At 57.8% G+C, this 461,373-nt stretch carries 385 protein-coding genes, 1 tRNA gene, 6 pseudogenes and 1 riboswitch (2 of these 393 running past the window's edge); of the genes and pseudogenes, 226 read left to right on the plus strand and 166 right to left on the minus strand.

Going from position 1 to position 461,373, the window contains the following annotated elements; translation table 11 throughout:
* Window positions 1-1,023, minus strand: the 5' portion of a protein-coding gene (locus ACZ5Q2_RS03705) for an MFS transporter (protein WP_061331339.1). The gene continues 261 nt to the left of window position 1, outside the view; the window shows 1,023 of its 1,284 coding nt (coding positions 1-1,023); its start codon is at window positions 1,021-1,023; the stop codon falls past the left edge of the window.
* A 249-nt stretch (window positions 1,024-1,272) separates the two neighbouring features.
* On the opposite strand from ACZ5Q2_RS03705, the gene ACZ5Q2_RS03710 reads away from it, so the two are divergent.
* From ACZ5Q2_RS03710 to ACZ5Q2_RS03725, 4 genes are all read left to right on the plus strand, one after another.
* Window positions 1,273-2,175 carry a helix-turn-helix transcriptional regulator gene (locus tag ACZ5Q2_RS03710; RefSeq protein ID WP_342631563.1) on the plus strand — a complete coding sequence of 301 codons (903 nt, stop codon included), beginning with the start codon at window positions 1,273-1,275 and terminating at the stop codon, window positions 2,173-2,175.
* A 9-nt stretch (window positions 2,176-2,184) separates the two neighbouring features.
* Complete coding sequence (locus ACZ5Q2_RS03715) at window positions 2,185-3,951, plus strand: ExeM/NucH family extracellular endonuclease (RefSeq protein WP_230713234.1); 1,767 nt, start codon at window positions 2,185-2,187, stop codon at window positions 3,949-3,951.
* Between the two features lie 106 nt (window positions 3,952-4,057).
* Window positions 4,058-4,945 (plus strand): alpha/beta fold hydrolase, encoded by an 888-nt coding sequence (locus tag ACZ5Q2_RS03720; protein WP_106694182.1) that lies wholly within the window; start codon window positions 4,058-4,060, stop codon window positions 4,943-4,945.
* 144 nt (window positions 4,946-5,089) lie between these two features.
* Window positions 5,090-6,133 carry an AraC family transcriptional regulator gene (locus ACZ5Q2_RS03725; RefSeq protein ID WP_061331343.1) on the plus strand — a complete coding sequence of 348 codons (1,044 nt, stop codon included), beginning with the start codon at window positions 5,090-5,092 and terminating at the stop codon, window positions 6,131-6,133.
* 43 nt (window positions 6,134-6,176) lie between these two features.
* Here the strand turns inward: ACZ5Q2_RS03725 and queE are convergent, their stop codons facing one another.
* Window positions 6,177-6,833, minus strand: a complete 657-nt coding sequence (queE, locus tag ACZ5Q2_RS03730) for a 7-carboxy-7-deazaguanine synthase (protein WP_061331344.1) — start codon at window positions 6,831-6,833, stop codon at window positions 6,177-6,179.
* Window positions 6,833-7,498 carry a 7-cyano-7-deazaguanine synthase QueC gene (queC, locus tag ACZ5Q2_RS03735; RefSeq protein ID WP_061331345.1) on the minus strand — a complete coding sequence of 222 codons (666 nt, stop codon included), beginning with the start codon at window positions 7,496-7,498 and terminating at the stop codon, window positions 6,833-6,835. The genes queE and queC overlap by 1 nt, the downstream gene beginning before the upstream one ends.
* A 150-nt stretch (window positions 7,499-7,648) precedes the next feature.
* Between queC and ACZ5Q2_RS03740 the strand changes: the two genes are divergently transcribed.
* Window positions 7,649-8,161, plus strand: coding sequence for a 3'-5' exonuclease (locus tag ACZ5Q2_RS03740; RefSeq protein WP_061331346.1), 513 nt, complete (start codon window positions 7,649-7,651; stop codon window positions 8,159-8,161).
* On the opposite strand, the gene ACZ5Q2_RS03745 is transcribed toward ACZ5Q2_RS03740, so the two are convergent.
* Complete coding sequence (locus ACZ5Q2_RS03745) at window positions 8,130-8,366, minus strand: hypothetical protein (RefSeq protein WP_058092893.1); 237 nt, start codon at window positions 8,364-8,366, stop codon at window positions 8,130-8,132. The genes ACZ5Q2_RS03740 and ACZ5Q2_RS03745 overlap by 32 nt on opposite strands.
* 571 nt (window positions 8,367-8,937) lie before the next feature.
* Here ACZ5Q2_RS03745 and ACZ5Q2_RS03750 point away from each other — a divergent pair.
* Window positions 8,938-9,210, plus strand: coding sequence for a hypothetical protein (locus tag ACZ5Q2_RS03750; protein WP_061331347.1), 273 nt, complete (start codon window positions 8,938-8,940; stop codon window positions 9,208-9,210).
* A 25-nt stretch (window positions 9,211-9,235) separates the two neighbouring features.
* On the opposite strand, the gene ACZ5Q2_RS03755 is transcribed toward ACZ5Q2_RS03750, so the two are convergent.
* Genes ACZ5Q2_RS03755 through ACZ5Q2_RS03765 form a run of 3 tightly spaced genes read right to left on the minus strand, consistent with a single transcriptional unit; the run spans window position 9,236 to window position 13,758 of the window.
* Window positions 9,236-9,649, minus strand: a complete 414-nt coding sequence (locus ACZ5Q2_RS03755; protein ID WP_061331348.1) for a response regulator — start codon at window positions 9,647-9,649, stop codon at window positions 9,236-9,238.
* A 28-nt stretch (window positions 9,650-9,677) separates the two neighbouring features.
* Window positions 9,678-10,223 carry a hypothetical protein gene (locus ACZ5Q2_RS03760; protein ID WP_061331349.1) on the minus strand — a complete coding sequence of 182 codons (546 nt, stop codon included), beginning with the start codon at window positions 10,221-10,223 and terminating at the stop codon, window positions 9,678-9,680.
* Window positions 10,216-13,758, minus strand: a complete 3,543-nt coding sequence (locus ACZ5Q2_RS03765; protein ID WP_061331350.1) for a 7TM diverse intracellular signaling domain-containing protein — start codon at window positions 13,756-13,758, stop codon at window positions 10,216-10,218. The genes ACZ5Q2_RS03760 and ACZ5Q2_RS03765 overlap by 8 nt, the downstream gene beginning before the upstream one ends.
* A gap of 164 nt (window positions 13,759-13,922) precedes the next feature.
* On the opposite strand from ACZ5Q2_RS03765, the gene ACZ5Q2_RS03770 reads away from it, so the two are divergent.
* Window positions 13,923-14,936 (plus strand): hypothetical protein, encoded by a 1,014-nt coding sequence (locus ACZ5Q2_RS03770; protein ID WP_227510092.1) that lies wholly within the window; start codon window positions 13,923-13,925, stop codon window positions 14,934-14,936.
* Window positions 14,937-14,938: 2 nt separating this feature from the next.
* Here the strand turns inward: ACZ5Q2_RS03770 and ACZ5Q2_RS03775 are convergent, their stop codons facing one another.
* The 3 genes from ACZ5Q2_RS03775 to ACZ5Q2_RS03785 all read right to left on the minus strand — a co-directional run bounded on the left by ACZ5Q2_RS03775 (window position 14,939) and on the right by ACZ5Q2_RS03785 (window position 17,856).
* The gene (locus ACZ5Q2_RS03775) at window positions 14,939-15,166 is read right to left on the minus strand and encodes a hypothetical protein (protein ID WP_061331352.1); all 228 of its coding nucleotides are present in this window, start codon (window positions 15,164-15,166) and stop codon (window positions 14,939-14,941) included.
* A 108-nt stretch (window positions 15,167-15,274) separates the two neighbouring features.
* On the minus strand, window positions 15,275-16,561 hold the full coding sequence (locus ACZ5Q2_RS03780; RefSeq protein ID WP_061331353.1) for a serine hydrolase domain-containing protein: 1,287 nt from the start codon (window positions 16,559-16,561) through the stop codon (window positions 15,275-15,277).
* Between the two features lie 74 nt (window positions 16,562-16,635).
* The gene (locus tag ACZ5Q2_RS03785) at window positions 16,636-17,856 is read right to left on the minus strand and encodes a sensor domain-containing diguanylate cyclase (RefSeq protein WP_061331354.1); all 1,221 of its coding nucleotides are present in this window, start codon (window positions 17,854-17,856) and stop codon (window positions 16,636-16,638) included.
* 136 nt (window positions 17,857-17,992) lie between these two features.
* On the opposite strand from ACZ5Q2_RS03785, the gene ACZ5Q2_RS03790 reads away from it, so the two are divergent.
* From ACZ5Q2_RS03790 to ybaK, 4 genes are read left to right on the plus strand one after another with little or no spacing between them, the layout of a single operon-like run.
* A complete protein-coding gene (locus tag ACZ5Q2_RS03790) occupies window positions 17,993-18,376 on the plus strand; it encodes a c-type cytochrome (RefSeq protein ID WP_061331355.1) in 384 nt (127 codons plus the stop codon).
* Between the two features lie 11 nt (window positions 18,377-18,387).
* Window positions 18,388-19,806, plus strand: coding sequence for a D-arabinono-1,4-lactone oxidase (locus ACZ5Q2_RS03795; protein WP_061331356.1), 1,419 nt, complete (start codon window positions 18,388-18,390; stop codon window positions 19,804-19,806).
* 6 nt (window positions 19,807-19,812) lie between these two features.
* The gene (locus tag ACZ5Q2_RS03800; protein ID WP_061331357.1) at window positions 19,813-21,117 is read left to right on the plus strand and encodes a DSD1 family PLP-dependent enzyme; all 1,305 of its coding nucleotides are present in this window, start codon (window positions 19,813-19,815) and stop codon (window positions 21,115-21,117) included.
* A 57-nt stretch (window positions 21,118-21,174) separates the two neighbouring features.
* Window positions 21,175-21,645, plus strand: a complete 471-nt coding sequence (ybaK, locus tag ACZ5Q2_RS03805) for a Cys-tRNA(Pro) deacylase (protein WP_061331358.1) — start codon at window positions 21,175-21,177, stop codon at window positions 21,643-21,645.
* A 96-nt stretch (window positions 21,646-21,741) separates the two neighbouring features.
* On the opposite strand, the gene ACZ5Q2_RS03810 is transcribed toward ybaK, so the two are convergent.
* The 10 genes and pseudogenes from ACZ5Q2_RS03810 to ACZ5Q2_RS03855 all read right to left on the minus strand — a co-directional run bounded on the left by ACZ5Q2_RS03810 (window position 21,742) and on the right by ACZ5Q2_RS03855 (window position 34,516).
* A complete protein-coding gene (locus tag ACZ5Q2_RS03810; RefSeq protein WP_061331359.1) occupies window positions 21,742-23,985 on the minus strand; it encodes an NADP-dependent isocitrate dehydrogenase in 2,244 nt (747 codons plus the stop codon).
* Window positions 23,986-24,450: 465 nt separating this feature from the next.
* Window positions 24,451-24,708, minus strand: a pseudogene (locus tag ACZ5Q2_RS03815) (acetoacetate--CoA ligase); the annotation flags it as partial.
* Window positions 24,709-24,786: 78 nt separating this feature from the next.
* Entirely contained in the window at window positions 24,787-25,044 is a 258-nt protein-coding gene (locus ACZ5Q2_RS03820; RefSeq protein ID WP_106694168.1) for a bacteriocin immunity protein, read from the minus strand.
* Window positions 25,044-26,603 carry an S-type pyocin domain-containing protein gene (locus ACZ5Q2_RS03825; RefSeq protein ID WP_374787095.1) on the minus strand — a complete coding sequence of 520 codons (1,560 nt, stop codon included), beginning with the start codon at window positions 26,601-26,603 and terminating at the stop codon, window positions 25,044-25,046. Before ACZ5Q2_RS03825 ends, ACZ5Q2_RS03820 begins: the two co-directional genes overlap by 1 nt.
* Before the next feature lie 174 nt (window positions 26,604-26,777).
* Entirely contained in the window at window positions 26,778-28,766 is a 1,989-nt protein-coding gene (locus ACZ5Q2_RS03830) for an acetoacetate--CoA ligase (RefSeq protein ID WP_374787096.1), read from the minus strand.
* A gap of 16 nt (window positions 28,767-28,782) precedes the next feature.
* On the minus strand, window positions 28,783-29,562 hold the full coding sequence (locus ACZ5Q2_RS03835) for a 3-hydroxybutyrate dehydrogenase (RefSeq protein ID WP_061331361.1): 780 nt from the start codon (window positions 29,560-29,562) through the stop codon (window positions 28,783-28,785).
* Between the two features lie 57 nt (window positions 29,563-29,619).
* Window positions 29,620-30,990 carry a TRAP transporter large permease gene (locus ACZ5Q2_RS03840; protein WP_061331362.1) on the minus strand — a complete coding sequence of 457 codons (1,371 nt, stop codon included), beginning with the start codon at window positions 30,988-30,990 and terminating at the stop codon, window positions 29,620-29,622.
* A gap of 15 nt (window positions 30,991-31,005) precedes the next feature.
* Window positions 31,006-31,620, minus strand: coding sequence for a TRAP transporter small permease subunit (locus tag ACZ5Q2_RS03845; RefSeq protein ID WP_197463808.1), 615 nt, complete (start codon window positions 31,618-31,620; stop codon window positions 31,006-31,008).
* A 76-nt stretch (window positions 31,621-31,696) separates the two neighbouring features.
* Window positions 31,697-32,782, minus strand: coding sequence for a TRAP transporter substrate-binding protein (locus ACZ5Q2_RS03850; RefSeq protein WP_061331363.1), 1,086 nt, complete (start codon window positions 32,780-32,782; stop codon window positions 31,697-31,699).
* A 321-nt stretch (window positions 32,783-33,103) separates the two neighbouring features.
* On the minus strand, window positions 33,104-34,516 hold the full coding sequence (locus tag ACZ5Q2_RS03855) for a sigma-54 interaction domain-containing protein (protein ID WP_061331436.1): 1,413 nt from the start codon (window positions 34,514-34,516) through the stop codon (window positions 33,104-33,106).
* A 472-nt stretch (window positions 34,517-34,988) separates the two neighbouring features.
* Here ACZ5Q2_RS03855 and ACZ5Q2_RS03860 point away from each other — a divergent pair, with 472 nt between their 5' ends.
* Window positions 34,989-35,909, plus strand: a complete 921-nt coding sequence (locus ACZ5Q2_RS03860; RefSeq protein WP_227510093.1) for an alpha/beta hydrolase — start codon at window positions 34,989-34,991, stop codon at window positions 35,907-35,909.
* Here the strand turns inward: ACZ5Q2_RS03860 and ACZ5Q2_RS03865 are convergent.
* A complete protein-coding gene (locus tag ACZ5Q2_RS03865) occupies window positions 35,886-36,245 on the minus strand; it encodes a DUF6164 family protein (protein ID WP_432210437.1) in 360 nt (119 codons plus the stop codon). The two genes, ACZ5Q2_RS03860 and ACZ5Q2_RS03865, sit on opposite strands and share 24 nt — an antisense overlap.
* 83 nt (window positions 36,246-36,328) lie before the next feature.
* Here ACZ5Q2_RS03865 and ACZ5Q2_RS03870 point away from each other — a divergent pair, with 83 nt between their 5' ends.
* The 5 genes from ACZ5Q2_RS03870 (at window position 36,329) to ACZ5Q2_RS03890 (ending at window position 42,955) form a co-directional block, all read left to right on the plus strand.
* Complete coding sequence (locus ACZ5Q2_RS03870) at window positions 36,329-37,741, plus strand: DUF2868 domain-containing protein (protein ID WP_432210436.1); 1,413 nt, start codon at window positions 36,329-36,331, stop codon at window positions 37,739-37,741.
* The gene (locus ACZ5Q2_RS03875; RefSeq protein WP_061331366.1) at window positions 37,738-39,168 is read left to right on the plus strand and encodes a GTPase/DUF3482 domain-containing protein; all 1,431 of its coding nucleotides are present in this window, start codon (window positions 37,738-37,740) and stop codon (window positions 39,166-39,168) included. Before ACZ5Q2_RS03870 ends, ACZ5Q2_RS03875 begins: the two co-directional genes overlap by 4 nt.
* A gap of 50 nt (window positions 39,169-39,218) precedes the next feature.
* On the plus strand, window positions 39,219-39,614 hold the full coding sequence (locus ACZ5Q2_RS03880; RefSeq protein WP_008176749.1) for an ectoine synthase: 396 nt from the start codon (window positions 39,219-39,221) through the stop codon (window positions 39,612-39,614).
* 11 nt (window positions 39,615-39,625) lie between these two features.
* Window positions 39,626-40,816 carry an MFS transporter gene (locus tag ACZ5Q2_RS03885; protein ID WP_061331367.1) on the plus strand — a complete coding sequence of 397 codons (1,191 nt, stop codon included), beginning with the start codon at window positions 39,626-39,628 and terminating at the stop codon, window positions 40,814-40,816.
* Window positions 40,817-40,885: 69 nt separating this feature from the next.
* Window positions 40,886-42,955 (plus strand): site-specific recombinase, encoded by a 2,070-nt coding sequence (locus tag ACZ5Q2_RS03890; protein WP_432210435.1) that lies wholly within the window; start codon window positions 40,886-40,888, stop codon window positions 42,953-42,955.
* Window positions 42,956-43,127: 172 nt separating this feature from the next.
* Here the strand turns inward: ACZ5Q2_RS03890 and ACZ5Q2_RS03895 are convergent, their stop codons facing one another.
* Both ACZ5Q2_RS03895 and ACZ5Q2_RS03900 read right to left on the minus strand, forming a co-directional pair.
* A complete protein-coding gene (locus ACZ5Q2_RS03895) occupies window positions 43,128-44,303 on the minus strand; it encodes a type III PLP-dependent enzyme (RefSeq protein ID WP_061331369.1) in 1,176 nt (391 codons plus the stop codon).
* Between the two features lie 171 nt (window positions 44,304-44,474).
* A complete protein-coding gene (locus tag ACZ5Q2_RS03900) occupies window positions 44,475-45,293 on the minus strand; it encodes an ATP-grasp domain-containing protein (protein WP_061331370.1) in 819 nt (272 codons plus the stop codon).
* 147 nt (window positions 45,294-45,440) lie between these two features.
* On the opposite strand from ACZ5Q2_RS03900, the gene ACZ5Q2_RS03905 reads away from it, so the two are divergent.
* The gene (locus ACZ5Q2_RS03905) at window positions 45,441-45,812 is read left to right on the plus strand and encodes a DUF6746 family protein (RefSeq protein WP_061331371.1); all 372 of its coding nucleotides are present in this window, start codon (window positions 45,441-45,443) and stop codon (window positions 45,810-45,812) included.
* 11 nt (window positions 45,813-45,823) lie between these two features.
* Here the strand turns inward: ACZ5Q2_RS03905 and hrpB are convergent, their stop codons facing one another.
* From hrpB to ACZ5Q2_RS03940, 7 genes are all read right to left on the minus strand, one after another.
* Entirely contained in the window at window positions 45,824-48,298 is a 2,475-nt protein-coding gene (hrpB, locus tag ACZ5Q2_RS03910) for an ATP-dependent helicase HrpB (RefSeq protein WP_061331372.1), read from the minus strand.
* Between the two features lie 470 nt (window positions 48,299-48,768).
* Window positions 48,769-49,971, minus strand: coding sequence for a YbfB/YjiJ family MFS transporter (locus ACZ5Q2_RS03915; protein ID WP_061331373.1), 1,203 nt, complete (start codon window positions 49,969-49,971; stop codon window positions 48,769-48,771).
* Between the two features lie 126 nt (window positions 49,972-50,097).
* Window positions 50,098-50,760, minus strand: coding sequence for an SCO family protein (locus ACZ5Q2_RS03920; protein WP_058091859.1), 663 nt, complete (start codon window positions 50,758-50,760; stop codon window positions 50,098-50,100).
* A gap of 34 nt (window positions 50,761-50,794) precedes the next feature.
* Window positions 50,795-51,715, minus strand: coding sequence for a heme o synthase (gene cyoE / locus ACZ5Q2_RS03925; protein WP_058091858.1), 921 nt, complete (start codon window positions 51,713-51,715; stop codon window positions 50,795-50,797).
* Complete coding sequence (locus ACZ5Q2_RS03930; RefSeq protein WP_082780514.1) at window positions 51,712-52,770, minus strand: COX15/CtaA family protein; 1,059 nt, start codon at window positions 52,768-52,770, stop codon at window positions 51,712-51,714. Before ACZ5Q2_RS03930 ends, cyoE begins: the two co-directional genes overlap by 4 nt.
* Before the next feature lie 64 nt (window positions 52,771-52,834).
* Window positions 52,835-53,476 (minus strand): hypothetical protein, encoded by a 642-nt coding sequence (locus ACZ5Q2_RS03935; protein ID WP_061331375.1) that lies wholly within the window; start codon window positions 53,474-53,476, stop codon window positions 52,835-52,837.
* Window positions 53,457-54,194, minus strand: a complete 738-nt coding sequence (locus ACZ5Q2_RS03940; RefSeq protein WP_061331376.1) for an SURF1 family protein — start codon at window positions 54,192-54,194, stop codon at window positions 53,457-53,459. Before ACZ5Q2_RS03940 ends, ACZ5Q2_RS03935 begins: the two co-directional genes overlap by 20 nt.
* 96 nt (window positions 54,195-54,290) lie before the next feature.
* On the opposite strand from ACZ5Q2_RS03940, the gene ACZ5Q2_RS03945 reads away from it, so the two are divergent.
* Complete coding sequence (locus tag ACZ5Q2_RS03945) at window positions 54,291-54,500, plus strand: twin transmembrane helix small protein (protein ID WP_061331377.1); 210 nt, start codon at window positions 54,291-54,293, stop codon at window positions 54,498-54,500.
* Window positions 54,501-54,515: 15 nt separating this feature from the next.
* Here the strand turns inward: ACZ5Q2_RS03945 and ACZ5Q2_RS03950 are convergent, their stop codons facing one another.
* Genes ACZ5Q2_RS03950 through coxB form a run of 4 tightly spaced genes read right to left on the minus strand, consistent with a single transcriptional unit; the run spans window position 54,516 to window position 58,740 of the window.
* Entirely contained in the window at window positions 54,516-55,403 is an 888-nt protein-coding gene (locus ACZ5Q2_RS03950; RefSeq protein ID WP_058091853.1) for a cytochrome c oxidase subunit 3, read from the minus strand.
* A 16-nt stretch (window positions 55,404-55,419) separates the two neighbouring features.
* On the minus strand, window positions 55,420-56,022 hold the full coding sequence (locus ACZ5Q2_RS03955) for a cytochrome c oxidase assembly protein (protein WP_061331378.1): 603 nt from the start codon (window positions 56,020-56,022) through the stop codon (window positions 55,420-55,422).
* A 15-nt stretch (window positions 56,023-56,037) separates the two neighbouring features.
* Window positions 56,038-57,621: a cytochrome c oxidase subunit I gene (gene ctaD, locus ACZ5Q2_RS03960; RefSeq protein WP_058091851.1), complete on the minus strand. Its 1,584-nt coding sequence runs from the start codon at window positions 57,619-57,621 to the stop codon at window positions 56,038-56,040.
* A 57-nt stretch (window positions 57,622-57,678) separates the two neighbouring features.
* Window positions 57,679-58,740 carry a cytochrome c oxidase subunit II gene (gene coxB, locus ACZ5Q2_RS03965; RefSeq protein WP_227510101.1) on the minus strand — a complete coding sequence of 354 codons (1,062 nt, stop codon included), beginning with the start codon at window positions 58,738-58,740 and terminating at the stop codon, window positions 57,679-57,681.
* Window positions 58,741-59,020: 280 nt separating this feature from the next.
* On the opposite strand from coxB, the gene ACZ5Q2_RS03970 reads away from it, so the two are divergent.
* From ACZ5Q2_RS03970 to ACZ5Q2_RS03990, 5 genes are all read left to right on the plus strand, one after another.
* Window positions 59,021-60,337, plus strand: coding sequence for an MATE family efflux transporter (locus ACZ5Q2_RS03970; protein ID WP_156471720.1), 1,317 nt, complete (start codon window positions 59,021-59,023; stop codon window positions 60,335-60,337).
* Window positions 60,338-60,528: 191 nt separating this feature from the next.
* Window positions 60,529-61,170: a hypothetical protein gene (locus ACZ5Q2_RS03975; protein ID WP_061331381.1), complete on the plus strand. Its 642-nt coding sequence runs from the start codon at window positions 60,529-60,531 to the stop codon at window positions 61,168-61,170.
* A gap of 96 nt (window positions 61,171-61,266) precedes the next feature.
* A complete protein-coding gene (locus ACZ5Q2_RS03980; protein ID WP_061331382.1) occupies window positions 61,267-61,653 on the plus strand; it encodes a DoxX family protein in 387 nt (128 codons plus the stop codon).
* Between the two features lie 225 nt (window positions 61,654-61,878).
* The gene (locus tag ACZ5Q2_RS03985; RefSeq protein WP_061331383.1) at window positions 61,879-62,109 is read left to right on the plus strand and encodes a DUF1653 domain-containing protein; all 231 of its coding nucleotides are present in this window, start codon (window positions 61,879-61,881) and stop codon (window positions 62,107-62,109) included.
* Window positions 62,110-62,223: 114 nt separating this feature from the next.
* Window positions 62,224-63,546 (plus strand): Na+/H+ antiporter family protein, encoded by a 1,323-nt coding sequence (locus tag ACZ5Q2_RS03990; protein ID WP_061331384.1) that lies wholly within the window; start codon window positions 62,224-62,226, stop codon window positions 63,544-63,546.
* Between the two features lie 381 nt (window positions 63,547-63,927).
* On the opposite strand, the gene ACZ5Q2_RS03995 is transcribed toward ACZ5Q2_RS03990, so the two are convergent.
* Entirely contained in the window at window positions 63,928-64,179 is a 252-nt protein-coding gene (locus ACZ5Q2_RS03995) for a YheV family putative zinc ribbon protein (RefSeq protein ID WP_061331385.1), read from the minus strand.
* Between the two features lie 55 nt (window positions 64,180-64,234).
* The gene (gene prlC / locus ACZ5Q2_RS04000; RefSeq protein ID WP_061331386.1) at window positions 64,235-66,280 is read right to left on the minus strand and encodes an oligopeptidase A; all 2,046 of its coding nucleotides are present in this window, start codon (window positions 66,278-66,280) and stop codon (window positions 64,235-64,237) included.
* A 201-nt stretch (window positions 66,281-66,481) separates the two neighbouring features.
* Between prlC and ACZ5Q2_RS04005 the strand changes: the two genes are divergently transcribed.
* The 6 genes from ACZ5Q2_RS04005 to ACZ5Q2_RS04030 all read left to right on the plus strand — a co-directional run bounded on the left by ACZ5Q2_RS04005 (window position 66,482) and on the right by ACZ5Q2_RS04030 (window position 73,165).
* Complete coding sequence (locus ACZ5Q2_RS04005; protein WP_061331438.1) at window positions 66,482-67,021, plus strand: gamma carbonic anhydrase family protein; 540 nt, start codon at window positions 66,482-66,484, stop codon at window positions 67,019-67,021.
* 62 nt (window positions 67,022-67,083) lie between these two features.
* The gene (locus ACZ5Q2_RS04010) at window positions 67,084-67,329 is read left to right on the plus strand and encodes a hypothetical protein (RefSeq protein ID WP_061331387.1); all 246 of its coding nucleotides are present in this window, start codon (window positions 67,084-67,086) and stop codon (window positions 67,327-67,329) included.
* Entirely contained in the window at window positions 67,322-69,430 is a 2,109-nt protein-coding gene (gene mdoH / locus ACZ5Q2_RS04015; protein ID WP_061331388.1) for a glucans biosynthesis glucosyltransferase MdoH, read from the plus strand. Before ACZ5Q2_RS04010 ends, mdoH begins: the two co-directional genes overlap by 8 nt.
* The gene (locus tag ACZ5Q2_RS04020; RefSeq protein WP_061331389.1) at window positions 69,409-70,986 is read left to right on the plus strand and encodes an OpgD/OpgG family glucan biosynthesis protein; all 1,578 of its coding nucleotides are present in this window, start codon (window positions 69,409-69,411) and stop codon (window positions 70,984-70,986) included. Before mdoH ends, ACZ5Q2_RS04020 begins: the two co-directional genes overlap by 22 nt.
* A complete protein-coding gene (locus ACZ5Q2_RS04025; RefSeq protein ID WP_061331390.1) occupies window positions 70,986-72,554 on the plus strand; it encodes an alkaline phosphatase family protein in 1,569 nt (522 codons plus the stop codon). The genes ACZ5Q2_RS04020 and ACZ5Q2_RS04025 overlap by 1 nt, the downstream gene beginning before the upstream one ends.
* 155 nt (window positions 72,555-72,709) lie before the next feature.
* Window positions 72,710-73,165, plus strand: a complete 456-nt coding sequence (locus tag ACZ5Q2_RS04030) for an Hsp20/alpha crystallin family protein (RefSeq protein WP_061331391.1) — start codon at window positions 72,710-72,712, stop codon at window positions 73,163-73,165.
* A gap of 20 nt (window positions 73,166-73,185) precedes the next feature.
* Here ACZ5Q2_RS04030 and ACZ5Q2_RS04035 read toward each other — a convergent pair whose 3' ends face one another.
* From ACZ5Q2_RS04035 to ACZ5Q2_RS04070, 8 genes are all read right to left on the minus strand, one after another.
* A complete protein-coding gene (locus ACZ5Q2_RS04035) occupies window positions 73,186-73,503 on the minus strand; it encodes a PA4642 family protein (protein WP_058091841.1) in 318 nt (105 codons plus the stop codon).
* 109 nt (window positions 73,504-73,612) lie between these two features.
* Window positions 73,613-74,446 (minus strand): flagellar motor protein MotB, encoded by an 834-nt coding sequence (locus tag ACZ5Q2_RS04040; RefSeq protein ID WP_058091840.1) that lies wholly within the window; start codon window positions 74,444-74,446, stop codon window positions 73,613-73,615.
* A gap of 3 nt (window positions 74,447-74,449) precedes the next feature.
* Window positions 74,450-75,223 (minus strand): motility protein A, encoded by a 774-nt coding sequence (locus ACZ5Q2_RS04045; RefSeq protein ID WP_061331392.1) that lies wholly within the window; start codon window positions 75,221-75,223, stop codon window positions 74,450-74,452.
* Between the two features lie 35 nt (window positions 75,224-75,258).
* Window positions 75,259-76,086 (minus strand): shikimate dehydrogenase, encoded by an 828-nt coding sequence (aroE, locus tag ACZ5Q2_RS04050; RefSeq protein ID WP_061331393.1) that lies wholly within the window; start codon window positions 76,084-76,086, stop codon window positions 75,259-75,261.
* Entirely contained in the window at window positions 76,076-77,005 is a 930-nt protein-coding gene (gene hemF, locus ACZ5Q2_RS04055) for an oxygen-dependent coproporphyrinogen oxidase (protein WP_061331394.1), read from the minus strand. The genes aroE and hemF overlap by 11 nt, the downstream gene beginning before the upstream one ends.
* Window positions 77,006-77,013: 8 nt before the next feature.
* The gene (gene tsaC / locus ACZ5Q2_RS04060; protein ID WP_058091836.1) at window positions 77,014-77,586 is read right to left on the minus strand and encodes an L-threonylcarbamoyladenylate synthase type 1 TsaC; all 573 of its coding nucleotides are present in this window, start codon (window positions 77,584-77,586) and stop codon (window positions 77,014-77,016) included.
* A 45-nt stretch (window positions 77,587-77,631) separates the two neighbouring features.
* Window positions 77,632-78,777, minus strand: a complete 1,146-nt coding sequence (gene dprA / locus ACZ5Q2_RS04065) for a DNA-processing protein DprA (RefSeq protein WP_061331395.1) — start codon at window positions 78,775-78,777, stop codon at window positions 77,632-77,634.
* A gap of 85 nt (window positions 78,778-78,862) precedes the next feature.
* Window positions 78,863-79,879 (minus strand): LysM peptidoglycan-binding domain-containing protein, encoded by a 1,017-nt coding sequence (locus tag ACZ5Q2_RS04070; RefSeq protein WP_061331396.1) that lies wholly within the window; start codon window positions 79,877-79,879, stop codon window positions 78,863-78,865.
* A 296-nt stretch (window positions 79,880-80,175) separates the two neighbouring features.
* Here ACZ5Q2_RS04070 and def point away from each other — a divergent pair, with 296 nt between their 5' ends.
* The 13 genes and pseudogenes from def (at window position 80,176) to ACZ5Q2_RS04135 (ending at window position 92,352) form a co-directional block, all read left to right on the plus strand.
* Window positions 80,176-80,682, plus strand: coding sequence for a peptide deformylase (def, locus tag ACZ5Q2_RS04075; protein WP_082780516.1), 507 nt, complete (start codon window positions 80,176-80,178; stop codon window positions 80,680-80,682).
* 80 nt (window positions 80,683-80,762) lie between these two features.
* On the plus strand, window positions 80,763-81,698 hold the full coding sequence (gene fmt, locus ACZ5Q2_RS04080) for a methionyl-tRNA formyltransferase (protein ID WP_061331398.1): 936 nt from the start codon (window positions 80,763-80,765) through the stop codon (window positions 81,696-81,698).
* Window positions 81,699-81,700: 2 nt separating this feature from the next.
* Window positions 81,701-83,002, plus strand: coding sequence for a 16S rRNA (cytosine(967)-C(5))-methyltransferase RsmB (gene rsmB, locus ACZ5Q2_RS04085; RefSeq protein ID WP_061331399.1), 1,302 nt, complete (start codon window positions 81,701-81,703; stop codon window positions 83,000-83,002).
* On the plus strand, window positions 82,999-84,402 hold the full coding sequence (trkA, locus tag ACZ5Q2_RS04090; RefSeq protein WP_061331400.1) for a Trk system potassium transporter TrkA: 1,404 nt from the start codon (window positions 82,999-83,001) through the stop codon (window positions 84,400-84,402). Before rsmB ends, trkA begins: the two co-directional genes overlap by 4 nt.
* A 135-nt stretch (window positions 84,403-84,537) precedes the next feature.
* Window positions 84,538-85,560, plus strand: coding sequence for a glycine--tRNA ligase subunit alpha (gene glyQ, locus ACZ5Q2_RS04095; protein WP_058091829.1), 1,023 nt, complete (start codon window positions 84,538-84,540; stop codon window positions 85,558-85,560).
* A complete protein-coding gene (gene glyS / locus ACZ5Q2_RS04100; protein ID WP_061331401.1) occupies window positions 85,560-87,641 on the plus strand; it encodes a glycine--tRNA ligase subunit beta in 2,082 nt (693 codons plus the stop codon). The genes glyQ and glyS overlap by 1 nt, the downstream gene beginning before the upstream one ends.
* 87 nt (window positions 87,642-87,728) lie before the next feature.
* Window positions 87,729-87,805: transfer RNA gene (locus tag ACZ5Q2_RS04105), tRNA-Pro, on the plus strand.
* A 106-nt stretch (window positions 87,806-87,911) separates the two neighbouring features.
* Entirely contained in the window at window positions 87,912-88,196 is a 285-nt protein-coding gene (locus ACZ5Q2_RS04110; RefSeq protein ID WP_061331402.1) for an ArsR/SmtB family transcription factor, read from the plus strand.
* A gap of 69 nt (window positions 88,197-88,265) precedes the next feature.
* On the plus strand, window positions 88,266-89,348 hold the full coding sequence (locus ACZ5Q2_RS04115; protein WP_061331403.1) for a flavin-containing monooxygenase: 1,083 nt from the start codon (window positions 88,266-88,268) through the stop codon (window positions 89,346-89,348).
* Window positions 89,345-90,187: a hypothetical protein gene (locus ACZ5Q2_RS04120; RefSeq protein WP_061331404.1), complete on the plus strand. Its 843-nt coding sequence runs from the start codon at window positions 89,345-89,347 to the stop codon at window positions 90,185-90,187. Before ACZ5Q2_RS04115 ends, ACZ5Q2_RS04120 begins: the two co-directional genes overlap by 4 nt.
* 226 nt (window positions 90,188-90,413) lie before the next feature.
* Entirely contained in the window at window positions 90,414-91,520 is a 1,107-nt protein-coding gene (gene fic / locus ACZ5Q2_RS04125; protein WP_061331405.1) for a protein adenylyltransferase Fic, read from the plus strand.
* A 23-nt stretch (window positions 91,521-91,543) separates the two neighbouring features.
* Window positions 91,544-91,714: pseudogene (locus tag ACZ5Q2_RS04130) on the plus strand (N-6 DNA methylase); the annotation flags it as partial.
* A 266-nt stretch (window positions 91,715-91,980) separates the two neighbouring features.
* Window positions 91,981-92,352, plus strand: coding sequence for a VOC family protein (locus ACZ5Q2_RS04135; RefSeq protein WP_061331407.1), 372 nt, complete (start codon window positions 91,981-91,983; stop codon window positions 92,350-92,352).
* Window positions 92,353-92,389: 37 nt separating this feature from the next.
* Here ACZ5Q2_RS04135 and ACZ5Q2_RS04140 read toward each other — a convergent pair whose 3' ends face one another.
* Both ACZ5Q2_RS04140 and ACZ5Q2_RS04145 read right to left on the minus strand, forming a co-directional pair.
* Window positions 92,390-94,648, minus strand: a complete 2,259-nt coding sequence (locus ACZ5Q2_RS04140) for an ATP-dependent DNA helicase (protein ID WP_061331408.1) — start codon at window positions 94,646-94,648, stop codon at window positions 92,390-92,392.
* On the minus strand, window positions 94,645-96,363 hold the full coding sequence (locus ACZ5Q2_RS04145; protein WP_061331439.1) for a VRR-NUC domain-containing protein: 1,719 nt from the start codon (window positions 96,361-96,363) through the stop codon (window positions 94,645-94,647). The genes ACZ5Q2_RS04140 and ACZ5Q2_RS04145 overlap by 4 nt, the downstream gene beginning before the upstream one ends.
* A 102-nt stretch (window positions 96,364-96,465) precedes the next feature.
* Here ACZ5Q2_RS04145 and ACZ5Q2_RS04150 point away from each other — a divergent pair, with 102 nt between their 5' ends.
* The gene (locus tag ACZ5Q2_RS04150) at window positions 96,466-96,936 is read left to right on the plus strand and encodes a hypothetical protein (RefSeq protein ID WP_061331409.1); all 471 of its coding nucleotides are present in this window, start codon (window positions 96,466-96,468) and stop codon (window positions 96,934-96,936) included.
* A 21-nt stretch (window positions 96,937-96,957) separates the two neighbouring features.
* Complete coding sequence (locus tag ACZ5Q2_RS04155) at window positions 96,958-97,179, plus strand: hypothetical protein (RefSeq protein ID WP_061331410.1); 222 nt, start codon at window positions 96,958-96,960, stop codon at window positions 97,177-97,179.
* A 5-nt stretch (window positions 97,180-97,184) separates the two neighbouring features.
* On the opposite strand, the gene ACZ5Q2_RS04160 is transcribed toward ACZ5Q2_RS04155, so the two are convergent.
* Both ACZ5Q2_RS04160 and ACZ5Q2_RS04165 read right to left on the minus strand, forming a co-directional pair.
* Entirely contained in the window at window positions 97,185-97,628 is a 444-nt protein-coding gene (locus ACZ5Q2_RS04160; RefSeq protein WP_082780517.1) for a DUF4864 domain-containing protein, read from the minus strand.
* Between the two features lie 66 nt (window positions 97,629-97,694).
* Window positions 97,695-98,081 (minus strand): hypothetical protein, encoded by a 387-nt coding sequence (locus tag ACZ5Q2_RS04165; RefSeq protein WP_227510095.1) that lies wholly within the window; start codon window positions 98,079-98,081, stop codon window positions 97,695-97,697.
* Window positions 98,082-98,199: 118 nt separating this feature from the next.
* Between ACZ5Q2_RS04165 and ACZ5Q2_RS04170 the strand changes: the two genes are divergently transcribed.
* The 4 genes from ACZ5Q2_RS04170 to recD all read left to right on the plus strand — a co-directional run bounded on the left by ACZ5Q2_RS04170 (window position 98,200) and on the right by recD (window position 108,229).
* Complete coding sequence (locus ACZ5Q2_RS04170) at window positions 98,200-98,490, plus strand: DUF6482 family protein (protein WP_061331412.1); 291 nt, start codon at window positions 98,200-98,202, stop codon at window positions 98,488-98,490.
* 177 nt (window positions 98,491-98,667) lie between these two features.
* Complete coding sequence (gene recC, locus ACZ5Q2_RS04175; RefSeq protein WP_061331413.1) at window positions 98,668-102,261, plus strand: exodeoxyribonuclease V subunit gamma; 3,594 nt, start codon at window positions 98,668-98,670, stop codon at window positions 102,259-102,261.
* On the plus strand, window positions 102,258-105,983 hold the full coding sequence (recB, locus tag ACZ5Q2_RS04180) for an exodeoxyribonuclease V subunit beta (protein WP_061331414.1): 3,726 nt from the start codon (window positions 102,258-102,260) through the stop codon (window positions 105,981-105,983). The genes recC and recB overlap by 4 nt, the downstream gene beginning before the upstream one ends.
* A complete protein-coding gene (gene recD, locus ACZ5Q2_RS04185) occupies window positions 105,980-108,229 on the plus strand; it encodes an exodeoxyribonuclease V subunit alpha (protein WP_432210434.1) in 2,250 nt (749 codons plus the stop codon). The genes recB and recD overlap by 4 nt, the downstream gene beginning before the upstream one ends.
* Window positions 108,230-108,391: 162 nt before the next feature.
* Here the strand turns inward: recD and ACZ5Q2_RS04190 are convergent, their stop codons facing one another.
* Window positions 108,392-110,185, minus strand: a complete 1,794-nt coding sequence (locus tag ACZ5Q2_RS04190) for an ABCB family ABC transporter ATP-binding protein/permease (protein WP_061331416.1) — start codon at window positions 110,183-110,185, stop codon at window positions 108,392-108,394.
* A 252-nt stretch (window positions 110,186-110,437) separates the two neighbouring features.
* On the opposite strand from ACZ5Q2_RS04190, the gene ACZ5Q2_RS04195 reads away from it, so the two are divergent.
* The 4 genes from ACZ5Q2_RS04195 (at window position 110,438) to ACZ5Q2_RS04210 (ending at window position 116,557) form a co-directional block, all read left to right on the plus strand.
* Window positions 110,438-112,195 carry an ABC transporter transmembrane domain-containing protein gene (locus tag ACZ5Q2_RS04195; RefSeq protein WP_061331417.1) on the plus strand — a complete coding sequence of 586 codons (1,758 nt, stop codon included), beginning with the start codon at window positions 110,438-110,440 and terminating at the stop codon, window positions 112,193-112,195.
* Window positions 112,196-112,255: 60 nt separating this feature from the next.
* A complete protein-coding gene (locus tag ACZ5Q2_RS04200; protein WP_061331418.1) occupies window positions 112,256-113,533 on the plus strand; it encodes an aspartate aminotransferase family protein in 1,278 nt (425 codons plus the stop codon).
* Window positions 113,534-113,968: 435 nt separating this feature from the next.
* A complete protein-coding gene (locus ACZ5Q2_RS04205) occupies window positions 113,969-115,693 on the plus strand; it encodes a carbohydrate-binding module family 20 domain-containing protein (protein ID WP_230713286.1) in 1,725 nt (574 codons plus the stop codon).
* 102 nt (window positions 115,694-115,795) lie between these two features.
* Window positions 115,796-116,557 (plus strand): VC0807 family protein, encoded by a 762-nt coding sequence (locus ACZ5Q2_RS04210; RefSeq protein WP_152436930.1) that lies wholly within the window; start codon window positions 115,796-115,798, stop codon window positions 116,555-116,557.
* Window positions 116,558-116,646: 89 nt separating this feature from the next.
* Here the strand turns inward: ACZ5Q2_RS04210 and gyrB are convergent, their stop codons facing one another.
* Window positions 116,647-119,061: a DNA topoisomerase (ATP-hydrolyzing) subunit B gene (gene gyrB / locus ACZ5Q2_RS04215; protein WP_152436929.1), complete on the minus strand. Its 2,415-nt coding sequence runs from the start codon at window positions 119,059-119,061 to the stop codon at window positions 116,647-116,649.
* A 67-nt stretch (window positions 119,062-119,128) separates the two neighbouring features.
* Window positions 119,129-120,271 carry a DNA replication/repair protein RecF gene (gene recF / locus ACZ5Q2_RS04220; RefSeq protein ID WP_230713288.1) on the minus strand — a complete coding sequence of 381 codons (1,143 nt, stop codon included), beginning with the start codon at window positions 120,269-120,271 and terminating at the stop codon, window positions 119,129-119,131.
* Window positions 120,272-120,413: 142 nt separating this feature from the next.
* On the opposite strand from recF, the gene ACZ5Q2_RS04225 reads away from it, so the two are divergent.
* The gene (locus tag ACZ5Q2_RS04225) at window positions 120,414-121,619 is read left to right on the plus strand and encodes an ISL3 family transposase (RefSeq protein ID WP_011785425.1); all 1,206 of its coding nucleotides are present in this window, start codon (window positions 120,414-120,416) and stop codon (window positions 121,617-121,619) included.
* Window positions 121,620-121,687: 68 nt separating this feature from the next.
* Here ACZ5Q2_RS04225 and ACZ5Q2_RS04230 read toward each other — a convergent pair whose 3' ends face one another.
* The 3 genes from ACZ5Q2_RS04230 to dnaA are packed head-to-tail and all read right to left on the minus strand — an operon-like array spanning window position 121,688 to window position 125,601.
* Window positions 121,688-122,959: an ABC1 kinase family protein gene (locus tag ACZ5Q2_RS04230; RefSeq protein ID WP_230713290.1), complete on the minus strand. Its 1,272-nt coding sequence runs from the start codon at window positions 122,957-122,959 to the stop codon at window positions 121,688-121,690.
* An 18-nt stretch (window positions 122,960-122,977) separates the two neighbouring features.
* Window positions 122,978-124,081, minus strand: coding sequence for a DNA polymerase III subunit beta (dnaN, locus tag ACZ5Q2_RS04235; protein WP_230713292.1), 1,104 nt, complete (start codon window positions 124,079-124,081; stop codon window positions 122,978-122,980).
* Between the two features lie 53 nt (window positions 124,082-124,134).
* Window positions 124,135-125,601, minus strand: a complete 1,467-nt coding sequence (gene dnaA, locus ACZ5Q2_RS04240; RefSeq protein ID WP_432210433.1) for a chromosomal replication initiator protein DnaA — start codon at window positions 125,599-125,601, stop codon at window positions 124,135-124,137.
* A 642-nt stretch (window positions 125,602-126,243) separates the two neighbouring features.
* Between dnaA and rpmH the strand changes: the two genes are divergently transcribed.
* The 7 genes from rpmH (at window position 126,244) to ACZ5Q2_RS04275 (ending at window position 133,434) form a co-directional block, all read left to right on the plus strand.
* Window positions 126,244-126,378 carry a 50S ribosomal protein L34 gene (gene rpmH / locus ACZ5Q2_RS04245; RefSeq protein ID WP_008172542.1) on the plus strand — a complete coding sequence of 45 codons (135 nt, stop codon included), beginning with the start codon at window positions 126,244-126,246 and terminating at the stop codon, window positions 126,376-126,378.
* 15 nt (window positions 126,379-126,393) lie between these two features.
* Complete coding sequence (rnpA, locus tag ACZ5Q2_RS04250) at window positions 126,394-126,792, plus strand: ribonuclease P protein component (protein WP_072675874.1); 399 nt, start codon at window positions 126,394-126,396, stop codon at window positions 126,790-126,792.
* Window positions 126,792-127,046, plus strand: a complete 255-nt coding sequence (gene yidD / locus ACZ5Q2_RS04255; RefSeq protein ID WP_230713296.1) for a membrane protein insertion efficiency factor YidD — start codon at window positions 126,792-126,794, stop codon at window positions 127,044-127,046. The genes rnpA and yidD overlap by 1 nt, the downstream gene beginning before the upstream one ends.
* A gap of 5 nt (window positions 127,047-127,051) precedes the next feature.
* Complete coding sequence (gene yidC / locus ACZ5Q2_RS04260; RefSeq protein ID WP_230713298.1) at window positions 127,052-128,746, plus strand: membrane protein insertase YidC; 1,695 nt, start codon at window positions 127,052-127,054, stop codon at window positions 128,744-128,746.
* A 73-nt stretch (window positions 128,747-128,819) separates the two neighbouring features.
* A complete protein-coding gene (mnmE, locus tag ACZ5Q2_RS04265; RefSeq protein ID WP_230713300.1) occupies window positions 128,820-130,190 on the plus strand; it encodes a tRNA uridine-5-carboxymethylaminomethyl(34) synthesis GTPase MnmE in 1,371 nt (456 codons plus the stop codon).
* 119 nt (window positions 130,191-130,309) lie between these two features.
* The gene (locus tag ACZ5Q2_RS04270; protein WP_230713302.1) at window positions 130,310-132,502 is read left to right on the plus strand and encodes a TonB-dependent receptor domain-containing protein; all 2,193 of its coding nucleotides are present in this window, start codon (window positions 130,310-130,312) and stop codon (window positions 132,500-132,502) included.
* Window positions 132,503-132,684: 182 nt separating this feature from the next.
* Entirely contained in the window at window positions 132,685-133,434 is a 750-nt protein-coding gene (locus ACZ5Q2_RS04275) for a substrate-binding periplasmic protein (RefSeq protein ID WP_058090919.1), read from the plus strand.
* 67 nt (window positions 133,435-133,501) lie between these two features.
* Here ACZ5Q2_RS04275 and ACZ5Q2_RS04280 read toward each other — a convergent pair whose 3' ends face one another.
* Window positions 133,502-135,322 carry an acyl-CoA dehydrogenase C-terminal domain-containing protein gene (locus ACZ5Q2_RS04280; RefSeq protein ID WP_230713304.1) on the minus strand — a complete coding sequence of 607 codons (1,821 nt, stop codon included), beginning with the start codon at window positions 135,320-135,322 and terminating at the stop codon, window positions 133,502-133,504.
* A gap of 298 nt (window positions 135,323-135,620) precedes the next feature.
* On the opposite strand from ACZ5Q2_RS04280, the gene ACZ5Q2_RS04285 reads away from it, so the two are divergent.
* The 24 genes and pseudogenes from ACZ5Q2_RS04285 to ACZ5Q2_RS04400 all read left to right on the plus strand — a co-directional run bounded on the left by ACZ5Q2_RS04285 (window position 135,621) and on the right by ACZ5Q2_RS04400 (window position 165,003).
* Window positions 135,621-136,136, plus strand: coding sequence for a DUF3833 domain-containing protein (locus tag ACZ5Q2_RS04285; RefSeq protein ID WP_230713328.1), 516 nt, complete (start codon window positions 135,621-135,623; stop codon window positions 136,134-136,136).
* A gap of 29 nt (window positions 136,137-136,165) precedes the next feature.
* Window positions 136,166-137,260: an efflux RND transporter periplasmic adaptor subunit gene (locus tag ACZ5Q2_RS04290; RefSeq protein ID WP_230713306.1), complete on the plus strand. Its 1,095-nt coding sequence runs from the start codon at window positions 136,166-136,168 to the stop codon at window positions 137,258-137,260.
* 3 nt (window positions 137,261-137,263) lie between these two features.
* Window positions 137,264-140,411: pseudogene (locus tag ACZ5Q2_RS04295) on the plus strand (efflux RND transporter permease subunit).
* 97 nt (window positions 140,412-140,508) lie between these two features.
* Window positions 140,509-141,804 (plus strand): MFS transporter, encoded by a 1,296-nt coding sequence (locus ACZ5Q2_RS04300; RefSeq protein WP_061333185.1) that lies wholly within the window; start codon window positions 140,509-140,511, stop codon window positions 141,802-141,804.
* Between the two features lie 351 nt (window positions 141,805-142,155).
* Complete coding sequence (mnmG, locus tag ACZ5Q2_RS04305; protein ID WP_061333186.1) at window positions 142,156-144,042, plus strand: tRNA uridine-5-carboxymethylaminomethyl(34) synthesis enzyme MnmG; 1,887 nt, start codon at window positions 142,156-142,158, stop codon at window positions 144,040-144,042.
* Between the two features lies 1 nt (window position 144,043).
* Window positions 144,044-144,679: a 16S rRNA (guanine(527)-N(7))-methyltransferase RsmG gene (rsmG, locus tag ACZ5Q2_RS04310; RefSeq protein ID WP_061333187.1), complete on the plus strand. Its 636-nt coding sequence runs from the start codon at window positions 144,044-144,046 to the stop codon at window positions 144,677-144,679.
* A gap of 31 nt (window positions 144,680-144,710) precedes the next feature.
* Window positions 144,711-145,505, plus strand: a complete 795-nt coding sequence (locus tag ACZ5Q2_RS04315) for a ParA family protein (protein ID WP_061333188.1) — start codon at window positions 144,711-144,713, stop codon at window positions 145,503-145,505.
* A 60-nt stretch (window positions 145,506-145,565) separates the two neighbouring features.
* Window positions 145,566-146,441, plus strand: coding sequence for a ParB/RepB/Spo0J family partition protein (locus ACZ5Q2_RS04320; RefSeq protein ID WP_061333217.1), 876 nt, complete (start codon window positions 145,566-145,568; stop codon window positions 146,439-146,441).
* A gap of 203 nt (window positions 146,442-146,644) precedes the next feature.
* Window positions 146,645-147,052, plus strand: coding sequence for an ATP synthase subunit I (locus ACZ5Q2_RS04325; protein WP_082780615.1), 408 nt, complete (start codon window positions 146,645-146,647; stop codon window positions 147,050-147,052).
* A gap of 18 nt (window positions 147,053-147,070) precedes the next feature.
* Window positions 147,071-147,940 (plus strand): F0F1 ATP synthase subunit A, encoded by an 870-nt coding sequence (gene atpB, locus ACZ5Q2_RS04330; RefSeq protein ID WP_061333190.1) that lies wholly within the window; start codon window positions 147,071-147,073, stop codon window positions 147,938-147,940.
* An 85-nt stretch (window positions 147,941-148,025) separates the two neighbouring features.
* A complete protein-coding gene (gene atpE, locus ACZ5Q2_RS04335) occupies window positions 148,026-148,253 on the plus strand; it encodes a F0F1 ATP synthase subunit C (protein ID WP_058090906.1) in 228 nt (75 codons plus the stop codon).
* Between the two features lie 96 nt (window positions 148,254-148,349).
* Window positions 148,350-148,820 (plus strand): F0F1 ATP synthase subunit B, encoded by a 471-nt coding sequence (locus ACZ5Q2_RS04340; RefSeq protein WP_058090905.1) that lies wholly within the window; start codon window positions 148,350-148,352, stop codon window positions 148,818-148,820.
* Window positions 148,821-148,832: 12 nt separating this feature from the next.
* Window positions 148,833-149,369, plus strand: coding sequence for a F0F1 ATP synthase subunit delta (locus ACZ5Q2_RS04345; RefSeq protein WP_058090904.1), 537 nt, complete (start codon window positions 148,833-148,835; stop codon window positions 149,367-149,369).
* 28 nt (window positions 149,370-149,397) lie between these two features.
* Entirely contained in the window at window positions 149,398-150,942 is a 1,545-nt protein-coding gene (gene atpA, locus ACZ5Q2_RS04350) for a F0F1 ATP synthase subunit alpha (protein WP_058090903.1), read from the plus strand.
* Between the two features lie 70 nt (window positions 150,943-151,012).
* Window positions 151,013-151,873, plus strand: a complete 861-nt coding sequence (atpG, locus tag ACZ5Q2_RS04355) for a F0F1 ATP synthase subunit gamma (protein WP_061333191.1) — start codon at window positions 151,013-151,015, stop codon at window positions 151,871-151,873.
* Between the two features lie 54 nt (window positions 151,874-151,927).
* Window positions 151,928-153,322 carry a F0F1 ATP synthase subunit beta gene (gene atpD / locus ACZ5Q2_RS04360; RefSeq protein ID WP_058090901.1) on the plus strand — a complete coding sequence of 465 codons (1,395 nt, stop codon included), beginning with the start codon at window positions 151,928-151,930 and terminating at the stop codon, window positions 153,320-153,322.
* Window positions 153,323-153,360: 38 nt separating this feature from the next.
* Window positions 153,361-153,783 (plus strand): F0F1 ATP synthase subunit epsilon, encoded by a 423-nt coding sequence (locus tag ACZ5Q2_RS04365; RefSeq protein ID WP_061333192.1) that lies wholly within the window; start codon window positions 153,361-153,363, stop codon window positions 153,781-153,783.
* 150 nt (window positions 153,784-153,933) lie between these two features.
* Window positions 153,934-155,298, plus strand: coding sequence for a bifunctional UDP-N-acetylglucosamine diphosphorylase/glucosamine-1-phosphate N-acetyltransferase GlmU (gene glmU, locus ACZ5Q2_RS04370; RefSeq protein ID WP_058090899.1), 1,365 nt, complete (start codon window positions 153,934-153,936; stop codon window positions 155,296-155,298).
* A 30-nt stretch (window positions 155,299-155,328) separates the two neighbouring features.
* Window positions 155,329-157,161 (plus strand): glutamine--fructose-6-phosphate transaminase (isomerizing), encoded by a 1,833-nt coding sequence (gene glmS, locus ACZ5Q2_RS04375; RefSeq protein ID WP_061333193.1) that lies wholly within the window; start codon window positions 155,329-155,331, stop codon window positions 157,159-157,161.
* A gap of 141 nt (window positions 157,162-157,302) precedes the next feature.
* A complete protein-coding gene (locus ACZ5Q2_RS04380; protein WP_432210432.1) occupies window positions 157,303-158,124 on the plus strand; it encodes a TnsA endonuclease N-terminal domain-containing protein in 822 nt (273 codons plus the stop codon).
* Window positions 158,108-160,183, plus strand: a complete 2,076-nt coding sequence (locus ACZ5Q2_RS04385) for an integrase catalytic domain-containing protein (protein ID WP_432210431.1) — start codon at window positions 158,108-158,110, stop codon at window positions 160,181-160,183. The genes ACZ5Q2_RS04380 and ACZ5Q2_RS04385 overlap by 17 nt, the downstream gene beginning before the upstream one ends.
* Window positions 160,184-160,314: 131 nt before the next feature.
* Window positions 160,315-161,841 (plus strand): AAA family ATPase, encoded by a 1,527-nt coding sequence (locus ACZ5Q2_RS04390; protein ID WP_432210430.1) that lies wholly within the window; start codon window positions 160,315-160,317, stop codon window positions 161,839-161,841.
* Between the two features lie 5 nt (window positions 161,842-161,846).
* On the plus strand, window positions 161,847-163,412 hold the full coding sequence (locus tag ACZ5Q2_RS04395) for a TniQ family protein (RefSeq protein ID WP_432210429.1): 1,566 nt from the start codon (window positions 161,847-161,849) through the stop codon (window positions 163,410-163,412).
* Window positions 163,348-165,003 (plus strand): Tn7-like element transposition protein TnsE, encoded by a 1,656-nt coding sequence (locus tag ACZ5Q2_RS04400; RefSeq protein WP_432210428.1) that lies wholly within the window; start codon window positions 163,348-163,350, stop codon window positions 165,001-165,003. Before ACZ5Q2_RS04395 ends, ACZ5Q2_RS04400 begins: the two co-directional genes overlap by 65 nt.
* A 93-nt stretch (window positions 165,004-165,096) precedes the next feature.
* Here ACZ5Q2_RS04400 and ACZ5Q2_RS04405 read toward each other — a convergent pair whose 3' ends face one another.
* The 6 genes from ACZ5Q2_RS04405 to ACZ5Q2_RS04430 are packed head-to-tail and all read right to left on the minus strand — an operon-like array spanning window position 165,097 to window position 174,334.
* On the minus strand, window positions 165,097-165,432 hold the full coding sequence (locus ACZ5Q2_RS04405) for a hypothetical protein (RefSeq protein WP_432210427.1): 336 nt from the start codon (window positions 165,430-165,432) through the stop codon (window positions 165,097-165,099).
* Window positions 165,429-166,775, minus strand: coding sequence for a PDDEXK-like family protein (locus tag ACZ5Q2_RS04410; RefSeq protein WP_432210426.1), 1,347 nt, complete (start codon window positions 166,773-166,775; stop codon window positions 165,429-165,431). Before ACZ5Q2_RS04410 ends, ACZ5Q2_RS04405 begins: the two co-directional genes overlap by 4 nt.
* Before the next feature lie 10 nt (window positions 166,776-166,785).
* Window positions 166,786-169,824, minus strand: a complete 3,039-nt coding sequence (locus ACZ5Q2_RS04415) for a type I restriction endonuclease subunit R (protein ID WP_432210425.1) — start codon at window positions 169,822-169,824, stop codon at window positions 166,786-166,788.
* 40 nt (window positions 169,825-169,864) lie between these two features.
* On the minus strand, window positions 169,865-170,731 hold the full coding sequence (gene dinD, locus ACZ5Q2_RS04420) for a DNA damage-inducible protein D (RefSeq protein WP_432210424.1): 867 nt from the start codon (window positions 170,729-170,731) through the stop codon (window positions 169,865-169,867).
* Window positions 170,724-172,073 carry a restriction endonuclease subunit S gene (locus tag ACZ5Q2_RS04425; RefSeq protein ID WP_432210423.1) on the minus strand — a complete coding sequence of 450 codons (1,350 nt, stop codon included), beginning with the start codon at window positions 172,071-172,073 and terminating at the stop codon, window positions 170,724-170,726. The genes dinD and ACZ5Q2_RS04425 overlap by 8 nt, the downstream gene beginning before the upstream one ends.
* A gap of 2 nt (window positions 172,074-172,075) precedes the next feature.
* Window positions 172,076-174,334, minus strand: a complete 2,259-nt coding sequence (locus tag ACZ5Q2_RS04430; protein ID WP_432210422.1) for a type I restriction-modification system subunit M — start codon at window positions 174,332-174,334, stop codon at window positions 172,076-172,078.
* A 365-nt stretch (window positions 174,335-174,699) separates the two neighbouring features.
* Here ACZ5Q2_RS04430 and ACZ5Q2_RS04435 point away from each other — a divergent pair, with 365 nt between their 5' ends.
* The 4 genes from ACZ5Q2_RS04435 (at window position 174,700) to ACZ5Q2_RS04450 (ending at window position 178,997) form a co-directional block, all read left to right on the plus strand.
* Entirely contained in the window at window positions 174,700-175,887 is a 1,188-nt protein-coding gene (locus tag ACZ5Q2_RS04435) for a hypothetical protein (RefSeq protein WP_432210421.1), read from the plus strand.
* 49 nt (window positions 175,888-175,936) lie between these two features.
* Entirely contained in the window at window positions 175,937-176,152 is a 216-nt protein-coding gene (locus ACZ5Q2_RS04440; protein WP_432210420.1) for an antitoxin Xre/MbcA/ParS toxin-binding domain-containing protein, read from the plus strand.
* A 392-nt stretch (window positions 176,153-176,544) separates the two neighbouring features.
* Window positions 176,545-178,104, plus strand: a complete 1,560-nt coding sequence (locus tag ACZ5Q2_RS04445) for a hypothetical protein (protein WP_432210419.1) — start codon at window positions 176,545-176,547, stop codon at window positions 178,102-178,104.
* Window positions 178,105-178,358: 254 nt separating this feature from the next.
* On the plus strand, window positions 178,359-178,997 hold the full coding sequence (locus tag ACZ5Q2_RS04450; RefSeq protein WP_432210418.1) for a hypothetical protein: 639 nt from the start codon (window positions 178,359-178,361) through the stop codon (window positions 178,995-178,997).
* Window positions 178,998-179,145: 148 nt separating this feature from the next.
* On the opposite strand, the gene ACZ5Q2_RS04455 is transcribed toward ACZ5Q2_RS04450, so the two are convergent.
* Window positions 179,146-180,147 (minus strand): WYL domain-containing protein, encoded by a 1,002-nt coding sequence (locus ACZ5Q2_RS04455; protein ID WP_432210417.1) that lies wholly within the window; start codon window positions 180,145-180,147, stop codon window positions 179,146-179,148.
* 149 nt (window positions 180,148-180,296) lie between these two features.
* On the opposite strand from ACZ5Q2_RS04455, the gene ACZ5Q2_RS04460 reads away from it, so the two are divergent.
* Genes ACZ5Q2_RS04460 through ACZ5Q2_RS04475 form a run of 4 tightly spaced genes read left to right on the plus strand, consistent with a single transcriptional unit; the run spans window position 180,297 to window position 187,110 of the window.
* Window positions 180,297-181,700 (plus strand): Wadjet anti-phage system protein JetA family protein, encoded by a 1,404-nt coding sequence (locus ACZ5Q2_RS04460; protein ID WP_432210416.1) that lies wholly within the window; start codon window positions 180,297-180,299, stop codon window positions 181,698-181,700.
* Window positions 181,693-182,355, plus strand: a complete 663-nt coding sequence (locus ACZ5Q2_RS04465) for a DUF4194 domain-containing protein (RefSeq protein ID WP_432210415.1) — start codon at window positions 181,693-181,695, stop codon at window positions 182,353-182,355. The genes ACZ5Q2_RS04460 and ACZ5Q2_RS04465 overlap by 8 nt, the downstream gene beginning before the upstream one ends.
* Entirely contained in the window at window positions 182,339-185,857 is a 3,519-nt protein-coding gene (locus ACZ5Q2_RS04470; RefSeq protein ID WP_432210414.1) for an SbcC/MukB-like Walker B domain-containing protein, read from the plus strand. The genes ACZ5Q2_RS04465 and ACZ5Q2_RS04470 overlap by 17 nt, the downstream gene beginning before the upstream one ends.
* Window positions 185,854-187,110: a Wadjet anti-phage system protein JetD domain-containing protein gene (locus ACZ5Q2_RS04475; RefSeq protein WP_432210413.1), complete on the plus strand. Its 1,257-nt coding sequence runs from the start codon at window positions 185,854-185,856 to the stop codon at window positions 187,108-187,110. The genes ACZ5Q2_RS04470 and ACZ5Q2_RS04475 overlap by 4 nt, the downstream gene beginning before the upstream one ends.
* A gap of 378 nt (window positions 187,111-187,488) precedes the next feature.
* Here ACZ5Q2_RS04475 and ACZ5Q2_RS04480 read toward each other — a convergent pair whose 3' ends face one another.
* The 7 genes from ACZ5Q2_RS04480 to ACZ5Q2_RS04510 all read right to left on the minus strand — a co-directional run bounded on the left by ACZ5Q2_RS04480 (window position 187,489) and on the right by ACZ5Q2_RS04510 (window position 193,114).
* Window positions 187,489-188,112, minus strand: a complete 624-nt coding sequence (locus tag ACZ5Q2_RS04480; protein ID WP_432210412.1) for an SCO family protein — start codon at window positions 188,110-188,112, stop codon at window positions 187,489-187,491.
* Window positions 188,109-188,951, minus strand: a complete 843-nt coding sequence (locus ACZ5Q2_RS04485; RefSeq protein WP_023010648.1) for a cytochrome c oxidase assembly protein — start codon at window positions 188,949-188,951, stop codon at window positions 188,109-188,111. The genes ACZ5Q2_RS04480 and ACZ5Q2_RS04485 overlap by 4 nt, the downstream gene beginning before the upstream one ends.
* Window positions 188,952-188,973: 22 nt before the next feature.
* Window positions 188,974-189,612, minus strand: a complete 639-nt coding sequence (locus ACZ5Q2_RS04490) for a DsbA family protein (protein ID WP_058091791.1) — start codon at window positions 189,610-189,612, stop codon at window positions 188,974-188,976.
* 44 nt (window positions 189,613-189,656) lie between these two features.
* The gene (locus ACZ5Q2_RS04495) at window positions 189,657-190,649 is read right to left on the minus strand and encodes an arsenic resistance protein (protein ID WP_197492701.1); all 993 of its coding nucleotides are present in this window, start codon (window positions 190,647-190,649) and stop codon (window positions 189,657-189,659) included.
* A 42-nt stretch (window positions 190,650-190,691) separates the two neighbouring features.
* Window positions 190,692-191,600 carry a cation diffusion facilitator family transporter gene (locus ACZ5Q2_RS04500; protein ID WP_008169406.1) on the minus strand — a complete coding sequence of 303 codons (909 nt, stop codon included), beginning with the start codon at window positions 191,598-191,600 and terminating at the stop codon, window positions 190,692-190,694.
* Window positions 191,601-191,697: 97 nt separating this feature from the next.
* The gene (gene lspA / locus ACZ5Q2_RS04505; RefSeq protein ID WP_023011862.1) at window positions 191,698-192,213 is read right to left on the minus strand and encodes a signal peptidase II; all 516 of its coding nucleotides are present in this window, start codon (window positions 192,211-192,213) and stop codon (window positions 191,698-191,700) included.
* Window positions 192,214-192,217: 4 nt separating this feature from the next.
* On the minus strand, window positions 192,218-193,114 hold the full coding sequence (locus tag ACZ5Q2_RS04510; RefSeq protein WP_023011861.1) for a cation efflux transmembrane domain-containing protein: 897 nt from the start codon (window positions 193,112-193,114) through the stop codon (window positions 192,218-192,220).
* A 675-nt stretch (window positions 193,115-193,789) separates the two neighbouring features.
* Between ACZ5Q2_RS04510 and ACZ5Q2_RS04515 the strand changes: the two genes are divergently transcribed.
* Both ACZ5Q2_RS04515 and ACZ5Q2_RS04520 read left to right on the plus strand, forming a co-directional pair.
* Window positions 193,790-194,779 (plus strand): porin, encoded by a 990-nt coding sequence (locus ACZ5Q2_RS04515; protein ID WP_226595805.1) that lies wholly within the window; start codon window positions 193,790-193,792, stop codon window positions 194,777-194,779.
* 343 nt (window positions 194,780-195,122) lie between these two features.
* On the plus strand, window positions 195,123-196,433 hold the full coding sequence (locus ACZ5Q2_RS04520) for a hypothetical protein (protein WP_432210411.1): 1,311 nt from the start codon (window positions 195,123-195,125) through the stop codon (window positions 196,431-196,433).
* Window positions 196,434-196,627: 194 nt separating this feature from the next.
* On the opposite strand, the gene istB (ACZ5Q2_RS04525) is transcribed toward ACZ5Q2_RS04520, so the two are convergent.
* On the minus strand, window positions 196,628-197,383 hold the full coding sequence (istB, locus tag ACZ5Q2_RS04525) for an IS21-like element ISSpu5 family helper ATPase IstB (RefSeq protein WP_432209940.1): 756 nt from the start codon (window positions 197,381-197,383) through the stop codon (window positions 196,628-196,630).
* 12 nt (window positions 197,384-197,395) lie between these two features.
* Window positions 197,396-198,937: an IS21 family transposase gene (istA, locus tag ACZ5Q2_RS04530; RefSeq protein WP_230716000.1), complete on the minus strand. Its 1,542-nt coding sequence runs from the start codon at window positions 198,935-198,937 to the stop codon at window positions 197,396-197,398.
* 15 nt (window positions 198,938-198,952) lie between these two features.
* Between istA (ACZ5Q2_RS04530) and ACZ5Q2_RS04535 the strand changes: the two genes are divergently transcribed.
* The gene (locus ACZ5Q2_RS04535; RefSeq protein WP_432210410.1) at window positions 198,953-200,650 is read left to right on the plus strand and encodes a hypothetical protein; all 1,698 of its coding nucleotides are present in this window, start codon (window positions 198,953-198,955) and stop codon (window positions 200,648-200,650) included.
* Between the two features lie 30 nt (window positions 200,651-200,680).
* Here ACZ5Q2_RS04535 and ACZ5Q2_RS04540 read toward each other — a convergent pair whose 3' ends face one another.
* Together ACZ5Q2_RS04540 and ACZ5Q2_RS04545 are read right to left on the minus strand one after the other, a co-directional pair.
* A complete protein-coding gene (locus ACZ5Q2_RS04540) occupies window positions 200,681-201,994 on the minus strand; it encodes an ATP-binding protein (RefSeq protein ID WP_094625952.1) in 1,314 nt (437 codons plus the stop codon).
* A 186-nt stretch (window positions 201,995-202,180) separates the two neighbouring features.
* Entirely contained in the window at window positions 202,181-202,477 is a 297-nt protein-coding gene (locus tag ACZ5Q2_RS04545; protein ID WP_099616052.1) for a hypothetical protein, read from the minus strand.
* Between the two features lie 338 nt (window positions 202,478-202,815).
* Between ACZ5Q2_RS04545 and ACZ5Q2_RS04550 the strand changes: the two genes are divergently transcribed.
* Window positions 202,816-204,066 carry a DcaP family trimeric outer membrane transporter gene (locus ACZ5Q2_RS04550; protein WP_138435656.1) on the plus strand — a complete coding sequence of 417 codons (1,251 nt, stop codon included), beginning with the start codon at window positions 202,816-202,818 and terminating at the stop codon, window positions 204,064-204,066.
* 163 nt (window positions 204,067-204,229) lie between these two features.
* On the opposite strand, the pseudogene ACZ5Q2_RS04555 reads toward ACZ5Q2_RS04550, so the two are convergent.
* The 3 genes and pseudogenes from ACZ5Q2_RS04555 to ACZ5Q2_RS04565 form a co-directional block, all read right to left on the minus strand.
* Window positions 204,230-204,706 (minus strand): annotated as a pseudogene (locus tag ACZ5Q2_RS04555) (IS3 family transposase); the annotation flags it as partial.
* Between the two features lie 80 nt (window positions 204,707-204,786).
* A complete protein-coding gene (ltrA, locus tag ACZ5Q2_RS04560; protein ID WP_099616115.1) occupies window positions 204,787-206,310 on the minus strand; it encodes a group II intron reverse transcriptase/maturase in 1,524 nt (507 codons plus the stop codon).
* 660 nt (window positions 206,311-206,970) lie between these two features.
* Window positions 206,971-207,665: pseudogene (locus tag ACZ5Q2_RS04565) on the minus strand (IS3 family transposase); the annotation flags it as partial.
* Window positions 207,666-207,940: 275 nt separating this feature from the next.
* Between ACZ5Q2_RS04565 and ACZ5Q2_RS04570 the strand changes: the two are divergent.
* Genes ACZ5Q2_RS04570 through ACZ5Q2_RS04580 form a run of 3 tightly spaced genes read left to right on the plus strand, consistent with a single transcriptional unit; the run spans window position 207,941 to window position 213,645 of the window.
* Window positions 207,941-209,158: a TolC family protein gene (locus ACZ5Q2_RS04570; protein ID WP_058092801.1), complete on the plus strand. Its 1,218-nt coding sequence runs from the start codon at window positions 207,941-207,943 to the stop codon at window positions 209,156-209,158.
* 24 nt (window positions 209,159-209,182) lie between these two features.
* On the plus strand, window positions 209,183-210,433 hold the full coding sequence (locus ACZ5Q2_RS04575) for an efflux RND transporter periplasmic adaptor subunit (RefSeq protein ID WP_004581709.1): 1,251 nt from the start codon (window positions 209,183-209,185) through the stop codon (window positions 210,431-210,433).
* Between the two features lie 14 nt (window positions 210,434-210,447).
* On the plus strand, window positions 210,448-213,645 hold the full coding sequence (locus ACZ5Q2_RS04580) for an efflux RND transporter permease subunit (RefSeq protein ID WP_058341913.1): 3,198 nt from the start codon (window positions 210,448-210,450) through the stop codon (window positions 213,643-213,645).
* 87 nt (window positions 213,646-213,732) lie between these two features.
* Here the strand turns inward: ACZ5Q2_RS04580 and ACZ5Q2_RS04585 are convergent, their stop codons facing one another.
* Window positions 213,733-215,100: a sensor histidine kinase gene (locus ACZ5Q2_RS04585; protein ID WP_421910547.1), complete on the minus strand. Its 1,368-nt coding sequence runs from the start codon at window positions 215,098-215,100 to the stop codon at window positions 213,733-213,735.
* Window positions 215,101-215,410: 310 nt separating this feature from the next.
* Here ACZ5Q2_RS04585 and ACZ5Q2_RS04590 point away from each other — a divergent pair, with 310 nt between their 5' ends.
* Both ACZ5Q2_RS04590 and ACZ5Q2_RS04595 read left to right on the plus strand, forming a co-directional pair.
* The gene (locus tag ACZ5Q2_RS04590) at window positions 215,411-215,641 is read left to right on the plus strand and encodes a hypothetical protein (protein WP_004581712.1); all 231 of its coding nucleotides are present in this window, start codon (window positions 215,411-215,413) and stop codon (window positions 215,639-215,641) included.
* Between the two features lie 529 nt (window positions 215,642-216,170).
* Window positions 216,171-216,899, plus strand: a complete 729-nt coding sequence (locus tag ACZ5Q2_RS04595) for a TorF family putative porin (protein ID WP_004581713.1) — start codon at window positions 216,171-216,173, stop codon at window positions 216,897-216,899.
* A gap of 123 nt (window positions 216,900-217,022) precedes the next feature.
* Here the strand turns inward: ACZ5Q2_RS04595 and ACZ5Q2_RS04600 are convergent, their stop codons facing one another.
* Together ACZ5Q2_RS04600 and ACZ5Q2_RS04605 are read right to left on the minus strand one after the other, a co-directional pair.
* Window positions 217,023-217,709, minus strand: coding sequence for a response regulator transcription factor (locus ACZ5Q2_RS04600; protein WP_004581714.1), 687 nt, complete (start codon window positions 217,707-217,709; stop codon window positions 217,023-217,025).
* A 209-nt stretch (window positions 217,710-217,918) separates the two neighbouring features.
* Window positions 217,919-219,208, minus strand: a complete 1,290-nt coding sequence (locus ACZ5Q2_RS04605) for an ATP-binding protein (RefSeq protein ID WP_432210409.1) — start codon at window positions 219,206-219,208, stop codon at window positions 217,919-217,921.
* Window positions 219,209-219,399: 191 nt separating this feature from the next.
* Here ACZ5Q2_RS04605 and ACZ5Q2_RS04610 point away from each other — a divergent pair, with 191 nt between their 5' ends.
* The gene (locus tag ACZ5Q2_RS04610) at window positions 219,400-220,305 is read left to right on the plus strand and encodes a TolC family protein (protein ID WP_004581716.1); all 906 of its coding nucleotides are present in this window, start codon (window positions 219,400-219,402) and stop codon (window positions 220,303-220,305) included.
* 423 nt (window positions 220,306-220,728) lie between these two features.
* Here ACZ5Q2_RS04610 and ACZ5Q2_RS04615 read toward each other — a convergent pair whose 3' ends face one another.
* From ACZ5Q2_RS04615 to ACZ5Q2_RS04650, 8 genes are all read right to left on the minus strand, one after another.
* Window positions 220,729-221,940 carry an alginate export family protein gene (locus tag ACZ5Q2_RS04615; RefSeq protein ID WP_058090897.1) on the minus strand — a complete coding sequence of 404 codons (1,212 nt, stop codon included), beginning with the start codon at window positions 221,938-221,940 and terminating at the stop codon, window positions 220,729-220,731.
* Window positions 221,941-222,022: 82 nt separating this feature from the next.
* Complete coding sequence (locus ACZ5Q2_RS04620) at window positions 222,023-223,378, minus strand: FAD-dependent oxidoreductase (RefSeq protein WP_058090896.1); 1,356 nt, start codon at window positions 223,376-223,378, stop codon at window positions 222,023-222,025.
* Entirely contained in the window at window positions 223,375-224,514 is a 1,140-nt protein-coding gene (locus tag ACZ5Q2_RS04625; RefSeq protein WP_058090895.1) for an acyl-CoA dehydrogenase family protein, read from the minus strand. Before ACZ5Q2_RS04625 ends, ACZ5Q2_RS04620 begins: the two co-directional genes overlap by 4 nt.
* A 28-nt stretch (window positions 224,515-224,542) precedes the next feature.
* The gene (locus tag ACZ5Q2_RS04630) at window positions 224,543-225,097 is read right to left on the minus strand and encodes an OsmC family protein (RefSeq protein WP_058090894.1); all 555 of its coding nucleotides are present in this window, start codon (window positions 225,095-225,097) and stop codon (window positions 224,543-224,545) included.
* Window positions 225,098-225,294: 197 nt separating this feature from the next.
* On the minus strand, window positions 225,295-226,968 hold the full coding sequence (locus ACZ5Q2_RS04635) for a sigma-54 interaction domain-containing protein (RefSeq protein WP_152439529.1): 1,674 nt from the start codon (window positions 226,966-226,968) through the stop codon (window positions 225,295-225,297).
* 140 nt (window positions 226,969-227,108) lie between these two features.
* Window positions 227,109-227,939, minus strand: coding sequence for an ABC transporter permease (locus ACZ5Q2_RS04640; protein WP_058090893.1), 831 nt, complete (start codon window positions 227,937-227,939; stop codon window positions 227,109-227,111).
* On the minus strand, window positions 227,936-229,198 hold the full coding sequence (locus tag ACZ5Q2_RS04645) for an ABC transporter substrate-binding protein (RefSeq protein WP_058090892.1): 1,263 nt from the start codon (window positions 229,196-229,198) through the stop codon (window positions 227,936-227,938). The genes ACZ5Q2_RS04640 and ACZ5Q2_RS04645 overlap by 4 nt, the downstream gene beginning before the upstream one ends.
* Before the next feature lie 29 nt (window positions 229,199-229,227).
* Complete coding sequence (locus ACZ5Q2_RS04650) at window positions 229,228-230,040, minus strand: ABC transporter ATP-binding protein (protein WP_058090891.1); 813 nt, start codon at window positions 230,038-230,040, stop codon at window positions 229,228-229,230.
* 456 nt (window positions 230,041-230,496) lie between these two features.
* Here ACZ5Q2_RS04650 and nhaB point away from each other — a divergent pair, with 456 nt between their 5' ends.
* Window positions 230,497-232,002 (plus strand): sodium/proton antiporter NhaB, encoded by a 1,506-nt coding sequence (gene nhaB / locus ACZ5Q2_RS04655; protein ID WP_058090890.1) that lies wholly within the window; start codon window positions 230,497-230,499, stop codon window positions 232,000-232,002.
* Window positions 232,003-232,085: 83 nt separating this feature from the next.
* Entirely contained in the window at window positions 232,086-232,922 is an 837-nt protein-coding gene (locus ACZ5Q2_RS04660; RefSeq protein WP_058090889.1) for a substrate-binding periplasmic protein, read from the plus strand.
* Between the two features lie 17 nt (window positions 232,923-232,939).
* On the opposite strand, the gene ACZ5Q2_RS04665 is transcribed toward ACZ5Q2_RS04660, so the two are convergent.
* Both ACZ5Q2_RS04665 and ACZ5Q2_RS04670 read right to left on the minus strand, forming a co-directional pair.
* Window positions 232,940-233,845, minus strand: coding sequence for a response regulator (locus ACZ5Q2_RS04665; protein WP_061333198.1), 906 nt, complete (start codon window positions 233,843-233,845; stop codon window positions 232,940-232,942).
* Window positions 233,832-237,215 carry a hybrid sensor histidine kinase/response regulator gene (locus ACZ5Q2_RS04670; protein ID WP_061333199.1) on the minus strand — a complete coding sequence of 1,128 codons (3,384 nt, stop codon included), beginning with the start codon at window positions 237,213-237,215 and terminating at the stop codon, window positions 233,832-233,834. The genes ACZ5Q2_RS04665 and ACZ5Q2_RS04670 overlap by 14 nt, the downstream gene beginning before the upstream one ends.
* 310 nt (window positions 237,216-237,525) lie before the next feature.
* On the opposite strand from ACZ5Q2_RS04670, the gene urtA reads away from it, so the two are divergent.
* From urtA to ACZ5Q2_RS04715, 9 genes are all read left to right on the plus strand, one after another.
* On the plus strand, window positions 237,526-238,794 hold the full coding sequence (gene urtA, locus ACZ5Q2_RS04675) for an urea ABC transporter substrate-binding protein (protein WP_061333200.1): 1,269 nt from the start codon (window positions 237,526-237,528) through the stop codon (window positions 238,792-238,794).
* Between the two features lie 80 nt (window positions 238,795-238,874).
* Complete coding sequence (urtB, locus tag ACZ5Q2_RS04680) at window positions 238,875-239,801, plus strand: urea ABC transporter permease subunit UrtB (protein ID WP_061333201.1); 927 nt, start codon at window positions 238,875-238,877, stop codon at window positions 239,799-239,801.
* Window positions 239,802-239,810: 9 nt separating this feature from the next.
* Window positions 239,811-241,016: an urea ABC transporter permease subunit UrtC gene (urtC, locus tag ACZ5Q2_RS04685; RefSeq protein ID WP_061333202.1), complete on the plus strand. Its 1,206-nt coding sequence runs from the start codon at window positions 239,811-239,813 to the stop codon at window positions 241,014-241,016.
* Window positions 241,016-241,774, plus strand: coding sequence for an urea ABC transporter ATP-binding protein UrtD (urtD, locus tag ACZ5Q2_RS04690; RefSeq protein WP_061333203.1), 759 nt, complete (start codon window positions 241,016-241,018; stop codon window positions 241,772-241,774). The genes urtC and urtD overlap by 1 nt, the downstream gene beginning before the upstream one ends.
* A 2-nt stretch (window positions 241,775-241,776) precedes the next feature.
* A complete protein-coding gene (gene urtE, locus ACZ5Q2_RS04695) occupies window positions 241,777-242,466 on the plus strand; it encodes an urea ABC transporter ATP-binding subunit UrtE (protein ID WP_061333204.1) in 690 nt (229 codons plus the stop codon).
* Window positions 242,467-242,635: 169 nt separating this feature from the next.
* Entirely contained in the window at window positions 242,636-243,682 is a 1,047-nt protein-coding gene (locus ACZ5Q2_RS04700) for an aliphatic amidase (RefSeq protein ID WP_061333205.1), read from the plus strand.
* A 15-nt stretch (window positions 243,683-243,697) separates the two neighbouring features.
* The gene (locus ACZ5Q2_RS04705; protein ID WP_061333206.1) at window positions 243,698-244,741 is read left to right on the plus strand and encodes an AAA family ATPase; all 1,044 of its coding nucleotides are present in this window, start codon (window positions 243,698-243,700) and stop codon (window positions 244,739-244,741) included.
* Between the two features lie 101 nt (window positions 244,742-244,842).
* A complete protein-coding gene (gene fmdA / locus ACZ5Q2_RS04710; protein WP_061333207.1) occupies window positions 244,843-246,075 on the plus strand; it encodes a formamidase in 1,233 nt (410 codons plus the stop codon).
* A gap of 5 nt (window positions 246,076-246,080) precedes the next feature.
* Window positions 246,081-246,434 carry an FmdB family zinc ribbon protein gene (locus ACZ5Q2_RS04715; protein ID WP_061333208.1) on the plus strand — a complete coding sequence of 118 codons (354 nt, stop codon included), beginning with the start codon at window positions 246,081-246,083 and terminating at the stop codon, window positions 246,432-246,434.
* A gap of 60 nt (window positions 246,435-246,494) precedes the next feature.
* Here ACZ5Q2_RS04715 and ACZ5Q2_RS04720 read toward each other — a convergent pair whose 3' ends face one another.
* A complete protein-coding gene (locus tag ACZ5Q2_RS04720) occupies window positions 246,495-247,220 on the minus strand; it encodes a DUF3047 domain-containing protein (protein ID WP_061333209.1) in 726 nt (241 codons plus the stop codon).
* A 116-nt stretch (window positions 247,221-247,336) separates the two neighbouring features.
* Window positions 247,337-247,534: riboswitch (cobalamin riboswitch) on the plus strand.
* A 112-nt stretch (window positions 247,535-247,646) separates the two neighbouring features.
* On the opposite strand from ACZ5Q2_RS04720, the gene ACZ5Q2_RS04725 reads away from it, so the two are divergent.
* The 22 genes from ACZ5Q2_RS04725 to ACZ5Q2_RS04830 all read left to right on the plus strand — a co-directional run bounded on the left by ACZ5Q2_RS04725 (window position 247,647) and on the right by ACZ5Q2_RS04830 (window position 271,381).
* Window positions 247,647-250,403 (plus strand): ribonucleoside-diphosphate reductase subunit alpha, encoded by a 2,757-nt coding sequence (locus ACZ5Q2_RS04725; protein WP_061333210.1) that lies wholly within the window; start codon window positions 247,647-247,649, stop codon window positions 250,401-250,403.
* A 28-nt stretch (window positions 250,404-250,431) separates the two neighbouring features.
* The gene (locus ACZ5Q2_RS04730; protein WP_061333211.1) at window positions 250,432-251,490 is read left to right on the plus strand and encodes a ribonucleotide-diphosphate reductase subunit beta; all 1,059 of its coding nucleotides are present in this window, start codon (window positions 250,432-250,434) and stop codon (window positions 251,488-251,490) included.
* 129 nt (window positions 251,491-251,619) lie between these two features.
* Window positions 251,620-252,624 (plus strand): 2-hydroxyacid dehydrogenase, encoded by a 1,005-nt coding sequence (locus ACZ5Q2_RS04735; protein ID WP_061333212.1) that lies wholly within the window; start codon window positions 251,620-251,622, stop codon window positions 252,622-252,624.
* 44 nt (window positions 252,625-252,668) lie between these two features.
* Window positions 252,669-253,442, plus strand: coding sequence for a CLCA_X family protein (locus tag ACZ5Q2_RS04740; protein ID WP_061333213.1), 774 nt, complete (start codon window positions 252,669-252,671; stop codon window positions 253,440-253,442).
* Window positions 253,443-253,744: 302 nt separating this feature from the next.
* Window positions 253,745-254,101 (plus strand): hypothetical protein, encoded by a 357-nt coding sequence (locus ACZ5Q2_RS04745; RefSeq protein WP_061333214.1) that lies wholly within the window; start codon window positions 253,745-253,747, stop codon window positions 254,099-254,101.
* A gap of 134 nt (window positions 254,102-254,235) precedes the next feature.
* The gene (locus ACZ5Q2_RS04750; RefSeq protein WP_061333215.1) at window positions 254,236-254,883 is read left to right on the plus strand and encodes a DUF4145 domain-containing protein; all 648 of its coding nucleotides are present in this window, start codon (window positions 254,236-254,238) and stop codon (window positions 254,881-254,883) included.
* Between the two features lie 104 nt (window positions 254,884-254,987).
* Window positions 254,988-255,548 (plus strand): hypothetical protein, encoded by a 561-nt coding sequence (locus tag ACZ5Q2_RS04755; RefSeq protein ID WP_061333216.1) that lies wholly within the window; start codon window positions 254,988-254,990, stop codon window positions 255,546-255,548.
* A 128-nt stretch (window positions 255,549-255,676) separates the two neighbouring features.
* Window positions 255,677-255,991 carry a transcriptional regulator gene (locus tag ACZ5Q2_RS04760; protein WP_093479031.1) on the plus strand — a complete coding sequence of 105 codons (315 nt, stop codon included), beginning with the start codon at window positions 255,677-255,679 and terminating at the stop codon, window positions 255,989-255,991.
* Complete coding sequence (locus ACZ5Q2_RS04765; protein ID WP_230713320.1) at window positions 255,984-256,283, plus strand: helix-turn-helix domain-containing protein; 300 nt, start codon at window positions 255,984-255,986, stop codon at window positions 256,281-256,283. Before ACZ5Q2_RS04760 ends, ACZ5Q2_RS04765 begins: the two co-directional genes overlap by 8 nt.
* 77 nt (window positions 256,284-256,360) lie before the next feature.
* Window positions 256,361-257,541, plus strand: a protein-coding gene (locus tag ACZ5Q2_RS04770; protein WP_230713322.1) for an IS3 family transposase whose coding sequence is annotated in 2 segments (ribosomal slippage) — window positions 256,361-256,657 and window positions 256,660-257,541 — 1,179 coding nt in all. Because the reading frame shifts where the segments join, the coding sequence is not laid out codon by codon here.
* A gap of 497 nt (window positions 257,542-258,038) precedes the next feature.
* Entirely contained in the window at window positions 258,039-259,367 is a 1,329-nt protein-coding gene (gene ltrA, locus ACZ5Q2_RS04775) for a group II intron reverse transcriptase/maturase (RefSeq protein ID WP_230716002.1), read from the plus strand.
* Between the two features lie 134 nt (window positions 259,368-259,501).
* Window positions 259,502-259,696: an NUDIX domain-containing protein gene (locus ACZ5Q2_RS04780; protein WP_197463899.1), complete on the plus strand. Its 195-nt coding sequence runs from the start codon at window positions 259,502-259,504 to the stop codon at window positions 259,694-259,696.
* Window positions 259,697-259,761: 65 nt separating this feature from the next.
* The gene (locus ACZ5Q2_RS04785) at window positions 259,762-260,187 is read left to right on the plus strand and encodes an N-acetyltransferase (protein WP_061334005.1); all 426 of its coding nucleotides are present in this window, start codon (window positions 259,762-259,764) and stop codon (window positions 260,185-260,187) included.
* 83 nt (window positions 260,188-260,270) lie between these two features.
* Window positions 260,271-260,690: a GFA family protein gene (locus ACZ5Q2_RS04790; protein WP_082780661.1), complete on the plus strand. Its 420-nt coding sequence runs from the start codon at window positions 260,271-260,273 to the stop codon at window positions 260,688-260,690.
* Between the two features lie 95 nt (window positions 260,691-260,785).
* Window positions 260,786-261,262 carry an AAC(3)-I family aminoglycoside N-acetyltransferase gene (locus ACZ5Q2_RS04795; RefSeq protein ID WP_061334007.1) on the plus strand — a complete coding sequence of 159 codons (477 nt, stop codon included), beginning with the start codon at window positions 260,786-260,788 and terminating at the stop codon, window positions 261,260-261,262.
* Between the two features lie 158 nt (window positions 261,263-261,420).
* Window positions 261,421-261,798 (plus strand): GNAT family N-acetyltransferase, encoded by a 378-nt coding sequence (locus ACZ5Q2_RS04800; protein WP_061334009.1) that lies wholly within the window; start codon window positions 261,421-261,423, stop codon window positions 261,796-261,798.
* Between the two features lie 66 nt (window positions 261,799-261,864).
* Window positions 261,865-262,605, plus strand: coding sequence for a substrate-binding periplasmic protein (locus ACZ5Q2_RS04805; protein ID WP_061334011.1), 741 nt, complete (start codon window positions 261,865-261,867; stop codon window positions 262,603-262,605).
* Window positions 262,606-262,879: 274 nt separating this feature from the next.
* The gene (istA, locus tag ACZ5Q2_RS04810) at window positions 262,880-264,421 is read left to right on the plus strand and encodes an IS21 family transposase (RefSeq protein WP_230716000.1); all 1,542 of its coding nucleotides are present in this window, start codon (window positions 262,880-262,882) and stop codon (window positions 264,419-264,421) included.
* Between the two features lie 12 nt (window positions 264,422-264,433).
* A complete protein-coding gene (gene istB / locus ACZ5Q2_RS04815) occupies window positions 264,434-265,189 on the plus strand; it encodes an IS21-like element ISSpu5 family helper ATPase IstB (RefSeq protein ID WP_061332066.1) in 756 nt (251 codons plus the stop codon).
* Window positions 265,190-265,396: 207 nt separating this feature from the next.
* The gene (locus tag ACZ5Q2_RS04820) at window positions 265,397-267,166 is read left to right on the plus strand and encodes a DUF4394 domain-containing protein (RefSeq protein ID WP_061332064.1); all 1,770 of its coding nucleotides are present in this window, start codon (window positions 265,397-265,399) and stop codon (window positions 267,164-267,166) included.
* A gap of 345 nt (window positions 267,167-267,511) precedes the next feature.
* Window positions 267,512-268,735, plus strand: coding sequence for a GGDEF domain-containing protein (locus tag ACZ5Q2_RS04825; protein WP_061332062.1), 1,224 nt, complete (start codon window positions 267,512-267,514; stop codon window positions 268,733-268,735).
* Between the two features lie 69 nt (window positions 268,736-268,804).
* Window positions 268,805-271,381, plus strand: coding sequence for an EAL domain-containing protein (locus ACZ5Q2_RS04830; RefSeq protein WP_227510157.1), 2,577 nt, complete (start codon window positions 268,805-268,807; stop codon window positions 271,379-271,381).
* Here the strand turns inward: ACZ5Q2_RS04830 and corA are convergent.
* On the minus strand, window positions 271,359-272,429 hold the full coding sequence (corA, locus tag ACZ5Q2_RS04835) for a magnesium/cobalt transporter CorA (RefSeq protein ID WP_061332060.1): 1,071 nt from the start codon (window positions 272,427-272,429) through the stop codon (window positions 271,359-271,361). The two genes, ACZ5Q2_RS04830 and corA, sit on opposite strands and share 23 nt — an antisense overlap.
* A gap of 185 nt (window positions 272,430-272,614) precedes the next feature.
* Here corA and ACZ5Q2_RS04840 point away from each other — a divergent pair, with 185 nt between their 5' ends.
* Together ACZ5Q2_RS04840 and ACZ5Q2_RS04845 are read left to right on the plus strand one after the other, a co-directional pair.
* Window positions 272,615-273,121 carry a hypothetical protein gene (locus ACZ5Q2_RS04840; protein ID WP_061332058.1) on the plus strand — a complete coding sequence of 169 codons (507 nt, stop codon included), beginning with the start codon at window positions 272,615-272,617 and terminating at the stop codon, window positions 273,119-273,121.
* A 65-nt stretch (window positions 273,122-273,186) separates the two neighbouring features.
* A complete protein-coding gene (locus tag ACZ5Q2_RS04845) occupies window positions 273,187-274,143 on the plus strand; it encodes a hypothetical protein (protein ID WP_061332056.1) in 957 nt (318 codons plus the stop codon).
* Here ACZ5Q2_RS04845 and ACZ5Q2_RS04850 read toward each other — a convergent pair.
* Window positions 274,140-275,480: a S8 family serine peptidase gene (locus tag ACZ5Q2_RS04850; RefSeq protein WP_061332054.1), complete on the minus strand. Its 1,341-nt coding sequence runs from the start codon at window positions 275,478-275,480 to the stop codon at window positions 274,140-274,142. The genes ACZ5Q2_RS04845 and ACZ5Q2_RS04850 overlap by 4 nt on opposite strands.
* 137 nt (window positions 275,481-275,617) lie before the next feature.
* Here ACZ5Q2_RS04850 and ACZ5Q2_RS04855 point away from each other — a divergent pair, with 137 nt between their 5' ends.
* The 10 genes from ACZ5Q2_RS04855 to ACZ5Q2_RS04900 all read left to right on the plus strand — a co-directional run bounded on the left by ACZ5Q2_RS04855 (window position 275,618) and on the right by ACZ5Q2_RS04900 (window position 285,941).
* Complete coding sequence (locus tag ACZ5Q2_RS04855) at window positions 275,618-276,112, plus strand: RNA polymerase sigma factor (RefSeq protein WP_230715683.1); 495 nt, start codon at window positions 275,618-275,620, stop codon at window positions 276,110-276,112.
* On the plus strand, window positions 276,109-276,825 hold the full coding sequence (locus tag ACZ5Q2_RS04860) for an anti-sigma factor (RefSeq protein WP_230715685.1): 717 nt from the start codon (window positions 276,109-276,111) through the stop codon (window positions 276,823-276,825). The genes ACZ5Q2_RS04855 and ACZ5Q2_RS04860 overlap by 4 nt, the downstream gene beginning before the upstream one ends.
* A 45-nt stretch (window positions 276,826-276,870) precedes the next feature.
* A complete protein-coding gene (locus tag ACZ5Q2_RS04865; protein WP_106693243.1) occupies window positions 276,871-277,083 on the plus strand; it encodes an acetyltransferase in 213 nt (70 codons plus the stop codon).
* 99 nt (window positions 277,084-277,182) lie between these two features.
* A complete protein-coding gene (gene betI, locus ACZ5Q2_RS04870; RefSeq protein ID WP_061332048.1) occupies window positions 277,183-277,776 on the plus strand; it encodes a transcriptional regulator BetI in 594 nt (197 codons plus the stop codon).
* Between the two features lie 62 nt (window positions 277,777-277,838).
* Window positions 277,839-279,308, plus strand: a complete 1,470-nt coding sequence (betB, locus tag ACZ5Q2_RS04875) for a betaine-aldehyde dehydrogenase (RefSeq protein WP_230715687.1) — start codon at window positions 277,839-277,841, stop codon at window positions 279,306-279,308.
* Window positions 279,309-279,335: 27 nt separating this feature from the next.
* Entirely contained in the window at window positions 279,336-281,030 is a 1,695-nt protein-coding gene (gene betA / locus ACZ5Q2_RS04880) for a choline dehydrogenase (protein ID WP_230715691.1), read from the plus strand.
* A gap of 241 nt (window positions 281,031-281,271) precedes the next feature.
* Window positions 281,272-282,489 carry a BCCT family transporter gene (locus tag ACZ5Q2_RS04885; protein WP_230715692.1) on the plus strand — a complete coding sequence of 406 codons (1,218 nt, stop codon included), beginning with the start codon at window positions 281,272-281,274 and terminating at the stop codon, window positions 282,487-282,489.
* A gap of 128 nt (window positions 282,490-282,617) precedes the next feature.
* Entirely contained in the window at window positions 282,618-283,181 is a 564-nt protein-coding gene (gene ahpC / locus ACZ5Q2_RS04890; RefSeq protein WP_082780548.1) for an alkyl hydroperoxide reductase subunit C, read from the plus strand.
* A gap of 222 nt (window positions 283,182-283,403) precedes the next feature.
* Window positions 283,404-284,969, plus strand: coding sequence for an alkyl hydroperoxide reductase subunit F (gene ahpF / locus ACZ5Q2_RS04895; RefSeq protein WP_061332040.1), 1,566 nt, complete (start codon window positions 283,404-283,406; stop codon window positions 284,967-284,969).
* 162 nt (window positions 284,970-285,131) lie between these two features.
* Complete coding sequence (locus ACZ5Q2_RS04900) at window positions 285,132-285,941, plus strand: alpha/beta fold hydrolase (protein WP_061332038.1); 810 nt, start codon at window positions 285,132-285,134, stop codon at window positions 285,939-285,941.
* 3 nt (window positions 285,942-285,944) lie between these two features.
* On the opposite strand, the gene ACZ5Q2_RS04905 is transcribed toward ACZ5Q2_RS04900, so the two are convergent.
* Entirely contained in the window at window positions 285,945-286,613 is a 669-nt protein-coding gene (locus ACZ5Q2_RS04905) for a transglutaminase-like domain-containing protein (RefSeq protein ID WP_061332036.1), read from the minus strand.
* Window positions 286,614-286,811: 198 nt separating this feature from the next.
* Here ACZ5Q2_RS04905 and ACZ5Q2_RS04910 point away from each other — a divergent pair, with 198 nt between their 5' ends.
* Complete coding sequence (locus ACZ5Q2_RS04910; RefSeq protein ID WP_061332034.1) at window positions 286,812-287,969, plus strand: ABC transporter substrate-binding protein; 1,158 nt, start codon at window positions 286,812-286,814, stop codon at window positions 287,967-287,969.
* Window positions 287,970-287,972: 3 nt separating this feature from the next.
* Window positions 287,973-288,515: a YgjV family protein gene (locus ACZ5Q2_RS04915; RefSeq protein WP_061332032.1), complete on the plus strand. Its 543-nt coding sequence runs from the start codon at window positions 287,973-287,975 to the stop codon at window positions 288,513-288,515.
* Window positions 288,516-288,584: 69 nt separating this feature from the next.
* Here the strand turns inward: ACZ5Q2_RS04915 and ACZ5Q2_RS04920 are convergent, their stop codons facing one another.
* Both ACZ5Q2_RS04920 and ACZ5Q2_RS04925 read right to left on the minus strand, forming a co-directional pair.
* Window positions 288,585-291,344, minus strand: coding sequence for a peroxidase family protein (locus ACZ5Q2_RS04920; RefSeq protein WP_061332030.1), 2,760 nt, complete (start codon window positions 291,342-291,344; stop codon window positions 288,585-288,587).
* Between the two features lie 154 nt (window positions 291,345-291,498).
* Entirely contained in the window at window positions 291,499-294,150 is a 2,652-nt protein-coding gene (locus ACZ5Q2_RS04925; protein ID WP_061332028.1) for a winged helix-turn-helix domain-containing protein, read from the minus strand.
* Between the two features lie 228 nt (window positions 294,151-294,378).
* Between ACZ5Q2_RS04925 and ACZ5Q2_RS04930 the strand changes: the two genes are divergently transcribed.
* A complete protein-coding gene (locus tag ACZ5Q2_RS04930; protein WP_061332026.1) occupies window positions 294,379-295,905 on the plus strand; it encodes a flavin-containing monooxygenase in 1,527 nt (508 codons plus the stop codon).
* A gap of 113 nt (window positions 295,906-296,018) precedes the next feature.
* Window positions 296,019-297,323, plus strand: coding sequence for a hypothetical protein (locus tag ACZ5Q2_RS04935; protein WP_061332024.1), 1,305 nt, complete (start codon window positions 296,019-296,021; stop codon window positions 297,321-297,323).
* Window positions 297,324-297,345: 22 nt separating this feature from the next.
* On the opposite strand, the gene ACZ5Q2_RS04940 is transcribed toward ACZ5Q2_RS04935, so the two are convergent.
* Entirely contained in the window at window positions 297,346-298,197 is an 852-nt protein-coding gene (locus tag ACZ5Q2_RS04940) for a TlpA disulfide reductase family protein (RefSeq protein WP_061332022.1), read from the minus strand.
* Window positions 298,198-298,546: 349 nt separating this feature from the next.
* On the opposite strand from ACZ5Q2_RS04940, the gene ACZ5Q2_RS04945 reads away from it, so the two are divergent.
* A complete protein-coding gene (locus tag ACZ5Q2_RS04945; RefSeq protein WP_061332020.1) occupies window positions 298,547-299,878 on the plus strand; it encodes a DEAD/DEAH box helicase in 1,332 nt (443 codons plus the stop codon).
* A 108-nt stretch (window positions 299,879-299,986) separates the two neighbouring features.
* Here ACZ5Q2_RS04945 and ACZ5Q2_RS04950 read toward each other — a convergent pair whose 3' ends face one another.
* Both ACZ5Q2_RS04950 and ACZ5Q2_RS04955 read right to left on the minus strand, forming a co-directional pair.
* Window positions 299,987-300,715: an OmpW/AlkL family protein gene (locus tag ACZ5Q2_RS04950; RefSeq protein WP_061332018.1), complete on the minus strand. Its 729-nt coding sequence runs from the start codon at window positions 300,713-300,715 to the stop codon at window positions 299,987-299,989.
* A gap of 168 nt (window positions 300,716-300,883) precedes the next feature.
* Window positions 300,884-301,348, minus strand: a complete 465-nt coding sequence (locus ACZ5Q2_RS04955) for a winged helix-turn-helix transcriptional regulator (protein WP_061332016.1) — start codon at window positions 301,346-301,348, stop codon at window positions 300,884-300,886.
* 89 nt (window positions 301,349-301,437) lie between these two features.
* On the opposite strand from ACZ5Q2_RS04955, the gene ACZ5Q2_RS04960 reads away from it, so the two are divergent.
* Both ACZ5Q2_RS04960 and bamE read left to right on the plus strand, forming a co-directional pair.
* Window positions 301,438-302,550 carry an NADH:flavin oxidoreductase gene (locus ACZ5Q2_RS04960; protein WP_061332014.1) on the plus strand — a complete coding sequence of 371 codons (1,113 nt, stop codon included), beginning with the start codon at window positions 301,438-301,440 and terminating at the stop codon, window positions 302,548-302,550.
* A gap of 152 nt (window positions 302,551-302,702) precedes the next feature.
* The gene (bamE, locus tag ACZ5Q2_RS04965) at window positions 302,703-303,014 is read left to right on the plus strand and encodes an outer membrane protein assembly factor BamE domain-containing protein (RefSeq protein ID WP_052009733.1); all 312 of its coding nucleotides are present in this window, start codon (window positions 302,703-302,705) and stop codon (window positions 303,012-303,014) included.
* A 39-nt stretch (window positions 303,015-303,053) separates the two neighbouring features.
* Here the strand turns inward: bamE and ACZ5Q2_RS04970 are convergent, their stop codons facing one another.
* Entirely contained in the window at window positions 303,054-305,891 is a 2,838-nt protein-coding gene (locus ACZ5Q2_RS04970; RefSeq protein WP_082780547.1) for a M66 family metalloprotease, read from the minus strand.
* Window positions 305,892-306,032: 141 nt separating this feature from the next.
* The gene (locus ACZ5Q2_RS04975) at window positions 306,033-306,662 is read right to left on the minus strand and encodes a TetR family transcriptional regulator (protein ID WP_061332010.1); all 630 of its coding nucleotides are present in this window, start codon (window positions 306,660-306,662) and stop codon (window positions 306,033-306,035) included.
* Between the two features lie 547 nt (window positions 306,663-307,209).
* Between ACZ5Q2_RS04975 and ACZ5Q2_RS04980 the strand changes: the two genes are divergently transcribed.
* From ACZ5Q2_RS04980 to ACZ5Q2_RS05015, 8 genes are all read left to right on the plus strand, one after another.
* Window positions 307,210-308,793, plus strand: coding sequence for a flavin-containing monooxygenase (locus tag ACZ5Q2_RS04980; protein WP_432210408.1), 1,584 nt, complete (start codon window positions 307,210-307,212; stop codon window positions 308,791-308,793).
* 149 nt (window positions 308,794-308,942) lie between these two features.
* Entirely contained in the window at window positions 308,943-310,565 is a 1,623-nt protein-coding gene (locus ACZ5Q2_RS04985) for an S-type pyocin domain-containing protein (protein ID WP_432210407.1), read from the plus strand.
* Entirely contained in the window at window positions 310,562-310,969 is a 408-nt protein-coding gene (locus tag ACZ5Q2_RS04990; protein ID WP_061332007.1) for a hypothetical protein, read from the plus strand. Before ACZ5Q2_RS04985 ends, ACZ5Q2_RS04990 begins: the two co-directional genes overlap by 4 nt.
* 124 nt (window positions 310,970-311,093) lie before the next feature.
* Entirely contained in the window at window positions 311,094-312,236 is a 1,143-nt protein-coding gene (locus tag ACZ5Q2_RS04995; RefSeq protein WP_061332006.1) for a sterol desaturase family protein, read from the plus strand.
* Window positions 312,237-312,328: 92 nt separating this feature from the next.
* Entirely contained in the window at window positions 312,329-313,318 is a 990-nt protein-coding gene (gene rluF / locus ACZ5Q2_RS05000) for a 23S rRNA pseudouridine(2604) synthase RluF (RefSeq protein WP_432210406.1), read from the plus strand.
* A 110-nt stretch (window positions 313,319-313,428) separates the two neighbouring features.
* Window positions 313,429-314,061 (plus strand): MarC family protein, encoded by a 633-nt coding sequence (locus tag ACZ5Q2_RS05005; RefSeq protein WP_061332004.1) that lies wholly within the window; start codon window positions 313,429-313,431, stop codon window positions 314,059-314,061.
* Window positions 314,062-314,096: 35 nt separating this feature from the next.
* The gene (locus tag ACZ5Q2_RS05010; RefSeq protein ID WP_058090829.1) at window positions 314,097-314,681 is read left to right on the plus strand and encodes a gamma-glutamylcyclotransferase; all 585 of its coding nucleotides are present in this window, start codon (window positions 314,097-314,099) and stop codon (window positions 314,679-314,681) included.
* Window positions 314,682-314,816: 135 nt separating this feature from the next.
* Window positions 314,817-315,230 (plus strand): hypothetical protein, encoded by a 414-nt coding sequence (locus tag ACZ5Q2_RS05015; RefSeq protein WP_146136838.1) that lies wholly within the window; start codon window positions 314,817-314,819, stop codon window positions 315,228-315,230.
* Here ACZ5Q2_RS05015 and ACZ5Q2_RS05020 read toward each other — a convergent pair.
* A complete protein-coding gene (locus tag ACZ5Q2_RS05020; protein ID WP_061332086.1) occupies window positions 315,208-316,137 on the minus strand; it encodes a DMT family transporter in 930 nt (309 codons plus the stop codon). The genes ACZ5Q2_RS05015 and ACZ5Q2_RS05020 overlap by 23 nt on opposite strands.
* Before the next feature lie 243 nt (window positions 316,138-316,380).
* Between ACZ5Q2_RS05020 and ACZ5Q2_RS05025 the strand changes: the two genes are divergently transcribed.
* Window positions 316,381-317,328, plus strand: coding sequence for a LysR family transcriptional regulator (locus ACZ5Q2_RS05025; protein WP_061332001.1), 948 nt, complete (start codon window positions 316,381-316,383; stop codon window positions 317,326-317,328).
* A gap of 341 nt (window positions 317,329-317,669) precedes the next feature.
* Here ACZ5Q2_RS05025 and ACZ5Q2_RS05030 read toward each other — a convergent pair whose 3' ends face one another.
* The gene (locus ACZ5Q2_RS05030; RefSeq protein WP_061332000.1) at window positions 317,670-320,174 is read right to left on the minus strand and encodes an acyl-CoA dehydrogenase; all 2,505 of its coding nucleotides are present in this window, start codon (window positions 320,172-320,174) and stop codon (window positions 317,670-317,672) included.
* 206 nt (window positions 320,175-320,380) lie between these two features.
* Here ACZ5Q2_RS05030 and ACZ5Q2_RS05035 point away from each other — a divergent pair, with 206 nt between their 5' ends.
* Window positions 320,381-322,024: a methyl-accepting chemotaxis protein gene (locus ACZ5Q2_RS05035; RefSeq protein WP_432210405.1), complete on the plus strand. Its 1,644-nt coding sequence runs from the start codon at window positions 320,381-320,383 to the stop codon at window positions 322,022-322,024.
* A 37-nt stretch (window positions 322,025-322,061) separates the two neighbouring features.
* Here ACZ5Q2_RS05035 and ACZ5Q2_RS05040 read toward each other — a convergent pair whose 3' ends face one another.
* Window positions 322,062-322,949, minus strand: coding sequence for an AEC family transporter (locus ACZ5Q2_RS05040; protein WP_432210404.1), 888 nt, complete (start codon window positions 322,947-322,949; stop codon window positions 322,062-322,064).
* Window positions 322,950-323,146: 197 nt separating this feature from the next.
* On the opposite strand from ACZ5Q2_RS05040, the gene ACZ5Q2_RS05045 reads away from it, so the two are divergent.
* Window positions 323,147-324,328, plus strand: a complete 1,182-nt coding sequence (locus ACZ5Q2_RS05045; protein WP_432210725.1) for a MalY/PatB family protein — start codon at window positions 323,147-323,149, stop codon at window positions 324,326-324,328.
* On the opposite strand, the gene ACZ5Q2_RS05050 is transcribed toward ACZ5Q2_RS05045, so the two are convergent.
* From ACZ5Q2_RS05050 to ACZ5Q2_RS05060, 3 genes are all read right to left on the minus strand, one after another.
* Window positions 324,323-324,850 (minus strand): carbohydrate-binding protein, encoded by a 528-nt coding sequence (locus ACZ5Q2_RS05050; protein WP_432210403.1) that lies wholly within the window; start codon window positions 324,848-324,850, stop codon window positions 324,323-324,325. The genes ACZ5Q2_RS05045 and ACZ5Q2_RS05050 overlap by 6 nt on opposite strands.
* Window positions 324,847-325,791, minus strand: coding sequence for a DMT family transporter (locus ACZ5Q2_RS05055; RefSeq protein ID WP_432210724.1), 945 nt, complete (start codon window positions 325,789-325,791; stop codon window positions 324,847-324,849). The genes ACZ5Q2_RS05050 and ACZ5Q2_RS05055 overlap by 4 nt, the downstream gene beginning before the upstream one ends.
* A gap of 70 nt (window positions 325,792-325,861) precedes the next feature.
* Window positions 325,862-327,208 (minus strand): succinylglutamate desuccinylase/aspartoacylase family protein, encoded by a 1,347-nt coding sequence (locus ACZ5Q2_RS05060; protein ID WP_432210402.1) that lies wholly within the window; start codon window positions 327,206-327,208, stop codon window positions 325,862-325,864.
* Window positions 327,209-327,471: 263 nt separating this feature from the next.
* On the opposite strand from ACZ5Q2_RS05060, the gene ACZ5Q2_RS05065 reads away from it, so the two are divergent.
* Entirely contained in the window at window positions 327,472-327,630 is a 159-nt protein-coding gene (locus tag ACZ5Q2_RS05065) for a YqaE/Pmp3 family membrane protein (RefSeq protein WP_022989318.1), read from the plus strand.
* A gap of 8 nt (window positions 327,631-327,638) precedes the next feature.
* Here ACZ5Q2_RS05065 and ACZ5Q2_RS05070 read toward each other — a convergent pair whose 3' ends face one another.
* Window positions 327,639-329,276 carry an MBL fold metallo-hydrolase gene (locus ACZ5Q2_RS05070; RefSeq protein ID WP_432210401.1) on the minus strand — a complete coding sequence of 546 codons (1,638 nt, stop codon included), beginning with the start codon at window positions 329,274-329,276 and terminating at the stop codon, window positions 327,639-327,641.
* A 288-nt stretch (window positions 329,277-329,564) separates the two neighbouring features.
* On the opposite strand from ACZ5Q2_RS05070, the gene ACZ5Q2_RS05075 reads away from it, so the two are divergent.
* Window positions 329,565-329,993 (plus strand): thioesterase family protein, encoded by a 429-nt coding sequence (locus ACZ5Q2_RS05075; RefSeq protein ID WP_432210400.1) that lies wholly within the window; start codon window positions 329,565-329,567, stop codon window positions 329,991-329,993.
* On the opposite strand, the gene ACZ5Q2_RS05080 is transcribed toward ACZ5Q2_RS05075, so the two are convergent.
* The 10 genes from ACZ5Q2_RS05080 to ACZ5Q2_RS05125 all read right to left on the minus strand — a co-directional run bounded on the left by ACZ5Q2_RS05080 (window position 329,990) and on the right by ACZ5Q2_RS05125 (window position 340,727).
* On the minus strand, window positions 329,990-330,319 hold the full coding sequence (locus ACZ5Q2_RS05080) for a Na+/H+ antiporter subunit G (protein WP_432210723.1): 330 nt from the start codon (window positions 330,317-330,319) through the stop codon (window positions 329,990-329,992). The genes ACZ5Q2_RS05075 and ACZ5Q2_RS05080 overlap by 4 nt on opposite strands.
* A gap of 11 nt (window positions 330,320-330,330) precedes the next feature.
* Complete coding sequence (locus ACZ5Q2_RS05085; RefSeq protein ID WP_432210399.1) at window positions 330,331-330,600, minus strand: K+/H+ antiporter subunit F; 270 nt, start codon at window positions 330,598-330,600, stop codon at window positions 330,331-330,333.
* Window positions 330,593-331,087, minus strand: a complete 495-nt coding sequence (locus ACZ5Q2_RS05090) for a Na+/H+ antiporter subunit E (RefSeq protein ID WP_432210398.1) — start codon at window positions 331,085-331,087, stop codon at window positions 330,593-330,595. The genes ACZ5Q2_RS05085 and ACZ5Q2_RS05090 overlap by 8 nt, the downstream gene beginning before the upstream one ends.
* Entirely contained in the window at window positions 331,084-332,613 is a 1,530-nt protein-coding gene (locus ACZ5Q2_RS05095; RefSeq protein ID WP_432210397.1) for a monovalent cation/H+ antiporter subunit D, read from the minus strand. The genes ACZ5Q2_RS05090 and ACZ5Q2_RS05095 overlap by 4 nt, the downstream gene beginning before the upstream one ends.
* Window positions 332,610-332,948, minus strand: coding sequence for a Na+/H+ antiporter subunit C (locus ACZ5Q2_RS05100; RefSeq protein ID WP_058090812.1), 339 nt, complete (start codon window positions 332,946-332,948; stop codon window positions 332,610-332,612). The genes ACZ5Q2_RS05095 and ACZ5Q2_RS05100 overlap by 4 nt, the downstream gene beginning before the upstream one ends.
* The gene (locus ACZ5Q2_RS05105) at window positions 332,948-335,755 is read right to left on the minus strand and encodes a monovalent cation/H+ antiporter subunit A (protein WP_432210396.1); all 2,808 of its coding nucleotides are present in this window, start codon (window positions 335,753-335,755) and stop codon (window positions 332,948-332,950) included. Before ACZ5Q2_RS05105 ends, ACZ5Q2_RS05100 begins: the two co-directional genes overlap by 1 nt.
* A 123-nt stretch (window positions 335,756-335,878) precedes the next feature.
* Window positions 335,879-337,162 (minus strand): MATE family efflux transporter, encoded by a 1,284-nt coding sequence (locus tag ACZ5Q2_RS05110; protein WP_432210722.1) that lies wholly within the window; start codon window positions 337,160-337,162, stop codon window positions 335,879-335,881.
* A gap of 295 nt (window positions 337,163-337,457) precedes the next feature.
* Window positions 337,458-337,955 carry a thiol peroxidase gene (gene tpx / locus ACZ5Q2_RS05115; protein WP_061331988.1) on the minus strand — a complete coding sequence of 166 codons (498 nt, stop codon included), beginning with the start codon at window positions 337,953-337,955 and terminating at the stop codon, window positions 337,458-337,460.
* Window positions 337,956-338,283: 328 nt separating this feature from the next.
* Complete coding sequence (locus ACZ5Q2_RS05120) at window positions 338,284-339,504, minus strand: multidrug effflux MFS transporter (protein WP_061331987.1); 1,221 nt, start codon at window positions 339,502-339,504, stop codon at window positions 338,284-338,286.
* 311 nt (window positions 339,505-339,815) lie between these two features.
* A complete protein-coding gene (locus ACZ5Q2_RS05125; RefSeq protein ID WP_061332077.1) occupies window positions 339,816-340,727 on the minus strand; it encodes a LysR family transcriptional regulator in 912 nt (303 codons plus the stop codon).
* A 140-nt stretch (window positions 340,728-340,867) separates the two neighbouring features.
* Here ACZ5Q2_RS05125 and ACZ5Q2_RS05130 point away from each other — a divergent pair, with 140 nt between their 5' ends.
* On the plus strand, window positions 340,868-341,545 hold the full coding sequence (locus tag ACZ5Q2_RS05130) for a haloacid dehalogenase type II (protein WP_061331986.1): 678 nt from the start codon (window positions 340,868-340,870) through the stop codon (window positions 341,543-341,545).
* A 135-nt stretch (window positions 341,546-341,680) separates the two neighbouring features.
* On the opposite strand, the gene ACZ5Q2_RS05135 is transcribed toward ACZ5Q2_RS05130, so the two are convergent.
* Window positions 341,681-342,832: an alpha/beta fold hydrolase gene (locus tag ACZ5Q2_RS05135; RefSeq protein WP_061331985.1), complete on the minus strand. Its 1,152-nt coding sequence runs from the start codon at window positions 342,830-342,832 to the stop codon at window positions 341,681-341,683.
* A gap of 180 nt (window positions 342,833-343,012) precedes the next feature.
* On the opposite strand from ACZ5Q2_RS05135, the gene ACZ5Q2_RS05140 reads away from it, so the two are divergent.
* Window positions 343,013-343,912 (plus strand): acyltransferase, encoded by a 900-nt coding sequence (locus tag ACZ5Q2_RS05140; RefSeq protein WP_061331984.1) that lies wholly within the window; start codon window positions 343,013-343,015, stop codon window positions 343,910-343,912.
* A gap of 10 nt (window positions 343,913-343,922) precedes the next feature.
* Here the strand turns inward: ACZ5Q2_RS05140 and ACZ5Q2_RS05145 are convergent, their stop codons facing one another.
* The 11 genes from ACZ5Q2_RS05145 to folE all read right to left on the minus strand — a co-directional run bounded on the left by ACZ5Q2_RS05145 (window position 343,923) and on the right by folE (window position 356,191).
* Window positions 343,923-344,126 (minus strand): hypothetical protein, encoded by a 204-nt coding sequence (locus tag ACZ5Q2_RS05145; protein ID WP_061331983.1) that lies wholly within the window; start codon window positions 344,124-344,126, stop codon window positions 343,923-343,925.
* A gap of 61 nt (window positions 344,127-344,187) precedes the next feature.
* Entirely contained in the window at window positions 344,188-346,173 is a 1,986-nt protein-coding gene (locus ACZ5Q2_RS05150; RefSeq protein ID WP_432210395.1) for a ribonuclease R family protein, read from the minus strand.
* A gap of 72 nt (window positions 346,174-346,245) precedes the next feature.
* Window positions 346,246-347,964 (minus strand): sensor domain-containing diguanylate cyclase, encoded by a 1,719-nt coding sequence (locus ACZ5Q2_RS05155; protein WP_432210394.1) that lies wholly within the window; start codon window positions 347,962-347,964, stop codon window positions 346,246-346,248.
* Window positions 347,965-348,121: 157 nt separating this feature from the next.
* The gene (locus tag ACZ5Q2_RS05160) at window positions 348,122-348,571 is read right to left on the minus strand and encodes a DUF411 domain-containing protein (RefSeq protein WP_106696085.1); all 450 of its coding nucleotides are present in this window, start codon (window positions 348,569-348,571) and stop codon (window positions 348,122-348,124) included.
* Between the two features lie 132 nt (window positions 348,572-348,703).
* Window positions 348,704-351,292: a heavy metal translocating P-type ATPase gene (locus tag ACZ5Q2_RS05165; RefSeq protein WP_432210393.1), complete on the minus strand. Its 2,589-nt coding sequence runs from the start codon at window positions 351,290-351,292 to the stop codon at window positions 348,704-348,706.
* Window positions 351,285-351,728: a MerR family transcriptional regulator gene (locus tag ACZ5Q2_RS05170; protein ID WP_072678094.1), complete on the minus strand. Its 444-nt coding sequence runs from the start codon at window positions 351,726-351,728 to the stop codon at window positions 351,285-351,287. The genes ACZ5Q2_RS05165 and ACZ5Q2_RS05170 overlap by 8 nt, the downstream gene beginning before the upstream one ends.
* 243 nt (window positions 351,729-351,971) lie before the next feature.
* Window positions 351,972-352,292 carry a hypothetical protein gene (locus ACZ5Q2_RS05175; protein ID WP_058090794.1) on the minus strand — a complete coding sequence of 107 codons (321 nt, stop codon included), beginning with the start codon at window positions 352,290-352,292 and terminating at the stop codon, window positions 351,972-351,974.
* Between the two features lie 53 nt (window positions 352,293-352,345).
* Window positions 352,346-354,613, minus strand: a complete 2,268-nt coding sequence (locus tag ACZ5Q2_RS05180) for a bifunctional diguanylate cyclase/phosphodiesterase (RefSeq protein ID WP_432210392.1) — start codon at window positions 354,611-354,613, stop codon at window positions 352,346-352,348.
* Window positions 354,614-354,764: 151 nt separating this feature from the next.
* The gene (locus ACZ5Q2_RS05185) at window positions 354,765-355,202 is read right to left on the minus strand and encodes a CoA-binding protein (RefSeq protein WP_061331978.1); all 438 of its coding nucleotides are present in this window, start codon (window positions 355,200-355,202) and stop codon (window positions 354,765-354,767) included.
* Window positions 355,203-355,221: 19 nt separating this feature from the next.
* Window positions 355,222-355,596: a dihydroneopterin triphosphate 2'-epimerase gene (gene folX / locus ACZ5Q2_RS05190; protein ID WP_072675972.1), complete on the minus strand. Its 375-nt coding sequence runs from the start codon at window positions 355,594-355,596 to the stop codon at window positions 355,222-355,224.
* 25 nt (window positions 355,597-355,621) lie between these two features.
* Entirely contained in the window at window positions 355,622-356,191 is a 570-nt protein-coding gene (gene folE, locus ACZ5Q2_RS05195) for a GTP cyclohydrolase I FolE (RefSeq protein ID WP_058090792.1), read from the minus strand.
* 178 nt (window positions 356,192-356,369) lie between these two features.
* Here folE and ACZ5Q2_RS05200 point away from each other — a divergent pair, with 178 nt between their 5' ends.
* Complete coding sequence (locus ACZ5Q2_RS05200) at window positions 356,370-357,290, plus strand: alpha/beta fold hydrolase (RefSeq protein WP_106696081.1); 921 nt, start codon at window positions 356,370-356,372, stop codon at window positions 357,288-357,290.
* 6 nt (window positions 357,291-357,296) lie between these two features.
* On the opposite strand, the gene ACZ5Q2_RS05205 is transcribed toward ACZ5Q2_RS05200, so the two are convergent.
* Entirely contained in the window at window positions 357,297-358,376 is a 1,080-nt protein-coding gene (locus ACZ5Q2_RS05205) for a GGDEF domain-containing protein (RefSeq protein ID WP_432210391.1), read from the minus strand.
* Window positions 358,377-358,515: 139 nt separating this feature from the next.
* Here ACZ5Q2_RS05205 and ACZ5Q2_RS05210 point away from each other — a divergent pair, with 139 nt between their 5' ends.
* Window positions 358,516-359,598 carry a patatin-like phospholipase family protein gene (locus ACZ5Q2_RS05210; RefSeq protein WP_432210390.1) on the plus strand — a complete coding sequence of 361 codons (1,083 nt, stop codon included), beginning with the start codon at window positions 358,516-358,518 and terminating at the stop codon, window positions 359,596-359,598.
* Here ACZ5Q2_RS05210 and ACZ5Q2_RS05215 read toward each other — a convergent pair.
* The 12 genes from ACZ5Q2_RS05215 to pilG form a co-directional block, all read right to left on the minus strand.
* Window positions 359,586-360,602, minus strand: coding sequence for a PAS domain-containing protein (locus tag ACZ5Q2_RS05215; RefSeq protein ID WP_432210389.1), 1,017 nt, complete (start codon window positions 360,600-360,602; stop codon window positions 359,586-359,588). The genes ACZ5Q2_RS05210 and ACZ5Q2_RS05215 overlap by 13 nt on opposite strands.
* 82 nt (window positions 360,603-360,684) lie before the next feature.
* Window positions 360,685-361,497 carry an iron chelate uptake ABC transporter family permease subunit gene (locus tag ACZ5Q2_RS05220; RefSeq protein ID WP_286921391.1) on the minus strand — a complete coding sequence of 271 codons (813 nt, stop codon included), beginning with the start codon at window positions 361,495-361,497 and terminating at the stop codon, window positions 360,685-360,687.
* Entirely contained in the window at window positions 361,484-362,257 is a 774-nt protein-coding gene (gene znuC / locus ACZ5Q2_RS05225) for a zinc ABC transporter ATP-binding protein ZnuC (protein WP_432210388.1), read from the minus strand. Before znuC ends, ACZ5Q2_RS05220 begins: the two co-directional genes overlap by 14 nt.
* Entirely contained in the window at window positions 362,250-362,741 is a 492-nt protein-coding gene (locus ACZ5Q2_RS05230) for a Fur family transcriptional regulator (RefSeq protein ID WP_058090787.1), read from the minus strand. The genes znuC and ACZ5Q2_RS05230 overlap by 8 nt, the downstream gene beginning before the upstream one ends.
* A 74-nt stretch (window positions 362,742-362,815) precedes the next feature.
* A complete protein-coding gene (locus ACZ5Q2_RS05235; RefSeq protein ID WP_374812669.1) occupies window positions 362,816-363,277 on the minus strand; it encodes a chemotaxis protein CheW in 462 nt (153 codons plus the stop codon).
* A gap of 11 nt (window positions 363,278-363,288) precedes the next feature.
* Entirely contained in the window at window positions 363,289-364,341 is a 1,053-nt protein-coding gene (locus tag ACZ5Q2_RS05240) for a chemotaxis protein CheB (protein WP_432210387.1), read from the minus strand.
* Window positions 364,341-371,939, minus strand: coding sequence for an Hpt domain-containing protein (locus ACZ5Q2_RS05245; protein WP_061331968.1), 7,599 nt, complete (start codon window positions 371,937-371,939; stop codon window positions 364,341-364,343). Before ACZ5Q2_RS05245 ends, ACZ5Q2_RS05240 begins: the two co-directional genes overlap by 1 nt.
* An 11-nt stretch (window positions 371,940-371,950) precedes the next feature.
* A complete protein-coding gene (locus tag ACZ5Q2_RS05250) occupies window positions 371,951-372,850 on the minus strand; it encodes a CheR family methyltransferase (protein ID WP_061331967.1) in 900 nt (299 codons plus the stop codon).
* 27 nt (window positions 372,851-372,877) lie between these two features.
* Window positions 372,878-374,953 carry a methyl-accepting chemotaxis protein gene (locus tag ACZ5Q2_RS05255; RefSeq protein ID WP_058090782.1) on the minus strand — a complete coding sequence of 692 codons (2,076 nt, stop codon included), beginning with the start codon at window positions 374,951-374,953 and terminating at the stop codon, window positions 372,878-372,880.
* Window positions 374,954-375,047: 94 nt separating this feature from the next.
* Window positions 375,048-375,593, minus strand: a complete 546-nt coding sequence (locus ACZ5Q2_RS05260; protein ID WP_061331966.1) for a chemotaxis protein CheW — start codon at window positions 375,591-375,593, stop codon at window positions 375,048-375,050.
* Between the two features lie 20 nt (window positions 375,594-375,613).
* On the minus strand, window positions 375,614-375,976 hold the full coding sequence (pilH, locus tag ACZ5Q2_RS05265; protein ID WP_011787171.1) for a twitching motility response regulator PilH: 363 nt from the start codon (window positions 375,974-375,976) through the stop codon (window positions 375,614-375,616).
* Between the two features lie 32 nt (window positions 375,977-376,008).
* The gene (pilG, locus tag ACZ5Q2_RS05270; RefSeq protein WP_058090780.1) at window positions 376,009-376,401 is read right to left on the minus strand and encodes a twitching motility response regulator PilG; all 393 of its coding nucleotides are present in this window, start codon (window positions 376,399-376,401) and stop codon (window positions 376,009-376,011) included.
* Between the two features lie 291 nt (window positions 376,402-376,692).
* On the opposite strand from pilG, the gene gshB reads away from it, so the two are divergent.
* The 8 genes from gshB to ACZ5Q2_RS05310 all read left to right on the plus strand — a co-directional run bounded on the left by gshB (window position 376,693) and on the right by ACZ5Q2_RS05310 (window position 383,639).
* Complete coding sequence (gene gshB, locus ACZ5Q2_RS05275) at window positions 376,693-377,646, plus strand: glutathione synthase (protein ID WP_061331965.1); 954 nt, start codon at window positions 376,693-376,695, stop codon at window positions 377,644-377,646.
* A 46-nt stretch (window positions 377,647-377,692) separates the two neighbouring features.
* Window positions 377,693-378,559: an energy transducer TonB gene (locus tag ACZ5Q2_RS05280; protein ID WP_061331964.1), complete on the plus strand. Its 867-nt coding sequence runs from the start codon at window positions 377,693-377,695 to the stop codon at window positions 378,557-378,559.
* Window positions 378,556-379,122, plus strand: a complete 567-nt coding sequence (locus ACZ5Q2_RS05285; protein ID WP_061331963.1) for a YqgE/AlgH family protein — start codon at window positions 378,556-378,558, stop codon at window positions 379,120-379,122. Before ACZ5Q2_RS05280 ends, ACZ5Q2_RS05285 begins: the two co-directional genes overlap by 4 nt.
* Window positions 379,115-379,546 carry a Holliday junction resolvase RuvX gene (ruvX, locus tag ACZ5Q2_RS05290; protein ID WP_061331962.1) on the plus strand — a complete coding sequence of 144 codons (432 nt, stop codon included), beginning with the start codon at window positions 379,115-379,117 and terminating at the stop codon, window positions 379,544-379,546. Before ACZ5Q2_RS05285 ends, ruvX begins: the two co-directional genes overlap by 8 nt.
* 19 nt (window positions 379,547-379,565) lie before the next feature.
* Window positions 379,566-380,075 carry a bifunctional pyr operon transcriptional regulator/uracil phosphoribosyltransferase PyrR gene (gene pyrR, locus ACZ5Q2_RS05295; protein ID WP_061331961.1) on the plus strand — a complete coding sequence of 170 codons (510 nt, stop codon included), beginning with the start codon at window positions 379,566-379,568 and terminating at the stop codon, window positions 380,073-380,075.
* 26 nt (window positions 380,076-380,101) lie between these two features.
* Window positions 380,102-381,121, plus strand: coding sequence for an aspartate carbamoyltransferase catalytic subunit (locus tag ACZ5Q2_RS05300; protein WP_061331960.1), 1,020 nt, complete (start codon window positions 380,102-380,104; stop codon window positions 381,119-381,121).
* Entirely contained in the window at window positions 381,118-382,413 is a 1,296-nt protein-coding gene (locus tag ACZ5Q2_RS05305; RefSeq protein ID WP_061331959.1) for a dihydroorotase, read from the plus strand. Before ACZ5Q2_RS05300 ends, ACZ5Q2_RS05305 begins: the two co-directional genes overlap by 4 nt.
* A 206-nt stretch (window positions 382,414-382,619) precedes the next feature.
* The gene (locus ACZ5Q2_RS05310; protein WP_061331958.1) at window positions 382,620-383,639 is read left to right on the plus strand and encodes a putative solute-binding protein; all 1,020 of its coding nucleotides are present in this window, start codon (window positions 382,620-382,622) and stop codon (window positions 383,637-383,639) included.
* Between the two features lie 65 nt (window positions 383,640-383,704).
* Here the strand turns inward: ACZ5Q2_RS05310 and ACZ5Q2_RS05315 are convergent, their stop codons facing one another.
* The gene (locus tag ACZ5Q2_RS05315; RefSeq protein ID WP_058090771.1) at window positions 383,705-383,977 is read right to left on the minus strand and encodes an HU family DNA-binding protein; all 273 of its coding nucleotides are present in this window, start codon (window positions 383,975-383,977) and stop codon (window positions 383,705-383,707) included.
* A 273-nt stretch (window positions 383,978-384,250) separates the two neighbouring features.
* Here ACZ5Q2_RS05315 and ACZ5Q2_RS05320 point away from each other — a divergent pair, with 273 nt between their 5' ends.
* Window positions 384,251-385,294 (plus strand): hypothetical protein, encoded by a 1,044-nt coding sequence (locus ACZ5Q2_RS05320; RefSeq protein ID WP_061331957.1) that lies wholly within the window; start codon window positions 384,251-384,253, stop codon window positions 385,292-385,294.
* A 26-nt stretch (window positions 385,295-385,320) separates the two neighbouring features.
* The gene (locus ACZ5Q2_RS05325) at window positions 385,321-387,387 is read left to right on the plus strand and encodes a TRAP transporter large permease subunit (RefSeq protein ID WP_061331956.1); all 2,067 of its coding nucleotides are present in this window, start codon (window positions 385,321-385,323) and stop codon (window positions 387,385-387,387) included.
* An 83-nt stretch (window positions 387,388-387,470) separates the two neighbouring features.
* Here ACZ5Q2_RS05325 and ACZ5Q2_RS05330 read toward each other — a convergent pair whose 3' ends face one another.
* From ACZ5Q2_RS05330 to mutM, 6 genes are all read right to left on the minus strand, one after another.
* Window positions 387,471-389,006 carry a phosphoenolpyruvate carboxykinase gene (locus tag ACZ5Q2_RS05330; RefSeq protein ID WP_061331955.1) on the minus strand — a complete coding sequence of 512 codons (1,536 nt, stop codon included), beginning with the start codon at window positions 389,004-389,006 and terminating at the stop codon, window positions 387,471-387,473.
* Window positions 389,007-389,183: 177 nt separating this feature from the next.
* Entirely contained in the window at window positions 389,184-390,038 is an 855-nt protein-coding gene (gene hslO / locus ACZ5Q2_RS05335; RefSeq protein WP_061331954.1) for an Hsp33 family molecular chaperone HslO, read from the minus strand.
* A gap of 99 nt (window positions 390,039-390,137) precedes the next feature.
* The gene (gene hslR / locus ACZ5Q2_RS05340; protein WP_061331953.1) at window positions 390,138-390,545 is read right to left on the minus strand and encodes a ribosome-associated heat shock protein Hsp15; all 408 of its coding nucleotides are present in this window, start codon (window positions 390,543-390,545) and stop codon (window positions 390,138-390,140) included.
* A gap of 63 nt (window positions 390,546-390,608) precedes the next feature.
* Window positions 390,609-391,295: a GMP/IMP nucleotidase gene (yrfG, locus tag ACZ5Q2_RS05345; RefSeq protein WP_230715161.1), complete on the minus strand. Its 687-nt coding sequence runs from the start codon at window positions 391,293-391,295 to the stop codon at window positions 390,609-390,611.
* 91 nt (window positions 391,296-391,386) lie between these two features.
* Entirely contained in the window at window positions 391,387-391,719 is a 333-nt protein-coding gene (locus tag ACZ5Q2_RS05350) for a hypothetical protein (RefSeq protein ID WP_061331952.1), read from the minus strand.
* A gap of 105 nt (window positions 391,720-391,824) precedes the next feature.
* Complete coding sequence (gene mutM, locus ACZ5Q2_RS05355; protein WP_230715103.1) at window positions 391,825-392,637, minus strand: bifunctional DNA-formamidopyrimidine glycosylase/DNA-(apurinic or apyrimidinic site) lyase; 813 nt, start codon at window positions 392,635-392,637, stop codon at window positions 391,825-391,827.
* 185 nt (window positions 392,638-392,822) lie between these two features.
* On the opposite strand from mutM, the gene ACZ5Q2_RS05360 reads away from it, so the two are divergent.
* Window positions 392,823-394,001, plus strand: a complete 1,179-nt coding sequence (locus ACZ5Q2_RS05360; protein ID WP_230715104.1) for a DesA family fatty acid desaturase — start codon at window positions 392,823-392,825, stop codon at window positions 393,999-394,001.
* Between the two features lie 74 nt (window positions 394,002-394,075).
* On the opposite strand, the gene rsmD is transcribed toward ACZ5Q2_RS05360, so the two are convergent.
* Window positions 394,076-394,708, minus strand: coding sequence for a 16S rRNA (guanine(966)-N(2))-methyltransferase RsmD (gene rsmD / locus ACZ5Q2_RS05365; protein WP_230715105.1), 633 nt, complete (start codon window positions 394,706-394,708; stop codon window positions 394,076-394,078).
* Window positions 394,709-394,867: 159 nt separating this feature from the next.
* Here rsmD and ftsY point away from each other — a divergent pair, with 159 nt between their 5' ends.
* From ftsY to ACZ5Q2_RS05405, 8 genes are all read left to right on the plus strand, one after another.
* Window positions 394,868-396,091 (plus strand): signal recognition particle-docking protein FtsY, encoded by a 1,224-nt coding sequence (gene ftsY / locus ACZ5Q2_RS05370; protein WP_230715113.1) that lies wholly within the window; start codon window positions 394,868-394,870, stop codon window positions 396,089-396,091.
* Between the two features lie 28 nt (window positions 396,092-396,119).
* Entirely contained in the window at window positions 396,120-396,812 is a 693-nt protein-coding gene (gene ftsE / locus ACZ5Q2_RS05375) for a cell division ATP-binding protein FtsE (protein ID WP_058090759.1), read from the plus strand.
* On the plus strand, window positions 396,802-397,809 hold the full coding sequence (ftsX, locus tag ACZ5Q2_RS05380; RefSeq protein WP_432210386.1) for a permease-like cell division protein FtsX: 1,008 nt from the start codon (window positions 396,802-396,804) through the stop codon (window positions 397,807-397,809). The genes ftsE and ftsX overlap by 11 nt, the downstream gene beginning before the upstream one ends.
* 192 nt (window positions 397,810-398,001) lie before the next feature.
* Window positions 398,002-398,862, plus strand: coding sequence for an RNA polymerase sigma factor RpoH (gene rpoH, locus ACZ5Q2_RS05385; protein WP_058090758.1), 861 nt, complete (start codon window positions 398,002-398,004; stop codon window positions 398,860-398,862).
* A gap of 233 nt (window positions 398,863-399,095) precedes the next feature.
* On the plus strand, window positions 399,096-400,028 hold the full coding sequence (locus tag ACZ5Q2_RS05390) for an NAD(P)-dependent oxidoreductase (protein ID WP_432210385.1): 933 nt from the start codon (window positions 399,096-399,098) through the stop codon (window positions 400,026-400,028).
* A gap of 10 nt (window positions 400,029-400,038) precedes the next feature.
* The gene (gene hyi / locus ACZ5Q2_RS05395) at window positions 400,039-400,818 is read left to right on the plus strand and encodes a hydroxypyruvate isomerase (protein ID WP_061331945.1); all 780 of its coding nucleotides are present in this window, start codon (window positions 400,039-400,041) and stop codon (window positions 400,816-400,818) included.
* A gap of 103 nt (window positions 400,819-400,921) precedes the next feature.
* Window positions 400,922-401,602 (plus strand): winged helix-turn-helix domain-containing protein, encoded by a 681-nt coding sequence (locus ACZ5Q2_RS05400; RefSeq protein ID WP_011787144.1) that lies wholly within the window; start codon window positions 400,922-400,924, stop codon window positions 401,600-401,602.
* Window positions 401,589-403,070 carry a HAMP domain-containing sensor histidine kinase gene (locus tag ACZ5Q2_RS05405; RefSeq protein ID WP_061331944.1) on the plus strand — a complete coding sequence of 494 codons (1,482 nt, stop codon included), beginning with the start codon at window positions 401,589-401,591 and terminating at the stop codon, window positions 403,068-403,070. Before ACZ5Q2_RS05400 ends, ACZ5Q2_RS05405 begins: the two co-directional genes overlap by 14 nt.
* Before the next feature lie 3 nt (window positions 403,071-403,073).
* On the opposite strand, the gene ACZ5Q2_RS05410 is transcribed toward ACZ5Q2_RS05405, so the two are convergent.
* Window positions 403,074-403,346 carry a hypothetical protein gene (locus tag ACZ5Q2_RS05410; protein ID WP_061331943.1) on the minus strand — a complete coding sequence of 91 codons (273 nt, stop codon included), beginning with the start codon at window positions 403,344-403,346 and terminating at the stop codon, window positions 403,074-403,076.
* A gap of 287 nt (window positions 403,347-403,633) precedes the next feature.
* On the opposite strand from ACZ5Q2_RS05410, the gene greB reads away from it, so the two are divergent.
* Window positions 403,634-404,149, plus strand: a complete 516-nt coding sequence (greB, locus tag ACZ5Q2_RS05415; protein WP_061331942.1) for a transcription elongation factor GreB — start codon at window positions 403,634-403,636, stop codon at window positions 404,147-404,149.
* Window positions 404,150-404,330: 181 nt separating this feature from the next.
* A complete protein-coding gene (locus tag ACZ5Q2_RS05420; RefSeq protein WP_138436131.1) occupies window positions 404,331-404,711 on the plus strand; it encodes a hypothetical protein in 381 nt (126 codons plus the stop codon).
* 26 nt (window positions 404,712-404,737) lie between these two features.
* Here the strand turns inward: ACZ5Q2_RS05420 and ACZ5Q2_RS05425 are convergent, their stop codons facing one another.
* Complete coding sequence (locus ACZ5Q2_RS05425) at window positions 404,738-405,049, minus strand: site-specific integrase (protein WP_061331940.1); 312 nt, start codon at window positions 405,047-405,049, stop codon at window positions 404,738-404,740.
* Window positions 405,050-405,190: 141 nt separating this feature from the next.
* Window positions 405,191-405,451: an acyl-CoA-binding protein gene (locus ACZ5Q2_RS05430; RefSeq protein WP_061331939.1), complete on the minus strand. Its 261-nt coding sequence runs from the start codon at window positions 405,449-405,451 to the stop codon at window positions 405,191-405,193.
* Window positions 405,452-405,722: 271 nt separating this feature from the next.
* On the opposite strand from ACZ5Q2_RS05430, the gene tssB reads away from it, so the two are divergent.
* From tssB to ACZ5Q2_RS05535, 21 genes are all read left to right on the plus strand, one after another.
* Entirely contained in the window at window positions 405,723-406,220 is a 498-nt protein-coding gene (gene tssB, locus ACZ5Q2_RS05435) for a type VI secretion system contractile sheath small subunit (protein WP_058090748.1), read from the plus strand.
* Between the two features lie 61 nt (window positions 406,221-406,281).
* Entirely contained in the window at window positions 406,282-407,763 is a 1,482-nt protein-coding gene (gene tssC / locus ACZ5Q2_RS05440) for a type VI secretion system contractile sheath large subunit (protein WP_058090747.1), read from the plus strand.
* Between the two features lie 3 nt (window positions 407,764-407,766).
* Window positions 407,767-408,204 carry a type VI secretion system baseplate subunit TssE gene (gene tssE / locus ACZ5Q2_RS05445; protein WP_152439379.1) on the plus strand — a complete coding sequence of 146 codons (438 nt, stop codon included), beginning with the start codon at window positions 407,767-407,769 and terminating at the stop codon, window positions 408,202-408,204.
* 336 nt (window positions 408,205-408,540) lie between these two features.
* Window positions 408,541-410,313 (plus strand): type VI secretion system baseplate subunit TssF, encoded by a 1,773-nt coding sequence (gene tssF / locus ACZ5Q2_RS05450; RefSeq protein WP_432210384.1) that lies wholly within the window; start codon window positions 408,541-408,543, stop codon window positions 410,311-410,313.
* Window positions 410,277-411,293, plus strand: a complete 1,017-nt coding sequence (gene tssG, locus ACZ5Q2_RS05455; RefSeq protein ID WP_432210383.1) for a type VI secretion system baseplate subunit TssG — start codon at window positions 410,277-410,279, stop codon at window positions 411,291-411,293. Before tssF ends, tssG begins: the two co-directional genes overlap by 37 nt.
* 17 nt (window positions 411,294-411,310) lie before the next feature.
* Window positions 411,311-412,645 (plus strand): type VI secretion system-associated FHA domain protein TagH, encoded by a 1,335-nt coding sequence (tagH, locus tag ACZ5Q2_RS05460; RefSeq protein WP_432210382.1) that lies wholly within the window; start codon window positions 411,311-411,313, stop codon window positions 412,643-412,645.
* Window positions 412,642-413,175: a type VI secretion system lipoprotein TssJ gene (tssJ, locus tag ACZ5Q2_RS05465; protein WP_072676015.1), complete on the plus strand. Its 534-nt coding sequence runs from the start codon at window positions 412,642-412,644 to the stop codon at window positions 413,173-413,175. The genes tagH and tssJ overlap by 4 nt, the downstream gene beginning before the upstream one ends.
* Window positions 413,175-414,509, plus strand: coding sequence for a type VI secretion system baseplate subunit TssK (tssK, locus tag ACZ5Q2_RS05470; protein WP_432210381.1), 1,335 nt, complete (start codon window positions 413,175-413,177; stop codon window positions 414,507-414,509). Before tssJ ends, tssK begins: the two co-directional genes overlap by 1 nt.
* A 3-nt stretch (window positions 414,510-414,512) precedes the next feature.
* The gene (gene icmH, locus ACZ5Q2_RS05475; protein ID WP_061331932.1) at window positions 414,513-415,334 is read left to right on the plus strand and encodes a type IVB secretion system protein IcmH/DotU; all 822 of its coding nucleotides are present in this window, start codon (window positions 414,513-414,515) and stop codon (window positions 415,332-415,334) included.
* Window positions 415,300-417,987 carry a type VI secretion system ATPase TssH gene (gene tssH, locus ACZ5Q2_RS05480; RefSeq protein WP_082780544.1) on the plus strand — a complete coding sequence of 896 codons (2,688 nt, stop codon included), beginning with the start codon at window positions 415,300-415,302 and terminating at the stop codon, window positions 417,985-417,987. The genes icmH and tssH overlap by 35 nt, the downstream gene beginning before the upstream one ends.
* 249 nt (window positions 417,988-418,236) lie before the next feature.
* Window positions 418,237-419,802 (plus strand): sigma-54 interaction domain-containing protein, encoded by a 1,566-nt coding sequence (locus ACZ5Q2_RS05485; protein ID WP_230715170.1) that lies wholly within the window; start codon window positions 418,237-418,239, stop codon window positions 419,800-419,802.
* Window positions 419,799-420,440, plus strand: a complete 642-nt coding sequence (vasI, locus tag ACZ5Q2_RS05490; RefSeq protein WP_230715138.1) for a type VI secretion system-associated protein VasI — start codon at window positions 419,799-419,801, stop codon at window positions 420,438-420,440. Before ACZ5Q2_RS05485 ends, vasI begins: the two co-directional genes overlap by 4 nt.
* 10 nt (window positions 420,441-420,450) lie before the next feature.
* Entirely contained in the window at window positions 420,451-421,893 is a 1,443-nt protein-coding gene (tssA, locus tag ACZ5Q2_RS05495; RefSeq protein WP_230715144.1) for a type VI secretion system protein TssA, read from the plus strand.
* Window positions 421,894-421,917: 24 nt separating this feature from the next.
* Window positions 421,918-425,511 (plus strand): type VI secretion system membrane subunit TssM, encoded by a 3,594-nt coding sequence (tssM, locus tag ACZ5Q2_RS05500; RefSeq protein WP_230715153.1) that lies wholly within the window; start codon window positions 421,918-421,920, stop codon window positions 425,509-425,511.
* Window positions 425,512-425,613: 102 nt separating this feature from the next.
* Window positions 425,614-427,701 carry a type VI secretion system Vgr family protein gene (locus tag ACZ5Q2_RS05505; RefSeq protein ID WP_230715155.1) on the plus strand — a complete coding sequence of 696 codons (2,088 nt, stop codon included), beginning with the start codon at window positions 425,614-425,616 and terminating at the stop codon, window positions 427,699-427,701.
* On the plus strand, window positions 427,701-428,567 hold the full coding sequence (locus ACZ5Q2_RS05510) for a DUF4123 domain-containing protein (protein WP_061331926.1): 867 nt from the start codon (window positions 427,701-427,703) through the stop codon (window positions 428,565-428,567). The genes ACZ5Q2_RS05505 and ACZ5Q2_RS05510 overlap by 1 nt, the downstream gene beginning before the upstream one ends.
* Entirely contained in the window at window positions 428,560-431,424 is a 2,865-nt protein-coding gene (locus ACZ5Q2_RS05515; RefSeq protein WP_061331925.1) for a toxin VasX, read from the plus strand. Before ACZ5Q2_RS05510 ends, ACZ5Q2_RS05515 begins: the two co-directional genes overlap by 8 nt.
* Window positions 431,399-432,274 carry a hypothetical protein gene (locus ACZ5Q2_RS05520; protein WP_061331924.1) on the plus strand — a complete coding sequence of 292 codons (876 nt, stop codon included), beginning with the start codon at window positions 431,399-431,401 and terminating at the stop codon, window positions 432,272-432,274. Before ACZ5Q2_RS05515 ends, ACZ5Q2_RS05520 begins: the two co-directional genes overlap by 26 nt.
* Window positions 432,275-433,024: 750 nt before the next feature.
* Window positions 433,025-433,462 (plus strand): hypothetical protein, encoded by a 438-nt coding sequence (locus ACZ5Q2_RS05525; RefSeq protein WP_230715157.1) that lies wholly within the window; start codon window positions 433,025-433,027, stop codon window positions 433,460-433,462.
* A 96-nt stretch (window positions 433,463-433,558) separates the two neighbouring features.
* Window positions 433,559-433,996: a YtoQ family protein gene (locus ACZ5Q2_RS05530; RefSeq protein WP_058091620.1), complete on the plus strand. Its 438-nt coding sequence runs from the start codon at window positions 433,559-433,561 to the stop codon at window positions 433,994-433,996.
* A gap of 52 nt (window positions 433,997-434,048) precedes the next feature.
* Window positions 434,049-434,474 (plus strand): hypothetical protein, encoded by a 426-nt coding sequence (locus ACZ5Q2_RS05535; RefSeq protein WP_413774346.1) that lies wholly within the window; start codon window positions 434,049-434,051, stop codon window positions 434,472-434,474.
* Here ACZ5Q2_RS05535 and ACZ5Q2_RS05540 read toward each other — a convergent pair.
* Window positions 434,449-436,019 (minus strand): annotated as a pseudogene (locus ACZ5Q2_RS05540) (IS3 family transposase). The gene ACZ5Q2_RS05535 and the pseudogene ACZ5Q2_RS05540 overlap by 26 nt on opposite strands.
* Before the next feature lie 78 nt (window positions 436,020-436,097).
* Between ACZ5Q2_RS05540 and ACZ5Q2_RS05545 the strand changes: the two are divergent.
* Window positions 436,098-436,604: a DNA ligase gene (locus tag ACZ5Q2_RS05545; protein ID WP_432210380.1), complete on the plus strand. Its 507-nt coding sequence runs from the start codon at window positions 436,098-436,100 to the stop codon at window positions 436,602-436,604.
* Here ACZ5Q2_RS05545 and ACZ5Q2_RS05550 read toward each other — a convergent pair.
* Window positions 436,601-437,194, minus strand: a complete 594-nt coding sequence (locus ACZ5Q2_RS05550; protein WP_061330931.1) for an ATP-dependent zinc protease family protein — start codon at window positions 437,192-437,194, stop codon at window positions 436,601-436,603. The two genes, ACZ5Q2_RS05545 and ACZ5Q2_RS05550, sit on opposite strands and share 4 nt — an antisense overlap.
* 301 nt (window positions 437,195-437,495) lie before the next feature.
* On the opposite strand from ACZ5Q2_RS05550, the gene ACZ5Q2_RS05555 reads away from it, so the two are divergent.
* The 3 genes from ACZ5Q2_RS05555 to ACZ5Q2_RS05565 all read left to right on the plus strand — a co-directional run bounded on the left by ACZ5Q2_RS05555 (window position 437,496) and on the right by ACZ5Q2_RS05565 (window position 438,636).
* Complete coding sequence (locus ACZ5Q2_RS05555) at window positions 437,496-437,801, plus strand: hypothetical protein (protein ID WP_227510049.1); 306 nt, start codon at window positions 437,496-437,498, stop codon at window positions 437,799-437,801.
* Window positions 437,798-437,920 (plus strand): hypothetical protein, encoded by a 123-nt coding sequence (locus ACZ5Q2_RS05560; protein ID WP_264753565.1) that lies wholly within the window; start codon window positions 437,798-437,800, stop codon window positions 437,918-437,920. The genes ACZ5Q2_RS05555 and ACZ5Q2_RS05560 overlap by 4 nt, the downstream gene beginning before the upstream one ends.
* Window positions 437,921-438,057: 137 nt before the next feature.
* A complete protein-coding gene (locus ACZ5Q2_RS05565; RefSeq protein ID WP_061330929.1) occupies window positions 438,058-438,636 on the plus strand; it encodes an outer membrane beta-barrel protein in 579 nt (192 codons plus the stop codon).
* A 49-nt stretch (window positions 438,637-438,685) separates the two neighbouring features.
* Here ACZ5Q2_RS05565 and ACZ5Q2_RS05570 read toward each other — a convergent pair whose 3' ends face one another.
* Window positions 438,686-440,944 carry a transporter substrate-binding domain-containing diguanylate cyclase gene (locus ACZ5Q2_RS05570; RefSeq protein WP_227510048.1) on the minus strand — a complete coding sequence of 753 codons (2,259 nt, stop codon included), beginning with the start codon at window positions 440,942-440,944 and terminating at the stop codon, window positions 438,686-438,688.
* Window positions 440,941-441,366 (minus strand): transporter substrate-binding domain-containing protein, encoded by a 426-nt coding sequence (locus ACZ5Q2_RS05575; RefSeq protein ID WP_227510047.1) that lies wholly within the window; start codon window positions 441,364-441,366, stop codon window positions 440,941-440,943. Before ACZ5Q2_RS05575 ends, ACZ5Q2_RS05570 begins: the two co-directional genes overlap by 4 nt.
* Before the next feature lie 125 nt (window positions 441,367-441,491).
* On the opposite strand from ACZ5Q2_RS05575, the gene ACZ5Q2_RS05580 reads away from it, so the two are divergent.
* Window positions 441,492-442,271: an ATP-binding protein gene (locus ACZ5Q2_RS05580; RefSeq protein ID WP_061330928.1), complete on the plus strand. Its 780-nt coding sequence runs from the start codon at window positions 441,492-441,494 to the stop codon at window positions 442,269-442,271.
* A 6-nt stretch (window positions 442,272-442,277) separates the two neighbouring features.
* On the opposite strand, the gene ACZ5Q2_RS05585 is transcribed toward ACZ5Q2_RS05580, so the two are convergent.
* The 3 genes from ACZ5Q2_RS05585 to pdsR are packed head-to-tail and all read right to left on the minus strand — an operon-like array spanning window position 442,278 to window position 446,337.
* Window positions 442,278-443,585, minus strand: a complete 1,308-nt coding sequence (locus ACZ5Q2_RS05585) for a DUF3422 family protein (RefSeq protein WP_061330927.1) — start codon at window positions 443,583-443,585, stop codon at window positions 442,278-442,280.
* Between the two features lie 5 nt (window positions 443,586-443,590).
* Window positions 443,591-445,633, minus strand: a complete 2,043-nt coding sequence (locus ACZ5Q2_RS05590) for an ATP-binding protein (RefSeq protein WP_061330926.1) — start codon at window positions 445,631-445,633, stop codon at window positions 443,591-443,593.
* A gap of 2 nt (window positions 445,634-445,635) precedes the next feature.
* Window positions 445,636-446,337: a proteobacterial dedicated sortase system response regulator gene (pdsR, locus tag ACZ5Q2_RS05595; RefSeq protein WP_061330925.1), complete on the minus strand. Its 702-nt coding sequence runs from the start codon at window positions 446,335-446,337 to the stop codon at window positions 445,636-445,638.
* A 280-nt stretch (window positions 446,338-446,617) separates the two neighbouring features.
* Here pdsR and ACZ5Q2_RS05600 point away from each other — a divergent pair, with 280 nt between their 5' ends.
* The 5 genes from ACZ5Q2_RS05600 to ACZ5Q2_RS05620 all read left to right on the plus strand — a co-directional run bounded on the left by ACZ5Q2_RS05600 (window position 446,618) and on the right by ACZ5Q2_RS05620 (window position 450,722).
* A complete protein-coding gene (locus ACZ5Q2_RS05600; RefSeq protein ID WP_432210379.1) occupies window positions 446,618-448,657 on the plus strand; it encodes a marine proteobacterial sortase target protein in 2,040 nt (679 codons plus the stop codon).
* Entirely contained in the window at window positions 448,654-449,235 is a 582-nt protein-coding gene (locus ACZ5Q2_RS05605) for a class GN sortase (protein ID WP_432210378.1), read from the plus strand. Before ACZ5Q2_RS05600 ends, ACZ5Q2_RS05605 begins: the two co-directional genes overlap by 4 nt.
* 47 nt (window positions 449,236-449,282) lie before the next feature.
* Window positions 449,283-450,002, plus strand: coding sequence for a lysophospholipid acyltransferase family protein (locus ACZ5Q2_RS05610; protein WP_432210377.1), 720 nt, complete (start codon window positions 449,283-449,285; stop codon window positions 450,000-450,002).
* Between the two features lie 74 nt (window positions 450,003-450,076).
* A complete protein-coding gene (locus ACZ5Q2_RS05615) occupies window positions 450,077-450,319 on the plus strand; it encodes a GlsB/YeaQ/YmgE family stress response membrane protein (RefSeq protein ID WP_061330921.1) in 243 nt (80 codons plus the stop codon).
* Window position 450,320: 1 nt separating this feature from the next.
* Entirely contained in the window at window positions 450,321-450,722 is a 402-nt protein-coding gene (locus ACZ5Q2_RS05620; protein WP_374787215.1) for an MAPEG family protein, read from the plus strand.
* 147 nt (window positions 450,723-450,869) lie between these two features.
* Here ACZ5Q2_RS05620 and ACZ5Q2_RS05625 read toward each other — a convergent pair whose 3' ends face one another.
* From ACZ5Q2_RS05625 to ACZ5Q2_RS05635, 3 genes are all read right to left on the minus strand, one after another.
* Window positions 450,870-451,472, minus strand: a complete 603-nt coding sequence (locus ACZ5Q2_RS05625; RefSeq protein ID WP_374787216.1) for a DUF2931 family protein — start codon at window positions 451,470-451,472, stop codon at window positions 450,870-450,872.
* Complete coding sequence (locus tag ACZ5Q2_RS05630; RefSeq protein ID WP_374787217.1) at window positions 451,472-453,541, minus strand: T6SS phospholipase effector Tle1-like catalytic domain-containing protein; 2,070 nt, start codon at window positions 453,539-453,541, stop codon at window positions 451,472-451,474. Before ACZ5Q2_RS05630 ends, ACZ5Q2_RS05625 begins: the two co-directional genes overlap by 1 nt.
* Window positions 453,542-453,760: 219 nt before the next feature.
* A complete protein-coding gene (locus tag ACZ5Q2_RS05635) occupies window positions 453,761-454,201 on the minus strand; it encodes an OmpA family protein (RefSeq protein ID WP_058091607.1) in 441 nt (146 codons plus the stop codon).
* A gap of 295 nt (window positions 454,202-454,496) precedes the next feature.
* Here ACZ5Q2_RS05635 and ACZ5Q2_RS05640 point away from each other — a divergent pair, with 295 nt between their 5' ends.
* Window positions 454,497-455,948 carry a rhomboid family intramembrane serine protease gene (locus ACZ5Q2_RS05640; protein ID WP_230712761.1) on the plus strand — a complete coding sequence of 484 codons (1,452 nt, stop codon included), beginning with the start codon at window positions 454,497-454,499 and terminating at the stop codon, window positions 455,946-455,948.
* A 50-nt stretch (window positions 455,949-455,998) separates the two neighbouring features.
* Here the strand turns inward: ACZ5Q2_RS05640 and ACZ5Q2_RS05645 are convergent, their stop codons facing one another.
* Entirely contained in the window at window positions 455,999-457,453 is a 1,455-nt protein-coding gene (locus ACZ5Q2_RS05645; RefSeq protein WP_374787218.1) for a B-box zinc finger protein, read from the minus strand.
* 276 nt (window positions 457,454-457,729) lie between these two features.
* Between ACZ5Q2_RS05645 and ACZ5Q2_RS05650 the strand changes: the two genes are divergently transcribed.
* On the plus strand, window positions 457,730-459,253 hold the full coding sequence (locus ACZ5Q2_RS05650; protein WP_230712765.1) for a methyl-accepting chemotaxis protein: 1,524 nt from the start codon (window positions 457,730-457,732) through the stop codon (window positions 459,251-459,253).
* On the opposite strand, the gene ACZ5Q2_RS05655 is transcribed toward ACZ5Q2_RS05650, so the two are convergent.
* Window positions 459,254-460,240: a response regulator gene (locus tag ACZ5Q2_RS05655; RefSeq protein WP_230712767.1), complete on the minus strand. Its 987-nt coding sequence runs from the start codon at window positions 460,238-460,240 to the stop codon at window positions 459,254-459,256.
* Window positions 460,241-460,242: 2 nt separating this feature from the next.
* Window positions 460,243-461,373, minus strand: partial view of an MHYT domain-containing protein gene (locus tag ACZ5Q2_RS05660; RefSeq protein ID WP_374787219.1) — the final stretch only. It continues 1,761 nt past the right edge of the window; the window shows 1,131 of its 2,892 coding nt (coding positions 1,762-2,892); its start codon lies off the right edge, out of view — the gene reads right to left on this strand; it ends in the stop codon at window positions 460,243-460,245.

Here is a 461,373-nt window from a genome sequence, read left to right on the forward strand (position 1 = left end):
CGGCCCGATCACACTGCCAATACCGTAGCTCAGCAACAGCGTGGCACTGGCGGCGACAATCCGGTTGCTGTCCATGCGGTCGTTGGTGATGGCCACCGCGATTGGGTACAGAGTGGCCGACAGACCGGTAAAAAGTCCTACCAGCAGGGTGAGCAACGCCAGGCTTGCCGCCCCGAAAACGCCAACCCCAACGGCCGAAGCGGAAGCAATCAGTGCCACCCAGAACATCACCCGGCGTCGGTCAAATCGATCGCACACCCGGCCCAATGGCCAGGCCAACAACATGGCAGCAATGATGGCGCTGGCCATGAAGGTCGAAGTTCTGGCCACGTCCAGCCCCACTAACGTGGCGTATACCGGCCCCAGTGCATAGAAGCCGCCAATCATGACGCCGCTGATCAGCGCGCCAGCGACACCGGAAAATGATTCCCGCCCGAGTTTGAAGATCGACATCCTGTGCACCTGCTCAATCGCCGGCGCTTCCATTCGAGTGAGAGCCAGAGGAATCAGGGCGAGAGTCAGGAGGATGGCCGCCAGCGAAAACGGCAGGAAACTGCCCGGGTCACCCACGTTGACAATCAACTGGCCGCCGGCGGCCGACAAGTAGAAAACAATCTGGTAAACGGCAAACAGCGCACCCCGGTTGGCGTTAGTGGCACGGCTGGAGAACCAGCTTTCAATCACCACCAGCACACCGGCGATGGTGAAGCCAGACAGCACCCGAAGGACCGCCCAGAAAATCATCGACACCGCCATCGGATACATCAGCGACACCACGGCAGCCATAGCAGCAAATGCCGCAAAGGCGCGGATATGGCCTACCCTGCCAATAATCTTGTGGACATACAGGGTGCCAAGGACAAAACCGATGGAATAGCACACCAGCACCCAGCCAATGACATTGGGTGAGACTTCTTCGATACTCAGGCGAATACCCAGCAGCGTCATCAGAAACGCATTGCCGCTGACCAGCAACACAATGCTGAGGATCAGCGCCGAAAGGGAGGTGACCATTCGGGTCATGAGTGGCTCCGGGTATTGGGTTACATCAGGGTGACAGTAAAGAAAAGATAGCAACGTTATGGGTTGTCTGCTGGTGTGTATTTAACCAGCCATCGCCAGACGACTCCACTAAGCAGTTGCCGAGACCTCGAACCCAGTAGTGGCGCGGTATTTGACAATGTTTTACATTAATGGGCCGTAACAGAACCTGATAGCCGTAGCGGGTAACATAAACATCAAGCTACTTACTCGGACCGTGAGCGCCTGGTTATGAAGAAAACGGACTGGCCCATTCGCTGGGATTTACTGCTTCGCTATCGACTGATTGAAATCATCGCCTTGTGGGAAGGACGCCTGACCACCAACCACATCTGCCACAGTTTCGGCATTGGTCGCCAGCAGGCATCAAAGGATATCAACACCTACTTGCGGGAACTGGCTCCCGGCAACCTGGTTTACGACCGGCACCTGAAAGGTTATGTGCCCGCAGCCGGTTTCAAACCGGTGGTAACCCGGGGCCAGGTTAGCGAGTATCAAGACCTGCTTGCACGGCAACAGAGCCTGAGCGACACGTTTTCTGACCTGGAGCTTGGTCTGCCGGGCAATGCCGTCATCCCGGAACCGTCCCGGCGCATCGCCCCGGAAACCATGCGGGCCGTGGTTAACGCTACCCGTTATCACCGCCAACTCAAGGCCAGTTACGTGTCCCTGAGTCGACCGGAAGCCGCCGACAGCCTGCTGGAGCCGCATTCACTGGTATGCACGGGTAACAGCTGGCATGTGCGGGCCTGGTGCAATGCCAACCGGGAATTCCGGGATTTCGCCCTGAGCCGTTTTCAGGGCCAGCCGGAGGCACTCCGGCAGAAATCCAGGCACGCCGCACAGCAGGATGAAGACTGGCAACGCCTGGTCACCCTGGAGGTCGCACCTGATCAGCGCCTGACCGAGGCGCAACAACAGATCATTGCCAACGACTACGGTATGGAACAGGGCTGCCTCAGCATTGAAACCCGCGCAGCGTTGGCGCCCTATGTCCTGTCCCGGCTCGGAATTACCTTTGACAATAGCCACCCGGACCCACTGGTGCAGCAGCTGGAACTGGCCAATCCGGACCAGCTTGGCTTTGGCAGCAAGCGCGAACGGGCACTCAAAGCGGTGGCCGGTCTCTGCTAGACTGGCCCGGTGACGACACTTTCCAGACTTCTGCTCAACGCCGCCCTCGGCCTGGCTACCACGATCTGCGTCCCGACGCAGGCAGTGGCCGAGGCGTGCGGCGCGCCGGCCACTGCCATCCACGCCATTCAGGGCAGCGGCCCTGCTTCGCCCCTGGTCGGGCAAACCGTCACCGTCGAAGGCATCCTCACCCAGGACAGTCGCCACAAAGGTGGTTTTGGTGGTTTCTACCTGCAACAGGCTGATGCTGAAACGGACCAGAACCCGGCCACCTCCGAAGCCCTGTTCATCTACACACGCCAGGCAGCGGGCAAGCCCGGCCAGCGCCTGCGACTGACAGGGACCGTCAAGGAATATCATGGTCTGACGGAACTGGTGGATGTCGGCAAGTTAACAGTCTGCGGCGAGGGCAAGATGCCCAGGCCCATCGAGGTGTCACTGCCCTGGTCACAACCACCGGAAAGTCTTGAGAACATGCGGGTTCGCTTTGCCGCCCCGCTGACGGTTATTGACCACTACAACCTTGCCCTTTACGGCGAGCTTACTCTGGCCGCCGAGGATCAAGTCATCCCGACGGAATACCTGGCACCGGGGCCAGCAGCCGTCACGCAGGCCCGCAACAACCATCAACACCGTGTGTTTCTGGACGATGGCCTGGCCGTGCGCAATCCCGATCCCGTGCCTTGGCCACCGGGCGGGCTTGATGGGCGGAACACGGTACGCGCCGGCGATACCGTCTCGCAACTGCAGGGTGTTCTCGATTTCCGCTTTGGCCAGTGGCGTGTCCAGCCAGACAGGCAACCGGTCTTCAAAGCCAGCAACGAGCGCCCGCAACCACCCGGAAAGCCCGATGACGTCGACCTGCGGATCGTCACCCTGAACCTGGAGAACTACTTCAACGGTAACGGCCAGGGTGCAGGCTTTCCCACTGCCCGGGGGGCAGAGAGCGTGGCAGCCTTCCGGGAACAGAACCAGCGGCTGGTGGCGGCTCTCACCCTGCCGGACCCAGACATACTGGCCGTCACCGAACTTGAAAACGACGGCTATGGCCCAGACAGTGCCGTTGCCGAACTGGCCGCGCGACTTGGCGCCGAGTGGCGTTTTGTGGCGACACCCGGCGATGACGGCTCCGACGCCATTCGCAGCGCCCTGTTATACCGGACAGACCGGGCAACCCCTGTTGGCGAAGCCAGTCGGCAGCCGTCAGAGCCCATGGGCAGGCCTCCCCTGGCCCAGATGTTCCAGGCCCGGCATGGCGACCAGGTTGTTCGCATCGTAGTGACGCACCTGAAATCGAAGTCCTGTCGGAACGCCAGCGGCAAAGATTCCGATCAGAAAGACGGCCAGGGCTGTTTCAATTATCGGCGCAGCCAGGCTACCGAAACCATGCTCGACTGGCTTGGCTCACTTCCGGCACCGGACACACTCGCCGGCACCCTGATCACCGGCGACCTCAACAGCTACGCTCAGGAAGACCCGGTGCAGGTGCTTTATCGCCAGGGCTTTACCAGCCTGGTGCACCACTTCCATCCCTGCCAACAGGACCACTGCCCACACCACAGTTACCGATACCGGGGAGAAAAAGGCAGCCTCGACTATGCCCTGGCTTCAGCCAGCCTGCTGCCCCATGTCATCCACGCCCAGACCTGGAACATCAATGCCGATGAACCCCGGGCCCTGGGCTACGACCAGCCACCTCGGATACCGGTCAGCGGCCCCTGGCGCTCTTCGGATCACAACCCGGTGATCACGGATATCCGGCTGCCATCGCCTTGAACCCGGTTGCCGCACCGACGCCAGATCGGGGCGGGCAGGCAATAGCACCCAACCACAGGGGCGGTAAACTGGAATTCGGATTTACCATCAAGAGGTTGTCGTATCCATGAAAGTCCCGACCCCGAACCTATGGCCGGTCGCCCGCACCGGCCAACGCTGGCTGCTGCGCGCACAACGGCAGGAAGCCATTGTCGACGGCCATCGCATGGTGTTTCTGGAACGTGGCAAACCGGCACCCGGGCGACCAACCCTGGTGTTGATACATGGCTTTGCCGCCATGAAGGAAAACTGGGCCTTCTGGATGCAGAGACTCCCTGCAGACTGGCACCTGCTGGTTCCGGACGTACCCGGACTGGGTGAGAGCCAGTACCATGCTGACGCCTGCTACCGCTATGAAAGCCAGGCCCGACGGCTGAGTGACTGGCTATCCGGCTACGCGACAGACAACCTGCACATTGCCGGCAGCTCCATGGGAGGCGCCATTGCGTCGATTCTGGCCCATAAGCTGGAGCAACCTCCCCGGTCACTGACACTGCTTAACAGTGCCGGTATCCCGGAACATGCGGATGTGGATATTGACGCTCCCTTTGAGTCTGATCGCGATGCCATCCTGATTCCCCAGGACTGGGCCGGGGTCTACCGGATGTTCAACAGTGTGGGCACCGGCAAACCAACGTTACCCGGGCTGGCCATGGCCGGATTACTGGGCCCGGACCTTCTGAACCGCCGACAAGCACTGAGACACATTTTCAACGACATGCTCGCTGACGCCCTTGCCCCGGCCCGGTATCTCGGCCCGGGCACACCACCGCTGCAGGTGCAGTGGGGCGAGAAAGACGTTATCACCCCGACCCGTTGCGTAAACTGGTTCAGAACCGCCACACCAGACGCCGATGTGCATGTATTCCGGGGCGTCGGCCACCTGCCCATGCTGGAAAATCCTGGCCGTTCCGCCAAGGTTCTGGAAACCTTCATCCGGCGCCATAGCCATTGAAATGACTGAACGGAGAGGTGCCGAATTGGCCTCTCTGGCCCATTGACCCGTCAATCAAGTCATGGGGCTGGCCCGGGCAAACGGTCATAATCAGCAATACTGAACACCCTTACATAACAAGAACAGTCGCTGACGAGGAAACCCATGCGCGTCTCAGTTTCTACTGCACAGGATCTGGGCATGCCGGCCATCTACCTGCATACCCTGGCCGAATTGCTGCATACCATTGGAGTGGACGAAAGGGATCTCATTCTTCGGGTCGGTCTTGACCCCACCCGCCTGAACTCAACGGAAGTAAGAGTCAGCCAGGCCCAGGCCAGCGAGTTTGTCACCCGCGCCATTATTGAGAGTGGCGAGCCGGGCCTTGGCATCATGCTCGCCCGGGAGCTCAAGCTCCCCCTGCACGGCGCCCTGGGAACGGCGGTCATGAGCAGCCGAACCCTGGAAGAGGCGCTGGAGCTGATGACCCGCTACCTGACGCTGCGAGCGCCCCACCTGAAAGTTCAGAAACGGGTATCCGGGCAGAACGCCTGGTATAACGTGACCTGCGACATCGAGCTGGGGCCACTGCAGGGTTTTGTGCTGGATGCGGTTCTGTTTGGCTGCGTCACCATGGGCGCCCAACTGACCGGCACCCTGGTGCCCGGCACACGGGTGCTTCGGCGCGGGCCAGAGCCCAACCACTTCCACCGCTTTCGCAATCGTATCGGGGTGCCGGTGGAATACGGCGCGACCGAGAACGCGCTTATCGTGCCCGTCAGCCAGCTTTGCCTGCCAGTGCGATTCAGCGACGACCAGCTTGCTGCCAGTTCACGGGCGCAGTGCGAGGAAGCCCTGAAGCAGTTAAAGGAGGATGCCGGCTTTGCCTGCCGGGTTCGACGGGTCATCGAGACCAGTCATCCGTTTCCTCCAAAACTGGCGCGGGTAGCCGCTACCCTGTTTGTGTCCGAGCGCACCCTGAAACGCCGCCTCCAGGAAGAAGAGGCCAGCTTCCAGCAACTGGTGGATCAGGTTCGCCTTGAGCGGGCCAAGGAACTTCTGGAAAACACGGGCATGAACCTGAGCCAGATTGCCGATGCCCTTGGCTATGCCGATGCGGCCAACTTTACCCGGGCCTTCAAGCGTTGGACCGGTCTGAGCCCCAGCCATTTCCGCACCCGGGAAACGGCCCTGCGCCGAACGGCCTGAAGCATGACCGGAGAGTGCCTGCGGGGCTCACCCGGGCATTCGGTCAGTCAATGCCCAGGATCTTGTGCATTTGCAGGGTCAGGCGCCATTGCGGATGCGCCAGGCAATACTCGGTCGCTTTGCGGGTGTTGCTGCGTTTGACCGGGTCATCATTCTGATCCGGCACAGACGGCGAGGCCATCGGTGACAGGAAATAGTGCCTGGCCCGAATACCCAGAAACCGTTCCGGCTGGGCCAAGGGCTGGGGATACACCAGTTTCAGCTCATCACATTCGGTAATCACCACCTCGGCGTCGGCCTTTGGGCTGACACACAACCAGTCAATTCCCTCCGGTGCCGGCAGGGTACCGTTGGTTTCCACCCCTACTTCGAAACCCGAAGCGTGGAAGGCATCAATCAACGGCTTGTCCAGCTGCAACAGGGGTTCCCCACCGGTGCAAACCACGTAGGGTCGGCCCGGGGCGTCGGGCCAAAGCTTACGAATATGTTCGGCCAGCTCCACAGCAGTCTCGAAACGACCGCCATTCTGGCCGTCAGTACCGACAAAATCGGTATCGCAGAAGTTGCAGACAGCCCCCGCCCGATCCTTCTCCCGTCCGGTCCACAGATTGCATTTGCTAAACCGGCAGAATACCGCTGCCCGGCCCGCCTGGGCACCTTCACCCTGCAGGGTGTAAAACGCTTCCTTTACCCGGTACATCAGGCGCGACTCTCGTAAGCCAGGGGATCTTTCAGGCCATGAGCCGCAAACGCCTCCAGGCGTTCAACGCAGGAGCCGCAGCGACCACAGGCCAGTTCCCGGCCGTTGTAGCAGGTCCAGGTCTGGCTGTAGTCCAGGCCCAGCTTCAGCCCCTCACCCAGGATCTCACCCTTGTCGAGTGCCATGAAAGGCGCCTCAACCGCCACCGGCTGGTAATTCGCCACCCGACACACGGCATCCATTTTCTCGATAAATTCCGGCCGGCAATCCGGGTAGATGGCGTGATCACCGCCATGGGCGCCAAACCAGACCGCTTGTGCACCGGCCGTGACCGCATAGCCGGTGGCCAGCGACAGCAGGATCATGTTGCGGTTGGGCACCACCGTCGACTTCATGCTGTCTTCCTGATAGTGCCCCTCCGGCACCGCAATGTCTGAGGTCAGTGAGGACCCCGCCATCACCTCACTCATGGCGCGGATATCAATCACCTTGTGGGGAATCGCCTCCGCCTGACACACCGCAGCTGCCGCCTCCAACTCCCTTACATGACGCTGCCCATAGTTAAACGACAGGGCATGCACCTTATGGCCACGGGCCCGGGCAAGATGGAGCAGGGTAAAGGAGTCCATGCCCCCGGAATAGATAACGACAACGGTGTCAGTCATGGGGTATTCACCAGGAATAGAAGGGGATTTGTCATTGGGCTTTTACAAACCATGGCTATATTGTAACAGCGCCAGAGCCGCTTGGGTTCGCGTCACGGAAAGATCAGGGGTAAACTCGATGGAAAACGACAAACAGCCAGCAACGATTCAATGAACTCAGACAGCAGCCCGGCATTCATCGACTTTGAAGCATCCAGTCTCGATCTGATCGCAAGCTATCCGATCGAGGTTGGCGTGTGCATGCCCGATGGCAGCCTGCACAGCTGGCTGATTCAGCCGCACGTACTTTGGCAGGACTGGTCAGAGAGCGCGGAAACCATCCACGGTATATCCCGGGCACGGCTGGAGCAGGAGGGCACACAGGTATCGGAGGTGGCCCGTGCCCTGAACCGCCTCCTGCCAGAGCAGATCTTCTGCGACGCCTGGACCTTTGACAGCTTCTGGCTGCACCGGCTGTTCCGGGCCGCCGGCGAAACCCCGGAGTTCCAGCTGGAATCGGTGTCCATGCTGCTGAACCCGGCCCAGGTGCGGCAGTGGTCGGGCACCCGCCAACAAGTCATTGCCGACCTGGGACTACCGGTTCACCGGGCCGCCAACGACGCGCTGATCCTGCACAAAACCTGGGAGCGGGTTACTTGCCTGGGCGAAGCCGCAGTGCGATAACTTCCAGGCCGTCACGAACGGTGTGCAGCGTCCAGTAAGTGGCCAGGGCCATCAGGGCTGCACCCACCACGGTAAACGACAGATTTTCTCCAACTGCCTGCCCCTGGGCCATCATCAGATATACGGCCACAGCGACAATCAACGCAAGCTCAACCATGAAATCGGAACGGAATTTGTTACGGGCAGATCCGGGTTCGTCGGGCATTTTCTTCGGTTTCAACCTCTGGGTTTCGGATAATTCAATGCATTAAGTTAGTGTACGAATTATCGCAAAAACGCCCCCAAGAGGCTGTACGGACTAGTGGCTACGAACTAACCGAAACCACCCTGGCCTGCCAATATCCGGGCAAAAAAAACGCAGCCAATTCGGCTGCGTAGAAAGGAGAGATCCATTCGATACCTGATACGGAGGTACCGCGGATTGCACAACGTAAAAACACGTGACGCTGGGAATTATCCCGATCGACCTTCGCCACGTCTGTACGGGTTTGCCGAATCACCGGGGCTATTGCAAACCGGCCAATTGCCTATACACTGGTAAGTGAACCGAATCCAAAGAGCTGATATGACCAGGATGATTACCAAGACCACCGCTTACTCCGCCACCGGTTGCCGTCACGGGCAGTCTGTGCGCGCCATGGTGAAAGACATCTAACGGCTTTCGGTCAGTCCCGGGAGCCATTGCGGCGACCGGGGCAGCTTCTCTGCCAAACCCCGGTTGCCTCAGGCCCCGGGGTTTTTTGTTTTTGCAGCCGCAAAACGACAAGGAGAACATCATGAGAAGACATCCGACAACCCGTGCAGCCAATCAGCCGATCAGCAATCGTCAGGCTCCGATCAAGCGCCCGGAAAAGCTGCCGCTGCTGGATGCGATTTGCAAGAAACTGAATCAGCGTGTCAACCTGGATGACGAACAGCGGGTGCTGGGCCTGTATGAACGAGGCTGGATTTTCAAAGGGGTTCTGGGCAATCTGGATGGATCCGAAGCGCGTTACGTGCGTGCCCTGGCCACCCGTTATAACTCCTGGATTGCACGCCAGGTCGCCTGATTGCATTGACGATGCGCTGAACCGGTCAGTGGCGCCGGTTCAGCCCCTGCATCATCGCCATATCGCCGCCATGCACGATGGCGTAGTTATTCACCACATCGTGAATTTTTTCCTGGGAGTAGGGCTTGACCACATAACCATTGGCACCGGCACTGATTGCCCGCTGAATGCTTTCAATGGAGTCATCGGCGGTGACCAGCACGATATGCTGATCCTCCCGAATCTGCTTGAAGCGCGTCATTAACTCATGGCCATCTCCATCCGGCAAACCCAGATCCAGCAGAACAATATGGTACTCGCTGGCATCGAAAGCCGCCCGGGCCGAGGCCGCATCCGGGCATTCAGCCACCTGCGTCGCCCCCGCCTTGTAGAGCATTTCAACCAACCGCTCCCGCATCACGGGCTCATCTTCCACTACCAGTATTCTCAGATCCGTCATCCATTGTCTCCTGTATTATCCGCTCCGATCAGTAGCCATCGTTGCCGGTTCGTCTGGGCAAATCCAGGGGCGCGGGCCGGGGACGACCATCTTTCGACGGCGACGTGGCTTCAGACACCTCCGCCCCTGACGGCCCCTGGTTGGTACGCACCAGAATATTGGCGATGCTCACCGCCGTGGTGTAGAGCGAAATGGCCACAATCAACAAGACCGGCTGCACAAACGCCACAAATCCCGGGACCTGTGCGTTGGCTGTGATACTCAGTATCAGGATAATCGCCGGGCCGAGCACCACGAACAACGTCAAGGCAATAAAGAACACAATACGCTCTTTGTAACGCCCAAGCTCTCGATTGGTCACCAGGCCAAGCACAAATTTGCCAATGGCCAGACCCGCCAGTATCGCCGCCGCGATGCTCAGGTCCGGGCGCATCAGCGTCTGGTACAGGTTGCCATCCCACAACCGCTGCATGGCAATCACCAGAAACGGAAACAGCACGAACAGAACGTCGGCGTAGGTACCATACATCATGCTGAGGGAATACTGTTCCTGTTGTTGTCGGTTTTCACTCATTGGCCTGTTCCTGTGTTGTAGCCCATTCACCCGGCGCTCCATGCAGAGCCCGTTCAATCATCTCATCCAGTGTTCTCAGTGCTTTGCCGATTCGCGCCCAATCTGGTGGATCTTCCCGCAGCCGGCTTTCCAGACTGCTCGCCTGGCGCGTCATCAAGGGGTAACCCATGGCCCCGGCGGTGCCTTTGATCTGGTGGCTTTCCATCTGTAATGCGCTCGCATCCCTGGCCCGGAAAGCCACTCGCATACGCTCCCGCCGATCCCCGAGCCCACTGAGAAACCGGGGCACCAAATGCGCCATATCATCGGAGGTGACCGCTGAGGCTGGTGACGCCACCAGGTATCGTTCGAGAATGGCCTGCAAATGCGACTGGTCGATCGGTTTGTTCAGCACCCCATCACAGCCCGCCGCCAGCAGAGCATCGTTCTCGGTCTGATCCCCGGCCGTGAAAGCTATGATCGGCCTGCGGAAACCGGCCTGGCGCAGCAGGCGGGTGGCGGCTACACCGTCCATTTCCGGCATGTGCCGATCCATCAGGACCAGATGCACAGTGTCAGCCAGCGCAAGCCGGACCGCGAGATCACCACTGGCGACCGGAACCGGCTCAACACCAAAGCGCCGTAACATCCGCTCAACCAGCAAACGATTGTCGTCGTTGTCTTCGGCAACCAGCACCTTGCCCGAGTACTGGCGCGTATCGCCCTGATAGTCCTCGGGGCAAACCGTCAGGTACCGGGCCAGCACCTCGTAGAAGCGTTGTTTGTCGATGGGCTTGGCCAGATGCTCATTACAGCCTGCCAACCGGTACTCGGAAATGTCTTCCGTCATTACGTTGGCTGTCAGGGCGATGATTGGGGTATTTACCCCGGCTTCTCTCAAAGCCTGGGTGGCATCCCGGCCGTTCATCACCGGCATCTGGATGTCCATCAGAATCAGATCAAATCGCTCCCGGCTGGCCAATTCCAGCGCTTCGGCTCCGTTACTGACGTGCACCAGCTCGGCACCGGTTCTGTCCACCAGCATGGATACCAGGCGTCGATTCACGTCATTATCTTCAGCACACAGAATCCGGCCTTTGAGCCTGGGGGCCAACACCATGGCAATACCCCGCCGGCGCTGGTTCAACTCCGAGGCGTCACGCAGGAAATGAACGTCGGCAAGGCCCCCGGTACGAATGCAGACGTCAAATTCACTGCCCTCACCGTAGGTGCTGGATACCCGGATGCTCCCGCCAAGCAGCTCGGCCAACCGGCGGGAAATGCTGAGTCCCAAACCTGTCCCGCCGTATTGCCGGGAGATAGCCGTACTGCCCTGGGCGAAGGGATCAAACAGCCGCTCCAGTTGCTCCGGCTTCATGCCAATGCCGGTGTCCACAACCCGGGCACAGAGGATTTCAGCTTCTCGGTCACAGCGCAAAATCAGAGAAATAGTGCCTTTTTCGGTAAATTTAAGTGCATTTCCACACAGATTAATGATGATCTGCCGAAACCGGGTTGGGTCGGTCAGGATCTGCTCGGGCAGGGGAAAGTCACAGATAATGTTAAAGTCCAGGCCCTTTTCCCGGGCCCGGGGTTCGAAAAAGGCGCGAATCTCATCCAGCAAATCCGGCAGCATGACCGGAACCACATCGACATCCAGCTTGTTGGCATCGATCTTCGAGTGGTCGAGGATGTCGTTGACCAGCTCCAGCAGATGCCGGCCACTGCGCACGACGGTCTCGGCGCTGCTGCGTTTTTCCCGTTCATCAAGGTCTGGGTCCAGCAGGGTTTCGCCATACCCGATAATGGCCGCCAGCGGTGTCCGGATTTCATGGCTCATGTTGGCCAAAAACTGACTCTTGGCCTCGGCTGAGTGTCGGGCCAGCTCTTTCTCCAGGCGCTCCTGCTCACGCTCACGCTCGATTCGCTGGCGCTGGTGACTTTCAGTTGCATCAATGCAGGTACCCTCAAGGTGCAGCGGCTCGCCATCCAGATCGTAGGCCGTGTGCAACGAGATGGTGGCCCAGCGTTCAACACCACTACGGGTGAAATAGCGGGCTTCAATACCCTTGACCATGCCCCGGACCTCCAGCTGTTCCACCACCAGGCGCCGCAACCGGTCATCGGCTATACAGGTTTCCAGCACATCCGGGTTGTCCTGCAGTAACTCGCGGCTGCTGCTGTAGCCCAACAACTCGGCCATCGCCGGATTGGCGGTGACAAAGCGCCGGTCTGGCGACATCTGGAAGACCCCTTCAATGGCGTTATCAAACAGTGACTGGTAGCGCTGGAGATTGGCCAGTGCCCTTTGGTTCCAGGCCAGCGCTTCGCCCTGAACCTGCTTGATGCGATCGGCAAGGGCGAAGGAAAACAGAATGATCTGAGCCACTAACCCAAACTGGGGAGCATAGGTGGTGAAGGTGTTCAGGGGCAGATACCCCATGACCGTCAGGGCATAGATCCCAAAACCGATCAGCGCCATGGTCCAGGCAAAGAAGTAGGACCGGGCCGCCGGGTTGTAATAGCGCCATGACAGGTAACTGACCACAATCAGGATCAGGCTCAACAGAATGGACCCCACCACAATCCATTCCATCGCCACCGAGTAGGGCATGAAGAACGACAACACGAAGGTGGCCGTCACCGAATACAGGCACAGGCGGATCACATGGTCCAGGTCCGGGGAACGCTGTTGGGTCTCGAGCAGAGAACGGGCCATCAGCAACCCGAAGAACCAGGTCAGGATGATCTGAAAATGCAGGTAGGCCTTGTCCAGAATCGGTGGCCGGTTGTCCAGCAACTGAACCCCGTGCACCTGTTCGGTGCCGATAAACACCGCCGCGCAGACCAGGTACAGCACATAATAGATGTTGCTGCGTTCCCGGACTGACACAGCAACAAACAGGTTATAGGCGAGGATGGCCAGGATGGCCCCCAACAGCACGCCCCTGACCGCTTCATCGATGGAGACTTTCTCAATGTAACTGTCCGGGTGCCAGAGTGTTACCGGCAACCTGAAGGTATTGGTGGTGGTGGTTCGCAGATACACGGTGGTGGTGGCATCGGGCAACAACTGCAGACGGAAGGTCGGGTTGGGCACGGCCAGATCCCGGTCGTCCCAGTTGTCGAGGTAGCCCGCACGGCGCTGTTCAACCACCCGACCGTCACGCACCACATACAGCCAGACTTCATCCACCAGTGGCAACGCCAGTTCCAGGATCCAGTTGCTGGCAACCTGGCTGCCGCGGGTGGTCAGATCAAAACGGGTCCAGTAGGCCGAGTCGGTATAACCGAAATTGAGCACGCCTCCCCGGTGCAGGCTGAACTGCTCCTCCGGCATAGCCAGGATGTCGTCAATGGCCAGCTCATGGCCGGCGTCTTCCAGATACCAGATACAGCCATCGAGATTACGCACACTGCTGGTCGTACTATCCAGCACCACCGACCCGGCAGGACAGGCGTTTTTCGCCTGCACCAGCGATGGCAGGGAAACAACAACCAGCATCAACAGGGCGACGAGCACCCGGTTGAGCGTTTCGGAAAACCGTTGCTGCAAAATGTGATCTCCGCGCGGGTAGCTGCGTGCTTTATCGTTTATTGTCAGCACAAGTCACTTTAGCCTTTCACCCGTTTTTTCGCACCCCGGGGCCACCTGAAATGAGACATTCCTGCCTTTTTGTTGCCGTTTCCCTGTCCGTCCTCACCCTGTCGGGGTGCCGGATGGAAAGTACCGGTTCCTCCGCGTTCAACCCGGCAACCAATGTTGACCTGGTGTTCTCAACCTTTGACCTGACCAACACCGAGCAGGCGCCGGATACCCTCAGCTTCACCCGGTTCAGCGATTTCTACCAAAGCATACAACCCACTGGCGACGACGCCGACAACGAGGACCACCTGGCTACGGTGGAAGAAATCCGGCGGCATATCGATATCTTCATCGGTGCACAGCCAGACGACACCGGCCAGGACTATACCCGGGTGCGTAACCCGCTGGACCTGATGAACCAGGTGATCAGCGTGGGCGGTATTACCAACTTTGATGAAGGCCGGCGTTATATCCGGGATCGCATCGCGCTGTCCCAGGCCGGCAACTACAACACCCGCAGTGCCGGCGCCCGTATTCGCTTTACCGACCAGGCGGCGTCCTTCAGTCTCCAGCCCCTGAACGACTACGAATGGAACTACCAGACCCTCGATTGGCGATATCTGCCGGAGGGTCCCGAAGGCAGTGACCTTACCGAAAAGGTCTATCGGACCATTCAGTATGTGGCCCGAAGCGTCAACGATGATGTCAGGGAAGAGCAGCCGGAGCTGCTGAGTGTGCTGGCCGGTTCCCGCTTTGACGCCTTGCAGTTTGTTGCCAGTGGCTACAACCAGCCGGAGTATGCCACCGCCGATTACGTCAGCCGGAATCACGGGGGCATTGAACTACGCCAAACCTTTGTAACCGACGCCCAGCTCGACACGCTGTTTATCAAGAATACCGATCAGACGGTACTTAACCTGGACCGATATGAAGAAGACAACACCACCCCTGACTGCTTGCGGGTGGAGATCAACTACGCCATGGATACCGTGCATATCTACACCTCGGATGGCAAGCCTGCCCGTGTACCGGACGACGGGGCGGAAGACGACGATGCAACAAAGCAGAATCCCGATAACTGCGTCTACCAGAGCGAAGATCTCGCCATCGCCACCTGGAACGCAGCGTCGGCCTCAACCCGCAAATAGGCTCACAGGTCCCAGTTCTGCAGAAAGCCTTTCTTCCGGCTGATCATACGCTCGTAGGTGGAGATCATGATGGCCGCATGGGGGGCTTTGGTCAGGCGCAGTGTTTCGATACGGCACTCAAGGCGCTGGACCTCGTCGCAGACCTGCTGTTGCACATGGCTGCGTACGCTGTCGTGCTGGTCCAGCTTGACGCGCTGAAGTTCAGGCGGGGGAAGTTCCGGTTTGTCCATGGTGCCTCATCCTTTGAGTCTGGTGAATAATCCGTTTCAGAATGCCTGATTTTGCAGAACTGTCAGACAAAGTGCAATTAGAATGAAAAAGGTTTCACTTTTACTGACTCAGGCAGCCACCAGCCTTCGCTTGTTTTCCGGCAACACCGGGAACTGCCTGCACACAGTATAGACAAATCTGGCCAGTGCAGGTAAGTGATGACCCACGATCGGAAACCCGGTGTTGAGCAGGCTCACGGAAATATCCCGGGCCGGGTCGGCCCAACACAACTTGTTGATCAGACCGACATGGCCAAAGGCATAACGGCTCTGCTGCCCCCAGAGTCCTACCGGGTTGCCGCCCAGCATCATGCCAGCACTGAAGCGCATGGGGATCATCATGGTACGGTCTATCTGCAATGAACCGAACTGGTGGATGGCACGGCGGATGGTTAATTCACTGCAAATTCGCTGACCATTCCAGACCCCGCCATTGAGCATCATCTGGAAGAACCGGCCCATTTCCTCCGCGGTGCCACAGAGATTACCGGCGGGTATGACCGCCTCCTGGAAGCGCGGGTCGTTGGTGACTTTCTCCACCGTGCGAATGTCTCCGCCCAGGGCCCGGCTGACGATCCACGACAGCGGAAACATCGGGGTCGGGCCGGTGGCATAATTGGTAGCCAGTTCGTGCAGCTTCTCCGGGGCGATTCCGTAAGTGAACCACTTCATACCCATAGGTTTGCGCAGGTACCGGTCCAGATAATTCTCGATGGTATCGCCCGTGACCTTCTCCAAGACCCGCTGCAACACAAAGCCACCGGTAATGGCATGGTAAGCCACCTTCGCGCCATCCACCTCGACCGGTTTGGCAGCGCACAGCAGGCGCCAGATTTCATCACGCTCCCAGAGCACGTCTATGGGGGTCTCACGGGGAATCGCCGGAATACCGCCCCGGTGTGAGAGAATCTGGTGCACGGTGATGGTGCGCTTTCCGTTCTTGGCAAACTCCGGGCAGTAGTAGGAAACCGGGTCCATCAGATTCACCAGGCCCTGCTCTGCGAGCATGTGCATCAGCAGCGCCGTCACCGCCTTGGAGGCGGAGAAATAGCAGATCGGGGTTTCCGTGGTCATCGGCAGCCTGGGCAGAGCGGCGGGATCATGGGGGCCGTTGCCCCGGGTATGGCCCATGGCGCCATGCAGCACCTGCTCGCCCCGGTAACGGAGCGACAGCTGGATTCCCGGGTGCACACCGGTCCGGTACAAGCCCTCCACACTACGCCATACGGATTCCACTACGTCCTGCGGTAAACCAACCCGATCCGGGTGTTCGGTGTCACGATTGCGGAAAGTGACAGAGGTCAGGTCTTCCGGAATATCGCAGGTGTGCAGGGCACGGCGGGCGAGTGAATGCATAACGGACGCCTTTTATCGTTATTGAGAACTGGCCCCTCCCGGGACACTTGCTGAGGCCGACATTTCAGCCTTTATCAGATTTCATTATGAACCGGCTCGATCGGCTGCGCCATGGCCACACAGTTGCGACCCTGCATTTTGGCCTGATACATCGCCTTGTCCGCTGCGCTGCAAAGTGTTTCCACTGTGTGACCATGAACAGGATAAACCGCGACACCCACGCTGATGGTTAATGGCACCGAGTGGCCAGACTCCAGCGGTATCGGCGCGTTACCTACCCGCTGGCGCAAACGCTCGGCGGTATCCCGGGCACCCTCCACATCCATTTCCGGCAGCACAATAACGAATTCCTCGCCACCAAACCGGCCGACGGAATCGACACTTCTTACCCGGTCGGTCAGGATCTCGCTCACCGCACAGAGCACGGTATCACCAGCAGCGTGGCCCCAGCTGTCATTGATGTCCTTGAAGTGATCAAAATCAATCCATAGCAGCGCCATCGGACGTTCATAGCGGCGGGCGCGCTCCAACTCTTCCTCCAGGACTCTGGAGAACTCCCGCCGGTTGAGCAGGCCGGTCAAAGGATCTCGGGTGGCCATCTCCTCCAACTCGGTTTCCAGCTGTTTGCGGTCGGAGATATCCAGCACTATCCCCTCCAGGAAAACACTGCCGTCATCGTGCTCGACACCGCAGCCACGCTCCCAGACCCACACCTTACGGCCGTCTTTGCGGGTAATAGCGTACTCCAGGGAAAAAGACCGGCCTTTGCGCACCGCAATGGCGACCTCTTCGGACACCTGTTCGATTGCATCCGGATCCATCAGGCTGGCATAGCTGACGAGCTTGTTGTTGATCAGGTCGTCGGGCAGATAGCCGGTCAGCTGCTCACAGCCACCAGAAACGAACATCATGGTCCAGCTGTCGTCGTTCCGGCATCGATAGGCCATGCCCGGGAGGTTATCCATCAATACCCGCAGTTGCTGCTCCCTCTGGCGCAGCGCCCGCCGCTGGTCCAGCTGAAGCGACAGCAACAAACGATCCTTGCTGAGCAAGCGCAGCATAACGGTGAATAACACCAGCGCTGTGACCGCGACAAACAAAAACCCTTTCCAGGTTTGCATGGCTGACAGGGACCGGGGGTCCGCAAACCAGATCTCCACCATCCGGTCAGAAAACGTAATCCAGATGATACCTGCCACCAGGTACACCAGGGTGGCCGACAGGGCACGGCGCAAAGGGCTTTGACTGTTACTCCAGCCGGTTTCTTTCCCTTGCTCTGGTTGTTCAGGCTGCATAGTCTTCCTTTTGCCTTGGGGAGCTGTCCTATAGGAAAAGTAGACAGTTTCACACGTTCAGTCGAGGCAAGGTTGCATTTTCCCGGCATTTCCACAAAACTAAACGTGACACATAGTTTTGTTTTGGGCAAAAACAATGATTCAACACCCTCTGCACCATACTCACGCCAGGCTGCTGGTCATTACCAGCCTTGCCTTGATCATTGGCGGTTGTTCACCCTCCGGCCCTTCTGAACAGGCCATCCGGGACTATGCCGAAACAGCCCGTCCTCAAGACCCTGAACTTTCCGGTATCTATCAGCGCTCCTGCATGGCCTGTCACAGCCGGGGCACTTCGGATGCCCCCCTGACCGGTGACAGCGAAGCCTGGAACAGGCGCCTGGAGAAAGGCATGCGCCGCCTGGTGGACAACGTGGTGTCGGGCATGGGTGGTATGCCGCCCTACGGCTTGTGCATGGACTGCGACACCGCAGAATTTCAGGCGCTCATCGAATTCATGGCGCGGCCGGCAGAAACCTGAGGTAGATTCATATGGAACGACGGCATTTTCTGCAATTGCTGGTCAGTACCGCCATCGTCGGGCACACCCGGTCGCTGCAGGCAGCACAGCAAGCGCCGGCACAGGCACAAAGCAACGCCGGGGGCAGCAAGTCCCCTTTGCCTTGGCGTAACTGGTCTGGCTCCCAGCAGTCGGTCCCTGCCATGCGTGTTGCCCCCCGGAGCGTCACCGAGCTGCAGGAACTCCTTGCCGCCCCAAACCATCGACACCTGCCCGTTCGCCCCGTTGGCTCTGGCCATTCATTCTCCGCCCTGGTACCCACCGACGGCATTCTGGTATCCATGGCTCGCCTGAGCGGCGTTCTGGGGCATGATGACAGCCGGTGCCAGGCCAAGGTGGCCGCCGGCACCCTGCTCGGGCAACTGGGCCAACCCCTGGAAGCGATTGACCAGGCCCTGTTCAACATGCCCGATATAGACCAACAATCCCTGGCGGGCCTTCTGGCCACTGCAACCCATGGCACTGGCAGCAAGTTGATGTGCTTGTCTGGCTACGTAACGGCGATGACACTGGTCACCGCCAATGGCGAGCGTATCGAGTGTAGCCAGACCCAGCATCCGGACCTGTTCCAGGCAGCGAGGGTGGGGCTAGGCTGCCTGGGCATTGTGACTGACGTCACCCTGCAAAATACCCGCCCATATCGGCTCCGGAAAACCACCGAATGGCTGCCCATCGAGGACATTCTGGCAACGGCGGACACCCTGGCAGACCAGCATCGCAATTTTGAGTTCTATTACATTCCGTTCTCCGGCATGGGCTTCACCAGCACCCACGACATCACCGATGACCCCCTATCGGCAACCCCAGAACTGGATCAAAACGACGGCGCCCGGGATTTGCAGAAAGCCCGCGACTACCTGGCCTGGTCCCCCAAGCTGCGGCGCTTGATTCTCGGGGGTTATATGCGCACCCTGGCCCGGGAGCAGAAGGTGGCGCCTTCCTGGCAGAACTACACCAGTGACCGCAATGTGCGCTTCAATGAGATGGAGTACCACCTGCCCAGAGAAAACTGGCAAAAGGCCTTCCGGGAGGTGGTGGATATGGTTGAAAACCGTTTCCCGGAGGTGTTCTTTCCCTTCGAGGTGCGCTTTGTGCAAGCCGATGATGCCTGGCTCAGCCCATTCTATCGGCGGGATTCAGTATCCATCGCCGTCCACCGGTTTTTCGAGGATGACTACCAGCCGCTCTTTGCCGCAGTGGAGCCGATATTCCGCCGGTATGGTGGCAGGCCTCACTGGGGCAAGCTGAACACGCTTACCGCCGCTGAACTCCGGGCGCTGTACCCGAAATGGCAGGCATTCTGTGAAGTAAGGAAAAGTCTCGACCCGAACGGCCGTTTCCTGAACCCTTACCTGGCCGGCCTTTTCAGCGACAATACCTCCCACGGATAACCCACCATGGCTCACAGCGAAGCGTTCCGTCAGCAAAGGCGCAAACTCATTCTGGCCGGGATGGCGGCCGGCGGCCTGGGTACAGCCGCATGGCTCCGGCCCCCGGCTATTCGCGATGGCCACTCACACTACTTCCGCGCCCTGTCCCGGGCGCTGGATGCCAGCGGGCTGGCCACACCCACTCTGGTGATTGACCAGCAACGCCTGGACCACAACATTCAGGTGTTGCTACAACACCTTGGCCACGACTTCGACTACCGGATTGTGGTGAAATCCCTGCCTTCGGTGCCCTTACTGGAGCACGTGATGGCCAAGACCGGCACCCGGCGGCTGATGCTGTTTCACCAGCCTTTCCTCAACCAGATTGCCAGCTCCATCCCTGACGCCGACATTCTGCTGGGCAAACCGTTACCGGTCGCGGCGGCTGCCCGTTTCTATGGTCGGCACCAGGCTGACCAGAACGACTTCCAGCCCCGACAGCAACTGCAATGGCTGATCGACTCTCCACGCCGGTTGGCGCAATACGAGCAACTGGCCCGTCAACGGAGCGAGCCTATGCGGGTGAACCTGGAACTGGATATCGGCCTGCACCGGGGCGGGTTCAACTATGATCAGCTGCTATCCCGGGCGCTGTTGGACATAGAGCAATCCCGCTGGCTGAGCTTCAGCGGTTTTATGGGTTATGAACCCCATATCGTGAAAGCACCGGGGCCAACCGACTGGTTGTGGCAAAAGGCCATGGCCCGTTACAACCGGTATGTTTCACTGGCCCGGAACACCCTGGGGCGTGATCTGGCAGGGCTCACCTTCAACACCGGAGGCTCCACCACGTACCAGTTATATAAGGGCCGGGCCAACACCATTACCGCCAACGAACTGGCGGCCGGCTCCGGCCTGGTGATGCCCACGGATTTCGACCTGGCCACCCTGGCGGGCCACCAGCCTGCGGCTTTCATTGCCACTCCGGTGCTGAAACTGCAGGAAGCCAACCGGATTCCCGGCACACCGGGCATTGGCCGACTGCAGCGATTGTGGAACCCCAACCGGGCCAGGGCGGTCTTCATTTACGGGGGCAACTGGAAGGCTCGGCCGGTGTCACCGGCGGGGCTGACAACCAACCCGGTGTTCGGACGGTCCAGTAATCAGGAGATGCTTAACCTGGCCGCCGGGGTGCCACTGCAGGAAGACGACTGGGTATTCCTGAGGCCGCATCAGAGCGAGTCTGTGTTTTTGCAGTTCGGCGATCTCGCCGTTTTCGATGCCAGACTGGGGGAAATTTCCCGTTACTGGCCGGTGGTGCCAGAGGGATGACGTCGCCGGCAGTGCATGCTTTAATTCCGTCCACCATCGATCAATACGGGACCCTGCATGACCCCTGGAATTCTTGCGGCCAAGAGGGCCAAAGTGAACTACACCATACATGAGTACGACCACGATCCGGCGGCCGAGAGTTACGGTGGTGAAGCAGCGGCGAAAATGGGTGTGGCGCCGGAGCAAGTATTCAAGACGCTTGTGGTGAGCCTGGATGACAAGGAACTGGCGGTCGGCATTGTACCGGTCACCGCCATGCTGGGCCTCAAGCAGATCGCAAGGGCCGCCGGGGCAAAGAAAGCCACGATGGCGGACAAACAGCTGGTCCAGAAAACCACCGGTTATGTGCTGGGTGGTGTCAGCCCTCTGGGCCAGAAAAAACGGCTCCGAACGTTTATCGACAGCACCGCCCACCACTTCCCGACGGTGTTCGTCAGCGCCGGCAAACGTGGACTCGAGATAGAGCTGACGCCGGACGATCTGGCACGCCTGACCAATGGCCTGTTAGTGCCTCTGCAGCAGGATTGACCGCAGGAGCAAGCACAAAAAAACCGGGCGACCATGGGCAACCCGGTTTTTGTCAATCACGGCCGGAGCAGGCTCCGGCCGGCTGAACCGCTGGCCTTACTTCACGGAGTCCCGTGCATCGGCCAGGATCTTGTTGAAGGTCGCGCTTGGCTGCATCACCTCACACACCTTCTCCATGGGCGGGTGGTAGTAACCACCGATATCGGCCGGGTGGCCCTGCACCACGGTCATTTCCTCCAGGATCTTGTCCTTGTTCTCTTCCAGCTGTTTCGACAACTTGGCAAAGAACTCTTTCAGCTCCTTGTCATCATCCTGCTTTGACAGCTCTTCCGCCCAGTAACGAGCCAGGTGGAAGTGGGAACCCCGGTTATCCAGCTCACCGGTGACGCGAGACGGAGACTGGTTATTTTCCAGCAGGCGCTCGGTGGCTTTGTCCAGGGTCTGGCCCAGCAGACGGGCACGCTGGTTGTTCTGTTTCTCACCCAGCTCATCCAGAGACACCGCCGTGGCCAGGAATTCACCCAGGGAATCCCAACGCAGGTGGTTTTCCTGGATCAGCTGCTGTACGTGCTTGGGCGCAGAACCGCCAGCACCGGTCTCGTACAGGCCACCGCCGTTCAGCAACGGAACGATGGACAGCATCTTGGCACTGGTGCCCAGTTCCAGAATCGGGAACAGGTCGGTCAGGTAGTCCCGCAGCACGTTGCCGGTGACAGAAATGGTGTCCAGACCACGAATCAGGCGCTCCATGGTCCAGCGGATGGCGCGAACCGGAGACTTGATGTGGATTTCCAGACCGTCGGTGTCCAGCTCGGCCAGGTACTTTTCAACCTTCTTGATCAGCTGGGCATCGTGGGCGCGCTCATCGTCCAGCCAGAACACCGCAGGCGTGCCGCTGGAGCGGGCCCGGTTAACCGCCAGCTTGACCCAGTCACGGATCGGCAGGTCTTTGGTCTGGCAGGCGCGCCAGATGTCGCCTTCTTCAACCTTGTGCTCGGTCAGTACGGTGCCGTCTTCGGCCACCACACGCACAATGCCGTCTTCCTTCATTTCGAAGGTCTTATCGTGGGAGCCATACTCTTCGGCTTTCTGCGCCATCAGGCCCACATTCGGTACGGTACCCATGGTGGTGGGGTCAAACGCGCCGTGGGTTTTACAGAAGTTGATCACTTCCTGGTAGATGGTGGCGTAGGTGGACTCCGGCATAACCGCCTTGGTGTCCTTGAGCTTGCCGTCACGGGCCCACATCTTGCCGGAGTTGCGGATCATCGCCGGCATGGAGGCATCGACAATCACGTCGCTCGGTACGTGCAGGTTGGTGATGCCTTTAACGGAATCCACCATGGCAATTTCCGGGCGGTGCTCATAGCACGCGTGCAGGTCTTCCTGAATCTGCTCCTGCTTGGACTCCGGCAGCTGCTTGATCTTCTCAATGACGGAAGACAAGCCGTTGTTCGGGTTAACACCGATTTCCTTGAACAGGTCGCCGTATTTGTCGAACAGCTCCTTGTAGAAAACCTTCACCGCGTGACCGAACACGATCGGGTGGGAGATTTTCATCATGGTGGCTTTAACGTGCAGGGAGAACATCACGCCGGTTTTCTCGCAGTCGGCAATGGCGTCTTCGAAAAACTTCACCAGAGCCTTCTTGCTCATGAACATGCCGTCCAGCACTTCGCCTTCCTGCAGCGGCAGGTCGGGCTTCAGTACCGTCTGTTTGCCCTGCTTGTTCTCAAACACGATGTGGGCGTTGGTGGCCTTGTCCAGGGTGACCGATTGCTCACTGGAGTAGAAGTCACCACCGCGCATGTGCGCTACGTGTGTACGGGACGCCGGGCTCCACTCACCCATGCTGTGGGGGAACTTGCGGGCAAAGGCTTTTACCGCAGCCGGCGCACGGCGATCGGAGTTACCTTCACGCAGTACCGGGTTAACAGCACTGCCCAGTACTTTGGAGTAACGGGCGTGGATTTCTTTCTCTTCGTCGGTTTCCGGGTGCTCTTTATATTCCGGAACCTTGTAGCCCTGTTCGTTCAGCTCTTTGATGGCGGCACGGAGCTGGGGAATGGACGCGGAGATGTTCGGAAGCTTGATGATGTTGGCGTCCGGATCCTTGGTGTACTCACCCAATTCAGCCAGGGCATCCGGAACGCGCTGGTTTTCTTCGAGGTAGTCCGGGAAGCCTGCCAGAATACGCGCCGCAAGAGAGATGTCGCTGGTTTCAAAGTCGATACCAGCCGGCTTGGCGAAGGTTTCCAGGATGGGAAGCAGTGACCGGGTGGCGAGGGCGGGGGCCTCATCGGTCAGTGTGTAGACAATCTTGGCTTTGGATGTTGTCATTTTCGTCCTCAGGCAAATGGGTGGGTTCAGGACGGTCATGGCACGGTCAGGCGTCTTGTGAACGGCTGGTTATGCCGATGACTGATTCGGAACTTTTGATAGACCTACTAAGATAGCATTTTTTACCAAACTTTGGTTACGATCTTAGTATAAGAACGGACTAAAAATGCCTGATCTTCGGTTACAGGACGATGAAATGGCGGGAATTTACGAAACTTTCTAACATTTATCAGGTGTGGTGTCAGCGTGCCAGGGGGAGGGTTTTCCAAAACACGCTGTGAATACTTCCCTGTAAGCTCTGCTCCGCCATCCATGGCTCCGCAAGGTTTTGGAAAACCCTCCCCCTGTCACTCTCAAACGCTGTACGGGTAGTCCGATGACATCGTCTCAGGGTTCGCAGACACGGGCTGTTTTGTCAACAAAACAGCCCGTGTTGGTGCATCTCTCGCTCACATTTATCCTGATTCAGTCGGGTAATAACCCCACCTCCACCAACCGCTCACGTATCCGGTCCAAGGCTTCCGGATTGCCAAGGGCATCCCGGTTGTCCGCTTTACTTGAGCCATTGACCAGCCGGGCCACCGCGAGTTCCACTTTTTTGCCACTGCGGGTGTAGGGAATGTCGGGCACTTCGACGATGTGTTTGGGTACGTGCCGGGGGCTGGCGCCTTCGCGGATTCGGGTTTTCAGGGTTTTGATCAGGTCGTCGGTGACAGTCTGGCCGGCGACGTTGATGACGGGGGGGCCATACCTAGTTGGAATGTTACCCAGATTTATTGACAGGCTCTGATACTTTGATCCCTACTCACGAAAACAGACTCTTCCCTTTTCGTGGTACCACCTCTTGATCTCATTAACGATGCCTTGGGGAGAATCCTCGCGGTCAGTCTCTGGATAGAAAATCAGATCGCTTTTTGCAGGGTGCTCAACCAGCTCATTGAATTGGTCAACAAACTGACTTTCCTCATCTTCAGTAATATCCTCATTCCAAAACCAGTTTAGAGCAGCAATGAACTCTTCTTCGGTATAGTCACTCAATCGCTTTTTTTGCAGTTTCATTATGTCCTCCGGTGGACCTGAATATGCCTGAAGGGGGTTACCACTCTCAAATTTTCAACGTCGTATACGGCGCCCCCGTTTCCTATTTCTTCTACATGGTGAATTTCAAACCGGTTCCTTTTTCCGGCTTGATCATTAAGCCTTGTAAAAGGAGCTCTGCCGGCCCTGATGGTTTTTTGATTTCGAGAACTGAACTGCCCCATGAGTTCTGTATCCTTTGCCACCTCAAGCCAAAAGTCCTCACGGAACCGGTCAAAATTCGCAAATTCACGCCCCCTGAGCCGATCCGCAATCTGCGCAGGTATCGGCGCTCCAAGATCTCTTGAGGCATTCTCTAACCAGATTCCGGTAATTTCTTCTCCACTTCCAGTGACCACCCCTCGTTCATCGCGAGCAGTCTTCCGGAAAACCAAATACAACGGCTCAATCCCGCTGTCCGCCGGAAAGCTCACGATCAGCTCAACCTGATCCTCAAAGGGCTGCTGGTAGCCGGGTGGCGAATGTTCCTGGCCATCATCCTGGATGGGTGTCACCAGAATGCTGTAGGGATCAATACCGGAATCCGCCGGGTATTCGGTGCTCACTACCGGGCGGTGGCCGCTGTCATCCGGGTACCAGACGAGGGTGAAGTCGTCATCAACCACCACTTCAAAATTCTCGCCCTTGAGCTCTGCGTGAGCAACCGGAACCCGGTCTTTGTATCCCGTGCTGTCGTTGACGTGATAGCCGGCCACCCGGAGGTTTCCGGTGGCATCCACGTGCAGATGAAAACGCACCCGAATGGCCGCCTCAGCCATCTCAAGCAGTTCTTCCTCGGTGTACAGGGTGCTGTCGCCCAATTTGGATGGCCAGAGTGCCAACAGCACTGCACTGCCGGCGGTGCTGAGTACTCCGGCACCAATTCGCGCGGCCATGGCCCAGCCTTTTGCCAGTCTCGTTGCCGAACCAGAGATCAAGCCCAGCGGCCGCAAGCCGTTTGCCCCAGGGCTGGTGACCGTGGCGGGGGCAAGCATCGCAAGGGTGCCAAAGTTACTGGCCTTTTCCTGTCCCTCATTACTGTCGGTATCCCCGGAGGGCCGGGTGCAGGACTTGGCGAATACCTTGGGCCCCAGGGGCGGAAGCCCAAAGTTTTCCGAGATCACCACCGGCGGGGGTAGAGGCTCGGGGGGTGGCTCAATCACCGGGCGTTCCGGCGTGTAGTCGAGCTTGGGCGGTGGTGGCAGGCTATCGGAATGAGCGTAGGCGGTGCCTCTGGAAGGAAACGCTTGCCGGTCACCAAAGCGTTTTTCGAAGGCCGTGATGGCATTCTCTGCAATGGCTGCAGAGGTGCTTTCCGTGGGAACAATGCGCCCGGATACCAGCCTGAAAACGGGAGCCGCAGGGATCTCTTTGAGCAACACCAACTCGCCACTGGCAAGCTGGTCTCTTAATCGGGCAGAGGTGAAATTGGAGCTCGAAAGGTAGCTGGCCAGTTCCTTATCGGAGTACTGATCCCAGCCACCCTCGATCATCAACGCTTCGTGAAGCGCAAGCGAGTGCGGGTCTGCTATTTTGGTCACGTCCGTGTATCCACAAGGTGTTAATCGGCACAATCCATGCCTGTAGTGTTGGCAAATGTACCTGAATCACCGAGCGAGTCCAAGCCTACATCCGGAACACTCGTGGTACTAAGTCGTAAGCCGGCCCTCGCTAACCAGAAGCATTGCATTCATGGCCATCCCTGGCAGATCAAATCACCTTGCGAGCAAACCAGTCTCCACCAACCGCTCACGTATCCGGTCCAAGGCTTCCGGATTGCCAAGGGCATCCCGGTTGTCCGCTTTACTTGAGCCATTGACCAGCCGGGCCACCGCGAGTTCCACTTTTTTGCCACTGCGGGTGTAGGGAATGTCGGGCACTTCGACGATGTGTTTGGGTACGTGCCGGGGGCTGGCGCCTTCTCGGATTCGGGTTTTCAGGGTTTTGATCAGGTCGTCGGTGACGGTCTGGCCGTCGGCCGGGACTACGAACAGGACCACTTCCACGTCGCCGTCGATCTGGCGGCCGACTACGAGGCTGTCTTTGACCTCGCTGATGGTTTCTACCTGGCGGTAGATTTCCGCGGTGCCGATTCGGACGCCGCCGGGGTTAAGGGTGGCGTCCGAGCGGCCGTAGATGATGGCGCCGCCGTGTTCGGTGAATTCGATAAAGTCGCCGTGGGCCCAGACGCCGGGGAAGGTGTTGAAGTAGGCGTCGTTGTAGCGTTCGCCGTCCGGGTCCTGCCAGAAGCTGACGGGCATGGAGGGCAGGGGTTGGCGGCAAACGAGTTCGCCCCGGCCTTCGCTGACCGGCTGGCCGTCGTCGCCGTAGGCCACGGCGTCCACGCCCAGGAAGCGGCACTGGATTTCGCCTCTTCGTACCGGCAGCAGTGGGGTCGATCCCACAAAGCAGCCGCAGATGTCGGTGCCGCCGGCGATGGAGCCGAGCAGTACATTGGAGGCGCCATCGCTGTAAACCCAGTCGTAGTCTTCCGGCAGCAGTGGGGAGCCGGTGGAGAAGACCACGCGCAGGTGGCTCTGGTCCAGGGTTTTCGCCGGTTGCAGTTCGGCTTTGCGGCAGCCGGCGATGAAACGGGCGCTGGTGCCGTAGTGGGTGACCCGCTCTTTGGCCACGGTCTCCCACAGGAAATTCAGGCTCGGGTAACCCGGGGAACCGTCAACGGTAATCACGGCGGCGCCGGTCATCAGGGCGGAGGCCTGCCAGTTCCACATCATCCAGCCGCAGGTGGTGAAGTAGAGGAAGCGGTCGTCCGGGCCCACGTCGCCGTGCAGCATAAGCTCTTTGGCATGGTTAACCAGCAAGCCGGCGGTGCCGTGCACGATGCACTTGGGTTTGCCGGTGGTGCCGGAGGAATAGAGGATGTAAACCGGGTGATCAGGGTCGACTGGGGTAAAGGAAGGTGCCTGACCTTCTCCGGCTTTCAGGGCATCGTCCCAGGTGGTGACCATCTCGCCGGGGATCGGGGCTTCATCTGGCAGTTGCGCTACGCTGACCACCACTTTCAGGGACGGCAGGCCAGCGATCAATTCGGCAAAGTCGTCCTGGCGGGCAAACACCTTTCCGCCATAGCCGTAGCCATTCACCACGATCAACGCGGAGGGTTCGATCTGGCCGAAGCGGTCGTTGATGGCACCAATGCCGAAGTCCGGCGACGCGGAGCTCCAGATGGCGCCCAAGCTGGTGGCGGCGAGCATGCCCACAAGGGCTTCGTAGCCGTTGGTGACCACGCCAGCCACGCGTTCGCCCTTCTGGATGCCTCTGCTGCGCAGGAAGGCTTCCAGGGCGCCGGCGTCGGCTTTCAGTTCGGCGTAGGTCTTGCGCAGTACCGGGCGGGTTTCGCAGTAGGCCACCACGGCTTCTTTGTCAGCATGATCGCCGTCCGCCAGCCGCAGCAGGTTGGCGGCAAAATTCAGTTTCATGCCGGGGAACCATTCGGCGCCGGGCATCTCACGGCGGCCCAGCACCCGCTTGGCGGGGGTGTCGCAGACCAGGCCACAATAATCCCAGACTTTCTGCCAGAAGGTGTCCAGTTCGGTGATCGACCACTGGTGCAGGGCGTGGTAATCGGCAAACGGGCCAAAGCCCTGTTGCTCAAGCCAGGCCTGGAACTGGCCCATTCGGGAACCGGTGAGGGTTTCCTGGCTCGGGGTCCAGACAACCGGTGATTGTTCTGTGTTGCTCATCCGTCTCTCCAGAAAATTACTGCATGTGCCAGCCGTGGCTGACCACGATCGACTGGCCAGTGAGGGCGGCGGACGGGAAGGCCGCCAGGTGCACCGCCAGCTCTGATACGTCTTCGAGGGTGGTGAACTTGCCGTCCACCGTGTTCTTGAGCATCACCTTGCTGATCACTTCTTCCTCGGAAATGCCCAGCTCTTTGGCCTGCTCTGGGATCTGCTTGTCCACCAGCGGGGTGCGTACAAAGCCGGGGCAGATGATGTTGCTACGTACCCCATGCTCGGCACCCTCTTTCGCCACCGCCCGGCACAGGCCCAGCATGCCGTGCTTGGCGGCTACATAGGGCGCTTTCAGCGGCGAGGCTTCCACCGAGTGTACCGAGCCCATATACAGCATAGTACCCCCACCTTGGGTGTACATCTGGCGCAAGGCGGCGCGGGTCACCAGGAAGGCGCCGTCCAGGTGCACGTTCATCACCTTGCTCCAGTCGGCAAAGGCCAGTTTATGCACCGGGTCAATGTGTTGGATGCCGGCGTTGGCCAGGGCCACATCGAGCCGGCCCCATTGCTCAATGATGGCGGCAACCCCCTGGTCCACCGCCTGCTCATCGGTGACATCCATGGCCAGGGCCATGGCCGTGCCGCCCGCCTGCTCGATGGCAGCGACGGTGTCGGCGGCACTTTCCAGCGTCAGGTCCGCGACCGCTACCCGGGCGCCTTCGCGGGCGTAATGTTCGGCAATGGCCCGGCCAATGCCCCGGCCGGCGCCGGTGATGAGTGCAACTTGGTTGTGAAGACGCATCACACTGTCTCCTTGTTGATGATCGGTTTGTTATTGGTCTTGTACAGGGCGGTCATATCAACGACCTCCGTAGACTTCGTTGGGCAGCCAGGTGGCCAGGGGTTCGAACCAGAAAACCAACGCCAGTCCGAGCACCTGCAGGGCAATAAACGGCAGCACCCCCAGGTAGATATGGCGTGTGGTGATCCCCGGTGGGCAAACACCCTTGATGTAAAACAGGGAGAAACCAACCGGCGGGGTCAGGAACGAGGTCTGCAGACAGATGGCGAACATCACCGCAAACCACACCGGCTCCACGCCAAGGGAGAACACCACAGGGGCAACCAGGGGCAGAATGATCAGGGTGATTTCCACCCAGTCCAGGAAGAAGCCCAGCAGGAAGGTAATGAACAGCACGGTGATCAGAATGCCAGTGGTGCCGAACGGCAAACCGGTAATGGCATCGCGAATCACATCATCGCCGCCCAGGCCGCGAAGGACGGCAGCAAATACCGTGGCGCCGATAAAGATGCCGAAGATAAAGGCCGTGGTGCGGCTGGTCTGGTACAGGGATTCCCGCAGTACCTTGACGTTAAGACGCCGGCTCAGAAGCGCCATCAGCAGGGCCCCGAACGCCCCCACGGCCGAGGCTTCGGTGGTGGTGGCAATGCCAAAGAAAATGGAACCCAGCACCGCAATGATCAGCGCCATGGGCGGCACCACTGCCAGGAATACATCGAGAAGCGCCCTGAGATCCAGCGGCTCCCGGTTTTTCGGCGCCGGGGCCAGGTCCTTTTTGATGAAGGAGGCAATCAGGATGTACAGGATATACATGGCGCCGAGCATCAGGCCCGGAATCAGCGCTCCCATGAACAGCTTACCGACAGACGCATCGGACGTGCCCAAACGATCCGCCATCAACACCAGCATGATGCTGGGGGGCACCAGAATACCCAGGGTGCCCACGGAACACGCCGTACCCACCGCCAGGGATTTGTTGTACTGGGCCTGCATCATCGGCCCCAGGGACAACATGCCCAACAACACCACCGAAGCCCCGACAATACCGGTAGAAGCCGCCAGCAGCACACCGACAATTACCACGGTAATGGCATAGCCACCGCGCAGCGGGCCGAGTACCCGCACCAGGCTGTGCATCAGCTTCTCGGCAATGCCGGAGCGGTCGAGCATGATGCCCATAAAGATAAACAGCGGTAGCGCCACCATCAGTTCATTGGCCACCACTCCATACAATCGGGCATCCAGGACGCCGATGGTGCCGTTCCAGGTGAACCAGAGGTCGGCATCAAAATGTTCAATCAGAAAGTTCGCCAGTACGGCAAACACCAGGCCTATGCCCGCCAATGACCAGGCCACTGGAAAACCCAGCAGCAACAGCACCATGAAGGCGGCGAACATGGCAATAACCAGAAGTGTTTCCAAGCCCATGATTCTTGTGCCTCGTTACGGATGCGGGTGTTCGCCGTTGCCATAGCCCTCGGGCGTGGCAATCTCGCGGGGAAATCGGAACAGCAGCGTGCAGCAACGCAGGGCCCGGGAAGCCAGGGCAATACCCACCAGGGTCATGCCGATGGGCAGCACGCTCTTGAAGATGAAGCGATAGGGCAGGCCGCTGGGGGCCTGGGAACGCTCGTTGTACACATAAGAGCTGTAGGCGTAGGGAATCAGGGTTTCCACCATCAGGTAGACGATGGGCAGCGCCAGTAACAAGATGGCCGCCAGCTCTATTCTCGCCTGCCATTTCAGGGAAAACCGTTCCCGCAACACGTCCACCCGAACGTGATCGTCTTTCACCACCGCAAAGCCCAGGGTGAGCATCATGGCGGCACCGAAGAAGTGCCAGGACAATTCCTCAAGCCAGATCGATCCGGCATTGAGAATGAAACGGCTGAACACGTTGGCCAGCACCACCACCAGCACGGCAATCCATAGCCAGGAACTGAGCTTGCCAACGCCAGCCACAAACCGGTCCAGCCACCAGGACAACCGGTTGTAGGGCAGGCCAGACCCCGCCTGAGCAGGCACGGGCGCCTTGGGGGATTCGTGCTCGTGAGTCACAATCACCTCGACATAATCAGGGAAAATTCGGGGTGGATGCCGGCAACGCCGGCATCCACAGGTTCAGGACTCGGTATCAGTCGTACTGATAGAAGTCCCGGGGCAGGTAGCCCTTGGAGTGCCAGATGGAGTGGTGTTCCATAAACTCACGCTGGCTGGTCAGAACGCGACGGAACATTTCGTCTCCGGCTGCGATCTCGTCCAGTACTTCGTTGGTGACTTTCTGCAGCTCACGCAGTACCGGCTCCGGCAGAGTCTGGGCGTTTACGCCTTCCTTCTCGTAATCCCGCAGGGCGGTGGGCTGGGCCCATTCACTTTCGGCGAAGCCTTTCAGGGTTGCCGATTCGCAGCCCATTTCGATCACGGCGCGGGTTTCAGGCTTGAGCTTGTTCCAGACGTCCTTGTTCACCAGCAGGTGAGAAGTGGTCAGAGTCTGGTGCCAACCCGGCATGATGTAGTTCTTGATGATCTGGTCCAGGCCCAGCATCTTGTCGATGGCTGGCTGGGAGAACTCGGTGGCATCGATGGTCTTGCGCTCCAGGGCCTGATACAGCTCACCGCCCGGAATCATGGTGACTGATGCACCCAGCTTTTCCAGTACCTTGCCACCGATGCCGGCAAAGCGGATTCTCAGGCCATCAATGTCATCCAGACTTTCGATCGGCTTGGCGAACCAGCCGGCTCCCTCGGGGCCGATGATGGAACACAGCATGGGATGGATGTTGCGTTTGGCGTAGATTTCTTCAAGTAACTCGCGGCCCTCACCCTGGTAATACCAGGCCAGGTAGGCAGGGGGTTCCATGTTGAAGGGGGCGCCAGAGTACAACGGCAACGCGGGAATAGTACCCTGATCGTAACCCACCCAGGTGTAACCGGCGGGGTACTTGCCTGTGCTGACGGATTCCATGATTTCAAACGGGGGTACCAGCTCGCCCGGCTCATAGTAACGAAGCTGGATATTGCCGCCAGAAACCGCTTTCAGGTTCTCAGTCAGGTGTTTGACCGGGGTAGTCAGGCCTATCAGATGCGACGGGAATGCCAGGGGCACCTGCCAACGGACTCGTTCCGATGCCAGGGCATCGCTGCTGATCAGGCTGCCGGAAATCACAGCCGCAGCGGTAATACCATAGGTAAGACGCGAGAGCTTTTGCTTGATCGACATGAAATGGATCCTTCTTGTTGTTGTCATCCACCTTTCGGTCTTGGTGCCGAAAGGCTGGTCTGAGTTGAATCAGACAACGCACGAAACCGCGACTGACCGGTTCGGGTCCAACGAATGTGCGCCAGTGTTGTTTTCGAGCGTTGTTCTGACGTCCTGCATTCAGGCTATAGCAGACACCGTGCCATCCAAACAAAGTCTTTATTTATCAATTAATTATGATCTTCCCCCATATTCCAGAAACATCGGAGCGTCTGGCTGACCGGACACTTCAAGACCTTGGTCGGAGTGAAGTGTCCTAAAAACAGGACATATGTCTTGGATTCAGGACAGCTTCGCCAGTTTTTCATAGAAAACCGACCGGGAAATGCCCAGCAGACGGGCGGCCTTGGTACGGTTACCCCGGCAGGCCAGCAGCGCCTGCTCGATGGCCTGTGCCTCCGCCTCGGCCAGGGTCTGGGCGAGCGGCCGCACCGGCCTGGGCGCCATGGCCGGCACAGTGCGCTGGCTCGCCCTCGGCAATACCTTGAAGATGGCATCGGCATCCAGCAGGTCGCCATCCTCACTCATGGTCAACGCCCGCTCCAGCACGTTGCGCAATTCCCGGATATTGCCCGGCCAGTCATAGCTGCCAAGAGCCGCCACCCCGGCATCGGTAATTTCCCCCCGCAGCCCCTGGCCCTCGCAGATTTCACCCAGCAGCGCCTCGCACAGCACCCCGAGATCCGCCAAGCGGTCCCGTAGCGGCGGTATGTTGATTTCCAGCACGTTCAGGCGGTAATAGAGGTCTGACCGAAAACTGCCCTCAGCAATCATCGATTCCAGATTCCGGCTGGTTGCCGCGATGACCCGAACATCCACATTGGCCACCTTGTTTGAACCCAGGGGTTCGATTTCCCCCTCCTGGAGGGCCCGCAGCAGTTTCGCCTGCAACGGCAGCGGCATGTCGCCCACTTCGTCCAGGAACAGGGTGCCCCCGTTGGCCAGTTGAAACTTGCCATCACGGGTACGCCGGTCAGCTCCGGTATAGGCACCCGGCGCCACACCAAAAAACTCCGCTTCCAGCAGATTTTCCGGAATGGCCGCCACGTTCACCCCAACGAAGGGTTTGTCGGCCCGGGGCGATACCGCGTGGATCGCCTGGGCCAGAACCTCCTTGCCGGTACCGGTTTCTCCCAGCAGCAGCACTGGCATGTCCCGGCCAGCGGCCAGACGGGCACGCCGTTTGACTTCCAGGGCAGCGGGACTGCCACCAACAAAGTCTCCAAGGCTGTAACGGGTGCCCCGGGCCTTCTTCGCCAGCGCCTTGCGGGCGGCGGCGAGATCACGGTGCAGGCGACGGTATTTTGATACCAGTGGCGTCAGCGGTTGCAGGTCATCATAAAGGACGAAGGCAACCGCCCCCTCGATCTCACCCTGCTGGTCGTAATAGGGCAGCCGGGTAACCACCAACTGCTGCTGGTTGTGTTCCATGATGTCCAACAGCAGGGGTTTGCCGGTTTCGACCACCTCCGGCATTCGGGTTTGGGGTATCACCTGGCGCACCGGTTTGCCGATTGCCTGGGCTGGGTCGCCAAGGCCCAGCAGGTGGGAATAGCTGCTGTTAATCCAGGTAATCCGGGTATGCCGGTCCACGGCAATGGCACCGGCACTGGCTTCCTCAAACATGGGAAACAGCGCTTCTATCAGGTCTCTTGTCAGACCACTCTTGTTTTTATCGGTAAACAGCTCGGTCATGTACCGCGTACTCACGGGCCGGAATTGGTTCATGGGGCAACCCTGGGCGTCCGGATTTCCGGACGTAGTCACGGAAGTATAGAAAGCCCCCGGTCCGGGGGCAAATCGAAAGTCGGCAGCTCGGCCTCGATCAGGGCCAGATCACTATGGGTTTCATGATCGTTCCTTGTTTGTTGTTTTTGGAAACGCCTCACGGGAGGCAAACATGCCCTTGCGGATCCTGTGCCAACACCCCAACCGACTGTTTTTATTGATTTAATCTCAAAAAGCAAAGAGTCAACAGGTGAAAGCTTCCGGATTTCCGGACATGCACAGGCTCAAATCACCTTCGATCCCCGGCAATGCGGCCTTCTCAGACGTGTCCGGCTTTTCAGACAGCGTCCTGCGAACCGGACACATACCCCATCAACATCCATCTTCAGCGGCAGCTCGTATCATCGGAATAATTGGTAAGCCTTAAGGAGGCAGGGGGGTGATCGTTCGTAATGTCAGGTATATCAGCGCCATCATGGCTATGTCCGCCCTGTTCCTGACAGGTTGCGCCAGCCACCAGCCAACGCCATCACACTCCGTTACCCTGCCGGAAACCGGGTTCACCGTTCATTCCTCACTCCAATATTCACCGGATACCTGGCCAGAGCCGCTGTACGCCGATCTCTACGTGCCTGAGCGCACTGATCCTGCCCCGGTAGTTCTGATGGTTCATGGTGGTGGTTGGGAGCGTCGCTCCCGAAGCGATATGACCTGGGTGGCGGAGTCCCTGGCCAGCCAGGGATTCGCCGTGCTCAACGTGGATTACCGGTTCGCCCCGGATTTCACGTTTCCGGCGCAGCTGCACGACCTGCAGATCGCCCGCCACTGGCTGAACCGGAATGCCGGCCGCTATGGCCTGGACACCTCCCGGGTCACTGGCTTCGGCTTCTCCTCGGGCGCTCACCTGGTGGCCCTGCTGGCCACCGTGGCCAGCACCGACAGTGATCTGAACAGGCCCCATGGCGGCCCGGAAACAGCTCTAAAGGCTGCGGTGGCCGGCGGGCTTCCAGCGGACTTGCCCGCCTTTGGCTCTGGCCGGCTATTGCGTCAGCTTCTGGGGGCTGAATTGGAAGAACAACCCGATCGTTACCAACGGGCGTCTCCGGTTACCCATGTGAGTGCAGCAACGCCGCCGTTTTTCCTGTTTCACGGCACCATGGATATGTTGGTTCCGTTCAGTCAGGCCGAGCGTTTTGCCGAGGCCCTGGATGCCCAGGGGGTGTATCACGAGATCTACCGGATGCGCCTGCGGGGCCATGTCACCAGCTTTCTGACCGCCGGCAATGCGGTCGATCAGGCGGCCCGGTTCCTGGCTCGCCAGGGCGCCGGGCCACAATCAGCCCAGGCGAATGAACGGTAACAGGCTCAACCCGAGAATAACGGCAATGGCGATGAGTGCCGCCAGGAAGGTGACCGGCCGGCGTCGAAACTGATACCAGAGCCCGGTTTCACCACGCTGGCAACGGGCCAGGTAGTCTTCGCGCTGGGCCTGAAGGCGGCGTGCCTGGTAGTCATCCAACAGCGCCCGGGCGCGCTCGGCCTCGGCCTCATCATGCACCCAGAAGCCGCCCATGCTGATGCCCCAGCGGCTGGGTGGTGTTTCGTAGTAGCTTACCTCGTGCTCTTCGAACAGGGCGCGGATATCGTCGGCCTCGTCGTCGGGTACGTTACGCAGATTCATCAGGTGGTGGGGCATAGGGCGTTCCGGCTGGCTTAACGGGCGTTGTTGGCTATATCCTAGCAGGAAAGCATAACCGACCGAATGCAACAGGATTCTGCATGAGCCACCACCCCCTTCGTCTGCTGCTGGAGTTTGATGACCGCATCCAGCGCGACAGGGAGCAAGCCCCCGCCTTTCTGCACCGCCGGGACCGGCGTTTTGCACTGGACTGCGAACAGCAGGGCATTCGCCCCGACGCAGCGGCCTGGCTGGCACACATGCAGCGACTCAGCGGCCCCGGCAGTGCAAGCCTGGCGAACCACAAGCTCGAGTTGCAGTGGCAACGGATCCAGCGTGGTTTTATCGCAGCCGGCGCGCTGTTCGGGGTGATTACCATGGCCGGCCTGCTGTTCTACGATGGCGGCCAGCGCATCAATATCACCGTGTTCCTGGCCTTTGTGCTGCTGCAGCTGTTGCTGGCTGCCGCAACCACCGTCCAGGCGGTTGCCGGCTGGCAGCCCTGGGGTTGGTTGCAACGGCGGTTGCAGCCGCAGCTGCCGGGGCAAACCCTGGCACAATTGCAACCGCTGTTGATGGCCCGTGCCGCCCACGCCGGCGGCACCGCGTTCGCCACCACAGGGCTTCTGACCTTGCTGGTGCTGCTTGTTATTCAAGACCTGGCCTTCGGCTGGAGCACCACACTCGACACGGCCGCCGGCGGGTATCACACACTGGTGCAGGCGCTTGCCACCCCTTGGGGCTGGCTGTTGCCGGCAGCTGTGCCGTCCCAGGAACTGGTCGAGGCCACGCGGTTTTTCCGGGCGGCGCCGGACAGCCCCGGCACAGCTCCGGCGCAATGGGGCCAATGGTGGCCGTTTGTCGTCATGCTGTGGCTAACCTGGGTGCTCTTGCCCCGTCTGCTGCTGCTCGCGGCCAGCCACTGGCTGACCATTCACAAGGCCGGCCAGCTTCTGCAACAGCACCCCGGCATGCAGGCGCTGGCCTGGCGCATGGAAACCCCGACCCTGGACACCGGCAATCAGCATAACGATGCCGACGATCTCCCCGACACCACCACCCGGGCCCAGACCGTCGAACTATCAGACACGGACCATATTGTCTGTTGGGCCGGTGCCGGTGAGCCGGAGTTACCGCAACAACTGCTTGGTAACCAGACCCAGATCCTAAAGGCCGGGGGGCGCGCCTCCCTGGAAGAGGATGACCGGGTGCTGGCAACCCTGGCGCAGGCCCTGTCAGAGAGCCCGGAACCCAGCGTTATGGTGGTTACCCGCAGCTGGGAACCCCCCACCGGCGAGCTGCACGACTTCCTGGACCATGCCCGGGAGCAGTGGCCAGGGGATACCCGTGTACTGGTGCTACCGCTGGCCTCCGACGCCAACCGCGCACCAGCCGACCACTTGATCCAACCCTGGTTGCGATTTACCGAGCGCCTACCGGCGGGCTTTGCCCAGGTCACCGTGCTGCCGTCCGTGCCGGATAACCCCTACCAGACCGGAACCGAAAGCCCATGAGCCAGCAGCCGGTTTTCGCCGTGGTCGGCCATCCCAACAAAGGCAAGTCCAGCGTGGTGGCCACCCTGTCCCAGAACGACGCCATCGCCATTGCCCTTGAACCGGGCACCACCCGGGCCCGACAGGCCTACCCGCTCAGTGTTGATGGCCAGCAGCTGTACACCCTGGTCGACACCCCCGGCTTCCAGCGACCCCGGCGGGTACTGCAGTGGTTGGAAGCCCACAGCCTGTCGGCCTCCGACCATCCGGAAACCGTCCGGGCGTTCGTGCTCCAGCACCAGGGCGACGATCGCTACGTGGATGAATGCGAATTGCTGACACCCGTTATCGAAGGCGCCGGGATCATTTACGTGGTGGATGGTTCCGTGCCCTACAGTACCGAGCACGAGGCTGAAATGACCATCCTGCGTTGGACTGGCCGGCCAAGCCTGGCCCTGATCAACAGCATCGGTGATGACGACTACAGCGATACCTGGCAGGCCGCACTCGGCCAGTTCTTTCAGGTTGTCCGCAAGTTCGACGCCGTTCGCGCCCCATTCGAGCAGCATCTCAGCCTGCTCAAAGCCTTCGGACAGCTTGAACCGGACTGGGAGCAGACCCTCGCCCGGGCCACCGACCTGCTGGCCCAGCAACGACAACAGCGCCGCCACCAGGCCGCCGGCCTAATCGCGCGGGCCCTGGAAGACATGATGGCCTATCAGGAGAAGCGCACACTCACCCTGGATCAGGTGGCCAGCATCAGTGATGCTTCCCTGGCTGAAACCCTGCGGGACCGCTGGTATCGGCATCAGCGCCAGCGCGAACAGACCCTGCGGGTGAACATTGAACACCTGTACCAGCATCAACGTATCCAGCGCCAGGAGGCAGAGCTGGAATGGGCCAACCAGCACGACCTGTTCTCCGAAGACACCCGGAAACACTGGGCGGTCAGCAAGAAGTATCTGGCCGGGGCCGGCTTTGGTGCGGGTGCGGTCGGGGGTGCCGGCATTGACGCCGCGACCTTCGGCACCTCCCTTGGCACCGGAGCCCTGGTGGGTGGGCTGATCGGTGCCGCCGGCAGCTACTTTTACGGTGACCGGCTGCTGCTCCCGGCACTGAACATCGGCCCCCTGAAAGACGGTTTGAAAAGCGCCACGTTCGGCCCCGTACAGGACAGCCAGTTCGGCTATGTTGTATTGGGCAGGGCAGTAGATCACTGGTGGCACATCAGCCACCGGAACCACGCCGGACGGGACCTGCTGGAGCTGGAACCGGCCGATCAGCACTGGCTGGAGCGGCTCGATAAACACAGTCGCCGGGAGATCCAGAAAGCCTTCGACCGTTGTCGCAAGCGAAAATCTCTCGGCCACCAGCAACGACAGATTCTGGCAACCGCCATTGAGCATGCCATGATGGTTTACGACGATTGGCGGTTGAATCGGCCTTAACCGGCATGTTTATACTGTACGGCTATTCCATCACACAATGAGGAATGCGAATGAAAATTGTACGAGTGCAAGACATTATCGGTACCGAGCGCGAAGTCACCGGCCCAGGCTGGACCAGCCGCCGCATGCTGCTGAAAAAAGACGGCATGGGTTTCTCGTTCCACGAAACCATTATTCCCGCCGGTGCTGAGTTGAACCTCTGGTACAAGCATCACCTGGAAGCGGTTTACTGCGTTGCCGGTAACGGCAAAATTCTGGATAAGGCCACCGGCGAAACCCACGAGATCACCGACGGCACCCTGTATGCACTCGACAAGCACGACCAGCATACCCTGTACGGCGGCACCGAAGACATGCGCCTGATCTGTGCCTTCAACCCTCCGGTCACCGGCCGCGAAGTACACGACGAAGACGGCGCCTACCTGCCCGACACCAGCGAAGACTGAACCCGCTGGTCGTGACAACCCCTTCGGCAACAACTGCACCGCCATCGCCAGCCAGGCTGCTGCCGGTGGCGGTGCTGCTTTGGCTGGCCGGTGTTTACCTGAGAATTCCGGTACTGGTGGCACCGCCACTGGCGCCATTTATTTCAGATGAACTGGCGCTTACGCAGGCCCTGACTGGCGCCCTCACCACTTTACCCATCCTGATGCTGGCCATTGGCGCCATGCCTGGCTCCCTGGCCATTTCCCGCATCGGCCCCAGAAACACCCTGGCCATGGCCATGGTGATCATGGTGATCGGCTCTGCGGGCCGCGGCCTGGTGCCAGACACCTTCACCCTGATGCTCGCCAGCGCGGTCATGGGGCTCGGCGTCGCCATGATGCAACCGGCATTACCGGCTTTGCTGCCACGCTGGCTGGCGCCCCATCACCTGGCCATCGGCTCTGCCATCTACATGAACGGCATGTTGATGGGCGAATTCATTGGTGCCGGCATCACATTACCGGTGCTCATGCCATTGCTGGATAACAGCTGGCGCGCCACGCTACTGGTGTGGTCGTTACCGGCACTTCTGGTTGCCGCAGCCCTGTTTCTGCCCAAGCGGGACCTGGCACGGCCGGTGCGCCGCAGCGCCTGGCTGCCAGACTGGAAAAACCCGCTGACCCTGCGTATTGGCCTGCTGTTGGGCTTGTCCGGCTCCATGTTTTTTGGCCTTAACGCCTACATGGGGAACCTGCTGGCACAGCAGGGGCATTTTGAGAAGCTGGCAGACGCGCTTTTCTGGTATAACTTTGCGCAAGTGGTGGCCTCGCTGCTGATGCTCAAGATGGCCCGATTCTGGGTAGGTAAGCGCAGCATGATCATCTTGATGGCGGTGCTCAGTATTGTCGGCACCAGCGGCACCATTGTCCTTGAGGGGTGGCCAGCCATATTCAGCGCCACCCTGATGAGTTTTGTTGCCGGTATCCTGCTGATTCTGCTGGTTGCGCTGCCACCACTGCTGGTACGCTCGGAGGAAACCGGGAGGTTGTCGGCCGGCACGTTTCTGGTGGGTTATACCCTGGCGTTTTCAGTGCCCATGATCGGCGGTCTGATTGCCGACTGGAGCGGGGATATCCGCCACGCCATCATGGTGATGGTAGGGTACAGCCTGCTGGTGTTACCCATAGCCTTTACTCTGGATCTGCGCCGTCGACCGGCCTGAGTATCATCTGTCAGCAAACAAACATCGTATGGAAGCCGTTAAGCCCCATGCTCAAGCAAGGACTCTGTGTTGAAACTGGCCACCCTGATTAACCAGCTCGCGGATGAAGACACCAGCGCTCTGAAAACACTCAGCCTGGTGGTGGACTGGATTCGCCCGCAACGGGGCGAAACCGTCCACAACGCCGTTGACCGCATGAAGCAACTGGAAGGTGCCCTGACCGAGAACCTGGACGTACACCTGGCAGTGTCTGGCCGGCTGCAGGAATGGCTCGACCAGGCCCAGTTTTTCCAGTTGTTGTCTGGCCTGGGGCTCTATTCCCGCCGCGGCTTCCTGAAAGAAATCGGCGAGCGCCTGTACGAGCGGATCAACCCGGCCCCCAAAGACCGCAACAACGTCAAGAACGTGTTGTTTGTGGTGTTCCACCGCAAAGACGACGCCGAATGGATTCACTGCATACCCGATGAGGCTCTGATCCGCCTGTTGACCACCCTGTGGCACTTTTCACCCTCGGCTCTGGAACGCACCCGAAATCGCATTTACAGCCAGATGCTCAACGCCCTGGAGATGATGTCCATCTGGGTCGCCGCCGAGGAACTGGAGCCCAACATCCTGCGCTTGAACCCGAAGATCATCGACCGGGAATCCGCCTTCGTGGCCCTTCAGCGGGAAATTGCCGCGCTGGTGCAATCCTGGGGGCATGCCCTGCAGGAAAAGGAATCCGTTGAGCTGGACGATGCCCACGCCCGGGTACTGATTGAACAATGCCGTGAAGAGATTGACCGACTGCAACGCAAATCCGTCACCGCCGGCTCTACCATGGCGCTGACCCACCTGCTGGAGCGGCTGCACCAGACCCTGGACCGGATTGAACACCTGCTGGATATTCTGGACCCGGCAGACCCGGTGAAGCGACTTAACCGATCCGTGGAACTGTTCAAGACCCTGGTCCAGGCCAGCGCCGAACGCCACGGCGTCAGAGCCTTGTGGCGCGCCAACCTGAGGCTGATGTCCCGCAGCGTCACCGAGAACGCCAGCGACCACGGCGAACACTACATTGCCGGCAGCCGTAAAGAATACCTGGCCATGCTGGCCTCCGGCGCCGGAGGCGGGTTTATCATCGCCTTCATGGCACTGATCAAGATCCAGATACTGCAGCTGGACCTGACCCGGGGCTGGGAAACCCTCTGGGTCAGCCTGAATTACGGCATCGGCTTCATGATCATCCACATGCTGCACTGCACCGTGGCCACCAAACAGCCCGCCATGACCGCCGCCAGCATCGCCGAAAAAGTCGAGCAGGGCGAACAGGGCCGGGCCAACGCCCGCAAACTGGCAGAACTACTGGTCCGGGTTGGCCGCACCCAATTCGTCGCCATCATGGGCAACGTCGCCGTCGCCCTGTCTGTGGCTTTCGCGGTTGGCTCGTTATACAGCCATGTACAAGGCGTTCCGCTGATCAGTACCGAACGCTACGACTACATGCTCATCGGCATTCACCCCTGGCAAAGCCTGGCATTGATGTACGCCGCCATCGCCGGTGTCTGGCTGTTCTTCTCAGGCCTGGTGGCCGGCTACTTCGACAACCGCGCCGCCTACCTGAACCTGGCCGAACGCCTGGAACAACACCCCCTGCTGCGCCCCCTGATGCCCCCGGAAACCCGCGCCCGCTTCGGCGCCTACGTGGCTGAACACTACGGCGCCCTGATGAGCAACTTCGTGTTCGGCGTACTGCTCGGCGTCACCGGCTACATCGGCTACCTGCTGGCCCTGCCCATCGACATCCGCCACGTCGCCTTCTCCTCCGCCGACGTCGGCTACGCCATGTCCGTGTTCATCCCCGGCGCCAGCGACTTCGCCCTGTTCACCCTGTTCGCCCTGCTGATCGGCGGCGTCAACCTCATCGTCAGCTTCACCCTGGCCCTGAACGTTGCCCTGAGAGCCAGAAACACCCGGATATCCAGCTTCCCGAAACTGATCAAAGCCTGGTTCCAGGTGGTCGCTGAAAACCCCATGGCGCTGATTTACCCGCCAAGAGATCCGCTGCCCGAACCGGACGACCTCAAAGAGGCTCAACCCGACAGCCCGCAAACCAAAGCCGAAAACAAAGAACAGCGCCAAAAGGCCCTTCAGAAATAAAAAAGGGCCGCCAAAGCGACCCACAAAACAGTAGCAAAATAAGACTTCCCGAACCGAGCCGACAGGCCGTGGGGCGGGGAGGTCTTTTCCGCCGGAAAAAAGATGTCTGAGCGAAGCGAGTTGTTTTTTGCAGAGGAAAAGACCTCCCCGCTCCGCGGCCAGACTCCCAAACTCAGATGTAGTAGTCCTTCAACGGAGGAAAGCCATTAAACTCCACCGCACTGTAAGTGGTGGTATAAGCCCCGGTCGACAGCCAGTACATCCGGTCACCAATCGCCAGATTCAAAGGCAACGGGTACTTGTGGTGCTCATACATGATATCGGCACTGTCACAGGTCGGCCCCGCAATCACACAGTCCTCGCCCTCACCGGTCTTCTCAGTCCAGATCGGAAACTTGATCGACTCATCCAGCGTCTCGATCAGCCCCGAGAACTTACCCACATCGGTAAACACCCATCGGTGCAACGCGGTACGGGACTTCCGGGAAATCAGCACCACCTCACTCACTAACACACCGGCGTTGGAGATCAGCGACCGCCCCGGCTCAATAATGATTTCCGGCAGATCGTCGCCAAAATCCTCCCGCAGGAAACGGGCAATTTCCTCTGCATACACCGCCAGCTCATTGGTGCGGGTGATGTAGTTGGCCGGAAAACCACCGCCCATGTTGATCATCTTCAGCTCAATGCCGTCTTCTTCCTTCAGGCGCTCAAAAATCACCTTCACTTTGTTCAAGGCCGCATCCCAGGCGCCGATTTCCCGCTGCTGGGAACCCACGTGGAATGACACGCCGTAAGGCACCAGGCCCAGATCGCGAGCCAGGATCAGCAGGTCCATGGCCATATCCGTCTGGCAGCCAAACTTGCGGGACAACGGCCAGTCTGCGGTCAGGGTGCCTTCGGTCAGAATGCGCACATACACTTTTGAGCCCGGCGCCGCTTTCGCGATGTTGCGCAGGTCGGCTTCGGAGTCAGTGGCAAACAGGCGCACGCCCTTCTCGTAGAAGGTGCGAATGTCCTTCGCCTTCTTGATGGTGTTGCCATAACTGATGCGATCACCGGTCACACCCAGGCCCATCACCTTGTCCAGCTCATACACCGATGCGATATCGAAACAGGCACCCTTATCCCGCAGCATGGTCAGAATCTGCGGCGCCGGGTTGGCTTTAACCGCATAGTAAACCTTGGCGTACGGGAACCCTTCCACCAGCTCCTCGTACTGACGGTCAATGGTCTGGGTGTCGATGACCACAAACGGGGTTTCCTTGCCGTCGGCAAAGTCCTTGATCCGCTTGAAGGTCTCGGCGCTGTAATAATCGGCGATGTCAGCGTTGGGGTTCAGATTCATGGGTGGTGTGTCCCTCCACAGGGTAAACGGGCATAAAAAAAGGGTAGCACAGCCTCGCCGTGTTACCCGTGAATAGTCGCGATCATCAGGCTTTTTTCTGACCACCGCAAATGCGCATATATACCCATAAATCCGGCAACGGAAACCGGACCTCTGGCAGAGAATTCTGTATCACACCGCCACCGGCCAAAGCGGCGTCGGCTCTGTCGGCCCGTCCGGATCCTGGGGGCAGCTCTGCCGGTTCAGATAATCCAGAATGGCCTCTTTTAGATCGCTGCCCTGGCCGAGCCCCTGGTTGCCAAACAGCCGGTTGAATTCCAGAACGTAGGGGTAGCCGTCAACCAGCGCTAGATCAAAGCCAGCGTGGTCTACTCCCAACTCTCTCGCCAACCGCAGGGCCAATTCGGTGACCACCCCTGGCACCTCGCTGGTATCAATTTTCCCACCCCGGGCCACGTTGTTGTAGAAGCCCTGTTCCGCCTGGGTTCGCCAATAGGCCGTCAGCACCCGGTCACCCACCACCACAACCCGCACATCGCGGTCGATAGGCAAGTATTCCTGAGCATAAAGTACGTGGGTACGTTCGCAGTACCGGCGCCAGTCGTCGCGGTTTTCAATCAGCCACACTCCTTCGCCCATACTGGCCTTGGGCAGCTTCGCCACAAAGGGCAGGGCCATGGTGTCCCAGATCAGATCCCGCTCCTGGGGGCCGTTGGCTTCGATCAACGTCCAGGGGGTGTGTTCCGGCGCTACGGTCTGGAACGCACGGGTCATCTCCACCTTGTCATGACCAATGCGGTAGCTGGCCTCGCTTGGAAACACGCGGCACTTGAGCCCATGGACCAGGGCGTTCAGTTGCCAGTATTCCGGGAACAGCACCCAGTCGGCGTCTCGCAGCAGGTCCTTGTGTCGAAGGAACTGCTCCGGCTTGAGTACTGTGGTGTCAGGAAAGCCAAGGGTACGGAAGATATCAAAGGAAACCAGGTGCATGGTGTCAGCGGCACTCCAGATAGGTTGCGCGCATTTTATACAGAATCCGGTTCCGGACAAGCTACCTCAGGAAAAATAATTGACCGGCGTCATGGACACAACGAATATAAATGATAATACTTTGCATTATCATAAAAGGAGCTGCCCATGACCAAGAACCTGATGTTTGCCATCCTCACCTGCGCCGCCTTCGCATTCGGCGCCAACACCCACGCCAGTGACGTCGAGCACTTCAAGGGCAAGCCCTCTGACACCCTGGAACAAGCGGTTAGCAACTTCTCGGAATACAACAATAAGTTGGAAAAGGTATTGGCCGGAGACATGACCCCCGAGGCCATGAACGAAGTCCACGAACTGACCTATACCCTGGAAAACGCCCTGGGCAAGATCAATGAGGAACTGCGCCAACTGGCGGATGTGCTGGAAGAAGTTCACGTTGCCTCCGAGCACGCTGATGGCAACGCTGTTAAAAAGCACGGGCAGAAGTACCTTGAAGTCAGTCGGGAAGTGATCAGATAACGGATTGCATATCAGCGAGCAGGGCGTTTTTTCGTTCCCTGCTGGGCCTGGGCGGTGAGTGGGTCGTCCGGCCAGGGATGTTTGGGATAGCGGCCACGCATGTCCTTGCACACCTCGGGATAGGCGTTCTGCCAGAAACTGGCCAGGTCGGCAGTAACCGCTAAAGGCCGCTGGGCCGGTGACAAAAGGTGAATCACCACCGGCACCCGACCACCTGCCACTTTCGGCGTTTCGGTCCAGCCAAACAACGCCTGCAGCTTGGCCGCCAGCACAGGGCCATTTTCAGCGCAGTAGTCCAGGGTGACATTCTGGCCGGTGGGAATAGTCAGAGATCTGGGCGCGAGTTCGTCCAGTTGTTGCTGTTGCGTGTAATCCAGCAGGGCACTCAGGGCCTGAACGAGGTTGATGCCCGCCAGGTCAGACCAGCGCTTCATGCCCGCCATAAACGGCGCTAACCAGGTTTCCAGGGTATCCAGCAAGGACCGGTCGCTGACCTCCGGCCAGTCACCGGGAAACTGCGCAGTCAGCAATCGCACCCGGGCAACCCACTGGCGTGCTGCATCGCTCCAGGGCAAGCTGTCCAGACCTTTACGGCGCACCGCGTCCAGCAGGCCCTGCTGAACCAGTTCCGGGGCCACCTGATTCAGCGGTTTCTCCGCCAGCACCAGTGCCCCGAGCTTGCGGACCCGACGGGCTACGATGGTGCCGCGTTTGTCGTCCCACACGGCTTCCTCACGTTCTTCAATATGGTTAGACAAGTCCTGCTCCAGGTCTGCGAGGTCGACCGGTGCCGCCAGATAGATGGTTGCTTCCCGGGCCTTGCCATCCAGTTCCGCCGTCACCAGCCAGTCCTGCCGAGCCAGGGGATCGTCCTCCCGCAACACCGCACCCTTGCCGTTACTCAACTGATACCGGGGCATGGCCCCTGAGCGGCGGCGGGCAATACGGTCCGGATAGGCCTGGGCCAACACCCGCCCAACGTCGGTTTCCGAGGGTAAATCCTGTGCCAGCGGGCCACGGCACAGTCGTTTTGCCGCCTGCCGAACCGCCTGCAACCGTGCGGTGTCCAGGCCGCGATGACCGCGTTCGCCCCGCAGCACCCGAATCCGTTCATGCAGATCCGCACCGGAGCCTGGCCCGAGCAAATCCCGCTCCTCCAACAGCGCGGCCAGCTCGGCCGCCAGCTGGCCCAGCCCCAGGGTACGGCCTTTGATCACCATATGGGCCAGGCGAGGGTGGAGGCCCAGCTCCCGGGCCGCCTTTCCGTGGTCTGTGATGGCTCCCTCGGCATCCAGCAGATCCAGCCACTGCAACAACTCCACCGCCTGCTGCCAGTGCGCCTTCGGCGGGGCATCAATCCAACCCACCTGCTCCGGGGAACGGGCCCCCCACTGGGCCAATTCCAGCACCAGCGGCGCCAGGTCGGCTTCCTGAATTTCCGGCGGCGTGTAGTCCGCCAACCCGAACTGCTCCGACTCACTCCACAGCCGGTAACACACACCCGGCTCAACCCGACCGGCCCGGCCCTTGCGCTGCTCGGCAGACGCCTTTGATACCCGCCCGGTCACAAGGCGTGTCATACCGCTGTTGGGGTCAAACACCGCCCGGCGCTGCTGACCGGCATCAATCACCACCCGCACGCCTTCAATAGTCAGACTGGTCTCAGCAATCGCCGTGGCCAGCACAATCTTGCGGGTACCGTCCGGCGCCGGCGAAATCGCCCGGTCCTGTTCTTCGGACTTTAAATTACCGTACAATGGGGCCAGCAGTACGTTAGCCGGCAACTGCCCCGCCAGCTGCTGCGCCACTCGCCGAATCTCCCCGGCTCCGGGCAGGAACACCAGCAGGGAACCGGTCTGATCCCGCAGGGCCTCCTGAATCACGGCCACCACTTGGTCCACTATCCGAGCATTACGAGGCAAAGGGCGGTAAAACACCTCCACCGGAAACGCCCGCCCCTCGCTGGTGATCACCGGTACATCCCCCAGCACCCGGGCAATAGGCGCGGTATCCAGGGTGGCCGACATCACCAGCAATCGCAGGTCTTCCCGCAGGGCCTGCTGGCTTTCCCGCACCAGTGCCAATCCCAGATCGGCTTGCAACGACCGCTCATGAAACTCATCAAACAGCACGGCGGCATAGTCTTCCAGCATCGGATCGTTCTGAATCAGGCGCGTCAGAATGCCCTCGGTCACCACCTCAATCCTGGTGCTGCCTGACACTTTGGTATCCAGACGAGTCCGATACCCCACCGTCTGCCCCGGCGCCTCCCCAAGCTGCTTCGCCATATACCGAGCCGCCGACCTGGCCGCCAGCCGCCTGGGCTCCAACATCAGGATCTTCCGGTTGTCCCGCCAGGGGGCGTCCAACAGAGCCAGCGGGACCCTTGTCGTTTTACCGGCACCCGGCGGGGCCTGCAGTAAGGCTGTGGTGCCTTGGTTCAGGGTTTGTTTTAGCTCTGGGAGTATGTGTTCTATTGGGAGCATGGGGTGTGGTTGGGTTTAGCCTGGGAGTTTTGGGGGTGGCGCGGGGGTGTTTAGGTTTTTTTGGCCGAAAAAGAACTCGCTTCGCTCAGACACCTTTATTCGGTCAAAAAAACCTAAACACCCCCACACCCTGCATAACTTTAAGGGTATATCCAGAGGTTACCATGGTCTGTCTGAGGTTAAGCCTTTCACCCTCTGCATCTCACTTCAGGTTTCAACAAAACTCCGCTCTCCGGCGAACATCACTGGCGGTGAAACACCAACCCTTCAACCCGCACTCAGAGTATCCGTCAAACACACCCAGCAATTTTTTCTTCAGCGGAACCGCCGTGGTCAGCTAGAGCGGGGTGGTGGGGTATTTTTTTCCGCCGGAAATGAATGTCTGAGCGCAGCGAGTTTCATTTCCAAGGCAAAAATACCCCACCACCCCGATCAATCCCCCACAACCCACAGTCTGGGTCCACACCACATCAAGACCGCGAACGCCACAAGTCAGCCCGGGGCACAAAGAACGCAAACAAAAGCCCAAACGCCAGCGCCGCCACCCCAATACCGAAGGCAGACCCCAGGGTACCGCCCGCATCCAGCCATTGTTTGGTGAGCCACGGCCCAACCATCTGGGTGAAACCGTAAAGCGCCACCATCGCCGCCGACAACCGGGGCCCCTGATGAGGATGCAACGCCCGCCCGATACGCTGGGTCAGCAGCACCGTACCCAGGAACGTGCTGCCCACCAGCGCTGCACAAAGCACCAACCCCACGGGCCCCGGCCAGACTACTGCCGCCAGCACCCCTGCCAGCTGGATCAGAAAATTCAGCCTCAATGCCGGCAGATCCCCCATCAGGGCTCCCAACTTGTTCCAGAGCCAGGGTGCAGGAATGGTAAACAGGGCTACGATCACCCAGGTGCCGTTCAGTAGCCCGTGGCCCTGGGGCAAGGTCATCTTGGCCAGGAGCGGCAGGAAGGTCATGGGCAGGATGTACCCCAGTCCAGCCCCGGCATAGGACAGGAACAACGGAATACTCGCGCGATCCAGTAACGGGGTGTTGCTGACCACCTGCCCGGAATCGTCGTGCTGGCGCACAGGTACCTCCAGCCTGCGCAGCTGCATGGCGCCCCACCAGGCTATTGGTATCGACAACAGCGCCGCAGGCCACCAGCGCTCGGCGCCTTCAAGCAGGGTCGCAGAACCGGTGACCAGTCCGCTGGACACCAGCAGGCCGATGCCCACACCGATATAGACCAGGCCGCTGAGCGAGGCCCTGTTGCGCAACACCAGCCACTCCAGTATCAACGCGGGTGCCTGCACGAACACCACGCCGTTGGCCACGCCGTTCAGCCAGCGGCTTGCGGATATGACTGTGAGGTTGTCGGTCTGGGTTATGACCAGTGTGGTGACCACATGGATCGCCAGGAACAGCGGCAGCATGACACGGATCTGGTCAATCCGATGCCAGCGAATGGCCAGCATGGCGCCCATCAGGTACCCAAGATAGTTCCAGGTGGCGACGGCAGCGCCATCTGCTGCGCTGAATTGGCCGTCGGCCACCAGATAGGGCAACAGCGGGGTGTAAATAAACCGGCCGAGGCCATGCACCACCAGTAGCACCAGGGCGCCGGCGGTCAGGACGGTAAACAGCTGTCTTGGGTCAGCAGAGTGCGAGTTGGTCATAGCGCAGCCCGGAGGTCGTGTCGATCAATGAAACGGCCGAGCAGTGTAGGTCACTACCGATTAATTGTCAGTGTGACTTTGGCAGGATAAGGCCCAACCAGCAGGCCCGCAGGGCGGGCCACCAGTTCAGGAGCCGGGGTTGCGGGCCTTGGCCCACTGGGTGATGCGCTGGTAGGCCTGGGCCAGCTCCTGGGGCTTGTGGGGCGGCTGGATCAAAGCCTGAAGCTGGCCCTCGGGGTTAAGCAAGGCAAAGTGGCCACTGTGGTCCACCAGCAATTGCCCGTCCACCTCACGATGAACAAACACCGCACTGACACTCTTCGCCAGTTCACGCAGGGTCTCCAGGTCGCCGGTCAGGCCATGGAAGTTTTCACCGAAAAAGCCGGTGTAGGCTTTCAGCTGTTCCGGCGTGTCGTGTTCCGGGTCTGCCGTGACCAACAGGTAGTCCGGTTTGGGCACATCCGCAGACAACAGCTTATCGGTCTGGCGCAGGTTGGCCATGGCCGCCGGGCAGATATCCGGGCAGTTGGTGTAGCCCACAAACACGAACGTCCACTGGCCCTTCAGGTCATCGCGGGTGACGGTTTCACCCTGTTCGTTGGTAAGGGTGAACTCCGCCAGGGGTCTTGGCTGCTCGTACACATAAGTGTTGTACTGGCTCAGGTCGGGCGCCGCCACTGGCGATTCACCGGCTCCTTTCAGGAACACCTGCCGGCCAACTGTCAGGCCGAATACCAACATGACCACCAGGAACAAGACAAACAACGTGATGCGTAACGATCGCCCCATTGGGCCTCCACTTTATAAACCCGGAAACTGTCAATCAAAAATAGACAAAATGATCCACCAGCAGCACCACAAATAGCGCCATCAGGTAAGTGATGGAGTATTTGAAAGTGTTCAACGCCACCCGCCGGTCATCGCCCTTCAACAATCGGATGGCGTATTGCAGGAACCTCAAGCCTAGTGCCAGTGCACCGATCAGGTAAATACCACCTGACATCCCTGTGACAAAAGGTAGCAGGCTGACCGCCAGCAACATCAGGGTATACAGCAGAATGTGCAGCTCGGTGTACTTGTTGCCATGGGTCACTGGCAGCATGGGAATACCGGCCTTGGCGTATTCCTCTTTACGGTGAATGGCCAGGGCCCAGAAGTGCGGCGGTGTCCAGGCGAAGATGATCAGTACCAGCAGCAGGGCGTGCCCCTCCACCTGACCGGTAACGGCAGTCCAGCCCAGCAAGGGAGGCATAGCCCCCGCCAGGCCACCAATGGTGATGTTCTGTGGCGTGGCCCGCTTCAGGAACAGGGTGTAAACCCCAGCATAACCCACCAGTGAAGCCAGGGTGAGCCAGGCCGTCAGTTCATTCACCTGCCAGACCAGCACAATCATGCCCACGGCTGCCAGTACGGTGGCAAACAACAGGGCATCAATCGCAGCAATCCGTCCGGTGGCCACCGGGCGCTTGCGGGTGCGGGCCATCACAGTGTCGATCTTCTGGTCGACGACGTGGTTCACAACGGCGGCGGCCCCTGCCAGCAGGGCAATACCCAGGTTGCCATACAGCAGCACACCCCAGCCGGGCACGCCAGGCGCCGCCAGCAGCATGCCAATAACCGAGGTGAGGATCATCAGCGCAACCACCCGGGGCTTGGTCAGCTCCAGGTAATCCCGCCAGGAAATGGATTTGCTCAGGGAACTCGCATGCTCCTCGGCCGGCAGCGCTTTGACTTGCTCGCTCATGCCGTTACCTCCCGGTTTATGGTTGTTGTATGGGTTGCGGGGGATGTTTCAGGTTGTGGCAGCTGCCGGTGCTGCCAGATCAGGTGCACTATCGCCAGTAACAGGCCGGCGCCCATAGCATTATGGGCGACGGCGATAGCCAGCGGTATGTGCAACCAGACATTGGCCAACCCCAGGCCAATTTGCACCAAAAGCGCCGCCGCAACCAGCAGAATACTGCTGTCCAGCCCGCTGTCACTCCGATGGCGCCATAGCAGCGCCAGCAAAATCAGGAAATAACCCAACACAATGACGGCACCCAGTCGGTGGGTTACATGAATGGCTACTCGGCCATCCGCCGTCAACTGCCCCCCCAGATAGTTCGGGCCAACCTGCTGGGTAATGTCAAAGCCATGCTGGAAATCCATACCTTCCGGCCACCATTGCCCCTGGCAGGTAGGCAGGTCCGTGCAAGCCACGGCGGCATAGTTGGCTGCGGTCCAGGCACCCAGCGTAATTTGCATGATCACCAGCATAAGACCACCGTACAACCAGGGGCGCAGGCGGGCGAGGGCCGGCGATGCTGTGCTTGAAGGGGCAGAGCCCCGGGATCGTTTGCGCAAACGTAGCGTTAGCAATAGCAGCAGAGTAAGCGTGGTGAACCCACCCAGCAGATGCAGGGCGACCACCTGTGGCCAGAGTTTGAGGGTCACTGTCCAGGCGCCAAATGCACCCTGCAAGATGATAAAAGCGGCGATGAACAGGGGCAGCTTGACCGGCACGCCTGCCCGGCGGTTGCGTACCGCGGCGGCGGCCAGGCCAAACACCACCAGGCCCAGTATGCCTGCGGCGTAACGGTGGATCATTTCCGGCCAGCCCTTGGACACATCCACCGGCGTCTCGGGGAAACGGGCATTGGCGATGGCAATGCGGGTTTCACTCTGGGGCACCGTCAGGAAACCGTAACACCCCGGCCAGTCAGGGCAACCCAGCCCGGCATCCACCAGTCGGGTCCAGGCACCGAGCATAATCACCACCACCGCCAGCAGGCAGGCAGCGGTGGACCAGCGGGCCATTTTCTTAACCGTTTGAGCAGATTGCTCCCGGGAAAACTGTTGCGTCACGTTCCGTTCTCCCTGGTCAGCCAATCTGCGACAACTTCAGCAAATGCTTGAGGTCTTTGAGCATTTGCTTGCCAGTGTGCTCGGTGCCGTAATGCATCATCACGTTACCGAAAGGATCGATCAGCAAGATCCGGGGAGCTGTCTCGGGTGACACGCCAGTGGGCCAGGCCGCTGCCGCGCCGGGTGCCGGGCGCAGTCGCTCCATGGAGCTGTACTCTGCCTGCCAGCGTTGCTCGAGCCCGGCTGGCACAGAGCCCAGCGCTGCTGCCCGGCTGACCCGAGGTGCATTTTTGCCAAGGGCGATGTTTACCTGGCGGGCTAGATACAGAAGCTCCTCACAATCGGTGCCGCAAGTACCTGAGACCACAAGCATAAGCCAGTTAGGGTCGACCTGATCAGCGCCGAAGCGCTCTGCCAGCGGCACCCCGTTTGAGGTTTCCAGGTTCAGTGCCTGCACCGGCACCGGCGGCATCAGGAGTTCGCCTTCGTTGGTATGACCAACCGGATTCAACCAGCCGGTATAAAACATGATGGTGGCCAGAATCATCGGCCCAAAACCCACTGCAAACAGCAGCAGGGCGGTGCGCCTGCCACGACGAACCTGTTCCGGGCTGAGGGGGTCCTGCCCGGTCACGGAATCAGCCGTTGTCGTTGTCATTATCGGCTCCTGTCTTTCGGATTCTTTCATTTTTTTTATAACTCGCCACTAACGTCAATATAGTCAGTGCTGCAGCAAGCGCAAACCATTGCACAGCATATCCGTAGTGGGTCTGTGGGCCCATTACATCCGGTGCATGATCGGCGCGGTAAGCACCGGGCTGCTCGGAGTCTGAGAGCTTGAGGATCATCCCGGCCGGACTAGCCACCGTGTCTTCAACAGTGGCTGCAGGTAATGCCTGTACCCGTCTTGGCCAGCCACTGGCTGGGCCCGCATCCTCAGCCAGCACGGGGGGCACCGGATAATCATCCAGCCGTCCCTCCAGGGTAAACAGTCCGCCCGGGGTGTCGATTTCCGGCAGTTGATCCCGAGTGCGGGGGCCGCGAACCCAGCCACGATTGACTACCAGTAACGGCCCCTCTACCGGCGTAAACACGGTCAACACCTCGTATCCGGGCACACCATCACGGGTTCGGTTATCCAGCAGCCAGGTGTATTCGGTATACCAGCCGGTCAGAACAACCGGCTGCCCTTTCTCTAATCCGCCTGAGACCAGTTCTGGCCAGTCGGCCTGGCTGGCCTGTTGCTGCCAGGCCGCCAAAAGCAACTGCTTTTCCTCGGCCCGGTTGAGTTGCCAGACTCCCAGGCTCAGGAGCACGGGCAACAGCAGCCCGCTGAACATCAGCAATCGCCAGTCAAACTGCCATCGGCGATTCATCAACCGCACCTACCCATGCTTTGCTATAGTGATATCAGGTTCCCATCGTGCACCGGGGACTCTGTCCATAAAACCATTCAACAACAGGGACACCCCATGCTAAAACTTCTTATCGTCGTACTGCTGTTGGCGGTTATGGTCAGCCTGTTCAGTGGCCTGTTTTTCCTGATCCGCGACGGTGGCAAAACCAGCCGGGTGGTGAACTCCCTGGCGGTTCGGGTGGCGTTGAGCGTATTGCTCATTGCCGTGGTTCTGACCTCCCTGTGGACCGGAGATCTGGTGCTTAACCCGACCCCGGTCCCGTAATGACCAACGTTGTTGTCAAATGACATAGACGAATACAAACAGTCCCAGCCAGACCACATCCACAAAGTGCCAGTACCAGGCTGCCGCCTCAAAACCAAAATGGTTGTCGGCAGTGAAGTGCCCCTTGTTGATTCGTATCAGCATGATCACCAGCATCAAGGTGCCAAGGAATACGTGAGCACCGTGGAAGCCCGTCAGCATAAAGAAGGTACTGCCGTAGATACCGGATTGCAGGGTCAGGTCCAAATCCCGATAGGCGTGCAGGTATTCATAGGACTGCACGAACATGAACACAACCGCCAACGCAATGGTCGCCATCAACCAGAGTTTGATCTTTGCCCGGTCACCCGCCTTCATGGCGTGATGGGCAATGGTAACGGTAAAGGATGAGGTTACCAGCAGGATAGTGTTGATCAGAGGCAAGCCCCAGGGGCCGATGACTTCCGTGGGGCCCGGATAGGCTTGCGGGTCCGGATTGTTCACCAACGGCCAGCTGGCCTGGAACCCCTCCCAGAGCATGTTGGTGCTGCCCTTGTCGCCTTCACCACCCAGCCAAGGCACCACAAACACCCGAACATAGAACAACGCGCCAAAGAAGGCGGCAAAAAACATCACTTCCGAAAAGATAAACCAGCTCATACCCCAGCGGAACGAACGGTCCATCTGGGGGCTATACAGGCCGGCCCGGCTCTCACGGATGACCGCGCCAAACCAACCAAACAGCATGTACGCCATGATCAAGGCGCCTATCATGAACATGATCCAGGAGCCGGTGGTGCTTTCACCCTGTTTGCCATTGACCATGATTGAGGCCACCCCGTAGAGGGTCACCCCCAGCCCGACAGTGGCAACGATGGGCCATTTGCTCTGTTCGGGAACGTAATAGGTCTGGTTATCCGCCATAACTGTCTCCGATGGCTTAGCCGTTATTGTTAGTTGTTGTCTGCGCCCGGTCGGACTTTGAAACTTCCGCCTGCTTGCCCTGATCGTACAGGGTGTATGACAAGGTCAGTTTGGTGATGTGTTCCGGCAAGTCCCGGTCAACGATAAAGATCAGCGGCATTTCCACACTTTCCCCCGCTTCCAGCGGTTGCTGGTTAAAGCAGAAACACTCGGTCTTGTGGAAGAACAGAGTGCCTTCGGAGGGGGCCAGGCTAGGTACCGCCTGGCCAACCATGGGCTGATCGGTCGGGTTCTCGGCATAGTAATTGATGGTTACCGATTCCCCCGGATGCACTTGCACACTTCGAACCACCGGACGGAATTTCCAGGTCATACCTGGGCCGTTGCTGGCCAGGAACTGAACTGTCACGGTCCGGTTTTCATCCACCTGCTGGGTGGCACTGGCTTCATACCGGCCACCGGTTTTGCCGTTGATGCCGGTGATCTCACAGAACACCTCATACAACGGCACCAGCGCGAACCCGAAGGCGAACATGCCCACCACCCCTGACAGGCACCAGCCAATCACCCTCGCATTACTTTTACGCTCTGGCGTTTTCTCACCTGTTTGCTCAGACATGGTGCAGTCTCCCGGTCATTTCACTTCCGGTGGAGTGGAGAAGGTGTGGTAAGGCGCTGGTGACGGCACGGTCCACTCAAGACCTTCAGCACCATCCCAGGGCTTGGCGGGCGCTTTCTTGCCGCCCTTCACACACTTGACCACGATGAACAGGAACAGCAATTGGGTTGCCCCGAACATGAACGCCCCGATACTGGAGATCATGTTGAAGTCGGTGAACTGCAGGGCGTAATCCGGAATCCGGCGCGGCATACCCGCCAGCCCCAGGAAGTGCATGGGGAAGAACGCCAGGTTCATACCGATGAACGACAACCAGAAGTGCGTCTTGGCCAGTGTTTCGTCGTACATGTGGCCGGTCCACTTGGGCAGCCAGAAGTAGGCAGAGGCAAAGATGCCGAAGATGGCACCCGGCACCAGTACGTAGTGGAAGTGCGCCACCACAAAGTAAGTGTCGTGGTACTGGAAGTCCGCCGGCGCGATGGCCAGCATCAGTCCGGAGAACCCGCCAATGGTAAACAGGATGATAAAGGCCACCGAGAACAGCATCGGCGCCTCAAAGCTCAGGGAGCCCCGGAACATGGTGGTCACCCAGTTGAACACCTTCACCCCGGTGGGCACCGCAATCAGCATGGTGGCGTACATGAAGAACAACTGGCCCGCCAAGGGCATGCCCACAGTGAACATATGGTGCGCCCAGACCATGAACGACATGATAGCGATCGCACCCACCGCATACACCATGGAGGCATAACCGAACAGTGGCTTGCGGGAGAACGCAGACACAATGTGCGAGATGGCCCCGAACGCCGGCAGGATCATGATGTACACCTCGGGGTGCCCGAAGAACCAGAACACGTGCTGGAACAGCACCGGATCACCGCCACCGGAAGCATCAAAGAAGCTCGTCCCGAAGTGGATGTCCATCAGCATCATGGTGACCACACCAGCCAGTACCGGCATGACAGCAATCAGCAGGAAGGCAGTAATCAGCCAGGTCCATACGAACAGGGGCATTTTCATCAGGGTCATACCCGGCGCCCGCATGTTCAGAATGGTGGCAATCACGTTGATGGCCCCCATGATCGACGACACACCCATGATGTGCACCGCGAAAATAAAGAAGGTGGTACTCGGCGGCCCGTAGGTCGTCGACAACGGTGCATAGAAGGTCCAGCCAAAGTCCGGAGCACCGCCCTGCATGAACAGGGTAGAGACCAGAATCAGGAAGGCACAGGGCAGCAGCCAGAAGCTCCAGTTGTTCATCCGCGGCAGGGCCATGTCGGGCGCCCCCACCATCAGCGGCAACATCCAGTTGGCCAGGCCGACGAAGGCCGGCATAACCGCACCAAACACCATGATCAGGCCGTGCATGGTGGTCATCTGGTTAAAGAATTCCGGCTCGACAATCTGCAGGCCGGGCTGGAACAGCTCGGCCCGAATAACCATCGCCATGCTGCCACCCAGCAGGAACATGGCGAAACTGAAGATCAGGTACATCGACCCGATGTCTTTATGATTTGTAGTCAACAGCCAGCGGCTAATGCCTTTGGCCGGGCCATGATGATGGTCCTGGGTGTGGGTATCTGCAACCGCACTCATGAAAACCCCCGTTACCGCCGTTTGTTATGGCTGGTGATTGTTGTTATCTGGCGTTGATTACTGTTGGTTCTTGTAATCAAAAATCTCTTTGGGCGTGACCATTTCGCCGGTGTTGTTACCCCAGGCATTCCGCTCGTAGGTAATCACCGCGGCAAGGTCGACCTCGCTCAACTGGTTGCCGAAGGCCTGCATGGCGGTACCGGGCGAGCCTTTCACGACTATTTCGATGTGCGCGTCCATATCTTCCAGCGCCATCTGGCTGCCCTTCAGAGCCGGAAACGCCGGAGGCATACCGGTACCATCAGCCTGGTGGCAGCTGGCACAGGCGGTTGCATAAGCCCGTTCACCACGCTCCATCAACTCGTCGAGAGTCCAGTCTTTCTCGGTCAACTGGCGTTCCATTTCAGCCATTTCTCTCTGCTCCGCCACCCATTCGTTGTATTCCTCCTCAGGCACCGCTTTGACGACCACCGGCATAAAGCCATGGTCCTTGCCACAAAGCTCGGTACACTGGCCACGGTAGGTGCCGGGCACATCCACCCGGGTCCAGGTCTCGTTGATAAACCCGGGAATGGCATCTTTCTTCACACCAAATGCCGGCACCCACCAGGAGTGAATGACATCGTTGGCGGTGAGCAGGAAACGGACTTTCTTGCCGACAGGAATCACCAGCGGGTTATCGACCTCCAGCAGGTAATGTTCACCCTTGGCCTGACGATTGCGGATCTGGTCGCGCGGCGTCGACATGTTCGAGAAAAAACTGAAATCGTCGTCAATGTACTCGTATTGCCAACGCCACTGGTAACCGGTGATCTTGATGTCGACATCCGATTCGGTGGTGTCGTACATCTCGACCAGTGTCGCGGTGGCGGGAATCGCCATGGCCACCAGAATGGCCAGTGGGATAATGGTCCAGAGCACCTCCACCACGGTGTTCTCATGGAAGTTCGCGGGCTTGGCACCCCGGGACTTGCGGTGAGCAAAGATTGACCAGAACATGACCCCGAAAACGATGACGCCAATGGCGACACAGATCCAGAGAATGGTCATATGAAGGCTGAAAATCTGGTTACTGGTGCTGGTCACCCCGGGTGACATGTTCATGGTCCAGTCAGCCATGACAGTGACCGGCAACAACAGACCAGCGGCTAGGGCTACTGCCCGCTTGGCATGCACGCGCATACTGTGTCTCCACAGAGTGTTATTCTTGTCGGATTTTGCGTCATCCCCCTGCGACACACCCCGGCGCTCGCAACACCGGATGGCCTCAGAGTGAAAGCCTGATTATGGATACATCAGGATCGAGTATAGACACAGATCAAGAAAAGGCTAAAAAATCCTTAAATCCAAAACGGATAAACACGGAATTTTGAGAACCATAACTCATAAAAGGCCCATAATGACCAGTACAGACCATCGCCTGTGGGCACTGGCCTGGCCGCTGATGCTGACCAATCTGACCGTGCCGTTGCTCGGCCTGGTGGACACCGCCGTGCTGGGCCACCTGGATAGTCCGGAATACCTTGGTGCTGTGGCGGTCGGTGCCAACCTGTTCAGTATTCTGTATTGGACATTCGGCTTTATGCGCATGGGAACCACGGGGCTGGCGGCCCAGGCCTGGGGCAAACGTGACCCCTTCGCCCAGGTAGCGCTGCTGCTGCGCTCCATCGTGCTGGCGGTCGGCATCGGCCTGATGCTCATTGTATTTCATAAGCCCCTGATCAGCCTGGGCCTGACCCTGATGAACCCCAGCCCGGCGGTGGCCGAGCTGGCCGCCGAATACGCGGCAATCAGGATCTGGAGCGCGCCGGCGGTACTGTGCCAGTACACCCTGGTGGGCTGGCTTATTGGTACCCAGTTCCCCCGGGGGCCTATGGTGATGCTCATCATCGCCAACGGCATCAACATCGTGCTCGATGTGTTTTTTGTGACGGTTCTGGGCTGGAACAGTCGCGGCGTGGCCCTGGCCACGGTCATCGCCGAGTACGGTGCCGCCCTGATCGGTTTTGCCATCGTGTTACGCAGAATGCCCGAAGGCCAGCGGCTGACCCGGGCGCTGATCGGCCAGGTGTCCGATTACCTGGCGATTCTGCAGGTGAATCGCTACATCATGGTCAGGACCATCGCACTGCTGCTGGTGCTGGCGTTTTTCACTGCCCAAGGCGCCCGCCAAGGCGATGTGATCCTGGCCGCCAATGCTGTGCTGATTACCTTTTTGCTGGTGATCTCCAATGCCCTGGACGGGTTCGCCAATGCCGCCGAGGCACTGATTGGCGAAGCCGTTGGCAAGGGCAGCCGGCGGCGCTTTCGCCTGGCTTTCCGAAGCGCCCTGCGCTGGTCTTTATGGGGCTCGCTGATACTGACCATTGCCTTTGTCCTTGGAGGTCGATGGCTGATCAGCCTGCTCACCGGGCTGGAAGAGGTGCGCACCGCGGCCTGGCAGTACCTGCCCTGGCTGTGGCTATTGCCGCTGGCCGCGGTATGGGGTTTCCTGCTGGACGGTGTATTCATCGGCGCCACCCGCACCCGGGAAATGCAGAACACCATGCTGTTTTCGGCCCTTGGCGTGTTCCTGCCGGTCTGGTGGCTGAGCACTGGGTGGGGCAACCATGGGCTCTGGCTGTCGCTCATAGCCCTGATGCTGGCCAGAGCCGCCAGCATGGGCTGGCTCTGCTGGCGTTATACCCGCCAGGACACCTGGTTCAGCCAGAGCTGACCCTGAACCGCGTTCTGGCCGTGAAAGGTTAACTTCTGTCATAATCACAGCAGAGCCCAAAATCTTGGCTACACTGATCAGAAACGGCGGGGGCGTTTGTGATTCAGCATTGGCGCCTTTGCCCGTGTACTCCTCGACCCAGGGGGAACGCCTTGCGACCTCAACTTGTTCATACACTGGCATCTCCTGAAATGACACCAAAGGCTGTTCTCAACATCATTGACCAGGCAAGGCGAAAGGAAGCCCGCTCCGGCGCATTTCTCCGGCAGATGAAGGAGAAAGCCGCCCAACTGCCCACAGCGATCGTGGTGGACGGCTATCAGCCAGCCACGTCGTTGTTCCAGTTTGCCGTCGAATATATCGAAATGGCGCCAAGACTGATCGAGTGTGTTGATGCCTGCGCACGGGAGGCCGGCAAGTCCCAGCTGTTTCAGCCTTTCGTCGACGCCGCTATCCGCTACTTTACCCAGCCGTCCGTGCTGTTGGTGCAATACGACGGTCTGGATGGGCTTCTGATACGAGCCTACCTCTGTCATCGGTTGATGGAAGAGATGCACGACAGTAACCGCTCAATTCGAGCCAGCGAACTGGTGGATCTGGAGGCAACCCGTGCCAACCTGCTGGCCCACGAACTGATTGGCGAGCCATTCGCTAACGAACTCGATGATTCCATTACCGTCACCGTACTGCAGATCGCCGGCACACCGGATTATTACAATCTTGATCTTGACCCCTTCATCGATCAGGTCAACAACCGGGCCTGGGACTGGATGCGGCATTATTGGGAAAATCTGCTGGAACGCAATCACATCCGGTTTTCCCTCGGCTATTAACCGGGGCCCTGGGTTTTACTACAAACAAGTCACTGAATTATCAATCAGAAACACGGTATCCTTCGGCTTTCCACTCACTCATCTGGAGGCCTCCCTGTGCTTGAAAACGCCGATTTGGGAAAACTGATTGTCCGGCTCACCCTGGGCGGACTTTTGCTGTTTCATGGCATCGCGAAACTGTTGAACGGTGTCGGCTTCATCGAAGGACAGCTCGCCGCCCATGGCTTGCCCACCATTTTTGCCTACGGCGTTTACGTGGGTGAAGTCATTGCACCGCTGATGGTGATACTGGGCTACCAGACTCGCATCGGCGCACTGATTATTGTCTTCAATATGATTGTCGCCATCGCCCTGGTCCATGGGCATCAGCTGTTGAGCCTCAGCAGCAACGGAGGCTGGGCACTGGAGCTGCAGGGTTTCTTCCTGTTTATTGCCTTTGCAGTGATTTTCCTGGGGCCCGGCAAGTACAAGCTAAAAAACTGACGCTCAGGAATCGGCGGTGGGGGCCGGTTCAGCACCCGGGCGGCACTGATATATTGCCATTCATTGTTGTCTGTTATTCCCGGCGTTAGAGTCTTGAACTACACTGGAGAACGGCTTTACGGCTACAGATCCAAACCCCAGCGCCTCAGTTAAGTGTGGACGTAACTGGCGCGGGAGTCCGCCGAAATTAAGGGGTAATCCCCGGTTACCACCTGAGAGGAAGGCATGTTTGACAAAAAACACCCCATCACCCCCGGCCGATACCGCCATTACAAAGGCAAGGATTACGAGGTCATTGGCGTAGCCCGGCACAGCGAGACCGAGGAACCCCTGGTGGTGTACCGCTGCCTTTACGGGGACTACAGCCTCTGGGTGAGGCCGCTGGCAATGTTCCGGGAAACCGTGGAACTGGCCGGTGAACAGGTCCCCAGGTTCGCCCGCCTCGACACCGAGTGATCGTTACACAACCGCTTTGACTGCCGCAGTCATTTCCTGCACATTAGCGCACTTTTCGTGCTGCCGGTGCCCAAAAGGCGCCGGTAAATCTTCAATTCCTACCCGGAGTTTGCCATGAATGCCGTTGTTGCCGCGGTACTGATCATGCTCGTGCTGAGCTTGTGCCGCATCCACGTTGTCGTCGCCCTGATCATTGGTGCCATTTCCGGTGGCCTGGTGGCAGGAATGTCTCTGGAAACCACCATCAATGCCTTCAACACCGGCCTGGGTGGCGGTGCCACCGTGGCACTGTCATACGCTACCCTGGGTGCCTTCGCCGTGGCCATCGGCAAGTCCGGCCTGGCCCACGCCCTGGCCGACAAGGCCCTGGCCATCGTCGGGCGTCAGGAGGAGGGCGGCGCTGCTACCGGCATCCGGTTCATGATCATCGGCCTGCTGCTGGCCATTGCCATCTCGTCCCAGAATATCCTGCCAATCCACATCGCCTTCATTCCCCTGGTGGTTCCGCCACTGCTGTACGTGATGGCGAAACTGAACATGGACCGCCGGCTGGTGGCCTGTGTGCTCACCTTTGGCCTGATTACCCCGTACATGTTCCTGCCGGTGGGTTTCGGCGGCATTTACCTGAACGAAATCCTGCTGGCCAATGTTGGCGATAACGGCGTGGATGCCAGCGAGCTGAACGTCATGTCCGCCATGGCCCTGCCAGCCCTGGGTATGTTCATCGGCCTGCTGATTGCCGTGTTCTTCAGCTACCGGGGCGGCCGGGGCTACGACATGAAACTCATCGAACGCACCGAGCGGGTGGATGTGAAGTACAGCCCCAAAACCCTGGTGATGGCGCTGGTGGCCATTGCCGTGGCCTTCGTGGTGCAGCTCTGGCTGGGCTCCATGATCCTGGGCGCCCTGGCGGGCTTCGTGCTGTTCAACATTTCCGGCGTGGTGAAGTGGAAGGAAGCGGATGACCTGTTCACCGAGGGCATGAAGATGCTGGCGATGATCGGCTTCATCATGATTGCCGCCAACGGCTTTGCCGAGGTGATGCGGGAAACCGGCGAGATCGCCAGCCTGGTGGAGGGTTCGGTGGCCGCCATCGGTGATAACAAGGCGCTGGCGGCGTTGCTGATGTTGGTGGTGGGCCTGCTGATTACCATGGGTATTGGTTCGTCATTCTCCACCATTCCCATCATTGCGGCCTTGTATGTGCCGCTGGCCCTGCAACTGGGTTTCAGCCCCCTGGCCATCGTGGCCCTGGTGGGCACCGCCGGTGCCCTGGGTGATGCGGGTTCACCCGCGTCTGATTCCACCCTTGGGCCAACAGCGGGCCTGAATGTGGACGGCCAGCACAACCACATCTGGGATACCGTGGTGCCGACGTTCCTGCACTACAACCTGCCGCTGCTGGCCTTTGGGTGGTTGGCGGCTATGGTGCTTTGATCGATCTTTGGTGATCGTCGCCTTTTTGGTAGCCTGCGGTTTTTAGTGGGTGGTTTGGGGTTGGTGGGGGGTGTCAAAACGGAAAACGTGGTTTTCCTGATTGTTTTGACACCCCCCACCAACCCCAAACGTTGATCTTCACAGGAATCGCTAAAAAACAAGACGATGGGCCCGATTCATCATCGACTCCTGGGACGGCAAACACCCAAGCGGTTCTAAACAAGCCAAATAAAAGGGGTTCGGGAGAGGGTTCCAAAACAATCAGGAAAACCACGTTTTCCGTTTTGGAACCCTCTCCCGAACCCCGACCATTCGCCAATCAAGCAGGCTACCCGCCCATCCCCAAACCAGCAGGCCACAAGGCCAAACTCCAAAACAAGGTCAGTCCTCAGAGCCAGCCTTAAAAAACACCACCTGCTTCACCGTATGGTCATCGGTATTGGCCTTCTTGTTCACCCGGGTTTCAATCTCCGGAGCCTCCGGCTGCGGCTGGTCAGACAAGGCATCGGTATAGCCGCAGGCCACACACTCGCGAATCTGGTCACCGGCCTCGGTGGTGAACATCGTAATCTTGTCCATCTCCGCGCAGCGGGGACATACCGCGCCGGCGATGAAGCGTTTCGGACTTGCCATAACTCTACTCCAGTAACACACCCGGTTGCCGGTACGACAACCGGGGTGGATTGTATCAGGCAGCTTCGTCCGTGATGCCGGATTGTTTCAGCAGGGCATCCACCTGCGGTTCACGGCCCCGGAAGGCTTTGAACAGTTCCATGGGCTCCTGGGAGCCGCCTTTTTCGAGGATGTTGTGCAGGAAGGCCTGGCCGGTTTCCGGGTCGAAGATGCCTTTTTCCTCGAACAGGGAGAAGGCATCGGCCGCAAGCACCTCAGCCCACTTGTAGCTGTAATAACCCGCCGCGTAACCACCGGCGAAGATGTGGGAGAAGCCATTGGGGAACCGGTTGAACTCCGGCGCCTGGACCACGGCGATTTCTTCCCGCACCTTGCGGTGCATATCCAACGGATTGGTGGGGGCCACGTCGGTGAACTCCGCGTGCAGGCGGAAGTCGAACAGCGAGAATTCCAGCTGCCGCACCATGCCCATGCCGGACTGGAAGTTCTTGGCCGCCAGCAGTTTCTGCAGCAGGTCTTCCGGTAGTGGTTCGCCGGTTTCGTGGTGGCTGGCAATCAGCGCCAGCGATTCCGGGTTCCAGCACCAGTTTTCCAGGAACTGGCTGGGCAGCTCCACCGCATCCCAGGCCACGCCGTTAATGCCCGACACGTCCATCACCTCCACCTGGGTGAGCATGTGGTGCAGGCCGTGGCCGAATTCGTGGAACAGCGTGGTGACTTCGTCGTGGGTCAGCAGCGACGGCTTGCCGTCCACCGGCGGGGTAAAGTTACAGGTCAGGAACGCCACCGGCAGCTGCAGCTTGCCGCGCATATCGCGCCAGCGCACCCGGCAGTCGGCCATCCAGGCACCGCCGCGCTTGCCTTGGCGGGCGAACAGGTCCAGATAGAACCAGGCAATGGGCTGGCCGTTACGGCTGATGCAGTAAGCTTTGGCGTCTTCGTGCCAGGTTTCTACGTCTGCGTGCTCTTCAATTTGCACATCAAACAACTTCTCCGCCACCCGAAACAGGCCCGGCACCACTTTATCCACCGGGAACCAAGGGCGCAGGGTTTCCGGGGAGATGTCGTACTGCTTCTGGCGCAGCTTTTCGCTGTAGTAGCCGATATCCCAGGCCTGCAGGTCGTCTACACCGTATTCATCTTTCACAAACGCCTTCAACTCGGCAAACTCTTTCTCTGCCTGGGGCTTGGACTTGGCCGCCAGCTGGTTCAGGAACGCCAGCACCTCGTCGACACTCCGGGCCATCTTGGTGGCCAGGGAACGCTCGGCGTAGTTATCAAAACCCAGCAGCTGGGCCAGCGCATGACGCCGCTTGAGGATCTCTGCCATTACCGGTGTGTTGTCCCAGGTAGCCGCATCCGGGCCCTGGTCTGAGGCGCGGGTCACAAACGCCTCGTAAACCTCCCGGCGCAGTTCCCGGTTGTTGCAGTAGGTCATCACCGGGTAGAAACTGGGGAAATCCAGGGTGATCACGTAGCCATCCAGGTCCTTCTGCCGCGCCGCCTGCCTGGCGCCCTCAATGGCGGTTTCCGGCAGGCCGGACAGCTCGTCTACGTCGGTAATCTGCTTGAACCAGTGCTGAGTGGCATCCAGCACGTTATCACTGAACTTGTTGGACAACTCCGCCAGCTCCCGGGACAGGTCCGCGTAACGCTTCTTCTTGTCTTCCGGCAAGTCGACCCCGCCCAGGCGGAAATCCCGCAGCACGTTCTCGATGGATTTACGCTGAGGTTCACTCAGATCTTTGAAGTCGTCCCTTGTGGCCAGTTTCTTGTATGCCTCACACAGGGCACCGTTCTGGCTGACTTCGGTACTGTACTCGGTCAGCTTCTCCAGACAGTTCTTGTACACCTTGCGCAGGTCGTCGTTGTTCATCACGCCGTTCAGGTGTGAAATGACTGACCAGGCGTTGCTGAGCTTGTTCTCTAACGCTTGCATCGGCTGGGCCAGGGTGTCCCAGGTGGGATCTTCCTGCTGGGACAGCTCGGCAATTTTCATTCGATTCTCGCTGAGAATCTGGTCAATCGCCGTTTCCATGTGCTCGGTGCGAATGTGGCCGAACTTCGGCAGCAGATCGTCAGTCAGTAGCGGGTTATTCATAAGTCCCCTTCTCAGCTGTTCGTGAATAAGATAGCTTGCACCAAGCTACGGGGTGCCGGTGGGGGATGGCTTTCAGAAACTGTGCGGAGCCATGGATGGCGGAGCCCAAGCGCCACATGGATGTGCCGAAGGAGCGTGTTTCTGAAAGCCATCCCCCACCGGCGCCTTGCACCGTATTTGGACAGCATTGAGGTATATGTAATGGCAAATGTACGAACTCACAAGGGTATCACACCACAATTTGGTGAACGGACCTGGGTAGATGAGAGCGCCGTGGTCATCGGTGATGTGGTCATGGGCGAAGACTGCTCGGTCTGGCCCATGACCGTCATCCGCGGTGACATGCACAAAATCCGCATCGGCGACCGCTGCAGCATTCAGGATGGCTCCGTTCTGCATATCACCCATGCCAGCGACTTCAACCCTGGCGGCTGGCCGTTGATCATTGGTGATGACGTGACCGTTGGCCATAAAGCCCTTTTGCATGGCTGCACCATTGGCAGCCGGGTGCTGGTGGGTATGGGCTGCACCGTTATGGACGGCGCAGTGGTGGAGGACGACGTGATTATCGGGGCCGGCACCCTGGTGCCACCGGGCAAACGGTTGGAATCCGGCTACCTTTACGTGGGCTCGCCTTGTAAGCAGGCCCGGGCACTGTCAGACAAGGAACGCACGTTCTTCAAATACACCGCAGCCAACTACGTTAAGCTCAAGGACCAGTATCTTAATGACGCGTCATAAAGTGGTCTGAATACCGGGACGCTTCCGTATGTTTCCGAGCCGTTACAAGCCGGGAGACAACCGTGGATCTGACAGACACCACCCATCAACGTGCATTGCTTTATCTTCATGCCATGCGGCACGACGCCTGCCCCGTTGGTCTGTCCCGCCTGCAACACGTGGTTGACCGGTACTGTTACGGGGCAGGCAATGCAAATCTGAGCCATGTTCTGCCTGCCATTCAGCGTTCTCTTTCGACAGACACTGACAAGCACCAGGCTACCCCGCCGAAACTTACCCGCAGCCGGATCGGGTACCAGGGTGACTGAACCCCGTTGGCAGACTGTCGCCTACAAGCGGCGCGCTTTGCTCGCACTGCTGGTGCTGGGGCAGACAACTTTCGGCGTTTGGCTGCTTTCCCATAGCCTGTCCATGACCCAGCAGGGGTGGCCCGCGGTACTGTTGGTTGTTCTGTTTTCCATTCTGTTTACCTGGATAGGCCTCGGGTTCTGGACCGCGGTGTTCGGCTTTGCAATGCTCAGGCGCGGGGGCGATCCCCACAGCCTCAGCCGCCGGTTCTCAGGGTGTGCGGGCGCCGGGTCGTTCAAAGGCCGGCTGGCGTTGGTGATGCCAGTCTGTCACGAACCGGTGCAACGTTCCCTCGGTAATCTTCAGGCTGTGTATCAAGAGCTTGAAGACAAGGGCTGGCACAACCAACTTGATGTCTATGTGTTGTCCGACAGTCAGGACCCGGAAGTCTGGCTTGAGGAGCAGGCAACCTGCGCTGAATTGAGCGCCGGTATGGCTGCCGGCAACCGGCTTTTTTACCGCCGCCGGCGAGTGAACCTGAACTTTAAAAGCGGCAACATCGCCGATTTCCTCCGACGATGGGGTGCCCGATACCGTTACATGGTGGTGCTGGACGCCGACAGCCTGCTCACAGCCTCAGCGATTGAAAAACTCGTTCAGTTGATGGAACAGCGTCCCCGGGCCGGCATTATCCAGACCGCACCCAGGCTGGTACGGGCAGATACCCGCTTTGCCCGGCTGCAACAGTTCGCCAATCGGTGCTATGGCCGAATCCACAGTGCCGGCCTGGCAGCCATTCAACTGGGTGATGCCAATTACTGGGGCCACAATGCCATTATCCGGGTAGCACCGTTCATGGCCCACTGCGGTTTGCGAAAGTTACGGGGTTGGGGGCTTTTTCGTGGCCCGATATTGAGTCACGACTATCTCGAATCTGCGCTTATGGGCCGCGCCGGTTTCGAGGTGTGGCTGGAACCGGCCATCGCCGGCAGCTATGAGGAATCACCGCCCACCCTCGGAGACGACCTGATTCGCGACCGTCGCTGGTGCCGGGGCAACCTGCAGCACCTGGTCCCCTTGCTCACGATGACCAAGCTGCGTTTTGCCCACCGCCTGGCGCTACTCACCGGCATTCTGGCTTATCTGGCCTCACCCCTGTGGTTGGCGTTTCTTGCCTTGTCTGGCTACCTCGCCATGGCGGGAACACCGGTTAGCCAACCGTTGCCCGGGCTGATCGGGGTGTCGTCCACAGGCTGGAACCTGGCTGGTGCCTGCCTGATCGGGCTCACCGTAACAACGCTGCTGGGCCCGCGGATTCTGGCACTGGTAGACCAGTGCCTTGCCCGGCGCGAGAGGCTGTTTGGTGGCCGGTGGCGGATGGCAGCCAGCACGGTCATTGAAACCCTGATATCACTGATACTGGCACCCATCCGAATGATCGCCCATAGCGGCCATGTCGCCGGTGCAGTCGTGAATAGCAGCTTGCGTTGGCAGGGGCAGAATCGAACCGGTGCCGGTGGGCTGGAGGAAGCGCTTCAGCACTTTGCCCGGCCCGCACTGGTGTGCGCCGGCGTACTGATTTTGATCCAGTGGTTCAGCCCGAACCTGACGCTCTGGGCCCTGCCGGTCACGATTCCGGTGCTGATTGCGCCGTTACTCACGGTGTGGCTAGCGGGCAAGCGCACCGGCCAACAAATGGTCATTCCCGAACAGGCATCCCCTGTGCCAGTCATCGCTCGCGCTTCGATGGACCACCCGCAGAACAATCGCCTGCCATCACTGAGCTGGTTCGAACAGACAGTGCTATCTCCCCGTTACCACTGTTGGCGGCAACGCCAACCCGGCCCCTCCGGGGGGAGCAAGCAACGGGTGTTGAATGCCCTGGTCAACCAGTGTGCAGCACAAGGCCCCGACGCACTCACCAGCAGCCAGATCAGCCTGCTCTGCGACCACCCTAAAGCCATGCAATCTCTGCATCTCAAGGCTTGGCAGTCTGAGCCCGACTCACCTTGGGGTAGGGCACTTGCCCGACTGAGCCTGAACCTGAGCCCGATACAAACCGCTACTCACACCCACAGAAACCAACCGGAGCACTCCCCATGGATCGGCGTCGCCTCCTGAAATTCGGACTGGCACTGGCCGCTGGTGCCCCCCTTGCCCTGTCCGGCACCGGGCGAGTACTGGCCAGCGTTGCCGGCTCCGACGGGCAGGTTTTTAGTGCCCGTTGGCTCCGGGAACACGCCCGGATATTGGCGGCCCAACCTTATCGCGCCCCCCAGAGCCCCCTGCCGCCAAGCCTGCAATCCCTCAATTGGGACCAATATCAAGCCATACGCTACCGGCCAGAACAGGCACTTTGGCGGGAACGAGACAGCGCCTTTCAGCTCCAGTTCTTTCATTTGGGCCTCTACTTCCAGGAGCCCGTGCACTTCTACGAAGTGGTCAATGGCAGGGCCCACGCCTTGCCCTACCGGAACGAAAACTTCGACTATGGCGACAACGACGCGTTTGATGACCTGCCAGACAGCCTCGGCTATGCCGGATTCCGCGTGCATTTTCACCAGGACTTCAGCCGAGACATCGCCGCATTCCTGGGAGCTAGCTATTTCCGGGCAGTAGGCGAGTCCCGCCAATACGGCTTGTCTGCCCGGGGCCTGGCGATCAATACCGGGCTGCCGCAGCCAGAGGAGTTTCCTCGCTTCACCACCTTCTGGCTGGAGCGCCCCGGCGCAGGCGACCTGTCACTGACGGTCCATGCCCTGCTGGATTCGCCGAGTGTGACCGGCGCCTACCGGTTTGTGATTCATCCCGGTGCCAACCTGAACATGGACGTGGAGGCCACCCTGTACCCGCGCAGGGAGCTGACACGCTTCGGGCTTGCGCCGCTCACCAGCATGTACCAGACCGGTGAGAATGATCGGCGCATGGCCAATGACTGGCGCCCGGAAATCCACGATTCCGATGGCCTGGCCATCTGGACCGGCGACGGTGAGCGCATCTGGCGCCCGCTGACCAACCCGGAGCAGGTGACGGTCAGCCATTTTATCGATAACCAACCCCGGGGCTTTGGCCTGCTTCAACGGGATCGGGATTTCAGCAACTACCAGGATGACGGTGTGTTTTACGAATTGCGGCCCAGTCTTTGGGTAACCCCCCGAGGTAACTGGGGCGAGGGCGCCGTGATGCTGGTGGAGATCCCGACGCTCGATGAAACCTTTGACAACATCGTGGCCTTCTGGAATCCGAAGGAGTCCTGGCGGCCCGGAGAAGCCTATCCCATAGGGTACCGCCTCACCTGGGGCGAAACCATGCCGGATCAAAATCCGGAGCTTGGCGCGGTGGTCGCCACGCGCACCGGTATTGGAGGTGTTATTGGCCAGCCCCGAACCTACTTTTCCCGGCGCTTTGCGGTGGACTTTACCGGCGGGAGCCTTTCAATGATGGACCGTCATGCCGGGGTCGAGGCAGTCGTGAGTGCCAGCCGGGGCAAAGTAGAACTGGTATCGGCCAGGCCGCTGCACGCCATCAACGGCTTCCGCGCCATGTTTGATCTAATTCCGGATGATGACACCAGCCCGATAGACCTGCGCCTTTACCTGAGAATAGGCTCCCAGGCACTGACTGAAACCTGGCTGTACCAGTACGCGCCACCGCCGCCAGAGGCCCGATCGCTTTGATGCTGGCCGCCTTTGTATTGCTTAACGGGCTGTTGCTGCTACCCGCCCTGGCACTTCCGGGCCCGGCGCCCTGGCTGGCGCTGGAAGCCCTGATTATCTGGTGGCTGTTACACCAACTACCCAACCAACGTGACCGACTGGCGATGCTGTTTTCAGGCATTTACGCCCTGATGGTCTGGCTGATTGCGGCCGATGCGCTGGTCCGTCAGAGCCTGGGGCGGGGCCTGAATCTGTATCTGGAAGTGAGCTTGCTGGATGCCGCCTGGCATCTGCTCCGCACCAACCTGGGTATCCCGGGGGCCGTACTGGTTGTGGTCGCGCTGATCCTGACGGCGGCGCTCGTGGCCTGGGTGTTTCGCCGGCTCGGACTGCACCTCGCCCGAACGCTGCCGTTACGGGGGCGGGCCCTGGGGCTCAGCGCCACGGCATTGCTCACGCTGGCCATACTGACCCCTTGGGTAGGGAGCCCGGCCCTGGCCTTCGTCGCCAATCAGGGATCGTTGATCAAACACACGCATCAGGCCACCTCGGCTTTTCGTGCCGGCCTGGAACAACAACCAACCGCCAGCCGGCAACCGCGCGCACTGCCGGGCCTGGCCAATACCGATGTGGTATTGGCCTTCGTGGAATCCTACGGCATCTCCGGGCTTACCGATGAACGTTACCGGCCGGTATTGGGCCCCAGGCTGGCCACCTTGGCCGAACAGCTGGATAGTGCCGGCCTGACCGTCGCCACCGGCCGCCTGAAAGCACCCATCCAGGGCGGGCAATCCTGGCTCGGCCATCTCTCGGTGCTCAGTGGGCAGTGGATCAACACCCAGATTGCCTATGAAGCGCTGCTGAGCAGCAACTACGCCACGTTGATCGATGATTTCCGGGTGACCGGGCATCAGACCATGGCGGTGATGCCCGCCATCACCCGGGAATGGCCGGAAGGTCAGCTATTTGGCTACCACCGCATTTATGATCAAGACGCGCTCGGTTACCAGGGGCCAGCGTTCAACTGGGTCACCATGCCCGATCAGTATACCTGGCACCGGTTCGAACAGCTGCGACAGGCAACGCCGTCCCCGGTGTTCGCGGAGCTGGCACTGATCAGCAGCCACGCTCCCTGGGTGCCGATACTGCCAGTGCTGGACGATTGGGACAGCATTGGAGATGGCCAGATTTTCCAGCAATGGGAAGGCGCTGGCGAGGCGCCCGCCTCGCTCTGGCGGGATCCGGAGCGGGTTCGGGAACATTATATTCAGGCCATCGATTACGCCCTGGCCGTTGCCGGAGACTACGCGGCTCGCTATCTCACTGACGGGTCACTGCTGTTCATACTGGGTGATCACCAGCCGGCGCCACTGATCACTGGAGACGATGCCAGCAGAGATGTGATCATCCATGTGATCAGCCGCAACCCGACACTGGTAAAGCCTTTTCTGAACGGAGACCTGCCAGGATTCCGGCCAGGTACCCTGCCGGATGAGCACACCGATGGCGCCCCCATGAGCCGATTTCGGGCATTTCTGCTCGCGCAGTTTGGCGAACCCTCAAGGCCCTTGATGCAGGTCAAAAAGTAAACAGAGGGGTGCTTGAAAACAAACCGGGCGATCCTATATTCGTGAATAGCAGAAGTTCACGGAGTCCATCCGGCTGGCGCCACCGGTATGGAGCTGTTCCGCGAGCGAAGCTGATGAAAATCTCAGGTTCGACATCGTTAAAGGAGGAGTTCCCTATGAGCAATCTGACCCGCTGGAATCCGATCGGCGAATTCGAAGACATGATGAACCGCTACAACCGGGTGTTCGGGCTCGCACGCACCAATGGCGAACGGGAAGGTAAAGACCTGTTCAGTCGCAGCGACTGGGCCCCGGCTGTGGATATCAAGGAAACGGCCGAAGCCTTCACTGTGGAAGCCGAATTACCCGGCATGAACAAGGACGATGTGAAGGTGACAGTGCACGATGGCGTGCTCACCATTCAGGGCGAGCGCAAGCACGAGGAAGAGACCAGTGACAAGAAGCACCACCGCATCGAGCGGGTCTACGGTAGCTTCCTGCGCCGGTTCACGTTGCCGGACAATGTGGACGAGAACAGTGTGAAAGCCAACTTCAAGGACGGCCTGCTGACTTTGAGCATCCAAAAGGCCGAACCCAAAGAGCCCAAAGCCATCGAAGTAGAAGTGCAGTAAGGCGATGTTCGGGCCGGGGCTCAGTTCCCGGCCGTTGCCTTTTGTTTTGCGCCGGCTTTTTCCAGAGCCCGGGCGTAGTCGCTGCTGCGACGGTGCTGTGACACCCGGTCCAGGATGGTCTGGCCGTGCTCATCTTCGGCGTTTAGATCGCGTCCGGCTTCCACAAAGAACGCCAAAAACCGTTCGAAATCACCTGCCCGCATGGACTCATAGGCGCGAATCAGCACGAAATGATCCGGGTTCAGGTTCTTGTCCCAGGGTGACAGATCGAGAAAGCTTTTAACCCGCTCGTCACTCCACTCTTCTCCAATAACCTTCGGTTTATCTGGTCCGCTCATGCTGAAAACTCCCGTTATCTGCCAAGGTTTGAGCGGCACAGTATAAGGCTTTGAATCTGCATCACTTATATAAATGCACTATGAGAATCTGCACTCAGGCTATAAGCGTTCAGGGGATGATTTCCACAGGCAAGTCGCGGGTGGGCACGGCATCGTCACACTCGGGATTACGAACCGATATTTCAACCCGCCGGTTCACCGCCCGGTTCTCCGCGCTATCATTGGCCACCAACGGCCGGGTTTCGGCACGGCCGGCCGCCACAACCCGCTCAGCCGGTACCTGGCGGTTCAGCACCAGTTCGTGGACGACAGATACCGCCCGGGCAGCAGACAAATCCCAGTTTGAGCGATACACGCTGCTGGATATGGGCACATCGTCGGTGTGGCCAGACACCACCACATCCCCGGTACAGGCCGACAGCACGGTAACCACCCGTTCGATGATCGGAATCATACCCGGCATGATGGCGGCATCGCCAGAACGAAAGGTGGCTTCTTCGGAGAAACGGATAACCACCTGGTCTTCATCGTAATTGATGTGCAAGGTATCGGAGGCAACTTCGGTTTCCAGCTCCTGGATCAACCGGCTGGCCAAGTCCAGGACACCACCGGGAATCTGTCGGGTTTCCGAGCGCTCGGTTCGCTCGTCAATGAACTCCGGCTGATCCTGCAGGTTTTCAGAAGGCTCCGGCAGCGATACGGTATCGGCTTCAATCAGGGTCAGAGGTGTACCGCCGATGTCCTCGGCCACCACATTGCTGGAGCCAAACGCCAGGGACATGGAGTTCGCCATGGCCCGGTACTTCTCGATATCCATCTCGGCGAACGACAACAGCAGGATAAAAAACGTCAGCAACAGGGTTGCCAGATCCGCGAAGGTGACAATCCAGTCGGGCGTACGCTTTTTGAGTGCGTTTTTTTTCAGTGGCCGCGCCGGTTGCAAACCTCAGGCCTCCCGCTCCGGTTCCAGGTTGGTCCGGTGCTCTGGTGTTACGTAAGACGACAGCAGCTCCGTCATAACCCGGGGGTTCTCGCCACGCATGATGCTCTTGATGGAGGTGATAATGAGCATCTGGTTGCGGGAATCGTCTTCCGCCTTGAGTTGCAGTTTATCGGCCAGGGGCAAGGCAATGAGCTGGGCAATAAAGGCGCCGTAGAGTGTGGTCAGCAGGGCAATGGCCATGGCCGGGCCAATGGACGAAGGGTCATCCAGAGTGTTCAGCATCTGCACCAGCCCCACCAGCGTACCCAGCATACCGATGGCCGGCGCGGATTCACCAATACCCCGAAACACTCGCTCAGCCACTTCATAGCGCTCTGCGGTTTGCTGGGTTTCCTGAAGCAGGGCTTCCTCCACCAATTCCGGCGGGTGGCCATCTACACACAGGTTGATGGCTTTTTGCAGAAATTCATCGTCGGTTTCGTGGTTTTCCAGGCCCAGGATGCCCTCTTTGCGAACCACCCGAGCCAGTACACCCACTTCCCGGATCAGTTCCGCCGGACGGGGCAACCGGTCAGTAAAAGCCGAACGAAAAGCCAACCGGAAGGCGCTGACTACCGAGGGCATTCGGAACTTGATCAGTGTCACTGCGAAGGTGCCACCCAGAACAATCGCCAGTCCGGGCAGATTCAGGAAGGTGATGACCGTGGCGTTGGCCAGCATCGCCAGGACAACAATCAGGATTCCGGCAAGCAATCCGACAAGCGTGAGAATGTCCATGAACAACCCTTATGAAACGGCCGGAACCCGCGGCCTCAATCGGTTCGCAATTCTTCAATCACCGGCGCGGTTTCCGGACGCACACCCCGCCACACAAAAAACGATTCTGCGGCCTGTTCCACCAGCATTCCCAGGCCGTCATGCACCCGACGGGCACCGTTATCCAGGGCCCACTGATTGAAGGTGGTGGTCTGCAGAGAATACATCATGTCGTACACCACCGTAGCCGGCCCGATCACATTTGCAGACACCGGGGGCAAGTCTCCCTGCAGGCTGGCGCTGGTGCCATTGATGATCAGGTCAAACGGTTGATCCGGTGCCTCGAATCCACAGGCACTCAACACCGTTGTGCCGGCTTCTTTCGCAAACAGCCTGACCAGTGCCTCCGCCTTGGCCACCGTCCGGTTGGCGATGGTGAGCGCTGCCGGCTGTTCGGCCAGTATCGGGCCAATGACGCCCCGAACGGCACCGCCAGCGCCAAGTACCAGTACCTTCAAGCCTTTCAGCGCCACCCCGTGATTGTTCTGCAGATCACGGACTATACCGACGCCATCTGTATTATCGGCCACCAGCTCGTTTTCTTGATCCAGGTAAAGGGTATTGGCGGCACCGGCTTTCTCTGCCCGAGGCGTCCGGTGGTCCGCCAGGGTCCAGGCCTGCTCCTTGAAGGGCACCGTTACATTCAGGCCCTTACCGCCCCGTTCAAAAAAATGCCGCACGGTGCCGGAAAACTCATCAATCGGAGCCTGAATGGCGGTGTACTCCACCGGTTCGCCAGTCTGGCAGGCAAACAGGCTGTGAATCCTGGGCGACTTGCTATGGCTGATGGGGTTACCCACCACCGCGTAGAGTTCATTGGTCATTGGCGCCCTCCAGCCAGTTATGGCCCGTCAGGAAGTAGTCTGTCAGCCTGGCTTCTTCGCTGCCGGGCTCCGGCTGCCGGTCATAATCCCAGCGCACCAGCGGCGGCAGTGACATCAGAATGGACTCCGTGCGACCACCAGACTGCAGGCCAAACAGGGTGCCCCGGTCATATACGAGGTTGAACTCCACATACCGACCGCGGCGGTAGAGTTGGAATTCCCGTTCCCGCTCGCCCCAGGGCTGGGCCATCCGGCGCCGCACAATCGGCTCGTAGGCTTCTATGTAACTGTCGCCTACCGCCTGCATAAAGGCAAAGTCCCGGGCAAAATCACCGGTATTGAGATCGTCAAAGAACAATCCACCCACACCCCGGGGCTCCTGTCGGTGTTTCAGATAAAAATAGTCGTCACACCATTGCTTGAACCGGGGGTAAACGTCATCACCAAACGGGGCACAGGCGTTGCGGGCGGTCTGGTGCCAGTGCACGCAGTCTTCCTCGTTGCCGTAGTAGGGCGTCAGGTCATAGCCACCGCCAAACCAGTACACCGGCTCGGCATCTTTTGGCGTGGCGATGAAGAATCTCACATTGGCGTGCGAGGTCGGCACGTAGGGGTTTTCCGGATGGATCACCAGTGACACGCCCATGGCCTGCCAGGGTGCCCCGGCCAGCTGGGGCCGATGCGCGGTGGCGGAAGCCGGCATGGTGTCGCCCATCACATGGGAGAAATTCACACCCCCCTTCTCGATCACCTTGCCACCGCTGATCACCCGGCTGATACCGCCACCGCCTTCCGGTCGCTGCCAGCTGTCACGGATAAACGTTGCCCCGCCATCGACCGCCTCAAGCCGCTGACAGATGCGTTCCTGAAGCCCAATCAGATAGTCTTTGACGGCTTGGGTATCCGGCTGCTGTGACATGCACTCTCCTAGCGAAACTGTTTTCCAGTGACAATATCGATGATTCGGCTGGGCTTGCGGTTGCCACCCAGTGCTCCGGGCACAATGCGGTCCAGCTCATCACCGAAGTAACGGCGTACGTGCCAGATGCTGCGGGCCGGCGCCCGGCCAGCGGGGTTGCAGGACGTGGACACCAGCGGCATACCGGTGGCATTACACAGAGCCTGAACAACCGGATGGTCACTGACACGAACCGCAATGGTGCGGTGCTTGCCGCGCACCCAGTCCGGTACCTGCTCGAGCACATCCGGTACCAGGCAGGTGATTGGGCCCGGCCAGTGCTGCTCGGCTTCCCATTGCAGCACCCGGGGCAAAGGGTCCAGCAGAAAGCGCACCTGATCAATAGACGCAGCCACCAGAATCATGCCCTTGTGCATCGGGCGCTGCTTTAATTCGAGGATGCGCTCAACCGCCTCGCGGTTCCAGGGATCACATCCCAGCCCCCAGACGGCCTCGGTGGGATAGGCAATAACGCCGCCGGCCAGAACGGTGCGGCGGGCACAATGGAGCTGCCATGAATGCAGGGGAGACGTCGCTGACATAACGAAATTGTACTATCCGGTTGGTCGAACCCAAATAATGCACCGTCAGCCCGCCCGGAGATAACCACCGGGAGCGGAATTAGCCAGCCCTTCCAGCTCCAGCAGCAACAAAGACTGCATCAGCTGATCGGCTGGCAGGCCCGTGGCCTGGCTCAGTGCATCGGTAGATTGTGGATCATACCCCAAAGCCTCAAGCACCGCGATTTCCCGACTGTCCAACCCGGACAAATCCCGCTCTGCAGGGCCGGTTTGATCACATTCCGATGCGGGCTGCATCGACCACCAGGTGCCCAGTTCCTCCAGAACGTCATCAGCGGTCTCCACCAGCCTTGCGCCCTGTTTGATCAACTGGTGACAACCCCGAGCCACCGGGCTGTGCACCGAGCCGGGAATGGCGAACACCTCGCGCCCCTGTTCCAGCGCGGTTCTCGCGGTGATCAGCGAGCCACTGCGCAGGCTGGCCTCAACCACCAGCACGCCACGGCTCAGGCCACTGATAATCCGGTTCCGTTGCGGAAAGTGGGCGGCCCGTGCCTGTGTTCCGGGCGGGTATTCCGAGACAATAAGCCCCTGCTCAATGATGCGCCCCGCCAGCTTTCGGTGTTGTGCGGGATACAACCTGTCGAGACCGCAGCCCACCACGGCAATGGTCGGAAAACCGGCATCCAGGGCGCCGGCATGGGCGGCACCGTCAATCCCCAGGGCAAGGCCACTGGTGATCAGAAGCCCGCGCCGGCTCAGTTCGGCGGCAAACTGCCGGGCGTGCTCCAGGCCAGCCCGGGTGGCATTGCGACTGCCGACAACGCCAAGCTGGTCCTTGTGTAGTAAGTCGGGATCACCCCGACCGTACAGCAACAACGGGGCGTTATGAATATGCCTGAGTGCATCCGGATATCCGGCTTCACCATACCCCATCAGGAAAATTCCGGACGCCCGGCAGGCCGAGCGTATCCGGTCTGCCTCCACCAACACTGGGTGGCCGGCATCGTCAGCCTGCCAGGCCATCACCGCATCGATGGCATCGGTGGCCAACCCCAGGGCTTTCAGGGTGGCGGCGTTCATTTCGAGGATATCAGTCAGCTGGTCGGTGTTGGCGAGTACCCGCTCACGCAGGCGAAGGCCAAACCGGGGCAGTAGAGACAACAGGAGCCAGCGGTCGCTGGCCGAATCCAGACAGTTACGTACAGACATCTTTTTTCATCCTTGAAAACGACAATGGCCGGGCGCTCCGGCCCGGCCATTCTACCTCATTACAGACAAGCCCATGCAGGGGTGATCAGGGGTTCTTGACCCGATCACCCACCGCCAGCGGGCGAGTCGCCTGAAGAATCAGGCCATAGCTCATCTTTTCGTAAGACTGGAACACCATCAGCAGGCCAGCCCGCTCGGACGGCAGCTCAATGGTTTCACCGGTGACCGGGTCACGGACCAGGTTACCGCTCTTCATAACTGCCAGCACGTGGCCCGGCATCAAGCCCTCACGTTCGCCGCGGTTGATGGCCACCACGTTGTACTGACCGATCTGGTTAACACCACCATCCACGGAAATCATCCGGCCCTCAATCTCCTCGTCCGGAGAGCTGGGCACGAAGTTCGTGGTCAGGCGACGATCTTCGTTGACCAGCAGGCGGTCACCGATGCGCACTTCCTCGCTGGAACGGGTCAGGGTCATGGTCAGTACATCACCGTTTTCCGCGGTAATGTTACCCTTGGCGATGCTGCGCGCTTCCAGCCCCAGGAATTCACCGGTTTCAGGATCCACAAATTCCTTGCTGCGACGGAAAACGCCAACCCGGTCAGCCGGCTTCTGGCCACGGGCATAAACCCGGTCACCGGCACCGGTGATGATGCGACCATCTTCGCCTTCCAGCACGTAAGGTGCGCCGTTGATTTCAGCCGGAGAGACAATGCGGGTGTCGGTCAGGAAGCTGCTGATGGCATCCAGCGGGATGGCTGGAATCGGGGTATCGATCGCTTCGGAACGGATTTGCGGTGACAGCTTGACGACATCGCTGGTAGACACCTTGGTAATACGGGGCTTGCCATCGATGTACACCAGCGCCAGGCGATCACCCGGGTAAATCAGGTGGGGGTTGGCAACCTGCGGATTAACGTGCCAGATTTCCGGCCAGTACCAGGGGTTGTTCAGGAATCGCGCTGAAATGTCCCAGAGGGTGTCCCCTTTGACGACAGTGTAACGCTCAGGATGATCAGACCTGAGCTCGGGTTGTGCCTGGGCCCAGGAGGTAAACAGCAGCGCCGTCGCTGCCAGAGCGTACAACAATTTCCTCATTGTCTATATCCTTGATCGCGTGCCTTGAATCTTTGCGTTGGGTAACGTCGCAGCGGTATCCCCGCAGCTTATTACGTTGTTATTCCCGTTACTATAGAAGATGTTCGGGTATTTGTGATGTTATCTTTTGTTCTTCCAGTAAATTCTTCAGTATGGCTGAAAGATTTTAACTATTAACTGATCAGTTTGTACTCAATCGACAATTTATCGGATAATAGAGCCATTACGTTCTCCCCATCATAGATTCGTGGAGAAAATTTGCGCAGACCGCCGTCGCATTTCAGAGAAGCCAAAGCATTATGATTTTAGAGATTCTTGAGTACCCGGACCCGCGCCTTCGCACCATCGCCAAGCCGGTGGACGAGGTGACCGACGACATCCGCAAGCTGATCGACGACATGTTCGAGACCATGTACGATGCCCCCGGCATTGGCCTGGCGGCTACTCAGGTCAACGTGCACAAACAGATCATCGTGATGGACCTGTCGGAAGACAAGAGCGAGCCCCGGGTGTTCATCAACCCGAAAGTGGAAGTACTGGATGGCGAACTGGAAGCCATGCAGGAAGGCTGCCTGTCGGTACCCGGCTTTTATGAAGACGTAAAGCGCATCGAGCACTGCCGGATTACCGCCAAAGACCGTAACGGCGAAGAATTCGTGCTCGAGGCTACCGGCCTGCTGGCGGTGTGCATCCAGCATGAAATGGACCACCTGAACGGCAAGCTGTTCGTGGATTACCTCAGCTCGCTCAAGCGTAACCGCATTCGCAAGAAGCTGGAAAAGCTCCACAAGCAAAGCGCCTGAGGCGCCAACAGCACAGAACCGAATTCAGACCGGGTTACGACCCGGTTTTTTCGTATCAACGACACAGAGAAGCAACCACCGTGCGCATTGTTTTTGCCGGAACGCCGGATTTTGCCGCCACTGCCCTGAAAGCCCTTCTGGAAGCCGGCTATAACCTGGTGGGCGTGTACAGCCAGCCAGACCGCCCCGCCGGCCGGGGCCGCAAACTGATGCCCAGCCCGGTCAAACAGGTCGCCCTGGACGCCGGCATTCCTGTATTCCAACCGGTCAGCCTGAAACCGGAAGACGCCCAGCGGGAACTGGCTGCGTTAAAGCCAGATGTGATGATTGTGGCCGCTTACGGCCTGATCCTGCCCAAAGCCGTGCTGGATATCCCCACCCACGGCTGCCTGAACATCCATGCCTCCTTACTGCCACGGTGGCGCGGTGCCGCTCCAATTCAACGGTCTATTGCCGCCGGCGATGCCGAAACCGGCATTACCATCATGCAGATGGACGAAGGCCTGGATACAGGCGATATGCTGTTGAAAACCAGCACCCCGATCCACGCCGACGACACCGGCGGCAGCCTGCATGACCGCCTGGCGGACATGGGCGGCAAAGCGATTGTGGAAGCCCTGGTGCAACTGGCAAACAGCGAACTGGCCCCTGAGCCACAGAATGATGCCGACGCCAACTACGCCCACAAACTGTCCAAGGAAGAAGGCCACATCGACTGGTCCCGCAGCGCCATCGAGATCGAACGCTTGATTCGTGCCTTTAACCCCTGGCCCGGCACCTTTACCGATCTCGGCGAACAACGCATCCGCCTTCATCACGCCACCGCACTGGAGCATAGCAGTGACAAGGAGCCAGGCACCGTGATCAGTCGCGAGAGAGAAGGCGTTGACGTCGCCTGCGGCACCGGTACCCTGAAGATTACCTCGGTGCAGTTACCCGGCAGCAAAGCCCAGAGCATCAGCGACCTGATCAACGGCGGCAAGCAGGTGCTGCTGCCCGGCCAGGAGCTGAACTGACCATGGCCTACCAGCCCCTGCCATTCCGTGCCGTCGCTGCCAATGTGTTGCTGGCAGTGGAAAGCGGCCAGTCATTGACCCAATGCCTGCCGCCAGCCCTGAACCAGTTACCCCCGGAACAACGGCCGCAGCTACAAGCGATCTGCTACGGCACCTGCCGCTGGTTTCACCGGCTTGAGGGTGAGCTGAACCAGCGCCTGAAAAAGCCCCTGCGCAAACCGGACCGCGTTGTTCATCACCTGATGCTGGTGGCCCTGTTCCAACTGCGGTTCAGTGAACAGGCCACCTACGCCGTGCTGAACGAAACCGTGGAAGCCTGCCGGGCGCTGGACAAACCGCACCTCACCGGCCTGGTCAACGGCGTGTTGCGGGCTGCGGAAAGGGAAGGTGCGCCGGAGCCGAAAGACGACAGCAGCCGCTACAGCCATCCGGTGTGGATGGTGGAAAAGCTGCGCCACAACTGGCCGGAAGACTGGCAGGCCATTCTTGGCGCCAACAACACCCAGGCGCCCATGACCCTGCGGGTAAACGCGCTGCGTTTCAGCCGTGATGAGTACCTGAAGCTACTGTCTGAGGCAGGTATCGAGGCCAAACCTACCCGTTTCGCCCCCCACGGCATCCAACTGGATCGCCCGGTGCCGGTAGAACGTCTGCCCTGGTTTGAAGACGGCGGCGCCAGCGTTCAGGACGAAGCCGCGCAACTGTGCACCACTCTGCTGGACCTGCAACCAGGCCAACGTGTACTGGACGCCTGCGCAGCTCCCGGCGGCAAAACCTGCGCCATTCTGGAGGCCTGTGGCGAACTGGACGAAGTGATTGCCATCGACGAATCCGCCGAGCGCCTGCCCCGGGTGCAGGAGAACCTGGACCGGCTCGACCTGCACGCCACCCTGACACAGGCCGACGCCGCCGATATCGACAGCTGGTGGGATGGCAACCCGTTTGACCGCATCCTGCTGGACGTACCCTGCAGCGCCACCGGCGTGATCCGCCGGCACCCGGACATCAAGCTGCTGCGCCGCGAATCCGACATCGTACCGTTGGCCAGCATCCAGCTTGGCCTGCTGGACGCCATGTGGTCTATCCTGAAACCCGGCGGCAGGCTGGTGTACGCCACCTGCTCGGTGTTTCCTCAAGAGAACCACCGTATAATCCAGCGATTCCTGAAACAACAGACTCAGGCAAAGCTGATCAGCATCGACGCAGACTGGGGCAGGGATATGACCACCGGGCGCCAATTGCTGCCAGACCCGGACAGCCACGACGGCTTTTTCTATGCCGTGCTGGAGAAACCTGAACTATGAAAATCCTGATACTCGGTGCGGGCCAGGTAGGCGGCACCCTGGCGGAAAACCTCGCCAATGAAGCCAACGACATCACGGTGATTGACAGCGACAGCGCCCGCCTTCGTGAGCTTCAGGACCGGCTGGACATTCGCACCATGCACGGCCGCGCCTCCTACCCCACGGTACTGCGCCAGGCCGGCGCCGAAGACGCCGACATGGTGATCGCCGTAACCAACAGCGACGAAACCAATATGGTGGCCTGCCAGGTGTCCAAGCTGTTGTACAAGACACCCACCACCATCTGCCGAGTGCGGGCCAATGCCTATCTGGCCAAATCCGAGCTGTTCTACCGTCGTGACATGGACAAAGACCTGGACAGCCTCCGGGGCTTTCCCATCGACGTACTGATCAGCCCCGAACACCTGGTCACCAAACACATTACCCGGCTGATCGAGTACCCGGGCACCCTGCAGGTGCTCGAGTTCTCCAAGGGCCTGGTCAGGCTGGTGGCCATACGGGCGACCAAAGGCGGGCCACTGGTCGGCCATGAGCTGTCCTACCTGCGCACCCACATGCCCAAGATCGATACCCGGGTGGCCGCGATTTTCCGGAAAGACCGGGCCATCATGCCCCAGGGCGACACCGTCATCGAAGACGGCGACGAGGTGTTCTTTATTGCCGCCTCCGATCACATTCGCTCGGTCATGAGCGAGCTTCAACCCCTGTCCAAACCCTACAAACGCATTTTTATCTGCGGTGGCGGCAACATTGGTTACCGGCTGGCCAACACCCTGGAAAGCCGATACCAGGTGAAGATTCTTGAGCGTGACCATGACCGCTGCGTGATGTTGTCCGAACGTTTACGCAAAACCGTGGTGCTGGAAGGCAACGCCGCCGACAAGGACATCCTGCTGGAAGAGAACATCGAAAACACCGATGTGTTCTGCGCCGTCACCAACGACGACGAAGCCAACATCATGGCATCCCTGCTCGCCAAGCGGCTGGGTGCCCGCAAGGTGCTGACCCTGATCAACAACCCGGACTACGTCGACCTGATCCAGGGCGGTGATATCGATGTCGCCATCTCGCCCCAGCAGACCACCATCGGCAGCCTGCTCACCCACGTGCGCCGGGGCGATGTGGTGAACGTTCACTCGCTGCGCCGGGGCGCCGCGGAAGCCATTGAGGCCATCGCCCATGGTGATCACCGGTCATCCAAGGTGGTCGGCAAGCGCCTGGACGAAATCAATCTGCCACCAGGCACCACCATCGGCGCCATCGTTCGCCACAACGAGGTACTGATTGCCCACGACCATATCCGGGTGCAGCCCGATGACCACGTGATCCTGTTCCTGGTGGACAAAACCCGTATCCGGGACGTGGAAAAGCTGTTCCAGGTGGGCCTCACCTTCTTCTGATTGATCTCAAGCAAAACAACACCCTGGCTGGCACTTAGAAATGCAACGCCAGCCAGCGTATAATGCGCGTTTTCAAATTTCGGAGTGCCCCGCAAACCGGGGCGCCACACACAGACTGACCAGCAGGCAAACGTCGTGACAGACAAGGCAACCAACAACTCCGCGCCGGACATCAAGACCTTCCAGGGTCTGATCCTGGCACTGCAGAATTTCTGGGCGCAGCACGGCTGCGTGGTTCTCCAGCCCCTGGACATGGAAGTGGGCGCCGGTACTTTTCACCCGGCCACCTTCCTGCGTTCCATCGGCCCGGAAACCTGGAACTCCGCCTACGTCCAGCCCAGCCGCCGACCCACAGACGGACGCTACGGCGAGAACCCGAACCGCCTGCAGCACTACTATCAGTTCCAGGTGGTTCTGAAACCGTCACCGGACAACATCCAGGAGCTGTACCTGGATTCCCTGCGCGCCCTGGGCCTGGACCCGCTGGTACACGACATCCGCTTTGTCGAAGACAACTGGGAATCCCCCACGCTCGGCGCCTGGGGCCTGGGTTGGGAAATCTGGCTGAACGGCATGGAAGTGACCCAGTTCACCTACTTCCAGCAGGTGGGCGGCCTGGAATGCTACCCGGTCACCGGCGAGCTGACCTACGGGCTTGAGCGTATCGCCATGTACCTGCAAGGCGTGGACAGCGTGTACGACCTGGTGTGGACCAAAGGCCCGGACGGCGTGGTCACCTACGGCGACGTGTTCCATCAGAATGAGGTGGAGCAATCCACCTACAACTTCGAACACGCCGACACCGAATTCCTGTTCCACAGCTTCGACGTGTACGAGCGGGAAAGCGCCCGCCTGATCGAAGCCGGCCTGCCACTGCCTGCCTACGAACAGGTACTCAAGGCCTCTCACACCTTTAACCTGCTGGACGCCCGCCACGCCATTTCCGTGACCGAGCGCCAGCGTTTCATCCTGCGTGTACGTACCCTGGCTCGCTCCGTTGCCCAGGCCTACTTCGAGAGCCGTCGCAAACTTGGCTTCCCGCTGGCACCCGAGCATCTTCGCAAGGAAGTGCTGGCCGCCGCCGAGGCTGCTGACGCCAAAGCCAACAAGAAGGGCAAGAAAGCCAACAAGGCACCGCAGGAACAGGGGAACGCATAATGGCAACACAGGATTTTCTGGTCGAACTGGGCACCGAAGAGCTGCCTCCGAAAGCCCTCAAACCGCTGTCTGACGCCTTCACCCAGGGCATCGTCAAAGGCCTGGAAGAGGCGGGCGTGGCCTTCGGCAAGGTCGAAGCCTTCGCCGCCCCCCGTCGCCTGGCTGTGCGCATTCGCGACCTGGCCGATGCCCAGCCAGACAAGCCGGTAGAGAAGCGTGGCCCGGCGGTGAAAGCCGCCTTTGATGACGCCGGCAACCCCACCCGGGCCCTGACCGGCTTTGCCACCTCACTGGGCATCACCCCGGACCAGCTTGATACCCTGGAAACCGACAAGGGTGCCTGGCTGGTGTATCGCACCGTGGAGCAGGGCAAGCCAACCGTAGAGCTGATGCCCGAACTGGTGGATAAATCCCTGGCGGCGCTGCCGATTCCCAAGCGCATGCGCTGGGGCGCCCACAAAACCGAATTCGTGCGCCCGGTACACTGGCTGATCCTGCTGTTCGGCAACAAAGTGATCGACACCCCAGTCATGAACCTGAAGCCCGGCAACAAAACCCGTGGCCACCGCTTCCACTGCCCGAAAGAGCTGATAGTGCCGACCCCGGCCGACTACGAAGTGGTGCTGAAGCAGGAAGGCTACGTACTGGCCGACTTCGCCGAACGCCGCGAACAGATCCGCCAGGGCGTTGCCCAACTGGCAGAGAAAGAAGCCAGCGGCAAAGCCGTGATCGACGAAGACCTGCTGGACGAAGTTACCGCCCTGAACGAGTGGCCGGTGCCACTGATGGGCCGCTTCGAGGAGCGCTTCCTGGATGTGCCCGCCGAGGCGCTGATTTCCTCCATGAAGGAGCACCAGAAGTACTTCCATGTGGTGGACGCCAGCGACAACATGCTGCCGCTGTTCATCACCGTGGCCAATCTGGAAAGCAAAGACCCGGCCCAGGTGATTTCCGGTAATGAGAAGGTGATTCGCCCGCGCCTGTCCGACGCCGCGTTCTTCTACGAGACGGATCGCAAGACCAAGCTGGAAGACCGCATCGAGGCCCTCAAGCCCATCGTGTTCCAGGACAAACTCGGCAGTATTTACGACAAATCCGTGCGGGTGGCTGCGCTGGCGAAGAAGATCGCCGACGCCATCAACAGCGACCCGGCCCTGGCCGAGCGTGCGGCCATGCTGGCCAAGACCGACCTGGTCACCGAGATGGTGCTGGAGTTCACCGATCTGCAGGGCATCATGGGCCAGTACTACGCCACCAATGACGGCGAACACGCCGACGTGGCCAAGGCCTTGAACGAGCAGTACATGCCACGCTTTGCCGGCGACGACCTGCCCACCACCCTGACCGGCTGCGCCGTGGCCATCGCCGACCGCATTGATTCCCTGGTGGGCCTGTTCGGCATCAACCAACCGCCGTCCGGCACCCGGGATCCGTTCGCCCTGCGCCGGGCATCCCTGGGTGTGCTGCGTATCATCATCGAGCGCCAGCTGCCCCTGGACCTGCAAACCGTGTGTGAGTGGGCCGAGCAGAACTTCACCGTGCTGACCGAGAAGAATACCGCCAGCACCGTGGTGGACTACATGCTAGAGCGCTTCCGTGCCCACTACGACGAGCAGGGCATCGGCGCCGAAGTGTACCTGGCCGTACACGCCCGCCGCCCAACCCGCCCGCTGGACTTCGACCGCCGGGTGAAGGCCGTGGAAGCCTTCCGCCAGCTGCCGGAAGCCCTGGCCCTGGCCGGCGCCAACAAACGGGTGTCCAACATCCTCACCAAGCAGGGTGGCGACAGCATCGGCGAGACGGTGGATAACACACTGTTGCAGGATACCGCCGAGAAGACCCTGGCCGCGAAAGTAGAAGAGCAGGCGCAGAAAGTACTGCCGCTGTTCGAGCAGGGCGACTACGCCAGCGCGTTGACCTCCCTGGCCAGCCTGCGCGAGCCGGTCGACACCTTCTTTGACGACGTGATGGTGATGGCAGACGACGAAGCCGTGCGCGATAACCGCCTGGCACTGCTCAACCGCCTGCGCAACCTGTTCCTGCGAGTGGCCGATATCTCCCTGCTGCCAACGGCCAGCTGAAGAACCGCTCCGCAGTTATACGGATAAATTTCCCCAGGGACGGGGGTAGTAAAACGGCCGGCAATCCGTATAATACCGGCCGTTGATCGGCGTGTAGCGCAGCTTGGTAGCGCACTTCGTTCGGGACGAAGGGGTCGGAGGTTCGAATCCTCTCACGCCGACCATTTTCCCTCCTAAAAGCTCGTGCCCGTTATTTCTCTTTCGCCTGTAGCGGATCTTGACAACATCACTCACTCGGCATACATTTCGCGAAAAGGCGAAGTGAATGGTATGACCCTCTCAAACGATATACAGAAGTTCTTACAGGCACTGAGCAACCCGAACCGCCAGCGCATCATGCTGCTGTTCGCGGAGCAACCCGTACTCACGGTGGGCGACGTCGCATCTCGCACCGACCTGGGTATGTCGACGGTGTCTGAACACCTGAAGCAACTACGGGAAGCGGGCTTGCTCAACGCCGAAAAGGTCGGAAAGGAAGTGGAGTATCGGGTAAACGTTGCCCGGATTCAGGATCTGCTTAACCAACTGAACGGATTTCTTGGCCAGTGCTGTTAATAGGACATTGTTTTTGACATTACATTTCGTAATTTCCCGAATTAAAGGATTAATAACAGGAGAAGCAGCATGTATGACGTTATCGTGGTTGGCGCAGGACAAGCCGGGCTAGCCGCCGGTTATGCCCTTGATCGCACCAGTCTTGATTATCTTATTGTCGAGGCCAGCCAAAAGGCCTCGGGCTCCTGGCCCCATTATTACAACAGTCTGAAACTGTTCTCACCGGCCAGGTATTCCAGCTTGCCTGGCCTGCCTTTCCCGGGTAACCCGGCACGATACCCCAGTCGAGACGAGGTGGTAAGTTACCTGCAAAGCTACGCCCGCCATTTCGATTTTCCGATACGTTTCAATACCTCGGTCACCCGGGTTGAACGGCAGGGCAATGGCTTCAAACTGCACACTTCAACCGGTGATTGCCTGGCAACCCGGGCAGTGATCGTCGCCAGCGGCCCCTACAGCCAGCCCAATATCCCGGACTTCCCGGGGCTCGAGCACTACCACGGCAAGCTTCTGCATTCCTCGGCCTATCACTCGCCGTCCGATATCGCAGGGGAGCGGGTCGCCGTTATCGGGGCGGGAAACTCAGCCGTGCAAATTGCCCATGAACTGTCGGCGACCCACAAGGTGACCCTGATATCACGCAACCCGCCCAGGTTCCTGTCCCAGCGACCATTGGGTGTTGATATACATACATGGATGACCTATAGCGGCATCGATACGCTGCCAGTAGGGCGTTGGCTGAACCGGCAACCGGCAACGCCGGTGCTGGACAACGGCGAATACCGCGCGGCACTGACCAGCGGGCGGCTGGCCCAGCGGAGTCTGTTTGATGCGGTGACAAACCACGGATTGCGCTGGCAAGACGACATCGTCCCGTTCGATACCTTGTTGCTGGCCACCGGTTTTCATTCCGCACCCCGGTTTCTGGAAGGACTGGACGGCCTCGACCGAGCAACGGCCAGCAGGCACAAAGGTGGCGTGGCCACCCACATTTCCGGCCTCTATTTCGTGGGCCAGCCCTGGCAACGATCACATGCCTCCGCCACGCTTCGGGGAGTTGGTGCCGATGCCGCCTTTGTCGTAAAAAACATTCTATCGAGCCTTGAACAACCCATACGGGGCGCCAAGCAAGCCAAGGGATGCTGCGCATGAGCGCGTTGTCAGAGTACTGGGCAATGGTCAACACCGCCGTGATCATGCTCGCGCTGGGCATGCGAGCACCAGCGCCTGTTAATATTCCCGTTGCTGGCTTGTTGCGTGCCGTCGTGCTCTACAACATTGCACTACCGTCGGTGGCCCTGGCCGTATTCTATGCATACGGAATATTCGGCACGAATACCCTGGCAGCCCTGTCACTTTGCGTTGCTGCCGCGGGCGGCACGTCTGCAGGTGCGTTTGTCGGTGCTGTTCAAGGTATGCCCGGGCTCGCCGTTCGGCTGTTCATCCTATTACTGATCGCAAGCCTGATAATGATTGGCGCGTTCACCCAACTCGGTTTGGTTCCGCTCGGCAACGGGTCATTGGCATCACTCGGCTTCATTCTGTTCGCACTAACCCTGTTACCCCTGTTAACCGGTAAAGCCCTGCTTTTTCTGTTGCCAAACGTCACCGCAACCTGGCAACCCAAGATAGAAACGCTGGGCAGCCTTTTGGTAATACTGCTGGTGATTTCATTGGCGGCCCGCTACGGAGCAGGCATCCTCAGCGGCCCGGGTGAGCCTCTTCTGGCGGGCGTGATACTGACACTGATCCTGGTGCTGCCACCATTACTTGAGCCAGACTGGCGCTTTCGACGAACCATAACCCTGATCACCGTGGTTCGAAACCTGAGCCTGGCGCTGAGTTTGTTGGCACTCACGTCATCATCAACCGCTGGTCTGAACACCCTGTTGGCATTTGGCTTGTTCATGTACCTTGCTGCGGGGTTGCTGGTTTGGCGTTGGAAGACATCTCTGCTGACGTCCAAACCCTTTCCTCCTCCTGAGCCTTGACTCTGTCCAGTAGATCAGCGAGCACTTGATTCCCTTCGAATAGCGCCCGGCCTGAGCGGAGTGCCTGAAAAGAGCGTCTGCGGGAACGAGGTTTATCATATCGACACTGACCCAGGCTATGTCGATTTTAGTCAACTTTTTCGACATAGATACTTGCTATGTTTACCGCATAAACATAGACTGCCCAGAATGCGCACCTGTGTCGAAATTTTAAAGGAATTTGAACATGGCCTGGCGACCGGATCAGCCATACAACCAGTTACCGCCACTTCCACCTGCCAAAGAAGCAACAGAAACTCTGGATATTCTCAGAGCCTGCATCCCCGCCCGGGCCGCACTGGCTGAGCTTAAACAGGCAGGTGAACTGATTCCGAACCAATCACTGCTTGTAAACCTCCTGCCACTGCTGGAAGCCAAAGACAGTTCTGAAATCGAGAACATTGTCACCACCACCGACAAGCTGTTTCAGTATTCGCAGGAAGATCAGGGTGCCGACCCGGCTACCAAAGAAGCGCTCCGATATCGCTCCGCACTATACGATGGCTTCGTCCATCTTCAGCGTAAACCGCTATGCGCCAGTACAGCCATTGACGTGTGCAGCACTTTGAAGGGCGTAGATATGGATGTGCGTATGGTGCCCGGGACCATTATTGGTAATCAGGCGACCGGTGAAACCATCTACACCCCTCCTGTTGGCGAGACGGTTATTCGCAACCTGCTCACCAACTGGGAAAACTATCTGCATGAAGACGATGGCACCGACCCACTGATCAAGATGGCCATCAGCCATTACCAGTTTGAAGCCATTCACCCGTTCCACGATGGAAATGGCAGGACCGGCCGTATCGTCAACGTGCTTTACCTGATTGAACAGCAGCTACTCACACTGCCCATTCTGTACCTGAGCCGTTACATTGTTCAGCACAAGAATGATTACTACCGGTTACTGACACAAGTTACACGCACCGGAGACTGGCAGGAGTGGATCATCTTTATGCTTAACGGTGTAGAACATGTATCGTCCTGGACCTGCGCGAAAATCGCCGCCATGCGGAAGCTAATTACCGAAACAGAAGACCATGTCAGGCGGGCACTGCCCAAGATATACAGCCACGAGCTGGTCCAGACGATCTTTGAGCAGCCCTATTGCCGCATCAGCCACCTGGTAGAGAAGGACATTGCCAAACGGCAGACCGCTTCCAATTACCTGAAGCAGCTGGTTGAAATTGGCGTACTGCAGGAGAAAACGGCAGGCAACGAAAAGCTTTTTCTTAACCCGCGCCTGCTAAGCCTGATGACCAACGATAGCAACGAGCTACAGCCTTACCGCTGAATTCGGCAACACTGAGACCACCCATGACCAACAACGACATCGTCCAGGAACTCTGGAATCTCTGTGACGTTCTGCGGGACGACGGCATCAAATAATCGGACTACATCACCGAACTGGTGCTACTGCTGTCCATCAAAATGGTGCACGAGAACAAATGCTTCGGCACCCTCGTAAGACCTCCCTCACCCCCGGGCGAGTGTGATGATCTTTCTGCGCCAGGTAGCGGCCCTGGTCGAAGCCGGTGACCGGTTCGATGCCTTTGGGTAATCCGGTGCAACCGGTCAGTAACAGGAGTAGGGTGGTCAGCAGGGCAAAGGATTTCATCAGGCGCTGTCCTTAAGTCAGGGAGATGCAGCGACAACCATAACAAAGCGCCGGCGAAAACACTGCTGTGATTGCCTAAGCTCTGAAATGCGAAAAGCGACGTATACTGAACCTCAACCAACCAAGGAGAACAGGCATGATCGGATACGTAACCATCGGTGTCAGCGACATGGGCAAGGCCAAGCAGTTTTACGGCGATTTGCTGGGAGAGCTGGGTGGCAAGGTGTTGCTGGATATGGAGCGCATTACGTTCATTGGCGAGAGCATGGCCAAGCCCATGTTGGCGGTGTGCGTACCGTTCAACGGTGAGCCCAACCATCCGGGCAATGGCAACATGGTGGCGATCCCGGCGGGGTCCAAAGCAGCTGTCGATAAGTTTTATCACAAAGCCATTGAGCTGGGCGCAACCTGCGATGGCGAGCCTGGGCAACGAATTCCGGATATGTTCTACGGCGCCTATGTGCGGGACCCGGACGGTAACAAGCTGGCGTTCTTCGAGTTCGGCTAAACAATAAAAAGGCCTCACATCGGGGCCTTTTTATTGTTTACCCCGTATCGCTGGAAAACCACCAGCCGGGCAGTAAACGCTTTACCGGAGGCTGCAGAAATCGGTCATCAATCAGCCAGATCACGCCCTGGTCGTCCGGGGTGCGGATCACCCGGCCGGCGGCCTGGGCCACTTTCTGCAAGCCGGGGATCAGGTAGGTGTAGTTGTAACCTTCGCCAAAGCGTTGCTGCAGGCGGTCTTTGAGGATTTCGTGCCAGGCATCGAAGGGCGGCAGGCCCAGGGTAGCCACAAAGGCGCCGATCAGCTGGTCGCCAGGCAGGTCGATGCCTTCACTGAACACGCCGCCGAGCACCGCAAAGGCGACACTGCCTTCGGGGTTCTGAAATTCCGCGAGGAACTGCCTGCGTTGGTCCGGGCTCATGCCCGGCTGCTGGGAACGCTGGGGGGTATCCGGTGCCTGGTCCGCCAGCTCATCACTCACTTCTTTGGCGTATTTGAAGCTGCTGAAAAACGCCAGGTAATGGCCCGGCCGCTCCCGGTACTGTCTGGCGATCAGTTCGGCGATGGGTTGCAGGCTGGCCTGCCGATGCACCTGTCGGGTGCTGATGCCGGGGGTGAACTGCACCTGCAATTGCTCGGCGCTGAACGGGCTGGGCAGGGAGGTGAAGCGGGCGTCTTCCGGCAGGCCAAGTAGATCCCGGTAATAAACGCCGGGGCTGAGGGTAGCGGAGAACAGCAGTACCGAGTGCGGGGTCTTGAAGCGTTCGGTGAGGAAATCCGCCGGGATCAGGTTCTGGATGGTCAGGCTGGCCCGGCCACGACCGCTGCGCGCGAACTCGCAGAGCGAGTGATCCCCGAAGCTGTCCGCCAGTTTCATAAACGCCACACTTTCAAACATCACTTCCTGCAGGGCCAGGTCTGGCGGGTTGTCGGCCAGGTAGTCAGTGATCACGGAAACCATGGCCTGCAACGCGCCCAGCAATTGCGGCGGCAGGGTGGCCAGAAATACCGGCTGCGCCTGCTCACCGTGATCCCGAATCAGCGCCTGCCAGGCCCGGGCGGTGCGGTCCAGGGCTGCTTTTACCGGTTTCGGGGCGGTCTTCTTCAATTTCAGTAAGCGCTGTTGCTCCAGCTGCACTGAATACATGCCACGGGCCCGATCCACCAGGTTGTGGGCTTCGTCCACCAGCACGCTGGCTCGCCAGTTGTTCTGGCGGATCAGGCCATGCAGCAGGGCCGACTGGTCGAACAGCCGGTTCACATCGCCAATCACCAGATCGCTCCAACGGGCCATTTCCTGGGCCAGAAAGTAGGGGCATATGTCGTGACCTGCCGCGATTGTCGCCAAATTCTGCTGATCCAGCGGCTCCTTGCTCTGCACCGCCTCGGCCCGGGCATCAGGCAAGCGATCAAAAAAACCTTTGGCGAGGGGGCAAGACTCGCCGTGGCAGGCTTTGTCCGGGTGTTCGCAGGCGTCGTCTTTCGATACCAACTCCAGGGTGCGCAGCGGCCAGGGTTGTAGCTCATCCTGGGCGTGTCGCAACTTATCCACAGCCTCCAGCGCCAGTTGCCGGGCGGTGTTGCGGCAGGTGAGGTAGAACAGCCGGTCCTGCCGCGCCGCGGGCATCGCCATCAGGGCCGGGAACAGGGTGCCCAGGGTTTTGCCCAGGCCGGTAGGCGCCTCCAGCAGCAGGGTGCCGGCTTTCACCGAGTTCTTGTACACCGTCTCCGCCAGTTGCCGTTGCCGGGGGCGAAAATCCGGGAAAGGGAAAGTGAGATTGGCCAACAGGGCGTCGCGCTGTTCCCGGTGGTGTTCTTCCTGTTCAGCCCAGGCCTTGTAAAGGCCACACAGGGTTTCCAGTTCCTGCCAGAGCTCGTCGGCTTTGGCGGTTTCGGTGAGCACGGTTTCCTTGTCCCGGCCGGTGTCGTAATAAACCAGAGCCAGTTCCACGCTTTTACGGTTTTCCTGCCGGCACAACAAAGCGCCGTAGGCCCGCAACTGGGCCCGGTGCAGGGCGCGCTGGTGGGGGCGAATTCGGGACACATCACCCCGGTGGGTCTTGATTTCTTCCAGTCGGTTCTTATGGGGGTGGTAGCCATCGGCCCGGCCGGATAGCTCCATCCCCAGCACGTTGCCGGTAAGTGAATACTCGCTTTTATAGCCGTAACCGCGTTTTTCCTGGATCGCCTGATGGCCGGCAATGCCCTCCTCGGCACTTGGCGCCGGGGTGTAGCGGAAGTCCAGGTCGCCGTGGCGGGCCGCGAATTCACACAGGGTGCGGACGGCGACTTTCACAGGCTTGCCTCATCGCCCTGCCAGCGCACATAGCACACGCTGGCGGGAATGCCTTCACGGGCGAAGAACTCCAGCCAGCGAACCTGGTGGTCCTGCAGCCGATCGCCGGGGCCTTTTACCTCGATCATTTCATAGCGCTGTTCCGGTTGCTCAGCGTCCGGCACCAGCCGGATCAGGTCGGGGAAGCCGCTGCGGTGTTCCTTGATGTTGGTGAGCAGGCGGCGGAACAGGGCCTCCAGGTGGCGCGGGGGAATGCAGTGCAGGGCCAGCTCCAACAGCTCTTCATCGAGTACCGGCCAGAACACGAAGGGATTGGCGATGCCCTGCTTGGTCTGGAAGGTGTCGAGAATGTGCTGTTTATAGGCATGGGTTTTCAGCAGGCCGAAATGCTCTTCAAAAGCCTGCTGGCGCCGGGCCACAAAGTCTTCCCGGGTCAGGTCTGCCGGGCCGATATGGAACGGATGGAAGAAGGCGCCAGGCAAGGGCTTGAAGATCACCGGCCAGCACAGCAGCCCGAACAGCGCGTTGATCAGGGTGTTCTCCACATAGAACACCGGCGCGTCATCGGTGCCCAAATGACGCAGGGCCGCCAGCTCCACGGTGCCGGTGTCTGGCTTGGGCAAGGTCAGGGTGAATTCCCTGAGAGTGGGGTTATCCACAGGCTCGGGCTTGTCCGCCCCCACCTTGGGCGCCAGCCGTTTCAGCAGGCGGTTCAGGCCCTGGGCTTCGGCGTCGGTCAGCTCACTGGTCCGCCACTGACAGGCAATGGCCCAGGCTTCATCAAAACGCTTCATACGCTCCAGCAACCGCAGCTGTTTCAGTCGCGCTTCCCGGTGGCCACTGGCCGCCCATACCTGCAATGCCAGTTCCTGCTCGCCCTGGCGCTCCGCCTGCCGGCCCAGCTCCAGCAACAGCCGGTCCCGGCGGCTGGTGAGCCAGGGGTTATCCACAGGGCCGGGTACATCCGCCCAGACCTCTGTAGCTGGCTCACCCCGATCAAGCCGTTCCCGGCACTGATGCATTTGCAGGTAACCATCCACTTCCGAGCGATGCTGAAAGGCGCGAGATTCCGGGGTAAAGGGCACCGGCTCGAACTGCTGCACGCCCAGTTCCACCAGCACAAAGTCCGTCCAGCTCTGGCGCAGGTTGCCGAAAAACATCAGGCGGATGCGGTCGAACAGGGCCATGTCCTGGAGCTGGACCACTTCCGGGGCCTGTTCACCGACTGCCTCTGCCAGCCAGTGCTGCAGGGGCTTTGGTTCACTGAACGCTTCCGCCAGCAACTCCCGCATCTGAGCTTTTCCCAGCGTTTTCGGGTGGCCCTGTTGGTGCAGCCAACCGCCAAAGACCGGCCTTAGTTCAGCCAGGGTAAACAGCCGGAACAAATCATCCAGGCTCAGCTCCGGCGAGTTATCCAGCCAGCCCTCCTGCACCAATAACTTGAGCGCTTCGGCCTCCGGCACCGGCAGCTCCGGATAGAGCAGCTTGTCGGCCCGGAAAAGCTCACCGGTGCGCATCACCATGCGCGTAAGTAGCGCCCTTGGTCCGGTCGCCAGGTCGGCAAACGCCACCAGCCGGGTTCGCTCCCGTTCGGTCAGCAAATCTGCGTGATGATCGGCCACCCAGGACACGATGGTGTCCATGTTGCTCAAATAGTACAGGGGGTCTTCAAGGTTTGCTGTTTGCGGGCGCTGGCCCGTGAATTCTGTCGTCATAGGGCTGGAACTGTAATCCATGCACAAAAATTAATCATCACACGCCTTGCCAACCCCTCTAATGATAACTATTATCATTTGCATCAAGACAAGGAGGACGCCATGAAATTTCTCTGCCCGCGCCATCGCCAAATGTTTGCCCGCCTCTCCATCAACGAACAGAACGATCTATGGCTGTTCTGGATGGAATATGCCTTCACCTACTGCGAAACAGACGAGACCGAGAAGATGATCGCCGCCACTGGCAGTGCCTTTGACCTGGCCTGCCTGGCCAGGGCGGACCACCCGGAATGCATGCATGTGGAGCTCACACTTTCCGCCATTCTGGTGTGCCGTGCCCTTCGGGACCGTGGTGATCACAACGCCGCAGACTACGTGCTGTTCAGTGCCCTGGAAAGCCTGCAGTCTTCCGAGCCCTGCTATGGCAGTCCCAGCGGCGGCTGCAGCACCGATCAGTGTATTGAAGTGCTGCTGGATACCTCTCGGCAAGCCAGCTTTTTTGCAGAATACCTGAACTGGCCCGCCACGCCACTGGCACCTCGGGCACAACGTTCGGCAATGGTCGCTCACTAACGCAAAGGAGGGACTATGGGAATGCTATTCAATATCCCGGACGCTTCCCGGAAGAAGCAGGCGGAACAGATATCTTGGCTGGACTGGAAGCCTGGTGGTCAGGTTTGTATCAGTATCGATGCTGACTGCCTGGCCAGACTGTTGGCAAAAAACCAGCTGCATGTTCAGGACTTCTCCTGCACCGATGAGGCCTCAAAACAGATTGTCAGGGGCCTGCTGCTGGATTGTCTCCGGGTACGCTGAGATCGTCAGATACCCAGGTCCGCAGGCTGCAAGCGAACTCCGGCAATTTTCCAGGCTCCGTCCGCCATCTCCATGCGGTAATAGGCATCCCAGCGTTTGCCTTCGGGCCCTTGCAATCGAACCACCTGAATATCAAACCCATCATGGGGTACCCGCTGGGCAAACTCGATGGCGGTCGCACTGTGAACGGCGGGGTAGGCTTCGCGCACCATGGCCAGAAACCATTCAGAGGTCCCGAATCGCCGTTTGATCCCTTCCGAGGCATACTCCCAGGCCCGAACCTCATCGTCATTAGCGAAAGCTTCAATTTGGCTGAGGATGGCATCCCGGATATCGGCATCCGCGTCATCGTCCGCCAGCGGTCTGGAAGACCAGGCTAGGGCAAGCACCAACGCCATCGTAAGGGTCAGGATAACGCCAGTTTTGATGTTAATGATGTTAAGCCCCATGACAACCACCCGCAGTCTGTTCAACTTTTAACCAATACGCTACCACTGCGGCTGCGGATTGATCCATCACTGTTGCTGTTCAGGCCAAATCAATCGCATCAGCGAACGGCGCCTGGGATCAGGAAACGGGATGGTGTTGTCTGAACGCTGGATGGCAATCACTGCTCCCAACATCTGGAAAAGCCCAACCTGATTGTGGATACAACGGGGGATCGACTGCTCTTTGAGCGATCCTAGATAACGGTCGAGATTGTCCTGATCGGTACGCCAGTGATCGGTAAAACCGTGGTTGAACAGCGCTCTGGTAGCGATCGATGTCCACTCATGCCGGTAACTTGTCTCCAGCCGTTCCGGATACACGAACAAATCCTTGATCTCCTTGTCGATCGGCACCACCACCCGATCCGGTGGAAAAAGCAGCCGCATCGCCAGAAGGTCGTAGATATCAGTCAAGTGCTGCTCCACTACCGATCGAACCAACTCAACTCTGTTCATTTCTGCTCACTAATTGACCTACCAGACGCCTGCTGTCGTATTCCTTTTTACGACAACAAAGACAATGGAGACTGCCATGCAGATGACCGAGCTTGAACTCAGATCCCACAAGCACGACACAATTTCTTCGCTGGAGCTTGTCTCCATGGAGGGGCGTTATTACATGGCAAGGTTCTATCTGGACGGTCAGGGCTATGTACTGAGCGATCCGTACGAAAAAGCGGTTCTGTTCACCGGTGCCGCTGCGGCACGGGATTTTTTCCGGGATTTCCATGTGGAGAATGTGGAAATCATTCCGCCAACCGGCACCGACGAGATGATCGGCATGCCGGACTGCCATGGTGAAACCATGCGGGTGCCATTGTAAGCGGGCAAATTCGGCCAACCGAGCACCCTCACTGACCTCCCGACAACCTGCGACGCAGGTTGTCGCCCCCGCCGTCTATAATTCCTTGCGTTCTGCCGTGACAGACGGTCCGCATCTGCGGTCACATACGGTAACCTGTACCCTCAGGATTGACTCGGACACCAGACAAGGAATCCCATGGCGGCCTCACCCTCCATCGAACCCGGCTTTCATGCCATCCACGCCAACCACCTGGAAGACCTGCGCCGCGCCGTGGTCTATATCTGCCGGCAGAACCCCATGCCGCCGCTGCAGAGCGAGACCTTTCTTGTTCAGAGTAACGGCATTGCCCAGTGGCTGAAGCTGGCGCTTGCGGAGAAGCGCACCGACGATGGTGTGGAAGGCGGTCTTGGCATTGCCGCGGGTATGGAATTCCTGTTTCCGGCCCGCTTTATCTGGCAGGCCTACCGGGCGGTACTGCCCGACGGTGAGGTTCCGGAACAGTCCCCCTTCGACAAATCCCGGCTAGTCTGGCGGCTTTATCGCTTGCTGCCGACGCTGGTGGGGCAGGACGACGCCTTCACCCCCCTGGCGCGATTCCTGGACGGCAGCGATACCGACCTGCGCAACTTCCAGTTAGCCGAGAAAGTGGCGGACCTGTTCGACCAGTACCAGGTGTTCCGTGCCGACTGGCTGGCTGCGTGGGAGCAGGGCAAGGATGTGGTGATCACCGCCCGGGGCGAAGAAAAGGCCCTGGATGCGGAAACCCTCTGGCAGCCGATGCTCTGGCGGGCGCTGGTCGAAGACGTCGGCAGTGAAGCCCACACCAGCCGCTCGCAAATCCACACCCGCTTTATGGAGCAGGGCCAGCGCATCAGCCAACCCGCCAATCCGGGGCGCCTGCCCAAACGGATCGTGGTGTTTGGGGTGTCGTCACTGCCCCGGCAAGCGCTGGAAGCCCTGTACGTCCTGAGCCGGTTCAGCCAGGTGGTGCTGTGCGTACACAACCCCTGTCAGTTTTACTGGGCCGACATCATCAGCGACCGGGAGCTGCTGAAAGCCGAACGCAAACGGGGCGCCGCGCACCCGGTGTTGTCGCAGATTGACGATCCGGACCAGCTGCACCAGCACGCCAACCCGCTGCTGGCGGCCTGGGGCAAGCAGGGCCGGGACTACATTCGCCTGCTGGACGAGTTCGACAACCCGGACGACTACCGCGCCAGCTTCCAGACCCCGGGGCAGAAAATCGACATCTTCACCGACCATGGCGATGTGGATAACCCCTGCCTGCTGCACCAGTTGCAGAACGATATCCACAACCTGACACCGCTGCAGGAAATCCGCCAGCAGCAACGCACGGTGGATCTGTCCCGTGACCATTCCGTAGTGTTCCACGACGCCCACGGCCCCCAGCGGGAAGTGGAAATCCTGCACGATCAGCTGCTGGCCGCCTTCAATGCCGACCCCACGCTGCGGCCCCGGGATGTGATCGTGATGGTGCCGGATATCAATGTGTATGCGCCCCATATCCAGGCGGTGTTCGGCCGCTATTCACCCGGCCGCAAGCGCCACATTCCGTTCACCATTTCCGACCAGGGCCAGCGCCACCACGAACCGGTGCTGATTGCCCTGGAAACCCTGATGTCGCTGCCCCGCAGCCGCTTTGGCGTGAGTGAGATCATCAGCCTGCTGGAAGTGCCCGGCATTCGCGACCGCTTTGATATCAGTGAGGATGAAATTCCCCTGGCCCGGCGCTGGGTGGAAGGCGCCAACATCCGCTGGGGCCTGCACGGCCAGCACCGGGCAAGCCTGGACCTGCCGGCAGAGCTGGACCGCAACACCTGGCAGGCCGGCCTTCGGTCCATGCTGCTGGGCTACGGCATGGGCGATGACGAGCCCTGGGGTGGGGTGGAACCCTATGGCGAAATTGGCGGCCTACAAGCCAGCCTGGCGGGGCGTCTGGGCGAGTTCGTGCACCAGCTGGAAACCCTGTGGCATGCACTGCAAACCACCCGCACTCCGGAGCAATGGGAAGCCCTGTTCTCCGCCATGCTCGAGCAGTTTTTCCACAAGGTGGAAGGCCAGGACCTGCTGTTGCTGAACCGCTTCCGCCGCCAACTGGAGCAGTGGCTGGAAGATGCCCTCGCCGCAGGCCTTGGTGATCAGCCACTGCCCCTGAACATCGTCAAGGATGTGCTGCTGCAGGGCCTGGACGAAGGCGGTCTGAACCAGCGCTTCCTGGCCGGCAAGGTCAACTTCGCCACCCTGATGCCGATGCGGGCCATTCCGTTCCGCAAGGTGTGCCTGCTGGGTATGAACGACGGCGACTACCCCCGCTCCCGGCCACCGGTGGATTTCGACCTGATGGCCCAGGACTATCGCCCCGGCGACCGTTCCCGCCGGGAAGACGACCGATATCTGTTCCTGGAAGCCCTGCTGTCCGCCCGGGAACAGCTGTACATCAGCTGGGTAGGGCGCAGTATCAAAGACGACTCTGAACGGCCACCCTCGGTACTCATCGGCCAGTTGCAGGATCACCTGGACAGCCTGTGGGCCGTGGCAGGCAAAACGGACAGCTCGGTTACCCAAGCCCTGACCACCCAGCACCCGCTGCAACCCTTCAGCCGGGACTACTTCCCGAAAGCCAATGGCGTCGGCGAAGGCGAAGAGGCCCGGCCCAGGCCGCTGGCCGAGGTGCTGCAGGCCCGTGGATTGTTCACCTACGAACGGGAATGGCGCAGCGCCCACGCTGTGGATAACTCTGAGCAGAGCCGGGAAGCCCTGCCATACCAGGCTCCGGAAGAACCCATCAGCCTGAACGATCTGGCAAACTTTCTGAAAACGCCCATCGACACCTTCTATCAGCGCCGGCTGCAGGTGCGCTTTGAAGACGTGGAAGACGAAGACACCGACAACGAAAACTTCGACCTGAACGGTCTGGACCGCTGGCGCCTGGATAACGAGCTGATTCAGCACAGTGTGCTGAAAGCCGCCAGCGAGGAAGAGCTGCACGAACGGCTGGCAACCAGCCTGGACCGCATGGCCCGGCGGGGTGACCTGGGTATGGGCGTCACCGAACATCGCCTGCGCACGGAACTGGCCGGCCGGTTGCCGGACCTGTTCGAACGCTATCGGGGCGCCCTGGCGGAATGGCCGGAAGTGGTGGCCGAGCCTTTACCCTTCGAGTTTCGCTATTCAGGGGATCCTGGCTCGGTTGAGGTGGCGGATTTAATCGACAACCTGCGTTGTAATCCACAAGGGCAGTTGTGCCGGCTGGTGATTGCCAGTTCCGGCCTGCTCACCGGCTCCGGTTACTCGAAGAAAGTGCGCTACGCCAACCTGCTGAGGGACTGGCTGATTCACCTGGCCGGCCAACTCAGCGACCAGCCCTTTGAAACCCTGATCCTCGGTAAGGAAGAAGGCCGTAAATTCTACTTCCCGGTCATGGCCCCGGAGCAGGCAAGAAAACATTTCGAAGCCATTCTGGGCCGCTGGATGGAAGCCACCACCCGAGCCTTGCCGCTGCACTGCGAGGCCGGCTTCGCCTGGATCACCAGCTACTACGGTGGCAAGAAATTTGTCGGCGACCACGAACGGGCCATCAGTGAAGCGGAACAGGCCTATACCACTGCCCTGGACCGGGACACCGGTTACCTGCTGGGCGCCTTCGAAAGCCCCGAGGCGCTGATGGCCAGTGGTGAGTTTGAAGCCCTGCTGCACCAGCTTTATGTCCCCTTGTGGGAAGCCGAACAGGGCAAGTCGGCGGCGGATCAAATCGGGAGCATGGAATGACCGACCAGATGACCAATCGAAACCCGAACCTGGACCCGCTGGCCCTGCCCCTGAACGGCAGTGCGCTGATCGAAGCCAGCGCCGGCACCGGCAAAACCTTCACCATCGCCATCCTGTATGTGCGCCTGGTGCTGGGCCATGGCCAGGCAGCAGACAGCCCGCTGCAGAACCTGCTGCCGCCGAACCTGCTGGTGGTGACCTTTACCGACGCCGCCACCAAGGAGCTGCGAGACCGCATCCGCACCCGGCTGACCCAGGCCGCCGAGGTATTTTCCGAAGCCGCTGACCACCTCGAACCCACCCCGGAAACCGCACTTATCCACAAGCTGCGGGATGACAGCTACCCGGACCCGGCCAGTTGGCCCGACTGCCGCAAGAAGCTGCTGCTGGCCGCGGAATGGATGGACGAAGCCGCGGTATCCACCATTCACGGTTTCTGCAATCGTATGCTCAGCGAACACGCCTTCGACAGCGGCAGCCTGTTCAAGCTCACCCTGGAAACCGACCAGAGCGAACTGCTGGACGACGTGGCCCGGGACTACTGGCGTACCTTTGTCTACCCGCTGCCGCCGGCGCTGATGGACGAAGCCCTGAGCCACTGGAAAACCCCCCCCGACCTGCGCAAGGCGGTGCGTAACCTGATTGACGACCCGGCCGCCCTGGGCACACCGCCAGAGAGTGTCCACCAGGCCATCAACCAGGTGGTCAGCGAACGGCTGGCACGGGCCGATGAATTGAAGGCACACCCCTGGGCCCAATGGCAGCAGGAAGTCACCGACTTGCTGAACGACCTGAACAAAGGCAAGCGTCTGCACGGTGGCAGCAAGAACGCCATGCTCAAGGTGTGGGAGTTCCTGATCGCCTGGGCCGAATCCGACGAGCTGCTGCCGGAGAAGCTGGACAGCGCCGCCGGTTACAAAAACCAGACCCCCGAAGGCCTGGATAACATCCTGAAAGGGGACGAGCCCGGCCCCCATCACCCGGCCTTTGACGCCATCGAAGCCTTGCTGGAATTCGGCCAGAACCCGCCCAGCGCCAAGTCCGACATCCTGCGCCACGCCAGCCACTGGATTGCCGAGCGGCTGGAAGCGGAAAAGCAGCAGCGCTCGGAAATGGGCTTTGATGACCTGCTCACCCGCCTGGATGACGCCCTGCATGGCCCCCGGGGCGACCAGCTGGCGGCCACCATCCGCCGCCAGTTCCCGGTGGCGCTGATCGACGAATTCCAGGATACCGACCCGGTGCAGTACCGCATCTTCAACCGGGTCTACAACGTGGAAGCCAACAGCCCGGACACTTGCCTTCTGATGATCGGTGACCCGAAACAGGCCATCTACGGCTTCCGGGGCGCCGATATCCACACCTACCTGCAGGCCCGGCTGGGTGTGCAGGCCCGCACTTACACCCTGGGCACCAACTTCCGCTCCGCCAAGACCATGGTCAGCGCCGTCAACCGGGTGTTCGAGCACAGCGACCAGCACAGCCCGAAAGGGGCCTTCCTGTTCGGCAAGGGCGACAGCACCCCGCTGCCATTCCAGGGCGTAAAGGCCAACGGCACCAAGCGGCTGTGGGCCGTTAACGGAGAGGTTCAACCCAGCCTGGCGTTCTGGACCCACGAGTCCGATGAAACCGACAAGGAAGGCAACCCCAAAGGCCTGGCCAAGGGCACCGCCACCGCCGAGGTGGCCGAAACCTGCGCCAGTGAAATTGCCCGGCTGCTGACTCTGGGCCAGGCCGGACAGGCGGGCTTTGTGCTGGCGGATAACCCGACGGATCTCGAGCCGGTGAAGCCCAAAGACATCGCCGTGCTGGTGAACAACCGCAACGAAGCGGCCGCGGTGCGGGATTCCCTGGGCCGCCGGCGCATCAAAAGTGTGTACCTGTCGGACCGGGATTCGGTGCTGACCTCCCGGGAAGCCAAAGAAGTGCTGTGTTGGCTCCGGGCCTTCGCCGAACCCCGGCAACTGGCGTTCATCCGCACCGCCCTGGCCACACCCACCCTGGGTCAGAGCTGGCAGGCACTGGATCGGCTGCTCACCGACGAGCTGATACTGGAGCGGGAAATCGAGCGCTTCCAGTGCTACCAGCAACAGTGGCAGAGCCAGGGCGTGTTGCCTATGCTGCGCAGCTTTTTGATGGACTTCGAGGTGCCGGGCCGCCTGCTTCAGCGCCCGGACGGTGAGCGAAGACTGACTGACATCCTGCACATTGCCGAACTGCTGCAGCAAGACAGCCTGCAACTGGATGGCGAACATGCACTGGTGCACCACTTCACCCAGATCCTGCGGGCAGCGGATGAGGAAGACGAACACCGTACCCTGCGTCTGGAAAGTGACGCCGGGCTGGTGAAGGTGATCACCGTGCACAAATCCAAGGGCCTGGAATACCCGCTGGTGTTCCTGCCCTTTGGCACCGCCTTCCGGGCAGAAAGCCAGAAGCAGGCGTACGTTCGCTACCACGACGACACCGGCAAGCTGGTGACGGTGTTCGACCCAACGCCGGAAGACATCGAACAAGCCGACCAGGAACGCCTGGGCGAAGACATCCGCAAACTCTACGTGGCCCTGACCCGGGCCCGGTTTACCACCTGGGTGGGCGCAGCGGCTGTGGATAACTGGCACCAGAGTGGCCTGGGCTATGCGATTGCCGGAACACCGGAGCAGCCCATCAGCCAGGCCCTGGCCCCGCTGGCGCAAGGCCGCCCGGACATCCGGATTACCCCACTGCCGGAGGCCGAAAGCACGATATTCACCGAAACCGCCCCGGAAGCCCTGGGGCCAGCCCTGGTCTCCACCCGGGAAGCGAAGGAAGACTGGTGGATTGCCAGTTACTCCACCATCGAATACACCGGCATGGCAGGTACCGGCATTACGTTCACCGGCGAGGTGGAAGACGCCCAGACCCAGAACCTGCTGGAAGAAAGCGCCCAGGAGCATGTGGAAGAGGCACCCGCCGTGCCCGCCATACGCAACCACCACCATTTCCCCAAGGGCGCCGGCCCCGGCACCTTCCTGCACGAATTGCTGGAGTGGTGCACAGCCCAGGGCTTCCAGCGGGTTGTGGATAACCCCGAGCTTCTACACGAGCAGCTGGCCCGCCGTTGTGGCACCCGGGGCTGGGGCGACTGGGTGGAACCCCTGCAACAGTGGCTGCTGGCGCTGATCCGGAAACCGCTGAAGCTGGACCGGGAAGGGCAACAAAGCGCCAGCCTGGCGCAACTGGACAGCCTGCGCCCGGAACTGGAATTCTGGTTTGAAAGCCGCAACGTCAGCATCCGGCAACTGGATGCGCTGGTCACCCGTTATACCCTGAACGGTGCCGATCGGCCCAGGGCCGAGGTAAACCGCTTTAACGGCATGCTCAAGGGCTTTATCGACCTGGTGTTTGAACACAAGGGGCAGTATTACGTGCTGGACTACAAATCCAATGCTCTGGGCGAGGACGACGACGCCTACACCGACCAGGCCATGGGCCAGGCGATTCTGGATAAACGCTATGACCTGCAATACATCCTCTACCTGCTGGCCCTGCACCGGCTGCTGAAGGCCCGACTGCCCGGCTATGACTACGACCAGCACATCGGCGGCGCGGTGTACCTGTTCCTGCGCGGGGTGAATTCCGCCAGCGGCGGGGCGTTTACCGACAAGCCACCCAGAGCGCTGATTGAACAACTGGATGCCCTGTTCGATGGCGAGCCGGTGTCCGGGGAGGTGGCCGCATGAGCCGTACCCGCCATACTGAAAACCAGTTTGCCCTGGACCTGGGCGACGACACACCGGTGAACACAACGGCAACGGAACCGCGTGAGCCTGTGGATAACTCACACCTCCTGGCCAGCCTGAACGAAACCGAGGCCCTGTTAGGGCAATGGCAAAAGGCCGGCTGGATTCGCCCGCTGGATACCGGCTTTGCCCGGCTGATCCGGGAACTCAGCGTAGAGCAGGGCGAAAGCCCGCAGCCGCTGGTGCTGCTGTTGGCGGCGCTGACCTCCCATCAGGTGGGCCGGGGCCACGTGTGCATCGACCTGGCCACGCTACTGGACGATGCCGGCCATACTCTGGCGCTGCCGCCGGAAGAACCGACCCATACCGGTTTGTCCGAAGCCGAGGCGGCCCACCTGCAAGGGATTTATCCACAGGAGCTGCTGGCTCGTTTTCAACTGGCTGATTGCCTGGCAGCCCTTCAGGGTTCCCTCGCCGTGAGCGATGGCTCGGTACCGACCCCGCTGGTGCTGAACGGCACCCGGCTGTACCTGCGACGGTTCTGGCGTTATGAACAACGCATTGCCGACGGCATCCGGCAACGACTGGCCTTGCCATCGCCGCTGGCAGACCCGCAATCAGTGGCCGCGAAAACCTTATCCACAGCCCTCAACACGCTGTTCCAATCCACCGAACCGGTGGATTACCAGAAACTGGCCTGCGCCCTGGCTGCCCGGAACCGCTTTGCAGTGATCACCGGCGGCCCGGGTACCGGCAAGACCACCACGGTAGTGAATCTTCTGGCGGCCCTGCAGGCGGTGGCCGGGGAAAGCCCGGAACGGGCAGGGCGTAAGTTCCGTATTCGCCTGGCCGCACCCACCGGCAAGGCCGCCGCCCGCCTGAATGAATCCATTGGCGGCGCCGTCAGCAAGCTGCCGCTGGCAGACCTGCCCGGCACCGTGCAACTGGACGACATTCCCACCAAGGTCACCACACTGCACCGGTTGCTGGGTAGCCGGCCCGACACCCGCCAGTTCCGCCACAACCGGGACAACCCGCTGCTGGTGGATATCCTGGTGATCGACGAAGCCTCCATGGTGGATGTCGACCTGATGGCCTCGGTGTTCGACGCCCTGCCCGCCAGCGCCCAACTCATCCTGCTGGGCGACAAAGACCAGTTGGCCTCGGTGGATGCCGGCGCGGTGCTGGGCGAGCTGTGCCAGCGGGCCTTCGACGCCCACTACACCCCGGACACCGCCAGCTGGCTGGCCGCCATCACCGGTGCCCAGGTACCGGCCAGCCTTGTGGATAACTCGGGCCAGCCACTCGACCAGGCCGTGGCCATGCTGCGCAAGAGCTATCGTTTCGGGCAGGACAGCGGTATCCGGCAGTTAGCAGAAGCCGTTAATACCAGCGCTCTGACGAGCACCGTGCTCAAGCAAATTCGTGACGCCGAGTTTGAGGATGTCATCTGGCTGAACGGCCACACCCCGAAACCCGCCCCGGAACAGACGCTTGAGCTGATCTGCCGCCACGCCATCACCGGCACCCCGGAGAGCTTCCGCAATGCCGGGCAGGGGCGGGTGGTCAATGGCAAAACACTGCCTTCGCCGGTGGGCTATCGACATTACCTGGAAGTTATCCACAGCTCCAGTTTAACCGCCGAAAGTCCGCGGGAAGCCTGGGATGCCCACGCCTCAAACGTGCTGGAAGCCTTCAACGACTTCCAGGTACTGTGTGCGTTACGAAGAGGGCCCTGGGGCGTGGAGGGCTTAAACCAGCAAATCGCTCAAAAGCTGCTGGCTGAAAAACTGATCGACAAAACCGAAGGCTCGTACGCCGGCCGCCCGGTGCTGGTGACTGGTAACGACTACAACCTGGGCCTGATGAACGGAGATATCGGCATCACCTTCAGTGTGCCCTGGGACAGGACCGCCACTGGTGAGCCAAAAGACACCTTGCGGGTGGCCTTCCCGAGTGGTGACAGCACCGGCGGAATCCGCTGGATTTCCCCCAGCCGTCTACAGCAACTGGAAACCGTTTACGCCATGACGGTGCATAAGTCCCAGGGTTCGGAGTTCAACCACACCTGCCTGGTACTACCAGATCGCCTGAGCCCGGTGCTCACCAAGGAACTGGTGTATACCGGCATCACCCGGGCCAAGAACTGGTTTAGTCTGATTACCGGCGACGCTCAGGTGTTCAAAGACAGTGTGGGGCAACAGGTGGTGCGGGCGTCTGGTCTGGCGCTTCGGCTAACGGAGTAAGGGTCCCGGGGTTCAGCGGGGGAGGCCTTTCCAAAACACTGAACACCCAAGTCAGATGCGACAGTGAGGGGGAAGGCCCTTCCAAAACCTTGCGGAGCCATGGATGGCGGAGCAGAGCGTACACGGACGTATTCACAGCGTGTTTTGGAAGGGCCTTCCCCCTTACTGTTCGCCACTGCGATGTTGCTGCTCCCAAAGATGCGCATAGTGCCCACCTGCAGCCAACAGCTCATTATGACTTCCGCTTTCCACAATCCGGCCGCCATCCATCACCAAGATGGTATTAGCATCTCGAATAGTAGAGAGGCGATGGGCAATCACCAAGGTGGTTCTCTGCTGACTGACTTCTTTCAAGGCTCCAAGTATCGCCTGCTCGGATAACGAATCCAGCGACGACGTGGCTTCGTCCAGAATCAATAACGGCGGGTTCTTCAGAATCACCCGGGCAATCGCAACCCGCTGTTTTTCGCCACCGGACAACTTCAACCCCCGCTCGCCCACTTTAGTTTCGTAACCTTCCGGAAGGCTGTGGATAAAGTCTTCCAGGTGGGCCATGCGCGCGGCCCGGTGTACTTCTTCCTCGGTCGCTTCGGGGCGGCCGTAGGCCAGGTTTCGGTAAAGCGTGTCATTGAACAATACGGTGTCTTGGGGAACCACCCCGATAGCGGAGCGTAAGGAGTCCTGGGTGACCTCACGGATGTCCTGACCATCAATCCGTATGGAACCGTTATCCACCTCATAGAACCGGAACAGCAAGCGGGCGAGGGTAGACTTGCCTGCACCGCTGGCGCCGACCACTGCCACGGTATGGCCGGCGGGAATGGTGAAGTTCACATCCTGCAGAATGGGGCGGTCTGGCCGGTAGGCGAAATGGATGTGCTCGAACCGTACCTCGCCGTTATCCACAGTCAGGGGCTTGGCATCCGGGGCATCCTGGATGGCTGGTTGATCGCCCAGCAGTTTGAACAGGCGCTCCACGTTCACCAGGGCCTGGCGGATTTCCCGGTAAACGAAGCCCAATGCGTTCAGGGGGATGAACAGCTGGATCAGGTAGGCGTTGATCATGGTGAAATCGCCCAGGGTAATCTCGCCACTTGCCACTTCGCCCACCGCCATGGCCATGATGACAATTAATGCCACGCCGATGATCAGCGCCTGACCGGCGTTCAGGGTGGCCAGAGACAATCGGTTCTTCAGCCGGGCCTTTTCCCACTCGTCCAGGTCCTGGTCGTACAGCTTGGCTTCGTAGCGTTCGTTGTTGAAGTATTTGACGGTTTCATAGTTCAGGAGGCTGTCGATGGCCCGGGAGTTGGACTGGTTGTCCCTTGCGTTGGCTTCCCGCACGAACTTGGTTCGCCACTCGGTGATTTTGATGGAGAACACCACATACACCACCACCGCCACCAGAATGGCCAGCACGTAACCCACATTGAACACCACCAGCAAGATGGCCGCTACTAGCAGGATTTCCAGGATGGTGGGCACAATGTTGAACAGGGTAAAGCGCAGCAGGAAGCTGATGCCGTTGGTACCCCGTTCAATGTCACGGGCCAGGCCACCGGTTTTTCGGTCCAGGTGAAAACCCAGCTCGCGCTGATGCAGGTGTTCAAACACTCGCAAAGACACCCGCCGCATGGCCCTTTCCGCCACCCGGGCAAACACGGCATCCCGCAGTTCGCTGAACAGGGTGGCACCAAAGCGCAGGCTACCGTAGGCCACGACCAGCACAACCGGAATCCACAGCAGCATGTCGGCGCCGCGATTCTGGTCCAGATAATCGACGATGTATTTCAGGGCGACCGGCGTGGCGACGGTGGCCAGCTTGGCCAGTACCAACATCGCCACAGCCAGCGCGACCCGACCCCTGAATTCCAGAAGGTAAGGCCACAGACCAGAAATGATCGACCAGTCGGGCTTATGATCGGCAGGGTAGTCGTTGTCGGCGTAGGCGCGCACTCTGTCTTCCTTCGGTTTCGGAGAAGTCGAACGCACGGGTGGGTGGGCCTGCCAGGACACGCTGTAAATACATCCATGTACGCTCGGCAAAAGCCATCCCTGGCTTTTGACGGTCCTGGCAGGCCCACCCACCCGCGCGCTCTTACGTAGCTGTATGATAGGTCTTGTCAGGAGAACAAACCGTATTGAAGCTGGAGTCTACAGCAGCTAACACCTTGGAGGCACATTATTAACACTCGTCACCGTAAGGCCCTGAAACTCGTCATAGAGTTTATCAGCCCCTACCGCCGCGCCGTGGCCGGGGCACTGCTGGCACTGGTTATCACTGCCGGCATAACCCTGGGTCTGGGCCAGGGCCTGCGCATTCTGGTCGATCAGGGCCTCGCCACGCAATCACCGGAAAACCTGGCCAAGGCCATTGGTCTGTTTTTTGTTCTGGTGCTCGGCCTGGCCTTTGGTTCGTTTGCCCGATTCTACCTGGTGTCCTGGATTGGCGAACGGGTGGTGGCGGATATTCGCAAGAAGGTGTTCAACCACCTGATTGATCTGCACCCTGGCTTTTTCGAGCAGAACCGGGCGTTGGAAATCCAGTCCCGGTTTACCGCCGACACCACGGTGCTGCAATCAGTGATCGGCTCCACGGTGTCCATTGCCCTGCGCAATACGCTGATGCTTATCGGCGGGCTGATTTTGCTGTTTGTCACCAACGCCAAGCTGGCGGCCATCATTCTGCTGGGGTTCCCCCTGGTGATTGCGCCGATCCTGTTCTTCGGCCGCCGGGTTCGGCAGTTGTCGCGGCTGAGCCAGGATCGGGTGGCGGATGTAGGCAGTTACGTGGGGGAGAACCTTTCCCAGATCAAAACCGTTCAGGCCTTCAATCACCAGCCCCACGACCGGCGGTTTTTCTCGGAGGTGTCCGAGAAGGCGTTCGACATTGCCCGCGAGCGCATCCGGCAGCGGGCGTGGCTGACTACTCTGGCGATTTCCCTGGTGATGGGGGCGGTCGGCATTGTGATCTGGATTGGCGGGCTGGATGTGATTCACGGCCGGATAAGCCCCGGTGAACTGGCGGCATTCGTATTCTACAGCCTGCTGGTTGGCGTTGCGGCGGGGGCTATCAGTGAGGTGATTGGTGAACTGCAACGGGCAGCCGGGTCTGCGGCCCGTCTGTTTGAGCTGCTGCAGACCGAGCCGGCGTTTGTTCGGGAAGGGGAGAACCGGTCTTTTGCCGGCCCGGTCACCGGCGAGATCACCATCGAGCATCTGGGCTTCAGTTATCCTGGCCGACAGGCCCAGCCGGCGATCTCGGATCTGTCGCTGCATATTCGCCCCGGGGAAACCCTGGCCCTGGTTGGTCCTTCCGGTGCCGGCAAGTCCACCCTTTTTGACCTGTTGCTGCATTTCTACCAACCGGACTCCGGGCGAATTCTGATCGACGGGTTAGACACCGCCGAGCTGTCTTTGGAAGCGCTAAGACGCTGCTTTGCCCTGGTGCCCCAGAACCCGGCGTTGTTCCACGGCACCGTCGCGGACAACATTCGCTATGCCCGCCCCGGCGCTGAGCAATCCGAGGTGGAGCAGGCAGCGAGGATTGCCCATGCCGACGAGTTTATCCAGGCACTGCCACAGGGCTACGACACGCCGTTGGGCGATGCCGGGCTGGGGCTGTCAGGCGGGCAGAAGCAGCGCCTGGCCATCGCCCGTGCGCTGCTGGCGGACGCCCCGATTCTGTTGCTGGATGAAGCCACCAGTGCCCTGGATGCCCAGAGCGAGCATCTGATCCAGCAAGCCATGCCGGCGCTCACCGCTGGGCGTACCACACTGGTGATTGCCCACCGGCTGGCCACCGTCAGAGACGCTGACCGCATCGCCGTACTGGAACAGGGTCGGCTGCTGGCGGTCGGCAGCCACGATGAACTGATGCGCGATAACGAACTGTACCGGCGCCTGGCCAGCCTGCAGTTCCGAGACGAAGCCGCAGACACGGACAATGGTCGGTTTGTGTGTTGAGTGCGTACTCCCTACACTGTTAAGAGAATTTCTCAATCCTGAACCAGGGAGAACAGCAAAGTGAGCAATAAAGAATTGCAGGCACTCAAAGAGCGATACGTCGCTGCGGGCGCGGCAAGCCCCAATGATCAATTTGCAGATCACGCCCTGAACGCAGAAGTCTGGGACGCAGACGGCAAGCGCATGATCGACTTCGCTGGCGGTATCGGCGTGTTGAACATCGGCCATCGGCACCCGAAAGTGGTCGAGGCTGTTAAAGCCCAGCTCGACAAGCTGATGCACACCTGCCAGACGGTGATGCCCTATGAGGGCTACGTGAAACTGGCGCAAAAACTGAGTGAAGCCGTACCCGTCAAAGGCCACGGCAAAGTAATGCTGGCCAACTCCGGGGCCGAGGCGCTGGAAAACGCGGTCAAGATTGCCCGTGCAGCCACCGGCAAGAACAACGTGATCTGCTTCGATGGCGGCTACCACGGCCGTACCTTCTTCACCATGGCCATGAACGGTAAGGCTGCCCCTTACCAGACCTCATTCGGCCCCATGCCCGGCCTGGTGTACCGCGCGCCTTACCCGGTGCCTTACCACGGTATCACCGAGGAAGACGCCCTGCGTGGCCTGGCAATGACCATGAAAGCCGATTCCCCGGCCCACGAAACTGCCGCCATCGTACTGGAGCCGGTTCTGGGCGAGGGTGGTTTTTATCCCGCCCCGACCAGTTTCCTGAAAGCCCTGCGCAAAATCTGCGATGACAATGACATTCTGCTGATTGTCGACGAAGTGCAAAGTGGCTTTGGCCGCACCGGCAAACTGTTCGCCATCGAACACAGCGGCGTTGAGCCGGACATCATGACCATGGCCAAATCCATGGCTGATGGCATGCCGATCTCTGCCATTGTCGGCACCGACAAAGTGATGGACTCCTCTGGCCCGAATTCCCTCGGCGGCACCTATACCGGTAGCCCCACTGCCTGTGCAGCAGCTCTGGCGGTGTTTGATGTCATCGAAGAGGAAGATATCCTCGGCAAAAGTCAGCGCCTGGGCGACAAGCTGAGGGCCCGGTTCGACCAGTGGCAGGAGCAGTTCACTCACGTGGATAACGCCCGTAACATGGGGCCGATGGCCGCGTTTGAGCTGGTGGAAAGCAAGGAATCCCGCAAGCCAATGCCAGAGCTGGTAGCGGCGATAACCAAGAAAGCCAAGGAGAAGGGCCTGATACTGCTCAGCTGCGGTATGTACGGCAACACTCTGCGGTTCCTGATGCCAGTCACCATCGAAGATGAGGTACTGGAAGAGGGCCTGAACATTGTTGAGGAATGCCTGAAGGAGGTGGGTGCCTGATATTGGCGCTTTCTTTCAGTTCCAGAGAGCCGGGCTTGTGCCCGGCTTTTTTATGACAGTCTGAAGGTCACTCTTATTGATACCTGCACAATGACCGGGACCGGTGTGAGGTAGTGCTCTCCAAAACTGTGCGGAGCCATGGATGGCGGAGCCCAAGCGCCACATGGATGTGCCGCAAGGAGCGTGTTTTGGAGAGCACTACCTCACAGCGGGCCTTGCAGGATCTTCGAAAGGCGGAGATTTCCAGTCGCTCAGACAGTCGATGTGACCAAAAAATATACCCTTCCTGTGCCTACGCCCCTTTTATCTGCTCCAAGGATGTGTTGGCTAATCATTGATCATTGCATGTTGTGAGTATCAGCCCGTTTGAACAAAAAACCGACAACCGAGGCTGATCCCAAATGCACCACAACAATGACAACACAGGAGCATGCAATGATCTCACTCTCCCGATTGGCAACCGGTGCCGCGCTCGGACTGGCACTGACATTGCCAACGCAACAGGCCCAGGCCGGAGCCTTTGTGCATCTGTTTGAATGGAAATGGAGCGACGTCGCCCAGGAATGCGAAAACTTCCTGGGCCCCAAAGGGTTCAGTGCGGTTCAGGTATCACCGCCCCAGGAGCACATTCAGGGCAGTGCCTGGTGGACCCGGTATCAGCCGGTGAGTTACCAGCTTAACAGCCGCAGTGGCGACGCCAGCGCGTTTGCTGATATGGTCCAGCGCTGTAACGCGGCCGGCGTGGATGTTTACGCCGATGCGGTCATCAACCATATGGCCAATGGCAGTGGTACCGGCACTGCGGGTTCAGCGTACAGCTCAACCTCCCTCAGTTATCCGATTTACAGCAGCAATGATTTTCATACACCCTGCGGCATCAATCCGGAAGACTACGGCACCGATGCCTGGCGGGTTCGGAACTGCCAGCTGGTAGGGCTGCCCGATCTCAACACCGCAGACAATTACGTTCAGGACACCCTAGCCGGGTATCTGAACCAACTGACCGCACTTGGTGTGAAAGGTATCCGAATCGACGCTGCCAAGCATATGTCGCCGTCGGATATCAGTGGCATCCTGAACCGGGTGAACAATCCACTGTATGTCTTCCAGGAAGTGATAGACCTGGGCGGGGAGGCGGTGAGTGCCGGCGAGTACACCGGGCTTTCCGATGTTACCGAATTCCGCTACAGCGCGGCTATTGGCGACGTGTTCAAGAATCAGCGCCTGGCCAATCTCAACGGGTTTGGCGAAAGCTGGGGTTTCCTGGCCGGTGCTGATGCGGTGGTGTTTACAGACAACCACGACAATCAGCGGGGCCATGGTGCCGGTGGCAGCAATATCGTTACCTACAAGGATGGCGGCCTGTATAACCTCGCCAATGTGTTCATGTTGGCCTGGCCCTATGGATATCCGAAGGTGATGTCGAGTTACAGCTTCTCGGATGGCGACCAGGGACCACCCGCCCAGGCGGTTTACCAGAATGGTAGCGCACAATGTGGCGGCGCCTGGATTTGTGAACACCGTTGGGACTCGATTGCCAACATGGTGGCTTTCCGCAACGTGACGGATGGTTCCGGCGTCAGCCATTGGTGGGATAACGGTAATAACCAGATCGCCTTCAGCCGTGGCAACAAGGGCTTTGTGGCCATCAACCGGGAAGGGAGTACCCTGGCTCGAACCTTCACGACCGGCCTGCCCGACGGTCACTATCGTAACGTAGCCGGTGGCGGTAGCTGCGCAACCGTGCAGGGTGGGCAGGTGAGCCTGTCAGTGGCGCCCATGGAAGCGGCGGCCCTGCATGTTGGCGCTGACTGTGGTGGCGATGAAGGAGACAACGGCAACGGTTCAGACGGGGAGCAGGCCAGCGTCACCTTCCAGTGCAGCAACGGCACCACGGACTGGGGACAAAGTGTCTACGTTACCGGCAATCATGCCACCCTGGGCAACTGGTCACCTGCGAATGCGCTGAAACTGGATCCAGACAATTATCCAACCTGGTCCGGGAGCTTCGACATGCCTGCGAACACGCCGTTAGAGTGGAAGTGCATCAAACGCAGCGAGTCAGACCCGGATGCCCAACTGGTGTGGCAAAGCGGCGCCAATAACCAGGTGCAAACCGGCGCGGCGGGCTCATCCATCAGCTCGTCCGGTAGCTTCTGAGTCCGGTTACGTTCGGCCTTCAATTCGTCGTATACTGCCGGAAGCTCTTTCCGGCAGTGCCTTTTCAGGCGCCTGCCGTCGATTCATCGATAGGCGGTAACCATGACGTCCCAGACTAACCCTTCCGTTCCCGACCACAAACCCAGACCGTGGGTTGACCTTCTGGTCAGTATCATCATTCCCTCGGTCATACTGATGAAGTTCAGTGGTGACGAGCATCTTGGCAGTGTCAACGCACTGGTCATTGGCCTCGCGTTTCCTCTTGGCTGGGGATTGTTCGAGCTCATCCGTTACCGCAAAAAGAACTTCATTGCCCTGCTGGGCCTGATCAGCGTTGGCCTGACTGGCGGTATCGGGTTACTGGAGCTGGACGCCGGCTGGCTGGCCATCAAGGAGGCGGCAGTACCGGCAGTGATTGGTCTTGCGGTATTGATATCCACCCGGACCAAGTACCCACTGGTACGAACGCTGCTGTACAACCCGAACATTCTGGATGTGGATAAGATCCACGCCTCGCTGGAAGAGAAGGGCTGTGTTGACGAGTTCGAGGCGCGGCTGCTCAACGCCAGCTATTTCTTTGCCGGTACCTTCCTGTTCTCCTCGATCATGAACTATGTGCTGGCCAAGTGGATCGTGGTCAGCCCCTCGGGCACTCAGGCGTTCAACGAAGAGCTTGGACGGATGACCCTGGTGAGCTATCCGATGATCGCCATTCCCTCAATGATCATGATGATGCTGATCTTCTACTACCTGTGGCGCACCATCCGCCGCCTGACCGGGTATACTCTGGAAGAGGTGATGGCTCAGCACCTGGTGGAGAAGGAAAAAGAGAAGGAACAGAAACGCGCGGAATCCTCGAAGTAATCTCTCGGAATAAAAATTCCTGACTGATAACAAAAAACGGTGGCCCCGTCGGGTACCACCGTTTTTTTTATGCCAGTCTGTCAGTGTGGTTACACGTCCAGATTGGTCACTTCCAGGGCGTTGGTCTGAATGAAGATCCGGCGCGGCTCCACGTCATCACCCATCAGGGTGGTGAAGATCTGGTCGGCAGCGATGGCGTCTTCAATGGTGACCTTCATCATGCGGCGACTTTCCGGGTCCATGGTGGTTTCCCACAGCTGTTCCGGGTTCATCTCACCCAATCCCTTATAGCGCTGGATGTTCAGACCACGCTGGGCCTCTTTCATCAACCAGTCCAGAGCACCCTCAAACGACAACACCACCTGCTTGCGCTCGCCACGCTGCACGTAGGCACCCTCGTCAATCAACCCCTCCAGGGTCTCACCCAGGCGGGCAATGGCCTTGTAGGAGGATGATTCAAAGAAGTCATGGCTGAAGATGTGCTCATGGGGAATACCATGCACATAGATGGTAACCATCGGCAGATACAAGCCACGCTCTTCGTCCCGGGTAACCGAGAATACGTATTTGGTGCCGGTGCGGGTATCCAGTTCAAGACCATCACCCAGATGTGCAACCCACTTGGCAACCGCCGCCTCGTCTTTCAGCTGCTCCGGCTTGAGGGTGGTGTTGTACACCATCTGCTGCAATACCTTCGCGGGGTAGGCGCGGGACAGGCGTTCGATCATCGCCATCACCGCCTGGTAGTCCTTGACCATGGTTTCCAGGGCGGAATCCTTGATGGCGGGAGCCTCCGGATTCACGAACAGCTGAGCGCCGTCCAGGGCAGTCTGGGTGAGGTAGGCTTCTTTCGCCTTCTCGTCTTTCAGGTACTGCTCCTGCTTGCCGCGCTTGACCTTATACAGGGGCGGCATGGCAATGAACACGTGACCGCGCTCGATGATTTCCCGCATCTGGCGGAACAGGAACGTAAGCAGCAGGGTACGGATGTGCGAACCATCCACGTCCGCATCGGTCATGATGATGATCGAATGGTAGCGCAGCTTGTCCGGATTGAACTCTTCCCGGCCGATGCCGCAACCCAGTGCGGTAATCAGGGTACCCACTTCCGCAGACGACAGCATCTTGTCGAAACGGGCTTTCTCCACGTTCAGGATCTTACCTTTCAGGGGCAGGATGGCCTGGGTTTTACGATCGCGACCCTGCTTGGCACTGCCACCCGCAGAATCACCCTCCACTATGAACAGTTCGGACAGGGCGGGGTCTTTTTCCTGGCAGTCCGCCAGCTTGCCGGGCAGACCGGCGATGTCCAGGGCGCCTTTGCGGCGGGTCATGTCCCGAGCCTTGCGGGCGGCTTCCCGCGCCCGGGCTGCTTCAACCATCTTGTTGACGATCAGCTTGGCCTCGTTCGGCTGCTCCTGCAGGTACTCGGCAAAGCTCTGGTACAGTTCCTGCTCAACGGCGGTTTTCACCTCAGAGGAGACCAGTTTGTCCTTGGTCTGAGAGGAGAATTTCGGGTCGGGTACTTTCACACTGATGATGGCGGTGAGGCCTTCACGGGCATCGTCGCCGGTGGTGGCTACCTTGGCCTTTTTGCCCAGACCTTCATGATCGATGTAGTTATTCAGGGAACGGGTCAGGGCGGCGCGGAAGCCCGCCAGGTGCGTACCACCATCCCGCTGGGGGATGTTGTTGGTGAAGCAGTAAAGGTTCTCCTGGAAGGCGTCGTTCCACTGCATCGCCACTTCAACCGAGATGCCGTCTTCTCGATCACGGGTGAAATGGAACACCCGGTTAATTGGCGTCTTGTTGGTGTTCAGGTGTTCTACGAAGGCCCGCAAACCACCCTCATACTCGAACACTTCTTCCTTGCCACTGCGTTCATCGGTCAGGCGAATACGCACGCCGCTGTTCAGGAACGCCAGTTCCCGCAGGCGCTTGGCCAGGATATCGTAGTGAAACTCAATATGGGTAAAGGTTTCCGGTGAGGGAATAAAGTGCACCTTGGTGCCGGACGCTTCTGTTTCACCCACTTCTGCCAGGGGTGCGTTAGGTACGCCGTGGGTATAGGTCTGCTCGTAAACCTTGCCCTCACGCCGGATCGTCAGGGTCAGGGTAGAGGACAGGGCATTAACCACCGAAACACCCACACCGTGAAGACCACCGGAGACCTTGTAGGAGTTGTCATCAAACTTACCACCAGCGTGCAGAACCGTCATGATGACTTCGGCAGCGGAAACACCCTCTTCTTCGTGGAGATCCACCGGAATGCCGCGGCCATTATCTTTAACGCTGATAGACTCGTCAGGGTGAATAATGACCCCGATCTCGGAACAGTAGCCAGCCAGAGCCTCATCGATGGAGTTATCCACCAATTCAAAGACCATGTGGTGCAGGCCGGTGCCGTCATCGGTATCACCGATGTACATGCCCGGGCGCTTACGCACCGCATCCAGTCCTTTCAGGACCTTGATACTGGAGGAATTGTAGTTCGATTCACTCATTAATGAGACTCCTGAAGGTGATACTGGCGAGGTTCAGCGGAAAACGGTACACGCCGCCAATGCCAGTCTATTCTTCCGTCAATTTTCCATGTTCCACGTGGAACATTCTGTATTCCGGTGCATCACGGTCGCCCCAGAGCACGTCAGGTTCCGGATGCTCAATAGAGGTGATAAACACCTGACAACGCAAATCCTGAAGCTTATGCGCCAGCATGATCCGATGGCGCACATCCAGTTCGGCATTAATGTCGTCCAGCAGGAAAGTCACCTGCTTACCCAGATCACTCAACACCTTTCCCTGGGCAATTTTCATCAGAATAACCAGTGTCTTCTGCTGCCCCCGGGAAAAGGTTTCTGCAACCGGCCGACCACCTAACTTGAGACGGATGTCTGCCCGATTAGGGCCATACAACGTATGCCCCATACGGCGCTCCTGCTCCCGGTGGCTTGCCAGTATATCCACTAGCGAGCGGGACCGATCCCAGCCCGGATAGAACTCAAGTTTCAGACCTTCCGTCCAGCTGGCATCCAGCTCCTGCAGCACCGAATCGAACGCCGCTTTGAACTGCCTGAAAACCTGCTCTCTGACATCGCTCAGGGTTTCCGCCAGGGCACCGAACTGACTGTCCCAGACCCGGAGCAGAGATTCGTCCAGTCTACCATTTCTGAGCGTTTGATTCCGCTGTGATGTCACTCTCTGGCACTGTTGCCACATTACCGAAAAGGAAGGTTCCACGTGGAACACTAACCAGTCCAGAAACTGCCGCCGTTTTCCGGGACCACCAGCCACAATGTCGAATACCCCTGGGTCAATCACCGACACGGGCAAATGCATGGCCAGGGATGACAAACTGCGTACAGCTTCGCCATCAACCCTTAACGCTGTTTCCTTGGCAGATACATCCCGGGATATTCCCAGCCGATGGGCGATGCCGGTGCTGCCTTCCGCCGTACCACTTTGGTCCTCATTATTGCTGAGCCCACTGTCCAGAGCGCCAAACACCGTTAACTTGCTGTGACCATGGCTGACCACCGCCTGATGCCGACTCACCCGAAAAGACCGCCCCAATCCCAGATAAGCAATCGCTTCCAGGGCACTGGACTTACCACTGCCATTAGCGCCGTACAACAGATTAAAGGAAGGTGAAAAACCGACAGGGTCCGGCGCCAGGTTTCGGAAATTCTGGGTCTGGAGTTTCACAAGCGCCATAAAGGAGGAATTCTCATCACCGGGGTCGGAGCATAAAAAAAGGTTCATCGCGGGTTAGCGTGAAAAAGTAGGAGACGGCGGTCAAACCGGTTAGTTTTGAGTTCGCCAAAACAACAAACCTGACCGACTCACCGCCGTCCCTATGAATGCTAATCCTCTTGCCCTGTTCTGGGAAGGATTCACGATAGAATCGTATGCCCAGATTGACGCTCAATCTCTGCTCATCCGACTGCAACCTGCCGACGATTACTTGCCATGCTGCAGTGGTTGTAATCAGCACACGCTTGCCATCCATGACATCAGCACCCGACGAGTCCGAGAACGCGACCTGTTCCAATACCGCGTCTGGCTGGACGTGCCAGTTCGCCGAGTTCGTTGTACGACCTGTGGCCCCAAGCTTGAACAGATTCGCTGGTTACCAGGGCGACAGCGTCTGACGGCAGGCATGGTCAGTTGGATTGAATCCCTGGTACGACTGATGCCGATCCAACATGTGGCAACGCTGCTAGGGTTGCATTGGCATACGGTCAAGGCCATCGACCATCGGCGCCTCAAACGAGAAGTGACTGAGCCAGATAAACGCCGGATTCGTCGACTGATCATGGATGAGTTCGCCTTGTTCAAGGGACACCGCTACGCCACCGTGGCGATTGATGCGGATACTCAACAAGTCCTCTGGGTTGGAGAAGGCCGCAGTCGAGCAGCGGTACGCCCCTTCTTTGAATGGCTGGGGCCGGAAACCTGTGGCCAGATCGAAGCCGTGGCGATGGATATGAATACCGCCATGGACCTGGAAGTTCAGCACCACTGCCCACAAGCACGGGTGGTCTATGACCTGTTCCACGTTGTAGCAAAGTTCGGACGGGAAGTGATTGACCGTGTCCGGGTCGATCAGGCCAATCAGCTTCGACACGACAAGCCGGCTCGCAAAGTAGTGAAACGAAGTCGCTGGCTGTTGCTCAGAAACCGAGGCAACCTCAAGGACGAGCAGGCTCTGAAGCTCGAAGAACTGCTGCAAGCCAACCAGCCCCTGATGACTGTCTACGTCCTGAAAGACCAGCTCAAAGAGCTCTGGTACGCTCCCTCAGAGGCCGATGCCAGACAACGCTGGCAAGACTGGCTAAATCTGGCTATGAGTAGTGGGCTGGCCCCCGTGCAGCAGTTTGCCAGGCGCCTCAAGGGCTACGTCGACGGCATTATCGCCAGCGCGGTCTACCGGTTGAACACCAGTGTGTTGGAGGGAATGAACAACAAGATCAAGGTGATCAAGCGGGTGGCCTACGGCTACCGGGATAACGACTACTTCTTTCTGAAGATAAAAGCAGCATTTCCCGGTAAAGCGCGATGAACCTAAAAAAAGGCAATGCCGGAACACGACATTGCCTTAGTGTACAAGATGCGTGGCGGCGACGCTCGTTAATGGAGCATGGTCAACCGTTCATCCATAAACACATCCATCTCCGGTGCCAGGATATGCACATACCGATCGAAATAGAGGAACTGTTTCAGCAACAGCGCAAACTCCCGGGGAAAGTGCAGCCCATGGCTTTCTCCCACCTTCACCATATCCATGAGAATATTGTTAACGTCATCCTCCGCCTGACCCATTTCATAGGGAACGTCGTCCGGGACCATTCGGTCCATCTGACGATACAGGCGTTGCAGGTCGGCAGAGAGCTCATCCACCCTCACCGTGCGACGGGTGACGCCAATCCGGATCATGGCATCGGCCATACCGTCGAAGTTACCGACCATAATCGCGGATATGAAATCGCTGACCGCCTGCCAGGTGTCCGGCCTGATGCGCCCGACAATACCAAAATCGATAAACCCGACGCGCCCGTCCTTCAGCACCATCAGGTTGCCAGCGTGCACATCCGCGTGGAAAAACTCACACTGGGTCAGACTGGCGAACCAGGTGTTCATGGCGGTGATCAGGGTACGTTCGGGATCTTTGGAAAAACCGCGAATGCTGTCGAGATCCGTCAGCGGAACGCCATAGAAACGCTCCATCGTCAGGATTCTGCGAGTACTGCACTGCTCATATACCCGGGGCACGGTCGCGTCGTCGTTATGGGTATTCAGCAAGAATTCCCGGAACACCTTCAGATTATTGGCTTCCTTGATGAAGTCGCATTCTTCCATCATGGTCTGCTGAATTTCTTCAACAATGCCAGACAGGGATGTCCACGACAGCTTCGGCGCCAGGGTTTCCAGAATCCGCGCGGACAGGTACAGAAAGTTCAGGTCGGTCAGCAGAATATTTTCCACGCCAGGCTTCTGAACCTTGATAACCACGGCTTCGCCAGTCACCAGTTTCGCCGCATGAACCTGCGCAATTGATGCCGACGCCAGAGCCACCGGATCGATTTCCGAGTACACCTGATCAATCGGCCGCCCAAGTTCCTCACGGATAATGCGCTTGATCACGCCAAATGGAAGACTGGGGGTTTTATCAAGACAATACTGAAACTCTTCCACGTACTCTTTTGGAAAGAACGTGGGGGAGCTCGCTATAAACTGACCAAGCTTGATATAGGTGGCCCCAAGATTCTCAAACGTCTGGCGCAGCAGTTTCGGGGTAGGGGGGCGATCGCCCCGAACCCAATTCAGCCCGGTACGGCCAAGCACCGACAGTGTCTGACCAACCCTGAAAGCACCTTTGATTCCGTTCGTTACGGCACCCATTAAATTCCTCCGGAAAGGTTACAGCCGCATCGGCATGACCACATACAGGCAGCTGTTGTCGTTCTCTGCTTCGATCAATGCACTGCTGTTGGGGTTCGACAGGGTAATCTTCACCTGGGCCTCATCCAGCGCATTCATCACATCGATCAGGTAGCCTACATTAAAACCGATCTGCAGGGATTCGCCCTGATACTCCACCGGCAGTGCGTCTTCGGCCTGTTCCTGGTCCGGGTTGTTGGCGAACACTTGCAGCTCCCCCGGTGCCAGGTTCAGGCGTACGCCGCGAATGTTCTCGTGAGACAGAATACCGGCCCGCTGCAAGGTGTTCTTCAGCGTTGCCCTGTCAGCGAGCACCACCTTATCCCCACCCCTGGGGATAACCCGGTTGTAGTCCGGGAACTTGCCTTCGATCAGTTTGGAGGTAAAGGTATACGCGCCCACCGTCGCACGCAGGTGGTTGTCACCAATCACCAGGGTGACTGGCGATTCCACATCGTCGAGCAGGCGGGCGAGCTCCAACACGCCTTTTCTGGGCACAATCACCTGCCGGGGTTCCGGGCAACCGGTTTGCAGGTCGGAATGAGCCATGGCCAGGCGGTGGCCATCGGTCGCCACCACCCGCACATGGCTACTGTCTACTTCCAGCAACAGGCCATTAAGGTAATAACGAACATCCTGCTGGGCCATGGCAAACGCCGTGGCGTCCAGCATCCGGCCCAGTTCTTTCTGAGGCAGCTCCAGGCGGAAGCTTTCCGGCTCGTCTTCCACGTTGGGAAAGTGCTCAGCCGGCAGGGTCGACAAGGTAAAATGGGAGTTGCCCGCTCGCACGTGCAGACGGTCACCTTCCAGCGCCAGATCAATCGGGGCTTCGTCACCGAGTGCCCGACAGATATCAGACAGCTTCCTGGCCGGTACCGTGATCCTGCCCGGTTGGTCCACGTGGACCGGCGTAACCCGCCCGACCAGTTCAACTTCCATATTGGTACCGGTGAGTGTCAGTGTGTTGTCTTCAGCTTCCAGCAACACGTTGGACAAGACCGGCATGGTCTGTTTCTTTTCCACAACGCCAGCAATGCTTTGCAGAGGAGTAAGAAGGGATTCACGGCTTATGGTCAGTTTCATGGCACTCGGCTTCAGTTGTCGGAAGTGAATGTTGTTGGTTGATAGCCACCCGGTCAGGTGGTCAGCAATCGCATAAAGTTCTGGTAGTCCTCGCGGATTCCAGGGTCCGTTTCCTGGAGTTCCACAATCTTCTTACAAGCATGCAACACCGTGGTGTGGTCACGGCCACCAAAGGCGTCGCCGATTTCTGGCAGGCTGTGATTGGTCAACTCCTTGGCCAGGGACATGGCCACCTGGCGGGGCCGGGTCACCGTCCGGGTGCGGCGTTTGGACAATAGATCGGCCACCTTGATCTTGTAGTACTCCGCCACCGTGCGCTGGATGTTATCGATACTGACCTGCTTTTCATGCAGCGCCAGCAGATCCTTCAGGCTTTCCCGGATAAATGGAGGGGTAATCTCAGACCCGGTGAAGTGAGCATTCGCTATCACCAAACGAAGCGCGCCTTCTAACTCTCGAACGTTTGATCGAATCTTCTGAGCAATAAAGAATGCCGCCTCGCTGCTCAATTTCACATTGGCCTGCTCAGCTTTTTTCATCAGAATCGCCACCCGGGTTTCCAGCTCAGGCGGCTCCACCATTACCGTCAGACCCCAGCCAAACCTGGATTTCAATCGCTCTTCCATATCGACGATTTCTTTCGGAAACCGATCACAGGTCACGATGACCTGCTGGCCACCTTCAAGCAGCGCATTAAAGGTATGGAAAAATTCTTCCTGTGAGCGCTCTTTCCGGGCGAAGAACTGAATATCGTCAATCAGCAACGCATCCACAGATCGATAGTAACGTTTGAACTCGTTGATGGCGTTCAGCTGCAGAGCCTTGACCATATCCGCAACGAACCGTTCAGATCGAAGGTAAGCGACTTTCGCCTTGGGATTACGGCGGACGATTTCATTACCGATGGCATGCATCAGGTGGGTTTTACCAAGACCGACACCGCCGTACAGGAACAGCGGGTTATAGGCTCCGCCGGGGTTCTCAGCCACCTGCATTGAGGCCGCACGGGCCAGCTGGTTGGACTTACCCTCAACAAAGGTCTCGAAGGTGAAGGTCTCATTCAGAAAGCTCTGGTGCTTGATGTCACCTTCCACCTGTACCGGCCGGCGTTCGCCATTTATTTTCTGCGCACTGCGGCTGACACCCGCTGAGGTAGAACCGGCCACAGTTGCCGCGACACTCTTCTCTTCCTCGGTTACCCGCTGCCCGATTTCGTCGGCCAGACTAGCCGGCTTTGGCTCAACCACCGAGCGCACCACCGGTTCACTTTCACGGGGCGCCGACCCTACTTTCATCTGAACCCGCGGCGCCTGACCACCGTTGAGGTCCTTCAGGACTTCCTCTATACGGCGCAGATACTTTTCATTAACCCAGTCCATTACAAAACGGTTCGGCGCAAACAGCATCAGCTGCCCCTCTCGGAGATCCGACTGGAGGGGTCTCAACCAGGTATTGAACTGTTGCGCGGGAAACTCATCCCGGAGTACTTCAAGACATTGATGCCACATACTGTTAGGCACGACCGCCTGCTCCCGAAACCTGACTGTTCTCACATCGGAAAAGGCTTTTCCCGACGCTCAAGGTGACCCCGGATTCTACCCCGCCGTGGCCCACAGTAAAAGGCCAACAATCACTGTCATAAACAGCTTGTGGAAACATTTCTCTTCATCTTTCAGAACGTTCCAGACCTATCTACAGGCTTGTGTACAGAAATGCCCTGAAAAAAAGTTACCCACAGGTCCTTGTGCACAGACCGCCCCCAACCCTGTGTGAAAGCCTTGGACCAAACCATGAATAACTCGGGCCTTCCTCGAAACACCGGGTTATTCACAATTCCACACCCTCTCGTCCACAGGGCTCACGGCCACCTGTCACCGTACTTGTCATTAATTCAAGTATTTGTTGTTGAAGAAAAAAACAGACTTTCCCACAGATATCAAGGTGCCTAATAACAGTAATAAATAATCTTCGAAAGAATTTAAAAAAGACCTATAGATTTTATTAGTCAGGCCTTCGGCTTTTACCCATACCGAAAAATTCACTTCCCCGATGCACAGTCATTGAACTTGCTAGCAGATTTGACTAGAATGCCGCTCCTGTTTTGGCTGTCTATTTTCCAGCCAACGACCAATGTCCATTGACGAATTTGTGAGAACATCACCATGAAAAGAACATTCCAACCGAGCGTCCTGAAGCGCAAGCGTGTTCACGGCTTCCGTGCCCGTATGGCGACTGCTAACGGCCGTAAGGTAATCTCTCGTCGCCGTGCCAAGGGCCGCGCACGCCTGTCAGCGTAACCTGATGTTTGCCTCATGAAGGCTTTGACGTTTCCGAAGTCACACAGACTGTTGCGGCCTTCGGACTACAGCAAGGTCTTCGATGATGTGCAGCTGAAAGTTCCGCACAGGAATTTTCTGATCCTGGCAGCCCCAAACAATTTGGGCCACGCCAGGGTCGGACTCATATTCTCCAAAAAGAATCTCAAACTGGCAGTCCAAAGAAACCGGATAAAACGCCAGGTTCGAGAAACTTTCAGGCATCAGACGGATCTACCGGACCTCGACATTATCGTTCTTGGTCGGCAAGGACTCGCTCAACTGGATAACGCCTCAGTCATATCGTCGCTTAACGATCTTTGGCGCCGTCTCAGAAAGAAGTACCATCAGTCCTCAGTTGATCAGACAACTGTGAATTCAAAAGGTACGGGTTAATGCGACAGATTCTGTTACTGCCTATCCGGTTCTATCAGTACGCTATCAGTCCCATGATGGCGAGCCATTGCCGGCATTTCCCAACCTGCTCCCAATACGCGGTTGAAGCCATTCAGCACCACGGAGCAGCCAAAGGCACTTATCTGGCAACCCGTCGATTATTAAGGTGTCATCCCTGGGCCGAAGGCGGTTATGATCCCGTACCGGGCACAGAGACCCAACATTCTCCGACCAACACTCAAACCAGACACTAACGTTTATGGATATTCAACGCATCGTTTTGTTTGCCGGCCTGGCTATTGTCAGTTATCTGATGGTGCTTGCCTGGAATGAGGACTACAACCAGCCCCGTACTGAACAGGTCACCCAAGTAGAAACCTCGGGATCAGACGGATCGGTTGATGACATGGTTCTGCCGGAAAGTGCTTCCCGGACAGACGATGAATTCGTCACACCGGAAACCGGTGAACTCCGGTCCACATCTTCTGACGGCGAACAAAGTATCAACGACCAGTTCATCACGGTAGAGACCGATGTGCTGCAACTGACCATCGACCGTGTTGGTGGCAATGTCATTGCCAGTTCCCTGCTCCAGTACGATGAATCGCTCGACAGCGAACAACCTTTGACACTTCTGACCAACACCCAGAATCGTACCTACGTGTTGGAAAGTGGTTTGATTGGCCGCAATGGTCCCGATGGTCGCAGCGCTGGTGCTACCCCGGTGTATCAGGTGGAAACCAATCGTTTCGAACTGTCGGAAGGACAGGACGAACTGGTTATCGATCTGACGCTTACCAACGACGACGGCGTTGAGATCACCAAACGGTATACCCTGGCCCGTGACAGCTATGAGATTGGCGTCCGTTACCTCATCAACAATCAGTCCGATTCGGATTGGCAGGGCAATTTCACCGGCAAGATCGTTCGCGATGAAGCCCCGGATCCAACCTCCCAGAGCACCATGGGTATCAAAGCCTATCTGGGCCTGGTGATCAGCACACCTGATGATCCCTACGAAAAATACGACTTCAGTGACCTGGGCAAACAACGGGTCAACGAACCGGTTACCAATGGCTGGCTGGCGTTCCTACAGCATTACTTCATTACTGCCTGGGTTCCCGACCGTGACCAGACCGCCCAGTTCCAGACCACCCGCCGGGATCAGCTGCATGTAATGGGCTTTGTCTATCCGGCTACCGCGGTCGCCCCTGGGCAGACTGTTGAGGTAGGCGCCACAGCTTATGTGGGCCCCAAGATCATTGATCGCCTGGAAGCCCTGGCTCCCAATCTGGACCGCACCGTAGACTTTGGCTGGCTGTTCTTTATTTCCCTGCCGCTGTTCTACATTCTGGAATGGTTCTATGGCCTGGTGGGCAACTGGGGTGTGGCCATCATCCTGCTGACCGTTCTGGTAAAAGCGGTGTTCTTCCACCTGTCGGCTACCAGCTATCGCTCCATGGCAAAAATGAGAGCCGTTGCACCACAACTCACACGCCTAAAAGAACTCTATGGTGATGATCGCCAGCGTATGTCCCAGGAGATGATGGCCCTGTACAAGCGGGAGAAAATCAATCCGCTGGGTGGCTGTTTGCCTATTCTGGTACAGATGCCTGTGTTCATTGCGCTCTATTGGGTACTGTTCGAGAGTGTCCAGCTGCGACACGCACCGTTCATGCTGTGGATAAACGATCTGTCACAGATGGATCCGTACTTTATCCTGCCGATTCTGATGGGGATCAGCATGTTCATCCAGATGAGCCTGAACCCGACACCGCCAGACCCAATGCAGGCGAAGATCATGAAGCTGATGCCGCCGATCTTCACCGTGTTCTTCCTGTGGTTCCCATCTGGCCTGGTACTGTACTGGCTGGTGAACAACATTCTTTCGATCTCCCAGCAGTGGTACATTACCCGCAAGATCGAAGCGGAAACGGCAGGCAAGAAATACTGATTTATCAGTTGCACTGACCTGACAAAGGCTCCCTTGCGGAGCCTTTGTCATTTCCAATCAGGGAAAACACAGCATGCAGGCAACCACAGACACCATCGCAGCCATTGCCACGGCACCGGGCCAGGCGGGTGTGGGTATTGTTCGGGTTTCAGGGCCAAAAGCCCTTGAGATTGCCCGGAACATGCTCGGCTTTGAGCCCCGGCCCCGCTACGCCCATTACGGTCCATTTCAGGATAGCCGGGGCGAACTGATCGATGAGGGCATCGGGCTGTATTTTCCGAACCCTCATTCGTTCACCGGTGAAGACGTGTTTGAGCTGCAGGGGCACGGCGGTACCGTGATCCTGGATATGCTGTTGCGGGAAGTCTGTAGTCAGGGCGCCCGTCTGGCGCGGCCTGGTGAGTTTTCTGAGCGGGCGTTTCTGAATGACAAACTGGACCTGGCTCAGGCCGAGGCCATCGCCGACCTGATTGAAAGCAGCTCAGAGCAGGCAGCCCGTTGCGCCGTGCGCTCCATGCAAGGTGTGTTTTCCAGACGGATTGATGAACTGGTCGATGCGGTTACCCACTTGCGTATCTACGTTGAAGCGGCCATCGACTTTCCGGAGGAAGAAATCGATTTTCTCGCCGACGGCAAAGTGGCGGTTGATCTGCAAAGCCTGCTGCAACAGGTGGAACAGATTCTGTCGGAAGCCCAACAGGGCACCATTCTGCGGGACGGCATGAAGGTGGTGATTGCAGGGCGCCCCAACGCCGGAAAATCCAGCCTGCTCAACGCCCTGGCCGGCCGTGAAGCGGCCATTGTAACCGCCATTGAAGGCACCACCCGGGATGTCCTGCGGGAACATATCCACATTGATGGCATGCCGTTGCACATCATCGACACCGCCGGCCTCCGGGACAGCCCGGATGAAGTGGAGCAAATCGGCATCGCCCGGGCCTGGGATGAAATTCGCCAGGCTGACCGCATCCTGTTGATGGTGGATGCCACCACCACCGATAAAACCGAACCCCATGAAATCTGGCCGGATTTTATTGACCAGCTCCCGGCCAGTGCCCCGGTCACGGTTATCCGTAACAAAGTGGATTTGTCGGGTGAGCCGGTGGGCATCAGTGCCGAACCCCACCAGACCGCGCCGGTTATTCGCCTGGCGGCCAAAGGGTCGGAAGGCCTGGACACCCTCCGTACGCACCTCAAGGAATGCATTGGCTTTGCCAGTACCACCGAAGGCGGCTTTCTGGCCCGCCGACGCCACCTGGATGCCCTGGAACGCGCTCGGGATTCCCTGCTTCAGGGACAGACCCAACTGGAAGGCTATGGCGCCGGGGAACTCCTGGCTGAGGATCTTCGGGCGGCCCAGGACGCCTTGGGTGAAATCACCGGCCATCTCACGCCCGATGACCTGCTGGGCAAGATCTTCAGCAGCTTTTGCATCGGCAAGTAGCCCCGGTCAAGGGTTCCATTTTCCGGGACACATCGTCCCGGTTAAATCGTTGTAATTATCAAATGAGAAATAATATCATTCGCTCCTGATTTTCAGTCTTGATCTTCAAGGAGTGACTCATGGTATTCAGGCCCTCAATTCTGGCCGCGTCTGTTGCGGCTGTTAGCAGCACCTTTTCTCTACACAGTGTTGCCCAACCGACGCAACTGGATGAGCTGGTTGTTTCGGCATCGGGCTTTGAGCAGAAGGTGACCGATGCTCCGGCCAGCATCAGTGTGATCAGCCAGCAGAACCTGCAACAAAGCCAGTTCTCCAATCTGGCGGAAGCCCTGGAAACCGTGGAAGGCGTGGATGTACGCCAGAGCACCGGCAAGACCGGTGGGCTGAACATCAGTATTCGAGGCCTTCCGAGCGAGTACACCCTGATCCTGATTGATGGCCGCCGCCAGAATCCTCCGGGCAACGTCACTCCCAATGGCTTTGGTGATACCTCCACCAGCTTCATTCCGCCCTTGTCTGCCATTGAGCGTATTGAAGTGATCCGCGGACCCATGTCGACGCTGTACGGTTCTGACGCGATCGGGGGTGTGGTCAACATCATTACCAAGAAGGTGTCGGATGACTGGAGTGGCTCGGTCACGCTCGAACACACCTTCCAGCAACACCGGGAATACGGCGATAACGGTAAAGCCAGTTTCTACACCAGTGGACCGCTGATCGACAATCTGCTCGGGCTTGCGGTACGCGGCAGTGTGTTTGATCGGTCGGCGGCGGATCTGAGTTTCGACGACGGTAGCGAGGCGCCCAAGCGGGGTGTGGCACCGGTGGATGGTCGTAACCATAACCTTGGTGCACGGTTGACGCTGGTGCCGGTTCAGGGGCAGGAGTTTTATCTGGATGCCGAACAGGGGCGCCAGGTGTACAACAATGACCGTTGCCAACTGGGTACCCTGGATGGGCAGAACCGGGCCTGTAACGCCGACACCAACTCCGCCAATGGCTATCGGGACGAGCTACGGTTCAACCGTGACCAGATTGCCCTGGGCCATGCCAGCCAGCTGGGCTTTGGAACCTGGAGCAGTGATCTCACCTACAACGTAACCGAAACCAAAGGCCGGACCATTCCCGGTACCATCGGCACACCCTACGATGCGCCCTATCAGAATCTGATTGGTGGCCAGGATCGCAAGTTGGAATCGGAAGATACGGTGTTTGATACCCGGTTGGTTGCGCCCGTCACCGCCAACCACATCATGACGCTGGGGGCACAGTACCGTGATACCCGACTGGAAGACAGCGTTGCCAACACCACCTTCAAACAGGAATCCTGGGCGGTGATTGCCGAGGATGAATGGTATCTCAGAGACGATCTGGCCCTGACCCTCGGCGGGCGTTACGAAGATCATGACGCTTTCTCCGGCCATTTTACGCCCCGGGCTTATCTGGTGTGGAACACGTCACCCAGCTGGACCTTCAAGGGTGGTGTCAGTCAGGGCTATAAAACGCCGGATATCAACGATCTGCATAATGGCATCAACGGTGTCACCAGCCAGGGTGAGGTGCTGACCATCGGCACACCGGACCTGGAACCGGAAAAAAGCACCAACTACGAGGTAGGGGCCTACTTCGACAACCTGCAAGGTTTCAAAGCCAACGCCACGGTATTCTTCACCCAGTTCAAGGACAAGATCGACAGCGGCGCGCCGGTGACCATCAGTGGTGACCCGAGGATTCCGGACGGCACCTACGACCAGCTGGATAACATCGGCAAGGCTGAGACCCGGGGTATCGAGCTGGCGTCCAGCTGGCGCTTTGCTCCGGACTGGAGTATTCGCGGCAACTATACCTATACCGACACTGAGCAGAAGAGTGGTGACAACAAAGGGGCACCTTTGACCAACACGCCGGAGCATGTGGTGCATGCGCGCCTGAACTGGCAGGCGTCTCCGCAATTGGATCTATGGTTGTCCGGCGAATACCGGGGTGAGCGTACCCGCTACCTGAAGAACCGTGAGAATTTCACCGCAGAAGAAGCAGCGGTGTTTGACCAGGTGGGTGACCTGAGCGCCTATGCGCTCTTCCACCTGGGCGGCGCTTATCAGGCCAGCGAGCGGGTAAAACTCACCGCCACCGTTTACAACCTGTTCGACAAGGAGTTCCTGTCTGGCAGTGAGTACTCGTATGTGGATAACAATGGCAACCAGGTGGATGCCTGGGCTTCGGATTATGTGTATATCTTCCGTGGCATGGCCAGCGGCGGAACGGTAGAAGAAGGTCGCCGTTTGTGGCTCTCCGCAACCGTCGATTTCTGAGTTATCCACAGTTATCCACAACCCCAGGCCGCCGGCATTCGCCCGGCGGCCTGACGAATTCCCTTACGAAAACAAACAGTTTAGTTGTAAAACAACGTCAAAGCGTCGGGTAAACTCCGCCTACGTCTATTGGTGCCGCCAGTTTGGCGGTTTCATGCCATTCGAGTTAAAGGAGATAACCTGTGCGTAACCTGCTGTGCGTTACTGCGGTCGTTTTTGCCCTGTTTACGGCACCATTGCCGGCCGTGGCGTCTGAGCGTATCTATATCTATACCGAGAACTTCCCTCCCTACAACATGAGTGCCACGGGGCGTGCCTTCGAGCATAACGAAGATGGCATTGATGGTCTGTGCACAGAAATGGTCAAGGCCATTCTCGAGCACTCCGGGCTGGATTACGTGATCAAGCTGCGCAACTGGGATTTTGGCTATAACCGTGCGCTGAACAAGAAGAATCATGGCATCTACTGCACCACCTACACGGAAAACCGGGCTTCCCAGTTCAAATGGGTAGGGCCACTGACCACCAACCTGTGGACGATTTTTGCGCCCCCGGGTACCGATTTGAAAATTGACAGTCTGGAAGATACCCGCGGCATGCTGTACGCCGGCTACCGTGGTGATGTGATGACCGAGTACCTGCTGGAGCGCGATTTCCGGGTATCGGCCATGGACAGCGATGACCTCAACCCCAAGCGTCTGGAACTGGGCCAGGTTGACCTGTGGATAGCGGACCGGCTGGCAGGACCTTACTTCGCCTCCCAACAGGACGTTGAAGGCCTGGAACCGGTGTTTTCGTTCAATAACACCGAACTGTACCTGGCGATGAACCTCGAGACTTCAGAGGAAGTGATTCGCAAGCTACGCCAGGGACTGGAGACCATTCGCAACAACGGGATGTACGAGGCCATAGAGACCAAGTGGGGGCTGTGAGCGGCAGTTACTGCTGATACAAAGAAAAAGTCCCGGGCAAGGCCCGGGACATAAAGTTACCGGGTAATCACCCGGTAAAGGCCATATTGTCCGGCTCCACCTGCATCAGGTTGCGAGTCGGGCTGAGCATGCTGGTGGCGTGGGCCTGGGCCCGTGGCAGCAGACGCTCGTAGTAGAACTCGGCGGTTGCCAGCTTGGTCTGGTAGAAGGCGTCGGATTCGTCGCCGCCATTTTCCAGCTTGTCGGCGGCCACCGCAGACTGGCGCAACCACATGTAGGCCATGGTCACGTAACCGCTGTACATCAGGAAGTCGTGGGCGGCAGCACTGACCACATCGCGGTCTTTGCGGGCCGCCAGCATCACCCGGACGGTCAGCAGGTTCCACTGGGCCGTCAGTTTCAGCAGCTCGATGGCCATCGGGCGCAGCTGCTTGTTGGTCAGGTGCTTGCGGGCGAAGTTTGCAATCTTCAGGGTGAATTCCCTGACTGCGCCGCCCTGGGTCATCAGCAACACCTTCCGGCCCAGCAGGTCCAGTGCCTGGATGCCGGTTGTTCCCTCGTAAAGCGTGGCAATGCGGGTATCACGAACGATCTGTTCCATGCCGTGCTCGCGGATGTATCCGTGGCCACCGAACACCTGCACACCCAGATTGGCGGCTTCGTTGCCCAGCTCGGTCAGGAAACCTTTCAAGATCGGGGTTAGGAAACCCAGTTTGTCGTCGTATTTTTCGGCCTTTTCGGCGTCGCCCACGGTGTGTGCCTCAACCATGTGGTCGGCCAGCCTGGCAGAGTAATACAGCATGGCGCGGCCACCTTCGGCGATGGCTTTCTGTGTCAGCAGCATGCGCCTTACATCCGCGTGGTGAATCAGGCTGTCGGCCACCTGGTCTGGTTCTTTCTTGCCAGACAGCGCGCGCATGGAACGGCGCTCTTTGGCGTAGTCCAGCGCCCACTGGTACGACAGTTCAGCCGGGCCAACGCCCTGAATGGCGGTACCGATACGGGCCGTGTTCATAAAGGTGAACATGCACTCCAGGCCCTCATTTTCCGGGCCGATCAGGTAGCCGGTGGCACCGTCGAAATTCATCACGCAGGTGGCCGAGGCCTTGATACCCATTTTCTTTTCCAGGCTGCCGCAGTTCACGCCATTGCGTTCGCCCACGCTGCCATCAGCGGCCGGCAGGAACTTGGGTACGATGAACAGGCTGATGCCCCGGGTGCCTTTAGGCGCATCCGGCAGACGTGCCAGCACAATGTGAACAATGTTTTCGGTCAGGTCGTGATCACCGGAGGAAATGAAGATCTTGGTACCGGTCAGCTTGTAGCTGCCATCCGCCTGTGGTTCGGCCTTGGTCTTCACCTGGCCCAGGTCGGTGCCGCACTGGGGCTCGGTGAGGCACATGGTGCCGCCCCAGCGGCCCTCGGTCAGGGGAACCAGGTAGGTTTGCTTCTGGTCTTCGGAGCCGTGCAGGAAAATGGTGTTCATGGCACCCAGTGACAGCCCCGGGTACATGGAGAACGACCAGTTGGCGGTGCCCATCATTTCCTGTTTGAATAGGCCCATAGACGCCGGCAGGCCTTGGCCGCCGTATTCCTCGGGGGCTGACAAGCCCTGCCAGCCGCCCATCACGTATTGGTCATACGCTTCTTTGTAGCCTTTGGGCGTGGTGACCTCTCCGTTTTCCAGGCGGCAGCCTTCTTCGTCACCCGTCTGGTAGATTGGGCTCAGCACTTCCTCACAGAAGCGCCCGCACTCGGTCAGAATGGCGTCTACAATATCCGGTGTTGCGTTCTCTCCAGAGGCCAGGGTCTGGTAGTGGCCCGGGTAGTCGAACACGTCGTTAAGCAGAAATTTCATGTCACGCAATGGCGCTTTGTACACTGGCATAACCGATCCTCACAGTCTGTTATCGCAATCCGGTCGGGCCCGAGGCCCGTTATGACTGCTGTTTTACGGCATTCACTTGCGGCTGCCATTGACGGAAAGCGCTTGTCTGCATGTCAGAATGGACAATTGGCTCAAATGACGCATTTCATATCTGCCTGATCGGATATTGCTCCTGGCCCGTAAATCACAACTCGACGACGCCTTAGCCAAGGCCATCTAGCGGAGTGTAAAAGTCATGCAAAACAGGGAAATTCGACTTAAAGCCGGTGGTGTCTGGTCAGTTGCTCTTATACTGTTGATGGTATCTGTGCTGGCGGGCTGTGCTGGCCCCTCACTGGACGATTATCGCGATACACAACCGGAGCTGATTCCCCGGGAATTTTTCCAGGGCGAACTTTCTGCCCGTGGCGTGGTCAAGAATTTCTCCGGCAAGGTCATTCGTACTTTCGATGCCGATATCAGCGCCACCTGGGACGATGACGGCGTGGGTACCCTGGACGAGGTGTTCAGGTTTGATGACGGAGAGGTCCAGACCAGAGTCTGGACCCTGACACCAGCCGGCGACAGCTACCATGCCGAAGCCGGTGATGTGGTCAAACCCGGCACCATGCGCTGGCAGGGCAACGCCATCCATATGAATTATGTTCTAAAGGTGTCATACGGCGATGGCACCATAGACGTCCGGATGGACGACTGGATGTACCTGATCACACCAGACACCCTGATCAACCAGACCACCATGAGCAAATGGGGCGTCGATGTTGGTGAGGTGGTACTGGTTATCCAGAAACTGGGGTACGGGGACGACTCGTAACATTTATATCTGAAAGGTTAGCAAAATCCATGTGGAAACAATGGCTGATTGCTGTGGTTCTGGTTGCGGTGGTAGCTGCAGGGGCTGGTATTTATCTGAACCTGGAGTCAGGAGACAGTAGCCAGAGCGGTGGCGAGGCTCAGGCCAGTGCCGTGAATGTGGTAACACCGGACCGGCAACGGGTTCGTGACACCGTTGGCGCCGTGGCAAATCTGCGAGCTCTGAACTCGGTAGAATTGACCACCGAGGTGAGCGGCCGCGTGATGGAACTGAATCTGCAGCCAGGCGCCGCGGTAGCCCAAGGGGCTGTTCTGCTCCGGCTGGATGATCGCCAGGCCCGGGCTGACCTTGCGGTTATTGAGGCTCAGCTGGCCGATGCCCGGCGCCAGTACGAGCGGGCTCAGAGACTGCGAGCCAATAACAGCATCTCCCAGTCCCAGGTCGATGAACTCAGAACCGCCGTCGACGTTGCCACTGCTCAGCGAGAGGCGGCGAGGGTCCGGTTACAGAACCATAGGATCGAAGCGCCGTTCTCCGGAGTGGTCGGGCTTTCGGATATCAGCGTTGGGGCATTTCTTCAGGCAGGCACCACCATCACCACCCTGGATACCAATGACCAGATGGAACTGAACTTTGCCGTTCCAGAGCGATTCATCGGCCAGGTCAGGATTGGTCAACGAGTGCGGGCAACGTCTCCTGCGTTTCCCGGAGAAACCTTTGAGGGGGAGCTGGTAGAACTGGCTACCCGGATCAATGAGCTGAGCCGGACGCTGTCTGTTCGGGCATTGATCGACAACTCTGAGGGCCGCCTGCGACCCGGCCAATTCATGTCCGCGTCTCTGACGTTGCAGGAACGAGAAGGCCTGGTCATACCGGAACAGGCGGTCATGATCCGGGGTGATCAGAAATATGTATTTGTGGCAGAAGATGGTGTTGCCCGCCGGGTGTCGGTGCGCACGGGCTCGCGAATGCCTGGCCTGGTTGAGGTGGTGGAAGGCCTGGAGGTCGAGGACCAGGTGGTGGTCACCGGCCAGGATCGCCTGAGTACCGGTGACCGGCTCAGGCTGCTGGAGTCTGATCTGGCAATACCGGATAACCGGTTTATTTCCAGCCGGGAGTCCTGATCTATGGTCCTCTCCGATATTTCCATCAAGCGCCCGGTATTCGCTACGGTTCTCAGCCTGCTGATTGTGGTGTTCGGGGTGGCGGCACTGATGGAACTGCCCGTTCGGGAGTATCCTGACATTGACCCACCCATTGTGTCGGTGTCCACCGACTACACTGGTGCTGCGGCTGAAGTGGTCGATACCCAGATCACCCAGGTGATTGAAGGTGCGATCAGTGGCATTGAGGGTATTCGTTCCATCGAGTCATCCACTGAGCAAGGTGAATCCCGAACGTCCATCGAATTCAACACTTCTCGCGATATCGATGTTGCAGCGAACGATGTCCGCGATGCAGTTGCCCGTGTGGCCAACCAGTTACCCGATGAAGCAGATGCCCCCAGGGTTCGTAAGGCGGACTCCGATGCCCGGCCGATGATGTGGGTAACGCTGCTCAGTGATGTATGGGACAGCGCAGAACTCAGCGATTTCGCCGATCGGGTGCTGGTCGACCGGTTGTCGGTGCTCGATGGTGTAGCCGATGTTCGAATTGGTGGCGAGCGCCGATACGCCATTCGGGTGTGGCTCGACCGGGAGCGCCTGGCGGCCAGAAACATCACGGTGGCGGAGGTAGAGCGCGCACTCCGGGACAACAACGTTGAATTACCGGCGGGGCAGGTGGATTCGTCTACCCGCAACTTCACGGTAAGGGCGGAAGGTCGCTTGTCCAGTGTTGAAGAGTTCCGCAACCTGGTGGTGCGCCGTGACGGCAATGATTTGCTGCGGTTGGGCGAAGTCGCCAATATCCAGATGGGTGTGGAATCTGACATCAGTCGGTTGCGGGCCAACGGGAAAACCGCCATTGGCCTGGGCATTATCCGGCAATCCAAAGCCAATACCGTGGCGGTATCGGATGCGGTGCGTGCCGAACTTGAGCGGATTCGGGACACGCTTCCACCGGAAGTCTCACTTGCGGAAAGCTACGACGAATCCATCTTTATCCGTGCCTCCATCAAAGAGGTGTTGATCACCCTGGGCATCGCCGTGTCTCTGGTGATTCTGGTGATTTTCCTGTTCCTGAGATCCTGGCGGGCCACGTTGATACCGGCCGTGACCATACCGGTGGCGGTGATCGGGGCGTTTATCGGCCTGGGTTTCCTGGGGTTTTCCATCAACGTGCTTACGTTGCTGGCGATTATCCTTGCCATCGGCCTGGTGGTGGATGATGCCATCGTGATGCTGGAAAACATCCAGCGGCGCATTGATGAAGGAGAACCACCGCTGTTGGCAGCCTATCGCGGTGCCAAGCAGGTGGCTTTCGCGATCATTGCCACCACACTGACACTGATTGCTGTGTTCGTGCCCATTTCGTTTATGGGCGGCAACGTTGGCCGGCTGTTCGCCGAGTTTGGCTTCACCCTGGCGGCTGCCGTGATCTTTTCAAGCCTGGTTGCGCTGACGCTGGCCCCGATGCTGTGCTCGAAATGGCTCCAGCACAGCCCGGAATCCGAAGAAGGCCACCGCCTGTGGGCATTCAGCGAGAAAGTGCTCAATGGCCTGACCAATGGCTATAAAAAAACTGCTGACATTCTCCCTGAATCAGCCGGGTTTGTTGTTGGGCCTGGGTGTGGCTGGCCTGATCATCGCCACCGTCATTTTCCCGCGCCTGCCGCAGGAACTTGCGCCTACGGAAGACCGGGGGGTAATCATCATGCCCACCAGCGCCCCGAGGGGGTCGACCGTTGAATACACCGACCACTTTGTCCGCCAGGCGGAGACGCAATTACTGCCGTACCTGGACGAAGGCATTGCTGCCCGCTTCCTGTCGATTGTCGGTTTCCGGGAGGAAGAAGATAACGCCTTTATGATCATGGGCCTGACCCATTGGGATAACCGCGACATCAAACAGCAGCAGGTAACCAGTGACATCCGGCAGAAGCTGGCGGATATTTCCGGTGTACGGATTAACGTGATCAACCCGCCGGGCCTTGGCCAGCGAGGCTTCAATCAGCCTGTTGAATTTGTGGTGGCCGGGCCGGATTACGAATCGGTACAGGCCTGGAGTGAAGAGATCGTCGAACGGGCGAAAGAGAACCCGAACCTGATCAATGTGGATACCGATTTTGAGCTGACCCGGCCGGAGCTGCGGTTGAATATTGATCGGGACAGGGCGGCGGACCTGGACATTACCGTTCAGGATGTTGGTCTGACCCTGCAAACCATGCTGGCTTCCCGGAATGTGACCACCTATGTGGATCGGGGTCGCGAGTACGATGTCATCATTCAGGCTGACGACGCCAACAGGGCAACGCCGGGGGATCTTGAGCAGATCTTTCTGCGGCCGCGAGAGGGCGGCGAGCTGATTCCAATCAAGGCTCTGGTATCGGTGGAAGAAATCGGCGCCAATCCGGATCTGCGGCGTATTGATCGACTGCCGGCGGTGGTTATCAGTGCTTCCCTGGCGGATGGTTACGATCTGGGCTCGGCGCTGACCTACTTGAATAATCTGGCTGTGGATAACCTGCCGCCGGAGGCCCGGCTCAGCTACAAGGGCCTGTCCCGGGAGTTTCAGGATTCGTCCGCCGCTATCTATCTGACCTTCGGCCTGGCGTTTATCATCGTGTTCCTGGTGCTGGCGGCCCAGTTCGAGAGCTGGATTCACCCGTTGATCATCATGTTGTCCGTGCCGCTGGCCGTGACCGGGGCGCTCATTGCGTTGGCCTGGTCTGGGATCAGTCTGAACATTTACAGCCAGATCGGCATTATCATGTTGCTTGGGTTGATGGCCAAGAACGGCATATTGATTGTGGAGTTTGCCAACCAGTTGCGGGACAAGGGTTACGAGGTGCGAGACGCGATTCTTGAGGGTGCCACCCTGCGTTTCCGTCCTGTTTTGATGACCACTATTTCCACAGTGTTCGGCGCCGTACCACTGGTCATTGCTACCGGCGCCGGTGCGGAAAGCCGGGCGGCCATCGGTATGGTGATTCTCGGTGGGCTGGTGTTCGCCACGACGCTGACGCTGTTCATCATTCCGGTGTTGTACAACCTCCTGGCGCGATTCGCCAAGTCGTCCAACGCGGTGGAAAAGGAGCTGGAGCGCCTGGCGTCCGGGTCCGCCGGAGGGTCCGGATTGGCGGCAAACCCCGGCAAGCGGGCTGACGACTTCTGAACCAGGGGCGGCCGGGTGTTATCCGGCCGCCCCTCTGGTATAACAGGCTTTTTAGCCTTAGAAGCGTCGACAAACTTGTGCCAGGGAAGCAGCTCGTATGGGTCAACACAGTCAGTTCCGGTTATTGGGCCAACGGCGGTTTTTGCCGTTCTACCTGACCCAGTTCTCCGGCGCCTTTAACGACAACCTCTACAAAAACGCCCTGTTGCTTCTGATTACCTTTCAGGCCGGTGGTCTGATGGGGTTGTCTGTGAATGTGGTGGTCAACATCGCTGCGTTCCTGTTCATCCTGCCGTTCTTCCTGTTTTCCGGTATCGCCGGCCAGATGGCTGACCGCTATGAAAAGGCCGTGATCATCCGCAACGTTAAAGCCGCGGAAATTGGCATCATGCTGGTGGCCGCCACGGGCCTCTGGTTTGGCTGGTACGAGTTGCTGCTGGTGTTGTTGTTCCTGATGGGGGTGCAGTCCACCTTCTTCGGTCCGGTCAAGTATTCGATTCTGCCCCGAGTGCTGACCGATGACGAACTGGTTGGCGGCAATGGCCTGGTCAGCATGGGCACCTTTGTCGCGATCTTGCTGGGCACCATTGCTGCGGGCTTGATCATGGGGGCTGACCAGGCGGCGAAAGTCACCGCCGTTGGTGTGGTGGTAATGGCGGTGCTCGGATATCTTGCGGCCCGGCAAGTACCCAATACCCGGGATGAATCGCCAGGTGTTCGGGTCCGGTTCCGGCCGCTGCTGGAAACCTGGCGGCTGATGTCGGTGGCGGCGGAACGTCGCCAGGTACTGTGGGCGATTCTGGCCATCTCCTGGTTCTGGTTTCTGGGCGCCGCCTACCTGACCCAGTTCCCCAACTTCGCCAAAACCTGGCTGGCCGGGGATGAAACCGTGGTTACCCTGTTGCTGGCGATGTTTATCGTGGGTATTTCCATCGGCTCCATGCTGTGTGAGCGGCTGACCAAACACCGGATCACCCTGTCGCCGGTACCCTGGGGGGCGCTGGGCCTGACGCTGCTGGGCATCGACCTGTTCTTCGCGGTACCCGCAGACCCCAGCCCCTCTACCTGGCTGAGTCTGATCACCGAGCCTGTGTATATCCGGGTATTGCTGGATCTGGTGGGGATTGGCATCTGTGGCGGGCTGTTTATCGTGCCCCTGTACGCCTTTATCCAGCACGAAACCCCGGATCACAAGCGGGCGCGCATCATCGCTGCCCTGAACGTGATCAACTCCCTGTTCATGGTGTGCAGTGCCCTGGCAGGCATCGTGGTTCTGGGTGTGTTTGAGCTGGGAATCCCCGGGTTTTTCCTGATGTTGTCACTGACTAACGGGTTGGTGTGGGTGAGTGTGTTGGGGCTGAGGCGCCGGGCCGAAAAATCTGTGGATAATTAATTGGAAAACCTACGGATAAGCCCGGAATAAAACTTTTTATTGCTATAAAAAACAGATAGTTGCCATCATTTTTAAGCGTTGAAAAAGTGATCAGGTATGTGGATAACTTTCTTGAAAACTTTTCTGAGAAGCTGCTGACAACTGACTGAAAAGCAAAAAGTTTCGGTTTTTACCTAGCCTAAGCCCCGGGTTTATCCACCGGAATTCTGGGCTCCCGCCGCCGGGATGCTTTTCGCCGGGGCGATATCTGGTTAAAATTTGCACATTCAGACTGCAATTTCGCCGGCGAGGCGTTATACTCGCCGCCCTGTTTTCATACCCTTTTTTAAAGCCCGATTTCCGAGGTGTAGTGTGGAGTTTCCGACCCGTTTCGATGTCATTGTCATTGGTGGTGGCCATGCCGGTACTGAAGCCGCCCTGGCAGCCGCGCGCATGGGTTCGCAAACCCTGCTGCTGACCCACAACATTGAGACTCTGGGGCAGATGTCCTGTAACCCCGCCATCGGGGGGATCGGCAAGAGCCACCTGGTGAAGGAAATCGACGCCTTGGGCGGGGCCATGGCCCGGGCTACCGATAAAGCCGGTATCCAGTTTCGTGTGCTGAACAGCCGTAAGGGCCCGGCGGTGCGTGCCACCCGCGCCCAGGCTGACCGGATTCTGTACAAGGCGGCGATTCGCCATACCCTGGAAAACCAGCCCAACCTGACCCTGTTCCAGCAGGCCGCCGATGACCTGATTGTGGAAAACGACCAGGTGGTGGGCGTGGTTACCCAGACCGGTATTCGCTTCAACGCCAAAACCGTCGTGCTGACCACCGGTACCTTCCTCGGCGGCGTTATCCACATCGGTATGCAGCACCACGCCGGTGGCCGCGCCGGCGATGCGCCGGCCAATGCGCTGGCCAAACGCCTGCGGGAGTTGCCGTTCAACGTTGGCCGCCTGAAAACCGGTACCCCGCCGCGCATCGATGCCCGTACCGTGGATTTTTCAGTGATGCAGCAGCAGTGGGGCGACGACCCGACACCGGTGATGTCTTTCATCGGCAGCCGTGACGAGCACCCTGAGCAAATCTGTTGTTATGTCACCCGCACCACCGAAGAAACCCACGACATTATCCGCAGTGGTTTTGACCGCTCGCCCATGTTCGCCGGTAATATCGAGGGCGTGGGCCCGCGCTACTGCCCGTCCATTGAAGACAAGGTCAACCGCTTCGCCGACAAGGATTCGCACCAGATTTTTGTCGAGCCCGAGGGCCTGACCACCAACGAGTTGTACCCGAACGGCATTTCCACCAGCCTGCCGTTTGATATCCAGCTCAAGGCCGTGCGCTCCATTCCCGGTTTTGAAAACGCCCACATCCTGCGCCCGGGTTATGCCATCGAGTATGACTACCTGAACCCCCAGGATCTGCGCCATACCCTGGAAACCAAATTTATCCAGGGCCTGTACTTCGCTGGCCAGATCAACGGCACCACCGGCTATGAAGAAGCCGGCGCCCAGGGCTTGCTGGCGGGCATCAACGCCGCCTTGCGAGCTCAGGAGAAAGCCGAATGGTATCCGCGCCGGGACGAAGCCTACCTCGGCGTACTGGTGGACGACCTGATCACCATGGGGACCAGCGAGCCCTACCGCATGTTCACCAGCCGTGCCGAATACCGGCTGATCCTGCGGGAAGACAACGCCGACCTGCGCCTGACTGAAACCGGCCGCAAGCTGGGGCTGGTGGACGACGAACGCTGGCAGAAGTTCAGTGACAAGTGCGAAGGCATCACCAAAGAGCGCAGCCGCCTGGAAAGCACCCGCATTCACCCGAACACCGAGGCCGGTGAACGTGCCAATGGCTACCTGAAACAGCCGATGACCCGGGACCAGTCCCTGGCCGAGCTGCTGCGCCGCCCGGAAATCGCCTATCAGCACATTGCCGAGATCGGTGCCGATCAGGCAGACGATCCGAATGTGGCTGAGCAGGTAGAGATCGAGATCAAGTACGAAGGCTACATCTCCCGCCAGGCCGATGAAATCGAGCGCCTGCGCCGGAATGAGAACACCGCATTGCCGGTGGATCTGGACTATGAGGTGATTGGGGGCTTGTCGAACGAGATCAAGCAGAAGCTGCAAACCGTAAGACCGGAAACCGTCGCCCAGGCCTCACGCATCCAGGGTGTCACGCCGGCCGCGGTGAGCCAGATTCTGGTGCACCTGAAAAAGCGGGACCTGCTGAGAAAGCAGAGCGCCTGAGATGACTTATCCACAATGGCCAGGCCAGCTGAGCGACGGCCTGGCGGCGATGAATCTGTCCCTCAGCGAAAGCCAGCAGCAACAGTTGCTGGCTTTTCTCGCATTGCTGAATAAATGGAACAAGGCCTACAACCTGACCGCCGTGCGGGATGAGCGGGTGATGGTGTCACGGCAATTGCTTGACAGCCTGAGCATTCTGCCATGGGTGACCACCGACCACCTGCTGGATGTTGGCGCCGGGGGTGGCCTGCCCGGTATCCCTCTGGCCATTGTGTTCCCGGAAAAACGCTTTACCCTGCTTGACAGCAATGGCAAGAAAACCCGGTTCCTGAACCAGTGTGTGCTTGAACTGGGGCTAGGCAACGTTGAGGTAATTCATGGCCGGGCGGAAGACTGCCAGCCGGATCAGCCATTCACCCAGATCAGCAGCCGGGCCTTTACCGCCCTGGAGAACCTGGTGACCTGGTGTGGCCAGTTGCTTGCGAGTGAGGGTGAGTTCCTTGCCATGAAAGGCCAGTATCCGGATGATGAAGTAGCTGCCCTTCCGGCCGGCTGGCAGGTAGAATCCAGCCATTCCCTGAAGGTGCCCGGTGCAGATGGCGAGAGGCACTTGCTGATCGTCACCCGGGCTGAGTAAACCCGCTAACCCCAAGAGCAGGAGGCAAAGCATGGCGCGCGTGATTGCTGTGACCAATCAGAAAGGCGGTGTGGGCAAAACCACCACCTGCGTCAATCTTGCCGCGTCTCTTGCCGCCACCAAACGCCGGGTGCTGCTGGTGGATATGGACCCCCAGGGTAACGCCACCATGGGCAGCGGTGTCGACAAGAATAGCCTGCAGTTGTCCGGTTACGACGTGCTCACCAAACGTGCCAGCGCTGCCGAAGTGATTGTCAGGGCTGAGGCCTCCGGTTTTGACATACTGCCCGCCAACGGCGACCTGACCGCGGCGGAAGTGGAACTAATGAACGAAATCGGTCGGGAGCACCGGCTGCGCCTGACCCTTAACACCGTTCGCGAGAATTACGAATACATCCTCATCGATTGCCCGCCGTCCCTGAACCTGCTGACCGTCAATGCCCTGTCGGCGTCGGATTCAGTGCTCATCCCCATGCAATGCGAATACTACGCACTGGAAGGCCTGGCTGCGTTGATGAACACCGTGGAGCAGATAAAGGAAACGGTGAACCCGAATCTTGAGGTCGAAGGCATCCTGCGCACCATGTACGACCCGCGCAACAGCCTGACCCTGGATGTCTCCGGTCAGCTTAACGAGTATTTTGGTGACAAGGTCTACCGGGCGGTTATCCCACGCAACGTGCGCCTGGCTGAAGCACCGAGTTACGGTATGCCGGCGCTGGCCTACGACCGGGCCTCCAAAGGCGCCATTGCCTATCTGGCCCTGGCCGGAGAAATGGTGCGCCGGCACGGATCGAAAAAGACATCCGCCGCGGTTGCGGTGTAACATAGATCGCCGTCAGGCGACCATGCATCCACCATTTCAACAGGAAGAATGACAACCACCATGGCGGCGAAGAAACGAGGTTTGGGCGAACGCGGTTTGGGGGCACTGCTTCAGGGTTCCAAAGTAAACCTGAACCAGGAACCCGGTAATCACGATGGAGAACTGCGGGACATTCCCGTGGATCTGATCCAGCGCGGACGTTATCAGCCCCGCCGTGACATGGACCCGGCCGCCCTGCAGGAACTGGCCGACTCCATTCGCCAACAGGGCGTGATGCAGCCGGTGGTGGTTCGCCCCATCGCGGAAGGCCGTTATGAACTGATTGCCGGTGAACGCCGCTGGCGCGCTACCCAGATAGCCGAACTGGACCGTATTCCCGCCATTATCCGCGATGTGCCCGATGAGGCCGCCATTGCCATGGCGCTGATCGAGAACATCCAGCGGGAAAACCTCAATCCGATCGAAGAAGCCTTCGCCCTGCAACGCCTGCAGGAAGAATTCGGCCTGACCCAGGCCCAGGTGGCAGAAGCGGTGGGTAAATCCCGCACCACCATCACCAACCTGTTGCGCCTGATTGGCCTCACCGAAGATGTCCGGACCATGCTGGAACACGGTGACCTGGAAATGGGCCATGGCCGCGCCATGCTCACCCTGCCGCCAGAGCAGCAGATGCAGGTGGCCCGCCAGGTGGTGGCCAAGTCGCTGTCGGTACGCCAGACCGAAGCCCTGGTGCGTCGGATTCAGCAGGAGAAGCCCGCGGCCGAAGAAACCGAAAGCAAGGGCCTCGACCCCAATATTCGCGCCCTGCAGGACGACCTTTCAGACCGCCTTGGTGCCCGGGTTGCGATCAACCATGGCAAACGGGGAAAGGGCAAAGTGGTGATCGAATACAGTTCACTGGATGAGTTGGATGGTATTCTGGGCCATATCCGCTAAGTCAGCCGGATAATCGGGAAAAATCATCCTAAAGTCCCGCTTTTCGCATTAAACACCACATGTGGTTGCTCCGGAGGTTGCAGAACACAACTTGTGTTATCTGCTATCAAATCTTGAATCGATCTGGTTAAAACTTGGCCAATTTTTCGGCCGAGTTGTGTTGAACAGCTATCGGTTAACACATATAATTCCGCGCGCTTGGAATGACAGCTGGTGACATGACACGTTCGAAGAAAGCCATCATGCGTTTGCCGCTCCTGAAGTGGCTGGTTATCGAGATGGCGGCTCTGGTCACTATCAGTCTGTTGTGGTTGTTTGAAAGTCGTTTGGCCGGGTATTCCGCGTTTATCGGCGGTCTTATTTTTGTCATACCAAACGCGTATTTTGCTCACCGGATGTACCGGTACCAAGGCGCCCGACACGCGCGCCTGATGGTGGGCAACATGTTCAGGGCAGAAGGCATCAAGCTTGCCCTTACCGCAGTGGGTTTTGCGGCAGTTTTCATCTTGATGGAGCCAGTACATGTGCCGGCTCTGTTATTCACTTTTGCTGTAATGGTTGTTCTCAGTGGCGTGCTGCGCTTCCTGATTCAACCTCAAAGACAGCTATAGACTGGACGTGAGAGCAGTATGGCAGCTGATACCCCAGTAGAATATATACAACACCACCTTCAGAACCTCACTTACGGCAAGCTCCCCGCCGGTTATGAGAGGGTCGATCCCTACACCAATGATGTCACCGTGTTGCAGGAGGCCTCCTGGACGTTTGCGCGTACTTCGGCCGAAGCAACCGATATGGGCTTCATGGCGTTCCACGTGGACACCCTGGGCTGGTCCATCTTTATGGGCATCCTGTTCCTGACCATTTTCCGTATGGTTGCCAAGCGGGCCACCAGCGGCGTGCCCTCCGGGCTCCAGAACGTGGTCGAAATGACCGTCGAATTTGTTCAGACCATCGTTCGTGATGGCTTCCACGGCAGGAACCCGGTCATCGCGCCGCTGGCCCTGACCATGTTTGTCTGGATCTTCCTGATGAACAGCCTGAAGCTGATTCCGGTGGACTTTATCCCCCAGATTGCCCACGCGCTGGGTCTTGAATACTTTAAGATTGTACCGACCACCGATCCCAATGGTACCTTCGGTATCTCCATCGGTGTGTTCCTGCTGATCATCTTCTACAGCATCAAGGTAAAAGGTGCTGGCGGCTTCGCCAAGGAACTGTCCTTCACACCGTTCAACCACTGGGCGCTGGTACCCTTTAACCTGGTACTGGAAATCCTGGGCCTGCTGACCAAGCCGCTGAGTCTTGCGCTGCGTCTGTTTGGTAACATGTACGCCGGTGAGGTAGTGTTCATTCTTATCGCGATTCTGCCGTTCTGGGTGCAGTGGACGCTGAACGTGCCCTGGGCGATTTTCCACATCCTGGTGGTAACGCTGCAGGCCTTTATCTTCACAACGCTGGCGGTGGTTTATCTGAGTCAGGCACACGAAGATCATTAACGGACAGTACAGAAGAAGTTTCGTAAAACCTGGATTGTGAAATCCCAAATTAACCTTTAATAAACTGAAAGCTAAGGAGTTTTAAATGGAAATCGTATTCATCGCAGCTGCTATCATCCTGGGTTCTGGCGCTCTGGCCACCGGTATTGGCTTCGCTCTGCTGGGCGGCAAACTGCTCGAGTCTTCTGCTCGTCAGCCTGAAATGGCTCCGCAGCTGCAAACCAAGACCTTCATCATGGCTGGTCTGCTTGACGCTGTTCCGATGATCGGTGTTGGTATCGCGATGTACCTGATCTTCGTTGTAGCTGGTTAATTACACCCGAGAAGCCAGGGCGCTGCTCACTTGAGTTGAGGACGCGCCCGGTTTTCCGGAAACCAGGACGCAACGAATAGCAAGAGGTATATTGCCGTGAATATAAACCTTACGTTGATAGGGCAAGCGATTGCCTTCGCTATTTTCGTCTGGTTCTGCGTCAAATATGTGTGGCCGCCCATCACGGCTGCCATGGAAGCGCGCCAGAAGAAAATTGCCGACGGCCTTTCTGCCGCAGATCGGGCATCCCTCGATCTGGAACTCGCGCAGGAAAAAGCCTCCAAAGAATTGCAAAAAGCAAAACAGGAAGCTGCAGCCCTGATTGACCAGGCCAACAAGCGTGCCGCCCAGATTGTGGAAGCGTCTAAAGACGATGCCCGCAAAGAAGGCGAAAAGCTTATTGAGCAGGCCAGGGCCGAAATTCAACAGGAGCGTGTTCAGGCTCGCGACGCACTGCGCAAAGAAGTAGCGGTTCTTGCCGTTGCCGGTGCCGAGAAGATCCTGGAAACCTCTGTAGATGCCAAAGCTCACAGCGAGATGCTGGACAAGCTGGCCGCAGAACTCTAAACGAGGGTCATCATGGCACAACTGACTACGTTAGCCCGACCCTACGCGAAAGCCGTATTCGATGCCGCTAAAGAACAGAATGCCGTTGATCAGTGGGATCAGGCACTGGCTTTTGCAGGTCTGGTCGCGGCTGACCAAGAGGTAGCGAACATCCTGGCCAATCCCGGCCTGTCTGAGCAACGCAAGGCGGAACTCTTCGCCGATTGTTTCGAAGAGCCCCTGCCTGAAGCACTCAGAAATTTCCTGTTGATTCTTGCTGAAAACAAGCGTCTAGCGCTGTTGCCGGAAGTTGCTACGCTGTTCAGTCTGTATCGCGCGGATCTTGAGCGCACCGTCAAACTGGCGGTGAACACAGCGTTCGAACTGTCTGCCGACGAACAGCAGAAGTTGATCAAAGCACTGTCCGAAAAGCTGGAGCGCAAGGTTGAGCTTGAAACCGCGGTGGATCAGTCCCTGATCGGCGGCGTGGTAGTACGCACAGGCGACCTGGTTATCGACGCTTCAGTCCGTGGCAAGCTGGCCAGAATGGCCAAGGCTCTGGGCTCCTGATTTCAGCACAAGGTTTGAGGACAAAGGCATGCAGCAACTGAATCCATCCGAGATCAGTGACATCATCAAGAAGAGAATCGAGAAACTCGACATCTCTTCCGAAGCAAAGAACGAAGGTACGATCCTGTCGGTATCTGACGGCATCGTATTGATCCACGGTCTGGCCGACGTTATGTACGGCGAGATGATTGAATTTGCCAACGGCACCTACGGCATGGCTCTGAACCTGGAGCGTGATTCTGTTGGTGCGGTGGTACTGGGCGACTTCGAAGGTCTGGCCGAAGGTCAGAAAGTTCGTTGTACCGGCCGTATCCTGGAAGTGCCGGTTGGTAACGAACTGCTGGGCCGTGTGGTTGACTCTCTGGGTAACCCGATCGACGGTAAGGGCGAGCTGGGTAACAGCCTGACCTCTCCGGTTGAGAAGGTTGCACCTGGCGTTATCGCCCGTCAGTCCGTTGATGAGCCGGTACAGACTGGCTTGAAAGCCATCGACACCATGGTTCCCATCGGTCGTGGCCAGCGTGAGCTGATCATCGGTGACCGTCAGATCGGTAAGACCGCTGTAGCGATTGACGCGATCATCAACCAGAAGAACACCGGCATCAAGTGTATCTACGTTGCCGTCGGCCAGAAGCAGTCTTCCATTGCCGCGGTTGTGCGCAAGCTGGAAGAGCACGGCGCCATGGACCACACCATCGTGGTTGCCGCCGGTGCCGCTGATCCTGCCGCCATGCAGTTCCTGGCTCCGTACTCCGGTACGTCCATGGGTGAATTCTTCCGTGACCGCGGTGAAGACGCTCTGATCGTATACGACGACCTGTCCAAGCAGGCTGTTGCTTACCGTCAGATCTCCCTGCTGCTGCGTCGTCCGCCAGGACGTGAAGCATTCCCGGGTGACGTTTTCTATCTGCACTCCCGTCTGCTGGAGCGCGCTTCCCGCGTTAACGCTGACTACGTTGAGCAGTTCACCAACGGTGAAGTGAAAGGCAAGACCGGTTCTCTGACCGCGCTGCCGATCATCGAAACCCAGGCTGGTGACGTTTCTGCGTTCGTACCGACCAACGTGATCTCCATCACCGATGGTCAGATCTTCCTGGAAACCAACCTGTTCAACTCCGGTATCCGTCCGGCCATGAACGCCGGTATCTCCGTATCCCGGGTAGGTGGTGCAGCCCAGACCAAGATCATGAAGAAGCTCGGCGGTAACATCCGTCTGGCCCTGGCCCAGTATCGGGAACTGGCGGCATTCGCCCAGTTCGCTTCCGATCTTGACGAAGCAACCCGTCGTCAGCTGGAGCACGGTCAGCGCGTTACCGAGCTGATGAAGCAGAACCAGTACAGCCCGATGACCGTTGCGGAAATGGGTACCGTACTGTTCGCAGCAAACGAAGGCTTCCTGGACGATGTTGATGTAAACAAGGTTGTGAAGTTTGAAGCACAGCTGCTGGACTGGATGCGTTCCGAGCAGAAAGAGCTTCTCGACAAGATCGGCCCCGAGGGCAACTTCAACGACGACATCACCGCTGGCCTGAAAGCTGCTCTGGAGAAATTCAAGACCACTCAGAGCTGGTAAATCCACTGGGCCCGCCATTGTGCGGGCCTGCTGGTCCCTTTGAGTGTCTAACTTGAAAAGGCAGTGACTTATGGCCGTCGGAAAAGAAATACGTAACCAGATCGGAAGCATCAAGAGCACGCAGAAGATCACCTCCGCCATGGAAATGGTGGCGGCGAGTAAAATGCGTAAAGCTCAGGACCGTATGCAGGCAACTCGCCCATACGCCGAAAAGATGCTGCAGGTAATCGGACACATTGCCAAGTCCAACAAGGATTACCGTCATCCGTTCATGCAGGAGCGTGAGGTCAAGCGGGTAGGCTACATTGTAGTTTCCTCCGACCGTGGCCTTTGTGGTGGTTTGAACACCAACCTGTTCAAACTGCTCGTTCGCGAAATGCGTGAATGGAAACAAAAGGGTGTTGAGACCGACATCTGCGCCATTGGGCAAAAAGGCGCGTCTTTCTTCCGTAACTACGGTGGCAACGTTGTAGCGGCGGTTACCCATATGGGTGACAACCCGTCTGCAAGTGAGCTGATTGGTAGCGTCAAGGTGATGCTCGATGGTTTCGAGCAGGGCAAGATTGATCGCCTGTACCTTGTGAGCAACGAGTTTGTGAATACCATGACTCAGAGCCCGCATTCGCTGCAGCTGCTGCCATTGCCGGAAGGTGATGACGAGGATGTAGGTCACCAGTGGGATTATCTCTATGAGCCGGATTCACGTCCGATTCTTGACGGGCTACTGCCACGTTATATCGAATCCCAGGTGTATCAGGGTGTGGTAGAGAATCTGGCCTGTGAACAGGCTGCCCGGATGATTGCCATGAAGAGCGCGACAGACAACGCCGGTGGCATCATCGATGAGCTTCAGCTGGCCTATAACAAGGCCCGCCAGGCAGCCATCACCCAAGAGATTTCGGAGATTGTGAGCGGCGCGGCATCTGTTTGATAACGCTCACAAACCTACTGGTTTTATTGACTACTAGATAACGAGGAACCGAGCATGAGTAGCGGACACATCGTTCAGATCATTGGCGCGGTTATCGACGTGGAATTCCCACGTGACTCCGTGCCAAGCGTTTATGACGCACTGCTGCTTGAAGGTGGCGAAACAACTCTGGAAGTCCAGCAGCAGCTGGGTGACGGCATTGTTCGTACCATCGCAATGGGCAGCACCGAAGGCCTCAAGCGTGGCCTGAAAGCTGAGAATACCGGCAAGCCGATTTCAGTACCCGTGGGCACCCAGACTCTGGGCCGCATCATGGACGTATTGGGCCGTCCGATCGACGAGCAGGGCGACATCGGTGAAGAAGAGCGTTGGGCTATCCACCGCAAAGCACCGGGCTACGCCGACCAGGCAGCGTCTGCTGACCTGCTGGAAACCGGCATCAAGGTTATCGACCTGATCTGCCCGTTCGCCAAGGGTGGTAAGGTTGGCCTGTTCGGTGGTGCCGGTGTAGGCAAAACCGTAAACATGATGGAATTGATCAACAACATCGCGAAAGAGCACTCCGGTCTCTCCGTATTCGCCGGTGTTGGTGAGCGTACCCGTGAGGGTAACGACTTCTACTACGAAATGAAGGAGTCTAACGTTCTGGATAAGGTTGCCATGGTTTACGGCCAGATGAACGAGCCCCCAGGAAACCGTCTGCGTGTGGCCCTGACCGGTCTCACCATGGCCGAGAAGTTCCGTGACGAAGGCCGTGACGTTCTGTTGTTCGTTGACAACATCTACCGTTACACCCTGGCCGGTACCGAAGTATCTGCACTGCTGGGCCGTATGCCTTCAGCGGTAGGTTACCAGCCGACTCTGGCGGAAGAGATGGGTCAGCTGCAGGAGCGGATCACCTCTACCAAGAACGGTTCTATCACCTCTATCCAGGCGGTCTACGTACCGGCGGATGACTTGACTGACCCGTCTCCGGCCACCACCTTCTCGCACCTTGACGCGACCGTGGTACTGAGCCGTGACATCGCCTCCAAGGGTATCTACCCGGCGATCGATCCGCTCGACTCCACCTCCCGTCAGCTGGACCCGCTGGTGATCGGCGAGCAGCACTACAACGTTGCCCGTGGTGTTCAGAACGTTCTGCAGCGTTACAAGGAACTGAAAGACATCATCGCGATCCTGGGTATGGACGAGCTGTCTGAAGAAGACAAGCTGACCGTGGCCCGTGCCCGTAAGATCGAGCGCTTCCTGTCTCAGCCGTTCCACGTAGCGGAAGTATTTACCGGTTCCCCGGGTAAGTACGTGTCTCTGAAGGAAACCATCGCCAGCTTCGAAGGCATCCTGAACGGTGACTACGACGACATGCCGGAGCAGGCCTTCTACATGTGCGGTGGCATCGAAGAGGCAATCGAGAAGGCTAAGGCAATGAAAGCGAAAGAAGGCAAGTAAATTACCTTCTTCCCTTTCTGACCCAAGAGGCGTAAGAAATGGCTATGACCGTACATTGTGACGTCGTAAGTGCCGAAGAAAAAATCTACTCGGGCCTGGTGGAGATGCTGATCGCCACCGGAACCGAGGGTGAGCTAGGCATCCAGCTTGGCCATGCTCCGCTGCTGACCGAGCTCAAGCCCGGCTCAGTGCGGATCATCAAGCAGGGTGGCGCCGAGGAGATTCTGTACGTATCCGGTGGTTATCTGGAAGTACAGCCGAACCTGGTGACCCTGATGGCTGATACCGCAGTTCGTGCCAAGGATGTGGACGAAGCGGCAGCCCTGGAGGCCCAGAAGCAAGCCGAGAAGGCACTGGCGAACAAGACAGGCGAGTTCGAGTACTCCCGTGCTGCCGCCGAGCTGGCAGAAGCCGCCGCTCAGCTGCGCACCATCCAGAAACTGCGCAAGCACCTGCGCTAAGCAGGGTTTGTGTCAGGGCCCGGACTGGCCTGACCGTGAACCGCATCCGCAGGTGGATAACCAGCCACACCCGCAAGGGCAAGGCCGGTTATTCACCGGGACGCGGTTTTTTATTTTGAGATTCACCACCAGATTGGAGCGTACCGCCCCATGAGCCCATTACACGTTGTGATCCTGGCGGCCGGCCAGGGCTCCCGAATGAAATCGGCGCTACCCAAGGTATTACACCCGGTGGCCGGCAAGGCCATGCTGCATCACGTGATTGATACCGCAAAGCAGCTGGGGGCGGAGAAAATTCACACGGTAATCGGCCACGGTGCAGATCGGGTGCGGGCATCACTGCACGAACCCTCGGTGAACTGGGTGATGCAGACCGAGCAACTGGGTACCGGCCATGCCGTGGCCCAGGCCTTGCCGGATCTGCCGGACGACGCCCGGGTACTGGTGCTCTACGGCGATGTGCCGTTGACCCGCAAAGACACCCTCGACGCCATGGTCAGTGACCTGGACGATGGTAATCTGGCCCTGCTGACTGTGGATATGGACAACCCTCACGGCTATGGCCGGATCGTTCGTAACGCCGAGGGCCAGGTGCAGGCGATTGTGGAGCAGAAAGACGCCACCGCCGAGCAGCAAGATATCCAGGAGGTAAACACCGGTATCCTGGCCGTTTCTGCCCGGCACCTGAAAAGCTGGCTACCCACGCTATCCAACAGCAACGCCCAGGGTGAATACTACCTGACCGACATCATCGCTATGGCTGTTGACCATGGCTTGTCCGTCACGGTGTCTCAGCCCCTGAACCCGTTTGAAGTGCAGGGCGTGAATAACCGCCTGCAACTGGCGGAGCTGGAGCGTTGGTACCAGCGCCAGCAGGCAGAAAGGCTGATGACCGAGGGAGCTACCCTGGCAGACCCGGCCCGGGTGGATGTACGCGGTGAGCTGACCATTGGTAACGACCTGTGGATTGATGTGAACGCGGTGTTTGAGGGTAAAGTCAGCCTTGGCAGCAACGTGGTGATCGGTCCGAACTGTGTGATCAAGGATTCCACCATTGCTGATGGCGCTGAAATCAAAGCCAACAGCGTGCTTGAAGGTGCGATTGTAGGCGCCAATGCCCAGATTGGCCCGTTCGCCCGCCTGCGCCCGGGTACCGAACTGGCCGCCAATACCAAGGTGGGCAACTTTGTCGAAACCAAGAAAGCGGTAGTAGGTGAGGGCAGCAAGATCAATCACCTGAGCTACGTGGGCGATGCCTCACTGGGTCGTAATGTGAATGTGGGTGCAGGCACCATCACCTGCAATTATGATGGGGTGAACAAGTTCAAAACCGAGATCGGCGACGGTGTGTTTGTGGGTTCCAACACCTCGCTGGTGGCGCCGGTGACAGTGGCGGCCGAGGCCACCATTGGTGCAGGTTCGACCATTACCCGCAACGTCGCTGAAAGCGAACTGGCGGTAGCCCGCGGCAAACAACGGAATATCGCAGGCTGGGAACGGCCCAAGAAAGCGTAACAACCGAATTAACTGACAGGTGATAACAGCATGTGTGGGATTGTAGGAGCGGTTTCCGAACGGGACGTCCAGGGTATTCTGCTGGAGGGGCTCCGCCGCCTTGAATACCGGGGTTACGACTCCGCCGGCATGGCCGTGATCAACGGCAAGCCGGAAGTGCAGCGTGCCCGGGAAGTCGGCAAGGTTGCCGCCCTGGCCGATGCCATCAGTGCCAATCCCCTGGCCGGGCATCTCGGTATCGCCCATACCCGCTGGGCCACCCACGGCGAGCCATCCCAGGTGAACGCCCACCCGCACATGTCTGGCGATCGCCTGGCCATTGTCCACAATGGCATCATCGAGAACTATCAGGAACTGCGGGAAGAGCTGAAAGCCGAAGGCTTTGAGTTCACCTCCCAGACCGACACCGAAGTCGTTGCCCATCTGATCGGCAAGAACTACAAGGCGGGCGGAAGCCTCTATAACGCCGTCAAGACTGCCATTAGCCGCCTGCGCGGCGCCTTTGCCCTGGCCGTGGTCCATGCCGACGAGCCGGACCACATGGTGGTGTGCCGTGAAGGCAGCCCGCTGGTGGTGGGTGTGGGTATCGGCGAAAACTTCATCGCCTCTGACCAGCTGGCGCTGCTGCCGGTCACCGACCGGTTCATGTTCCTGGAAGAAGGCGACATCGCCGATATCCGCAAGGACAAGATCGAGATTCACGATCGCGAAGGCCAGGCGGTTGAGCGCGCCATCAACCGTTTCGAACACGGTGCCGATTCCGCCGACAAGGGCGAGTACCGCCATTACATGCTCAAGGAAATCTACGAGCAGCCGAAAGTGATCAAGGCCACCATGGAAGGCCGGATTACCGCTACCCGGGTGCTGGAGCAAGCCCTGGGTACCGATGCCGAAAACCTGCTGGAGAACGTGCGCCACGTCCAGATCATCGCCTGTGGAACCTCTTATCATGCCGGCATGGTGGCCCGTTACTGGATTGAAGACCTGGCCGGCGTACCCTGTTCCGTGGAAGTGGCCTCCGAGTTTCGCTACCGCAAGCACGTGATCCAGCCTGATACCCTGTTCCTGTGCATTTCCCAGTCCGGTGAAACCGCCGACACCCTGGCCGCCCTGCGCCAGGCCAAGAAAGCCGGGTTCCGCGCGGCGTTGGCCATCTGCAACGTACCGGGCAGTTCCCTGGTGCGGGAATCCGACCTGGTGATCATGACCCAGGCCGGCCCTGAAATCGGTGTAGCCTCCACCAAAGCGTTCACCACCCAGCTGACCGCCCTGCTGATCTTCACCCTGGCCCTGGCCCGCCACAACGGCCTGAATGCCGAGCGGGAAGCCGACATCGTGAAAGCCATTCACCTCCTGCCCGGCCAGGTCAACGATGTGCTGGCCCTGGATGGTGAAATCGAGGAGATGTCCAAAGCCTTCATGGACAAGAACCACAGCCTGTTCCTGGGCCGGGGTTCCCAGTACCCGGTGGCCATGGAAGGGGCTCTCAAACTCAAGGAAATTTCCTATATCCACGCCGAAGCCTACCCGGCCGGCGAGCTGAAACACGGCCCCCTGGCCCTGGTAGACAGCGAAATGCCCGTGGTGACCGTGGCCCCCAACAACGACCTGGTGGAAAAGCTGAAGTCCAACCTGGAAGAAGTACGGGCCCGCGGCGGCGAATTGTTTGTATTCGCCGACAAGGCCGCAGACGTGAAGCCGGAAGAGGGCCTGCACGTGATGCAGATTCCCTCGGTACACGAAATCACCGCGCCGATCGTCTACACCGTGCCCCTGCAGTTGCTGTCTTACCACGTGGCGGTGCTCAAGGGCACCGATGTGGACCAGCCGCGCAACCTGGCCAAGAGTGTGACGGTGGAATAATCGCCTGGCTTGGAAAACTGAAAGCTGTGGGATAATAATAAAGTTGGTAACATAATAAAAGAGTTGGTAAGTTTATAATAAAGTTGGTAACTAGCGGCCTATGTGGCAAAGTCAGGCTATTCTCCTCGGGAGTGATAGGGAATGGCCAACTACAAACTCGACAAGAAAACCCAGAAGTGGATCAAAGAAGAACGTGGTAAAGGCAGCGGCAAGGATTACCATCCATGGCTGACCGTCAGAGACCTATCTTCCAGGGGGCGCTCGCATCGAGTGATGGGCCACCTGACAGGACGAACTCATCATTTCTTCTCCGATACAGAGTTAGCCGCGTTCCTGCTACTTGAATGGAATCCGGATGTAACCGACATCCGTGAACAGTTTCCTCTCCGAATAGAAGACACCTTCTCAGTGGCTGAGCAAGCCAATATTCGCCACCCCGAAGCAGGCGGATACCATCAGATCATGTCCAGCGATTTTGTGGTTGACCTTTCCACGCCTGCCGGGCCAAAGAGATTCGCCGTTCAGGTGAAAACCTCGCCCGACCTCATGGATTCGCGCACAGTCGAAAAACTGGAAATTGAGCGCCGGTATTGGAAACGTAAAGGCATCCCCTGGTATCTGATAACCGAGAAGCAGATGCCTCCTACCGTAATGGCAAATCTGGATCTGCTTTACTCGGCCCGGGTCCAAAGTGAGAGCCTGGAGATCCTATTCCAGAGTTTGCCAATCTATGTCGAGGTGTTGGCAAACAATCCTAATGCCAGGCTATCCGATGTCGGCATGATGGTTGACCATTCCTATTCACTGGAGCCAGGCACATCGCTGGCAAGATTACGGGCGCTGGCAGCTTTAAGGGCATTGACGTTTGATATATCCATTCCCTGGATCAAGCTGGTATCACAAGACCTAAAGGTGGTTGAGGACATCGCGCTGCTGAGGGCAAGTTATGCTGCGAATCAATGACGTCTTCCAGCTGGAGCAGGAGCGGCATCGCATATTGGCACTGGCGGACCAACACGTGCTCTGGATAAATATTGACTCAGATAAAGCATGGCCGGAGTTGGTAAGAACCGCTGAGATCGAACAATGGATACTTGATGAATCACTGCGCCGGGTAGAAGATCCCTATCAGGAGCTTGCTGCACTGGTCGTCGAACAAGGCAGTAAAGCCCAGGTGATTCGGGATCAGCGATATGAATTAATAGCTCCTCTGCTTGCTGATGAAGAAATTTATTACCGCAGTGGCAGGGGCCGGTTAGTCCAGTCGCGTAGCGACGAAACTAGCACACCCAGGAAATCGCTTTATAAAAACCTTCGGCAGTACTGGCAGCGCGGAGCAATGCCCAATGCTCTGTTACCGGATTACCGAAAATCCGGGGGAAAAGGCCAGAAAAAAATCTCCAAGAAGAAACTGGGTCGACCCCGGAAAATCTCACCGGGTACCGGGATTACCGTTGATGCCTCCATCGAAAAGATGTTCCGTGTGGTACTTGATACCTACTATGTGAACGACAAGGGCCATTCCCTGCCATACGCTCATAGACGATTCATCGACATGTTCGAGGCCGCCAACCCGGATGTGCGGCCCGAAGATTATCCAACAATTACTCAATTAAGATATTTCTATCACCGGGAGTATGAGAGCGCCGACCGCATTCGCCTAAGGGCAAACAAAATCTCCTACCAAAAAGATATTCGGCCCTTAATAGGGACTGCCACAGCAGGAGTGGTGGGGCCAGGCTCAAGGTATGAAATTGATGCAACGATTGCCGATGTTTACCTGTTATCGGCCGACCGGCAACGAGTCATCGGTCGTCCTACTCTTTATGTGGTAGTTGATGTTTTTAGCCGCATGGTGGCCGGCTTTTACATCGGTTTGGAAAACCCATCCTATGTGACGGCCATGAGTGCTTTGGCCACATCGATGTTAGACAAGTCCGAACTCTGTGCCCGTTATGGCGCGAAGATTACTCCGGAGCAGTGGCCAACCGTTGGCGTACCAGATGCGATTCTCGCTGACCGTGGGGAATTACTGGGGCACCAGATTGAATCTCTGGAAAAAGCATTTGGCGTGCGCATTGAGACCACTCCGCCATACCGGGGAGATGCAAAAGGCATTGTCGAGCGCTATTTCCGAACCCTCCAAGCAGAATTCAAGCCGTTTACGCCCGGTGTGGTGACAGGCACAAAAGTCAGAAAGCAGGGCGGAAAGGACTACAGGCTGGATGCAACGCTAACTCTGGACGATTTCACCCAAATCATGGTCGCCTCGATTCTTCACCGAAATCAATATGCCGTGCTGTCGAAGTACGACCGTGATCCGGATATGCCAAACGATATGGCGTTAACCCCGCTCAATATCTGGAATTGGGGCATAGAAAATCGAACCGGTCGGTTGAAGAACGTATCGGAACAAGCCCTGCGGATTGCTTTGTTGCCGCGTCAAAACGTCTATCTTTCGGATCTGGGGGTCAGCTGTTTTGGTGCGTACTACACATCGAAGGAGTTGTTGGCCTCCGGCTGGCTCCACCGTAACGGAGACCGCAGAGTCACCGGCCTTCAGGCAGCCTATGATCCTGCAGTGGCTGATCATATTTATCTGTTCCCGAAAAAAGACAGTTCCGAATACTGGGTATGTTTTTTGACTGATCGTTCGCGCCAGTTTCGCGGCAAGTCCATGTGGGAGTTATGGGCCAGCCAGGAAGAACAGCGAAAAGCCACGAGCGCCGCAAAAGTGGCCGAGACAACCAGTAAACGAGACCTGGAAAATCTGGTCAGCAACACTATCAAAAACGCTGAGCGTTCCCGCCCCGCCATCAACAAACAGAAATCCAAAGCCGAAACGGTCAGGGGGATACGCGATAATCGCAAGCAAGAGCGGGATGCTCAAAGGGCCGAACAGACAAAAGCCCGGCAGCCGGACAATAGCAAACCGAAATCTGATGTAACCTACCTACATGGTAAACCCGACGATGGGGCCTTCCCGGATTTTCTGGACGAGCTGTTTGGAGACGACGAATGACTTTACCTTCAGGCATGGTGACTGCCGTTTACCAGGACACGGGAATACCTTCATATCATGGAAATCCACTGATTGAGGCTTTACCACCAATTCCAGACCGTAAACAGCTTATAGCCGGTCTCAGTGAGACTATGGAGCTCCGACCAACGGAAATATACCTGGACGGTCAGACACGGGTTCATATCATTTCCCAGCTACTGGACGGTTTTTTTCAGCCGCTGGCACGCCATATCGAGCTTGAGTCAAAAGTCTCGATCATGCTGCGCCAGGGATATGTGGGTCGCAACATTGCCACTGGCGATCTCTCAGCTCATTTACAGAACGGCTATGAGCGCATCAAGAGTGGAGACTTGAAGGCATTCCGGTTTGATCATGTTGAGTCGACTGCGAAAAGCCTGGCGTTTATCGGGTGCTCTGGTTCCGGGAAAACCAGCTCTCTGAACCGTATTCTGGCAACGTATCCCCAGATGATTCACCACCCGGAACACAATTTCACGCAGATTGTCTTCCTGAAAATCGACTGCCCCCACGATGGTGCTCTTAAGAGCCTATGCCATAACTTCTTCCGGGAAATCGATTCCATTCTTGGAACAGATTATGTCCGGCGTTACGGAGAAAAACGCCACGGCGTAGAAACAATGATTGCGTTGATGTCGCAACTGGCAAACACCTATGCGATTGGCTTACTGGTCATCGATGAAATACAGCACCTGAATGTTCGTGCCTCCGGCGGTGCGGAGAAAATGCTGAACTTCTTCGTAACGTTGGTAAACGAGATCTCCGTGCCGGTGGTAATGGTCGGAACACCAAAGGCTCGACCTGTTTTTGAAACAGACCTGAGGTCTGCTCGGCGCGGGGCCGGCTTTGGATCAATATTGTGGGAACCCTTGCGCCAACCTGCGGCTGAAGAAAACATAGATCGAACCGAATGGGGCGCGTTCACGAAAAAGCTTTGGAAGTACCAGTGGCTGACCAAAGCCAGTGACACTATGCCGGATGATTTAAGGGATCTTTGGTTTGATCTGTCTCAGGGCATCATGGATGTCGTCATCAAGTTGTTCGTGTTGTCCCAGATCCGGGCGGTTGTAACAGGCACGGAACGAATCACGCCCAATATCATGAAAAAGGTTTACCACGACGAACTGAAGCCGATTCACCCGATGATGGAAGCTCTGCGTTCCGGAGACCCGAGCAAAATAGCCCAATACTCAGACCTCACGATCCCTGATGTGGATAAGAAGATTCTGGAGCTCAGTACCCTCCTGGAATCAAGCAAAGACCAGATCCGGAAATCCGTTCAGTACAACGGCAACGATCAGGCAATTCGGCTGCACAACCTGCTGGTTGATGTGGGCCATGAATCAGACCTTTTGGAACCGTTAATTCAACGAGCGCTCGAGGATCACCCTGACCTACAGCTGAAAGACCTGATGCCGATCATTCTTAAATGGTACAAGTCTTCCGAGCAGGCGCTACCGGTGACGGAAAAGCAAAAATTCAAATCGATCAAAGTGAAGGAATGGCACACCCTTGACTCAGATGATTTGCGCTTCATGCACTCTCAGGCGGCGAACGAAGACGAGATGCTGGATGCCGCACGTCAATCGGGTCTGGTTTTTAACAGCGACCAGTGGCTGGGTTCTGGTAACCAGGCATAGCTGCCATGCTGAACTTCCCGGTTCCGTACCCTGAAGAACTGATATATAGCACAGTGGCCAGGGCAGGCATTCGGGAGGGGATTATTAGCCCTAAGGAATTGCTGGATGACGTGTATGGTAATCGCAACGTCATTGCAACGCTGGATTTGCCCAATCAACTATCGAGGATTTCTCGGTGGTTGCCCTCTGATTATAGTGTTGAAGTGATTACCTACTGCCACACTCTATTCCCCTTGTATGCCCCATTTATACCGGAAGAACGCCGCAAACGGTGCCTGGCATGGATGGCTGAAGAATCCCGGGGTGCAGTACACCTCGCGATGGGCGTTGCCGCATCGCTTGTGAAGGTGCCTAGCCGTGTTCGATATTGTCCCGGGTGCCTCAAAGAGCAACAACGTACCTATGGAGAGTATTTTTGGAAGCGGGAGTGGCAGATAGCCGGAGTGGACTGTTGTGAAAAGCACGGCGAACTCGTACATACGGCCATTACCCGCCCCTTAGTCGATCAGCACCGCTATCATGGCGCTTCGCCAGACACTTGTCCGCTATTCCCTCAAAAACCTGCTCGTAACGAATCAGAGATGGTTCTGACTCAGGTTAGGCAGCTATTGGAACAACGACCAGCCGCTTCACCGAGTTGTGAACAGTGGTCCTCTCACTACCACCGGTTGGCTCAAAAGTCTGGTTTTATTCGCGGCCGGACTCACATTGATCATGCTGCGATTGCCGAGTCTGTTTCAGACCACTGGCCTGCGAGGTTTTTGCGCCGATATGGTTTGGGGATAGATCGGAATTCGGATTATTGCTGGCTACGAGGGATTTTCCGGAAACACCGGAAATCCTTCAGCTACCTCCAGCACATTATTGCTCACCACTCGTTGTTGCCTGAAGGATGGTCCATTACCGATGTTATTGACAGTGTCAGAGAGTTGCCCTTGCCCGTGCGACGAGATTCATCAGGGTCAAATGGGGAGGCACATATTGGGGCTAAACACGGTTTAACGCCAGATCAGCACGACTGGATAAAAATGCTGGCAGACCGGACACCGAAAAAAGCCCGGGCGGCGGCGCCGGCGCTTTACGCCCGGTTGTATCGGTACGATCGATTTTGGTTGAAGCAGGTAAATCAAGCTCAACCACGAACACAGGTTCTTAAAAGAAAACCGAGAGTTGATTGGCGGCAGCGGGACCGGCATTATTTAACCAAGCTTCGGGAAATTCTCAGGTTTTTGCGTGCGGCCCGTCGCGGCCCCCGGCATTCACAAACGTATTTGCTGAAACAACTGGGAAAGCTCTCCACGCTGGAAAAGAAACTCGACCGGTTGCCGCGAACCCGGCGACTGCTGGCACGTTATACCGAAAGCGTTCCCGAATACCAGGTACGGCGGCTGAGAAACGCTTGGTGGGAATTAAAGCAGGAATTCCATTACCCACCACGTTGGCGTTTAATCCGTCTAGCCGGGCTCAGTGAAACACGGCTTACCGACCAAGCACGGGATTACTTGCATGGCCTCGAAGAGAACCAAGAAGACACCAACGATCAAGGGAATCAAGGACAACAGCCAGGTTAAAGAAATCGGCTCCATGGTTCGTGATTTGCGAACATCAAATTGGTACATCGAGGTAAAGCTGGATCCGGCCCAAGAAAAGGAGAAGTTTGGCGTATCGCAGCTGGGCCTGATACCTAGGCGGCGTGTGTTAAATGTGACAAAGGCCGGAGGCTCCAAGGTTGCCGGTTATGAAAAGGACTTAAAAATAAAAACTACCAGCACCTGGTCGCCTTGCCGGATAGCCGACTGTCCAATAGTAAACATTCGCAGGCAGGGAGACAGGCAGCAATGGTGTTTTAGCTTTAAAGCTGGCGATACACAGTTTTTCCTGCCACAAATAGAACTGGCCCGGGTTCTTTTTTTCCATTCTGCCTACCTGACTCGCTTGGCAATGAACCCGAATGGACTAGACGAGGAATTCGACGTTCAGATGGGTGAGAACCCGAATAGGGCAGAGATCCATATCTTGCCAAGTAGCTCTCTGCCCATGATAGTGCGAGGTAACCCCAGCCAACGAAGAATGCTGGCTTGGCTTCTGTTGGATAAAGAGGTTCGACACTCTTTTGGAAGTATTGCCCAATATCAACTGACAGATGGCGAAGTTAGAAATGGTCGCCGGTATTGGCCGTTCCGTTTCGATCCCCCGCCCTTAGAAAATGTGAAAATGAAGGTGCGAGGCCAGTACGTCAAAGAATCTGAGCTTTTCTTCGTTTATGAAATCCACAGCCTTACAAACCTGAGCAGCCAGATCCCGAAAGAGATTGAGTTCTTCGATCCGAAATTCACTGACCAAAAAGCAGGGAAAAAAGGAAATTCTACAGAAAGAGGGGGAATGAATGGCCCACCGGAGATTAATGATGACGAGATGCCAACTACGGATGCAGGTGAGTATGTTCTGGAGGTGCCAGAAGTAGAACTGGAGTTCTCCGAACCTGCTTATACCACCCGCAAGCCCACGGATGGCAGACGTCGGGCTGGTGCCAGGAAGGGAAAATCAGAGGAAGGCGTTGTTGATCCCTCTTATGGCCCAAACGATGTCAGTACTGATGAGCCAACCGTTCGGGGAGAGCTGCCAGCGGGTGTTTCTGATGGTATTGATGACCAGAGTAAGGATTCACACCTATTCATCCACAGATTTGAAGAATTTATTGCCATGAGCGACCTATTGGAAACCAAAGGTTGCCGAATTGTGGCTGAAGAAATGATTCCACTACCGGCGCTGGAAGGTCACTCGAAATATCGACTGCCAGATGGCAACCCAAGACACTTGCTTTACCGTGTGTTGAGATATCAAAATCAGAATTATGCTTTGGTGGAGGTTGATACCGTAGAGTCTGAAGCAAGACTCTCCACACTGCTCCTGAAACAACCACCTGGAAAATACGATTGGTACCCAAAGCTTTCGATATTGGGCAGGTCGTTGGTGAAGGCTTCCTTACGCTGGCCTACCGATAAGAAGCTGAAACAGGACTTTCCTGCTGGGTTTCGACGAATCTCGCATCAAAAAAACATCACATCAAGCCTGAGCCCAACAGGCACTACTGCATTGAATCGTTGGATGGGCCGGGTCTATTCTTCGCTCGCTGAATTACATACTGCCCGGTTTTGTTAACTGCGGCAGCCCAACCCGGACTTTGTGTTGGCTCTGTATGCGATGGATCACTAGGATCGCGCAGCAGGTGCCACTAATGATCTCATTCTCGGGTCACACGTCCCGTAAGTTTTCAAACTTGCTCCGTGGTAGCCACTCGATTGCGAGATCATTACCGCGAATCTGTACAACGCCCTGGCCTGGGTTTGGTTTATCGTGCTCGGCGCGATACACGAGCAAGGTGTCCAGCAACTCCATCAAGTGCATTTTGAAGCCAGAATTCTTCAATGCATCGTGATCAGCTTCCTCAAACTGCCAACGAGCATGATCAAGTCGGTTGTCATCGGAATCGCTCATGAAGAACACACTTCCTTCCGCTGCACTATCTGCCAGGTACTGTTCCGCCAATTGGTCGAGTCGGGTTTGATCAAAGGTAGCGTCGTAGCTCATATCTCGTGTCCTTCTGATACGGTCATGCTGTCAGCACAACCCAAGGTTGTTAAAAGTTGGCCCAGAATTCTTCGCTGTGGGCTATTGGAAAAATCTGCAAGGTGAATGATGCCCTGGTACTCAAGGGCTTCGGCGTATGTCATAACCCGAGGAAATACCTTGCTTGCCAGTGCCGCAGGCTCTGAAAGCTTCATAATTGGCATCAGGCCCTCTATAGAGCGATCAGCATGCTCTGTCAGCAGGTAGCCCACATGGAGCATCTTGGAACCGTAAAACAGCATAAGAACCGTCTGTTTGGCCCATGGCCCTGTCTCCAGTCGATAGAAAGCGCCACGGTTACGCGTCCCATTACCCGCCCGGAAAAAATTAAATCTAGGCGCGTACAGAAGGCCGGAAGCATCTTTTTGAAAAGCGGTATGGACGAACGGGCTCAGCAACTCGGCGTTTTCCGGGCCAATCCTGGTCATGTCACCATTGCCGACAAACGGTTCGAATAGCTCTTCGAGACTGGTCGTTAATGCTTGTTCAAGCCAGCTCGCGTGGATGGCCGGTAACTCGTTGACCAACTGGATTGCCTGCTCATGGTGTCGCTTTCCCTCAGCAATGCCCTCTTCGAGAATGTCTTTTAGCGTTTTCACCTTGCTCACATACTCCTTCGTTGCCCGTTCTACCACTGCCTGATAATCCCGCAAAGCCCAAGCGATGTGAGATTGCCGATCAACTGCGTTGACGCATAACTTAAGCCAGGTATGAATACTGTCTTGTCCGGTATTTTTTCGATAACTGAGATTTTGATAGCGAGCGACTGGCTGTCTGCTGGTGTTGAGCAAACGTGATGTCCGGTGACAAACCGTCAACCCACCCAAACCGAACACAGAGGGAGCATGTCGATTTTTAGTCAGGTAGATAAACAGCGTGTCGTCCGCTTGCATGGGGTCAGTGGCGTTAACCACTTCCAAGTAACGTGCTACTTGCCTGTATTGATCCTGCGCGTTGAGTTTATTCTCGATAACAATCTGACGTTTGCCATCGGTTATCCACAGATCAATCTGATCTCCTTGGCCATCCGGGCAGTGTTCTTTCAGCACGGTTACAGATGTCGGATCCAGCCAATCCTGTCGTCCGAGAGTCTCCAGGAAGAGTTCTAGAAATCGCGTTCCCTGATAATGCTTCCCCTTTGGATTCAGCAGAGCATAGATAAACCGGGTATGAAGCCGGACTTCATCATTGACTAACAGAACCGAGCTGAGCAGATTAAAGTCATTCAATCCCTTTCGTTTTTGTTCTGCTTGTTCCTCGTCAAACGCTTCCAGCGCAGCGAAGAGTTCTTCCCATGATTCCATTTCGCCTGCCTTATCCCGTCTCAACGCTGGTTTTGACCTGGTTATACACAGCCCGCATCAGGTACTGGGACGCGATATTGCGGAAGGACTCGTCGTTCATCAGGCGTATGAAAATGTCTTCGTTGCCGTCCATTCGCTCGACAAACAAGTTCTCAAGCTGCTTGTTAAATACCGGTTCGAAGTTCTCCAGGCTGTTAGCCATGACGGCCTGGCGTAGCTGTTCGTTGGCAACGGCGGTTTCCTTCACCTGATCGAAGAACAGCTGATCCGCCGGGGTAAATTCAGTACCAAATCGCTCATTAAGCTTGTCGACTAGCGTTGATAACTGCACCTCTTCCTCTGCCTGGCCGGTGCCGACCTCTGTCGGGCCATACAAGGCTTCCGGCTCGCCTACTTTCAGGTCGATTGCTCCTTCACTGATTTTCTGAAGCCGGTAGTACTTCAGCTCTACCTCATCATCGACCTGCACTGTGCGTGTATCGGTGGTGTAAGGCAGTTTGGTGAGCAGGAAGCGGGAATAGGTGTACAGCTTCTCGTGGTCCGAGTCTTGATAAGGAATAATCTGGGCGACGAAGCCGTACAGGTTACGGAAGCTGACTAACTGCCCCTTGAACAGGGCTTGGTCCTCTTCGCCTAATTTCTTGAAACGCTCGACAGCCAGGTCAATCAAACTGTTCAGCTTCTTGTGTTCGCCGCCCGTCGGGTTCAGTCGGTTACGGAACCAGATCTCGCACCAGGCGCTTACCTCGCCCTCCGTGAAAATCTGCCAGGTGGACAGGGTGTGGGCCAGGTTATTGAGCTGCTGCGGGTCGGTATCCTCTTCCTTGGTGGTCACCTCGTAATAGGGTTTGAACGCCTTGTAGATTTCATCCGGCTCATTCACGAAGTCGAGGACAAAGGTATCTGTCTTGCCCCTAACCGTTCGGTTAAGCCGTGACAGCGTTTGCACCGCCTGAATGCCTGACAGCTTCTTATCCACATACATGCTATGAAGCAGTGGCTGGTCAAAGCCGGTTTGGTATTTTTCAGCGACCAGTAACACCTGATATTCCTCGGTGTTGAATTTATCCGGTAGCTCAGACTCCTTGATGCCCTCGTTCATACCGACTTCGGTAAATGTCTTGTCAGCATATTCCTTGAGAGCGATTTCTCCCGAGAAGGCTACAAGGGACTTCACATCCGTATAGCCTTTAGATTTGATGTACTTGTCGAAGCCCAGCTTGTAGCGCACCGCATGTTCACGAGAGCTGGTCACTACCATGGCCTTTGCCCGGCCACCGATCTTGTGGCGGGTATGGGTGCGGAAGTGCTCAACGATCACCTCGACCTTCTGCGCTATTTCATAGTCGTGGAAGGAGACAAAACGAGCCAGCGCCCTTGCTGCCTTGCGGCGTGGCACTTCAGGGTCATCCTCCACCTTCTGGATCAGCTTGTAATAACGTTTGTAGCAGGTGTAGTGGGCCAGCACGTCATGGATAAACCCCTCTTCAATGGCCTGCCGCATACTGTAGTGATGGAACGGAGCTTCGCCGTTTCGTCCCGGCTCGTTGAACACCGCCATGGTCTTGAACTTGGGGGTTGCGGTGAACGCGAAAAAGCTCAGGTTGGGCTGTTTGGTACGTTTGAGCTGCTCACGGATGAGTTCCTTTTTGGCTTCTTCGCTAAGGCTCTCGTCTTCCATGTCCAACAACTGCTCTGCGATGGCTGACTCGATGCCATCCTTGTTCAGAATCTTGCGAAGCTCCATGGCGGTTTCACCACTTTGCGAGCTGTGGGCCTCATCCACAATCACCGCAAAGCGTTTGCCTTCCGTCGAAATTGAGATGCCCTTGCCTTTTTGCTCCAGCGTGCGGATGGCCTGACTGATGAAGGGGAATTTCTGGATAGTGGAAATGATGATCGGCACACCGTCAGCCAGCGCCTTGGCCAGTTGCTGAGTATTCTCGTCGATCTTCTGAACGACGCCCAACTTGTGCTCGAACTGGAAGATAGTGTTCTGCAATTGCTGGTCGAGTACCCGGCGGTCGGTAATCACCACCACGGAATGGAATACCTTCTCGTTGTTGGCATCGTGCAGACTGGACAAACGATGAGCCAACCAGGCAATGGAGTTGGATTTACCGGAACCAGCAGAATGCTGTACCAGATAGTTATGGCCGGAGCCCTTGGCTTTTGCGTGCTGGGTCAGAGACCTTACGGCATCCAGTTGGTGATACCGCGGAAAAATCAGCGTTTCCTTGCGGTGGCGCTTGATTCCCTTTTCGGTCACGACCGTTTTCTCCTCAACCTGAAGGTGCAGAAAACGGGCGAGGATATCCATCAGGCTGTCCCGCTCCAGCACCTCTTCCCAGAGGTAGGCGGTACGAACATCACCTTCCATAGGCGGGTTGCCAGCGCCATGATTAAAACCCCGGTTGAAGGGCAGGAAAAAGGTATCCTTCCCCTCTAGGTGGGTCGTCATAAACGCTTGCTCGGTATCTACTGCAAAATGCACCAGGCAGCGATTTTTGAAGGCGAACAGCGGGTCTTTGGGGTTTCGTTCGAAGCGGTACTGGGATTTAGCATTTTCAACGGTCCACCCGGTCGCCGACATGGCATTTTTCAGCTCCATTGTAGCAACTGGGAGACCATTCACAGCCAGTACCATGTCCGGAATTGCGCCGGTCTTTGTATGTACCTGACGAATCACGGTAAGCCTGTTCGCGGCGTAGCGTTCAGCTGCAGCGGTATCAATACTGGTATTGGGTGCAAAATACGACAGCTTCACCGACTTGCCGACGCATTTGAAACCTTCACGTAGCACCGTCAGTGCCCCTTTTGCGGCCAATTCCTTGGTTAGGGCATCCAGGAGCATGCTCTCGGCCTTGCTCGCATCCAGGTTGTTCAACCGCTCCCAGATCTTGGGTTGTGTCTTCTGCACAAAGCTCACGACATCCGCCGGGAACAAGGCTATTTCAGCATCGAAACTGGTGGGATTTCCCTTTTGATAGCCACCTTGGGTGATCAGCGCCTGCTCTATGGCGTTCTCAAAGTCGATTTCTTTGTGCATAACCTATGTTCCTTTTTAAAACTTGGCTGGGTTTCAGCGACTACTCTTGGTCAGAATTGTCGTTCTGCTGCTTTCCCAGCTTCTTCTGCGCGTTTTCTACTTGTTTGACGCTTTTATCCGGCGTGGGCAGGTTTTCTGGCATGGTACCGCCCAGTTCGCCAATGGTTTGCCGAACCTTCTGGCCTACCTCGAAATGGGTTTTGTTGGCGTTCTGCTTACCCTGAATATTGTCTCGGCGAAGCTTCTCTTCTGCCTGTGTGGCACGGAACAAGTTGGCAGCGAGCTCTGTGCTCCCCATGTAGTCAAGAATCTTGTGGCTCTTCTTGAGCCCTTTTCTGGCATGTAAGTCCTTGGCGCCCAGCCCCCCGTATAGCCCTTTGTAGCCATGATCCTGAAAAATGGCGTAATCCAATGGGGTCTCCACGCCAGCATCCTGGGCAGCCGCCGCCAGGTACTTGTTGTGGGCAATAAGCTCCTTACGGATTGCCAGGCGCTTCTCATCCTCAGAAAGCGCGGTGAACTGCTCGCTGTCCTCCAGCTCCTGTCGGCGTGTCTGGATAGCAAAGTAGGTCTGGCCGTTGGCGATGACCGGCTTCGTAGGGTCGCCGTTCTGGACGATCAGGTAGCAGGCATAGCGTGACAACCGTACATCTGGGACCTTGCGTTGTGCTCCAGAACCAATGTCGACCATACCGAGGATGTCCTCGAAATGGTCATTAGGGTCTAACCCGCTGTTTTGGCAGGACTCTTTCGCTTTATTGATAACCGGCTGGAAATGGCGGTATTCAGAGTACTCAAGAAGCTTGGAAAGCTCACGGGCGGACCAGTATTCATTTCCTGCCTCATCCAAACGACGACGGTTCTCAAAACTTGCATGGTGAGTATTGGTGGACGGCGTATCAGCCATGGGCAACCTCCTTTTGCTCAGTGGTTGTGGGGATGCAGAAGTCCCGCACGTCGATTTTGCCGGTGACAGCATTGGTGATCAGGGCAGAGCGGTATTCTTGCAACCGTTCAATTATCTCTAATACTTTCTTACTTTGTCTTGATGACTTTTTTTCCGCCTCTAATAAATAATTAGAGATCGTAACTTGTTCATCGTATGAGGGAACGGTGAACGGTAGACTCTTTGTTTCGTCTTGATTGATGATCGGTAGGGTTGTGTATTTGCCACATTTGACAATGAAGTCTCGGATTGCGCGCAAGAAATATACAGCGAATAGATGGTGTAACTTTTCATTGCAATGAATGCAGTTAATTTGTTGGTTACACGATGCCGGACTTGTAGCAATAGCCACTTTTCCTATTGTTGCACCAATCCCTACTTGCATGACTGTATCGGATGGGAAGGTTCTAACGGCCTCCACTCCCTCTTGTGATAACTTATTTCCAGCTGATTCAAGAAAAACTCCATCAGTGAAATCCCCAGGCTTATACCAAGGCAAGCCTTCATCATCAAAATGCAGCTCGTTTATCCCAGTAGGAGTCGTTCCAGTTTTGACGTAATGGCTAAGTCTCCGTAAGGGAAGACACTGCCAGTGCGCAGGAATCTCCCCCAACCATTCAACACCCGAATCCTTCATCGGTACCGATGGATCCAGCCCTTTGGTGACCGCCTGACTGATAAGCGCTGTGCGTTGTTCAGCCAACTTGTCTAACAGCAACTGCTTTTTGGCAATCAGTGCATCAATCTGAGCAGTTTTATGGTCAAGAAAGTCTGATATTCTTCTTTGTTCAGCCAATGGTGGTTCTGCAAATGGTAAACGAGCTAGGTCACTCGCATTGATTGCTGGATAACTCACTCCAACCGAATTAGCGACAACGTCGCCAACGAATCCATTGGACTGCAACATGTAACCAGCAAATCGGGCATCTAAACTCGGACGAGGGCGAATTACTGCAAATCCCGTCGAGACAACCATATTGAGAGGAGGGTTCTTTATAGGAGCAATTGCTTTTAGATATGTGCGCACAGTCGAAACTATGACATCGCCATGTCTGACTTTGCGACGCGCACGGGATGGCGCTTTCTCAAAAGCTAATAATTCCGTTTTTTCGATACCATGTGTCAATGACACACTGGAGATATCGACATACTCAATTTCAAAGTCTGGATCAGTTTTCTCATCCAAACTCTCGTCATTGTATGTAGCGACATCTTTGAGACGCTTCTCTTCCCAATGCTCAGGTATAGACGCAAGCCAAGTAGATTTGGTCGTTTTATAGCTCGGATATCGTACTTGTCTCATAGTCAAACCACTTCAGCCAACATAGCGACGATTTCTTTTTCCAACTGACTAATTTCGCCAGCGATCTCTTCCAGTGGACGTGGCGGCTCATAGACATAGAAATGGCGATTCAGCGGAATCTCGTAACCAACCTTGGTTTTGCTATGGTCAATCCAGGCATCCGGCACATGCGGCAACACCTCAGCGGCCAGGTAGGCCTCACAATGGTCTTTTACCAAGGCTAGCAGCTGCTCATGGCCGGTTTCGTTGTCGTATTTCAGCGGTAAGGGCAGGCTGATATCGTTGGGCAGAGTCACATTCTCGGTATCACGCAACTCCGGATCTGGCTCTGGATTGCCCTTCTTGTCACGGCAAATGTCGGCTTGTGGGTCTCGTTCTGACAGTGCCGCCAGTATTGCCTTCTTCACCGGCGCACCTACCTTGAGGTCGGTTTTTTTCAAAGCCTTATTCAATACCGCTTCGAATTTGTCCCGGTTCTGATAAAGGATGCTGCCATCCAGCTCTTCCAGCAGGTCTTTAATGGCAGCTTGTGTCTGTTTGCCCGCCTCAATTTCTGCCTGATAGGCCGCTTGGTCCTTACGCTTTTTACTGGTGGCCAGGTTGGCAAAGGCCCGCTGCTCGTCGAGCCGAGCAATTCTCTGAGAGCTGGCCTGGAAATTCAGCCTTAGAGGGCGCTCCACTGTGATTTTCAGATAGCCAAACTCGTGGTTATCAAAGATCTTGCTGACGGTACGGGTTTCGGTTCCGGTCGGTTTTGATGAACCTTTGGTATGTACCGGCGCTACGGAGGTCGCCTCATGCTGATGTTCAGCGTACAGGCGCACCAGCTCGCGGATATGCTCCTCGGCCAGCTCGTTGCGCTTGTTGCCCAGGCTTTTATCCATCTTTTTGTAGTGGTGGGTGCCGTCGATTAGCTGTACTTTGCCGCGGCGGTGTTCGGGCTTGCGGTTACTGACAATCCAGACGTAGGTGTAGATGCCGGTGTTGTAGAACATCTGGTCCGGCAGGGCCACGATGGCATCGAGCAGGTCGTTTTCAATAATCCAGCGTCGAATATTGCTCTCACCACTACCGGCATCACCGGTGAATAACGGGGAGCCGTTGAAAACCACGGCAATCTTCGAGCCGTCACCACCTTCATTAATGCCATCCACCAGTTTCGGCGGGTTGTGCATCTTGGAAATCATGTGTTGCAGGAACAGTAGCGAGCCATCATTGATACGGGGCAGACCGGCACCGAAGCGCCCGGAAAAGCCCTGGTCGTCGTACTCCTCACGAACGAAATCTTCTTCCGGCTTCCATTCAACCCCAAAAGGCGGGTTGGAAAGCATGTAGTGGAATTTCTTCTCCTGGTGGCCATCGTGGGGCACAAAACCGTTGTTTTTATTTTTGGCGTCTTTCACACCCAGGGTGTCGCCATAGATGAGGTTGTCGATGGGTTCGTCTTTGATCAGGAGGTCTGAGCAACAAATGGCGTAGGATTCCGGATTGTACTCCTGGCCGAACAGCTCGATGTGGGCATCGGGGTTCAATCCTTCATGGGTACCGTCACCGCAAATGTACTTTTCAGCTTCCGAGAGCATGCCACCGGTACCGGCTGTGGGGTCGTAGATACTCCGGTAAATGCCTGGGGCGAAAATGCCTTCTTCATCGGTAAACAACAACTGCACCATCAATCGGATGACTTCACGGGGGGTAAAGTGGTCCCCAGCCTCTTCATTGGCCTGTTCATTGAACTTTCTGACCAGCTCTTCAAACAGATAGCCCATCTGTAGGTTGCTGAGGGTCTTGGGCGAGAGGTCAATCTCGCTGCTACAGAACTCCTTGAGGATCAGGTACAGGCGGTTGGCCTCGTCCAGCTTGGCAATTTCTGCTTCAAAATCAAACTTGTCAAAGATGTCCCGAGCGCGTGGTGAGAAACCCTGGATGTAGGCAATCATGTTGCCCGCAATGTTCGGCGGATCAGCCAGCAGCTTATCGAAGGTGAAGCCGCTGGTATTGAACAGTTCCTGTTTGCGGCCACTGGTGGCAATGCGCGAAAGCGCCTTTTCCAGTGCAGGGCCGGTTATGCCGCGGGCTTCCAGGCGTTCCTTCTCAGCCAGTACCTTTTTCTGGTTTTCCGCCAATACCAGGTCAAACCGACGCAAGACGATCATTGGCAGCATTACTCGCCGGTATTGGGGTGGCCGATAGGGGCCTCGCAGTTTGTTGGCGATATTCCAGATGAAGCCGACAAGGTTCTGATGATGGTTTTGCTGCATGCTGTTCTCGGTATTGAATTCAGGTTCTAGAGCGTTTCGGCTGCCTTACCATGCATTCCGGTATGGGCAGGGTGCCAAGGGAGTGTTAGCGCAGTGTCTGCAAATACTGTGGCGGCGTAATCGCAGGTGATGTTCCTGCCCAGGCAACCGCTGATCCGGGCTACAGTCTACGTTTAAAGCTTTCACATGGGAAAGTCCCTGCTGCTTTTCCAGATACTAAGGTGATGGCCTATAGAGCCCGCAGGTTAGGGCGGCGATTTCTTTAGCAGATCAGGTGTATTTGGAGCCTGATTTACAGGTGCTCTCCCTAACTTTTCCAGCTATAAAAAGGAAAAATACTACTTTTGGACCAGTAGAGGTTATCTATGGAAAGCGTCGCTGCAATTACTCGTGAATCGCTTTACGAGGAGGTTTGGGCTGAGCCTGTCTCCAGGGTCGCACCGCGCTATGGGATCTCAGGTGTTGCATTGGGAAAAGTGTGTCGCAAGCACAAAATACCTTTGCCGCCCAGAGGATACTGGGCAAAAATCAATGCTGGCCGTTCACCGAAAAAGCTCCCGCTTCCTACCGGCAAGGAGTTTGAAAACTACTCCCTGCCTCTGAGTCGATCGCGCACCTACAACCCGAGTAACCCCGATGCCTCGCGGAAAAAGGCTACCACTGCCCAAGAGCGGATAGGATTTATTGATGTACCGGAGGTGCTGGAGTCACCGCACTCCTTGATAAGGACCGCATCCAAGCGATTGAGGCGACAGACAGGTTGGGACAACTACAAGGGGCTGCGCTCGGCGCAGGAAGAAATATTCCACTTCGAAGTGACTCGCGATGCCATTGATCGGGCACTATTGATAGGTGACACACTGATTAAAGCCCTTGAACGCCAGGGTATGAAGGTGTGGGTGGATACTGAGAAACGTCGTACCCTGATAGGGCTGCGCGAAACCTCTTTGACAATCGCCATTAGTGAGCATGTTGCCAGGACCAAGCACGAGGTAACCGCGGGGGAGAAAAAGGCAATTGAGCGCTGGCAGCGATCGCCGAATCGCTGGGGAAGTGGATACCATTATCCAAGGCCGCCTGATTACGACTACCACCCAACCGGGAAACTGACGATTTCAATCGGCGGCTATCCCTCCAGAAGTTGGGGTGATACGCCAAAGACCTTGCTGGAGCAAAGGCTGCACCAAGTTGTTGCCGGTGCATTGGACCTGATTGAAGAGCAGCGTATCCGAACTGAGGAACAGGAGCGCAGGCGCCTGGCATGGCAAAAGGCAAAAGATCGGTACGATCGCCAGGTGGAGCTCCGGAAACAGGAGCTGGAGAAACTTGAAAAGTTGAAGGCGAGTGCTACCCAGTGGCTGGAAGCTGAACGGTTACGACAATATATCGATGCGGTAGAACAATCAGCGGTAAGGAATGGTGGGGCAAGTGAGGAACTTGCAGACTGGATTGCTTGGGCTCGGATGAAGGCAGATTGCATTGACCCATTGGTAGCTGTATCGGATTCGATTATAGATAGCCCAGATCCAAGGTCGCCGGGCTATTATTACTGACAGGACTGATGCGTACAGAAATCAGCGAGTACCTATTGGAGATTCACTCGTGAAGGACCAAACCAATACCTTGGAAGAACAACGAGCGGCAGCTTGGGAGGCGGCCATTGAGGCGTTTGACGGCGATGCAAAACTAGCAGAATGCTGGCTAAATCAACCGATTAACGTTCTCGGGAACGAAACGCCGATCGATTTTATGAATAGCCTCGAACGCATTCGAATTGTCAGAAGCGTCATCGCAAAACTTGAACACGGATTTCCGTAGACAAAGGTTTTCTATCGTAACCGATTACTGGAGAGCAGAGAGCCTGCGACTGACCGCTTTAAGCGCCAGGTCCAAGCCCGGCCCTGCACCAAAAAACTCGTCGCAAAAATTCCAGCAGCCGAACACGGACATCTGAGTCTACAGTTGAATCGCAACATCGCATTCACTGATAGGAGACGCAGAGATGTCCAAGTCACGTAGCAAAGGCACAAACCAAAACGCGAATCACCATTCGGATCAACTGAATTCGAATCGCGGCACGAATGGAACAAATCCCGCCAACGCCCACGTTAATGGCAACCGCGGCGGCCAATTGAACCCAAATCGAAAACGATAAGGAAGCGGACAGGCAAAAGCCCCCACGCTACTGGGGGCTTACCTCGCATTTGACTATGACAGAATCCATCAGTTTTCCAACTCAAGGTGAGCTGGTCACCTACGCCTTCAAAGCCTTTGGGCTATTGCCCACAAAATATGATCGTGACTCCGAATTCCGCGACAAGGCTAAAAGCTTTCAGAAGCTACTGAGCAGACTGAAAGATGAAGAGGGCCAGCTCACAAAGAATTTCGAGAAGGCTCTCGGGACATTCGATGAACGCCTTTCCCAGTATCTCGACGACCAGCAGGCCCGGAGTATCATCCTGGGTGTTTTGGCTGATCTCTACCGAGAATACAACCGGACGATAATCGAGGAAGGCACATACCGTCCAAAAAACGATACGCTGCTGTATTTTCTGTTCACTCGCGCCACGTCAACTTTGGTGGAAGCCGCCACGTTCCATTTGCTTCGTCAGCACAAATTGTCTGGAGAAGACCTAGTGCCCTATCTGGATTTGTTTCTTCCCGACATTTCCACTGAAGGTGAGACAATCTGGCCGATGGCTAAGGTCATTCGCTGGATTTATTCCGAAGCGGACTATTCCCAAATACAATTCCACGCTCCCGGAAGAGGCCCAGCCGCAGATAATCCAACGTTAGAACAAAATCTTGAGAATGCTGGAAACTGGGTAAGAGACGATGCGTTTCCGGCCTTGCCTTCGTTGCTGGCCAACTTCCAGTCTTCTCTGGCGCGGCAGGAAGGTATTCGAAAGATCCCCGAGAGTCTGAGCTCATCCATGACGCTGCGACTTACACTGGCTCGAATATCGACGGCTGTGTGCAAGGATATTCTGGCGGTCTATGGAGTGGGCGTTCTTAAGCAACTGACCGCAAGCGTGCGGCTCTACTTCACTGCGATTGCCGATGAGGTGAAAGAGTTTAGAAGCGAGCTCAGACGGGAATACAAAACAGACGATCTGAGTCAGGTCCCTGATCCGGTCTGGCAAGCTGCATGCTCACACTATTCAGAGTTCTTCCTATTTAAGAAACAGAAGGCGCTTGAGACTCTTCAAAAGCTCTATACTGGTGATTCCGAAATCCCATTTAAGCCGGTCGTTATCGAGAAGCTCGCAGGTGACATTGGACAGTACCCCGTGGTCACTCGCATAGATCAAATGTTGTTTAGCTCCGCCTGGTTTCCCAGCCCAGAGTTTGAATGCTTACTCAACCGAGGGTTTGAACTGAAGCAAGATACGCGGACAACAGAGGCGGAAGTTGATCGGTTTGAGCAGGAACTGTCAGCGGCCAACATGCAGGAGCAGTTAGCCTGGCTTGGACCATGGCTTAGAGCCGTTTGTCTCTATAGAGCAGAACGTTTCGCAGACGCCTTTGAGCACAGCGAGAAAGCGTACAAGCTTGGTAAATACCGGGCCGGGCGAAACCAGTACCGCCTGGTGAACCAATACATGGAATTGTGTGCAAAGACCGATCGCCGTCTAAGGTTCAAACAGGCTCTCGATTGGGCGAATTATGCGGGCATCGAAGTTCGATGGATACGTTCTGAACAGCAAACCAAGGAGCAGATCGATAACGCGTTCAAGATCTTGAGCAAGGCAATTTACCCCATCCTGTAACGCTCAGATTGTGGTGCCACCTGCGGCCCCGGTTGTTGTGGGCGGGACTTCTCGCCCGCGCTCAACCTCTGGCATTCGCTATTTCACAGATTGGTCATGCCAGCGTGATACCAGTGAATACAGCCACATCGATTTCGCGTTTGAGTGGCTTCAACATCGGCTGTTCTGGGGCTATGCTCGGAGTTAACCCCAAGCGCCTTTGATAGCAGGTGAGTGAGAAAATTACATTTCCCCGCCGATAATGAGGGCTCAGTATGAACCAAGACAACAATAATCAATGGATTGTGACCCTACGGCGGCCACTCGATTTAGCGTTGTCCTCTCTTGGCGGAGAAGAGTGGAATCTGATTGATGCTGTGTGTGGTAACCCGGCGACCGTAGAGCCAAAGCCCCCTTCGCGCCCGCTGTCGGCGTTGGAGAAAGGGGTTTTACGAGATGGCGGGGCATGCCTACCGGAACCAGATGAAGGTAAAGAGAGCGCCTTGTTGGCGGAAAGCGAGAGCCATTTATTTGCTGCTTGTCGTGCGGTGATCGAAGCCTCTCTCACGGAGGCTGAAGTGGCAGCACTGCTCGGCCTTTTTCCTTCTCAGGTTCGAAGCCTTGCCCTGAATAAGCCACCAAAGCTGCACATGTTTGAGCTAAATAGCACGCCGCTATACCCGTGCTGGCAATTCGACGCTGAGGGAGCGATCCCCCATCTAGGGGCGCTGCTTGCGGTTCTCAATGATTCTGGCGGCTTACCACCTCTAACCCTCCACCGCTTGATGATACTGCCGACTGAGGATTTCGAAACAAAGGATGATCGCCCCATTTCGCCGCGTGATTTCCTTGTTCAGAGGTATGATCCGGCGCCGCTGCTCAGCATGGTGAGCTCCATCAATATCGGTATGTAGACAAGTAATGATCTCGCAAAGATCGTTCTACTTGATTGCACGAGGGGCGCCACGAATATGGAGTGGCCTAGACTCCATAGTCCGCACCTCGAAATGTCGCTGGCATCTGGACGATGTTCAGGACTGGAGTTAGCCGGCTACTGTGGACTTAGTCGGATTTGAATCCAATCTCATGTGCAGGCCTATTTGAGTGGGTTGTATAGGCAAAGACAGGCCAAGCTCTGGGATTCTCTTGCACAGCCATATCGTATTCGACCTCACTCGAAGGAATGCGATTGTCGACGAGGAAATACCCGATCAAGGGTTTGCGAAGGGTGATCCGTTTCCAGTTGCCCCCTTCTTCCAACCCATAATCAGACGCGATTAATGACTGCTGCTCACCGCCTAGGTGTGGGTTCGGCTTCAACTCAAGCTCAACCATCTGTTCCCAATCGGTATCTTCTTTAGGTGGTACTCCGTTGCACCGCTCGAAAGCGGGCGCATTTTCGCCCAATCTCTTATCGCTCTTTGATGCCTTAACCACTTCCGGATTGCTCATGAAGCGGCCGATAAGGAAGTCTCTATAACCCAGGTGATCCCAGCAAAAGGCACGAACGTGGTAACGGTTGTTAACGAAGGCCACAGCTGTCGGAGTTAACCGCCTGACACGTCCCTTCGGGGAGTTCATTGTTGCGATCACAGCATCGATAGACCGCTGGTGCTCAATAGCCGACAACAATCGAGCCAGAACAGGCAAATTATGCCTGCGCTCTAGCATTGGCATTTCTGTGGCGTGCCCAGCGTTGGGCGGCGCGTAATCTTCAATTGACTGCCACTGAAGTTCTTCTCCCGATAACAGTACCGGCTCAAAGCCCTCCGTTGGCTGATGGTAGGGAATGCCCAGTTGGTAGGGTTTCGTCGCTTTTGGAGCGAGCTGCTGATAAAGCTTGATGTCTTTTTGAGCCTGAGGCCGGGAAATTCCAAACGTTTCCATCAGCATGGTCGTGGTCAGCCGCCGCTCCCACAACAATTGACGTTCGATGAAGCACAAGCGCAGCCACTGTGAATGCGAGAACGCCCCGGCCTCAATTCGCCGACCCGCCAGATTCGTTGCGGACAGAGTGCTAGTATCTGCGGTGATCGCAGGTTTTATGTACTGCAAATACTGCATGGCAGGGCCCTTCAGCTACTGATTGCGTTCGCCTGTCCGGAAGTTTAAGCCAATACTGTATAAATATCATCTACCAATATTAAATATAGGGGTGTATAAAATAGATACTGTCCGGCAAGTCCGGGTGCCGATCTTTAAGGGGTGCGTCGGTGAGTTTCGCCACACTTAACACCAATCTGTTCAAAGCAATCGCTGGAGATAATGGGCGATTAATGCTCGACCTGTTAGTAGAGCTCGATGTGTTCCTTGATCCGGCGCAGCTGGCGGATGAGCCGACGCCACAACAGGTGAGAGTTTTTCTTCGCGACTACATCGCCAATAGTCACTTACGCCTGGAAATCGAATCAGGTGAGGCAGTAACCACCCCGCAAACTCCAGAACAGTATGTTTACTACCGGTTGCGCGATACAGGATGGATCCGGGAAGAGCTCGAAAGCGGATACCGCTATGTGGTCTGGATGGCTCAAGAAGGTAGGCGACTACTGCAATTCCTCAGGAGTATGGGCGCTGAACACCCATCCCTTGGTGTGGTTTGCTTGTCGGTGCGCTCTAACCTTGCCGAAGTGGTTAAGGATCCGGCGAATGGGTCTTTGATCCGAAAAGCAACGGATGACATGGAGGGCTTCCTCAACCGCCTCAGAGCTCTCGTGGGCAATATTCGCGAAATACACCATATGATTAGTGGCGGGGACGCGCCGGGCAGTGGGAACTTCAATTTCTACTTTGAAGAGTACCTGGGTGAGCTATTTCTGCCGAACATTGAGAAACTCGCTTTGAAGGGCAACCCCAACCTTCATGCCAGCAAAATTCGCAAGTTGGTAAGTGATATACGATTCAATCCGGAGCGGCTGGCGGTGTGTGCTAAGGCCTATCAGCGGGACGATATAGCGCACCCTTCGACTGAGACGGTCGAGGCTGATCTGGATCGACTTAGCAATGCATTTGACGGTATTGGGCCCTTGTTCAAAAAAACACAGGACTATGCGCGGCGCATTACCCGTCGAATGCATGAAAGAATTAAATACACCGTGCACACCCCCAGCAATATAGGCCAACAGATTGAGGATTTGCTTGATCGTATTGGTCGGGATGATTCGATTGAAACCCTGCCCAGTCCACTCATCAGCGAAAAACTGCTCTCCGAAGGTCGTTTGGCCAAACCTAAGGCGAAATCGGTACCGGCGGTCGCAACGGTTCGCAGGCAATCCAAGCCCTTGTGGGAAAAGCGAGCCTATAACCAGCTCAAACAAGAGCACATTCACTTCCAGAGGTATGACCCTGACCGTGTGGTGAGCTTTATTGAGACGAATATGGGCGACCGGGCGCAGATGACCACCGATGACCTGACCATCAAGACTGCTGACGACATGATGGCAGCGTTGCACCTGCGCTTATTGGCGCAAGGTGTTTCCAAAACCCACGCTCTTTACCCCCTATTAGCTGAGTACAGCGTTACCTTCGACGAGCACGAATGGACACAGCTTGAATACATGGCCGGTCGTCGATTGATTATCACCAGGCAGGCCTTCTCGGAGATATCACGAAATGATTAATGACATTGTGCTGAGAGAGCTAAAAGAAATTGCGTCGCGAAACTCCGACGACTACGCCGACACTCTCAGAAAAACAGCTGCCTACCTGCTCCAGAAGCAGTGGGCCTGGAAAGGTAAGCGAGGGCAGAAAGAGCACTTCAAAGTCTGCGAGGACAATGCCACATACTTCCATAAGCTATTCGATGCAATGGACATGGACTGGTATTACGATCGCAACTTTGGGTATGTGGGGGTGCTGCCCAGAGGCACTGGAAGCCAGCTGGATGTCACGGCCACCGTGTTTCTGCTGATATTGCGCAAAATGTATGACACTGAGGCCTCAATGGGTCGCACGGACCTTGGCCGCGTCACGCCGCCAACCGTGGAGCTGCTTAATCAGTATGAGCAAGTTAAAGGTGAAAGACCGATATTGACCGCTACCACCGAGGCCCTAGATACCCTTCGAAAGAGGGGCATCATTGAACTTGGGCCCAGAGATCCGGACACCAAGCTTCCTGATGTGACGGTTTTGCCCAATATAACACGAGTGGTAGGCCCGGCCTTTCTTGGATCGCTCGAAAACTTCATGAACAGCTACGCTACAGACTCAGAACCCGGAGATGAGTCACACCTGACCACTGACCCTGCGGAGGCATCTGATGACAACGCCGAATAACCCAATGCCAGCGCATCTCCTTCAAAATTTTGTTTTCGCACAGTGGTATCTCTTGGATCTGGAAACCCTGGATGTGGGTGTAGCCGCCTCTCTCTTGTCGGGTGAGAATGGGGCCGGGAAAACAACGATATTTGATGCCATCCAGTTTGTTCTGATGGGAGGAGACCAAAGGCGTATTAGTTACAACGCAGCCTCTGACGGAAAAGCGTCAGGACGCTCTGCCAGAAGCTACGCCCTGGGCGAGTTCAAGGAAAAAGATGCCACCACTTTCGAGCGGGAAAGTGCCAATACCTACATTTTTCTGAATTGGTACGACCATCACCGGCGGCCCTATTCGTTTGGGGTCTCGATCCACGCTACTCAGCAATCGGCCAGCATTGAAACTCGTGGTCACATCATCAAAGGGCGCCATGTCTCGGAGGTAGACCTTTTATCCTCGGAGGACACTTTTTTACCGTGGCGTGACTTCGTTGATCGTATGAAGTCGACCGCCAAAGAGTACCGGGGTTCGATGAGCTACGAGATGATCGACGGGGCAAGGATTATGCGTGAAAAGTTCGCCGAGATGATGTCGGTTGATCAAACGCGCAGCGGGAAAATTGAGCCCGAAATGCTGGTCAAAACATTGTCCAGTGCGTTGCAGCTGAAGATGGATAGTCCGATTGATTCGTTTATCCGCGATTTCATTTTGCCGCCCCAACCCATAGAAACAGAGCAGCTTCGTGAGGATCTGCTTGAGCACCGCCGCATCGAGGATGAAATCACGCGCGCGGAGAGTCACAAACTGGCTCGTGATGCTTTGATCACTGAAACGGATAAGGTGACGAGGCACCGGGCCGATGCCCACTTTGAGTTATGGGTCTCACAGGAGGCTGAAGCGGCCAGGCTTGATGAGCAAAACAGCGATCTTGAGGACCGTCTGGATCAGCAGCTAGACAAGCTTGATGAAGCAGAGCGGACGATTAAGCAACAAACCCCTCGACTGCCTGAGCTTAAACAGCGTCACGAGGACGCTCTGATCGCATGGCAAAACTCAGATGCCGCAAGTCTGAGTAGAACCGTCGAGACGGCAAAGGAAAATGTCACGCAGGCAACCACCCGTTTCGTTGAGCTAAACACCTCCCTCAGAAAAGCGGTGGGTGATATCAGTCGCCAACGCTTTGCTGACACTCTAGACATTTTAAGTTTTGAACAACTGGCGGAGCGGTGGACCGAATGTTCCGATCTTCTCGCCCGCGCTGACACTGCCAGTCTCAGTCCATCAGATCACGAAAATACCGCCACGGTCACTGCGGCTCTTCTGGATGCCCGACCGGTCTTAGATGAAATTTCCACACGACTTGAAATGGCAGATAAACAGGTCAGCCATGAACTGAAACAAATCAACGATGATGGAGCAGCACTTCAATCACGAGTTGAAAGGTTGAAGAAGGGGCTTTCGGACATTCATGCGTCAACCAGCCTAACCATTGAACTCTTAAGGCAGAAGGGTATTCAGGCGGTGCCCGTCTGTGATGCATGCGAGATCACCAATTCTGAGTGGCAAGAAGCTGTTGAATCCTATCTCGGGCCGAATCGCGAAGCTCTCGTAGTTGCAAAAGAAGATTTTGGTCACGCACTTGAGATCTACGAAGCTACTCAGAAACAAAGCCCACGCATCAGGCGAGCACGCCTTATCAACCCAGATTTAGCCCTGCGCGAAGACAAATCTCCCACTGCAGGAATGGTCTCAACATTGATTGAAACCCAGGACCCTGTAGCCCGGGGTTTCATGAACATCATCTTGGATCGAACCAAGATGGCCGCGACCCGTGATGAACTCAGGCGCGAACGTAAAGCATTGATGGCCTCCGGTTTGACGGCCGGAGGCGCAACGATTGGCGGCACCTCTCAAATTGACGGTCTGCTGATTGGTAAGCATGCCAAAGCTCAGCAGCTGGAACGGCTGGAAAATGAGCTTGGTAGCCTGGCCCGGCGGGTAGCCAGGTTTAATGGCCCTGCGACAACGCTGAGCAAGCTTAACCGTCAGTGGGCGGGCTTTTGTGCGGCGGTCACCGATGGCGCCGTCGCGCTGCAAGAAGGAAGTCAAAACCTAGCAGCCTACGAGCAAGCTCTCTCCGATGCCAGGGAACAGCTGCAGCCTCTTACCTCTGAAGATGAGCGTCTTAAGAGCGCCAAAGAGAAGGCAGACCAGGACTACCATGACTGCAATGAAAAAATCACACAGGCAAGAAACGACAAACTACAGGCAGAGGCTACCATCAAAAGCCTGAAAGCTGACTTGGAGCAGTTTCGTCCTTTACTGGAGAGGGCCCAGGAGCAACGCCGGAAGGCAGAGGCATCTGAATTGCACGACACGAATAAGGCGCTGGAACGCTGGGAAGCCTATGAACAGAAATACGAGGGGGCTGAGGGTCGCTACGCACTGATTCGAAATGAGGCGGAAGGGAAGAAAAATACCGCCCGGGAAAAAGAACTGAGGTCACGTGGAGACCTGCATGTAAAAGTGATCGAATTCACCAATGATTTTTCAGAAGACATTGCCAATCGAGCTGAACTTCTGGAGGCTGCCAAGCCTGAGAACAATAACCCTGAGGCCTATTTTGTCATTAAGACTGATTGCACCGATTGGGTGGAGCGTATCCTCGCCGCTCAGCTACTGGATCATCGACAAGCTGCTCAGGAAGCTGCTGAGAAAATGGAAATGAACTTCCGGGGCATCATCGTCGGGGAGCTTCAGAATCGCTTTGAGCAGATGCGGTACACTTTCCAGCAGCTCAACAGTGTTCTCAAGAGGATTCCTTTCCATGACAACATTTACAGCTTTCACTTCAAGCTCCGTGAGACCGAGACCCTGGCGACCGTATATGAATACATAACAACCGTGGATAGGGAGCAGGCCGAGTTGGTTGGCACCTTGTTCGAGAAAGATTCTGAGCATCCGGCCCTTGAGCTTCTGAAAGAGGCTCTGATCTCTGGGGATGACCTTATTAACGAGATCAGGGATTACCGCTCGTTCTTCCAATACGATATGAAAATGCGTAATCCCAACACGGGGGAAGAGCGCCGGGTAACCGAAATGCAAAGCACCGGTTCAGGCGGGGAGAAGCAGACTCCCGCCTATATCGCCCTGGCGGCGAGTTTCATGAATGTTTACAAGATCCGTGAAAACTCACCTCGCGGTGCCTCTCTGGTTCTCCTCGATGAAGCGTTCAACAATATGGATGGCGGGAACGCCAGTGGCGCGGTTGCCTTTCTGAAAGAGATTGGTCTGCAGCTAATAGTGGCCGCGCCGCCTGAGGTCACCCTCAAAATCGGTAAGGAAATGGACCAGATATACACCATCTGCCGGGAAGGCCGTGATGTGGTTATCGACCACACGAAAATTTTCGAGGGAGGGCATAAGCTGATTGATCAACGCAATCCAGTTTATCACCCCGAGCTTGTCACTGAGCGAGCGGCTGCACTAAAAGCCAAATCGGAGACGGTCACAGGGGTATGAGCAATCACATCGAGACATTCCTCGCCCAACTGATCAAGCACATTGATAAGCCAGATGGTGTAGAGCCTCAAGCACGGATACGCATTACAGATCACGCCTATCGGTGGTACTTCGCTCTCAACAATAGTGAAAAAACGGCCCTCCACCAAAGTTTAGAAGCGCTGCAGGATCTCGACATTCAGTATCAGCGCCGAGTGGCTCTGGGAGCATTCAGGCATATTGAGGCGGTCCAAATTACTGATGGACGCCGGCTCATGGCGTCTCAGAGGCTAACTCCGCTGGCGGATGACATACAGCTCGCCTTCGAACAGCTTGAGGCCGCTGAGTTCAATGTTCCCTGGTGGGAGACAACGAAGCGCGATGTGGCAGAGGCATGGTCAGCCAACAAGACATTCAATGGCGTTAAACGACAGCAATCCACGCGGCTTTTCGATGCCATGAAGGTTGTCGAGTGGATCGTTCAGTCGGAAGACACCTCGCCAGTCCCTGATATGAGAGCCCTCAGCACGATGCTCTTTAATAACTCCAAGAAGCTTGAGGAGAAGAGTTTTGCGAATCTGATTCGTCGTTTGATGCTTGGCCAACTGGACGATGACGTAGCAAACCTGATGGACGATGGACCAAAGTTGCTGGAGTATTTTGGGATCAGCAAATACCCAATGCCGATGCGGTTAAAGGCGAGCGCCCAGCTAGTCTGCCGAGGTGTTGTTGATTTGTCTGCGCTCCATTACGGGATTGGTGTTTCCCCGGATGAAGTTAAAGATATTGAGTGGCACCAACGACCACTGTATTTGCTGTTCATCGAGAACCGTGCCAGCTTTGAGCGGTATGTACGGGAGATCGATGATGCGGGTGTTGTCATTTACACGGCAGGGTTTCCGCCTCGTTCCTGGTTGCACGCAATCGAGGTCATCATCGCCGAAATCCGAACTGAAGTACCGGTTTATCACTGGGGCGATCGTGACGTGGGTGGCTACAGAATCCTAGCGTTTCTGGCGAAACGACTTGATATCGATATTCAGCCATACCTCATGGGGGTGGATGCTCCGGTACCAACTCAGGATCGTGACGAAGTCAAAGAAATACCCGTGGTCGGGTTGATGCAGGCGATTGAGTCAGCGCGAGGTTATCCTGCCATTTCTGCGTTGTATGAAGATCTCGGTAAGTGTCAACGTACAAGTTTACCTTGGATTGAGCAGGAACAAATCGCACCCATCAGCCCGCTAGAAAACAGCAGCGTCCTTGATAGTTAAGTTGGTAACTGACCGACCTGGGTGTTTGCTTTGCGGCCCGCGCAGCTTTCCCCGGCTCCTAAACAAAAGCGAACATTCGAGTCAGGCCTTCCTTCTCCCCCCCGAAGGTTCCAAGCTCGTCATTGGCCTTTGATTCATCATGGTTGATGGAGCAACTTTCAGGTGCCAACTAATTCCGGTATAGAGTTAGCGATAATGGGCTAAGCCGATGTTTACCCCGATTGACCTGCCCCCAGCTTTCCAAAGGCCAAAAAAACTGGATATGTGAAGCCCGGCAAAAGATGAACATAAGCATCCGACAATCAAATCTTGAGTCACGGGCTGCTGCCGTATTCCGCAGCAGCTAAGCATTACTTTCCAATGGCAAGCTTCGTTAACTCAGGCATCCTCCTGAATAAGAGCAGCGAGGTCATGCCGAATTTCTTCCCCGCTCAAATCGGGCCGCATTAAAAGGCGAGGGTTACCTTCGCGATCAAATACATAAATCGCGCTGCTGTGTGACACCGCATAATTTCCATCAGCGGCAGGTTCGTCATAACCGAAGGTTGTTCTATATCGTTTTGCCAGTTCACGAAGCTGGGGTTCTTTTCCAGTGAGTCCTACAATATTGTCGCCGAAGAAATCCACGTATTTTGCGAGACGCTCAGGCGTGTCACGTTTCGGATCGACACTCACGAACAAAGTGAGTACTTCATCCTGAAGCGCGGGGTCCAGGCCACTGGTTGCCTGATTGAGTTTTTGCAGGGCGGTCGGGCAAACATCGGGGCACGAGGTGAACCCGAAAAACAGCATTCTCACGCGGCCACTGTAATCATCGCCAGATACAGACTTGCCCTGGCTATTGATCAGGTCGAATTCCAGCTCAGGCATCAAGCCACTGATGTTTTTACCGTTCCAGTCTTCCTCGTCATTGCCAAAGCAACCAGTCAGCAATAGGGCTGCTATCAGCGTTAAGGTCGCCGATATGATGTTGGTGCGCTGTCGCCAGAAGCGAGTTCTCATGACGCTGTTTCCTCAAGTTGTTTGGATTGGTTGGTATATTTTCCGTCCTGATGCATGGCTCGCCGGAGCATCAGAAGAATGCCAAGAATGCTCATCATGGCCGGAGGAATATAGGTCAGCATGCCGCCCAGTAGCTGGTCGACTTCCGGGTCCAGCGGCCAGGCCCTGCCACAGACTTCGTAAACGTCATAGACCATGTCACGTGAAAACACGATCCACGCCCCAAGAAACATCTGAAGCACACCTGCGGCAGCCAGAACCAACATGCGTCTGCCATACCCCAGCGATGAGGTGATCGCCGGCGGTCTTGGATCAAAGATCAACCACCAGAACAGCAGGCCATCCAGCAACATGCTCCAGTTCATGACCCAATACAGATCCCGGCTGAGCATGGCGTCAAAATGGATTGATGGCCACAGCCAGAAATAGATAAGCCCGACAAACAGGAAAAGGGCGATAAAAGGCTGTTGCAGAACGTTATAGACCCAGCCCAGAGGCCTCAATGTATGCCTCCAGCCCGGGCTGATTTTTGCGAACCAGAACCGCATGACCGGTAAAGGGTTGGACAGGGCGATCAGGATCGGACCGATATGATGAAGAATCAGGTGCTGACCCCGATGGACGAAGAACATGTATTGTGCGTAGTAATCGAAGCGGGTCTGCATCACCGCATAACAGATCAGTACCCCCAGGGTGAACGCAAAGATCCGCAGTGAGCCTGGCCGGTCCTGTTCCGGCATCCGAATTAGCCCGACGCCATAGAATCCCATCACGAGCATGTAGCTGAGTATGGTCAGCGGCGAGAAATCGTAGGGTAAAAGGTAGTCAAGCAGTGACATAGCGTTGCCGGTTGTTTTGTTGTTATTTCAGTGACCCTACCTTGGATGTCACCAGGTCGTACAGTTCCTGAGGCCCCAGGCGGCTCAAGGTGTCTCCGTTAACGTAGAATGTTGGGGTTCCGGAAATTCCAACCGCCTTAACGTCCGCAGCATCCTGTTGAATAATGCCGTCAATCTCGGGTGAGTTCATACCGGCCCGGGCGGCTTCTACGTCAAGCCCGGCTGACTCCGCCGCATCCCATGCTGCGGCGACCTTTGGATCATCGTGCCATTTCGGTTGTGCTTCCATAACAGCGTCCAGTACCGGCTCATAGACCCCCTGTTCACGGGCGGTTTCCAGGATTCTGACGGCCTCTTCCGAGCCTTTGTGAAACAATACGTAGCGCAGTACCAGACGCACGTTGTCCGGGTAGGCAGCCTGAATCTGTTTCACATAGGGATGCATGGCGCGACAACCTTCGCAGGATGGGTCGAAGAACTCGACAATGGTTACCGGCGCGTCCTCAGGGCCAATAACGGGAGAGTAATCCCTCACCAGTGGCGTTTTTTCAACAACGGCGGGTTCATTAGTGCCCTGGGAGCGATCGTAAATAACAAAAGCACCAGCAAAGACAACCAGACAAAAAAGAAGGAGACTGATGACCAGGGTTCGGGTTTGCACGGGAGATCTTCCTATTTTAAATGAGTTTACGGGTTTCAGATTATTCAGGTGTCCGGTAGCAGCCGACTAGGCACCCACCGCAGATAAAGCATCATTCCAAACAGTTCCAACAAAGACTGGACGACAATCACCACGACGGCCACAGCCCAGGCCTCTGGCATTGACAGTGCCAAAGGTAAAACCACGAAGGAGTTGCGTGTTCCTAGGCTGAAGATGACGGTGCGACCGGTTTCTACCGGTAATCGAAAGACCCGGCGCAGAGCCTTTCCAACCAGAGCCGCAGCTAGAAGATAGGCCGGAAACAGAATCATCAAGGGCCAGATAAGTGAGCCGGTACTGTCGATCTGGCTGACCTGTGTCATTGAGATGATGAACAGTACGACTGTCAGCAGAGGGACCGGCATCAGACCCATGAAGCGAATGAACCCGATGGCTTTTCTGGAGTTTTCGGCCCATTTTTCAGTCAGAAATGCCAGGATAAGCGGGACAATAATCAGCCCGCCAAAGGCCGGCAGGAGGTGCCGCCCAAGCTCAAGATTCACGTCGAACTGATTACCCATGAAAAGCCAGAGGTAAAGTGGAAGAAGACCCAGTTGAGCAATCAGCAGAACCGGTGTTGCCGCAATGGCTCGGGTGCTGTCCCCCTTGCCTAGGTGAGTGAAGGTGACAAACCAGTCGGTACAGGGCATCAGCAATACCAGAAGCACTCCCAACTTCAGCGCGTCATTGTCCGGCAGCGCCAATATCAGCAAGGCAGTGATCGCCGGCATGACCAGAAAATTTCCGGTGAGCAAGGCACCCATGAACCGACGGTCCCGGAACATATCAGACAGGTGGGTCAACGGTGTTTGAGTAAATGTGGCGTAGAGCAGAACTCCGAGCAACCCCCAGATTAAGTAATCCGGCACACTGTCACCGAGGGACGATGTCCAATCCACAGACAGTCCGAAAACAACAGCGATGAGGTAGGCCCAGACCTGGTGGCGTTCAATTACGTCTCGCATGGCGTGCTCGTAACCGAGTGGAATGTCGGCCATTCGCAGCATATCTGCCACACGGTACCCTTTTCAGCAGCCCTGCTAGCCATGGCCATAAGTATGGGCATCTTTGTGACTGTGATCAGGATGTTCAAACTCCAATGTTGAATGAGTGATGCCGAACTCGTTTTCCAAAGTTCGTTTTATCCCACCCTTGACTTTTTCAAGTTCATTCCAGGCACTTATTTCGACCACCACATGGGCGTCGAGGGAGGCATCATGCTCACCCATCTGCCAGAAATGTACGTGGTGAAGGTCTAAAACGCCTTCTACGTTTGATAAAGCCTCGATGACAGAATCTGTGTCGATATCCAATGGACTACCCAGCATGAGTGTCCGGATGGTTCCGCCGATTTCCGTTAGACCCAGGTAGAGAATATAGCTTGCGATACCAATTGTGATCGCGGGATCAACCCAACGCATGTCGTACAGGAGAATCAGGGCGCCGCCTACAACGACTGCAATTGACGCAAACGCATCAGACAAGTTGTGTAGAAACAGCGCACGGATGTTGACGCTGTCCTTTTGCATGGAGTAAGTAAGCAGCGCGGTCAAACCATCCACTACCAATGCGATAATGCCAAGCCAAACTACCCACCACCCCTTGATTTCCGGGGGATCTATGAATCGCATGCCACCTTCGTAGATCAAATATGCCCCGATCATTATCAAAGTGGTGTAATTTATGAGTGCCGCAACAACCTCAATTCTCCCGTAGCCAAAGGTCATCTTCGAGTCGGCCGGGCGGCGTGCAATCTTCCGCGCCGCAAATGCGATAAATAGTGACGCCATATCCGAAAAGTTGTGTATAGCGTCGGCTATCAGCGCCAAGCTGCCAGCGAAGATCCCTCCAGCGATCTGAGCCAAGGTTAGGATACCGTTCGCCCAGATAGCTACTGCAACTCTCTTATCCTTAGTATCCGGTGACATGTGAGCATGCTCGTGGCCCATTGTTTTCTCCTTGGTCGTTGCTGTTCAATTAAACGTAGTCGCAACACTCGCTAAGCCTGGCTCAGAGGGCTTAGCGAGTGTTGCGACCGCGCGAAAACTAGCCATTCTGGCGATTTTCCATGTTATTCCCGGCACCTTTCTCGGCTGTGAAGCTCGTGACCAAAATCATGGCCACGCCCAGGACGATGAACACGTCGGCAAGGTTGAACGCCGGCCAGTGCCGGGATTGCCAATGAAAATCCAGGTAATCGACAACATAGCCTCGAAAAACTCGGTCGATGACATTTCCAAATGCACCGCCAAGTACCATCGAATAGGCTAGTGCTTCGGTTCGCTTATGGCTGTCCCGAATCAATTTGACCAGAACAGCCGAGACGACAATGGCTATCGCAATAAAAAAATATCGCTGCCAGCCACCGCCATCGGCAAAGAGACTGAAGGCAGCGCCTTTATTCCATACGTGCACCCAATTAAAGAAAGGGGTGATCTCAACCGATTGTCCGTAAGCCATGGATTGCTGGACGAGCCATTTAATAAGTTGGTCGGCCAGAGCTATAAGTGCCGAAAAGCCGAGAAAAGTGAGCGTAAAAAAGCGAGAACGGTCTTCAGACATCGAATTATCCTTTTAGCGCAAGGATGCGCTTGGCACCAATGAGTACAATGCCTCCCACAATACCGCCAATAACCAGATCCGGGTAGTTGGAGCCGGTCCAGGCAACAAGAAGGGCTGCAAGGATAACTCCCAGATTGATAACCACATCATTGGCCGAAAATATCCAGCTGGCTTTCATGTGAGCACCGCCGTCACGGTGTTTGGCGATCAGGAGCAGGCAACTGATGTTGGCAATAAGGGCCACAGATGCGACGGCCATCATCATTGACGACTGGGGATCACTGCCAAACAGAAAGCGCCTGCCAACTTCAACCAGTACCCCAGCGGCAAGGATAAGCTGGAGTATGCCAGCCACATGCGCCGCTCTGACCTGCATTTTGATGCCGTGCCCAACGGCGTAAAGCGCGAGACCGTAGACGGCGGCATCGGCAAGCATGTCTAGCGAGTCTGCAATCAGGCCAGCGGACTGGGCGATCAGGCCCATCGTCATCTCGACCAGAAACATCAGTGCGTTGATTGCCAGCAGTATCCATAAAGTGCCGGACTCTTCGCTTTCGTTGGCCTTAGAAGATTCAGCCGCTCTGACGGATTCAGCGCTGGCGTCTTCTGTCCTCTGCAAGGAAGCGCCCAGACCCAGGGTTTCCAGTTTGCTGGTAATAGGTCCGACTTCGCCTTGATGGATAATTTCCAGCTTTCGATTCGATAGGTCGAATGAGAGTGACTGAATGTTGTCAAAACCCGTGAGCGCCATTCGAATCATTCGCTCTTCTGAGGGGCAATCCATTTTCGGCACGCTGTAGGTGCTGAGCTGGCTGTCTGTTTCGGCGGTGACGGGGCTCTGAAGCTCATTGTTAACGACAGAATCTTCGCTGCCACACTGTCCATCGCAGGGTTTGCTCATTTTCGCGGCTCCGGTTCTCACACAAGTTCCGTTATTTAAAACCCTGTAGTCACTACAGGGTCAACGTTAAGTTGTTAGTTTTTGACGACACTGGTGAACCCACCGCGATTCGACGACTTGCGGTATGACCCTGTAGTAACTAAAGAGTTGAACTGGAGTACATTAAAAGGAGTTTGAGCAACGATGAGGCAGGGCAACAAGAGCGTACTAATCCTTGGTAGCTACGGAGCTGCAGGGGCGGCTATTGCAACACTCTTGGGCAACGGATCGACAGCGACATTGTCTTGGCAGGCCGGTCGCTGGAAAAAGGGCGTGAACGGGCGGAACAATTAGATCGCCCGGGGAATACCGGGCAGAGCTGGCATCAAATTAACAAGGTGGTGTCCGGTTTAGCGGGGGCCACCACAGGGAGCGAACAGAAGAATTTAGTGAATGACCTGGCGTCAGACGGAAAGCGCTTCCGTGCCCACGACGCGATGTACGAAGACAGCCGCTTATATTCAAGTTCAATTCAGTGTCAAAGGATATAATAAAAGGTTTTGGTTTTAGGTTGTTGAAATACAAAGAAAAAATTTAAAAATGTAACAACTCTGCAATAAGTGCAAAGCACCATCTACTCAGCATTTGAAAGACTTCAAGTGTCATTTTGAATCTATCTAATCTGAAGAGGTGTCCATGAAAAAGTGTCTATCAATGTTGGTGTTTGGTGGGGTTGCAGTAACTTCAATGAATGCACTAGCGGGGGAAGGTCCTATCCTGTACGGCAAAGCCAATGTTTCGTATGAAAACCAGGACGACGGTAATAGCGATACCTGGAAGCTCCAGAGTAATGCGTCCCGTCTGGGGGTAAAAGGGGCGCTCAATACCGACCTCGAAGGCTTGGAGGCGATCTACAAGGCAGAATTTGAAATATCGATTGATGATGGAGATAAGGATGGCCAGACTTTCTCGCAGCGTAATATTTACGGTGGCTTCAAGCAGGCGAACCTCGGTGCACTGATTGCGGGAAAATTTGACACACCTTTAAAGTCAGCGCAGGGCAAGGTTGACCAGTTCAACGACTTACAGGCGGATATAAAAAATATCATGGCTGGTGAAAATCGGACCAGCAACATTGTTCAATACAGTTCTCCACGTCTGTTTGATGCTGTGGGCGTTAGTGTTGCCGTCATCCCGGGTGAAGAGCAGTCAGCTGGGGCAGAGAACGACGGACCTGCGGATGCAGTTTCCAGCTCTTTTACGTTTGAGAATGATCGTTTTTACGGAAGTATTGCCTACGATTCTGATATCGAAGATTCACTGGAAGCCGATTCAAGTGGCGATAGTCGTCTTAATATCCTGCGAACCGTAGGGAAGGTCCGATTAAGCAACTTCGAGATCGGCGCAGTTTACCAGTTGGCAGAAGAAAGCGATGGCCCTGGAGAAGATACGTCTTATCTGGTTGGTGGTGCCGTTAATCTTGAGCGTTGGAAGATCAAGGCACAGTACGGACTGACCGAAGCCGAGACAACAAACGAGGAGCTAACCCTGCTGGCCTTGGGGCTCGATTATAAACTGGCGAGCAAGAGTAAGGTCTATGCGTATGTGTCTCAGGTGGAGGCGGACTTGGCCGACTCTGAGGACTCCACATTTGGTGTGGGCTTCGAGCATAAGTTTTCCATGTAGAGTCGAGCGTGATCGCTGAATACAGGGGGACCGACGTATCTGAAATCTTTTCCGGATTTCAAGCTCATTTAAGGTTCGTGTGAGAGTCTACTTGTGAGTTAACTAAGGTTATTTAATGGCGGGAATGCTTCATTCTCGCCTTTTTTTTGACCTTTAGTTCGTTGTTCTAGCTGGTTTTAAGATTTGCGCCACGATCCGTACGAATCGGATATCACAAACAATTAAGAAAGAAACTGGAGGGGAATACGTTGAAGCGCAACATTCTGGCCACTGCGATTGCAGGGATGACAACCTGTCGGGAAGTTGGGCCGCGACGGCAGCGGAGGTTGAATTCCACGGTGATATGGATAACCGCTTTCAGGCCTACACCAATCAAAGAGACTGGTTTGCTGGTGGTAACTCAGGTGGCGGTACGCTGAAAGATGACGAGCCGACCGAGAGCTTCGGCGAGGTCAAATATCGCTTCTGGGCGAAGGCAACTTCCGACGACAAGAAAGTTACCGGTGTATTCGCGACGGAGATTGGTGGCATCCGCTACGGTGAGGGGTCGGGTGGCGACTATTCCGGTGATGGTGTGAACATCGAAACACGGTGGGCTTATGTGGATTTCTTGGTGCCCAACACGCTAGACCAGCGCGTCTCGCTGGGCTTGCAGCCAGTGTCAGTGAACCGACATGTCTGGACTGAAACCGCCACAGCCGCTGTTTGGAAAGGCTCACTGGGCTCTGGATTTGACTATCAGTTGTTATGGGGGCGAGGTGACTCTTCCAATGAGAGCGGCGTCGACTCAGAACAGGACGAAGGCTGGGATGGCGCGGACAACTTCGCGATCAACCTGAACAAGCGTTACTCACCGAACCTGAGCGCGGGCCTATTCTATCTCTATCAGATGAATGATCAAATTGCTGAGGGAGTAGGTACGGTAAATAGCAGGGAGTATGAACTGAAGAGTATCGCTGATAACTCCAAATATTCCGTTTCCAGCTTTGGGGTGGAGATGGATTATGGTCAAGAGACGTCGCTAGGCCGCATGTTCGTGAAGGGTACGGTGATTGGCCAAAGCGGAACAATAGAAGGTGTAAATTTCGTCCCATTGAATGGTGCTACGAATCCCAATACGAACTATGACCTTTCGACCGTTCTGGGACGCGGCGAGCTCGGGCTGCAATTTGGACCAAACCAACTGACGTACACCGTGCTCTACGCATCGGGCGATGGCAATGAGCAAGACGGGGACTTCGACGCCTTCATCGCCACGGATGTCGACTTCAGCGACAGTATGATTTTTCAGGAAAACATGACGAGCGATGACTACTTCGCCGAAACGCCCTATATCCTCGACAAAGGGTATTTCATGAACAAGCTACAGCTCGATCATAAAGTAGCGGCCAATATTACGGTCAGCGGAATGATTGTCTACAACCGCTTGGCTGAGGACATTGCACTTGCCGATGGATCGTCCTCAAAAGATCTCGGACTGGAATTTGGCTCCAAGGTCTCGTACTTCCCATACCCTTCGCTTGAGCTGTCGGCAGAAGCTGCATACCTGGCATCAGGCGATGCCATGGATGCGCTGGAGGAAACTGCCTTACAGGACGGCAAAAGCGATCAGGACATTGTTCATGTTGCCGGTCGGGTAAGGTACAAGTTCTAACAAGAACGGGGTGGTGGGAGCGCCACCCCGCTTTTGTTATACGAAATGAATCCGCATTAAGTGACTTTTTCCTATGATGACTCGTTCTGCTGCGTAAACCGCTGAAGGTTGCCACCCATTCCATGTGAAGCCTGCCACCCGGACCGGAGCAAGGCTGCCACCCATCGGAGCGTAGCGACGCGGGGTTTCTCTTCTTACTCCGAAGTCTCGGTGGCCGTCAACTTTGCCTGTTGTTTTCGCATGGATTCGCCCCGCAGGTTGATCTTGTAGGCGTTGTGTACGAGCCGATCCAGAATGGCGTCTGCCAGAGTGGCGTCACCGATTACGCCATGCCATTCCTCGATGGGTAATTGGCTAGTGGCAATGGTGGAGCGCCTGCCATGCCGGTCTTCCAGCACCTCCAGCAAGTCTCGCCGATTCTCGGCGCTCAGTTTCATCAGCCCCCAGTCATCCAGGATCAGCACGTCGACCTTGGCCAGATTCGTCAGGAGTTTTGAGTATTGGCCATCGCCTTTGGCAATGGTCAGCTCCCGTAGCAGTCGGGTCAGGCGGACGTACTGGGCGGTGTAACCCTCCCGGCAGGCCTTATGTACCAGAGCACAGGCCAGCCAGGTTTTCCCGACCCCGGTGGGACCGGTGATGAGCACATTCAGGTGTTCCTTCACCCATTGGCAACCGGCCAGCGACTGGACCAGTCCTTTATCTAGGCCGCGTGAATAGCGGTAATCCAGGTCTTCGAGGATGGCATTGTGCCGCAGCTTAGCCCGGCGCAACCGGCTGGTCATGCGCCGGTTATCTCGCTCGGTCATTTCCCGGTCGACCAGCAGCCCGAGGCGTTCCTCGAAGCTCAGATCGGTGATGTCGGGGGTGGCCGACTGATCCGCCAGGGCGGCGGCCATGCCGGTCAGTTTGAGGGCGTGGAGCTTGTCCAGTGTGGGATGTTTCAGCATGTCAGAGATCCTTCAGTGGTAGTAGGCGGGGCCACGGATGTTGTCGTGGGTATCGGGCAAGGCCAGTTCCTGTTGCTCTTCCAGAGGCTGCTGATCCAGACGGTGTTTGAGGATGGATTCAATGCTCTTGTAGCGGCAGCTTCCCAGCATCAGGGCTCGCTGGCAGGCGGCCTCCAGCCGCGACTCGCCGTAGCTCTGCCCCAACCGGAGAATGCCCAGACAGGAGCGGTACGCCTGCTGAGGGTGTTTGCGGGCACCCAGAGCGGTGCGGATAAGCTTCTCCGTCGCCGGTCCGGTCTTGGCCGCCCAGGCGATGAGCCGTTCCGGCGACCACTCGCCAGCCTGGCGATGGGATTCGGGCATGTGCGCGGCGATGGTGGTGTGCCGTCCCTTCTGGTCTGAGCGCCGGTGGCTGGCGATCCGGTTGCCCCGGTAAAAGCATTCGATGGTGTTGTTGGTGATGCGAACCTCCACCTCTTTCTTGATCAGGGTGTAGGGCACTGAGTAATAGTGACCGTCGATGGCTACGTGGTAGTCGATATGCACCCGAGCCTTCTTCCACTCTGCGTAGACATACGGTTCTGCCGGCAACGGCTGTAGAACCGGTTTATCCAGCTGTTCGAAGTGGTCGCGCCGGCAGCCGGGCAACTTGCGGAAGGGGCGGCTGTTGAGCCGCTCCAGCAGTTCACGGATGGTGGCGTTGAGTTGCCCCAGGGAGAAGTGCTGGCGATGGCGCAACGCCGCCAGGATCCAGCGCTCGACGATCAATACACCGCCTTCTACCTTAGCCTTATCACGGGGCTTGCGAACTCTTGTCGGGACAACGGCCACGCCATAATGGGTGGCCATGTCCTGATAGGTTGGGTTGAGATCCGGCTCGTAGCGATGGGCCTTGCTGACGCCGGAGCGGAGGTTGTCCGGAACCACCAGTTCCGGCACTCCGCCCAGGAACTCGAAGGTCCGGATGTGGGAGCCGACCCAGTCCGGCAATGTCTGGCTCCAGGTGGCTTCGGCGTAGGTGTAATTGGATGCACCCATCACCGCGACAAAGACTTGTGCCTCGTGGATCTCTCCGGTGGTGCGGTCAATGACGGGCACGGTCTGGCCGGCATAGTCCACGAATAGCTTCTCACCGGCCCGATGGTCCTGGCGCATCACCAGGTCCAGCTTGCCCCGCCAGGCCCGGTAGTGCTCGCAGAACCAGCTGTACTGATAACCGTCCGGGTTGGCTTGCCGGTACTCCTGCCAGAGCAGGAACAGGGTGACGTTCTTGCCCGTGAGTTCGTCACGGATGTGTTGCCAGTCGGGTATACCTCTGGCCTGTGCTGGCAGGTCCGGTGGCGGCGGGAACAGCAACCGCTCCAGGTGGGCCTCATCCAGATCCGCTGGCAACGGCCAGCTCAGACCGGCCTCAACCGTGCGGCGCAGGTAGTCGCTTACGGTGGGGCGGCTAACGCCACAGGACGCCGCAATCTGGCGGTTGCTCAGCCCTCGCTCCCACTTGAGGCGAAGGACTTCTTTGATTTTACGCATGGATAACCTCTTCGCTGGCATCTGGCCCATCTCCGGATGAAAAGGGTCAGAGTACCGTTAAGTTATCCCGCGCCGGACGATTTTGATGGAGCTTCAGGCAGTCTGCTGGGGTGGCAGCTTTGCCGTGGAATTAGTGGCAGCTTTCGCGTGGAATGGGTGGCAGACTTCGTCTGGAATCAGTGGCAACCTTGGTCTGGAATACGCAGTTCTGCAGTATTTGTGTTCCTGATGCTACTACTAGCTGGTGCGGTACAGGCGGTTGAGCGTGAGCATCCAGCAAAGGCAAAGGTCATTCAGGTAGATCGTGATCAAAAAGTGCTTTCCCTCACAGTCGACGATGCCACTGTTGAGGTAGGTGATTTGTTTGTTGTGTTGCGGGAGCCTGATCATGCAGGCATCCCGGAGAAAAACCTTGCAGTCATCGGTATCGAGAGTATCGGAAAGGATCAAGCAGTAGGGAAAGTGCTGTTTGGAACGATGCCCTCCGTTGGCGCTGTATCGAAACGCTTCTACGGTATTCCGGCGGTGTTTACTGACAGAGTCGGCGATCCCACGCCGGTAACGCCGGCGTTGAAAGCCCGATTTCCTGATCTTTTGTGGCGGGACGAGCCAGAGGCGTCAAACGATGTGCCATTGGTGCGCTTTCAAGTTACCGGGAGAGGTCAAGCCGTTGCGACCTACAATAACACCTGGTTGGTCGGCATCGTACAGACCGATGCTGAAGCACATCGGGTAGGTTCAGTTGAGGGGGAGGCTTCATCGTCTCCATATGCGAAGCTGCCAATCAATGCAAAGTCGTTGTCCGCGTTTCGTTCTGGCAGCGATTACTATTTTGCGGCGGAGCATGGAAACAAACTCAGCTTTTTCCTTGTTGATTCCAGCGGGGCTGTTCAGAGCCTGGCGTCCATTGAGGTGCCCCGTCGGGAGAAAGTCATCCGAATGGACTGGTACGTTTCAGAGAACTCATATTACCTCATTTTGAATCAGTGGAATGGCCGTAGTGTTTCAAGTTCTTTGATCCAGTTGGCCGAGGGGAAGGCTGAAACCATCGGTTTCATTCCCTTAATCTTGGGATTGCAGGATTTGGACGCTGACGGTCGCCGGGAAACTATTCTCGGGCAGTCTTTCTACTCAGAGCAGGGGTTTGGTTCAGAGATCTATAAAATATCAATCTCACCGAACGGGCCTGATCTTGAGAAGGCCGTTCATGAAGAATTAAGCCAGTACACGCCAGTGTTCCGGGTAATCGGTGCCGTTGTTCAGAACGAACCGAGACCTTTGAATATGGTGACCGTCTCCCAAGGGAAGGTTTCATTTTTCCCTGCTGGCACCGAGGGCCCACATCTGGACTATGAGATTGGAAGCCGGGTGGCAGGCACGAGTATGACTTACGACGTGTCGCCTGAGTTGGTGTTTAGTCCGAGGCAAACACTATTTTTGCCGAACCTGCTCGTACGCTCCGGTGGGGACGCAGTTAATATCGGGATTCCACAGGAATCCAGTGCAGCCGAAGATATGATAGGTGTTTATGATACTCGAGTTGATTGGTTGACGCTGAGATCCGGGAAATCTCCCAAAACGCAGTCAACAAGTCTTCTAACGTCGGTTCCGGTGTCCCCCGTATCAGGCAATACAGAGTTATTCTTTATGTCGCCGGATGAAAACTCAGTTCAAAGTGACAGTTTTGACGTTGAGACGTTGGTGTATCGGGCTGCTATGCCTACTGGTCGCTGACTAAAGCTGGATAAGTTGCCCTTGTAGTCGTCAAATGCTTCTGGGAAGCTCGATTAGAACCCGAAGACCACCTTTGGGTGATAAAGAAAAATGCATGGCACCACCGTAGTCATTGATGATTTCCTCAACGATTGATAGGCCAAGGCCATAGCCAGGGGTTTTTTCGTCCAGTCTTTTCTGGCGCTTGGTAAGATCGGCGAGTTGGTGTGACGCTACTCCGGGGCCGTCATCTTCAACAAGAATGGTCAAAGTGTCATCGTGAAGTTTCAAATGTAGATGAACTTCCTGAGAGCACCATTTGCTTGCGTTATCAAGCACATTACCCAAGATCTCATTAAAATCACGCTCATCAATTGGCCAGACAAGCTCTCTGGGTAATGTTTCTTGAAGATGGATCTGTTTGTAAGGATAGATTCGACTGACTACGTCCACCAGTGCCAGAGTTCTCTCAATGATCGGTGTCGCCTTTCCAATGTACTGACCGGACATTTCGGTTTTTCTCATTTGAGTGTCGATCAGCTCGTGCATTTCAGACAGTTGAGACTTAATTTGACTCGCGATTGTGGTGGGAATGGCTTCGTCATTGATCATGGAGTTTATGACGGCAAGGGGGGTTTTTAAGCTATGAGAAATATCTGCGGCTAGGTGGCGTGAACGGGTAAGTTTTTTGTCGTACGACTCTAATAGACGATTAAGATGTTTGACAAGTTCATTGAATTCTTCAGGTACGTTCTCATCCAGTCTATTACGCTGACCCTTTTTAAGCGACGTTAATTGGGCACTCATCATTTTTAAGGGTTTTAGTGCGATAGTTACCCCAATAAATATGATCAATGATATCGTAACGAGAATTGTAAAAGATATTATCCATATAAGAACGTGGATTTTGTCAAGCGTGTTTGGTGAGTAGGAGCTTTTTTCAATTATAGTAACGCTTAGTTTATCTTGTCTGTTATTAAATATTCTGTAGTAGCCAAGGATTGAGCGATCATCATCCGATATGTGAAAAATTCCAGGCTTTCTGAACGATTCTACCACCTGTAATTTCGGTTTAATGTTCTCGCTTGTAAAACTCCGACCTTGACTGTCTTCGATGTGAACTGAATATTGAGACAATGAAAAATTTCTGAGAGAGGATTTTGTAATTTCTTCTTTATCATTTGTTAGCATCTTTGAGAGTCGGTTAGCTGCAGCCTCTAGCTGCTGCCTGTGAAGCTCGTCATGGATATAGTCGATTAAAAGGGTGTGTGAGAAGAATATCAGCCCGGTACACGCGAAACCCGTTAGCGTCAGGAAAGTAAGCAGTTTCCGTTTTATTGAAGGGCGTTGTTGTTTTCTGGGCATGTTGTCTGCCAAGCAGGTGGTTAGAATTTGTTATCGACTAAATCTAGGCCTAAAAAAGCCGCACTACAAAAGTAGTGCGGCAAGACGGAATGGTGGAGACCATTCACGATGCAACTGGTTTTAGAATGTCGTGTATCGACAAGTTTCTATTATTCAATCGAAAAAGCTATTGGTGCGACATTATTTCTAATGACTAAACTGATCTTTTGAAAATTGGTCTAATTCAGATAGATTGACATCTCCCGATTTGATCATCTCGTGATAGATATCGTCCTTATTCGATAACATCAATTTTCGGCGTGCCTCCATGCCCATTTCAGATAACGCCGCCTGTGTCATTACCCTATGTTGTCTCTTCATATCCTGAATGCTGCTTTTGGAGAGCATGCCTTGTGCTAGCTTATCGTTTTTGGCCTCAGTGGCATGGAGGTTTCCTGCCGCCAAGGTTAATACTAAAGATGTGAGCAAGAGATGCTTTTTCATAAGAGTCACCTTTAAGTTGAATGATCTGAACCCTGATGGAAACAGATGAACTTTAACTCAGCTTGAAAAAATAAAATTAAATGATGAAAAGAGGGCACTGGTGGAAGAACGGTTGCGATTGGGTCGTTAATACAAAGGTATTAAGGGGGGGGTATTTTTTCAATTTCGTTTCAAGTTCATCTGCTATCAATGGCTGTGCGTTGTTCTGGCTGAAAGTGCCGGCATAACCAGCAACTTACCGGCGGTGGCCTTAACCGAACCGCCATCGCGTTTGGTTTGTGAGGTGTCGATCGCCGGTAGGGGATCTTATAACGAAAGCTCACGGAGACTGATTTATAATGCAAACTAAAAAACTCAGGTTAGCGATAAGAGCAACACTTGCGATTTCAACCATGGGCCTGGTGGCCCCATCTGCTTTGGCGCAATCAACTGCGGAACTTCAGAAGCAGATCAACGACTTGCGCAGTCAGGTGGATCAGATGTCGGCGACCAATGATTCCAAGGGGTGGCTGCTGCCCGGCACTAACACTTCGGTTACGATTGGTGGTTACGTAAAATTGGATATGATTTACGACACAGACCAGGATGTCGGTGACTTGCATGACCCGAGTGTTCTCGATACATCCGTAGAGGATGGTGATAGCTCTTTGAGAGCGCATGCCCGTCAATCACGAGTGCGTCTCGGAACCAGTACCCCGACCGATATTGGAGAAGCCAAGACGGTTGTTGAGGCAGACTTCTACGGCGGTGGTGGCAACGAACTGTTCTCCAATTCACGGGGGCTTCGTATTCGTCACGCCTATGGCGAGCTCAACGGCTGGCTTGCGGGTCAGACGTGGAGTAACTTTATGCACTTTACGGCTTACCCGACCATACTGGACTTTAATGGGCCGGTAGGTGTGAGCTTTATTCGTCAGGCACAGATTCGTTACACGATGGGAATGGGCGATGGACAGTTCTCGGTGTCAGCTGAAAACCCTGAAACCAGTGGGTTTGAAGGTTCACGTGATACCGTTCCTGACCTTACCGCCCGTTACAAGTGGGCAGGGTCTGGTGGTGGATTTGAGGTTGCTGGCTTGGCCCGTTCTCTCAAGACCGACGACGCCAGTGCAACAGGTGACGACGCTACGTTTGGATATGGCGTCATGGCGGCTGGTCGACTCAACGTCACTTCAGAAACCTCGCTCATGGCCGGAGTTGTTTTGGGTGATGGTGTAGGTCGTTATCTTTACAGCTCGTACAGTAACAACGACAGCACTGCAAGTCGGACTGGCATCGGTGAGGCATATATAACTTCCGATGGTGATCTCGAAACTATCGAGGCTTACGGCTTCAACGTTGCGGCGAGCCATAAGTGGACGCCAAAATTCACCACGAGTGTGGCCTATGGGTTTTTAGAGGGTGATCAGGACGAGACTCTCTTTCCAAACTCTTTCCAAACGCTAGAGAGCGCGTACTTCAGCAACTTCTACCAAGTGGCGGATCCGGTGACTGTAGGGGTTGAGCTGTCGTACGCCAACAAAGAACTTGCAAACGGTGAGTCAGCTGACAATACCCGTCTTCAGTTGGCTGCACAGTTTAGCTTTTAAATCGCTATTACATTGCTTCACATAGTTGGACCCCACGACGGGCCTCAGTAGGCCCGTCGTACGTTATTGTTCACTTACACGCGATGCCGTCAGGGGCTCTTTCACCTCTCCTCCTTTTACGACGCTATCCCTGCCATTGTCTCGTCGATTCGACCTGTAGTGGTCAACTAATCCCGGACAGTATTTTAAGGTTTTCCTCAGCTGCAACAGGCGAAATGCCGCCGTTGAATGCGTGAGGCCGCTGCCGGTTGTAGTAGTCCATCAGATAGCCACCAACATCTCTTTTTGCCTCAGGCAGATTTCGATAACCCAGGGCCGGTATCCACTCAGATTTCAGACTTCGGAACAGTCGCTCCATCGGTGCGTTGTCCCAGCAGTTGCCACGCCGGCTCATGCTTTGTGTCATTCGATAGCGCCAGAGCCTCTGACGGAACTTGCGACTGGCGTACTGACTGCCCTGATCCGAGTGGAACATGACTTTCTCTGGCTGACCACGCTGTTCCCAGGCGTGATCCAGAGCTTTTACAACCAGGTCCGCATCTGGACTGGATGACATTGCCCAGCCAACAACTCGCCGGGCATATAGGTCCAGCACCACAGCCAGATAGCTCCATCGCTGGCCGCTCCAGAGTAGAGTAAGAGGCAGGGCGTAGTCGAACTATCTCCCTGCCTCTCCTTTCCGAACCGGACGTGCACCTTTCAGCGCATCCGGCTCTCCGCTTAAACGCTGGCGAAGGCCATAGCAACTTCGGGAAAGCGAGAGGTCCACGTGTTTCTGGACTCTGTCCTCAGGTAGGGATTACCCTCTGGAAGACGCCAACGGAATCGCTTTTTCCCGTGACCGACGAGTCGGTACAGGATGGCGCCACTAAATAGCCCCTGATTGGTTTTGCCATACAGCACCCAAGTCTTACTTTGACCTGAAGCCGGGGCTTTGAACCAATGACGCATCAGCGGTTTGAGCCGGGAGCGATATTTGCGGCCCAGCCAATGGGCCAGTTTCCAGAACACGACACCATCGATGTAGCTGAAGACTTTCGCTTTGTAATCGACGAACTGGTAGAACGCCGCCCAGCCTTTCAGCTTTCGGTTGATGGATTCGACCATGTCGATTTTGCTTTCACTATAATTGCCTGACAGCTTGGCGGTTAAAGATGCTGCAAAGTTACGTGCCTTATCCCGGGGGATTGTCGTCACCACCCGCATGTCGCCATAGCGGCTCCGCTTGCGGATGATGCGATGCCCCAGGAACACGAAGCCGTCATTCACATGGGTAATCTTGGTCTTATCCATGTTCAGTGTCAGCTTGAGAGTTCCTTCCAGCATCTCCCGGCATTCTTCTCTAATCGCCTCTGCCTGGGCTTTGGTGCCCTTGACGATAACCACAAAGTCATCGGCATAGCGGCAGTAGGCGACGGCTGGCTTCCATTGTCGGTTCTCTCGGATGGCTGAGCTTCGACCGATTCGGATACTGTGGTTCCAGTACCATCGATCCTTTCGGGCCTTTTTGCCGAGGTAGCGCCTATTCAGGTACTGATCGAACTCATGCAACATGATATTCGATAGCAGTGGCGATATAACACCGCCCTGAGGTACGCCCTCACTTGCTGCCCGGAAAAGACCTGCATCAATATGACCGGCTTTTATGAATCGCCAGAGAAGGTTCAGGAACCGTCGGTCCCTGATTCTGCGACGTACAGCTTTCATCAGAAGCCGGTGATGCACGGTATCAAAGTAGCTGGACAGATCCCCTTCAATGACCCAGCGTCCGCGCGTTTCCTTATTGTCCGTCAGTTGCAGTTTCACTGTACGGATCGCGTGATGAACGCTCCGCTCCGGTCGGAACCCGTAGGAGAGCGTATGGAAGTCGCTCTCCCACATGGGCTCCATCGCCATTAACATGGCCCGTTGAACGATGCGGTCGCGTAGGGTCGGGATACCCAGTGGTCGTTGCTTGCCGTTGGCCTTTGGGATATACACCCTTCGGGCCTGTAACGGCTGGTAAACATCGGAGAGTAAATCACTCCTGATCTGTTGAAGAATAGCCGGCAGCCTGTCCTGCACAGTCAGCTTGATCTCTCCGTCTATCCCGGGCGTGTTTGCCCCTTTGGAAGACAGAGTGACCCGAGCCGCTTCTGCGAGCCAGTCAGGCTGTGCTATCAGGCGCAACAACCTGTCCACCCGGCGGGTGGGGTCGGTTGTTGTCCAGGTCGCTAGCTTGCGTTGCATTTCGCTGATTATCAAAGGTCTTCACCTTGTTTGGTCAGGTAGTTTGCTTGGCAAACACGTTTAAACTGCTCCCCTTCGCCATGTAATGGGCTTTCCCCATCGCGGACTACTACGGGAGCTCCGCCAGTCAACTTGGCATCGGGGTCATGCCCCCTTGGCATCCAATATTGACCTTCCCCGGTTTACCTATCTGGACTCCAGCATGCTGAGGAGGCTGCCCATCGCACTCTTTACCCTTGCTTGCCGCAAGTTGACAGGAAGCAGCAGTCCAATCTGTGATGGATACTGCTGAACCGAAGCCCGAGCTACCAATTTGGACTTCTTCGTTTGGCAGCGCCTATGCGTCATGCTGCCCAACCTTCCCGTACGGCTTATCAGGTCACGTAAGCCGTGGTGACATTTCAACCCACAGAGGCGGATGAATGGGTTCATGTTCTTCAGCCTTTCAGCACTCAGCCTTGAGGATCATCTTGGCTTAGTGACCTCGCCTCAATCCCCGTTGTCAGCGGGTTACATCACCCTGCGGGCATACCGCAGGTCACTGCCGCTCAGGCTCACCACCCTCACAGTGGGTGGGATTGATTGGTTACTTCCTCCTGAATTACCGGTTCAATATTCCAGATAGACTCGTGGTCCATTTGAGCTTCCATGCTCGCCCTGGACTCCGGGCACACTGTAGGTGATGTCACCACACCAGACTTGGTTAGGCCGTTCTACTGCAAACTCCCGGTCCAGATGGTTCGGGATATCTGGTCGTTCAACGGTAGCCTGCTTGTAGGCATGAGGGCCTGGCTGCTTACAGATCAGCCCCAACTCGCTCATCAGTCGTCGAACTTTAAAGCGACCAACGACAACGCCTTCCTCGCGGAGCAAGCCTATGATTGTACGACTGCCGGCAGAGCTGCGGCTCTTGGTAAACAGGCGGTTTACCTGAGCCCTCAGGGCCAGGCGCTCCACATCTACACGGTTCCGCCGTTGGCGGTACTCGTAATAGCTGGAACGACTGATATCAAACGCTTCACAGACCAGTTCAATTGACTCCTGCTCCCCCAACCGGTCTATCAGCGCGTACGATTCATCTCGTCCGACATCAAGAGAGCTGTAGCCTTTTTTAATATTTCTTTCTCTCGCTCCAGGCGATTGCAGCGGGCTTCCAGCTCCTGAATACGTCGCTGCTCCGGGGTTAACGCCTTGCCTTTCGGAGTGACGCCCTTACGCTCGTCCGTCAGTTGTTGAACCCAACGCCGAACAGCGCTTTCACCAATTCCCAGAGACACGCTGGCCTGCGGAATCGTGTAACCTTGATCCAGCACCAGGCTGGCTGCTTCCTGTTTGAACTCAGGAGAAAAAGAACGTCGCTTTCTGGTCATCAGACACCTCGTTTATGGTGGCGATCTTACCACCTACGTTGGTGTCCGGAATCATTGAACCACTACAGGTGGCATCGCGGCGATTGGTCGCGAGCTGCCGTTCTTAGCCTCATTGAGAAGCGCTACAAAGAGTTTTTAGCGACTCATATCTGAACTTTTTTTCCGAATTCAAACTCATTTCAAAGTTTGCACTTATTATCTCGATCTTTTCCTGCCTCGTCATAGGCGCCTTACACCTATGATTTTTGGCTATTAATCGCTTCGGGAGAAAGTCGATGAAGGCAAGCAAGCACTCGCCTCGGGCGTTGCTGTGTTCAGTACTATTGTCCATTCCTCTGTTCGGTCAAGCTGAGACTGTTAATTGGGCGAATTGGCTCACTGGCCAGATAAGCAAGCACCCGGAGGTACTGGCAGCGACAGAGCAGGCGGCAGCGCGGAAAGAGGACGCTGAGGCAAGCGAACAACCGCTGTATAACCCGGAGTTGTCCGTAGGAGCAGACAGAACGGGCAGTGAGAATAACTTTGAGGCAGGGCTGTCACAAACGATCGATTGGTCTGATCAACAGGGCGCATTACAGGAGAAGGCAAAGCTGATCAGGCTGTCTGCGCAAGCTGGCTTGAGCGAAGCAGTTCTGACACAAACGTCTGAATCATTGTTTGCGCTTGTCGAGTGGCGCGCCACTACGCTGTTTGAGGAAATTGCTGAATCCCAACAGCAGCGCCTGGATGCTTTGCTGGACCAGGTTGAACAGCGCCAGCAGGCAGGTGATCTGGGGCGTGCCGATGCAGAGCTTCTGTTTCTAAATCTATCCCGTCAGTTGAGCGAAGTCGCCCAGGCAAAGGCCGCAGTTGATCGGGCAGAAACTCAGGTTCAAGAACGTCTGCCGGACTGGAGGCCTCAGGATGGGGGAATCCCCGAGTATATATGGCCAGCGCTGGAGTCCCAGATTGGTGAGGCTGATCTGCTGTCACACCCGTCAATTGCAGTCGCTCGAGCCGAGTGGCAGGTGCTGAAAAGTGAGGCAGAGGTTGCGAGACGCAAAGCCACAGCATCGCCGACAGTAGGGCTGAGCGGAGGGCGTGACGGCGGCGAGAACGTGGTTGGCCTGACATTCTCGATCCCTCTGAACGTCCGTAATAACTACAGCGCTGAAATCCGGGCCGCGAATCGACGGGCTCTGGAGGCCGAAGCGCGGTTTCAGGCGCTCTACCGGAAACAACAATATGACCTGGCAGGCGCTCGCGCTTCCTGGAAGCGATACGACAAGCAACTTCGTCGATGGAAAGAACTATCCCAGGGGCGTGTACAGCGAAGTGCCGATTTGCTTGAGAAGCAGTGGCAGGTCGGCGACCTCTCCACCTCTGAGTATCTCCAGGCGTTAGGCCAGCGCGCGGAGAGCCTGAAAACCGGTATTGAACTGGAAAAGCTGGCGCAGCTGGGCCTGATTGAACTCTTGAGCCAGTCTGGCGAACTGATCACCCCCTTCCAATAATATTCTGGAAACTGGATAGTCATCATGAAAAAAACTCTGATTTCAGTATTTGTATTGACGCTGTTTATAGCTCCCCCTTCATTGGTGCAGGCCGAGGAAGATGCGCATAACGAGGCGGGCCATGATCATGCCGCCGGTGGCGACGATCATCGAGAAGGTACCGGTGAAGAGGATGAGCATGAGGGCGGGCATGCTGAAGAACGTGAGCATGAAGAGGAAGAAGGTCATGGCCACGAAGAGGAGAGCGATGGTGGTCATGAAGAATCAACTACCGCAAGCATCAATGCCAAACAGAAAGAGCTCGCCGGCATTGAGGTAGCAACCCTCGAGAGCAAGCGCGTTGACTATGAAATCTACGCTCCCGGTGAGCTGCTGACCAACGGCTATACCAGCTATCACGTGTCCCCCCGGGTTGCCTCGGTGGTGTTGAGACGTCACGTGGAATTGGGTGAGCACGTAACCAAAGGTCAGCAACTGGTAACCCTGTTCAGTGAGACGGTGGCACAGGCGCAGGCTGATTACAGGAAGGCTTTTCCTGAATGGGAGCGAATCAGCGGGCTGGGTCGTTCCGTGGTTGGTGATCAGCGGTTCAATACGGCGAAAGCGAATATTGAAGCGGCGAGGGCGACTCTGCTTGCTTATGGGCTAAACGATGATGACATTGGTGCGTTGAAGGCCAGCGGCGTAGGTAGTCTCGGTGAATACACGCTCAGAGCTCGCGTGGATGGCGCAGTGCTGACCGATGAGTTTGAGCAAGGACAAAGAGTTGAGGCAGGCCAACCGCTGGTGACTCTGGCTAATGAAAGCGAACTTTGGGTAGAGGCTCACCTGCCAGCAAACTCCGACATTGTCCTTAAGCAAGGGGCCGAAGCGGAAGTAAGAGTTGCAGGCCGAGTAGCTGTGGCAACGGTATCCCAGGAAGCTCATACCATTGACGCTGTGACCCGCACGCGAATTGTTCGGTTGGAGCTGGACAATCCGGAAGATCGTTTTCATCCCGGAATGTTTGCAGATGTGTATTTCCTTTTTAAAACCACGGAGCCGGTGCTTGCGGTGCCGGAGAGTGCGTTGATGCGAGGCGCCGATGGCGACTGGACGGTCTATGTGGAAGAGGCTGAAGGGGAGTACGAGCCTGTGGAAGTGGAACTGGGTCGCGCAATTGGCGGACTCCGTGAAATTTCGGGCCTGACTGCAGGCCAACGGATCGTTTCGCGGGGCGCATTTTTTGTGGCCTCTGAAATTGCCAAAGGCGGCTTTGACCCACACAACCACTGATTCCGGGAGCCATTATGTTCAACCGAGTTGTCGACTGGGCGGTTCAGAACCGCCTGTTGGTTCTTATTGCGCTTGCAGTGCTTATCGCCACGGCCGCGTTTCAGATCCCAAAACTGAATCTTGATGCTTTCCCTGACGTTACAAACGTCCAGGTCGCTGTTAATACAGAGGCGCCCGGACTTGCGGCCGAGGAAGTCGAGCAACTGATCACCTATCCCATTGAAGCGGTGATGTATGCGTTGCCGGATGTTGAGGAGGTTCGGTCCATCTCCAAAACCGGGTTGTCTGGTGTCACCGTGGTCTTTAAAGAGGGCACGGATATCTATTTCGCGCGCCAACTGGTTTTCGAGCGGTTGCAGGCCGCGCGGGAGCTGATTCCGGACGGGGTCGGGGTGCCTGAAATGGGGCCGAATACGTCCGGTCTCGGCCAGGTCTACCAGTACTTGCTGATAGCGGACCCGGATTCGGGGTACGACGCAATGGAATTACGCAGCTTGCACGACTGGCTGGTCAAGCTGTTGCTGATACCTGCTGAAGGGGTAACAGAGATTCTGTCGTTTGGCGGAGAGGTCCGCCAGTACCAGGTCAATCTGAACCCGGCGCGAATGCTGTCCTATGACTTATCACAGAACGACGTCATGGACGCCCTGGAGAACACCAACTCCAATGTTGGGGGCTGGTATATGGGCCGTGGACAGGAGCAGTTGGTTATTCGCGGTATGGGCTGGCTGGGTAATGGCGAGCAGGGGCTGGAGCAGATCCGTCAAGTGCCCGTTAAAACCAGTGATGGCATTACAGTGACGGTGAGCGATGTCGCCCAGGTAGCGCTGGGCACTGAAATTCGCCAGGGTGCGGTGACCATGACCCGGAAGGATGAAGACGGTCAGGTTGAACAACTGGGTGAAGTGGTTTCTGGCATTGTACTCAAACGAATGGGGGCCAATACAAAAGCCACCATCGACGGCATCGAGGCCCGCATTGATCGCATAAATCAGGCGCTTCCGAGTGGGGTTCGTTTTGAGCCCTATTACAACCAGGCGGATCTGGTGACCAAGGCCGTAGAGACGGTGACCAATGCACTTCTGTTGGCTTTTGTGTTTATTGCGATCGTGCTTGCCCTGTTTCTGATGAATCTTCGGGCAACAACGCTCGTGCTGCTTTCTATACCGATTTCTATCGGTATTGCGCTGATGATCATGGCCTGGTTCGGTCTCTCGGCCAACTTGATGTCTCTGGGCGGCATTGCTGTGGCAATTGGCATGCTGGTGGACGGCTCTGTTGTTATGGTCGAGAACATGTTCAAACATCTGACGCATCCGGATGCTGAGCATGACGCCCGTCGGGATGAATTGGTGAAAAACGACCCTGACCCATTGGACGCGTCACACGATGACCATGGCATTGCGCTTCGACTGCAGGAGGCAGGCCGGGAAGTGGCGCGACCAATTTTTTTCGCGACGGCGATTATCCTGGTCGTTTTCATGCCTTTATTCAGCTTTGAAGGTGTGGAAGCCAAGCTTTTTCAGCCAATGGCGATCAGCATAATGTTGGCCATCGTGTCCGCTGTGATCGTTGCTCTGGTGGTTGTGCCGGCCTTGGCATCGTTTATGTTTCGCAAGGGTATTCGGGAGCGGGAAAGCTTCGTTTTAAAACCTCTTGAGAAGTTCTACCGCAAGGGCCTTGACTGGTCGCTGAAACACACCAGATCTGTTGTCGGTGCTGCTGCTGTTCTTGTTGTGCTGGCGGCTCTGGTCGTGCCTCGACTCGGCACTGAGTTTGTCCCTGAGCTGGAAGAGGGAACGATCAACCTCCGGGTTACGCTGGCCCCTTCATCAAGCCTTGATACGGCGCTTGAAGTTGCGCCAAAATTGGAAGCCATGTTGATGGAGTTTCCAGAAGTGACTTACGCTCTCTCCCGGGCTGGCCGAGCAGAAATAGGTGGCGACCCGGAGCCCGTTAACAATATAGAGATCTATATTGGCTTAAAACCAACTTCGGAGTGGACCAGCGCCAGTAATCGCTATGAATTGCAGGCCCTGTTTGAGGAGAAGCTCGAACAGCACCCGGGGCTACTGTTTAACTTTTCTCAGCCTATCGCGACTCGGGTTGATGAATTGTTGTCAGGTGTTCGTGCGCAGTTGGCCATCAAGCTCTTTGGCCCGGATCTCGACGTACTGGCGGAGAAAGGCCAGCAGATTGAAGCGGCGGTCCGAACAGTTCAGGGAACACGAGACGTGGCCATGGAGCAGATTGCTGGTGAAGCGCAGTTGGTGGTTCAGCCTGACCGTCAGGCACTCTCCCGGTACGGACTTGCCGTGTCTGATGTGATGAGTGTCGTCCGGGATGGACTGGGTGGTGCCGCCGCGGGCCAGATCATCAACGGAAATGAGCGGTACGATATCTATGTGCGTCTGGCCAAACGTTTCCGGGAAGACCGGGATGCCATTGCCGATTTCAGGTTACAGGCGCCGTCCGGAGCCTGGGTGAGACTCGGTGATGTGGCCGATGTATCTATTGAGTCCGGCCCGCCTCAGGTGCGCCGCGATGACGTTCAGCGCCGTGTGGTCATTCAGTCTAATGTGCAGGGTCGTGACATGGGCAGTGTGGTTGCCGATATTCAGGATACCATCGCGACAGAAGTGAACCTTCCCCCCGGCTATTCGGTGGATATTGGTGGTCAGTTTGAAAACCAGCAACGAGCTCAGAAGCGATTGACCATTGTGGTACCTGTATCTCTGGGCCTGATCGCGCTGTTGCTGTACTTTGCTTTCAGTTCGGTTGGTCAAGCGCTGTTGATTCTGGTCAACGTGCCGCTTGCCGTTATTGGTGGCGTCTTTTCACTCTGGATCTCCGGCCAGTATCTTTCGGTGCCCAGTTCCGTTGGATTTATCACACTGTTTGGTGTGGCGGTGCTTAACGGGGTCGTAATGGTCGAAAGCATCAATCAGCGAATACAGGATGGGTTGAACGTGGATACTGCGGTGTTTGAAGGTGCCGTCTCCCGTTTGCGTCCTGTCTTGATGACAGCAATAACCTCGGCACTCGGTTTGATACCGATGCTATTGTCGACGGGCGTGGGTGCGGAAATCCAGAAGCCATTGGCCAGCGTGATTGTAGGTGGCCTCGTGACTGCGACTTTCCTAACGCTTTTTGTTTTGCCGGCTCTATTCACGCGCTTCTCAAGGTCTAAACTCGATGATATGCAACGGTAGAAGAGAGGTGGAAATACACAGTTTTGATCGCGAGCAGGGGAGGGTAATCCCTCCGTCATAGCGGGGCGGAGGAATTATGGTTGTGCTCTACTCTGGGAAAGGAAGCACAACTGTAATTCTGGCGCCCCCTGTTTCTGAGGGGCCAATGTTCATCCGTCCGAAATTGTCTTCTAGTATTTCGGACACGATGGACAGTCCCAATCCAAATCCAGAAACGGTTTCGTCAAGCCGGGAACCTCTATCCATCACTTTTGAGGCCGCTTCTGGAGTAATCCCAGGGCCGTCGTCTGCAACTTCTATCGTTAGCCCGGAATCGGTCTGGCTTATTGAAACGTCAATCTCAGCCTGACTCCATTTCCCGCCGTTTTCGAGCAGGTTACCGAATAACTCTGATAGGTCCTGACGCTCCATGGGCCAACTGAAGTTATTCGGCAAGGATGTATTAATACGGAAACTCTTATCGGGAAAGATTTTTTCCATGACAGAAATGACGTTGTTCGCTATTTCAATCGGCAAACATGTTTGCCCCATCTGCCTGCCGGAGATATCTGCCTTGCTCATGCGGTAGTTCAAGGACCGGCTTAGATCCTTTAGGTTGGAGGTCATGAACTCTATGTCGTCGCGGGACGGAGGTAATGAACCAGTGTCTGACAAGATTGCGAGATTGGCAGAGATCGAGGTCTTGACCATGTGAGAAAGATCGGAATTGAGGCGGCGGTGGCGGTCAAGGCGACGACTTGCTAGTTCAAGTAGGTTATTGAACTGTTTGATCAGCGGACTGAACTCCTCTGGTGCGTCAGGATTCAAACGAGGTTGTTTGCCAGATTGCAGTCTCCTCATGTCTTCCTTGATGTGTTCGATCGGTTTCAAAGCGAGGTAAGTAGTGGTGCCTACCAGAGCCAAGAGAACAACAAGTAATAATGCGGAGGCAGCCAGCAAGGTCAGGTGAGCCCCACTGGATCGCTCGGCGAGTCCACTTTCCATTTCCAGGATGGTGACTGACGAAAGCGGGCTGTCAATTCCGAAACCTCGTTTCAATCCAAGAAGGTCATCTGCACCTTGGGATATTTCTACAAAGCCCGCCGGCTTTCTTGAAACCATTCGCAACGTTGTTTGATCTATGTTGCTACTGGCAATGATGCTTCCGTCTTTCACTTCGACGACGAGGGCGTGCTCCAGTAGCAATTGGAATCGATCAATCATGCTGCCAATCTCGTCGGGCGTCGGAACTTCGTTTTCAATGATGGTTTGAAAACTCTCCACCTCCTTGTCAAGGCGATGTTTTCTGGACTCGTTCGAAAGCTGCTCTATTACATAAGTGTGCGAGAAAAAAATTAGTAAAAAATACAAGAGGCTGAAAGCGATGCCATATTGGAGGACAGTTTTTCCGATGCTTTTCTGCGCTGTCATGAAGGTGCTTTTGTCGATTGAGCGGAAGGCTTCAGTTGAAGGCACATAGAGGTGCTCTGATCGGAAAGCATAGTTGGAATCGAAGCGTGCCGCAACGGGTGCGAGCCGGAGCGAGGGACGCTCTGGTCTTCAGATCGGTCTGGCTTGGTCTTATCGTTCTTAGGCATTTGAATAACTTGATTTAGTGTCATCAAATCAAAGCCGACCTAAATGGCTTTTGAGCTTGTGGTAGCCGCTGAAAAAAACGTTTCATCAGCATATATTTTCAAGTGTGTTTAAAGTTTCGATGTTCTACTAAACACCCAAGGCCATTGAATGTTGCTGGTCTAATTGAAAAAAATGTCGGAGCCGTTTTATGAAGAAAGTATCCATGATTATAGTAGCTTCTTTCGTGGCAAGTGGTGCTTCTATAGCCCACGCAGGAGGGCAAGCGGACAGATACAACGAGGCAAGAAGCTATCCTAATAAGAGCATAGATGAACGTTCCTCCCAGTATCGTGTGGAAGAGAGCGAGACCATCAAAAAACTGAAGGAAGAACATAGATTGATTAAAGAGTTGATTGGGGATCTCTTGGAAAAGCAATAACATTTATCGTTGTTTACTTGGAGCCAGACGGGCAATTACGTGGCTCCAAGATTAATTTAATGGTAGATTTTTGTTAATTTTCCCAAAATTGCGAAAGTCGCGCTTTAGTATTGATGAATCTCGTAAGGAAGACAGAGCGCAAAATGTTGGAAAGCTGCATTCTTAACTAAGATATTTTGCAGTATTCATGGCTAATTCAGACCTCCCTCGATTTTTCATAAAACCATATCTAATCTAGAATTACCAAGTTAAAAATAGTTCTATTTTAGTCATCGTTTTTTCAATTCTTGTTCCTATTTGGTGCGCATTATTGATGAGCGCACTATCGACGAGCAATGCAACACTTGAAGCAGAGTGCTTATTGCATTGAATTGTTAAATATTTAATCATTTTTATGAACTGCGGCCCTGATTTGACAATAATTGCTCATAGAATAAGTTTTTTAAAAGGTGGCACAAAACGTGTATGCATTATAGGTGCGTTATTCAATGCGCAAATAACTAAGCTGCCCAAATAGAAGGTAAAAACGATGAAAAGACGTATCTCGACTAAAGATTGTTTGCTAAGTGTTGGTTTGCTCGTAACTCTCCAAGCGGTCCCGTTAATTGCCAGCGCAGGTGTTAGTGCTAATTTGGGCATAACAAGCAACTACTTATTTCGCGGTGTGACACAAACAGATGGCTCAACGGCGACGCAAGGCGGGCTTGACTACGAACATGCGTCGGGGCTTTATGTTGGCGGCTGGGGCTCCAATGTGGATTTCGGCGATGGGACGAGCTACGAGCTTGATCTTTATGCTGGCTTCTCCGGTGTAATTGAGGATATCGGTTACGATGTTGGCTACATTTATTACTCTTACCCTGATGCTCCTGAATCTATTGATTTTGGCGAAATATACGGAGAGTTGAGTTACAGCATTGTATCTATAGGTGTTGCTTACACAGCAAACAGCGACGTAAGCGGCGAAGGGCTGTTCGTTCCAGGCGATATCTATTATTACGCATCAGTTGATGTGCCACTGGAAGACGATTTCAGCACAGGTGTTTTGATTGGCTATTATGATTTCACTGATGATGGCAAGGCGTCTATTGGCGAGGCGAGCTACGGACATGCAGCTGTTAACGTCACCAAAGATGCGGGAAGCTTTGGAGCTTTTAGTGTTAATCTGGAGTACGCTGATATCGATTCAAGTAACGCACTTGGTTCGGTCAGTTCGGACGACCCGAAGTTTTGGCTGGGCTGGACTAAGTCTTTTTAATCTATTTGGTATTTTTCACCGAAATGGTTAATCGTTGAGAAAGCTGGCCCGGTTTGTGGGCCAGCGCATTTATCTGGCGAGCCCTGGTCCTTGAGGAAAATGGTTAAATCACAGTAAAATCATTTAAGCTTCAACCCTTTTTTGAAGAGAATCTCTTGCAAAGTAATATCCTTGTCCTCTCAATGTTTTTATTCGTTTTTTTCCGAGTATCTTTCTGAGCCTGGCTATGTAGACTTGAACGACATTTCTGGTTGGGCACCTTTCGATATTATAGAGTGCTTCAACAAGTTCGTCCTGTGAGAAAACTCTGTCAGGAGAGCGAAGAAAGCATTGTAAAAGGCGGTACTCCGTTGCGGTTAGTCTGAACTCTTTATGATCGGGAGTTGTTAGGGTTCTATAGGTTGCATTAAGTAGAAAACCATCCACGATGATCTTATCAGTTGCTCGCCCGTCTTTTCTTCGTATTATGGCGCTAAGTCGAGCTTTTAGTTCATCGAATTCGAAGGGTTTTGGAAGATAATCGTCTGCCCCGGCATTCAAGCCCTCAACTCTCTCTGTCCAGTTGGAGCGGGCAGTTAGAATAAGAATAGCTTCATCTCTGCCACTGCTTCTCCATTTTTGCATCAAAGAAAGCCCGTTCTCGTCGGGCAGTCCTATATCCAGAATGATCGCCTGATAACTGCTTGTCTCTACGAAGAAATTTGCCTCTTTTCCGTTTTGGGCAACATCTACAGTAAAGTTTTCCTTCGCAAGCCAAACGGAGATTTTTTCTGCGAGTACCGCGTTGTCTTCGACAATTAGAACCTTCATCTATAAGCGCCGTCTCTGGATGTTGGAAAATTGTGGCTGTCGCCCTTCTCGAGAGCAAATCAAAATTAGCTAAGAGACCGGACTTCAAGCGACCCGCTATAACAACAGACGAAGCTGAATCTAGCTTGAAAAAGGCATTACGGTGAGGAAAGTTTTCTATACAAACACTATCCACATGTGATCGCTTAACCACATACCAGGTGGCCGGGTCAACGATTGATCACCGGGACCGCCCTGGGAAGGTCAACTATCATGGACAACCCACTTTTCGGAGCAGGTGAGAAGTTGAGGGTTCCACTGTAGCGTTCGACAATTTCTCGAACAATCGCCAGCCCAAGGCCATGGCCTGGGGTCTGCTCGTCCAGCCGCAACCCCCGTCGACCCAGATTGCCGATTTCAGCGTCCGCGACGCCGAACCCATCGTCTGTTACGCCGATCTGCAGATTTCCGGAGTGTTGAACGAGTGACAGCTCCACGCATCGTTCCGACCATTTGCCTGCATTGTCCAGAAGGTTGCCCATGATTTCATTCAGGTCGTGCTCCTCGATCGGCCAGCGGGCGTCCTCCGGCAGGGAGCTCGACAGTTCAAAGGACTTTTCCGGGTATAGTCGCCCCAGCATCCAGACTAGATCCCGTGCCTGTTTCAGAGGGTAAGCGCTTTTCCCAACCTGTGGCCCTGCAAAGCGACTTCGGCGCATCTCGGCTTCAAGCTGTTTGTCGATGTCATTGAGTCTCGCGGTCATCTGAAGGCGGAGATCGTTGGAGAGCGGACGACTGGTGTCCTCAAGAATCTGCCGGACGGCCGCAATGGGGGTTTTGACGCTGTGAGACAGATTCGCCAGCGCATCCCTTGATCGTTCCAGGCGTTGATCCAGCGAGTCGAGCAATTGGTTGAGCTGCTGGGCCAGCGGTCGAAATTCCTCAGGTGCTTGGACATGAATCCGCGAGACCTTGCCATCCTGAAGTCGCTTCAGCGTGGCCTTCAGTTCGACGACAGGGCGCATGGACAGATTGATACCGAACCAGATCACAACGACCAACAGCAGAATCAGCAGAATCAGCAGAATAGAGACGATGGCCGTCCACCCGTGCAACTCTGCCTGGCTGCGTTTCAGTGCGCCAAGATCCTCGGACACGATCACTACAATCGGCGTATCGCCGATCCGGAACGACTTTCGGTACGCAAGAATGCTCTTTGGGCCTTCGACGGTGTCCGCATCCCGAACACGAACGGTCCCATCCTTTGCTGATTCTATTAACGACGTTAACACCGGTGCCCAGGAATCCGGGGAAATGATCGTTCTGGACGGAGAATGTATGGCGAAGGCGTGGTGAAAGACTTCCTGAAAATAGTCACCAGTCTGGAGACTGTCCAATTGACCGCCAGAATCACGAATCTGATGCTCCAGAAAGGCGACCTCATCCTTGAGACGTGTCTCGACGAATTCCCGGGACATCCGGTCCAGTAAGAGTCCGTGAACCAGCCATGCAAGCCCCATTAGCGCAATGCCCGCTGGCAGTAGCAATAAAAGCAAGGTGCACAGATACTTGGGCCGACCCGGTCATCAAGTATGGCATTGCGCCTGAAACTCTAGAGGGACCTAATACAGTTGGGCATCGCTTTGAGGTAAGCCAGCAGCTGCCCTGGCCGGATCATCTGTCGGCGTCTCGCAAGGCAGCGGAGGCCGGAATGCTTGCCGCCCAGCAGGAGACTCAGTGGCTAATAAGGCAGCTGACAGCTCGCGTTAAGGAGGCGTATGCATATTGGTGGTATACCAATGAAGCGATCAATCTCCATCATGAGACACGCGCTTTGGTAGAGCAACTGGCCACCGTAACGGAACAGAGGCTTGACTATGGCATCGGCTCGCAAAGTGAAATGCTCAGGGTCAAAACGGAGTTGGACACTCTAGATGCCAGACTAGTAGAGCTGCAAGCGGAAAAGGCCGGGCTAGCCAGCGACCTGATTCCTCTGCTTGGGCGTCGTCCGACGGGGGCCAGTTTGCAACTGACGGAGGCATCTGAAACGCTTCTGTTCGCCGATGGACAGTTGGAACCAGATCATCCGCTGATTCGGGCAGCCGAGGCAAGGGAAGCCGAGGCGCGCGCGCGGCTGGATGTTGCCGAAGTCGATCGTAGACCTACGTTCACAGCTAATGCCGGCTATAACAGCCTGTGGGCTGACGAGAGAAAACGTTGGGTCGTCGGCATTGGCGTTCGGATTCCATTTAGTGGGCAGCGCCAGCACAGCGCCGTTCGAAAGGCGACTGCCGAAGCCTCACAAAAACGATGGCTGGCCACTCAGGCTCAGCGGGAATGGCGGGCTTCGATCGCTAAACTGAGGGCAAGCGTTGAGGCCGGCCATGGTCGCCTGAACATCCTCAACGAGCGACACTTGCCAAACCAGCGCGCGCACTGGGAAGCCAGTCTGAACGAGCTGGCCAGTGGCACTGGCAGACTGGAGGACGCAATAAATAGCGCAAGACAGCTTACTGGGGTCAAACTCCGTCGAGCTGGGGTGATCCGTGATCTATATAGTGCCTCGGCCGGATACGAAGCCCTGATACCGGTGCGTACTATCAATGCGTTAAATTAAAGAGGTAATTCAATGGTCAAGTCTTCGGGCATTTTGGATAGCACCAGAAAGTTCCATTCCAAATGCCCGAAGACTCGAAAAAACCACTTGGACCAAAACTCATGAACCTTCCTGAATGTTCGCTTTGCGACCGTTTGTACCCTTTTCGAGCCTCATTTTGGGAAGCCTGAATCTTTTACTGCGAGCTTGCCACAAATAAGTTACCAACTTTATTATAATAGAAATGGGCGTTGTTCTCGGCGATCGCCTCAAAAGTTACCAACTTTATTTATTTCTAGCGATTGCGTGGTACCAAAAAGTGGCACCTGAAAAGGTGATTTGTTACCAACTTTATTATAATCCTACAAAAGCCAAGTGGGTTAACGAAAACAGGGTTGAAACGCTGGCGGTAACAGCCGCATTTCAACCCTGTCCACGTCATCCTCAGAAGGTCACGCCCAGGGTCAGCCAGAGTTTGTTGGTGTCCACTTTGCCGGCGGCACTGTCACCGGCGGAGTACCGGGCGTACTTGATGCCCGCAGTGTAGTGTTCAGCAAAGCCTCGGTTGTAAGCCACGCCCCATTCGTCGCCCAGGTCATCCACGGCCGGGGTTGATTCGTTGGCACTGAAGTCATGATAGACAAACGCCCATCGACCACCCGCGAGAGCGCCAGATACCGTCAGCGAAATATCTTCCAGGCCACCAGCCGGTGTTGCCAGGAACTGGTCCGTCCAGCCGTTGAATGCGTGTAGCGTGGCCAGCGGCGTGGCGAATCCATAATTACCATCGTCGGAGCCCAGGACCTCATAGGTCAGGGCAATGGTGATGCCTTTAACGCCCGCCCCCGCCTTCAGCGAGTAATAGTCAGCGTCAAACTCGGTGGCGCCGGATTTGGCTTCCTGCCTGGCGTATTCGGCGGCGTAGATCAGTTTTACTGATTCCAGGTCGTAATCACCCGCAAACCGCAGACCCACGGTATCCAGGCCGTTGTTTGTGCCGTCGTCCACTTCCAGCAGATAGGCATAGGCGCTGAGCTTGCCGAAGCCGGTCTGATAGCCCAGGTTCAGCAGGTGATCTTTGGTGGCCAGGTCCTGAGCCTCCGCAAAGATCCGATTGCGCTGGTTGAGATAGGCATAGTCCAGCGTCAGCAGGCTCGTGGGTGCATAGGTCAGGCGCACGCCATCAAAGGTCTGCCGGTCCTGTCGCCAGCCGACATGACCCACATGGCGCTGATTGTCATAGACAATGACCTGGCGACCGGCGCGCGCAGTGACGTCGCCGCCGCTGTATTGCAGGTAAGCCTGATCGACTTCGGTGGTCTCCGGATCGGCAATGACCGAATAATCGGTATTTTTACCCTGAGTGTTGTTGTAATCGTCCAGGCCCATCACCGTGCGGGAATCCTCAAACTCCAGAACTCCGGTCACGCCATGGTAGCTGCCGGTGGTGTAGCCCAGCCGGGTGCGGATGGTCAGGGCATCGGCGTCTTTGAGGGCGTTGTCCTGATCCACCGCCTCATACCGCAAACGGACATCGCCGGAGACTTGCCCGTTGCTCAGGGCATCGTGCAGGGAGTGTTCCGCTGCCAGCGCGGGAGTGGCCAGCGCCAGGGAGCCCAGCATACAGGCCGAATGTCGGATCAATCGTGCTTTCATAGTTGCTTCCTTTTCCGTTAATGACAAAACGTTCTGTTGGCCGGTTGATGCCGGAGTTGGTATCGGCGACGGATCGCAGGGGTCAGGCCGCCTGGCTTTGATTAGACGAGCCGACCGTCAGATGACAGATCGATTGATCGCCCAGGCATTGCTCCATCACCAGTTGGTCGGGCGTGTCGTGAACGGTCTTCCAGGTTCCCTCAGCCGAAGGTTGACCGCGCAGAACCACCGGCATGGCTCGGGTTTTCAGCCTGATCACCGGCGGGTTATGTTCATAGGTCACGGCATCCAGGCCCATGACCGCATGGGCAATCGCTTGTGCCTGATGTTTGATCGGTTCGATAAAGCGGCAAGGCATGCCGTCGATACTGATGCAATCGCCGAGCGCATAAATGTCCGGGTCACTGGTACGCAGTGTGTGTGGATCGACCGCAAGGCCCCGTTGAAACTGCAGGCCGGCGTGACGGGCCAGCCGGTTATCGGTGGCCAGGCCTGTCGCTGCCACAACGTGATCGACTTCAAGGGGCTGGCCCACCTGGCGGGTGATTGAGCGCTTGCCATTGTCGTGTGCGGCCACGCCGGTCACATCCACGCCGCCAAGGTAGCTGATGCCGAGTTGGGTAAAGCTGCTGACCAGGCGGGACGCGGCCTTGTCGGGCAGCAGCCCGGCCAACGGTGCGTTATTGCGGTCGAGCAGGGTGACCGTGTGCCCGGCGCGGGCAAAGTCCTCGGCCAGTTCACAGCCGATCATGCCGGCGCCGACAATAGCGATGGACTGTTTACCCTGCGCCAGCGCCTGTTGCAGTCCAGACCACCCGGCCAGATCATTGACCCGCCAACACAGGGGCGCCGGCAGTTGCGCCGGCAGTATCGGTTGCGCGCCCTGGGCCAGCACCAGCTGGGTGTAGTTGAGCGATCCGCGGGTTGTGCGTAATTGCTTTAACGTCGGGCTCAAGCCAACCGCAAAGGTTTGCGCCATCAGCTGGACACCAAGCCGTTGTGCGGCCTGGTAACCGGTTTCCCGCACCAGCGTGGTTTTATCCGCGCCGCGACTGATAGCCACCGAAAGCTCGGGCTTGTGATAGGTATCGCCACTGCAAGCCGTGACCAGGGTGATGGGAACCGTGGCGTCCAGTGCGCGCAGCGCTTCCACAGTGGACCAGCCGGCAATGCCGGCGCCAATCACCACCACGCCGGGTTTGCGGTTGAAGTGCATCGGCTGATCGCAAACCGTGATTTCCTGCCGTTTCAATAGCTCGAAATCGGTCTTGGTGACGCCGCACAGCGGGCATTCCCAATCGTCCGGAATGTCTTCAAAGCGGGTGCCCGGCGCCAGACCGCTGTCCGGGTCGCCTTGCTCCTCGTCATAGATCAGCCCGCAGGCGAGGCAAATGTATTGTCGCCAGGGCGTGGTTTGATCGACACTTTGCTCACTCATGCCGGCACCTCTGCACGCATCTGTTTGGCCATCTCCCAGCGCAGGTGTTTGAGGGCCGGTGTAACGATGGCGACGAAATGGGCCTCGCGTATGCGGCGTTGGGGTGCCGATGTCATCAGGTAACCGCGCGCGCCTTGATGCAGTAGCGCCGATTGGGACGCCTTAAGCGCCATTTCGGAACCCCGGGCGCGCAGATCCAGTACGTCCAGCAGGAAGTCTTTGCTGCCATCAAACGGGGTTTCGGCGAGTTTGGCGGCCTGAGCTTTGATGTCGTCAAATTCCGCCTGCAGCTCGTCCGGGCGGTCATGCAGATACTGGTTCACATGGCCAAGGGAGGGCTCCACCTCGCGGGCAGAGTCAATCGAACCCTGAATAACGCCAGTGGCCATGCCCACCTGTAACAGGATGAACGCTGTGCGAACGCGCTGAATAAAGGGCCGCACCGGATCGGCAATCATCTGATCCTCACTGACGAAATAGTCGACCAGAGGAACCGCCCAGGTGCTGGTGCCTTCCATCCCGGAAAACTCCGGGCATTTTCTGAGCGTTACCCGCTCATCCAGGTCCAGCAGAAACATGATCTCGTGGGAGCGACTGCCATCCTCCCGGTCGACCGCGGCGATAACGCCACAGTACTGCCCCGGAGCAATGTGGCTGACCCAGGGCAAGGTACCGTTAACCCGATAACCACCCGGTACTTTTTTGGCTTTCAGCGCCATCTTTTCGATACCGGTGAAGGCTTTCATCGGATTGGACAGGGCGGTTCCGCCGAAGGTTCTACCGGCGGCGTGGTCTGGCAAGCGGGCCAACAAAGCCGGATTGCCGGATTGCTCCATGTAGAGCCCGCAAACGTCGTGGCACCAGGTCATGAAACCGGTGGAGCCGCAGTGCCGGCTGATCTCATGCATGGAGTCGATGGCCAGGCCATAGCGAGAGCCGTACTGGTCGAGATGGCCGGCAAACGCGCCGGCCTGACCGAGTTTTGCCATGATATCGATCGGATAATAGCCCTCGTGATCGATACGGTAGGCGGCGGGAGCAAGCTGCTCCCGGGCTATCTGGCTGACATCCGCCAGCACCTGGACATCGTCTGCCCAGGGAAGAGCAATTGAGGGTGATACAGCAGCGCTGTTCATGGCTTACCTCTGGAGTCCGGGGGTGGGCTTATTCCATCAGGCTGATGCTGAACGGGATCGGATTGCGCATGGTGTTGGCCACCGGCGAGAAGTAGTTGGCGTGGCGGACGATTTCATCCAGCTCTTCACGCGTGGCGTCGCCTTCAACCAGTACCTTCACGCGGATATCCTGAAAGCCCATGTCTTCGGGTTTCTTTTCGGCGCCGCCGGCACCCCAGGCGGCCGGATTGCCGATGTCGCCTTCCAGGAAGATTTCCAGTTTGCTGAGTTTGATCTGCTTCCAGGTGGCAACGGCGGTAATGCCGACGGCCAGGCAGCCGCCCAGGCCAGACAGAACAATTTCGCCCGGGGCCGGGGCGGTATCTTCACCGAACAGGTGCAGGGGCTCGTCTACCACCACTTCGTGTTGATTGATGTGGCTGACGGTGCGGTACTGGCCATCGGTAACCGTGTGAACCTTGTTGGTGCCGCGAGTGGCCGGGTTGTTACGGCCTTTTTCTGCAAAGGCGAGCAAGCCGTCACGATCAATCGGGCGAAGGTAAGCGGTTACGGTTTCTGGTTGGCTGGCAGTGGCTGTAGTCATGATGTGCTCCGGTTGGGTTTGTCAGATCTGCCCGTTGTGTCCTGAGACGTTCGGGCTTGTATCTGTACCAGAGCAGCTTGTGTGCCACCTTCTGAAATATGCTATTAATCTGTTTAAAAACAAAAAGATAAAATTAGTTTGTCGAGGTCGATGGTCGCTTGGCTCTTGCCTTTGTCAGGTATCAAAATCCGACAATGTCAGACATTGTCGGGGCCTGGCTCCGCTCCATTGTTCATGTTCAGCTTCTCCAGTCGGTACCGGAATTGTCGGGGTGTCATGCCCAGCAGAGCCGCTGCCCGGGTTTTATTGCCGCCGGTTTGCTGCAGGGCGTCGGTCAGTTCACTGGCCTCGTCCGCCCGCACCCAGCTGTAAGGGCGCCCGGGCCCGGGACTGCTTGTGTTTTGGGCCCCGCCGCTGCCCGGTGCTATCGCGCTGTTGAACGACGTCGGGCCGGCGGGATCCGCAGAGCTCTGCTGGCCGGCCTCAAGGTGCCGGCTGATGGTGGATTCCTGGCGCAGGATCGCTTCAATGTCCATGATGCTGATGGTGCCGTCTTCGGCCATCAGCACGGCCCGTTTGATGACGTTTTCCAGCTGGCGGATATTGCCGGGCCAACTGTAACTTTCCAGGCGCTCCATCACGCCATTGCCCAGCAGGGTATAGCGGCCGTACTCCCGGTTGGCACTTAACAGGAAATGCCGGGCCAGAATGCGCACATCGCCCTCCCGGCTTCGTAACGGGGGCAGGTGGATTGGGAACACGTTGAGCCGATAGAACAGATCGAGGCGAAACTCACCCCGGTTGACCGCATCCTGCAGATTTTTATGGGTAGCGGTGACGATTCGGACATCGACCGGTATGTCTTTGTTACCCCCGACGCGCTGGATCACCTGGCCTTCCAGAACCCGCAGCAGTTTGGACTGCAATTCCAGGTTCAGGTCGCCGATTTCGTCCAGAAACAGGGTGCCACCACTGGCCAGCTCGATCTTGCCGGGTTTGGTGGCAGACGCGCCGGTGAATGCGCCCCGCTCGTGGCCAAACAGCTCGGATTCCAGCAATTGATCGGGAATGGCCGCGCAGTTGATGGCGAGGAAGGGTTGCTCCTTACGGGCGCTATTCAGGTGCAAGATCTGGGAAAAGCGCTCCTTTCCGGTGCCGGATTCGCCCGTGAGCAATACCGTCACCTGGGTTTTGGCCACCCGGGTTACCTGAAGCAATGCATCCTGCACCGCCCGGCTGTCGCCGAGTATGCCGTGATTGGTTTGCTGGTTTTGCAGGGCGTCTTTCAGCTCCTGGTTTTCAGCCTGGAGGTGGTTGGTACGCTCTTCAATGAGGGAATTAATCTTGATGATCTGGGCAATAAAGGTCGCCAGAATCCTCAGGATAACCAGATCGGCACTGAACGATCTGGGCCGCATGCGCAGCCGGTTGACCGCCAGCACACCCACGGGGGTATTGCCCTCCAGGATGGGAATGGCGATGTAGGCCACCACCCCGTCTGGCAGGGTCATCCGGTCGACCGCCCGGAACAGGTAGCCGGGCTCCTCATCGATGTTCTGAACCACCGCCAGCTGGCCCTGGCGCATTACCCGGCCGGTGATGCCCTCTTCAAAGCTGTACACGCCGCGCTTCCGCTCTTCGGGGGTCAGGCCGTAGCTGTATTGAATGTGCAGAGCGCTGTCGTCCGGTGTCGACAGCAGTACCCGGCCCCGGTTGAGGCCCAGCATTTGCGACATCAGGCGCAGTATGCCGGTGATCGCAGATTCGGGAGAGCCGGAGTGGCCGATCAGTTTGGCGGCCTCTTGCACAACCGTAAGGTCGGTCTCGGCCTTGATGACATCACTTTCGAGTGGTGACGAGAGATTTTCCATGAGCAGTATGCCATTCCAGGACATTGTCAGAGATTGATACAGCAATCTCTGTGCCTGATTGTCCGTTGGACTGACATTGTCGCTTTCATAACAGAACAAGGCCGCCCCTGAGGACGGCCTTGTTCCGGGCGACTCAACCGTTATTCTACGTGCCAGTTAAAGCGTTTTATCAGCAGGCTACAGATGGAGTCCAACCCGTAGCCGATCAGGCCAATGACTACCACGATAGCGGCCAGCGTATCGTAGGAGAGGGTATCCCGGGCATCGTTGATGGCGTAACCGAGGCCGCTGGTGACGCCCAGATACTCCGCCGGTACCAGTACCACCCAGGCCACGCCAACGGCCAGCCGGATGCCGGCGAGCACATCACTCATGATCGCAGGCATGATGATGCGTCGCAGCATGTGCAGTTCCGAGGCGCCCAGGTTGCGGGCGACTTTAAACCAGTTGGGATCGATCCGGCGCACGCCGTGGGCGGTCGAGAAGATGATCGGCCAGACCGCTGCCATCACGATCAGGAAGATAATGGCCGAATCCCAGGTAGGGAAGGCCAGAACCGCGATCGGCATCCAGGCCAGGGGGCTGATCATCCGCAGGAACTGAAACGGCACATTGGCAATCTTCATGGCACTGCCCACGTAGCCGATCAGCACGCCGACCGGCACCCCGATAACAATCCCCCAGAACAAGCCATAGAGAATCCGATACAGGCTGGACAGGACGGTGGGCCAGATAGCACCACTGGCCACAAGACCATAAAGCGCGTGGAAGGTAGGTGCCGGGGCAAAGTTGGCGAACGCCCACATGTCTGGGTCATTGGCCACCAGGTAGCCGCCGAACCACCAGGCGGCCAGCAGACTGGTGATGCCCAGGGCCGGGTAGCGCAGGCTGCTGAGCATGCTTAGCAGCGGACTGAGCCCGTTGAAGCCGGATGACGGTGCGTTCAGGGCAGAGGAGGTTTTGGTACTCATAGTTTGACCACCTCTTCCCGATCAAACGGGTTGTCTGCGTCAAAGCCCGGCGCGTCTTTCCAGCCGGGGTGTTTATCCATGGCCGCTTTGACAAAGCGGTAGTCCACCAGGTCATCCACCACAAAGTCTGGGTCCAGGTCCTGCAGGAAGGTGGTATCGCCACCGACCAGGGTCTGCTTCAGCTCGTTGACGATAAGCCGGGTGGCGGAAGGGAACGGCCACGGCTGGAAGTCGATGCGTCCGCTGCCCCAGTTGGCGTTCTGAATCGCGTTGGGATCGGCGTAGCTTTCCTGGTCATAGAGCGTCATCGCCTGTTCAACCACATTGGCCGCCATGGGCAGATAGCCCTTACCATCGCGCGACAACAGGTGAGCGACTTCTTTCTTGTTCTGCTGGGAATAGATCTGGGCTTTAACAATCGCGTTCATCACCTTCTGGGTCCACACCGGGTTGGCGTTAACCTGGTTCTCGTTCATGCAGACCACGCAGCATGGGTGATTGCGCCAGATATCCCCGGTGAAACGCAGCATCTTGCCGCCGGCCAGCATTTCGCCCACCGCATTGAAGGGTTCCGCGACAATAAAGGCGTCGATCTTCCGGGCCGCCAACGCGGGGGGCATATCCGGCGGCGGCATGATCTGCAGGTTCACCTCGTTGGGCGCCAGGGTCTCGCTTTGCGACTTGATGACCGGTGTCAGCCCGGCGTGGCGCAAGCCCATCTGCAGCACAATGTTGTGCATGGAGTACCAGTAGGGCACCGCAACCTGTTTGCCGCCAAGATCCGCAAAGCTTTTGGCATCGGTATGGCGACCAACCACCAGGCCCGAGCCGTTCAGGTGCGCCCACGACATGATCTTCACCGGGAAGTTGTTGTTGTAGCGCATCCAGATCGGAATCGGCTTAAGGAAATGCACCAGATTGAATCGGCCTGCGGCAAACCCCTCCACAAGCGGTGACCAGCCACGGATCAGTGTGGGCGGTTCGGTTTTCAGGCCTTCCTCTTCGAAAAAGCCTTTGGCGTGGGCCACCAGCAGAACAGTGGCATCGGTGATGGGCAGGTAACCGATACGCACGACTTCATCGGCCGGAGGTTGGATACTGCCCCAGGCAGCCGTGCTGGCGGACATCCCGAACGCAGCGGCCAGGCCGCCAAGGGCCAAGCTGTCGAGCATGAAATCCCGCCGGCTCATTTCGTGTTCCTGGAGGTATTCCTGATCGGATTGCCTGGTGGTGGGCTTGTTGCGTTTCGGCTTTTTCATCGTGTCTTCCTCATTAAGATTGGGCGTTTTCAGGCGGCGCTTTCGGCTTTCGAGTCGGCGGGTTGGCTGGACTGGGCATCCCGTCCGGACAAGCCGGTGTCGGTGCCTTTGAATTGCTGCATCAGTTCGTCGCGCAAGGTCTGAAACCCGACATCCATGTGCCGGCGAGGCCAGGGCAGCTTGACCGGAAGTTCACTGACGATTCGCCCCGGGTTTTGAGACATCACGAGCACCCGGTCCGCCATGGTGATGGCTTCATCAATATCGTGGGTGACGATCACCATGGTGATGCCGCGCTCGCGACAAATAGCGGGCACCTCCTCCTGAAGGGCAGAGCGGGTGAACGCGTCCAGTGCAGAGAACGGCTCATCCAGAAGCAGCACCTCGGGGTTGGTGGCCAAAGATCTTGCCAGTGCAACCCGTTGTTGCTGCCCGCCAGAGAGGCTCTGAACGTTTTCCTTTTTCTTGTCGTGCAGGCCCACCATGTCGAGCAGCGCATCAACCTGCCTGGTCGCTTCGCGCTTGGAGTGGCCTGCGAACAACAGGCCCAGAGCGGCGTTTTCCTGAACGGTCATCCAGGGGTACAAAGAGGCTTTCTGGAACATCATGTTCCACTTGGCACTGGGCGAGGATATCTGGTGACCGTTGACCCGCACGCAGCCTTCCGACGGAATCAGCAGCCCGGCCAGCATATGCAGCAGCGTCGACTTGCCGCAGCCGCTACGGCCGATAAGAGCCGTCATCTGACCCGGCTCAATTCGGGCGTCGATGTCTTTCAAGGTAGGTTCGGCTGAGGGTGAAAACCTGTGGGTGACGTAGTCGATCGACAGTGATGCGCCCATGTCTTTGCTCCGATTCAAAGAAATATTGACCTGAACCTAAGCAGTATGTGTGCCACCAAAATTAAGCTAATAAAATCAATAATTTGTGATTTTTTCCGAAGATTGTCACCGGTTGCTTGTTGTTGCCAATGTCGGACAATGGCAAGGATTATTCGCCATTGCTGAGCTTTGCTCAGATAGACGGATGGTGGAGGACGTGGCTTGGGCAGTAATGGCATCAGTGATGAGTTGGGGATTGCCCGGCATTTAGGTCTTTTTCTGATCGGGGCTCGTGTAAAAAACTGGTGATTTACTCTATAATCTCGGCCCTGTCCCGGGGCGCGCGTACCCCCATATACGCCTAATTACTGACCTGATTGCTACCTTCTGGCCATTACCCGGTGCACAAATATCAAGGAAGATTGCGGCCCTCTGCCGCATACTTTCATGGCGTCCACCCCTCAGAAGAATAGAGCAATGCCTACCACCGTGCTGTCTGGCTTTACCCATAACTTTCTTGGCAAAGCGCCTGTCTGGTACAAGCAAGTTATCCTGCTTTTTCTGATTGCCAATCCCATCGTAATGTACGTGTTCGGGCCGGGTGTGACAGGCTGGCTGTTGATTGCCGAGTTCATCTTTACACTCGCCATGGCGTTGAAATGCTACCCGCTGCTACCGGGTGGATTGCTGGCAGTCGAGGCATTGCTGATCGGGCTGACCACGGCAGACGCCGTGTACCATGAGGTTCTGGTGAACTTCCCGGTGATTCTGCTGCTGATGTTCATGGTGGCGGGCATCTACTTCATGAAAGACCTGCTGCTGGTGACTTTTACCCAGATTTTGGTGGGGGTTCGCTCCAAGTCGGCGTTGTCGTTATTGTTCTGCAGTGCCGCCGCCTTGCTCTCTGCGTTTCTGGATGCTTTGACGGTGACCGCCGTCATCATCAGCGTGGCGGTGGGCTTTTTCTCGGTTTACCACAAAGTGGCTTCTGGCAAAGGCTACCAGCAAAGAGATCACAACGCTGGCAGCGATGAAGAAGTGATCGAGCTGCACCGGGAAGACCTGGAAAACTTCCGGGCGTTTCTGCGTAGCCTGTTGATGCATGGGGCCATAGGTACCGCACTGGGTGGTGTTGCCACCATGGTAGGTGAGCCCCAGAATTTGCTGATTGCCAAGGTAGTCGGGTGGGATTTCGTTGGCTTCTTTCTACACATGGCGCCAGTCAGCGTACCGGTGTTTTTTGCCGGTTTGGCAACTTGTTGGGCGTTGGAGAAGCTGCGCTGGTTCGGCTACGGCGGACGCCTGCCCAAGCCGGTTCGCCAGGTGCTGGAAGAGTTCGCAAAGAACGAGCGGGCCCGCCGCACCAAAGCCGACCAGGCATCCCTGTGGATTCAGGCCATCGCTGCCGCCATTCTGGTGATCGGTCTGGCGTTTCACATTGCGGAAGTGGGCCTGATTGGCCTGTTGGTGATCATCCTGATTACCTCGTTTACCGGCGTCACAGACGAGCACCAGATTGGCAAAGCCTTCCAGGAATCCCTGCCGTTCACTTCTCTGCTGGTAGTGTTCTTCGCCGTGGTGGCGGTGATTCATGAGCAGCATCTGTTCAAACCGATCATCGATTACGTACTCAGCCTGCCGGAGCACCAGCAGCCGGGCATGTTCTTTATTGCCAACGGCCTGTTGTCGATGATCAGTGATAACGTGTTCGTGGCGACGGTGTACATCAGCGAGGTCAAGCAGGCGCTGGATGCCGGCGCCATCAGCTATGAGCACTTCCAGACCCTGGCGGTTTCCATCAACACCGGCACTAACCTGCCCAGCGTGGCAACTCCTAATGGCCAGGCGGCGTTTCTGTTTCTGCTGACTTCCGCCATCGCGCCATTGGTGCGGCTGTCGTACGGCAAAATGGTGATCATGGCGTTTCCGTACACCATCGTGATGGGGGGAGTGGGTCTGTACATGGTGACCCATTCATTCTGAGTACACGTTTTTTAACGTTTGGCCCCACAGTGTTTCGCCTATCTGTTACTCTCTAGGGAAACAGATAACGATAAGCGGTATACATGCGCAGTTGCCAACGTTACTCCACTGATCTGCCTCGTGGCGCCTGGGCGCTGACGGGGCTTTTTGTTGTTCTGGTCGGACTTTTCTATACCGCTCTGGTTCATGCTGACGACCAGAATCCATATAGCATGAAGGCCGTGCGAGTTGCCTATGTGGAGTTTCCGCCCATCACCTACCGCACAGCTGAGGGTGAACCAGCGGGTGAGTTTGTGGAGATTACCAGGAAGGTTGCCGCTGAGGCCGGCTACGAGCTGGAATTCATCTATCTGCCTGTGGCACGTACCTACCTCTACCTGAAAGACGGCACCGTTGACCTCTGGTTGGGATTATCTGCCACGCCAGTATTGAAAGAGGCGGTTCTGGAAAGCTGGATCAGCCCGATTCCCGTGGAGTTGAGTGCCTGGTATCGCCAAGACACAGAACCGCTTGAACACATGGACCAGTTGCATGGCAGCATGGTGATATTGATCGGTGGCTACACCTATGGAGGCCTTAGGTACTGGTTAGAAGACCAGCCAGACATTCGCATCACCGAGGCGCCGAACCATCGCTCGGCGGTGGACATGCTGAAACGAAAGCGGGGTGATTACCTGCTCGATTACCGCCAACCGGTGCGAGAAATCCTGACCCACCCCTCAGATGCCATTATCCGGGAATCGGAAGTACGAAGCCGCAACAGCGCCTGGATGTTCTCGCTGGCCAGCTCCCGGGCCGCCATTCTTCGAGAGGCGTTTGATGATGCCTATCTGCGGTTGGCCGAGCGTGGTGAGGTGCCGCCGGTGCGCCGATTCGAGAAAACCTTTGTATTGCCGGGGTTTCCTGACGAGTATCGTTGAGTGATTAAGACGGGACACTAGCTGATGGCCAGCACCCGTATCGCGTTTGCAGCTGCGGCCGTCCGGTTTTCCACGCCCATTTTCCGAAAAACCTGTTCCAGGTGTTTGTTCACCGTGCGTGGGCTCATGTCCAGAATCTGACCGATTTCCCGATTGGTTTTGCCGTTGGCAATCCACAACAGTACATCGGATTCTCTGAGTGTGAGTTCGAAGGCCTCTCGTAGTGCCGTCGCCGAACTGTGCGGGTTCTGAGGTGTTTTGATCCGCAGCAGGTATTCTCTCTCATCAATCAGCGCCAGGAACTCGATGGAACGCGGGGTATCCGCAAGCCGGATGGGGAGGGCATGCCCCGGTTCCGGTTGGCGAGTAAGCCAGACTTCAATCTGTTTTCGCAGGGACTCCTGTTCCGGGTCTTCGTTGCCCGGCAGTATTCGGTAAACCTGGGGCGTTCCCCAGAGCAATTCACCGCTGGCATTGACGGAAAACAGATTCTGGCCGGCCCGGTCCAGTGCTGAGCGAGCACTTCGTGTCATGCGTGCGTTCGCCAGATGCACTTGCATACGGGCCAGCAATTCGGTGGTATTGATGGGTTTGGTAATGTAGTCGACGCCGCCGGAACCAAGCCCCATCACTACGTGTTCGGTATCGCTGAGACCGGTCATGAACACGATCGGAATGTCGGCGAACGCCGGATTTTCCTTCAGCCTGCGACAGGTCTCAAAGCCGTCCATGTGGGGCATCAGGGCGTCCATAAGAACGATGTCTGGCACGATGTTCTGACTGATAGTAAGTGCCTGCCCACCTTCCAACGCTACAAGAACCGTCATGCCTGCTTCCTCCAGGGCGTCACTGATCATCCGGATCGAATCGACGGCATCATCCACGACCATGACCACGGTTTTTTTCTGTTCAGGCAGACTCATGTTCGGGTACCTCGAGTAACGCAAGAATTTTCTCAAACTGAAATTCGTTGGTGAGTTTTGTCAGTTCGGTTGTGAAGTGGCTGTCGGCTTTGCCGCTGTGTTTAAGCTTGTTCAAGGCCTCAAGCAGCCCCTTGCGGTGGCCGATTCGGGCCAGCGACATCAGAGCCTGGCATTCCTCGAATCCTGGTAACGTCAGTTCAGCTTGCGCCGGAGGCTCAAGTGCAGCGAGCGGGTCCGGGCTGGGTTTGAAGCGCCATGCGATGTTTAGCACTTTGCCGATAGTATCCAGCAGCAGATTCAGGCGAACCGGCTTGATGATGTAGCCATCATGCAGGTGGGGCGAACCCGGTGAGTGCTGGCCTTCGTTGGCGTCGGCGGAGATCATGATGACTGGCATGTGGTGTTGGGCATCTCTGAGTTGTTGAAGGATCTCCCAACCGTTAAGCCCAGGCATGGATACATCAAGCAGGATCAGATCCGGTCGGTCGCTGCTGACCTGTTGCGAGACCAGCAGAGAATTCCCCATGTCGCCAACGTCAAATCCAAGGGGCGACAGCATGGCTCGAATGACCTGGCGGTGCGACAGATCATCATCCACGATGAGCACTTTACGACGGGTGCCGTGGTAGCCGTAGATCCGCCGGGCAGGTGCGGTTATGGAGCGGGGGGTAACCTCATGCAGGCTGGATAGCATCAGGCTGACCTTGAAGGTGCTGCCTTTTCCGGGGGTGCTGGTAACCGATATGTCTCCCCCCATGATTTCGGTCAGCAATCGGGTAATGGTCAGCCCCAGCCCTGTTCCTATCCGGCTCTGCCCCGCGGAACGAACCCGTTCGAACGGACGGAAGATCCGTTCGATGTCAGCTTCGGCAATGCCTTCACCGGTATCCTGCACGGTGAACTCGGCCACCTGGCTCCGATAGCGGAGTGTCAGGCACACCCGGCCGTGATCCGTGTATTTGATGGCATTCGACAGCAGATTGATCAGGATCTGGCGGAGACGTTTCTCATCGGCGGTTACCCGCTCAGGAAGTGGCAACGGGCAATGGTATTCAAAGGCTAGTCCTTTTTCCTCGGCCTGCAAACGGAACATCGTGACCAACTGCTCCATCAGAACTTCAATCCGCACCTGGTCCCGGTGCAAGTCCAGGCGGCCCGCCTCGATTTTGGAGATATCCAGCAGACCCTCGATCAGATCGGCAAGGTGTTCGCCGTTACGATGAATCACACCCAGTGCCTCCTTGCGGTGGGCGGGGATGTCGTCGTCGTTCGCCATCAGTTGGGCATAACCCAGAATGGCATTGAGCGGAGAGCGCAACTCATGGCTGATGCCCGTGAGGTAACGGCTTTTCGCCAGGTTGGCCGCATCGGCCTGTTCCTTGGCCTGCTGCAGAGCCTGATCGGTTCTCTCGTGCGCGACAATTTCTTCGGTCAGCAATCGGGTTTGGCGCCGGGATTCCTCCTCTGCGACCACCCGGCTTTCGTGGGCCAGAACGAACAGCCAACAAATCACACCGGTCACGATGACCAGAATGAAAAAGACCTTCCAGAGGGTTACCGACAGCAGGATGCCTTCCGCGCTCGTCGCGACTGGGGTCTTGAAATAGATCAGAGATAGCAGCAGGCCGGACAAGCCATTGATCAATAGCAACAAACTCAGAAAATGACCGAGGCGTGATCGCAGGCGAACCAGCAGGTAATCGGGAACGAATTTGCCCAGGAACAGCTGAAGCTGTTCCTTATAGCCCCCGCCGGGTTTGCAGACATCGTCGCATCGTGCGTCGAGGGAGCAACACAGGGAGCAGATGGTGCCCGCGTAAGCCGGGCAGTGGGTTACGTCTTCCGGCTCAAAGGCGTGCTCGCAGATGCTGCACTGCACCAGCTGGTGATCGGTAGCGATCGGTGTGAATGGGCGCGCGGTATAGAAACGGCCGCCGGTTCGCCAGGCAATAACCGGGGCCATGACCAGGGCGACCGCCAGGGCGATGAAATGCGAGAGTGCCTGGGCATAAAGGCCAATCGCGCCGGAGTGGCAGACAACACCTACCAGGGAGGCGGTGATCATCGCCCCGACACCCACCGGATTGATATCGTAAAGGTGTGCCCGTTTGAACTCGATGTGGGCGGGGCTTAGCCCAAGCGGTTTGTTGATCGCCAGATCGGCCACCAGAGCACCTACCCAGGCAATGGCGACGATGCCGTAGAACCCCAGCGTCTCTTCCAGTGCCTGGTACACCCCCAGTTCCATCACCAGCAGCGCGATAGCCACATTGAACACCAGCCAGACCACGCGGCCGGGGTGGCTGTGGGTGAGCCGGGAGAAGAAATTCGACCAGGCAATGGAGCCGGCGTAGGCGTTGGTTACGTTGATCTTGATCTGACACAGAATGACGAAAATACCCGCGAACGCCAGGGAGATTTCCGGGGAATGGGTCACGTAACTGAACGCGACCAGGTACATGTGGGTAGGATCGGCGGCTTCGCTGGCGGGAATGCCCTGATTCAGTGCCAATACGGCCAAAAAAGAGCCTGCCAGGATTTTTATCATCCCGATCACAACCCAGCCAGGACCTCCGGCCATCACCGCTATCCACCAGCGGCGTTTATCCTTTGGCGTCTGGGGCTCGGGAATAAAACGCAGGAAATCAACCTGCTCGCCAATCTGGGCAATCAGCGAGAAAACCACGGCGGCGGCAGCGCCAAACATGAGCACATTGAAACCCTGACCTTCCGATACACCGACACCGCCAAACTGGGTCCAGTCACTGACCGATGACGCATCGGCATAAATGATGAAAACAAAGGGCAACAGTTGCAGCACGATAAAGGCGGGCTGAGTCCAGACCTGGAACCGGCTGATGGTAGTTATGCCATGGGTAACCAAAGGAATGATCACCACCGAACAGATCAGGTAGCCCAGCACCAGAGGAATGCCGAATAGCATTTTCAGGGCCATGGCCATAATGGCCGCTTCGATGGCAAAAAAGATGAAGGTGAAGCTGGCGTAGATCAACGAGGTAATGGTGGAGCCAATGTAGCCGAAGCCGGCGCCACGGGTGAGCAGGTCTATGTCGACGCCATATCGGGCTGCGTAGTAGCTGATGGGTATGGCGGTCAGAAAGATCACCAGGCTGACCGCCAGGATGGCCGCAACGGCATTGTCGAAGCCGTAGTGCAGTGTAATGGCACCGCCGATCGCTTCCATGGCCAGAAAGGATATGGCACCCAGGGCGGTATGACTGACCCTGGCAGCCGACCAGCGGCGGGCGCTCTTGGCGGTGAAGCGAAGCGCGTAGTCCTCCAGGGTCTGGTTGGCAACCCACTGGTTGTAACGTCGCCGGACCCGAAAAATATTCTGTCTTGCGGCCATAGTGCCTTGCCTTCTGGTACAGAGCGCGACTTTTTGGTGCAACTACCGGGTTGGCAGCACCGTCTTTGACAGCTGGAACAAGATCCATGCCATGTGATGGTGCGGATAAGGAATCGCGCCTGACATTATTGCTTTCGTATTCGCGTTTTAGCCTGCTGAGCCCGTGACAGGAATGCGTCAAATGACGTAGGCCGCTGGGGTGATTGCCGAATGGGCTCTGTGTCAGTGCCTGAGCAGAATGTGTGTCGTGGGCGCTGTGCTTCGTTTGTTGAAGTGCGGTACCGGCATACCAACACTGCGAGGAATAACCATGGGCACGACAGATTCAACCGCCAACGGGCGGTCATTCGGCAAGGGAACCGGGCTTCGCAAGAAGCTCATGACGCTGGCAGCATCCATGATGCTGGCTACATCGGCACAGGCGGCCACACCCCCCACCTCCGAGGTGAATACCACCGGGCTTGCGGTGACAGACGACACCGTCAAGGTTGGCATACTGCACTCCATCACCGGCACCATGGCGATCAGTGAAATCGGTTCAGTACAGGCCGAGAAACTGGCTATTGAACAGATCAACGCCTCCGGCGGTGTGCTGGGCCGGCAGATCGAGTTCGTGCAGGAAGACGGCGCCAGTGACTGGCCCACCTTCGCGGAGAAATCCCGCAAGCTGCTGCGCCAGGACAAGGTTGCGGCCATTTTTGGTGCCTGGACCTCCGCTTCCCGGAAAGCCATCCTGCCGGTAATCGAACAGTTCAATGGCATGCTGTACTACCCCACGTTCTACGAGGGCCTGGAGCAATCACCGAACGTGATCTACACCGGGCAGGAAGCCACTCAGCAAATCCTGGCCAGTATCGATTGGGCGGTTGAAGAGAAGGGCGCCAAAACCTTCTACCTGCTGGGTTCGGACTACATCTGGCCCCGCACCTCCAACAAGATCGCTCGCAAACACATCGACAAGCTGGGTTTGAAGGTGGTTGGTGAGGAGTATTACCCACTGGGCCATACCCAGTTCAACTCGGTGATCAACAAGATCAAGTTGCGCAAACCGGACGTTATTTTCGCCTCGGTTGTGGGCGGCTCCAACGTGGCCTTCTACAAGCAGATGAAAGCCGCTGGCATTGATTTCACCAAGGAAAGCCCGCTGTTGCTGACCATCTCTGTGACCGAAGACGAAATCCGGGGCATCGGTGGTGAAAACGTAGAGGGCATCTATGCCTCTATGAAGTACTTCCAGAGCCTGGATAACCCCAACAACAAGGAGTTTGTGGCCGCGTTCAAAGAAGCCTGGGGTGATGACATGGTCATCGGTGATGTTACCCAGGCTGCCTACCTTGGCCCCTGGCTGTGGAAGATGGCTGTCGAGAAGGCCGGCTCTTTCGATGTCGACAAAGTGCGTGAAGCCTCACCGGGCATTGAGTTCACCAAAGCCCCGGAAGGTTATGTCCGCATCCACGAAAACCATCACCTCTGGTCCAAGACCCGTATTGGCAACGCCCAGCGCAATGGCCAGTACAAAGTGGTCTACGAAACAGAAGACCTGATGGAGCCAGATCCTTTCCCGGAAGGTTACCAGTAAGCACGGCTGGCCGGTGCCAAGGGGCGCCGGCCGCCGGTTTTCCGAACGGTTGGGTGCGTTATCTCTAGGGAGTAAGGGTCATGTTTGATGGCTACACCACCAGTGAATTGATGTCGATATTTGCCATGCAGGGGTTTGCCGGGCTGTCCCTGTTTTCAGTGTTTGTGCTGATGGCACTCGGCCTGGCGATCATTTTTGGTCAGATGGGGGTGATCAATATGGCTCACGGGGAATTCATGATCCTCGGTGCCTATACCACCTACCTGACCTCCAGTGCTTTTCAGAGTTATCTGCCCGGTTTGTTCGGGGGCTATTTCTTCGTCGCCATGCTCTTTGCCTTTCTGGTGTGCGCGGCGCTGGGGGCCTTTGTCGAATGGGCCATGGTCAGGCATCTGTACAGGCGGCCGCTGGATACGTTGTTGGCGACCTGGGGCCTGAGCCTGATTCTCCAGCAAGCCTACCGCACGATTTTCGGTGCCCGGGAAGTAGGGGTCACCCTGCCGGATTGGATGATGGGATCAATCCAGGTCACCGACATGGTGGATCTGCCCATTAACGGGCTGTTTGTGATGATCATCGCGCTGTCCATCGCCATAGCCGTTTACTTCCTGATGTACCGATCCGGTTGGGGCAAAAAGGTAAGGGCCGTGGTCCAGAACCGGCCCATGGCCGAAGCCGTGGGCATCAACAGTGCCGGTGTCGACAGGGCCACGTTTGCCCTGGGCTGCGGGATTGCGGGTATTGCCGGCGCGGCCTTCACCATGATCGGCTCGACTGGCCCATCGTCCGGCCAGGCCTACATCGTGGACACCTTCCTGGTGGTGGTCTTTGGCGGTGCACAGAGCCTGATTGGCACCATTGTGTCTGCGTTTGGCATCTCTCAGGCCCAGTCCACCCTCGAGTTCTTCCTGAGTGGTTCGATGGCCAAGGTACTCACGCTTCTGGTGGTTGTCGGCATTCTCATGCTGCGCCCGGAAGGACTTATGGCCCTGAAGATTCGTCGCTAGGAGACCGTCATGAAAGACTCACCCGTTGTGAAATGGTTTGCCTCCCGAGAGGGGCTGTACTATCTGGCGTTGGCGCTGTTACTGGTGGTTGTTTTGCCGGTCATGCTCGATGCCTTCCGATTGAATATGGTCGGCAAGTACCTGACCTACGCCTTTGTGGCCATTGGCCTGGTGATGTGTTGGGGTAAAGCAGGCATTCTCAGCCTGGGACAGGGCGTTTTTTTCGGGCTTGGCGGCTACTGCATGGCGATGTACCTCAAGCTTGAGGCCTCAACGCCGGAAGCGACGGCCATACAGTCAACGCCCGGCATCCCAGACTTCATGGACTGGAACCAGATCACCGCTTTGCCCTGGTTCTGGGAGCCGTTCAACAGCTTCGCCTTCACCCTGATTGCCGTGATCGGGGTTCCGGTTCTGCTGGCTCTCATTATCGGCGTTGCCATGTTCACCCGGCGTGTGGGTGGCGTCTACTTTGCCATCATCACCCAGGCCATCGCCGCCATCCTGACCATCCTGATCATTGGTCAGCAGGGTTACACCGGCGGCATCAACGGCATCACCGACCTTAGAACCCTGATGGGTTGGGACATCCGTACCGATGAAGCGAAAACGGCCCTCTACTTCGTAACGCTTGCGCTGTTGTTCGTCTGCCTGTTCGCTGCCCGCCTGATCCAGAAGCGCAAACTCGGGCGCATCCTGGTGGCGATGAATACCCAGGAAAATCGCGTCAGATTTTCCGGCTACGACGTGGCCGCCTTCAAAATCTTCGTGTTTTGCCTGGCTGCGGCTTTTGCGGGCATCGGCGGCGCGCTGTTTACCTTGAGTGTCGGCTTCATGTCGCCCTCGTTCATCGGCATCGTGGCTTCGATCGAGATGGTGATCTTCTGTGCCCTGGGTGGCCGTCTTTCCATCCTTGGAGCCGTCTACGGTGCGCTACTGGTCAACGCCGCCAAGAGTGGGTTTTCCGAATCCTTTCCAGAACTGTGGCCCTTTGCCATGGGTGCGCTGTTTATTGGCGTTGTTCTGGCCTTCCCCAATGGTCTTGCAGGCCTGTACCAGACTTACGTGATGCCTCTGGAGGAGCGTTTGTTCAGACGCAAGCCAAAGACCGATGGTAGCCAGAAAGCCAAGGCAACAGCGCCGGCCCAAACCCCTGGGGAACGGGGCAAGGAATACGACCCGCTCATTGACCAGTACAGCCCGGAGAAATCCTGATGAAAGCAGCCAAAAGCAAAAGTAAGGACTTTTTGTTGGCGGTAGAGGGACTGACCGTATCGTTCGACGGCTTTAAAGCGGTAGACGACCTGTCCTTCTACCTGGACCCAAACGAAATCCGGGTGATCATCGGCCCCAATGGTGCGGGTAAAACCACGGTGCTGGACCTGATCTGTGGGAAAACCCGGGCCACGTCAGGCTCCATTCGCTTCCAGGGGCGGGAGCTGACAAAGATGAAAGAGCACCAGATTGTGCATTCTGGGGTTGGGCGTAAATTCCAGACCCCCTCGGTGTTTGAAGACCTCACCGTGTTCGAGAATCTCGAAGTGTCTTACCCCCAGGGCCACTCGGTGATGGGCGCCCTGGCGTTCAAGCGGGATCTTGCGGTGGTGGAGGAAATTGAATCGGTTGCCCGGACCATTTTTCTTGAAGACATGCTTGAGCAGCCGGCGTCTCTGCTCAGTCATGGTCAGAAGCAGTGGCTTGAAATCGGCATGCTGCTGATTCAGAAGCCGAAGCTGATCATGCTGGATGAACCGGTAGCGGGTATGTCGGTGGTGGAGCGCAAGAAAACCGCCGAATTGCTCAAGGTGATTACCCGTGAACACACGGTTCTGGTGATCGAACACGACATGCAGTTCGTGGGTGACATTGCTGACCGGGTAACGGTGATGCACCAGGGCAAGGTGTTGTCAGAGGGGTCCATCGAACACGTGAAATCGGACCCGAAAGTCATCGAAGTCTACCTGGGGCATTGATCATGCTGAGCGTCAAACAACATTCGGTGGCCTATGGCCAGAGCAACATCATCGAGAACCTGGACCTTGAGATTGGTAGGAATGAGATCGTTGCCGTGGTTGGCCGCAATGGTATGGGCAAGACCACGTTGATGAAGTCCCTGGTGGGTATGACGCCGACCAGAGGTGGGCAGCTCCTGCTGGATGGTGCGGATCTTTCCAACCTTAAGAGTTTCCAGCGGGTGAGGGCAGGGATCGGCTTTGTGCCCCAGGGCCGGATGATTTTTCCGACCCTGACCGTGAAGGAGAACATTGAGACCGGCCTGGCTGCGGTCGGGGAGAAGAAGATTCCTGAGGACCTTTATGAGCTGTTTCCGGTGCTGAAGGAAATGCTGCATCGCCGGGGCGGCAACCTGTCTGGTGGACAGCAGCAACAGCTGGCGATCGCCCGGGCGCTGGCTACCCGGCCCAAGGTGTTGCTGCTGGATGAACCGACTGAGGGTATTCAGCCCAACATCATCAAGGACATTGCCAAGACTCTTCGGCGGATTCGCGATGAGCGGGGGTTGTCGATTGTGGTGTCGGAGCAGGTGTTGAGTTTTGTGATGGATGCGGCGGATCGGATTCTGGTGATCGAGAAGGGGGAGATTGTTCACGAGGAGCTTCGGGAGGAGGCGGATCAGGACAAGATTGCCAGTTATCTGGCTGTTTAATTCATTTGGGGGAGGTCGAGTCGATGGGGAGGTCCTTTCGGGACACGCCGTGAATACGTCCGTGTAGGCTCGGATGCGCCATCCCTGGCGCATACGGTCCCGAAAGGACCTCCCCACCGCCTCTCCCCGAACCTGTTTGGTAAACGTTCAGCATTGATGGGTGATTAATATGAGACACGGTGATATTTCCAGCAGTAACGATACCGTCGGTGTAGCGGTGGTGAACTACAAGATGCCTCGGCTGCACAGCAAGGCCGAGGTGTTGGATAACGCGCGTAAGATTGCGGACATGATCAAGGGTATGAAGGTGGGGCTGCCGGGTATGGATCTGGTGGTGTTTCCGGAGTACAGCACCATGGGGATCATGTACGACAACGACGAGATGATGGACACCGCTGCAGCCATCCCGGGTGACGAGACGGCGATTTTCTCGGCGGCGTGTCGTGAGGCCAATACCTGGGGGGTGTTTTCCCTGACCGGGGAGCGGCATGAGGATCACCCGAACAAGGCGCCCTACAACACGCTGGTGTTGATCAACAATGAAGGCGAGATTGTTCAGAAGTACCGCAAGTGCATTCCCTGGTGTCCGATTGAGGGCTGGTATCCCGGCGACACCACCTATGTGACCGAGGGGCCCAAGGGGATGAAGATCAGTCTGATCATCTGTGACGATGGCAATTATCCGGAGATCTGGCGGGATTGCGCCATGAAGGGTGCGGAGCTGATTGTGCGCTGCCAGGGCTATATGTACCCGGCCAAGGAGCAGCAGATCATGATGGCCAAGAGCATGGCCTGGGCCAATAACTGCTATGTGGCAGTGGCCAACGCCAGTGGTTTTGATGGCGTTTACTCCTACTTCGGGCACTCCGCGATCATCGGCTTTGATGGTCGCACTCTGGGTGAGTGCGGTGAGGAGGATATGGGGGTGCAGTACGCCCAGCTCTCGGTCAGTCAGATTCGTGATGCCCGCCAGAATGATCAGTCCCAGAACCATTTGTTTAAGCTGCTGCATCGCGGTTACACCGGCGTGCATGCCTCCGGCGATGGCGACAAGGGCATTGCGGATTGTCCGTTTGAGTTCTACCGCACCTGGGTGATGGATGCGCAGAAGGCGCAGGAGAATGTCGAAGCCATGACCCGCAAAACCGTGGGCACGGCTGAGTGCCCGGTGGGCGAGCTGCCGTTTGACGGCAAGGAAAAATCCGCTGGGGCTTAAGCCCGGGAGGCACAGATGCCGTTTATCAACGAACGGCTGGAAGCCAACCGGGAGACCAATGACAAGAACCGGGCCGCCTCAGGCCCGGTTCGTGCTTCCCGGTTTCGCTTCGAGCCTGAGGCTGTGATGGCCCGTTTGCGAGCAAACATTGTGGGCCAGGATGAGGCGCTCACGGCGATGGAGTCGATGCTGGTGCGGGTGAAAGCCGACATAGGTGAGGACAACCGGCCGCTGGCGGTGCACCTGTTTCTTGGCCCGACCGGTGTGGGCAAAACCGAAACGGTAAGGCTGATTGCCGAGGCCATTCATGGCCACCGCGATGGCCTGTGCCGCATCGATATGAATACCCTGGCACAGGAACATTATTCGGCGGCGCTCACCGGCGCACCGCCGGGTTACGTGGGCAGCAAGGAAGGCCATAGCCTGTTCGATCTGGACAAGGTTCAGGGCTCATTCAGCAAGCCCGGCATCGTGTTGTTCGACGAGATTGAAAAGGCCAGCAAGGAAGTAGTCCGTACCCTGTTGAACGTGCTGGATACTGGCCGGTTGGTATTCCCCTCCGGCAATCGAGAAATCGACTTCCGCAATACCCTGATCTTCATGACCAGTAACGCCGGCGCATTGGATGCGGAGGCTCACCATCACCGCTATCAGCGAGGCTGGCGCCGGTGGCTGGGGCTGTCACCCGGCTCTGGCGAAACCATTCGGGATGCCGCGCTTCGGCGCCATTTTGATCCGGAGTTTCTCAACCGGATTGACCAGATCCTGAACTACAACACCCTCACCGACAACTGGCTGGACGCGCTGCTGGATATCGAGTTGGCGGGGCTGAACAAGCGCCTGGCCCGCAAAAAAGCAGAACTGACTCTGTCCGAGAATCTGCGCCGGGAGCTCTGCCGAGGCTACGACAGCCGTTATGGCGCACGGGAGATGTTACGGGCATTTCGCCAGCGCCTGGAGCCGGCGGTTGCGCGGGCGTTGCTGGCCCATCCGGAGAGCCAGCGCTTTGAAGCCGATGTGATTAAACACGCGGTCAGCGTTCGCCAATACGTCGAATGACGTAGGCGCCGGGGGTATTTGGCGAATACCCCCGAAATGCCGTGCAGCCGATAGTAGAGGCGTTATTCAAACAGACAAGCCAATGTACAGGAGCGCCCGCTATGGCTGAAACCATCATCAAGATCGATCTGAATAAATCGGCCTACGAGAACGACAAAGTCCACAACCGCTGGCACCCGGATATTCCGTTGGTGGCCACCGTCAAACCCGGTGACGATTTTATCGTGGAGTGTTACGACTGGACCGGCGGCCAGATCAAGAACAACGACAGTGCCGACGACGTGCGTGATGTCGACCTCAGCCAGGTGCATTTCCTGTCCGGCCCCATTGGCGTCGAAGGCGCAGAGCCGGGTGACCTGCTGGAAGTCGACATTCTGGACATAGGTACGTTTGAGGAGAGCCAGTGGGGCTTCAACGGTTTCTTCTCCAAGCAGAACGGCGGTGGCTTTCTGACGGAACATTTTCCCGAAGCCCAGAAATCGATCTGGGACTTCAACGGTATGTTCACCAAGTCCCGGCATATTCCTAACGTGGAGTTTGCCGGGTTGATCCACCCCGGACTGATTGGTTGCCTGCCTTCCAAGGAACTTCTGGATACATGGAACAAGCGGGAAGCGGGCCTGGTAGCAACGGACCCTGACCGTGTGCCGGAGTTGGCTACTCTGCCTAACGGTGAAACGGCCCACATGGGCCAGATGAGAGGGGACGCAGCCAAGGCGGCTGGCGCTGAGGCCGCGCGAACCGTGCCACCCAGGGAGCATGGCGGCAACTGCGACATCAAGGATCTTTCCCGTGGCTCCAAAGTGTATTTTCCGGTCTACGTAGATGGCGCAGGACTGTCTGTAGGCGACCTGCACTTCAGCCAGGGTGATGGTGAGATTACGTTCTGTGGGGCCATCGAAATGGCTGGCTGGATTCACTTGCGGGTGAACCTGATCAAAGACGGCGTGCGTAAATACGGCATCAAGAACCCGGTGTTCAAGCCCAGCCCCATCAAGCCCCGCTATGACGATTATGTGATCTTTGAAGGCATCTCGGTGGATGAAGAGGGCGGCCAGCACTATCTGGACGTGCATGTGGCCTATCGCCAGGCCTGCCTGAATGCCATCGAATACATGACCAAGTTCGGCTACAGCAGGGCACAGGCTTACGCGATCCTTGGGTGTGCGCCGGTGGAGGGGCATATCAGCGGCGTGGTGGATATTCCCAATGCCTGTGCAACGCTCTGGCTGCCAACCGGCATCTTTGATTTCGACATCAACCCGTCAGCTGATGGCCCACAGAAGAAAGTCAGTGGCGGTATGGACGTGCCCCTTTCGAAAGACAAGGAGTAAGCACCATGCCTGTGTATGACTACAAATGTCGGGAACACGGGTTGTTCCACCAGCTGGCCACCATGGAAGACTGCGCCAAGCCGGCGGAGTGCCCGACCTGCCAGGCACTGTCACCCCGTGTCATAGTGCTGCCTCCGGAGATTGCCGCCATGGACCCGGCCAAACGATCGGCTCAGGACCGGAACGAGCGCTCAAAACACGAGCCAGTGTTCTCGACTGCCGATCGCAGGGCACACGACAAGGAACACAGCCGAAGTTGTGGTTGCGGCTCACCGAAGCCGGGCAAATCCATGCTGTTCTATACCGCGGACGGTAAAAAAATGTTTCCCTCGATGCGCCCGTGGATGATCAGCCACTGACAGCCGATTCGACGTTTCACGTGTTTGGCCCCGATACGGGGCCTTTTTTCGATCCACAATTCACGGCTTCTCAAGCACCAGATCCCGATACCACGCTGTTGCCCGTTCACCGGTATTATCCGCATCCGACATGATGGCCACGCCAACAATGCGCGGGGGATTCTCCCCGAACGCTTCCCGGTAATCTGCCACAATATCCCGTTCCACCGTGACCCACTCACCGGTTTGCTCCGGGCCGGAATTGACCGCCACCATCATGGTCTGGTCGGTGAAGGCGTTGGCGACAATGGATTGCTCCGGCAACCGGTTGGCCCAGATGTAGTTCAGGGCATTACCCGGCAGGGACTCGCCAAACATCACCTCCACGGTTTTGCGCTTGGCCCGTTCAAAGAATCCTGCCTTGTCGGGCTGGAATTCAAAGGCCACGTAGATTCGCGCCGGGTAGTCGTCGCCGGACTTTTTCCGGGCATCGCCCCGGTCGAACACATTGGACACCTTCCATTGCCAGCGCAGAATCAGCGATTCGCCGGGTTCTAACGACAATCGGGCAATCAGGCCGGAGGCGCTGTTATCAGCGCTCGCCTTGACCACCTGAACACCGTCGTCCGTGACCAGCTCATAGCGCGTGTGCCGGTCGATTCTGGGAAATTCCAGAGGTTCCCAACCATCGGATAATGAACTCATGGTGGAGAAGGGTTGCAGTAAAGACTCCTGCGCCATCAGTAACGGGCTGGCCAATAGCAGAGCCAACACCCATGCAGTGCCTGCCAGTGATGAACGCTTCATAGACTTATCCTTTTGTTTCCGGGCCACTGCAATGGCAGACAGCGGGCCTGCGATAAAGTGCCTTGTCAGTGGCTATTAGTCCGTATATAGTGACCAAATCCTTGGTTGACTACCATATGTTGTGATCATTCTCTGATCACTTCAGGCATAAAGGTAGTCGGGAATCCGGTGAGAATCCGGAACTGACGCGCAGCGGTATTGGGGAACGAGCGTGGCATCAAGACACTGGCAAGCGCCGGGAAGTCGCCACGTAAGGCCGAATCTCACGATTCACGCCCCTGAGTCCGAAGACCTGCCAGGGAAACAGTACTGCACCTTCGCGACTCAAGGTGAGCAGATCGGTTATCCCTGCCCTGAAACAAGGCACGGTGTGCTCCTGCATTCGCGAAGGCTAAATGGAATCTGACGCGACTTCAGGAGAACACGATGTCTGCCACCGCTCTGGCCGAAGCCCCGGCCGCCGATACCCAATCCCTTCAAGTTATTAAACGCAACGGCACCCTGGTTGGATTCAATCCTGCCAAAATCAGTGTGGCGGTGACCAAAGCGTTCCTGGCCGTGGAAGGCGATAAAGCCGCCGGCTCTGCCCGCATCAACGACGCCGTGCATCGGGTAACCGAACAGGTGGTGCAGGCCATCAGCCGGCGCCTGAAAGCCGGCGGTAAAGTGCATATTGAAGACATTCAGGACCAGGTGGAACTGGCCCTGATGCGGGCCGAAGAGCAAAAGGTGGCCAGGGCTTACGTGCTCTACCGGGAAGAACACGCCCGCAAGCGTGCCATCGAAGAGCCCATGGAAGCGCACCCGCACCTGACCGTGAAAAAAGCCGACGGCAACGTGGCGCCTCTGGACCTGGGCCTGATGAAACTGCAGGTAGAACAGGCTGCCACCGGCCTGGAGGGCATTGATGGCGAATCCCTGGTCGACGAAGCCCTGCGCAACCTGTATGACGGCATTGAGGAAACCGAAGTGCTCTCCGCCCTGATCATGACGGCCCGTGGCCGTATCGAGCAAGAGCCGGACTACAGCGCCGTCACCGCCCGCCTGTTGCTGGAACAGCTTCGCCTGGAAGCGGCTGAGGCCCTGGACCTGCCCCGCAACCAGCCGCTGGCAGAGGTTTATCCACAGGCCCTGAGCGCGTTCATCCACGCCGGAATTCGTTACGAATTGCTGGACGAAGCCCTGGCCGCCTTTGACTTGGAACGCCTGGGTGCGGCGATCATCCCCGAGCGTGACCACCAGTTCGGTTTCCTGGGCCTGCAAACCCTGTACGACCGCTACTTCCTGCACTGGAACAAAGCCCGCCTGGAACTGCCCCAGGTGTTCTTCATGCGTGTCGCCATGGGCCTGGCCCTGCGGGAAGACGACCCCAACGCCCGCGCCATCGAATTCTACAACCTGCTGTCCAGCTTTGATTACATGGCCAGCACGCCTACCCTGTTCAACAGCGGCACCCGCCATTCCCAGTTGTCCTCCTGCTACCTGACCACCGTGCAGGACGACCTGGAAGGTATCTACGGCGCCATCAAGGATAACGCGCTGCTCTCCAAATGGGCCGGCGGCCTGGGCAACGACTGGACGCCAGTACGTGCACTGGGCTCCCACATCAAAGGCACCAACGGCCAGAGCCAGGGCGTGGTGCCGTTTTTGAAAGTGGTCAACGACACCGCCGTGGCGGTCAACCAGGGCGGCAAGCGCAAGGGCGCCGTGTGTGCCTACCTGGAAAGCTGGCACCTGGACATCGAGGAATTCCTGGAGCTGCGCAAAAACACCGGTGACGAACGCCGCCGCACCCACGACATGAACACCGCCAACTGGGTGCCGGATTTGCTGATCGAACGCATGCGTGAAGACCGGGACTGGACCCTGTTCTCCCCCAGCGATGCCCCAGACCTGCACGATCTTTACGGCAACGCCTTCCGGGAACGCTACGAGCATTACGAAGCGCTGGCGGAGCAGGGCAAGATCAAACTGTTCAAGAAAATCCCTGCCAAACAACTGTGGCGCAAAATGCTCACCGTGCTGTTTGAAACCGGCCACCCCTGGGTTACCTTCAAAGACCCCTGCAACCTGCGTTCCCCGCAGCAGCACCAGGGCGTAGTGCACAGCTCCAACCTGTGCACCGAAATCACCCTGAACACCAGCGCCGACGAAATCGCCGTATGCAACCTCGGCTCGGTCAACCTGGCTGCCCACATCGCCAACGGCGAGCTGGACGTACAGCGCCTGGAACGCACCGTGACCACCGCCGTACGCATGCTCGATAACGTTATCGACATCAACTTCTACGCCGTGCCCCAGGCGAAGAACTCCAACCTCAAACACCGCCCCGTGGGCCTGGGCCTGATGGGCTTCCAGGACGCGCTCTACCAGTTGGGGCTGCCCTACACCAGCCCGGAAGCGGTGGAGTTTGCCGACGTGGCCATGGAGCAACTGAGCTACTTCGCCCTTCGCGCCTCCGCCACCCTGGCCGGTGAACGGGGAGCCTACGAAACCTACGAAGGTTCCCTGTGGGATCAGGGCATCCTGCCCATCGATTCCATCAACCTGCTGAAAGACAGCCGCCGGGAAGGGGACCTGTCACTCAACACCAACAGCCGCCTGGACTGGACCCCGGTGCGTGAGCTGATCGCCAAAAACGGTATGCGCAACAGCAACGTTATGGCCATCGCCCCCACCGCCACCATCTCCAACATCGTTGGGGTTTCCCAGTCCATCGAACCGGCGTACCAGAACCTGTTCGTCAAATCGAACCTCTCCGGCGAATTCACCGTGGTCAATCCCTCCCTGGTGCGCGACCTCAAAGCCGAAGGCCTTTGGGACAACGTGATGGTGAACGACCTCAAATACTTCGATGGCAGCGTGCAGCAGATCGACCGCATTCCACCGGTACTGAAAGCTCGCTACGCCACCGCCTTCGAAATCGACCCAAGATGGCTGGTAGAAGCCGCGGCAAGGCGCCAGAAATGGCTCGACCAGGCCCAAAGCCTGAACCTGTACATGGCCGAACCCAGCGGTAAAAAACTGGACGCCCTGTACCAGCTGGCCTGGGAACGCGGTTTGAAAACCACCTACTACCTGCGCTCCCTGGGCGCTACCGGCGCCGAAAAAGCCGCCCCGGTGGCAGCGCCGCAACCCCAGGTGTGCAGCATTGATGAGCCGGATTGCGAAGCCTGTCAGTAACCACTTACTTAACTTTGGAGGCCTAACCATGCTGGATTGGGACGACGAACCAAAAACTGAAAACAAGCCGACGGCCAGCGCCGGACCGGCGCCGGTGAATGTAGACGACAAACGCGTCATCAACGGCGAAACCGACATCAACCAGTTGGCGCCGTTCAAGTACCCCTGGGCCTGGGAATACTTCATGAACGCCAACAAAAACCACTGGACCCCGCTGGACGTCAACATGGCCCAGGACGTCCACGACTATCACCACCGCCTGAGCCCGGCGGAAAAGCACGTGTATGAAAACGTACTGGCCTACCTCACCACCTCTGACATCCTCGCCATGCGCAACATCGGCCTGGCCGTGATGGAGAAAATGAGCGCGCCGGAACTGCAGATCTACCAGGCCCGCCAGGTGTACGAAGAAGCACTGCACACCTGGACCTACCAGCACTGCATTGAAACCCTCAACCTGGACCAGAGCGAAATCTACAACCGCTACCGGGTGGTGCCGGAAATCAACGGCAAGATCCAGGTAGCCAACCGACGGCTGGACGCCGCCATGCGCTCCGACATGAACCTGCGCAACCCGGACGACCTGCAGGAGTTCATCATGTCGTACCTGTTCTTCGCCGCCGTGTTTGAGGGCTGCTGGTTCTACAACGGCTTCAGCCCCATCTTCGCCCTGCAGCGCCGGGGCCTGATGCGCGGCACCGGGGAGCAACTGCAGTACATCCTGCGGGACGAAGCCATGCACTTCTCCTTCGGCCTGAAAGTGGTCAACCAGATTCTTGAGGAAGAAAACATCACCTTCGACCCCAAAGCCGTGCGCGACATGTGGGACGAATCCGAAGCGGCCGAGATGGCCTACGCCAACTACATCCTGCGCGACCCCATCCTCGGCTACTCGGCGGAATACCACAGCGAGCAATTCCGCTTCGTGGCCAACCGCCGCGCCAGGACTGTTGGCCTGGAAGAACCTTTCCCGGGTGCCAAGAACGTGTCGCCCTGGCTGGACGAGCAGGCCACCATGCGTAAAGAGAAGAACTTCTTTGAAACCCGGGTGATTGAATACCAGACCGGGGCGCAGTTGGAGTGGTAACGCGCTAGAACCGCCGGTGCCAAAGACAACAGAGGTTGATCTACGGCACCGGCGGGAGTGTAATGGCAGCACAGTGACGTTGCGCACGGCGCCCGGTTTTGGGCGCTCTCCACGGAAGAGGCCAAGCCCATGAAAGTGGCTGTTTTCAGCACCAAACCCTACGACGAACAGTTCCTTGCGCAGGCCAATGACGACAGCCATCAGCATGAACTGGTGTTTCTGGAACCCCGCTTGAATACAACCACCTCGGCACTCGCCAAAGGCTTTGATGCGGTGTGTGTTTTCGTGAACGATCAGGTAGACGGCGCCGTACTGGGCCAGTTGGCCGAAGGCGGCACCCGCGCGGTAGCCCTGCGCTGTGCCGGCTTCAACAACATTGACCTGAAAGCCGCCGAGCGCCTGGGAATCGACGTGGTGCGAGTACCCGCTTACTCACCCTATGCCGTGGCCGAACACACCGTCGCCCTGATTCTGACCCTTAACCGGCAGATTCACCGGGCGTACCACCGCATCCGCGATGGTAATTTTGCACTGGATGGTTTGCTGGGCTTCGACCTGCGAGGGCGAACCGTGGGCGTGGTGGGTACCGGCCAGATAGGCCTGGAGGTAGTGCGCATCATGCGTGGCTTTGGCTGCCGGGTGCTCTGCTACGACCTTCATACCAACCCGGAAGCTCAGCAACTGGGTGGTGAATATGTGGCGCTGGACGACCTGTTCAGCCAGGCCGATATTGTCAGCCTGCATTGCCCGTTAACACCTGACACCCACCACCTGATCAACGCGGATGCCGTGGCCAAGATGAAACAGGGCGTGATGCTGATCAACACCAGCCGGGGTGCCATGGTTGATACCGCCGCGATCATCGAGGGCCTTAAATCCGGACAGATTGGCTACCTGGGCCTCGATGTGTATGAGGAAGAAGGTGACCTGTTTTTCGAAGACCTGTCCAACATCGTGCTGAAAGACGATGTGTTTGCGCGCTTGCTGACCTTCCCCAACGTAGTGATCACCGGCCACCAGGCCTTCTTCACCCGCAACGCCCTGGAGAGCATTGCGCGCACCACCCTGGGAAACCTGACCGAACTGGAATCGACCGGGCAATGCGCAAATCGGGTAACCGCCCCCGCCGGTTAACGGCGCACTGAGACAAGCGGGCCGCGTACTCGTACAATCCGACCATGCCCAGACAGTTTTATCGAACGGGCCCCGACCATCGTGCCGGGGCGCCTGTTACCTTCCTTGATGTACGCCGCCGCTTCCAGTTCCGAACCGTGGAGATTGGCCGCTGGGTAACCGAACCGGAAAAGCAGCGCAGCGCCGCCTTGTTCTACGACGCCCTGTGCGATTTGATGACTATCCTCGGCGGCACCGAAAGCCTGATCTCCCTCCGCGGCAGCCTGGCCCTGCAATACGGCATAGGTGGCCGGCCTGGCGTATCCGCCCATTACACCCCCGCCACCCGCAGCTTCGCCCTGGCCAAGAATGCCGGCCCCGGCAGTATTGCCCATGAATGGTTTCATGCTTTCGACCACTACATAGCGGACAAATTGTTCCCAAGCGCTGCCAAAGCTGAATTTGGCTCCACACTCTGGCTAACCCGTGAAGATGCCATCGCCCACCCCCTGAACGACCGACTGCAAGCCTGCTACCGCACCATCCTGCTGGACAGCACAGGCGAGCAGCCCAGCGACCTTTTCCGGCAATCGGCCAAGGCCGACAAAGCCGCCGGCGTGCATTACTACAGCCGGCCCGAGGAGCTTTGCGCCCGAGCCTTCGAAGCCTTTGTTCAGGACGCCCCCGTAAAAAATGCCTTCCTGGTGAAAGGCACCAAAGAGAGCGAAGAGGCCCAGTTGGGGCTTTATCCACAGGGGCCACAGCGGGAGAGCATCAATCGGGCGTTTCTTGCTTACTTTCAATCCTTGGGCAGGGCCTTGCAGCGAACAGATGCATGACAGCCGGAGTTATACGAACGCGTTCGCAAAACTCCAGAAAATTGCATGGGAAATATATGTAACCTTCTGATATGGTTGAAATGTAGGATTTGAGCGGGCGGAGTTATACGCCCCGGGATAAGAGCAGGGGGTGGCTCGAAAGAGGGCGTATAACTCCGGTGGTAGCCGTGGTGACTTCTGTTAACCTTCTGTTCTTGTTAGGAAAAGTATGAAATTTTGGGCGCGTTTTGGGTGGAGTTATACGAACGCGGGATATACGAACGTGTTCGTATAATTCACTGTTATGTGTGTATGGATCTCCTATGGGAAATGACCTCGTATTAGTGGCGCTGGATGCAGAGCAGATAGCCAAAGCGAAAGACGAAAATGGGAAGCGTAAGCAGATAACCCATGCGCTTGTCGTTGGAAACTACGGGGTGATGTTCGGTACCGAGAAGCAATGCATGAAGTATTACTCAGTCTGGAAGGATATCTTCAAGCACTTATTCGGCAAGTGCTACAAAACTGACCAGTACCATCTCACCACCTACACAAGCTCCGGCAATGTGGTGATGGACCTAATAGAAGAATCCGATAGACGCAAACCCAAGATAGATTTCATCGAAGAAGCGGTGAAGCGCGAGAGAAGAGGTTTTTGGGCGAAATTGTTTGGCCGCTAGCAAAACTCATAACCAGTAGTTGCAGTTCGTTCCGGCCCTGAAGGGCCTACACCGGACGCCCTTTTCTCCGCTTCGCTACAAAAAGGTCGCCGCTGAACAATGGCGTTATACGTGATTGAAGTCGGAGTTTTAGCATGAAAGGAAAATACATTGCGCCATTTCTGGATGGTGAGGCTTTCAATTGCGTGAGCTGCCACGTTTACACTAAGCAGCATTGGTACTATTTGCGTGGCTCAAGCGGGGCCGACGGCTATGGGGAACAGACTCAAGATCCTAGGTTTCGAATATCCTACTGTGAACATTGTAGGTTCCCTACGATTTGGCACGGCGAGTCAGTAATTTTTCCGCTGAATATGTCAGTGGAGCCACCAAATGATGATCTGCCCGAAGATATAAAAAGGGACTATGAAGAGGCTAGTTCTATCTTCAATCTGTCACCAAGAGGTGCGGCAGCATTATTGAGGTTAGGTATTCAGAAGCTCTGCGCTCACCTCGGCCAGTCGGGCAGGAATATAAATACAGATATCAAAGAGCTTGTTGCTGCCGGTTTACCGCCCAAGGTTCAAGAAGCGCTAGATAGTGTCAGAGTCATTGGAAACGATGCCGTGCATCCAGGAAAAATTGACCTCAATGATGATCGGGACACTGCAAGCCAGTTATTCAGGTTGGTTAATTTCATTGCTCAGAAAATGATCACGGAGCCCCGCGAGATTGACGAGATATACAGCAATCTCCCTGCTGAAAAATTGCAGGGTATTAAGGACAGAGACGGCGATCAGTAACCGTATAACCAGGCCAGTCACGGCGACGGCTACTACATGGCGGCTTCGCCACCATTCCGCAGCCGCGCATGCTGGCAGGCGTTATGCACTAAGAGGGACTGCAGATGGAACCTGACAGAATCTACTCCAAAGACAATCCTTGGCCTGAGGGGCACCCGATCAAAAAGTTCGCTTGGTCGGCAAAAGAGATAGACGGAGACGTATGGTTTGACATGCATCTGGAGTCCGCTGACTACTATGCGGAACGAGATATAGAAGACGACGAAGACGACGATTATCCATCAGACTGGGCGGCGCCAATTGTGTGGGGTAATTATCACTCATGCACCTTGTCCTCGAACTATTGGCACCATGGCGGGTTCAGAGTTTGCTCAAAAGCAGAGTACACACCTGAATTTTTGGACGGCCTTGAGCTACTGGTCGACCCGAGCCACGAAACAGTCGATAACTACGATGATCTCGCGTTCCATATATATCTACTGGGGCATGATGCGGTCGCGAAACACCGGATCAGATTTGAACGAATTGGTGACACGCTGCAATTCAAAATTGTTTGGTCAGGCTTGATCGCTCTGGCCTACGTTGGTGACTATGAGTTCAAGCACGAGTTTTCTGCCCTAGTGTCCAATGCAGAGTATCCTGTGCTTTCGGGAAATGTTGCATAACCAGTGCAGGCACGGCGACGCCCACTACATTGCGCCTCCGGCTTCATTCCCTGGGCGCGCATGCTGCAAGCGTTAACCCTTCCATCCGCCACCTTGCAAAACTCCGTCAATGACGTATATTGATCATCATGTTTACCATAATCGAAACCCCTACATTCGAAGCAGATGCCAGAAAGATCTGGACTGAGGAGGAACGGAATTCGTTCTTTGCCTGGCTGGCAGCCAATCCTGAAATTGGCGATCCCATTCCAGGTAGCGGTGGATGTAGAAAGGTTCGTTGGTCGGTGGCGGGTTCAGGGAAGCGTGGTGGAGTGCGAGTCATCTACTTCACCAGATTGGCAAATGGTGAGATCTGGTTGTTGGTGATCTACAAGAAGGCCGTCAAGGAGAACATACCCGCGCATATCCTGAAGTCGATTCGTGAGGTATTGGAAAATGAGTAATGAGACTCTGAGTGCTGAGGAGCTTGGTAACAAGCTGCTCCAATCTGTTAAAGAAATGAAAGCAGGCAAAGCCGCACGAGTCAGTCGTGTGGAGCCAAATGAGGTCGCAGAGGCGCGCGGCAAGACTGGCCTTACACAACGAGAGTTTGCCGAGGTGCTCCACATTTCTCCGCGCACGCTACAGGAATGGGAGCAGGGGCGACGTAAACCTTCCGGGCCGGCAAAGGCGCTCATCGAGATTGCTTTTCGTCATCCGGAGGTGATTCGGGAAGATTTTGAACTCAGGGGTTAACAAAGCGGTCAACGGGACGCTGGACTTCCCCCAGTTCAGTGGACACGCATCGATAACTCCGCAACAGGAGAAGAGCGATGCCAAAGATGCTCTCGGGGAAGAAGACCCAACGCTATAGTGTCGAGTTCAAAGTCAAAGCAGTGGAATGGAGCTACCAGGCGCACCGGAGCGTGAAAGGGGTAGCGGAAGCGCTGGATATTCACCCCTTCATGCTGTCACGCTGGCGAAAGGAATACAGAGAGGGAAAGTTCGCCATGAAACGGGTCAAGAAAGCTCCGGCGGGAGCCAAAGAGCTGATGAAGGAGCGGGATGAGATCAATCGCCTGAAACGCCGAGTATCAGAGCTTCAGGAGGAAAACGACATCCTAAAAAAGTTTCAACGTTTTCAGGCCGAGGAACGACGGAAGCGTTCAGATTCGTCTGGAAACACCGGGGAGAACATGGGGTAAAGGCTCTGTGTCGCCACCTGAGCATCTCCCGCTCTGGTTACTATGCCTGGGCAAGCCGGAAGCCCAGTCAGAGAGCCGCTGCGAATGCCGATTTGCTGTTGAAGGTCAGTAGAGTCTACAACGACAGCAAGGGGCGCTACGGCAGTCCCAGGGTGTATCAGGCGCTGCGCCGTGAAGGCGAAGTGGTTGGCGAGAATCGGGTTGCCCGGTTAATGCAGGAATGGGGTATGAAAGCTCGAGTCATGCGCGTATACCGCCGTATGACAAAGCTCAGAGAGGATTTAAAAGCCCTTCCAAATCATCGGCTAGATGCGGATAAGCCGGTTGCTGTAAATCAGCACTGGAGCAGCGATGTCACCTACATCAAGCTGGGAAAGAAGTATGTGTTCCTGGCGGTAGTGCTGGACCTCTACTCACGACGCATCATCAGTTGGCGATTGGGCGAAAACCTGAGTGCAGACTTTACTAAGGCAACCCTAAGGGAAGCTTTTATATCGCGAAAGCCAGCCCCCAATCTGTTGTTCCACACGGATCGTGGCATCGAATATCGCGCTCACAAGACCCAGGCGCTGCTGAATCAGCATCGGGTACGACACAGCATGAACCGACCTGGACAGTGCACGGATAATGCGGAGGTGGAGTCCTTCTTCAAGACGTTGAAGGGAGAATTGCTGCATGCCACCAGCTTCGTGACAATGCGGCAGTTACGGAAACATATATGTAACTATATTGAATGCTTTTATAACAGCCTACGGCTGCACAGTAGCCTTGGTTACCGGACTCCGATAGAGTTCGAGGGAATTAACTGATGGGGCGTGTCCATTTTATTGGGGGAAGTCCACGCCAACTACGCTGCGCTCGTGTGTCATGACGAAAGACTTCAGTCTTTCTTGCTGTACTCAAGATGAGGGAAGGCCCCTCGGTCTCGGTGACCAGACACCGGGATCAAACCGCCCTGTGCGGCTTGCATTAAGAGTGCGGGTCGTGAGCGACATGGGAAAAGGCCGTCAAGAGCGGTCAGGTACGTACCCAAGGAGATGAACGAAAGTGAACCGCCGATAAGGGGTCGAAATGTAGACAGATGTTGTCAGAACCGGGGACCGAGCGTCTCCCCGGGATGAGCTGTGACGTGAGCTGGCACAACGGACACAGCGGCAGCCGGTCTTGAGGCGGCATGACCTGGGTACAGGCTTGAGTATGGAACATGAGAACCTGTCGTCCTGATGTTAAGGGAGAAGCACAAGTGGAGATCCCACGAGGCGAGAGTACCGATGCAGGACACAGGGACGGATTGGCCCGTAGTAGTGTGGAAACACCTGTAATGGGTGTGGAGCGAAGGGGGCAAGTTATCCCGTCGGATCTAGATGGCCAACCGAATTCCGGGAGGAGCCGTCAGGGTCAGGCAAAACCATTTACCATCCCGAAGGCCTTGGTCTATCAGGCCTACAAGCGGGTTCGAGCCAACAAAGGTAGCGCCGGGGTAGATCATCAGAGTCTGGAAGACTTTGATGGTGACCTCAGCAATAACCTTTACAAGCTTTGGAACCGTTTGTCCTCAGGAAGCTATCATCCACCACCGGTTTTGCGCGTGGAGATCGAAAAGGCGGATGGGGCAACCCGTCGTCTCGGCATCCCAACGGTTGCCGACCGCATTGCGCAGATGGTGGTCAAGCTGCTGATTGAACCGGAACTGGAACAACACTTCCACCCGGACTCTTACGGCTACCGCCCGGGAAAGTCAGCGCACGATGCGCTGAAACAGACTCAGGCCCGGTGCTGGAAGAAAGCCTGGGTGCTGGATATGGACATTCAAGGCTTCTTCGACAACATCGACCACAACCTATTAATTAAGGCCGTGGATCGTCATGTGACCGAGGACTGGCAGAAGCTGTACATCCGGCGCTGGCTAAGCGCGCCGGTTCAGTTGGCGGATGGTTCCGTGGAGGAACGCGATCGGGGCACGCCGCAAGGCGGTGTGATCAGTCCCTTACTGGCAAACCTGTTCCTGCACTACGTCTTTGATCGCTGGGTGGAGAAGCGCTGGGGTGGCATCCAGTTCGAACGCTATGCGGACGATATCGTATGCCATTGTTCCAGTGAACGGGAAGCTCAAGCACTGAAATCGGTCCTTGAGGCACGATTCACAGCGTGTGGCTTGACGCTCCATCCCCGCAAGACAAAGATTGTGTATTGTAAGAGCGAGTACAACCGGCGGGACTACCCGGAGATCGCGTTTGATTTTCTGGGTTACACCTTCCGACCGCGGCTGATCCGCAACCGGTTGGGACAAAAGAAAGTCTACTTCACGGCGGCCATCAGCCAGAGTGCAGCGAAAGAGATCCGCAAGCAGATCAACGAGTGGCCCTGGAAATGGTGGCGACAGAAAGAACTCGGGCAGTTCGCTCGATTCTGTCAGTCCCGCCTCCGAGGCTGGATGCAGTACTATAGCCTGTTTGGCCGCAGTTACATTCGGAATGTGCTGTTTCATTTCGATCTGAGGTTGAGCCGGTGGGCATTAGGGAAGTATCGGAAACTCAGAGGTCTGTTACAGGCTGCCCGGAGAGTGAATGGACTGCGTCGGCGACGGCCGGATCTATTTGCGCACTGGGCAGGATCAAGGGCAGTGGTTGGATAACAAGAGCCGTATGAATCGAGAGGTTCACGTACGGTTCTGTGAGAGGCTTTGGGGGTGGTTCCCAGGGCCTACTCGACCGCCATTCCGCAAAGCCGGGGCGTTAAGCGTTCGAAGCGGTCATGGAGTTTTAGACAATGGAAACAAGAAAATCATCACGGCTCATAATCGTTGACGAATCAGGACGGTTATTGCTGTTTTTATACAATGACGAGCACCAGTCACCGTTTTGGGCAACAGTGGGAGGAGAGCTGTTGCCTGGTGAAAGCTATGTCGATGCTGCGAAGCGTGAGCTGTATGAGGAAACAGGGCTAATACAGGAAGTTGGATAGGTGCTCAGAGATCGTGATGAAGTATTTGCAGCGAAATGGACGGATGAGTAATAGGAAATAGTCAGATGATTCGCGAGTATAGGCAAGCCGATATTGATCAAGTCTTAGCGATTTGGCTTACTGCGTCGATTGAAGCGCATAACTTCATCGAACCTCATTTTTGGGAGTCAAAGGTCAGCGAGATGCGGGATGTATACATTCCTGCATCGGAGACATTTGTACTGGAGTATGAGGAAAAAATTAACGGATTTTATAGCCTGTGCGGAAACACTCTGGCTGCGATCTTTGTGGCTCCGGAATCACAGGGCAAGGGAATGGGAACAGCCTTGCTTGATGACGCTAAAAATAGGCGAGAAAGCTTGCAGCTCTCCGTTTACAAAGAGAATGTTCCTGGTATCAAGTTCTATGAAAAACATGGGTTTATTTCCCTTGATGAGCAAATCGACGAGCATACTGGTCACCCTGAACTGATCATGGGGTATCACTTGTAAAAATGTTCTGCCGTCGGATCAATAATCCGCTGCGCGTCCATATTTTCGGTTAAGCGTGGCGCTAAATATCAAAGGGTTGATCGATGCAAGGTGAGTGTCTCTGCGGAAACGTGCAGTTCGAAATTGATGGGGAGATACCAAACCTCTATCAATGTCATTGTTCGCTGTGCCGAAAAGCCACCGGGGCGGCCGCTAGTGCTGCTACTTTTGTGCCGGGCAACAGTTTTCGTTGGGTGTCTGGTGAAAATGAAATCAGGTCTTATCAAAAGCCAAGCGGTTATCGGAGTGACTTTTGTTCAGTGTGTGGGAGTCCGGTTCCTAATATTCTGAGGAGCACCGACATGGTTTGGGTGCCAGCCGGTTTGCTTGATGGATTGGCCACTTCAAGGGTTTCTGTTCACCTCCACACAACATCCGCGGCCCTTTGGGAGGAAGAATCTGCCGAGTGCATTCGGTTCGATGGTGGGCCTGATAGCTTGGAATCACTTAACAAATTGTTGTAGTTCGTTCCATGCCTCCGGCCCTGAACCTGACGCCCATTTCGCTGCACTGCATGGGCGCCGTTAAACCACGGCGTTATGCAGTTTAGGAGCTGTAGATGCCAGTAGAAATTCGCCAACTTACACCGAATGACTGCGGCCTGATGATAGCCTTGTCGACATGCTTCGGCGAAGCGTTTAAGGACATGCCCACCTATACTGGAAAGCGCCCAAGTGCAGACTATCTGAAAGCTTTGCTCAGCGGTGATTCCTTTATTGCCCTGGCAGCGCTAGAAGGCATGGATGTTGTCGGTGGACTAGCTGCGTATGAGCTGAAGAAATTCGAGCAAGAGCGCAGTGAGATTTATATATACGACCTTGCAGTGTCATCCGAGCACCGGAGAAAGGGAATAGCTACGGCTCTGATCGAGAAGCTAAAATTAATAGCGGCTGATCGAGGGGCCTATGTGATTTTCGTTCAGGCTGATACCGGCATCGAGGACGAACCGGCAATCGCGCTATATACCAAGCTTGGGCTGCGAGAAGAGGTCCTGCACTTTGATATTTCAGTCGAATCCTGTGATAAAACCGCATAACTAAGCGCATCAGTTCGCACCGCTCGGCACCTTCCGCGGCACTGCCGCCAGTCAGCCATCCGGACAGGGCGACGGATCCAGCGGATCGATATGAAGTTTGCCTTCAACGGCTCCAAACCGGCGCGCAAGCCGGGCGTTCGCGAATAAGGGGTATATCTATGGCCCGCGTCCTAAACTACAAGAAAGAGCACGAAGGTGAGCTAATAGCGCTCTTAGGTAAGGAGCCTGACTGGAGTTCGTTTTTGAGTGACGATGCAATTGATACGTTCAAGCAGGTATTGCTCGAAAGTGAAACCTTTGTGTGCGAAAGCACAGGCACTATCTGCGGCTATCTCCGTGCCTTGGTGGATGGCTTTGGCATCTACATTAGTGAATTGTATGTTGCTCCACATTACAGGAGGCATGGCTATGGCTCACAGCTGCTGGCAAAAATTAAGCATAAATATCCGAGCCAGCCTGTTTATGTGCTCTCAGATGAGGATGCCTACTATGAGAAGCTCGGTTATCGGCGGGTTGGCTCGGTCTTTCAACTATAAAATGGCCAGCAAGTGCCTGAGGGCTGCGGATTGCCTGTCTGAATCGATCAGTCGACGGAGCCTGAAATGAGAATAACCCTGCTTATCGTCGCATTATTCTGGGCCCTTCCAGCTTTGACCCAGACACTGCAGGTTATGGGGTCAGACGAGGGTTTTCTGCCGTTTTACTACGGTGACAATCTGGACAAGGGCATTTTGGTCGAGGTGATCAATAATTTTGGCCTGGAGGCCGGTATCGCCGTCGCGTTCCACCCGATGCCGCGTAACCGCCAGGTCTGGGCGCTGGAAGAAGGGCGAGCAAATGCAGTTTTCGCCACCCCGCGGTGGATGCCACTGCCGGACCAGATGCACGCTGTCGGGCCGGTATTAACCTGGCGTGACCGTGTGTTCGCGCAACCTGGCCGACAGCCGGGCTCCTTCGATGACCTTCAGGGCAGCATCTGCCTGCGCCGATGGTTTATTTACAGCGATCAACTCGAGCGGCGGGTCGGTACCAACCTGAGCCGCCATGACGCCTACAATGCCCAGCAGATGCTGGACATGTTTCTGCACAAACGGTGCGATTACATCGTCATGAACGAGTTGGAATTCCGGTTTATGGCACAGTTGCTGGACATCGATCCGCACCGGTACAGCACCGAACTGATCGTCGCCGAATGGCCCGTCTATCTCGGTATCCTCAAAACCGAGACAGCTCTGATTGAAGCGGCGGAAGCGTTCTTTTCTACTTACACAGTTGATGTGGAGACCATGCTACCGAACCTGCCGCCGCCGGACCGGCATATCTCGATTGAGCCGGACAAATAGGGCACCTACTTGCGTACATGCTTGTATTAGCCAACCCGTCGCGTGACTCGGATACCTGAACTGAAACTTTCCATATCCCGCCCCCGTAGCTGCGTATTCCAGACCAAGGTTGCCACTGATTCCAGACGAAGTCTGCCACCCATTCCACGCGAAAGCTGCCACTAATTCCACGGCAAAGCTGCCACCCCAGCAGACTGCCTGAAGCTCCATCAAAATCGTCCGGCGCGGGATAACTTAACGGTACTCTGACCCTTTTCATCCGGAGATGGGCCAGATGCCAGCGAAGAGGTTATCCATGCGTAAAATCAAAGAAGTCCTTCGCCTCAAGTGGGAGCGAGGGCTGAGCAACCGCCAGATTGCGGCGTCCTGTGGCGTTAGCCGCCCCACCGTAAGCGACTACCTGCGCCGCACGGTTGAGGCCGGTCTGAGCTGGCCGTTGCCAGCGGATCTGGATGAGGCCCACCTGGAGCGGTTGCTGTTCCCGCCGCCACCGGACCTGCCAGCACAGGCCAGAGGTATACCCGACTGGCAACACATCCGTGACGAACTCACGGGCAAGAACGTCACCCTGTTCCTGCTCTGGCAGGAGTACCGGCAAGCCAACCCGGACGGTTATCAGTACAGCTGGTTCTGCGAGCACTACCGGGCCTGGCGGGGCAAGCTGGACCTGGTGATGCGCCAGGACCATCGGGCCGGTGAGAAGCTATTCGTGGACTATGCCGGCCAGACCGTGCCCGTCATTGACCGCACCACCGGAGAGATCCACGAGGCACAAGTCTTTGTCGCGGTGATGGGTGCATCCAATTACACCTACGCCGAAGCCACCTGGAGCCAGACATTGCCGGACTGGGTCGGCTCCCACATCCGGACCTTCGAGTTCCTGGGCGGAGTGCCGGAACTGGTGGTTCCGGACAACCTCCGCTCCGGCGTCAGCAAGGCCCATCGCTACGAGCCGGATCTCAACCCAACCTATCAGGACATGGCCACCCATTATGGCGTGGCCGTTGTCCCGACAAGAGTTCGCAAGCCCCGTGATAAGGCTAAGGTAGAAGGCGGTGTATTGATCGTCGAGCGCTGGATCCTGGCGGCGTTGCGCCATCGCCAGCACTTCTCCCTGGGGCAACTCAACGCCACCATCCGTGAACTGCTGGAGCGGCTCAACAGCCGCCCCTTCCGCAAGTTGCCCGGCTGCCGGCGCGACCACTTCGAACAGCTGGATAAACCGGTTCTACAGCCGTTGCCGGCAGAACCGTATGTCTACGCAGAGTGGAAGAAGGCTCGGGTGCATATCGACTACCACGTAGCCATCGACGGTCACTATTACTCAGTGCCCTACACCCTGATCAAGAAAGAGGTGGAGGTTCGCATCACCAACAACACCATCGAATGCTTTTACCGGGGCAACCGGATCGCCAGCCACCGGCGCTCAGACCAGAAGGGACGGCACACCACCATCGCCGCGCACATGCCCGAATCCCATCGCCAGGCTGGCGAGTGGTCGCCGGAACGGCTCATCGCCTGGGCGGCCAAGACCGGACCGGCGACGGAGAAGCTTATCCGCACCGCTCTGGGTGCCCGCAAACACCCTCAGCAGGCGTACCGCTCCTGTCTGGGCATTCTCCGGTTGGGGCAGAGCTACGGCGAGTCGCGGCTGGAGGCCGCCTGCCAGCGAGCCCTGATGCTGGGAAGCTGCCGCTACAAGAGCATTGAATCCATCCTCAAACACCGTCTGGATCAGCAGCCTCTGGAAGAGCAACAGGAACTGGCCTTGCCCGATACCCACGACAACATCCGTGGCCCCGCCTACTACCACTGAAGGATCTCTGACATGCTGAAACATCCCACACTGGACAAGCTCCACGCCCTCAAACTGACCGGCATGGCCGCCGCCCTGGCGGATCAGTCGGCCACCCCCGACATCACCGATCTGAGCTTCGAGGAACGCCTCGGGCTGCTGGTCGACCGGGAAATGACCGAGCGAGATAACCGGCGCATGACCAGCCGGTTGCGCCGGGCTAAGCTGCGGCACAATGCCATCCTCGAAGACCTGGATTACCGCTATTCACGCGGCCTAGATAAAGGACTGGTCCAGTCGCTGGCCGGTTGCCAATGGGTGAAGGAACACCTGAATGTGCTCATCACCGGTCCCACCGGGGTCGGGAAAACCTGGCTGGCCTGTGCTCTGGCACATAAGGCCTGCCGGGAGGGTTACACCGCCCAGTACGTCCGCCTGACCCGACTGCTACGGGAGCTGACCATTGCCAAAGGCGATGGCCAATACTCAAAACTCCTGACGAATCTGGCCAAGGTCGACGTGCTGATCCTGGATGACTGGGGGCTGATGAAACTGAGCGCCGAGAATCGGCGAGACTTGCTGGAGGTGCTGGAAGACCGGCATGGCAGGCGCTCCACCATTGCCACTAGCCAATTACCCATCGAGGAATGGCATGGCGTAATCGGTGACGCCACTCTGGCAGACGCCATTCTGGATCGGCTCGTACACAACGCCTACAAGATCAACCTGCGGGGCGAATCCATGCGAAAACAACAGGCAAAGTTGACGGCCACCGAGACTTCGGAGTAAGAAGAGAAACCCCGCGTCGCTACGCTCCGATGGGTGGCAGCCTTGCTCCGGTCCGGGTGGCAGGCTTCACATGGAATGGGTGGCAACCTTCAGCGGTTTACGCACGTAGCTTGATGAGCAGGCGTCGGGAGCGCGGTCATCGTTGTGTTTGATGGCTCTTCGATCCCTTGCGGTTAAGAAACTACGATCAACTTAGGGATTAGAGCGATGAATAACAAACTCATGACCGTATCGGTTTTATCCGCCGCTGTGGCGCTGGCGGGTTGTAACAGCAGCTCCGGTGGCGGTGCTGCAAACACGCCATTCCAGTGCAACGCCGAAGCGGATTTATCTGCGCTGACAGCCAACGATGTGCTGGCAGTGACGGCAGACAACGCCTGCCTGGTGCGTTTCTCACTGTCTGATCCATCCACGGTTGTGGCCGTGGGCTCCCTGGATGTGGCGGGCTCGGTTGTGGGGCTGGATTTCCGGCCGGCCTCCGGTGAACTCTATGCGCTGACCGATATGGGGCAGTTGGTGCTGGTTGACCCCATGACGGCAGAAACCACCCTTGTCACTGCCAGTATTGGTGAACTGGCGGGTGCCCGCTACGACATTGATTTCAATCCCGCCGCCAATGCCCTGCGCCTGATCAGTGATGCCCGGCAGAATTTCCGCATGGGGTCTCCGGCCCTGGTTGAGAACGCCCAGCAGCAAGCCCTGGTAGACGGTACTTTCGGCTACCTCCAGGGTGTGGTGGCTACGGCCTACACCAATGTGAATCCCGGGCAGGAAGGCACGCAGATGTTTGTGATTAGCGCAGACTCCCGCACCTTCTTTCAGCAGAACCCGAATGTTGGCCTGCTAACGCGCATTGGCGCCCTGTTCCCGAACGCCGAATCGGTGGATGTTAAAGGCTATAACGTGTTTACCACCGAAGGCGGTATGAACGAGCACTACGCCGTGTTCGAGGTGGACGGTAATGTTGGCCTGTACGGTATTAACCTGGAGACCGCAGCCACCACCCTGATCAAGCCATTGCCGGCCCCTGAGGCTGGTGGTAACTACATGGATCTGGTGGTGAATGATGTTACCGATGAGCCTGCCTTGCGTGAGTTCATTGTGTTCGAACAGTCCGCAGTTGATGAATTTGTGCTTCGGATAGTTGAGCTGAATCCGGCTGACTCGATGCCGGGCATGGCGCTGGCGGAATATGATGAAACCTTGCCAGTCACCGGTTTGGTTGAGGGCGACGTGATTGTTGGCTTCGATCTTCGCACCACCAGTCCTGAGGGCGCAGAGGATGGTCTGTATGCTGTTGCTCAAAGTGGCCGAATCTACCTCCTGGAAGAAAGCGATCCGCTCATTGTGCCGCCAGAGGCACAGGCAACGGAGATCGCGACGCTTGCCACTGCTCTGTCCGGTACCCGCTTCGACATAGACTTCAACCCCCGTGCAGATTTGCTGCGAATCATCGGCGATGCCGGCCAGAACCTCCGGGTGAACCTGGATGAAGGCCGTGTGCTGGCGGATGAAGCGCGCGCCGCCGGTTTTGCCTTTGCCGATGGCACCGTTCGCCTGGGTGACACCATGGTGCCGGTACCCGTGGCGGTGGCTTACCGTGCAGCGCCCCTGCAGCTTGAGGGTGCAACCCCCAGCCTGGATTTCCAGTACGTGATTGATGCCAGAAACAGTGGCCTGGCGCGGGTTGCGGTGCCTAACGATGGCGCCCTGGTGGCGGTGGGCGACGGCTTGCTGGAAGGTTTGGCATTGCCGATGGATGGCACCATTCAGCAAGCCATGGACATTGCCCAGAGCGGCACCGCCTACGCGGCCCTTAGAACGGAAACCGGCGCAGGCTCCACGCTGTATACCCTCAACCTTCTGGCTGGAACCGCTGAGCAGGTTGGTCCGATTGGTGGAACCGCCAACCCCGTGGCGGTTAACGCCATGTCGGTTGTGATTCCCGAGCCGGTGGTTATGGAAGCCGGGCGCTGATCATACCTGTATAATCTCGCCCCGGCCTTGTGCCGGGGTTATTTTATAACGAGATCTATACCTGCATTTCGAAGACACATCATCGGAAAAGCGCCGTTTTCCAGTATGATCGAGAGGTAGATAGTCAGCCCGGGAGCAGATGATGTGGTGTTTATGATCATCAATCTTGATCGTCTGGAACGGGAAGTAGCGTGGCTGATGAGTGAGATTGGGTTGGTGACCACCATCGCCGACCAGCTGGATGACACAGAGAATGCCCTGTAGATAGAGGTATTGATGCGACAGCGCTGCTCAGGGCATGAAATTGACGCAGCGAGAGCGTTCGGTCAACTTGAGCAATAGCCTATGCGGAGCCTGACAATCGACCGTAAGAATCCGCCTGATTCAACATTGGGGGCTCTGGCCACCAGAGCGCTGGCGCGCCCGGGTGCGCCGATTCCCCCATCTTTGTCCATTCGCTTTGCGGACTATGTTGATACTAAAACCCGCCCGTATATTCATGCGGTCATTGTTATTGGCGCTATCGGGTACTTCCTGTTTGCGCTCGGTGATCTTGTGGTCGCCCGGGATGTTTTCTGGAGCTCGCTGCTGTTGCGAGCTGTGTTTTTGGCAGCCGTGCTGGGTCTGACCCAGTGGATGGTTGTGAAGGCGCAGAATATCTATTTGCTGGAAGCCGTTGGTGCTTTGTACGTGCATGTGGCGGCCGTTATCTGGTATTCGGTGCTGTTTCGGAGCTCAGGCCCAGAGGTGGGCGTTTATGCCTTTGCCAGTGTCATTTTTGTGCTTTGGCTCAACATTGGTTCGAGTGCGCGCTTCAGTACGGCGGTTATAAGCTCCTGCACACTTACTGCGCTGGTTCTGGGAGGCGTGTGGTGGCTTAACCAGGGCGAATGGATGCGGGTGTTCATCTATGCGAGTTTGCACGCGTCTGTTCTTGTATTTGGTTTGGTGATCAGCTGGTACAACAGTTTCAATCAGCGCCGTCTGTTTCTGTATGGCGTTATCGATGAAGTGAAGAATTTGGAGCTGAAGGAAGCCAACCGCCTGCTCTGGTCTCAGGCCCATACTGACCCGCTGACCGGCCTGCCTAATCGCTCGCTGTTGTTTGACAGGCTGACGCAGGCACTGGCCTCAGCGCACCGGGAGCAAAAAAGGGTAGGGTTGCTGTATGTGGATCTGGATCAGTTCAAACCAGTAAATGATACCTATGGCCACGCGGCAGGTGATCAGGTGTTGCAGGCGGCGGCCAGTCGCATGAGTGCCATTGTGCGGGCCTCTGACACCGTTGCCCGGGTGGGCGGGGATGAGTTTGTGGTGGTGCTTCCTGGCCTTCGAGACGATTCCAATGCCATGAGCAAAGCCGCTGAAATCATCAAGACTCTCGCCGAACCTTTTCGGGTTGATTCTGCCGATATCACCATTGGGTGCAGTGTTGGCATTGCTATGTTCCCAGAGCATGGCGAGGACGCGGACCAATTGCAGCAGGTGGCTGATAGGGCGGTGTATGAAGCCAAGGCTGCTGGCCGTAATTGCGCTCGAATGGGAATAGGTAGTAGCGATCTGCCCTGATGCCTTGCTAGTATTAAGTGCATAAAACAACAAAAAGGCGTGTAGCCACTTTCGGGGAGTTTGCTGTTGGTGATCCCTTGCAAGGCATGGCGGATACTGGGTTTGGTGCTGTTCCTGATCGTTTGGCCGATCAGCACTGCAGCTATGGAGCCGGTAACCATCATGCCCGGCGCCGCCATCGGCCATCAGTTTCAATACTGGGAAGACACCAGCACATGCGCCACGCTGGATGAAATCCGGGCGCTGCCAGATGCCGCATGGCAGGTTCAGGCCAACGGCCGGGCAACCCTCGGCATTACCGACTCGGCCTACTGGTTGCGGGTTCCGGTTGTTAACCATACCCCGGACAGCCTCAGCCTCATTGCCGAACTCGCATACTCTCAACTCGATGACGTAACCTTCCATGTAATCGCTGAAGGTGAGTTGGTTCGAACATTCCAGACCGGGGATCGCCGGCCGTTTTACCCCCGTGACGTCGACCACCCCAACAGCCTGCTGCGTTTCCAGCTTGCCCCGCAAGAGGCAAAGACCCTCTACATTCGGGTGGTCACCGAAGGCACCATGGTGTTGCCGTTCAGTCTCTGGCGTGAGAATCAGTTCTACGAATCCGCCGGGGCCGAGCAAAAGCTGCAGTTTTTCTACTTTGGCAGCCTTACCGTGATCATTCTGATCAACCTCGCGGTGTTTCTTACTCTGAGGGAAAAGCTCTACCTGTATTACTGCCTCGCGATCTTCGGTTACCTGGTGTTTTTCGCGTCGATCCGAGGTTTCAGCTTACAGCATATCTACCCGGCGTTTCCGGCTGTTCATGCCCAGGTGCTGATGCTGTCCATCCCGTTCCTGGCGATGTTCTCAATCTTGTTCTGTATGGAATTTTTGCGGGTGCGTTCCCACAGCCCTCGGCTCCGGGCGGCTTTGATCGGGATGTTGATTTTCGAGGTTCTGTACTTTCTGGCGGTACCGTTTCTGGACTACAAAACGGGGATACTGCTGGCGGCTGTCTCGGCGTTTGTGTTCTTTTCTCTGTTGATGATTGCCGGGCCCGTGAGCTGGGCCGCCGGGGTTCGGGCCGGGATCTTTTTTACCGTGGCGTGGTCTCCACTGACCGTGGGTGTCATGGCCACGGCAGGTCGGGCTTTGGGGGTGTTTCCCGAGAACTTCTTTACCAATTACGCCATGCAGATTGGTTCGGGGCTGGAGGCGTTTATTCTTACCCTGGCCCTGGCGGACCGCTTGTACCGGGAAAGGGAGCAGAAGATTCAGGCCCAGGCCGATATTCTGCGCCAGGAAAAGGCGCGCCGTGATGCCCAGGATCGCCTGACTTACGCCATGACCCATGACCCGGCCACCGGCCTGCCGAACCGAAATCGCTTTGAATGGATGGTAGACGAACAGCTGAAACTGAACCCGGGTGGTTCCTATATGGTGGGAGTGGCTCGGGTAACCGGCCTGGAGGAGATTAACCGGACCCTGGGCCTTGAGCGCAGTGAGCGGCTGCTTAAGCGGCTGGCAGAACAGATGACCATGCTGGCGGGGCAGTTGCCGATGGTGCATGCCACTCAGGATAGCCTGGGCAGGACTGAGCGCGTGTATCAGATTTCCGGAGACAGCTTTGGCCTGCTTGTGGATGCCCGCAAGGCGGGTGATGATTTCGGGGCATTGGACAGTGCCCTCAAGCAACTGGCGCAACCGATAGCACTGGATCATCTGGCGATTGATCCGCACTTGAAATACGGCGCTGCCAGCTTCCCCGATCATGGTAAAAAGGCCAGTGTGCTGATTCGCAATGCCCACGTGGCGATGGAGATGACTCCCCGGGGCTCATTCGAGACGGGGTTCTATTCCGGCAAATACGACATCTATGATGAAAGCCGGCTGACCTTGATCTCGCACCTGCGAGAGGCGATACAGAACCGGCAAACCGAACTGTACTACCAGCCGAAGATCCGTCTTTCCACGGGTGAGGTGGTCGGCGTCGAGGCATTGATGCGCTGGTTTCACCCTGAGCGTGGCTGGGTGCCGCCGGATGAGTTTATACCGCTGGCGGAGAAAACCGGGGTCATCAAACACCTCACCCGGTGGGTTGTTGACCAGGCCCTGGCAGACCTCAAATCTCTTCAGAGCGTGTCTCCCGGGCTGACCATGTCGGTCAATATTTCGGCCCGGGATCTTCTGTCTCCTGGCCTGGATGAACTGTTTGCGACGGCCCTGGAGACCTATGGCTTGCAGGCCGGCGATGTCATTGTGGAGCTTACGGAAACGGCAGCGATGGACGACCCCGACAAAGGTTTGCAGGCGCTGGAGCGGCTCGCCAGCTCCGGCCTGAAGGTGTCCATTGATGATTTCGGGGCCGGCTATTCGTCGTTATCGTACCTCAAGCGTCTGCCTGCTGATGAAATCAAGCTGGACCGGTCGCTACTGCAGGATATCTGTTCCAGTGACAGCTCAAGAACCATCGCTGAAACCGCCATCACCATGGGCCGCAGCCTGGGCTTTCTGGTGGTGGCGGAAGGCGTGGAGGATGAGGCATCTGCCAGGCTGCTGGCAACCATGGGGGCCGATATGTTGCAGGGCTTCTGGTTATGCCGGCCAGCCCCACTGGAGTCGATAAAAGACTGGCTGCTTACATCCAGTTCCGTCGTTTGAAGAACCAGATCAGGCCGGCGGTAACGGCAATGATCAGCCCCCACACCATCGGGTAGCCGTAATACCAGCCCAGCTCCGGCATGGCCCAGGGGCTGTCCGGGTGCTCAAAGTTCATCCCGTACACGCCCACAATAAACGTCAGCGGGATGAAAATGGTGGCGATGATGGTTAATACCCGCATGGTGTCGTTGGTTTTCTGGCTGATGCTGGAGAGGTAGATATCCAGCATGCTGGTGGCCATGTCCCGGAAGCTTTCCAGCAGTTCGATAATCTGGATGCTGTGATCCTGGCAATCCCGGAAGTAAATCAGGGTGTCCTGGTGTATCAATGAATTTTCCATGCGCATCAGGGTGGTGAGCGCTTCCCGTTGGGGCCAGAGAACCCGCCTGAGCATCAGCAGCTCCCGCTTCAGGTGGTGCAGGGCCGTGAGGGTTTGCTTGCGGGGGTGCTCCAGCAGTTCGATTTCCATTTCCTCCAGCTTATCGCCAAAGGTTTCCAGCACCGGGAACGCGGAGTCGGTAATCAGGTCCAGCATGGCGTAAAGCAGGTAGTCGATGCCCCGAGAGGTAAACCGGCGGTTGTTGGGCTGGCGAATGCGCTTGCGGACTGGCTCGAACGGGTCCTCTTCCAGCGGGCACAGGCAGATCAGGTAATCGGCACCGGCGAACAGGCTGACCTGAACCACTTCCAGGCGCTCGCCATCGAACATGGGCATGGCGGCGATGAGAAACACCTGGTCGTCATACAGTTCCATTTTGGGGCGTTGGCCACTATTAAGAACGTCTTCCAGTGCCAGGTCGTGCAGGTCGAACATATCGCCCAGGGCGCGCAGGGTGTTGGCGTCGACGGGGCCGTTGATCTGAATCCAGGTTTTGGAGTCTCGCTCCAGGTAGTCCTGGCACTCCTCCGCCGTGGCCAGCCGTTGTTCTTCGACATGGTCACCCGAGTAGTCGATCAGGTGAATGGACATCTTATGGTCGGAGTCAGAGGATACCAGGGTGCCAGGGGCGGTGCCGGGCGCATGGTAGTGCTTGCTGAAATAGGCCATTCAAACAGTGTCCTGCGGTAACGATTCAAATTCAAACGTAGCACAAAACCCGGAAAAACAACGTAAAAACCGTTGGTTACTCAATGTTAATGCATTAATGGTGAATTTTTTCGGAATACATTGGCTGCCCACCCGTCTTCCTGATGAAAGCAACCCGAAAGGGCAAAACACAGGAGGATGTTTCCATGAAAAAGCATGTACTGACACTCGCAATCTGTTCTTTGGTTTCCACCGGCGTGTTCGCCCAGCAAGGTGCCGCCAATGCGAACGTGGAGGCTGAGGCCAACATGAGCGCCCAGGCCAGTGCCCGCGATGGTGCGTCGGCTCAGGGCAGCGGCTCAGCCAATGCGCAGGCGCAGGTTGATGGCGATGCGGCCCGTGACGAAGCCGCCGACCACGGTGAGACGGTGAGCGCGGAGGCTCGTGAAAGTGCCAGCCAGGCGGCCACCATGGGCGTTGAAGTTGGTGAACGGGTCAGCGGCACGGCCCGGGCTCAGGGCGAAGCCGCCGTAGACAGCGCGGCCCAGCGCCGTGAGCAGGCCCGCGAACGGGTGAATGAGGCCCGAAATGCCGAGATTCGCGCTGAAACCAACAAGCAGATTGGAACGTCTGTTTCTGACACGGTCCGTGGCGAGGTACAGAGCACTGTGCGTGGTGCTGTGCAAGGCTCTGTCCGCAACGGTGGTCAGTAATCACTCAACCGACCATGGCCGGGCCCTGCGCCCGGCCTTTGTTTGTGAGCGAACAAGGAGCAGACATGCGTAACATTCAACGAATGTCGATCTGGTTTGTAACGCTGGGGCTTGTGGTGCCGGCAGTACAAGCGGATTCCGAAGTGAACGGCTACTTGGCCGGCGGCCTGGAACACGACAGCAACGTGACGGTAGATGAGCTTAACGCCTCGTCGGATCAGAGCGACGAAGCCTGGGTGTTTGAGGCCGGGCTGGAAGGCATTCTGAAACCCACCGAAGCGCTGAACCTGACGCTGGGATACGACCTGTCCGGGCGCCGGTATCATAATCTGGACCGGTTTGATCAGGACATTCACCTGCTTTCTGCGGACCTGAGCTATGATTTTGATCCGGTTACGGTGGGCGCCAGCTATCACTATTCCTACGCCACCCTGGATTCTGACCGGTTCCTGGATTTCCGGCGCACCAGCCTGTATCTGGGCAGTCTGATTGGCGAGAACGTGTACCTGCTGGCCAGTGTTCAGGACAAATCGAAGGATTTTAACGAGGGCACGGCCCGGGATTCCGATATCCGGGGTGGCAGTTTTGATGCGTTCTTCTTTTTCAATCAGGCCCGCAGCAACCTGGTGTTCGGGGTTGACCTGGACGACGAAGACGCCCGCTCGGATGCCTACGATAACCAGTTGCTCCGGTTGCGGGTGGCGTTGGTGCACCGGTTTACCGTCGGTGGCCAGGACAGCCGCTTCCGGTTGGGCTGGCGTTATGAAGATCAGGAATACGATGAGGTGGTGATCACGGAAGAGGATAACCGCCCGCTGAACGATTTTCTCACCCGGGATCTGGCCGAGCGAACCAGCCAGCGGGTGGACAAGGCGCGCGTGGTGGAAGCCAGCTGGCGGCTGGGCCTGAACGAAGTGTTCAGTCTGGAACCGACGCTGTCTTACGGCCACTACACCTCCACCATCGATTCCGCGGATTACGACCGGTTTGTGGCAGGTGTGTCGCTGCGAGCGGGTTTCTAGTAATCCAGCAAACCATGGCCGAACCGGGTATCGCGGCCCGGTTCGCCGAGGTCTTTGGCATTGCTCGTCAATGCTTCTATGGCACCGGGCAAATCAAACTGGCTGAGCTCGCAGGCCAGTGCAGAGGCCACCACCGGGGCCGCCAGAGAGGTGCCGCTGTCCAGAGCCATGCCACCCTCGGGTATGGCTACCGGCACCGCAACACCGGGGGCGGCGAATTGCACCTGCTCGCCCTGGTTGGCCCAGCGGTACAGTTCACCAGAGCCATTCACGGCCGTGACACCGATCACCGGCCCATAGGCGGCCGGGTAAAGTGGGGCGGCTGCTGGCCCCTCGTTGCCGACAGCGGCGATCAAACCGATTCCCCGTTCATCCAGCCGTTCGATGGCTGTTTTCAACAGCCGGTTGTCTGGCCCGGTCAGGCTGATATTGATCACTGCAACTTCCTGGGTTGCCAGCCAGCTCAGGCCATCCAGCAAGTGCCCCAGCGTCGCCCCGGACAGCGCCTGATCCCGCCCATAGAACACCGAGGCATTAAACAGCGTGGCCCCCGGTAAGCGGGCCGGCCACTGCGGCGCCTGGCGGCCGATCATCAGGCTGGCGACTGCCGTACCGTGGGCAGTGGGAGCGGCAAGTTCGCCTTTTGCCTCTGCCAGTTCCAGAAAGCTTTCCTGAACAATCTGTGCGCCTCCAAACACCGGGTGATCCAGCGCAATGGCGGTATCCACCATGCCTACCCGCACTGGCGCGGAGCACAGGCTTTGCCACTGGGGCCGGGCCACGTCGCTGCTTTCGGGGGCGTTGTCACTTTGTGGCGCATAAATGTGGTTCCGGTCCAGTTGATCTGCCAGCCCCGGCAGTTCCGCTTGCAGGGCGTCCAGCGAATCCAGTGCCGGGGCTACCCGAAACCGTACCAGAATCATGCCCAGGCCGGTCAGTTCACGGCGCTCCAGAATGGTGATGCCAGGGCGGTCCAGTTCGGCGACTTCAGCGGCGGTGCCGGTGGCCAGCCACTGGCGCTCCACGGCCCGGAAGCCGTCATCCAGCATCACATCATTGAACGCTTTGCCGCCTTGCTGCGTGTGAATAGGGAGAGAGCGCGGTAACCGGGGCAACTGGCCCCTGGCCTGTTCAACGCGGGCTTCAATGCGCTGTTCCACGGCGTCCAGCCGGCGGTCCACGGAGCGTTCGATGGCTCGCTCGGTTTTCTGCTCAACCTGGCGGGACACAGAGTCCAGTTGCCTGTCCAGTGCCTGGCTGCCAATGGCCAGCGCCATGGTAGACACGGAACACAGGGTAAGCACGCTGATCAGGCCACGGGTGGTATCGAATTTCATAAAACGCCTTCCGGTTGAGCCAAGGGTGTAGGGCTTTCTTGTTATTTAACGGCCGGGGGCGAAAAAAATTCCCTTTGGCCGGGAATAACGTTCGGCCTGAGCCGTTCTACTGATAACACTCACGAAAAGACAATGCCATGCAACAGGAATTGACTGAACTGTTACCTGGGCTGCGGCGATTTGCCTATTCGCTGACCGGCTCAATGCCGGATGCCGACGACCTGCTTCAGAGCACGGTGGAGCGGTTGCTGGCACGGGACCGGCCGGATGACGCAGACCTGACCAAATGGGCGTTCCGGGTGTGCCGTAATGTGTGGATAGACGAATGCCGGGCCAGAAAGGTTCGCCGGGAAGCGGCCGAAAAGCCGGAGTTGTCGGATGGCCAGGTCATCAACGGCGAGCACCACACCACCCAGCAGATCGAATGGAGCAGGGTGGATGCGGCCATGGCGGAGCTGCCCCAGGACCAGCGCCAGATTATCTCACTGGTGGCCATTCAGGGCCTGCCCTACAAAGTAGTGGCCGATATTCTGGAAGTCCCCAAGGGCACCGTAATGAGCCGCCTGGCTCGAGCAAGAGCCGCATTAAGTGAGGCATTGGCGCCGGCGGCGGGTATGAGGACCGAATCATGAACATCACAGACGAAGTACTGTCCGCGTTTCTCGATAACGAACTGAGCGAGCCGGAAATGAACGCGGTGCGCGATCAGATCGCCCTGGACCCGGCCCTGGCGGACCGGCTGGCGGAACTGGCCTCGGTGGATGCCGAGTTGCAGCGGCATTACGGGGCCATTGATCAACAGCCCATGCCGGATGGGGTAACGCAATTGCTGGCGCAGGCCGCCCCCGAGAACCGCCCGGACAACGTGGTGGCCTTTCCCTGGTGGCGCCGGCTGAAGGAACATTCCGGTAAAGCGGTGGCTGCCGCCGTGGTGGCCGGCTTCGCCATGACTCAGTGGCTGGGTTCACCGGCGGTGGACGATCCCGCTTGGCCGTCCATCGCCCAGGCCCTGGAACAGCAGCCCAGCGGCCAGGCCTATGAGGTTGGTTCCGATACCACCGTCATGCCGAGACTGACCTTCCGAAGCCAGGCTGGCGACTGGTGCCGTCAGTTCCGAGTTGATCAACCGGCGGCCTCTTCTGAAAACGTTGCTTGCCGGGATGCCAGCGGCACGTGGCAGGCCGTGGCCCACGCCGAGGTTGAACCGCACCAGCCCGGCCAAACCTACCAGACAGCCAGTGGTGGTCAGGCCATGGACGATACCCTGGATCAACTGATGGTTGGCCCCGCACTGAGCCCGCAAGATGAGCAACAGCTGCTGCAAGATGGGTGGGACAGCCCCTGAGCTCTGCCAATGGTCTAAGCTTTTGGTAGGACAAAGGAGGCCGTTATGTTTGTGGCAGAGAGATCCACCGGGCACTTGATTGAAGTGCTGGATACCCAGGCGTTGTTCAACCCTCATAAAAGCCGGATCAAGGGCAGTATGCACTATGGAGAGGAAGCCCAGGATCCGGAATTCTATGAGAAAAGTGACCTGGTATTCGCTTCGGGCGAGGCATTGCCCAAGTGCTGGACCGACCCGGATTATCGCCTGAAGCAGTAGCCGGGATTGGAATATTTGAATCCTTCCTCACATTTCTGTAACCTTTTTATTAATTGAACGTTCAATTAACGAAAAAATACGGAAAAGCGCTCGCCTGCCATGCCAAAAGTCGGAATCAAAGACACCCGTCGCCAACAGTTGATCGACGCCACCATGGAGTCCATCGCCGAGCTGGGGATGCAGAACACCACCATTGTCAGTATCAGCAAGCGGGCAGGCATGTCGTCCGGGATTATCAGCCATTACTTCGGGGGCAAGCAGGGGCTGATCGAAGCGGCCTTGCGGTATTTGCTGGACCAGCTCGGCAAGGAGCTGCGGGAGCGCATGGCGAAAACCGATCGCTCCCCGGCCCAGCGGCTGGATTGCATCATTGAGTCCAACTTTTCCGAGTTCCAGCGCTCGGCGCTGGCGGCGAAAACCTGGCTCAGCTTCTGGGCCCGTTCCATGCACGAGCCGGGGCTGAAGCGGCTGCAGCAGATCAACAACGCCCGGCTGTATAGCAACCTGCGCTACTCGTTTGCCCAGGTGTTGCCACCAGAGCAGGCCACGGAAGCGGCCCGACAAACCGCAGCGATGATTGACGGCTTCTGGTTGCGCAGCGCCCTGAGCCTGGACCCGGCCGAAAGCTTTGAAGCCGGTGAGCGGCTTTGCAAGCAGTTTGTTCACGAGACACTGGCCCGGGCAAGCGCCTGAGCCAACACGAATGCCATGGCCCACAAGGCCTGAAGACACTGAATCGAGGTTACCAACCGCTTATGTCTGCATCTGCTCCTGTTGTTCAGAACTTTGTCCACGGCCGTTTTCTGGCCAACCGTTCCTGTGAGACCTTCCCGGTGGTGAATCCGGCCACCGGCCAGGTGATTTACCAGGTGGAAGTGGCGGATGAAGCCATCCAGCAGGCCGCCATTGAAAGTGCCCGCGCCGGGTTTGCCCAGTGGGCGGCCACTCCGGCCATTGAGCGCAGCCGGATTCTGCTCAAAGCGGTGGCGCTGCTCAGAGAACGTAATGACGAACTGGCGGCGGTGGAAGTACGTGACACCGGCAAACCCTGGCAGGAAGCCGAAGCCGTGGATGTGGTGACCGGTGCTGATGCCATCGAGTTTTTTGCCGGCCTGGCACCCTCCATCGAGGGCAACCAGCAGGATTTGGGCGGTGACTTCTACTACACCCGCCGGGAGCCGCTGGGTATCTGCGCTGGCATCGGCGCCTGGAATTATCCGATCCAGATCGCCTGCTGGAAGTCCGCCCCGGCGCTGGCCTGTGGCAACGCCATGATCTTCAAACCGTCGGAAGAGACCCCCATGGGTGCGGTGAAGCTGGCGGAAATCTTCATCGAGGCCGGCGTGCCGGCGGGCGTGTTCAACGTGGTGCAGGGCGCTGCCGAGGTTGGCCAGTGGCTGACCCATCACCCGGAGATTGCCAAGGTGTCGTTCACCGGCGAAGTGGCCACCGGCAAGAAGGTGATGGCTGCGGCCGCGTCGTCTTTGAAAGACGTGACCATGGAGCTGGGTGGCAAATCCCCACTGATCATCTTTGACGATGCGGATCTGGAGAACGCCATCTCTGCAGCCATGGTGGGCAACTTCTACACCCAGGGCGAAATCTGCACCAACGGCACCCGGGTGTTTGTACACGAAGGCATCTACCCGCGCTTTATTGAACGGCTGCTGGAACGCACCCGCAAGAACATCAAAGCCGGTGACCCGATGAACCCGGCCACCAACTTCGGCGCATTGATCTCCAAAAAGCATCAGGAGCTGGTCCTGGGCTACATCGGCAAGGGCATTGCCGAAGGCGCCACCCTGAGCCACGGCGGCCGGGCGTTCGAGCCGGAAGACTCGAAAGGGGGTTATTTTGTCGAGCCCACCATTTTCACCGACTGCACCGACGACATGACCATCGTGAAGGAAGAAATCTTCGGGCCGGTGATGTCGGTGCTCATCTTCCGCGATGAGGACGAGGTGATTGCCCGGGCCAACAGTACCGATACCGGTCTGGCCGCCGGGGTGTTCACCAATGACATCCGCCGGGCGCACCGGGTGATTCACCAGATCCAGGCCGGTATCTGCTGGATCAACAGCTACGGCGCCTCGCCGGCGGAAATGCCGGTGGGCGGTTACAAACTCTCCGGTATTGGCCGGGAAAACGGGCGCGAGACCATTGCGCACTATACCCAGATCAAATCCGTTTATATCGGAATGCAGGATCTGGACGCCCCGTTTTAATCCCGCCGGCCACAGAGGAGAACGCGTATGACAGAAAACCGATACGACTACATCATTGTGGGCGCGGGCTCGGCCGGCTGTGTGCTGGCCAACCGCCTCACCGAAGACGCCCGCCACAAGGTGCTGCTGCTGGAGACCGGCGGCAGCGACAAGAGCATCTTTATCCAGATGCCCACCGCCCTGTCCATCCCCATGAACACCAAGAAGTACGCCTGGCAGTTCGAGACCGAGCCAGAACCGTACCTGGACAATCGCCGCATGCACTGTCCCCGGGGCAAGGTGCTGGGCGGCTCCTCGTCCATCAACGGCATGGTCTATGTTCGTGGCCACGCCCGGGATTTCGACGAATGGGATTCCGAGGGCGCCACGGGCTGGCATTACCAGAACGTACTGCCGTATTTCAAAAAGGCGGAGACCTGGGCCTTTGGCGGTGATGACTACCGGGGCGACACCGGCCCGCTGGGCGTCAACAACGGCAACAACATGCGTAACCCGCTGTACAAGGCGTTCATCAAGGCGGGTGTGGATGCCGGCTACCTGGAAACGGCCGATTACAACGGCGCCCAGCAGGAAGGCTTCGGTGCCATGCACATGACCGTGAAGAACGGTCGCCGCTGGTCCACGGCCAACGCCTACCTGCGCCCGGCCATGGCGCGACCGAACCTGACGGTGGTGACCCACGCCCTTGTGCACAAGGTGCTGCTTGGTGGTGCGGATGGCAAAACCGCCACCGGCGTGCGTTACGAGCAGGGCGGCAAGATGCACGAGGCCAATGCCGCCGAGGAAGTGATTCTGTCTGCCGGTTCCATTGGTTCACCCCATTTGCTGCAGTTGTCCGGCATCGGCAAGCGAGCGGTGCTGGAACAGGCCGGTATTGAGGTCAAGCACGAGCTGCCCGGCGTGGGTGAGAACCTGCAGGACCACCTGGAATTCTACTTCCAGTTCCGCTGCAAACAGCCGGTGTCGCTCAACGGCAAGCTGGACTGGTGGAACAAGCTCAAGATCGGCGTGCGCTGGATTCTGCGCAAAGACGGGCTGGGCGCCACCAACCACTTCGAGTCCTGCGGTTTTATCCGCTCCAAGGCGGGTGTTGAGTGGCCAGACCTGCAATACCACTTCCTGCCGGCGGCCATGCGCTATGACGGCAAAGAAGCCTTTGATGGCGACGGCTTCCAGCTGCACATCGGCCACAACAAGCCGAAAAGCCGGGGCTATGTGCGGGTTCAATCCGCCGATCCAAGACAGGCACCGGCCATTCGCTTTAATTATCTGGAGCACGAAGCCGACCGGGAAGGTTTCCGGGATTGCGTGCGCCTGACCCGCGAGATCATCAACCAGCCCGCCATGGACCAGTACCGCGGTGCGGAAATCCAGCCCGGCGTGGCTGTGCAGAGCGATGACGAAATCGACGCCTTTGTGCGCCAGGCGGTGGAGAGTGCCTACCATCCGTCCTGTTCCTGCAAGATGGGTACCGACGCAATGGCGGTAGTCGGGCCAGACACCCGGGTACACGGCTTCAAGAACCTGCGGGTGGTGGATTCGTCCATCTTCCCGACCATACCCAACGGCAACCTGAACGCCCCCACCATCATGGTGGCCGAGCGGGCAGCCGACCTGATCCGGGGCAGGGAGCCCCTGCAACCTGAGGATGTGCCGGTCCAAATGGATGACCAGTGGCAGGCACACCAACGACCGGGGCAAGCAAAACGGGTGCTGATTTAGCGCCCGAAGCCCCGGCCCCGGGGGCGCAAGGCCTCCGGGGTTAGCAAACCATCAGGATTTCCCTATCAACGCGACGGCTGTGCTGGCCGTTTCCTGGGCGTCAGATAGGCAAGTCCTGGCCCGTAACGAGATGAAAACGCGGGGGTTTGTGTCCGATTCGAATTAAGCAGCGCTTAAAAAGTAGAGGAGGAACACCCATGCTGTGCATTAAACTGAAAACAACCAACCGGAGGCTCAGCGCATGACACTCTGGTTATCCACAGGCCTGATCTTCACCTTCGCCGCCATTGCCCTGATTCTTTACAAGTGGTGGGATGTTCAGTGTATCGGCGTAACGCCGGTTCGCACCCTGACGTTCATTGCCATTCTGTTCACCTCGGGCCTGGACGTGGGGCTGATCATGTTCCCGCTGACCGAGTTCGGCAGCTATGCCGATCTTTCTGCCAGCCCGGAATACGGGTTCGCCAACCCCCTGGCCATTGAATTTGGCTTCTGGGCATTTCTGATCTGGGGGTTCTACTTCCTGACCTGTTTTTACTTCGCCATCATCGAGCCGAGGGTGAAGTTTTTTGAAATCCCGGTGGTGAAAATCATCAATAACGTGGTGATCATCGGTACCTGTGCCTTCACGGCGTACCTGTTGCTGGTGAACCTGCCCTGGTATCTGCCCCAGTTGGGCGACGGTGAAACCGTGATGCCGGCGTTCTATGTGATCGTGTTTGCGGCCATTGCCCTGGCGGTGTACTCCAGCTCCAAGATCAAATACGTGCGTATCCTGAGCATTGGCTCCAGCGTGCTGTTTATTGCCCTGATTGCTGGCATGTGGCTGCGGGCCTTTGCCCTGGGCAAGGGCTCGCCGGCGGATTTCTTTGGCACCGCAGGCATGCTGGGGGAATACTTCACCAATATTCACCGCTTTGCCCTGCCGATCAACGACTACCATGAGTTCTACCTGTTTTGGTGGTTCTCCTGGAGCATCATGATCGGCCAGTTCACCGCGCGTTTTGTCAGTGGCATTAAAACCTGGCAGTTGCTGATTGCCATGCTGGTGGTGCCGTCCATCGCCATCGGTGTGTGGTTCTCGGTGCTGTTCCACTACCACTCTGAGGGTCTGAAGATTGCGGCGATGACCAACCTGGCCATGATTTCGGTGGGGGTTCTGATGGTGGTGAACTCACTGGATTCGCTGATTCGACTGTACACCGATAACCTGAACCTGACTGCCCGGCGTATGGGCCGAATGAACTACGTGATCGTGAATTTTGGCGCCATGGTGATGCTGACCATGCTGTTCCAGCTCGATTTTCTGCGTATTCAGTGGGTTGGAGCGTTGGTGATTGGCCTGTATTTCGCCTGTTTCGCCTACATTCTGGCAAACAAGCGGGCCGAGGTGGCGGCCATCAAATCGTCACCAAAAGAAAATATTCTGGATTTCCGAAAGATTGAACTTGCGGGATAAGGCCCCATACATAGGTTGAGCCTATCCTGGGTGTGGAAATAATCAATTTTCACTCAATAGGCCAAAGCCGTATCTTACGCACCGTTTTCAAGCCTAAACCCAAATGAACCAACAGGAGTTATTCTGAGATGGGTATCATTAACAGCGAAATCAAACCGTTCAACGCCACCGCATTCAAGCAGGGCGAGTTTGTTGAAATCTCTGAAGCAGACGTGAAAGGCAAGTGGGCCATTTTCTTCTTCTACCCGGCCGACTTCACCTTCGTTTGCCCGACCGAACTGGGCGATGTCGCTGACAAGTACGAAGAGCTGCAGAAGCTGGGCGTTGAAGTGTTCTCTGTGTCTACCGACACCCACTTTACCCACAAAGCGTGGCACGACACTTCCGAGACCATCGGCAAGATCAACTACTACATGGTAGGCGACCAGACTGGCACCATCACCAACAACTTTGGTGTTATGCGTGAAGGCCAGGGCCTGGCAGATCGTGCTACTTTCCTGATCGATCCGGATGGCGTTATCCAGGCGATGGAAATCACTGCTGAAGGCATCGGCCGTGACGCAGACGACCTGCTGCGCAAGGTTAAAGCTGCCCAGTACGTTCGCAACCATCCTGGCGAAGTATGCCCGGCCAAGTGGAAAGAAGGCGAAGAAACCCTGGCTCCGTCTCTGGACCTGGTTGGCAAGATCTAAGTTTCCCTGCACGGGTGAAACTTGCAAGAAGGCCCGCACAGCGGGCCTTTTTTGTATCTATCAATCGACTTTATGGAATCGTATAGATCTGAGCTATCAGATGGGTTGGGTCAATCAATTTGAGAAGGCCCCGGCTTGCCCTTATCTTACCTGCAACTTCAGACAACGATTCATTTTTGAATTCAGACAGTTAGTTTCACGACATAAAGGGGAATACCGAACATGTTGGACGCCAATATCAAAGGACAGTTGAAGGCCTACATGGAAAAGCTGCAACAGCCGATCGAGCTGGTAGCAGCCTACGACGACAGCAAGAAATCCCAGGAGCTTAAGCAGCTGCTGGAAGAAATCGAGCCGATGTCCGAGAAAATCAGCCTGCGGACTGAAGATTCGGCCGATGTGCGTCGTCCATCGTTTGCCATCAACCGTGTGGGCACCGACATTGGCGTGCGTTTCGCTGGTATTCCCATGGGCCACGAGTTTACCTCCCTGGTACTGGCGCTGCTGCAGGTGGGCGGTCACCCGTCCAAGGCTTCTCAGGAAGTGATTCAGCAAATCCAGGAACTGGACGGTGAGTTCGAGTTTGAAACCTATTTCTCCCTGTCCTGCCAGAACTGCCCGGACGTGGTGCAGGCTTTTAACCTGATGAGTGTGCTGAACCCGAACATCAAGCACACCTCCATCGACGGCGCCCTGTTCCAGGACGAAGTCGAGCAGCGTGAGGTAATGGCGGTGCCGAGCGTGTACCTGAATGGCCAGCCCTGGGGCCAGGGCCGGATGACGCTGGAAGAAGTTGTGGCCAAGCTGGACACCAACTCGGCGGAGAAAGAAGCCAAGAAGATCAACCAGAAAGACGCCTTTGAGGTGCTGGTGATCGGCGGTGGCCCGGCGGGTTCTGCAGCGGCCATCTACGCCGCCCGTAAGGGGATTTCAACCGGTATTGCGGCCGAGCGCTTTGGTGGCCAGGTAGCAGACACCATGGGTATCGAAAACCTGATCTCCGTGCCTTACACCGAAGGCCCGAAGCTGGTGGCGGCCATGGAACAGCACGTTAACGAATACGAAGTCGACATCATGAACATGCAGCGCGCGGAGAAGCTGATTCCCGCGGCGCAAACCGGTGGCCTGCATGAAGTGAAGCTGGCGAACGGCGGTTCCCTGAAAGCCCGCACGGTGATTCTGTCTACCGGTGCCCGCTGGCGCCAGATGGGTGTGCCGGGTGAGGAAGAGTACCGCAACAAGGGCGTGGCCTACTGCCCGCACTGCGACGGCCCGCTGTTCAAAGGCAAGCGCGTGGCGGTGATTGGTGGTGGTAACTCCGGCGTGGAAGCGGCGATCGACCTGGCCGGTATCGTTGGCCACGTAACCCTGATTGAGTTCGGTGAGCAAATGCGTGCCGACGAAGTGCTGCAGAAGAAACTGCGTAGCTTGAACAACGTGAAGATCATTACCTCCGGCCAGACCACCGAGGTGGTTGGCAAAGACGGTAAGGTCAGTGGCCTGAACTACACCGACCGTACCACCGGTGAAGCGCACCACGTTGAGCTGGAAGGCGTGTTTGTTCAGATCGGCCTGGTGCCGAACACCGAGTGGCTGAAAGGTGATATTGAGCTGAGCCAGCACGGTGAGATCATCGTAAATGATCGTAACGAGACGTCGATTCCGGGTGTGTTCGCCGCCGGCGATGCCACCACGGTTCCGTACAAGCAGATCGTGATTTCGATGGGCGAAGGTTCCAAAGCCGCCTTGAGTGCCTTCGATTTCCTGATCCGGAATTCGGCAGAGTAAGTTGTTCACGCAAGCCTGATCTATTCGGGCTGACCCCTGAAACCGATACTTGTAGGACGCAGGTATCGGTTTTTTTATGGCTGTTGGTCGGCTAGATAAGTTGCGTGTATTAGGCCAGACTGATCGTGAGTTGTTCGCCACATTCACCATCAGGGCATCGGCATGGCCAGTGTTATACAAAGAAACCGGGTGACGGTTCGGGGGGCGGGGGACCATACCCTGGTGTTTGCCCATGGCTTCGGATGTGACCAGATGGTGTGGGAAGATGTCACGCCCGCGTTCGAGAAGGATTTTCGCGTTGTCACGTTTGATCATGTGGGTTGTGGCCGATCGGACCGTCGATCCTACCGGTCCGAGCGCCACGGTTCGCTGCGGGGTTACGCCCTTGATCTGCTCGATGTGGTGGATGCGGTGGCAGACCAGCCGGTTACCCTTGTCGGGCATTCGGTCAGCGGCATGATTGGCTTGCTGGCAACCATCATGTTGCCGGACAGGTTTCGGCACATCGTCGCCATCAACCCCTCACCTCGCTATACCAACGATGATGATTATGTGGGCGGGTTCCAGCGACCGGATGTTTTGGCGATGCTGGACATGATCGAGCGGGATCAGGAAGGTTGGGCCCATTCACTGGCGCCGCTGGTAATGGAAAACAGCCACCGCCCGCAACTGACGGAACGCCTGATCCGCAGTTTTATGTCGACCGACCCGGTGCTGCTCCGGAAATTTGCCGAGGTCACCTTTCTGTGCGATTTCCGTGACGAGTTGCCGAAGGTTCCCGTGCCGGTCGACATTTTGTACGGGCTCTCCGACATTGTTGTACCGGTGTCGGTGGTCAGTTACATGGCCAAGCGTATCCCCGATGCCCGTTGCACGTCGCTGGATGCGGAGGGGCATTACCCCCAGCTCAGCGCGCCAGAGGAGCTGTCCCGCAAGATTCGCCAGGTCATGACGCATCGCGTTGAGGGCTGAGGTCTAGCGGCCAGACAGATCCTGTTCCAGGCTGCTCTTTACCTGAGCCGGTTGTCCTTCCCCGGTAAACAGATGGCCATAGGCAGCGCGCACGCCATCAACGATAAAATCAAAGGGCACGTCGTCAAATACGCCGTGGTCGTTGATGTATTCCATGTGGGCCTGGCCGTCTTCTGTGAATTCCTGGAACACCGAATCGGTCACGCCATCAAACTCCAGGGGCTCGACCTTCATCATGTCACACAGCTGCCGGTTGAAGGCGGGGGTGGCTTTCACCCATCGACCATTCAGGTACAGCTCAATAAAACCATGCATGCGGAAGATGTCGGATTGCAGCCATTCAATCAGCTTGGGGCTGGACAGGTGATTGCGCACGTCTGCCAGGCCCAGACGGCTGGGAATGCCGATGGCACGAGCGGCGGCGCCTAACAATACGGCTTTCGGGATGCAGTAGCTTTCACGACTCTCCAGCGCATAGCTGGCGGACAGGGTGCGCGGATCGGTCTGGAACACGTAGGGGTTGTAATGCACGCTGTCTCTGACTGCCAGATAGAGCGCCTTGGCCTGTTCCACCGGATCGTTCTGCACACCTTCCAACTGCTGGTTAATCCAGTCTTTGACTTCGGGCTTGTCATAGTCAAAGAACGCAGTGGCTTTAAGATAGTTGTCCATTTTAGTGGTCCGGCATTGGCGCATGGTGACTGGATGATCTCTCGGTTAGCAAGCTATGGGCAATGACTTTTTCCACCAATTCCAATGGCCGCTGTTATCGGCGGTTACCAATTGCTGCTTGTCTGGGTGTGGTACCACCGGTAATTTAGTGACACTGACGACCAACCGCGGCCAACGTCGCCCAGGGTGAGATAATAGATGATGTTCCGTACAGCCCTGTTGGCACTACTTGTTTTATGCGCCCTGCTGAGAGTGGCAGAGGCGGGCACTCGGCCCAACGTGGTTTTCCTGTCGCCAGACGATTCCCGGTTCTGGCACATGGTGGCGGATTTTATGGGGGAAGTGGCGAGCGATCTGAACCTGGAGCTTGAGGTTCAGTTTGATCAGGATCGCCACAGATTCAGTTACCTCCAGATGGCGGAACAGGTGCTCAGCCGCGACGACCGCCCGGATTATCTGGTGATCATGTGTAAAGAACACGTTACGACTCAGATCCTGATGCACGCCAACGAGCTGGATGTGAAGGTGTTTACCTTCAATACCGACGTACCGGAGGCAACCCGCGCTGCCGTGGGCATGCCCCGGGAGACACTGCCTAACTGGATTGGCCACATGGCCCCTGACAACGTTGAGGGCGGCGCCAACCTGATCGCGATTCTTGAGCAACACGCCCAAAGCCTGACCTTAACCGAGCCGAGCCAGCCGCTGCCCGTGGTGGCGTTGACCGGCACTCGGGATTCTTCGGCGGGTACTGATCGCGACCGGGGCTTGAAGGCCGCTACAGACGCCGAGAACAGTGAGCTTCTACAACTGGTCCACGCGGATTGGAGCCAACAGCAGGCCAAGGACAAGATGCTGGTGCTGTTAAGACGCTACCCGCAGGCCGTCGCTATCTGGAGTGCCAGTGACGGCATGGCGCTAGGGGCTATTGAGGCGGTAAAAAGGACTGGCAGGCAGCCGGGTAAAGACTTGGTGATCGGCGGTTTCGACTGGGAGCCCCATGCCCTTGAGGCGATCCGTGAGGGCGAGCTGGTGGTCAGTCTTGGCCGCCATTTCATGGGGGGTGGCTTGGCCCTGCTGCTTCTGCACGACTATCACCAGGGCGTGGACTTTGCTGATGGACCGTCGTCTGCGGCGTTGAGTTACCGGTTTGAACCGGCAACTCGGGACAATGTGGATACGGTGGAGCGCATTCTGACACCCGCAAGCTGGCAGGCTGTGAACTTCCAGCAATTCAGCCGGGCGTTGAATGCCGGGCTGCAGGATAAACCCTTTAGCGCCGATCACTTGATGGATCAATTTTCAGAGGCTCTTGCACAACACAGAGAGTCAGGTGAGGTGGCAGGCCATCGGTGAATCATGACGGAACTTATGTCGGAACTCACCATCGCTGAAATTCTTGGTCAGGTCTTTGGCCTGGTTGCGTTGGCGTTTTGCATCGTCGGTTTTGCCAACAAAAACGACGACCGGCTGATGGTGCTGCTCATCTCCGCCAACATTGCTTTTGCGTTGATGTTTGCGTTTTTCCAGAGCTGGACGGCGGCGGCCTTGACCGTGCTGGTAATCGTGCGTATTGCCCTGGCCCGCCGGTTCAAAGGCAGCTGGTCGATCATGGCCGGGCTGTTAGCGATCAATCTATTGGTGGCCTGGCTCACCTGGGCCACGGCGACAGATATCTTCCCGCTTATGGCCGCGGTGCTTGGCACCGTCGGTATGTTCCTGCTTAAGGGCATTGCCTTGCGAATTGTGCTTGGCCTTGCTGCGCTGTCCTGGATGCTCAACAACATTGTGATCGGCTCGGTGGGCGGCATTCTGGCAGAAGCCATGGTGTTGGTCACCAATGTGATTACCATTTACCGGCTGCACCGGGCGCGGTTGAAATATCCCGGTGTGGACCTGTAGGCCGCTGGCGGTCAAACAAGCACAAAAAAGCCCCGTTGCCGGGGCTTTGTCACATCTGAAGGGCCAGGATTACTTGTTCCGGTCCTCGTAGCGCTGGTGCTTGAAGAACACGCCGGAGTCACCGAACTGTGAGGCAATCATCGGTGAGGTCAGGGTTACTTCACCCACTTTAACTGCGCTGTTGCGACGCTCATTGGCGTAACGACGGTTCAGCGACGGGAAGATCGAGGTACGGATGCTCCGGTCGGTGGCGTACACGTCATACACCTTGGTGCCTTCTGGCAGGGTCATCAGGCTGTCCCGGAAGTCGTGCGCTTCTGTCGGGAAGTCCTGGGTCAACTGCGGATTGGGCACAAAGTACACCTGGGTTGGCACCTTCGGATTGCTGACCCTGTCGCCGTTCTGGCTTACTTTTGCCATCGCATCCGCCATCACCAGTGTGGGTTTGGTGGAGACTGTCGAGAACAGGATAGTGCTGCCCAGGGAGTCGTTCAGCTCTGGTGACACATAGTTGGACAGTTCGTTGGCAAAGAAGTTGTAGTTATCATCCTGGCCAGACAGGGTGTACAGCGCCGAGATGTTCTCTGACGGCTGACCGTCCACGAACAGCTTCAGTGCCAGTCCAGGGGCAAAGCCGCGGGCTTCCGGGTCACCGGTGATCGACAGGCGCATCAGGCCGTGGTCTGCGCCCTGAAACAGGCCGGTATAGCCGTGGTTGCCAGTGGCGTTGAATTCGACTCGTCCCATGACGGCTTGAGGATGAATGGGCTTCTCATAACCTGGGGGCGCCACATCGGAATCCCTGCGCACCTTGTCCCACAGGATGGAGCCAATCAGCCCGCCAATGTTCACATCCTGTTGTGCTGGCAGTTCTCCGTCTTTGTATTCGGTTCGAGTTGCGCCGTTCACCCACAGGTGCATCTGCTTCTGCTCTGCGGTCCAGCTCTCATACTCGGCAGGCATGTTCAGGCCCCAGGGCTTGAACGCGTTGTCCATACCGGCCAACGAGGTGCTCAGTGCCGGGTGGTGGCGCTTGAGCACATCCACCATGGTGTTGTTCTCGACCCAGTCGATACCTTCCTGGGTGTACACCTCGGCGGTGTAATCGGTGGTAAAGAAGCGGTCGGTCATGAGCCGGCGGGAAGCGTTCAGGATGAAGATCTGGAACGAGGTTTCACCGAAGCCGAAGCCGTCCGGACGGGTTTCTTCCGCCAGCGAGCCCACCAGGGTGTCGATCATCTCGATGTCGTTGTTATACAGGCGCTTGAGTTCAGACAGAATCTCCGGATCAGAGGTCAGATCTTCAAACCTGGTGATCGGCTTGAGGCCAATGGCCCGGCGGAATTCGTTGTAGCGGGGCACACCACGCTCACGGTCACGCACGATGTCGATGGTGGCCAGGTCAATATCACCCACAATGGGCAGCGACAGGTTACGCAGGAAGTCCGGGTAGTTTTTCAGAACCAGAGCGCCCGGATGGGTGATACCGAAGGAGTACCACAGGCGATCCGCACCAACGCTGTCCAGCACGTTCTCAGCATCGCCATCCCGGGTGTCTGGAATGGGGATGCGCTGGCTGATTACGTTACTGCCAAGGTCATAGACTTCGATGTCATCCCGCATCAGGGGGTGCATACGGTAAACTGACACGAATTCTTCGGTCAGGGTGTAGGGCACGTCGTAGTTGTTCGGTGCGCGGGAGCCTACCAGGCCGCCGAGGGCATGATCAATTACGCCGGGTTCCATGTTGGCCAGGTCGCTGTCGATGCCCAGCAGGCGGAACAGATTGGCAATACCCTGAACGTTGTTGCTCAGGTCATCCAGCGCTTTCTGGAAGAACTCGCGGTTTTCCCGGTCACCGCCAATGCCCCACCAGTTGGCGTACATGGCGCGCTCAAGAATGGGGTTGTCGAGGATGGCGGGGGTCCACTCCACGGTGTGAATCTTGGCCATCAAGGCGGCGTTGACCAGTCGTGCCCGATCGTACAACCACTGATCGCTGGCGTTCGGGTATTGTTGTTTCAGGCGCTCAGCGATGGCGTTGTGTTCAAGGGTAAACAGCCGGTGCAGCATGCTCAGGCCTACCCACCAGTTTTCGCTGAAGCCGGTAACCGGCTTGCCACTGAAGAATTCGGTCGGCAGCGAGCCATCCGCATTCACTTTCAGTTTGCCGTCGACAAAGGCGCGGATCTCGTCGTTGGTGGCTTTGTCGCTGCCGTAAATCTGGGAGCCGTCCCACCAGTGGGTGTTGATGTTCTGGTAGGTTTGTGGCGTGCCGGCGTCCGCAGCGGTGCGGCTGGCATCCGGCTGGGTGCGTTGCACGCTCATGGTGCCAGAGCCAAGCGGATCGCCCGAGGGCAGCGGGAACAGAATCGGATTGTCAGTGGCACGGGGGCCGTGGTCAAACCAGTCGTGCACCATGAACTGAATCCACGACGCCGCGATGAAGTTGACGATGGTGGCGGGTTGCATGTCGCCGTCACGGGCCATCAGCGAGTTACTGACATCCCGCGGGTTGGGTGTGAGCAGCGTGTCGTTCTCGGTTTCGGCGTAGGTCAGTGCAAGATCGACGTTGCGACCAAACCGGGTGTGGGCCGAGCCTTCGGCGGGGTTGGACAGAATGTTACAGGTGCCGTCTTCGGTACGGGCGGTGAGGCTGCGTTCGTCACAGGTGATCTCGGCGTTGTAACGGTCCCAGTCTTCGACATCAAACATGTTGTTGTTGAGCAGCTCGGTACGTTCAATACCCAGCGTTAGCAGTCCGGCAACTATGCCGAGGCTGCCGAATTTGGTCAGTGCGGGCCAGGTGACCCACGGAGTGATGGCCATGATCGCTCTCCTTGTTTCAGATTATTGTGGTTGTTGGAGCAGGCCTAGGTTTACTGACTCCGGGTGACATTACCCCCTACTCAGGTAGGGGGAGGGGGGAGTTAAAAGCAGAGCTTTGGAAAAATGTGAACAGATGGTCGTTTTTGCTGTCGTGTCAGGCGTCAGTGTTTGCGGGGTCGTGGCTGGCGGCGAGCAGGACCGCCTCAGTGCGGTTACGAACACCCAGTTTGCTGTAGATATTCTTCAGGTGCCATTTGATGGTCGATACCGTGGTGCCCGTTTGCTGGCTGATGGCGCTGTTGCTGAGCCCGCCCAGCAGGCATCGGTAGATGTCTTGTTCTCTGTGGGTCAGCAGGGTTAAGGGGTCTGGTCTGACTGCCGCAGCGGAGCGGGCCGATTCCGGGACCAGATTGCCATACAGCGCGAGGTAGTTGTCGGGCAAAACCAGGCCGTGGTCACTGGCTCCGGCCAGTAACTTGCCGAAGCCGGGCGCTTCATCAAACAGGTTTCGGGTCATGTTGTGTAGCCCGTAGTGCTGGATCAGTGCGTCCAGGGCCTCTTTACTGTTGCGGGAGCTGTCGTCCCGGCTTAACCATTCGTTGGCACTGACCACCAAGGCTCGACTGACAAGACCGGTATCGGCAAGTTCCCGGGCCAGCAAGCGCAGGATTCGGCCGGCCTGGGCTTTGCGTCCGGTAGCGCGCAGCCAGTACACGGTGGCAAGCCCCAGGCGCTCGCGGTATTCACTGTACGTGCCGGGCGTATCCCAGTCCCCCTTTTGGAGCATGGTGGGCAAGCCGGCGCGAACGGCGGCTTGTTCTACCCGTTCCCGGGCGCCGTTAAGCCAGCATTGGCGAATGCGCTCAGCGATCAGGTGGCTGATAAAACGTCGGTTTTTTTCCGGCTCGAGAATGTGTTCCAGTTTACCCAGGATGTAGGTCGCTTTGTCTCGGTCGCCCAGGGCGAACAGGCATCGCGCGTGGGTAAGGTAGACCGTGGCAATAACTTCGATGGCGGATGTTTTGTTGAGTTTTGGCAACAGCTCACGGCACAGCGTGTTGGCCTCGGCAAGCCGGTTCTGATCATACAGCGCGACCACCATGGCGGTGCTTCTTAGTATGCGGGCCGCGCCGTCTATGGGCATATTCAGATAGGCACCTTGAATATCCCTCATGGCCTGGCCCGGCCGGCCCAGGCTGCGATGGCACAGGGCGATGATCAGGCTGGCGTAATCCATCATGAAGTGATGGCCACTTTGCTTCAGCACTTCGAGGGCCTGGCTGGCATATTCCAGTGCCTGCTCGGGGCGGGCATGCTGCAGGTGGTGGTAAGCCGCCATGCACAGGCTCAGGGGGAAAATGTCGTACAGCCGGCTTTGTTGAACGAGATCCTGATAGTCCTGTCGACCAATGAAGCGATTGTCGTTCTGGAACAGCTCCAGATACAACTGAAGAAATCGCAGCAAGACACGGTGATGATCCGGGGACACATCCCTTGGCCCGGCATCGCGAAAGCGTTCCAACATGGTGCTGGCCTGATGAAAGCGCCGCGACAGAATCAACGTGCAAAGCAAAGGCACAGCCACGCCTGTTCGTAGTAACAGTGGGCTGTTTTGCAGCCGATATTCCCAGAACAGGATGCGTGAAAAGTGCCCTTCCCGTGACCAGATACCGAAGGCGGTTTCCAGAATGTCGCCAAGCAAGACGGCATCGTCGCTGCTCTGTGCATGTTTCAGAGCCTGATGATAGTCACCGCTGCTCAGGAACCAGTGGACGGCTCGGCGATGCAGTGCCGGTATCAGTGCGGGAGACTCCATGGCCAAACGCGTCTGCAGAAAATCCCGCAACAAAGGGTGGAACCGGTACCAGCCGGGGTCATGATCCATCGGCATCAGGAACAGTTCCTGCCGGGCCAGGTGTTCCAGTATCAACGAACTACCTGTGTGTTTCAGGACCTGGTCGCACAGAGAGCCGGTAATTCGGTCGAACAAGGCACTTTGCAGACACAGGCTGCGCAACGAGCTGGGCAGGGCTTGCAGAACCATGTCGCCAAAATAGGCCATGACTTCCGGCTGATTGCCGGAAAAGGAATCGAGGGCTTCAATGCCTTGCTCCCGGGCGGCCAGGAGTGCCAGGCGCAACCCGGTAATCCAGCCTTCGGTGATGCGCAACAGGTGATCCAGAGTGTTTGTTGCCACCGCCGCGTTGCCAAGGCTCTGGCAAAGTTGTTTTGCCTCGGTGCTGCTGAACTGCAGGTCTCGAGCGCTGAGTTCCAGCATGTCCTGATTCAGCTTGAGCTGGCTCAGCTTCAAAGCGGGCCTGGCCCGACTGGCGATGATAAGGTGCAGGCATGCCGGTGGGTGGTCGAGCAACCGGTTGAAGGTGTCGGTGATGACCGGTGTGTGGGACAGGTGCTGAAAATCATCCAGGATGAGAACAACCGGATGGTCAATTGGGGCCAGACTGTGCACGAGCGCCTCGGCAATGGTCGACGGAGTGCAGTGGCTGCCAGCGTCAAAAGGTGTAAAGGCCGAGCTGTCGAAGTCAGGTGCTTTCGCCCGAATGGTCTGTGCCAACCGGGCAAAAAAACGCGCTGGGTCACGGTCCAGATCCTGCAGCGTCATCAGAGCGGCAGGGCGGTCAGGCTCCGTTGCCAGCCACTGGCGTATCAGGGTCGATTTGCCAGACCCGGCGGGCGCAGTGAGCAGGGTCAGTCGCTTGAGCGAGCCCTGGTCCAGTGCCTGTACCAGTGCAGGGCGGTCCAGTAATGGCGTCGGACCTTGGGTGATCATAGGTTCACGATGCATGGAGTGTCTTGTTGTTATGTCCCGTGGCACGTTGCCGCAAAGGCTTGCTTGATGGGTCTGAGCATAGTCCGAAGTTCGGCGGCCAACCCTTGCTCAATTCACATTGTGAAAAATTACATTTTGGCCGCGCCTACGGCGAGGTGTCGATAATGGGGCCAATTGCACAGGCCGAGGCCCGGCGTAACGTACAGGCATCTGATAACAACGATAAGCCCGGGAGTAACAGTCATGAGCCACCAACATTATGACGTTCTGATCATCGGCGCCGGCGTTTCCGGCATTGGCATGGCCTGCCATCTGAAACGGGAATGCCCCGGCAAGCGCTTCGCTATTCTCGAGCGCAGGCAGTCGTTAGGGGGCACCTGGGATCTGTTCCGTTACCCCGGCATTCGCTCCGATTCCGACATGTTCACCTTTGGCTACAACTTCCGGCCCTGGACCGGCGGCAAGGTGCTGGCGGATGGTGCTTCTATCAAGCAGTACGTGGCCGACACCGCCCGGGAAAACGATGTGGAAAGGAACATCCGCTACGGTGTGGCGGTAAAGACTGCTGACTGGTCCAGTGAGGAAAAATGCTGGAATCTGACGGCGGTGAACGAAAAAACCGGCGAAGCGGAGACCTACACGGCCAGCTTCCTGGTGGGCTGCACCGGTTACTACAACTACGATCAGGGCTACAAGCCTGATTTCCCCGGCGAGCAGGACTTCAAGGGCCAGGTGGTGCACCCACAGCACTGGCCGGAGAACCTGGATTACACCGGCAAGAAGGTGGTGGTGATTGGCAGTGGGGCGACCGCCATTACCCTGGTGCCCACCATGGCGGAAAAAGCGGCCCATGTAACCATGCTGCAGCGCTCGCCCACCTACCTGATGCCTTTGCCGTCGACTGATAAGGTTACCCTGGCGCTGCAGAAGGTACTGCCGGAGAAAGCCGCCTATCGGCTGACCCGTGCCCGGAATATCTCGATTTCGCGCCTGCTCTACGAGCGTTCCCGCAAGAGCCCGAAGGCCATGCGCCGGCTGTTCCTGTCGGTGATCAAACGCCAGTTGAAGGGCAAAGCGGATATGCGCCATTTCACCCCGGACTACAACCCCTGGGATCAGCGCCTGTGTGTGGTTAAAGACGGCGACCTGTTTGATGCCATCAAGGCGGGTACCGCCTCGATCAAAACCGACCATATTGAACGTTTCACCGACACCGGCATTCGCCTCAAATCCGGTGAAGAGCTCGAAGCAGATATCATCATTCCGGCCACCGGCCTGGATATTCAGATGCTGGGTGGTATCCAGCCCACGGTGGATGGCCAGGGCGTAGTCTTGAAGGAAAAGGTGATCTACAAGAACGTGATGGTGGAAGGCATGCCCAACGCCGCCATGATCTTCGGGTACACCAACATCTCCTGGACCCTCAAGGCCGATATTGCCAGCGAATACCTGTGCCGGCTGATCAACCATATGGATCGCAAGGGTTATCAGGTGGTGGTGCCGCGAGACACGGAAAACAGCCTGGGTAACGACACCATTCTGGGTTCGCTGGACGCCGGTTACATCAAGCGTGCCGAAGATCGCCTGCCGCGCCAGGGCACTCACGGGCCCTGGAAGGCGTCTCAGAATTATCTGAAGGATGTGAAAATCCTGCGCTTTGAGCCCATTGAAGACGGGTATCTGGAGTTTGATGGCCGGCGCAGCCAGCAGGCCAGCCCGGAGAAGTCGGGCTTCCTGAAGCCGCTGCGCTCGGCGTTGTTCGGGGCCTGAGCGGACAGCCATTGGCGCAGGGTATCCCCATAATTGCGGATAGCGCTGTGTAGATAGGTTCCTTAACATGGCAGGTCACCATGCTACTCGACTGACCTGCCGGGAACCTTGCTGTGTCCACACTCCGATCCGTACTGGCCTATGTGGCCCTGATTGCTGCAGTACTGGCGACCCTGCCGGGCATGGCATTTCTGGGCGCGGTGGCCGTAAGCATGGCGGTCAGTCTTGGCTGGCGGGATATGCGCCGGGTACCCCGAGGGGTCTTCGCCGTGGCGGTGCTGGCGATGGCCTTTGCGTTTGGCCGTGACCCCGGATTGGTGGAAGGGGCGGCCGGGAACATGACCCGTTTGGCCGGGCTGATTCTGTCGGTCATGTTGTTGTCTTCGGTATTGGCCGGTTCCCGGGATCTTCAACGAATCTCCAGCAGTCTGTTCAGTGGCAAGCCGGGTACCCGGTATGCGAGCCTGGCGTTCGGCACGGCGCTGGTGTCGGTACCACTCAACTTCGGCTCCGTGGCGGTGGTTGGCAGCCTGATCTCCGAGCGAATACGCCGTTCCGGCGATTCGGCGGCCACCCGCAACAGCACCCGGGCGGTGCTCCGAGGCTTTGGTGTATCACCAATCTGGTCTCCGTTATCCATCTCCGTAGCGCTGACATTGACGCTTCTGCCCACCCTTGGCGGTGCTCAGCTCATTGGTCTTTCACTGCCGTTCGCCATGCTGGTGCTTCTGGCGGGTTTTCTCTGGCGCGAGCCGGAGCCGCAGCTTGAAACGGGCGCAGCCGCAGACACCGCCGGGGCTGCAGCCTGGTTGCGGTTTGGCGGGATTATCCTGGGCATCTGTATCGGGGTATTCCTGTTCAGCCATGTTTATGAATTCAGTTACGCTCGTTCGGTTACCCTGAGCTGCCTGGCGGCGGTCATCATCGGCTGGGGGCTGTCCTTCGCTGGCGGCCACACGCCCCGCCCACCCACGATGGCCAATGTCAGTAATGAACTGGCCATTGTCGGTGGTTCCGCTTTTATTGGTTCGGTGATCAGTGCGGTGGTGCTTGGGCAGGTGAACGGCAATATGGGCTTGCCGGGCTGGGCGTGGCCGGTACTGGCGGCACTGGTGCCCTGGAGTTTCTTTATGGCCGGACTGGCCGGTGCCAACCCGATCCTAACCGGTACCTTGATTGGCGGTATCCTGGGGCCAGCGTGGCCACCTGGCGCCGTGCTGGGGTTGGGCTTTGCCATGGTCACCGGCTGGGGTATCACGGCGTTCGGCACCCCGTTTGCGGCCAATGCCCTGATCATGGAGCGGCTGACAGGTTATCGCGCCCGGGATGCGTCCTTGAGGTGGAGCCTGGCGTTGTCGTTAATCGCGTTGTCCGCCGCCAGTGCTATTGCCGCTGGCCTGACGGTCTGGCTGGCCTGATCCGTTTTCGCAATCCGTGGCTTTATTCTGCGTATCCGACCGCTTCGTCATATGCCACCAGGAATTGCGGATCGAAACGCTCCAGCGATCGAGCCAGGCTGGCGCGGGACAATTCACCCATGTGGCTGTCTACCAGGTTGCCTTCAGCGTTGTAGAACAGGGTGGTGGGCAGGCCGTGGCTGCCGGTCACCCGACCGAACTGGCCCTGGCGATCGCTCAGTACATGGTGCAGGTCCAGGTTCTGTTCAGACAGGAAGCGATGGATGGTTTCCGGGTGCTCGCCTTGATTGGCAAAAACGAAATTGATGCCCGGATAGCGCTTCTGGGCCTCTTCCAGCACCGGCATTTCCCGGATGCAGGGCGGGCACCAGGTGGCCCACAGGTTAACGACGGTAGGCTGGCCATTGGCGATCGCGCTCAAATCGACCGGTTGCTCGTTGAGGTCGGTCAGCGCGACTTCGGGCAGACCTTTCAGTTGCTGGTTGATCAGCTGAATGGCACCGCCGGTCAGGCCCCAGGTCAGCAGGCCGGCGACCATGGCAGTGCCCAGTGCCCGGCGGCTGCTGGCCCGGCGCCACATCAGGAAGCCGGCAAACACCAGGGCAGCGACCAGGCCTGTGACCATATCAAAGCCACCGTCCCGGATATCAATCATGCCCAGCCAGTCGCCCTGGTAGTGCTCGTAATAGCGAATCACGAACCCGATGCGGGCACTGAGCATGGCGACCACGAAAATATCCGCCAATGTGCCGGCAATGGGTGTTCCATGTTTGCGGCCGGTGATGCCCCCGACGATCAGAGCAACTATGAAAGCCAGGACCAGAAGCAGATGCCCGACAGAAAAACTGACAGGGCCAACGCCAACACTGAGCATGGTATCTCCGGGTTATGAAAGGATGTTTGGAACAGGTATGGCATCTAGTGACCGGCAGGGCGGGTCAGAGTTCCATTTATTCGACTGGAAATGAAAGCCTGCTAATCAAAACCACCTATAGCTATTTCTCCAGCCCTCTGTTACCGTGCCTGCATCCTGCCTCTAGGGATTCCGCAGTTTCTGGCCCAAAGCCGCTTTGCGAACCATCCATACGACCTGTCAGAGGACGTCACCCCGAATTCGGCGCGTGACCGTAGTCGTCTTTTATTCCATGAATGTTCATGGCATCTGCCCGCATTCGCCGCATCCGGTGTTCGTGGAGGCAGAATCAATCAAGAGTATATTTTATATGAGTTTTTCTTCCCTCGGTTTGTCCGAGCAGCTGGTCCGTGCCACTTCCGATCAGGGTTATGACACCCCTTCTCCCATTCAGCTGCAGGCGATTCCTGCCGTGTTGTCTGGTAGAGACGTGATGGCTGCGGCCCAGACGGGTACCGGCAAAACTGCCGGCTTTACCCTGCCTCTTTTGCAGCGCCTGGCTGATAACCCGCGCAATGGCAAAGGCCCCCGTGCGTTGATTCTGACGCCCACCCGGGAGCTGGCAGCACAGGTGCACGACAGTGTGAACCTTTACAGCAGATACGTTCCAACCAAGGCCGCTGTGGTTTTTGGTGGTGTGAAGATCAATCCGCAGATGATGAAGCTGCGCAAAGGCGTTGATGTACTGGTGGCGACACCGGGCCGCCTGATGGATCTTTATCAGCAGAACGCCGTGCGCTTCAACGAAGTGGAAATCCTGGTGCTGGACGAAGCCGACCGCATGCTCGACATGGGCTTTATCCGCGACATCCGCAAGATTCTTGCCCTGTTGCCGGCCAAGCGCCAGAACCTGTTGTTCTCCGCCACCTTCTCCAACGAGATTCGTGGTCTGGCTGAGGGCTTGCTGGATAACCCGGTGCAGGTAGAAGTGGCTGCCCGTAACACCTCGGCTGAAAGCATTGTTCAGTCGGTTTATCCGGTCGACCAGAGCCAGAAGACCGCCCTGCTGAGCAAGCTGGTGCGTGACAATGGCTGGGAGCAGGTACTGGTATTCACCCGTACCAAGCACGGCGCCAACCGCCTGACCCAGAAGCTGGAAAAAGACGGCATTACCGCCGCTGCCATCCACGGCAACAAGTCACAGGGTGCCCGCACCCGTGCGCTGGCGGATTTCAAGGCCGGCGAAGTGCGTGTGCTGGTTGCTACCGATATCGCCGCCCGTGGCCTGGATATCAAGCAGCTGCCCCAGGTGGTGAACTTCGAACTGCCGAATGTGCCGGAAGACTACGTGCACCGCATCGGTCGTACTGGCCGCGCCGGCGAAAGTGGCCATGCGTTGTCTCTGGTGAGCGCCGATGAAGGCAAGATGCTGGCAGGCATTGAGCGGTTGATCAAAAAGCAGCTGCCGCGCAAGGAAATCGAAGGCTTTGAACCGAAGAACAACCTGCCGCTGAAGCCCAAAGCAAAGGCCGACCCGAGCAAGGCTCGTAATCGTCGCCCTCAGGGTGGCGCTGGCAAGAGCTTTGGCCCGAAACCGGCCGGTCGCAGCGGCGGTCGTGGCCGTGGTGGTCAGGGCGAGGGCCAAGGCCGTGGCCAGGGGCAGGGCAGAACGGGTCGCCCGGCTCAGCGCCAGAGCGCCTGATTACCCCGGTTCTCCAGACATAAAAAAGCGGGGCTGCAAAACAGCCCCGCACAGGAGAACGCACCATTTGGCAACCCACAGACCAGGGGTTGCCAGGGGTACGTGGGATCAGAACTTGTAGGTGAAACCGACCATGTAGACCATGGGGTCGATTTCTACTTCGAACTTGGCGGTCTGTGCGGCGAAGTCACCGTTCGCATCGTAAACCTTCACACGGGCATCGGTATTGATGTCTGCCCACCAGATTGCCGCGTTAAGACCAAAATTCTCACTCAGCATGTAGTCCATACCCACTTCCACGGCCACGCCAACACTGTCGTCCAGGTCCAGTGATGTGCGGGCTCCGGGGATGCCGTATTCTGCAGCAACCACGCTATCCAGAGTTCCGGTGGTCTTCTCTTCAAAGAAAGTGGTGTAGTTGACGCCCACGCCCACGAACGGCTGGAAGGCTGAAGAGCTTGCCATCGGGAAGTACTGCAGTGTCAGAGTTGGCGGCAGGTGCTTGGTTTCGCCCAGCTTGATGTCACTCGGAATATCGCCGCCACCGTTGATGTTGTGCTTGAATGGGGTTGCACCCAGCAGGCCGACACCGAGGTTGTTGGTGAACATATAGGTGGCACGCAGGCCCAGCTGTGTATTGGAATCGACGGTGACTTTTGAATCCGCACCGGAAAGCAGCGGCGCGCCACCCACAGTGATAGAGTCACTGGAATCATCCGGCGCCACATGCACAACACCCGCACGCAGAATGAAATCACCCGCTTCGAAAGCCTGAACGGCCGGTGCAGTTGCCATCACAGCCGCTGCCAGAACACCCAATTTGAAACCACGAGACATAGCCATCTCCTTATCCATTAAAAGTCGATGGGCTCAATGTAATGGAGCGGGGCCGGGGAAACTTGATTTAGCGCAAGAAATGGCGGGCAGCGGATTTGGTTTGGTGTGGCTCTTGATTCAGCTCAAAAAAACCGAGGTGTTTCCGGAGAATGCGGTTTGCCCTTATGGTCAGGCCGTTTTGCTATCGCTTTCAGCATTGTCGGGAACAAACACATCACGGATTGACAGTGGTTGGCCTTCGGCATTTCGCACGGTAACCGGTTGCACCGGCTTACCGGTATCGCGATCGCGCAGGTCCAGCGGCTGCCCGTCAGGCGCCGGGTTCCATTTGTCGCCCCACTGGCGCAGGGCCACCACCACCGGGAACAGATCCCGGCCTTTATCGGTCAGGCGGTACTCAAAGCGGGAGCCGTGCTCGCCCACGTCTACTTTGCGAAGCACTTCGTTATCAACCAGGCGTGCCAGGCGGTCGCACAGAATGTTCTTGGCAATGCCCAACTGCTGCTGAAAATCCACAAACCGACGGGTACCGTACATGGCGTGCAGCACAATCAGCAGGGACCACCAGTCCCCCACTTCATTCAGGGCGCGGGCGACGGAGCAATTGGAGTCATCAAAACGTTTTCTGGCCATGTAAGGGAGTGTACCGAATAGGGTTGCATTTTGAAACCGAATTTAATAGGGTTGCTTAACGAAACCAAATTAATGAGGTTGCACATCACATGAGTATGAATCTTGGTCCTATGTTTGAGCCGTTTGAACTTCACAACCTCAAGCTGCGTAACCGCGTAGCCATGGCTCCGATGACCCGTAACTTCTCGCCCAAGGGCGTACCCGGCCAGAACGTGGTGGACTACTACCGCCGCCGCGCCGAAGCCGGTGTTGGCCTGATCATCACCGAGGGCACCATCGTGAACCACGCGGCCGCCAACGGTTACCCGAACGTACCAGCCTTCTATGGCGACGAAGCCCTGGCCGGTTGGAAGAAAGTGGTTGATGCCGTGCACGAAGCCGGCGGCGCCATTTTCCCGCAGCTTTGGCACGTGGGTGCCGTGCGTAAAGAAGGCACCGAGCCGGACCCGTCCGTCCCCGGTTACAGCCCGTCTGGCCTGTTCGCCCCGGGCAAGCCCAACGGCAAGGCCATGACCAAGGAAGACATCGATGACGTGATCAAAGCCTTCGGCGACGCCGCCCAAGACGCCAAAGCATTGGGTTTTGATGGTGTGGAAATCCACGGCGCCCACGGCTACCTGCTGGACCAGTTTCTGTGGGAAGGCACCAACCAGCGTGATGACGAATACGGCGGCAGCCTGGAAAACCGTCTGCGCTTTGTGGTGGAAATCGTCGAAGAAGTACGCCACCGCGTGGGCCCGGATTACCCGATCATGCTGCGTTTCTCACAGTGGAAGCAGCAGGCGTATGAAGCAAAACTGGTGAACAGTCCGGAAGAGCTCGAACGCTTCCTGAAGCCGCTGGTTGAGGCCGGCGTCGACATTTTCCACGCCTCCACCCGCCGCTTCTGGGAGCCGGAATTCGAAGGCTCGAACCTGAACCTGGCCGGCTGGACCCAGAAACTTTCCGGCAAGCCGACCATGTCTGTTGGCAGCGTGGGCCTGACCGAAGACTTCATCAGCGGTACCTTCGCCAGCAAGCAAGAAGCCGTGGAGCAGTCCGGCATCGACGAGTTGGTAGAGCGAATGAACAATGGCGAGTTCGACTTGATTGCGGTCGGCCGGGCGCTGCTGCAAGACCCGGAGTGGCTGGTGAAAGTGAAAGAAGGCCGGCTGAACGAAGTGGAAGCCTTCGCCAAGAAATCCCTGGCCAAGCTTTACTGATCGAAACATCCCTTCGATCCTGCTTGCCGCGGCGCCTGTTCAGGCCCCGCGGCTTTTTTGTGGGTGAAAGTTATCCGGTTGTTAATCGCACCGTTTTACAGAACCGCTATGCTGTGTTCAGTAATGACTCAATCATCGAAAAGGAGTTGTATATGGCAGTGGCTCGACATCTGAAACTGGCTGGCATGGCCTTGTTGTTGGCGACCCTGGTGGGCTGCGCGACGGTAGGCCGAGACTTTGCGACCCATAACGTGGACCAGATCCGCATTGGTGAAACTACCCGGGCGGACATTCAGGATATGTTCGGCGAGCCCTGGCGCACCGGGGTGGAAGACGGCAAGCGCACCTGGACTTACGGCAAGTATCGCTGGTCTGCCTTTGGGGATGCGGAAACGACGGACCTGGTGGTGCGGTTTAATAGCGATGGCACGGTGTCATCCTACGTGTTCAACACCACCGAGTAACCCGACTGAAGGGCCTGGAGAACAGGCCCTTCATCTTTATCAGCGTTGATACAGCGCCCGGACAACATAGCCCGGCAGCGCCGCGAGTAGCGGGCTTCCGGTTCTGGTAACACCCTGCCAGCGCTGATTGCCGTTGCCGTGGCAGCCGTACATCAACACGGTCTGGTTGTGCCAGGCGTAATCGATGCATTGCCCTGAGCCAAGGTTCTGCAAGGTGGTGTCTTCCCGATACCGCCATTGCTGGTTCTCCCGGGATGGATCGCACAGCGCCAGGCCGAGCCTCCCACTGGTGGGCGCCAGGCAGAGCCATGGCTTCTCAACCGGGTGCAGGCTACCGCGGGCCGACATCAGCCAACGGGCGGCGTCCGGGTGCTCATCTGCATCGTTAAACACTGGCAGATAACCGTTTTCATCAGGGATGAGGCCAATCTGCTGGTTGCCGTTGCGGAGCACGGTTCCTTCAAGCTCCATATCCTCTGCCGTCCTTATGTAGCCCTTTTGAATCAGGAAATCGGTCAATTTGCCTCGTATTTCCGTCTGGCTGGCATTGCTGTGTTCCAGCCTGGTGATCAGAGCCCGCGCTGAGGATACGTGCTTCTGGTGCTGTTGAAGCACTTGAAGCACCTGTTTGGCTTGATTACTCAGGGCGTTGATGAGTTCAGCGCTGTCATAGCTGGCAAGTAGCACCTGAGTGTTGGCATCGACAAGCGGGAAGGCGTCGTCTGCCAGATTGCCGAGCGTCTCGTTAAGCGTGGCGATTTCCCGCGCTGCCAGTTGTTTGAAACCGCGTTCCTGGCCCACGATCGCAGCCGGGGGCAGCTCAGGAATCTGGCCATCAAAGCTGGTGCGGGCAAGCTCAGCCACTGAGCCATTGCGGCGGCAGTTCAGTGTGGCTTCCGTTGGTCGGAAGTCGGCTTCCAGGTTCACATGGAACTGGTTGATGGTGGCGTTGGTATGCCGGCCCGCTGCCACGGCGATCTGTTTCTGCTGGTTTGCCCCGTTGCGGACGGTAAGCCAGCAGCTGTCGCCCGTTGGCGCGGGCTTTGGTAACTCGAACACGTTGCCGTAGTTTCCGTGGAACACCGGGTAGATCACCGCATTGCTGCCATCTGGATCATACCCACCTAATAACGTGGCTACTGGCACACCCACCTGCACGGGCACCCGGGGCTGTATTCCATCTGTAAACATATGGGGTTCATACTGGCCGGTTTCCGTGTTCCACATTTTATAACCGGTGGCGTAGCTGGTATCCGGAATCGGGAACTGCGCCAGATCGTTCTGGATGATTCTGGCGGTATAGCCGGTGTAATGGGTGTAGTGGGAGAAACGATTTCCACCGCCACCGCCAGACATGGAGTCGTAACGGTAGGGAATCCGTCCCAGGAAGTGGGAGCCGTCAGGCAGCTTATCCTCTGACCAGCTGTTGTGGGACAGGTTGTCGCGCATCCGGTTCCGGTGGGCAATAAAGCCCCAGCCGCTATCAGCATGATGCCGCTGCCATCGGCCGTCTTCGGTCAGGTTGGCGCCCGGATAATGGCCCAGGCCGTAGGCATGGCCCCACTCATGGCTTGCCTCATTACCCCAGCTGTCATAGAGCGTGCCAATGCCGTTACCACCGCTGAGGCCATGTCCCTGACGGCCATTCTGATAGTTGCCCCAGGCATGGTGATTGGTAATTTGCTTGAACACGTGGCCATAGCGCTGGCTCATGTTGCTGCTGGTTACGCCGTAATTGGCCTGATTGATGCCAACACTGACTTGTGATTTCGCCACGTTCTCACGCATATCACCGCTGTAGACGCCGCCCTCGCTGTCGCTGACAGAATCGTAGATCTTGCCGTTGGCGATGATCACGCGGTCAAGTTCCATATCGGCGTAACTGGCCATGATCATCTTGGAAACCGGCAGGGTCTGGAAGTAATCGGTGGCCGCCATTACCGGATCGCGCAGGGTGAAATGGCCGTTATTGTGATCAACATGGGTAAGCATGCCCAGCCGAATCGACTGAAATACGATCTGACTAGCTTCGCCGATATCGATATCCGCAGCGACAAGGGTACCGGAACGCTCATCGGGTGCACCCTTGTTGACGATAAAAGTTACGGACAAGCCGTTGCGGACCAGGTTCCACGGCACCGTGGTGCTCCAGGCCCGTGTTGAATACTCGATTCGATGCCTGCCTTCGTGGTCCGAGGCCGGCAGATCATTTGGATGAACAAGGGCCAACTCTCCTATGGGGTCTCCATTTTGGTGAAGTTGGGCATGCACCGTTACCGGTGTTTCTGACGCCTCCGGTGTAAACATCAGCAAGGCCTCGCGCAAGGCCACCAGCCGAGGCTTGTAGTGGCTGCGAGTTTCGTCACCGGCGTCCCGGTCATAATTACCATTGGGTTTGACGGTGTGAGACTGGGCGAACATGACTTCACCGGCCAGGTTTCCGTTGCTCAGATCGTTACGCAGAGGGCGCGGATTGCCATCGTAATCAGTTGCCCGGAAATCCACTGCCTGCCGAGGCTGGAATTCGGCTGTGTGGGCGACAGTCAACGCGGCATCAAACGGCCGGCTTTGGCCATCGGTTATGACCACCAGTTGGAATGGATGGTAAGCAGTAACATCGTCGGTACCCGGCGTGCCTGTGATAATACCGCTGTCGCGATCCACTGACGCCCAGTCCGGCAGGCCTTTGGCTGAGAACTGGATAGCGGAGGTATTGCCTGAAAGAGCCGGTTGAAACTGGAAAGGCAAGCCTGCGACAGCCATTTGCGGTACGTTGGTGATCGTTGGCAGATTGACGCCGGACTCATTAGAATCGGATCCACCGCATCCTGAAAGCAGTAAAGCGGCTGCGCAAAGCGCTGAGAATTTCCGAATCATAAGTAATATCTTCCGTGTTACGAACTATGGTGACGGAAGATAGATTCAGCCCATTCTGACAAAAAGCGATACTATGTTACTTATTGTACGATGTGCTTTGGTGCACGAAGGTGGGGTTGCCCAGGTCTCAAACCTCTTTAATTATCGAGACTTGGCGAAGTTGATAATGTCTTCTTCCGATTGGGACTCAACCAGCGCACCCCGGAACTGCCTGTTGATAAAACGTTCTGTTTCCCGCTGAATCTGCCCTCGTTGCTCCGGCTTTTCGATGTAGTCCATGGCCCGGAATAGGATGTAGCGAATGGTCATGTGGGAAATCTCATGCACCACATCGGCCCCCACGCCCGGCACCAACCCCCGCTCCAGAATATCCTCCGCCATCTCTCGGGCACTGGCATCCAACTGCGCCTCCAGCGCTCTGCGCAACACCGGCGAGGGCCCGTGCAGCTCGCGGACGGCGACGGTGGTGGCGGCCGGGTTAGCGAGGAAGTAGTGATACACAAAGGTGACCGTGTCGTGTGACGCCTGCTCGGATGAATCCGCCATCTGCCGCAGTTGTCGCACGCCGGTTTTCATGTCCTCTGCGATATACCCCAGAACCTGCAACCCGAACTCGTCCAGGCTTTTGAAGTGCCGGTAAAACGTATTCGGATTCAACCCCGCCTCACGGGCCAGCTCCCGCAGCCCCAACGACGTCAGGCTCCGTGTTTCGGTAATCAACCGCAATGCGGCCTGCACCAGTTTCAGTTTTCCGCCGGCCAGTGTGTTCATCTAAGCCTCGTGTTTTTGGAGTCAGGCTGGTTCGGTGCCCGCTTCCGTTTCTGGAGTTAGTCCACTCTGGTGGAGCTTTCGAAAACCGCTGTAAATACGTCCCTGTACGCTTGCTTTCCGCCATCCATGGCTCCAAGCATTTTCGAAAGCTCCACCAGAGTGGACTCTCGAACATTGGCGTATGGATTCCTTCCCAACAGATCAATTTGGGAGATGGCTATCACAATAGTTTAACGGTTGGTTTGGGGGTGGGCTTCCAAAACTGTGCGGAGCCATGGATGGCGGAGCCCAAGCGCCACATGGATGTGCCGAAGGAGCGTGTTTTGGAAGCCCACCCCCAAACCAACCAACCCCCGGAGCCAGAGGCCAGTTGAACAAGACTCCCAATCACGGGGCCACACAGGCCAACAATCTGTCACCCAAGGCCAAACACCCGAACCAGAGTATACAAGTGTCTACCCATGGCGGTATACATGTGTCTACCGGTCAATGATGACCACCCAGACAACAACAGGCAAGGCCAAACAGGCCACACAGGAGTACAGCAATGACACAAACCGCACAGATCGCCATCATCGGCACCGGCTTCTCCGGCCTCGGCATGGCCATCAAACTTAAAGAAGCCGGCTTCAACAACTTCGTCATCCTCGAACAAAGCGACGATATCGGCGGCACCTGGCACGAAAACCACTACCCCGGTTGCGCCTGCGACGTGCAATCTGCGCTGTATTCCTTCTCATTCGAACAGAACCCCAACTGGACCCGCATGTTCGCGCCCCAGCCAGAAATCAAAGCCTACCTGCGCCACTGCGCGGAAAAGTACGGCCTGATTGAACACATCCAGCTCAACACCCACGTGGCCGGTGCCCGCTGGAATGATAAAACCGGCGCCTGGGCGATCGAAACCTGCGACAGCCCCAAACTCTGGGCCTACATGGAAGCCAACAACCTGAAGCCTGGGGATGTTCTGGATCGCAGCGACAAAACCCTGCCCAGGTTCCGCAAGCTGCACGCCGAGGTGCTGGTGTCCGGAATGGGCGGCCTGAGCACGCCCGCCTATCCGGATATCAAGGGCATGGACACGTTCACCGGTACCAGCTTCCACTCCCAGAACTGGGACCACGACTATGATTTCCGCGGCAAGCGAGTGGCGGTGATCGGCACCGGTGCCTCGGCCATCCAGTTTGTGCCGGAGATCGCCAAGGACGCGGCCCACCTGGACCTCTACCAGCGCACGCCACCCTGGATCATGCCCAAGCCGGACCGGGAAATCCGCCCGCTGGAGCGGATGATGTTCCAAAAAGTGCCGCAAACCCTGAATGCGTTTCGCCAGAGTATCTACTGGATGCTGGAAGCCCGGGTGCTGGGCTTTGTCGGCAACCCGCGCATCCTGAAAATCGGTGAGCTGCAGGCGCGTCGTCATATTCGCAGTCAGATCAAAGACAAGGAACTGCGCAAGAAGGTGACGCCGGATTTCCATTTCGGCTGCAAGCGGGTGCTGATCTCCAACAACTACTATCCGGCGCTGGATCAAGATCACGTGGACGTACTGACCGATGGCATCCGTGAGGTCAAGGGCAATACCATCGTGGATACCACCGGCGCCGAGCGCCAGGTGGACTGCATCGTATACGGCACCGGCTTCAAGGCCCAGGAACCTATTCCCCGGGGCATGATCTACGGCCGCGGCGGCCAGGACCTGCTCGATGCCTGGCGCGAAGGTGCGGAAGCCTACAAGGGCACCACGGTGGCCGGCTTCCCCAATTTCTTCATGCTGATGGGCCCGAACACCGGGCTGGGGCACAGCTCCATGGTGTACATGATCGAATCTCAGGTTCAGTACGTGCTGGATGCCCTGAAGAAAATGCAGCACCGGGGCTGGAAGACGGTGGAAGTGAGGGAAGATGCCCTCAGCCAATACAACGCCTCGATTCACGCCAAACTCGGCGATTCCGTGTGGCAGACCGGCTGCAAGAGCTGGTACGTGAATGAGAACGGCAAAAACACCACCCTGTGGCCGGGCTTCACCTGGCAGTTCCGGCAGCAGACCAAGCGTTTTGATGCCGAGCAGTATGTGTGTGAAGCGGCAGAGGTGATGGAGCAGGGTGGCGAGCCGGCGTTGGTTGGCTAGGGTCGGAGAAACGGCAGAGTCCGAGCCTGGATGTCCCTGGGCTCTGCGGCTTTTTCTGGTTTGATCTTGGATAGGCGCCAGCTTTCCGGTACATTTGTCCACACTACAGGCATGGATTGTGCCGATTAATACTTTGTGGAAACACGGACGTGACCAAAATAGCAGACCCGCACTCGCTTGCGCTTCACGAAGCGTTGATGATCGAGGGTGGCTGGGATCAGTACTCCGATAAGGAACTGGCCAGCTACCTTTCGAGCTCCAATTTCACCTCTGCCCGATTAAGAGACCAGCTTGCCAGTGGCGAGTTGGTGTTGCTCAAAGAGATCCCTGCGGCTCCCGTTTTCAGGCTGGTATCCGGGCGCATTGTTCCCACGGAAAGCACCTCTGCAGCCATTGCAGAGAATGCCATCACGGCCTTCGAAAAACGCTTTGGTGACCGGCAAGCGTTTCCTTCCAGAGGCACCGCCTACGCTCATTCCGATAGCCTGCCACCACCGCCCAAGCTCGACTACACGCCGGAACGCCCGGTGATTGAGCCACCCCCCGAGCCTCTACCCCCGCCGGTGGTGATCTCGGAAAACTTTGGGCTTCCGCCCCTGGGGCCCAAGGTATTCGCCAAGTCCTGCACCCGGCCCTCCGGGGATACCGACAGTAATGAGGGACAGGAAAAGGCCAGTAACTTTGGCACCCTTGCGATGCTTGCCCCCGCCACGGTCACCAGCCCTGGGGCAAACGGCTTGCGGCCGCTGGGCTTGATCTCTGGTTCGGCAACGAGACTGGCAAAAGGCTGGGCCATGGCCGCGCGAATTGGTGCCGGAGTACTCAGCACCGCCGGCAGTGCAGTGCTGTTGGCACTCTGGCCATCCAAATTGGGCGACAGCACCCTGTACACCGAGGAAGAACTGCTTGAGATGGCTGAGGCGGCCATTCGGGTGCGTTTTCATCTGCACGTGGATGCCACCGGAAACCTCCGGGTGGCCGGCTATCACGTCAACGACAGCACCGGATACAAAGACCGGGTTCCGGTTGCTCACGCAGAGCTCAAGGGCGAGAATTTTGAAGTGGTGGTTGATGACGACTTCACCCTCGTCTGGTACCCGGATGACAGCGGCCACCGCCCGGTAGTGAGCACCGAATACCCGGCGGATTCCGGTATTGATCCCTACAGCATTCTGGTGACACCCATCCAGGAGGATGGCCAGGAACACTCGCCACCCGGCTACCAGCGGCCGTTTGAGGATCAGGTTGAGCTGATCGTAAGTTTTCCGAAGGATAGTGGGATTGAGCCGTTGTATCTGGTTTTTCAGAAGCGGGCTGATAGTGCCGGAGATAGTGGCTTAGTCAAATATGTTCAGCAATCACCAATTGATTTTGAGCATGTACTGAAGGCTGACTACACGAGTAGAGGAAAACCGACCGGCGGCCATACGTTGCTTTATGGCGATGTCAGGATAGTTCCTGGCACCGAAACGATGCCTGATGTTGCGGGTGTATACATGGCTACTGTTGAAGTCCAAGATCCGGCGAATCCAGGGCAGTGGATAACCAAGACGAGTAACAACTCTAGCAACACGATGTTCCCTAAGGATTGGGACGAAACCCGTATTAAAAGTGAAGTTGATGCAGCTTGGAATGATCCAAATAAAATTGTTCAGGGTGACAGGTGGATTTCTGTAACTCCCTCCGGTGTTAGAGTTGAGGGTTGGATTTCACCAAGAACGACAGTTTATCCAGTGTACCAGGCCCCAAGAACACTTAGAGGTGAGAAATGAAATTAAAATTGTACTATTCCGATGGCGGAAAACATCCTGTTCTAGGGCAAATCTATCATCAGCGCCAAGAGTTTTCTGGTGAACTTGAAGTGGCCCGGTATCAGCGATATCTAGCCAATACCTTAACCAGCATTGCTCAGAATATTGAGGACTGTGACAGGATACTATCCAAAATAAAAATGTTTGAAGAAGGAAAAATAAAAACTCTAGAGGTGGAAGGTAACGACGTTGACGTTTTTATCTCAAATAGTTTTGTTCAGATTAACATAAATGTTAATGATGATTGGGTTGACCAAGAAGAAGGTAGATTCTCTCTTGAGGAATTCAAGGCAGTTCTGAGTGCATGGAGAAAGTTTCTCAATCTCCCCGAGTCATTAAGTTCAGAAATCACTGCAGAGTTATAATTCATAGCAGTTGTCCGGTGAAAATTACTTCTATTGTAAAATAGGGTCAAAGCAAAGCCATCGCTTGGAACGATAAGAAAAATTTTCTCAAACGAGTGCGGAACAGAACATTTGCAGGGAACGCATGAACACGGAACACGATACCGATTACCAGTACCGCGAGCGGGTGGTAGTGCCCCGCCCGGACAAAGAGCTTCGCTTTCGGAACGGACGAATCCCCGGATATTTTTCGATATTTCTCGGCGGCTTGAGCCTGGCGGCGGTGCTCGCCTACCTGTTCCCCTCCTACCTGACGACCACCGATCTTCGTGCTGCGTATGATGCCGAGGCGCTTCAGGATGTCTTGAAGTACGGCATGTGGTTCTCCCTGTTTTTTGGCATCACCACCTTTGTGCTTGATCGACGAAAACGGCTTGGCGCTGCGGGCATTGCCATGACGCTGATCGCGTTTGCCCTGGGGGGGTACAATGTTCCTGTTGGGCCGGTGGAGCCGAAACCGCTGTCGCTCGGTGTAGACTGGCTGATTCTGGCCTTTCTGGGTTCCACTATTGTCTTCACCAGCCTGGAGAAGCTCTTTCCGAAGTATCGGGAGCAGGTCATCTTGCGGGATGAATGGGGGCTGGATTTCTTTTACTTCTGCTTGAATCACCTGCTGATCTCAGCGGTTCTGCTGTTTGGCAACTTCCTGGTAACGCACTTTGAATGGGTGGCCAGCGACAGCCTGCAGGCGGCGATTCAGAGCACGCCGTTATGGCTGCAGGTCGTACTGCTGATTCTGGTTGCCGATTTCGTGCTGTATTGGGAACACCGGGTCTTCCATGAAGTCCGTCGGCTGTGGCCTTTTCATGCGGTCCATCATTCGGTGGAAACCATGGACTGGCTGGCAGGCTCCCGTGCCCATGTGGTTCAGATCTTCATTGAACGTGGATTGGTTATGCTGGCTCTGTATCTGCTTGGTGCCAGCAAGGAAGCACTGGATATCTACGTGACGTTCGCCGCGCTGCAGGCCATCATTATCCACAGCAATCTTAACGTGCCCTGGGGGCCGATTAAGTACCTGTTGGTAACGCCGCAGTTTCACCACTGGCACCACAGTTCGGAGAAGCCGGCCATCGATACCAATTACTCGGCACACACGGTGCTCTTTGACCGGCTGTTTGGCACGTACCATTTCCCGAAGGCGCACTGGCCGGCGGAGTATGGTACCACCCAGAAACTGCCGGGTTCCTACCTGGGGCAGCTGTTCTATCCGTTCCGCAGGCGCTGACCGGCAGTTGCCGTCAGGGTGATGCAATGGGATGATGCGCGGGTTGTGTGCTGCCCGCGCATTTACCCATCATTTGAAACCGGCAGGATGTCATGGCCAACCGAACCTCCACCCGACTGAACAAATACATCAGCGAGAGCGGCATGTGTTCGCGCCGGGATGCTGACCGGTACATCGAGCAGGGCAACGTGCACATCAACGGTCGGCGGGCCCAGGTGGGTGATCGGGTGATGCCGGGCGATGTGGTGAGAGTGAACGGCCAGGTGGTGGAGCCCCGGGACGAGGAAGATCTGGTCTTCATTGCCCTGAACAAACCGGTGGGCATTGTCAGCACCACCGACAGCGCGGAGAAAGACAATATCCAGCGCTTTGTCGGCCACAGCGAGCGCATTTTCCCCATTGGCCGCCTCGATAAGGATTCCCAGGGGCTGATTTTCCTCACCAGCAATGGTGATCTGGTGAACAAGATCCTGCGGGCCGGCAATAACCACGAGAAAGAATACCTGGTGACCGTCGACAAGCCGGTGACCCGGGAGTTTGTGGAAGGCATGAGCAACGGCGTGCCGATTCTGGGGACGATGACCAAGCGTTGCAAGGTGGAGAAAGTCTCCCGGTTTGTCTTCCGGATCATATTGGTGCAGGGCCTGAACCGCCAGATCCGCCGGATGGCGGAATACTTTGGCTATGAGGTGACGAAGCTGGAGCGGGTGCGGATTATGAACGTCAGCCTGCAAGGTTTGCCGGTGGGCGCCTGGCGGGATCTGACGGAGAAGGAACTGGCGGTGCTGTTTGATGCCATCCGGGATTCGTCTTCGGAAGCAACGCAGCCGGCGGCCAGCAAGCCCCGCAAGAAACCCGCCGGGCCCAAAGGTGCCCGCCCGGGTGCCGGTGGTAAATCGGCCAGGGCCGGCGCAAAGCCGTCAGGTAAACCTTCCCCCGGCCGAGGTGGAAAGGGCGCAGGCAAAGGCACCGGCAAATCCCCCGCAGGCAAGCCCGGCCGTGGCCCGAAGGCCGGTGGGCGCGCGACCGGCCCGAAGGGCAAACCCGCCAAGCCGCGCAAGCCCTCCATCAAGAAGCGCTGACCGGCACCGCCGGCGTTCGATACGCCGGCCAATAGGTTCTCTTCCTTACGGCAGAATCTGCCCACAGGCGCTATGCTTACCGGCTTTAACCCCTGGCCGGATTTGCTTGAATGTTTGAATCGTTTTTCGCCACTTACCTCAGCAGTACCATCCGTTTTCTGTTCCTGCTGGCACCGTTCTTTGTGGTCACCATGTTCCTGGCGCTGACCCGCGGCCTGCCGGCGGCGGAGAAGGCGTCGATCATTCGCCGGGCTTGTGTGTCCGCTTTTATTCTCGGCGTGGTGCTGTTCTTTGCCGGGCCGCTGTTGTTCAGCGCCATCGGTATTACCCTGAACTCGTTCCGTATTGGCGCCGGCAGCCTGCTGTTCCTCACCGCCATCAGCTTGGTCACCAGTGGTACCCGTAATCATGCCACCGGCCTGCCGGAGGAAGACCGCGACGACATCGCCGTGGTACCCCTGGCCATTCCGGTGATGATCGGCCCGGCCACCATCGGTGCCATCATGGTCTACGGTGCTGAGCTGAAAGCCGTGCACGAAGTGGCTGGCGGCTTGCTGGGCCTGGTGTCCGGTTTGCTGATTCTGGCGGTGTTGTTGCGGTTGTCGGGCTACCTGGAGAAAGTGCTGGGTAAAACCGGCCTGAACATCATGTCGAAAATCAGTGGCCTGATACTCTCTGCCATGGCGGCGGAAATCGTGCTGACCGGTATCGCCGGCTTTATTGCAAGCACTCAAGGCGCCTGACAGAATCAGGCCTTTGTATCGTCTGCAGGTTCGCTATGCCCGCCAACACCATTGATCACAATCGTACCCGCTACAACTTTGACGGTATCGACTCTGTCTGGTTGTTCGGTTACGGCTCTTTGATCTACAAGGTGGATTTCCCGTTCCTGGAACAGCGGCCGGCATCCATTCGCGGTTGGGCACGCCGGTTCTGGCAGGGGTCCCACGACCATCGTGGCACGCCTGAGGCTCCCGGTCGCGTGGTCACGCTGATCGAGCAGCCGGGTGCGGTCTGCCGGGGCATGGCGTTCCGGGTATCGCCGAATGTCTTCGAGTATCTCGATGTGCGGGAGAAAAACGGCTACCTGCGTTTCAGCACCACTATGACCTTTGACGATGGCAGCCATGCCGAGGGCTTGGTGTATATCGCCACGGAAGACAACGAAGCGTTTCTGGGCGAGGCCCCTGAAGCCGATATTGCTGCCCAGATTGCCGCGGCGGTTGGCCCCAGTGGGCCCAATTCCGAATACCTGCTCCGGCTGGCGGAGTCCCTGCGGGCGTTGGGGGATGACTGCCGCCATACCTTTTCGATTGAATCTCACCTCACCCGTTCCGGGCCTGTCGAGGCTTCGGACAGTTAAACGTCAACCCATGTAAAGCTTGTGCAAAACCGGCCCTTGGGCGCTGACATCTCCCTTCTGATCATTAATCTGGTGGCAAGGCTTCACGGAATGTTTCCGTTTAGCATGGTTCCAGTCGATAGGGACGGGAGAGTCATGATGAAACGATTACTGATCAGCAGTACCCTGATTGTCGCCCTGGGCTTTGCCGGTATGGCCCAGGCAGACGGCTACCGTGGCCACGGCCATCCGCCGGGTATCCAGAAGCAGTTGGACCGGGGCAAGGCGCTGCCACCGGGCCATCAGAAGAAAATGCTGCGTGCCGAGCATCGCCGGTCTTACCATGATCGCCACCGCGACAACCGCTATCGGGATAATCGCCACAAGCATCGGTACGACCGCCGGGACTATGGTAAAAAGCATTCCCATTACCGATACAAACCGAAGTACCACAACCATCGCAGTGGTTACCGGTCATCCCTGGGGTACAACGACCGGATACCACCGGAGTATCGGGCAGCCCGGATCATTCGTGATACCCAGATTCTTATTGACCAGACCCGCCGGTAGGTTCGGCAACCCGCCTTTCCGGGCGCTCTTCCCGGGCTGCGGGGTTAAACCCCCGCGCCGGGGTGCGGCGCCGGTGCCGCAAGCCAATCAGCACCAGCGGCACCACAATCATCAGACTGCCGGCCAGGAACCACAGGTCCGGCACTTCACCAAACCAGATCCAGCCAATGGCGACGGCCCAGATCAGCCCGGTGTATTCGGCGCTGGTAACCTGGTTGGCATCCACCTGCCGGTAGGCCAGCAGCACGGTGATGTTGTAGCCGAGGATGAACAGGGCTGAGCCGGCGGCGCTGATCAGGATCTGCGGGTTCCAGGCCGCGCCTTCCCAGAGCGCCAGGGCAGCGGCAGCCGGCACAATCAACAGGTAGTTCAGGAACAGCTTGTGGACGGTGGTCTGCTCTTTGGGCAATTGGCGCACCATTACAGCGTTGATGGCCAGGGCGAAGGCAGAGCCCAGGGCCGCAATCACTGCCCAGTTGAATTCCACCGGGCGCAGGATGACGATGATGCCGGCAAAGCCACTGAAGACGGCGGTGACGCTCAGGGGGGTGAGTTGTTCCCGGAAGAAAAAGGCGGAGAGCACCATCACCAGTATCGGGGCAGCGTAGAACAGGGCGTTGGCGGTGGCCAGCGGCAAGTTGGTGAGGGCGATCACCATGCAGACGATGCCGACCAGGTGGATGTGGGCGCGGATGGCGTGGATTTTCAGGCCGCCGAAGAGGTTCTGGCGGTCGAGTTTGCGGGCCAGGGGAATCAGGAAGGCCAGGGTCAGGAGGCAGCGCAGGAAGGCGAACTGGAAGACGGGGGCGCCGGGTTCCAGCATTTTGATAAATACATCGGAGAGGATGGCCATGGCGTTGCCGATGACCAGCAGCAGAATGGCGCTGTTGACGGTTTTGCCTGACACGTTGGTTCTCTCCTCTTTATCTTGGCCTTCGTGGTTTGGTGGAAGGATCAGGTCGGGCTGCCCCTCCGAAAACCGCTGCAAGTACATCCCTGTACGCTTGCTTTCCGCCATCCATGGCTACAAGCATTTTCGGAGGGACAGCCCGACCTGATCCCCGAATCTCGTTGGAGAGTCTAATGAAATGCTAATATCCGATAAAATGATGATTATTAGCCATCCATTAGAAAATTAGATACTAAACCGATGAAACTACCTCCACTGAAAGCTCTTCCCGTATTCGAAGCCGCTGCACGGCTTAACAGCTTTTCGGCGGCTGCCGAGGAACTGTCGATCACGCAAAGTGCAGTCAGTCACCAGATCAAACAGCTGGAAACCTATTTGGGTGAGCGGCTGTTCTGGCGCTCGGGCCGGAAGGTGACGTTGACGGATGAGGGGCGGCAGTATCTGGATGCCGTTGGTTCGGCACTGTTGCAGATTGAACGGGCCAGTGAGCAATTGTTGGGGCATGAGGAGTCGCGGCTGAGGTTGTCGGTGTTCAGTTCGTTTGCGGTGCGCTGGCTGGCGCCGAGGTTGCCGGATTTGCAGCGTTTGCATCCGCAGATTGATCTGGCTTTGGAGATGAGCAGTGAGAATCCGGTGTTGTCGGATAGGGTGGCGGATTGTTTTATTACCATTCACCGGGATTCGCGGGCCTACAGTTACGATCTGCTGTATGAGGAGCGGTTGTTTCCGGTGTGCAGTCAGGATTATTGGCAGCGTATACGGCGGGAGTTGGGGCGGGATGCGGAGCCCGAGCGGCGGGATGAGCCGCCGGTAGCGCCGGCAGAGATGGCCCGGTTTCCGTTGCTGTCGACTCACAGTATCTATGACAGGCAGGGCGGCGACTGGGAGGCCTGGTATCAGGAGGCCGGTATGAAGCTGCCTGCGTCCAGTCGGCTGCTGCATTCCAGCCATATGCTGTTGTCGCTGGAGGCGGCGCGTTTTCATCAGGGCATTGCGTTGACCAATGACTACATGCTCAGTACCCGCAAGGATTCGGCGGATTTTGTTCGGTTGCCCGCCCATTCGGTGGTGACAGGTGACAAGTTCTACTTTGCCTGGAAGACCAGCCGCCGGCGGGAGCGTGGGATTCAGACGCTGCGCCGCTGGCTGGTGGATGAGGCTATTCGGGGTGGGCTTCGTGGGGAGTAACCTTCTAGCAGCCTGCGGGTTCTGGTGTTTTGAGCAGGGCGGGGGTGTCTGTCCGGAAAACGCTCGAGCCATCCATGGGCGCTTCTGCTCCGCCATCCATGGCTCCGCAAATTTCCGGACAGACACCCCCGCCCCGCTCAGCCTTACCTCACGGAGCTCGCTGTGCTAAAGCTGAATCTGTGGGGCGACCCACCTACATAGTCGGGGGCAGTCCTTGGCAGGAGGCCTCCCAAAAATGTGCGGAGCCATGGATGACGGAGCAGAAGCGCCACAAGGATGTGCCGAAGGAGCGGTTTTTGGGAGGCCTCCTGCCAAGGACTGACCTCCACCGAACTAAAAGGCTAGGAACCTGAGCCAGGCCGCTCTACAACCTTGCGCTTGCCCTTGGCACCCTTGGCCAGGGCTTTCAGGCCGTCGGCGTCGAAGGCATCCACCCGGATGACGTCATACAGGGCTGTCAGCGCTTCTTCCATTTTCGGGCATTCGTCCGCCTTGATGATGCCCTGGGCGCAGGCCCAGTCCACCAGCTCTTTACGTTGATGGCCCATCAGCAGGGCAATGCCGTCCAGTTCGTCTTCGTCGCGGCTGCGAATCGCTTCGTGCAGGCGCTGGCGCATCTCGGCGGTTTCGTTGGCCAGTTTGTAGGCATTGAGTACCCGGCCCAGCGGGTCGTCTGGATCCATGTTGATAAAGGTGCCGCGGCTAATGCGTTGGCGCACCGGGGTGTCTTTCACGATGGTGGCAGCCACCCTGGCGCCGAGCTTGTCATCCGGGCCGTTCAGGCCGGTGGCGCCGAGCGGGAACACCAGTATCCGCAGTGGCCAGCGCAGGGCCGGGACCGGGAAGTTGATGATGGCATCGCGCATGGAATCCTGCAGGTCGTGCAGGCAGGTTTGCAGGCACCATTCCACCAGGTCTCGCTGGTCGTCCGGGTAGCCTTCTTCATGCCATTGCTTGATCACCGCGGTGGCGTAATACAGATGCACCAGGCAGTCGGCCATGCGGCCAGACAAGCGCTGGCGGGCTTTCAGGCCGCCGCCGACGGTCAGCAGGGTGACGTCGGTCATTAATGCGAAGGCAGCGGAGAATCGGCCCAGCTGGCGGTAGTATTTCTGGATGTCGCCCTGGCGTGGCGCGGTTTCCAACCAGCCCTTGCTCAGGCCCAGTACGAACGCCCGCAGGGCATTGCGGGTGGTGTGGGCCAGGTGGCGGTAGAAGATGCCATCGAATTGTTTTGCAGCCTTGTCCTGGTCTTCCATGCCGGCGGCTTCGATTTCTTCCACGATAAACGGATGGCAGCGAATGGCGCCCTGGCCGAAGATCATCAGGCTGCGGGTCAGGATGTTGGCGCCTTCCACGGTAATGCCGATGGGCACGGCCTGGTAGGCCCGGGCCAGGAAGTTACGGGGGCCGGTGATCACGCCCCGGCCGGCCACTACATCCATGGCGTGGTTAATGACTTCCCGCATCAGGTCGGTGTTGCGGTATTTCAGTACCGCCGAGGGCACGGATGGGCGAACGCCCCGGTCCAGCATGCCGGCGGTGAGCAGGCGGGCGGCATCCATCATGTAGGTGTAGCCGGCGATGGGCTCCAGGGCTTCCTGAACGCCTTCGAACTGGCTGATGGTGCGGCCGAACTGTTCCCGGGTGTAGGCGTAGGCGCCAGTGGCAAGGCTTGCAAACTTGCCGGCGCCGGTGCCGAGAGCCGGCAGGGAGATGGAGCGGCCGATGGACAGGCATTCCAGCAGCATTTTCCAGCCTTTGCCGAGCATGTCTTGCCCACCAATCACCTGTTCCATGGGGATGAACACTTCGGTACCCCAGGTGGGGCCATTCATGAATACGGTGTTCATGGGCAGGTGGCGGGCTCCGGCGTTCACGCCGTCGGTCTCCCGGGGCACCATCACACAGGTCACGCCGATGTCGTCCTGATCGCCGATCAGGTGTTCAGGGTCATAGACCTTGATGGCCAGGCCAATCAGGGTCGCTACCGGGGCGAGTGTGATGTAACGCTTGTTCCAGGTGACCTTCAGGCCCAGCACTTCCTTGCCGTTCCATTCGCCCTTGCAGACGATGCCTTTGTCCGGAATGGCACCCGCGTCGGAGCCGGCCACCGGTGAGGTCAGGGCAAAACAGGGGATTTCCTTGCCCTTGGCCAGGCGCGGCAGGTAGTGGTGTTTCTGGTCGTCGGTGCCGTAGTGCATCAGCAGCTCACCCGGGCCCAGGGAATTGGGCACCATGACGGTCACCGCTGCCGATACGCTGCGGGTGGAGATTTTCATCACGATTTCGGAGTGGGCAGTGTTGGAGAAACCCAGGCCCCCGTCTTCCTTGGGAATCACCAGCCCGAAGAAGCCCTTGTCACGGATGAACTTCCATACCTTGTCCGGCAGGTCGTAGTGTTCGTGGGTGATCTGCCAGTCATCCAGCATCTTGCACAGTTCTTCCACCGGGCCGTCGAGAAACGCTTGCTCCTCGCTGGTCAGATGCGCCGGAGCGGCGTCCAGCAGCTTGTTCCATTCCGGTTTGCCGGAAAACAGTTCGCCATCCCAGTCTACGGAACCGGAGTTCAGGGCTTCCTGCTCGGTTGGCGAGAGCTTGGGCAGGCGGCTGCGGACCCAGCCCAGCAAGGGCCGGCTGAATTTGTCCAGGCGCAGGTCGCCGGGCAGGGTGATCAGTAACGCCAACGCTAACAGCAGGCCGCCGATGACAAAACTGAGAAGGTGCCAGCCGTCGTTGGCAACGCCGACGAGGGTGGCGACAGACATCACGATCGCAGCGGTTTTGCCGCCGATGCTGAAATAGATCAGCACCAGGGCACTGATAACCAGAAGCAGAACACTCATGGACAGACCTCCATATCATTACCAGATCAGGCAGATTTGCCTCTAACCATCGGCCAAAGTCCAGGCAGTTGCAAGGAAAACGGACGGTTCAATAGGGGGCTGAGTGGCAGACCGTTAAAGAATTTACAAAATCTTGCAAAAGCAATAAATCCATTCCTTTTTTTAATCGTAATTCTCTCCACTTAACCAATATGTGGAGTGCTTATATGACTGGCCAGCTCACGGTAGCAAAACGCCTGGCGTTGGGATTTGGTTTGATGGTAGCGCTGATGGTGCTGGTCAGCGTTGTAGGTAATCACCAGGTGGGATTCATTGACCGGACTCTGACCTCGGTTAATGAGGGCGCCTCACTCAAACAACGCTTCGCCATTAATTTCCGGGGCAGCGTGCACGACCGGGCCATCGCCATTCGGGATGTGGTGCTGGTGAACCGCGATGCTTCCTTGCGTGAGCATCTGCGCACCATTGATGACCTCGCGGCTATGTACCGGAAGAACGCCGAAGCCATGTCCCAGATGTTCCAGCGCCAGGGGGCCACGGATCAGGAGCGCCGTTTGCTGCGGGACATCGAAGCCACCGAGCAGCGAACCCTCGCCCTGACCGATGAGGTGGTGACTCTTCGAACCGCAGGCAATACCGAGCAGGCCCGGCGCCTGTTGCTGGATCAGGTTTCACCGGCTTACAGCGAGTGGCTGGCGCGGGTTAACGCGTTTATTGATTATCAGGAAGACACCGTTGCCGCTGACCTGGAAGAAGTGCGCGACGCCGCCAGTGGCTTCAACATCATGATTCTCTCCATCACCGGCTTTGCCGTACTGGTCAGTGTGCTGGTGGCCACGGTCATCATCCGCAAACTCAAGCGAATCCTGGGTGCGGAGCCCGAGGAAGTGGCGGCGGCCATCCGGCAGCTGGCGGACGGCCAGCTGGAGCAAAATCTGGAAACCCGTTACCCGGACAGCGTGATGGGCGCTCTGGCGGATACCATTGACCGGTTAACGGGCATCATCCGTGAGGTACGGTCTGCGGCCGAGGAGCTGTCCAACGCGTCTGGTGAGCTGGAAGATACCTCAGACAACAACAGCAAACAGATCCGTATGCAGGCTACCGAGGCTGAGCAGATGGCCACCGCGGTGAACCAGATGGCGGCCACGGTGAACGAGGTGGCGGGCTTTGCCGCTAACGCCGCGACAGCAACCCGCAAGGCTGATCAGGAAGTGGAAACCGGAAATCAGGTGGTCAAGGAGACCGCCACCTCGATCACCGAGTTGGCGAACAAGCTGGAGGACGCGGCGGCTTCTGTAAACCGGGTGTCGGAAGACAGCGGTAATATCGAGAAAATCATCGAAGTGATCAACGCCATCGCCGAGCAAACCAACCTGCTGGCACTGAATGCGGCCATTGAAGCGGCCCGCGCTGGCGAACATGGCCGGGGCTTTGCGGTGGTGGCTGATGAAGTGCGTTCCCTGGCATCCCGTACCCAGGATTCCACTCGGGAAATTCAGGACATGATTGGCCGGTTGCAGGCCGGTGCTGGTGAGGCCTCCGGTGAAATGGAACGAAGCCGGGATCTGGCTCGGGTGACGGTTGAGAAGACCGCCGAGGCAGAAACCGCGCTTGGGCGCATCCGGGAAGAGGTGGCTTCCATCAATGACATGAATGCCCAGATTGCCAGCGCTGCAGAAGAACAGAGTTCCGTGGCGGAGGAAGTGAACCGCAACATCGCACGAATTCACGATGCCACCATTGAAACCTCTGCCGGATCAGATCAGGTGGCCGGCGCCAGCCGGGATCTGGCCGTGCTGGCGGGCCAGCTGCGCTCGCGGGTCAGTGTGTTCCGGTTGAGAGGCTGAACCCTGGTTCCTGCGAGCGTTTTGAGCGAGTGGGTGGTTAAACGAAGCCAGCAGAGAACACCAGGCCGAGGACAATGGGCATGACCACCAGGCTGCCCAGGTTGCTCAATAATACCAGCGATGCCACCGCGTGGGGTTCCTGCTGATACTGCTCCGCCACCATGTAGTTGAGCACCGCAGGCGGGAGCGCCGCAAACACCCACAGGCAGGCTACCTGAAGGCCCGGCAGGTCGAGTATGGCAATCATGGGCCAGGCCAGCAGCAAGCCACTGACCGGGCAGGCAATGGCGCCAATCAGCCCCAGTTTCCAGTCCCGGAAATCGACATCCAGCATCCGCACCCCCAGGGCAAACAGCATCAAGGGGATACACACGCCACCCAGCATGTTCAGGGTTTCCAGCAGCCAGCCAGGCAGGGCAATACCGCTGAAGTTGACGGTTAGCCCGGCGATGCTGGCGAACACGATCGGCAGCCGCAATCGCCGGATGATCGACGTATGCGGGTCCAACATGTACAGGCCAACCGAAAAGTGCAGCAGCATCTCGACGATGAACAGCACGATCGCCGCCGGCAGTGCCGCTTCACCAAACGCCAGTACCAGTAGGGGGATGCCCATGTTGCCGGAATTGTTGAACATCATCGGCGGCAGGAAGGTTTTCAGATTCAGGTTCAGAACGCGGGCCACCGGGTACAGAATAATGCCGGAGCCCAGAACCACCACGGTTGCCGCCAGGGCCAGCCAGCCGTAGTCTTGCAGGGGCGCCTGCTGGTCGGCCAGCACGGCAAACACCAGCATGGGCACGAACAATTCCATGTTGAGAACATTCAGGCCTTGAATGTCTGGCGTGCGGTAACGGCCATACAGGGCGCCGCAACCTGCAATCAGGAATACCGGCAGCATGGTAGCGAGGATCTGGCCGATCATGGGGAGAGCTCCGACAAACGTTCGGGACGACAACCATCAACAAACGGTTAGGTTCGCAAGTATCGGCCCGTTTCGGCAAGCAAAAATTGCTCATGTTCGACCAAAGCGGGAGGCGCCTGCGACGGTTGGTTGCGGTCGCTGGCCGGGGCTACCACAATAGCCTTCGGTCGTCTTTCAACCTGTTGGGGAGTGTGTTTGTGGCCAGTGCATTTGATCAGCCTGTTCGCCGTGAGAATACCTGCGCGGTCAAATTCGATGCCCGCCAGGCGGTGTTCGGCCGGGACGACGTCATTCCGGTGTGGGTGGCGGATATGGACTTTGCTGCGCCCGAGGCGGTCATCCGTGCCCTGACTGAACGGGCAAAGCACCCGGTTTACGGCTATACGCTGTTTCCTGACAGCCTGTACCAGGCGATGATCGACTGGTTTGCGCAGCGCCATAACTGGCACATACGCCGGGAGTGGATATTGATGGCGCCGGGGGTGGTGCCATCCCTGAATGCCGCCTGTATGGCCTACGCCGAACCCGGCGAGGGCGTGATTATACAGCCGCCCGTGTATCCGCCTTTTTTCAGCTCGGTGCGCCAGAGCGGTCGTGAAGTGATCGAAAACCCCCTGGTTCAGGATCCGCATACCGGGCAGTACCGGATGGATCTGGAGCATCTCGAGCAATGCGCTGCCCGGCCCGATGCCAGGGTGCTGTTGTTGTGCTCCCCCCACAACCCGGTCGGCCGGGTCTGGACGGAAGCGGAGCTCAAAGAGCTGCTGGCCATTGCACGGCGCCACAACCTGGTGGTGCTCTCAGACGAGATACATTGTGATCTGACTTATCCGGACGCGGCACCGCATACCGTCCTGGGTAGACTCGCCGGAGAAGAGGATGCTCTGGTGACGGCGGTGGCTCCGAGCAAGAGTTTCAACATGCCCGGTCTTGGTCTGTCGGCCCTGGTGATCACGGACCCGGATCGGCGCAAAGCCATGAAAGCGGTGTTTGAGTCCATGCACTTGCCCCAGTGCAACCCGTTCAGCATTGCCGGCTTTGAAGCGGGTTATCGCCACGGCGCCACTTGGCTGGATGAACTGCTCGGCTATCTGCAGGCCAATCGGGATTTTGTGGCCAACGCGGTGTCCCGGCGATTGCCAGGCATTGACGTCGCTGTGCCGGAAGGCACGTATCTGATGTGGCTCGACTGTCGAAGCCTGGAGCTGGATGACGCCGGCCTCAAACGATTTTTCGTGGAGGAGGCCGGCGTGGGCATGAACCCGGGTTTGTCCTTCGGGCAACCTGGCAGTGGCTTCATGCGCCTGAACATCGGCTGCCCGCGATCCGTGCTGGAGGAGGTGATAGCGCGGATCGAGGCAGCGTTGGCTGGCCTATAGTGCCGGTTGCGACTGAATGGCGCAGTGGTCTTCCACCAGCTTCCAGTGTGGTGGCTCCTGGATACCCGGCATGTCGCCCTTGGTATCCCGGATGGCTTCCCAGATCTTGCCGCCATGGCTGACTTGGCTGCCGACGGAGTAACTCTCAGCAAACAGCCATTGTTCCGGGCGTTCGCAGAACTCTGTGTTACTGCCCGTCTGGGTAACGCCTTCCTCCACATCAGCCGGGTCTATGGGGTCGGGCGGCCTGTTTTCACCACCACAACCTGGCACCGAATGTAAGCGTTTCCAATCGAATGTGATACCCGGCTCCATACCCTCGTGAATTTCACGGGACTCGTACCAGTTGTCGTTGTGAAACACCACAGACCCCGCCGGGTAATAGCGGCTGGGCACCCATTCATGGTTATCCGGATCACAGGCCTCGGCAGACGCCAATGCAGGCATGCCAAGCGCCAGGATCATCAACAACAGACCATAAAGGGTGCGGGCTCGCCTGATGCTGGTGGTGGCTTTCATCATGTGTCTCTCCCGTTTTGTTCCTGACTCCGAAGTGAATACGCAGCCTGTCGGCGACCGGTTCGCGTGGCCAACACCAGGCCTGCGAGAATCAGCAGGCCGCCAATCATGTGAAACACGCCAAGCGACTCACCCAGAAAAATGCCGGCCAGTATCGATGCGAATACCGGGGTCAGGTACATGAATATCGCGGCCCTGGCCGGGCCGATCGCATGCACGCCGTGATTCCAGAATGCGTAGGCAAGGATACCGGGGAATATGGCGAAATACAGTAGCGGCATGGCCGTATCCCGGGTTAACTCGAATCCACCTGCGAAAAAGAAGACATCCGTGAGGTAAAACGGCAGGATCACCAGCGTGCCCAGCAGAATCTGGGTTGTCAGGAAGGTCAGAGCCGGTAACGGCACCGCCTGCCGCCTGAGCAATACCGAGAACAGCCCCCAGCTGAACACGGCCGCCACCATGATCAGGTCGCCAGGTTGTGCCTGAAGGCCGGTCAGGACCGAGAGCTCGCCGCGGGCTACCACGGTCAGGATGCCTCCGATGGCCAGTGCAATACCCAGCGCCTGAATTGGCCGGGTGCGGTCGCCCAGAAGCATCCACGCCAGCAGGGCCACGAAAATAGGAATGGTGGCATTGATCAGGGCAATGTTGGTGGCGGTGGTGGTGATGGCGGCGTAGTACAGCAGAGAGTTGAACGCCGCCACACTGAAGGTGGCCAGGGCCAGCATGGAACCCAGGCGGGCACGGATGACCCGGCGATGATGCCACATGCCGGGAAGCCCGAAGGGGAGCAGGATGGCGAGGGCAATCACCCAGCGCCAGAATGACATGGACAGGGGCGGTATATGCTCAACCGTGCCCCGGGCGACCACCGCATTGCCGGCCCAGAACAGCGGCGTAAGCACCAGGCCCACATAGGCCAGGCCGGGAATTCGGGACATAATACCAGAGGTTGCCGAAGACACATGGGCTCCTGAGGGTCAGATGCTTCTGGGCGAAACCCCTAGCATACTACTCTCCCGGAACTTCTGCCTCCGTACCAATGTGGTAGGCGGCAAAGCCGGCCATCACCACCTGATCCACCGCCATGCCGATGATCCTGCCGTTGGAGGTGGAGCGTATCGGGTGTTGCTCATTGGTAATCGGGTCAGCCACATAGCCCAGCACCTCGCCCTTTGAGACGTTGGCACCCAGGCCAATCTCGCTGAACAGAATGCCGCCGTGCTCAGCGCGCACCCAGGTAGAGTCGTAATAAACCGGTTCCGGATCGCCCCAGACAAACATCCTTGAAATCATGCCGTGCTTTTCCAGCAGACTGTTGAGGCTATTTACCCCGGCTTCAATCTGATGTTCCTGAATGCGCAATGACTCTCCGGCTTCCATGGTCACCGCGCGTATGCCTGCCTGGACGGCTGCCGTGCGCAGCATGCCAGGGGAGCCGGAACTATGCACCACCGCCATGCGGTCAAACCCACGGGTAAATTCCGCCACGTCCGGATTGTTCATGTCTGCCCGCAGCTGGGGCAGGTTGGTGCGCTTGAGCGAGCCGGTATGAATGTCCACCAGCATGTCGCAGTGGCGAATGACGTTCTCGAATAACGAATAGGCCACCCGATCGGCAAGGTTGCCGTCCTTGCGGCCCGGGAAGTAGCGGTTAAGGTCGCGCCGGTCAGGCAGGTATCGGCTACCTTGCTGAAAGCCGGTGAGGTTAACGATCGGCACACCAATCACCCGACCGCTGAGTTTCTCGGGGTTAAGGTCATACATGGTGCGGCGAACAATCTCGATGCCGTTAAGCTCGTCGCCATGCACAGCGCCGGTCAGGCACAGGGTTGGCCCGGCATTCACGCCGTTGACCACCAGCACAGGGGTAACCTGTGACAGCCCGGCAATCTGGATCTGGGGTGACCAGGCCAGCCGTGTGGACGTGCCGGGCAGAACTTCTTTGCCCAGCAGGGTGAAACTGTCGGCTGGCATCGGCTCTGCCGGAGCTTCGGCGTCATCTTCGGCTGCAGCCGTTTCTTCCGGTGCTTGACCTTCCTCTTCCAATACGTCGTCTGCCAACAGTTCGGTACCGGGCAGAGTTTCAGGCTCTGGTTCGGGCTCGGGTAGCGGCGCCACCTCTTTCAGGTCGATATTAGGCGCAATTTTTCGGTTAGCCGGCACCACCACGGGTTTCACGGTGTGTGGTTGCTGGTCAGATTCTGGTGACGATGGTTCCTGCGCGTCGTCGCTGGCATCATCATCTTCGCTCGGGCCGCGGCGGGGTTCGGAGCGCACCACATCCTCAACGTTCTCATCCTCTGCGAGTTGGGCCACCAGCAACGCGGAATCTTTGGTGTCGGCTAAGACGACCATTGGCAGGGCGGCCGCGAAAAGCCAGATCGGAAAGCGTCGGATTGTGGAGTATCTGGGCCTTTGAAACAGCATAAGTCCTCGAGTACCTGTCCAGTGGCCCCAAGGATAGGGCCCTGTATGGTTCATGAATACCGCTGTGACAGAGGTTTAATGCCACTTTCATGATCACGGGCCTATCTGTAATGGCCCAATGTGGTTGAATGTAATAACACTGCTATCTTTCAGAGATATGAATGTTATACGTGCCACAAGGAGAGAACTAAATGGACCTTTTGCGAATTCTTATAGCGATTTTGTTACCGCCGTTGGGTGTTTTTTTACAAGTGGGGATAGGCAAGCACTTCTGGATCAACATCGTGCTTACCCTGCTCGGGTATATACCTGGCATCGTTCATGCCGTTTGGGTGATCGCAAAGAAATAGCCCGGCGTTCAGTCCGGGCGAATGGTGTGCCATAGATCGTCGCTCAGGGCGGCTCTGTGCTCTGCTTCGAGTTTCAGCAGGTGAGCCAGGGCCGATCGTGCCGCCAGACCGTGAATGGCTGCTGGCACATCGTCGTAGGCTTTTGCCGTCAGGTCTTTCAGGGACACCGGCGCCAGCGCTTCAAGTGCCCGGAAGATCTTGTGCTCCCGCGACAACCGGTGGGTGATCAGATAATCAATCACCGCCTCCGGCTGGCCCATCAGGAAACCGTGAGCCGGCGCGATGAAGCGAATGGGCTCATCCAGCAGGTCATACAGAGATTCCACATACGCCTTCATGTCGCCGTCCGGCGGATTGATCACCACCGTGGAGCCCTGCATGATGTGGTCGCCAGAGAATAGCAGCTCCTGGTCTTTCAGCAGGAAACACAGATGGTTCGAGGCGTGTCCGGGGGTGTGGATCACCTGCAGGATGCCCGCCTCGCTGACAATCAGATCGCCATGCTCCGGCTCATCGTCCGCTTTAAAGGACTGGTCCTGCCCGGCGCCCTCCGGGGCGGGCCAGCCAAACACCCGGCAACCGGTTCGTTGTTTCAGAAGCGACACGGCCGGTGAATGATCCATGTGGGTATGGGTTACCAGTACCTGGTCCACCACCCCGCCGGTCACTTCCAGAATCTTTTCAATGTGGGCCTCATGGGCTGGTCCCGGATCAATCACCGTTAACCGCTCAAAACCCAGAATATAGGTATTCGTGCCCGGCCCGGTCATCATCCCCGGGTTCGGCGCCGTCAACCGCACCACTCCGGCTGCCACCTCCACCGGCTCACCGGGCACAATTTCCGCCCGGGTGGTGCCTTCCCCCTCAGGGTCCAGCTTGACCGCCTCATCGTAAGCCGGCGCGTTAGGTTCCAGCATCACCGGCTTGCCCTTGCGAAGTGCCGGCCAGGGATCGGTCGGAAACGCCTCCGGCGGGTTGGCGTGGGCATAGCGCATCAACTCGGCGGTGGAACTGAAATCACACAACACCCGCAGGGTACGAATCGTCGGCAACCCCAATAACCGCTGTCCGGCCCGATGCTCCTCCAACGCCTGCGCCGGCGACATCCACACATGATCAATCGTCTCCTGACCATCGTGCCCGGCTACCTGCCCCTCCGGCGCCACCGCCACAAAAAACCGGGTATCGAACCGCCGCGGCGGCCCCGGTGGCGTCACCCAATGGCTCAAATACGCCAACCGGTCCAGCGGCACCACCAGCCCGTGCTTCGCACACAACTGCGCCAGCGACACCTCATCCCGGAACAACGCCTGCCGCTCACCATGCACCGGATGGTCCGCGCCAACCAGCTTGCCGTTCGCATCCTGAGCCAGCAGAACTCCCGCCTCCTCAAAACACTCCCGAACCGCCGCCAACATAAAATCCGCGCCACCGGCATCCAGACTCATGGTCTGACTGATATCCGCGTCTTCAACACCCACAACATGCCGCTGTGCCTCCGACTCCTGCTCGTTCACCGCCCCGCCGGGGAACACATAGTAACCGGGCAGGAAAATGGCCTCCCAGGTGCGTTGCAGCAGAAGCACTTCAATGCCGTTTTCGGTATCGCGGGTAAGAACCAGGGTGGCAGCCGGGCGAATATCCATAAGTAACTCTTATTATGACGTTTTATTGGGCGCATGCAGGAAGTCTGGGCGGGGCTTGGGGCTGGGCTTTCCAGAACTGTGCGCAGCCATGGATGGCGGAGCCCAAGCGTCACAAGGATGTGCCGAAGGAGCGTGTTCTGGAAAGCCCAGCCCCAAGCGCCGCTTACTCCGAAATAAAAAGCGCAGGAACAAGAAGCAAGATACCCGATAGCACCATAAGATGAGAAGTCACAACCGGAAGCGTATGATTCAGCCCAAACCAATTTTGAACCAGATCAGGACACCCTCGTGGCAAGAATCAAACTCGAATTTCCCGACAACGCCTTCAGCTTCGAAACCCGAATGCCCGTCAGAATCACCGACATCAACGGTGCCAACCACCTCGGCAACGACGCCCTGATCTCCATGCTCTCCGAAGCCCGCGCCCAGTTCCTGGTCGAACATGGCATCGAAGAAGCTGACCAGAACGGCACCGGCATCATCGTTACCGACCTGGCCACCATGTACCAGGTCGAATCCTTCTACCCGGACATGCTGCGCTTCGAAGTCGGCCTGATGGATTTCAACAAATACGGCGGGGATTTCGTGTTCCGGGTCACCAAAGCCGACACGGGCCAATCGGTGGCCATGGCCAAATACGGTTTTGTGTTCTTCAACTACACAACCCGGGAAGTCACCCCCATGCCCGAGAGCTTCCGGGCCAGGTTTGCCGGCTAACGGTCCGGGTAATTCCGGCTTGGGCCGTCCTTATCCACACCCCGGAACAGGGCGGCCTTGGCCATCATATGGGCACTGACCGGCGCCGTCACAAACAGGAAGACAGTGACAATGGCCTCATGCACCGATAGCCCGCCCCGCTGAAAACTGAAGTACAGTAACGAGCCGATCAACAAACAGCCCAGGCCAAGGGTGCTGGCCTTGGTGGGGCCATGCAGACGCATGAAAAAATCCCGCAACCGCGCCAGACCGATCGAGCCAATCAGCGCAAACAAGGCGCCGGCGACCAGGAACAGCGAAATCACCAGCTCAAGAACGAACGGCATGGATGACGCAGTCATTCGATCACATCCCCCCGTAACAGGTACTTGGTCATCGCCACGGTCCCGACAAACCCCATCAGGGCAATCAGCATGGCAGCCTCAAACAGGATGCCCAGCGACAACCGGATATCAAACAGCACAATCAACGCAATGCTGTTGATCATCAGAGTGTCCAGCGCCAGGATCCGGTCCACGATGTCGGGCCCGATGGCCAGCCGGTAAAGGTTCAGCAGAATGGCAATCGCAAACACAGTGATCGCCAGGGTAACCGCCCATTCAATCATCGAAAATCTCCTGTAACGGCAGCTCGTAACGCTCACGGATGTCTCTGATCAGCGCTTCTTCATCCTCCAGGTGCAGGCTGTGGATCAACAGGGTGCGGCCCTCGCGATCGTAGTGGGCGCTGACCGTGCCCGGGGTCAGCGAAATGGTGCTGGCCAGTATGGTTACGGCAAAGTCGTCGGTCAGTGCCAGGGGGTAGGTGAAGAACCCCGGCTCCAACTGCCGTGAATAGAACAGGATACGCCGGGCGACAATCAGGTTGGATTTCAGGATATCCATCAACAACCGGCCAAGGTAGCGCAACAACTTACCCGGATACTTGATCCTTGAACGCTCCGGCCAGAACGGCTGGGTGACCCGGGAAATCACCACCGCCAGCACCGCACCCAGCAACAGGTGGGCAAAGCTGAACTCATTCATCAACAGCCATAGCAGCAGCAGAAAGCCGGTGAACAGGGGGTGTGGCACCCAGCGCTGTAACCAGTTCATGGGGTCAGCCCTCCGGTCATCGTAGCGGGTTCACCAAGCACCGCCTCAACATAGGCGGACGGATGATAGAGCTGGCCTGCGGTTGCCGACATATATTCCATCACCGGTGCAGCGAACAGTGCCAGAGCGCCACTGATACCGATAAGCACTGACACCGTGGCCACACGCGCCGGGTCCAGCTTGCGGCGCTGGCGGCCGGTGAACGGTTCCGGTTTCCAGAACCAGCCGGAGCCGGCTCGGCTGAGTGCGGCAATCATGAATAATCCGGCAATCAGGGTAATGCCCCAGAGCCACAGGTAGTGTGGGTGCGTGATGGCGTTCTGCAGCAGCCAGGCTTTACTAACAAATCCTGAGAACGGCGGCAGCCCCGCCATACTGACGGCCGCTACCAGGAACAGCGTGCCCAGAATCCAGCGATGGGTCAGAGGCGCGGTTACCGAGAGCAGGTCGTAGCCGTCGGCCCGCTGCCGGCCGATGAGGTCCGCCAGCAGGAAGAACACCGCCGCCAGGCAGGTGCTGTGCAGCAGGTAGAACAGGCTGGCGGCCAGTACGGTGGTTTCGGCCATGGCAAAACTGGCCATCAGCAAGCCGCTGGACATGATCACCAGGTAAGCCGCCATGGTGCGCAGGCTGGCGGCCCCCAGCACGCCAATGGCGCCGAGACCCAGGGTGGCCAGCGCCAGAGGCCAGAGCCAGAGAAATACCCCGGCGTTGAGGGGCTGCGCCGGGTCGAGCCCGAACACAATCAGAAGCACCCGTACCATGGCGTAAAAGCCCACCTTGGTCATGATGGCAAACAGCGCCGCCACCGGTGCGCTGGAGGCCGAATAGGCCCTGGGCAGCCAGAACAGCAGGGGTAAAATGGCGGCCTTGATACCGAACACCACCATCAGTAGCAGGGCGGCGCCTTTCAGCAGGGTCTGGTCATCGGGGCTGGCGGCGGCAATCCGCACCGCCAGGTCGGCCATGTTCAGGGTGCCGGTCAGCCCATACAGAATGCCCAGAGCCAGCAGGAATAGGGCAGAACCGAGCAGGTTGATGATCACATAGTGCAAGCCCGCCCGGCTTCTGGCCCGGCCGCCGCCGTGCAGTAACAGGGCGTAGGAAGCCAGCAGCAGGATCTCGAAAAACACGAACAGGTTGAACAGATCACCGGTCAGGAAGGCGCCGTTAATGCCCATCAGCTGGAACTGGAACAGGGCATGAAAGTGGGAACCCTCCCGGTCGCTGCCCCGGCTGGCATAGAGCACGCAGAACAGGGCCAGTAAGGCGGCCAGTAGCAGCATCATGGCACTCAGCCGGTCCAGCACCAGCACAATGCCGAACGGCGGCTGCCAGTTGCCCAGCCAGTAGGTGTGGTAATCGGTTTGCGCCGCAATAACCGCCCACACGCCCAGCGCCACCAGCAAACTGGTGGACAGAATACTCCACACCCGTTGCCGGCCGATACTGGCCCGGTGGTTTACCAGCAACCAGGCGGCGGCCAGCATGGGGATGACGACCGGCAGAATCATCAGGTGGGTCATGGCCGGTCCTCGTTCGGGTTTTCACCGTCTACGTGATCGTTTCGCAACTCCACTGCGGCTTTCAGCGACAGCACTACCACAAAGGCGGTCATGGCGAAGCTGATCACAATGGCGGTCAACACCAGCGCCTGGGGCAGCGGGTCTGCGCTGGTTTCAGTGAGCCCGACGATGGCCGGGGCGCCGGTTGTCAGCCGGCCCATGCTGAACAGGAACAAGTTGACTGCGTGCGACAACAAGGTCAGGCCCAGCACCACGGAAAACGTGCGCGCACGCAGAATAAGAAACACCCCACAAGTGGTAAGCACGCCCAGAGCCACTGCGATCAGCAATTCCATCAGCCTACCTCCTTGCCGGGGCCGGCTATGGTCATCAGTTTGCCCAGGTTTGCCAGAATCAACAGGGTTGCCCCGACCACAGTGGTGTAAACGCCCAGATCAAACAGCAGCGCACTGGCCAATTCGAACTCGCCGATCAATGGCCAGTGCAGATGAGCAAAGGTGGTGGTCAGGAACGGATACCCGAACACCCAACTGGCAACCCCGGTGAACATGGCGATCAGCAGCCCCGCACCAATGAGCGAGCGGAAGTGCGTACGCATGCGCGCCTGGGCCCAGACCAGGCCACCGGCCATGTATTGCAGGGTCAGCGCGACGGCCGTGACCAATCCCGCAATGAAACCGCCCCCAGGCATGTTGTGGCCGCGCAGGAAAATATACGCGGACACCAGCAGGGCAATGGGCAAAGCCATGTGCGCCACCATCTGCAGGATGACCGGATGGGGCTCTGCTACCCAATGGGAGTGGCCGGATTCCGCCACCCGTTTTTTCAGATTCAGGTTGCGGGTAAAGGCGAACACCGCCACGGCGGCAATGCCCAGTACCGTGATCTCACCCAGGGTATCGAACCCCCGGAAATCCACCAGGATCACATTCACCACGTTGGTGCCGCCGCCTCCGGGCACACTGTTGGCCAGGAAAAAGTCGGAAATGGAGTTTACCGGTCGGGTCAGCACGGCAAAGGTGAATGCAGCCACACCGCCGCCGGCGGCCAGGGCCACGAACAGATCACGGGCAATTCTGGGAAAGCGGGATTCCTTGGGTGAGCTCTGGGGTAAGAACGACAGGGCCAGCATCATGATCACCACCGCCATCACTTCAACTGACAGTTGCGTCAGGGCAAGGTCCGGCGCGGAGAACCAGGCAAAGGTGAGGGTGACAAACAGGCCGGTGACCGACAGCAGCAACAGGGCGGGTAGGCGGTGACGATGAAACAGCACAACGCCGATGGCCGACAGGCACAGGATGCTGATGCCAAACACCACCAGCGGATTGAGACTGCTCAATGGCACCGGCCCGCGCCACCGTTCCAGCCCGAGCAAGCTCCAGGCCACAAGGGCGACGGTGGTTAAGAGGATCAGCGCCAGGTAGCGCTGGAGTGAGCCATTCTCCAGGCGATAAACCAGCGTTTGAGAGAACCGAATGGTGCGCTGCATGGCGGTTTCAAAAATGTCCTTGGCATCCACTTCCGGCAGTCGTGCATGGATAGCGAAAAGCGGCTTGCGGGCCGCGTAGACTGCCAGCCCGCCCAGCATGGCCACCAAACTCATCATGGCTGGGGTGTGGGCGTCGGACAGGGCACTGAAATCATACGCTGGTAAATGAGACACGGTGGTCTGCAGCACCGCCAGATGCACCAGGTGGTCGTAGATCCACTGGGGAGCCAAGCCAACCAGCAACGATAACGTCGCCAGAATGGCCAGCGGCAACAATGCGGCGGCCGGCTTACGCTTTGGCGGCCACACCGGCAGATCCCGTGGCTGGCCATTGAAGAAAACGTTGTGGAAGATGCGCACCGAATAGGCCACCGAGAACAGACCGGCCACGGTGACCCAGGCCGGGATCACCACATCCGCCCAATGGGGTGCGGTCACCAGCAGGCTTTCGGAGAACAGCATCTTCTTGCTCAGGTAGCCGCTCATCAGCGGCAGCCCCGCCATGGCGGCCGCCGGCACCAGGGTGACGATCATCAGAGCAGGCATCCAGCGCCACAGGCCATTGATCAGCTGCATATCCCGGCTGCCCGTGGCCTGATCCACATAGCCTGCCATCATGAACAGCGGGGCCTTGAACAGGGCATGGCAGACCAGATGGAACAGGGCCGCCGCCATGGCCATTTCACTGCCCATACCAATCAGCAGGGTGATCAGGCCCAGATGGGATATGGTGGAATAGGCCAGCAGGCCCTTGATGTCGTGCATGAACATGGCGACAAAGGCGCCCACCATCAGGGTCACCATGCCGGTGACGGTGATCAGGGCAAACCAGAGCTCGGTATCGCCCAGGGCCGGGTGCAAACGCGCCATCAGGAACAGCCCGGCCTTGACCATGGTGGCTGAATGCAGGTACGCGGAGACCGGCGTGGGGGCGGCCATGGCGTGGGGCAACCACAGGTGGAACGGCGCCTGGGCGGATTTGGTGAAGGCGCCCAGTAGCACCAGGCTCAGCATCAGCGGGTACAGGCTGTGCTGCTTGAGGGTCTCGCCCTGAGAGAGGATATCGGACAACTGGAAGCTGCCGGCCATGTTGCCCAGCAACAGAATGCCGGCCAGCAGGGCCAGGCCGCCACCCCCGGTAATCACCAGTGACATCCGGGCACCCCGGCGGGCGCCCCGGCTGGACCAGTTAAAGCCGATCAGCAGGAACGACACCAGGCTGGTCAGTTCCCAGAACACCAGCATGAACAGCAGGTTTTCAGACAGCACAATGCCGAGCATGGCGGTCATGAACAGCTGGATCAGGATAAAGAAGCGCGGCGCGTTGGCTTTGCCGTCAAAGTAATAGCGGGCGTACAGAATGATCAGGCAGCCAATGCCGGTGATCAGAGTGGCAAACAGCAAGCTCAGGCCGTCCAGCCGGAACGACAGGTCCAGCCCTAGTTGAGGAATCCACTGCACAGTGGTAATCAGCGCGTTCTGGTCTGAAGCCTGCGGCCAATGGCTTGCCAGCAAAAGGACGCCGGTAAAGGGTGCAACGGCAGCCAGAAGTGCATGAGCACGTATGCTGGCGCCGGTTGGGTTGCGGCTCAGTAACCAGGAAGCAAACGCTCCCAGCACCGGCAGCAAAATGATGAGTCCTGGTACCATAGAGAGGCCGGTAGCCCGGAAGGAATATTTGGGTTAATTGTTCATCCGCCCGCAGCGATCAGGCTCGGGCGTGATAGTTAAAAGAGATTACCGAAGACTAGCACATAAATTCATTGTTAACCGTCAAGTGGCCGGGTACTTTTGTCGCAAACGGGTCATTCCTTGGCGGTACAGACTGTATGCCAACAGTCCGGCTGCCAGGTTGCCGATCAGGGCCCCGGTCATCAATCCGGTGAGCCCGGACACCTGAGCGCCCAGCCAAAGCATTGGCAGGTAACAGGCGAATAGCCGCAGGGTTGAGATCAGCAGTGCCCGCATGGGTAATCCCAGGGCATTGTTGATCGAGACCATCAGCATACAGACCCCCAAGCCGCTATAACTCAGGGGCACCCGCAGCAGGTAGCTCAGCAGGATGTCCTGGACATCACCATCACGGCTGAACAGGGTGGAGACCAGCCCGGAGGCCGCCAGCCAAACCAGCCCCAGCACCAGTTGCCAGACCACCACAAAGCGCACGGCAATGCGCACCAGTTTGCGGATGTTGTCTAGCTCGCCGGCCCCGAGCATGCGGCCGATCATCGGCGGCATGGACATGGTCAGTGCGAGTACCACCACGATGGAGAAAAACTCGAGCCGGGTGCCCAGCCCCCAGGCGGCCACGGCGGCGGAGCCAAACCCGGCCACCAGCGAGGTGGCCAGCATGGCGGACAGGGGCGGCATCAGTTGGCTGACCATCGCCGGTGCCATGATGCCGCCGAGCTGCTTGATGGCTTTGGCCAGTTGCAGTTGCAGCAGGTCAAAGCGCAGCCATTGGCGTTTGACCAGTGCCGGGAAAACTACCAAAGAGCCAATCCCGAAGGCGGTGATGGTGGCCCAGGCGGCCCCGGGCAGGCCCCAGCCGAAGACAAAGATATACAGTGGGTCCAGGGCAATGTTGAGCAGGCTGGTGGCGATCATCATGTAGCCGGGTAACTTGGTGTCGCCGTTGGCACGGCAGACGGCGTAGCCGAAGTAGAGCAAGGCGCCAAGCCAGGCGGACATGAGCCACGGCACCCAGTATTCCCGGATGGCGGGCCGGAGTTGGTCTTCAGCGCCGAGGAAGTTGAGTATGCCGGTTTGTAATAGCCAGACTGAGAGGCACAGGATCAGCGCGAGGCTGGCGCCGATGGTGACGACGAGGCCGCCAAGGCGTTGGGCGCGGAGGTTGTCGCCCTGGCCCAGGGTTCTGGAAATAATGGCGGTGGTGGCGATGCCGAGGCCTACGTACATGCCGCTGACCAGTTGTTGCATGGGGACGGTGAAGCCCAGGGCGGCGAGTGGGTCGCGGCCAAGCTGGCCGACGAAGGCGCTGTCGGTGAGCTGGAAGGTCATCAGGGAGAGCACGCCGAACAGCATGGGCCAGGTCATGTGGTAGAGCTGGCGGGCCAGGCTTGGGCTTTTCGGTTGGTTCTGCACTTGGGGGTCGGTGCCTTGGGTTTTGGAATCTGAGCGTGGATTCTAACAGGTCTGGCTTTTGGTGCTTGCAAAGGGGAGGGGATGGCTTTCCAAAACACGCTCCTTCGGCACATCCTTGTGACGCTTGGGCTCCGCCATCCATGGCTCCGCACAGTTTTGGAAAGCCATCCCCTCCCCTTCGCCCCAACACAGGTGGGAAACCGTCATCACTCCAAAGCGGGAGGTGGTTCGGTCAGGGCTGGGAGAATCAAAGCACTTTCAACGCCGCTTCGTAATCCGGCTCGTTTTTGATTTCGTTGACCAGTTCGCTGTGCAGCACTTTGTTGTTCTCGTCGAGGACCACAACCGCACGGGCGCACAGGCCGGCCAGGGGGCCGTCCTGGATGGCGACGCCGTAGTCTTGTTGGAAGCTGTAGTTGCGGAAGGTGGAGAGGGTTTCAACGTTGTTCAGGCCTTCGGCTCCGCAGAAGCGGGCGGCGGCGAAGGGGAGGTCGGCGGAGATGACGAGGACGACGGTGTTGTCGAGGCTGCCGGCTTTTTCGTTGAATTTGCGGGTGCTGGCGGCGCAGACGCCGGTGTCGATGCTGGGGATGATGTTGAGGATTTTGCGTTTGCCGGGCCAGCTGTCGAGTTTTACTTCTTCGAGGCCGCTGTTGGTCAGGGTGAATGGGGCAGCGTTTTCGCCGGGCTGGGGGAATTTGCCGCTGACGTCGATGGGGTTGCCGTCCAGGGTGACGTTGCTCATGGTTTGCTCCTTGTCTTGTGGTTTTGGATCTCTGCAATCTACTCTGTGTAGCTTACTTTGGATGACTTTTCATCCCGGGTCACTCAAACCAGCGATTTCTTGCCCGCTAGATGTCAGGTTTAGGGAGTATTTTTAGAGCCCGCTTTGGGTGCTGGTCCGGGTAGGGGATGGCTTTCCAAAACACGCTGTGAATACGTCCCTGTACGCTCTGCTCCGCCATCCATGGCTCCGCAAGGTTTTGGAAAGCCATCCCCTACCCGAACCCTCGACTTGCTCGCGGGTTTTCCAGTCATTGAAGATTTCCGATTACTTTGTCCAAAAGACGGTATCAGTTTGAACCAGCACCTTGGGCCTCAAAGCCCGGTGCTGGGTATCGCTGCACTAGAAACAGGTAACCAATAAGTCCCAGTCCCGCACAAACGGCAATAATCGTGGCCATCACCAGTGGGGTGCCGTCGTGGAGGATGCCTACCAGGGCTCCGGCGGCGGCAGCGGCGGTCATTTGGATGAAGCCGAGGAGGGCGGAGGCGGAGCCGGCCATGGTGGGGTGGTTGGCTAACGCGCCGGCCATGGTTTGGGGCAGGACCATGCCGGTGCCGGCCATGAACAGGGCTTGCGGTAGCACCACGGCCCAGGGGCTGTGGATGTTGTGGTAGGCAAGCAATGTCATGGTGGCGCCGGCGGTGAGGGTGGTGGCCAGGCCGTAGAGCAGGATCTGGTCTGGGAGGTAGCGCCCGGCGAGGCGGATGGAGGCCATGTTGCCGATCAGGTAGCCGCCGGCCGTGATGGCGGTGTACAGGCCGAAGTGCTCGGGGGCGACGCCCAGGACGTCGATCAGTACGAAGGCGGAGCCAGACAGGAAGGCGAACAGGCCGCCGTAGATGGCGGCGCTGGTAAAGGTGTAGCCGATGAAGGTCATGTCGGTGCTGATTCGGCGGTAGTTGCTCATGAGCTGGCAAAACCTGAACGGTTGCCGGTGTTCCGGGCGCAGGGGTTCTGGGATGCCGAAGGCGATGACGGCCATCATGATCAAGGCGTAGGCCGCCATGACGATGAAGATCCAGTGCCAGTCCATGGTGGCTACGATTAACCCGCCGAGCGTGGGCGCCACTGCCGGTGCTAGGGCCATCATGCCGGCAAGCAGGGCGAGAATTTTTGCCGCTTCCCGGGGCGTATAAACGTCCCGCACCACGGCCCTGCCCAGAACCGGTCCTGCGGAGCCTCCCAGAGCCTGGAGGAAGCGAAATAGTTGTAAGGTTTCGATATTGCTGGCCAGGGCACAACCAATACTGGCGAGTGCAAACAGCAGCATACCCCCAATCATGACAGGCTTTCGGCCAAAACGATCAGCCAACGGCCCACAAACTAGCTGGGCAAGGGCAAAACCAATCAGATAGATGCTTAGAGTGAACTGAACCTGATCGGTACCGGCGTTAAAGTCAGCCCCAATCTGCGGCAGCGCAGGCAGGTACATATCAATGGCCATCGGCCCGAGGGCGACCGCGGCGGCGAGTAAAATGGTGGTCCAGATGCTGGTGAGTGCGAGCACGGTTATTCCTGACCCCGGAGTTGGGTGAGAGTGGGGTAGTGCCTCCCAAAACACGCTCCTTGCGGCACATCCATGTGACGCTTGGGCTCCGCCCCTCAGCGCTAATTGCTCCTGCGTCGCGCTGAGGGTCCTGGGCAGGCCATCCATGGCCAGCCCGTGAAGCGCTTCCGCGCTCCACCCCTGGCTCCGCACAGTTTTGGGAGGCACTACCCCACTCTCACCAGCGAACATATGGAGGGGGAGTCTAGGACGGCCGGCCCAGAAAAATAACGGCTTAACCTTTCATGCAATACATGAACAATATTGATTGATTAATCGTGCAAGCCGTTCATGGTGGCCGCCACCGAGTTCACCTGATTGCGAACCCAGCGGTGGGCGGGGTCTGTCTGGTGGCGTCGGTGCCAGAGCATGAGCAGAGTGAAGGGGTTGTATTCAAAGGGTAAAGGCACGTAGGCGAAGTCCCGCATCAGTTGATTGCTCATTCGTTCGGGTGCGGAGGCCAAAAGGTCAGTGCCGCGCAGAAACTCCGGCAGGCCGGAGAAGTTGGAGACCGTCACCACGCTTCGGCGTTTCAGGCCACGGGTGTCCAGAGTCGTGTCCAGACCGGGTTTCTCGCCGGTGGCGAACAGCACAGTGATGTGATCGGCGTTCATGTACTGCGCCAGATCTTCAGGTGCCTGTCGCTCGTTGGGGTCGTAGAACACCACCATCCGGTCCGCCATCAAACCCCGTTGCATGATGTCCGTGGTTTCCGGCGCAAACGGGCTGATAACAAGATCACAGGCCTCTTTGCGCAACAAGTCGGGGTTGGGAATTCCGGATGGAATCACTTGCAAATGAATACCCGGTGCCTGCTCTCGCAGAATTCTGACTAACCCCGGCAGCAACAAATCCCGCTGGTAGTCGTTGGCCGCGATGGTGAAGGTGAACTCCGCCGTCGCCGGCTCAAACGGTGGCCCCGAGGGCAGGGTGCGCAGGTCATCCAGCAACTGGCGAATGTGCGGCCCGGTGCGCAAAGCATAGTCCGTGGGGACAATGCCTCGCCCGGATTTCACAAACAGGGGATCGCCAAAGGCCTGGCGCAAACGCTCCAGAGTATGGCTTACCGCCGATTGGGTCACCCCCAACCGAACGGCCGCACGCGACACCCCGCCCTCGTCCAATACGGCAACGAAGGTGGCGAGAGATCTCAGGTCCAGGTTCAACATATCAACGGGCTTCATGGTTGGCAGTTTAGGCGAGCGCAAGGGCCAAGTCATCAGGAAGCCGGGCCTGGTTGATCGGTTTTTGCCACTAAAGTCCGGTTGGTCTAAATTGAGTAATCGTTCAATATTGAGGCACACTCCCCGGAACAGGAGCAAACATGAAAACCACTCTGGCGTTCGATGTTTACGGAACCTTAGTAGACCCGATGGGCATGTCCCGGCTGCTTGAGCAGGATGCGGGCGAGCAGGCAGCGGCGGTTGCCGGGCTCTGGCGGGAGAAACAGCTGGAGTTTTCCTTCCGGAAGGGCCTGATGCGAGTCTACGAAGATTTTGGCGTATGCACCCGCCAGGCGTTGCGCTATGCCATGGCAGTGCACCAACTGGAGCTAAGCAAGGCACGGGAAGACCAACTCATGGCTGCCTACTTGTCCCTCCCGGCGTTTGACGATGCCTTACCTGCTCTGCAGGCACTGAAAGGCCACTATCCCCTGTTCGCGTTCTCCAACGGCAGCTACCCGGCGCTGGAAAAGGTGCTCGACCACAACAACCTGCTGGAGCAGTTCGATGGCCTGGTGTCGGTGGACGACATCAAAAGCTTCAAGCCAGACCCCGCTGTTTACACCCATGCCCGCCGCGCGACCGGCGCCTGGGACAGCCCCCTATGCCTGGTGTCCAGCAACGCCTGGGACGTGATCGGTGCCAGAGCGGCCGGGTTGTCAGCGATTTGGGTAAAGCGGGATGAAAACCGGGTTTTCGAAGACTGGGGCATAGAGCCGTCAGCAGTAATACAAAGCCTTTCTCAACTTCCCGAGAGTCTTAAAGCACTAAATACCTGAAAGCAGCTCCCAACAGGGCAAATCGAACAGTCAGCGAAGGCAGGCGTTGGGGAGGGGTGCCAAAACGGAAAACGTGGTTTTCCTGATGGTTTTGGCACCCCTCCCCAACGCCTGCCGACAAACTCCGAAAACAGGTCAGTCAGACCGATCCGCCAACCACTCCGCCAGCTCAAGCCAAGAGGCCTTGGGCGCCTTGCTCCCCGCAAGAATCCCCATATGCCCACCCGGCGCCACCCGAAAGGTTTTGTCAGTAGAGCTGACATGATCCATCACCCGCTTCGCCGCCCCCGGCGTGGCCAGAGTGTCTTCCTGGCCGGCAATCGCCAGTAAGTTGGCATTCACATTCTCCAGCCGCGCAAAATCCTCACCGATCTGGATTTGCCCCTTGGCCAGCTGATTATCAATCCACACCCGCACCACCGTATCCTGAATCACCCCGCCAGGATAAGCCACCATCCGGTCCAGAAACGCCGACGTGGTGGCGTGATTGGTGACAAACTCCCGGTCACCCAGGCGCACAATCAGCTCCCAGTAGCCCATCACACTGCCAATCGGATTGGTCAGCTTGAAACCGATGGTATTGGCCCAGCCCGGGGTGTGAAACCAGTGTGGCTTCATACTGTGCAACTGAAACCCCGTGCGTTTGCGCACCACCCCGGCAACATCCGCAATGCGCTGGTACATCCAGCCGATGGCACCGGAGGCATGGCTGTCGATCGGCAGGCCCAGCACGATGGCGTTGCGAATGTGCTGGTCCTTGCTCAGGGCAGAGTAAAACAGCGTGAACATGCCGCCCATACTCCAGCCATGCAGCGACAACTCCTGTTCGCCGCTGTGCTCCCGCACCCGGTTGAGATAGGCCGGCAGCAACTCCGCCACATAGGTGTGCATGTTGTAGTGGGTGTGCTCCCGCTTGGGAGTGCCCCAGTCGATCAAATAAACTTCAAACCCCTTCGCCCGAAGGAATCGCACCAGGCTGCGCTGAGGGAACAGATCGTAGATCAGCATGTTCACCGCCAGGGGCGGGATGATCACAATGGGTGTGCGATGGGTTGTCCGCTCCACCGGAATCACCAGATCGTCCAGCTCGATGAAATCCTCTTTCAGGGGCGGGTAATAGCGCAGGCTGACCAAGCCGTCAGAAAACAGGGTTTCAAATGGGGTCTGGCCCGCCTGCACCAGGCTGGCGGCGCGAAACACCCGGTCAAAGGCGTTGCCGGCATAAAGGGTGCCTTGGCGAGCCAGGTCAGAGGTCAGGTTGAGGGCAGTTTTTACGGGGTTAAGCATGTGTGTTTCCGTTGGTACATCAATCACTGGTCCGGACAGGATAGGCGGGCGGTTGCTCGGGTACCATGGCAAAACCGTCACATCTGGCCGGCACAATGGTCACTTCAGGCCACTGCCCAATCCTGTATCTCATTGTTATGATATCGGCCCTTTGGTCAAACAATGAAAACAGGTTTCTCAATGCTCAGTTTCTTGCCCGCCCCCGTTGTCGGAATACTCAACTCCATCTTGCTGGGCCTCAACACCCTGTTCTGGTGCCTGCTGCTCTATATTCCGGCGGTGCTGAAACTGATCATCCCGCACAAGGGGTTCCGGGTGCTGTGCACCAAAGCCATCATCTGGATCTCGGAGTCCTGGGTGGCTTGCAATACGGGCTGGATGAAACTGACCCACAGTACCCGCTGGCAGGTGACCGGTGCAGACAACCTGAAACGGGAAAGCTGGTACCTGGTGCTTAGCAACCACCAGAGCTGGGTGGATATCTTTTCCATGCAGCGGGTATTCAACCGTCGGGCGCCGTTTCTGAAGTTTTTCCTGAAACAGCAGCTGATCTGGGTGCCAGTGATTGGTCTGGCCTGGTGGGGACTGGATTTCCCGTTTATGAAACGCTACACCCGGGAATACCTGATCAAGCACCCGGAAAAACGCGGTGAAGACCTGAAAGCCACCCGCAAGGCCTGCGAAAAATTCCGCTACACCCCGGTGAGTGTGATGAACTTTGTCGAAGGCACCCGCTTTACCAAAGCCAAACACGACAAGCAGAAATCCCCCTACCAGAACCTGTTGCTGCCGAAAGCCGGTGGCGTGGCCTTTGTACTGGATGCCATGGGCGATTCCATCGACACCCTGGTGGACGTGACCATTGCCTACCCCAACGGTGCACCCACTTTCTGGGATTTCATGTGTGGCCGTGTGCCGGAGGTCCAGCTGGATATCAACACCCAGCTGATTCCGGAGCACTTGAAAGGTCGAGACTATTCCAGCGATGCCGAACATCGTCGGAATGTGAAGGAATGGTTGGGAGAGTTATGGCAAAGCAAGGATCAGCGCCTGACTCAGGCGCTGACTGCGGGCAAGTGAACGAAACGGGTCAGGACTCGTCTTCGTCTTCCACCTCATCCGGATGTTCGCGCTTGTAGCGCTCCCATTCTTCCCAATCGTGAGGCGTCCCGGCATGGGGACGCTTCAGGTGTTTGGCGTGATCCAGCGCGTTTTCACGCAGACTGTGATCACGCTCTTCCTCTTCTTTGTCGAAGCCGTATTTCTTCAGAAATTCCTGGGGGCTGATGGTCATGGTGCACCTCCCGTCAAAGGCTGTTTCCTAAGGAGTACGGTGCGCCTGAATTTTCGGTTTTTCAACCGTTGTCGGTGCCATCACCACGGACAATCTCTTCAGCCTCAAGCAGCTTGAAGTTGATCTGCCGGCGCTCGTCGTCCACCCCGGCGAAGCTGACGGTAACCCGCTGCTCCAGCTGGAAGATACGGCCATTCTTGTTGTGCACCAGGCGCAGGGTGACCGGATCAAAGCCGTACTTGCCCTCCAGGTCCTTGCAGCTGACAAAGCCTTCCAGCCCGTTGCTGTCCAGGCGCACGAAGAAACCGGAGGGCATGGTGCGGCTTATGGTGCCTTCCATGGGGTCTTCCGGCAGGGTCTTGGCGTAGTCGGCCTTGAGCCAGGTTTCCAGAGTGTTGGCGGCCTGGCGGGCGCGGAACTGGGTGGCTTGCAGGGCTTCCAGTTGCTGGCTGTTCAGGGGTTTGATCGGGGTGTTCCAGAGCGCCGCTTTGATCAACCGGTGCACGTAAAAGTCCGAGAATTTGCGCAGCGGTGAGGTGAAGGTGGTGTAGGCGTCCAGCCCCATGCCCTGATGGGGCGCGGCATCAAAGCCCAGCTCCGCCCGGGCCAGCTGGCGCGACAGTATGGCTTTCACCGGCACTTCGGCCTGTGGCTGATCGCTGTGTTTCATCAACGCCTTGAAGCCTTCGGCGGTACTGGCGTCGTGCTCGGCCAGATGCGGCGCATGACTTTCCAGCAATTTCCGGATGTTGTCGGCGCGGTCGTCCCGCAGGCCCGGGTGCTGGATAAACAGGCCTTTGCCCTGTTGGGTCAGGAAGTCGGCGGCACAGCGGTTTGCGGCCACCATGCATTCTTCCACCAGCCGGTGGGCTTCGTTTTGCACCGAGGGTTCAATCACCCGGATACGCTTATTCTCATCCAGGCGCAGGCGGAATTCCGGCCGGTCCTGGCTCAGCAGCGCGTGCTCGGCGCGCCATTTACGCAGGGCGGTGGCGGCCTGGTGCAGCTGATCCAGGCTGTTGGCGACCTCGTCTGGTAAAGCCTTGATCTCGTCGTCTTCCCGGCCTTCAATCAGATGGGAAACCAGCTCGTAGCTCAGCTTGCCCTTGGAGCGGATCATGGCCTGATGGAAACTGTAATCGCCCAGGCTGCCGTCGTTATTCACCTGCAGGTCACACACCAGAGCCAGCCTGGGCACATCCGGCATGAGCGAGCACAACCGTGTGCTGATGCTGTCAGGCAGCATGGGCAGCGGCTCGCCCGGGAAATAGATAGCGGTGGCCCGGTTGAAGGCTTCTTCCTCAGCCGGGCTGCCCGGTTCGATCATCGCCGTCGGGTCGGCAATGGCAATGGACAGCGTCCAGCCAGTGGCGTTGGGCGTGGCCATCAGGGCATCGTCCATGTCCTGGGTGCCCGGGCTGTCGATGGTCACATAGGGTTGCTCGGTACGGTCTTCCCGGCCGTCGGTATGGGTCGCGACGGATTCTTCGCTCAGGGCATCGGCTTGTTTCTGAACCTCGTCCGGCCAGGCATCGGCGAGGTCGAAATTGGCCAGGGTGAACGCCCGTTCGATGCCCGGTTGGCCTGCCTTGCCAATGACTCGCAGGACTTTTGCCTGGCCTTTTCCATCCTTGAACGGGTGGCGATGGATCTGGCAGTAGATAAAGTCGTCAGGCTGGGCGCCCATGCGCTCTTTCGGTGGAATGAAGATCCAGCGGTTGATGCCCGGGGTTTCCGGTGCCACAAAATGACCCTTGCCCTTGATCAGGTAGCGACCCACGAAGGTGGTCAGGTGCGATTCCAGCAGCTCGTCTACCACGCCCTGGGTTTTGCCTTTTTCCACTTCCTGCTCGGTGACGTTCACCCGATCTCCGGGCAGCACCTTCTGCATTTCTTCCGGTGGCAGGAACACATCCCGCCCTTCATCCAGAGCCACAAAGCCAAAGCGCCCGTTGGTGGGCTTGACCGTGCCCGGGAAGACCACCTTGTTCTGCTTGATATCGGTTTTCAGCTGGCGCAACTGATTGAGAGCGTCGGCATTGAGCATGGAGAAAAGACCTGGCTGTAAAATGGATGATGCAGCGGAGTATAACGGTTATGCAGGTGGGAGTCAGATCTGTCAGGCCGGGTGTGTCTCCTCGCCGGGAGCAGCGTGGATGCAAACCCGGTTACGCCCTCCCCGCTTGGCCTGGTACAGGGCCTGATCGGCGTTACGTAGCAGGGTGTCCATGTCATCGCCTGGCTGGCTGAAATAGCCGCCCACGCTGATGGTGACCGATGTACCCGTGCGCTGGCTTTCCTGCTCCACGCTGGCTCGCACCCGGTTGGCAATCTGTTCCAGGGTGTCTTTGTCGCAGGGGGACAGCAGCACCACAAACTCGTCGCCACCCCAGCGGCCCGGGTGGTCATAGGGGCGAACCGTAGCTTTCAGCCAGAGCGCCACCCGGCACAGAATGTCGTCACCGGCCTGATGGCCACGGGTGTCGTTGATGGTTTTGAAGTGGTCGATGTCCAGCCAGATCAGCCCGAATCCCTTACCTTCACGTTCGGCCCGCTGGATTTCCTGTTCGATGACTTCATCCAGGCCACGGCGGTTTTTCAGGCCCGTGAGGGCATCCACCCGGGCCAGCTGATGCAGTTCTTCCGTGCGTTTCGCGACGTTGCGCTCCAACTCGGCGGTGGTATCCCGCATCGTGCTGGTCATTTTTTCAAAGTGGTCCACCAACCGGCCGATTTCGTTATCTGGTTTGGGCAGGTAGGGCAGGTCAAACCGACCCTCCCGCAACCGCATCACCGCAGCCTCCAGGCTCAATACCGGTTTGAGAATGCGTGATTGAATGATCAGGTGAAAAGCGATCAGCGAGACCAGCAGCGACATAAGGAAGACGGCCACCAGCGGCCACAGGTAGCTGGTTGGCACCAGGGCGTTCAGGTCGAGCAAGGTGATTTCGAACCAGCCTATGGCCGGCAGGAAGGCCACCCCGGCCAGGTGCTTGCGGCCATCAATGGTGACAAACCCGCTTTCCACCGCGCCGTCCTCTCCGTTGCGTTGTTTGAGCATCTGCAACATGCCCAGGATCTGCTGTTTGTCCTGGCGATCCTCAAACAGCAGGTCCACGGTGTTCTTCTGGCCTTCGGGTTTAATGATACTGGCGAAGTCGATGTAATTGCGGTCGCGGTACAGTTGAATGGCGCCGTTGTAGTCCACAAACAACGTGGTGATGCCTTCCTGGCCAATGTCGACAATGTCTTGCAGGAAAGTATCGAGATTGAGACCAGTACCGACCATGCCGAGAATCTCGTTGCGCTCATCACGCATCAGCATATCAATCCACAACTTGGTGACGCCCAGTTCCTGGTCCGGGTTTACGTTCAGGTGGAAGTCCCGGCCCTCCTCAATCAGCTGGAAAAACCAGGCATCATCCGGCTTTTCCGGATCCAGTACGTAACGGAACTGGTCATTGGCATACTGATTGTCGGAATTGTTGTAGTAATAGTGGCCATTCTCCCGCAGGGCAACAAAGTAACTGTTGTCCCGAAAGTTATTGCGGAAGCTCTCCATCTGGCGGATGGCGGCGGAGGTCAGCTCGGGATTGTCCGGGCTGGCGGCCCATTGCAGCAGGGTAGAGGATTGCGCCATTTGCCGGGCCAGGCCGATTTCCCGTTCCAGGGACTGCAACAGTCGGGCGCTGTCGTAACGCACCTGAATTTCAGTAACCTGCTTGCCCCAGCGTTCGATGATGTCTTCTGACAACTCCCGGTAGGCCAGCCAGGAGGCAGACGCCGCGAGAATGATCAGTAACGATGCGAGGCCGAGAAGGCGGGTTTTGAGGCTCAAGCTGAATCCCTGCGAGTATTTGTTTTGTTTCCAACACTGACTTCCATAATAGAACAGCCCGGAACGACAGTGTAGAAAAAACAGACAGACCCGCAAGCCTCACGGGTGCACAGCCGGGCTGGCTGTGCACGGATATCCTGGCCTGAGCGCAAAATGGTCAGTTGTGCTCGGCAAACACCCGGGTCTGACCTTCCTTGTTAAACAGGATGACCTTGTAGTGGTCCTTGCGATCACCCATCTCCATGCCGGGCGAGCCTATGGGCATACCCGGAACACTGATGCCGGTGGCTTTCGGGGCCTCGCTCAACAGGCGTTTGATATCATCCGCCGGCACATGGCCTTCCACCACATAGTCACCCACAAAGGCGGTGTGGCAGCTGCCCAGGCCTGGAATCAGGCCGGCGTCGGCCTTGATCTTGCCCATGTCATCGGTGTCGGTGGCGGTGACGTCGAACCCGTTTTCTTCCAGGTGGTCGATCCAGTCGCCACAGCAACCGCAGGTGGGCGATTTATAGACGTGAATGCTGTGGGCGGCTCCGCCGGCGACGGCTGTGGTACTGAACCCCAGGGCGGCCACCAGGCCAAGGGCTAAGGTGTGTTTTTTCATGGCGGTTACCTCAGTCATGCATGTGTAAACAGAATCATTTGTTCGGGCCGGAGTTGCTGTCAGATAACCAGAACCACCAGACCACGGCAGCCATCAGGGCCAGCCCTGCTGCGTTGACCAGAATTGTCTCCATCAGTTCCGCTCCTCTTGCTGAGCCGGGACGTGGCTGGTTTTGAACAGGCGCAGTCGATTGGCGTTGGATACCACCGTCACCGACGACAACGACATGGCGGCACCCGCCAGAATCGGACTCATCAGGATGCCCCACACAGGGTAGAGCAGGCCGGCGGCCACGGGAATACCCATTGTGTTGTATACAAACGCTCCGAACAGGTTCTGTTTGATGTTGGTGACGGTTGCCCGGGAAATCTCGATGGCATCCGGCACCCCGTGCAGGGACCCGCGCATCAGGGTTATGGCTGCGCTTTCAATGGCGACATCGGTGCCGGTGCCAATGGCAAAACCGACATCCGCGGCTGCCAGGGCCGGGGCGTCGTTGATGCCATCGCCGACCATGGCCACGGTGTAGCCTTTACCGCGCATCTCGCTGACCACTTCGGCCTTGTTCTCGGGCAGTACTTCGGCCCGGTAGTCATCAATACCGGTTTTGGCGGCGATGGCCCTGGCGGTGGCATCAACGTCCCCAGTCACCATCATCACTTTGATGCCCGCGTCATGCAGGCGTCGGATGGCGGCTTCGGAATCCGGCTTGATGGCATCGGCTACCCCGATTACGCCAAGCACCTTAGCGCCCAGTGCCAGAAACAACGGCGTGCCGGCTTCTTCGGTAATGGTGTTGGCAGCCGAATCCAGATTGGTCACGTCGATGCCCTCTGCCTCCAGCCAGCGCCGGTTGCCGAGGCGCACCGTCTGGCCAGCGAACTGGCCTTGCACGCCCTTGCCATTGAGTGCTTCAAAGTCCGTCACGGTCTCAGGCTCTACGCCATCTTCGTTGGCCCGGCTCAATATGGCCTCTGCCAGGGGGTGCTCGGAGTGGCGCTCCAGCCCGGCTGCCAGTGCCAACAAGGTGGTCTCGTTATTATCAACGGCGGTCATCCGCGTGACGGCCGGGTGGCCTTCGGTGATGGTGCCGGTCTTGTCCAGAATCACCAGATCGATCTTGCCGGCGGTCTGCAACGCATCCCCTTGGCGAATCAGCGCGCCATACTCGGCAGCCTTGCCGACGCCCACCATCACCGACATCGGCGTGGCCAGGCCCAAAGCACAGGGGCAGGCAATGATCAGCACGGTGGTGGCCGCTATCATCATGTGAACCACCGCCGGCTCTGGCCCCACGTTGTACCAGACCAGTGCCGCGCCGATGGCAACCAGCATGACCGTGGGCACGAACACCGAGGAAATCTTGTCGGCCAACCGGCCAATGGCCGGTTTCGAGCCCTGGGCTTTTTTCACCAGCTTGATGATCTGCGCCAGCGCCGTCTCGCTGCCGACACGGGTGGCTTCGTAAATGATCGAACCGTGGGTGTTCAGAGTGCCGGCCGACACCTCATCATCCTTCGCCTTGCTCACCGGCATGGGTTCGCCAGTCAGCATGCTTTCGTCGATGCGGGTGCTGCCTTCCACGATCACCCCGTCTACCGGCAACTTCTCTCCGGGCCGAACCCGTATGTGGTCGCCCTTGCGAACCTGCTCAACGGGAAGGTCCTGTTCTTCGCCGTTGCGAATCACCCGGGCGGTCTTGGCCCGCAGGTCCAGCAACCGCCGCACCGCCTCAGAGGTTTTGCCCTTGGCCCGCAGCTCCAATGCCTGGCCCAGGTTGATCAGGCCGATGATCATGGCGGAAGCTTCAAAATACACATGCCGCGCCATCTCCGGCAGCAGCTCCGGCACGCTCGACACCACCATGGAATACAGCCAGGCCGTACCCGTGCCCAGGGCAATCAGGGTATCCATATTGGCATTGTGGTGCTTGAACGCTTTCCAGGCCCCGGTAAAGAAATGCCCGCCGGTGGCGACCATCACACCGAGCGTCAGAATGCCGAAATTGATCCAGGTAAGCTGATTGGCCTCGGTCACCATCATGGTGTCAAAACCCATGCCCCAGACCATCAACACCAAGCCGAGGCCCAGACTGATGGCCATCTTCACCAGCAGCACCTTGTACTGCTTTTTATCCTCCGCCTGTCGGCGATCATCAGCGGCGTCGGCATCTTCAATCACACTGGCGCCATAGCCGGCACTTTCCACCGCCTTGATGAGCGCATCCGGCTCGGTCTTGCCGCTGGCCGTAGCCGTGTTATCCGCCAGGTTCATATGAGCATGGGTCACCCCCGGCACCGACAGCAACGCCTTCTCGATACTGGCAACACAGGACGCACAAGTAGCCCCGGAAACCGACAGCACAACCTGGTCATCGTCTGCTGCTTCGTATGCTTGTGCGTGTTCTTTGGCCGACTTGGCTGGTGCACCGGTATTGTCGGATTGGCTATTGCAGGACGAAGCCTTCTTCGAAGCACAACACGATGCCGGCTCTGACGTCGCCACAGGCTCCGCCGGATACCCTGCCTCGGTTACCACCCGCGCCGCCTCGGCCAGATCCACCCCGTCAGGCAAAGCCACCGTTTGCGCCTCGATATCCACCCCAACCAGCTCGGTACTGCCGGTCATCGGCTCCAGCGCAGCACGAATCTTCCTGGCACAGCCCTGACAGGTGGCTCCGGAAATCGACAGCGCCGGTTTAAGCTCAGGTGCATCACTCATGCTTTGGCTCCTCGCAACAAGACTCGGCCGAGGGATCGTCCCAGTGCTCAATCAACCGACAAATCGTATGCCCATCCGGCGTCCCGTCCGGCATCTCCTGCCAGGCAGCCAGCGCCGAAATCATCCGCTTGCGCAACTGCTGCAACTCCGCAATTTCCCGTTCAACCACCACCAACCGCTGCTGAAACACGTCCCGAACCATCGGGCACGGCGAATGCTGATCATCCGCCCGGGCCAGAATCTGCCGAATCTCCGGCAACGAAAACCCCAGTTGCCGTGCCTTACGGGCAAACCGCAGCCGGCGCAGATCCTCGGCATCGTATTGCTGGTAGTTGTTGTCCGGGTTGCGGGTGGGTTGTAACAGACCTTCCCGGGTGTAGAACCGGACGGTATCGGGGTTCACCCCGGCGGCGGTGGCGATCTCTTTGACTTTCATGACGCGGTACTCACCAATATTCAAGAATACAAAAGGAATCCACGACTAAAGTTGGCGGAGTGCCGTGGCGGGGATAGCTTCCGAAAATGCTTGTAGCCATGGATGGCGGAAAGCAAGCGTACACGGACGTACTTGCAGCGGTTTTCGGAAGCTATCCCCGCCATGGCACGTCCATCTCCAACAGATGGAGATTAGACTAAAACCTTGGACCAACTCATAGGTCAAAGGTTTTCAGGCAGGATATCAGGAAGAGGAGTTTTTAGAGCGAAGAAACACACCACAAGACTTACACTGATCAGGCGCCATCAGCTTCGCCTGCCAGCCAATCTTCACGCCACAGGCCGGGCATTGAAGCCGCAACTGCAACACCACAATCGGAGCCACCAGCAACACCAGCAAAAACCCGAGCGAACCCCAATCATCGCCGCTGGAAATGCCCAGTTGACTGCTGAACACCAACACCACAATCAGTGCGACAAACGCAAAGATAAAATAATTCTTGTTCCAACGCTCCCAGCGGCGCAGCCTGGCATCCTGCTCCGGAGTCAGATATCTCGCAGACATAAACATCACTCAAAGAAAAAGTTACAGAGTAGTTTGGGGAGCAGAAACCGCAATTACAAACCCGATTTAACGGTCTGACCGGTAAACAGAATGCCCTCCGCAAGGGCCATTTCCAGGTCCTCAGCCGGAATCGGCCGGCTGATCAGATAACCCTGGGCCAGATTGCAACGGTGCGCTTTCAGGAAATTCAGTTGCTCCTCGGTTTCCACGCCCTCGGCCACCACCTGGATGCCGAGGTTGTGGGCAAGATTGATCACAGCCCGGGTGATGACGGCATCGTCATGGCGCTCGGTCACATCGGTGATAAACGACCGATCGATTTTCAGCAGATCTACCGGGAAATCCCGCAAATAGCCCAACGATGAATAGCCCACGCCAAAATCGTCGATGGCCAGCTGAACCCCAAGTTGATGCAGGCGCGAGAGTTGATTCAGGTTGTGCTCGATGTTCTGGATGAAGATCTCTTCCGTCAGTTCCACTTCCAACATGCTCGGGTCCACCTCTTCCGAGAGCAGAGCATCTCGCACATGTTCCACCAAGGATTCATCATCCAGCTCCCGGCCTGACAGATTCACCGCGATCCTCAATTGCTCGCACGCCGTGCCGCGCCAGTTGGCGAGCTGGCGACAGGCGGCAAGCACCACCCAGCGGCCGATTTCGGTAATCCGACCGCTCTCTTCCGCCAGGGGGATGAACTCGATGGGCGCCAAAAGCCCGCGGCGGGGGTGCTGCCAGCGGATCAAGGCCTCCACACTGTTGATCTCACCGGTTTGCAGATTCAGCTGGGGTTGATAAAACAGCACAAACTCGTCGTTGGCCAGGGCCTGGCTCAGATCCTTGTCCAGCTCCAGGCGCATCACCTCACGGTCCTGCATGCCTTCGGTGTAGAACTGGTAAGTATTGCGGCCCTGCTCCTTGGCACGGTAAAGGGCAATATCGGCATTCCGGAGCAGGGTGTCGGCGTCCAGTCCGCTCTGGGGGTACACGGCGACACCCATGGTGGCGGTAATGCTGTGGGCATCGCCCTGAACCTCGAATGGTTCGGCAAAGCACTGCTTGATCTGGCCAAGCAGGTGGATCACATCGTCAATGTCGTCGACGTGTTGCTGGCAGATCATGAACTCGTCGCCGCCTGAGTAGGCCACCAGAATCCGCTCATTGCTCAGGCTGTTCAGACGCTCAGAGAACTTGATCAACAATTCGTCGCCAAACTGATGGCCGAGGGAATCGTTGAGCATCTGGAACCGGTCCAGGTCAATCATTACCAGCCCCACCTGGCGCATTTGCCGGTCCGCAATGTTCAGGGTATGGGCCAGGTCTTCCATAAAGAACCGGCGATTGGCCAGGCCAGTGAGGGTATCGGTGGATTCCAGTCGCTCCAGGTCCACCTGCATGGCGATACGCTGATCAATCTCCCGCTCCAGTTCCCTGCGGGTTTTCAAAAGCGCCTGGTTACGCTTGAGGATCAACTGGACAAGCAAAGTGGTCAGGCTGGTAAGCAGGCCCATAAAGACCAGGCTTGCGAAAGTAAGCATCGGCCAGGAACTGCGTTGGCTGTCGACCCAGGATTGATTGGGGCGTAACGTCAGGGTCCAATCCAGAGTGGGGAACTGCACGGGCACAGTGAAGCTGAAGTTCCTGGCAATCTCGGTGTCTGAATTGAGAACGTAGGCAGGCTCTCCGGAGTCCCGGATTTCTATCTGGAAGTGTTCCAGTACCCGGCTGGTCAGTAACTGCTCGGCCAGAACTTCCATCCTGAACACACCGGCCATGTAGCCGTTATTGGTGTCGCCAGCGCCCACGGGATAATAAATCACCATGCCCTTACCGCCCTGGCGAAGATCGATGATACCGGACAGGTCATAATCACCGGTGGCTGCGGCTTTATCCAGTGCTTCGCGGCGCTGGTCGTTGAACGCCACGTTATATCCCACCACATCCTCATTGCCAACCAGCGGTTCCAGCCATCGGATGATGTAGTTGGAATCAATCCACTCGATGGCCTGGTAAACGCCAAAATCTTCAAGGTAGTTGCGTGCGTCCACGCGCCAGCGAGATTCCGGAGTGTCGGGCTGGGCATACAGTCGATAGGCCATGCGCCCGATGGCCTGAACGTGTACCAGGAACTCCCGCTCCAGGTTATCCGTCAGCGCCCTGGCTTCATTACGGAGGTTGGCTTCGATCTGACGGTTGTCCTGCTGGATCAGCCCTTCCCGGAGGCCTGCGGCAATGACAAGAAAAACCAGAAAAATGACCAGTACAAACACCGGGCTCATAAGCCATCGGACAACAAGGCTGGTACCGGTTTCGGGTTTTGCCACAGTGTGCTCCAGATCGTTAAAAGACAGGCTAAACAGGTTTAACGGCCAATCGCGCTTGATTATGAGCCATAGTTATCCTGTTTGGCCATGCCCCATTGGGTCTGGTACTCCGGAAGCGGGTTGGAGCAGCGGTGATTGCGGGTACACGGAGTCAGGCTCGTTCGGCGATCGGCCTTATACCAAGCTTCGGAATTTCCTGCTTCGGGCAGCGGTCCATAACCACCCTCAATCCGGCGGCTTCGGCACGGGCAGCACCGGATTTGTTGATCACACCGATCTGCAGCCAGAGCACCGGAATCTTCTGTTCAATGGCCTGGTCGATCACCGCGTCGGTGCGTTCCGGGGCCAGGAACAGCTCAGCCATGTCTACGGGTTCCGGGAGTGATGCCAGGTCAGCATACACTGTCTCACCGAGCACTTGCTGGCCGGCCAGGCGCGGATTTACCGGGATCACACGGTAGCCCTGGCGCTGCAGGTATTCCATCACTTCGTGGGAGGGGCGGTTGGGTTTCTCGCTGGCACCAACCAACGCAATGGTACGCACAGATTCGAGAATATCCCGGATCTGGTCAGGGGCATTGCTGGGCATCGGGGCAGACCTCGAAGAATTAACGATGGGCCTCAAGACAGACAGAGACCGATTCCGCATAGCGTAACGCGTGCGGCTTGTCGATTTCTACCTGTGCCCACTGCACGGCCTGATGTTCCATCACAATTTCGAGAACTTCGTGGGTCAGCCGTTCCAGTAGAGCAAAACTGTTGCCGTCCACATGCCCGATGATTTGCTTGGTGATGGTGCGGTAATTCAGGGCAGCGGAGATTTCGTTCTGGTCAATGGCGGCGGAGGCATCGTAGCGAAGGGTGACGTTGATCACCACATCCTGCTGGTTGTTGATCTCTTCTTCCTTGATGCCAATGTAGGCACGCAGCAGAAGGTTCTTGATCCTGACACGGGCCAGGTGATCACCAGTCATGGTTGTCATGATGCCTCCGTTTTCGGCGTCTGGTTCAGCGATTGTTGCCAATCAGGGTAAGAAATTCGGTACGTGTGGCCTGTGATTTCCGGAACTGTCCCAGCATCATCGAGGTTTTCATCCGGGAGTTCTGTTTCTCCACGCCCCGCATCATCATGCACATGTGCTGGGCCTCGATAACCACGGCGACACCTTTGGCATTGGTAACGCTTTCCACCGCTTCCGCGATCTGGCGGGTCAGGTTCTCCTGAATCTGCAGGCGGCGAGCATACATGTCCACAATGCGAGCAAACTTGGACAGGCCCAGTACCCTGCCCTGGGGCAGATAGGCGATGTGGCATTTTCCGATGAAGGGCAGCATGTGATGTTCACACATGCTGTACAGCTCGATGTCCTGGACCACCACCATTTCATCCATGGCGGATTCAAACACAGCATTATTGACCAAGTCGGCAAGATCCTGCTGGTAACCCCGGGTCAGGAACTGCATGGCCTTGGCGGCCCGCATCGGAGTGTCCTGAAGACCTTCGCGGTCGGCATTTTCGCCGAGGCCTTCAATGATGGCGCGGTAGTGACCAGCAAGGTCGTCCAGAGGTAAGGTCATAATCGTTTCCGGTTTGTGTCTGATAAAGGGCGCAAGCTTAAGGGAATTTTCAGGCCATCTCCACGGTTTACGCCGGTTTGCCCATTATGGACCAGTTCACGGGCAGCGTTTAGTGATATGGCAGCCTGTACGGCTTTGGACTAAAGTGGAGGTTCCGCAGGTATGTCGGGACGAACAAATGGAGCAGGTAATACCCGGTTCACAAATCAGGGCAGACAGCCGCCAGGATACCTATACCCTCGAGGCCTGGCAGCAGGCCGGTAAATGGTTCAGCTACGATGGCCACGCCATCTTCAGTCGCATGGCCGGCAAAGGCTCGCCGCTGGTGCTTCTGCACGGTTTTCCGACCGCCAGCTGGGACTGGAGCCGGTTATGGCCGATGCTGGCGTCCGGCCACCAACTACTGGCTGTCGATATGCTCGGCTTCGGGTTTTCTGACAAGCCCCGCAACTATGTTTACAGCATTGAGGACCAGGCGGATCTGATCCAGGGCTGGATCGAAGGTCTGGGGTTGGATTCGGTGCACTTGTTCGCCCACGACTACGGCTCTTCGGTTGCCCAGGAGCTGTTGGCCAGGGACCAGGAAGGGTCTTTGTCTTTCGACATCACCAGTGTGTGTTTGCTGAACGGTGGCCTGTTTCCCGAGGTGCACAGCCCGCTGTTTATCCAGAAAGTTCTGAAGAGTCCCCTTGGTGGACTGATCAGCCGGGGGCTTACCCGGGGTAGTTTCGAACGGAATTTCCGCCGGTTGTTTGGTGACCGGAATCCTCCTGCCCAGCAGGATCTGGAGGACTTCTGGCATCTTCTCACTTACAACAATGGCCGTGGGATCCTGCATGAACTGATCCAGTTTATGGAGGAACGCCGTTGCCATCGTAATCGCTGGGTGGGGGCCTTGCAGAATGCCCAACAGCCGATGCGCCTGATCTCCGGCGCTGCGGATCCGGTCTCGGGCGCGGCCACGGCACGGCGCTACCGGGAATTGATCCGGAACCCGGACGTCATCAGCCTCCGGAACATCGGCCACTACCCGCACTTCGAATCGCCCTGGGATGTATTCAGTGCTTACCGGGATTTCCGCGCCGGGCTTGAGTCCTGATCTTGTTCAAATCGCCGCGCTGGTATCACTGGCCGGAGTTGATGGCCCCGCGGTGTGCGCTGGTTCATTGGATGGTCGAGCCGCATTGACCACCTGATTGCGGCCCTTTGCCTTGGCGTCGTACAGCGCCTGATCTGCACGGTTCAGCCAAACCGACCAGGTCTCGCCGCGGCACACTTCCGCCACGCTGGCACTGGCGGTCAGCTTTATGTCATCCAGGAACGGCCTGGCACTGATGCTGGTCAGTAACTGATGGGCGAGGGTGTCGGCATCTTTCTGGCGGGTTTCCGGCAACACCACCATGAACTCTTCGCCGCCAATGCGGAACAGCTGATCACTTTCCCGAAGTCGCTTACGCAGCCGGATGGTCATTTCCTTAAGCACCCGGTCGCCGGCCAGGTGCCCCCAGCGGTCATTAATGGTCTTGAAATAATCCAGATCAATCAGCACCAGGCTGGACACCCTCTCATAGCGCTCCCGCAGCTGAATCTGGCTGTTCAGTAGGTCGGCCAGCTGAGACCGGTTCAGGCAGCCGGTGAGCGGGTCAGTCGTGGCCAGCCGGGTCAGCTCCTGCTGGAGCCTGCCCACCAGCCAGGCGAAGATCATGGCAAACAGGCAGCTCAGCCCCAGGGAGAAGGTGATCCGCCAGAAATCTGCTTCGGGAAATTGAAGGAACGACACCACAGCCATGACGCTGACAAAAATGATGTTGCAGACAATGGCTTCTTTCAATGGTAACAGGAAAAACAGCGCGATAGCCGCCGGATAGGCCCAGTAAAGACCGGCGTGACCGTTAATGGAAGTCGAGTAGGCTGCGCAGACCACGGCCAGAATCGGAAACAGGCGCCCTTTCAGGAAATAGACACTGCGCAACCGCAGGAACAGGATTACCAGGGCTGCGTTGACACAGAACAGAATCAGCAGGGCAGACAGCAGAAAGTTACCGTGTTGCCATTGCACCATCACCAGAGGTGCCACGGCGATAAAGGCCCAGATATGCAGGTGGTACACCAGCTGACGTTTGAAACCCAATACTGCAAGGGTTGGATTGGTCGCCATGGTATCCGGCGAGGCAAAAAGGTTCACAGCCTACTCCTGCAGCTCATGGCTGGCATACTTCCCTGAAACACTGATGGCTCAAGTCTAGCACGGAGTTATTGGCTGGCCACTGCAGGTTTCGATAAACTCCCGGGACTTTGACCAGAACCGTAAGCAGGAACACGTGATGACCGCAATCCAGATCCGAACACCGGCGCTGACCATCCGGGCTGGGCGACGGGCCCTTCAGCGCCTGAGGGACAAGCCGTTAACACCGGCGGACGTCCACGTGATACCCGGCGCCGCCGGTGGCCCGAAAGCCCTGGGAATCAGCGGTCTGGATAAGGCCATCTTCGGTGACTGGTTGCCCCGGGCACCGCAAGAGCGGGTGCTGATCGGCTCGTCCATCGGCAGCTGGCGGTTCGCGGCGATTGCCTCATCCAGCGATCCGAAAGGCCAACTGGCCAGGCTGGCGGAACTCTATACCAGCCAGCGTTTTGCCAAGGGGGTCAGTGCCGCCGAGGTGTCCCGCAAGAGTGTTCTGTTTCTGGAAGAACTTTTGGGTGGGCGGGAGGAGTATATCCTCAATCACCCCTGGTACCGTTTGAATGTGGTGGTTGTGCGCAGCCTGGGCTTGCTGGAACACGACGCCAGGGGCCGCCTGGGTCTGGGCCTGATGAGTGCAATCAGCGCCAATATGGTCAGTCGTCGCCACCTTGGCCGATTCATGGAGCGGGGTATCGTGCACGATGCCCGCATCAGGACGCCGGTGTCCAAGCTGGTGGATTTTCCCAGCCATGAAGTGGCGCTGTCCGCAGACAATCTGCTGCCTGCGCTACTGGCCTCCGCTTCGATTCCGCTGGTTATGTCCGGTGTTCGGAATATTCCCGGAGCCCCGGATGGCGTCTACCGGGATGGCGGGCTGCTGGACTACCACCTGGATCTGCCCTACGAGCAACCGGGCATCATCCTGTACCCGCACTTTACCGATAAGGTAGTGCCGGGTTGGTTTGACAAGACCTTGCCGTGGCGCCGGGGCGATGCCACCCGATTACAGGATGTGCTGCTGGTCTCCCCGTCCCGGGCGTATCTGGACAGCCTGCCGGACCGCAAACTGCCAGACCGGAAAGACTTCGAGAAGTACCTTGGCGACGATTCAGGCCGTGAACGATCCTGGCGCGCATCCATTGCCGAGAGTGACCGGCTGGGGGACGAGTTCCTCGAACTTGTGGAGAGCGGGCGCCTGCTGGATCGGGTTCAGCCATTGTAGCCATTGGCAATCTTGATTGCGCTCAGTCTGAAGCCTGTGACTCCGTGGATCGGGTCCTTCAATACCATCACCCGCACCACCGCCGGGACCGTCCGCTCGGCGCTGCGGTGCAAAAGATTCACATCTACCCTGGCCAGGGTGGCCTCTTGCCGGGCTGCGGCCAGGCACTGGTCGAAGCGTTCACGGTCGGGCTCGGCGACCAGTTCGCTGAACGGCCGGTTGACAAGGTCTGACGGCGCCAGTCCCAGCACATCCGCTACCTGTGCCGATATGAATCCGATCTGCCCCTGTTCATCCAGTTCGCTGACAATGGCTCCGGACAGCGCGACCAGGTCCCGACTGCGGGATTCGCTGTCATTCAGTGCCTGGCGCAGCACGTTCTTCTCGACCTGCAAGTTGGTGATCCGTTGGTCAGCGATCCTGTTCAGCCTGGCCAACCGATGGCCGTTGTCGTCTTTCCGGGCAGCCTGCCGGCAGAGGGCGAGGGCGAGCAGCGTTGCCACGACGCTAATCAGCCCGCCACTGGCGCCAACGAGCCACCCCACACGCCGGGCCGGCGATGCCAGCAACCGGGTATCCGGCCAGGTGGTCACCATCCAGTGCCGGCCGTTGGTCTGCAATTCGGTTCTCAGGGCGTCATTACCGGCCGGATGGCGTGAGCTGCCCAGCTGTATCAGTGGTTTCTTGGTGTGGCGTTCCAGGGTATCGATCCTGAGACTGATGCCATCCTGAAGTCCGGTTGCCAGGGAAGCCCGGAGCTCTTGAAGCTGTTCGTCTTCCTGCGATAGCCGGGCAAGATGGATGACAACCTGGCTGACCAGGGATTGATGCAGGGCCTGATAACGCTGGTGGGCAAGCTGATGAGCCATGTCTGAGGCGAGGCGGGCCGTCAGGAGGCTCAGAATGACGCCGCAGACCAGAATGACGGCCGGACCCCAGAGCCCCGGCCAGAGGCCAGGCCGGCGCGGGCCCGGATAAGGGATGTCAGAGAGGTCGCTGTCCATGCTGAAAGCCTCTGGAGCTGTTACGGAAAGTGTGTCCAGATTACTCTAGACCAGCTCCGGCACTTTCGAAAGACGGAAGCAGTTATCGGCTGGCGTTCCGGGCGGTACCGTACACCAGCAGAAAAGCCAGGAAGGCGGTCACTACCACCGACGGCCCGGCTGGAGAATCGAGGTGCCAGGACAGCGTCAGGCCGCCGGTCACGGCGATAAAGCCGAACACCACCGCCAGTGCCATCATGTGTTCCGGATTTTTGGCCAGGCGCCTGGCGGTGGCCGCAGGAATGATCAACAGGGCGGTAATCAGCAGGACCCCGACAATCTTCATCGCCACGGCAATCACCAGGGAGAACATCAGCATCAGCGCCAACCGCAAACGCTCCACAGGTATTCCCTCCACCCGGGCCAGCTCCTCGTGGATGGTGCTCATCAACAGCCCGCGCCAGAGCATCGCCAGCAGGGTCAACACGAAAGCCGCGCCGCCGTAGATCCACAGCAGGTCCTGGCGGCTCATGGCCAGCAGGTCACCGAACAGCAGGCCAGTCAGGTCAACCCGCACATCCGGCATGAAGCTCAGGGAGACCAGGCCGATGGCCAGGGCGCTGTGGGCGAGAATGCCCAGCAAGGTGTCGGTGGCCAAAGCCCGGGTGCGCGAGAGCAACACCAGAGCGACGGCGATGGTGACGCAGGTGATGACGACGCCCAGGTTCATTGGAACGCTGATCAGGAAACTCAGGGTGATGCCAAGTAACGCGGAATGGGCCAGGGTGTCGCCAAAATACGCCATTCGCCGCCAGACTACGAAGCAGCCCAGGGGGCCGGCCACCAGGGCAACACCCAGTCCACCCAGCAGTGCCCGCCAGAAAAAATCCCCGAGCACAGAATCAATGATGCTCATGGTCACAGGCTCCCTGAACGTCAGTGCTGGTCACAACGTCACCGTGCAGGTTATGGCGGTGGTTATGATTGTGGTGATAGACCGCCAGAGATTCGGCCACCTGGTGGCCAAAGGTCTCGATAAACGCGGGGTCGTGAGAAATGTCGGCCGGGTAACCGCTGCAACACACGTGCTGGTTCAGGCATATGACCTTGTCGGTGGCGGCCATGACCAGGTGCAAGTCGTGGGAAATCATGATCACACCGCAATTCAGCTCATCACGGAGTTGGCGGATCAGGTCATACAGGGCCGCCTGGCCGTTGATATCCACACCCTGGGCGGGTTCGTCCAGCACCAGAAGGTCCGGTCGCCGTGCCAGTGCCCGAGCCAGCAACAAACGCTGTTTTTCGCCGCCTGACAGGTGATGCACCGAGGCATCCAGCAGGTGCCGGACACCGGTGCGCTCCAGCGCCGCTTCGCATTCTGCGCCGGAGCGGCCGCTCAACAGCATGAACCGGCGTACGCTCAGGGGCAGCGTCGCCTCCAGGGACAGGTGCTGGGGCACATAGCCAATGACCAGGCTGTTGGCCAGCGAGACCTTGCCAGAGCTGGGCTTCTGGATACCCAGAACGGCTTTGATCAGGGTGGTCTTCCCGGCACCATTGGGACCGATAATGGTGATGATGTCGCCCCTGCGAACCGCCATCTCAACACGGTCCACCACCGGGCGGTCGTCGAACTGTACGGTCAGCTGATGCAGGCGCACCAGGGCATCAGGCATGGCCGGGTTCTCCCTGGCACCGGGGGCAACGACCGGCCACTTCCATGGTGATTTCTTCGGGCCGGAAGGCTACGTCAGCCGCCGCGGCTTCTACCGCGCGAGTGACGTCCGGTGCGTCCAGCTCAAGCACGTTTCCGCATTCTCGGCAGATCAGGAAAGTGCCCCGGTGGTGTTCACCGGCATGGGTGCAGCCGGTAAATGCGTTCAGGGAGGCAATCCGGTGCACCAGACCGTATTGCAACAGGAAATCCAGGGCCCGGTACACGGTGGGTGGGGCGGCGTTATGGCCCTCGGTGCCCAGCATGGCGAGAATGTCGTAGGCCCCGAGGGGCTTGTGAGATTGCCAGATCAATTCCAGAACCCGTTCACGGATGGGGGTGAGGCGGGCATTCTGTTGTCGGCAAATGGCCCGGGCATCCGCCAGGGCCTGGCTAACACAGGCCTCGTGGTTGTGCGGGCGATAAGGAAGCGCGCGTTCGGGCATAGTCTGGATCCTGCAAAGTTTGCAACATTATAACATTTGCAGGCTGTACTGCTACGGCTGTGACCAGGTGGCCATCAGTGTCTGGCGGTTAGCGCCAGTGACTCCAGGTACTCGAGGTTGGGAATCCAGGCTGCTTCGCCGTCGACTTCCACCTGCATGAGGTCGGCCGGTCCGGCTTCGCCGTCCAGTTTCCGGACTTGCTCTTTCACCAGTCGGGCCTGGCTGGGAATGCCCTGGGTGACCAGCGCCATGAACGGGGCCTGCTGATGGCTGTCACCGATGGTGTTGAGCACAATGATTCTGCCCCGGTTGTCTCCGGGTACGGTCAGGGTTCCGCCGTTGGCTGCGTCATAGGATATGACCGGCAGCGTAAGGCCACGCCAGTCCAGGAAGCCCACCAGCCATTCCGGGGTACTGGCGCCGGCGTCGGTGCTGTTAAAATCCACCACTTCCGCGATCGACACGTTGGGTAGTAATAATTGCCGGTCACTGACCGGAATCATGACGCAGGAGAGGGACTGGCTGTTCTCTTTCATGACGTGTTACCTCAGGCGGAATCCCGTTTCTGCCGGCTTTTGAGCAGACAGTTGTTCTCAATGGTTTTCACCAGTTCCTTCGCCAGTTGCTCCGGTGTGCCGCAGAAGCTGCTGCAGCCGGTAGCGGCGACCGAATCCGGCATCGAACTGTTGCCGCAACTCTTGCTTTCCTGCACCCAGATGCGACTGCCGTAGGCTTTAAGCATGGGCGCTGCAATGGCGCCATCGTTGCCCATGCCGGAAAACAGGATGGCGTGGCAACGCTTGCCGTAGTAATCGGCGACGTTAAGCAAGACCTGGTCGATGGACGGGCCATAGGGACCAGGCCAGGGCGTGTTGCGTTCTGTCAGTTGGCCCTGGGTGTCGAACGTCCATTCCCGCTCAACCGGCATCAGCACCACATCACCGTTTCGTACCCGGTAGCCTTGTTCCGCCCGTTTGAGCTGGTAGTGGGCATGTCGCCCAAGAACCCGGGTCAGTACCTCGGTGAAGTTGCCATCAATATGTTGCGCGTACACAAAGCCCACCGGTAACCCGGGTGGCAGATTGTCCAGAAACGTTTTGACGGCAGCGGGTCCGCCGAGGGAAGCGCCGAGCACCCAGACGTCCTCTGCCAATGAGCCTGGCGCCGCCGGGGCGATCCAGCGAGGCAGTTCCGGCGCCGACTGAGGCGCAGGTGTGGTCTCCACCAATTCTTCCAGATCGCTGGCGGTGTCCAGGGCCTCCAGGTGGCCAAGGTGCTGCTCCAGCTTGTCCACAAGCCGTCGTTCCCAACGAAAATAGTCGGTACTACCGGGTTTGGGCGCCGGATCAACTCCGAAAAGTACCGGGGCGTCGGTATTTTCCAGCAAATGATCAAACAGCGCTGGATGGTCAGCCTCGTCTTCCAGGGTGACCAGCCACAGGCATGCATCCGGGAATTCCGGATAGTCCATCAGTCGGGACGGATCGCCGGAAAATGACACTTCCAGGCCGAATTTACCGGTGGCGGCCTGCAACCGGTGGCGTTGCAGGACCACATCGGAAACAATCCCGACCCCGGGCCGGCCAGGTTGGCCGGCCATCACTGATTCCCGGTCAACCGCTTGATGGTGTCAAGCAGTTCGGCTTCCTGGAACGGCTTGCCCAGATACTCGTTGACCCCGATCGACAGTGCCCGTTCCCGGTGTTTCTCGCCGGTCCGGGAGGTGATCATGCAGATCGGTGTTTCCTTCAGGTTGTCGTCGTGGCGCACGAAACTGGCCACCTCGAAACCGTCCATCCGGGGCATTTCGATGTCCAGCAAAATGATGTCCGGGCGATGATCCTGAAGCTGCGCCACCGCATCCAGACCGTCCTTCGCGGTGATGACTTCCATGCCGTTTCGTTCCAGCAAGCGGGAGGTAACCTTGCGCACGGTTACCGAGTCGTCCACCACCATAACCGTGGTGATCTTCTCCTCGTAGCGGCTGGTTTCCCGGGCTTTCTCGAGGTTGGCCAGGCGTTGCCGTTCAGACAGAATGTCGGAACGGATCATTGCTGGCAGGTCAAGAATCACCACCACGTTACCGTCACCCAGAATGGTGGCACCGGACACACCGCGCACGGTACTGAACTGCGGGCCCAGGGATTTAACAACGATTTCCCGGCTGCCCATCAGGTGGTCCACCTGCAAGGCCATGGGCTGTTCAGCCCCGCGCACCAGAATCACCGGTAACGGCAATGCCTGGCCCTGCAGTTTCGGATGGTGATCGCTGTTAAGCAGGCTGCCCAGATACTGCAGGCGGTATTGCTGGCCGGCGTATTCGTACATGGGGGCATCCGGCTTGTAATACTCTTCCAGCTCGTAGGTGCTGACCCGCACGATACCTTCAATGGTGTTGAGCGGGATGGCATAGAAGTCTTCGCCGGTAGCTACCATCAGGGCGCGGTTGACCGACACGGTAAACGGCAGGCGCACGGTAAAGGTGGTGCCGCGGCCCAGGGCCGAGTCAATATCCAGGCTGCCGCCCAGCTGCTTGATCTCGCTGCCGACCACATCCATACCCACACCACGGCCAGAGATCTGGGTAACTTGTTGGGCGGTGGAGAAGCCGGGCTGCAGGATAAACTGCAGGATTTCCCGCTCTGACAGCTCTTCATCGGCCCGCATCAGCCCCTGACGGACGGCTTTGTCGCGGATCACGTCGGCAGGAATGCCCTTGCCGTCGTCCATCATACGCAGTACCACATCGCCGCCTTCACGGGTCAGCGACAGGACAACTTCACCGGTGGCGGGCTTGCCGGCTTTCTTGCGTTCTTCCGGAGTTTCAATGCCGTGGTCCAGGGCGTTACGCAGCATGTGTTCCAGGGGCGCGATCATGCGCTCCAGAATATTGCGGTCCATTTCGCCTTCGGCGTTGCGAACATCAAAGTCCACTTTCTTGCCCAGCTCGCCGCTGATCTGGCGCACGATACGGCGCAGGCGTGGCACCATCGAGGCGAACGGAATCATCCGGGTCTTCATCAGACCCTCCTGGAGTTCCGTGTTGATCCGGGACTGCTGTACAAGCAGAGTTTCGGTATCCCGTACCCGGTCGGCCAGGGTTTCCCTCAGGTCGGCAAGGTCAGAGGATGACTCGGACAGTGCCCGGGACAGCTGTTGGATGGAGGAGTAACGGTCCATCTCCAGCGGATCGAAGTCGTCGCCGTAGTCTGGGCCGTGTTCCTGTTCCGCCCGGAACAGAATCTGGGCCTCTGTCTCGATATCCATCCGGCGCAGCTGTTCACGCAAACGTTCGATGGTGGCGGCCATTTCATCCAGGGTGTGGCTGAAATCGCTGGTTTGCTGCTCCAGGCGGCCCCGGGTAATACTGGTTTCACCGGCCAGGTTGACCAGTTCATCCAACAATGGCGCAGAAACCCGGATGGTTTCCTGAGCCGCACGCTGGGCTTCGGCCGCCTTGTTGCGGATCTTGGCCGGTGCTTTTGCTGGCTTGGGCTGTTCCGGGGCTGGTTTGGCCGGCGCTTCTGGTTGCGGGGCCGGTACCTCGGCTGGCTGCTCAGCCGCCGGCTCTGGCTGCGTTGAATCGGCCTGTGTCTGTGACGGTGCGATCACCGGTGCACCCGACTCAAAGCGAGTGCGGATAGCCGACACCAAACCAATAATGGCGTCGTGGTCCTCGGTAATCGCCTGCCACTGGCTGTCGTCCGGAGCGTTTCCACCCAAATCAATCAAGCGGGTTTCAAAGGCGTGGGCTTTGTCACCCAGTTCGCTAAGTTGCGACAACCGTGCGCCACCCTTGAGGGTGTGCAGGGCTCGTTGGGCCTCCTGGTTGAAATGATGGTTGGCTGGCTCTTTGCGCCAGTCATCCAGCAGCTGCTCGAGCTGGTCCATGATCTCGCCGGCTTCCTCCAGGAAGATCTCCAGCACTTCTGGATCTACCACTTCCGAGCCGGCCCCGGCGGATGCCTCCGGGGTCTCCGCCAGGTCGTCGGACACCTGGCCGGTGGCCTGGAAGTCGGCAATCAGGTCGCTGTCAGACTTAGGTTTCTGGCCCGCTTCAATGGTATCCAGCATGGACTTGAGGCTGGCCAGGGCCCGGTCGCTGAGCGTCAGCAGACCTTGCTGATCGTTACCGCCGGAGACCAGAGTATCCAGCGCGTCCGACCAGGCCTCGGCAAGGTCGGCAATCGGGTCGACATCGGACAGGCGGGCGCCACCCTTAAGGGTATGCAGTTCCTGCTGCAATCGGGTGATGCCGGCCAGTTCGTCCGGTTCTTCACGCCACTGGTCGAGGCATTCGGTGATGGCTTCGTGGATCTCCAGGCCTTCGTCCAGGAAGATGCCAATCAGGTCGTCATCGGAGGCCGCTGCCAGAGTCCCGGTTGGTTCTTCATGGTCATCAGTGCCGGCCTCGGCGATGGTCTCCGGGCTCTGATCCTTGGCGCCTGGCTCTTCCGCCTCCTCCACCTCTGCCGCAGGCAAGGTTTGTACTGGCGCCGGGGTCTCGCCCCGCAGAATCGCTTCCACCTGCTGAACCAATTCATCGGCCGGCGGGCAGGGCTTCTGGGTGGCGACCTGTTCAACCATCTGAGCCAGACGATCGTGGCAGGCAAACAGCAGGTCAGTCATTTCGCCGCTGGCGTCGAGCTGGCCTTCCGCCACTTTCTCGAAAAGGTCTTCCAGCACGTGAGTCAGGTCGCCGATGGCGTCGACACCGGCCATGCGGGCGCCACCCTTGAGGGTGTGTACTTCCCGCTGCAGGACAGCTGCAACCTCACGATCCGATGGATCTTCGCTCCAGGCATGTAACGAGCTGCCGGTGGAGTTGATCAGGTCATAGGCTTCCTCGAGGAAAATGCCTACCAATTCAGGATCAAGGTGTGAAAGGTCTGTGGCCTGTAATTCGTCTTCCGCAGTGGTCTCTTCTGGTGCCTCGTCAGTCTCGGGCAGCGGCAGCTCCTGGTCTTCGGACACGTCTACGGTGTCAGAGAGGCTGACGTCGGTGACCGGCCGTGAGCCCCGTGCGGTATCGATGTAGGCGTGGATCTCGGCAATCAGATCCGGTGCCGGCCTTGGTGGCTCCTGGGTTTCCAGGGCCTCTACCATGCCTGCCAGACGGTCATGGCAGCGGAACAGCAGATCAGACAGGGTATCGGTGACGGCAAACCTCTGCTCGGTCAGTCCCTCGAACAGGTTTTCAAGTTCATGGGACAGGTCGCCCACCGAGGGGATGTCGGCAAGCCGTGCACCGCCCTTAAGGGTATGCAGGTCACGCTGCAGCAGGCGCAGGATGTCCAGGTTGCCGGTGTCTTCGCTCCAGCTCTGCAAGGCATCGGCGGTGCTGTTGATCAGGTCGCGGGCTTCCTCGAGGAAGATTTCTGCCAGTTCCTCGTCAATATCGCTGTCATCCGAGGACAGTTCCGGCAGCGGTGGCTGCTCGCTCTCGGCGGGTTCGGGCGCACCCTGGTCCAGTTCTTCCAATTCGAGGCTGAGGTCGATTTCTTCCAGATCCTCGGTGAACTGCTGGTCAAACTCGCTTGGTTCCTGGCTGACTTGTGATGACGCGCTGGTCAGTTCGTCGAGTTCTTCGATCAAGCCGTCGCTGGGTTCGGTGGCGAGACCGGCAGCCACTTGATCCATCAGGTTGATCAGTTGTTCCTGGGCTGGGCGAACGGTGGCGAAGAAGTCGTCGCCCGGTGTCAGCTGGTTTTCTGCGACCGCCGTGTAGGTGCGGGTCAGGGCAGCGGCCAGGTTGGCCACATCCGTCAGGCCGGCATCAGATGCTCCCTGAGTCAGTTGTTCCAGTTCCTCACGCAAGGTGGCCAGTGAGTCGGTGCGCTCCGGGTGCTGTGCCCAGTCGTCGAGGATCGATTCAGCGTCCAGAACAATGTCCAGACCTTCACCGAGGAACAGCTGAACGAGTTGCGTTGGAGCCTGCTCAGACTGCTGCTGGTCGTCAGACATGGCATGTGAAAGCAGGGTTTGCTGGCTGATCTGTTGCAGTCTTGCCAGATATTCATCGGTGCCCTCGAGCGACCCTTGCGGGTTGCTTCTGAGTTGGGCCAGGCCTTCGGTCAGGTAGCGGCTGGCCTGTTCGATCAGTTCCAGAACGTCCCGGTCCGCACGTTTGTTCTGGGCCCTGGACTCTTTAACAAAGCGTTCAAGCGGCGTAATAACCTCGGCAATCGGGCCGATACCGGCAGTATGGGCGCTGCCCTTGAGGGTGTGGAGGGCCCGGGAAAGGTCATCGGTGTAGGCGGCCGAGGTCTTGTCACCGGCTGCGGCCAGATAATCCTTGAGGGTTTGCAGGTGGGTTTCGGTTTCGTTCTCGAAAATCTCGAGAAGAACGGGATCGACGTCCTGATCTGGCTCACCGGCGCCCGCATCGAATTCCGGTTCGGCGTGTTCCAGACCGGTATCCTGGGCTGTCTGGCCTTCATCACCTATCTCGGCTTCCGCCGGGGGCATGGAGGTGGCGTCTGGAATCTCGCCGTTGGCCAGGGCGGTTGCCCGGGCCTGCATGACCGAGGTATCGACGCTGGCGGGGCGACGTTGCTCGAAATCAGACACCAGGGCAGGGACGGCGTCGGTCACGTCCTGAACCAGTTGTGCCACGTCGTCGTTCATGAAAATGCTACCGTCGATAACCCGGTTGAGCATGTTTTCCACAGACCAGGCCAGTTCGCCGATCACCTCGGCACCCACCATCCGGCCACTGCCCTTCAGGGTGTGGTAGGCGCGGCGCACTTCCGCCAGGGCGGTGCGGTCGTCGTGCTGGCGCAACAGCATCGGCAGGTATTCGCGGATGGTGTCGAGCACTTCCCCGGCTTCTTCGATGAAGATTTCCAGAATCTCATCGTCGATCAGGTCATCACTGTCACCGGCGTCGGTGGCGGCCGGCTGTGCAATCTCTTCCGACAGAGACTCATCCGGTTGCGCAGATTCGGGAACAGAACTGGTCTCAGGCTGCTCTGCTGGTGCGGGGGCTTCGTCTGCCTCGGCCCGGCGAGTAGTGGCCAGGGCTTCGGCCCGCTCGATCAGTTCGGCAACGTCACCGCTGCTGTGGCCATCCCTGAATTCGTTAATCAGTGATGGAATTCGGCTGTTAACTTCGTCGACCAGCGCAAACAGGTCGTCACCGGGCTTGATGGTCTGATCGATCACCCGGTTCAGCAGGTTCTCTACCGACCAGGCCAGTTCGCCGATACTGGAAGCCCCTACCAGACGGCCACTGCCTTTAAGCGTATGGAACGCCCGGCGCACTTCGGTCAGTGCCTCACGATCGTCGTGGCTCTGGCGCAGGCGGGGGTAGAATTCATGGATGGTCTGGAGAACCTCTTCGGCCTCCTCCACGAAAATGCCCAGAATTTCGTCATCGACCAGCTCGTCATCCGATGCCTTGGCCACATCTGGCGTCTCGCCTGGCTCCTGAACTTCCACAGTCGGCACGGAGGTGGATTCGGACGCCTGCTGGTCGAGGTTCCAGGTTGGCTCCTGTCCTACCGGGAAACCAAGCCCTGCCAGGCTGTCTTCGGCCACTCTCAGAATGGAGTCGTTATCGCTGATGCCTTCCGCCAGGCGCTCCAGATAATATTCGATACTGGTGACGGCATCGGCCAGGGTGTCCAGCTGTTTCCAGTCAGGCACCTGCTTGTTACTCAGCAGGACATCGGAAACGTAACGCTCAGCCGAGGCCAGCATGTCTGCCACGCGATCCAGCGGTACCAGGCTCAGCCCGCCGCGAATGCTGTGCAACAGGCCGGGAACATGGTCGATTTCCCGGGTATCCCATTGTGAGGCAATGAAGTTGACGATGGCCGACTTGACCTGTTCGAGGGTGTTGCGCGACTCCCGGAGCAGGGCTTCACTGGCGTCGCCCAGCTCGAGACTGCCCATGTTGGGGCGTTCGCCATCCTGGCTGCCCGACTCAACGTCAGTCCGTCGGTCACTGTCCAGGCCGGCAAGGCTGGCTTCGACATAGAGCAGTGCCCCGGCGATGTCCATCAGGGTGCCATCGTCGGCGGGCTCGGCCTGGCCACACAGTTTTTCGACCAGTTCAACCTGCTCGGTTACCACCTTGCGGGGGATGCCGAGGCCCAGAACGGCCAGGGTATTGGCAACCTGGCGAAGGCCCGGCAGCAGCTCGTCAAGCTCGGTGTTCTGACGCAGTTCGGCCCGCACGAACAGATCGAGCTGATCTTTCAGGCGGGCCAGCTCCTCGTTCAGGGCGCTGACAACAGAATGGATGGCATCACGGCCCGGGCCGGACACGCGGGTGCGGGCCGCGTCCACGTCGTCTTCGGACGGTAACGCGCTGGTTAGCTGATAGGCGTCCCGGAGTGCATTGACCTGCGGGCTGTCCAGGTCACGGGCACGTGCCACGTAATACAGCAGGTGCTTGAACAGGGCTTCCGGTACTGGTTGCTGCAAAATATCGGCGTGCTCGTCGGTCAGCCGTCGAATCTCGGCGTCCAGTTCCCGTAACAGGGATTTAACGGCGGTATTGACCGGGTTCACGTTGGCCCGAAGGGTCTCGACAAAGGCGCTGGCGGCTTTCCAGAGTTCACCGCGGGGTGTTTTCTGGCACAGGCGGATCAGGCGCTGGATGACCTTTTGCATGTAATCGAAATGGGCGGCCAGGTCGGCCTCCCGGACCACGCCGGCAAGGGCAAACTGATACATCTGCCGCAGCTTGCGCAGGTGGCCGAGAACCTTGGGGTCATGCAGTCGTTCGGAGACTTTGCTGCTTACCCGGATCCGGGATGGGCTGAGATCCGGTTTGAACAGTGAGGTGTCCGACAGAAGGGCTTCGCCCCGGGCGGCCCGGAGATCGTTCAGCAGCGGCAGCAACACCATCGGAAAATCGTCACGACTGCTGCCGAGGTGTTCGAGGTACTGGGGCAACTGCAGGATGGCCTGCATGAGGACATCAACGGCTTCGTCAACATTGGTGACGGTTTCGTTCAGGATGGCCTGGGTCAGCTTTTCCATCTCTTCGGTCAGCAAGGCCGCACCGTAGAGTTCCACCATCTGCAGGGTACCGTGTACCTGATGGAGGTAGTTCAGGCAGAAGCGCAGGCGCGCGGTATCGTCACGATTATCGACGTACGCTTCAAGTGCATGCTGGCCCTGGGTCAGCGTGTCCTGTATTTCGCCCCGAACCCAGTCGAGGGCGATACTGTCATGGTGATTGCCCATAACCACTCCGGTTATTCTTCGTCGGACTGACGTTTGATCCACGCCAGCACATGTTCCGAGGGAAGCCTCTGCAGGCCCGGTGGCTGCCAGTCGGTCAGTTCACCCTGGCCAAGCACCAGTAACCCCCCCGGTGCCAGACGCTCTGCTAGCCGTTTGACAATTTCCCGCCGGCGCCAGCGGCGGAAGTAAATCAGCAGGTTCTGGCAGAAGATAATGTTCATGCCGTGCATCGGTGCCTTGTCCAGGTCCAGGACATTGAGCCTGGTAAAACAGACGCGGTCACGGATGCTGTTTACAATCTCAACGGTATTCCGTTCTGATGGACGGAAATACCGGGCTTTCATGTCTTCGTCCATGCCCAGCAATTTGCGGGCATTGAACTGGCCCTGGCGTGCCTTTTCGATGGCGGGCAGGCTGATGTCAGAGCCAGTGACGCCAAACAGGGGCTGCAGTGCCAACTGCCCCATGCATTCATTGAGGATCATCGCCAAGGTGTAGGGCTCTTCGCCGGTTGAACAGCCAACACTCCAGGCTTCCAGGGCACGTTTTCTGAACTGTTCCCGGGGGCGGGTCAGAACATAGTCTGCAACCAGCCGGAAGGCGTCAGGGTCCCGGAAAAACCGGGTTTCCTGAACCGTCAGACGATCAACCAGTGTTGCCCATTCCCTGACGGCATCCGGGCCGTTAACGATTTTCTCGTAATAGGCCTGATAGCTGCTGCAGCCGATTTCCCGCATTCGTATACCCAGATTGGTTTCCAGGAACGAACGGCGTTCGGCCGTCAGGGTGATGCCGGTGCGATGCTCCAGCAGGGTCTGCCACTGGCTGAACTGCGCCTCATCCATATCCGGGAGTCGGCGCAGTGCCCAAATGCCTTCGGCGGGTGACAGTTGGTTATGCATCTGAGCCATAAACCGTCATTCGCCCCGGGCCGGTGATCAGCTGACCACCGGAACGTCGTTGTCTTCCTCTTGCTCCTGATCTGCAAGCTCTTCGTCTGGCAGGGTGAAGCCGGCAACGGAGGACCGCAGTTCAGACGCCATCTCGGCCAGGTTACCGATAGACTTCGCGGTTGCGTTGGTACCGGACGAAGTCTGCGAGGTGATTTCCTGGATGACGTTCATCGTGTTGGAAATGTGCGCCGCAGAGGACGACTGCTGGCGGGCCGCGTTGGAGATGTTCTGGATCAGTTCCGCCAGAGACATGGATACGTTCTCGATTTCCTCGAGGGCGATACCCGCGTCCTGAGCCAGGCGGGCACCACGGACCACCTCGGCGGTGGTGTGTTCCATGGAGATAACGGCTTCGTTGGTGTCAGACTGGATCGTCTTAACCAGCGCTTCGATCTGCTTGGTCGCTGCAGAAGAACGTTCCGCCAGGCGCTGAACTTCGTCCGCAACCACCGCGAAGCCCCGGCCCGCGTCACCGGCCATGGAGGCCTGGATGGCTGCGTTCAGGGACAGGATGTTGGTCTGGTCGGCGATGTCGTTGATCAGGGATACGATGTCACCGATTTCCTGGGAGGACTCACCCAGGCGCTTGATCCGCTTGGAGGTTTCCTGGATCTGCTCACGGATGTTGTCCATGCCGCGGATGGTGTTCTGTACCACTTCCGCGCCTTTCTTGGCGATCGCAACCGACCGCTCCGCAACCGCTGAGGATTCGGCGGCGTTGGAAGATACCTGGTCGATGGACACCGCCATCTCGTTAACCGCGGCAGAGGCGCCGGCAATTTCCTGGGCCTGGTGCTCGGATGCATCGGCCAGGTGCATGGCCGTGGCCTGGGTTTCCTGGGCGGCTGAGGCTACCCGTACCGCCGTGCCACGAATCGCCTGTACCAGTCCACGCATCTGGTCGATCGCGTAGTTGATGGAGTCCGCGATGGCACCGGTGAAGTCCTCGGTTACCGTGGCCTCGGTGGTCAGGTCACCATCCGCCAGGTCGGCGAGTTCGTCCAGCAGTCGCAGGATCGCGTTCTGGTTCTGTTCATTCTGCTCCTGAGTCGCAGAAAGTCGAGCCTGGGCATCGCGATACAGGGCCACACCGATGATGACCACGATCGCCACCATGGCTGCCAGCAGGAAGAAGGCCAGGGTCGGGCTGATGAAGCGGGAGCTGGACTGACGGGCAAAACCGTCGGCCAGAACGGAGAGCTCAGACAGCAGGATCTCGGAGTTCTGGAAGATGTCACTGGCAGCGGTACGAACCTTGAAGAGGTCGGGAGAGGCTTCAAGGATCGCATCAACGTTCTGGGAAACGAATTCGAACAGCTCGTCTACCGCCTCCAGGCCGTAGATAGCGTCTTCATCGGCTACCCTGGAGATGCCCATGGCGGGGTTGCCGTTAAGCTGACCGTCCAGTACCCGGCCAAACAGGCTGGCGTCACGGCCGAAACGGTCAGCGGCGATAACCGCGTCTTCGTCACCGGACAGTACGTTGTTGACAGAACGCACGATACGCTCTGCCAGCAGCGACTGGCGCTGTGCCAGGGCGATCTGCTCCGCCGGAGCGTTGTTGTCCAGCAGGATCTGTACGATGTCATCGTACTCCACCTGCAACTGGGGAATGGTTTCGTTCAGGGTCCGGGCTACTTCGTGCAGGCCAAGTACCGCATCCCGGGTAGACAGGATGCTGTCGGCGTTGTCCCGAACCGTGTTCCAGTTCTGCTGAACGCCACTGCGCTGGGCCATTTCACTGGCAGGCAGGCCGGTGGCCGGATTACCTTCTGAGACGAATGACCAGAGCTGCTGGAAGTCATCCCGGGAGCGACGAAGCTGGTCGAAGGCTTCGGCGGTACCGCCGGCGGCCTCGGTGGCGTTCTTCGCGATCTCCTGGGAGAGCACCCGCATTTCGGCGGTGTTGGCGATGTATTCCTGGTCGTTCTGGCTATCCCTGTTAATAATGAACAGGACCACAACGAGCAGGACGGTGAGTGCAATCAGCGCAGCGATCAGGCCGGCAACCAGTCTGTTGCCCCCCTGTCCCATGCTGAGTCTTCCGGCTCTGTTTTTCATTTTCTGGCTCCCGGCCTCTTTCTTTCTGGAAATGGCAAGTTTTTGTAACGGGTTTCAGACGGTCAGGGTGATGTTCCTGCCAGTGCTCACACCCTTACCACTGTGCGACATCGAGAAAACGCTCATCTTCCACCAGATCGGCGGCAGAGAACACTTTCCAGACCTCCTCGTTGCGCTCATAACCTCCGGTCACGAACGGACGAATGCTGTCGGGTACTCCCTCGGGAGTCGCCCTGAAACTGTCTTTTGCAAAGTACTGCATGCCCAGCACGGAATCGACCACCAGGCCGCTGAATACGTCGCCTTCCTCAATGACCAGAACCCGACGCTCGCGCATACTGCGGGAGGATCGGGGAACATCGAAGAAGCCAGCGAGATCAACCAGGGGCAGAAGGCGGCCGCGAACATTGGCAGCACCCATCAAAAACGAGCGAACCCCCGGGATATGAGTAAACCGGGGGACGTGCAGGATTTCGGTGACTTCACCCATGGGTGCGACATAGCGCTCACCCGCCAGAACAAAACCGATGCCGTTCCAGAGTTCAACGGCCTCCTGTTGTTCCGGAAGGCCGGCGGCTAATGACCGGCTGCGCTGGGCGATATCCGTCAGAACGGCGAAAGGGGCGGCCTGGGCGGACATGCTTACTCCACGGTTAGGGATCAGGCAATCAGGCTGTTGATTGTTTTGATCAGGTCATCTTCGTTAACCGGCTTGACCAGGTAACCCTTGGCGCCCTGGCGGGTTCCCCACACGCGGTCGGTTTCCTGATCCTTGGTGGTAACAATCACAACCGGAATGGACGCGGTTTCTGGCGCGCGGGTCAGCTGGCGGGTGGCCTGAAAGCCATTGAGGCCAGGCATGACCACGTCCATCAGAACCAGGTCCGGGGTTTCTGCGCGGGCTTTGGCCACGCCGTCCGCACCGTTGTCGGCGGTCAGCACTTCGTGCTTGTGTTTTTCCAGGATGGTGGAAATTTTTTTAACTTCTGTTGGCGAGTCGTCAACAATCAGAATGCGGGCCATGTTTTCCTCGATAATTACTGGTGTCAGCAGGTTTACTGTTGCGCCTGTGGAATGTACTGGCGAATAGTATTGAGCAGCTCATCCTTGCTGAACGGTTTGGTCAGATACTGGTCCGAGCCAACGATCCGGCCTTTTGCCTTGTCGAAAAGGCCGTCCTTGCTCGAGAGCATGATAACCGGCGTCTTTTTGAAAGAGGAATTGTTCTTGATAAGTGCGCAGGTCTGGTAGCCATCCAGTCGGGGCATCATGATATCAACAAAAATGATGTCCGGCTGGGAATCGGCAATCTTGGCCAGAGCGTCAAAGCCGTCAGTGGCGGTGATGACCTCACAACCGACCTTTTTGAGAAGGGTTTCTGCGGTGCGACGAATGGTTTTGCTGTCGTCAATCACCATAATCTTCAGATTCTCGAAGTTGTCATCCATTGTCCAACTGCCTTGCGCTCTAGCGACTGTCGTTATTTTCAAACGGGGGTTTTAACACAAACCTTAAGGTTGTTCTATAAACCCCGCTCATTTATAGAGTATCGATGGCCGGATAAAAAGTATTAGTTTGTGACCAAATGTACTTCTGCCTGTGCCGTCACGGATTTAACTGTGGATTTCACCGGGTGCAATCAAGGCTCGGGTACAATACCATTTCCAGCATAGCACTTTATCGCTGGTTCGCTCTGCTGACCGGTTCGTGTTTTCACATCGAAATTCCAGGAGACTCTGATGACAGTCCGGCTCGGGATCGTGATGGATCCTATCGAAGACATCAGCTTCAAGAAAGACAGTTCGCTGGCCATGTTACTGGCGGCGCAGAAACGCGGTTGGCAGATCGAGTATATGGAACAGCACGATCTGTATCTGGCGGGTGGCCAGGCCCGTGCCCACACCCGCGATCTCACCGTGCATATGGACCCGGAAAACTGGTTCAGCTATGGCGCCAGCCAGGATCGGGCCCTGGGTGATCTGGATGTTATTCTGATGCGCAAGGATCCGCCGGTGGATCGCGAGTTCCTGATGGCCACTTATATATTGGGGGCTGCTGAGCAACAGGGTGCGCTGGTGGTCAATCCGGCGGCCACGCTGCGGGATTGCAACGAGAAGCTGTTTGCCACCCAGTTTGAGGACCTCACGCCGCCGTTGATCGTCACCCGTTCCTCCCAGCGTTTCCGGGAGTTCTATGCTGAGCATGGCGACATCATCATGAAACCCGTGGATGGCATGGGCGGCCGGTCGATTTTCCGGGTCAGGGAAAACGATGCGAACCTTGGGGTGATCATTGAAACCCTGACCAACCATGGCGCCCACCAGGCGATGGCGCAGAAATTCATTCCGGAAATCACCGACGGCGACAAGCGGATTCTGCTGATCGAGGGCGAGCCGGTGCCTTACGCCCTTGCGCGAATTCCATCCCAGGGTGAAAATCGCGGCAACCTGGCGGCCGGGGGGCGTGGAGAGGGGCGCGAACTGACCGCGCGGGATCGGGAAATCTGTGCCCGCGTAGCGCCGGTGATCAAGGAAAAAGGGCTGATGTTTGTCGGGCTGGATGTGATCGGCGATTACCTCACCGAAATCAATGTCACCAGCCCAACCTGTATCCGCGAGCTGGATGCGGCCTTTGGCATCGACATTGCCGGCATGCTGATGGATGCCATTGATCGGCGCCTGGGCCGGAGCTGAGTCAGGCTTCCTCCAGGCACGTGCAGATAAACTATCAGGAAAGGTAATGGCAGTTCAGGTAAGCGATTTCGACCGGTTGTCCTTCACGCTGTTCATGGCGCTGGCGGTGCATGCCATTGTGGTTCTGGGCATTACCTTTGCTCCGGAGTCTCCCCGTTCGTCTGCCCAGACCATGGAGATTACGCTCTCGCAGTTTGATGATGAGCAGGCTCCGGATGAGGCGGATTTTCTGGCCCAGACCAGCCAGCGGGGTAGTGGCACGGAAGAAGAGGCCATGGAGATGACCACGCCGGAACCTGCGGAAATCAGCCAGCCCGAAATGGCCCAGGTGCAGCCTGAGCTCCAGACCACCACACAACCGCAACCCCGGGAAGAGCGTGCGGTGGTCCAGACCGAAACGACGGCGAGCCGGCAGGTAGAGCAGCCCGAAGACCGGTCAGAGCCTGAGCCGGAACCGTTGCCACGCAGTGAGCGCAAAAGCCTGATGGAGCGGAGCCTGGAAATTGCCAGCCTGGAAGCCCGGTTTGATGCCCAGCAGCAAGCCTATGCTCGCAAGCCAAGGGTCATGCGGGTGACGGCGGCCTCCACCCTCAGGTCAAGCAATGCCTGGTACGTTCAGAACTGGGTAAACAAGGTTACCCGGGTGGGCAACATCAATTATCCGACTGAAGCGAGGCAGGCCGGAATCTACGGAAATCTGCGTATGCTGGTTTCTCTGCGCAAAGATGGCACAATCAAGGAAGTGGCGATACTCCAGTCGTCCGGCAGCACGGTACTTGATGATGCCGCCATTCGCATTGTGCGCATGGCCGCGCCCTTTGCACCCTTCCCGGAAGAGATGCAGCAGGAAGTGGACGAACTGGAGATCATACGTACCTGGTCGTTCCAGCAGCGGGGGCTTACATCCGGATGACAGCGTCCAAGCAAACCGACGGTAATCTCAGGCATCACTTTCTGGTGGCGTCACCGTGGCTCGCCGACCCCCGTTTCCATGGCGGTGTTATTTACCTCTGTGAGCATTCCGAAGAAGGGGCCCTGGGGCTGATGATCAATCAGCCTCTGGATATCCACCTGGGAGAAATCCTCGAGCAGCTGGACATGCATGGCGGTGAGTTGGACCTGCCGGTGTTCACCGGTGGCCCGGTGCAGCCGGAACGGGGTTTTGTGCTCCACTCGCCTGGCCAGCAATGGCAAAGTACGGCACTGGTGACCGATGACGTTCTGCTCACCACCTCCCGGGATATTCTGGAAAGTATTGGTCGCGATGAGGGACCGGATGAGTTTCTGGTGGCTCTGGGTTACTCAGGCTGGGGTGAAGGGCAGTTGGAAGAAGAACTCGGCAGCAACGCCTGGCTGACCTGCCCGGCGAGCACCGATATCCTGTTCCGGACACCGGTCAGCCAGCGTTATGAAGCGGTACTCAGGTTGATTGGTGTCGATCTGAACCAGCTCAGTGATTCGGTGGGCCATGCCTGAACAAGGTAACCGTCGGCTGCTGGCCTTTGATTTCGGAACCCGTCGCATCGGTGTCGCTTCCGGTCAGGAACTGCTCGGCACCGGCCAGCCCCTGGCCATGATCCCGGCGAGGGACGGTATCCCGGACTGGCAGCAGGTCGAGAAACTTCTGGCGGAATGGCAGCCGGATGTCGTACTGGTCGGGTTACCGCTGAATATGGATGATACCGAGAACGACATGTGTGCCCGGGCCCGCAAATTTGGCAAGCGCCTGCACGGTCGTTTTCATGTGCCGGTAGAGATGGTGGATGAGCGACTGACCAGCTTTGAAGCCAAGGGCGATGTGATGGCTGCCGGTGGCAGCCGTGATTTTGGTCGCCATGGGGTGGATGACCGTGCCGCAGTACTGATATTGGAAACCTGGTGCCGGGAACAGGCCGGCTGATCTGACTGATGAGGCTCTGATGACCGCATTGATGGATATCAACCAGTTGCTGGATGAACTGGAAACCGGGTTACGCCGGATTCTTGAGCAACGTGGTATCGACAACCCTGTGTTGATTGGCATTCGCACCGGTGGCGTTTGGCTGGCCGATGTCATTGGCAAGCGCCTGGGTATAGATCAGCCGTTTGGTGAACTGGATATCTCCTTCTATCGGGACGACTTCAGTCGCATTGGCCTGAACCCGAAAGTGAAGCCCTCCAGCCTGCCTTTTGACACCGAAGGCCGTGACATCATCCTGATTGATGATGTGATCATGAGTGGGCGAACCATTCGAGCCGCGATGAATGAGATCTTCGATTACGGTCGTCCTGCCAGTATCATACTGGCCACCTTGATTGATCTGGGTGCCCGGGAGCTGCCGATTCAGCCCGATGTGGTCGGCCACTCCCTGGCGCTGGAAGCGCATCAGCGCGTCAAGTTGCGCGGCCCCGAGCCGTTGCGCATCGAACTTCAGGACTCCGGGCAGTAACACCCCCAATTGACGACAGGCGAGCCATGACCGCAAACGATCCCTCCCCGAACCACTTGCAGCTGACCCGGGATGGTCAGTTGCGGCATTTTCTCACTTTGGACGGCCTGGGCCGGGAGCTGCTGACCGACATTCTGGATACCGCCGATTCCTTTATCGAAGTGGGTGAGCGCAGCATCAAGAAGGTGCCGCTGTTGCGGGGCCGGACCGTCGTTAACCTGTTCTTCGAATCCAGTACCCGCACCCGCAGTACCTTTGAGCTGGCCGCCAAGCGGCTGTCTGCCGATGTGCTGAACCTGGACATCAACACGTCGGCCACCTCCAAAGGGGAATCCCTGTCAGACACCCTGCTTAACCTGGAGGCCATGGCCAGCGACATGTTCGTGGTGCGGCATTCCCAGAGCGGGGCGCCGCACTTTATCGCCGAAAGCGTGACACCGGGCGTGGCCATCATCAATGCGGGCGATGGCAGGCATGCCCACCCCACCCAGGCGATGCTCGACATGCTCACCATTCGCCAGCACAAGGGGCGTTTTGAAGGCCTGAAAGTGGCCATTGTCGGCGACGTATTACACTCCCGGGTTGCCCGTTCCCAGATCCGGGCCCTGAACGAACTGGGCGCAGAAGAGGTGCGGGTGATTGCCCCCGGTACCCTGTTGCCCAGGGATGTGGAAGATCTTGGCTGCACCGTGGAATATGACATGGCCCGCGGCATGAAAGACTTGGACGTGGTGATCATGCTGAGGCTGCAAAAGGAGCGTATGGAAGGGGCACTGCTGCCCAGCGAGCGGGAATTCTACCGCCTGTATGGCTTGAATCAGGAGAAGCTGGCGCTGGCCAGGCCGGACTGCATTGTGATGCACCCGGGCCCGATCAACCGGGGTGTCGAGATTGAATCGGCGGTGGCGGATGGTCCTCAATCGGTGATCTTGAACCAGGTAACCAATGGTATTGCCATCCGGATGGCGGTCATGTCCATGGCGATGGGTGGGCAAATGGCAGAGCGACAGCAAAAACAGACAGACAGCGAGGGACATCGGGCATGAGTGGCAGCCAGCAAGATAACAGCACCAGCCTGGTGATTACCGGTGGCACCCTGTTCGATGCTCATGGGCAATTGACCGACAATCCCGGGCTGTTGGTTCGCGACGGAAAGATTGCCGCTGTCGGTTCTGAGGCGCAGCAGGCCGGTGTAGCCCGGAGTGTTGACGCCAGTGGCTGTGTGATTTCCCCGGGGTTTGTGGATTTGTGTTGCAACCTCCGGGAGCCCGGCAATGGTCAGAAGGGCAATATTGCCTCGGAAACCCGGGCAGCCGCCCACGGTGGTTTCACCACGGTCTGCGCCAGCCCGGAAACCTCTCCGGTCAATGATTCCAGCGCCGTGACCCATCTGATTCGCGAGGGGGCCGCTACCCGTGGTGTGGTGAATGTATTGCCTGTGGGAGCCATTACCCGTGGCCTGGAGGGCGACTTGCTCAGCGACATGGCCGGCCTGAAAAACGCCGGTTGCGTGGCGGTGGGTAATGGTTCCCGTGGCGTGCGCAATGCCCGGATTCTGCGCCGGTGTATGGCCTATGCCCAGACCTTCGATCTGACAGTGATGTTCAGCCCTGAGAACCAGGCCCTGGCCGCGGACGGCTACGCTCACGATGGTCAGGTGGCGACCCGCCTGGGCCTGCTGGGCATCCCGGAAGTGGCGGAGACGGCTGCGGTTATGGAAATGTTGTTGCTGGCAGAAGAAACCGGCGTGCGGCTGCACTTGAGCCAGTTATCTTGCGGACGCAGCGTCGAGATGCTGGCGGACGCCCGGAAGCGGGGCATCCAGGTGACTGCGGATGTCGCCATGCATCAGCTGGTGTATACCGAAGACGCCCTGGCAGGCTTTGACAGTCGTTTTCACGTGCGCCCGCCCCTGCGTTCCGAGGCCGACCGTCAGGCGCTGTTGGCAGGCATTCGCGAGGGTGTGATTGATGCCATTGTAAGCCAGCATCAGCCCCACGACAGCGCCGCCAAGCAGGCACCACTGCCGGCCACCGAGCCTGGCCTGTCCAGCATCGAGAGCGTGTTGTCCCTGGGGTTGGGGTTGGTGGCGGCTGGTGAGCTTGAGATGCCTGATCTGCTGTCTGCGCTGACCCTTGGTCCATCCCGGGTTTTGGGCCGGGAATGGGCGCTGGCTGAGGGTGTGGCGGCAGACCTGTGCATTTTCGACCCCAAAGGCCATTGGGTACCGTCCCCATCTACCCTGGTGTCAGCCGGACACCATGCCCCCCGTTTCGGATGTGAGCTGCCGGGGTTAATGAAGCTGACGCTGGTTGGCGGACGGACCGCCTGGCAATAGTGACACTGCTGAAAATGCGGCAGAGGTTGGCCAACCTCTGTCGACGCCATCACAGATTACCCTGTTTTTGCTGAAAAACTCTTGAAGAGAGGCACCTGAGCCAACGTATTCTATGGCTCGGCCACTTATGGTCATCAAAAGGACGACGGAAAATGCCGGCGGCCTGCTGTGCCGGTGTCCGACAATAATAATTCAGGAGTCATCCCGTGAAATCAGTCAGTTTATCCCGCCGTATTGCCATGGCGGCTGCTTTGTGCGCCACCCTGGTTACCCCTGCTCTGGCGAAAGCCGAAACCGAGATTCTCGAGCGCAGCTTTTGCGTGTTTGATCCCGTGGGCGCCAACGGCCCGCTGTTTGCCATTACCAAAGAGTTCCAGCCGGTCGCCATGCAGCGAGGCATCAGGCTGAACCTGCGGGCTTACACCGATGAAAAGGTTGCCGCCGAGGACTTCAAGGCGGGCCAGTGCGACGCAGTGCTGCTCACGGGCACCCGCGCCCGTGAGTTCAACAAATTTACCGGCAGCCTGGAGGCCATGGGTGCCGTCCCTGGCGAGCAGGAAATGCGCCTGTTGTACAACACCCTGAGCCAACCCCAGGCACGCCAGTTCCTGGTTGAAGGGCCCTACGAGGTGGCCGGTGTATTCCCCGGTGGTGCTATCTACCTGCACACCCGTGATCGCAACGTCGACTCGGTTGAAAAGCTTCAGGGTAAGCGTATCGCCACCCTCGACTATGACAATGCGTCGGTACGCATGGTTCGTCATGTCGGCGCGTCAGTGGTGGGTTCCAATTCCGCTAATTTCGCTGGCAAGTTCAACAATGGCAGTGTCGATCTGGCCTATGCGCCTGCCGTGGCCTATCAGCCATTGGAGTTGTACAAGGGCGTCAACGAAAAGGGCGGTGTTTTCAAGTACGCCTTGGCATATATGAACTTTCAGGTGATTATCCATACCGACCGTTTCCCGGATGATGCCGGTCAGATGGTGCGCGATGAATCGATCAAGCGGATTGATCAGGCCTACGAGATCATCGCCGAGGCAGAAGCTGGCATTCCCGAAGAGGTATGGATGCACCCGCCCCAGGAAGATGTGGCCGAGTACGACCGGATGCTGCGCCAGGTGAGGCTGTCTCTGCTGGAGGATGGCGTGTATGACGAGCGTGCGATCAAACTGATGCGTGCCATTCGTTGCCGGGTGGACGGTTCGCGTTCGGAGTGTGCGTCTTAAGTCTGAAGGGCGTTGCTGGGCCTGTCAGGCAGGAGCTGGCCCGCCGGTTGGCGGGCCGGATCCGGTTAACGGATCGCGTCTTTCAGGGCCTTGCCGGCCTTGAATCCGACGGTCTTGCTGGCGGGGATCTGGATGGTGGCGCCGGTTTGAGGGTTGCGGCCTGTGCGAGCCTCGCGGGAGCGAATGCTGAAGGTGCCGAAGCCAATGAGCGTGGTGTCTTCACCCCGGGCCGCTGCTGCAGACAGCTGATCGGTAAAGGCGTTGATAACTTCGCTGGCTTTTTCCCGGGTCAGGCCGGTTTTATCGGCAATGGCGGCGGCAAGCTCTGGTTTGCGCATCGGATACTCCTGTTTGATTTCGTTCTGATTATTGTGTTTGACCGCAAGGCAGACCCTGCGGTTGAAGCAATCTATAGTGGCTTTGGCCGAAATGTGCAAACCCTGTTCGGTTACGAACTGTGGCCGCAGGCGTCATTTGCGGGGTTGGTCTCATAAACCGGAGCCCGGTTTGGTCATAATGCATGGTCGGTTACAGGATGTAACAAAACGATTCTGGCGGCGCCAGGCGCTGATGTTTTCTGAATAACACAAGAATAAAAAGGTGTTGATGCTATGAATGATTTCCGCAAAGCCGGTTCCGGAATTCGTGGGCTGGTGGCCGCTGTTGGTGCCAGCCTGGTACTCACCGGTTGTGGTGCCGTCAACCACATGATCTACAAAACCACCGGTGATGTGATGCAAGGGTTCTCGCGCAATCACACGGTGCCTTACCTGCTGGAATCGGATGACCTGGCCATGGGTTGCTCCATGAGTGAGGCGACAGCCCCACTGCTGATGTCGTTTGGCCGCGTGACCCGCGAACCGGACCAGCTGGCGGTTATGTTGTACCTCTCGGCGGGCGGTTGTGCGGAGGAGCAGGCCCGGGAGCATGAACTGGCTGCGGAGCGGGCAATGTATTCCATGAACGCCGGTGAGGCCCAGGATGCGATGATCCGGCAGAAACGGGCCCATACCCAGGCGGCGAAGCGTTACCTGAAGGGCTGGCAGCATCACCACGCCCATTACGGTGATCCGGATGGCGGGGAATGCCCCAAGTTCAAAGACGATCTGGATGAATTCATTTACCTGGCTGGCTTGTTGTCCGGGTTGCAGGCATTGAATGCCCAGATACAGGCATCGTCCTCAATTGGTGTGCCGTTCAACACCGGTTCCGTGGTTGGCCGGGCGACCCAATGCCTGGACAACAAGAAATGGTGGGGCGCACCGATGGGGCTGCGGGCAACGGTCTGGGCCATGATTCCGGGCACCCAGCCGGAAGGTGAAGACGCCTTTGAACGACTGGCTATCGCCAGCAAGCAGGGCGAAGAGGCGGGCGTCAGGCTCGGCCACGTTTTCCACGCGATCGCCGCAGTAAACAAGAACGACGAAGCCTTGATCAAATCGGTGATCCGGGACCACGCCGAATCGTTGAAGAATGACTCGTCCAGCGACCAGTGGCGGTTTGTTGATGCCATGGCCAGCAACATGCTGGTGGCCATTTCTGATCGTTTGTGGGTCGAGAACACCGGCCACCGGACCCCCATCGGTCAATTCGGCAGCTTCTGGGATGATCAGCGGGCGCCGGTCGAAACCATGGATCTGGATGATCTGCTGTAACTCCTTCAAATTCCAGGGTAGGTTTTATGACTAAGGGTGGTCTGCAACGTTCCGGGCTGGAATGGTTCTCTTCCTTGCCGGCGTGTCTGTTGCTGCTGGCTGTGGTGTTGTTCTCGACCAGCAGTGATATCCATAACCAGATGCTGCGCGGTGGTGAGCAGCTCTGGAGCGGATACTACAAACTCCGCATGGATCCGGTGCAACCGGAGTGCAACCCGGACCGGGATATTGAAGCTGCGGTTGCGGAGGAAATGGCGGCAGGGGCTCCAGACGATGACCCCATGGCGGCTTTGCTTGGTGCACATGACAAGGATCCGGCGGATGTCCGGCTGGCCATCGAGCGATCAGTCGGTGAGTGTCAGGCGGCCCATGCCAGCTATCTTGAGCTGCAGGATCAATTGACGCCCGGGGTGAAAGCCTATCGTGCGGTGGAATTGTTCGTGGCTGATCTGATCGCCTTCGGCCTGGCTGGCCAGCGTTATATCCTGGTGATTCTGGTGATGCTGTGTGCGGTTACCGCAACCCTGACCCGACACCACATCGCCATGCGGGCGATGGAAACCAGGCTCGATTACATCGTTTCCCATACCCTGCAGACCATTGCCAACGCCATGCTGCTGGGCTCCAGTGCCATCTTCCGGCAATCCAGCCTGGGTAGCAGTACTGCGGTTTCCGGTGAGGAGCTGATGCTCCACAATCTGTGGATTGTCGGTTTTGCCTGTCTCACCCTGGCCAGCCTGTATCGGCTGTTCCGGGTGCCCTCCAATCTACAGGAGGGTGGCCGGCTCGGGCAGGCCTTCCTTGCGGTGCCATTGTATACCGTCATGTGCCTGATCTCCGGCACTTATTTTGCGATGATCGGCCACTCCTCGGGTATTGGTATCTACCTGGGTAAGATGATGGAGCTGGCGGACATGTTCCTGAACGTTGGGCTGTACGTTTGGGTAGGCATGATGCTCAAGCAGACCCGTCTGGCGACCCTCGTGTTCAACGTATTCCGGCCCTGGCGCATGCCCCCGGAAATGCTGGCGGTTGTTGCCGTATTGGTGGCCGCTGTGCCGACGGCTTATACCGGTGCTTCCGGGATCTTTGTCATCGCAGCCGGCGCCGTGATTTACAGCGAACTGCGGGCCGCGGGCGCGAGACGGCACCTCGCCTTGGCCGCCACGGCCATGTCCGGTTCGTTGGGCGTGGTTCTGAGGCCATGCCTGCTGGTGGTGGTGATCGCCTACCTGAACCGGGAAGTGACGACCGACGAATTGTTCGGTTGGGGTATCTGGGTATTTGTCCTGACCGCGACCATGTTTGGTCTGGTGGCGATGTCGGTCAACCGGCAGAGCAAATTCGACCTGGCGCCGACCGCTCAGGCTTTCCCGGCCTCGTTCCGGGCACTCCGGCCACTGCTGCCCTACGTCCTGGTGATCGCCGGTGTTGTTCTGGTGTATCGATTCGCCCTGGACGTGAAGATGGATGAGTTCTCCGCGCCACGGTTGCTGCCGGTGATCATGCTGGCGATTCTGGTCTATGAGCATGTCAGTCTGAAGAAGCGGACCAGCCCGGAACCAGGGCAGGCTCGCCATCCGGGCCTCGAGCGCAGTATTCGTGGCGCAACCAACGATACCACCGCTGAAATCGGAGCACTGCTGTTGCTCCTTGGCTTGTCAGTCAGCATTGGTGGTGTCATCGAGCGTTCCCACATCATGGAAGCCTTCCCGCAGGCCTTCGATAGCGCCTGGTCTGCCATGTTGCTGATGGTGGTCATCCTGGTAATCCTGGGTATGATCATGGATGCTTTCGGTGCCGTGATTCTGGTCACTGCTACCGTAGCCACCATTGCCTATTCCAGTGGTATTCACCCGATCCACTTCTGGATGGTGACGCTGGTGGCCTTCGAACTGGGTTACCTGAGCCCACCGGTGGCGCTCAATCACCTGCTGACCCGTCAGGTGGTGGGTGAAGCCGAGGTGCTGGCTGCCCAGCGTGAGGGTGGCACCTTCTACCAGCGCCATGAGCGTATCATCATGCCGCTGATTGCCATGGGTATTTCCCTGCTGCTGGTGGCCTTCGTGCCGCTGTTGTTCTACGCCACCTGACCCGAGGGGCTTCGGCCCCTGCCAGTATCAGACAACAAAAAAGCGCCGTGCTCTCGCAGGGCGCTTTTTTTGTTGGGGCAGGCTCAACTGAGCTTCGGGCCCGCCTCGACGATGGCATCTGCCACATCGAATTTCTTGAAGTTATCCACGAACTGGGCAATCAGTTCCTGAGCCTTGCCGTCGTAGTATTCCGGGCTGGTCCAGGTGTTGCGTGGGTTCAGCAGTTCGGTGTCGACACCAGGGATGTGCTTGGGCACGTCCAGGTTCAGGGCGTCCAGATGCTCGGTTTCCACGTCGTCCAGGTCGCCATTCTGGATGGCGGCGATGATGGCTCGCGTGGTCGGAATGCTGAAACGCTTGCCTTCGCCGTAGGGGCCGCCGGTCCAGCCAGTATTGACCAGGAATACCTTGCTGCCGAACTCGTCGATCCGCTTCATCAGCAGCTCGGCGTATACGCCGGCCGGACGCGGGAAGAAGGGGGCACCAAAGCAGGTTGAGAAGGTGGACTTCAGCTTGGAAGACGAGCCCATCTCGGTTGAGCCAACCAGCGCGGTGTAACCACTCAGGAAGTGGTAAGCGGCCGCTTCACGGCTCAGGATGGATACCGGGGGCAGAACGCCAGTCATATCACAGGTCAGGAAGATGATGTGTGACGGCTCACCGGCGCGGTTCTCCAGAACCCGCTTCTCCACGTGCTCCAGCGGGTAGGCGCAGCGGGAGTTTTCGGTGAGGGATACATCGGTGTAATCCGGCTCACGGGTTTCCGGGTCAATCATCACGTTTTCAACGATGGCACCAAAACGGATGGCATCCCAGATGATCGGCTCGTTCTTCTGGCTCAGGTCGATGCACTTGGCATAGCAGCCACCTTCGATGTTGAACACGGTGCCAGGGCCCCAGCCGTGCTCGTCGTCACCGATCAGGAAACGGTGCGGATCGGCAGACAGGGTGGTCTTGCCGGTACCGGACAGGCCGAAGAACAGGCAGGTTTCGCCGTTCTCGCTGACGTTGGCGGAGCAGTGCATCGGCAGTACGTCTTTCTCGGGCAGCAGGAAGTTCTGTACAGAGAACATGGCTTTTTTCATTTCGCCGGCGTAGTGCATGCCTGCCAGCAATACCTTGCGCTTGGCAAAGTTGATGATCACGCAGCCATTGGAGTTGGTGCCGTCACGCTCGGGCACACACTCGAAGTTGGCGGCGTTGAGGATCTGCCATTCCTGCTTGTCGGCCGGGTTGTAGTCATCCGGGCGGATAAACAGGTTGCGGCCAAACAGGTTCTGCCAGGCGGTTTCCGTGGTCATTTTGACCGGCAGGTAGTGTTCGGGGTCAGAGCCGACGTGAACGTGGGAGACAAAACTGTCTTTTTCAGCAATGTAGGCTTCAACACGATCCCAGAGGGCGTCGAACTTGTCGGCGTCGAACGGGCGGTTGATCGGGCCCCAATGGATGTCGTCAGCGGTGCTGGGCTCCTCGACGATAAAACGGTCCATGGGAGACCGGCCGGTACGTTCGCCGGTGGTGACCACCAGGGAACCGTTGGCTGCCAGTTGTCCTTCATTTCTGGCCAGTGCCACTTCAACCAGTCTTGCTGTACTCAGATCATTATAAGTGTTGCTCACTTCGACCTCGCCCTCGGGATGTCTTCGTGATTGCTCAGGCCGTCCCCCCGAAAAAAATTGACGGAAATCTGAACAATCGGGTCAATTCAGGCGCGCTATTATGCCAGAGACGCCGGTAAAAAACGACTGCCCTGAAAGCCGCGCCAGATGCGGCTTCCGGGCAAGTTGAGTGACTGCTTAGTGTAACGTATGACCGGTGAAAAGGTGATCAATGTCATTTCTATTGAAGCGATAGTTTGCGTGACAGAACTGGCAGTCCATGTTGATGCTGCCCTGCTCGTCGAGGATGCTGTAACACTCGTCTTTGCCGATGGCCTCGAGGGCGGCGAGGGTGCGCTCCCTGGAGCAGCTGCAGCGAAAGGCCACCGGTTCGGGATCGAACAGCCGCACGGTTTCCTCGTGGAACAGCCGGTGCAGAAGGGTTTCGCTGTCGAGCGTCAGCAACTCTTCGGCCTCGACAGTGCGCGCCAGGTGATTGACCCGGTTCCACAAATCATCGTCTTCTTCGGTATGGCCCGGCAACCGCTGCAGCATCAGGCCGGCGGCGGTATCTTCGTTGGCGAACAGGAACAGGCTGGTGGCAATCTGCTCGGAGCGCTCGAAATACTCCTCCAGGCAGCCGGCCAACGTATTGGCTTCTCTGGGCACCACGCCCTGATAGCGTTGGCCCTGGTCCGGGGTGATGGTTATGGCCATGCGGCCGGTGCCCAGAAGTTCGTTCAGGGTATCGCCGGTAACGGCCTGATCGTCATGGCGGGCAAGGCCCCGGATATGGCGGTCGTGGCTGCATTCGGCCATCAGTGTGCGCAACGAGCCTTCGCCGGCCGCCTGCAAGGACAGGGTACCCTTGAACTTCAGGCTGCTGCTCATCAACACACTGGCCACCAGCGATTCGCCCAGTAACCGGCGAACAGATTCGGGGTAAGGGGCCTGGGTGCTGATGTCACTGAAACTGTTGCCCAGTTGAACCCAGGCACCCCGAACCTGGCTGTGTTCGAAAATGAAACGTTGGAATTGATCTCGGGATGCCATGGTGTCTCCTGACGCTGTCTGTGGGGTTGATGGTACTGCCCGCGCGGAAGGGTAATGTGAGGCGGGCGTACTGTTTACGAGCTTTGGTGTGATCCGGTTTTACAGGCCGTTCTGGTCCCGGAACCGCTGAATATCCCGGCGGTCTTTCTTGCTCGGCCGGCGGGCGGGTGGCAGTTGGGCTGCCTGCATGGTCTTGCGCTGCCAGGCCAGTTCTTCGCGTTTTTTTACGCTGTCATTGGTTTCGTGGTAAAGCTTCTGGGCCTCCGGAGCACCCCGGCGCCGGTCGCTGATCTCATCCACGATCACGATTTTTTCCTGCCAGCCCAGGCGCAGGGTTACTTTGGCGCCGGCTTCGACAATCTTGCCGGGCTTTGTGCGCTGGCTATTGTAGTGCACCTTGCCGCCTTCGATGGCTTCTTTTGCCAGGGAGCGGGTTTTGTAGAAGCGGGCGGCCCAGAGCCACTTGTCGAGCCGTACCTTTTGTTCGTCAGCGCTGGTTGCCGTCATATCTCCTCACCGGGTTGGCACCTGCCATCGTGCCTATGTATTAACCGGATTATAACCGGCCCGTCATCGGGATGGCAGGGGCTGTTGCGAACGCAGTGATGGCAGCACTTCATCAAAATGGCGAATGCCGGGGATCTCAGGGTGCTGTGCATTGGGTGCCTGGGTGCTGTCGGGCTCAAGAATGGCCAGGCATTGGCCGATGCCTGCCTGGCGGGCACTCTCCAGCACGGGAAAACTGTCGTCCACCATCAGGGTTTTGTCTTGCCGGTACGGGACTTTTCTGCCGAGGTCTCGCCAGAAATCCCGATCTTCCTTGGGTTTGCCGAATTCATGGCTGGAAACGATGGCATCCACATGTTGGTCCAGGCCGGTGCGCTCCAGTTTCAGCGCCAGGGGGTCCGGGTGGCAGTTGGTCACAATGACCGAGCGCAGTCCGGCCCGGCGCAATGAGGCTAGAAAATCGGACGCGTGGGGGCGGTAGCCGATGCGGTCACTGACTTCCGCCTTCAGCTGGTTGATATTCACCGACAGCCGTTCGCTCCAGTAGTCGGTGCAGTACCAGTTCAGGGAGCCCCGTTCCGCCATGATCATGGCCAGCAGGGTATCTTTCGCCTGTTGGGGATGCAGGTTGTACTGCTCGGCGTAACGTCTGGGCAGGTGCTCAAGCCAGAAGTGCGAGTCAAAGTGAAGATCCAGCAGTGTTCCATCCATATCAAGGAACACCGTATCAAGGGTTGACCAGTCCACCACCATAAACAAAAACAGCCTGAAAGATTTCTTTCAGGCTGCCTCAGATTCCGGCGGCTGGCAAGCCGGGATTCTACGGATCGCCGGGGTAGGCTCAGTCGGCAGCTTGCTCAACGGTTTCGGACTTGCGGCCGGTACGCGAGCAGCCCAGACAGCGAACGAAGGTCGCCTTGGCAGGACCCACAACCAGCACTTCGCCGGCTTCACCGGCGTTTCCGCCGAGCGCAGAGAACGGCAGGGATACCAGGTAGACGGCACTGCCGACAATGGTGGTGGCCAGCAGGGCCGGACGCAGCAGAACCGCATCGGCCGTCATGGCCAGCGCTGACGGGCTCTCATCGACCGCTCTGGCGTGGCCCAAGGATGAAAAAGCCAGCAGGCAGGCTGCCACTGTTGCAACCAGAGTGCGGGAAATCTTGCGGGTCATGACGATTCTCTCCTGTTAATTCTTTGTTAACTATGAATCATATTGCCTGAATTTCAAACGGTTTTTGTTCGTATTGTGTGAGTTGTGTGATGTTGGTTTGCAGTTTCAGCGTTGGCAACGAGGGCAGTACACGGTTGAGCGATTGTTCATCCGGATTTCCTTCAGTACGGTGTTACATTCCGGGCAGGGGGCGCCACCATGCCCATAGACCAGCAATGACTGGGCAAAATAACCCGGCTTGCCGTCGCTGTTAACGAAATCCCGCAAGGTGGTGCCGCCCATCAGGATGGCAGCGCTCAGGGTTTCCTTTATGGCTTCAGTCAGCCGGTGATAGCGGTCCAGGCTGATTCGCCCCGCTTTTCGTTTCGGGTGTATACCGGCCTTGAACAGTGCTTCGTTGGCGTAGATGTTGCCAACACCGACCACCACGTGGTTGTCCATGATGAAGGATTTGACCGGGCTCTGTTTGCCCCGGGACAGCCGGAACAGCCAGGCACCGTCAAAGTCCGGTGACAGCGGTTCCGGGCCCAGATCCCGGATTAACGGGTGTAGGGAGCAGTCGTCGGCCCACAGCCAGCAGCCAAAGCGACGGGGGTCGTTGAAGCGCAGGGTGCGGCCATTGGCAAGACAGACATCTATGTGGTCGTGGCTGGCGGCCGGGCTGCCGTCGGTGATCACCCGCAGGCTGCCGGACATGCCCAGGTGCACAATAACAGTGCCGCCATCCAGATGCAGGAACAAATATTTCGCCCGGCGGTCTACGGACCGGATAACCTGGCCCTGCAGGCGCTCCGGTAGATCCTCGGGAACCGGCCAGCGCAGTCGGGCATTACGAATCACGACCCCGGTTATGGCCTGACCTTCACAGTGGGGCGCAATGCCCTGACGAGTGGTTTCTACTTCGGGTAATTCAGGCACGAAGCCTCCGCTGGTAAACGTATTCTGGGGCCATAAGTGTAAATAGTAACAAAAAAGCCACCAAACGGTGTTGTTGACGCGTACAGCTGTACGCTAAAGTTGGTAAAGCATGTTCCCTTCGAGTGTTTGCGAATCTCCCTCCGCAGTATCGCCTTTCGAAGTTGATGAATTCTTGAGGATAATTTATGTGGTTTAACGGTCTCCTTGACCTCTCGGTATGGCAGTTGATAGCGGTCACCCTGGTGCTTACCCATATCACCATTGTCAGTGTCACGCTCTATCTGCATCGCCACTCGGCCCATAACGCCCTGGATCTGCATCCGGTGCTCAAGCACTTTTTCCGCTTCTGGCTGTGGATGACCACTGCACAGAACACCAAAGAGTGGACGGCTATCCACCGCAAACACCACGCCAAGTGTGAAACCGAGGAAGACCCCCACAGCCCAGTGGTCCTGGGTATCCGCAAGGTCCTGCTGGAGGGCGCAGAGCTATATGCCGAGGCGGCCACCCCGGAAACCCTCGAACGCTATGGGCAGCGCACTCCGGAAGACTGGATTGAGCGCAACGTGTATAGCCGTTACAAAATGCTGGGTATTGTGCTTATGGCGGTGCTAAACCTGGCACTGTTCGGGGTCCACGGTATCTGGATCTGGGCCGTACAGATGATGTGGATTCCAGTATGGGCTGCGGGCGTGGTCAATGGCATTGGCCACTATCTGGGTTACCGCAATTTCGAATGTGCGGATAATGCCCGCAATATTTCGCCCTGGGGCATCCTGATCGGCGGCGAGGAACTGCACAACAACCATCATACCTATCCGAATTCTGCCAAGCTGTCCCGTCGCTGGTACGAAGTGGACATTGGTTGGGGCTACATCCGCCTGTTCCAGTTGTTTGGTCTTGCCAAGCCCAAGGGCTACCGGCCGATTGCCCATTACGTTCCGGGCAAGCAGGAGGTGGATGTGGAAACCGTGCAGGCCATTACCAATAGCCGGTTCGACATCATGCGTCAGTACCGTAAGCGGGTGATGGAGCCGGTTTTGCGTCAGCAGCGTTCATTGATGGACGACGAAATTCGTCCCCGCTACCGAAAGCTGAAGCAGCTGTTATCCCGGGAAGCCACGTTGATCAAGCCCAGAGACAAAGAACAGCTGGAAACAGTATTGGAGCGCCACGAGATCCTGCGGCAGATATACGAGAAGAGTCACGAACTGCAACGGCTGTGGCGTCAGCGCGGGCTGAAACCCCAGGAAAAACTGCAGGCGCTGATGGAGTGGTGCAAAGAGGCGGAAGCCAGCGGCATTCGCTATCTGGAAGAGTTCGCGGCGCACCTGCGGGCCTACTCCCTGCGCCCGGTTGCCTGACGCGCCCCGCCGATGAGGTACAAGAAAGCCAGATGGGTTCGCTCATCTGGCTTTTTTGTTTTATCGCGACAGCACTAACCCGTTTCCGGGTTAACCCGGTACAGGCTGTAGGTTACCTGGCCCGCGGTCTTCTGCCTGTGCAGCATCCAGCCCGCAGGCACCGGGGGTGTTGCCCGTTCGCTCTCATGTTCCACGTACACCCAGCCACCCGGTTTGATCCATTGGCCGGATTCCAGAAGCGGAAATAATCGTTCCAGCCAGTCCTGTCGGAACGGTGGGTCCATGAACACGATGTCGAAGGGTGGGCGCTGCCGATTGGCCAGAAAAGTTTCTGCGTCCTGGCACACCACCACTCCCTTGTCAGATTTCAATAACCGGAGATTGTCTCGCAGGGCGCTGGCCAGTGCCGGGGTATGGTCGACCAGCGTGGTGCTGGCAGCACCGCGGGAAAGCGCCTCCAGGCCCAGGGCTCCGGAGCCGGCAAACAGGTCCAGACAATCGCTGCCGGCAATCTGGAAGTTGAGCCAGTTAAACAGGGTTTCGCGGGTACGTGCAGGGCTGGGGCGAACACCGCCGGCATCCGGAAATCTCAGCTTTCGGCTGCGCCAGTCACCGCCGATAATACGCAGCTCCCCGGTACCGCTGGAGAGCGCGCGCGCCGCAGGCGTCGGGCCGGTCTTGCGGTTTGCCGGTTTGCGTCTGGCCATGGTTGTGCTCCGGAGTTCTGAACAGGTTGAATTGTGGGTGATTATGTTACCGGAAAGCAGTCGGCAGGGGATAATGGGCCAGCCCCTCACTTAGGCCTGCAGGTCTGCTAGAATGTGCGCTTTATTTTCGCCCGCCCCTTTCAGACAGATGGTAAGACTATGACGGCAGAGTGGATTTCAATCGGCCTGTTGGCCCTTCTAGTTCTGTTCTTTGTGCTGGATATCGCCGGTAACCGTAAGCGTGTCCCCCGGCCGAAAGCGGTGGTCCAGCGCAAGCCTGAGGTCGCTCGGGGTCCCGCTCCAGCGGAACCAGAGCCAGCCCGGGAAACGCCGGAAACCGCTCCAGCAGAGCCGGTCGCCGAAGCACAGCCCGAGGCACCTTCTGCGGAGGCAGAGTCCGTCAAGGAAGTGCCGGCGGCCGAGTTAGCCCAGGAGCCAGAACCGGCTCCAGAGCCGGAAGCCCAGGTCAGTGTTTTCGAGCGGATCAGGAAGGGTCTGGGTAAAACCCGCGCCAGCCTGACCGGCGGCCTGGCGGACCTGTTCTCGGTGGGCAAGAAGATCGACGAGGACTTGCTGGAAGAAATCGAAACCACCCTGTTGATGGCCGATGTGGGCGTTACCGCCACTTCCGAGATCATTGAGTCGCTCACCGACAAACTTGAGCGCAACCAACTCAAGGACGGTGCGGCCCTGCGTAAGGCCTTGCGTGACGAGCTGCATGGCCTGCTGAGGGACGTCACCAAGCCGCTGGATATCCACACCGACAACAAGCCTTACGTCATCCTGATGGTGGGCGTGAACGGCGTCGGCAAGACCACCACCATTGGCAAGCTCACCCGGAAGTTCCAGGCGGAGGGCAAATCCGTCATGCTTGCGGCCGGTGATACCTTCCGTGCGGCGGCGGTGGAGCAGTTGCAGGTGTGGGGAGAGCGCAATAACGTGCCGGTGGTGGCCCAGCATACCGGCGCCGACAGTGCTTCGGTGATTTTTGACGCTATCCAGTCCGCTCAGGCCCGGGGTACCGATGTGGTGATAGCAGACACCGCAGGCCGCCTGCAGAACAAAGACAACCTGATGAACGAATTGACCAAGGTTGTCAGGGTCATGAAAAAGCTGGATGAATCGGCGCCCCACGAAGTGATGCTGGTGCTGGACGCCGGTACCGGCCAGAATGCCTTGAGCCAGGCCCAGGTCTTCCAGCAGGCGGTGGGCGTCAGCGGTATTACCTTGACGAAACTGGACGGCACCGCAAAAGGCGGTATTGTATTTGCCATTGCCCGCCAGCTGCAGCTGCCTATCCGCTTTATCGGTGTGGGCGAGCAGGCCGAAGACCTGCGCAGTTTTGATGCGGAAACCTTTGTCGACGCCCTGTTCGACGACTGAAGCACCGGCTACGGAGTCCGCGCCCGAAATGATCGAGTTTCGCCAGGTTACCAAACGCTATGACAGCGATCACACCGCTTTGCGCCAGGTGAATTTTCACCTGGACCGGGGGGAGCTGGCGTTTCTGACCGGGCACTCCGGCGCGGGCAAAAGTACCCTGCTAAAGCTGATCATGGTCATGGAGCGCCCCACGGCCGGTGAGCTGATCGTTGGTGGACAGCGCCTGAACAGTTTGCCGCGGCGCCAGATCCCCTACATCCGCCGGCATATCGGCGTGGTGTTCCAGAACCACCAGTTGCTGTTTGATCGCACTGTGTTCGATAACGTGGCGATGCCACTGGAGGTGATGGGCGCCTCGCCCAATGACATCGGCCGTCGGGTGCGGGCGGCGTTGGACAAGGTGGGCCTGCTGAACAAGGAGAAGATGAATCCGCTGCAGTTATCCGGCGGTGAGCAACAGCGGGTCGGCATTGCCAGGGCTGTGGTGAACAAACCGCCCGTGTTGCTGGCGGATGAGCCGACCGGGAACCTGGACCCGGAGCTGTCTGCAGATATCATGCATCTGTTTACCGAGTTCAGCCAGGTGGGCGTGACCGTCCTGATTGCCACCCACGACATTGCCCTGATCAATGAGATGGGACGGCGAAAGCTGACCCTGGATCATGGCCAGCTGATCGCCGGTGGGCATGCCCCGGCAGCGGGAGGTGCCAGTGGCTACTGAACCCCGGCACAAGCAGGATAACCGGCGCGGGGCTGCCAATCGGGGGAAGTCTCCGGTGAACGCCCAGGCCCGTAGCTATCTGGAGCATCACCGGAAGGTGGCCCGGGATTCCGCCCGGCGTCTTTGGCAAACACCGGTGGCCAGTATGATGACCTGGACCGTGATGGGCGTGGCGCTCGCCTTGCCCGTCGCACTGTTGCTGCTGTTGGGCAGTTTGCAGGGCGTGAGTGCCGGCTGGGAGAGCAGTGCCAGGATTACTGCCTACCTGGCCATGGATGTCTCTTTGGAGCAAGCCGGGGAACTGGCGGAGGAGGTCCGGGGCGATGGCCGGGTCCTGTCGGTTCAGCTGGTGGATCGGGATCAGGCCCTGGAGGAGTTTCGCGCATCGTCCGGCCTGGACGATGCCCTGGATTTCCTGGATGACAATCCGCTGCCCCATACCTTGTTGATCACCCCCCAGGACAGCGCCCGCTCCGCTGATGGCGTGCAGGCCCTGGTGCGGTTTGTTGATGGAATGGATGGCATTGAGCAGGTGCAGGTGGATCTTGGCTGGTTGCAGCGGCTCAATGCCATGACCGACATTCTGGCCCGGGCGGTATGGGCCCTGGCGCTGTTGCTTGGCTCGGCGGTCATTCTGGTGATTGGCAATACCGTGCGCCTGGCGATTGAAAACCGGCGGGATGAAATCCTGGTGGCCAAGCTGGTGGGCGGTACCGATGCCTTTGTCCGCCGGCCGTTTCTGTACACCGGGGCCTGGTTTGGCCTCGGGGGTGGGGTCGTTGCCTGGTTGTTGATACAGCTCTCTTTGTGGTGGCTGAACGGCCCTATTGAACGGCTGGCAGGCCTTTACCGCAGTGAATTCTCGCTTGAGGGGCCGGGCTTTGACGGTGCATTGGCATTGATTATCATCGCAATGCTGCTAGGCTGGCTGGGCGCCTGGCTTGCGGTGAAGCGTCATCTGGATGACATTGAGCCGGGTGATATTGCCGGCGGGTGATCCCGGTATCGGGAAAACCGTATTGAGGAGAGAGTTTGTTCTGGCGTAGCTTAAGGGTCAGAAAAGCCACGGTGGACTTTTCAGGTTGTTGTTTTGTAACGTTTTACTGGAAAGTTTGGGAACTAATCAAGTTCTTGGCGGTCTAAGTTTTAGTTGTTATATTTAATGGCTGTCAGGTTCGGAGGTTAATACATGGGTACGAGTTTACAGCTGGCTGACAGACTGGTTCCGGGTGCCAATCTTGAGTCTTACATTCAGGCGGCAAGTCGCATTCCGGTGCTTTCCGTGGATGAGGAGCGGGAGCTTGCTGAGCGCCTGCACTATGATGGCGATGTGGAAGCCGCCCGCCAGCTGGTGCTGTCGCACCTGCGATTTGTGATTCATATTGCCCGGAGCTATTCCGGCTACGGCCTGGCTCAGGCGGATTTGATCCAGGAAGGTAACGTGGGCCTGATGAAGGCCGTCAAGCGCTTCAATCCTGAGTATGGCGTGCGTCTGGTGTCGTTTGCGGTGCACTGGATAAAGGCCGAGATCCATGAGTTCATTCTGCGCAACTGGCGTATTGTGAAGGTCGCTACTACCAAGGCTCAGCGTAAGCTGTTCTTCAACCTTCGCAGTCAGAAGAAGAAGCTGGCTTGGCTGAACCACGATGAGTTGAATGCGGTCGCGAAGGATCTGGGGGTAGAGCCTCGGGTGGTGCGCGAGATGGAAGGCCGGCTGGCGTCCCACGACACTTCGTTCGAAGGGCCGATGGATGACGACGATGACAGCAGCTACCAGGCGCCTGCTTACTACCTGGAAGATCGTCGCAGTGATCCTGCGGTGCAGCTGGAAAACGCTGATTGGTCTGAAGATTCCAATGGTCGGTTGATGCAGGCGTTGTCGGCCCTGGATGAGCGCAGCCAGGATATTCTGCGTGAGCGTTGGTTGACGGATGGCAAGTCGACGCTGCATGAGTTGGCTGACAAGTATGGTGTGTCGGCGGAGCGCATTCGGCAGTTGGAGAAGAATGCCATGAAGAAGATCAAGGCGCAGATGATCGAAGCGGCTTGATTGGCGCCACCCGGCTTGGCTTGAAACGCCACCACCGTTCGCGGTTGGTGGCGTTTTTGTTTGTATACCTTATAGAATCCAGACATCCGGGCAGAAGCGGCTGGGTGGGTCTTTCCAAAACACGCTCCTTCGGCACATCCATGTGACGCTTGGGCTCCGCCATCCATGGCTCCGCACAGTTTTGGAAAGACCCACCCAGCCGCTTCTCCTACTTTTGGAGCGGGACCAGAAAAATGACGAGCAGACTTCCTCACATCGCCTTCCTCGGCATCGGCCTGATGGGCGCACCGATGACCCGTAACCTGCTAACGGCCGGTTACCCCATGACCCTGTGGAACCGCACTGCGAGCAAGTGCGAGCCTTTTGTCGGCGAGGCAACGATTGCCGGGAGCCCGGCTGAGGCGGTCGCCGGTGCCGATATTGTGATCACCATGCTGGAGAATGGCGCGGTGGTTGAGGACGTGCTGGTGGCTCAGGGCGCTCTGTCGGCGTTGAATTCCGGGGCGCTGGTGATTGATATGAGTTCGGTGCAGCCGTCGCTGGCGCGGCGGTTGGCTGGATTGTCGGCGGAGCGGGGTGCCGGGTTTGTGGATGCGCCGGTGTCGGGCGGTACTCTGGGTGCGGCTGAGGCCCGGTTGAGTATTATGGCCGGTGGGTCTGAGGCGGATGTGGCGCGGGCCCGGCCGGTGTTTGAGGTGTTGGGTAAGTGCACCCGCATCGGTCCGGCGGGGGCCGGGCAGTTGGCGAAGTTGGCGAATCAGGCGATTGTTGGGATTACCATTGGTGCGGTTTCTGAGGCGTTGTTGCTGGCGGCCAAGGGTGGCGCAGACCCGGCGGCGGTGCGGGAGGCGCTGATGGGTGGGTTTGCCGGTAGTCGGATTCTGGAGCTGCACGGGCAGCGGATGATTGACCGGGATTTTGCACCCGGTGCGCCGGCGCGGATTCAGTTGAAGGATATGCGGATGATTCTGGACGAGGCCCGGGCCGAGGGGCTGACATTGCCGTTGGCGCAGCAGACCCATAACGAGTATTTGTCACTGGTGGCCAATGGCCACAGTGATGTGGACCACAGTGGTCTGTTACTGGAGCTGGAGCACCTGAACGGCACTCTGTTGGGGTCGATGGGCCGTGGCCCGAAGGAAGACACTTCAAACTCAAAGAACTAAGGAGCGGACAATGCCACGGTTTGTTGCCAATCTGTCGATGTTGTTTACCGAGGTTCCGTTTCTGGAGCGCTTTGCCCGGGCGCGGGCCGCAGGGTTCACCGCGGTGGAGTACCTGTTTCCCTATGACTGGCCGGCAGAGCAGCTGGCGGAGCAGCTACGGGAGCAGGGCCTGACCCAGGTGTTGTTCAACCTGCCGCCGGGAGACTGGCAGGCCGGGGAGCGGGGCATTGCCTGTTTGCCGGACCGGGTTGAGGAGTTTCGTGCCGGGGTGGATCAGGGTATTACCTATGCGCGGGTGCTGGGCAACCGGCAGCTGAACTGCCTGGCAGGGTTGAAGCCGGCAGATCTGGATGAGCAGATCGCCTGGGAGACGCTGGTGGCGAACGTGCAGTATGCCGCTGATCGCTTTGCCGACGCGGGTCTGACCCTGTGCCTTGAGGCGATTAACAGCCGGGTGGATATGCCGGGGTTCATGCTGGACACCACGGGCAAGGTGATGGCATTGCTTGAAGAACTCGATGCCGACAATGTGCGGTTGCAGTATGACGTCTATCATATGCAGATTATGGAAGGCGATGTGATTCGTTCCATGGAGTGTCTGCTACCGTGGATTGGCCACATCCAGTTTGCCGATAATCCGGGCCGGCATGAGCCCGGTAGCGGCGAGATTAACTTTTCGAATGTTTTCGCAGCGCTGGATCGAATGGGCTATCAGGGCTGGGTGAGTGCGGAATACCGGCCATCGTCGGTAACGGAGGACACTCTGAGCTGGTTCCGGTCGGCAAATTGACCGTCGTCATAGGCGACACCCTCTTACAAGATGGTAACTGGCTGGTTTCCGGAGTTCTTCGTACCCTAAGAGTTAATGTAATCCGCTATCAGGAGGAGCACCGGTGAAAGCGCTGGTAATCGAAGACGATCGGGATGTAGCAAATTATCTGCTGAAGGGACTGAGAGAATCCGACTTCGTGGTGGATCATGCGGCCGACGGCAAGGAAGGCATGATGATGGCGGCCAGTGAAGAGTACGACATCATGATTGTGGACCGCATGCTGCCTGGCATGGATGGCCTGTCCATCATCAAGACGGTGCGGGCAACGGGAAATCAGACTCCGGTACTTATCCTCAGCGCCTTGGGCGATGTGGATGACCGGGTAGAAGGGCTGCGTGGCGGCGGTGACGACTACCTCACCAAACCCTTTTCGTTTACCGAACTGCTGGCCCGTATCGAATCTCTGATTCGACGCAATCGCCAGGCGGCGGAAACGGAAACCGTGCTGAAGGTTGCCGATCTGGAGATGGACCTGCTGGCCAGGACCGTCAAGCGTGCTGGTCAGAACATTGATGTTCAGCCGCGGGAATTCCGTCTGCTGGAATATCTCATGCGTAACGCCGGCCAGGTGGTCACCCGGACCATGCTGCTGGAAAAAGTCTGGGACTATCACTTTGACCCCCAGACCAACGTGATTGACGTGCACATCAGCCGCCTGCGGGCCAAGATCGATAAGGAATTCGACACGCCCCTGCTGCAGACGGTTCGGGGTGCGGGATACATGCTGCGTGAAACTGCTTAGTCAGCTCAGGACATCCTCTTTTCAGCTGGCCCTGCTGTATATGGTGGTGTTTGCCACATCGGTATTCCTGTTGTTGGCATTCATCTACTGGCGCACGGCCGGCTTCATGACCGCCCAGACCGATGAAACCATCGAAGCGGAAATCGCCGGTCTGGCGGAGCAGTACCGTGGGCGTGGCGTGAACGGACTGATCACCATCATCCGTGAGCGCGTCGCCCGCGACCCCAACGCCAAATCCATCTACCTGCTCACCACAGACGACTTCCTCAAACTGGCCGGTAACATTGAAACCTGGCCAGGGGGCAGTCGCTCGTCTGACACCGGCTGGATCAACTTTACCCTGGATTCCTCCGTGGGCTGGCAGGGGCCGGAGCGGCTTGCCCGTGCCCGGATTTTTGAGGTCCAGGGCGGGTTGAAATTACTGGTGGGGCGGGATGTTGAGGAACTCACTAACCTCAAGCGGGTGATCGAAACCGCCATCAACTGGGGTATGGGCATCACCCTGGCATTGGCGTTACTGGGTGGCTTTTTGATGAGCCGTGGCACCACGCGCCGAATCGAAGTCATCAATAACACTTCCCGGCGAATCATGAATGGCCATCTGTCATTGCGCATACCCACCCGGGGTACCGAAGACGACTTTGATCAGCTCGCCGAAAACCTGAACCAGATGCTCGACCGCATTGTTTACCTGATGGAAGGTATTCGCCATGTGTCAGACAGCATTGCCCACGACCTTCGCACCCCGCTGACCCGCCTGCGCAACCAGCTTGAGAACACCCTGATTGCCGTGGATAACGACGAAGCACGGGACCAGGTTGGCAGGGCAGTGGCCGAGGCGGACCAGCTGCTGGCAACGTTCAACGCTCTGTTACGCATTGCCCGGCTGGAAACCCGGGGGAATTCGGCGGACATGAAAGTGGTGTCCCTGGACGAGCTGGTCAGTGATGCCTGTGAATTGTACGAAGCCCTGGCGGAAGACAAGGAGCAATCCTTCGCCCAGTCGCTGGAGCAGGGCGTGATGATCGAGGGAGATCGGGACCTGCTGTTCCAGATGATCAGTAACCTGATCGACAATGCGATCAAATACACACCGGAGCACGGTTCCATCCAGGTTGTGGTTCGCCGCGATGGCGCGGGCGCGGTTTTTGAGGTGCAGGATTCCGGTATCGGTATACCGGACGACGAAAAAGGCCAGGTGTTCCAGCGCTTCTATCGGGTGGGCAAGAGTCGGTCACTGCCGGGCAACGGCCTGGGATTGAGCCTGGTCAGTGCGGTGGCGGAAATCCACCAGGGCCAGATTTTGCTCAGTGATACCCATGAGAGAGAGGAGCCGCCTGGCTTGACGGTCACCGTGTGGATGCCCGCCTATACCGGGATCCGCAAGCGGATCAAGGCAGCACCGGACGAGCAGGCAGAGGAAACCCAGAACGATAGGTCGTCCTCTACCGAAACCAGTAGCGCCTGAGTCTTACTGACTGGCGCGAAAACGGTTAACCACCGGACTGATCAGTGCACCAGCGCGGGCTTCGACCAGGCCGCTGATATGCTCGAACTGGGAGCGGCGGCGGTCCACTTTGGCCTGAATGCTGTCCCATTCCCCCTCCAGATGCTTCTGCTCAGCCATCAGAAAGGCCGCGATGTTGTGGCGATTCAGTTTGCTGGTGATGCCCAGACTGTCCAGGCGAAAGCCCAGGGTATCGACACCTTCCAGAGCCAGGTTCATCAGTTTCTTGGTGTTCATGGATTTGTCTCCAAACGAAAAGTCAGTGTTGATTACCTCGCACGCTATCTCCGGCGCCTAGAGTGTACAACCTAATTTCAGCCCATCTGCCAGGTTTCAGCCTTGCGAAAAGGTAATTCCGTGGCCACCGCCGGGTAATGCCCGCTCTGTAGAATGGATATTGTAGATGCAGAAGCAGGTAGAAAGTTGCTTGCTTCTCCCTCCAGCACAGCGCTAGCCTTATACCCCGTGACCCACGGGGTTTTTTTTGCCCTGAATTTTCTGTTTAACCCGGAATCCCTGATCTGATGAGCAAGACCGAAGGTTCGACGGCTCCAAGACCGCGCTATATCACACCGGACGGCGAGCAGGCGTTACGGGAGGAGTTGCAGTACCTGTGGAAAGTGAAGCGCCCCGAAGTCACCCAGGCCGTGCGCGAGGCTGCTGCCTTGGGGGATCGCTCTGAGAACGCTGAATACATCTATGGCAAAAAGCAGCTACGGGAAATCGATCGGCGGGTAAGGTTCCTGAGCAAGCGCCTGGATGAACTTACCGTGGTCGACCGGCTGCCGGCCGATCAAAGCCGGGTATTTTTCGGGGCCTGGGTCACCATCGAGGACGATGACGGTGAGGAACAGACCTACAGGTTGGTGGGTGCGGATGAATTTGACCTGGCCAAGGGCTATCTCAGTATCAATGCCCCGCTTGCCAGGGCATTGATCGGCAAGCATCTGGACGATGAGGTCTCCGTGAAAACGCCGGAGGGCTGGAAGACGGTGGTCATCACCGGTATTCGGTATCAGCCGCCAGACACTGGCAAGTGAAAATCGTCACAGAATCGTCTTTTGGTTGAGCAAAGCGTCACCAATGGCGATAGACTGATCAAAAATTGTCACCCGAAAGGGCAATGGAAGATCAATCAGGGTTGATGCGATGAATTCGTCAGAGTCTCACACCGGTTCAAAATGGGCAGGCTTGGTTGCCGTGGTGCTATCGCTGGGGCTGATGTCTGCCAGCGCTCAGGGGCAAAGCGCCAGCAACACGGCACCGGCGTTTGAACTGGAGCAGCGCTCCACCATTGATACCATTCCGTTCCGCTCCATCGAAGAGGAAACCCTGGCCAATACGGTCATTGAGGGCGGGCTGGAAGCGCCGGCCGCAGGCGTTCCCGTGCAAACCGCCAGTGACGACGATTTCTATCTTGATCCTCTGGCGTTGCAGCCCAGAGACAGCCGCACCGATCTCGGGCGCTCCGAAATTCCGGTGGATATCCGGTTCAGCAATCCCAAGCTCATTCCGGGCCAGACCCACAGCAACACCTACTCGATCCGGCCACCGGAGAATCGCACCTACGATACTCTGAACGTCAATATGACCGGGCGCTGATTCCCCCAGCGCCACTTCGAGCCCGTTCAGGCCACTGCTGCATTCGGGGTGGCCGTCTTACCAAGTACATCCTCGTAAAAGAAGGTCAGCGCCTGGGTGGCCTGGTTAAGCCTCGCCCGAGATACGCGGATCTTGTTGCTCAGATAATCCAGAAACAGCAGTTGATCTTCTGCCGCCAGATGAGCCGGGTCTTTTAAATCGTGAAACAGCACAAAACGGCTGATCCAGTGCAGGTAGGTTTGCTCGGCCCGCTGATTCAGCTGGCGTTTGCGGATGGCGGCCTGTACATCTCCGACCATACCGGGCCGTGACTGCTCGAGCGCCTGGGTAATATCCATGGTGTGTACTCTTCGGAAAGCTTGTTGTTGTTATGTTGCGCGCATCATATGACAAACGTTTGAACGGCGCAAAACCGAAGGCGGTATTTTCCTGCGGCTGAGGGCTGCACGCGCCAAAGGGGCGGGCGCAGCCCAGGGGTATTACTTCAGTGAGTCGAGCTTATCGATGTACTGCTGCATGGCCTGATCGCTGGAGGTGCCTTTCAGCTTCTCCCAGGCGTCGTATTTGGCGCGGCCCACGAAATCCATCATGCCCGGGCGCTTGCCGGACACGTCGCCTTCAGTAGCCTGTTTGTACAGGGCGTAGAACTCCAGTTTCAGCTCGTTGGACGGTTTGAAATCGCCCTCGGCGGTCTGGATATAGTTTACCGCTTCATCAAACTTCGCCTTCAGGTCACTCATGGTGTGTCTCCTTGGTGTAAATGGTTGTCTCCTCGAAGGATATCGCGAGTATAGCCTTGGCCGGCAGTGCCGTCATTGACTGAAACTGCATTCGGTCCGGCAACAGGGCTATCTGGCAAAAGTTTGCCCGACAGCACAGTTTGGGCCATTACTGGCCAGTTTTTGCTTGAGAATGCCAGGTCACCTGTGTACAGTTTGACGCGTTGTCTGCCAGGACGGCAGGCATCAAGGACTGAACAACACTGCAAATGAATTGCACAGGGAGCACGCCATGTCTGCCAAAGACGGTTCCGTCGCGCCGAAAGAGCGCATCAATATCAAGTATGTCCCCGCCACCGGCGACCAGCAGGCTGAAACCGAGCTGCCGCTGAAGATGTTTGTGGTTGGCGATTTCAAGGGCCATGCTGAAGAAACCCCCATCGAAGACCGCAAAGCCATTTCCGTCGACAAGAACAACTTCCGTTCTGTCATGAAGGAAGCGGGTCTGACCTTGTCTACCTCGGTCTCCAACAAGCTCGAAGAGAATGCCGATGACCTGCCGGTCAATCTGGAATTCCAGGGTTTGGACGACTTTTCTCCGGACAGCATTGCCCGCCAGGTACCCGAGCTGAAAAAACTGATCGAGCTGCGTGAAGCCCTGGTTGCCCTCAAGGGCCCGCTGGGCAACGTGCCTTCGTTCCGTTCCAAGCTGCAGGAACTGCTGGACAACGACAGCGCCCGGGAAAAACTGCTGGCCGAGCTCGAACTGGCCACCGAAGGCGGCGAGTAAGCGCACCACCGGAATCCGGTAACCAACACCGATTATCAATCACGTACTGAAGGGATGTGGTATGTCTGATACTGCTGTGCAGCAATCTGCTGCCTCCGAATCCGTAGCAGAAGGGTCCTTGCTGGACCAGGTCATGGCCAATAGCCGTATGGCGCCGGCCGACGAAGGTTACGATGTTGCCCGTAAAGGGGTAGCTACGTTTATCGCCAACTTGCTGAAAAGCGACGAAAAAGGCCAGCCGGTCAATAAGGCCCTGGTGGACCAGATGGTGGTCGAGCTGGACCGCAAGATCAGCGCCCAGATGGATGAAATCCTGCACGCACCCAAGCTGCAGGAACTGGAATCGTCCTGGCGCGGCCTGAAGCTGATGGTCGACCGCACTGAATTCCGCGAGAACATCAAAGTCGACATCCTGCACGCCACGAAGCAGGAGTTGCTGGAAGACTTCGAGTTTGCACCGGATGTTACCCAGACCGGCTTCTACAAGCACATCTATGCCGCAGAATACGGCCAGTTCGGTGGTGAGCCGGTGGGTGCCATTGTCGGCAACTACGCCTTCAGTCCCTCAACGCCAGACATGAAGCTGCTGCAGTACGTGTCCTCTGTAGGCGCCATGTCCCACGCGCCGTTCCTGTCCTCGGTTGCACCGTCATTCTTTGGTGTCGACAGCTATCAGGAACTGCCGGCGATCAAGGAACTGAGCGCCGTATTCGAAGGCCCGAAATACGCCAAGTGGCGCTCCCTTCGGGAATCCGAAGACGCCCGTTACCTGGGCCTGACCGCACCGCGCTTCCTGCTGCGGGTACCCTACGATCCCACCGAGAACCCGGTGCGCAGCTTCAACTACAAGGAAGAAGTGTCCGGCGACCACGAGCACTACCTGTGGGGCAACACCGCCTACCTGCTGGCCACGCGCCTGACCGAGAGCTTCGCCAAGTACCGCTGGTGCCCGAACATCATCGGCCCGCAGAGCGGCGGTGCCGTGGAAGACCTGCCGGTGCACACCTTTGAGTCCTTCGGCCAGCTGGAAGCCAAGATTCCCACCGAAGTGCTGATCACCGACCGCCGGGAATACGAACTGGCGGAAGAAGGCTTCATCGCCCTGACCATGCGCAAGGGCAGCGACAACGCCGCGTTCTTCTCCGCCAACTCGGTGCAGAAGCCCAAGCAGTTCCCGAACACCAAGGAAGGCAAAGAAGCCGAAACCAACTACAAGTTGGGTACCCAGTTGCCGTACATGATGATCGTGAACCGCCTGGCCCACTACATCAAAGTGCTGCAGCGCGAGCAGATCGGCTCCTGGAAAGAACGCCAGGATCTGGAGCGGGAACTGAACACCTGGATTCGCCAGTACGTGGCCGACCAGGAAAACCCGCCGGCGGAAGTTCGCAGCCGTCGCCCGTTGCGTGCCGCCAAGGTGGAAGTGTCGGAAGTGGAAGGCGATCCGGGCTGGTACCAGGTCTCCCTGGCCGTGCGCCCGCACTTCAAGTACATGGGTGCCAACTTCGAACTCTCGCTGGTTGGCCGCCTGGACAAGGATTAATCCGTGTTCGGCGACACCGGCACTGACGGCGTTCGCAATACCGGCAGCCTGTTTGAGCGGCTCGAACAGGCCGCCGCCCCCGCGGGGCAGAGCATGGGTGAAGTGACCCATGTGGTGGAATCCATCAAGCGCCACCTGGTACGCCTGCTGAATGCCCATCCGGGCAACAGCGCCAGCGTACCGGACCTTGGCCTGCTGGATTTCAACGATGCCACCCTGGGTACTCAGGATTTGAGTATCCAGATTCGCGGGGCGATTCGTCAGTGCATCGAGAAGTTTGAGCCGCGGGTCAAGCGGGTGGATGTGGTGGCGTTGCCGCCGGGCCCGGACCCGCTGCAGTTGAAGTTTCAGGTGACGGTTTACCTGCAGGTTGCCGGGAGTGACGACCGGACCACCATTGACCTGGTTTTGGATGATAAGCGTTATTACCGGGTGGTTTAGGTTTGGTTGCCTGGGCCCGGGGGGCTGGAGGGGGCGGCGATACTTTTCTTCTGGGAAAAAACAACTCGCTGCGCTCAGACATCTTTTTTCCCGGCAGAAAAGTATCACCGCCCCCTCCGGCAAACTCTGGTTTAAGTGGTTCCGGTGACCGTGAAGACTGTAAAGGCTTTGAATACAGGGATGAGAGACAGGGTGTGGGTAGGCCTTTCCAAAAGTGTGCGGAGCCATGGATGGCGGAGCCCAAGCGCCCCACGGACGGGCTTGAAGCGTCTTTTGGAAAGGCCTACCCACACGCTGGCTCGGAGCTAGGCAAAGAGCAGACAAGGTTCAGTAAAGATGAAGTTGAACAGGTTCTACAGGGATGAGTTGAGCTTTCTGCGGTTGCAAGGCAGGGAATTTGCCGAGGCACATCCGCAGCTTACCCGCTTTTTGTCCGAACAAAGCACCGACCCGGATGTGGAACGGCTGCTGGAAGGCTTTGCCTTCCTGACCGGCAAATTGCGGGAAAAGGTTGAGGACGAGTTTCCAGAGCTGACCCATTCCCTGCTGAACATGCTCTGGCCCAACTACCTGCGGCCAGTACCCAGCTGCACCATCATGCGTTTCGACCCGCAACTGCACGCCATCAGCGAGCGGCAAACCGTTGAGCGCCATACCGAAATCAAGAGCCGACCCCTGGGCGAAGCCAGCCGCCAGACCCAGTGCCGGTTCCGTACCTGCCGGGCGGTCGATATCTTCCCGGTCAGCGTGGCCGATGCCCACGCCGAGCATTCCCGGGAAGTGTCTTCGGTCACCGTCGACCTGGGACTGCACACAGACCAGCCGTTGAATGCCCTGGGCCTGGACAGCCTGCGGTTCTATCTGGGCGGCGATAACCACACCGCCGAAACCCTGTACCTGTGGCTGAACCACTACCTCACCCGCATGGAACTGGTGGTGGGCGACAATGTATACAACCTGCCGTCGTCGCTGTTGCAGCCGGTGGGTTTTGCCGCCGACGAGGCGATTTTGCCGTATCCGAAGAATGCCTATGCCGGGTACCGCATCATTCAGGAGTATCTGAGCTTTCCCGAGGCCTTCCGGTTTGTGGATATCGGCGGGCTGAAGTCCCGGTTGCCGGCGGTGCAGGCGGATGAGATCAGTCTGCGTTTTCATTTCAGCCGGATTCTGCCGCCGGATACCCGGGTTACCCGGGACTCCCTGCAGCTGTACTGCACGCCGGCGGTGAATCTGTTCAGCCACGAAGGGGAGCCGGTGGATCTGAACGGCCGGCAGACCGAGTACCGTATTTCCCCGTCCAGCCGCTGCCCGGAGCATTTTGAAGTGTTCAGCATCGAACAGGTGGAAGGCTGGCTGGAGGGGCGTTCCGGCCGGGGGGAACCGCGGTTGTACACCGCGTTCGAGAGTTTCCAGCACGAGGTGGAGCGGGACCGTGGCCGTACCGCGCTGTATTACCGGGTGCGTACCCGGGAGAGTGTTCGGGGTGATGGCTTTGATCACTACATCTCGTTTGTCCGGGGCGACGAGTCCGAGTGCATGAACCGCCAGGAAGCGGTGTCGCTGACGCTGACCTGCACCAACCGGCAACTGCCCCAGCAGCTGGCCGTGGGTGAGATCTGCATGGCCACCGAGACCACCCCGGCGTTTGCCTCGTTCAGCAACATTACCCGGCCCACGGCCACGCTGCGGCCAACGCTGGACGGCAGCCTGTTGTGGACGCTGATTTCCAATCTGTCCCTGAACTACCTGTCCATGCTGGATGTGGATGCCCTGCGCACCGTGCTGCGGGTATACGACTTTCGAGCGCTGGTCGACCGACAGGCCGAGCGGGTGTCCCAGAAACGGTTGGCGGGCATCAGTGAGATCACCACTCAGCCGGTGGACCGCATGGTTCGTGGCTTGCCGGTGCGAGGTATTCGCTCGGTGCTGAAGCTGGATCAGCAGAATTTCGGCAGCGAAGGGGATCTGTACCTGTTCGGAACGGTACTGAGCCAGTTTTTTGCGCTTTACGCGAGTATCAATGCCTTTCACCAGCTGGAAGTGGTGAATACAGACAATCAGGAACGGTACACATGGACGTTACAGCAAGGTCAGCAGCCGCTGATGTAGCCGGGCTGGAACCTGTCCTCGGCAACGCGCGGCGTTACAGTTTTTTCCAGTTGGTGGATCTGATTCACCGGCACCATGGCGACGATCTGGAAAACTCCGGCAGCGGCGAGCCTCGCCAGGAGCGTATCCGGTTTTCGGCCTCGGCCGGTCTGGGCTTTCCGGGTAGCGATGTGGTCTCGGCCCTGTCGCCGGAACACGAGCACGCGCCTTACCAGATGGAAGTGAGCTTTCTCGGCCTGCACGGCTCCCAGTCGCCGTTGCCGGGCTACTACCTGGAGGACCTGGCCTGGGAAGCAGGCCAGAACCTGGGAGTGCGTCGTCACTTTCTGGACTTTTTCAACCACCGGTTGGTCACCCTGTTCCACCGGGCCTGGCGCAAGTACCGGTACTACGTGCGGTTTCAGCCCGGAGCCAGCGACGGGTTTTCCGAGCTGGTGTTTTCCCTGGTCGGTCTGGGTGACAGCCGCTTGCGGGAAGCCACACCGGTCAACTGGTCCAAGATGCTGGCCTACGCCGGCCAGATGGCGGGCCGCAGCCGATCGCCGGAAGTGGTCAGTGGCATTGTCGCACACTGTTTCGACCTGGAGGACGTCAGCATCGAGCAGTGGGTGTTGCGCAAGGTGGCCATCGGGCAAGACCAGCAAACGCGGTTGGGCCAGGCCAATGCCAGCCTGGGCCAGGACACCCTGGTTGGCTCCAGCATCCGGGACCGTAGCGGCAAGTTCATCCTGCGCCTGCGCAACCTGAGCCGGCAGCGCTTTGCGGATTTCCTGCCCAACGGCCGGGACCATGAGCGCCTGGTGAAGCTGGTGGAATTCACCACCCGGGAGCAGCTGGCCTACGACCTGGAGCTGCAAATGCGGCCCAAGGATATCCGGCCCATGCAGCTGGGTGAGGGTGTGCGCCTGGGCTGGAATTCCTTTGTGACACCGGACCGGGCCCGTGAACGCCCGGCGGTGCGCATCCAGATACGACGATAAGGCAAGGAGCCAGACAGGTGTCAAACCGGACAGCAGCATTAACCCTGGTGATCATCAACCCGACCGAAACCGGCGGTGGTGCCAGCATTGAACACCGTTTCGGAACCGGTGGCGGGTCGATTGGCACGGCGGCCAACGACACATGGCGGTTGTCGCCCCATCGCACCGGTGCCGTAGCCGGCCATGCCGAGGTTCGCTTCCTGGATGGTGGCTTCTGCCTGATTGACCGCAGTGGCCGCACCTACATCAACAGCAGCAGCCAGCCTGTGGGCCGGGGCCGCAGGGCGCGGCTGAATCATGGTGACACCCTGACCATCGGCCGTTACCGGATGCGGGCAGAGCTGAACGGTGATGCGGTTGACCGCTCAGAGCTGGAAGAAGGCTCCGGGCAGGACCGGCAGCTGGTGGATGTGGAGGAAGATTCACTGTTGCGGGCAGAAATCGGACAGAGGATGCCGGATGGCCGGGAGCCTCTCGAGGGACTGCATACTCCGGCGGGAGAACCGATGAGCGACGACCCGCTGGCGCCCTGGCAGGAAACGGCCCGTCAGCCTGCGGAAGAAGCCGCCGAGCTGTTGGCCAGTGACCAGTCCTGGTTTGCCCGCTCGGCCGAGGTCAGCGATGAATACCGGGAAAACCGGGATGTGGCCATGGGCCTGCCAATGAACCGTAACGCCCGCAAGCACGGGCACGACACACAGGAGCGACAGGGAATGTCAGAGTTCAGGGAACACAGCCGGGAAGCCAAAGACACCAGCCGGCAACACATCAGCGGTGCCCCCCTGATGCGTGGTATGGAAGCCGACATCGATTTTGCCGACAGCGATGAAATGCGTCTGTTCCTGGAGGAAGCCGGACAGACCCTGAAAGCCACGGTCGAAGGCCTGCTGGCCCTGCATCAGGGTGAAGATTCACGGCACCGTGCCCTGCGCACCCGCCTGCAGCCGATTGAAGACAACCCGTTGCGCTTGGGTGACGACTACACCGGCACCATGCAGACCCTGTTTGCCGCCGAGCGCAGCCCTGTGCACCTGTCTGCCCCGGCTGCGGTTCGGGAAAGCCTGGAGAGCTTGAACCATCACCAGCAGGCCACTCGCGAAGCCATTCGGGAAGCTTTGGAAGCAATTCTTTATGCCTTCTCACCGGAGGCCCTGTTACGCCGGTTCCACGGCTACCGCCGTGGCCTGCAAGACAACGAAGACGAAGGCCGTTGGGCCTGGAACATGTACCAACATTATTACCAGGAACTCAGATCCAGTCGTCAGCAGGGATTTGAACGCCTCTTTCAGGAGGTGTTCGACCAGGCCTACGACCAACACTTGCGCCAATTACAGAGGGAGAGCCTTTCATGAAGTACTGCAAATGGAGCTTGCTGGCTATTGTCATGCTGATGGTGGGGTGCAGCACCCCGTACAACGCGGTGACCAAAACCGCCAAGGTGTTGTGGGACCCCGATATTCCCGTGGGCTATCCGGAAGAGCTGCCTAGCAAAGTGGCGCTGACCATGCTGGCCGAGCCGGATGTGAACCCCAACGAATCCCTGGCGCCCACGCCGATTGCCTATCAGATCATCGAGCTGCGGGACAGCTCCCTGCTGATGGCCGGCGACTTTGATCAACTGTTGAACGACCTGGAAAAGTCCCTGGGCCGCAACTACGTGGACCACAGCGACTACACCCTGGTGCCGGGCCAGTTCAAGTACGTAGCGCCGTTCGAGATCAGCAAGGACACCCGGTTTATCGGCGTTATCGCCTTCTATGCGTACCCGAACCTGTCCCAGTGGAAAAAGGTCATCCGGGTGGATCCGATCGGCGACACCTACCACCTGCTGGTCAACCTGCGTGAGCGGGAAGTACAACTCAGACGTTCGGAAGATACCTGATGGCAGCTACCAATCGAGTCGTCTGGAGTGATGGGCTGTTTATCAAGCCCCAGCACTTCCAGCAGCAGCAACGATATCTGGAACACCAGATCAACGAGCGGGCGCTGGCGGTCTCGGACTACCTGTATGGCTTCAGTGATCTGGAGCTGAACGCCGAGTACCTGAGCTTTGGCCGGGTTGGTCTGGTGCGGGCTTCCGGACTGTTTCCGGACGGTACCCGGTTCAATCTGCCCCAGGACGATGTGATGCCGGAGCCCCTGGAAATCACCGATGCGTCGGTGGCCAATCAGGTGGTGTATCTGGCGCTGCCGCTGGGCAGTGACACCCTGGCGGAAGTGGAGTGGCCGGATGCCCCGGTGGCCGGGCGTTTTCGTGCCCAGACCGTGGAAATCCGGGATCTGCATTCCATTGATGGCGACGCCCACAGCATTGATGTGGGCCGGGTTGCGCCGCGCCTGATGCTGGAGCGGGACGATCGCAGTGCCTATGCTTCGGTGGCCATCGGCCGGATTCTGGAAAAACGCCCGGATGGCAGCCTGGTGATGGACCCCAACTTCCTGCCCACCATGCTCAGCGTCCGTTCAGCCCCGCGCTTGCAGCGGTTCGTCGGCGAGATGGCTGGCCTGATGCAGGAGCGGGCCCGCAACATCGCCGAACGTGTGGGCGCGCCGGGGCAGGGCGGTGTGGCGGATGTGTCTGACTTCATGCTGCTGCAGATGCTGAACCGGGCGCACCCGAAGTTCATGCACCTGGCCCGGCTGCGCCAGCTGCATCCGGAGCGCCTGTACGAAGCCCTGCTGGAACTGTGTGGTGAGCTGGTGACCTTTACCGACGAAAGCCGGCTGCCCAAGGAATTCACCCCCTATGACCACGACCTGCCGGAAGCCTGCTTCAGCCCGCTGATGCAGGTGCTGCGTCAGGCCCTGAGTACCGTGCTGGAACCGAGAGCCCTGTCGATCACGCTGCAGCAGCGCCAGTACGGCCTGACGGTGGCACCGGTGCAGGATGGACAGATCATCAAGGATGCCGAATTCATCCTGGCGGTGAAGGCCGACATGCCGCTGGACGACCTGCGCAAGCAGTTCACCCAGCAGTGCAAAGTGGCGTCGGTGGAGAAGATTCGCGACCTCATCAGCCTGCAGTTGCCGGGTATTCCGTTGTCGGCCCTGCCGGTGGCGCCGCGCCAGCTGCCGTACCACGCCGGCTTTGTCTACTTCCGGCTGGACGACCAGAGCCAGGCCTGGCAAATGCTCGACAACGCCAGTGGCTTTGCCTTCCACGTGGCCGGCAGCTTCCCCGGGCTGGAAATACAATTCTGGGCAATCAGGAGCTAAACCATGGCAGATGCACCGGTAATGGACAGACCAGACAACACCAGGGATTCGGGTGACAGTGCATTCAGTGACCTTCTGTTTGCGGACGCCGGCAACAGTGGCTCCCGAACCGAATTCGACAACGCCGGCTTCCAGCTGCGAGGGCTGGAAGAAAACCGCCTGATCGACGCCGCCACGCCACTGCTGGGCCTGGTGATCCGGGTACGCCGGCTGGCGGATTTCCGGGACGTGGAAAACCTGTACCAGCAAGTGGTCGACGAAGTGGCGGCCATTGATCGGGAGCTGATCGAGCAGGGCTATGAACGCCCGACGGTGGTGGCCTATCGCTACGTGCTCTGCGCCTTCATTGATGAAGCGGTGCTGGGCACCGATTGGGGCGCCCATAGTGTGTGGTCCCAGCACTCCCTGCTGTCCCGCTTCCACAATGAAACCTGGGGTGGGGAAAAGGTATTCGCCATCCTTGCCCGCATGGAAAAGGAGCCAGGGCGCTACCGCGATATGCTGGGCTTCATTTACCTGTGCCTGTGCCTGGGTTTTGAAGGCCGTTACAAGGTAATGGAGAACGGCCGGGATGAGTACGACCGGATTGTTCGCGGCCTCTATGAGCAACTCCGCGAACTCCGTGCCGACCGGGACCCGCAGCCGCTGGCCGATGCCACGGAGAACGTAGCTCCAGCCCGCAACCGGCTGCGCAGCGGCCTGCCCCTGTGGGGTATCGGCGGCCTTTTTATTGCCGCCATGGCGGGCATTTACCACTTGTACAACGTCGCGCTGAACGAACGCATCAGGGATGTGCTCAGCGTACTGGACCAACTACCGAAATAAGGATATCACTGTGATTCGGGTAGAACTGCCGGCGCTGATCGGGCGCCTCAACGACATTTCACGCCAGGCCCTGGAAGCCTCCGCCGCCCTGTGCATCAGCCGCCAGGGCGCCGAGATTACCCCGGCCCATTTGCTGTTCAAACTGCTGGAAACGCCGTTCTCTGACGTGCGCCAGATTCTGGAACACACCGGCATCAATCATCAGCAACTGCAGCCATTGGTGGGCGACAGCCTGAACGGCGAGCCGCAGACCGCCGAGCCTTATCCCTCGTTCTCGCCGTTGCTGGTGGAACTGATGCAGGACGCCTGGCTGTTGGCCTCCACCGAACTGGGCCACACCGAACTGCGTTCCGGCGCCGTATTCCTGGCCCTGCTGATGAACGCCGACCGCTACCTGATGCCCCGGGTGGCCCAGGCCCTGGTAGACATCAATCGGGAACAGCTGCGCAAACAATTCGACCGCCTCACGGAAGGTTCCGTCGAACGCCCGCAGCTGACGGAAAACGGCTCTGCCAAGCCTGTGGCGGATACCGACATGGACCCGCTCAAGCGCTACGCCACCGACTTCACCAAACTGGCCCGGGAAGAAAAACTGGACCCGGTAGTATGCCGGGATGCCGAAATCGACCAGATGATCGACATCCTCTGCCGCCGCCGCAAGAACAACCCGATTGTGGTGGGTGATGCCGGCGTGGGCAAAAGCGCCCTGGTGGAAGGTTTGGCCCTGCGCATCGTCAACGGTGACGTACCGGACCGACTGAAAACCGTTGAACTCTGGACCCTGGACATGGGCGCCCTGCAGGCCGGTGCCTCGGTCAAAGGCGAATTCGAGAAGCGCCTGAAGGGCGTGATCGAAGCCGTTAAAGGTTCTGTTACGCCAATCATCCTGTTCATCGACGAAGCCCACACCCTGATCGGTGCCGGCAACAGCGAAGGTGGCTCCGACGCCGCCAACCTGTTGAAACCGGCACTGGCCCGGGGCGAGCTACGCACCATCGCAGCCACCACCTGGCGCGAGTACAAGAAATACTTCGAAAAAGACCCGGCCCTAAGCCGCCGCTTCCAGCCGGTCGCCCTGGACGAGCCGACCCCGGGCGAAGCCGTCCACATACTCCGGGGCCTGCGTACTGTCTACGAAAAAGCCCATCAGGTACTGGTCGCCGACAGCGCCCTGAAAGCCGCCTCGGAAATGTCTGCCCGTTACCTCGCCGGCCGCCAATTACCGGACAAAGCCATCGACGTACTGGACACCGCCTGCGCCAGGGTCAGCCTGAACCTGAGCACACCTCCGCGCCGTCTCAGCCACGTGCGCAGCGAGTTGCACCAACTGGCCATGGAACAGGACCTGCTGAGCCGGGAACATACTCTGGGCCAGAACGTTGACGCCGAGCGGGAACAGGAACTTGAACAACGCATCGCCGACCTGACCGCCGAAGCCGAAGCCCTGGAGCAAAGCTGGAACGACCAGCGCGAGCTGGTGGCCCGGCTGGTCGACATCCGCGAACAATTGCTGCTGGGTGATGTCGAAGCCGAATCCGCCGATGACGCTGATGTTGAGTTGGCCGAGACCGAGCACGAAGAACGCCCGAACCTGAAAAGCGAAGCCGCCGCCATCGAACAGGAACTGGCCGAGCTGCAAGCTGATGAACCCCTGGTCCATGCCCGCGTGGACGCTCGTCAGGTCGCCGAAGTCATCGCCGACTGGACCGGCATTCCTGTCAATCGCATGACCACCGACGAACTGGAGAAAATCACACACTTGCCGGCGTACCTGCAGGCCCACATCAAAGGCCAGGACACCGCCATCGACTGCCTGCACCAGCACTTGCTCACCGCCCGCGCCGACCTGCGCCGCCCCGGCCGCCCCATGGGCGCCTTCCTGCTAGTGGGCCCGAGTGGTGTTGGTAAAACCGAAACCGTGGTGCAACTGGCCGAACTGCTCTACGGCGGCCGCCAGTTCCTCACCACCATCAACATGTCCGAATACCAGGAGAAGCACACCGTCTCCCGCCTGATCGGCTCACCCCCAGGCTATGTGGGCTTTGGCGAAGGCGGCATCCTCACCGAAGCCATCCGCCAGAAGCCCTATTCCGTGGTCCTGCTCGACGAAGTCGAAAAAGCCCACCCGGAAGTCCTCAACCTGTTCTACCAGGCCTTTGACAAAGGCGAGCTGGCGGACGGCGAAGGCCGGTTGATCGACTGCAAAAACGTCGTCTTCTTCCTCACCTCCAACCTCGGCTACCAGACCATCGTCAACCACGCCGAAGCACCGGAAAAGATCGAAGAAGCCCTGTACCCGGAACTGGCCAACTTCTTCAAACCTGCGTTGCTGGCACGAATGGAAGTGGTGCCCTACCTGCCGCTGGGTGAGGACACCCTCAACCGCATCGTTGGCGACAAACTCCAGCGCCTGGCCGACCAGATCAAAGCCCGTTACCACACCGACGTGGAACTGGAAGACGGCCTGGTAGAAGCCATCCGCAGCCGCGCCACCCGCAGTGAAAACGGTGCAAGGATGCTGGAGTCGATCATCGAAGGCGAACTATTGCCACCGGTGTCCCTGGCGCTGCTGGAAAAACTGGCGGCAAGAGAGCCGGTGACCAAGGTCACTCTTGGAGTTAACGAAAACAAATTCACAGGAACAGTCGCCTAGCGTGGAAACTCGCTGAAAGCAGCGCACTGCGGGGTTAAGTCTTCCAAAACCCTGCGGAGCCATGGATGGCGGAGCGGAGCCTACAGGGACGTATTCACGGCGTGTTTTGGAAGACTTAACCCCGCAGTGTGCGGGCGCCGAACGGCAGCGGAGCGGACAAGGATGTATTCACGGCGTGTTTTGGAAAGCTATCCCCCACGGTGTGCGGGCGGCGATCTCCATAAAGAAGGAACGATAGCAATGGGACGGATGCAGAAGGAACTGCACACCGGCATAGATCTGGCGGTGGCACTCATCAAACAGGACACCCTGCCTGCGTTGCTGAACACCGCCACCAGCCAGCTCCAAAAAGCCTTCGGCCTCACCAAATGCTGGGCCCTCGAACTCGACCTCAGCGGCCGAACCCTCCACTGTGGCCAACTGGGCGACACCAGCGAATTCGACTGCAGCGACTTCAGCCACCCGTTTGCCCATGTACTGCAAACCGGCCAGCCCAGAGAGCTTACCCGCGCCGCCAGCTACCGCCTGGACCACCCCGGCTTCCAGACCCTGTTCGACGCCAGCGACCGCCCCAGAAGCCTCTGGCTTGAACCCCTCGCCGGCGAAGACGGCCGCACCCTCGGCATCCTTGTGCTTTGCAGCGACCACCCAGACTGGCAAGGCATCGTCGGCCAGCCCCTGTACGCCGGCATCAAACAACTGCTGGTACACCAGTGGATCAGCCAACTGCAAACCCGCGACCAGGTCTGGCAGCGGCGCATGCTCAAACGCTCCCTGGACCACCTGCACGACGCCGAAACCCTGCGCCAGCGCTGTGAACAACTGGCCCACACCCTGGTCGGCAACTCCGAAGCCATGGTGAACCTCCGGGCCCAAGTGGTGCGTGCCGCCGGTAGCCAGCTGTCTGTGCTGATCCAGGGCGAAACCGGCTGCGGCAAAGACGTGGTCGCCCGGGGCATCCACGACATGTCCGACCGGGCGAATGGTCCGCTGGTGGTGGTCAACTGCGCTGCCATCCCCGACACCCTGCTGGAAAGCGAACTGTTCGGCCATACCAAAGGCGCCTTCTCCGGCGCCGACCAGTCCAAAGAGGGCCTTCTGGCACAGGCCAATGGCGGCACCCTGTTCCTGGATGAAATCGGTGACATGCCCATGGCCCTGCAGTCCAAACTGCTGCGGGTACTGGAAAGCCGCCAGTTCCGCCCCCTGGGCGCCCGGGATGAACAGCACTCCGACTTCCGGCTGGTGGCGGCTACCCATCAGCCCCTGCAGGAAGGCATCGAAGACGGCCGCTTTCGGCGTGACCTGTTCTATCGCCTCAGCCAGTTCCCATTGCGGGTTATTCCGCTGCGCGAACGCACGGAAGACCTGGAAGCCCTGAGCCGGCATTTCATTCGCCTGTACACCGAACGCGAAGGCAGTGGCCCGTTGGGTATCAGCAGCCACGCGCTGCACACGCTGGCCGGTTACAACTTCCCTGGCAACGTGCGGGAACTGCGCAACATCGTGGAATTGGCTTGCCTGCAAACGCCCGCCGGCGATGACATCCAGCCGGAAGTGTTACGCCTGGATGACCTGTTTGCCGATCCAAGCCCGGCCATGGATGCCAGTGTTGAACCGAAAACCATGGCGGGGGTTCCGGTGGCGGATGACATCCGCGACCTGAAAGCCGCCGCCCAGGCCTTCGAGGCCGCCATTATTCGTGAACGACTGCGCCAGTACGGCGGCAACCGTGCCCAGGCCGCTGAAAGCCTGGGCCTGCCCAAACGTACCCTGGCCCATAAATGTCTGAAGTATCAGGTAACCGACGTATGACCCTGAAAGACCGAATCCAACCCGGGTTGCTCGGCCTGGCCATGGTGCTGGCCAGCACCGTCACGCTGGCCGACACCCGCCTGGCGGAAGCCGAGGCCTGCACGGCCGAAGCCAACCGGCTCGACCGGCTGGCCTGTTTTGATGAGGTGTTTGCCACCCCACTGGCCCGTTACGAGCAGGGTCGGCGGGTGCAGGAGGTCAACCAGTCCGAACGCTGGCGCCGGGCCTTTGCCCAGGCCAGTGGTGAAGATGCGTCCGGGGTGACCTATCGGGATACCGGTGCGGCTGCTGGCCACCTGGTCACTGTCTCTGCATTAGGGGTTCAACCGCCACGACCGGTGCTGGCGCTGCAGTGCCACAACAACATCACCGAATTGACCGTCATGCTGCCGGAACCTATCAACCGGGAGCGGGTGGAGGTGGCATTGGGGCCCGAGCGAGCCTACTGGCGGGTACGGGATGACGGCCTGGTGGTCAGTGCCGGCCGGGGCTTACCGGCAATCCGCATAGTGCAGCAAATCGTCGGGCAGCCGGACGCTCGCATTCACGCCGAAGCCCAGGAGCTGGATGGTTTGCTGTTTGATCTTTCCGGTTATGCAGAAGCGATCCGGCCACTGCGTCAGGCCTGTGGCTGGTAAGGGGGCAACGATGCAGGTTATTGAACAACACCCATACGTTGAACAGGTGCTCGGTGCGATTCCGGGGGAAAGCGGCACCGGCGACAGCCTGGCCGAGGACCCGGTCCTGGAGTTCCTGGAAGACGAAGTGATGAAAGTGGGTTCTCTGGCTCATAACGACATCGACTGGAACAAGGTTGAGAGCGAGGCCCTCAAGCTGTTGGCAGACCGCAGCAAAGACATCAAGGTGCTGGGTTTCCTGATGCTGAGCTTGCAGCGCAGTGGCGACGGCGAACGCTTTGCCTTGTCACTGTACCTGCTGTACCGGGTGTTGGATGGCTGGTGGGAGAACGCCTGGCCCTATCCCGGCGCCAAGGGCCAGCGTGCCCGAAAAATGCTGTTTACCCAGATGCTGCAACGCGCCCTCAAAGGTGTGGAGAGCCTGAATTTTGATGCCAGCGTGGGTGATGGCCGCCAGTACTGCCTGGACCTGATCGACAAGCTGGATGACCAGGCCAAAGCCAAAGACCTGCCGGGTGACGCCTTGTTTGATCTGAAGCGGGCGGCAGAGAAACTGCCCAAACCAGACCAGCCTGGCAGCCAGGCCAGTGCCGGGGAGCCTCAAACCGCTCCGAGCCAGCCGGCAGCGGCGGCAGTAAACAAGCCGGCGGCTACCACTGCCGCAAGCGCTTCACTGGGCAACCTGACACTGGACCCGAGTAATGAGCGGGCGACCCGCCAGAGCCTGCTGAAAGTGGCTGAACTGCTCACCGACACTGAGCCGGAAAACCCCTTGGGTTACCAGATGCGCCGCCACGCCATCTGGCAAAGCATCACCAGTCTGCCGCCCACCCGGGATGGCAAGCGAACAGACCTGGCTGCTGTGAGTGCAGACCGGGTGGCAGAGTACAAGGAAAGTCTGGATAAAACCCCGGATAACGAACTCTGGCAGCGTATCGAACAGAGCCTGTCGGTCAGCCCGTTCTGGCTGGATGGCCACTGGCTCAGTGCCCGGGCGGCAATGGCGTTGGGCCATAGCGATTGCGCCGAAGCCATCCGGGAAGCCCTGAAAGCCTTTGTGGAAAGGCTGCCGGAACTGGCAGAGCTGACCTTCAATGACGGCACCGCCTTTCTCAGTGACGATGCCGCGGACTGGATGCATACCGCACCGGCGACGGTCAAAGGCAACGGCGGTGGCGCCAACCCCTGGGAGCAGGCGCTGGACAGTGCGGTTGAACTGGCAAGGCAGAGCAAACTGCCGGCGGCACTGGAGCTGCTGGAACAGGGCCTGGCCGATGCCCGGGAACCCCGGGAACGGCTGTACTGGCGCCTGGCCAGTGCCAAGCTGCTGAAAGAAACCGGCCTGAAAGCCATGGCCGCGCAACAGATTCAGGACCTGCAAGGGCAGGTCCGAGGCCTGGTTCTGGAAGACTGGGAACCCGGCCTGATCAAACAACTGGAACGACTGGCGTAACGCCCGCACGCATCAAACGCAGGAATGGAAACCATGTGGAGAAAAGCCTTACTCATTGGTCGTTGGCTACTGCCTCATCTTCGTAACGCCGCACCGGTCACCCTGGCGCTGGCGGTCATCGCCTTGCTGGTGGCCACCTGGTGGCTGGGCCCCCGCCTGGAAATTGGCGGAGAGTACCCGTTGATGGCCTGGCAGATGCGGGCCCTGGTGACCCTGGGTGTGATTTTGCTGGTGGTGGTGTTCTGGGGTATGGCCCTGGCTCGCCGGCTGGGCAAGGTGAATAAAGCCAAGGCCGAGGAGCAACAGGAACAGGAAGATCCGATCCTGCCTATGGAACGCCGGCAGCAGCGCTTGCTGGACCGCCAGTTGCAGGCCCTGAAAAGCAATCTGCCCGGCCGCAAAGGCCTGTACCGCCTGCCCTGGTACCTGGTGATGGGCCTGGAAGATGCCGGTAAGACCAGCCTGATTCAGCGGGCAGGGCAAACCTACACCCTCACCAACGTCACCCGGAATAACCGGGGCGACCGCAATCCCTTCGGTTTTGACTGGTGGATTGGCGATAACGGCGTACTGATCGACCCGGACGGCGAACTGCTGAGCCAGAACCAGGGCGAAGGCGCCACCGGCGAAATCCAGAACCGGCTGTGGAACCACTTTATCGGCTGGCTTGAGCGCAGCCGTCCCCAGCGCCCGCTGAATGGCGTGATTCTGGCCGTGGATCTGGCCCGCCTGAGCACCGCCAGTGATAAGCAGCGGGAAGCCCACGCCATCCTGCTGCGCACCCGCCTGCGGGAACTGATGGAACAGCTGGGTTCGCGGCTGCCAGTGTATGTCACCTTCACCAAAATGGACCTGATGTACGGCTTTGCGCCGTTCGTGCGTACCCTGTCAAAAGCCGAGAAAGACAAGGCACTGGGCTTCACCTTCCGACTGGATGGCCAGCAGGATCACGATCAGTGGCTGGAGCAGTTCGCAGACCGCTACAACGAGATGGTGGATGAGCTTAGCCAGCGCCTGCCGGATGTCCTGGCGGACACCCGCGATAACGAAGAGCGGGCCGCGGCCTATTCGTTCACTCGCCAGCTGGCGGGCCTGAAAACCACCATGGAGCAGTTCCTGACCGATCTGTTGTCGGCCGATGCCTTCTCCACGCCTGCCCTGGTCCGTGGGACCTATTTCACCTCGGTGCTGCAGGAAGGTGTGCCGGAAGATGCCTTTGTCTCTGCCGCTGCCCACAATTACCAGATGACCAGCCCCATCCAGCCGGCCCAGCGAGGCGGTCAGTCGGTCAGCCTGTTTACCAAAGGGCTGTTCCCGGAGGTGATCTATCCAGAGGCGGGCCTGGCGGGCGATAACCGCAAGGTGGTCGGCAAACGCCGTCGCAAAGTCGCTGTGGCCGCCGCCGTGGCGGTGTGTGCCGGTGCCGGCATGACCGCCGGCTGGCAGCACTATTTCATCAAGAACGCAGACGCCGCCGCCCAGGTGGAAAACCGGGTAAACGCCTTTATCAACAACTGGCAGCCGGTGGGCTACGAGCCCGACAGCACCGGCCGTAACCTGCTGCAACCGCTGGATGAATTGCGCGAGGCCACCATGGCGTTCGGCGACTACCGCAACGAGTGGAGCCTGGTAGCCGATATGGGCCTGTATCAGGGCCACAAAGTGGGGCCGGAAGTGGACGCCGCCTACCTCGACATGCTGGCCTACCAGTACCTGCCTGCATTGATGTTTGGCGTGATGGAAGAAATGGGCCGGGCACCTGACAACAGCACCGAGCGCCTGGAACACCTGCGGGTGTTGCGCATGCTGTACGACGCCAGCGGTCGGCGCAGTGACCTTGTCGCCGCTTACATGCGAAGCTACTGGCAGAACCGTTTCCCCGGCCAGCGGGAGGTGCAGAACCGTCTCTATGGCCACCTGCAATACGCCATGGCCCACACCAACCTGGCCGGCATGGCGGCCGAGGGCGACCAGACCGCCACCATGGCACTGGCACCGTTCCGCAGCAGTGTGCAGTGGGCGCAGCATGAACTGGGCCGGATCAGCACGCCAGACCGCGTGTACCGTGATCTGCAGGTGGAAGCCAACCGGGAATTCCAGGCACCGCTGGAGCTGGCGCGCAGCTCCGGGCCGGCCTTCTCCACCGTGTTCACCCGCATGGACGCCTACGGCGAACCGCTGGGTGATGAATTACCGTCCGCAGAGGATCCGTTGTCCATCCCTGCGTTGCTGACCCGCGAAGGCCTGGAGAAGTGGTTCCTGCGCAAATCCGGTTCGGTGACCGAACTGGCGTTGGTGGATGCCTGGGTGCTGGGCCGGCGTAACGATGTGGATTTCAGCAAGGCGGACGAGGCAGAGCTGCTGGCCAGCCTGCAAACGCTGTATGCCGAGAATTATGCGGAAGCCTGGCGCACCGCCGTCAGCCGGCTGGATGTCCACCGGTTTGAAGACCTGAACCACGGCGTGCGCATTCTGGAAAGCCTGACCAGCGGCCACGAACCCCTGGCCCGGTTCCTTGGCCAGGTCCAGAGTAATACCCGCCTGATCCCGGTGGGTGACGGTGAAGCCGAGGCAGCCCGAAAACTGCTGGAACAGTCGCCCCATTTCCGTATGTTGCAGGATATCGAGCGCCAGTTCGCCGACCTGAACCGGCTGACCCGCAAGGAGGGTGACCAGCCTTCTGGCCTGGATGAAATCATGCAGGTGGTGGGTGAACTGCATGAATACCTGCGCAACATCCAGGAGTCCCCGGATGCCGGCAAAGCCGCGCTCAGCGCCGCCCGTGCCCGCATGGGCCTGCAGGGGGCAGACCCCATCTTCACGCTGCAGCGTATGGCCAACCACCAGCCGGAGCCACTGAACCGCGTGCTCAACCGGCTGGCCACGGAAAGCTGGCGCGTGGTGCTTGACCGTGCGGTGGCTCAGTTGGAGCGCGAGTGGTACCGGGAAGTTTACCAGCCGTTCCAGCAGAACCTGGCCCGGCATTATCCGTTCACCGCCGGTGCCGGTCGCGATGCCGCACTGCAGGACTTCGAGCGCTTCTTCGCCCCGGATGGCATCCTGGAAACCTTCTACAACGACAACCTGAAACTGTTCCTGGAAGACCATCCCGAGCATGTGGGCGACGCCCGCCGGGCCAGCCTGGTGCGCCGGGACGTGGTGGCCTCTCTGGATCGCGCAAGGCAGATTCGCCAGGCTTTCTTCACCCGCAGCGGCACCCTGGACGTAGAGTTCGCCCTGGAACCCCTGAACCTCACCAACAACAAGCGCCGGGCGGTGGTGAACATCGACGGCCAGCTGGTGGAGTTCTCCCACGGCCCACGCCAGAGCATACCGCTGGTTTGGCCCAACACCCTGAGGGATTCCGTGGAAAGCCGAATCACCCTGGTGCCGATCCAGGTCAACCGTTCGCCCCGGAGTATCTCGGAAAGCGGCCCCTGGGCGCTGTTCCGGTTGCTCGACAAAGCCGAGATTGCCGGCGTCAGCAGCAGTGCGGTCGACGTGAAGTTCACCGTGGACGATGGTGAGATGCGATATCGCCTGCATGCGGCCAGTAATACCAACCCGTTCACACAGCAGCTGCTCTCGGGGTACCGCATACCCCGCAGCTTGTATTAAACTGTGTCCCGTCGCCCGGGCTTGAATGCCCGGGTTGACCGGAGCTTGCACCTGGATGGTGCCGGCTGAAACGGAAATGTTCATTCTTCAGGGACCGAAGTCATGCCCCAGGCAAGCGGATTGCAGTTCACCGCCCGTGTAGGCGAATTCCCCTCAGATCACTTTTCGGTAGTTGGCTTTAAGCTGGCCGAACAGCTGTCTTCCTTGTTTCATGGCCGGTTAGAACTGGCGAGCACCGACCCCGATGTGGCCGCTGCTGACGTTCTGGAACAACCGGTGGACCTGGTGGTGTGGCAAGACGGCCAACCCCTGCGGCGCTTCACCGGCGTGGTCAACGAATTCGTCCGCGGCAACACCGGCCATCGACGCACCGCCTATGAAGTGGTCATCCAGCCCCCGGCCTGGCGCCTGGGCCTGATGCACAACAGCCGCATCTTCCAGACCCAAACCACCGACGCCATCGTGCGCACCCTGCTGGAAGAGCGGGGCATCATCGACACCGTATTTGATTTCAAGCGCTCCCCGGAAGAACGGGAATACTGTGTCCAGCACCGGGAAAGCGACCTGCAGTTCATCAACCGCCTGGCCGCCGAAGAAGGTTGGCACTACCGCTACCAGCACGGCAGCGTGGATGGCGAAGAACAACCGGCCCTGATCATCGCCGACCACCACGGCGACGCCCCGAAACTGGACCCGGTGCCCTGCAACACCCAGGCCGGTGGCAGCACCCAACAGGCCTGTGTGTTCAGCTTCGCCTACGAAGAACGCATCAAAGCCGCCTCCGTAGCCATGAAGGACTACACCTTCAAAAACCCCGCCTACGCCCTGATGCACGAGCACAGTGCAGGTGAGCTAAGTCACCGTGAAGATTACCAGCACTACGACTACCCCGGCCGCTACAAAGCCGACGCCAGCGGCCAGCCCTTCACCCAGGCCAGACTGGACGCCCTGAGAAACGACGCCTCCCTGGCCAAGGGCGAAAGCAACCGCCCGGACTTCACCCCCGGCGCCAAAGTGGAACTGCAGGAACACGACAGCCAGAGCCTGAACCGGGAATGGCTGCTGACCGCCATCACCCACACCGGCAAACAGCCCCAGGCCATGGAAGAAGAGGGTAGCAGCGAACCCACCAGCTACCACAATGACTTCACCGCCATCCCGGCGGACAAAACCTGGCGTACCGTTTACAACTTCCGCAAACACAAACCGATGATGGACGGCCCCCAGATGGCCATCGTCACCGGCCCCGAGGGTGAAGAGATCCACTGTGACCAGTACGGCCGGGTGAAAGTCAGATTCCCCTGGGATCGCTATTCGAAAAACGACGAACACAGCAGCGCCTGGCTACGCGTCGCCCAGGGCTGGGCCGGCGGCCAATACGGCTTTATGGCATTGCCCAGAATCGGCCACGAAGTCATCGTCTCCTTCCTCGACGGCGACCCGGACCAGCCCATCATCACCGGAAGAACCTACCACGCCACCAACACACCGCCGTACGCGCTGCCGGAACACAAAACCCGGACCACATTAAAAACCAAGACTCACAAGGGTGAGGGTAGCAACGAACTCAGGTTTGAAGACGAAGCTGATCAAGAGCAAATCTACGTTCACGCCCAGAAAGACCTGGACCTGCTGACCGAAAACAACCGCACCGAAGTCATCAAGAACGACAGCCACCTGACGGTGGAGAACAATCGCTTCAGCCACACCAAAGGCAGCAGCCACCACACCGTGGACGGCGAAAAGCGCGAACAAACCGGCAAAGACCACAGCTTCAACGTCACCGGCACCCTGCACCTCAAAGCCGGCACCGCCTGGCTCAGTGACTCGGGCACCGAACTGCATATCAAAGCCGGCCAAAAAGCGGTGATCGAAGCAGGAGCCGAAATCACCCTGAAAGCCGGTGGCAGCTTCATAAAGATCGACCCCAGCGGCGTGGCCTTGGGTGGTGCGAGTATCAAGATGAATGTCGGTGGGGCTGCCGGGAAAGGCAGCGGGCAGAAGGTGCAGGTGCCGGAGAGGCCCGGGTTGGTGGAGAAGAGAGGTGGAACAGTCGCTCCTGTCGTGCTGTCAGGGACACCCCAAAGGCCGATGGCGAAGCCCGACCAGATACGCGCCATTAGGAATGCCGCAAACCAGGGTAAGGGTATCTGTCAGATCTGCTCACCAGAATCACAAGGTGCGATCTGATGGGTAATCTGGCAACCCTTCCAGGCGACAGTAAGACATTTCTTCTTATTGACGGTGCAAAAGTGAATGGCTTGGCTCAGGTTATTTATCGTGAGATAGAAACGCCTCAATGCGATGCGCTATACAGGGGAACTGAGCTCGCCGATCTGTTGGAAATCTCACCCTGGTTGGTTGAAGCGGGAATAGAGAGCTCTTTGGCGCTTAAATGCTTCGAGGAGTGGAAGCACCTGGGTGCTGCCATTGTTTTGCAGGCGGACTGCCCATTTGAAGAGGTCATGGGCCACCTACGTGGATTGCTTATGGCCCGGTTGGTCACGGATGATGACGTTGTTTTCCGGTTCTATGATCCTGAAATCGCACGGCATCTGTTGAAGGCGGATTCATCAGGTGAAGATCTGAATCAATTGATGGGGCCTTGCAGCTTGTTTGCCATTCAGGACCGCCGCACAGGTGAGTGGGCGTATTTTAATAATGATCAACCCAATAGGGTGCAGCAGGCAGAAGTGTTCAATATTCGTGAGCAACACCAGGTTGCCATGGAAAGGGCGGCGGAGCAGACAGCGCTCAGGAAACTCGAGCTCCACACTTCGAACTACTTCCCTCACCTGCTTCAACAATCTGACGCAGATGAACAGGATTGGGATGCAGTGTCCGGGCTAGTCAACGCGGCGAAAGCACGGGGGCTATACAGCGCCCGCGATATCGCCTTGTATATCAATACCATTGGCTGGCTCGGGCATCATGCATTCGAGGATAGTGAAGTGATGAATCTGTGGAGAGAAAATTCCGAAGCGCCAGGCAGGGCTATAGCGCGAATTGCAGAATTCGCAGAGAAAAAGTCAACGGAGGGACTGGTTCATGGGTAGTGCTAACAGCTCGGCGTTTTTGCAGGGTTCTGATGACATCAATTCAGCCGTACAAATGTGCGCGCTGCAGCTTAAAACCGTCGCGTTGTATCCGGTGCGCTGGGCAATCAGTCAGGAAGAGGTTGCCTTGCCTGCGAACTTTCATGCGCCTTCCGTTGAACTCGGAAACACGCATTACTGCGTTCGAAAATTGACACCCGGTTGGGTCTACATGTACTCCGAAGTTTTCGGGACTCTGCATGAGTACCGAGTCAACGAGCAAGGCGAGATAATGGAAGTGCGGCCCGGCGTTAACTCGGTACTGCTCCCGGATGTTGAAGCGCAAAGTGCATTGCCTGCTATACATCACCCTGCGCAAGGTAAGGTGTTGCTGAAATTCGTACGGCATCGATGGTCAGTACGCATACAGGAACTTGTGCGAACGGATACGCAAGTCCGTGAAGAGAACATGCAGACGTTCGACCTGAGTGGACTCACTGAAAGGCGTGAAGGCATAAATATCAGCGAAACCGAAGTTATAAATAGCGTGGTTGAAGATTTTCGGCAGGGATCAATAGATTTCGAGTGGAGCCTGACGGATTTTGCACAAGGCGTCAGTGAGCCGGATTTGCAGGGGCTGTGTAAAAAAGAAACGGAATTCTCATACAGCATTGTTCTTGATGATGAAATCGGCATCACCTCCGAATTAGGTCAACTGCATGCCCTTTATGTAAACCTGATTACGAATTACGCGGAGGAGAACGCCTATCCCTACACCATCTCCAAAATGGTGGACGCACTCATCGCCCGCGAGGCCAGCAAGAAAAAGTCGTCTAAAGGCCAGCAGAAAGTTACCGAGGAACTGAAAGAACGAATTCGTTCCTGGGAAAAAGACGCATTCGTTGAAGGCTACTATAAGCAGCTTGAAGAGTATGACCAGGCTAGGGCCTTGGTATTCGATGACTGGAAACGGTGGGTTGACTCCGACCAGTTGGCCAGAAAACTGGAGTTCAACGACTGTTACTGCGCGGAGGGATTTGAGGCAGTCGAGCAGGAGCTAGCCGATATTCTGGACGGTTATGTCAGTGCCGAAAAGGGCAAGGAAGATGCAGAAAAGTGGTTGGCTGCGGAGGAAGGTGAAGCCAGTACGATCGGCAACCTGCTGAAAACTGCTTTGTTCCTAGCATCAGTCACCAACGGAATTACACAGAAACTTAAAGACCTACCCGGCTTTGACTACGGCAGCCTGAAGATCGTGGACAGTATCTTAGACATGCCGGCGTATGTGCGCGCGAGTAACGCCACCGAGACCCTGATGCTAGAATTTGCCGCCCCCGCCGCAAAGATGGGGGCCTGGGCGAAAGACTCTCAAACGTGGCCGCAGTGGAAAAAATGGATCAAGGCGGTCAGGGACCGGTATGGCATTGAAGTACACCGGCAGGGAATAACCCTGAATACTGCGACGGACCTGCTCATGGCGGTCCACCGCAGAACACTGGAAGGTGGGGGCCATAACCTATCCGAACACACAATGACCCCACTGGCCGCCAGTATGGCGGATGCCAGGGTGCGGAGTTACCTGAACCGAACCCTGATCGACATGTTCTACCTGACCCCAGACTTTAAAGACAACCCCTTCGGCTGGCTTCATACTCGGCTGGACCCAGTGGTTGATAGCATCAAGCAGAACCGGGGCAAGTTCATTGGGGCGGTGACTTTCTTTCACGCGGCTAACATGGCAAGTCTGTTCTCCGGCCTGAAAAAGACCCAGCAGGATGTAATGCTGGGAGACCGGTCCGTCATCGATCGGTGGGGGTACTTTCTATCTGGCCTGTGGAGCATTGGCGAAGGCGTGGTCAATCTCAGTGGGTTGTTGATAAGGGAGGAATACGCTAAAGCCTTGGGGACAAAGCTGTCTGCGACTGGGATGCGGGTGTCGGTGGCTCCAAGTGGGTTGAAGGAATTGAAGGCGTTGTCTCGTTTTGCAACCGGTCTGGCGAAAGCCACGGTAAAGTACCTTCCCTATGTAGGTGTTCTACTGGCAACAGGTTTGGAAGGGTGGACTGGCTATAAGGCCTTGAATACAGGTCATCATGCGATGGTGGCCCTGGCCGGGGCCCAGATTGGGCTGAGCATCGGTATCACTTGCCTGGCGACCCTGGCGGTGGTGGGTGCAGTTACCGGAGCGGGCGTGACTGTTGTGCTCGTGGTAGGCGCGGTGCTGGTTGCGGTGTCCTTCGTCATCACGGCGGTACAACTATATATCGCCCGGTCCCGGATCGAGGATTTCCTGTCACTGTCCTTCTGGGGCAACGCGCCCATGTTGAGATACTGGGATGAGCAGTCCAGGCCCCCGAGCAGAGAGCTGCTGGAGGAAAGTCGGGTTATTGTTTCTCAGGATGAGGGCGCTGAAGTCAGGCGCTATTTTGAAGCGGAACTGGATGCATTTTATTACACCCTGTTCTCTCCCATTGTGCGGATAACGGAGCATATCGGTCGGCACGGTGATATAAACCGGGGTGAGTATCAGATCATGTCGGAAGTGACGAGTTTTATCATCTACTTCCCGGGATACAGTGACGGGACGTGCGAGGTCTCGATCAAGCTGTTTGAGGTGGATAAAAACTGGTTCTCTGCCGACGATTTGAACGAAATTACCGATCTATTCAATAGAAGGAAAGAGATAGAGGCCTCACCCCACGGCGTTATGTACCGGTTTACTCACTACAACCACGACAAGTGGGACCAGCTTGAATTGCTGATCGAGTACGAGAAGGACGGCCGGAAAGTTACGGGAGAAAACGGGTTACGTTTCATTCTGGACGGAAACGATGTGAAGGAGCTGAGTGTCGATGAAAAACTCGCCTTTGAAGTGTGATTTTCCGGAAACGGATTTGGAACAACAGCTGGAAAAGAAGCTGTACCGTACCCATGGAACTCGGCTCGCCAGCCCTCCAGCCTTGAAGGTGGCGGGGGTGTCCGATTCCTCGGAAGGAATGGAGGTTGGCGTCGCCTATATCAGCGAACGGTTCATGGATATCCGGACGGCCTTCTTGACTTTCCGAAGGGGGCAGTTGGTCGTCATAAATCTGTTTATGATCATTGTCCTTGCATTGGGCTGGGTTGTTAGCCTGTTTTATTCGAAGGCATTGCTCGGAGTCTTGATCGCTTTCGGGCCTGTCTGGGCGGTCATTTACCTGTTTGAAACTTTCTTTCCGCTCACGCTGCCGGTCCGGATGGACCGGCAGGAAGGGTTTGTGTACGTAGGGCACCGGGGCACGTTTTACCGGATTCCCTGGGACGAGCTGGAGGTGACCTTTTCCTACAACTGGCAGTATCTGGGCTCTGGCGTTGTGTGGGAACGGCAGTATTACGCCCAGCTGTTCATGCGGGAAAAGCATTACTTTTGCGGGAAGCCCCCCAAGATGCCGCTACAGCGCAAGAGGGTCTATTCCGGGTTTAAGGAAGAGGATATGTATCGGAGATGGAATTTTATTGTCAGGTACTACAACGACGGAATTTTTGACGGGGATGCTGATAACCTTGTGATGGCTAATTACGACACATATCGTAATTATATAAGTTCAAAGTCGATAGGAAGGCGTATTTTTAGCTATTTTGTTTTAATTATTTTTATGCCAACGATGTTTTGGTGGAAATATACTCCCTTCAAGTATAAGTGGCCGAAAGAGGTTGAGGAGGTTTTTGGGAAGGCTAACAATTATTGATCCCTGATTGAGTATTTCCTGTGGCCACGAGAAATAGAAGATGTTTTTGGGAGAAATAACCGTTATTGAAGCTCCGAATTCGATGTCGGTTAGCGAGATTTTCTCAGGGTCTCCGCAAGGATTTGGGGATTTATGAACAATGGATCTGCAGCGCCCAAGATGGATAACTTCTATGGACCGCATGCATACTGCTCCAATGCCATTCCGCTCCAAAGAAACCAGCCGGAAGAGTTGAATCGGACAGGACTGGATCGGTCTGCCAGTCTTCGTCTGCCATGGGGTAATACCCGTGAGGTGGTGCCCCCGACCTTCATGTCCGATGATCCACCAAAAAAACTGCGAAGGCTGGAGAAAAAGGAAGATTTGGCTGACAAGCTCGGGCTATACGTCGAGAACAGCCACGAATGCTTCCGGCACGCACCGTTAGCGTTTCAGGCGCGTTTTTTCGACATGATTTCTGTTTTGGGAAAGGTGTGGGCTTATATTGTGTCTCCGATAGTTCTGATCGTTTTGATCTTGGTGTCCCCCCTGTTTGGCGTGCGAGATGAAACTTGGCCTAAATTCTTGCACAGCTTGATTCCGTTGGAAGTTAGCCTTTTATTCGGTGGCTGGCTTTTGATAATTATCGGTGGCCTAGCGTTCCGCCTTTTCCCGAAATGGCTCCTCAGAAACGGCCGCGGCCCCGAATGGGAATTCAACCGCCGCACCGGCATGATCAAGGTCTGGCAATATTCCCGGAAGCTCCCGTTCGTGCCCCGAAAGCCTCCGGTCGTGATCGAAAAACCCTTCTATGAATTTGATGCCTGGTGCTGCGCCCGGGTAGACCGGTTCGGTACTCTGTTCGATCTGGTGCTGTCTCACCGGTACAGCAAGCTGGACGTCACCGTTGGCGATATCCTTGGCGCCCACGGCAGTGCCACCATGTGCTACGCCTACTGGGACTTTATCCAGAATTACATGGATATCACCAAGCCCCTGCCGGAGCTTCCCCTGCTGGAGCGATACCGCCCGCTGGATCCGACCACGGCAGAGTATGACCAGAAGACGGGCCGGCCAGCGCGGTACTGGCGGGACATGGACGATGAAACCTTCAAGAAGCATGTGGACCGGATGTTCACCGAAGTCACCATCATTGACACCGCCCAGCGGCGTAATGTGATGGCAGAAAAGGTGAGTTATGCAAGTTGAAGGCGTTGGTATGGGGCTTCGCCGTGAACATCGCACCCCATTGGCGTATCATCCCGCCCATCTGACTAACTAATTAGCACCCCAAGGGAGCCCATCATGATCTGGACCGTATACCTTTCCGGCGAAATCCACACCGACTGGCGTGAGCAGATTGCTGCGGGTGCTGAGGCGGCGGGGTTGCCGGTTGAGTTTACCTCTGCCAACACCGACCACGAATCCAGCGACGCCGCGGGCGATTTCCTGGGTAAGCCGGAGAGCAATTTCTGGCGTGATCACCAGTCTTCCAAGGTGAATGCCATCCGCACCAAGACCCTGCTTGAGCAGTGCGACCTGGCGGTGATCCGCTTTGGCGACAAGTACAAGCAGTGGAACGCGGCCTTCGATGCCGGCTACTGTGCCGCCATGGGCACGCCTTACATAACCCTGCATGATGAAGACATCGTGCACCCGCTCAAGGAAGTGGACGCGGCCGCCATGGCCTGGGCGCAGACGCCGGAACAGGTGGTTGAGCTGCTGAAGTATGTAACTGCCTGAGTTAAGCGATTTTCGTAACACCATCAACAGGATGTAAAAAGGGCAAAGGAACATGCCACTCTTCACTACCGGCAGTGTTAGGGCAACAGCCCTGACACTTTGCCTGCTTTTTCTCTCGTTACTTGCCAGTGATCCGGTTAAGGCCGATCCCCGGCCGCCTGCCATCCCCCTGGCCAATGTCTATCACTCGGGTGTAAACCTCGAGGAATACTGGGTCAGTGAAAAGCTGGACGGTGTCCGGGCCTATTGGGATGGCGAGCAGCTCTGGTCCCGGGGCGGGCATGTCTACGCGTCGCCGGACTGGTTTACGGCGCAGTTTCCCCGGCAGCCGTTGGATGGTGAACTCTGGAGTGGTCGCGGGCGCTTTGCTGAGCTGTCCGGGGTGGTGCGCAAAGTGCAGCCGGTGGATCGCGTCGTCTGTCAAGGTAGTTGGAACCTGATTCATTTTGGCTCTAATAAGCCACGCATTGCTCTTTAACAGTTTGTTCCTCGGGTAGCGGGTTTAGCCACACGGCTCCCACCGGTTCGCAGTTGCGGATACCGGTGGACCAGCGACCAGGGTTCTTTTCCTTGGCCCTGAGCAAGGTCATTTTTCGACTTGCCAGGATGTCTGCATCCTTTCCGGCGTGACGGTCAGCCGGTGTCACATAACGGATCGCGCTATGGCGATGCTCGTTGTTGTACCAGCGGATGAACGTGCTCACCCAGTCACGGCTCAGTTCAAGGTTCTCAAAGCCCTCATGCGGGTATTCCGGGCGCTGCTTGGTGGTGCCGAACAGTGACTCGATATAGGCATTGTCATTGGACACACGCGGTCGACTGTAGGAGGGCGTGACACCCAGCTTCTCGAACGTGGCCGGTAGCGTGCCGCCTTTCATGGGGCTGCCGTTGTCAGAATGCACCACCGGTGGATTGTTCACGCAGCCCTCGCGTAACAGTGCTTTGCGCAACACGGTTTCGCTGTTGACGGCGTTTTCCGCATCGAATACTTCAGCGCCAACGATCTTGCGGCTGTAGACATCGAGCATGAAGTACAGATAAAAGAACCGACCCCGAACCGTCGACTTCAAGTAGGTCACATCCCAGCACCAGACCTGGTTCGGTCGGCTGGCCTCATGACGGCGTGGTGGGCCGACTCGCCCGGAGTGGCGGGCACCCCGGCGGTGGTTCTCGTTATGTTCGCTCAGAACGCGGTAGAACGAGGATTCCGAGGCGATGTACCACCCATAGTCGTCCATCAGCAGCGGCACGACCTGAGACGGCGGCAGGCTGGCATAATCGGACTGGTGACAAACGGCCAGAATCATCGCTTTCTCCATGGCGGTCAGTGTGTGAGAGGGGGTGTGCTTCGGGGCGTTGGGCCGACCATCTTCACCACCGGCTTTCCAGCGGCGGTAAGTGTTGGTGCCAATACCCAGTTCGGCACAGGCGCTTTTTAGGCGCGCCCCATCGGTACGCGTTTCATCGACCAGCTGCACAGCATACTGGCGATCCAGGGCACTGGTCAGTCGTCCTCGTCCCCCCAGATCGCCTGGGCCTTTTTTCGCAGAGTCAGCAGGGCGGCTGTTTCCGCCAGTGCGGCTTCCTTGCGTTTCAGCTCACGTTCCAGTTGACGGGTGCGCTTTTTCTCGTGCTTGACCGCCTCACGGGAGCGTTTTTCAATCTTTTCATCGCGATCATTGGCGGCTTCACAGCTCTGACGCCAACGACGGATATGCTCGGGATAGAGTCCACGTTTACGGCAGTACTCGCCCAGTTCGGACTCACTAAGCGCGGCGGTCTCAAGCACGGCGTTGAATTTATCGCGCGAACTCCAGCCTTCCGGGTCTGAGCCGTGATCTGGCAACAGTTGACCATTCTTTCGGGCTTCGCTGCGCCAGTTGTACAAAGTAGCGTCTGAAATGCCTTCTTCTTCCGCTACTTCAGCCACAGGCCGGTTATTCGGTGGCAGTAACTTGCGAAGAATGGCTTCTCGGCGTTCCGGTGAATACTTCATAAAAACCTCTGTCTCGCCCCACTTCATTTAGAGAGTCTAACATCGGGTGGGGTTCCAACTACCTTGACAGAGGGGGATCGGGAGTGGCGTCAGGTGAGGTTTCATGTGTTTGATCTGCCACAGCCTGAAACCGTGTTCGAGCAGCGTTACCGTCAGTTGGAACAGCTGGTTGCAGCCTCTGGCTCTGAGTATCTGGAATTGGTGGCGCAGCGCCCGGTTGCCAGCCATTCGGAACTGATGGCAAAGCTTGAACAGGTGGTGGCTGCCGGTGCTGAAGGGTTGATGCTAAAGCGAAGAAACAGCCGGTATCAGGCCGGTCGTTCCGATGATCTGCTTAAAGTGAAAACCCATGAGGATGCGGAAGCGAAAGTCGTTGGTCACCTGCCGGGCAAGGGCAAGTACGAGGGGCTGATGGGGGCTTTGGAAGTGGAGCTGTACGATGGCCGGCAGTTTCGCATCGGAACCGGGTTTACCGATGCGGACAGGCGCAACCCGCCGGCGATTGGCTCAATCATTACCTTCCGCTACCGTGGTTTGACCGCCACCGGCTTGCCGAGATTTGCCAGCTTTCTTCGGGTCCGGAATGTTGAACCGGTGCCGAAGGCCGATTAGGGCGAGATGGCCTTGCTGCTCTGGGCCAGCTCCTCCAGCGTGCTGTATTCACACTCCAGTTCAGCGATGAAGGTGCGGCCGGAATCGGTCAGGATGTTGTCATCCCGGAGTAGTCGGCGGCCCAAAAGTACCGGGTAGGAAAATTTGCCCCGGTCGGTGAGGGAAAACTGGGTTTCATGGACCTTGCCGCCGAGACAGAAGTCCATTTCGACCACATAGCGCCGCTGTGAGGGGGCGCCCTTGCGTTTGATCAGTACGGTGCGATAGACCGGCCGCTCAAATTCCAGAATCACTTCGTCGTGTTTCAGATCACCCTCGCTGGGCTGGTCTTCGTGGTCACCCAGCGGGAGCTGGAAGCGCACCCATTCCTCGTTGTCCTTCTCGAAAGATTCCACATTCACAGCATGCAGGGACGAGGTCTTGGCGCCGGTATCCAGGCGTGCTTTTAACCGGATGCCGGTCTCGCCCATCACCACCCACTCCACAAAGCCCATCACTTCCGGCTCCGCCGATGCTTGTGACTGAGTCTCGGCCGTGGCCGGGTTGGCAGAGAACAAGAGGCTGGTCAGGGCGATGACAGCAGATCGCATTGGATGCTTCCTTTGGCTGGTCAATCTGAAAAGGTGGAGCGGCACGGGCCGGTCCGTTTCTGTGCAATTCCAGCAAGGTTATCAGGGTCGGTCGCCTGTAGCCCTTTCGGGCAGATTAACAAACCGTGAGCCTGTCTCGCCGGATTTGCTCCGGGGCCGCCATTCTGGCCCGAAAATGGCCAGTGTAATGCACCGCAAAGGGCGTACACTGAAAATACACACGGGAGACTAGCCATGGTGTCTGTTCCTTCCGCTGGGCGAGTCCAGAAGCACATTTCGGCCATTGCCAGCGGCTTTCTGGGTGATTGACCTTCGCAGCGAGGGTATCCGCAACTTGTCGCGGGGGGATGTGTTTGAACCGGGAACTTCGGATCAACCGCTGTTGCAGGGTGCACGGCATTACGTGATCAGCGGACTGCTCGCCAAGGGCGAACAGCACCCTGTGAACGTTCTGTTTGGCGATGCCCTGGTGCATCAATCCAGCGCCCGTGGTGAACGCCGTGAAGGCTGGGAACTGGCGGGCATCGCCAATTTTCCTGGTGTTGACCATATTCGCCTGGCCCATCACCCCTTGGTGAGTCAGCAATTGCAGGAGTGGCTGTCATGAAAGGACCGGATAACAATACCCACTGGTGGCTGGGTGTGGCGGAGCTGGTGGCCCACGGGATGCATCACGGCGCGATGAAGTTGAAGCGTGTGCACCTTTTCATTGCCGAACATGACTGAAACATGAATGATTCTTAGTAAGGTTTTAACTCCCAGCTAGCCGTTATCTCTGTAGGGTAGGCCCATGCAATCGGGATAGAGACATCCGGATTGTTCGTTTCGACGAATGGAAAACCCAACCACAGAGGAAACGCGTTATGAGCTACAAAGCCAGTTTTGCGTGTGCCACGGTTCTGTCTGCTGCTGTACTGACAGCACCTGCCGTCTGGGCGCAGGATAAAGTGAGCCGGGATAACTCAGGGCCTTACATCAGTGGTAGCTACGGGGGCTACAAATCCCACGGCGGTGAATTCAAGGATGACAACGATCTGCTGGGCGCGGCGCTGGGTTACCAGTTCAATGAGTTCTTTGCCCTGGAAGCGGAATACATTGATTTCGGCAAGTTCGGCGATGACGACGTTAAAGCCAAGCTCAAAGGGGTTGGCCTGAGTGCTGTTGGCCGTTTGCCTCTCACTCAGAGTTTCGGGGTGTATGCGAAGGCCGGTGCATTCGCTTCGGCCTTTGATGTGGATGCCTTCGATGAGAGTGAAACCTATGACGAGGTCAATCCGTTTATTGGCGCCGGTGTGGATTTCCGGGTGACCAATAGCCTGACCGCTTTCGCCGAGTATGCCCGTTACAACGTGGATATCGATGAAGACGATTTCAATGGCCAGATTACCAATAATGGTCCGGATTTCGACACCGGCCGGGTTGGCTTGAAGTACCAGTTCTGACTCGTTGCGGGTTTGGGGCGCCGGCTGTAGCAGGCCGGCGCCCCTTTCTTTACGCCTTAGGGTGTTCGGCTTCGTCTGGTCCCGATGTTTGCCCTGCTGGAATAACCTCCAGGCGGTTCCGGCCGTTACGCTTGGCGGTGTATAGCGCCTGGTCGGCCAGCCGGAGATATTCCGCAGATGTGTGCTCTGGTGTTGGAAACCCCAATGCCAGGCCAATGCTGACGGTCAGATCAATCCCTTTATCCTTGCAGGTATCACAGCGCCGGGTTGCGACTTCCTCGCGGAACCGGTTCAGCCGAGCCTTTATGTCATCTGCATCCTGATAACTGGCAAAAATCACAAACTCTTCTCCACCAAACCGTGCCAGACGGTCAGTGTCGCGGCGGAAATGTTCGCGCATGGTATTTGCCAGAGATTCCAGGCACCGGTCACCAGCCTCATGCCCCCAATTATCATTAATCTTCTTGAAATGGTCCGCGTCGACCATGGCAACCGCAAAGCCGGTCTGGTGCCGCAGGCACCATTGAAAGCTGTTGGAGAACTCCCGGTCGAAGTAGGTGCGGTTGCCCAGGCCTGTGAGGTTATCGGTCACACTCAGACGGGACAGAGCGGTATTGGCCTCGGCAAGTTCCCGATTGAGACGGCCGAGTTTCCGGTTCCAGTAGACCAGCAGGGCGGTGGCCAGCAGGCCCAGCGAAAGTATTTGCCAGAACCGGGTATAGTCCACGCGTTCCTCGATTCGCAGGTTGCGCCAGGTGCTTTCAAGCTGAGTGCGCTCTGCAGGTGTCAGGCTCAACACCAGTTTCTGCATGATGCCGTGTAACGTGGGTTCGTCATTGCGGGTGCCGATCGCCAGTGACCAGTCGGCCGGTACCCGGCCAATCACCTTCAGGTCCGCCAGGCCCATTGACTGCATGTAGTAACTGGCGGTGGCCAGTGTAGTGACATAGCCGATCAGCTCCCGGTTCTGAAGTTTTCTCAGGCCTTCTTGCTCTGACTCTACGGTAACCAGTTGCAAGGATGGATTGCGTTTGCGCAGCAATTCGGCAAACGCGTAGCCTTCCACAATGCCAACGCGGCCGCCCTCCAGCTCGTTGAGACGCTGAATGAACGGGGCCTCAATACGGCCAATCACCACGTTTGGTACTTCCAGATAGGGTGAGGTGAAGTCCAGATAAACGGACCTTTCGGGTGTACGCATGGCCATCGGGAACATGTCGCAACGCCGATCCTTCGCCGCGGCAATGGCTTCCTGCCAGTTGCTGGTGGGCACCAGCCGGAAACGCAGGTTACCTCGTTGGCTGAACAGCTCAAGCACATCTGCGGCCAGGCCGGTGTGTTTACCATCCCTCACGCCTTCGAGGGGCATCCAGTCCGGGTCTGCGCAGATGCGAATTTCCCGATTCCGTTGTTCCAGCCATAGGGACTCGGTGTCTGTCCAGTGCACCAGTTCCGCTGTGTTCAGCGAGGGCTGGTTGCTGGCGCCGAGCCAGCGGGTTTCGATCACCTGTTGTTCCGTTGGCGTAATGCTGGTCAGTGCCTGATTCAGGATGTCTGCCAGCGGCGCCAGGGCTGGTCTCACCCCGAAGCGAAGGTCCTCGCCACTGAAGCCCGGGAGCTGAAGTTCTCCGGCGATTCGGGTGCCACTGATACCCAGTTGCCGGATCCAGTAATTGCCCGAATGCAGGGCTCCGATAACGACATCCACATCGCCGCTCGCCAACGCCTGGAACATGGGTTGCTGTGAGTGGAAGCTGAGCAATGTGCCGTTACTCAGCAATTGCCGAAGCGTTTCCTCATAGTAGATGCCCGCGCCCAGTCCAACCCGATAGTGCTTCAGGTCCTCAAGATTTTGGTAGTTGAGACTCTCATCCCGGGTAAAGATGACGTTGGGAATGATGTGATAGGGCGAGGTGAAGTGGGCGAAGGACTCCCGTTCCGGGCGATGGGACATGTTGGCCATGACATCAATGTCGCCGTTCTTGAGCATGGGAATCAGTTCGTCCCACTGGCCGCTGACAGGAATAGCCTGCAGGCCAGTCAGGTCAACCAGCCGGTTCATGATATCAACGCTCAGACCTCTGACCCGCCCGCCGTCGGTGAAACTGAACGGCGCATAATCATCCATGAATCCGATCCGAACCGGCCCCAGACTCGCCAGGTACTGTCGTTGTTGCGAGCTGAGGGCCAGCTCTGTACCTGTGGAGCCGGTCAAACCGCCAAACTCCTGCCAACGCTGCAGCAGGTGCTGCAGTTTTTCCTCCGGTACGGCATTCAGCCCGGCCTGAATCTGATTGAACAGGTTCAAGTTGTCGGTGAGAACACCAATACGGAAATCCTCAGGTAAATTTCGCGGTAGTGATAAGGTTCGGAGAACAGGACCTTTTCAGCACGGTCCGGACGCCAGGAAATACCGTCTATCGCATCCAGATCTCCGCGCAGGAAGGCCGCATAGATGTCTGGCCAGCTACCGGCACGAAAATCAAAGACCAGGTTGCTTTTGCTGGCCACTTCCCGAAGGACGTCAATGGAGAACCCGGCTGGATTGCGACCTTCAAAAAAAGTGTAGGGTTCGTTGTCGGCCACCACGCCAATTGTGACAACGGGAGACGAGCTCTCCGGCTCTTCCGCCCGGGCTGCGAACGTCAGCACCGCAATCATCAGTGTGGCCAGCGTTAGCCAGGCAGCACAGAATTTTCGCTGGGGCGGTTGAGGCAGGCGGCTTTGCAAGGTATACCTTCCCTGTGAATAACAGTGCCAGTGTAGTTGCAGATCGTAACCTTTGACAGTGGTGTGTGGCTATATTGAATACAGATTCAGGCTATGAAACGGCACGCCTTTGATGGAGTAGGGGAATGACAGAAACGGGTTTTGACTGGCAGCAGATTCCGGCCGCTGTGTGGCGCCGGCACCGCTCCGGCCTGCGGGCCATTCGCCGGCTGGATCCAATCAGTTGGGGCGATCTCACGGGTATTGACCGGCAGAAACAGGCCCTGGCCCGGAACACGGAGCGCTTCCTCGCAGGGGAGCCTTCGAACAACGCGCTGCTTTGGGGTTTTCGGGGCACCGGAAAGTCGTCCCTGATTAAGGCGTTGCTGAACCGTTACCAGGCGGATGGCCTGCGCATGATTGAAGTGGACAAGGATGATCTGGTGAACCTGCCGGAGATTGTCGACGACATCTGCGAGCTGCCGTACCGCTTTGTGATCTTCTGTGATGACCTGTCGTTTGATGTGGGGGAGTCCGGTTATAAGGCCTTGAAAAGCGTGCTAGAGGGATCACTGGAGCTGCCCCCGGAGAACGTGCGGGTGTATGCCACCTCCAACCGCCGGCATCTGATGCCGGAATTCATGAGTGACAACCTGAAAAGCGAGGTGCGCGACGGCGAACTGCACCCGGCGGAAGCCATTGAAGAACAGGTATCACTGGCGGACCGGTTCGGGCTGCAGCTGTCGTTTTATCCGTTTTCCCAAGATGTCTATCTGCAGGCGGTGGACGCGCTGTTTCCGGAGGTGGCAGAGCGCTCGCAACTGCACCAGGAGGCCATCCGGTTTGCCACCGGCAAAGGGGTGCGCAACGGTCGCACGGCCCAGCAGTTTTACCGCCAGTTTGCCGGGGACCCCAGATTCAGCTGACGCCGGCTATTGCCGGCGGGCCATGCGGATAAACCGGTGGTGGATGGTCCGGATGCCCAGGAATACCAGCACCATGATCACCGGTATGGCCACGCCCAGTACCAGGGATTTGTTGAACGCCAGGCCGCTATCCTGCAGTACGTCCAGGCCAAGCTTGAGCAGGCTGATCAGATAGTAGGAGATCGCCACAACCGAGAAGCCTTCGACTGTGTGTTGCATCATCAATTGAATGCGGGAACGGCGGTCCATGGAACTCAGCAGTTGCTGGTTCTGACTCTGGATCGCCAGTTCCACCCGGGTACGCATCATGTCGGAGGCTCGGTCTACACGGCGGGACAGGTCTTCGAGCCGTTCCCCTACCGCTTCGCAGGTTTTCACCGCCGGGGTTAGCCGGCGGGTCATGAATTCGCTGATGGTCAGGTGGCCGGAGACTTCGTCTTCCCGCAGTTCTTCCAGCCGGGTCAGCACCAGTTCGTGGTAAGCCCGGGTAGCGGCAAAACGGAAGGTGGAGTGGGCCCGGTAGGCTTCTATTCGGGCGGCAATGTGGGTGAGTTCGGCGAGTATCTGTTGTTCGTCCAGGGATTCGTTATCCGCCAGGGACTGGGTGATGGTGGCCAGCTCGTGGTCCATGTCGTTCAGGCTGGGCGTCATTTCCCGGGCCAGTGGCAGCGCTAGCAGCGACATCAGCCGGTAGGTTTCAATCTCCATCAGGCGCTGCACCAGGCGGCCCAGCTGGCTGTTGGACATTTTGTGATTGAGCACCATAAAGCGGCCGAAATGGTCGCTGTGCAACTGAAATGAGCCCAGCACACGGGCGGCGCCTTCCTGCGGGCTGCTGCCGATCAGGCGCATACCTTCGAAATACTTGCGCATGTACGCCAGTTCGCTGCGGGCGTCCTCTTCCGACGGGCGCACCTCAATGTGGAAGGCCCCGACGATGGTTCCTTCCAGCTGCTCTAGCCACCCCTCTGGTAACGAGCTGATGCCGGTCTCGGCAAAAGGTTCGGCGCTGGAAATGCCAAGATTGATAAAAGTGTAAGAGGCAAACTCCATATGCACTTCACGCCGGACGCGCAGCTTGCCGAAGTTGTGCTCATAGCAGCTGACTTCCTGTTCCGGCCAGGGCTCGCCCAGCAGGCGGTGCAGCCGCTGAAGATGCGCGAACTGTGTTCGGCGCTGCTCCGGTGTGACCAGCACGGCAATGTGGGTCACCCGGGCGGTGGAAGGAATCACCTGGAAGGGGCGTGAGTGCAGTTCCTGGTAAAGGTCTGCCCGCAAGGGATGAAAATCCAGGGATGACGTTTCGGCACTCACAATGTTTATCCTGTTTCCGGGTGGTATACCGGGATGATAACCCGGAAGCTCACCCCGTCAATGCCACCTTCGCGGGTGTTTCGGGCCTCCACATGGCCACCATGGTAGTCGGCAATAAGACGTACGATCAGCAACCCCTGCCCCAGGTGCCCCTCGCTCTGGCCCTGGCGCTGGGAGACAAAGGCGCCAAAAATATCCACGCCGGCGTGTTCCGGCAATTGCGAGCCCTCGTTGAACACACACAATTGGTAGTGGTCCGAATGGCGTTGCAGGCTGACCTCTATGGCGCCGCCTTTGGGGGTAAAATCCCGGGCGTTATCCACCAGCTTGTCGAGCATTTGCACCAGCATTTCCGGTGAGCCCATCAGTGGGCATTCGGCTTCGGGAATCTGGTAACGGATCTGGTGGTCGGCATCCAGTTGTTGGTACGCCTCGGTGGCTTGCGCGACCACCTCGGACAGGTCGAACCGTTCTTTGTCGGCCTGGTCGAAGCTCTGCTCGAGCCGCGCGGCCTCACTCATGCTGTTGAGAATTCGGCGCAGCCGCTCGGTAGCCCCGGCGGCCCGTTCCAGGTATTGCTGCCGTTCCTGCTCGGAGCTGTTATGGGCGAGGTTCTCTAGGGACGACCTGACCACCGCCACGGGGGTTTTCAGCTCATGGGACAGCCGGCGGGAAAAACTCTCCAGGTAGTGGTTATAACTCTGCAGCCGTTCCACCATCTGGCTGAAATGCTGTTGCAGTTGCCCCAGTTCATCCTGGGTTCTGGCGCCGGGCACCTGGCTCAGAATCCGGCCATCTTCGTCCACGCTGGCGCTGACCAGGCGTTGCAGGCGGGCAATTCGCCAGGATAACCAACTGGCATAACCCAGCAGCACCAGGGTTAACGCGAGAATGATGAGCAGGCTGCGGGCCAGGACGCTGCCAAGGGCCGAGCCGGAGACGGTGAGCAGTTGATCGAGGGATTGTTCCAGTACCAGCGAGCGACCGCCAAACAGATCATGCTCGGTGGCCAGCCAGACCGAGCCGTCATTGCGCCTGACCAGGTGATTGTCTGGCAGGCCACCGGTGATCAGCCTATGGGTGGCTTCGCCCAGCGGTGTGGGCTCCGGCTGGTAGAGCCGAATCAGGGCGCGCAGGGCGTTGAGGGTGATTTTCTCAAGTACTTGCACGGGAGACAGATCATCGAAGTCCGGGCCCTGGCCAGTGGCCGGATGCCGGTGATGGGCAATCACCCACCCCGCCGGCTCAACCAAAGTGACTTGCTGACCATCACCGAGCTGGTCCGCAAGTGCCCGTTCCAGTTCAGGGATCCGCTGCACCAGCGGGGGTGGTGGTTCAATGCCGGTGCCGGGTACGGAGGCGTCCTGGCCTCCCTGGGTCAGCTGGAAGCCCAGCAAGCTGCCACGGGCAGGCTGCGGCATCTGCAGCTCTAGTTGCCAGCCAGACCCCCGATCCCGCCAGGCACCCTGAACCCGATAATCCGGAGTCTGCTGGCGGTCTTCCCGAATGGCATTCACGCTGCCCGGCGCTGAGGTTCGTAGTGTCCAGCGTTGCCGTGGCACCGGCTGTTGCAGGTTGGTGACCGGCGGTTGCAGCACCAGCTCAAAGCGATCATGGGGTTGGTCAGGCCGGTTCTGCTGAAACAGTTGCATGGCCTGGTTCTGCATCTGGACCAACAGGAACAGGTGCCGGCCATCACTGGCGGCCTGCCATCGCAGGTGGGGTTCGCCCGGCACGGGCAGGGGCTCAGCCGATTGCCAGGGCTGCAGGTGATCGGGCTCATCGTAACCGGGCCAGTCGTCGGCATGGCCGTCGGGTTTGATCGGGGTTTCTGCCGGGCTGGCGTAGAGCGCGTTCGGGGTGGTGATGGCGGGTTGCCCCAGCAGCAGGTCGCCGGCCAGGTTTGCCATCCGCTGGCCCCGCTCCTGGAGCTGTTGCAGGGCCTGTTGGCGCAGGGCGTCATCCAGTTCCAGCACAAACTTCAGCCCGGCCCAGGGTATCAGCAGCATCAGCAGGCTGGCGAGGAACAGCTGGCGTTTAAGGCTCAAGGTCAGACCTCACGGGCATTCCAGCGATAACCCATTCCATAGGCGGTCTGAATGCCATCAAAGCTGCTGTCCAGCTGGCTGAATTTACGCCGGATGCGTTTGATATGGGAGGTCACGGTGTTGTCATCCAGTACCGTGCTGGCGGCTTCCATCAGCTGGTCCCGGCTGCGAACGTGGCCGGGATGCTGCACCAGGCTGTGCAGCATCCAGAATTCGGTCACCGTCAAGTCCACCGGCTGGTTGTCCCAGGACACGGTCATGCGGTCGACGTTGAGCGACAGCCGGCCCCGGTGCAGCAGCTCATCCGGCTTTTGCAGCGCCTCGGCCCAGGCATCGGCCCGGCGAAGCAGGGCGGTAATCCGGGCCAGCAGATGATCCAGGCTCATGTCTTTGGTGACGTAATCGTCAGCGCCCAGGCGCAAGCCGTGCACCGAATCGATATCGCTGTCCCGGGCGGTCAGGAAGATAATCGGCAAGGTAGCAGACTGCGACCGAAGGTCCTGGCACAGGGTAAACCCGCCTTCCGGCTCGTCTCCAAGCCCGACGTCAATAATGGCCAGGTCTGGCAACGCCTGGCGCAGCACTTGCCAGGCCGATGGCCGGTCGCCATAGGCTGATACCCGGTAACCCCGGCGCTCAAACGCCGCCCGGTAGTTATCGCGAATGCCTGCTTCGTCTTCAATCAGAACAATGTGTTTTTTCATGGGTGATGCTGTTCAGCAAGATGTGCTGTCATTAAACCATGCTCCTTGCGCGGCACAAGTCGATGCTGCGGGATTGCCATAATTCATCATTTTCTATCGCCAGCTTGCCCGTTTCTGCCACGGCAGGGCCCATTCAGCCTGTTGCAATGGCATCACTAACTTCCACAAAAAGGATGTCGTGATGATGTTGCTATCGCTGCTTGCCAATCCGGCCGTACGGCCTGACCTGTTCACCGCCCGCCGGGCGAAGCCAGCCGCTAAACAATCCAGGTGGTTGCGAATGGCCGAGGGTATCAGCCTTTGGCTGGCGGTTCTGCTGATGTTGTTTGTCCATCCCCTCTACGCGGAGGCGCGTCAGATGGACATGGAACAGCCGGGTCAACTGTACCTGATGAATGATCAAAATGCCCGGCAGCAGCCGGCGGTGATTCTGGACAGTGAGTTTCAGGTTCGTGTGTCTGGCTTGCTGGCCCAGACCAGGCTGACCAGGACGTTTCGTAATGCCAGCGACCAATGGCAAGAGGGGATTTTCGTGTTCCCGTTACCCGACAAGGCCACGGTGTACGGGCTACGCATGACCATTGGCGAGCGTGAAATCGTGGGGCACATTGAGCCCAAAGCCAAGGCCCGCCAAACCTATGAGCGGGCCAGGCAGGCCGGGCAGCATGCGGCCACGCTGGAGCAGCATCGCCCGAACCTGTTTACCAGCCGGGTAGCCAACATCCCGCCAGGCGAAAGTGTGCAGGTGGAAATCCGTTATCAGCAACCGGTGGCCTACAAGCACGGTGAATTCGAACTTCGACTGCCCACCACCTTGACCCCTAGGTATATGCCAGGCGAACCGCTGGCGGAAACCCAAGGCCCGTGGCAGTCGGGGTGGGCGCTGGCCACCACAGAGGTTGCCGATGCCCATGAAATCAGCCCGTTTACCGTTCGCCCCGCGGACGTTGATGGCGGCAGTCACCGGGCCAGGATCGGAATAGAGATCGAAAGCGGCCTGGCCCTGGCGGATGTCTCCAGCCCAAGCCATCGACTGCACACCGAGCTGGACGGTGCCAGGGCGACGGTGAGGCCGGAACAGGAAAAGGTGCTGATGGACCGCGATGTGATCGTCAGGTGGCGCCCGGTAGCCGGCAGTGAGCCAAAAGCGGCCGTCTTTCACCAGACCTGGCAAGGTGAGGATTATCTGATGGCCATGGTGCTGCCGCCTGAAACGGTCGGGCCGGTGCTGCGCCGGGAGCTTGTGTTCGTTATTGATACCTCGGGTTCCATGGCGGGGGACGCGATTGCCCAGGCCCGTTCTGCCCTGCTGAAGGGGCTGGAATCCCTGCGCCCCGGTGATTCGTTCAATGTGATCCAGTTCAACAGCCAGGCCCATCCCCTGTTCGCCCAGCCGGTGCCGGCAGAAGGCCATTACCTGGCCCGGGCTCGGCGTTATGTCCAGGATTTGCGGGCCAATGGCGGTACCGAGATGGCGGGTGCCCTGTCGCTGGCGCTGGGAATGGACTCTGGCCCGGGGGGTGAACGGGTGCGCCAGGTGGTGTTTATCACCGACGGTGCCGTGGGCAATGAGTCTGCCCTGTTTAACCAGATCCGATCAGGTTTGACTGACCGAAGACTGTTTACCGTGGGGATTGGTTCTGCACCCAATATGCATTTTCTGCGGGAGGCGGCCCGGTGGGGCCGGGGTGAGTTTACCGCAATTCACTCAGGCGCCGAGGTAGACCGGGCCCTGAACCGGCTGTTTGCCGCCATGGAAGCACCGGTGCTGACCAATCTGGACGTCCGCTGGCCGGATCAGGGACAGCCTTTGGAGCCAGTACCGGCCAGGCCCGGAGATCTGTTTCGCGGCACGCCGTTGATCCAGGTAATCCGGGGGCTGCCGGCAGCAGGGCAGTTGCAGGTTTCCGGCCAGTTGCCCGGAGGCCGTCACTGGTCCACTTCTCTGGATCTTGCCCAGGCGGCGCCCGCCAGTGGTTTGAATCGTCAGTGGGCCCGTGGCCGGATTGATGAGCTGACCGATGCCGCCCGGCTTCAGGGCCAGGCGCCGGATGAGCAGCAAATCACTGAGCTTTCGGTTCGCCATGGCGTGATTTCGCCGTTCACCAGCTTTGTGGTGGTGGAGCAGCGCCGGGCTCGCCCGGAAACCGAAAGCGCAGGGTCACAGAGCATACCCACACTGCTGCCGGCAGGTAGCCAGCCCGGTATGCTCAGGTACCCCCAGACGGCCACATTCGCACCGTTGTTCACTGCGCTGGGTTTGCTGGGGCTGATGTTTTCCCTGGCCATTGCCATGCTGAACCGGAGGCCATCCCTGTGAGTCGCCTGCTGCTGTTACTGTTCGGATGTTCTGCCACGGTGCTCATGTTCGGGCTGTGGATTCCCTTCAAGGCACTGGTGGCACAGGAGCTGCTGGCGCTTGCCTGGGCCGAGACCCAGGCGCGGCAGGTCCAGGCCCGGCCCTGGCCCTGGGCCGATACCTGGCCCGTGGCGAAACTGGAAATGCCCGAGCTGGATGTGTCGATGATCGTGCTGGATGGCCTGCACGGCGAAAGCCTGGCCTTCGGGCCGGGCCGGGTGGTGGCCGGTGCCGACGGGCCGGTGATTCTGGCCGGACACCGGGACACCCACTTCAGCCACCTCCAACATCTCGCTCCGGGCAACCCGGTCAGATTGCAAGGCCAGGATCAGCGTTGGCAGGACTATCGGGTGACCAGTATCCGGGTAGTGGACAGTCGTAAGGAGCTTATTAACACTCACGCGTTGGCGGCCGGCACCCTGCTGTTGGTTACCTGCTATCCCTTCAATTCCATGGATGCCCGTGGCCCTCTGCGCTATGTGGTTGAAGCCCATCCCGTTTACGCACTCGAACAAAAGGATACTGTTGCCGCGCTTTAGGTTTGGCGTACACTTGTGCGCCAAGTGAGTCTCAACGGAAAAGCAGTATGGCAGTGGTAAGAAAAATCCTGGCGTGGATCTGCGTGCCAGTCTTGTGCCTTCTGGCATTGGTGTTATACCTGGCCCGGCCGTTCAACCCGGATAATAACCGTCTGCTGGGCTGGATTGTCGCCCGGGTAGGGCGTTGTTTGCTGGGCATGAAGCGCCCCCTGTACGGGGCTGAGAACATGCCGCAGGACAGGCCAACGGTGATCATCGCTAACCACCAACAGAACGACGACCTGTTCCTGATGGGTGACTTGCTACCGCCGCGCACGGTGGCGGTAGCTAAGTCCTCATTGGTCTGGGTGCCGTTCTTTGGCCAGGTATTCTGGCTGGGTGGCAACATCATTCTGAACCGCGGTCGGTCCCGAAAAGCGGTGGCGGTGATGGAGGCCACCAGTGAGGCGATCAACCAGCAGCGTAAAAGTATCTGGGTATTCCCGGAAGGCACTCGTAGCCGTGGCCGTGGCCTGGGAAGTTTCAAGAAAGGCGCGTTTCACACCGCCATTGCTGCCGGTGCCCCCATCACCATGGTGTGTGCCGGTGAGTATCACGGCAAAACACGAGGCTGGTCTGGTCGCAGGGAGCCAGTCCCGATGCGGATTCTTCCTCCTGTCGAAACCCAGGGGCTGACCTCTGCCGATGTACCCGAGCTGATCGCCCGGTGCCACCAACAGATGTCGGAAGCCATCGCAGGGCTGGCACGAACTCCCGGAACTGCTTGAATGGCCGTGAAAAACAGGGCAGTCTTCTGAACAGGATTACATTCTGAACTGGTAAACCTTGGGAGAACGCGGAGATGAGCCTGATCTGGTTTCTGATCATCGGTGGTCTTGCCGGCTGGCTGGCCGGCCTGATTATGAAAGGCAAGGGCTTTGGTGTACTGGCCAATATCGGTATCGGTATTGTCGGTTCGGTGATTGGCGGCGTGCTGTTTGGCGTGCTGGGGCTGGCGGTAAAGAGCATGGTCGGTGAGCTGGTCACAGCGACGGTCGGTGCGGTACTGCTGTTGGCGGTGGTTAACAAGATCAAGCAGGGCTGACATGATTATACCCGTAACCGCTGTGTTCGCGGCTGTCCTCGGTTTGTTGTTGCTGGTGTTGTCCGGCCAGGTGGTGAAGTACCGGCTGAAGTACCGGAAAGGTCTGGGCGTGAACGATGATGTGGAGTTTGAGGCAGCGGTGCGCGCCCACGCTAACCTGGTCGAATATGCCCCCATTGGCCTGATCATGCTGGCGATTGCCGAGCTGAACGGTGTTGCCTCAGGCCTGATTTACTGGACCGGCATGGCGCTGGTGGTGGGCCGTATTCTCCATGCCTGGGGCATGATCAACGGCAGGGGTGGCCCCCACAAGGCCCGTATGGTGGGTATCCTGCTGACCTGGCTGGCGATTCTGTTGGCGGCGCTGCTGCTGTTATGGAACGTCTGGCAGGTGTACGGCTGAGCAAGCCGGCAGCGATTGCTTAAACGGGGCCTGTTGGCCCCGTTTGTGTTTGGTGCACCCGGCTCCTGGAGGAGTGGGCCCTTCCGGAAGTTGCCGGGCAAGCCACCTGCTTAGAACTGACCAAGAGATGGCTGTTTGTCGAGCAGCCTACCACCCTTCCGTCGGGATGCCATGTTCCTTGAGGTAATCACCGTTACGTTCGAGATAGCCTTTTGTGCGTTCCGTGAATCGGGAGGGGTCGCCCGGCACTTGCGTGGCCTGCATACGCATCACCTCGATTTCATTGCCAATCTGGTTCGAAATCCACACCACCACGGTACCGCCGGGCGCCAGGCCAATGGTCATAAAGTTCCGGGGGCCGGAATACACGCCCATCGGCGTCTTGTAAGTGGCCGGCTCCCGCATTCGGTCCAGCAGGTCTTCCGGCACCATAATCAATTTGGTGTAATATTTCTGTTCCGCAAAGGAAAACCAGTTGACTAGAATCAGTTCCGGGAAGGGGGCAACCCTGGCTCCCTTGCCGCGGGGTCCGCGGGGACCCCTCCAGCAGCACCCCACGGTGCCGATGGGCTGGCGCCAGCTCCGCTCGCCCGACTTCTCCAGGAACATATCGGTCACCCACACTTCGTAGTGCTTGGGGGCGGCTATGTCGATGTACCAGTTTGTGTCGTCTGCCTTCGACCACGCTGAACACCCGCTGCCCAACAGGGCGATGGCCGCGAGGCCCATGGCCAGGATCTTCTGAATCATTAGTCGCCCTCTGTCTGTGGATAAACCAGGCGCTCCCCGGAGAGCGCCGGTGCATGGGGGTACAATCCCTCTAACTTCGCAGGTGTTCCCGCCACCAGGGTTTCGATGCCGTTGTAGTGGGCGGAGTAATGAATATAGCGCTGGAGCAACAGGTGCTCGTGTTCCGCGGTCAATGAAGGGGCGTCGCTCCCTTGTTCAACCTGTTCCAGGATTTGTTGCAGGATGGGCATAAGCTCATCTTGTATCGACATGGTGTCATCGGTGGGATCAATTTCCCTCAGAGGCACTTCCTGCTCTGCCGCTAACTGGTGCATTAATCGCAGAGCCACCCGTGAATACTCCCCCCGCACCTGGCGCAGCATCCGCAACACCAGTTCCACCCGGCCATCCGGTGCCGGGTGGTCATAGTGCCGGGTAACAATTTCCAGCTGGGCTGGGCCTTCCGGGCCCAGGTCTTTCGGCCAGGCCTGCAACTGTTCGGATTGCCGTACCGGCAGGTTGTGGGGGCCTATCCAGCCGGCGGCCTCTACCTGTTGTCGTTTGGCCTCCAGATTGTCCCACTGCAAGGTTTTGTCCGGCCAGCGCAGCCGGTTGCGAGGCACCTGCAACTTGGGGCTTAACAGCACATCCTCGCGCTGGCTGTCGCCGTAACCACCGCCAATATCGGAATGAACGCCCGGCAGGACGATTTCCCGGAAGTTGGCCGGCAAGCCGCCATCGTGGTTTCGCAGACTGTTCAGGGCAAAATTCCGGCGGTGCTCGTGGGCGGCGGTCAGGTGTACAGCCTGGCCCACTTTCCCTGGATCCAGGTACAGCTTTACCGGGTGATTGCGGCTGTTATTAGCCGATAAATCGCCAGTTGCCGGGTTAACGATGGCGGCCACGGAGTCGAACAGCCCCACGAAGCGAATCTCTACCATCTCCGGCCAGGGAATATGGTTCTGAGCCAGTATCTTGGCGAGCAGGCCGCTTTCGCCCTGATTAATCTCATGCGCAGCGTGGCGGGCGGCAGCAGCCCCCCGACTGAAGCCGAACAGATCAACGGTCAACCGGTCGATGGGCAACCCCTCGGCAAGCCTCTTGGTTGTCTCCGCTACCGTCTTGAAAGCTCTCTTGACCTGCTCAATAACCCCGGCCTCCCCCATGCCGGTGGCTGCGCTGTACAACACATCACCCTCACCAGTCTTGGTGCCCGCCCCAGGGGCATAGACACTGAACCGGTAGGTGCTGGTACCCTCTTCTTCTTTTTCGTCTTCAACGTACAAATCCCACAACTTCGCCACATTGCTGGCCGCATTGGCATAGCTGGCACCCAACATCAGGCTCAGCCTCTGCTCACACTCTTCACGGCTGATGGTGTTATTCTCATAAGGAATCAGGCACTCCTGCTCCAGCTGCTCTCTAAAAGCCTGGGTATTGGCGGCATTGTTCATGGTGCCGTCGGTAAACAGGCCCACTTCCAGGTGAATCCTGGGGGAGGGTTCCTGAGAGGCGTCTTCGGTGGCGGATGCTGCCAGCATGGGCAACGGAGCCACCAAGGCGGACGCCCCCAGGGGCAGGCTCAGCCGGTGGTTATCTGCGCTGTCTTGCTCAGCCTGTTCCCGGCGCTGCCACTGCCGGTAGTGCATCGAGAACATATTCACTTTCAGCGACCCAACCCCCCAGGAGGCGGATTGGCGCAACTGGTCGGAGCTCACCCCGCATTCGTTCAGTTCCGCCACGGCGCTCTTAATCTCAGAAGGTGTGTCTATCCAGTGGTCATTGAGCCGCCACCGGCCGCCGGCAGGCAGGTTGTCGTCCGGCTGCCAGGTCACCATGGGGGAGAAGGGGCCATCCCAGCCTTCACAGACCAACATCAGCTCACCGTCTTTCACCGCCTGGTAGACGGTCTCGGCTATGTCTCGCCGGTCACCGGGGCCGTACCGGAATAACGAGTACATGTCTGACCGAACGTGGCCGTTCTCTTTAACCAGGCGCCTGGCCTTATCGGCGGCAAAAAAGGGGGTTTCAACGAGGGGAAGATCACGGGCTCTCAGCTCCGAGGGCCTGACCAGTGTCATGAAGCTCATCGTCAGCATTCCTTGTTGACGTTAGAAGAACAGGTAAAAATGTGGGAGCGATTCTAGCGGATGGTGTGCGCGTGTGACAACTGCATGTCTTTGAGGCTGTGCAAGACGGGTTTTATTGCTTGATGCACCAATCATGAATCATTGTGATACGGCCCTGTATGCCCGTTGATGTGAGAGAGTGGGAGAGGTAACTCCCCCTCCTACTCGATTACAGGGTGCTCAGAGAGCCCGGGCAATATCCAGAGTCAGGTATTCCAGCTCCACCCGCCGGTTGGCAGCGTGGTCTTCCGGCCGGGCCAGGGGGCGATCTGACCCCCAGGTGGCCAGCACAATGGCGGACTGGTGAACACCTTCGCGCATGAGCAGGCGGGCAACGGAGTTGGCCCTCAGGCGAGCCAGGAACCGGTTATATTCTTCCGAGCCAAAGCGGTCGGCGTGGCCATGGATTCTTACCCGCACGCCCGGGTGGTTCTTAAGGTAAGTTGCATGTTGCTTCAGAACCTCGATGTCACCGGCATCCGGGGTGTGTTTGTTGAAGCCATAGTGAAAGCGGGTGCGGTGAGGACGGTTTCCGTCTTGCGAAGGCTGGCCTGCCATGCCACCGAATGCCAGTGCGGCCTTCGCCAGCAGGTCAGGGTTGTCCAGAACTAGTACGGTCATGTGCAGTATCCTCGAGTCCAGAATCCGGTTTTTGTTGTTATCGCTTCCCCAATATTGTTGGTTGAAGCAATAACGGCAATTGGCGAATGGTCGATAGGCACCGGAAGTGAGTGGTTACCGATTGAATGGCATTTGTGTGACTGTGTGATGACATCCATGGTTGTGTGCTGCGCCACATTTCCCGTTGCAGACCTTTGATTTCTGCTCGCCAGGTGTCATTACACCGGGAAAAGAAGTCGCTGCTGTGGTAAAAAGCAGCTTTTCAGGGACAGATTGTGATGAATTGTGACCGCCCATGCTGATTATTCCTGCCGAGAACGCCGTTAACTGGAAACGCCCGCCCTGGGTAACCCTGAGCCTGATGATGGCTTGCCTGCTGGTCTTCCTGTTCTATCAGGGCGGTGACGACCGCAAGTTTGAAGCCGCCCTGGAACAGTACCTGGAAGCCGACCTGCTGGCGCTCGAGGCACCGGCTTATGAAGACTATCTGCAGCGGGAAATCCGGTTCTCTGGTGATGCCCAGAGTGTGCTGGAGCTTCAGGAATTCCAGCAACTGCAGGAGGACAACGAAATCTTCTGGCTGGCAGCCACCCTGTTGGTGGACAGGGAGTTCTACCAGTATCTGCAAGAAAACCGGGACCTGATCTGGGCGCCGGCTGAGCGAAGTCACTGGCTGGAGCAGCGGGTTGCCATCGACGAACAGTGGCTGTCTCGAATGAGCGCTTATCAGTTGGGGCTTATCCCGGCTGAGTTGTCGCTTTACAGCCTGATCACCTACCAGTTTCTGCACGGTGGCTGGGGCCATATCATCGGTAACCTGCTGTTCCTGTTCCTGCTTGGCTTTACCGTCGAGAAAGCCCTGGGGCCTGGCCGTTACCTGATGGCCTACCTGGCCTGCGGTGCGTTATCTGGTTTGATGTACACCGGCTTCTCCATGGGCAGTCAGATTCCTCTGGTGGGCGCGTCTGGCTCCATTTCCGGATTGATGGGCATGTATGTGGCCATATACGGCTTGCAGAGAATCCGGTTTTTCTACTTTCTGGTGGTCTATTTCAATTACTTCCGGGCCCCGTCCATCGCCCTGTTGCCGGTGTGGGTAGGCAAGGAAATCTACGATTACTGGTACGCCGGCTCTACCGGTATTGCCTATATGGCTCATGCTGGCGGGCTGCTTGCCGGCGCTGGCCTGGTCTGGCTGTTGGGTAAAAGCTGGTTGCAGGTGAAAGAAGAGTTTTTTGAACCGGAAGAAGATGAGCAGGACGCCCGCTTTACCTCGGCGTATGCCCAGGCCATGGCCAGCCTTGGACGGATGGATTTCGATTTGGCCCGGCGCCAGTTTGAAGCGTTGCGGGAACGCTACCCCGAGCGCACCATCGTGTTGGAACATCTGTACCAGCTGGCCAAACTGCGGCCAGACCTGCCAGCCTACCGGGACCTGTCCCGGGAACTGATGGCCGATGCCATGGCCCGACGGCAGCCAGAGCAAATGATATCAGTATGGCAGGAATATCTGAGCAAGGGTGAGGCCCATCATCCGCTGGCGGTGGAAGACCATAACCGGGTAATGTTTGCCAGTCTAAAGCACCACGATTTGAAATCAGCGGAAAAGGCTTTTGAACGCATGCGCTCAACGGCGGATGTGGAAATGGTCAACGAGGCCTGCCGGTTGTTGCTGGCGGAGTTCGAGAAGCACCAGATGGAGCCAAAAGCCCGCCATTACCGCCAACTGCTCCAGAACACTCTCTGAAGCCTTAAATGCCGGCACAGCGCAGCTTGCCCTGTGCCGGCGTTTTCTGATTACTCCGGTATCTCAAAACTCGCTTTCGGGCCTTTCAGCGGTTGCTGATTGCGGGCTTGGTCCAGCCAAGTGTCGATCTGCCCATGCAAGGGGTGGGTGACACAGCGTTTCTTGATAAACCCGAGAAACGCACTGGCTTTCTCCCACTGTTGCAGGCCATTGGCCAGTGCCTGGGCGGCCAGTAAATAGGCCGGCGCCAGCTGGTCGCTGTCCGGGAACCGTTTGTGGAAATCCTGTAGCAATCGCAACGCCGGCTTGAAGTGGCCCCGGTGATACAGCGCGCTGGCACACTGCACGGCCAGCTCCGGGTCATCCAGCTGAAAGCCGGGCTCAGCCGCTTGCAGGGTCTGCATCAGCTGGTTCAGCCCGTCACCGTCATGCCGCTGGGCCAACCACGCCATCAGGCGCGGATGATAACGGTACAGTTCTGCAGTTGCCTGGCGGGCTGTCAGTATCTGATAGAGCTGCCCGATGCGTTTCGGATTGTCCCGGTCTTTCTTGAGGGACTCGATCAGCATGCTCTGAACCCGGTCGTAGTTGCCGTCTTTCAGGTTCATGTCCAGGTCGGCATCAAAGCGGGTGCTCCGGTCCCGGTTCTGCAGGTCTGCATCGCTGTCTTCCCCCTGAACGTCCGAGGCAAAGCCCAGTTCTTCCTGATACTGGAACAGCAGGTAACCCAGCATATGGAACAGAATCAGGGTAAACGTACTGTTGAGGAAGCCCGCTAGGGGCTGTGCCACCCACATCGGAAAGTGATCAACGGCAAAGTCCTGGGCCGCTCCGGACGCCAGGGTGAGCAGAATCAGGTAGCCATACAGCAGGAAGTAGGGGGTACCGATGCGGGAAATCAGTACCGCCAGATTCATCGGGTTCACCGCCGCACCCACTGATCGCTCCATCGCCAGGACCATGATGCTGGCGGGTAGGGCGAGTATCGCAAATGCCAACGCCAGCATCATAAGAATCGGCCCGCCGATCATCGCGGCCGCAGCCACCAGGCCACCCATCAGCACGAACACCAGAAGCTGCAGAATGACGATATCAAAACCGCTGCCCGTGAACGCAACCGACACCGGTGGCGGTTTTAGATGGCCTTCTGCGGTGTGGCTGATCACGGCATAGGTGTATTTGAACAGCGCCAGCGCCAGCACCAGCCAGATGATCAGACCAACGATGTTTGCCGGTGCAACGATAGGCACCAGCGTACAGATGGCGATTACCATCAGTGGATCGGTATGGAACGGGTAACGGAAGAAAGCGCCGATGCGGTGCCAGAAGGGCACCACCTCGGTTGCCGCCCCGAGATACCGCATGGCTTTGCTGCAGCGTGGGCACAGGGCGCGGCGCTGGCGGGTGTCTGCATCGGGCATGCAGCGGTTGCAATAGTGCATCTGGCACTCGCCACAGTGCCACTTGGCCGGGTCGCCCGGGTGGTAATGACAATCGTGTTTCACGTGAGACAGTTCCTGATCCGTCAGAAATCAGCCGCCAATCATGACAGAACTCGACCCGAGCCGCACCTTTCGGATTTAAAGTTGGTGGATGGGGAGTGCGCCTCAGGGGGTATGTACAACTACTGAGGGCAGCAAAAGCCAGTGATCTGACGAGGGCGACAGGCGTATGTAACAAACGTCTGTGATTTTCGGAATAACCCTATCAATCGCCAACCTGATTGGTCGTTAATATTTTTGTCTGCCCGCCCACTTCTTTTCGCTTCGAGGAAAAACCACATGGCCAACGTTATCCGCATCCAGGACCTGTCCTGGCAACAGGCGGTATCCACGGATCGGCAACTGCTCTTCATTCTGTTGGCCCATGTGCCTGTCGTAGGTCTGCTGGTGCCTTTGGGTTATGACACCCATGGTTTTGCCCTGGTTTCGTCAAGCCTGATTGGTGCGCTGGCGGTGATGGGTTACCGCTTTCTGCGAGGCACCAGGACCTGCTCAACTCTATTCGCTGTGTGTCTGATGCTCTTCTCTGCGGTGATGATTCAGGCTCAGCTTGGGCGCATTGAAATGCATTTCCACATATTCGCAGCGTTGGCGTTGGTCATTATCTATCGTGACTGGTTGCCCGTGGTCGCGGCGGCACTGACGATTGCCGTACACCACCTCGTATTCAATGGGCTGCAAATGGCCGGAGCTCATATCGGTTCCTTACCTGTGATGGTCTTCAGTCACGGGAGTAGCTGGGGGGTGGTGTTCCTTCATGCCGGCTTCGTGGTGTTCGAGGCATGCATATTGGTGTTCTTTGCCTTGTTGATGAACAAAGAACGTAACCAGGCTTTCCAGATGATGTCGATTGTTCAGGATTTTGACCGTGACCACGATGTGTCGGGTCGCCTTCCTGTTGATGATCGAACTGCCAGTGGTGCATCGTTCAATGAGATGATGGAAAAAGTCAGCGAGTTGATCCAACAGATGCGGGATTTTTCCGGTGCGCTGGGGAGCAACTCCAGGCAGTTGCTCCAGGCAAGTCAGCGCACACGACAATACGTTGATGACCAACAGCAACAGGCTGATCAGGTAGCGACAGCCACCAATCAGATGTCGGCCAGCGTGCAGGAAGTGGCCCACAATGCGCAACTGGCATCGGAAGCCGCCAAAGATGCCGCCGATTCTGCCTCTGCGGGCAGCCAGGCTATGGCCAGTGCCCGAACAATGACTGATGCAACCAATAAGGCACTGGAAGACAGCGCCCGGATGGTGGCTCAATTGGCTGACAAAGTGGAATCTATCGCCAGAGTTACAGGTTCAATTCACGATATCTCTGATCAGACCAATCTCCTGGCTTTGAATGCGGCTATTGAGGCAGCCAGGGCCGGCGAACATGGCCGTGGTTTCGCAGTAGTGGCGGATGAAGTCCGATCCTTGTCGCGTCGGACCCAGGAGTTCACTGAGGAAATCCGTACGACAGTGGACGAACTGAAAAACCTGTCGGAGGCCACCAGCGCCGCCATGGAAATGGGACAGACCCGCTCTACAGAATCCAACCGGGCGATTCAGCAGGCAGCTGAGGCTATCAGCCGCATCGAGCAGGCCATTGATTCTGTAAGCAGTATGAACAACCAGATCGCTGCAGCCTGTGAGCAACAGGCTGCCACGTCATTACAGATCAACGAGAACATTCATGCAGTGGCCACCCGTAACAGTGAGGTGGCCAACGAGGCCGACAGTGTGCAGGGGTTGGCAGGTGAATTGGAGAACAGCGTCATCCGTGTTGATGAGTTGATCAGCCGTTACCGGTTGCTCTAGTCAGGATTCCTGCCAACGCTGGCGCACCTCAAGTATCGCTGGCAGGCAGCGGAAGAAGGCCTCGACCAGTTCCGGGTCGAAATGCTTGCCGCTTTGCTCACGAATCAAATCCGTTGCTTGTTCTACGGGCCAGGCCTTCTTGTAAGGGCGCTCGCTGGTGAGAGCGTCGAAGACATCAGCCAGGGCCACGATCCGGGCAGAGATGGGAATGGTGCTTCCTTTCAGGCCTTTCGGGTAGCCGCTGCCGTCCCATTTCTCGTGGTGATTCATGGCCACTTCCCGCGCCATGTTGAGCAGATCTGAGCCGTCTTCACCGATGATCTCCGCCCCGATTTCCGCGTGGCGTTGCATGATGGCCCATTCATCCGGCTCCAGCTTGCCAGGTTTCTGGAGAATGGCGTCCGGAATGCCGATCTTGCCGATATCGTGCATCGGGGCGGCATTGAGCAGGGTGTCGGACCAGGCTTCGCCGAGGCCGGACTCCAGCGCGATCAACCGCGAGAAATGGCTCATGCGGATAACGTGCAGGCCGGTTTCGTTGTCCTTGTATTCCGCCGCGCGCCCCAGCCGCTGAACGACGGCCAACCGGGTCTCTATCAGCTCGTCCATACGCACCAGGGACAGATGATTTTTGACTCTGGCCTTTACAATCGCTGCATTCACCGGTTTGGTGATGTAGTCCACAGCACCCCGCTCAAAGCCCCGGGCCTCATCATCGGCATCGGACAAGGCGGTGACAAAGATGACCGGAATAGCGCGGGTGTCCTGGCCGGCTTTCAGAGCGTTGCACACCTCGTAACCGCACATGCCCGGCATCATCACATCCAGTAGAACAAGATCCGGTTTCTCGCTGCGTGCCAGTTCCAGCGCCCGCTCGCCATCTTTGGCGAACAGTAACCGGTATTGGTCGGAAAGTATGTTACGCAGTACCTGAAGGTTGGCGGGCTCGTCGTCCACCAGCAACAGGGTCTTGGTGTCGGTCAGCATTGTTAGGCCTCCAGGGTATCGCGAAAAGTCATCAGAAGTTCGGCAGCTTTCTCTGGTTCGAAGTCATCGAGAGCCTCGTTCATCGCATCGGCGATCTCCCTGGGCAGTCCTGGCTTCAGTTGTTCGATAGCACGCTCCGGAATCTCGCCCTGGCTCAGGCGTTCGATCACTTGTGCCAGCGTTTTCGAGTCTATGGTATGAGGCTCTGTCCCGCTTTCGGAGGGCATCTCAGAATCCCCAGGCTGTTCGGTCAGCCACTGCTGTGCCCGATCAAAATCGGCCTGGAATTCCTGCCACAGGGCCTCCGGCACCGGTTTGTCCGATTTCAGTCGGGTTTCCAGATTGGCGAGGGTTGCCGCCAGGTGGTGAAAACCCAGATTACCGGCAATGCCTCGAACCCGGTGGGCATCTGCCGCAGGGTTGTCGGAGCTTAGACGGATGGCGCGGGGCTGGTTCTCGGCTGCCTGCAACAGGTGTTTGGCTGCCTGTTGGTGTTTTCGGGTATCCGGCCAGAGCTGTTTGACCGTGGCGGCATCCAGCACGCTGTCATCGGCGACATGGCTGGCGTTGGTGGTTTCGGTGGTCTCAATACCCAGCACCCGGGCCATTTCACCGGTGAGTTCCGGCAGGTTCAGTGGTTTGATGGCGAAGCCGTCCATGCCTGCCTCCAGGGCCTGCCTGCGGTCGTCTTCCAGCACGCTGGCGGTCAGGGCGATCACGGGTGTGTAGCTGCGTTGGGCGGCGGCTTCTTGTTGCCGAATGGCCCGGGTGGCTTCGTGACCATTCATGCCGGGCATCTGCACGTCCATCAGAATCAGATCGAAGGCCTGGTTACGGTAGAGGTCGACCGCTTCTTGGCCGTTGGCGGCCGTGGTGACATCATGTTTGCGGTGAAGCAGCAAAGTTCTCAGCAGTTCCAGGTTTTGTGGCACATCATCGGCAACCAGAATGCGCAAGGGTGGCAGCGCGATTTCCTGGTCTGACAGCGTATCCGCGTCCACGGCCTGGCCGGTTGGCAGGGGCAGTTCTACCTGGAACACCGAGCCTTCGCCCGGGGTGCTGGTTACGCTGATGGTGCCGCCCATCAGTTCCACCAGTTGTCGGGCAATGGTCGTGCCCAGGCCTGTGCCACC

Source organism: Marinobacter alkaliphilus, from assembly GCF_055394375.1.

Bases quoted from the DNA above. Each gene is read 5' to 3' on its own strand.
- ACZ5Q2_RS03710 (WP_342631563.1), top strand. From the start codon at position 1,273: ATGAAGAAAACGGACTGGCCCATTCGCTGGGATTTACTGCTTCGCTAT.
- ACZ5Q2_RS03720 (WP_106694182.1), top strand. From the start codon at position 4,058: ATGAAAGTCCCGACCCCGAACCTATGGCCGGTCGCCCGCACCGGCCAA.
- ACZ5Q2_RS03725 (WP_061331343.1), top strand. From the start codon at position 5,090: ATGCGCGTCTCAGTTTCTACTGCACAGGATCTGGGCATGCCGGCCATC.
- queE (WP_061331344.1), bottom strand. From the start codon at position 6,833: ATGTACCGGGTAAAGGAAGCGTTTTACACCCTGCAGGGTGAAGGTGCC.
- queC (WP_061331345.1), bottom strand. From the start codon at position 7,498: ATGACTGACACCGTTGTCGTTATCTATTCCGGGGGCATGGACTCCTTT.
- ACZ5Q2_RS03740 (WP_061331346.1), top strand. From the start codon at position 7,649: ATGAACTCAGACAGCAGCCCGGCATTCATCGACTTTGAAGCATCCAGT.
- ACZ5Q2_RS03745 (WP_058092893.1), bottom strand. From the start codon at position 8,366: ATGCCCGACGAACCCGGATCTGCCCGTAACAAATTCCGTTCCGATTTC.
- ACZ5Q2_RS03750 (WP_061331347.1), top strand. From the start codon at position 8,938: ATGAGAAGACATCCGACAACCCGTGCAGCCAATCAGCCGATCAGCAAT.
- ACZ5Q2_RS03755 (WP_061331348.1), bottom strand. From the start codon at position 9,649: ATGACGGATCTGAGAATACTGGTAGTGGAAGATGAGCCCGTGATGCGG.
- ACZ5Q2_RS03760 (WP_061331349.1), bottom strand. From the start codon at position 10,223: ATGAGTGAAAACCGACAACAACAGGAACAGTATTCCCTCAGCATGATG.
- ACZ5Q2_RS03770 (WP_227510092.1), top strand. From the start codon at position 13,923: ATGGAAAGTACCGGTTCCTCCGCGTTCAACCCGGCAACCAATGTTGAC.
- ACZ5Q2_RS03775 (WP_061331352.1), bottom strand. From the start codon at position 15,166: ATGGACAAACCGGAACTTCCCCCGCCTGAACTTCAGCGCGTCAAGCTG.
- ACZ5Q2_RS03780 (WP_061331353.1), bottom strand. From the start codon at position 16,561: ATGCATTCACTCGCCCGCCGTGCCCTGCACACCTGCGATATTCCGGAA.
- ACZ5Q2_RS03785 (WP_061331354.1), bottom strand. From the start codon at position 17,856: ATGCAGCCTGAACAACCAGAGCAAGGGAAAGAAACCGGCTGGAGTAAC.
- ACZ5Q2_RS03790 (WP_061331355.1), top strand. From the start codon at position 17,993: ATGATTCAACACCCTCTGCACCATACTCACGCCAGGCTGCTGGTCATT.
- ACZ5Q2_RS03795 (WP_061331356.1), top strand. From the start codon at position 18,388: ATGGAACGACGGCATTTTCTGCAATTGCTGGTCAGTACCGCCATCGTC.
- ACZ5Q2_RS03800 (WP_061331357.1), top strand. From the start codon at position 19,813: ATGGCTCACAGCGAAGCGTTCCGTCAGCAAAGGCGCAAACTCATTCTG.
- ybaK (WP_061331358.1), top strand. From the start codon at position 21,175: ATGACCCCTGGAATTCTTGCGGCCAAGAGGGCCAAAGTGAACTACACC.
- ACZ5Q2_RS03810 (WP_061331359.1), bottom strand. From the start codon at position 23,985: ATGACAACATCCAAAGCCAAGATTGTCTACACACTGACCGATGAGGCC.
- ACZ5Q2_RS03820 (WP_106694168.1), bottom strand. From the start codon at position 25,044: ATGAAACTGCAAAAAAAGCGATTGAGTGACTATACCGAAGAAGAGTTC.
- ACZ5Q2_RS03830 (WP_374787096.1), bottom strand. From the start codon at position 28,766: ATGAGCAACACAGAACAATCACCGGTTGTCTGGACCCCGAGCCAGGAA.
- ACZ5Q2_RS03835 (WP_061331361.1), bottom strand. From the start codon at position 29,562: ATGCGTCTTCACAACCAAGTTGCACTCATCACCGGCGCCGGCCGGGGC.
- ACZ5Q2_RS03840 (WP_061331362.1), bottom strand. From the start codon at position 30,990: ATGGGCTTGGAAACACTTCTGGTTATTGCCATGTTCGCCGCCTTCATG.
- ACZ5Q2_RS03850 (WP_061331363.1), bottom strand. From the start codon at position 32,782: ATGTCGATCAAGCAAAAGCTCTCGCGTCTTACCTATGGTATTACCGCT.
- ACZ5Q2_RS03855 (WP_061331436.1), bottom strand. From the start codon at position 34,516: ATGACCGAGCTGTTTACCGATAAAAACAAGAGTGGTCTGACAAGAGAC.
- ACZ5Q2_RS03865 (WP_432210437.1), bottom strand. From the start codon at position 36,245: ATGCCCCACCACCTGATGAATCTGCGTAACGTACCCGACGACGAGGCC.
- ACZ5Q2_RS03870 (WP_432210436.1), top strand. From the start codon at position 36,329: ATGAGCCACCACCCCCTTCGTCTGCTGCTGGAGTTTGATGACCGCATC.
- ACZ5Q2_RS03875 (WP_061331366.1), top strand. From the start codon at position 37,738: ATGAGCCAGCAGCCGGTTTTCGCCGTGGTCGGCCATCCCAACAAAGGC.
- ACZ5Q2_RS03880 (WP_008176749.1), top strand. From the start codon at position 39,219: ATGAAAATTGTACGAGTGCAAGACATTATCGGTACCGAGCGCGAAGTC.
- ACZ5Q2_RS03895 (WP_061331369.1), bottom strand. From the start codon at position 44,303: ATGAATCTGAACCCCAACGCTGACATCGCCGATTATTACAGCGCCGAG.
- ACZ5Q2_RS03900 (WP_061331370.1), bottom strand. From the start codon at position 45,293: ATGCACCTGGTTTCCTTTGATATCTTCCGTACCCTTGGCTTTCCTGAC.
- ACZ5Q2_RS03905 (WP_061331371.1), top strand. From the start codon at position 45,441: ATGACCAAGAACCTGATGTTTGCCATCCTCACCTGCGCCGCCTTCGCA.
- hrpB (WP_061331372.1), bottom strand. From the start codon at position 48,298: ATGCTCCCAATAGAACACATACTCCCAGAGCTAAAACAAACCCTGAAC.
- ACZ5Q2_RS03915 (WP_061331373.1), bottom strand. From the start codon at position 49,971: ATGACCAACTCGCACTCTGCTGACCCAAGACAGCTGTTTACCGTCCTG.
- ACZ5Q2_RS03920 (WP_058091859.1), bottom strand. From the start codon at position 50,760: ATGGGGCGATCGTTACGCATCACGTTGTTTGTCTTGTTCCTGGTGGTC.
- cyoE (WP_058091858.1), bottom strand. From the start codon at position 51,715: ATGAGCGAGCAAGTCAAAGCGCTGCCGGCCGAGGAGCATGCGAGTTCC.
- ACZ5Q2_RS03930 (WP_082780514.1), bottom strand. From the start codon at position 52,770: ATGGCCCGCTGGTCCACCGCTGCCTGCCTGCTGGCGGTGGTGGTGATT.
- ACZ5Q2_RS03935 (WP_061331375.1), bottom strand. From the start codon at position 53,476: ATGACAACGACAACGGCTGATTCCGTGACCGGGCAGGACCCCCTCAGC.
- ACZ5Q2_RS03940 (WP_061331376.1), bottom strand. From the start codon at position 54,194: ATGAATCGCCGATGGCAGTTTGACTGGCGATTGCTGATGTTCAGCGGG.
- ACZ5Q2_RS03945 (WP_061331377.1), top strand. From the start codon at position 54,291: ATGCTAAAACTTCTTATCGTCGTACTGCTGTTGGCGGTTATGGTCAGC.
- ACZ5Q2_RS03950 (WP_058091853.1), bottom strand. From the start codon at position 55,403: ATGGCGGATAACCAGACCTATTACGTTCCCGAACAGAGCAAATGGCCC.
- ACZ5Q2_RS03955 (WP_061331378.1), bottom strand. From the start codon at position 56,022: ATGTCTGAGCAAACAGGTGAGAAAACGCCAGAGCGTAAAAGTAATGCG.
- ctaD (WP_058091851.1), bottom strand. From the start codon at position 57,621: ATGAGTGCGGTTGCAGATACCCACACCCAGGACCATCATCATGGCCCG.
- coxB (WP_227510101.1), bottom strand. From the start codon at position 58,740: ATGGCTGACTGGACCATGAACATGTCACCCGGGGTGACCAGCACCAGT.
- ACZ5Q2_RS03970 (WP_156471720.1), top strand. From the start codon at position 59,021: ATGACCAGTACAGACCATCGCCTGTGGGCACTGGCCTGGCCGCTGATG.
- ACZ5Q2_RS03975 (WP_061331381.1), top strand. From the start codon at position 60,529: ATGACACCAAAGGCTGTTCTCAACATCATTGACCAGGCAAGGCGAAAG.
- ACZ5Q2_RS03985 (WP_061331383.1), top strand. From the start codon at position 61,879: ATGTTTGACAAAAAACACCCCATCACCCCCGGCCGATACCGCCATTAC.
- ACZ5Q2_RS03990 (WP_061331384.1), top strand. From the start codon at position 62,224: ATGAATGCCGTTGTTGCCGCGGTACTGATCATGCTCGTGCTGAGCTTG.
- ACZ5Q2_RS03995 (WP_061331385.1), bottom strand. From the start codon at position 64,179: ATGGCAAGTCCGAAACGCTTCATCGCCGGCGCGGTATGTCCCCGCTGC.
- prlC (WP_061331386.1), bottom strand. From the start codon at position 66,280: ATGAATAACCCGCTACTGACTGACGATCTGCTGCCGAAGTTCGGCCAC.
- ACZ5Q2_RS04005 (WP_061331438.1), top strand. From the start codon at position 66,482: ATGGCAAATGTACGAACTCACAAGGGTATCACACCACAATTTGGTGAA.
- ACZ5Q2_RS04020 (WP_061331389.1), top strand. From the start codon at position 69,409: ATGGATCGGCGTCGCCTCCTGAAATTCGGACTGGCACTGGCCGCTGGT.
- ACZ5Q2_RS04025 (WP_061331390.1), top strand. From the start codon at position 70,986: ATGCTGGCCGCCTTTGTATTGCTTAACGGGCTGTTGCTGCTACCCGCC.
- ACZ5Q2_RS04030 (WP_061331391.1), top strand. From the start codon at position 72,710: ATGAGCAATCTGACCCGCTGGAATCCGATCGGCGAATTCGAAGACATG.
- ACZ5Q2_RS04035 (WP_058091841.1), bottom strand. From the start codon at position 73,503: ATGAGCGGACCAGATAAACCGAAGGTTATTGGAGAAGAGTGGAGTGAC.
- ACZ5Q2_RS04045 (WP_061331392.1), bottom strand. From the start codon at position 75,223: ATGGACATTCTCACGCTTGTCGGATTGCTTGCCGGAATCCTGATTGTT.
- aroE (WP_061331393.1), bottom strand. From the start codon at position 76,086: ATGACCAATGAACTCTACGCGGTGGTGGGTAACCCCATCAGCCATAGC.
- hemF (WP_061331394.1), bottom strand. From the start codon at position 77,005: ATGTCACAGCAGCCGGATACCCAAGCCGTCAAAGACTATCTGATTGGG.
- tsaC (WP_058091836.1), bottom strand. From the start codon at position 77,586: ATGTCAGCGACGTCTCCCCTGCATTCATGGCAGCTCCATTGTGCCCGC.
- dprA (WP_061331395.1), bottom strand. From the start codon at position 78,777: ATGTCTGTACGTAACTGTCTGGATTCGGCCAGCGACCGCTGGCTCCTG.
- ACZ5Q2_RS04070 (WP_061331396.1), bottom strand. From the start codon at position 79,879: ATGAGGAAATTGTTGTACGCTCTGGCAGCGACGGCGCTGCTGTTTACC.
- rsmB (WP_061331399.1), top strand. From the start codon at position 81,701: ATGGCCTACCAGCCCCTGCCATTCCGTGCCGTCGCTGCCAATGTGTTG.
- trkA (WP_061331400.1), top strand. From the start codon at position 82,999: ATGAAAATCCTGATACTCGGTGCGGGCCAGGTAGGCGGCACCCTGGCG.
- glyS (WP_061331401.1), top strand. From the start codon at position 85,560: ATGGCAACACAGGATTTTCTGGTCGAACTGGGCACCGAAGAGCTGCCT.
- ACZ5Q2_RS04110 (WP_061331402.1), top strand. From the start codon at position 87,912: ATGACCCTCTCAAACGATATACAGAAGTTCTTACAGGCACTGAGCAAC.
- ACZ5Q2_RS04115 (WP_061331403.1), top strand. From the start codon at position 88,266: ATGTATGACGTTATCGTGGTTGGCGCAGGACAAGCCGGGCTAGCCGCC.
- ACZ5Q2_RS04120 (WP_061331404.1), top strand. From the start codon at position 89,345: ATGAGCGCGTTGTCAGAGTACTGGGCAATGGTCAACACCGCCGTGATC.
- fic (WP_061331405.1), top strand. From the start codon at position 90,414: ATGGCCTGGCGACCGGATCAGCCATACAACCAGTTACCGCCACTTCCA.
- ACZ5Q2_RS04135 (WP_061331407.1), top strand. From the start codon at position 91,981: ATGATCGGATACGTAACCATCGGTGTCAGCGACATGGGCAAGGCCAAG.
- ACZ5Q2_RS04145 (WP_061331439.1), bottom strand. From the start codon at position 96,363: ATGACGACAGAATTCACGGGCCAGCGCCCGCAAACAGCAAACCTTGAA.
- ACZ5Q2_RS04150 (WP_061331409.1), top strand. From the start codon at position 96,466: ATGAAATTTCTCTGCCCGCGCCATCGCCAAATGTTTGCCCGCCTCTCC.
- ACZ5Q2_RS04155 (WP_061331410.1), top strand. From the start codon at position 96,958: ATGCTATTCAATATCCCGGACGCTTCCCGGAAGAAGCAGGCGGAACAG.
- ACZ5Q2_RS04160 (WP_082780517.1), bottom strand. From the start codon at position 97,628: ATGGGGCTTAACATCATTAACATCAAAACTGGCGTTATCCTGACCCTT.
- ACZ5Q2_RS04170 (WP_061331412.1), top strand. From the start codon at position 98,200: ATGCAGATGACCGAGCTTGAACTCAGATCCCACAAGCACGACACAATT.
- recC (WP_061331413.1), top strand. From the start codon at position 98,668: ATGGCGGCCTCACCCTCCATCGAACCCGGCTTTCATGCCATCCACGCC.
- recB (WP_061331414.1), top strand. From the start codon at position 102,258: ATGACCGACCAGATGACCAATCGAAACCCGAACCTGGACCCGCTGGCC.
- recD (WP_432210434.1), top strand. From the start codon at position 105,980: ATGAGCCGTACCCGCCATACTGAAAACCAGTTTGCCCTGGACCTGGGC.
- ACZ5Q2_RS04205 (WP_230713286.1), top strand. From the start codon at position 113,969: ATGATCTCACTCTCCCGATTGGCAACCGGTGCCGCGCTCGGACTGGCA.
- ACZ5Q2_RS04210 (WP_152436930.1), top strand. From the start codon at position 115,796: ATGACGTCCCAGACTAACCCTTCCGTTCCCGACCACAAACCCAGACCG.
- gyrB (WP_152436929.1), bottom strand. From the start codon at position 119,061: ATGAGTGAATCGAACTACAATTCCTCCAGTATCAAGGTCCTGAAAGGA.
- recF (WP_230713288.1), bottom strand. From the start codon at position 120,271: ATGGCGCTTGTGAAACTCCAGACCCAGAATTTCCGAAACCTGGCGCCG.
- ACZ5Q2_RS04225 (WP_011785425.1), top strand. From the start codon at position 120,414: ATGAATGCTAATCCTCTTGCCCTGTTCTGGGAAGGATTCACGATAGAA.
- ACZ5Q2_RS04230 (WP_230713290.1), bottom strand. From the start codon at position 122,959: ATGGGTGCCGTAACGAACGGAATCAAAGGTGCTTTCAGGGTTGGTCAG.
- dnaN (WP_230713292.1), bottom strand. From the start codon at position 124,081: ATGAAACTGACCATAAGCCGTGAATCCCTTCTTACTCCTCTGCAAAGC.
- rpmH (WP_008172542.1), top strand. From the start codon at position 126,244: ATGAAAAGAACATTCCAACCGAGCGTCCTGAAGCGCAAGCGTGTTCAC.
- rnpA (WP_072675874.1), top strand. From the start codon at position 126,394: ATGAAGGCTTTGACGTTTCCGAAGTCACACAGACTGTTGCGGCCTTCG.
- yidD (WP_230713296.1), top strand. From the start codon at position 126,792: ATGCGACAGATTCTGTTACTGCCTATCCGGTTCTATCAGTACGCTATC.
- yidC (WP_230713298.1), top strand. From the start codon at position 127,052: ATGGATATTCAACGCATCGTTTTGTTTGCCGGCCTGGCTATTGTCAGT.
- mnmE (WP_230713300.1), top strand. From the start codon at position 128,820: ATGCAGGCAACCACAGACACCATCGCAGCCATTGCCACGGCACCGGGC.
- ACZ5Q2_RS04270 (WP_230713302.1), top strand. From the start codon at position 130,310: ATGGTATTCAGGCCCTCAATTCTGGCCGCGTCTGTTGCGGCTGTTAGC.
- ACZ5Q2_RS04280 (WP_230713304.1), bottom strand. From the start codon at position 135,322: ATGCCAGTGTACAAAGCGCCATTGCGTGACATGAAATTTCTGCTTAAC.
- ACZ5Q2_RS04285 (WP_230713328.1), top strand. From the start codon at position 135,621: ATGGTATCTGTGCTGGCGGGCTGTGCTGGCCCCTCACTGGACGATTAT.
- ACZ5Q2_RS04290 (WP_230713306.1), top strand. From the start codon at position 136,166: ATGTGGAAACAATGGCTGATTGCTGTGGTTCTGGTTGCGGTGGTAGCT.
- ACZ5Q2_RS04300 (WP_061333185.1), top strand. From the start codon at position 140,509: ATGGGTCAACACAGTCAGTTCCGGTTATTGGGCCAACGGCGGTTTTTG.
- rsmG (WP_061333187.1), top strand. From the start codon at position 144,044: ATGACTTATCCACAATGGCCAGGCCAGCTGAGCGACGGCCTGGCGGCG.
- ACZ5Q2_RS04315 (WP_061333188.1), top strand. From the start codon at position 144,711: ATGGCGCGCGTGATTGCTGTGACCAATCAGAAAGGCGGTGTGGGCAAA.
- ACZ5Q2_RS04320 (WP_061333217.1), top strand. From the start codon at position 145,566: ATGGCGGCGAAGAAACGAGGTTTGGGCGAACGCGGTTTGGGGGCACTG.
- ACZ5Q2_RS04325 (WP_082780615.1), top strand. From the start codon at position 146,645: ATGACAGCTGGTGACATGACACGTTCGAAGAAAGCCATCATGCGTTTG.
- atpB (WP_061333190.1), top strand. From the start codon at position 147,071: ATGGCAGCTGATACCCCAGTAGAATATATACAACACCACCTTCAGAAC.
- atpE (WP_058090906.1), top strand. From the start codon at position 148,026: ATGGAAATCGTATTCATCGCAGCTGCTATCATCCTGGGTTCTGGCGCT.
- ACZ5Q2_RS04345 (WP_058090904.1), top strand. From the start codon at position 148,833: ATGGCACAACTGACTACGTTAGCCCGACCCTACGCGAAAGCCGTATTC.
- atpA (WP_058090903.1), top strand. From the start codon at position 149,398: ATGCAGCAACTGAATCCATCCGAGATCAGTGACATCATCAAGAAGAGA.
- atpG (WP_061333191.1), top strand. From the start codon at position 151,013: ATGGCCGTCGGAAAAGAAATACGTAACCAGATCGGAAGCATCAAGAGC.
- atpD (WP_058090901.1), top strand. From the start codon at position 151,928: ATGAGTAGCGGACACATCGTTCAGATCATTGGCGCGGTTATCGACGTG.
- ACZ5Q2_RS04365 (WP_061333192.1), top strand. From the start codon at position 153,361: ATGGCTATGACCGTACATTGTGACGTCGTAAGTGCCGAAGAAAAAATC.
- glmU (WP_058090899.1), top strand. From the start codon at position 153,934: ATGAGCCCATTACACGTTGTGATCCTGGCGGCCGGCCAGGGCTCCCGA.
- glmS (WP_061333193.1), top strand. From the start codon at position 155,329: ATGTGTGGGATTGTAGGAGCGGTTTCCGAACGGGACGTCCAGGGTATT.
- ACZ5Q2_RS04380 (WP_432210432.1), top strand. From the start codon at position 157,303: ATGGCCAACTACAAACTCGACAAGAAAACCCAGAAGTGGATCAAAGAA.
- ACZ5Q2_RS04385 (WP_432210431.1), top strand. From the start codon at position 158,108: ATGCTGCGAATCAATGACGTCTTCCAGCTGGAGCAGGAGCGGCATCGC.
- ACZ5Q2_RS04390 (WP_432210430.1), top strand. From the start codon at position 160,315: ATGGAGCTCCGACCAACGGAAATATACCTGGACGGTCAGACACGGGTT.
- ACZ5Q2_RS04395 (WP_432210429.1), top strand. From the start codon at position 161,847: ATGCTGAACTTCCCGGTTCCGTACCCTGAAGAACTGATATATAGCACA.
- ACZ5Q2_RS04400 (WP_432210428.1), top strand. From the start codon at position 163,348: ATGGCCTCGAAGAGAACCAAGAAGACACCAACGATCAAGGGAATCAAG.
- ACZ5Q2_RS04405 (WP_432210427.1), bottom strand. From the start codon at position 165,432: ATGAGCTACGACGCTACCTTTGATCAAACCCGACTCGACCAATTGGCG.
- ACZ5Q2_RS04410 (WP_432210426.1), bottom strand. From the start codon at position 166,775: ATGGAATCATGGGAAGAACTCTTCGCTGCGCTGGAAGCGTTTGACGAG.
- ACZ5Q2_RS04415 (WP_432210425.1), bottom strand. From the start codon at position 169,824: ATGCACAAAGAAATCGACTTTGAGAACGCCATAGAGCAGGCGCTGATC.
- dinD (WP_432210424.1), bottom strand. From the start codon at position 170,731: ATGGCTGATACGCCGTCCACCAATACTCACCATGCAAGTTTTGAGAAC.
- ACZ5Q2_RS04425 (WP_432210423.1), bottom strand. From the start codon at position 172,073: ATGAGACAAGTACGATATCCGAGCTATAAAACGACCAAATCTACTTGG.
- ACZ5Q2_RS04430 (WP_432210422.1), bottom strand. From the start codon at position 174,334: ATGCAGCAAAACCATCATCAGAACCTTGTCGGCTTCATCTGGAATATC.
- ACZ5Q2_RS04435 (WP_432210421.1), top strand. From the start codon at position 174,700: ATGGAAAGCGTCGCTGCAATTACTCGTGAATCGCTTTACGAGGAGGTT.
- ACZ5Q2_RS04445 (WP_432210419.1), top strand. From the start codon at position 176,545: ATGACAGAATCCATCAGTTTTCCAACTCAAGGTGAGCTGGTCACCTAC.
- ACZ5Q2_RS04450 (WP_432210418.1), top strand. From the start codon at position 178,359: ATGAACCAAGACAACAATAATCAATGGATTGTGACCCTACGGCGGCCA.
- ACZ5Q2_RS04455 (WP_432210417.1), bottom strand. From the start codon at position 180,147: ATGCAGTATTTGCAGTACATAAAACCTGCGATCACCGCAGATACTAGC.
- ACZ5Q2_RS04465 (WP_432210415.1), top strand. From the start codon at position 181,693: ATGATTAATGACATTGTGCTGAGAGAGCTAAAAGAAATTGCGTCGCGA.
- ACZ5Q2_RS04470 (WP_432210414.1), top strand. From the start codon at position 182,339: ATGACAACGCCGAATAACCCAATGCCAGCGCATCTCCTTCAAAATTTT.
- ACZ5Q2_RS04475 (WP_432210413.1), top strand. From the start codon at position 185,854: ATGAGCAATCACATCGAGACATTCCTCGCCCAACTGATCAAGCACATT.
- ACZ5Q2_RS04480 (WP_432210412.1), bottom strand. From the start codon at position 188,112: ATGAGAACTCGCTTCTGGCGACAGCGCACCAACATCATATCGGCGACC.
- ACZ5Q2_RS04485 (WP_023010648.1), bottom strand. From the start codon at position 188,951: ATGTCACTGCTTGACTACCTTTTACCCTACGATTTCTCGCCGCTGACC.
- ACZ5Q2_RS04495 (WP_197492701.1), bottom strand. From the start codon at position 190,649: ATGGCCGACATTCCACTCGGTTACGAGCACGCCATGCGAGACGTAATT.
- ACZ5Q2_RS04500 (WP_008169406.1), bottom strand. From the start codon at position 191,600: ATGGGCCACGAGCATGCTCACATGTCACCGGATACTAAGGATAAGAGA.
- lspA (WP_023011862.1), bottom strand. From the start codon at position 192,213: ATGTCTGAAGACCGTTCTCGCTTTTTTACGCTCACTTTTCTCGGCTTT.
- ACZ5Q2_RS04510 (WP_023011861.1), bottom strand. From the start codon at position 193,114: ATGAGCAAACCCTGCGATGGACAGTGTGGCAGCGAAGATTCTGTCGTT.
- ACZ5Q2_RS04515 (WP_226595805.1), top strand. From the start codon at position 193,790: ATGAAAAAGTGTCTATCAATGTTGGTGTTTGGTGGGGTTGCAGTAACT.
- ACZ5Q2_RS04520 (WP_432210411.1), top strand. From the start codon at position 195,123: ATGGATAACCGCTTTCAGGCCTACACCAATCAAAGAGACTGGTTTGCT.
- istB (WP_432209940.1), bottom strand. From the start codon at position 197,383: ATGCTGAAACATCCCACACTGGACAAGCTCCACGCCCTCAAACTGACC.
- istA (WP_230716000.1), bottom strand. From the start codon at position 198,937: ATGCCAGCGAAGAGGTTATCCATGCGTAAAATCAAAGAAGTCCTTCGC.
- ACZ5Q2_RS04535 (WP_432210410.1), top strand. From the start codon at position 198,953: ATGAAAAGGGTCAGAGTACCGTTAAGTTATCCCGCGCCGGACGATTTT.
- ACZ5Q2_RS04540 (WP_094625952.1), bottom strand. From the start codon at position 201,994: ATGCCCAGAAAACAACAACGCCCTTCAATAAAACGGAAACTGCTTACT.
- ACZ5Q2_RS04545 (WP_099616052.1), bottom strand. From the start codon at position 202,477: ATGAAAAAGCATCTCTTGCTCACATCTTTAGTATTAACCTTGGCGGCA.
- ACZ5Q2_RS04550 (WP_138435656.1), top strand. From the start codon at position 202,816: ATGCAAACTAAAAAACTCAGGTTAGCGATAAGAGCAACACTTGCGATT.
- ACZ5Q2_RS04570 (WP_058092801.1), top strand. From the start codon at position 207,941: ATGAAGGCAAGCAAGCACTCGCCTCGGGCGTTGCTGTGTTCAGTACTA.
- ACZ5Q2_RS04575 (WP_004581709.1), top strand. From the start codon at position 209,183: ATGAAAAAAACTCTGATTTCAGTATTTGTATTGACGCTGTTTATAGCT.
- ACZ5Q2_RS04580 (WP_058341913.1), top strand. From the start codon at position 210,448: ATGTTCAACCGAGTTGTCGACTGGGCGGTTCAGAACCGCCTGTTGGTT.
- ACZ5Q2_RS04590 (WP_004581712.1), top strand. From the start codon at position 215,411: ATGAAGAAAGTATCCATGATTATAGTAGCTTCTTTCGTGGCAAGTGGT.
- ACZ5Q2_RS04595 (WP_004581713.1), top strand. From the start codon at position 216,171: ATGAAAAGACGTATCTCGACTAAAGATTGTTTGCTAAGTGTTGGTTTG.
- ACZ5Q2_RS04600 (WP_004581714.1), bottom strand. From the start codon at position 217,709: ATGAAGGTTCTAATTGTCGAAGACAACGCGGTACTCGCAGAAAAAATC.
- ACZ5Q2_RS04605 (WP_432210409.1), bottom strand. From the start codon at position 219,208: ATGGGGCTTGCATGGCTGGTTCACGGACTCTTACTGGACCGGATGTCC.
- ACZ5Q2_RS04610 (WP_004581716.1), top strand. From the start codon at position 219,400: ATGCTTGCCGCCCAGCAGGAGACTCAGTGGCTAATAAGGCAGCTGACA.
- ACZ5Q2_RS04615 (WP_058090897.1), bottom strand. From the start codon at position 221,940: ATGAAAGCACGATTGATCCGACATTCGGCCTGTATGCTGGGCTCCCTG.
- ACZ5Q2_RS04620 (WP_058090896.1), bottom strand. From the start codon at position 223,378: ATGAGTGAGCAAAGTGTCGATCAAACCACGCCCTGGCGACAATACATT.
- ACZ5Q2_RS04625 (WP_058090895.1), bottom strand. From the start codon at position 224,514: ATGAACAGCGCTGCTGTATCACCCTCAATTGCTCTTCCCTGGGCAGAC.
- ACZ5Q2_RS04630 (WP_058090894.1), bottom strand. From the start codon at position 225,097: ATGACTACAGCCACTGCCAGCCAACCAGAAACCGTAACCGCTTACCTT.
- ACZ5Q2_RS04635 (WP_152439529.1), bottom strand. From the start codon at position 226,968: ATGGAAAATCTCTCGTCACCACTCGAAAGTGATGTCATCAAGGCCGAG.
- ACZ5Q2_RS04640 (WP_058090893.1), bottom strand. From the start codon at position 227,939: ATGAGTACCAAAACCTCCTCTGCCCTGAACGCACCGTCATCCGGCTTC.
- ACZ5Q2_RS04645 (WP_058090892.1), bottom strand. From the start codon at position 229,198: ATGAAAAAGCCGAAACGCAACAAGCCCACCACCAGGCAATCCGATCAG.
- ACZ5Q2_RS04650 (WP_058090891.1), bottom strand. From the start codon at position 230,040: ATGGGCGCATCACTGTCGATCGACTACGTCACCCACAGGTTTTCACCC.
- nhaB (WP_058090890.1), top strand. From the start codon at position 230,497: ATGCCTACCACCGTGCTGTCTGGCTTTACCCATAACTTTCTTGGCAAA.
- ACZ5Q2_RS04660 (WP_058090889.1), top strand. From the start codon at position 232,086: ATGCGCAGTTGCCAACGTTACTCCACTGATCTGCCTCGTGGCGCCTGG.
- ACZ5Q2_RS04665 (WP_061333198.1), bottom strand. From the start codon at position 233,845: ATGAGTCTGCCTGAACAGAAAAAAACCGTGGTCATGGTCGTGGATGAT.
- ACZ5Q2_RS04670 (WP_061333199.1), bottom strand. From the start codon at position 237,215: ATGGCCGCAAGACAGAATATTTTTCGGGTCCGGCGACGTTACAACCAG.
- urtA (WP_061333200.1), top strand. From the start codon at position 237,526: ATGGGCACGACAGATTCAACCGCCAACGGGCGGTCATTCGGCAAGGGA.
- urtB (WP_061333201.1), top strand. From the start codon at position 238,875: ATGTTTGATGGCTACACCACCAGTGAATTGATGTCGATATTTGCCATG.
- urtC (WP_061333202.1), top strand. From the start codon at position 239,811: ATGAAAGACTCACCCGTTGTGAAATGGTTTGCCTCCCGAGAGGGGCTG.
- urtD (WP_061333203.1), top strand. From the start codon at position 241,016: ATGAAAGCAGCCAAAAGCAAAAGTAAGGACTTTTTGTTGGCGGTAGAG.
- urtE (WP_061333204.1), top strand. From the start codon at position 241,777: ATGCTGAGCGTCAAACAACATTCGGTGGCCTATGGCCAGAGCAACATC.
- ACZ5Q2_RS04700 (WP_061333205.1), top strand. From the start codon at position 242,636: ATGAGACACGGTGATATTTCCAGCAGTAACGATACCGTCGGTGTAGCG.
- ACZ5Q2_RS04705 (WP_061333206.1), top strand. From the start codon at position 243,698: ATGCCGTTTATCAACGAACGGCTGGAAGCCAACCGGGAGACCAATGAC.
- fmdA (WP_061333207.1), top strand. From the start codon at position 244,843: ATGGCTGAAACCATCATCAAGATCGATCTGAATAAATCGGCCTACGAG.
- ACZ5Q2_RS04715 (WP_061333208.1), top strand. From the start codon at position 246,081: ATGCCTGTGTATGACTACAAATGTCGGGAACACGGGTTGTTCCACCAG.
- ACZ5Q2_RS04720 (WP_061333209.1), bottom strand. From the start codon at position 247,220: ATGAAGCGTTCATCACTGGCAGGCACTGCATGGGTGTTGGCTCTGCTA.
- ACZ5Q2_RS04725 (WP_061333210.1), top strand. From the start codon at position 247,647: ATGTCTGCCACCGCTCTGGCCGAAGCCCCGGCCGCCGATACCCAATCC.
- ACZ5Q2_RS04730 (WP_061333211.1), top strand. From the start codon at position 250,432: ATGCTGGATTGGGACGACGAACCAAAAACTGAAAACAAGCCGACGGCC.
- ACZ5Q2_RS04735 (WP_061333212.1), top strand. From the start codon at position 251,620: ATGAAAGTGGCTGTTTTCAGCACCAAACCCTACGACGAACAGTTCCTT.
- ACZ5Q2_RS04740 (WP_061333213.1), top strand. From the start codon at position 252,669: ATGCCCAGACAGTTTTATCGAACGGGCCCCGACCATCGTGCCGGGGCG.
- ACZ5Q2_RS04745 (WP_061333214.1), top strand. From the start codon at position 253,745: ATGGGAAATGACCTCGTATTAGTGGCGCTGGATGCAGAGCAGATAGCC.
- ACZ5Q2_RS04750 (WP_061333215.1), top strand. From the start codon at position 254,236: ATGAAAGGAAAATACATTGCGCCATTTCTGGATGGTGAGGCTTTCAAT.
- ACZ5Q2_RS04755 (WP_061333216.1), top strand. From the start codon at position 254,988: ATGGAACCTGACAGAATCTACTCCAAAGACAATCCTTGGCCTGAGGGG.
- ACZ5Q2_RS04760 (WP_093479031.1), top strand. From the start codon at position 255,677: ATGTTTACCATAATCGAAACCCCTACATTCGAAGCAGATGCCAGAAAG.
- ACZ5Q2_RS04765 (WP_230713320.1), top strand. From the start codon at position 255,984: ATGAGTAATGAGACTCTGAGTGCTGAGGAGCTTGGTAACAAGCTGCTC.
- ACZ5Q2_RS04780 (WP_197463899.1), top strand. From the start codon at position 259,502: ATGGAAACAAGAAAATCATCACGGCTCATAATCGTTGACGAATCAGGA.
- ACZ5Q2_RS04785 (WP_061334005.1), top strand. From the start codon at position 259,762: ATGATTCGCGAGTATAGGCAAGCCGATATTGATCAAGTCTTAGCGATT.
- ACZ5Q2_RS04790 (WP_082780661.1), top strand. From the start codon at position 260,271: ATGCAAGGTGAGTGTCTCTGCGGAAACGTGCAGTTCGAAATTGATGGG.
- ACZ5Q2_RS04795 (WP_061334007.1), top strand. From the start codon at position 260,786: ATGCCAGTAGAAATTCGCCAACTTACACCGAATGACTGCGGCCTGATG.
- ACZ5Q2_RS04800 (WP_061334009.1), top strand. From the start codon at position 261,421: ATGGCCCGCGTCCTAAACTACAAGAAAGAGCACGAAGGTGAGCTAATA.
- ACZ5Q2_RS04805 (WP_061334011.1), top strand. From the start codon at position 261,865: ATGAGAATAACCCTGCTTATCGTCGCATTATTCTGGGCCCTTCCAGCT.
- istA (WP_230716000.1), top strand. From the start codon at position 262,880: ATGCCAGCGAAGAGGTTATCCATGCGTAAAATCAAAGAAGTCCTTCGC.
- istB (WP_061332066.1), top strand. From the start codon at position 264,434: ATGCTGAAACATCCCACACTGGACAAGCTCCACGCCCTCAAACTGACC.
- ACZ5Q2_RS04820 (WP_061332064.1), top strand. From the start codon at position 265,397: ATGAATAACAAACTCATGACCGTATCGGTTTTATCCGCCGCTGTGGCG.
- ACZ5Q2_RS04825 (WP_061332062.1), top strand. From the start codon at position 267,512: ATGCGGAGCCTGACAATCGACCGTAAGAATCCGCCTGATTCAACATTG.
- corA (WP_061332060.1), bottom strand. From the start codon at position 272,429: ATGGCCTATTTCAGCAAGCACTACCATGCGCCCGGCACCGCCCCTGGC.
- ACZ5Q2_RS04840 (WP_061332058.1), top strand. From the start codon at position 272,615: ATGAAAAAGCATGTACTGACACTCGCAATCTGTTCTTTGGTTTCCACC.
- ACZ5Q2_RS04845 (WP_061332056.1), top strand. From the start codon at position 273,187: ATGCGTAACATTCAACGAATGTCGATCTGGTTTGTAACGCTGGGGCTT.
- ACZ5Q2_RS04850 (WP_061332054.1), bottom strand. From the start codon at position 275,480: ATGAAATTCGATACCACCCGTGGCCTGATCAGCGTGCTTACCCTGTGT.
- ACZ5Q2_RS04855 (WP_230715683.1), top strand. From the start codon at position 275,618: ATGCAACAGGAATTGACTGAACTGTTACCTGGGCTGCGGCGATTTGCC.
- ACZ5Q2_RS04860 (WP_230715685.1), top strand. From the start codon at position 276,109: ATGAACATCACAGACGAAGTACTGTCCGCGTTTCTCGATAACGAACTG.
- ACZ5Q2_RS04865 (WP_106693243.1), top strand. From the start codon at position 276,871: ATGTTTGTGGCAGAGAGATCCACCGGGCACTTGATTGAAGTGCTGGAT.
- betI (WP_061332048.1), top strand. From the start codon at position 277,183: ATGCCAAAAGTCGGAATCAAAGACACCCGTCGCCAACAGTTGATCGAC.
- betB (WP_230715687.1), top strand. From the start codon at position 277,839: ATGTCTGCATCTGCTCCTGTTGTTCAGAACTTTGTCCACGGCCGTTTT.
- betA (WP_230715691.1), top strand. From the start codon at position 279,336: ATGACAGAAAACCGATACGACTACATCATTGTGGGCGCGGGCTCGGCC.
- ACZ5Q2_RS04885 (WP_230715692.1), top strand. From the start codon at position 281,272: ATGACACTCTGGTTATCCACAGGCCTGATCTTCACCTTCGCCGCCATT.
- ahpC (WP_082780548.1), top strand. From the start codon at position 282,618: ATGGGTATCATTAACAGCGAAATCAAACCGTTCAACGCCACCGCATTC.
- ahpF (WP_061332040.1), top strand. From the start codon at position 283,404: ATGTTGGACGCCAATATCAAAGGACAGTTGAAGGCCTACATGGAAAAG.
- ACZ5Q2_RS04900 (WP_061332038.1), top strand. From the start codon at position 285,132: ATGGCCAGTGTTATACAAAGAAACCGGGTGACGGTTCGGGGGGCGGGG.
- ACZ5Q2_RS04905 (WP_061332036.1), bottom strand. From the start codon at position 286,613: ATGGACAACTATCTTAAAGCCACTGCGTTCTTTGACTATGACAAGCCC.
- ACZ5Q2_RS04910 (WP_061332034.1), top strand. From the start codon at position 286,812: ATGATGTTCCGTACAGCCCTGTTGGCACTACTTGTTTTATGCGCCCTG.
- ACZ5Q2_RS04915 (WP_061332032.1), top strand. From the start codon at position 287,973: ATGACGGAACTTATGTCGGAACTCACCATCGCTGAAATTCTTGGTCAG.
- ACZ5Q2_RS04920 (WP_061332030.1), bottom strand. From the start codon at position 291,344: ATGGCCATCACTCCGTGGGTCACCTGGCCCGCACTGACCAAATTCGGC.
- ACZ5Q2_RS04925 (WP_061332028.1), bottom strand. From the start codon at position 294,150: ATGCATCGTGAACCTATGATCACCCAAGGTCCGACGCCATTACTGGAC.
- ACZ5Q2_RS04930 (WP_061332026.1), top strand. From the start codon at position 294,379: ATGAGCCACCAACATTATGACGTTCTGATCATCGGCGCCGGCGTTTCC.
- ACZ5Q2_RS04940 (WP_061332022.1), bottom strand. From the start codon at position 298,197: ATGCTCAGTGTTGGCGTTGGCCCTGTCAGTTTTTCTGTCGGGCATCTG.
- ACZ5Q2_RS04945 (WP_061332020.1), top strand. From the start codon at position 298,547: ATGAGTTTTTCTTCCCTCGGTTTGTCCGAGCAGCTGGTCCGTGCCACT.
- ACZ5Q2_RS04950 (WP_061332018.1), bottom strand. From the start codon at position 300,715: ATGTCTCGTGGTTTCAAATTGGGTGTTCTGGCAGCGGCTGTGATGGCA.
- ACZ5Q2_RS04955 (WP_061332016.1), bottom strand. From the start codon at position 301,348: ATGGCCAGAAAACGTTTTGATGACTCCAATTGCTCCGTCGCCCGCGCC.
- ACZ5Q2_RS04960 (WP_061332014.1), top strand. From the start codon at position 301,438: ATGAGTATGAATCTTGGTCCTATGTTTGAGCCGTTTGAACTTCACAAC.
- bamE (WP_052009733.1), top strand. From the start codon at position 302,703: ATGGCAGTGGCTCGACATCTGAAACTGGCTGGCATGGCCTTGTTGTTG.
- ACZ5Q2_RS04970 (WP_082780547.1), bottom strand. From the start codon at position 305,891: ATGATTCGGAAATTCTCAGCGCTTTGCGCAGCCGCTTTACTGCTTTCA.
- ACZ5Q2_RS04975 (WP_061332010.1), bottom strand. From the start codon at position 306,662: ATGAACACACTGGCCGGCGGAAAACTGAAACTGGTGCAGGCCGCATTG.
- ACZ5Q2_RS04980 (WP_432210408.1), top strand. From the start codon at position 307,210: ATGACACAAACCGCACAGATCGCCATCATCGGCACCGGCTTCTCCGGC.
- ACZ5Q2_RS04990 (WP_061332007.1), top strand. From the start codon at position 310,562: ATGAAATTAAAATTGTACTATTCCGATGGCGGAAAACATCCTGTTCTA.
- ACZ5Q2_RS04995 (WP_061332006.1), top strand. From the start codon at position 311,094: ATGAACACGGAACACGATACCGATTACCAGTACCGCGAGCGGGTGGTA.
- rluF (WP_432210406.1), top strand. From the start codon at position 312,329: ATGGCCAACCGAACCTCCACCCGACTGAACAAATACATCAGCGAGAGC.
- ACZ5Q2_RS05005 (WP_061332004.1), top strand. From the start codon at position 313,429: ATGTTTGAATCGTTTTTCGCCACTTACCTCAGCAGTACCATCCGTTTT.
- ACZ5Q2_RS05010 (WP_058090829.1), top strand. From the start codon at position 314,097: ATGCCCGCCAACACCATTGATCACAATCGTACCCGCTACAACTTTGAC.
- ACZ5Q2_RS05015 (WP_146136838.1), top strand. From the start codon at position 314,817: ATGATGAAACGATTACTGATCAGCAGTACCCTGATTGTCGCCCTGGGC.
- ACZ5Q2_RS05025 (WP_061332001.1), top strand. From the start codon at position 316,381: ATGAAACTACCTCCACTGAAAGCTCTTCCCGTATTCGAAGCCGCTGCA.
- ACZ5Q2_RS05030 (WP_061332000.1), bottom strand. From the start codon at position 320,174: ATGAGTGTTCTGCTTCTGGTTATCAGTGCCCTGGTGCTGATCTATTTC.
- ACZ5Q2_RS05035 (WP_432210405.1), top strand. From the start codon at position 320,381: ATGACTGGCCAGCTCACGGTAGCAAAACGCCTGGCGTTGGGATTTGGT.
- ACZ5Q2_RS05040 (WP_432210404.1), bottom strand. From the start codon at position 322,949: ATGATCGGCCAGATCCTCGCTACCATGCTGCCGGTATTCCTGATTGCA.
- ACZ5Q2_RS05050 (WP_432210403.1), bottom strand. From the start codon at position 324,850: ATGATGAAAGCCACCACCAGCATCAGGCGAGCCCGCACCCTTTATGGT.
- ACZ5Q2_RS05055 (WP_432210724.1), bottom strand. From the start codon at position 325,791: ATGTCCCGAATTCCCGGCCTGGCCTATGTGGGCCTGGTGCTTACGCCG.
- ACZ5Q2_RS05060 (WP_432210402.1), bottom strand. From the start codon at position 327,208: ATGGTCGTCTTAGCCGACACCAAAGATTCCGCGTTGCTGGTGGCCCAA.
- ACZ5Q2_RS05065 (WP_022989318.1), top strand. From the start codon at position 327,472: ATGGACCTTTTGCGAATTCTTATAGCGATTTTGTTACCGCCGTTGGGT.
- ACZ5Q2_RS05070 (WP_432210401.1), bottom strand. From the start codon at position 329,276: ATGGATATTCGCCCGGCTGCCACCCTGGTTCTTACCCGCGATACCGAA.
- ACZ5Q2_RS05080 (WP_432210723.1), bottom strand. From the start codon at position 330,319: ATGCCGTTCGTTCTTGAGCTGGTGATTTCGCTGTTCCTGGTCGCCGGC.
- ACZ5Q2_RS05085 (WP_432210399.1), bottom strand. From the start codon at position 330,600: ATGATTGAATGGGCGGTTACCCTGGCGATCACTGTGTTTGCGATTGCC.
- ACZ5Q2_RS05090 (WP_432210398.1), bottom strand. From the start codon at position 331,087: ATGAACTGGTTACAGCGCTGGGTGCCACACCCCCTGTTCACCGGCTTT.
- ACZ5Q2_RS05095 (WP_432210397.1), bottom strand. From the start codon at position 332,613: ATGACCCACCTGATGATTCTGCCGGTCGTCATCCCCATGCTGGCCGCC.
- ACZ5Q2_RS05100 (WP_058090812.1), bottom strand. From the start codon at position 332,948: ATGGAATTGCTGATCGCAGTGGCTCTGGGCGTGCTTACCACTTGTGGG.
- ACZ5Q2_RS05105 (WP_432210396.1), bottom strand. From the start codon at position 335,755: ATGGTACCAGGACTCATCATTTTGCTGCCGGTGCTGGGAGCGTTTGCT.
- ACZ5Q2_RS05110 (WP_432210722.1), bottom strand. From the start codon at position 337,162: ATGACCTGGCCCATGCTGTTCGGCGTGCTCTCCCTGATGACCTTCCAG.
- tpx (WP_061331988.1), bottom strand. From the start codon at position 337,955: ATGAGCAACGTCACCCTGGACGGCAACCCCATCGACGTCAGCGGCAAA.
- ACZ5Q2_RS05125 (WP_061332077.1), bottom strand. From the start codon at position 340,727: ATGAAGCCCGTTGATATGTTGAACCTGGACCTGAGATCTCTCGCCACC.
- ACZ5Q2_RS05130 (WP_061331986.1), top strand. From the start codon at position 340,868: ATGAAAACCACTCTGGCGTTCGATGTTTACGGAACCTTAGTAGACCCG.
- ACZ5Q2_RS05135 (WP_061331985.1), bottom strand. From the start codon at position 342,832: ATGCTTAACCCCGTAAAAACTGCCCTCAACCTGACCTCTGACCTGGCT.
- ACZ5Q2_RS05140 (WP_061331984.1), top strand. From the start codon at position 343,013: ATGCTCAGTTTCTTGCCCGCCCCCGTTGTCGGAATACTCAACTCCATC.
- ACZ5Q2_RS05145 (WP_061331983.1), bottom strand. From the start codon at position 344,126: ATGACCATCAGCCCCCAGGAATTTCTGAAGAAATACGGCTTCGACAAA.
- ACZ5Q2_RS05150 (WP_432210395.1), bottom strand. From the start codon at position 346,173: ATGCTCAATGCCGACGCTCTCAATCAGTTGCGCCAGCTGAAAACCGAT.
- ACZ5Q2_RS05160 (WP_106696085.1), bottom strand. From the start codon at position 348,571: ATGAAAAAACACACCTTAGCCCTTGGCCTGGTGGCCGCCCTGGGGTTC.
- ACZ5Q2_RS05165 (WP_432210393.1), bottom strand. From the start codon at position 351,292: ATGAGTGATGCACCTGAGCTTAAACCGGCGCTGTCGATTTCCGGAGCC.
- ACZ5Q2_RS05170 (WP_072678094.1), bottom strand. From the start codon at position 351,728: ATGAAAGTCAAAGAGATCGCCACCGCCGCCGGGGTGAACCCCGATACC.
- ACZ5Q2_RS05175 (WP_058090794.1), bottom strand. From the start codon at position 352,292: ATGTCTGCGAGATATCTGACTCCGGAGCAGGATGCCAGGCTGCGCCGC.
- ACZ5Q2_RS05185 (WP_061331978.1), bottom strand. From the start codon at position 355,202: ATGCCCAGCAATGCCCCTGACCAGATCCGGGATATTCTCGAATCTGTG.
- folX (WP_072675972.1), bottom strand. From the start codon at position 355,596: ATGACAACCATGACTGGTGATCACCTGGCCCGTGTCAGGATCAAGAAC.
- folE (WP_058090792.1), bottom strand. From the start codon at position 356,191: ATGACCTTACCTCTGGACGACCTTGCTGGTCACTACCGCGCCATCATT.
- ACZ5Q2_RS05200 (WP_106696081.1), top strand. From the start codon at position 356,370: ATGGAGCAGGTAATACCCGGTTCACAAATCAGGGCAGACAGCCGCCAG.
- ACZ5Q2_RS05210 (WP_432210390.1), top strand. From the start codon at position 358,516: ATGACCGCAATCCAGATCCGAACACCGGCGCTGACCATCCGGGCTGGG.
- ACZ5Q2_RS05215 (WP_432210389.1), bottom strand. From the start codon at position 360,602: ATGGACAGCGACCTCTCTGACATCCCTTATCCGGGCCCGCGCCGGCCT.
- ACZ5Q2_RS05220 (WP_286921391.1), bottom strand. From the start codon at position 361,497: ATGAGCATCATTGATTCTGTGCTCGGGGATTTTTTCTGGCGGGCACTG.
- znuC (WP_432210388.1), bottom strand. From the start codon at position 362,257: ATGCCTGATGCCCTGGTGCGCCTGCATCAGCTGACCGTACAGTTCGAC.
- ACZ5Q2_RS05230 (WP_058090787.1), bottom strand. From the start codon at position 362,741: ATGCCCGAACGCGCGCTTCCTTATCGCCCGCACAACCACGAGGCCTGT.
- ACZ5Q2_RS05235 (WP_374812669.1), bottom strand. From the start codon at position 363,277: ATGAAAGAGAACAGCCAGTCCCTCTCCTGCGTCATGATTCCGGTCAGT.
- ACZ5Q2_RS05240 (WP_432210387.1), bottom strand. From the start codon at position 364,341: ATGGCCGGCCAACCTGGCCGGCCCGGGGTCGGGATTGTTTCCGATGTG.
- ACZ5Q2_RS05245 (WP_061331968.1), bottom strand. From the start codon at position 371,939: ATGGGCAATCACCATGACAGTATCGCCCTCGACTGGGTTCGGGGCGAA.
- ACZ5Q2_RS05250 (WP_061331967.1), bottom strand. From the start codon at position 372,850: ATGGCTCAGATGCATAACCAACTGTCACCCGCCGAAGGCATTTGGGCA.
- ACZ5Q2_RS05255 (WP_058090782.1), bottom strand. From the start codon at position 374,953: ATGAAAAACAGAGCCGGAAGACTCAGCATGGGACAGGGGGGCAACAGA.
- ACZ5Q2_RS05260 (WP_061331966.1), bottom strand. From the start codon at position 375,593: ATGTCCGCCCAGGCCGCCCCTTTCGCCGTTCTGACGGATATCGCCCAG.
- pilH (WP_011787171.1), bottom strand. From the start codon at position 375,976: ATGGCCCGCATTCTGATTGTTGACGACTCGCCAACAGAAGTTAAAAAA.
- pilG (WP_058090780.1), bottom strand. From the start codon at position 376,401: ATGGATGACAACTTCGAGAATCTGAAGATTATGGTGATTGACGACAGC.
- gshB (WP_061331965.1), top strand. From the start codon at position 376,693: ATGACAGTCCGGCTCGGGATCGTGATGGATCCTATCGAAGACATCAGC.
- ACZ5Q2_RS05280 (WP_061331964.1), top strand. From the start codon at position 377,693: ATGGCAGTTCAGGTAAGCGATTTCGACCGGTTGTCCTTCACGCTGTTC.
- ACZ5Q2_RS05285 (WP_061331963.1), top strand. From the start codon at position 378,556: ATGACAGCGTCCAAGCAAACCGACGGTAATCTCAGGCATCACTTTCTG.
- ruvX (WP_061331962.1), top strand. From the start codon at position 379,115: ATGCCTGAACAAGGTAACCGTCGGCTGCTGGCCTTTGATTTCGGAACC.
- pyrR (WP_061331961.1), top strand. From the start codon at position 379,566: ATGACCGCATTGATGGATATCAACCAGTTGCTGGATGAACTGGAAACC.
- ACZ5Q2_RS05300 (WP_061331960.1), top strand. From the start codon at position 380,102: ATGACCGCAAACGATCCCTCCCCGAACCACTTGCAGCTGACCCGGGAT.
- ACZ5Q2_RS05305 (WP_061331959.1), top strand. From the start codon at position 381,118: ATGAGTGGCAGCCAGCAAGATAACAGCACCAGCCTGGTGATTACCGGT.
- ACZ5Q2_RS05315 (WP_058090771.1), bottom strand. From the start codon at position 383,977: ATGCGCAAACCAGAGCTTGCCGCCGCCATTGCCGATAAAACCGGCCTG.
- ACZ5Q2_RS05320 (WP_061331957.1), top strand. From the start codon at position 384,251: ATGAATGATTTCCGCAAAGCCGGTTCCGGAATTCGTGGGCTGGTGGCC.
- ACZ5Q2_RS05325 (WP_061331956.1), top strand. From the start codon at position 385,321: ATGACTAAGGGTGGTCTGCAACGTTCCGGGCTGGAATGGTTCTCTTCC.
- hslO (WP_061331954.1), bottom strand. From the start codon at position 390,038: ATGGCATCCCGAGATCAATTCCAACGTTTCATTTTCGAACACAGCCAG.
- hslR (WP_061331953.1), bottom strand. From the start codon at position 390,545: ATGACGGCAACCAGCGCTGACGAACAAAAGGTACGGCTCGACAAGTGG.
- ACZ5Q2_RS05350 (WP_061331952.1), bottom strand. From the start codon at position 391,719: ATGACCCGCAAGATTTCCCGCACTCTGGTTGCAACAGTGGCAGCCTGC.
- ACZ5Q2_RS05360 (WP_230715104.1), top strand. From the start codon at position 392,823: ATGTGGTTTAACGGTCTCCTTGACCTCTCGGTATGGCAGTTGATAGCG.
- rsmD (WP_230715105.1), bottom strand. From the start codon at position 394,708: ATGGCCAGACGCAAACCGGCAAACCGCAAGACCGGCCCGACGCCTGCG.
- ftsY (WP_230715113.1), top strand. From the start codon at position 394,868: ATGACGGCAGAGTGGATTTCAATCGGCCTGTTGGCCCTTCTAGTTCTG.
- ftsE (WP_058090759.1), top strand. From the start codon at position 396,120: ATGATCGAGTTTCGCCAGGTTACCAAACGCTATGACAGCGATCACACC.
- rpoH (WP_058090758.1), top strand. From the start codon at position 398,002: ATGGGTACGAGTTTACAGCTGGCTGACAGACTGGTTCCGGGTGCCAAT.
- ACZ5Q2_RS05390 (WP_432210385.1), top strand. From the start codon at position 399,096: ATGACGAGCAGACTTCCTCACATCGCCTTCCTCGGCATCGGCCTGATG.
- hyi (WP_061331945.1), top strand. From the start codon at position 400,039: ATGCCACGGTTTGTTGCCAATCTGTCGATGTTGTTTACCGAGGTTCCG.
- ACZ5Q2_RS05410 (WP_061331943.1), bottom strand. From the start codon at position 403,346: ATGAACACCAAGAAACTGATGAACCTGGCTCTGGAAGGTGTCGATACC.
- greB (WP_061331942.1), top strand. From the start codon at position 403,634: ATGAGCAAGACCGAAGGTTCGACGGCTCCAAGACCGCGCTATATCACA.
- ACZ5Q2_RS05420 (WP_138436131.1), top strand. From the start codon at position 404,331: ATGTCTGCCAGCGCTCAGGGGCAAAGCGCCAGCAACACGGCACCGGCG.
- ACZ5Q2_RS05425 (WP_061331940.1), bottom strand. From the start codon at position 405,049: ATGGATATTACCCAGGCGCTCGAGCAGTCACGGCCCGGTATGGTCGGA.
- ACZ5Q2_RS05430 (WP_061331939.1), bottom strand. From the start codon at position 405,451: ATGAGTGACCTGAAGGCGAAGTTTGATGAAGCGGTAAACTATATCCAG.
- tssB (WP_058090748.1), top strand. From the start codon at position 405,723: ATGTCTGCCAAAGACGGTTCCGTCGCGCCGAAAGAGCGCATCAATATC.
- tssC (WP_058090747.1), top strand. From the start codon at position 406,282: ATGTCTGATACTGCTGTGCAGCAATCTGCTGCCTCCGAATCCGTAGCA.
- tssF (WP_432210384.1), top strand. From the start codon at position 408,541: ATGAAGTTGAACAGGTTCTACAGGGATGAGTTGAGCTTTCTGCGGTTG.
- tssG (WP_432210383.1), top strand. From the start codon at position 410,277: ATGGACGTTACAGCAAGGTCAGCAGCCGCTGATGTAGCCGGGCTGGAA.
- tssJ (WP_072676015.1), top strand. From the start codon at position 412,642: ATGAAGTACTGCAAATGGAGCTTGCTGGCTATTGTCATGCTGATGGTG.
- tssK (WP_432210381.1), top strand. From the start codon at position 413,175: ATGGCAGCTACCAATCGAGTCGTCTGGAGTGATGGGCTGTTTATCAAG.
- icmH (WP_061331932.1), top strand. From the start codon at position 414,513: ATGGCAGATGCACCGGTAATGGACAGACCAGACAACACCAGGGATTCG.
- tssH (WP_082780544.1), top strand. From the start codon at position 415,300: ATGTGCTCAGCGTACTGGACCAACTACCGAAATAAGGATATCACTGTG.
- ACZ5Q2_RS05485 (WP_230715170.1), top strand. From the start codon at position 418,237: ATGCAGAAGGAACTGCACACCGGCATAGATCTGGCGGTGGCACTCATC.
- vasI (WP_230715138.1), top strand. From the start codon at position 419,799: ATGACCCTGAAAGACCGAATCCAACCCGGGTTGCTCGGCCTGGCCATG.
- tssA (WP_230715144.1), top strand. From the start codon at position 420,451: ATGCAGGTTATTGAACAACACCCATACGTTGAACAGGTGCTCGGTGCG.
- tssM (WP_230715153.1), top strand. From the start codon at position 421,918: ATGGAAACCATGTGGAGAAAAGCCTTACTCATTGGTCGTTGGCTACTG.
- ACZ5Q2_RS05505 (WP_230715155.1), top strand. From the start codon at position 425,614: ATGCCCCAGGCAAGCGGATTGCAGTTCACCGCCCGTGTAGGCGAATTC.
- ACZ5Q2_RS05510 (WP_061331926.1), top strand. From the start codon at position 427,701: ATGGGTAATCTGGCAACCCTTCCAGGCGACAGTAAGACATTTCTTCTT.
- ACZ5Q2_RS05515 (WP_061331925.1), top strand. From the start codon at position 428,560: ATGGGTAGTGCTAACAGCTCGGCGTTTTTGCAGGGTTCTGATGACATC.
- ACZ5Q2_RS05520 (WP_061331924.1), top strand. From the start codon at position 431,399: ATGAAAAACTCGCCTTTGAAGTGTGATTTTCCGGAAACGGATTTGGAA.
- ACZ5Q2_RS05530 (WP_058091620.1), top strand. From the start codon at position 433,559: ATGATCTGGACCGTATACCTTTCCGGCGAAATCCACACCGACTGGCGT.
- ACZ5Q2_RS05535 (WP_413774346.1), top strand. From the start codon at position 434,049: ATGCCACTCTTCACTACCGGCAGTGTTAGGGCAACAGCCCTGACACTT.
- ACZ5Q2_RS05550 (WP_061330931.1), bottom strand. From the start codon at position 437,194: ATGCGATCTGCTGTCATCGCCCTGACCAGCCTCTTGTTCTCTGCCAAC.
- ACZ5Q2_RS05560 (WP_264753565.1), top strand. From the start codon at position 437,798: ATGAAAGGACCGGATAACAATACCCACTGGTGGCTGGGTGTGGCGGAG.
- ACZ5Q2_RS05565 (WP_061330929.1), top strand. From the start codon at position 438,058: ATGAGCTACAAAGCCAGTTTTGCGTGTGCCACGGTTCTGTCTGCTGCT.
- ACZ5Q2_RS05580 (WP_061330928.1), top strand. From the start codon at position 441,492: ATGACAGAAACGGGTTTTGACTGGCAGCAGATTCCGGCCGCTGTGTGG.
- pdsR (WP_061330925.1), bottom strand. From the start codon at position 446,337: ATGAAAAAACACATTGTTCTGATTGAAGACGAAGCAGGCATTCGCGAT.
- ACZ5Q2_RS05600 (WP_432210379.1), top strand. From the start codon at position 446,618: ATGGCCGAGGGTATCAGCCTTTGGCTGGCGGTTCTGCTGATGTTGTTT.
- ACZ5Q2_RS05610 (WP_432210377.1), top strand. From the start codon at position 449,283: ATGGCAGTGGTAAGAAAAATCCTGGCGTGGATCTGCGTGCCAGTCTTG.
- ACZ5Q2_RS05615 (WP_061330921.1), top strand. From the start codon at position 450,077: ATGAGCCTGATCTGGTTTCTGATCATCGGTGGTCTTGCCGGCTGGCTG.
- ACZ5Q2_RS05620 (WP_374787215.1), top strand. From the start codon at position 450,321: ATGATTATACCCGTAACCGCTGTGTTCGCGGCTGTCCTCGGTTTGTTG.
- ACZ5Q2_RS05625 (WP_374787216.1), bottom strand. From the start codon at position 451,472: ATGATTCAGAAGATCCTGGCCATGGGCCTCGCGGCCATCGCCCTGTTG.
- ACZ5Q2_RS05630 (WP_374787217.1), bottom strand. From the start codon at position 453,541: ATGAGCTTCATGACACTGGTCAGGCCCTCGGAGCTGAGAGCCCGTGAT.
- ACZ5Q2_RS05635 (WP_058091607.1), bottom strand. From the start codon at position 454,201: ATGACCGTACTAGTTCTGGACAACCCTGACCTGCTGGCGAAGGCCGCA.
- ACZ5Q2_RS05640 (WP_230712761.1), top strand. From the start codon at position 454,497: ATGCTGATTATTCCTGCCGAGAACGCCGTTAACTGGAAACGCCCGCCC.
- ACZ5Q2_RS05650 (WP_230712765.1), top strand. From the start codon at position 457,730: ATGGCCAACGTTATCCGCATCCAGGACCTGTCCTGGCAACAGGCGGTA.
- ACZ5Q2_RS05655 (WP_230712767.1), bottom strand. From the start codon at position 460,240: ATGCTGACCGACACCAAGACCCTGTTGCTGGTGGACGACGAGCCCGCC.